Source organism: Vibrio sp. Y10_XG_PY6, assembly GCF_024181795.1.
In the GTDB taxonomy this organism is placed as follows: Bacteria; Pseudomonadota; Gammaproteobacteria; order Enterobacterales; family Vibrionaceae; genus Vibrio; species Vibrio diabolicus.
Window position 1 is genome coordinate 1,209,794 of record NZ_JAMZAQ010000002.1, and the last position, 461,373, is coordinate 1,671,166.

A 461,373-nucleotide genomic window follows, 5' to 3' on the forward strand; every position below is an offset into this window, starting at 1 on the left:
CTACGAACCCAATCCAAATGGTCAGCGCACGTTCCTGTCATCGCGTATTGAAATAGCGTTTGTCCAAAACCGTAGACCTCAATAGCCACAGCCGCGTCACAGGCTTCCGCCGCTTCTTTTAAAGCTAAACCAATAGACCACGCAACTTGATGGTTAAACTCTTTCAATTGAAGCTCATGCTCTTGTTGAGCGACAAGCTCAAGCGTTAAGCTCATGATTTCACCTGAATCGTTTTACCCGTTTTACTGCTTTCCAATGCCATCTCAATCAGAGCGATATTCTGTACTGCTTGAACGGCAGGAACCGGGTTATCAGCACCCAGGCGAATTGCGTCCGCCACACCAACAAAATAAGCTTGATACGCACCTCTCTCCGTTTTGATAGTTTGCGCACCGTCTTCGTCGTAGCGGACACCGTATAACGCCTCGTCCTCTTCTGACCAAGCATCGTTCTCCGGTAATCGACCTTCTTTTAAGTAACCTTCTTGAGGATCTAATCCGTATTTTTCATATTTAGCCTCAGTACCCAATACTTTATAACGCAGGTTTGGTTCTGGGCTGTATAAGTTTGAATGTAAATGCACAATATGGTCTGGGTAATGAAGCACTAAGTTGTAGTAATCAATCGTCGTCGCGCCCGGACGCATCATTCGACACTGTGCGTCTATCGCATCTGGCAAACCAAATAACACCAAGGCCTGATCGAGAAGATGGGGAGCAAGATCGAATAAAATACCACCGCCATCTTGAGCCTGCTCTCGCCAGCGTTGACGAACTTCAGGACGGTAGCGATCAAAGTGCGACTCAAACAACCTCATACCACCTAACTTACCTTGTTCGATAAGCGATTTAACGGTGAGAAAGTCGCCGTCCCAACGCCTATTATGAAAAACGCTCAGAACCAATCCTTTTTCTTCTGCTAAGGCGATCAACTCATTCCCATCTTCTATGCGCGTTACAAACGGTTTTTCGACAATGACATGTTTCCCATTGTTCAACGCGCGCTTTGCGAGCTCGTAGTGCACGTCATTTGGCGCAGTGATGATCACAAGCTCAGCGTCACTGTCATCGAGTAAAGTATTGGCATCAGCAAACCACTGAGCATCTGGCCAATCATTTTGGACCGCTTCCTGTTGACGAGAACTTATTGCGCTCAACGTCAAGTTTGGCAGTGCTTTAATGAAGGGTAAGTGGAAAGTTTTTGCTGAATATCCGTAACCAATCACGGCGGTCTTTACGGGATCGTAAGCCATACTAAGATTCCTTATTTCGGTGAAACAACAATACATTCAATATCATTGTGGTCGAGAAGTTGTTGAAAATCTGATTGAGGAGCATGATCGGTAATAACGATGTCGATCTTTGACAAATCACATACATGGTGAAAATTGTCGCTTCCAATTTTGCGGGATTCACAAACGACAATGACTTGTTGAGCTTGCTCTATCATGGTTTGTTTCATGGTTGCTTCTAGCTCATTATTTGTCGTCAACCCTCGGGATGACAACGCGCACACACCAATAAACGCCTTATTCACATGATATTGCTTCATTTGCTGTTCTGCTTGTGCACCCAAGATCGCTCTGGCGTAGGGGTCAAAGTGTCCACCTAAGAAATGGACGTCCATTGATTCACTTTTTTCAGCAGCGAGCAGTACGTCAATACTGTTGGTGACCACGTTGAGCTTATCTTCTTCACAGCGTGCTTTTTCTACGTAAAGTGGGAGCAGAGATAAGATAGTACTGGTATCAATAACAAGGTGGTCACGCTCATCCACAAGCTTAGCGGCCGCTTGAGCGAGGCGATGCTTAGTGTCACTAATTGGTCGATTAGAGTACGCCTCTGTAGAGGAAGATATCGGGGCAAGCATGACGCCACCTCGGATTCTTTGTAATCCCGGTAGTTGGCTCAACTTGACTAAGTCTCGACGCGCTGAATCTCGCGAGATGCCAAAATACTCGCAAACTTCCGATAACGTTATTTTGTTTTGTAGCTCTAGCTTGGCTCTGAGTTCTATCAATCGCTCTTCTTGCGTCATTGCTTAAATTCACTTAAGTGGTTTTAAGCAATAATGCCACACAGCAATCAAATAACCAATACGGACGCACGCAATATTTGCTTATGCTGATACCAAACAGAATTGTTAAGTTGAGGAGATGAAGAGCGTTTTTCTCATCACCCCCTATCACAAAATGTTTGGTGTAGTGTTTACGTTGGCTGGGTCGCTACTTTTTCATCGCTTCTTTAAAAACTTGATTCCAATCTTGTTTCATATCGACAAACAACCAACCTTGCTCTTCACCCACTTTAAATGATTTGTCTAATTTCCCCACGTGAGAGTCTTTATCATACGCCCATTCACGCTTGTCATCCGTGTGATGGATAACCGCTGAAAATCGTGGGCCAGACCCCGCTTTAGTCCACTCTAACATTTGTAAGTCACCGTCAGAATTACCAAATGCCATCACCGGGCGCTTACCAATGAAGTTCTGAATCGTGACAGGCTTCACCGCTTTATCATTCACAAAATCAATTTCTGGCAAGCGTTGAATAGTCGGCTGTCCATCAACGACCTGATACTCTGCTTTTAATGTCGTCCCAACGATATTTTGCGTTGGGATCCCGTACACTTCTGGTGCCCAAACACGCATGAAATCAATACCACCTCCAGAAATTATATAGGTCTGGTAGTCATTTGCTCTCAAGTAGTCGAGTAACTCAAGCATCGGTTGATAAACCATTTCAGTGTATGGCTTTCCCGTCGTAGGATGCACGGCCGTTTTCATCCACTCCTTCACTTCTTGATGGAACTGATCAGTCGACATTCCGGAGTGAGTCGCCATAACAAGCTGCATCACACCTTCAAGGCCTTGCTTGCCAACCCCCTCCAAGTCACCTTTTATTGCCGAAGCAAAAGGTTCTGTTGTTTTCCAATCAGGATGCTCAGAGGCCATCTCTTTCACTTTATCGATCGCAAAAAACAGCTGTAGATAAACGGGTTTTTCTGCCCACAGCGTCCCGTCATTATCAAACGTAGCGATCCTTTGGCTTTCAGGAATATAAGCGTCCGAGCCTTGAGTCGTCGTTTTAGTAACAAACGCCATAATAGCTTGCTTCGCACCGGTGTTGTTCCATGACGGCAGAGGATCTTGCACATCAGCAGCAATGCCATAGCTAGACAGAGCAAAACTTGTCGCAAGGACAATCACCTTTAACTTTATAGCCATTTTAATTCCTTATATTGAGGTACGGGATGCAAATCCAAATGAAAGTATAGTTCACGATTAACAAGCGCAATTCAGAGCAACATATGTAACGACACCAAAAAGTGACCCTGTAACTAGAAACACGCTTTAGTTAAAGAAGCTTACTGATAAAGTGTTGAGTTCGCTGGCGTCAACCTGCTCTGAAGTACTTTGACGTCCCTTTTTCTGATTAAGCTCATCAATCACATAATCCGGAGCCACTTTCTTAAGTTCCGCTAAACACTGTTCAGACTTGGGGTTATCGTACCGAATGTAGATATCACACACTGCGTAAAGCTGCTCCGGCGCGCCAGAGATCAAATAAGCTTTTTCAAAAGCGTGCACAGATTTTTTAAGATCTAACTCTTCTTGCAGAACACCATTTAAGTACCAAAAATAACTGTTGTTCTTCGCCATGTTAGCGGCCTTTTCAATTTCGCTAGCGGCATCATGCTTCTCACCAAGTCTTACTAGCGCCAATGACTTCGAGTAATGCAAAGCAGCGTTATCAGGAAAAAGTGTGATTGCTTCATCAAGTACTTGGATAGCTTGTCGATCTTTTTGTTGCGCTCGAAAATTGTCCGCATAGCTTAACCAGACTTGGGGGTTACTTGGCATCAGCTTGGTTAGCTCTGGATAAATCAATGCCGCTTTGTCCCACTCTCGATGCCAACGATATACATCGGCAAGGAGTAATCTAGAAACGTTGTCAGTTTTCTGCGACAAGTAGGATGTTAAATCAGTCACCACGCCTTCAAGTGACTGTTGCTGCTCCGAACTTAAACTGGCGTAATCTCGAACCAAGTTTATCGCTGCGGTAATTCGAACCATTGCATCGTCATCACTTAGCAACGGGGAAACCAGACGCCAGCGATGATCTATCATATAGGGTTGAGCTCCTACAATTGCTGCTTCACGAATTCCAGCATCTGCATCTTTCAAACCACGAGCGACGGCAACCAAAGCGTTTTGGCTGGGGTAGTTGGCCAGTTCACGTAAAGCATCAATACGCTTTTCTGAAGACAACTTCTTGTTTTGTGCATCATAAGACAACTTTTCGACTCGCTGTGCTAGCGTCATTGGTTCTTCTTGAGATGCTATCTCAACGGGTGAAACTTTATCTGAATTGAGCAGAGGTTTATCTTGAGCCCAAGCGCCTAGGCTTAACGCTACACTCATCGTGAACGTTAAAAGTGACTTCGTAAAACGCGTTATCTTGTGCATTGATGAGACCTTACTTTTATAAAACTGGACCAGTTGAATCTTAGAACTTAATGTCAAAAACAGGTCGATTAGACGCTTTCAGGTGCAAAGCCTTATCACTGTATTTGCCGTGTACCACAGGGTTGCCCATCGCTCGTAAAATGTACGCCATTGATTTGTCGACATGCGCAAAAAACTTCTTCCAACCTGCACATAGATAGTTAAGGCCGGGCTCACCTTCTCTCGTGCGAATAAAGCGGTTTTTAGGGCATTCTCCAAAACATGCAAACTGATAATCGCAATTAACACACTGCTGAGGCAGTGTACGACTTTTAGCAAACGCGAATTTCTGCTGGTCAGGGCTATAAGCGAGAGTATCGAGTTTTTCACGGTGAATATTTCCGACCTTGTATTCCGGGTAAACATAGTGGTCACATGCAAAGACATCACCGTTTGGTTCCATTGCTAAACCTTTGCCACAGATTTCACCTAGCGTGCATAGTGGGTTTTTGCTTCCCATCCATGTTTCCAAACTCGCTTCAAAATACTGTACAAAAACGTTACCAATATCATGCACGACCCACTCATTGAATATCGCGATAAGGAAGTTACCCCATGCTTCATCCGCCACACAAAATGGCTCGACAACTGAATCCTTGTGGCCGGGAATCAGACGTTTATCACCTTGCATTAATTGCTCATTGGGCTTCCAAGTTTGTGGCGCTGTTGTTCTGAAAGTTTTCTGCTCAACAATCGGAATAAACTGCATTTGAGGGGAGCGTACTTCATCTCGTAAGAAGCGATACACTTCCAATGGGTTACGGCTGGTCAAGTTGTTCACACACGTGAGCGTTGCGAACTTCACTTCATGCTTATGTAATAGCTCAACGGCGTTCATCACTTGTTTAAATGTGCCTCTTCCCGCTCGATTTGTTCGGTAAGCGTTGTGCATCATCTCAGGGCCATCGATGCTTAAACCGACGAGAAAGTGGTTCGCTTTTAGGAACTCGCACCACTCATCATTAAGAAGCGTGCCATTGGTCTGAAGATCGTTGGAAATCGTAATACCATGAGGACGGTATTGATCTTGTAATTCAACAATTCTTTTGAAGTAATCCAACCCCAGCATGGTTGGCTCTCCACCTTGCCAAGAGAAGATAATTTCAGGTGTGTTCTGCCCTTCTATATATTGGCGGATATAGCTCTCTAAGGTTTCGTCATCCATTATTGGCGAGCACCCTTGCTTATATTCCAACAAATCTTGTTTGCTTAAGTAATAACAATAAGTGCAATCGATGTTGCAGGCAGCACCAATGGGCTTTGCCATCACATGTAAACGCTTAGATGCTTTTCCGTTGAACTGCGGCCCTTGAGTTATGTGCATTCATCACCTTCTTAGTTGCTAACCTGTCCCCAATGATGTCAAACCTAATCATCGAGTTAATCGCCTAGGGTGATGATAATGTTCAATTATTCTCGGCGCTTGTTATAGTGTGTATAACCGTTTGTTATGGTTTTGCTTGCTAGACTTTCTGACCAAAGTCGTTGACGGAGTCGCCGAATGAAGCATCCCAAAAGTAAGATTATTTCCTTTGTCTCAACCATGTCGGTCACGCTGATAATTAATGGGTGTGCAACAACCCCACCACACTCTCTCGCTCAGAAAATCGATCAAGATATGGTTCTTGTCGAAGGTGGGCAGTTTACGATGGGCGCAGATAATCCATCAGCCAAAAAGTCAGAGCGCCCAGCTCGCACTGTTAACGTTGATGGATTCTATTTGTCAAAATTCGAGGTAACTCAATCGGTCTTTGAAGCTGTCACTGGCTCCTCTCTGAGCTACTTTCGAGATCCAAATACACCCGTCAATAATATTAGTTGGCAACAAGCCAATTATTTCATTAAGAAATTGAATGAAAAAACGGGAGAGCATTACCGTCTACCAACAGAAGCTGAATGGGAGTTTGCCGCTAAAGGCGGAATTTTAAGTAAAGGCTTCACTTTTTCTGGATCAAACAATATTGATGATGTGGCTTGGTATGCGAATAACTCGCACAATAAGGCTCATAAGGTAGGTCAAAAGCAACCAAACGAGCTCGGGTTGTACGATATGACAGGTAACGTAGGCGAGTTTGTGATTGATGCTTTTGACGAAGGTTATTACAAAACAGCGCCCAGTGATAATCCGGTAAACGCAAAAGAGGAAAAAGAAAGCCTTGCACACAAGTCTGTACGTGGCGGCAGCTTTGCTTATGACGCAGACGAATCTGAAAACTATCGCCGCGATTTTGCCAGCCAATCCGTCATTATGTCTGACATGGGCCTTAGACTAGCGAAAGACGTAGACTAAACTAAGTAGAGAAAGTGGCGCGATAAAGCCTCCACTTTTTACTATTGGTGTTTAATCTCTACAGATTCGTAATAGGTGCTTTCAGCTGATCAATAGCCTGCTTAGGAGCATAATTACTCAGCTCTTTTAGACACCTATCGAAAGCAAAAGCGACAGCGCCTTTTTTATGATTTCTCGCTAGAACTTCGCATTGAGCATATAAATGTTGAGGGTTCCCACCGACTTTAAACGCAGTCTGCAATGCCTTACTGGCTTCCAGAACGTCACTTTTTTCCAAAGCTAGACCATAAACATACCAGTAGTGAGCGTTAGTCTTTCCTAGTTCTGCGGCATGTTTAAGTAGAGCTTTGGCCTCATCTTCCTTGCCTTGGCGTAACAAAGAAAGACCGGCACTGTAAGGTAATGAGCTGGATTTAGGCTGAGCTTTCATCCCTTGTTGTAACACCGAGAGCGCAGCTTTTTCTTTCCCAAGGCGTCGATACAGGTCCGATAAATTCACGTAACTATTTTCGAAATAAGGCTCGATACTTATCGCTTCTTGGTATAACGCAATTGCCTTATCGATTTCGCCTAAGCTGCGGTATACATTTGCCAAATTGGTTCTGCCGAAACCACGATCGGCGTTAAACTTTTGAATGTCCATGTACTCTTCAAGCGGTGGTTGAATCCTATCTTTTTGTAACGGCGTCATTTGCGCATAGCTGGTCACTAATACCGAAGCCGCCTCCGCCCTCACTGAAAGTACGGGATCATCCAGCAGTGGTTCTAAAATTTGCCATCGATCATGAAACTCATAACCAGACGAGCCCGCGACTGCGCCGAGTCTAATCATTTCATTCTCATTTTTAACGGCCCTTGCGAGCGAAACAGTCGTATTTTGGTCAGTCTTGCCGCCCATTCGCTCTAATGCAGAAGCTCGTATGATGTCTTTTAATGATGAATCCTGAGCAGAGTAAGCCAGAGCATTCGCCGCCCCTTTGTGCCCAATTGCATCGGCATAAAACGCGACAGCAAAGTGTTGTTGATTGCGGTATTGAGAGTGAGGAAACCATTCGGCTATCTGCGCATCCGCCCACTGGTTATTCTTATCCTCATGACAAGACGTACATACATTAGGCGTGTCGATGTGTTTACTCAAGTCAGGTCTAGGTACGTGCCAACTGTGGTCTCTACGAGGATCGACTTGCATATAAGTCGTTTCTGGCATGTGACAAGTCGTACATTGTGACGCTTTGGATCCCGCTTCATGGAAAGTGTGGTTTTCTGGGGTATATTCTGACGCAATATGACATTGTGAACATACCGCCTCTTCTGGGATGTTTAGCTTTGCCGAATGAGGATCGTGGCAATTGGTGCATGTTACGCCTTTTTCAGCCATTTCAGACTGAAGAAATGAACCGTAAACATAGTCTTCATCGTAAATTTGGCCATCGTGGTAGTAGAGTTCTGGAGTGATCAGGCTTAACCGATATTTATCGAAAAATGAGCCTTGAATGTGATCACCAGTCTCATTTAACTGCGTTCGACGGCTGTGACATTGTGCGCACGTCTGAACTTGATTTGTTTCTGCGATTGCTTTTGGTTGTAACGTTCTGTGGCCCTTCTCAAATACCCACTCGGTTACCGCTTTAGATAAATTTCGGTCAAAACCATAGTGACTATCTGTATCGAAAAAGCCCCCTATAGATGCGGACTTTTTCGCCAACTCTATGTGTCCACTTGCAGGGCCATGACATGCTTCACAACCAACATTGATCTCGGACCAAGACGTATTGTAGGTACTTTTGATTGCGTCATAGTTCTTCTTTAAATTGGTCGAATGACAGTCTGCACACATGAAATTCCAATTTTGCCCAGTGTTAGTCCAGTAAAACTCATCTGTCGTTGTTGTCTCTGGATAGAGGTGAAACCAGCGCTGACCACCTTCCGATTTCGTCCTTGAATCCCACGCAAAAGGAATGAGCTGTACACGACCGTCTTCAAACTCCACCATATATTGCTGTAACGGTTCCCAACCAAATGTGTAGCTAATTTTATAATCATGCCATTGACCATCAGGGCCTTGAATATTGACCCAATACTCCTCGCCTCGTCTAAAAAAACGGTTGGGTTGCCCATCATGCGTCACTGTGCGGTTATCAAAATCACCTTGAACAGATTCTGAGTTTGCATGTTTCATTGCCATATCGTGATGAGAGCCCTTCCAAGCCTCCACCTCTTGTTGGTGACATTCCGTGCACGTTTGCGTGCCAACATATTCCAACCCAAGCTTCGTGGTATTTTGGGAACTCTCTATCACTGATGCCTGGGAAAAAAACGAACCACTCACCATGACGATACCCAGAAATAGACACCGAAACCGACCTGCCCACTGACTCATAACTATCCTTAGTATTTAGATGGTGCAACTTGAATCAATATAGTCGCTAACCCCTTGGTTATACAAATAATTAGAAGTGAAAGGCTTTCAAAATGAGTGCTCCATTCTTCGTCCCCCGATTAGGGAGTATCTCGGTGTTTTTGCTGAAACTTTATTCGTCTCACCAGCAATCGGCAATGGTGTTCATTAGTGACCCATCTCTATTTTTAAAACCTCCCCAAATCATCACAATGACAAGTATTTTTATTTAGAAACAAATAGTTAAACACCCTCAATAACTTATGGTTATAAAGAGTATAAGAGGATTTTTCTATACACATCATTAACTTATGCAACACCTAAGCACAAGGTTTACTTGTGCTTCTCGTTACTCTCAACCACCTGGAGTTTTTTATGGCAAACCAATTGAGAAAAATCGCAGTAGGCGTCGGACTGTTAGCAACGTCCAGCGCAGCGATGGCGGCAGACAAACCCAACATACTTGCAATTTTCGGTGACGATGTCGGTTACTGGAACATCAGCGCATATAACCAAGGTATGATGCGTTACAAAACCCCGAACATCGATCGTATCGCGAACGAAGGGGCTTTGTTTACAGACCATTACGGCCAACAATCTTGTACTGCCGGTCGAGCAGCATTCATTACTGGCGAAGAACCATTTCGCACTGGCTTGCTGACGATTGGTATGCCGGGTTCCGACCATGGGATTCCAGATTGGGCACCAACTATTGCTGACTTACTAAAAGACCAAGGTTATATGACAGCTCAGTTCGGCAAAAACCACTTGGGCGATCAAGATAAGCACCTACCTACCAATCATGGTTTTGATGAATTCTTTGGTAACTTGTACCATCTTAATGCAGAAGAAGAGCCCGAAACCTACTATTACCCTAAAGACCCAGAATTCCGTAAAAACTATGGTCCTCGTGGTGTAATTAAATCTTATGCCGACGGTAAGATTGAAGATACTGGCCCAATGACGCGTAAACGCATGGAACACGCGGACGAAGAGTTCCTCGAAAGCACTTTATCGTTTATGGAGAAAGCTGTTAAAGCAGATAAGCCTTTCTTCATCTGGCATAACTCTACGCGCATGCACGTTTGGACTCGATTACAAGAGAAGTACCGAGGCAAATCCGGTGTTAGCATTTACGCTGATGGCATGTTAGAGCATGACGATCAAGTCGGCGTATTGCTCGACAAACTCGATGAGTTAGGCGTTGCTGACAACACCATCGTTATTTATACAACAGATAACGGCGCTGAGACCATGACTTGGCCTGATGGGGGCGCAACCCCATTCCACGGTGAGAAAGGCACGACTTGGGAAGGCGGTATGCGTGTTCCTCAACTTGTGCGTTGGCCAGGTGTCATTAAGCCAGGAACGAAAATCAACGAAATGATGGCTCATCAAGACTGGTTGCCAACATTGTTAGCGGCAGCTGGCGTTCCTGACGTGAAAGAAAAGCTTGCTGAAGGTTACAAAGTAAATGGTAAAGACTGGCGTGTCCATATAGACGGCTACAACTTCATGCCATACTTCGAGGGAAAAGAAGAGAAAGGACCACGTGAGTCTCTGCTCTACTTCACCTCAAATGGTGAACTAAACGCAGTACGCTGGAATGACTGGAAACTTCACTTTGCAACTCTAGAAGGAAACCTAAGCGACGCCGTGCGATCTGTACCAAACTGGCCTAAAATCATTCACTTACGCGCAGACCCATTTGAAAAAGGTCCTAGAGAGTCACAAATGTACCTACGTTGGATGGCAGACAACATGTGGTTGTTTGTACCAATTCAAGACGTTGTTGGCGACTTCTTTAAAACGTTACCTGAATACCCAATGCAACGCGGTACAACTATGAACCCTGCTTCTTTAAATTACGACTCTTTGCAGATGCAAGAAAAGATGCAGCAGTTAGAAATGCTTAAACAGGAAGTGAATAAAGTTAAGTAATTTAATTAATCACTCTAGATTGCGTTGCTGAGCCAGCAGAGCTCTGCTGGCTTATCTGTATCTCTACGGACACACTTAGCTCGGTAGTTTACTCCATGCTAAGCGGGCCTATATTGAGAACACAGAAAAACAAAAAAAAGGAGAGCAAACCTGCTCTCCTTTGTATTTTAACCGTGAATAAACTAAGCTACGTTAACCGATTTAGTTAAACTATTGCTCTGAAAGAATTCATCATGTAATGCGCAAATCGCACGCTGATATTCTTTATCACCCACTACGAACTGAACGTTTACATTTCTCATTGATGAGTGAAGTGCAACTGGCGTTACGCCATTGTTCATCAAAGAAAGTACACCTTTCGCTAGTGTCTTGTTAGTGTCAATTTGAGAACCGATGGCTGAAATCAGCGCGACCATACGGCCTTTAATCGACGCATTCGGATAGCGTTTTTCAGCTTTATACAATACTTTGTTCAAGCTATCAGTACTGCCACCTAGATAGTAAGTAATAGAGTTCGCGTTCATCTCTTTACCAACTAAACTTACGCGCGCATCAGAGATAATTTCCATTAATTCGTAGCTAACGTTATCGGCTTTTCCCACCATCGCTTGGTCAAACAAATGCAGTGCAAACACCTTTTCTTTACCTGCGATAATTTCGACTTTGTCTTCTTCTGGGCGGTAGCTTGAAGAGATCAAAGTGCCTTCGTGTTCAGGTTCAAATGTATTTTTAATCTGTAGCTCAATACCACTCTCACGTAAACCTGCGGCTGCATTTGGGTGAATCGCTTCCATGCCAAGGTTAGCAAGTTGGTCTGCTACGTCATAGTTTGTACTACCAATTGGCAAAACTTTTTCAGGACCAACAACACGCGGGTCTGCAGAGCTCAAGTGATATTCTTTGTGAATTACCGCTAAATCCGCTTTTGTTATCGCTGCAATTCGGCTAAATGTCATCTCACTATAACCTCGGTCATAAGTGTGCATTAGGCCTTCCTTACAGTAAGCATAACCTGTAACGATTGGCAGTTCTTTTGACACATCGATATCAGCAAACGCATCACTGATCGATTCATCAAGGCTTCTTGGCGCTTGATTGTCCCAACCGGACAGGTCAACGAACTTAGCGTTAATACCCATATTTTTTAGTTTCAGTGCCGTGTTGTAAGCACTGTGCGCCTCACCGATAGACGACAGAAACTCTCGAATTTGAGGCAAATACTGACGTAGCGAAAACTGACCGTACTGACACGTTTCTAAAATGTTCGCAATACAGTTTTTCGCTTCAGCAATACGTGAGCGAATGAATTTGTCTGCACGGATACGATTCATTGGGTCCGCGAAAATATTTTCATTTGTGAGCAGCATACGGCTTTCTACATATGCTAGCGCTTCTTCCCATTTGTCATCACGTTTCGCGATAAGCTGATAAACACCTGGCTTACTGGTTTTTTTACATTCGAGTAGCGCGTCGGTCATACCGCCGTATGCAGAGACGACAAAGATACGATTGTATGGCGATTTAGGACGAAGAATAATGTTGTCGAGAACAGCATCAAATGCTGTCATTGATGTACCGCCGATTTTTTCTACGGTAAATGTCATGATAAGCCTTTTTTGATTGGTAACTTTAAAAGAAAAAAGAAGAGATAGTTGATCGTGGGGCGACAAGCACCCCACCTCTATCTTTTAGTCAACGAGAGGATAAACACCATTTTCATCGTGCACTTCAGCGCCGGTAATTGGTGGGTTGAATACACACGCCATTACCATTTCTTTGTTCTTATAAGCTCTCAAGTAGTGCTCATCGTGTTTATCAAGGATGTATAACGTACCCGGTTTAATCGGGTAAGTTTCTCCACCAACGACTTCAATTTCACCTTCACCGCTCATACAAAAAACCGATTCTAGGTGATTTTGATAGTGAATGTGTGTTTCAGTACCTTCATAAATCGTAGTAATGTGGAAAGAAAAACCCATGTTGTCATCTTTCAACAACATACGGACACTTTCCCAGTTATCTGAAACCACACGTCGCTCACTGTTGCGACACTCATCGAGTGTTCTGACGATCATAATTAATAATCCTTATTAAGATGCTTGTTTGAAATGTTTCGCAGCAATGGTTTCCACTGCACTTTCAAAGATGCTTAGTCCTTGGTCTAGTTCTGACTCGCTAATCGTAAGTGGGCAGAAGAACTTAACGACTTCGTCGTCAGGGCCAGCTGTCTCAATTACCATTCCGTTTTCGAAACAGTTTTTCGCGATTTCAGATGCCATATCACCGTTGATACACTCAATACCAACCATCATGCCGCGACCTTTTTTCTGCACAAACATTTGTGGGAAGCGACGAACGCAGCGATCAATAACAGCACTTACTTTGTCTGAACACTGCTTGATGTGTGTTTCAAAATCATCATTTGCCCAATAAATTTCTAATGCTTTCGCCGCGGTAATAAATGCATGGTTGTTGCCACGGAACGTGCCGTTATGCTCACCTGGCTTCCACTGGTCTAGCTCCGGTTTGAGTAGAACGACGGCCATTGGTAAACCGTAACCACCGATCGATTTCGATAGCGTCACGATATCTGGTTGAATACCTGACGGCTCAAAGCTAAAGAAAGTACCTGTACGTCCGCAGCCAGCCTGAATGTCATCGACAATCACAAGAATGTCGTTGGCTTTACAGATTTTGCTCAAACGTTGTAACCACTCGTTTGAAGCAGCATTTAAACCACCCTCGCCCTGCACAGTTTCAAGAAGTACAGCGGCTGGTTTATCCATACCTGCAGAGTTGTCGTTTAGCATGGTTTCGAACAATGCTAGACCATCAACGCCAGCGTAACCTTCAAATGGAATACGAGTGACGTTACTTAAGCTAGAACCGTTACCTTGTCTGTGATGCTGGTTACCCGTTGCAGCTAGAGCGCCAGCTGTACAACCGTGGAAACCGTTGGTAAATGCAACGACGCTGTCGCGACCTTTTACTTTTTTCGCTAACTTAAGTGCTGCCTCAACGGCGTTAGTACCAGTTGGGCCAGTAAACTGAACTTTGTAGTCCAAGTTTCTTGGTTTAAGGATGTAAGTATCCAACGCTTCAAGAAACGATGCTTTCGCTTCTGAGTGCATATCCAAACCGTGAGTAATACCGTCCATCTCAATGTACTCAAGCAGTGCTTGCTTAAGTACTGGATTGTTATGGCCGTAATTTAGAGATCCCGCTCCAGCAAGGAAGTCTAAGTATCGTTCACCTTGTTCTGTTTCCAGCCAGCAGCCTTTCGCTTTACGAAAAACGACTGGGAAATTGTTTGAATATGAGCGTACGTTGGATTCCTGCTTTTTGAAAATATCCATGATGAGACCGTTTTTAATTCCTATTGTTTGAGGATTATTTGAGAGGAATGCGATACAAATATTCTGTATCGTGTTTGCCTTTAAAGTGGGCTTCTTCATCCAAAAATGTGCTTACTTGGCCAGAGTTGCCGTTCATCGCATCTAACTTTTTGAACAAGGCCCAAGAGGCTTTATTATCTTCCGTGATGGTAGTTTCTACCGATTTAACACCGCCCAATTCCTCTCGGGTGAGAAGTTCTTTCAACATGCGGAATGCTAAACCGTGACCTCTAAAGCGAGGTGAGACTGCAACTTGCCAGACAAATAAAACGTCTTGCTCGTCTGGTTTCTGATAACCGGAAATGAAACCTGCGATTTCGCCTTTTTGCTCAACCAAAATACTGGTTTTGCTGAAATGCGTAGACTGTAGGAAATTGCAATAAGATGAGTTCATGTCCAATGGAGGACAGTCTGCAATTAAGCTGTAAATGTCGTCACCATCAGAGATTTTAGGCTCACGAAAAATCCATTTTTTACTTGAGTCTTCTCCAATCTCTGGATAAAGAACCCAAGGTGCTGATGTGATCATGTGGAAATACATATCCTTTGAGGTCTAATTAAATTTCCTTTTTATTATGGGCATTCCTCGCGACTAAAAATCAAATAATCCGCCTTTTTATCGACATTTTTGTGACATACATCACACAAATTAGCCATTTAACCAAATCTTAAAATAGTTCGAGGTCTAATTTATTAAAAAATCACTTAAAGAATAAGTATAAAAAACGAACAGAAAAAACAGTCCTCCATGGTCTTCATTTCTCAGCAAAAAATTCAAAAATCAAAAAAAAGCGGCATGCTTTCGCATGCCGCTTTATTCAAATATTTAACTGCTGATGTTGGTTATTTCGATTTCTTCTTAGAAACCGCTTTTGGACGAGGTTCATCCATCAAGCCTTTTACTAGAGAAACCGTTGCAACAAGCAGAACAATCGTAAATGGTAGGCCTGTGGTCACGGCCATTGCTTGAGCTGCCGCTAGGCCACCACCAAGCATCAATGCAATCGCAACTAAGCCTTCAAACGTACACCAGAACACGCGTTGAGGCGTTGGCGCATCGACCTTACCGCCCGCAGCAATAGTATCAATAACCAGTGAACCAGAGTCTGAAGAGGTAATGAAGAATACCACCACCAAAATAATACCGACGAAAGATGTAATTTCAGCTAGCGGCATCACATCTAACATGGCAAATAGTTTTAACGGTAATTCCGCGTTGAACACGGCTTCATAACCATCGCTCACGTATTGGCTTATAGCGTTACCACCAAAAGCGGTCATCCATAACACACAAACAGAAGAAGGGATAAGGATAACGCAAATAATGAACTCACGAACTGAACGACCACGAGATACACGCGCAATGAACATACCGACAAATGGTGACCAAGAAATCCACCAAGCCCAGTAGAATGCTGTCCAACCTTGAGAATAGTTTACGTCTTCTCGTCCAAATGGCATTGATAGGGCAGGAATATTAGCCACATATGACACTATATTTTCGAAGAAGCCCGTTAAAATCGCGATCGTCGGGCCGACAACAATAACGAAAAGCAGTAAAAGCGCAGCGAGACCCATGTTGATCTCAGATAAGATTTTCACGCCTTTGTCTAGTCCCGCAACAACTGAGATTAAAGCGAGTGCGGTGATGCCAATAATCAATAGTACCTGCGTAGTATTCGTCATTGGAACATCAAACAGGAAGTTCAAACCCGTTGCGGCTTGAGACGCACCGTAACCTAGGGACGTTGCCAGACCAAAAACTGTCGCTACAACAGCAAGAATGTCGATAATGTGACCAGTCCAACCCCATACACGCTCACCAAACAGTGGGTAAAAAATGGATCGCATGGTAAGTGGCAAGCCTTTATTAAACGAGAAAATCGCCAAACCAAGAGCCAATAGCGCATAGATTGACCACGGATGAAGCGCCCAGTGGTAAATCGTCGCCGCCATGCCTAGTGCAGATGCAGCACTTGCATCGCCTTCTGCACCACCTAGAGGGGCCCAGTCAGTACGAACACCGTTCTCAACGTTCACGCCACCAATAGCAGAACTAAAATGAGACATAGGTTCTGATACACCAAAGAACACCAGACCGATACCCATACCTGCTGCAAAGAGCATTGCCAGCCAACCCGCATAGGAATAATCTGGCGTCGCTTCTGTACCGCCGATTCGTACCCGACCTAGCGGTGTAAAAATCAACCCAACACAGACAATGACAAAAATATTACCAGATGCGAGAAAGAACCAATCCAAATGGTGTAACAAACCCGCTCTTAGATCTGCGAAAAACGGCTCTACCTGTTCTCGAAATAATAGTGTTACTACAACAAATAGGATGATTGCTAAACCAGAAATTGCAAAAACACGGTTATGAATATCAAGGCCAAACGGGCCTACTTTTAACGCGACGTTATCCTGACCAATTTGATAGTCAGTGTCTATCGCGTTTACCTTTCCATCGGGGCGTTGAATGCCACCGTTATTATCGGTGCTCACGGATAATCTCCTTAAAAATACGTGACCAAATTTAAATTACTTTCGTCGGAGTTTGAGTGATGAAACCTCCCATCACTACCAAGCACATGTTCAAAAAACATAGTTCTTATAAGCGGTTACTCAGTCCGCCATCATAATCGCAAAGCCCCCTACCTTTCATTGCATTTTATTGTCTTCATCATAAACAACGCTTATTGCCAAATCGAAGAGATTGGCATGCTTCGATTAAAATGATATTGCAACTGTGCTTGAAACAGTTCAGCAGTTGCCAGCGCATCGGTCAAAGCATGATGAGGTTGATAAGCAGGAAGGCGATACCTTTCACGAGCATGCCCCAGCCTGACAGAGCCTGGCTTCTTACCTTTTAACTTATTGAATAGGCCACTGCATTCACGGCGCTGTATCGCGTGTTCAATGTCTAGCGTATCGACAACGGGAAACTGTATCCCCTCCCCAATGCTATTTAGCAACGCGTTATTAAAAAACTGCCTTTCGATATTTTTATAATGAACAAGCACAACTTTGCCTGACAGCGCATCCAATATTTCCCCTAAAATGTGGGTTAATTGGGGTGCGTTTTTGACTTCAGAATCAGTGATGCCATGAATCACGACTGACTCTTCGTTTAACTCACGATTAGGGTTAACAACCCAATGCGCAGAGCCACTACATTGAACACGATCAATGGTAAACGGCACAAGTCCAATCGTGAGAATTGCATCCTCTTCCGCATTCAAACCTGTCGTTTCAAAATCCACCGAGACAAATGGCACTTCCTCAATTGGTGTTTCCCCATTAACCATCGGTGTCGAGTAATAACGTTTGAGCCTCTCGTCTCTTGCTTCTTTCGCGAGCTGTTTGAATAACGTTGACCACTCTGGCGTCCGAGACGTATCCAACAACGGCTGATCTTTTGCTGCCTTTTTTGAGAACCACATTATTTGCTACTTCTCTGGTATCGGAACTTGATGAAGTTCTGTGCATTACTAAGGATTTGGAAAGCAGCTTTTAAGTTTCGGCGCTCAAACTCTGACATGTTCTCTGGCTCAATGTTGTTATCTGGTTCATCTCCATTTTCGATATCGAGTGCTTGATGACGAATTCGAACCATGTAAATCAATTCCATTGCATCCCTCAAGTCCATTCCTCGACCTTTAGGTAAAATGCCCGCATCATTGATATCGTCTAAACGGTCAAACGAGTTTTGCGAACGGGAACCAATTGCCAATGAATGCACTCGAATCAAATCTGCCAATGGCGCAGTACCTCTTCTTTTCAAGTTAATAGAATTGCGGTGACGACCATCTTTTTCCATAACAAAATCTTTGAAGAAGCCCAATGGCGGTGTACGACGTATCGCGTTGTAAGCCATACATGCAAGGAAGCGGTTGTTTCTTTTCGCCCGCCTAACAATAAAGCTGCTTAATTGTTCCGCCCACTTCACTCGCCCATGAACACCTAATAAATCAAAAAAGATATTACTGTTTAACAACCTTTCAGGAGTTGGGTTATCTATCCAGTTGCCAAAGCACTCCTCCCACTCCGCTCGGGTTTTTCGCCACTCTGGATTGGTTGCCATAATGTCGCCAGTACAGTAAGCATAGCCGCATGCTGCTAAACCATCACAAACAAATTTGGCAAACTTTTCAAAGTACTCCCCGTGCATCTCAACATCATAACTGTTGTCGAGAATAAGGGCGTTGTCTTGGTCCGTTACAATTAACTGCTCATCCCTGGCCATCGATCCCATAGCGACCAAACAATACGGAATTGGCGCAGGGCCAAGCTCTTGCTCTGCTAATTCAGCTAAACGCTGTTTAAAGCTACTACCAATTACCGACATGGCTCGACCAATCATGTGAGCGTTGGCATCTTCATTCACCATTCGTACAAAGCAGTCTTTCACTTGTTCAGAAACTTGCTTGAGATCTTCAACGCTGGTTTGTTGGAAGATAGAGCTAACGAGCAGCAAGCTGTTTTGAGATTCATAACGGACAATATCCGTCATGCCAATAATTCCTATCGGCTTTTTATCTTTTAAAATAGGGAGATGGTGCACGTTGTAGCGCAGCATGGTTAACATGGCTTCAAAGACATAAGCGTTGTAATCCAGAGACACCACGTCATAACTCATGACCTCACTCACTGGGATATTGGTATCAATGCCCTGAGCTAATACGCGAATACATAGATCGCGATCAGTCAATATTCCAAGTAGTTGTTCATCATCTTCTTCTGTGAGTTCTTCTGCTGGGCGAACAATAAGCAAAGAGGTGACATTTTCCTCCGCCATCAGTATCGCGGCTTCTTGAATCGATGCCGTCGCCTCCAACGTTACCGGATCTCTCGCTAAGATCTTACGTGCCTTGGCAGTGGTAAAGTCATTACTTTCTGAGCGGCTGGATATTGCGCTTCGCAAACGCGCGCTGTCTTCCAGTTCCATGTAGTCAGCAAAGTTTTCAAACTCATCACAAAGCTCGTTGAAAATATCCTCCGGAATACAGTAAACCAAGGTGTCTTCTATCGCTTTGGCAGGCATACGCACACGGTTGTTCATTAACAACCCCATCTGTCCAAACAGTCCACCAGCGTCAATCCTGTTATAGAGTTCGCCTTTACGTCGGTAGATCTCCACAGCGCCGCTTCTCACCATATATAAGTCGCGGATCGTGTCTCCAAAATTGAGTATCTCTGTGCCTTGCCGAAAGTATGCAACCTCGGCATTTAGAGCGATCTTTTTTAACTGCTCTTCGGGTAGATCATCGAAAGGTGGGTACTGGCTAATGAAGTTGAGCACTTCTAACTGTTCGGCTTCCATCTTTTATTCCATACGTTGCCTAAACTACAGCGATAAATATCACCAAGATTGAAATCAATCAATGAATAAATCTAAGAATAACAACACCTAACCTAGTTCGCAGAATAAAACTCCAACCAAAAATTAGAGCTCTAATGTTTTTAAATATAGACCTCTAATCTATTTCTCCTTATAGCTATGCAGATGGGCTGAGTTGAAATGTACTAAAAACTTCAAAATAAATTCAAACCAATGTCATGGAAAAGTTAAGCGAAGACAAAGCCAACCGTAAATATCTGTTTTTGTTAACAAAAACACTATTTAACCACACCACCTTCATTGTTTATTGTATGCACATAAAACCCAGTTAACCGAACCCCATTCGTTGAAAGTTGAACTAAAATTAATTAGAGTACAAATCGTTAAACAGTTATAAACACACAAAAAAGGACAGATAACATGGATCCCATACTGGAAGTTAAGGGACTGTATAAAGTGTTTGGAGAAGACCCAGAAAGAGCCTTCTCGCTTATCGAAAAAGGTATCGATAAGGACGGTATTTTTGAACAGACAGGTTTAACAGTCGGCGTAAACGATGTATCTCTCACCATTAACGAAGGTGAAATTTTCGTAATCATGGGGCTTTCTGGTTCGGGAAAATCTACTCTCGTTCGACTCCTAAACCGACTCATTGAGCCAACGAAAGGCAGTGTTTATCTCAAAGGGAAAGATATTGCCCATATCTCTGAAGACGAACTTCGAGAAGTTCGTCGCAACAATATCTCAATGGTGTTTCAAAGTTTCGCACTTATGCCTCACATGACGGTGATCGAAAACGCTGCATTCGGTTTAGAACTTGCTGGCATTGATGTTAATGAACGTCAGAAAAGTGCCCTTTCCGCCTTGGAAAGAGTTGGCTTAGACCCTTATGCAGAATCTTTTCCTGACGAGTTATCAGGTGGTATGAAACAACGCGTGGGTTTAGCACGGGCATTGGCTTGTGACCCAGACATTCTATTAATGGACGAGGCGTTTTCCGCTTTAGACCCATTAATCCGTTCTGAGATGCAGGATGAGCTTATTCGTCTACAAAACGATGACAAACGCACAATTGTCTTCATCTCTCATGATTTGGATGAAGCAATGCGTATTGGTGATCGTATCGCCATCATGCAAAACGGTGAGGTTGTTCAGGTTGGCACACCTGATGAAATATTGCACAGCCCAGCAAATGATTATGTTGAAGCATTTTTCCGCGGCGTAAACATCGCAAGTGTCTTGACAGCAAAAGATATCGCTCGCAAGAAGCCAGCCGCCGTCTTTAAGAAATCGGAAAATGATGGCCCGGGCTCTGCGATGCAGATTCTGATGGATCATGACCGTGATTACGGCATTGTCGTCGATAAATCTAGCCGATATTCCGGCATCGTGTCTCTTGACTCACTACGTTTGGCTCACAAAGAAAACCGCTCTCTAGCCAGTGCTCAATTGACGGATGAAGTCACTCTTCAGCCAGAGCAGTCAATCAATGACATTTTGGGACTAGTTGCAGGCGTTCCTTATGCCGTACCTGTCGTTGATGAGCAAGGTACTTACTTTGGTGTCGTGACTAAATCACGTCTTCTACAAACACTAGATAAGGATTAACACGATGTCCTCAGAGCAAACTAACAATGATCCCTGGTCGAATACCGCTCCTGCACAAGATGATCCTTGGTCACAAGGTGCAGGTGCTGACGCTGCCCCAAGTAATGACTGGTTAAGCTCAGAAACTGTAGAGCAAGCGCCATTCGACATTATGAACCCATTCCAAGATGCGGTTCTACCACTTGATAGCTGGGTAGAATCGGGATTGAACTGGTTGGTGGAACATGGTCGCCCTGTTTTCCAAGCAATTCGAGTTCCAATCGACTTTATTCTTACCTCGTTTGAAACTGCTTTGGTGTCCACACCTGCGCCCATCATGGTGCTCATTTTATTTTTGCTGGCGTGGCAGTTTTCCAATGTAAAACTCGGTTTTTCAACGCTTGTATCCCTTGTTTTTATCGGCCTAATTGGTGCGTGGTCACAGGCGATGACAACGCTCGCACTGGTTTTAACCGCCGTCTTCTTCTGTTTGCTTATCGGGCTACCGATGGGGATATGGTTGGCGAGAAGCCAAACCGCAGCCAAATTTGTTAGACCAATACTCGATGCAATGCAAACGACCCCCGCGTTCGTTTATCTAGTGCCAATCGTTATGCTATTCGGTATTGGTAACGTTCCTGGAGTTGTAGTAACCATCATTTTCGCACTGCCTCCCGTTGTGCGCCTGACTATTTTAGGGATTCAGCAAGTACCTGAAGAGCTGATCGAAGCGGGCCACTCTTTCGGGGCAAACAAAAAACAGATGCTTTACCGCATCCAATTGCCATTGGCGTTACCAACGATTATGGCAGGGGTAAACCAAACCTTGATGCTTTCACTTTCTATGGTCGTGATCGCTTCAATGATTGCGGTTGGCGGCTTGGGCCAAATGGTACTTCGTGGTATCGGCCGACTTGATATGGGTCTTGCTGCCGTCGGTGGCTTAGGCATCGTAATTCTTGCCATTTTATTAGACCGTATTACCCAAGTATTAGGGGTTAATGCGGGTAACACCAAGCTTCGCTGGTATCACACAGGTCCTGTTTCATACCTATTAAAACTGAAAACAAAGACGAACCAAGACGATCTAAAACTTAGGAGAAACATCAATGAATAATTCATGGAAGAAAGCGCTCTCTGTTGGAGCTCTAAGTACTATCGCATTTTCAACTTATGGTGTGGCAAGCGAACTACCGGGTGAAGGTGTGACTGTTCAGCCAGTTCAATCAACCGTTGCAGAGGAAACGTTTCAAACATTGATCGTAAACCGTGCACTTGAAGAGCTTGGTTACGATGTAAAACCGACTAAAGAAGTCGATTACAACGTAGGCTATACCTCTATTGCTAAAGGCGACGCCACTTTCTTAGCTGTAGGTTGGTTCCCTCTTCACGCCGATAAGTACACGATGTCTGGCGGTGATGATAAGTTTTTCCGCAAAGGTCAATATGTAAGTGGTGCTGCGCAAGGTTACTTGATCGATAAAAAAACCGCTGAAAAATATGGCATCACAAATATTGGTCAATTAAAAGATCCAAAACTGGCCAAGCTTTTCGATGCCAACGGTGACGGTAAAGCGGACTTAACAGGTTGTAACCCAGGTTGGGGTTGTGAAATGGTCGTTGAGCATCAGTTGGATGCGTTCAAGCTTCGTGACACAGTAACGCACAACCAAGGTAACTACGCTGCGATTATCGCTGACACGATTTCTCGTTACAAAAAAGGCGATCCGATTCTTTACTACACTTGGACACCTTACTGGGTAAGTGGCGTCTTAGTTCCGGGTAAAGATGTTGTTTGGTTAGAAGTACCATTCTCTTCACTTCCTGGTGAGCGTAAGGACATCGACACAACACTAGAGAACGGTAAGAACTACGGCTTCGAGATGAACTCTATGCGCATCGTTGCGAACAAAGAGTTTACTGAAAAGAACCCAGCAGCAGCGAAGCTGTTTGAAATCATCAAGCTAAACATCAATGATGTTAGTGCGCAGAATATGATGATGAGCCAAGGTAAGAACAGCTCAGCAGACATCGAGTCTCATGTTAATGGCTGGATCAAAGCGAACCAGAAAAAGTTCGACGCATGGGTAGACGAAGCTAAAAAAGCAGCCATGTAACCGACACGACCATTAAAATACGTGACACCTAACTTTAGAGCCAACCGTTCACATCGGTTGGCTCTAATTTTATTCACCGTAGTAAAAAGGGTTACAACAATATTGACCCCTGCTCCTCAGTATTTTCTTAAAGTTTCTACTTAATTTCATTCCTTAAGAATTTCTTAAGTTTCGCGTTTTATTTTGTTGATAACCAATCAAACAAAGGAAGCGCTCATGAAACACCATGCACAAATTTCTGTAGATGGCTTTACTTTAGACATCGTCTATCCAATGCATCCGCTTTGGAGCCAAGTTATCGAGCATGTTTCTCAGCGTTATCAAGAAGCATTCTTTGCCGAGCTGAAACAATTTATGCCGGCGTATTTAACCCTCATTGACGGCGGTCAAATTATTTCCGTATGCGGCTTTCGCATCGCCGAAGATGAACCTTTGTTCCTTGAACAGTATTTAGAAGACGACGCTCAAAAGCTGGTTTCTAACGTATTTAACTGCGACGTAAAACGTTCGAACTTAGTGGAGTTTGGTCACTTGGCATCTTTCGCTAAGGGCATGTCATCTCTGCACTTCTACCTGATCGCAGAAATGCTGGTCAATCTCGGTTTTGAATGGTGCATCTTCACCGCGACAGATCCACTTCACGCCATGATGGCGCGCCTAGGATTGGAGCCTCATATCATCGCGCAGGCCGATCAAAACAAAGTCCCCGATGCCAAGTCCACTTGGGGTTCGTACTACGAACATCAACCGCGTGTGTTAGCTGGCAATTTGCAAAAAGGACTCGAACGCCTTCGATTAGTCCAAGAAAAAAAACGTAAACAAGCCTAGATAGAAAAGTAAACGTCGTTAAAACCGCAAACACAACCAGAACAACTTGGTTAAACACCACGCCAGAATATAGGTGACGTATGAATATTCTCCTCGATGCCATTACAAAATGGGCAAAAACGACACCAGGCCGAGTAGCACTTGTCGGCTACGAAGCGAATCAAACCGTTGAACTGACTTACTCTGAATTGTTAAACAAGATCGAACTCGTTGCCGCCGAACTTATTGCACAGAACATCAAAGCACTCGCGCTACGCGCAGAAAACAGCATCAATTGGGCCATTGTTGATTTGGCGGCGATGGCGGCAGACATAATCGTCGTACCTATTCCGACTTTTTTCTCTGATGCACAGGTTGAACATACGTTAGAGCAATCACGCGTCGATGCTTTAGTCGGCGATTGGCAAGCATGGTTGGCTTCTCATCCTAAGCAAAGCTTTAACCAGCAAGACCATCCGTTTTCCATTGCAAAATTGCCTTTGCTGCGTCGTAACCAGTTGGGAGATGAAGATACACAGGCAGCTTATCTACCAGAAACCGGAAAAATCACGTTTACGTCTGGCTCGACTGGTCAGCCTAAAGGCGTGTGTTTAAGCAATGATCATTTGTGTTTGGTGGCGAAATCGCTCGCCGACGCAGTAAACAGCGCGGCGCACTCGCACTTAGTGCTGCTTCCGTTATCGACACTTCTCGAGAACATAACCGGCGTTTATGTTCCACTCATGTTGGGCGTGACGTCATATATTTTACCCGGAGAGCAAACCGGCCTACTCGGTTCAAGCCAATTCGAACCGCGTTTGTTTGCACAAGCATTAGCGACCATCAAACCAGAAAGCTTAGTGCTAACACCGGCTTTATTGCTTGCGCTCATTCACATCGCGAAACAGCAGCCCTCTCTTGTGGATTCTCTAAAATTTGTCGCCGTTGGCGGCGCAAGAGTGTCGTCGCAACTGATTAACACCGCGCATGCGCTGAACATCCCTGCGTTTGAAGGTTATGGCTTGTCTGAATGTGGCTCCGTCGTTTGTTTGAATACACCAGCCGCATTTAAAGCAGGAACGTGTGGCAAACCGCTTCCCCACGCTCAGATTCGTATCGCGGAAGATGGTGAACTGCTCGTCAAAGGCAACGTTGCTCTTGGTTATTTGAATGAGCCGTTTACTCAAGAATGGTTAGCGACTGGCGACTTAGCCCAAATTGACGCACAAGGCTTTGTCTCTCTCTCGGGGCGTAAGAAAAACCTTATCGTCACCGCGTATGGCAGAAATATCTCACCGGAGTGGATTGAATCAGAAGCGTTGGCGTTTTTTCCGATGACGCCACTGATCGTTACAGGCGAAAGCCAACAAACATTATGCGCTGTCATTGCCAATAGCGAAGACGTCGAAGCAAAGGTTCATGCATTAAACCGAACCCTACCCGATTACGCTCAAATCCGAACCTTATTGCTGCTGGACAACCCACGAGCCATCTCTGGTTGGTACACGGATAACGGCAAGCTCAAACGAAATCAAATCGAACATGATGTGGCTCAGTTATTAGCGAGCACAACGCCTAAATTAACGCTGCAAGCGCAAAAGATCCAACGCATCGATTTGCCCTTCCAACAACACATTACATCTTTACAAACTGCATCTTAGTTAACGGCTTCTTAAGGAGAAGGTTATGACTTTATTTTTCGAACAACTCAAACAAAGCACTACCGCTGCTCAACAAGCAATGTTAACTGCGCCAGTCATCGCAGACGTTCAACAAGGCAACATTTCCAAAGATATGTATATCGCCTTTCTAACCCAAGCTTACCATCACGTTAAGCACACTGTTCCCTTGCTGATGGCGTGTGGAGGCCGACTATCTGGCGAATACGAATGGGTACGAGATGCCATTGCCGAGTACATCGAGGAAGAGAAAGGCCATCAAGAATGGATTTTAAATGACATCAAAGCGTGCGGCGGCGATGCCGAAGCAGTGCGCAGTAACAAAGATGTAGGTCAAGTAGGTGCACCGATTGAACTGATGGTTTCCTACCTTTACCACAACATTGACCGCCACAACCCACTCGCGCTGTTTGGCATGGTGTGGGTATTAGAAGGCACCAGCGTCGGTATTGGTGGCCAAATGGCTGAAAAAATCCAGTCAACGCTAAGCCTACCGCCTTCGGCAATGACTTACCTAGTTTCACACAGCGTGTTAGACCAAGATCATCTGCAATTTTTTGAATCACTGATGAACAAAATCACCAAAGTGGAAGATCAACAAGTCATTATCGACTCCGCAAAAATGGTGTTCGCATTGTACGGACAAATGCTGCGTTCTTTGTCTTCTTTCTCAACCCAACAAGCGGCGTGAGGTGAAGCATGATCATTAACAACAGCACCATTCTCCTGACAGGCGCAACGGGCGGAATTGGGCAACCCATCGCGCAAGAGTTAGCAAAACGCGGTGCTAGCCTCATTCTTGTTGGGCGAAACGAAGAGAGCTTGCAAACACTACAGCGTGAACTGTCGAATCCAGAGCGCCATGACCTAGTCGTTGCAGACATCACCTCATCAGAAGGATTAACAGCGATTAAAGATCGAGCGCGTCAACATCAAAAAGTGGACGCACTGATTAACAATGCGGGTAGCAACGATTTCTCGTTGTTAAGCCACAAACGACCAACGCAGATTGCAGACGAAATCCAACTCAATCTCGTTGCGCCGATGCTGCTGTGCCAATCAGCGTTAACGTGGTTAAAGCAGCCTGGGGTGATTCTCAATATAGGTTCCACATTCGGCTCAATTGGCTACCCAGGCTATACCTCCTATTGCGCGGCAAAAGCGGGGTTGCACCGTTTTACCGAATCGCTCGACAGAGAGCTGTTCGCAACCGGAATCCGTGCGCTGTATTTGGCACCAAGAGCGACAGAAACCTCGCTCAATAGCGATGCCGTCAATGAAATGAATCGACAACTGGGTAACAAAACGGACTCGCCGCAAGTTGTAGCCGATCACGTTGTCACCATGTTGGAAAAAGAAATTTCCGCGAAATGGATTGGTTGGCCAGAAAAGCTTTTTGCGCGCATCAATCAACTGCTTCCAAGCGTGGTTTCTTCTGCGATTCGTAAGCAGCAAGAAACCATTCACCAATACGTAAACCGAGTCAGTCACTGAAGAGGACATAGACGATGAAGACCAAACAACTATTTTGCGCTTTGACGGTTTGTTCAACGTTAGCTTCGACCGCTGCGTTGGCAAGTAATACTCCACTGCAACAGGTTCAAAAGAAATGGGCGGAATGTCAGTACAGCACGCCCGATGGAGACGAAAAGGAACAATGCTTCCATCGCGCGATTGCCAAAACCAGTATTTATCTCGACAGAGAACCGGGCAATCCCGAACTCACTGTTTGGCTGGCAATCAATAAAGCATCGCTGGCTGGTGCTCAAGGTGGCTTGGGTGCACTATCACTCGCCAAAGAAGCCAAATCTTTACTCGAAGGGGTAATCGCAACTTCACCGCAAGCGCTTGATGGATCTGCATACACCAGTTTAGGTTCTCTGTATTACAAAGTTCCGGGGTGGCCAATTGGCTTTGGTGATGACGATAAAGCCGAAGAAATGTTGAAAAAAGCGTTAGAGATCAATCCAAAAGGCATCGATCCGAACTATTTTTATGGAGACTTCCTTGCAGAAGAAGGTCGAGACAAGGAAGCGAAAGTGTATTTGACTCGCGCAATGCAGGCGTCACCTCGCCCTGACCGACCTTTGGCTGATAAAGGTCGAAAACTGGAAATTAAAGCGACTCTTGGGAGTTTGAAATAATCCATGCGCTTATTACTCGTAGAAGATGACAAACTACTCGGTCAATCCATGGTGACTTCATTAAGTCGCCATGGGTACACCGTGGATTGGGTGGAAAAAGGCTCTGGCGTGACTAGCGCACTCAAAACAGAAGCGTTCACCGCCGTAATATTGGATCTCACTCTACCCGATATCGATGGATTGGAAGTTCTGCGTAAGATTCGCAAAGGCGGATTTAAGCTCCCCGTGATGATACTTACCGCCCGAGACGACATTCGCGATCGCGTTCAAGGCCTTGATGGCGGCGCAGATGATTACCTCGGAAAACCGTTTGCACTCGAAGAGTTGCTCGCTCGCTTACGTGTGTTGATTCGCCGTCAATCCGGTAGTGCAGAAGAAATCATTCAAGTTGGACAGTTGTCTTTATCCTTATCGGAACAAAGCATTCGCTACGATGACGCGCCGCTTAAACTCACACGCAATGAATTTAAAATCCTCACCAGTTTGATGACGAACGCCGGACGCGTGCAAAGTAAGGAGCAATTGCAACAATCACTGCACGGCTGGGATGAAGGTTCAAGCGACAACGCTATCGAAGTTCATATTCACAATTTGCGTAAAAAAGCGCCCAAAGTGGTCATTAAAAATATTCGCGGTGTGGGGTACATTCTTGAAAGATAAGAAATCGTACTCGATCAAACGTCAGTTAACTCTATCAGTAGGCGTGTTGGTAAGTGTTCTCTTACTCATCTCACTTTATTTCAGTTTCCAATCTGCGAAGCACGAAGTCGAAGAAGTTTATGACGCTAGGCTTGGACAATCCGCAAAATTAATGTTGCTGACGCTCTCAATTTCAACGGAAGAGAGGACTCTCGCTAACCATCGAGAATTATTTAATGAGTGGATGGAAAACATTGAGTCAATGTCAAAGTCTGACGACGACAATGTCACAACGTTCGGCCACCCTTATGAACAAAACTTGGTTTTTCAATTCTATCGAGACAACACACTGCTCTGGAGCTCAGATCAAACCTTGCACGCACTCTCTACGTCCTTTGATAATAACGGCTACGCTGATATCGTAAAAGACGGTACACAATGGCGTACGTTTCAGATTTCACTACCACAACTAAAACATGATAATGAATACGTCGTGGTTGCAGAAAAATACAAGATACGTAAAGAGATCATCCACGAAATTGCCCTATCCACATCAATAGAACAATTGCTGATACTACCAACTTTGTTGCTTTTGCTGTTTTGGTTGATCGATAAACATTTCCGACCGATTAACGACCTGCGCACCGCCATCACACAAAGAAACGCACACCGATTAGATCGCATTCATGTAAAAGACAACACCGTTGAACTCGCACCACTTGTCGATTCGCTCAACTCTCTCCTCTCTGAACTAGAGTTAGCCTGGCAAAGAGAGAAACGCTTTACACGTGCTGCAGCGCATGAACTAAAAACCCCACTAACAATCCTTCGTCTTAACGTAGAAAATGCACTTGAAAGTAATGATCCGGAGCAACTGAGAGGAGATTTACACAACATTCTGCAAGGCATTGAACGCACTGACCGCCTTATCCATCAGCTACTGACTTTAGCTAAAGTAGATAGCTTATCAGAACGTGTATTCGACACCGTTGAGCTAACCCCTTTGTTGCAAACCGTTGTTGCTGATTTGGCACCGTTAGCATTGAAGCATAAGCAAGACATCAGTTTATCATCTTCCAACATCGCTATATCCGGTGATCAAATGTTGTTAGAGGTGTTATTTCGTAACCTCGTCGATAATGCGATTCGTTACTCCGGCGAGCACAGTGACATAAAAGTCAGCGTCACAGAGAACAATAATACAATCAAAGTCTTAATTTCCGATACTGGTCCAGAAATCCCGAAAGAAACTCGTGAAAGAATCTTCGAACAGTTTTATCGGGGTCATTCCGAACATGGCGACGGTGCGGGTTTAGGGATGTCAATTTGCAAAGACATTACAGCACTACACCGTGCAACACTTGAGCTCATTCCCAGAGAAAATAGTAGGAATACGTTTGTCGTCACTTTCCCAAAGTGCTAACAAAAGCGATACAGACCATAACCTGTTTAATTTATGTTCTAGCCGAACATGAGCTTCATTCCACACTTACATAGACATACCAACACTTACACTACTCGACCATAAACCCACATTATAATTCACGTTTATTTCACGCTTGCTTTGTTAAAAACAACACAACATAACAATTAAACTATTCGAATAAATATGAAAAACTTATCTAAGGGCTCTGTGTGGGGGCCTTTGCAGCCAATTGCTGCTTTTTCTTTGTTTTCACTTATATTTTTGTCTATCTCACGCGTTTTGCTCGCCTTTTGGCAACTTGATCGAATTGACTCTTTCAACGACTTAATTTACATCCTAGGCCAAGGCTTACGCGTAGACATTGCAACACTGTGCTGGTTATTCATCCTCCCTGCACTGCTTTCTGCCCTAATGCCATTAAACGGCAAGATTGGGCAATGCTGGAAATGGATATTGCGCATATGGATGGTTTTAGGGCTTTGGATTCTCGTATATATGGAACTGGCAACGGCACCATTCATTCAAGAATATGACCTACGCCCAAACCGTCTGTTTGTGGAATACCTTATCTATCCGAAAGAGGTCATGGGCATGCTTTGGACTGGCTATAAGCTAGAGCTGTTTATTGGCGCGTTAGGCACGGCATTAACTCTAGTTTTGGGTTGGAAGTGGAGCCAAAAACTGACCGACAATGCACAGCAGATCAACTGGAAGTGGCGCCCACTATTAGCAATTTTCGTTGTGCTTCTTGGTGTTGCAGGTGCACGCTCGTCTTTAGGCCACCGCCCGCTAAACCCTGCCATGGTGGCATTTTCTAACGATCCACTGCTTAACGACTTAGCATTAAATTCATCTTACTCACTGCTGTTTGCTGTCAACAGCATGAAGTCAGAAAAAAGCGCAGAGCAGTTTTACGGCAAGATGGATAATCAAAAGATGCTGGAGCTAGTTCGCGCTTCGTCAAAAAAGTCCGACTTTGATCCAACATTGCTTCCAACCATGAACAGTAACCCTGCGACCTACCATGGTAAACGTAAGAACTTAGTGATTTTGCTACAAGAGAGCTTAGGAGCGCAATTTGTGGGTTCTTTGGGTGGTCTGCCTCTTACGCCAAACCTAGACGAACTCATGGCTGAAGGTTGGCAGTTCACGCAAATGTACGCAACGGGTACTCGTTCTGTTCGTGGTATCGAAGCTGTAACCACGGGTTTTCCACCATCCCCTTCTCGCGCAGTGGTGAAACTAAGCAAAAGCCAAACAGGCTTCTTTACCATCGCAGACTTACTCAAAGCACAAGGCTATCACACGCAATTTATTTATGGCGGTGAAGCAAACTTCGATAACATGAAAACCTTCTTCTTCGGTAATGGTTTTGATCAAATCGTCGAAGAAGATGATTACAATAACCCAAGCTTTGTTGGCTCTTGGGGGGTCAGTGATGAAGATTTATACAACAAAGCAGACGAAGAGTTTGAACGTCTTTCAAAAAGCGACAAACCTTTTTTCAGCTTAGTTTTTACGTCAAGCAATCACAGTCCTTATGAGTATCCGAAAGGTAAAATTGAGCCATACGATTCCGAACACATGACGCGTAATAACGCGGTAAAATATTCAGATTACGCTTTGGGTACGTTCTTTGACAAAGCGAAAAACTCATCCTACTGGGATGATACTATTTTCATTGTCGTTGCAGACCACGATGCCCGCGTGTCTGGTGCTAACTTGGTTCCAGTTAAGCACTTCCATATTCCTGCATTGATCATTGGTAAAGACATTCAACCACGTAAAGATGACCGTATCGCAAACAACATAGATATGCCGCCTACGCTGTTGTCTCTTATTGGCGTAGACGCCAAAACGCCGATGATTGGTCGTGATTTAACGAAACCACTGGCTCGCGAAGATGAACGCGCAATGATGCAATACGACAAAAACTTTGGTTATTTAACGCGTGACAACCTAGTTGTGCTTTCTCCTGGTGAAAAAGTATCAACACTGGCGTACGACTTTGATAGCCAAACCATGAAACCGCTAGAAGTCGATGAATCCGTTATTGAACGCGCAAAAGCAAACGCATTGTTTGCATCTAAGGCGTATCAAAACAACTGGTACGCTTCGAAACGTACCAACTAATATCCGCTGATTCAGTTAAAAAGGAGCCAAATGGCTCCTTTTCTTTATTCTGTAAGACTCTTCACTCTTAGAGTACATGGAGGAACGCACACTTTGTATCTAGAAAATCATAGTCATATGTAGAGCATGAACTTTTCAGGATTGTGTTCGATGACTAAGGCCAACACGTAAACAACGAGGCTTGTTGATATCAAGCCAAACAGAAAACTGACCCGAAATACCATCGTTGTTATCGTGATAAAACCATAGGCAAATACACCACTATTAATCATAGCGTACAAATTATCCAGACCAAAACTTGGTAATGGTGCGCTAATAAATAAGAATGAAAACATCATAATATTTGAAATTTTTTTAACCCAACTTGTTTTTTGTAGATAAAAACCCGAAATAGAAAAGGACAACAACAGCAATGGCACTAACCCATAATAAGTAAATTTGTAATATGGCGTAATCCAATCTGAACTCTGGTTTAAGAATAGTATTATGCAAGTAACAATGGTCGATGATAACGCTAAAGAAAAACACTTTGTTCCTTTGTAAGGTTTGTCTTCAAAGTTAAATAACCTAAAAATTCCCAATGCAATACCAAGAACAACCCATGCAAATGTCACTAACTGTAAAAATGCGATCTCTTCGCGGATGGCAAAAAAGCCAAAGTAAATAGCATGATAAAAAGACCAAACCATACCAATTGGTAAACCCAAGGAGAGTTTTTCTAGGAGAATTTCTGACTGCTCTTCGTAATGAATAGTCCACCATACTAGTGCGACATAAGCGAGCAACACACCAAAAATGACAACATATTGCGCTTCTGAGATACTGATAATCATTGGAACTAAGGCTAGGGTTAAGCCAATGATAACAAATAGAATCTGGTAACAAATCGCGGGTAATGTGCAAATAAGTCGCCAAAATACCCTACCGATATCTTGAAGAAGTTCGTAGGTTTGAGCGATAAAATAAGCAACAGCAGCGATAAGAAGCAACACTCCACATAGTTTCATCAGGTTAACTAAGTTAAATAGTTTCACCCAGTCACTGCTTTCTTCGGCTTGCTTCAGCTCTTTTTGAGCGTCATCAATGTGAGCGAGTTTCAATAAGGCATTTTTTCTGTCTTCATTTTCGAGAAAGTGTCCAAACTCTTGGTTTGCTTCACTCTCCGTTATCACTCCATTTTTGTAAAGAAGATAGATAGTTGAAAGGCTCACTCTTTCTATTTCTGTAAGATCACGAATTTTTTCTTTATTATTAATTTCATTGATAGTTAAAATTTGACTTTCTTTCTTTTCTATATTTTTTGCTGAAATACTTAATGAACATGTAACACAAAAAATAATAATTAACAGTGAACTAATCGTTTTACACATATGAACGGGATTGCTTTTGACAAGGAAATGTCGAGAAGATAAATGGAATCAAATACAAAGCAAACGATATGTTCATATGCTCGATCCTGAGCCAATAAAATTGAAAGTGATACTTCTCACTATTTCAAACAAGGTACTTTAACTTGGTCTACTGACAAAGCCTGTCTTAGCCTTCCGTTAGATTCAACCTCATACTTCTAGTAAATTGAGAAACAGACCATGCTAACTATCAATTCATTCGTTCTCTATGTTGAGGACATCCAAGTAAGCCAAGCTTTTTACTCGAAACTGTTTGATTGTGAGGTCACGTTTTTGTCTCCAACATTTGCTTCTATGCCACTCGCAAATGGCTTAAAACTGACACTCAAGCAAAGTGATGTTCTTTCCCCTTACAGCGACATCAAAGGTGGTGGCACCGAGTTATCATTTGCAGTGCGCAACCGCCATACGTTAGAGCACGTTTACAACAGTTGGAAAAACATGGGCGTTGAGTTTGCTCAACCACCAATGACTTCGGTGTATGGCTTAAATTTTGTGGCTACCGATCCGGATAAACATCGCATTCGCGTTTTTATTAGTGAATAAAAATGCGTTAAAAATGCTTTTTACCCATTCCCAATGTGACTTCAATAAATTAGACTCAAGGAAACATCAAAAGCTGCGTAGTATATAAGAAGGAATGCCCATGAGCTCAAGTATGATCCTTAGCGAATCTCTAATCGAGAGTGGAAGAGATATCCCCCTCAAAGAACTGCTTTATGCAAAGCGCGTGCTGGATAACTACATGGCGGTAGCAAAAGAGAGCAGCCCACTTGAGCTGTTGACAGAGATGAAATCGGCAGCAAAGCAAGTGGAATACTTTACCACTACGAGTAACCCGTGTGAGGCTCGTAATGTCATCAGTCAGATGATTGAAAAAATCGACACTGCGGAATCTTTTGAGTCGTTCAAGGCTTTAGCAGGCAAGCCCTCACTAGCTCTCAATGAACTGATTGAAGATCGCGCCCAACTGATTAAACATGAGCGAGAATTGCTGCTTGCTTCAGGCTATGACGCCTCACGTATCTAAGAATAAACGCTAGCTCCCGAGTTTAAAGCTAGCAACGAAAAAGGAGCTCTTAAAGAGCTCCTTTTAATTTCCAAAATCAGGTATAAAAGATCTAGAGGCCGATATCTTCAGTTATTGCTTTGATTTGCTTGAGATCCATTTTATAAACTTCAATCATTTGATCGACCTGACTTAGTCGTGAATTGGCTTCATCGTGTTTATCACACGCGTCCGATTTCACGTCCCAAGATTTACCTTCCAAAAATACATCACACTCTTTTTTGAGTTTCTCGATCTTAGGCAATAATTTCGCCCTTTCTTTCTCTAGAGAATCCAATTCTTGCGAAATTTTCAGCTCTTTTTGAAACACCTCGCGCGATCGTTCAAAGATAGTCGCTTGCATATCCGCTTGACGACTCAGCTTCTCATTTTCTGACTTTGTCGTGTTGATCTTATCTGCCTGTTGTTTCAATTGAGACTCTAGCGACAGGTTAACTTTCTCGACCTCAGTCAATTGCTTTTGTAACTTCTTAAGCGCTTTCTCGTGCTCTTCATCTTTCGCAGCGAGCAGTTCAGTGACTTTATCTTGTATTTCTTGGTCGAGCGCTTCTTCGCGCACTTTTACTTGAGACACCAACTGCGTTTTATCTTGCGTCAACGCTTGGTATTTTTCTTCTAGCACATGATAAGTCGATTCCCACTTGTTCGCAGTGACAATCGAACCAACAAGGCCACCAAATGCCAAGCCTAATACCGCAGCAATCGCGATATAGATATGAGTACGTTTGTCACGCTCTTCAATGACAACAACGTCGTCTTGTTCTTCCATCTTGTTCTGAGAACTCACCGTATACTACTCCAAGGACTCTTTTACTTTGCTAGCGGATCAATTCCGCAAACATAATCGATGCTGTATAAATCAGAAAGGCGCCAATTAATGTTATAACGGTCGCTTTTTGGACTTTTTCATTGGTTCGATAACGAAACAGCACAAATGCTACTGCAATCAACACCGCAATGGCTAATAATCTGGTCATACCGCCTCCTTGTCCACTTATGAAAAACTGCCTAGGTCCATAGACGGTTTCACAAAGATTTATTGTAACTCATTTATACGCCCCATAAGGTCAACTTAGCGTAGATTTTAAAATAAGTGCTTCGATTTTAATCAAATTTGTGTTCTCAATTGAATAACTTATACCGTAATAATCGAAACATATTTATCGTTCTGAAGTGTGTTCTTGGTTCTATTCCCTAGCCCAATGAGTTTTGTTTATGCAGTTGCTCACACAAAAAACTTGGTAAACATAGCTTCGTGAAAATAAGTGGGGTTATTTCGTTGAAAATAAATTGATATAGGGTGTTGAAATGGACCAAAAACATGATAGAGTTCACACGTTAATGATGACCAGCATCATTAACTAACCTTTACTCATTTAATTGAGTAATTGTTCCGATGAAGACTGCAGGAGAGTGGTTATTAATCAAATTTTAACATTTGATTAGCATAACTCGCCGAAGAATTAACTATTTCAGGTGCTACCTAGGTAGCGGGGACTGTAGTTGGAGGAACCTCTGGAGAGAACCGTTAAATCGGTCGCCGAAGGAGCAAGTCTTGCACTCACGCAAGGTGAAACTCTCAGGCAAAAGGACAGAGGAGTGGAAAGTTACAACCTAACTATTTTGCTTGGCCTTCCCGCCTACAACCAATAGCTTAGTTCTTTTAGAGATCGTTGATCTCGTCCTTTCCCTCTTCTCCTTATTAGTTGTTTTATTAAGGGGAAATCATGAACGACCTACAATCTTTACTACAAACCATCGATAATTTTGTCTGGGGTCCACCACTGCTTATTTTGCTAGTGGGTACCGGTGTTTACTTCACTTTTAGCCTCGGCTTGATCCAGTTTAAACATCTCCCAACAGCGCTAGCGATGGTATTCAGTAAAGATAAGTCATCTGATAAACAAGGTGACGTTTCTAGCTTTGCAGCACTTTGTACTGCGCTCTCAGCAACGATTGGTACTGGTAACATTGTTGGTGTTGCCACCGCGATCAAACTTGGTGGACCAGGTGCCCTATTCTGGATGTGGCTCGCCGCCCTTTTCGGAATGGCGACTAAATACGCCGAATGTTTGTTAGCGGTTAAGTACCGAAGAGTCGATGATAAAGGCCAAATGATTGGTGGCCCGATGTACTACCTGCAATACGGTGTTGGCTCAAAAGCCCTCGCGATCATGTTTGCAGTGTTTGCTTTGGGTGTTGCTTGTTTTGGTATTGGTACGTTTCCACAAGTAAACGCGATTCTGGATGCAAGTGAGATATCTCTCGGTGTTGACCGTGAGCTCTCTGCCTTTGTACTGACTCTTTTGGTTGCTTTCGTGACTTTGGGTGGTATCAAATCCATTGCTAACGTTGCAGGAAAAGTTGTTCCTACCATGGCTGTATTTTACGTGTTGGCGTGTTTAAGCGTGATCATCATGAATGCAGACCAATTGTTCAATGCCGTTGAATTAGTGTTGGTATCAGCATTTACATCAACAGCAGCGACTGGCGGTTTCTTAGGTGCAAGTATCATGCTGGCAATCCAATCAGGTATCGCTCGTGGCGTATTCTCAAACGAATCTGGTTTGGGTAGCGCGCCTATGGCAGCAGCGGCAGCGAAAACAGACTCTTGTGTGAAACAAGGCCTGATTTCAATGACAGGTACCTTCTTTGATACCATCATTATTTGTACCATGACGGGCCTAGCGTTGATCCTTACTGGCGCATGGCAAAGCGATTTTTCTGGTGCAGCAATGACGACTCATGCCTTTGCGGTAGGTTTGAATGCGGATACATTTGGCCCAATGCTGGTGTCAATTGGTTTGATGTTTTTTGCATTCACAACCATTCTTGGATGGAACTACTACGGTGAGCGTTGCGTTGTGTTCCTCTTTGGTACAAAAGCGGTGCTTCCTTATAAGCTGATTTTCGTTGGTTTGGTGGCATCAGGCGCGTTCCTCCATCTAGACATGATTTGGCTACTCGCCGATATCGTAAATGGTCTGATGGCGATTCCTAACCTAATCGGTTTGATCGCACTGCGTCACGTCGTGCTGGCAGAAACCAAGCTGTTCTTTAGCTCAGCATCGCAATCTGATGAAATTGAAGCAGTAAAAGCTTAGTGACATGACAAGTGTTCAGTAATGAACCGTCAATCGCTGAAAGTAAATTGGAAATGGTAAAAACATAAAGCCCGCTGGTATTCAGCGGGCTTTATTTTATCTTAAGCTAAGCGGTTAATCTCTCAACCATTGATGCTCAACCTTTTCTCCGCGTTCTTGAAAAAACTTCGCATTTTTTTGCTTGAATTGATCCGACTTCAGCTCTGATAGCGGCCAGTCTGAAAACGCCTCTGTTACGAACGAATCTCCAACCCCAACTTCAATCGATTCAAGATGCTTCCCGATGTAGCGATAAAAGTAGCTCTGCCCCAGTGCATCACAAACCATCGGCACATGTCTCATGCGTTGATGGTTGACGGATACTGAAGCCCAAGTTGTCGTTTTAGGTTCGCAACTTTGCTCTTTTACAACATCAACTTCAAATTTATTGTCCATTGTTGTCGAGACAAAAACGACAATACCGTCATTCATATACACACGTCGAAGTAATAGCTGTTTCGTATCTTGAGTTCGCGTCTGTTGTATTCCATTGGAAAATGGCTCGAAATAGCCCCAGTGCCAAGACCAGGTCATGCCACGTTGCGCAAACTGTACCTGTGGCCATGTCTGCCAAACAATGGCACCAACCACGCCAGTAATAAACACAACGAGTAATATCAAAATGTGGTAAATATTGCGCATTACACGGGCTTTTCAATCAATAACTTTACGCCAAGTGCGACTAAGACAGCGCCCGTCGCCCCTTCCATCCACTTCATAAAGCTTGCATTCTTTAACAGGCTCTTAGCTGAGTTAAGTGCGCCAGCCAAACCACACTGCCAAACCATCGCAATAATAAAGTGCACGGATGCCATCATCATTGATTGAAGCAAAGGAGAACCTTCTGGATTCACAAACTGTGGCAAGAACGCCAAGTAGAAAACTGCCGTTTTTGGGTTCAAGACGTTAGAAAGAAAGCCCTCTCTAAAAGAGCGTTTGCCATTAAACACTTCATGAACCTGCTCAGTCACTGACAAACCATTCTTCGACGACATCAGGGCTTTTAAACTGCTCAGACCAAGCCAAATAAGATAAGCTGCACCAATCATTTTTACGATTTGGAACAACTCTGCAGATTGCGCCAGAATGGCCGAAATACCAACCGCTGAAAAGAAAGCATGCACAAATAAGCCAAAGCAAATCCCTAAACTGGTTGTACATCCGTCTTTTAAACCCGCGCGACTGGTATTACGGATAACAAGGGCCGTATCTAAACCCGGCGTTAGCGTTAAAATAGTGATGGCAATAATAAATGCCTCAAAATTCAAGATATCCATATTATCGTGATAATTAATTGTTAATCCGTCATCAATACCGTCAATCCACGAGATTCGCAAGCTTCTTTTTTAAGAGAGCTATACAACTGAGTGAATTTATGGACAATGAGTGAAGATTAATTGTTAATTATTAGTAAATTAACGCAGGTTGTTTCGTGCAACTCGACGTAAAGGACCCGTTATCGGGTGTTTAGGGAAAGAACAAAAGAATAAGAGTAGTCACATGAAAGCATTTACAAAACTCATTGAACATTCCAAAAAAGTGGCAAATTTTGAGCACCTTTCTGCCATCATAGGTTGGGACCAAGCAGCGGTCATGCCATCTGGTGGCGCTGAAGCGCGCTCCAATGCTATGGCAGAGCTTGATGTACACATCCACTCATTGATGACTCAGCCACACTTGGGCGAACTTTTCGCTCAGGCAGAAGAAGAGACGCTATCTGCAAGTGAAAAGTCCATCCTACGAGAAATGAAACGTGAATGGCAACAAGCTAACTTGCTACCAGAATCATTAGTTCAAGCTCAATCTCTTGCTGGCTCCAAATGTGAACATGCATGGCGTACGCAACGCGGAGAAAATGACTGGTCTGGCTTTGAAAAGAACTGGGCAGAAGTCGTCAAACTATCGCAAGAAGAAGCGCAAATTAGAGCCGAAGAAAACGGCACAACGCCTTACGATGCCATGCTTGATATTTATGAACCAGGCACAACGTCTGCATCGTTAGACACGCTTTTTGCTGACGTAAAAACGTGGCTACCTTCCTTGATAGACGAAGCGCTTGAAAAACAGCAATCAGACAACATCTTATTGCCAACTGCGCACTACCCTGCGGAAAAACAAAAAGCGCTGGGACTGGAAGTCATGAAGCTACTTCAATTCGATTTTGAACACGGTCGGCTTGATGAAAGTGTCCACCCATTTTGTGGCGGTGTGCCAACAGATGTGCGTATTACAACACGTTATGATGAAAGCGAGTTTGTCCAATCATTGATGGGGATCGTCCACGAAACTGGCCATGCCCGATACGAGCAAGGGCTACCAAAAGGTTTAGCAGGAACACCAGCTGGTCAAGCCCGCTCTATGGGAATTCATGAGTCACAGTCGCTCTTCTTTGAAATGCAAATAGGACGAAACAACGCATTTATCGACCACCTTGCTCACATGGCTTCCAAGCATTTTTCTGGGGATGAATTTGAAAAAGACAATCTAGCCAAAATCTACACTCGAGTAGAGAAAGGCTTTATTCGCGTAGATGCGGACGAATTAACATACCCTGCCCACGTTATTCTTCGATACGAAATTGAACGTGATCTTATTAACGGTGCCATCAAGCATACAGACGTACCAGAGCTCTGGAACGAAAAAATGAAAGCGTATTTGGGACTCTCAACGGAAGGAAATTTCAAAAACGGCTGTATGCAGGACATTCATTGGACAGATGGAAGTTTTGGATATTTCCCGTCTTACACTCTCGGTGCGATGTACGCAGCCCAGTTCATGGCCGCAATGAAGCAAACAGTAGATGTGGACGCGGTTATTCGCTCTGGCGATCTGACGCCGATATTCGATTGGCTGTCGAAGAACATCTGGAGTAAAGGCAGCTTATTAACAACGGATGATCTCGTAAGAGAAGCAACGGGTGAAACACTAAATGCTAAGCACTTCCAAGCGCACCTAAAAGGCCGCTACCTGTAAATAGAAAAAGAATAGAACGTAAAAGCCCAAGGTTCGTATGTTCCTTGGGCTTTTTTAAGCTCTTTCTATGCTATGCCAAGCTAGGGATAAGTCTGGACTTGTACAAACAATCCTCGCCTTCAGGTCTGGTTTTAAACCGACGGTGAAGCCACATATATTGGCTCGGACTTGCCATGATTGACGTTTCAACTATCTTATTCACGAAAACTGCCGCACCTTGAGGATCTTCTTTCGGGAAACCGTCGACTGGCGCACTAATCGTCAAGGTATAGTGTCCGTCCTTTCCTCTTACCATCGTAAAAGGCACGATGGCACAATCTGTCGAATCAACCAGCAGACTTGTACCTGTCGTCGTGCAAGCATTTTTAACGGCAAATAATGGCGCAAACGTCGAGCGTCGGCTTCCATAATCATGATCCGGTGCATACCAGACCCGCTCACCCGTTCTAAGCGCTTCAAGCATGGCTTTAACGTTCTTGCGGTCAATAAGCGTACGATTAGAGCGAGAACGCCCCTTGTATTGAAAGTAATCAAAACACGGATTGTTGTTTGGGCGATAAACACCAGTTCCAGACTTTTTAATGCCAAAAGCACGAGCACCTAACTCTAAGTTCATCGAGTGTACGGCCAACATTAATGCCCCTTTGCCTGATTTTTCTAAAGCCTCGAGGTGCTCCATTCCTTTTATCGTAACGTGTTTGTTTACCCGTTTATCAGACCAAAACCATGCCATCGCCGTCTCAAATAGCGCAATACCTGTATTGTCGATATTGTCTTTTAAAATTGCTTCGCGTTGGCATTCTTCCATCTGAGGAAAGCAAAGCTCAAGATTGCGCCTAATCGTAACTTGACGTTTTTTCATGATTCGCATAGCTAAACGGCCAATGCCACGTCCTAATGCTAACTGAACTTTGAAAGGAAGGAGACTGAGTAAGTACATTACGCTGATGATAATTAAGGTTCCCCAGTAACGAGGCAAAAGAAATTCAGCCTTGAATTCAGGCTTTTGGTATTTATTCATGTGAGTATTGTCAGATGTGCCCATCTATAAGTGATAAAAACAATGATAATGGACTGCACTTTTATCATTGATAGCGCTAATAACATAAATTAAAGCGCGCGGATTCTATGGTTCTTCGACACACTACACAATAAGAACTTTGCAGAAATATGTAGGGGGATGAAAAAGCAGCAAAGATGAATCACCACGTTAACATCGATTGGAGTGATTAATCTACCGCACTTTCATAAAGTTTGGACAAACATAACTTTGTGTTTTCAATGCGCTAGATAATGGTGTTTTTTTAACCCCATAATGCAGCTATCATGAAAATAACAATAAACATGATAATCATTACCCTGAACAAGTAAGACAACTTTCCGGTGCCACCTTTTGGCGCTTGGTTACAGCATCCCATTGTTTTCTCCATCGTTTCATTTCGATATGGCATTAATGTACTCCTTGACCTTAGGGGAAAGTCAAACCTTTACCTAAAGGTTCTAATTTATCGCTATAAGTGTTTATTTATCCGACATATCACTCGTTTATATCCCATGGAAATAAAGCGCGTTGTTTTCAGCTCATTTTCGGATAAATACATACCGTTTTTCGCTATATACCCACTATTTATGAGGAATCTACAATACGCGAGTCTTACTTGTAGCACGCTACTTTTACAACCTAGAAGCTGTGCGCTCATCCATTAAAGGTATCGAATGAGCAATATCGTTAAATCCGCCGTTAAATTGAGTGTTTTCTCTATCATCATGATCACCGTAACTTCGGTCGACAGCATAAGGAACATTCCTGGGGCGGCTTTGTTTGGTAGCCATGCCATCTCTTTCTTCTTACTTGCTGGACTTTGTTTTTTTGTCCCTACAGCGCTAGTGTGTGCTGAGCTAAGTACCACTTATCCAGAGCAAGGTGGTGTATATCTTTGGGGCAAAGAAACACTAGGGCCAAACTTTGGCTTTGCCACCGTGTGGTATCAATACGCTGAAAATATTGTTTACTATCCACCTTTAATTTCATTCATTGTTGCAACGGGGGCCTACCCTTTTTTCCCAGACCTGGCGCAAAACAACATGTTTATGTTGGTGATGATTAATGTGATTTTTTGGGCGTTAACTTTAGTTAATATCTTTGGCTTGCGCCTCTCTTCCCTGATTACAAATGTATTCGGCACCCTAGGTTTGATATTTCCGATTCTATTGATTATCGGATTAGGCGGGTACTGGGCGTATACCCATCCTGGTGAGTCTCATATCTCGCTTCGCCACGTATCTGACTGGTTGCCGGACCTTTCTCAAGATGGGATCGGAGCGGGTTTTACTGCGGTAGTTCTGTCACTTACAGGCCTTGAAATCACGACCTCTTATGCAAGCGAAGTCGAAAATCCGCAAAAAGCCTATCCCAAAGCTCTGCTGATCTCCACAATCTTAATCTTGGTTTCTCTGACGGCGTGCTCACTGTCCATTTCTTCGGTCGTCTCAAGTGACCATTCTAGTTTGAGTGAAGGAGTGATACTTGCCTTCAAAGCTTTTTTTGATGATCTGCACCTCTCATTCCTGCTGCCTGTCATTGCCCTTGCTATTGTTTTTGGCACGCTTGCAAGCCTGAATAACTGGATAATCGCCCCGACTAAAAGTCTGCATGTTGCCGCAAAAGATAGTTTCATGCCGATGTCGCTCGCCAAAGAAAACCGCAACCAAGCCCCCGTCTCATTGTTGCTCTTGCAAGGCACGATTGTTAGCGTGCTCTCTTTGGTTTTCATTTTTGTTCCTAACGTCAATCAAGGCATGTGGTTATTGAATATCCTGATGACTCAGCTCTATATGGTGATGTACATCTGTATTTTTGTTAGCTTTTTGGTCTCACGCTACAAACACGCAAATATTGAGCGCCCATTTCGAGTTGCGGGCGGAAAAATAGGAATGTGTTTAGTGGCAGGATTAGGCTTGATGAGTTGCTTGGTGACGATTGTTGTATCTTTTGACGTGCCAGCAGGAATTAGCGCAAAAACTGGTGCATATGCACTGATATTAGGGTTTATCACATTTAGCCTCCCAGCGTTCGCCGCCGTGATGTATCGCAATCGAAAACATCGTCAACAAAGCAAAATGCTTGAGGTACTAGTAAGTTAACTATTGGATTGACATTAAAAAGCCGCAGCAATTTCTCGCTACGGCTTTTTATTTGGCATCACAAGTTGTGTTAGTCATCCGTGTCCTACAGTCTTGGATAACAGGTTAACAATCATCACACCAGTGAGGATAAACCCAATGCCAACAAGCGCCGGCAAATCTAGCCGCTGTCCATAAACAAAGTAGCCAACCGTCGCAACTAAAACAATACCCGCCCCACTCCATATGGCGTAAACAACCCCAACAGGCATCGTTTTTACCGTGACGGAAAGCAAGAAGAAAGCAATGCCGTAACCAATCAGAACGACTGTGCTAGGCATCATTTTCGTAAATTGCTCTGTTTTGGGAATATAGGAAGTGGCAATCACTTCACATACAATCGCGATCGACAGCGCCAACATTGGCGGCATAGAGACAAGCATTTTGAACATAAGGCATTAACGCTCAACAGAAATGTAACCGACAACACGTCCGGATAATTAGGTCGCGCATTATACCCAACTCATCTCTCGATGGAATACCTCTTACTCAAGCGGCTTCAAAATGCAGGATTCACAGCGTGATCACTTGAATATAGAGACATTCACACGCCATCGCTTTCACTCACTTCTTGATGAGTAAGCGACAGGCCTGCTTTTTGGTGCTGCCGAGCAATTTCAAAGTAGATGTGCATATCAATTGGCTCTGGTGTATTGAGCAGCATCTTGCCCACTTCTCGTTGAAAGTGACCATAATTACCTAACTCATCCGTCAGCCCTAGCTGCTCGTAAGAAGCTTCATTGGCAAACATTCCATAGGCATACTGATAATGACTTAGATCCTTGCTCTTATCATGACCAAGCTCTTGAAGGGCTTGATCAATTTCTTTCGGCGTATAAGTATCTTTATCGCCAAACAAGCGCAATAGTACGCTAGGAACCTCTTGAGCGATGCTCTGAATTTTTGTCTTTCTTTTAAAAATACCGAACATAATGTCCTCCACTGACGATGTTTCCAAATACACACTTTAATGCATATTGGTGAGCTGATTGTTTTTAGTATGGCTCATTAATCTGAGACTTCCTTACAACGAAGTCACTTCCGCATATTAACGTGATCACATAATTACCAGCAAATAGTACGAACAGCGTTTCAAACATATCTCATCAGAAACTCCGCTCTAGTCACAATTGTGTGACAGCTTCGAGCTCGGTTTACCATAATGTAAAGAGTAGATTGAAAAGTCATATTTCGTATCGACATCTAAACTTAATTAAGTTAGCTTTAGAAGTATAGACGTCTAGATTGACTATACTTAGGGAGAGAAAGTCGTGCCAATTAGAATTCCAGATCAATTACCAGCCACCGATGTGCTAAGGACAGAGAACATCTTCGTAATGAGTGAAACGCGTGCTGCGAGTCAGGAAATACGTCCTTTACGAGTGCTGATCCTGAATCTGATGCCCAAAAAAATAGAAACTGAAACTCAGTTTTTGCGTCTACTCTCAAACAGCCCATTACAAGTCAATGTCGAGTTATTGCGCATTGATAACCGCCCAAGCAAAAATACGCCAACCGAACATTTGGATACTTTTTATCGTCAATTTGAAATGGTGAGAGATAAAAATTTCGATGGCATGATCATTACTGGTGCCCCACTAGGTTTGGTTCAATTTGAAGATGTCATTTATTGGGACCACCTAAAAACCATCATGGAATGGGCAAAAGATCATGTGACATCGACTCTTTATGTCTGCTGGGCAGCACAAGCAGGGCTGAAGTTGCTCTACGATCTACCTAAAAAAACGCGTAAAGAGAAACTTTCAGGCGTGTACCATCACCAGATTCATCATCAATTCCATCCTATGTTACGTGGGTTTGATGACACATTTTTAGCGCCTCATTCACGCTATGCCGACTTTTCACCTCACTTTTTAGAAGAACATACCGACTTAGACATCCTAGCCACATCGGATGTTGCAGGTGTTTACTTAGCGACAACAAAAGACAAGAGAAATGTGTTTGTTACTGGGCATCCTGAATACGATTCGCATACCTTACATAACGAATATATCCGCGATTTAAGCGAAGGCATGGAACCAGCCATTCCCGTCAACTACTATCCAAACAACAATCCTGATAATCCACCAATTGCCAGTTGGAGAAGTCATGGACATCTCCTCTTTTTAAACTGGCTGAACTACTGCGTTTACCAGCAAACACCTTATGATCTTGATCACTTCAGTGAAGATGCTTTTACTAAAGACGATTAACCTCAAAGCACGCAAACAAAGCGCTTATGATGCCTAAATGTAATATGTGAACCAAGCCGCCATATGGCGGCTTTTTCATACCAGTTTGCAAACCTGATCGCATAGTGTTTTTTCCTCAATAGGCTTTTGCTACGTAATTCATATCATGCTGGGAGATTCAGGGATGTAGGGACAAAGAATGAAAACAACAAAGCTCGGTGCACTACTATTAATCTCTCAGTTTGCACTTGTGGGCTGCGTGACGGTGAAAGAAGATGGTAGCCCTGTCGTTAAAGCCGATCCTGTAGCAATGGCAGAATCACGTATCGCACTTGGCCTAGGTTATTTAGAAGGCGGCAATATGATTCGCGCGCATGATAACTTGCAACAAGCCTTAACCCACGCACCTCAATACTATCGTGCTCAGTTATCGATGGCTCACTACTATGAAACGGTTGGTGAAGATGCTAAAGCCGAGCAAATGTATAAACGCTCTCTACGCCAACACACCAAAAACGGTAACGTGCTCAATAACTACGGCACCTTTCTTTGCAAGCGGGGTGACTTCGAGAAAGCCGATCAAATGTTTAATCGAGCCATTGAGCAGCCTTATTACTATCTCATTCCGGCCAGTTATGAAAACGCCGCATTTTGCGCGTTGAAGTCACAAGATAAAGACAAAGCGAAATATTACTTCGCCCGAGCTATTGATCATGACCCTCATAGGCCAAAATCTATTTTGCAGCTAGCCAAGCTAGAAATTGATAGCGGCAATTACACTGAAGCCAGAATTCGATTAATGAGGTTTAATCAAATGTATGGCGTTAAGAAACCCTCTTTACAGCTCATGATTCAACTTGAACGTGCAGCAGGTAATGAAGCACTCGAGAAAAAATATCAAAAGCAATTGGAGAGATTTTCTTAACACGACATCATGATAAAGAAGGTGTACTCGCTCACAGACACTACTGAACTTGACTAAGAATCCAGTGAATTCAAACCCACGGTGAAACATTCATCCTGTACATAAACTTCAAATTCGGTACTATTTGAACGGAATAAGTGACCAAGTCACATTATAAAAGTGCGCTAGTAAAACGAAATTTGTACATCATACTGTTTTTACTATTGATTTGGGGCGCATTAATAAATGCTAAATATTACTGACATGCACCAGAAGGAAGTTGAAGCCGGATGAAACCTGCCTGCACTCTGTTATCACTCACTTTGCTGAGTTCGCCTTTTGTCGTCAGTGCACAAGAAAATATTGAAAAAACATTCACGTTTGGCATTGTTTCCAATAAAGCTCAAAGCAAAATCAAAAAGTCGACGCCTTTTACGCAGTACGTGACCAATGGTTTGGCTGAATACGGATACACTAAGGGTGCTGTAAAAGTATTTAAAAATTATCGTCAGCTCGCGGTGGCACTAAAAAATGGCACCGTTCAAATTGCAACAGCCACCCCCTTCAATGCAATGACCCTCGAGGCAGAGTCTGGCAGCCAAGCCATTGCCATACGCTGGAAAAAAGGTTTACAAAAATATCATACGGTATTCTTTACCCACAAAGAGAGTGGTATCGAGTCGATTTCTGACCTGCGCGGAAAAACACTTGTTTTTGAAAAGCGTACATCCACCAGCAGCTATTACTTACCCGCTATTACACTGCTTAATCAAGGGGAGAAATTAGAATACCTCCCCTCCTCCGATGACAAACCAGCCAAAGACAGTATTGGATATTTATTCCTTGACGAGCACTTGGCTCAATCGAATGAAATCAACCTTTCAGTATGGGTGTATAAGCAGAGAGTCGCAGCAGGAGCGTTCAGCAATTTCAATTGGAGCAACCCTAAAGATCTTCCAGAAAGCATGAAAGACAAACTAACGATTTTCGCTCGCTCGGTAGAAATACCTAGAGACTTAATTCTCGCCTCTCCGACCTTAAGCCAAGATCAGCAACATAAAATCACGTCAATATTGCTCGGTATGGAGGCATCTCAGCAAGGTGCTTTAGCACTTAAACAGTTCCAAAACACGAAAAAGATCACCGCTCTAACGCCAGAAATGTCCGCGTCCTTAAATACCGTTCGAACATCTATTCACTTGTTACCGAAGGTGGATTGATGTTCCACAAACTCTCACTCGAAACTAAATACATTTGCTCGACCATTTTTGTTGTCCTGTTTGTCGTAGTGATAAACCTCGCACTATATATGCATGGTTACGATACGTACTCAAATAACTTAACCCGCCAAATCACCGAGAACTCACAAGAAAAAACAGAGTCTTACGTCAAGCAAAAAGGATTGGTTTACGCAGAGTTATTATCAAAGCAACTTTTTGACCCACTCTATACGGATAATATCAGCCAAGCATACGAGCAGATTAAAGCAACATTAAGCCAACCAGATGTCTCGAAGATACACGTTGTTGATAATGAAGGGCTAATCTTTCACGACGGTACGACTCAGCTGAGTATGTTTGCCCAGCCTCATTACCGTTCTCGCTTTATTTTAAAAGCAATAGAAGAGTCTAGAATTCTCATTTCTTTTTCTAAACATCAATTAGAAATTGCGGCACCGATTCAGCAACCGAATATCACACTGGGCGCGGTGTATCTTGAACTCAACCTAGCACATCTATTAGAAGAGAAAGAACAAAACATTGCTCAAGTACAAGCGCTTACCTCAAACGATAAGCAAAAGATGTTTAACTTGCTGCTCACGATCAGTGCGATATCCGTTCTGCTCGGAAGTGCCATCGCGTATGCTTTGGGTCGCTCATTAATAAAACCACTCAAACAACTTAAAGAACAATTTACAGAGTCAAATACTCAAGCACTGCCAATCACTGATATAAAAAGTAAAGATGAAGTAGGTGATCTTATTTCGGCGTATAACAAAATGTCGAACAAAGTGAACCGATACACAAGCCGGGTGGAGTTCATGGCGTATCACGACATTCTTACCTCCCTGCCTAACCGAGAAAAGTTGCTCATTGATATCCAAAAGCAAATAACGAACCGCAAATCACCCTCACTCGCGGTTGTTTTTATTGATCTGGATGACTTTAAACATATTAACGATAACTACGGGCATAGCATCGGGGATAAATTGCTAGGTCATCTCGCCTCAGAACTTCAAGGTCGTTTGCCGAGTTACTTCCAGCCTCTTTACCGTCTTTCAACCATCGTAAGCCGAGTCGGCGCTGACGAATTTGTGCTGGTCTTTCCATGCAAAGACAGCCTCCACGCTAGAGAAAAAGCGGACGATATTCATCGCCAACTGCTTTCTCCTTTTAACTTGGAAGAGAACGATATTCAAATTACGGCAAGCCTTGGAATCGCGGTGTATCCGGAATTTGGCTCGAATGCTGAGTCTCTTTTACAACTCTCCTCACTGGCGGCGCAAGAATCTAAACGACGCGGCAAAGATATCATGACGATATACGATTCCGCGTTTGATGAGACAGTGAAGCAGCGCTTATACATAGAAAAAGAACTGCGCCGCTCAATACGTGATTTATCTCAGTTCGAGCTTTGGTATCAACCCCAGTTCGACCTCAACACCTACCAGTTGATTGGTGTCGAAGCATTGGTTAGGTGGAATCACCCAGAGAAGGGTTATATCAGCCCAGAATTATTTATCCCGATTGCAGAACAAAGTGACTTAATTTTAGAGCTTGGTGAATACCTCATCGAGACAGCAATTAGCCAGCGAGCACAATGGGCGGGTCATTTCACTGCTGATTTTCATATCGCATTAAATTTGTCTCCTAGGCAGATCTACCGCCAAGATTTAAGTCAGCTCTTTTCGAAATATTTACAACAATATCAAGTCCCCCCTCAAACCATTCATGTTGAAGTGACAGAGTCTCTGTTTATTGATGATATTGAGAAAGCGCAGTACGTGCTCAGAAAATTACAAGCTAACGGCGTAGAAGTGTGGCTAGATGATTTTGGAACTGGGTACTCAGCCCTCGCCTACCTACAACAAATGTCGTTTGATGGGCTTAAAATTGACCGTTCATTTATCGCTCAAATCCAAAACAATGAACAAGATGATTCATTAGTCCGTGCGATTATATCCATGGCTCATAACCTAAGAATGAGAGTGGTAGCTGAAGGCATAGAAACCCAGACCCAACTAACAAGGATGGAATCGCTTCACTGCGACGTTGTTCAAGGCTTTTTCTTGGGTAGACCGGTGCCGGCAGAAGAAATCATAGAGTTTGAGCAACAACGCCAAGCAATAGATGACTCAACCGCCAGCAACTATGCTTAACTGAATAATTTATCGCGTTCATTTAATTAAAGGGGATTCGTTCTGCAATATTGGTCACACTTCGCCATCTCGCAAGTATGAATTTCCTCTTAAAATCTAACATTTGAGATAGGTAAACTACACTTTTCATATCAACTCTTTGGATATGGAAACGCGTGTGGTCGGGATATTTGCTTGGAACAACCTGTCTGTAAAGCAGAAACTTTTTGGATTGGTCCTACTACCAATCTTATTGTTATTGCTTCTGGCGGGCAAACATGTACAAAACCTCTCTATCCAAGCTCAAGAACTTCAAAAAGCACAACTCTTCTCCCAATATATAGATCGTGTTTCCTCACTGTATTATTTGATGAGCGATCCAAAGGTCGTGAATAACGCTCAAGAAACCCGCCAACTCGTTCAAACTTTACAAGATACAGCTTCACCTGTTTTTGGTGACAATGCCGATATATTAAATCAGCTCACGAATTTCGAAGAAGCAACACTGTCAATGCTCTCGTCCAATAATACAGAAGATAAGTTAGATGCAGCTGAGTGGCGTGCCGACACATTCAAAGAGATTCTTTTGAGTTTGGATAGAGTCTATTTCAGCCATGTAAGTTATGAAACCAACACTCACCTCTCCTCATTGATGCAGCTTGAGTGGTTAATGTTTTGGTCAACAGAAGAGCATAGACTCAGCAAATACTTGGTGGAATCTACAGAGCAGGGGCAGATTTACGATCCAGCTATCCAAGCTAGTATCCAATCATTAATCCAGAACCAACAACTGCTGTTCGAACGCTTTGTCACACTTAATGCGAATAAGCAGCAAGTCCATCTTCTCATCGAAACCTTTACCGATAATGTGTTTGTTAAAAGCCAAGCATTTCGAGCCAATTTGTTGCAGCCATCAAACCTTAGCGTGTTGACCCCCGCTCAAATAGATGACGGGTTGTCTGCGCTTTATAAACGCTTAAGTTTATTACGTAACGTTGATGACCAGATGGAACGACAACTTATTGAGGATATAACCAAGACGATCAGTGAAACAACACAGCACCGCATTGGCTTCATTGCGCTAATGAGCCTCGTGACATTGCTGGTTGTGAGTTTGACACTGAGGTTAGTGCGTAAGGTCACTGGCAACTTGAATTTAGTCCTCGAATTCCTAAGTCGAGACACTTACGAAGAGGACAACAATGAAAACTCACCACTGACAGAGTTGACTAAAGGGAAAGATGAGCTCAGTAAGTTTGCTAAAGAGGTAAAAAAACTGAGTTACGAACGTGAGCAGTCAAGACAAAAGTTAACTCAAGCCAAAGAAGATGCTGAAAAGGCGAAAGATGATGCCATCGAGGCAAGCAAAGCCAAAAGTAGCTTTCTGGCGAATATGTCTCATGAGATTCGAACCCCTTTAAACGGTGTTATTGGCATTTCAGAAGCTTTGTCAGACACGCCGCTAACGGCGACACAACGTGATTATGTCGACACGATAGAAACCTCCTCGCAATTACTGTTGAGCTTAATAAATGACGTTCTGGACTTCTCTAAAATTGAATCTGGTATGTTGCTTATCAGCCCTCATTCAACCTGTGTTCGTGAATCCATCTACGATATTGCTTCTATTATTTCCCCGAAAGCGAAAGAAAAAGGCATTGATGTTCAAGTCAGCATCAGCCGCAATACGCCCTATCACGTTATGTTGGATGATCACCGTATACGCCAAATTATCATGAACTTCATGTCCAATGCCGTAAAGTTCACCGAACAAGGCTGCGTTGAACTCTCTGTCATCACTAGAGAAATCAAAAATGGTGAAGCGAGTATCGAGTTTTCAGTCAAAGACTCAGGGATCGGTATTGATGAGCAGCAACAAAAGAAGATATTTGCTCCTTTCGCCCAAGAAGATAACTCCACCACCCGACAGTTTGGAGGGACAGGGCTCGGGCTTGCAATTAGCACGCAGCTGGTAGAGTTGATGGGCGGTGAGATTCAGCTTGAATCCGAGAAAGGCAAAGGTAGCCGATTTTTCTTCGAACTTACGGCTCCAATTGTGACTAAAGAGTTCAATGGCTATCACTCCCTTAATCACAACGATATATGGATAGTTTGCAACAACCCTACTTTGGAGCAAAAGCTGCGTGACGAGTTGAGCTTTTTCCACATCAATGTTCAGCAATCAGTAAATACACTGGATGCTCTGCCAACGTGGATTGATAACGAGCGCATCATTGTTATCAACGTAGAAACTTCTCCAAATACCGCAGCCAAACATCTAGGTGAAATGAAAAGACTTTGCATGCAAAATGTTCGAGTTTGTCTTATTAAACACCTTCATAGTGCCCAACGTGATTTTGGTAACAGCATTAGTGCATTGGTCACTCACCCCCTCTTAGGACAGCGCTTAGTAAAAGCACTTGAAACTTGTGCTGCAAACTTCCCTCAAGCAAACCAGGAGAACACGACAACACCCAATGCTAAGACTCTCCCAAAAATCTTGGTGGTCGACGACAACACCGTTAATCAAAAAATCGCTGGATTACACGTCACAAAAGCGGGCTTCGACTTTGATATCGCCGTAAACGGAGAAGAAGCCGTAGATATGTTTCAACAGAATCAATACAGCTTAATCTTAATGGATTGCATGATGCCTGTGATGGATGGGTTTGAAGCAACCAAAATGATCCGTCAAATTGAAGCAAAAGAAAAACGGACGATCAGAATCCCAATTATCGCGCTAACAGCAAGTGTAGTCGATGATGACATTCAAAAGTGTTTTGATGTTGGAATGGATGGTTATGTGCCCAAACCTTTTAAAGCGGGTTTGTTGAAAGAGAAATTAGATAAAGCCATTGGACTACGCATTTCCAATATTGTTTCTGATGAAAAGCGACTGGCAACAAACACCACTCACACTCCTGAAAAAACCTCGCATGCTGAACAATCAGAAGCGACCGTGACGCCTATTCGCTCAGAACGGATTTTGCTCGTCGAAGATAACAGAGTAAATCAAAAAGTCGCTTCGCTGCTTTTATCCAAAGCTGGTTATCAATTTGAAGTGGCCGAAAACGGACAGGTTGCGGTCGAAATGTTCCAAAAAGATGGTGGGTTCGACATCATTTTGATGGACTGCATGATGCCGATCATGGATGGGTTCGAAGCCTCGCGACAAATACGCGCCTACGAAGCAAGTAAAGGTCTTCCTAAGACTCCCATCATCGCGCTAACGGCAAGTGTTGTGGATGATGACATTCAACGCTGCTTCGATTCAGGCATGGACGCTTATGTCCCCAAGCCTGTTCGTAGAGAAAAGCTGTTGTACCAGATTGAAAATGCGATATAGGTAGCGATGATGAGCGGCGACATTTCTCTCCTCTGTTTTCTTTTGCGCTGCATAAAACGCTACCTATTCATTGTTGTTTTCCTTCTACCCATAGATAGTCAAGTACTTGCTGCAGAGAGCTACGCCGTTTTCTCGTTTAATAGTGAGTTCTCGCCCCTAACCATCAATAAAGCGCGAAAGTTGTACAGAGGAAAAACGCAACTCTTACAAGGGCAGAGAATTGAGCTATCTGACTGGCCAGCGACATCAGCGGAGAGAGCGGAGTTCTATCGCTACCTTCTCAATAAAAACTTGGCGCAAATGAACGCGCACTGGGCGAGCTTGTCTTTTTCAGGCAAAGCGAGGCCACCCAAAGTGATTGCAAACTCTAGCATTGATGCGCTGATCACGTGGATGCAAGAAAAGCCCAATCGGATTGGTTATGCCCCTGCTTCGAGCGTGCCTGGAAATGCTCGTATTTTGTGTGTGGTGAGCTCGGAGGATTAATATGAAAAAATATTTGACCATGTTATCACTGAGTATTGTCGCCTTTCCGAGCTTAGCCACCATTGAGTTATCAGATCACCTGTCTTTGAGTGGTTTTGGTTCGACATCTTGGTCTAAGTCGGAGAACTCCACAACGGTTCTCGTCAACCGCTTTATTCATGATGAAGCCTGCTACGATTGTGACACAACCTTCGGCCTGCAACTTGATTACTTTTACAAGGCATTTCGAGCATCCGCACAGATAGTCAAGCGTCCGCAAGATCATTGGAGCTCGCCCCAATTAGAGTGGGCATATTTAGCTTATACCTATAAAAATGTAGAGATACGTGGGGGACGATTGAGGCTGCCGCTGTTTTTGATGTCTGAGTATAATTATGTCGGTCACGCTTTTACCCAAGCTCGACCACCAAATGAAGTGTATGACAGCATATTAGGCATCACCGCTTACAATGGTTTATCCATTCGCTGGAATCACGACCTCAATGAGCAAATCATGCTTACTGCAATGCCGTTTATAGGGTTTAAAGACAGCAGTGATGTCACCCTCAACGAAGATACTGAACTGAAGATCGAATCAGACAACACAGCCGGAATAAACTTAACACTCAGCGGAAATGCCTACCGTTTGAACTTTTCTTATCTACATGGCGATTATGACCAAACTACGGTTCTCTCCAATACCAAGCAATCCACACCTGAAGGAGGAGCCATGTTAATTGACCGTTTGGTTCTAAAAGAAAAAGGCAATACGATTGACCAGTTTTCTCTAGGCGTAAGGTATGAGCTTGATAACGTTGTGATAATGGCTGAAGGACAAACCAGCAACATTTCCTCCTCTTGGTACGCAACAACGAGTTACAACGTGAATAAATTGACCCCCTACATAGTTTACGGCCAACAGTTTAATAGCAGTGATACAAAGAATGGGGACAGCTATCTGTTTGGGGTGAGATACGACCTAGATTATAACGTGTCACTGAATGCTGAATGGCAAAAGTTTAACGCCCACAATAACGATACTGGCGCGTTTTCATCAATACCAGAAGATAACAGCGCCAATCTTTACACCCTGATGTTAAATTTCGTTTTTTAACTTTTCTATACTGACATCGTATAAACCATGGGCATTTACCTTTGTTATCGTTGATACATGTTGTGCGTGATTTGACGCTCTTTGTAATAGAATTCTTTGTCATGTTCGCCTATCTCTCGCAATACACGACACGGGTTCCCTACCGCAACAACATTACTTGGTATATCTTTCGTTACCACGCTACCAGCACCAATTACGCTGTTTTCTCCAATCTTGACGCCAGGCAATACCACTGAGTTAGCGCCGATCCATACATTATCACCAATATGAATAGGGATATTAAATTGCGCAACTTCTCTTCTGAGCTCCGGTTCAACCGGATGGCCTGCCGTTGCTAGTGTCACATTGGGACCAATCATGACACTATTGCCAATGTAGATATACGTATCATCGACTAGGGTTAAGTTAAAGTTTGCATACACGTTATCACCAACGTATGTATGCCCCCCCCAATTCGCCCGAAGCGGCGGCTCAAAATAGCAGTTGTCACCAACAGCGCCGAGCAAACGTCGTAATATTTCTGTACGCTTTTCAGATTCAGAAGGCCGAGTTTGGTTGTAATCGTAAAGAACTTCTAAACACTGTGTTTGCTGCTCGACTAACGCTTCATCATTACAAAAATATATTTGCTGACTATGAAGCATTGATTCACTATCCATAATATCCTCCGTTCTATCTGCCCAGTAGCTTCAGGCTGCTGGAACACCTCGCAATACGAGTTCCTGTCAAGATTGGCTAACAGAATGCATGATGTCGTTTTTTGCAATAAGTTTAATGACATGCTTGCGAGGCCTAACGCAAAATACCGAATAACTTGAAAGAAATATGTGAATCAGACGAGTAAATAACACAAAGCTCGATGCAGAGTTAGCTTTGTTTATCTCGTTTCATTTTCAAGCGCTTTTCTTTACGTCGTAACGCTCGGAAAAACTTCGACTCCTCGTGATACCAGCCGATAACACTAACCGGGAAGCCCACTAGCATCATGATAAAAAGATCCGCGGGCAGTTGCTCCAAAATATCACTCAGGGAGTGCAGCTCACCAAAAATGAATAAACCAATGACTTTACCAAGCAATAGTGCGCAACAAATCATAAAAAAAGACTTCATGATGTAATGCCATTTGCCTTTTTTACGCTCTTCTCGCCAATAGGCATATTTATGTTGTCGGTCGTACATTCATCCCCCAAGTGACAATGTCACTAGCCACAAACATTCAGGCAAAGTAACAGGCTTTAGCTGCACTCTAATGATAGTGTGAATTAGAAGCGAATGCTTGTCATGGCAATGAGAAAGCGGCACATCATGCTGCGCATTTTACGACTTTATGGACGCTAGCATGATCGCGCAATACAGGGAGATATCAGCTTGTTAATTACGGAGTGAGTTAATGTTTTCGGAACACCCAAATTGGACCAATAAGAAGAAACTGCAAATCTTCGAAAAAAGACGGTTTCTTCCCTTCTATTTTGTGACCAATGAACTGCAAGATCCACAGGACACCGAATAGGAGCATCGAAATATGCAGTACGGGCAGCGCCAATACCTCCAAAGACCATATCAGGCCGATGCACGCTAATGTATACCCTAACATCATCATAAAGACGCTGAGAGACAAACGAAAATAGAAAACCCATACCGGTATGACAGCAATCCAGACCCAGTTAAACTCGAAACCCAAGATGGAGATTTGAGGAATTGACCAAATTAGACCGACCACAGATAGGTAAATACCCGGAACTGCGATTGTGTGAATCTTTTGGTTGATGGGGTTTTGATGGCTCTCCCCATATTCTTTTAGCCATTCAGATAATGCTCGCATATCATTCCTACTTTTCCGCCTACTTATTCTTATATAGCTTGAGGATGGAAAAGGTGCGAATTTTTCAGTAATAGCTATTACTGACCAAGCAATGCTCGTTGCACTTTTGGTAGTTTGGCAACGACGAGAGTATAAGAGCGTTCACATAAATCCTGAATCAATCCATCTTCCACATCACCATTAAAATAAACCGTTATCCAGTGACGCTTATTTAGGTGATAACCAGGAGTGATGTCCGTAAACTGCGATGTTAAGACTTCTCCATCTTCTGGTTTTACTTTTACGCTGACATACTCCCGACCGTTTCCCTCTGCAATAATCGCAAACATTTTACCTTTGATTTTGTATACAAGCGCTTCTGGCCCAAATGGGAAATCACTCTCCGCACACATAAAGGTACTTAAATAACCTTCTAACTCTTTGCTTCTCATTCCGTCCCACCCTTCCTGTATCTTTTACTCAAACAAAGGCAATAGTAGTCTTAACGCCTGGTTAACCTGCGCTTTCTCATTGCCTTCTAAACCATGTAGCAGCGATTGCTGAACGTCCACATGCTCTAAGATCAACTTGTCAATTAAGGTTAAGCCCTTTTCAGTTAACTCAACGGTGACACTGCGTCTATCTTCTTTACTGTGTGTTCTGGTAATAAAGCCTTTCTTCTCGAGTTTATCTAATCGGTTCGTCATCGCGCCCGAAGTGAGCATCATCGAATCAATTAGCGCTGAGGGAGTAAGGCAATATGGTGAACCTGCTCGGCGAAGTGTCGCCAACACATCAAATTCACCCATCTTAAGATCGTACTTCTTATGTAGGTCAGCGACCCGACACTCCATGTGCTTAGCAATTCGCATTAGCCGACCCATAATTGCCATCGGTTCAGTGTCGAGCTCTGGCTTCTCCTTAGCCCACTGCTCTACCACTCTATCAATTGCGTCCATGGTTTCTCTCCAAACGTCATTTAATTTTTATTTTAACATAAAGATACTTTACAAAAAGTAACCTTACCGATATCTTTACAATTAATTATCTCAACGTAAAGATATTTAACATGAATATTTTGCTTGCAATGATCCCGGCTTTTTTTTGGGGGACAACTTATGCTGTTACTCAGTTTACGCTTCCGGACTGGCCTCCCGTTTTACTTGGTGCGCTAAGAGCATTGCCTGCGGGTCTTTTGCTCCTCGCAATAAAGCCATCTTTCCCGAAAAAGAGTGAATGGAAAGTGCTGCTTGTTTTAGGAACTATCAACATCGCTTGCTTCTTTGGTCTCATTTTTGTCATGGCGTTGACGCTTCCTTCTGCGATCTCAGGTGTCGGTATGGTATCAGTGCCCGTTTTTGCGATGCTGTTTGGCTGGGCAGTCTATAAGCGCCAGCCAAGCGCAATACAGGCAATAAGTGGAGCGACTTTGATTGCTTTGGCTTGGTTCTTATTTGATCCTAGTTCTATTTCGCTCAACCCTATGGGCTTGCTGGCGATGATCTCCGCCATAATGTGTATTGTGGTAGGCAGTAGCGTAACGAAATCACTAGGAACGAAAATGCATTGGTGGACAGTATTAACATGGCAGCTCATTTTGGGTGGTGTGATTACGTCTGTCGCAACAAGCGTGCTGGCAATAAACAATCCAGAGCCATACGTTACAGCCATTCAAAACTTATCAATGACGAACACCCTTGGGCTGCTGTGGGTGATCATTCTGAACACTGCATTAGGCTACGGCATGTATGTTTGGCTATTGCAGCGTATGTCGGTCGTTGACTTTACTTTTGGTGGTATTGCCAACCCCGTTGCGGGCATTGTGTCAGGTTTGCTGCTATTAGGTGAGACTTTCACCCCTCTCCAATACAGCTTGATGCTAGGGATGATTGTTATGTCATTGCTCCCTCAATTGATCGCTTCATTAAAAACCAAAAAAGCCGCCCTTTCTTCCTAAGTAAAATCCTAACGCCCGATGCTAAAATCGGGCGTTCATATTCTCTGTAAACTCTGTTTGAATTCTAAGACTTCAACAGGTTTTTTATGGAACAGTGAACCCAAAAAGGTTCAGCAATAAAAAAGGTGCCGAAAGACACCTTTAATAATGAATACGCCCCATTATGCCTTGCTTTAAGTCATCACAAGGTTGTTAATAGGCTCTGGTTTAGCGTAGACATACCCTTGAATAAGGTAAATAGAATGCTGAGCCAAATACGCGACTTGAGCATCGCTCTCTACACCTTCTGCAATCATCTCACATTCCGCTTTCTTTGCTGCCGAGACAATAGAATCCAACACTTTCAATTTTTGGTCATCAGAGCCTATTGGGTCGATGAACATCTTATCCACTTTCAAGCATCGGATACCCAGATCTTGCAAATAAAAAAAGCCGCCATACCCAGTCCCAAAATCGTCAATTTTGAACTTGTAGCCTTTATTCGCCAGATACAAAATCTCTTTTTTCGCTGCCTCTGTATCTTTTACAGGAATTCGCTCGGTCAACTCAAAATGCACTCTCTTCGGACATGGCCAATTCAGTTCTGACAGTAACTTAGTGAGTTCACCTGACTCTAAATGGGAAGAAACAATATTGATGCTGACCCACACATGCTCAGGTAACACACTAAGATCTTGTATGATTTTACGAATAAGCTGATTCGTCATTGGGACAATCAGACCACTTTCTTCTGCAGCGCCGATGAACATGTTTGGCGGCACCATACCATCACGGCGAGACCACCGAATCAGTGCTTCATACCCCACTGTTACACCATCACGGCTATCGACTATCGCTTGGTAATAAGGGACAAATTCCGCATTATTAATCCCATTCTGGATCAAGCCTTTGATAGACTTTCTCAAGCTCTTACTGGACACATATACAAACGCAAAAGCCAGCCCCATAAGCACACTGACTAGGCCTCCCCATAGAAAGACTCTTTCCTGAGCATAGCTCTTCAGTTTCTCGCCACTGTGTATTTTGATGAGCATATTGGCTTGAGAATCAGCCGAGAAGAATAACTCTTTTGAAACTGCCGCTTCTTCTGCTGCAATGGCTGGTTTTCCTCGACTTATTGTTAAATCTCCAAATACAGGCTCATCATATATAAACTCGACGAACAAACAGTCTTCACAAGGCGTTTTTATCACTTCTTTGACCCAACTATTATCGAGAACCCAGACAACTTCAACATGTTCATTTTCATAAATGACCATCCACTCAACTTGATCTTGGTGTTCCGGTAAAATAAGTGATGCAAAAAAGTTTTCGCCAAGCTGAAATCGTTGCGCATTGGATAAATGAGATACTTCGCGACCAATCGTGGAGCATGTTTTACCGTCATTCGTTTCCATCGCAATAAAACGGATGTAACGATTATAAAAACGTGGGTCGCGTAATGTTCTAACATCACTATTACTGCACGTGAAATCTAACTGCGAAACCTGCTTTACAATCGCCTCATCCAAATACATGGATCGTTGGTGTAAATAATCGACATAGGTGTCTATTTTAGTCTCTTTGATATAGCTGATGTAAAAATTGGCTATTGAATTAAAAGCCACAACAAAAACTGCAATGGGAACTAGGCCAAGCAAAATGGCATTTCTTGTTATCTTTGTAATCAAAGTTCCTCCTAACGTTCAGCCAAACAACTTAAATTAAAGAGTGACATGAACACTATCTCACGTTCACACACCAAAAAGTGAGGATCGAATCTCAATAAGAAGTATAGAAGCGCAAGGCTTGCCACAGAAAATGAGAGTACTGCTGCATATCCAAGATAGCAACTCTCTTGAGTGAGACTTACCGACGATAATCGCGAGAAAAGAAGGGCTTATGCTCAACATAACCAATGTATAAAACGACTTTTTTGCCATCCAATGACTCGCCACAGTCACTAACTTTCTAATTGACCTTTGAAGGCACTAGCAACACACTGCATGATAAAATAGGAAAAGCTACTTAGAGCTTTTGACCAGCATTACAGGCTTATCGACCAGGGAGGGTCATGAAATGAAATTAGCTCAATTAAATATTGCGCTTGCTAAATACCCTTTGGATGCACCAGAAATTAAAGAGTTCGTAGACAATTTGGACTTAATTAATGGTATAGCTGAAGAAAGTGAAGGCTTTATCTGGCGTCTAAAAGACGACTCCGGCGATGCAACAAGCATTAAATTATTTGATGACCCGAACATGATTGTAAACATGTCTATTTGGGAAAGTACTGACTCACTTAAAAACTTTATGTTTCGTACCGGTCATAGAGATTTCATGCGCCGAAAAAGCGAATGGTTTCATCGTTTAGCGGAGGATAGCTATGTTCTGTGGTGGGTAGAAGACGGTTATATACCAACACCACAAGAAGCCTTGTTACGCCTTCAGCATTTGCGCGAAAACGGAGATACGCCATTTGCTTTCACATTTAAAACCAACTTTACAGAAGCAGATCTTGTGTAAAGTACACGTATGCCAAAGAATCGGCGTTCAAATTTACACTGACTATAAGGTTAATTGGTGTGAATCACTGTCAGTTCTACCGACTTACTCGGAAAGGCGGGCAAGTGAACGCATAAAATGCGTTCACTTGGTTTATCGTTAATAGGGTGTTCTATTTAGAAATAAAGTTCATTCGTGCTAAATTTACGGTACCATGCACAATTGACCAAATTGTAGTTATTCATGATTATACCAACTAAGACTCCCTCTCCCCTGCCCTCTGATGTATCTTGCTCTAACTGTAAGGCTTGTTGTTGCCGTCTCGAGGTTATGATTATTTCAGATACTGGCGTACCTGAAGAGTTTATTGCGCGTGACCAGTATGGAGGCGAAACAATGATGCGGCTAAATGATGGTTGGTGTGCAGCTTTAGACAGAGACACATTAATGTGTACGATTTACGAAAATAGGCCTTGGATTTGCCGCGAATTCGAAATGGGCTCCAATGAATGTTTAGATGAACGAGTTAAATTCTTGTAAAACCACTCAAATTTACACTGATGGCAATGCGGAGTATTTGTAGAAAGTGTGCAAAGGAAAAGTAAGGTGTTTAAATCTGAGTATCAACAAATTATGGATACAAAAAAGCCCACCGTTTGGTGGGCTTTTTCTAAAATTTGGTGGGTCCGGGCGAACTCGAATCGCCGACCCCTACCATGTCAAGGTAGTACTCTAACCAACTGAGCTACGGACCCAAATTTTGTGTTCCTAACCATTCAATTCAGAATGGTGCGTCCGAGTGGACTCGAACCACCGACCCCCGCCATGTCAAGGCGATACTCTAACCAGCTGAGCTACGGACGCATTTCTCTGGAACGACGAGGATATTAGCTATAAGCGAACGACGGTGCAAGCACAAATTTACCAACTTTGAACCGTTTGGCGAAAATGTAAACTCAACACGCGTTTTCAGATGATTTTATCGACAAGGACTGAGCCTGCAGGGTTTAAAAGTGTGATCTATATAACTTTTATTATCTCACTTAATTGTCGTAAGGCACTTCACTGAGCATCCAAATCTGTAAGGTTTGCGATACCTTAGGGCAAGTACCAAATAAAATCTGATATTTAGGTTTAAATGGTTCGCCGATATAGGTTGTACGGATCAACTCTCCTGTTTTAACATCCACTTGAGTGCTCACCCTGCCTTTGAAGTTTTGAAATATGACAAACTGCTCACTGTGGTAAACCATTTGCTCTCGGTAAAACAAGAAATGATCTTGGGGTGTCTCCGTTAACTCACACTCCAGTGGTTTCAAATTAGGTATCGCACTAACATTAGATGCGATGAACAACGCTGACAAAATCCATCCGTATCGCATATGGCTTCCCTATTCTGCACTCTTTTTCAAAGTATAGGTCTTGCCTTGGGGACTGATACAAAAAAGGCTTTGATTGTCTCGAATCAAAGCCTCATCAGTTTTGCTGTTCAACTGTCGTCTTTAGTCGTCCGACTCAAACACCACATTGTAATTCTCGGTGTAAGTACAATTTGGTTGGCGGCTGCAAGTAAAGAAGCGTCGACCTTTGAATTCACCTTGGCTTGCGGTTTTAATGATCATCGGACTGCCACATTTTTTACAAAAGCGCACTTCTTTATCGGGCTCAATCAAATCAATGTGTGCTGCAAGCAAACGACGTAATCGCCCAACTTGATAACTGTGCTTTATCGAAGCGCCGATTAAAGGTAGGTTTGCCGTCTTACAAACATGGATCAGTAACTTTTGTCTTTCTACCTTGCCCTTGCTTAACTCTTGCCCGTTATCCAATTCAACGATCACACGCGGCTCTAGCGTCCTAGGATCACAAATAACGTAATCAAAATAACTTCGAGATATGCGATTGTTCGCGACAAAAAACTGCTTCTTATTTTTGATTTCTTTTGGCGTAACCAAACTGGACATGTTTACTTTCGCGAATACTACGGCATGCTCCCCTACCGCCGCTCTTAACGCATTATAGAACGCACCCTCTTGACCTCTGAGCAGAGGACCTTTCGAGCGATAAGGATAATCACGCGTGTCGTCGTGCTTAATCACGTACTTTTGAATAACAAAGAAGAATAAAACCAGAAGAACAACAATGATAAAAATGTTGGTCATAAATAAAGTGCATCCAAAACAACTCGTTGCTCAAAGCGTAAATGGAAATGCTATGCAGAGCAACAAAACCTCGCAATTTTGAGGAGCCACTACGATAGCGTGATACAGAAAATTTGACTCCCCAATAAAAACGAGCCAATCACACACTTGGATTGGCTCGTTTAAATTTTTGTTAATACATTATGATGCTAAGAATCAACTATTAGCGTCTGGCTGATTCTCTGGCATCGCATCAATAAAAGCAGGCATTTGATTGCATGACTGCACAACCGCGTTAATGGTTGGATAAAGAGAAGTATCTACACCAAAGCGTTGTGCGTTATAAAATTGTGGTACCAGACAAATATCGACAATAGATGGCGAGCTTGTCAGGCTAAACTTACAATCACCATTTAGTTTACGATGCTTCTGAAGTTTCTCTTCTAATGCTGCAAAACCTTTGTGGATCCAGTGATGAATCCAAGCGACTTTGCGCTCTGGCTCGCAAGCTAACTCCCCCTCTAAATACTGTAGAACTCTTAAGTTATTCAGAGGATGAATCTCCATTGCAATATCCTGAGCCAAAGCCAGTGCTTGATATCGAAGTGGTGTTTGCTCGGGGATCACAGTGACATCCGGATAGTGTTCTTCTAAGTATTGAATGATGGCCAGTGACTGGGTTAACTGAACCTCCCCATCCACCAGCACAGGAACCAGTTCAGAAGCGTTTAACTCATGATACTCGTCACTGTGTTGTTCACCACCATTGCGCACCAAGTGTACCGATTTTGAATCATACGATAACTCTTTAAGATTCAAACAAATACGCACACGATACGCCGCTGAAGACCGCCAATATCCGTACAAAACCATGCTATCGCTCATATCGTCTCCCAACTGGCGCTCTTAATGCTTGAGATATTGGCTAACTTGTTGGTCAATCGAACCAAAGATGTTGTTGCCATCCGCATCGAACATTTCCAGTTTGATTGAGTCGCCAAACGACATGAAGTTAGTCGACGGTTTACCATCACGAATGGTTTCAATCATGCGAACTTCCGCGATACATGAATAGCCAACGCCACCTTCTTCAATAGAAGTGCCATGTTCCGTTCCCTGCTTGTTGGATACCGTACCTGAGCCTATAATCGCCCCAGCAGATAGCGGGCGCGTTTTAGTCGCGTGAACAATTAAGTCTGCGAAATCAAACGTCATATCGATACCTGCATTCGGGCGACCAAACGGCTTGTGGTTGTAGGTCGAGACCAATGGTAAATGCACTTTGTTTTCGTACCACGCATCGCCTAGTTCGTCAGGTGTTACTGCCACAGGAGAAAACGCAGAAGAAGGTTTAGATTGGAAAAAACCAAACCCTTTAGCTAATTCTTCGGGAATTAGCCCACGCAGTGAGACATCATTCACCAGCATGATCAAACGAATCGACTCCTGAGCCTCTGCAACACTTGCGCCCATTGGTATGTCACCAGTTACCACAGCAACTTCGCCTTCGAAATCAATACCCCATTCATCACTGGCAAACTCGATGTTGTCACAAGGACCAATAAAGGCATCAGAGCCTCCTTGGTACATCAACGGATCCGTCCAAAAACTCTCTGGCATTTCAGCGCCGCGAGCTTTTCGAACCAACTCAACGTGGTTTACGTAAGCACTGCCATCAGCCCACTGATAAGCGCGAGGAAGCGGCGACTCACAGTAGTGTGCTTCAAACTCTTCATACCCTGCGACCGTACCGTTGTTCAGTGCGACGTACAGCTCTTCCAGTTGCGGTGCTAGCGCATCCCAGTTATCAAGCGCCACCTGCATCGTCGGTGCTAAGTTCATGGGGTGGAAAATTTCTGTCGCAGGTACGCAGCGCGTTAAGTCTTTGCTCACGACCATCAACAAACCGTCACGAGTGCCATTTTTCTTGGTTGCTAATTTCATCCTTGCCTCTTACTTCTCTTGCCAGCTATAGACGTATTCTTTGTTTTCTACTTTTTCCAGCTCATCCGAAAACTGAAGTGCGTGACGCGTATCGATCATGACCGCAACTTCGTCGGTAAAAGTCTTCTTGTGCTCTCGCCCTGCTTTGAATGCTTTCGGGTGAGGACCATGCGTAAATCCTGCTGGATGGAATGTCACCATGCCTGCTTCAATGTTGTCACGGCTGAAGAAATCACCTGCATGGTAGAACAAGACTTCGTCATAATCGTCATTGTTGTGATAGAACGGTACCTTGAGCGCTCCAGGATCACTTTCAATTGGACGAGGAACGAAGGTACACACCACAAATCCTGCTCCTACAAATGTAGTATGTGCAGAAGGCGGTAAGTGGTAACGATGTGACATAAGTGGACGAATATCACGCCAATTCACTTTTACCACCGCCAAATCACCATGCCAGCCAATCGCATCCAACGGGTTGAATGGGTAAGTGATAACACTGACTTTATCGTGGCGTTTCACCTGAACCTGTGTTTGATTCTCAGAATATTGAGCACGGAACTGATCGTTGATCGACGGCGTTTCTAAAACCGCCGGATCAAACACCGCGTGGTTTCCAACCATGCCTTTTTCGGGCAATGTATAGGCCGCATCGGTGTTTTCGATCATCAAAATGAACATCGGCTCGCTTGGCTCAAAACGCCAGCTCGTTGAGCGTGGGATCATGACATAATCCCCTTCGCTCACTTTCAAATGACCATAATCACAATACAGATCTGCCGTACCTTGGTGGATGAATAGCAGTTCGTCGCCATCAGCGTTTCTCACCAAGAAGTCCATTTTTTCATCCATACGCCAGACACGAACTTTACAATTTGCGTTGTGTAATAGATGCGGGACTGCCCAAGGGGTAATATGGCTGGCTTTCTCGACTAGATTAAAATCGAACGCTCGTGGACGTAGCTCGCCCTCCCACTCAGACCATCCCGTTGGGGCATGTTGATGATGAAAATGTGTTGCGGGGCCAAAAAAACCACTTCGACCTGCCTCACGTTCATAAATTGCCTCTTCCGGGAAGTCAGCATGCGCTTGTTTAGAGCACACTCCCTCCCGGTGAGGGAATGTGATCCATTTATGCATCGCTCAATACTCCTCGGCGAATTTGGTCTTCTTCTATCGATTCAAACAACGCTTTGAAGTTACCCTCGCCAAAGCCTTCATTGCCTTTACGTTGGATGATTTCGAAGAACACAGGGCCGATAACGGTTTGAGTAAAGATTTGTAGCAAGATGCCATCTTTCGTTGGCGCACCATCAATAAGAATCTGCAAATCACGAAGCTTGCTTACATCTTCACCGTGGCCTTCAACACGCTGATCGACTTTCTCGTAATAAGTATCTGGCGTTGGCATAAAGTCCATGCCTCGCTCACGCAATGTTTTGACCGTTTCGTAGATGTCGTCTGTGGTCAATGCGATATGTTGAATGCCTTCGCCATTGTATTCACGGATAAACTCTTCAATCTGTGATTTATCATCTGACGACTCATTGATAGGAATTCGGATTTTGCCGCAAGGTGCGGTCATCGCGCGGCTGACAAGACCAGTCAGCTTACCTTCGATATCGAAATAACGAATTTCGCGGAAGTTACCAATGCGCTCATAGAAACCAGACCAGACATCCATGTTGCCTTGCTTAACGTTGTGCGTTAAGTGGTCGATTTCGTAAAGACCAACATTCGCTTTTGATAAACGCTCATCAGCATCATCATAAAAACGAAAATCGACATCATAGATGCTCAGCTTTCCATAACGATCGACAAAATAAAGCAAGCTTTCACCGATGCCATAAATAGCAGGAATGCTAAGCTCCATCGGCCCAATTTCCGTTTTATATTCTTTACCGCCATTCTCTAACGCATGCGCCAGAGCAACGGTCGCGTCTTTCACTCGAAATGCCATGCCACAAACCGACGGACCGTGGACTTTGGCGAATCCCTCAGCTTGGCTATGCGGCTGCGCATTCACAATAAAGCTAATGTCACCTTGTCGATATAACCACGCTTCTTTTGAGCGATGCTTTGCAATTTCCGCAAAACCTAACGATATAAACAGATCTTTAAGCTGTTGAATGCCTTTGTTGTCAGCAGCGGTATATTCAACAAACTCAAATCCGTCTGTTCCTAGTGGGTTATATGCATCAACCATGACTTTCTCCTTGTCTCAGTAGCTTTTGTTTGGACTTATTTTTCTAACTTGGCGCAGGTCTTGAGAAATTGGAATACGTGGGGAGAAATCTTTACCTTGGCGATTTTTACGCACAATTGTAAAATATATGTTACACGCAGTAGGCACATCGAACCCACTTTCGTAAACATCAAACAAACTGCTTATTTTCAATATATTAGATTGATATTTTCGGCTTTACGCCAACACACAAAATGTAAACAAGTTGTTACTTTGGCATTTTATCTTGGCAACGTAGCTCAAAAAGTAAAAGGAGATGGAAAGTCTATTGCACCCTATCTCTATCCGATTTATTCATTTGATCCTGCAAAACATCAAAAGTAATGTTTCGTGACGCTTCATACAGTTCGAAAGGCTCATCGGTCAGAATCGTGTCATGGATACTCCTTTATTGATTCACCTCAGTTTTATTCAAAAGTAACTGTGCCATAAGTGGTGCTCTGTTCCCTATCGAGCCCTAGCCACAGTGCTTCACGCTCGATCAGAAAAAGAGACATCTAATGACACACATCAATCAAGAACGCCTAGTTGAACACTTTTGCCAACTAGTACGTATCGACAGCGAATCAAAAAACGAAAAACAAATTGCAGAAACACTGGCAGAACAGCTAGGCGAGCTAGGCTTTACCGTGCACAAGCTTCCAGTGCCTGAGCATATTTCTAACGGTTTTAACGTGTACGCCCGTTTAGACGGCAAAAAAGACGGCTCTATCCTAATGAGCTGTCATATGGATACGGTCACTCCAGGTATTGGCATTGAGCCAATCATCGAAGACGGCGTTATCCGTTCAGAAGGCAATACGATTCTTGGTGGCGATGATAAATCTGGTATTGCTGCCATCATGGAAGCCGTTCGTTGTATTCAAGCGGAAAACCTTGAGCACAAAACGTTAGAGCTTGCTTTCACCGTGTATGAAGAAGGCGGTTTATTCGGTTCACAATACTTCGATATGTCACACGTCACTTCAACGGAAGCAATCGTGTTAGATACGGGTGGTCCTATTGGCACTATTGTGACCGCAGCCCCAGGCCAGCAAAAAATCGTGGCAACAATCAAAGGTCGACCAGCACATGCAGGGCTTGCGCCAGAAGAAGGCATCAGTGCGATCATGGTGGCGGCAGATGCTATCAACCAAATGAAGCTGCTTCGCATCGACGAAGAAACGACAGCCAACATCGGTATAGTGAATGGCGGTCAGGCCACAAACATTGTCATGCCTGAATTAAAAATCGTGGCAGAAGCACGCTCCCTGAATGGCGATAAACTAGATGCTCAGGTCAATCATATGATCTCAACATTAGAGTCTGTCTGTGAAAAACACGGTGCAGAAGTCGACATTGAATCTAGCCGAGCCTACGATGCATTTGTTATTGAAGAAAACCACCCACACGTTAGCGCTATCAAAGCGGCGTTTGCAGAGTTGGGAATTGAGGCTTTCACAAAAGGCACTGGCGGCGGTAGCGATGCTAACAACTTTAACAAGAAAGGTCTCACAACGGTCAATCTTTCAACTGGCATGGCAAAAGTACACACGACAGAAGAGTTTATCGCGGTAAGTGATATGGTCAAAATCACTGAGTTCGTAAAGCACTTCCTAGTCAGTTAATGTCGTGCCTTTTGAAGAGCAGACTGACTATCTTCCCCTTTTAGCCTGTGCTTGAAGGGGATTTTAATTTGTATCTAAGCAAAATTACTTCCCGTCATGCCAACTTGATATCAGATCTTCAAAGAAATTCCCCTAGCTCACTTTTTGAGACCAGACAGCTCAATACCCGACACCCTGTTACAGTAATGTTAAAACTCGATTGTGTGGACAATTTATACAATATACATTTCTAGCATCTTTCAGGATGAAAAGAGTGAGACAAGGATGAAATTACCTAAGTTGCTTTTGTTAGCGTCGATGATGAGTCCAATACTGGCAACATCAAGCTATGCCGCGCCGTATCCCGCAGGTGTGACCCTCGATGAGACACAAGAAATTACGCTAAACAATGGGGCTGAAGTTACTTCTATTGACCCAGCCAAGCAAGCCGCAGAGCCCGCTTTTAATCTCGGTCGAGACCTATTTGAAGGTCTGGTCATTCAAGATAAGCAAGGTAAAACCATTCCTGGTGTTGCTGAGTCTTGGTCAGTCAATGACAACAATACGGTTTATACCTTCCACTTACGTGATGCAAAATGGTCCAATGGCGAAACGGTCACTGCACAAGATTTTGTCTACAGCTGGCAACGCTTACTGAATCCAAGCACTGCTTCACCATACGCTTGGTTTGCGGCCATTCCAAATATCGCAAACTCACAAGCCATTATGAAGGGCGAAGCAGAACCCGAGTCTTTGGGCGTGAAGGCGCTGGATGAAACAACGTTCCAGGTAACACTCGAAGAGCCGATTCCCTTCTTTACGAAACTATTAAGTCATCCAGTGCTTGCACCCGTTCATAAAGCGACCGTTGAAAAACATGGCAACCGTTGGACCCAGCCTGAGCATATCGTTACAAATGGGGCGTTTACTGTCTCTGAATGGAAAGTTAACGAAAAACTAGTGATGGTTAAAAACCCACATTATTGGGACGCAAGCAATGTAGTGCTGGAAAAAGTCACCTGGCTACCAATTGGTGATGCAAATGTAGTGCTAAACCGCTACCTAGCCGGTGAGATAGACCAAGCGGTTTCCATTCCTGCCGCTCAGAAGAAAAAGTTAATTCAACAACGCCCACAAGAAGTGGCAAGCACTAGTGCGTCTCTTGGCTCCACATTCTATTACCTCAACACTCAACAAGGACCAACAAAAGACGTGCGGGTCCGTAAAGCCCTCTCATATGCCATTGACCGTCAACTTTTAACGAGTGCTATTTTGAGAAACGGTGGGGTTCCAATGTATACCCTTGTGCCACCTCAAACCGATGGTTTTAAACCTCACACTCCTGAGTTCGCAACTTGGAACCGCCATAAACGTATCGAAAAAGCGCAGCAATTACTGTCAGAAGCTGGATACGATAAAAGCAATCCGCTTAAGTTAACGTTTACCGTACCAACTTTCTCGATGGACGTAAAAGTGGCAACGACCATGGCAGGTATGTGGAAAAGCCGCTTGGGTGCGCAAGTCACAATAAAACAGCTAGAACCGAAAGTGTTCTACGCACTTAAAGAGCCGACCGACATTACTCGCGGCAGCTGGACGGCCGACTACAATGAAGCCTCTACATGGTTGGATATCTTCGTTTCTAGTGGCGAGTACAACGATTCTCGTTATAACAACCCGCAATACGACGAGTTAATGGCTCGCTCAAAGACCATGAGCAACCCATCAGAACTGTATCTACAAGCAGAAAGCATGCTGATTGAAGACATGGCCATAATTCCTATTTATCGTCCGGGTAACGATCAATACCTCATCAAGCCTTATGTGGGCGGCTACGAACTGACAAACCCTGAGTCGTCGTATTACCGCAAGAATGTCTATGTGAAAGCCCACTAAAAGCATGTTTTCGGTCTGAGTCGGCAAGTTCAATGTTTACTTGTCGTTCCTCATATCTCTCGGTGGAGAAGGCAACCTGAGCTCAGACCATTTTTTATTCATAACCGTTCGAAGTGATTTCGGATGACCAAAGGATGATGGATCATGATTTGGTACATTGTTAAGCGATTAGCTATCGCTATCCCCACGCTTCTATTCATCGCACTCGTATCATTTTGGCTGATGCACATTGCACCAGGGGGACCATTTGATATGGAACGGCCTATGCCAGAAGTGGTACGTGCGAATATCGAAGCAAAATTCCATTTGGACCAGCCCTTCCTTACTCAGTTTTGGATTTACATTGGTAATTTCATACAAGGAGACCTCGGTCCGAGCTTCGTTTATCAAGACTTCAGTGTTACACAGCTCGTCGCACAATCATGGCCAGTTTCAGCAGTATTAGGCGTACTCTCTTTTTGTATCTCCGTTCCACTTGGCATGTTACTTGGCACCATTGCGGCATTAAACCGAAATAGCCGCCTAGATTACGGCCTGATGACACTTTCGATGACTGGAGTTGTGGTTCCAGCTTTCGTGCTTGCTCCGGTTTTAGTCATGATTTTCGCTATTCAGCTTGGCTGGTTCCCTGCTGGTGGTTGGGAAGGAGGAAAGCTGGCTTTCCTTGTTCTTCCCGTGCTCAGCCTGGCGATTGGTTCCATTGCGAGTATTGCGCGTGTCATGCGTGGCGCAATGATTGAAACGCTCAACCAGCCATACATTCGAACGGCAAAAGCCAAAGGTTTGTCCACAACCTACATTTTATTCCATCACGCTTTGCGACCATCTTTGATTCCCGTCGTTGCGATGCTCGGCCCTGCGTTTGTGTCTGTCGTGACAGGCTCGGTGATTATCGACATTTTCTTTGGTACAGGTGGCATGGGACAACACTTTGTGTCTGGAGCTCTCAACCGCGACTACGGCCTAGTAATGGGCATTACTCTGATTGTCGCTTCACTCACTATCTTCTTTAACCTTGTGGTCGACTTGCTATATACGATTATCGACCCTCGTATACGCGTTTAGGAGTCCGGCATGTTAACGATCAAAAAACTGGATACACAAGCTCTTCAAGATCAAGTCGTCGACAATATTGAAGCCGTCGAAGGTCGCAGTCTTTGGCAGGATGCATGGACTCGATTTCGTAAAAACAGAGCCGCGATGACATCAGTGTATGTTTTGGCGTTCATTACCTTATGCATCACTTTCGGCCCCTCTCTTGCCGCTTTTGGCCATGATGAAATTGACTGGGAAGTGCTCATCGATCCATACGAGCTAGGAAAACCTTCACTGAGCAGTGGTCATTACTTTGGTACCGATGATCTCGGGCAAGATGTCTTTGCTCGCACGATGCAAGGCGGCAGGCTCTCTATTTTGGTAGGTTTTGTTGGCGCCTTAGTCGCCGTTGTTATTGGTACGATTTGGGGAAGTATTTCCGGCTATCTTGGCGGCGTTGTCGATAGCGTAATGATGCGCATTATTGAGGTGCTCGATTCGGTGCCATTTATGTTTATGGTTATCCTGTTTGTTACACTTTTTGGCAACAACATCTACCTGATTTTTATCGTGATCGGAATGGTATCTTGGCTGGGCATTGCCCGTGTTGTACGTGGTGTCACCTTCGGTCTAAAAAAGCGAGAGTTCATCGAAGCCGCACACTCTATTGGGGTTTCTAAATTGACAATTGTCCGACGCCATGTTCTGCCTAATGTTCTTGGGATCGTGATGGTTTATTCCTCCTTAATGGTACCAGGATTCATTATGTTCGAATCGTTTTTAAGCTTCTTAGGGCTTGGTGTTCAACCACCAGACACGAGCTGGGGAATCCTAATCTCCGAAGGCGCAAAAACGATTGACGTTGCATTGTGGATGCTGCTTTTTCCCTCTCTGTTTTTAGTTGCCACCCTCTTTTGTTTTAACTTCATCGGCGATGGCTTGCGTGATGCTCTTGACCCGAAAGACCGATAAGGACAAACCCATGCTATCTATTGAAAACATGAACGTGCGCTTCGATACGCCAGATGGGCAAGTGCAAGCGGTCAGTAATCTCTCCTACTCGATTAAAGCGGGCGAAACTCTTGGGATTGTTGGGGAATCAGGTTCGGGAAAAAGCCAGTCTGTTTTCGCATTAATGGGGTTAACCGCGGACAACGGCGCCGTGTCTGGAAGCGCAATGTTCCACGGTGATGATTTACTCGCGATGTCGAAAAAGCAGCTCAACCGCATCCGTGCAGAGAAAATCGGAATGATCTTTCAAGATCCGATGACGTCACTTAATCCATTCATGAAAATTGGCAAGCAGCTTTGTGAAGTTCTCATGATTCATAAAGGAATGAGCCGAAAACAAGCAAAAATTGAATCGATTCACATGTTGGATGCGGTGCGTATTCCCTCTCCCGAAACTAGGATGAATCAATACCCTCACGAATTATCTGGCGGAATGCGTCAGCGAATCATGATAGCGATGGCATTGTTGTGTAAGCCCGAGTTGTTAATTGCAGACGAACCAACCACCGCGTTAGATGTAACCGTTCAGGCTCAAATTTTGACGCTATTACGAGACTTACAACAAGAGTTCAACACGGCAATTTTACTGATCACTCACGATATGGGCGTCGTCGCCGAGATGTGTGATCGCGTATTGGTCATGTATGGTGGTCAAAAAATGGAGCAATCCGATACCGAGACATTGTTCGCTCAACCTGCTCACCCCTATACTCAAGGCCTGCTAAAGGCTATTCCTTCTATCACTGAAGATATGCCACGTTTACCAACCATCCCAGGTAACCCACCAAGTGCGTTGATTAACCATCAAGGGTGTCCGTTTAGAGAGCGGTGCGAGCATCGAGAGACGCGTTGCCAATACGAAACCCCACGGTTTTCTCCATTAAACACGAGCCAGTCCATTGCCTGTCACGTTAAAGCACCCAGTGTTATCACTCCTATTCAAATAAAAGCTTAAGGAGGCGTTATGAATAAAAAAGAAGTCCTCATGTCTGCTCGTGATTTAAACGTCCACTTTCCTGTTTCGCGTCACCTTATTCCAAGTCAACGTAAAATCGTGAAAGCGGTCAATGGTATCGACTTAGATGTTTATCGAGGTGAAACACTTGGCATTGTAGGGGAATCAGGATGCGGAAAATCAACGCTTGCACGCGCGTTACTTCGCTTAATTGAACCCACACATGGCGAGTTGACTTGGAAAGGTCAAGACATGCTCGGGTTTAGTAAAAAAGAGCTTTCCTCTCGACGTAGAGAATTTCAGATGGTGTTTCAAGACCCATCCGCTTGTTTGAATCCGAGATTAACCATCTCAGAATGCATCGCCGAACCACTGCTCACCCACGAGCCACAACTTAAACGGGCAGAGGTAGAAAAGCGTGTCATCGCTATGATGGATAAAGTGGGTCTCTTGGCGAGCCAGCGAAACCGCTATCCACATGAATTTTCCGGAGGTCAATGCCAGCGTGTGGGCATTGCCAGAGCGTTAATTCTTAATCCAGATTTGGTTGTGTGTGATGAACCTGTTAGTGCGCTAGATGTCTCCATACAAGCTCAGGTCATCAATCTTCTAGACGATCTTAAACAAGAAATGGGGTTAACACTGGTGATGATTGCGCACGACTTAAGCGTGGTGCGCCACATCAGCGACCGCGTTATGGTGATGTATCTTGGTAAACCTATGGAAGTAGGACGTTACGATAAAGTATTTGATGATGCTCAACACCCCTACACCAAAGCACTGTTATCTGCTGTCCCGATAGCTAATCCGCAATTAGCACGTGACCGTGAAATACAACTATTGCCCGGTGATCTTCCTTCTCCACTTAACCCACCGAGCGGTTGCGTTTTTCGTACTCGATGCCCAGAAGCCACAGAAGTATGCGGGCAACAGAACCCAATAAAAACAGGCTCGGAGCAGCATCATATCTATTGCTCAAATATGACTTTAGGAACCATTTAATGAACAATACTAACTCAGTAAACCAACGCCTTACGTTATTGCGGGAGGCTATGTCCTTTCACAACGTGTCTGCATATATCGTGACCAACAATGACCCGCATAACAGCGAATACTCAGCGGATCATTGGTTAGCGCGAAGCTGGATTTCAGGTTTTACCGGCTCAGCAGGCGATGTCGTCATTACCCAACAAGGTGGTGGCCTGTGGACTGATGGTCGTTACTATATTCAAGCTGAAGAACAGTTACACGGCACAGGACTTGAACTGTTTAAAGCCAAACAACCAGAAACGCCGACAATTGCCAAATGGCTGGCTACCACGCTCCCAGAAAACAGTATTGTCGCGGTTGACGGGCGCGCCATCAGTTACGCTTTTTATCAAGGCCTCAAACAAGCCTTTGAAGCGAAAAACATTAAGATCATTCTCGACCTGGATTTACTCACACCAATTTGGCTTGAACGACCACCCCGCCCAAGTACACCCGTATTCGAGCATACCACCGCTTTTGCTGGCGTTGACACAGAAAATAAGTTAGCGAGAATCCGTTCTTGGTTAACCGAGAACCAAGTAGATAGCTTATTAGTGTCAACGCTAGATGATGTCATGTGGACAATGAATATTCGAGGTAGTGATACGAATTACTGCCCAGTTTCTGAAGCCTATCTAATCGTAGAGCAATCACTTGCGACACTGTTTATTGATAAAGCCAAACTGCCTCAAGACGTTGAAAGAGCGCTGACCGAGCAGAGTGTACACATTCGCCATTACAACTACGTAAGTCAGTATTTGAATCAGCAATGTGAGGGATTATCGCTCGCTTTTAGCCCTACCCACACAGACAGCTTATTGGTGAGTTCGATTGAACGGAATGTGAATCTAAAACCAATGGCTTGCCCTGTAACGGCAATGAAGGCCATAAAAAATGAGACCGAACTAACCAGCCTAGAGCAGGCATTAACGGACGATGGTGTGGCAATAGTAAGGTTTATGAACTGGCTCGAAGAGCAAGTTCCAAGCGGACTCGTTACAGAATTGTCTGCTGAGGCACAACTGAATCACTATCGCCGTCAAACCCGACATTATGTAAGTGACAGTTTCCGCACTATTGCAGGCTTCGCAGCTCACGGGGCAAAAATGCATTATGCCGCCGATGAAGAAAGCAATGCAGTAGTCAATGAAAGCAACTTCTTTCTCGTCGATTCTGGTGGTCAATACCTTGGCGGGACAACAGACATCACCCGTACTTTCCACTTCGGGTCACCGACCATTAAGCAGCGCAAAGATTATACCTTGGTGCTCAAAGCGGTCATCCGACTGACTCAGACTCGATTCATGAAAGGCTCTACGGGTGCCAATCTTGATATCATGGCGCGTGGCGTCTTATGGCAACATGGTATTGATTACAAGTGCGGCACTGGACACGGCGTGGGCATTTGCTTGAATGTTCACGAAGGCCCACAAAATTTCTCGCAAAGCCACCATGAGGTTGAGCTAAAACCGGGTATGGTCATTACTAATGAACCAGGCGTTTATCGCGAAGGTGAGTACGGGGTAAGAATAGAGAACATTCTTAAAGTTGTAGAAGTAGAACAAAATGAGTTCGGCACGTTTTACGGTTTTGAGACCATCACTCTTGCTCCAATTTCGACCAACGCCCTTGATTTATCAATGCTAGATCAAGCAGAGCTAGACTGGCTCAATCATTACCATTCACGAGTCTATCAAGCACTTAGCCCTTTTCTTGATGCGCAAGATAAAAACTGGCTGCAAAGCACAACCCAACTTATTGAGAAATAGGATATAAGCCAGTTTTATAACGTTTTCATTTTCATCTCAAACTCCTTGTTTGCCAGCCTTCAGGCTGGTTTTTTTATAGAGATAACGGCGTAAAAACAAAAACGCCCCGCGATGTTAGCGAGGCGCTCCACTTAGTTTAAATGACGTAGTTAAATTGCCCTACTGACGACACTTCTGAACATCAAAATCAACGACGATGGCGGCATTCTCAAAGTCACCAGAGACTTTAACGTAGCCCCAGTAGTTACTCTGATTTGACAACGTAATACACTCTCCATTACCAATATTATCTGACCACCCGTGAAGATTAGTATCATCCGGCCAACCGGAGTTACTGTATTCAAGCTTTAGGTTGCCCGTACCATTCCCCGTCGTTATCGCCAGGTTTGAGCTCTCATTCACCGCTGGTACGCTCAGCCAAATGGTTTGTTGATTTGCCAAGCAAACTGGTTCTCCTGCTGTTAAGCGCCCACCGCTTACTTTACTTTGCACCGCGCAGTCTTGTGGCAATGTGTCATTACCGCCCAACGCTGAGATAACAACAGTATGAGTGGCGGTTGCCGTCAAGCCTTCACTGTCTGTCACACTTAGGCTGACCGAATACTCCCCTTCACTCCCATATTGGTGCGTCGGCTTGGTTTGTGTACTTGTCGAGCCATCACCGAAGTCCCATAAGACGCTGACGATCTTCCCGTTTGGGTCTGCACTGTTTTCACTGCTAAATGTAATGCTTTCACCGACTTTCCCCTTGTTGTTTGCGGTTATGACTGCATTAGGTGCACCATTTGAGACAAGGGCTTGCTGCCACTGCTCAAACTCACTTTGATATAAATTCGCCCATTGGGTGATCGTTGCTTTGTAATTGCTCCAATTCCCTTGGCGTGTTTCCACCAGCATTTGGTTTACGTCATCTTTATGATTTTCAAACATAAAACGTACAGCTAAGTACCCCCAACGATAAATTCGATCGACATCAAACCCATCATAAGTAGTCTCGAAAATCTCACTTAAGGTATACGTCGAGCCGTCTAAAATCGTCTCAAGTGCTGCTTGGTTGTCATTTTCTTGAGCGACATACTCTGCAATGCCTTCACTCCACCACACTATTTTTTCAGTTGGATGACTAAACCCTCCATAGAGATCAAATCGACCATCTAAGTAATGCACGTATTCGTGCTCTAGGTTCCAGACAAAGTGATCCGCGTTCGCATAAGAGGCTTCATAAGCAATAAAGTTGGGAATATTCCCCGGCTGGGAAGGGGCGCCCTCCAAATACATACCACCATTGTCAGTACTAATATCGAAAATTGGCCCTGCGTACTTACCATAATCGGTGCTTGAATCGAAGATATTGACTTGGAGCTGAGTATTGTGGTCATCTTTTACTGGCTGTTCACCAGTTTCTAATGACTGATGAAAGTAACCCTCTTCGTAGCCCATTTTAGAACATGCGGCCGCGTGTTGCTCTTGCGTCATATTCTGAGACAAAATTCGGATTGTCGGGCTACAAGTATAAGTTTGCGATAGCACCAAGCCTTTTAGCTCAGTTTCGAAATTACAAATTCCGAACTCACTACAATCTGCGTAATATGAGGCGGTGTCCGCCGCCGCAAGCCAAACCGCGTCACCCCGACCATACATTTCATACTGTTCAAAGATTCGACTCAGCTGACTCTTCACCACAGAACTCGCGTTACCCGTATACTTGGTCAGACGCCCGAGCTCTCGCCCTGCATTCGCGGCCATAAACTCATCTTCAGCACCGATTGATGACGCCCTTAGAGCAAAATCGCCTAAAGCTTTGGCAAGGTCTGTTTGGTTACCAATTACTTGCACAAATTGCTCGTTCCACTGCCCACCAAACAAAATAGTGAAAACACCATTAACCGCATTGCGCATATACCAGTGCTGGGCGTATTGATCATTCCAACGAGTAAGCCACTGGGTCACTTGTGGTAAGTACGCGTGCTGCAAGCCCGCACTATCCATAGTGATGATGACTTCACTAAGCACTTTGCCGTGACGATCGCTGTTCTCGTAGAAGTTTGCGTTGTTAACAAACGCATCCACTGATTCTTTCACCGCTGGTGTGACCCATTCAATAAATGAGATGTTGTCATTGTAAAACTCGGCGTAATAACCCGCGCGCAAGTATAAGAACAACGTTTCGAGTTCATCGCTCCCGCCACCTGTATACCCCTTCGCCAATGTCGTAGTACGCTTCGCAATGTTGTACATATGATCGGAGCTAAATACCGACTCCTGAATCCGACTTTCAGCAGAGAATAACTGGTTCACGCACGTCGCGCCCTGACTTAAAATTTCGCTGATCAATTGGTTACTGCTTTCGGTAACCAATGCTTCCAAATCACAAGCAGTGCTCGACTCATCAAGGCTTTCAAGTGACTGTACTCGAGTTGCCTTGGAGGGCTGAATAGGGAGAGTTGCGGTTGGTTGGTATTCAACTCGATTGGATTCAACACCGTGTGTATGAGCCGAATGTGCATGTTGCTCTGTAACTTGAGAAACTGGCTCGTTTAACGCAAATACGCCAGTGCTGGTTAATGTTGTCGCAATCGCGACACTCAAAATCTTCAGTTCCATCTAATTTCTTCTATATTGAGTTTTCCTTAGATGCATTACGTCTTTTGCATCGCCACTGCCCTTATTACTGCAAGAGCATCTCCATATAATCTACTCGCAAGACAAGAAGAAACATTTTGTTAACAACCGAATGTGGCGGTATCAGTTTTTAGTACTTGAGTTGCCGTTGCACGAGCTTGCCAGAAATCGATTTGCTTTAGTAATATTTATCAACTAGTTGTTTATCTTTCCATTCAAATATCTTTTATTGCTCCTCACAAAAGCGATAAAATGGTTTCTTTTCTTTTTGCTAAACAACTCCTATGACCGACGCTGATATTGAGCTACAACACCTTTGGTTAGAAGTCCAAGCCGAACGCTGGCAAAACCTGCCACGCTTTTTATTCAGTTACTACTGCTACAAGCACAACCTTGTCAGTAAAACCAACAAAGTTTGCTGGGAGACGGCACGTGCAAGACTGCCCGCTTCAACATCAATAAAAGAGCGAAAAAACGCGGTGGTTGAACCGTTAGTCCCTGAGGAAGCCGTCGTTGGATTATTGAAAACCATCAGCAAAGATGGGGAAATGACGTTTGACGTGATGGGAACCACACTTGATGCGTTTTTACACTATGTTGTGATTAGCAAGGAAGAAAAAGCCCGACTTAAACCAAACATGCCAGCTAGTTGGTATCAGCAATCGAACAAGTCGCCTTTGGCACGTTTCGAGCAGGCTGGCATTAAGCTACAAGAGTGACATGTCAGTCATCGCTGACGATAAACACAAAAGACAAGCGCCTACAATGAGGCGCATTTGGTCAAAAATTGAGGAGCCCCTAAACAAAAGTGCATAGCGAGCAACAAAGAAAAAGTTTGGTTATTCTTGAATGCCTCGAATGCGTACATTACGCCTACGTAGAACTTCTAAAGTCACGAGCAAACACACCGACATAAAAATCAGCAACGTAGCGACCGCCAATATGGTCGGACTAATTTGCTCTCGAATTCCTGACCACATCTGCCTCGGAACGGTTTTTTGTTCTGCCCCAGTCAGGAATAACGCCACCACAACCTCGTCGAACGATGTGCCAAAAGCAAACAAGCCGCCAGAAATCATCCCCGGACGAATCAGCGGAAAGGTAATGTGTCTGAAAGTATAAACAGGGTTTGCTCCTAAGCTAGCCGCCGCTTTTACCAGGCTATGATCAAAGCCGCTTAAGGTCGCAGTAACGGTAATGACAACAAAAGGCGTACCTAACGCGGCGTGTGCCAAAATGACGCCTAGATAAGTTTGTGATAAGCCAAGGCGTGTGTAGAAAAAGTACATCGCAGCAGCAGAGATAATGACTGGTACGATCATAGGTGAGATCAACAGCGCCATAATCGTATTGCGAAAAGGCAAATTACTACTGGCTAAACCCAACGCCGCCAGAGTTCCTAGCCCTGTTGCAACGAGTGTCGCCATAAAAGCAATGAACGTGCTGTTTTTCAGCGCCAACAGCCACTGATCACTAGTAAACATTTCTTGATACCAGCGAGTAGAATACGCTGCCGAATCAAGGTTTAGCATCCCCTCGGTAAAAGTAAAGTAAGGCGTTGCATTAAACGATAACGGGATGATGGTCAGAATTGGAGCGATTAAAAAGAACAGCACCAACCCACAAAAAGCTAAGTAACCTGCGTAAGCGACTCGCTCTACTTTTGATGCATAGTTTGGTAATGCCATGGTTATCCCCCTACCTTAAGATTATTAATGCCAACCACACGGTTGAACATATAAAACAGAACCAGTACAACGAACAAAAGCAGTCCACCCAATGCGCCAGCCATCCCCCAGTTCAGTGATGTCTGCATATGATAGGCAATCATATTGGAGATCATCTGTCCGCTTCTTCCACCAACCAAAGCGGGCGTAATGTAGAAGCCAACAGAAAGAATGAAAGTGAGCAATGCTCCCGCACCTATCCCCGGTAACGTAAGCGGCATATAAACTTTGATGAACGCAATGAAAGGCGTCGCGCCTAGAGAACGAGCAGCACGGAAATAAGTTGGGCTAATTCCTTTCATTACGCTATACAGAGGCAGGATCATAAACGGCAACAGAATGTGAACCATAGACACCACCGTTCCGAAGGTATTGTGAATCATCTGAATTCGCTCGGAAGTAAAACCCGACCAAATAAGGAGATCATTAATGACCCCTTGGTTTTGCAGCAGAACAATCCAAGACGTGGTTCTGACTAATAATGACGTCCAAAATGGCAGCAGCACAATGATTAAAAGTAAGTTCGCGCGCTTATCAGGTAAATTGGCAAGCAGGTAAGCAACGGGGTACGCCATCACCAAACAAATTAAGGTGATTGAAATAGACATCCAAAAAGTTTTAAAGAAAAGGTCGACGTATATTTGGCGTTTTTCTGGTTGGGGCTCAATGTCTCCAAACTCATTCACTTGCAAGTCTAGCGCAGCAAGATAATGACTGAATGTTAATGCGCCACTAAGATTCTTAAACGCCGCCCAATATTTAGGATTAGTCCATCGCTTATCAAGCTTGGCCAACTGTGTCACCGAGCTCGGCAGCGACGTCAAACGAGACAACTTTCTGCCGGTTTTCATGAGTAAACTGCGCATACCAGACTCTTCTATATTCATCCGGCTGGCTATTTTCGGTAGCTCTTTGCTTTGATAAAGCGCAAGTACTTCAACAGAGAATGCCTCAATGACTTCTTGATGAGGCTGACCTTGATAATCCCAACTTTCTAAGGCTTGAATAGTTTGTGGGAGTGACCGGGATATTTCTCGGTTATCCACGCTTCGATAAAGCATGTCGAGGATAGGAAAAGCAAACGTAAACAGGATAAAGCACACCAATGGAATTGTAAGCATAATAGAACGAAGCTTTTTTCGGCGCTCCGCCTTTTGCAGCTGCGCTTTCAGATTGGTTTCTTGCTGATGAACTTGACGTTCGACTTCCAATACAGAATCTAATGCGGTTAGCTCTCGACTCATGCTGCTACCTCGCTACTTTGAGTTTGTGTCCCATCAAGAGCATTGCAATCGTCACTTTGCCAACCAATACGACAAATGGAGCCAGGCGTTAACTGCAAGTGTTTACGATTATCGTTAGGTACTTTAACGATGAAGTGACCAACGCTCTCTACTTCGACGACCAGACGATAATGATCACCGTGATAAATCAATTCTCGTAGGACGCCTGAGACTTGGTTCTCACAAGACGCTTTCTCTGGTTGAATAACAATCTTTTCTGGTCGAATGGAAAGTGTTGTCCTCTGCCCTTGCTCAGAGACTCTGACAGGTTTCGCAGTAAATAACTCTTTCCCAACGAGCACTTGGCAATACTTTCCGTTCCACTCTTTGACTAAACCTAAGAGTTGGTTGTTTTCTCCGATAAACTGCGCAACAAACGTATTACTCGGAGATTCATAAAGCTCGGTTGGTGTCGCGAGTTGTTGCACTTCGCCGTGATTAAAAACCGCAATACGGTCGGACATAGTGAGAGCTTCGTCTTGATCGTGCGTCACATACAAAATGGTGATACCAAGCTTTTCATGCAAATGTTTAATCTCCATCTGCATTTGCTCACGCAGCTGCTTATCTAATGCGCCTAGCGGCTCATCCATCAACACGAGTTTAGGCTCAAACACTAATGCTCGCGCTAACGCAACACGCTGTTGTTGACCACCTGATAACTGCTTTGGGTATCGAGTCGCAACATGCTCAAGCTCGACCATTTCTAATACACTCTGTACTTTGCTTTGAATCGTGTCACTGTCGAGTTTTCGCACCTTTAAAGGAAACGCAAGATTCTCGGCAATGGTCATATGTGGAAACAACGCATAGTTTTGAAACACCATACCGATATCGCGCTTGTGCGGCGCGAGATGATTAACGGGAACGCCATCGATATAAATGTCTCCACCGGTCGCGGTTTCAAAGCCCGCTAGCATCATTAAGCAAGTGGTCTTGCCCGATCCTGACGGCCCCAACATAGTAACGAACTCTCCAGGAGCAATATCTAAGTTGAAGTCTTTCACCACCAAATTCGTGCCATCGTAGGTTTTCTTAACGTGTTGAAAACTGACATAGTCCTTGTTTTCCGTGCTCATGACTTCCCTCTTCTCATTTTTTGAATATTACGAATGAGTAGAGCGTCAGTTAACGCTCTACTAAACAGCACAATTACAGATTGTATTTGGATAGGTCTAAGCGGGTTTCTAACGCATGTTCAACCATTTGAATGACTTGTTGACGCTCTTCACCCTGTAAAAGTTGGCGTGGCGCACGAACTTGTTCAGATCCACGTCCGCAGACTTGCTCGGCCAATTTAATGCACTGAACCAGCGTAGGAATGGTGTCTAAACGCAGTAGCGGTAAGAACCAACGGTAGATTTCTAACGCTTCAGCATAACGACCTTGGCTTGCCAGTTTATAAATCGCGACGGACTCTTCTGGGAATGCGTTGGTTAAACCAGAAATCCAGCCGGTCGCGCCTAGCATCAATGATTCAAGAGCGATGTCATCAACACCACTGAACACGGTAAAGCGGTCATCAAATTTATTGTAAAGCTCAGTGATACGACGAGTATCAGTGGTCGACTCTTTAATAGCTACAATGCTTTCAAACTCAGCCAGTTTCGCCATGATATCGAGGTTTACATCGACACCATAAGCAACCGGGTTGTTGTAAATCATGATTGGCATTTCTGGCGTTGCTTTTGCTAGCGTGCGGTAATATTCGAACGTTTCGCTCTCAGACGTGCGGTAAACCATGGCAGGCATCACCATACAACCATCGATACCAATTTTGTACGCATCCTGCATGTAATCAACAGCTGCTGTGGTAATAGACTCTGCTGTACCAGCAATCAAAGGCACACGGCCATTTACGACTTCTTTTGCCGCTTGCAAGACCTGGCGTTTCTCCTCCGGGTACAACGCGCAGTTCTCACCGACGGTACCCAAGCAGATAATGCCATTCACACCATCTTTAATTTGGTTATCTATAACGGTTTGCGTTGCGTCTAAGTCGATTGACTGATCTTGACGAAATTGCGTACTGACCGCCGGATAAACACCTTTCCAATCAATTTTCATGAACTACTTTCCTTATATGTATATTGTATGCAATTTAAACAAACGAGCAAAAATGCTCAGGCATGGCTATCTATGCCATTTTCTAACAACACCGCCTTTACAGCGGCCAAATCAGCCAAAGCACTGCCAACTGATTTGTATAAAGTAATGACCTCATCGTTTTGACGTCCTGAGATTTGTTGGGCGCAAAGCTGCGGTAATTCCCCTTTGATATCGTCTGACGTGAACACGCCCTCTTGAATTGGAATGAGAAGATCGCCCGCTTCGGCTAATACGTTAATGCGGCTATCGACATACACCTGCGCTCGTTGCACTGCTTCTGAGTCGCATTCACGCTTATCCAAGTCATGATTACCGACCAAATCAATATGGGTACCCGGCTGCACGTCCGCGCCATTAAACAAAGGCTCAGCAGATGCGGTAATACAGCTGATGATGTCAACGTGTTTGATAACGTGGTCCACATTTTCAACGACTGAAACGCGAAACCGACGCTCATCAGGAAGCGACTGATACTCTGAAGATGACACAATGGCATCTACCGTCGCCTCGGCTTTGTCTGGGTTGCGCCCCCAAATATAAACCTGCTTAAGTGGGCGAACCGCAGCGTATGCCCAAGCAAAATAAGGCGCAAGATTGCCCGTTCCGCAGATCAACAGACAATCAGCATTGGGGCGCGCTAAATAGTCCGCTGCCAGTGCAGAAGCTGCGGCGGTGCGCCAAAACGTTAAAACTTTACCGTCTACGAGTGCGATCGGCTCACCATCATTTCGTCTGAAAACAAGTAGCTTAGATGCAAGCGTATCTTTGCCTTGCTCAGGGTTATGCGGGAAATACGTAAAGGCTTTCACCGCAATCAACTCCTGGTTCCAAGCTGGAAGTAGCGCAAACGCCTCGTATTCTCCCTCTTCTAAGGGCATAACTCGGCGTTGAGGTATTGTCGCTGGCCGCGAGTACATTTCACGCATCGTTTCAATAAGAGACTTCATTGTTAAACATTGCGCGACTTGCTGTGCTTCGATGACTTTCATCATTTCTCCGAAAACATAAATACAGTTGAGGAAAAGTACGGAACCTCGCTTATGGATGAAAACTCGGCCCCATACACAAATTAACGCCTAATTAAGCAGCCAAGTATTAAACTCTTCATTTAGTTCATCCGCGTAGTCTGACCACCATTCATCGTTAATCAGGAAGGCGGTTTGGAAGTTTTGAGGTGCGGTAGGAAGGTTCGCTAAAATGTCTGGGTTCATCTCCGCCGAAGACGATTTACGCGTAGGCCCATAGGCAACGTACTTAGCTTGATCTGCTAATGGTTTTGTTCCTGAAGAAAAAGCGATGAAGTCCAATGCAAGCTTTGTGTTTTCACTCCCTTTAGGTATCGCCCATCCATTCATGTAACCCATTTGACGGTCCCATATAATCCGAAATGGTTGACCTTCATCTTTACGGGCATTGTGAATTCGGCCGTTAAACGCCGAGGCGATCACCACTTCTTTGTCTGCAAGCATTTGAGGTGGCTGGGCTCCTGTTGTCCACCACAGCACTTCTGATTTGATCGTATCCAACTTAGCAAAAGCACGCTCACGCCCCGCTTCGGTTTCGAGCAGGCTGTAGACCTCTTCTGGTTTTACACCATCAGCCAATAGTGCCCACTCAAGATTACCCTGAGGTTGTTTTTGCAATGCACGTCGACCTGGAAAAGTTTTTAGGTCAAAAAGATCGGTCAACTTGCTAGGCAAAACCTTACCTTTAAACGCGTCTTCGTTCACCGCTAATACTGTGGACACAACGATGGTATTGATTGCGCACTCGTGAATCGCACCATCAATGAAATCCTCTTGTGCTGGTGTTCCATCTGCGCCCGGAGGCAAAATACTTGGGTTCACTGGTTCTAATAACCCTTCGGCACAACCACGAACAATGTCCGGCTTGTCGAGAGACACCAAATCCCAGCGCACGTTGTTCGCTTCCACCTGCGCTTTAATTTCGGCTAATCCGCCGCTGAAATCCTCGGATACGATCTCAACACCTGTTTTTTTAATGAAAGGCTTGTGATATGCCTCCACTTGGCTCTTTGTGAATGCACCACCCCAAGATACGACCGTCAATTTGTCTTCAGCATAAGCAGAGGTCCCCAACAGCATTCCTGAAATCAACAGCGCCAATGGTGCTTTGGTCATTCGTGACATGTTTTACTCCTTTTGGTTGTTTTTCTGGAGGCATCCGAGTACGGCTGTTGGATACCAGTTTTTGTTAAAATTAAGTTAACATTAGCATTTAATATATTTTATACAATATTTAATATTAAATTTTTCAGGCAAATCGTTGTAATGAAAAAGGTGAAAGATCAATCGATGTCGGCTTTCCTTCGATAAGCTCTAAAAGGAGATCTGCCGTAATCGCCGCTTGAGTTAATCCAAGATGTTGGTGGCCAAATGCCAGTAATACATTTCCATCCCAAATACTATCAATAACCGGTAACGAGTCGACTGTTGAAGGCCGATTCCCCATCCACTTTTCTCCTTGCTTGAGTGGATCTAACCCCGACTCAAACATCTCGTCACCTAACTGAAAAAGCATTTCTGAACGTTTCATATTGGGTGGTGATTCTACATCGGCATACTCAACAGTGCCTGCCAAGCGTAACCCACCTGACATAGGAGTCATGATGAATTTTCTATCGGCAGAGCTAATAGGAAATGGCAATACATCACGCTTGTCACCCACCATTAGGTGATAACCGCGCTCGGCTTGAATAGGCACTTTGATTCCGGTTAGTTGCCGTATCAAAGGCTTAGAATGTACACCAGCGGCAACAATGATTCGGTCAAATGAATGTGTTTGAGACTCAACCAACACATCACAATTTTTCGCCAACGCAGATACACCTTTTTGTAAAACCTTACCGCCAAGAACTTCAAAAGCTTCACTTAGCTCAACACAGAGCTGATAGGGGTCTAGCGTATGACCTGTATCGGGAAAAAAGACACCGACACGAACCTTATGGCTGAGATCAGGTATCCGCTCTCGAATCGCCTCTTGTGTCCAAACTTGATACGCCACACCGTTTTTAGCCAGTGAGTTAAGCGTGCTTTGATAATTCTGAAACAGTTTCTCGTTTTCAAAAGTGAGCAATGAACCATTCATTTTTATTAGATGCGCTTTTCCGATTGAATCAAGCACGCCACGCCAACTTGCCACTGACCGCTCGTTAAGACTCTTAATCGCGTTTTTTGCCCGCTCCGCGGCTGATGGCTTTGTTTGTAATAGAAAACGAATCATCCACCCGATTGTGTTTGGAATATCTTGCCAACGGATCGAAACCGGACTTTTGGAATCTAGCAGCATTTTAGGTAATTGCGGAAGCAGCGCTGGCGTTGCAAGAGGGAAGATTTGCTCAGTCGCGATATGACCTGCATTTCCCTTAGAGCATCCATTCCCCACGCCATTGGGATCAAAAATCGTGACTTGATAACCTTGCTGCTGCAATTTCAAACCAATTGATAAGCCAATAATCCCCGCACCTATCACAGCGATCCTTTCCTTTTTAGTTTCATCCTTGACCAACATAAATATGCTCCGAGTCACACTTGAAAACGTAGATTGTATACAATATATTTTACATTACGTTAACATCGCTATTGTTTAATTCAACCATTTTTTCAGCAAGGAGCGAAAAATGAGACAAGGAACTTTTTTCTGTATTGATGCCCACACCTGCGGCAACCCAGTTAGGCTGGTAGCAGGCGGTGTGCCTCCACTCGAAGGCAATACCATGAGCGAAAAGCGCCAATACTTTCTTGAGCATTATGATTGGATTCGCCAGGCACTCATGTTTGAGCCTCGCGGCCACTCAATGATGTCGGGGTCAGTTGTCTTGCCTCCTTGCAGTGATAACGCAGACGCTTCTATTCTGTTTATTGAAACCAGTGGCTGCTTACCAATGTGTGGCCACGGCACCATTGGAACCGTCACCACCGCTATCGAGAATCGCCTTATCACTCCCAAAAAAGAAGGTCGTTTGATACTTGATGTCCCAGCAGGACAAATCGAAGTGCACTACCAAACAAAAGGTGACGAGGTCACGTCGGTGAAGATATTTAACGTACCAGCTTACCTTGCCCACCAAGACGTAACTGTGGACATAGAGGGCTTAGGTGAGCTCACTGTCGATGTTGCTTATGGCGGAAACTATTACGTAATCGTCGACCCTCAAGAAAACTACGCCGGACTTGAACACTACTCTCCAGATGAAATTTTGATGCTTTCACCAAAAGTTCGCGAAGCGGTATCTCGAGCGGTTGAGTGCGTACATCCAGAAGATCCAACAGTATGCGGTGTTTCTCACGTGCTATGGACCGGAGAGCCCACTCAAGAAAACGCCACCGCTCGAAATGCTGTGTTTTACGGCGACAAAGCGTTGGATCGTTCGCCATGTGGTACGGGCACAAGTGCACGTATGGCGCAATGGCATGCAAGAGGCAAACTCATTCAAGGGGAAGACTTTGTTCACGAAAGTATCATCGGCAGCCTATTTCAAGGACGTATAGAAGGCATTACCGAAGTGAATGGCAAAGCCGCTATTTTGCCAAGTATTGAAGGATGGGCACAAGTATACGGTCACAACACGATATGGGTAGACGATGAAGACCCATATGCGTACGGATTTGAAGTAAAGTAATAAGGATAGTAAGGAAGAATGATGAACCCACAAGAACCAACCACTTTTTACGCAGTCAACGCCTTTACTGGTGAGCCTCTACCCACAGAGTTTCCGGTGCATGGGGAGCAAGAAGTTAATCAAGCAGCCTCAGCCGCCCAAAGCGTTGCGCGTGAGTTTCGCCAACTAAGCAATGCAAAGCGAGCGAGCTTACTTTGCTCTATCGCCTCTGAATTGGAAAAGAAGAGTGAAGAAATCGTTGCTCGTGCTCATTTAGAAACTGCCCTTCCCGAAGCACGTTTAAGCGGTGAAATAGGACGTACCGCCAACCAATTACGACTATTTGCCGAGGTTGTGAGCTCGGGTAATCACCATCAAGCAATTTTCGATACGCCAAACCCAAACCGTCAACCACTGCCGAAACCAGATATTCGTCGTCAGCAAATCGCAATTGGCCCTGTCGCCGTGTTTGGTGCGTCTAATTTTCCGCTCGCATTTTCTACTGCAGGTGGTGATACGGCTTCGGCACTGGCAGCTGGCTGTCCTGTGATTGTAAAAGGCCATACCGCCCACCCTGGCACCAGTCAACTTGTTGCTGAGTGTATTGAGGCTGCACTTGAGAAAGAGTGCTTACCGCAAGCCATCTTCACGCTATTGCAAGGCAACAAACGCGCACTTGGCCAAGCACTCGTTACCCATCCAAAAATTAAAGGGGTTGGTTTTACAGGCTCAGTCGGTGGTGGCCGTGCGCTGTTTAACCTAGCTCAGCAAAGACCAGAGCCAATCCCCTTCTATGGCGAACTAGGGGCGATTAACCCAACATTTATTCTCCCTTCAGCCATACGAGCAAACGCATCATTGGCTGAAGAGTTTGTGGCTTCTATGACTTTGGGCTGTGGACAATTTTGTACAAAACCAGGCGTTGTATTTGTCTTGAATAGCCCAGAAACGCAAGCCTTTATCGAAACTGCTCAAGGGTTAATTCGACAACAATCAACGGCCACTTTGCTAACGCAAGGAATCCGAGAAACGTATGAATCAGAAGTTAACAAGCGAGCTTCCGAAATGGGCATTAATGTAACTCGCTCTGAACAAGCAGAAGTGGCCAATGTCGCACCAGTACTGTTCGTGACGGACAGTAAAAACTGGCGTAAAAACCCACAATGGGAGGAAGAAATATTTGGTCCTCAATCGTTAATCGTAATCTGTGAAGATTTCGATGACATGTTGAAACTGAGTGATTCACTGACTGGCTCGCTCACCGCAACCCTTCACGCTACCGCTGAAGACGAAGAACAAGCGAAACAACTGCTTCCAAGTTTGGAAGAAATCGCGGGACGCATTGTATTCAACGGTTGGCCAACTGGCGTCGAGGTTGGTTACGCTATGGTTCATGGTGGACCATATCCTGCTTCAACCAATTCTGCCTCAACATCTGTCGGAGCGGAGGCTATTCATCGTTGGTTGCGTCCGGTCGCTTATCAAGCTTTGCCAGAATCTTTATTACCAGATTCATTAAAAGCGTCAAACCCACTGGGTATTCAACGCGCCATAGATGGCAGAGTGTCCCAATAAGCTCACCAAATGGCTCAAAAAGGCATCAACTGATGCCTTTTATTTCACTCTACTTCTCAAAACCTTCTTTCCTAGTTGGTTTGTGTCAGAAAAACAATAAACTACTAAAGTAAAATGGATTGGATACAATATTAATTTAACGGGAGACTTCAATGTCACAGAAACCTGTTTTTAAAACGCGCACTCAGCTCGTTGAGGAAGCAATTCGAACTCAGATCTTGAAGGGCGAGTTAAAAACTGGTCAACCTTTACGTCAAGATGCGTTAGCAAAAGAGTTTAATGTTAGCCGAATTCCTGTGCGTGAAGCGTTAGTTCAATTGGAAGCACAAGGACTCGTTAGCTTTGAACCTCACAAAGGTGCGACGGTCACTGAGCTATCTCCAGAGAAAATCAATGAGCTATTTGAACTGCGCGCTGTCGTGGAATGCCACATTTTAGAGCGTGCGATTCAAAATATGACAGACGCTGACCTTGAACGGGCGCGCGAAGTTCGCGAACGTTTCGAGTCAGTAGTGAACAGTGGCGACGAAGTAGAAGAATGGAGCAACTACAACTACGAGTTCCACAAAGCCCTATATGCGCCAGCCAACATGCCTGAAACTATGGACGTCATTTACAACTTGAACACAAAGTGTGACCGATACATACGTATGCAGCTATTGTTCACAACAGGCATTAAAAAGGCAGAAGAAGAGCACTTAAGCTTGTTTGAAATGTGCCAAAATCGCGATATAGAAGGCGCCAAGTATCTGCTGAAAAAACACATTCTAGAAGCAGGCACAGCGATTCGAAACCTACTGCTTGAAAGGCAAAATATCAGCCAGTAAACGGAATAACGAATAAGGTGATATTCAAGGATGAATGTTGGACCAAAGTTTTTACTCGCAGCGCTACGACAAAAGATTAAAGAAGAAGGGCTTTGCTACAATTCCTTGTCAGAGAAAAGTGGCATCCCTCTATCTAGTATTAAACGCCACCTACATAATCCTGCTTTAGGTTTGGATAAAGTACTTGTTTATCTGAACTACCTGAATACCGATCTCATCGAACTCGCAACCTTAGCCAACGAGCTCCAGCACCAAAACGAGCAAATGCTAACAGATGAAGAGAGCGCCCTTTTCGTTGAGCATCCTTATTTACTTGATTTTATTTATATGCTGACTTCTCGTGATATTAAACCGCAAGAGATAGCCCATACTTACGGACTTTCTGATACAAGCTTACGATTCTATTTGCGTATCGCGGAAATTCTAGGATATGTCGAAAACTTCGGAGACGGCTTGTTTTACCGTTCTGGTCGTCGATTTATTATGGAAGAAGGTACCGCATTGGACACCTTATTCAAAGAGCGATTTCAACAAGAGTCGCTTTCTCATAACATCAACCCAGGTGTGTGTGTGGGTCGTATTAGGCTCACCGAAGAGCAAAAAGTGCAAATAGAGGACGAGCTTTGTAATAAATTAGCGAAACTTAACGCAGTTAACACTTCCAACAACGAAGGTGAACTAACAAATATATTAATGCGCTGTACTCCTGGCGCTCAGATATTTTTCGCAGATGACTTACCGGATATTGATGGAAGCCTGTTAAAGCACGTCGCCCAATTGACTAAAATAAATTAAAACATCAGATTAAAGATTCACTCCAAACCTAGAATGCATCATTTATTCCTGCTAAATCTCTAATAAATAGAATTTCCCGACCCAAAACTTACTTTCTATTTAGCAAACAACAATTAGTCGACAAAGAGAACCCTCCATTTCATCTTTGTTTTTTTCCTTATTATTACGTTGAAACTGCTAAGGAACTTAAGGAATAACTAATGGATTTTTAAGAATAAAAGACAACCATTTTTACGTTATTTACCTCACACTCTTTAAATATAAATTTGCAGACGAACGAATTAAATTAATACATTCACCTAGCTAATAAAAACAAAAGCAAAACAGATAATTATAATTCTATTATTTATAAGGACATAGAAAAGTGAAATTTAAGTATTCTTTAGCAACGGCAGTCACTCTCGCATTATTACAAGGTTGTGGCGGTGGCGGCGGTGATGATTCATCTACTCCATCAACTAGCAGCGCAACCGGGCCAACATGGAAAGCCGGTGATTTTAGCCAACCATCAAGCTCGTTTGTCAACCAATGTGAAACCCCACGAGTGGGTCGAGACCCATATAACAATTATGCCGCCTATCCAGATAAATTAGGTTCTGCTTTACACGAAAAACTCTTTTTAAGAGCTTTTACTAACGAAACTTACCTTTGGTATGACGAAGTTCCTGATAATAATCCAGCAAACTACAAAACCGTGACGGATTACTTCAACACATTGGTCACCTCTGCTACTACCACGACTGGTAAACCGAAAGATCGCTTCCACTTTACCGTCCCTTATGAAGATGATATGAAGTCATCGCAATCTGGTTTAGTCGCTGGGTTTGGTTTTAACTGGGCATTCCTACGTGGCGTACAACCTAGAGACGTTCGTATCTCCTATACTGAAGAAGCTTCTCCAGCTGATAGAAACGGCATTGCTCGCGGTGATAAGCTTCTAAAAATCAATAATATTGATGTTGTTAACACCGGTAGTCAGTCCGACATTGATTTTATTAATAAAACTCTATTTAACCCTGACATCAATCAAGATTACACCTTCACATTTGAGAGTGTTGACGGCCTAGAGAAAACCGTGACGCTTACCGCCTCTGATGTCATGACTTCTCCAGTTAAAAATGCCAAAGTGATCGCACACAATGGTATGCAGATCGGCTATCTACAATACAACTCATTTGAACCAAGCGCTCAAGCCCCACTTATTGAGGCGTTCAGTACGCTCTCGGCAGAGAATGTTGACGAGATCGTCGTTGATTTACGTTACAACGGCGGTGGCTTAGTACTTCAGTCCTCGCAAGTAGGCTACATGCTAAGCGGTGCTGGTCAGAACCGAGTCTTCAGTGAGTTGATTCACAACGACAAAGTGATGCGTACCATTAAAGATGGGGATAACATCTATCGCTTTACGAATCTAGCAATAGACTGGGCAGCACAAAAGTATTCGGACCAAGTGCTGCCGACACTGAACAAAAAGCGCGTATATGTGCTGACTTCAGGAGGCACGGCTTCCTCAAGTGAACTGTTGATCAACGCTTTGCGCGGCATTGATGTTGAGGTTATCCAAATAGGCTCAACAACCACAGGTAAACCGTATGGGTTCTCAGCAGAACAAAACTGCGGCACTATGTACTACACTATTCAGTTCAAGTCAGCGAACGAGAAAAAATTTGGCGACTTCTCTGATGGTTTTATTCCTACTCCAAAGAGCCAAATCAATACCGAGCTAGGCTTAAACAATAGAGTGGAAGGTTGCTGGGTCAATGACGACCTAACAAAACCATTAGGCGATCCGTCTGAAGGTATGCTTTCTGCGGCACTAAACTACATGGAAACTGGAACCTGTCCGCCAGTCTCCTCTTCAAGTTTCAATGCCATGCCGCGTAACATTTCATCTCCGGAGTTAAGCGATCTTCGCTCTCCGCTACGAACAGAGGCAATTCATGTTGAGATCAACTAACTTTTTACGAATGCTGATTCGGGTTGCGCTTTTCTTAGGCACTTCGATTTCTTTGATAGGATGCCAAGCTATGTCACAAGAACCCGTTGAAGCATTGAGCAAAAAGAACTCTCCGGAAACAGTCATAGAGATTCAAAACGCGATCGCAGAAATCCAAGGGACACCAGCACCTAGAATCGCAAATAACGTATTTGAATCCTCACCGCATTTGTTGATTGAAAAAGGACGAGTAAAAGGGAACAACAATCAACTGTTGGATGGCAGCTATACGGATCTTCCAGACCAATATACGTTGCAGATAAGAGGTGAAACCTGTGGCTTGTACTATGCCAAAACAGATACTTTTGTCTCTCTCAGTTCACTAGATTGTGAGCCCATCATTAAGTTTTAGATCTCCCAAAATAGAAGCCCGCTGATATCAGCGGGCTTTCTACTTTATTGCTCAGTGTGAAACGGTCAACGTCACTTTAGTTCAATCCATGCTTTGCGCTGTTGTTTATCCATGTATGACCAAGCTACAAAGCGGCTCACTTTCTGTCCTTGACTCATTTCAACCACACGAATGGCTTTCACACCCAATTTTTCAAGCTGCTTGCGCATCGGGCGAACGTTGTCTTTTTTGGATATAAGTGTTGTAAACCACAAGACCTGCGCAGCAAAAGCTTGGCTTTCATTCGCCATTTTTCGGATAAACGCCGCTTCTCCGCCTTCACACCACAATTCAGCGTTTTGACCGCCAAAATTCAACGCAGGCTTACTTGTCTTTACTTGTGCGGTTTGAGGTTTTAGCCCTTTCTTACGCTGGTTTGCTTTTAGATTCTCGATTTTACGCTGGCTGCCCATAGCGGCATCTTCCGCCGAACGGTGGAATGGCGGATTACATGTCGTCACATCATAACGATCATTCGGTTGAATGATACCTCGATAAATATTGGCATCATTGTGTTGCTGTATTAGTGCAATTTTTCCCGTCAAAACACGATTGTGCTCTACGATCGTTTGAGCCGATTGGATGGATTTTGGATCGACATCGCTGCCCGTATAGTGCCAACCGTATTTTGTTACACCAACAATCGGATAAATACAGTTTGCTCCCACGCCAATGTCCAACGCTTTCACTTTTTGGTGCGTGTACTGACCTTTTACTTCACCATCAAGTAGCTCTGCCACTCGGTGAATGTAATCAGCGCGGCCCGGAATCGGTGGGCAAAGGTAGGTGTCGGGAATGTCCCAGAACTCGATACCATAATACGCAGCAAGCAATGCTTTATTGAGCATTTTAACAGCGTTAGGATCAGAGAAGTTTATGGAGTCTTCCCCTTTCGGATTTTTGATAACGAATGGCTTTAACTGTGGTTCACTTTCCACAAGTTTTTTAAAATCGTAACGACCTTGATGAACATTACGCTCATGCAAGCCATTCTTCGCTATTTTAATAAACTCGACTTCGCTCTTTCCTGCAGGCTGCGGAGATTTGCGCGCAACTTTGTCTTTAACACGCTTCGGCTTGGCTTTATTCGCGTCTTGATTCTGAGCCGCCTTTGAAGTCTTTGGCTTTGCTTGCTTCGCGTTGTGATTATTGTTCTTCATTCAAATTCGCTTTTAAATCGAGGTAAATCATAAACAAACGAGCATCAAATTCGAGTTGGTGATACTCAGGCTCCATGTAGCAACATAGCTGATAGAACGCCTTGTCGTGGTTTTTCTCACGAGTATGCGCCAACTCATGTACCACCAGCATTCTTAATAGTGGCTCGGGCGCATCCTTAAATACATTGGCAATGCGAATCTCGTTTTTCGACTTCAGCTTGCCGCCATGGTTTCTACTGATAACACTGTGCAAACCAAGCGCGTTGTTTACCGCGTGAATTTTCTTATCGTAGACAACTTTACTGATTGGCGCGGCTTTCTTCATGTAGCGGTTTTTGATTGCCATGGCGTACTCATAGAGCGCCTTCTCGCTTTTGATTTGGTGCCTATCGGGATAACGCTTTTCGAACCAAGGAACAAACTTGCCACTCGCTATCAATGAGCTCACCTGCTCTACGATGTTTTGTGGGTAGCCTTGAATGTATCGAAGTGACGGATGCATAGAATTAACGTCTGTTATGACAAAATAAAGGCGCTCAATATACCTGAGATAAAGGACAGTTTCACCTTAGCTTTCGCCTTTCATTTATGGTGAAAGGCCGTTAAACTTCGCCTCCCAATGATAATGGAGAGAAACTCAATGAAACGTGTCGTCCTTTACGTCAAAGACAAATGCCCTCACTGCAAAGATGCTCAACGTTATCTGGATTCGAAAAATATTAACTATCGTTTGTGCAATGCTAAGATGCAACGCGGTCGCAAAGAACTTGATGCGCTTGGTGCTCGTTCAGTGCCAGTTTTAAAAATTGGTGATCGGGTAATGATTGGCTGGAACCCAAAGAACTTCGAGAAGATGTACAAAGGCGACTAGTGCTCGAACAATGAATCTGCGCTGCGTTTAAACGTAGCGCTTGATAAAGTCGATAAACGTTCGATCTGCTATTGATAAATACCCCTGCTTGCGCCAAGCAAGTGCCAGATCCAGCGTCACTGGTGGTTCAAACGGCACGCCAACAACGCCTGACTCATGTTGGGTCACCAATTCCAGTAACGCGGTAATCGCAAACTCTTGTTTCACAATACTCAAAATCAAAGGCAGTAAGTTGGTTTCGAATGATGACTTCATGGTAAACCCATGCTCCTCACTCACCTGATCCAAAAATTCACGGTGAAAATAGCCATGCTGAAACATAACCAAATCGTGTTCAAAGAACTCATCAAAAGTAAGAGCGTCTCGCTGGGCTAACTCATGCTCAGGTGAAACAACTGCGACCATTTGGCTAGTAAATAAATGGTCAGTTTCTAGGTCATCAGGCACGTTATCACAACTGATCACACCGATATCAAGTTGACCATTAAGCAGCATACGACGAATCGATTGAGTCCCAGCTTCGACCAAGGTCAATTTTAACTCCGGGAACTGGCTTTTAAACGCCATCACAATTCGTGGAAAGAAATAACTGCCCATCATTGATGGCGTTCCGAGTCGTACTTCGCCTTTCGCTAAACCTTTCAACTCATCAATCGCGAGCTGCGCGTCGTGCAACTGTTGAATCACCCGCTTGGCATGTACAAGTAGCGTTTCGCCCTCTTTCGTTAAGCTGATTTTTTTATCATCACGGCGAAATAGGGTAACGCCCAAAGACTGCTCAAACTTTTTGATAGAAATGCTTAATGCGGGCTGGGCAATATGCAGGGCTTTCGCCGCATGGGTAATGTTTCCATGTTCAGCGACCGCCAGAAAATGTTTAAGTTGTTTCGATTCCATTAGATCAAAAATATATGGTGTCCATATTTTTAATATATTTTTTTAATTTACAACGAACTGATAGATTGATCACAGTCTCTCCATTTGCTCACATTAGGCAGAATTCATGGTCAGTTTTGGCACACCGGAATACAAACGCATTACGCTCTCGCTAGCGCTTGGTTCCTTCTTGGTTTTTTCAAATTTATACCTACTACAGCCAATGCTGCCCACTTTTGCCCAAATTTTCACGATCTCAGAAACACAAGTGAACTGGCTATTTGCGGCCTCAACACTGGCTCTCTCTTTTAGCCTCGTCCCAATGGCTGTGTTATCAGAATCAGTGGGACGAAAGCCAGTTATGATGGTCGGCCTGTTTTCGATTCCTACCCTTTCCGCTTTGATGCTGTTTGGTGACTCATTCCTGTTTTTGGTGGTATGTCGAGCACTGATCGGGGTCGCGCTCGCGGCTTTTGCTGCGGTCGCCGTGGCTTACATGGCAGAAGAGCTCGACAAGCACGCTTTCTCGATGGCAATTGGAACGTACATTGCGGCTAACTCATTAGGCGGTATTGCAGGGCGTATTAGCGGCGGCTTATTGGCGGACAATTTCAGTGTTGATGTCGCCATTGAAGTTATGATGGTGTTCACTCTTCTTGGTGTCATTGGTGTTCACTATTTATTGCCAACACAGCGCAACTTCACCCCGTCATCAAGCAGTTTGCGCCATCAAAATCGTGCGCTTATTGGTCATTTTAAAAACCAACGCGTGTGGTTCGCGATGCTGATAGGAGGACTCAACTTTGCTTTGTTCGTAAACCTTTACTCCGTCATGGGTTTCCGTCTGGTGAGTGAACCTCACAATGTGCCCGTCGGGTTGGCCTCACTGATCTTTATTTGTTACTTGGGAGGGACTTTCTCCTCTCGTTGTGCAGGCCACTGGAGTAAATGTTATTCCTCAATCCTCGGTATGTTCTTGGGCGCGATAGTGAGCATGACGGGGATGTGGATTGCTGCGGTTGAAAGCTTGACTGCAATGCTAGTTGGATTGTTGCTGATAAGTTTTGGTGCCTTCTTTACTCATACCCTCGCCTACGGTTGGGTCGGTCAGAATGCCACTCGTGCCAAAGCCACCGCGACAGCGCTCTACTTAGTACACTACTACGTAGGCGGTAGTTTGGGAGGATTCTTACTTCTTTATTGTTGGCAACATGGTGGTTGGTCGAGTGTTCTTATAGGGGGAAGCGCCGTCTACCTAGCGATGTTTGCTGCGATTGCGTATTTGAAACACATTGCCGAAAGAAAGCATACAGACCAAACACCTGACGCAGCGAGTTTAAAGAGTAGCTAAGTTGCGCTCATTTGCGTAATACCTCTCTGGTTACTTGGATAACCAACTCTGCTATGCTTGCGCTACTTTAATAAAAACCAGAAAGTCGTATGTCAACGCGTTCAACACAAAACACAGATATCGAAGCGATCACTCAACAGGTCGATCAATGGCTCAACGATGTGGTAATCGGACTCAACCTTTGTCCGTTTGCTGCCAAACCGCAACGTAATAAACAAATCAAAATCTTTGTTAGTGAAGCGACTCAAGAAGCAGCGCTTCTTGAAGATATTTTATTGCAGCTGATTGAGCTGAGTAACACAGAGCCCGAACAACTTGAGACCACGTTGATTGTGGTTCCCAACATGCTACAAGATTTCTGGGACTACAACTTTTGTATCGATTGGGTTGAAGGATTAATTAAGCAGCAAAACTGGGAAGGTGTTTTCCAAGTAGCAACTTTCCATCCTGATTACTGTTTTGGTGGCGCAAGGCCTGAAGACGACGAAAACCTGACCAATCGTTCTCCTTACCCGATCTTCCATTTGATTCGCGAAGAGAGTATGGAAAAGGTACTAAAACACTATCCTGATCCTGAATCCATTCCCGATACGAACATCGCTCGTGTTTCCGCCCTTTCAGAGGAAGAACGTAAAAAGCTGTTTCCTTACCTATTTCGTTAAGCACTACCATTACCCAAAGGCAGATTTATCACCAGTTGGATTCAATGCCCTTGGGGTTCAAAGTGCGGTTTGGTATCATTGCCGCTTCAATCGATTCAATGGAAATTAGAATGCAACTGTCAAAGCTAACCCAAGAGATTTTTGATCACTTATACCGTGATATCACCGAGTTCCGTAGTACGTTCGACTTACCAGTCGCAGACGCTGCAAGCCTTGATGCACAAGCAGATACACTACACACCTCTTTGGCGATCGAAGAGCTAACAGAGCTAGCAGAAGCAGATTGTAAAACTGAGCAAGCAGATGCCATCGTAGACAGCGTGTATGTATTAATGGGCCGTCTCGTTCATCTTGGCCACAGCAAAGTAGAAGACAACCTAGCGATCAGCTACTTAATTGATCTTCTATTAAACGTTGCAGTAAACCGTGGTATTGAATTTATTCCTTGCTGGGATGAAGTGCACTCAAGCAACATGAGCAAAGTATGCCGTAACGAGCAAGAGTACTCAGAAACAGAAGCATTCTACGCGGAACAAGGCATCAAGTTGATGGCGGTGCAGAAAGGTGAATACATTATCGCGAAATGCGCCGAAGATTTCGTATCGGAAGGTAAAACCATTCGTAAAGGCAAAGTACTCAAATCAGTTTACTACCGCCCAGCAGATCTAAAACCGCTGACTCAGTAAACGTTGAGTTTGGCTATCTCGATTAAAAAAACGACCTCAAGTAGGTCGTTTTTTATTGTCCCTAAATACTAATCAAAGATTAAATAAGGTTGCTCATCTACGATGACCTTTTTGACTTGAGTATTGAACACTTCCCCGAGCGCTTCTTCCGTTAGCACAGTATCGGCATTTCCTGATGAGTGCAGCACACCGTTGTTAAGCAGCAATACTTTATCTGCGTGCTTTAATGTGCGATTGAGATCGTGATTAGCAACCAATACTCCAATTCCCTGCGCCGCCATAGCGTTAATCAATTGATAGAGCAGCCCCTCTTGCGCAATATCTAATGGTGCTGCTGGCTCATCCAAAATTAAAAACTGCGAAAAAGGATTAATGGTACGCCACACCTGCAAACATACGCCTGCTAATCGGACACGTTGCCACTCACCACCGGATAATGTTTGAATACTGCGATGAAGCTTATCTTGAAGTTGTACCAGCTCCACCACCATATTGACGGCATCACGCACTTTGATATCCGCAATCTCAGCACCACTTGGCAGAGATAAAGCGAGATACTGAAACACATCAACATTAAACGCTGGGCGTGATTGCTGACACAAATAACCTCGAACATGAGCTTGCTCTGACAACGGTAAAGTAAGCAAGTTTTTGTCGCCAACGTACACTTCACCACTCATACCCCCTCGGTAGCTTAACGTACCAGAAATCGCAGCCAATAAAGTACTCTTACCTGAACCATTAGGCCCAACGACATGTACGATTTCGCCTGCTTTGCATTCAAAAGAAAGAGGCAATAATCGACTACCAACCGACATATGTTTAACGTGCATCATGACTCTTCACCAGCATCCAGATGAAAATAGGTGCGCCAATCGATGTTGTCATGACACCTAAAGGTAGCTCTGCGGCGTCCAATAACAGCCTTGCGCCGATATCCGCAAATACAAGTAACGCAGCGCCAGATATTGCAGAAAGTGGCAATAAATAACGGTTTTCTGTACCAAAAGCCAAACGCAACAAGTGCGGGACCACCAAACCAACAAAACTGATGATGCCACCCAAAGCGACTGAACTACCCACCAAAACAGAAATGGCGAGGATCAGTTTCCAACGCATTTGATGTACATCGACTCCCAATTGGGTCGCATGAATCTCACCAAGCATCAATTTATCAAGCGACTTGCCTTTACAACACAACCAGATAAGCACCGGCAGCATCACCAAGGTAACGGTATGTTGATACCAACTTGCACCACCAATGCTGCCCATTAACCAATACATCAGTTGGCGTAAGCTAAGATCATCACTAAAGTAAAAAGCCCACGTCACAATCGCGCTCGATAAAATACCCAATGCGACCCCAACCAAAAGCAATCGAGCCGTCGTCAGGTGCATTGCCCTTGCTATCGCCACCAAAACAAACGTGAATACCATCGAGCCTGCAATCGCTGCCAACATAAAAACAATCGGGGTAGGAAGAACAGGTGACGCGAACATGATTAAGACCATTGCTAAGCTTGCACCACCAGATATACCAAGCACGCCGGGTTCAGCCAACACGTTCCCAAGCAACACTTGTAACGTCGCGCCAGATACCGCTAACGCAGCACCAATAATTGCCGCAGACACCAACCTCGGTAAACGTAAGTCCACCAATAGCTTATGTTCAAATGCAGATAAAGATTGAAAAGGAGAAAGGAAAATTTCTCCGACCATCAAGTGGATGGCAGAGAGTACAGCGAGCACGAGCGACATAACCATCAGGTTACGTTGCCAGCGTCGTTCCTTGTTCAGGATTAGTTGTTGAAAATCCATAGCGGCCGATAAAAAAAAACGAGGCTTAACCTTACAGTTAAGCCTCGGTAAATTGCAATTAACTTCTCAAAGCAATGTTGGATTAATCGTAAACCAACTCGCCCTCTTCAAAACGGGTTTTCACTTCACAAACCATCAGAGCTGCACGTTGACCTATTGCGACATGACGGTTCGGGAAGACAATCGCTTCGTTTTCGTTCTTCGCCATTAATGGTTTGTCGCCATCATGACCAAACACTTCGCCGTGAACAAATGAAGTGAAGTTTTCAACATTGTCGTCGAACATAAAGTCAAAATCTTTGTTCAAGCGAACGATTGTGCGACTTACTCGATATTTAATGCATGGTTTTGGTAGGTGTTCTGGCTTCGTTTCCGCAATCAAATTACGTAAAGACAAATCAAACGCAGTCAATTTGTCGAGGTCATTTTCACCAATACGAGCCACACGTCCAAGCTCCATCGTCAGAGCCTGCGCACCAAAGTTCTCGGCACTGTACCAGCTAAACGTGCTCGATGGTGAGTTTGACAGGAGCACAGCTTCAATGTGCGCACTGTCCAAGAAATCGATCAATGCCTTACTGCGCACAGGATGACGAGTCTTAGGACTTACTGCAAACGTATAGTGCTTCGAGCCTCTAATCGCGCAGTGTAAATCAAGGTGCCAGCGTGTTGTCGGGTCGGTATCCTGATAAAAATCTCGAACAAGCAGCTTAAGCGTATCGGCGATGACAAGCTCTTTTGTCTGCTTGTGTTCTTTTTCGTCAAACAGACGGTTGAGGTTTTCTTCAAGGAATCGCGTGTGCGCCAGAGTGGATTCTGGGTGAGCGATAATGAACAGACAACGGGTATCGACCGTCTGGAACCCAGATTCTATGTCTTGAATAATGGAATCCACCAGCTCCATCGGTGCGGTTTCATCTCCGTGAACCCCACAAGAGATGATGATGTTCTTCGTATCCTGAGTATAATTCGCAGGGATTACTTCTAATACACCACGCTGATAGAGTTTAAGTTTTACACCGTTAGAAAGCACCTGCTCCGCTGGTGCAACATCGATATGAACATCTAACGTGTCAGTTAAAAACGATTGGCGAAAGAGAGACTTCGTCATGCGTTACTCCTTAATAGCACGGCGGGTATGTTAATAAATTGTACAAAGGATTTTTGTTGCTGCGATCTCACTTATGAGTAGAAATCACTATTTCCCTCGAAAATCCGATACCTTTTCGCGCCAGGCACTCAAATCAAGCATTGAGGCGTTTAATTTTTAAACAATTACAAAGTGTTAGGGCTGTGAACTTTACCACAGCCCTGATTAAGATCATTATGATTTGATCAAATTTTTGTAGCTATAAAGCAGATTATGCATCAACACTGCGAAAAACTTAGCCGCGCTGTGCGAGTAAACGCTCAAACTCATCGACTTTTTCACGCACTAGCTCAACGCTCTGCTGCCAAAACGTTGGTTGAGTTAAATCCATCGATAGATGCTTTTCGACAACATCTTCCGCCATCATGCAGCCAGTATCGCGCAGCAAATTGATGTAATCGGTGTAAAACGCTTCGCCTTTGGTTTCTCGCTGTGCATAAATACCCTTGCTGAATAAGAAACCAAACAGGTATGGGTAGTTATAAAAACTCACACTATCGATAGAAAAGTGCAGCTTGCTTGCCCAGAAGTACGGATCCGGCTCGCTCATTACGTCGCCATACCATTCTTTCCAAGTTTCAGACATCAACTCACAGAATTCATCTGCGGTTAACTCTCCATCCTGGCGGCGTTCATAGAACGATTTCTCAAACTCGTAGCGAACTGGAATGTTGAGCATTAAAGCTAGCGCAGATGACAACTCTTCCCACAACATCTCGAGCTTTTCATCGACGCTCTCCGCTTTCGAAATCAAATGATCACGAACGATGTTTTCTGCAAAGATAGAGGCGGTTTCTGCTAACGTCATTGGATAGTAAGTTTGGCAAAGTGGCAAATCACGAATAACCCAGTTATGGAACGCATGGCCAAGTTCATGTGCAAGAGTCATAAGGTCTGAGCGACTGCCACTCCAAGTCATAAACACAAGTGGTGTTCGCGTTGCTGGCAGTTTTGTGCAGTATGCGCCGAGACGCTTGTTGGCATTTGGCGCGGCATCAATCCAACCATTTTGTACCATCAAACGGACAAACTCCGACATCTCAGGGTTTACTGTTTCAAATGCTTCACAAATAACATCAATCGCTTCATCAAAGTCGTAGACCTTCGCTTCACCGCTCAAAGCAGGCATAGCCGCCAGATGATTCCAAGGTTTCATCTCATCCAGACCATGTACTTTCGCCATCAATAAACCCGCTTTCTGACCAATAGCTCGACTGTCTTTGGCTACTGTCATCATCGCATTTAAAGTTTCAGCTTGGATTCGGCTACCATGCAAACTCGGCTCTAGGAAGTGAACTTCACGCTTCGTCGAACGCTTTTTGTTTTCAGTTAAACGCCATCCTGCTAACGCATTCAAAATTGCAGCGAATGATTCTTGGTGCGTTTGCATTGCATCTTGTACACCTCGCCACGCGGCTTCTTGACGCTCAAATTCAGACCCATAAAGGATGCTTGCCGCTTGAGAAAACCCAAGCTCTTCACTCTTACCATCTGCGTACTCAAGCTTCACTTTCAATGAGCCAGTCAGGTTATCGTATAGGTTACCCCAAGCCGATTTACCATCCACACTCATCGCAGCCAGTAACTGTTCTTCGGCGTTACTAAGACGAGTATCCGCCAGCTTTCTGGAGTTCAAGATAGAAAATGCTTGCCCACTGATATCAGGATTCTCATGGTCTAACACGCGCAAGATAAACTCTTCGTCGGCATGCGTTAGTGTCAAATCAAAGGGACTGAACGCTTGAGAAAGTTCCGAAAAGATGCGGGTCATTTTACCAAGTAACGATTTCGCTTCGGCGTTTGTTGCATCAACAGAAGCATAACAACTCGCAAAATTTGCAACTGTGCCCGCTAAACGACTCGCGGCTTCATTGGTCAAAATCGCATTTTGCATGATCTCTACGTTGCCGCAATCTGCTGATTGTTTATTCAAAAGATCAATACATTGTTCCACAAGAGCAATATCGTCTTGAATTCGTGGGTCAGAAAGGTCGTTATAAACGATGGACAAATCCCAACTCGGCGTTGTCATTTCTATATTTCCTTTTTATGTAACTGAGTCAATTTTCGCTTCCTGCACCTAGCAGATGGGCTTCCACTGACATCTTCCGTGACTATGCCCATAAGCAGTATCGCTTTGGGCATTTTAATATTTATAAATTAACGAGTTAAAAGAGGTACGCCAATCGAACGCACCGAGGCGTAAATTTGCTCATCTATGGTAATTGTTATATGCGTGACAGAAGCGTTTCCTATCGACAACGTCGAATACCACTTGGGGTTACGCCAATCTAACTCCAATACATGAGCAAGAATCATACGAATGACGCCACCATGCGTGACGATAAGTAGATTGTCATTGATATCGTTGATGATTTGAGACCACACGCGACATATGCGCTCAGAAAATGTGCTTAAGCTCTCAGCATTCGGCAACGTGTGTTGTGCTGGCGATTGCCAAAAAGCATCTAGCTTTTTCCACTGTTCAGTGAGCATATCAAAAGGCACACCATCAAAATCACCAAATGCGATTTCTTGTAAAGATTCATCCGTCATTACTGGTAATAACTGCTGTTCAGCAATGATGTTTGCCAGTTCTTGACAACGTGAAAGCGGAGAACAAATCACTCCACCCACACCTCGTCCACTCTCGATCCAAGCCCGAGCAATGCTTTCTTGGTCAGCAGGCGTAACTTTTACATCCGTTTGGCCATGAAGTCCTGGTGGAGCGTCTACTTTTCCATGACGCACAAGATAGATGTTGAGTGTTTTCATTTCTTCCATCCTACTCTTTAAGAACCAACGGCAAGCCAGCAGCAACAAAGGTAACACGATGGCAAACACTGGCTAGTTTTTGATTCATCCGTCCTGCATTATCCACAAAGTAACGACTAACCGCCCCCAAAGGCACAATGCCCATTCCAACCTCGTTAGAGACGAATATTAACGTCGCATCTGAACCACGTACCACCTGTATAAGCTTTTCAATTTCTGCTTCTAGCTTCTCATTGGAACATTCATCACCTAACTCAAATATCCAATTATTGAGCCACAAGGTTAAACAATCGACCAGTACAACATCGGTGTTAGCGAAATTTGTCAGTAACTCAGATAAATGAAGGGGGCATTCATGCTCTTGCCACTCGCCCCCTCGTTGCTTCTGATGATGCGCTATTCGCTCTCGCATTTCTTGGTCAAATGGCAGCGCGGTTGCAACATAATGTAATGAGTGTTGAGAAGTGGTCGATAATTGCTTGGCTGTTTTTTCCGCCAAATGCGACTTCCCAGAGCGCGCGCCACCGAGTATCAATTGCTTCATGAGATGTGATAAAACCCAATCATAGTGAGATAAACAAGCAGTTCCGATAGCTGCTGCGCTGCGCCAAGACAATCCCCCGTAAAGCCGCCAATTCGCTTGGTTAACCAACGTTTGAACATCAAACGAAATACCACGAGAACAAGCGATATAAAGATCGCCTGCGTGATACCAAGCACAAGCAATGTTATGCCACCAGTAAACAACAAAATGGAGACTTCTAAAGAAGACTGGCTATTTGCCAGCGGTTTACTTTTCGACGTATCACTGTCACTGACATAAGGCATGTCATAAATAAGCGTCGCGGCTAGTGCTCGGCTTGCGGTATAAGCGACGACAATGACCAACCAAAACTGCGGCAAGTTAGCCAGTTCACTCCAAAAAACATACTTAGCCAATAACGCCATAATGAGAGTGGCTGCACCATAAGTGCCAATGCGGCTGTCCTTCATAATAGAGAGGCGTCGCTCGACAGTCATGCCACCGCCAATGCCATCCGCCATATCAGTCAAGCCGTCTTCGTGAAATGCCCCTGTTAACAATAAGCTAAACACCATCGTTAATACTATGGCAACCGATTCTGGGAAAAGAATTGAGGTGAGCGAAAATACCAGAGCACAAAGTGCTCCAAGCACGAGACCAACTAACGCGAAGTAACGGCCAGCCTGATTCATGCGTTCTTCACTGTATGGCAACGCTTGGGGTACGGGTAAGCGACTAAAAAAACTGATAGCTAATAGAAACAACTCCCACTGGTATCTTAACGATGACGGCGTGACGTTCTCAGAATTATCAGGGACTGACACTATACTGTAACTCCTGCACTCTCAAAGCTCGCCATCTTGTTGTAAAACTGGGCAGCAGCTTTTAACAAGGGTAAGGCAAGAGCGGCGCCGGTTCCCTCCCCTAATCGTAAACCAAGATCGAGTAGAGGTTCTGCTTTTAGGTACTCTAATACAAACTTATGTCCATTTTCTTCGGAGCGGTGGGCAAACAACATGTATTCGCGTGCTTCTTCGTCTAGCAACGTTGCTATATACGCAGCAACCGATACGATAAACCCATCCACTAAAACTGGAGTTTTAAGCCGCTTGGCTTCTAAAAAAGCACCTACCATTTGTACGATTTCAAAGCCTCCAACCTGTGCGAGAATCGCTTTAGTATCAAGACCTCGACATCGGTTTACTCCCTGTGCAACCAGTTTATATTTGCGGCTCAACTGCTGTTGATTGATTCCGGTGCCAACGCCAACACAATAATCAATATCTAATGAACTCAGCGCCGATAACAGTGCGGAAGCCGAACTGGTGTTACCAATGCCCATCTCACCGAACATCAATAGATTTGAGCCAGACAAAATGGTTTGCTCTGCAATCTTCGCACCATACTCTAAACCTAGCGCCACTTGTTCTGGGGACATCGCTGATTGTTTAGAAAAATTAGCCGTACCGTTACCCAATCGTTGTTCAACCAAGTTTGGATGAGACTTAAATTCTGGAACCAGCACATCAATAGGTGCCAACATACCGCAATCTATTACTTTGAGTTGGATGCCATTGATGTCGCAAAAACAGTTGATGGCAGCGCCGCCGGCGAGAAAGTTAGCCACCATTTGCTGAGTGACTTCGCTTGGCGCAATGCTTACGCCTTCCTCTGCAACGCCATGATCTCCAGCAAATACCAGCATGCTCGGTTTACAGATAGCGATGGAATCAACTGGCTGAGGTTTATCCTGACTTTGAATAAGAGCTAGCTGTAGTGCCACCTTTTCCAATAAGCCTAAAGAACCGACGGGTTTGGTTTTGTTATCTATGCGCGCTTGTATCTCCGCTGCAAAAGAGTCATCCATTTTTTACGTTCCTTTGATGTTGTCTGGGTGAGAGGTGTTCCATTGATTAAGAAATCTTGCTCAGCCCCAGTTTTGAGCGTCCACTATTGTATACCCTTGCATCCGCTTGGGGCAGCGCTAATCAGATTTCTGTTAGGAAAGTCTACTGAGTTCGCAGAGCGTCTCACCTTTCGAGCATTCGATTATAAGTAACTCCTTGAAATCCGCTACAATAGCTTAGGCTATATTCCCATATAGGAGAAAGGACATGGATAACAACACCTGCGCCATCATCGCTGGGGCGACTGGCTTAGTCGGTTCAAAAGTCATTACAAACCTCATAAATCAATCAGGTGTTGGGACCTTATATTATCTTTCTCGCCGCCCACTCGATGGCGTCCTAGATGCGGACAATAAGCTTGTTCCTCTCATTGATGCCGACCTTTCTATCCACCAATGGGATGATAACCAACCAACACCGACCATCGGCTTTATCTGTTTAGGCACAACCCTTAAGCAAGCAGGCAGTAAGGATAATTTACGTAGAGTAGATGTTGATCTGGTGTGTAAAGTCGCCCAACAGATGAAAACGATCGGAGTCAAACGCCTTGCGGTTGTTTCTAGCCTTGGTGCAAATAGTAAATCACCATCCCATTACTTAGCCTGTAAAGGACAAATGGAACAAAGAATCGAAGCTATGGGTTTTGAGGAAATCGTGTTTGTTCGCCCAGGCCCGCTTGTTGGTCAACGTCAAAGCCCAAGAACGGACGAGAAGTTAGTGCAAACTCTGTTTAAGGTAATTCGCCCATTCATGCTTGGCAAACTGTCCAACTTTTTACCTATTCGAGCGGAAGATGTCGCCAAAGCGATGATTTATCAACTTTTCAGTTATCAAGAAGACTCGGTGGTTTACTTACAAAGGCAAGAAATGCGTGACTTACTGCATCACTACGAATAACCATTTTGTACATTTAACGTGCTAATTCACACTCTCACGCGACTTAGATCTCGTTTTTATATTCATTTTAGATCTAGCTAATACCCGTTTGTCATTTTTAAAGTTATATCGCGAGCGTTATCTTACGCCCCATAAACAAATCCGTATAAAACCCCGTATAAAAAACAACCGCCATTTCGGCAGGTTGATAAGGTCAGATTATGAATTTTGCAGTGATAGCCTCTCTAGCCGTCTTTGTTGGCATATTGTTCTTTCTTTTTAACCAACAACAAAAGAAACACACACTTTCTCGTCTCGTTTTAATCGGTCTTGTTACTGGTTCTCTTTTTGGTCTTGCTTTGCAACTCATTCACGGTGAAGGCAACAGCGCAATTGCTCAAATACTTGAATGGGTAGGCATTGTAGGCAGTGGCTACGTTGGTCTACTGAAAATGGTCATCATGCCACTAGTATTGGTATCGATGATCTCTGCAGTTGTTAAATTGGAGAAAGGTGGATCATTAGGTAAAATTTCTGGCCTGACCATCTCTGTTCTTCTAGTAACGACTGCAATTGCTGCACTTATCGGTATCTTGGTGACAACAACATTTGGCCTGTCAGCAGAAGGGTTAACTGAAGGTGCTCGTGAAACCGCTCGTATCGCCGTTTTAGAAAGCCGTGCTGGTACAGTAAGTGACCTGACTATTCCTCAAATGCTAGTTAGCTTCATTCCAACCAACCCATTTGCTGATCTAACAGGTGCTCGCTCGACCTCAATTATCGCTGTCGTTATCTTCGGTGTATTAACCGGTATCGCCGCTCGCAAAGTGATGATGGAAAAAGCAGAGTTAGAATCACCGATTCGTACTTTCGTAGAAGCAGCTCAGTCAATCGTTATGCGATTAGTGAAGATGATCATGGCGTTAACGCCATACGGCATCGCAGCACTGATGGCAAAAGTGGTAGCGACATCAAGCGCAGGCGACATCCTAAACCTACTTGGCTTTATTGTGGCGTCTTATGTTGCTATCGCTCTGATGTTTGTTGTTCACGGTGTATTAGTCTCGTTTGTCGGCGTTAGCCCTGCGGAATACTTTAAGAAAATCTGGCCTGTACTGACCTTTGCGTTTACATCTCGTAGCTCAGCCGCAACGATCCCACTAAACGTAGAAGCGCAAATCACCAAGCTTAACGTTCCACCAGCGATTGCAAACCTATCAGCATCGTTTGGTGCCACTATCGGCCAAAACGGATGTGCAGGTATCTATCCTGCAATGCTGGCAGTGATGGTAGCTCCGACAATGGGCATCAACCCACTGGATCTACACTTTATCCTGTCATTGATTGCGATTATCACCATCAGCTCATTTGGTATTGCAGGTGTTGGCGGCGGTGCAACGTTTGCAGCCTTGATTGTTCTTCCTGCAATGGGCTTACCTGTGACCATCGCGGCGCTGCTTATCTCTATTGAACCATTGATCGATATGGCACGTACCGCACTGAACGTTTCAGGATCAATGACTGCGGGTACGATTGCTAGCCGAGTGCTGAAGTCACCAGAAAGCGAAACAGCATTGGAAGAAACACGAGCGTAAAGCTCAAACTACTTCCCAAGCTATAAAACGTAAAATATCAAGCCGATGGTTCGCCATCGGCTTTTTCATTTTCAAAAATTCAACTTGCATCTTTCGTTGCTAGTCAAGGCGTTGAATGGTCTAATACTGTCATCGGTTTTGTAAACGGTAAGCAGAATGCACCAAGATAATCAGCCCACTTTTTTCTTCTTTGATTATGAGACATGGGGAACCAACCCCGCGAAAGATCGCCCAAGCCAGTTTGCTGGTGTTCGTACAGATGAAAACTTCAATATCATCGGCGAGCCTTTAGTCATGTACTGCCAGCCACCTGCTGATTATCTTCCGTCTCCTGAAGCTGCGCTTATTACTGGTATTACTCCGCAAAAAACGGTTCAAGAAGGCCTTTCTGAGCCTGAGTTTATCGCTAAGATTCACGCTGAACTCGCGAAACCAAATACCACCAGTTTAGGCTACAACAGCATTCGCTTTGATGACGAAGTGACACGTTATACTTGTTATCGCAACTTTATCGATCCATACGCATGGAGTTGGCAAAACGGTAACTCGCGTTGGGATTTACTCGATGTATTACGCGCGTGCCACGCCCTTCGCCCAGAAGGCGTAGAATGGCCAGAAAACGAAGATGGCTTCACTAGTTTTAAATTAGAGCACTTGTCTGTTGCTAACGGCATAGAACATAGTAACGCGCACGATGCGATGGCAGACGTGATTGCGACTATCGAAATGGCGAAGAAAGTCAAAGCAGCGCAACCAAAATTGTTTGACTACTTCTTTTCTATGCGCCAAAAGCGTAAGCTCAATGAATTAGTCGACATCGTCAACATGACGCCGTTGATGCACGTTTCAGGCATGCTAGGGCGCGAATGCCAGTACACTAGCTGGATTGTGCCTGTTGCTTGGCATCCAACCAATAATAACGCCGTTATCACTATCGATTTAGCGAAAGACCCTCAACCTATTCTTGAGCTATCCGCAGAAGAGCTACACGAAAGACTCTACACTAAGCGAGAAGATCTTGGTGACTTGCTACCAGTACCAGTTAAGTTGGTTCATTTAAACAAATGCCCTATTCTCGCCCCTGCAAAAACGTTAACGGCTGAAAATGCGGAGTCTATTGGCATTGATCGCCAGCAATGTCTCGCTAATCTCGCTTTGTTGCGCCAACATCCTGAAATTAGAGAAAAGTTGATTGGCCTATTTTCTGTGGAGCGTAAGTTCGATAAGAGTGATGACGTCGATACGCAACTTTACGACGGATTCTTCTCTCCGGCCGATCGCGCAGCCATGGATATCATTCGAGAAACCGACCCGAATAATCTTGCCGCATTGGACATTGAATTTGATGACAAGCGCATTAAACCTCTATTGTTCCGCTATCGTGCGCGTAACTTCCCAGGCACATTAGACGAGCAAGAACAGAGACGCTGGGCATTACACTGTCGAGAAGTGTTTGAAAGCCAAATTGAAGAGTACATGCTGAATTTAGAAAACTTAGTTCACGAACATGAAAGTGACGAAAAGAAGATTGCGATATTAAAATCCGTGTACCGTTATGTAGAGAGCTTAGCTTCTTAACTCCTCCTAATACAAGCGCACCTTATGGTGTGCTTGTTGTTTATATACTGTCAAAATGATTAAAGAACGATTCTTACAACTGATCCAACTGCTCATTTCAATCTTCCTCATCATGGGGGCGCTTGGCATCGGAATTACCATTCAAAAGTTCACTGGCGTTTCCGTCCCAGGAAGTGTCATCGGTATGCTCGTACTGTTTTTCTCCATGACTCTTGGGCTTGTAAAGGTCGATTGGGTCAAACCGGGCGCCACGCTATTTATCCGCTACATGATTTTGTTGTTCGTTCCTATTAGCGTGGGATTAATGCAACATTTCGATATGCTACTCGCTAATGCCCTCCCTATCATTGCTAGCGCAGTTGGAGGCTCACTCATTGTACTGGTCAGCCTCGCTTGGCTGCTGGACTACTTGCTAAAGGAGAAGCACTGATATGTGGTTAGTTGTTACCATTGCGGTTTTTCTTGTCGCGCGCCAAATCGCAATCAAAGTGAATAATCCTCTCGCAAATCCTTTGCTGATCAGTATTGCAGTGCTCATTCCTTTGCTTACTTACTTAAATGTACCGTTTGAAACGTATTATGCGGATAACGAAGGGATCAGTTTTTTACTTCAACCAGCCGTAGTTGCTCTGGCTTACCCGTTATATGAACAACTACCACAAATTAAAGCAAACTGGCGAATCATCACTTTTGCTTGCACAGTAGGCAGTGTGATGTCGATGATGACAACCACCTTGATCGCAGTCGCTTTCAAAGCGGATATCAGTTTAATCGCAAGTCTAGTGGGTAAATCCGTCACTACGCCAATAGCAATGGAAATTTCGAGTCACCTCGGTGGTGAAGCTGCCGTTGCGGCGATCTTGGTTCTGATTGTTGGTTTATTGGGCGCGATTTTGGCATACCCAATTTACAACTTAATTGGAATTAAACACCCGATTGCACGTGGCCTAACAATGGGTACCGTGTCTCATGCCTTAGGCACCGCGACATGTGCAGAGAAACAGCCCATTGATGCCGCGTTCTCATCACTCGCATTGGTTTTATGCGGCATCATCACTTCTATTTTGGCTCCAAGCTTTTTTGCTTTGGCTGTCTGGCTATATCAATAGTTAAGCGCTCTCGGTCTGCCCTCCTTCCGGCAGGCCGTGGCCTTCCCGTTTCTTCCTTATCCCTTCCAAAACTCTGTATTACCTCATCTAACAACCCGTTCTAGTAATATCGTTAAGGCACTCTGACGAGATACACACTAATAACTCCAACATTCAGTGCAATATTACTGACTCAACGTTGCTTAGATATCTAGGAATAACGTTGTGTGGACATGTAGGCATCGTAATTAACATATCCCAGCGTCTTGGTTATATGAATATATACTGATATGGTTAATTGTGAGACGGAGATAACGCTTCACGTCAGTGCAATCGAATACATGTGTGAGCTCACTCTAATTATGTAACAGAATTATCAATTGCATTATTTATCGTGATCTAACGCACGGAACATTTCTATCCTTCACATAGAATAACTGTCCATGCAATAACAAGGATTCAACATGAAAAGTCGCATTGAACAGGCGCTAGCAGGCGCTCCAGAAGCACTTTCCAAACAACTTGCTCCTATCATCCAAGCTGATGATTTTGATGCTACGCTTTCAGTTCAACAGTTTGAGCAGTTGCTTTCAGCTACCGGTCTATCAGATAAAGAGCTTCGTGTTGCTCTACTTCCTTTTGCCGCAGCATATTCCTATGCTCCTCTTTCTGAATTTTATGTCGGTGCTATCGTTCGTGGTCTCTCAGGTCGCCTTTACTTCGGAGCCAACATGGAATTCTTTGGTGTTCAGTTAGGTCAAACAGTTCACGCTGAGCAGTCTGCAATTAGCCATGCTTGGATGAAAGGTGAACGTGGTATTAAAGATATCACTATTAACTTCAGCCCATGTGGTCACTGCCGTCAGTTCATGAACGAGTTATCTACCGCAAACGAGCTTAAAATCCAGCTCCCAGAACGCGAAGAAAAATCGCTGCATGAATACCTACCTGAAGCCTTTGGACCAAACGATCTCGGTATCGAATCCGGCTTAATGGCAGAAGTAAAGCATCAGTTCTCATGCGATGATGAAGACACTCTAATTCAAAGCGCTGTTGAAGCGATGAACATGAGCCACTCACCATATACCAACAACTTGAGTGGCTTAGCATTAGAAATGGCTAGCGGCCGTGTATTCCAAGGTGCTTATGCGGAAAATGCGGCGTTTAACCCTAGCTTGCCGCCATTACAAGTTGCGCTGATCCAAGTACTACTTGCGGGCGAAACTTTTGACAATATCAAAGCCGCTGCTCTGGTAGAAAACTCAGAAGGCAAGATCAGTCATTTGGCTGATACGCAATCAACGTTAGAAGCGTTGAATCCAGATATTCCACTTAGTTTTGTCAACGTATAAGCGACAATTTCAGTATAAAAAGCTCTACGGCATGTAGAGCTTTTTTATTGCCTAAAAACCAAAAGCAAACGTTTGCTTTGTCATGAAACTTCAGTATGATCTCCTGTAATTTCTGTCTCACCACTCTATTTTTGTAAGGGAACACTATGTTTGGCACTGCAACCAGCGCAAATGCTACCCGTGTATTACTTTTAGGCTCTGGCGAACTCGGTAAAGAAGTCGCAATTGAATGTCAGAGACTTGGTTTAGAAGTGATTGCTTGTGATCGCTATGCTAATGCTCCAGCGATGCAAGTTGCTCACCGTAGTTACGTCATCGATATGTTAGATGGAAGCGCCTTAGAAGAAGTTATAACGAAGGAACAACCTACTTACGTCGTACCTGAAATCGAAGCTATCGCAACCGACAAACTGGTAGAGCTTGAAGAAAAAGGGCTGAATGTTGTTCCAACCGCTAAGGCAACCAAGCTAACAATGAATCGTGAAGGTATCCGACGTTTGGCTGCAGAAGAACTAGAACTGACGACATCACCTTATCGTTTTGCAGATACTTTTGAAGACTTCAAAGCCGCGGTTGAGCATGTAGGCATCCCGTGCGTAGTAAAGCCAGTTATGAGCTCTTCAGGTAAAGGGCAAAGTGTCATCAAGACCGAAGACGACGTTGCAAAGGCATGGGATTACGCACAGGAAGGCGGACGTACGGGGGCAGGTCGCGTGATCGTGGAGGGTTTTATCGACTTCGATTACGAAATCACTTTATTGACTGTAAGAGCCGTTGACGGTGTGCATTTCTGTGCTCCAATTGGCCATCGTCAGGAAGATGGCGACTACCGCGAATCATGGCAACCGCAAGCTATGTCAGAAAACGCAGTAAAAGCAGCTGAATACACGGCTGAGAAAGTAGTCAACGCACTCGGTGGCTACGGCATCTTTGGTGTAGAGTTATTTGTTAAAGGCGATAAGGTCATTTTCAATGAGGTCTCTCCTCGCCCACACGATACAGGCATGGTCACTATGATTTCTCAGGAAATGTCAGAGTTTGCTCTCCACGTACGTGCATTTACCGGAATGCCGATTAATAATATCGTACAATATGGTCCATCTGCGTCGGCCGTTATTCTTGGTCAAGGGACTTCCACAAACATTCGCTTTGACAACCTAACCAAAGCCTTAGCTCAACCTCAAACGCAAGTTCGTCTATTCGGCAAGCCAGAAATCGATGGTCGCCGTCGTTTAGGTGTTGTCCTTACGCGACGAAAAACCACCGAAGAAGCCGTTCAAGATGCTGTTGAAAGTGCTTCAAAAGTTAATATAACTTATTAAATACGAACCACTTATACAAAAATAGCGCAGCTCAAATTGCTGCGCTATTTCGTTTTACAAACCAAAAAAACCTATTCACTCTCGATTAGGTACACTTCTTCAGAGAAGCGACTTAAGCCTTTTTTCGCAATTTTAGGATGGTTTTCATCAGCTTCATCTACGTTCAAACAGGTAACTTTGTAACCTGAAAATAACTGCTCAATCTCTTCGACTGGCACACTAAATGGAGGCCCTGCCATCTCTTCTTGAGGATAGTTGAGTGTAACAAGCAAAATACGACCGCCTGGATTCAAAAGTTGCTTGAGACGCTCTACATACTCCTCTCGCATATCTTGCGGTAAAGCAACCAACGCGGCGCGATCATAAATGATATCGGCTTGAGATACTGGTGCAGTGAAAAAGTCCCCAGTATAAATAGAGAGCTCATCAAATTGATAAAGCTCGTGCATACCATTAACAGGCGTCACGGTTGGCGTATAAAAATGTTCAGCAAAAAAGGCACGAACAGCGATATGGCTCAGCTCAACACCTTCAACTGAATCATGCTTCATCGCCAACCAAATCAAGTCTTCTGACTTTCCACACAAAGGCACTAACACTTTGTCTTCACGCTTTGGGTTTGTGTGTTGCCAATATGCAGGTAATAGCGGGTTTACATCTTCCAAGTGAAATCCGATTTGATTACTGGCCCATTTATTATGCCAAAACTCTTGGTCTCTCATTTTACTTTCTACTTGTCGGCTGATTTTCATTTTGAGAAGTAAGACTAACGATTTTTTTCAATTTGTCTATGCCGTTCATCTTTGGTTAATACAGCGGTGATAGGATGTAAACGTTCTTATAGGAACCACGCCTTTATCTGATAAACAGAATAAAGAAAAGAGAAATGGTGATCTAACGCACGATTCCACTTCAAGACAAAACTGAAACCTTGGAATCTTTCGTAATGACCCCATTAATAAGTTAGTACCTGATTTGCCGAACTTAGCGACCTTTATGTTCCCTATTTTCTAAGTACAAGCAAGTTAAGGAGAGTGAATGAGCTTATTTCTTCGTACTACAGCATTGATGCTTTTGGTACTTAGCCGTGCACCGGCATTTGCCGCACTTCCAATTACCCCAGCGCCGAGTGGCGATCAAAATCGTTCAACAAGTCAAAACGAAGTTTGTTCGAAACTCTTTAAACATAGCCTTAGCGGCTTGTATGGTATTCAGTCAATCGACGCAACTCCAACTCAGCCATACACTGACTTCGACATTCTTTACAGCAAAGCTCACCAAGCACAATTTGAGCTTGAAACTATCTGTAAAAGTACCGCACTTTTTAATGATGCTCAGCCATACTTCGCAGGCGTAAAGTCCAAACAACGAGCAGAAGAAAAAATAGCTTTGGAGTTAGATGGAAAAGTCGAACGCATTACTGACCTAGCCCGTGCCACGATTGTTGCTGAAGACGTCGCGAGCTTAGTCTCCATTTATGAAACCTTAGAGCGTGAAACAACAATTGTTAAAGTAAAAAATCGCTTCAAAAAACCTGGTCCTTCAGGCTATAGAGACTTGAACTTACTCGTTCGTTTACCAAAGACAAATCTAGTTGCCGAAGTTCAACTGCACTTAAAAGCCATCGCAGATGTGAAAAGCGGTCCTGAACACGACCTATACGAAAAAATCCAGAAACTAGAACGCCAAGCGATGATGGAGAAACGCGAACTAAGCGAACTAGAACTCGCTTCTATTCGCAACATGCGTGCACAGTCTAAAAACTTGTACCAACAAGCATGGCAACCATACTTAACAACGCACCTAGAAGCAGCGTAATCCATATCATTAAGATATACTCAAAAACAGAAAAACCACCGCATTGCGGTGGTTTTCGTTTATATGCGACACAAGTTTTACGCAAAAAAAAGACCACGCCTTAGCGTGATCCATTTATTCGGCTTACTGTACTTTCTTCAGGTTTTCTACACGAGCTTTTAACTTCTGACCCGGGCGAAAAGTCACAACACGTCGAGCAGTAATTGGAATATCTTCACCGGTTTTCGGGTTACGACCAGGTCGTTCATTCTTGTCACGAAGATCAAAGTTACCAAAACCTGACAGTTTTACCTGTTCGCCACTTTCCAGTGCCTTACGAATCTCTTCAAAGAACACTTCCACCGTTTCCTTGGCGTCCCGCTTACTAAATCCTAATTTATCAAACAGGTTTTCTGCCAGTTCGGCTTTTGTGAGCGCCATAAAACTTTCCTCAAAGCTATGTTAAACAATGCTACGTTAGTGTAGCGCCAGAGCAGTTTTACCCTACCAATTCAACAACATATCGGGGTTACATCAGGAAGTGTATGACAAGCTTATGATTTTCGCCAACTTTTTTCTTGGCGAACAAAAGGAATAGCACTATGTAAATTATTGTTAAACGCCAACATTTTGATATTTTTGTTTTTGTTTTCTCTTTAATAGGAAAAACATCCAGCTGATAAAACTAAAAGTAGTTTAAATATCAACATTAATCACTATTTAATAAAAATATCAGAGATTGGTTATTTAACAGACACTTGACATAGAACTTGTCGTAAATTCAGTGATTTGTATGTAACTCGATACGTAACAATTGAACTAAATGGTATGACCACCTGGCTTTGCAACTGTGCTTAGAAAGCTTGATTAAACCCACGCTTCTCACTGTTCAGCGATGACGCAATATATAAAGGTTGATAATGTGGTTCTTCGTGTATCTCCACATTAGCTCCTTACACTTCATCTAGGCGACCATGATTAATCAAATCATAAATATTCTTTTCCCTGTTTTTGCTCTTGTCGGCGTCGGCTATTTGGTAGGTCGTTACATCAAGCCTGACTTTCGTCCAATCAACCGCATTAACATTGAGGTTTTCACACCTGCGCTGGTGTTTTCTTCGCTCGTTAACATGCCGTTAGACTCGAATCAGGGACCACTCCTTTTTGCAGCAATTGTCGCGGTTTTGGTTCCCGCACTACTCATGATCCCAGTATGTCGATTGACGTCACTGTCGTTTAAAACCTGGGCACCACCACATATGTTTCGCAATAGCGGAAACCTTGCTATTCCTTTGTTTACCTATACGTTTGGAGAAATTGCGCTATCCTCAGCAGTACTGCTATTTGTCGTGTCAGCATGCTTGCACATTAGTTTAGGTGTAATGCTACTTAGTAATGGCAACCCTTTTAAGCAAATAGTCAAGATGCCAATCTTTTTAGCTGCGTCGTTGGCTCTGTTTCTCAACGTGTCAAATGTGGGTGTATGGGCACCTTTATACGAAGCGACTGCTCTACTTGGCCAAGCGGCAGTACCCGTGATGCTTTTATCCCTGGGGGCGCAAATGTGTCATTTAAGAGTGGACGGTTTAAAGGTTGGTGTATTGTGTACCGTGCAGTCGCTTGCAACTGGGGCGGTTGCATTTGCACTTATTTATTGGTTAATTCCCCTTCCAACGATGCAATTGCAAATGATGGTACTCTTCACAATGCTGCCACCAGCCGTCATGAATTACCTATTTGCGGAAAGGCTGAATATAGAGCCCATGAAAGTGGCGTCAATGGTACTATTTGGCAACTTTTTCAGTATTCTTACGCTCCCACTTCTGCTTAGCTATACCCTCTCACTCGCCGCCTAGCTGCCAATAAACTTGCGTTAGCGTCTGTTGGCGGAAAAACGATATATGCCAAATCTCGATTAAGCGTTACCTCAAGTTTGGTCCAGATTTTTGAGGTTGTGGGAGGTGACGTAAACGGCCTAGTACGTGAATCACAATAAGATGATGCTCAACATAAAAAAACCCTGCCGATTTGACAGGGTTTTTAGTTTCTTAAGAGAGATAGTTCGTCTAACGCTTAGTCACGTAGAGCAGCACCAAACTTCTCAGAAACGTGAGCCACGATAGCGTCTACCGCACCTGCGATGTCTGCATCTTCAAGCGTACGCTCAACTGATTGTAGAGTCAGAGCGATTGCTAAGCTCTTCTTACCGTCTTCAACGCCTTTACCTACGTACACGTCGAACAGTTTCGCATCTTTAAGGAACTCGCCACCTTGCTCTAAACAAGCATTAACGATGTCACCAGATGCTACCGCTTCGTCCACAACTACTGCGATGTCACGACGGTTTGATGGGAATTTAGAAAGCTGAACCGCTTCTGGAATCACTTTACTGTTGATTGCAGACCATTCGATTTCGAATACGATAGTACGACCGTTTAGACCGAACTTACGCTCAAGCTCAGGGTGAACGGTACCGATCACCCCCACTTCTTTACCATCTACGATGATTGCCGCAGATTGACCTGGGTGAAGTGCTGGGTTAGCTTTTTTGCTTTCAGGTGACAGTGCAGCGAAAGAGTACGCTTTTTCGTTAGCTGACAGTTCTAGAACTGCTTCTAGGTCGCCTTTAAGGTCGAAGAAATCAACGGTGTTAGTTTCGATATCCCAGTGCTCTTCACCACGAGTACCAGCAATAACACCTGCAAGCATAGGCTCTTGGCGCATGCCGTTTTCTGCAGATTCACATGGGATGAAACGTAGGCCGTATTCGAATAGACGAACGCGTGGCTGTTGACGTTTCTGGTTGTGAACAACCGTATTCAGCAGACCTTGGATAAGACCAAGACGCATTGCTGACATATCTGCAGAAATTGGGTTTGGAAGCACTAGAGGCTCAACACCAGGTACCACTAGCTTTTGTTGTTCAGGCTCAACGAAGCTGTATGTAATTGCTTCGTGGTAACCACGGTCAACAAGAAGATCACGAACGCGTTTCAGTGGAAGATCCGCTTCAACGTGGTTGTGCATCTTAAGTGCTGCGGCTGGGTGTTGGTTAGGAATGTTGTCGTAACCGTAAATACGGCCAACTTCTTCAATCAGATCTTGCTCTATAGCGATATCGAAACGCCATGTTGGCGCTACTGCCAACCAACCTTCTTCAGAAGCTTCAACAGTCAAACCTAGACGCTCTAGGATTTCTACTACGTCAGCATCAGCGATGTGGTGACCTAGTAGGTTGTCTAGTTTAGTGCGACGTAGAGCAACTTTGTTTGGCTTAGGTAGGTCTGCTTCAGACTCTACTGCAACAACAGGTGCTACTTCACCGCCACAGATTTCAACAAGAAGCTGAGTTGCACGCTCCATTGCGCTCACTTGTAGCGCGTAATCCACACCACGCTCGAAACGCATTGAAGAATCAGTGTGAAGACCATAGCTACGAGCGCGACCACGGATGTGGTCAGGTGCAAAGAATGCACACTCTAGTAGAACGTCTTTAGTCTCAGTTGTTACACCAGACTCTTCACCACCAAAGATACCTGCGATTGCAAGTGCTTTGTTGTGGTCAGCAACTACTAGTGTATCTGCGTTTAGTTCTGCTTCGCTGCCATCAAGAAGTGTTAGCTTCTCACCTTGCTCAGCCATACGAACTACGATGCCACCTTCGATCTTCGATAGATCGAATGCGTGCATTGGTTGACCTTGCTCTAGAAGAACATAGTTAGTGATGTCTACAACAGGGTCGATAGAGCGAATACCACAACGACGCAGTTTCTCTTGCATCCATAGTGGCGTTTCAGCTTGAACGTTTACGTTCTTAACAACACGACCTAGGTAACGAGGACACGCAGCAGGAGCTTTCACTTCAATAGACACTTTATCGTCGATTGAAGGGGCAACTGCTTCTACTGATGGCTCAGTCACGTCAGCACGGTTTAGTACGCCAACTTCACGAGCTAGACCACGAATGCTGAAACAGTCAGCGCGGTTTGCTGTTAGATCTACGTCTACCGTTACGTCATCTAGACCTAGGAATTCACGGAAATCAGTACCGATTACTGCGTCTTCTGCTAGTTCCATGATGCCGTCTGACTCAACATCAATGCCTAGTTCAGTGAACGAACAAAGCATGCCGTGAGATGGCTGGCCACGTAGTTTCGCTTTTTTGATTTTGAAATCGCCTGGAAGAACAGCACCAACTGTTGCTACCGCTACTTTCAGACCTTGGCGACAGTTAGGTGCGCCACAAACGATGTCTAGAAGCTCTTCTTCGCCTACATCTACTTTAGTAACGCGAAGTTTGTCTGCGTCTGGGTGTTGACCACATTCAACAACGTGACCCACTTTAACGCCAGTGAAAGAACCCGCTACAGGAAGAACGTCGTCTACCTCTAGGCCGGCCATTGTAATTTGATGAGTGAGTTCGTCAGTAGTAACCGCTGGGTTTACCCACTCACGAAGCCATGATTCGCTGAATTTCATGTTGATGAACCCTCTGGATTACTTGAACTGTTTTAGGAAACGAAGATCGTTTTCGAAGAACGCACGTAGATCGTTCACGCCGTAACGAAGCATCGTTAGACGCTCAACACCCATACCGAATGCGAAACCAGAGTATTTTTCAGGATCGATGCCTACACTACGTAGTACGTTCGGGTGAACCATACCGCAGCCTAGTACCTCTAACCATTTACCGTTTTTGCCTTTCACGTCTACTTCAGCTGAAGGTTCAGTGAATGGGAAGTAAGATGGACGGAAACGTACTTCTACTTCTTCTTCGAAGAAGTTACATAGGAAATCGTGCAGGATGCCTTTCAACTGTGCAAAGTTTACGTTCTCATCAACCAGCATACCTTCCACTTGGTGGAACATTGGGGTATGAGTTTGGTCGTAGTCGTTACGGTATACACGGCCCGGTGCGATGAAACGGAATGGTGGTTTACCATTTTCCATCGTACGGATCTGTACGCCTGACGTATGAGTACGAAGCATCAAATCTGGATTGAAGAAGAAAGTATCGTGGTCAGTACGCGCTGGGTGATCAGCGGCAATATTTAGCGCATCAAAGTTGTGGAATGCATCTTCGATCTCTGGGCCAGCTTCGGTGTTAAAACCAAGTTCGCCAAAGAACTTCTCAATACGCTCTACAGTACGAGTTACTGGGTGTAAACCACCGTTCTCAATACGACGACCTGGTAATGTCACGTCAATTGTTTCAGCGGCTAGTTTCGCTTCAAGCTCTGCACGTTGTAGTGCGTCTTTACGAGCTGCGATAGCTTGCTGAACGACGCCTTTCGCTTTGTTGATTTCTTGACCAGCTTCACGGCGTTCTTCTGGTGGTAGTTTACCTAGGCTTTGAAGTTGAGCAGTTAGCTCACCTTTTTTACCCAGATACTGAACACGCACTTCATCAAGTGCGACTAGCGATTCGGCAGCTTCAATTGCAGTGCTCGCGCTAGCAATGATCTCTTCTAGATGTTGCATCGTTTCCTCATCTACCTGTTGGTAGTGTCCATAAGGGAGTGATTGGTTTTTTGATAGCTGTACATAGTAGCCAAACCGGGCACCAATGCCAAATTGAATTACGAAAAGAAGAGGTTATTGAATAAAAAGAGCACAAAAACGTCAAAAATGTCATCTTTCATTAATCTGACGTTAAGTTGTGCCCTTTTGTTTTAGAAATAGTATTGAATAGATAGCTCGATAAAATCGTCATCTCGGGCGAAATAGAGCAAATCGTTTGGTGTTTCATTTTTGAACAACCAAGCATCAATTTGCCACTTAAAGTTATTCGATATTCGGCTCGAGGCTTCTAACTTGGCATTGTAAACATCGGCGTTATCTAAATCCTTAGTGATTCCAGTCAACACTTCCGTTCCGTCCTCGTCGTTGAGCGCCCAACGAATGCCTGCAAACACATCATTTTGACCGATAGTTTGTGCGTTATTCCCACGACTGTCGTAGAGGTACTCACCAATCACACCCACATCCCAAACCGTGTCAAATGCGCCAACGAAGGTGTACTCAAATCCCGTCACAAGACCGACATGATTATCTGCACTATCTCGATAAACACTTTCCAGTTTCCATAACCAATCGCCAACGATTCCTTGTACATCGAGACCGACATGACTCATCAGAGCGTAGTAAGGCTTTAATTCCCCGTACTCAAAACGAAAGTAAGGATCCCGATTTGTTCCATATAAATAGCTCAGGCCTACGTCCCAATCGCCAAGCATTTTCGAATATCGAAAAGCCACATCCACCTGCTTTTCTTCTCTGCTTGATTCATAGATAGCATCATCTGAGACAACAGGTTCGGTTCGCAAGCGCCCGTCAGTACCCGCAAACGTTCGTTCCCTAAAGTAAGGTAATAACATTGCATGGACGGTGCCCCAGTCTTTGAATGAGGTGAAATGCAACATTGGCTGACCGAGTTTATCTTCACCATCGACGGCTTCAATGGCGTCTGTCTGGTTTACTACATCAACCAAATGGGCGGATTCCGTCACTCCCCAAAAAACCTTACTAATCCCAACTCGAAGCTCATAATCATCCCAGTACGTCAGATAAAGCGCCTCTCTTATGTCTCCATGACTTCGCTCATCGTCTAGGCTATCCAAGCGATAGAAAGGTGTGAGGGTAAAGCTCGCATCACCATTTTGCATCTCCCAGTAAAATTCTGGCTGCAAAACCAATGACGTTTGCGCTTTGCTCTGACCCTGAGAGCCAGTTTCAAAAAACTGACGATGCTCAATATTGACTTGTCCTGCAAGCTCAATGGCGGCAAGAGGCATCGAGTAAAGAGAGGTTGCTGCGCTAAGCAACAACCCAACGTTTGATCGCTTCATTTCTCCTCCACTACCTCACTCGCTTTAACACATTCTTATGAAAATCATTGTCTTCGAGCCCAGTGTTAAAGCGCATTTCACTTGTTGTTAGCTCAGTGCTTTTTCCTGTTTGATGATTTGTCATCGCCATGGTGTGCGCTCGCCAATATTGGTTGAGGTACTGCTTGTAATCTGAGAAAGAAAGCGTTTTTAACAACGACCCTTTGCGATCGTAAAACTCAACTTTCAGGGGGCGATAATGCGCTTTATCTAACCACACCGTTTGCTTGGTATAACCTGAATTTTTGTCGGTCGGGATTTGCTCTATGACGAAAACATCTTGCCCATTTATGGTGTCATCTTTTAAGTAATTGAAACGATATTTTTCGATCTCAAAAGAACTGAGATCCTCATACGCAAATTCACTGCCCATAAAAGGGCCTGATTTGTTACGCGAGGAAATACGTTTCACACGCTTCAGTGCTGGAAGGTAAAGCCACTGGTCATCGGCACCCACTGTATGAGAGTGGTTGAGAAACGCGGTGCCTTTCACATCTCTTGGTTCATCAAATATTGTGAGTCCTTTGTCACCATCGTCCTCAACTTCGAGTGATTGGAGGCGCATTAAACGTGTGCTACTTTCTCCTTGTGCGTTCCGCAGAATCATTTTCATGGTAGCAACAGAATCCCCCCACCCTTCATCACGGGCTTTGCGCTCTTGAGCAATTTCTAATCCTTTCGCTTCATCCGCTAACACCGCATGACTCATAAAAAGCGAGACAGAAAGTGCAGATACTTTTAAGGCATTTTTTAGTAAATTCATGTTCAATCCTTTGATTCGTTATGACTGAGTAACAGCCGTGGTTTGAGAGTCAGTTGATTTAAGCTTGTTTCGGCGGTCCACCTCGTCGTAGACGCCTTTGTCAAACAACATCAGTAGAGTCGGTAGAAAGATGAAATCCACAACAAGAGCAATGAAGATAACAATGGCACTCAACTGCCCCATATCGGCATTTAAGCGGAAGCTCGACATCGCCAGAACGGAGAAACCAGCAACAAGCACGACAGTCGTAATCCAAAGCGCGCGCCCCACGGTGCGAAAAGCGTAACGAACCGCTTGTTCCGCGCTATGGCCATCTTTACGAGCGTGTTGGTATTTAGAGAGAAAATGAACGGCATCATCAACCACAACGCCAAGCGTCAACGTCACAACAACAGACAACCCCAAATTAATTTCACCAGAAACCAGCGCCCAAATACCAAAACCAATAAGCGCAGGGGCGATATTCGGGACCAGGCTGATTAAACCGAGCTTGAACGAGCGTAAGGCAAAGATCAGTAATGCCGAAATTAAGACCAGAGTGATAGGCAAGGTTGACAGCATGCTAGCCATATTCGTTTCGCCAATATGCGCAAACATCAGTGATGGACTAGAAGCAACAACATCATACTGAGGCGCGTTTTCGTTAAACCATTGGTAAATACGATTTTCCAAATCAACAAGCTCGACGCTGCCCAAGTTCTCCACGGTGAGAACCATCTTGATTGACGACTTATCAACATTGATTTGGTTGTTCAAATCTAAGCCATACGGTAGTGACATTTCATAAAGCAGCAGATATTGAGCCGCTAATTCTCTGTCTTGAGGGAGCGAGTAATAAGCCTGATCATCTCCATGCATGTTCTTGTTTAGGCGCTTATAAACATCGCTCAAGGTCGCAACATGGTCCGTTTCTGGCTGCAACCTTAGCCAGTCAGTAAATTTACCCACGGTATTGAGAAAATTAGGATCCGCAATGCCCTGCGATTCGTTAGTTTTTATCGCGATACTGATGTTCGCCATGCCACTGATTCGCTCTTCCATAAAATCAGCCGCTCGACGAAATTCATTGCTATGACCAAAATATTCGACGGATTCATCGTTGACTTTATTCAGCGGAATCAAACTCGCACTCGCGACAATAACAAGCACAGACAACGGCAATAACGCATGTCGCTTTGACACCACGAAATCCCCTAAGTGATCCATAAAGTGCTTTCTTTCATCAGCAGTGTCTGACTTCACCCTAACAGGAAGGATATGAAGTAACGCCGGAAGTAATGTGATGGAAAGGAAACAAGCAATCATGACGCCAAGGGCTGATAGGTTGCCGAAATCTCTCAGGATTGGAGAATCCGACATATTCATCATTAAAAAGCCGATCGCGGTGGTAATGGAGGTAATCAGGATGGGCATGAAATTGAGCGCAATACTTCGTTCAATAGAATGGGCTTTACTAAAGCCGTTTTGCATTGACTGACGCATCGTCGCTATGATGTGTACACAGTCGGCGACGGCAAGCGTCATCACCAAGGTAGGCACATTAACTGTCGCCGTGCTTAAGAACATACCAGCCCATCCTGATAAGCCCATTGTCACCATAACTGAGCCGATAATAACGATGAGTGTCGCGATGACGCTAAGCAATGAGCGCAACATGAGAGTCAGGAAGACCAATATCACTAGTAGCATGGTCGGCACTAGCGTCGCGCTGTCATCTTGAGCTGCGGTCATAAACGCGTAGTTCATTGCAATAATACCGGCTTTGTGGAAATCAGTATCCGGGTACACTTGCTGATAACGCTCAATCATTCCGTTTATGTAGGCAACCACTTCTTGTACTTCAGCGGTTTTATCGACCTCAGGGAGTTGGACCGTAATATTCACGACCGTGACATCCCCTTTTTCGGAAATCAGTGAACTTTTCAGAACCGGTTCACTCAACGCAATACTTTTGACTTTCTCGATTCGCTGAGGCGTCAATTCATATTCACTATACAGTAAATCTTCGACAAGAAGATCATCTTCAAACGCTTCGGTATGCTGGTAGTTGGCAAGGGAATCAACACGGGTGGAGTATGGGACTTGCCACGCCTCGTCAGTGATCTGCTGAATAAGAGATAAGGTGTTAGGAGTAAAAACAGTGCCACTTTTTGGCGCTATGACCAAAGCAAGACTGTCAGATTTTGCAAAGGTAGTCTGAATTTCATCAAACGCAAGTAACTGCTCATTTGTTCCATCAAAAAAGATGTCGTAATCCCCTCTAAAGTAAAGATTTTTTCCTCCAATAGTTGCTATAACAATCAATAAAACGGTAGCAAGCACAACCAACACACTGTAATTCGTTGGTAGCTTGACCCAGCTCATTCGGGCTTGTTGTTGAACGTTGTGATGTGGCATCACACTCTCCTTTTGTGACGTTTCGTCAAATTTAAAAACTAAAAAAAACAGCGAATGCTGTGATAACCAGATAACTTCAACATATAAAAATCAGATCGAATTTATTTGGTTATATAAGTTAGTTTTTGAGTAACTTCCTATACTTCTCGAGATCGGTAACTTGAGTACCAACCTCTATTTTTTGACGATTCGTCACAATAGTGTAATAAAAAAGCCAACTAAAATATTAGATGGCCTCTATAACGATTAGCGATTCACAGACTCTAAATAAGCAAGCTCTTCGCTGAACAATTCCTGTTCCACTCGACGCCACGTTTTACGGTAATCCCACTCTGTCGATAAAGGTGACCACCCTAAACCATCAAGTAACATATTCGCGTTATGCAGTACTGAGAATGGATCTTGAATTCGCTGAATACATCGACTGTTCGATGCATTTTGCGCTAGAGCGTTTGAACCGAAGGCAATAGACCAGTTAGCAAATACGATGGCATCAGAACCAATTGCGGGAGAGAACTTAAGGTCCCCACATTCCACCGCATTATTCACCAACGCATCAGCACCATCTATTACTTGTTCTTCTAAGTTGTTCAATTCATTCACGCGCTTAGGCGAAGCTTTCTCTAGGACCCAAGGCGTCTTTGCAACAATCGCACAGGTTGATAGTACAGGCTCCATACGAGCGTAAATACGATAACCTACATGCATAGCAATGATTTTTTCTCTGGTATTGCCATTGAACTTAGCGGTACGTTCGAAAAATATTGCTTCGCTTCTCAGCGAGTGAATACAAAGCGCAAGAATCACATCTTCTTTGCTGCAAAAATGATTGTAGATCGTTCCCTTCGAGTAAGGGCTTGCTGCTGTGAGCTTGTCCATCGTTAAGTTGGCAAAGCCTTGCTCTTGAACCAGAGACTTAGCCAATTGAATAAGCTCTATTTCACGATCAGCAATCGCCTGTTGTTTTTTAGTTAGCCCTGAAGACGTACGACATCCGTCTTGCTTGCTATCTTTTTTACAGCGAAAGTTAAACATAATCCTTTGATCCGTATACCAACACACTCCCAATAATTGTAACACGATTCTTGAATACAGGAACGCCACTAAATTTGACGAACCGTCATAAATGACACTTCGTCATAATAGATCAAAAAACAAACATTGCAAGTATGAATTTATAGCTAATCGAAAAATAAGCATTACTTATATCTAACCAAGTAACATCAAGATGCTTGGTTCAGCGAGAATGATTTGATTGTAAGGAAAGGCTAGAGTGGAGTGCGGGGACATAACCCCAAAAATCAGAACCTTAAAAATTGGACAACGAGTGATATTGAAATGATGTTATTCAAAAAAGCCCAAAACACTTAAAGTTTGGATTCAAAACAGCAACTGATAGATGCTCTATTTACAAAGTGTGCTCTGTCTTGGGCTTTTCTTTTACTGCTTCCTTTCAATATTAGAGCTGCAAAACTCAATAACATAGTGAGAAAGCGATTCTCTTTAAGTAAAAGACTGAATTTCTAAATCGAGAGGCTTGGTTTATCACCTGCAGATGCAATGGCATAACGAATATCGTCAATAAATCGCCCTTCTGTCTCGATAATTCCATCAGAGAATGTGACTGGTTGATGTGGCCCTGCAAGTAGAACAATATTAGTAAAATCAGAGACATTGAAGTTCTCTGCCACAACATTTTGGGAATGAAAATCAATAACCGTTTTTGCGACTTGATCTTCCAATTGCAAAAGCTGCTCTTCGGTAATTTTCATGCGTGCCAAAGCCACACGAACGCATTTATCGTGGGTTGTTGTCTGTTCTTTTATGATTTCCGTATATTTATCATTGAGCTTGGAGTTTTCTGCATAGCTGTAATATAACGGCCCGTGCAACGTTATATTTTTATCTTCATCAACGTAAACAAGATCCAATAACTCCAAAGCTTTTAGGTAATCAGACATGCTCTGCTCAGACAAATCATACTTTTTCTTTAAAATGGAATATCCATCTTTGCCTCGCAGCATTCTCAATTCACGATAAAAATCGTAAAGATGAGGAAATTGAAAAAAGACTTCATCTTGCGTACGGCTAAAGTAATCCTCGTCTTCGCCTTGTAATTGATTCGCAAGCTTTTGTAGTTCATCTAACGTGCAATCAACAGCTCTACAATATTCAAGCAGTTTATCCAAAGCGAGATTTGTGCTTGTTAAGTGTCTCTTAAAAGTGGACAGCGGCATGCCCATTTTCTCAGATAGCTCTCGATATGTTAGCCCTTTTGTTTTAATCGCTTGGCGTAATGCGGCTAGCAAGTATTCGGGAGTCAGATCTCTCATCTACAATTCCTTTTGGCAATGTTACAGCTGTATAGTATTTGTAACAATTTAGAACCGCTTGGCAAGGTATAAGTTCATATTTTTATAAGAAAAATATGAATTAATATATCGAAATCAAAATTCACAATATAAATGGAAAATTCAATATGAATTCAATTTCATTATGAATATAAAATGATACACAAAACAAAAGTGAAGTAATTACTCTAAATTATTGGGATTAATTTTAATGGTAACGTAAAGTTAAGAATATAAGCCTATTCGCTCTGCGAAAATCTAGAATAATTAACCTAAAAAGAAAAAACGAAAAATGAATAAAAATTCATCATTCCTAGCAACGCTTTTCCTCGTATATTAGTCCGCAAGTTTCACTGCAGTACCAAATGCCAAAATTTCCGAAGAACCATCTACGATTGAGCTCGTGGTAAATCGAATCCCTACAATCGCATCTGCACCTTTAGATTCAGCGTCTGCTACCATGCGCTGTATAGCTATATCACGCGCGTCGGTCATCATTTCCGTGTAACCTCGAATTTCGCCGCCAACAATGCTTTTGATACCCGCCATGAGGTCACGACCGATGTGTTTTGATTGAACAACATTGCCAGTTACAACCCCTCTTATTTCAGAGATCTGCTTGCCCGGAATGCTTTCTGTCGTTGTGTAGATCATTTTTAGTCCCTTATAAACGTAAAATATATACCCAAGCCATTTTATTACCAACAGAGCAGCGATCACTAATCAAATCGGGAAGACTGATAGACAAGATTCTGAATGGAAAAACTGAAAGTATTTGGGTATATATTTTAGCAATAAAAAAGGAGAGCTAATGCTCTCCTTCTCTTAATCCTAAACTGCTAATTAAAGAGCAGCTTTCGCTTTTTCAACTAGAACCGCAAATGCAGCTTTGTCGAATACTGCGATGTCCGCAAGGATCTTACGGTCGATCTCGATAGATGCTTTCTTAAGACCGTTGATGAAACGGCTGTAAGATAGACCATTTTGACGAGATGCCGCATTGATACGTGCAATCCATAGTTGACGGAATTGACGTTTCTTAGCGCGACGGTCACGGTAAGCGTATTGACCAGCTTTAGTAACTGCTTGGAAAGCTACGCGGTAAACACGTGAACGCGCACCGTAGTAACCTTTAGCTTGTTTTAGAACTTTCTTATGACGTGCACGAGCTTGTACACCACGTTTTACGCGAGGCATTATGCTTCTCCTAAACTAAACGATTGATAACTAAAAAGAATTAAGCGTATGGCAACATACGGATTACTGCAGCCACTTCACATTTTGGAAGGATTGCATTCGGACGTAGTTGACGCTTGTTCTTAGTAGTACGCTTAGTCAGGATGTGACGTTTTGTAGCGTGCTTGTACTTAATACCACCAGCAGTTTTCTTAAAACGCTTAGCAGCACCTTTGTTGGTTTTCATCTTAGGCATGATGAATAACTCCGCATTGAGTAGGTTTAATAAACAACGTAATTAGGGCGAACAAAACCCAGCCGTTATGCCTTTATCGAAAGGAAAGCGGCTAGGTTTTAATTACTTGATGAGCCGTTAATTACTTCTTTTTAGGGGCTAGCACCATGATCATCTGGCGACCTTCAATCTTCTTAGGGAAAGATTCAACTACAGCAAGTTCTGCAGTATCTTCCTTAAGACGATTTAGAACGTCAACACCGATGTCTTGGTGTGCCATCTCTCGGCCACGGAAGCGAATTGTTACCTTCACTTTGTTGCCTTCTTCAAGGAAACGCGTCAGGTTGCGTAGTTTTACCTGATAGTCTCCAATATCAGTTCCAGGACGGAATTTTACTTCCTTGATCTGGACCTGCTTTTGCTTCTTCTTCTGCTCTTTAGCAGTTTTGCTCTTCTCGAAGAGGAACTTACCATAGTCCATCACACGACAAACAGGTGGCTCGGCGTTAGGACTGATCTCAACGAGATCCATACCAGCTTCTTCAGCAGCTGCAATGGCTTCTTGAATCGATACAACACCAACTGATTCACCGTCAGCGCCTGTTAGTCGAACTTCACGAATACCACGAATTTCACCGTTGATACGGTGCGGGTTTTGTTTTACCGGCTGTTGGCCACGTCTTCCGCCTTTAATAGCTTATTCCTCCAGATTGAGCTTACGGCTAGAGATCTCGTCTTGGATGTATGCAATAAAATCATCCACTTTAAATTTACCAAGATCTTTACCTTTACGAGTACGTACTGCAATTTCGCCAGCTTCCATTTCTTGGTCACCAACAACAAGCATATACGGTACACGCTTCAAAGTATGTTCGCGGATTTTAAAGCCAATCTTCTCATTTCTCAAGTCCGCTTTAGCTCTAATTCCACTTTTTTGTAGTTTTTGTACTATTTCTTGAACATAACCTGACTGTTTATCAGTAATGTTCATAAGAACTGCTTGTTCTGGCGCCAACCAAGTTGGGAAGAAACCAGCATATTCTTCGATAAGGATACCAATGAAGCGCTCTAGTGAACCTAGAATCGCACGGTGAATCATTACCGGTACAAGACGTTCGTTATTTTCACCTACATAAGTAGCGCCTAGGCGACCTGGTAGGTTGAAGTCTAGCTGGACAGTACCACACTGCCAAGCGCGGTCTAGACAATCATATAGTGTGAACTCAATCTTAGGGCCGTAGAACGCACCCTCACCTTCTTGAATTTCGTATGGGATATCCATCGATTCAAGAGACTGCTTCAATGCTTCTTCAGATTGATCCCAGATTTCATCTGAACCTACACGTTTCTCTGGACGAGTAGACAGTTTCACTACGATGTTGTCGAAACCAAACGTTTGGTACGTATCGTACACCATCTTGATGCAGTTTGTTACTTCTTCTTGGATTTGGCTCTCAGTACAGAAAATGTGAGCATCATCCTGAGTAAAGCCACGTACACGCATAATGCCGTGTAGTGCACCAGATGGTTCGTTACGGTGACATGAGCCGAACTCTGCCATACGTAATGGTAGATCACGGTACGATTTTAGACCTTGGTTGAAGATCTGTACGTGACCTGGACAGTTCATTGGCTTAATCGCGTATTCACGGTTCTCAGAAGAAGTTGTGAACATTGCATCAGCGTATTTATCCCAGTGGCCAGAGCGTTCCCAAAGAACACGGTCCATCATTAGCGGACCTTTTACTTCTTGGTAACCGTACTCATCTAGCTTAGCGCGGATGAATACTTCTAGATCACGGAAGATAGACCAACCATTGTGATGCCAGAACACCATACCCGGTGCTTCTTGCTGCATGTGGAATAGGTCTAGTTGCTTACCAATCTTACGGTGGTCACGCTTCGCTGCTTCTTCTAGGCGAGTTAGATGTGCTTTCAGTGCTTTCTTGTCGTGGAAAGCCGTACCGTAGATACGTTGAAGCATTTTGTTGTCGCTGTTACCACGCCAGTAAGCACCTGCCACATTCAATAGAGTGAAGTGTTGACAGAAGCTCATGTTAGGAACGTGAGGACCACGACACATGTCGATGTATTCTTCATGGTGGTAAAGACCTGGACGATCATCACGAGATACGTTTTCGTCTAGGATTTCCACTTTGTATGGTTCGCCACGTGATTCAAACGTATCACGCGCTTCCTGCCAGCTTACTTTTTTCTTAACAACTTCGTACTTGGTTTTCGCTAGCTCTTTCATACGCTTTTCAATCTTTTCAAGATCTTCTTGCGTTAGAGACTCATCTAGGTCGATATCGTAGTAGAAGCCGTTGTCGATGGTTGGACCAATCGCCATTTTAGCTTGTGGGTAAAGCTGCTTAAGAGCGTGACCAAGAAGGTGAGCACAAGAGTGACGAACGATTTCTAAACCGTCTACTTCATCTTTTACTGTGATGATTTCAAGGCTTGCGTCTTCTTCAATTAGGTCACACGCATCAACGCGGTTACCGTTTACACGACCAGCGATCGTTGCTTTTGCAAGACCAGGACCGATCGATTGCGCAACTTCCATAGTAGAAACTGGGTTGTCAAATTGACGCTGACTGCCGTCAGGAAGAGTAATAATAGGCATGCTATGTCCTTTACAGTGGTGTTGCACACCAAGCAACACATGTTATTCAAATTAGAAGCTATTTGTTGAAAATAGTTGAGAGTCAATAAAGGCCTCTCGGTAACACGAATACCGGACCGTTATCGAAAGTGGGATTGTACCTAGCTCACATTTAGATTGCAAAGCGCGATTTTGTTTTATCATAAGAACTTAACCTCAGGCCTCGTTGCGACAATCTGATGATTCTTCTTAAGGGCTCACATAACTTGTAAACGGAGTTACCCCCTCCCAATAGAACTTAAATACACAACTGGTATAATACTTCCTAATACCTATTAACTAACACAAGACCCTGCACACCTAGTTCCACCTCAAAGTGCAATTTAGGTATATAGTTGTTTTATTGAGTAGTTTGCATGTAGGTGTTCATCATGATCTATTTCAAATCGCGCTTTATGGGGCTTCTAAGCACTTCGATATGCTGTGTATCAGCCATGGCATCAAATGACCTGTATGGGCCGCTACGTTCTTACGCACAATCTCCGATGCAAGTGGTTAGCCATACCAATATACTGCGCTCAGGACATAGCCTTCCCTCTGATTTTGTCGAAACCTATGGCTCAGGAACCGTGGCCAGTGTTTGGGCTCATACTGATGAATACGCACTGGATTATTACCACAACCAAATCGAAATTGGCAGCAAGTGGCAAATCAATAGCAGTTGGCAATGGGAACTCAATTATCGGTGGGTTTTTGCCGCTGATAACCATTTAGATGGACTGACTAAAAGCTTCCATAACCTTTTCGGTATCGGACAGAATGGCCGAGACAAAGTAGACAGAGATCGTTTTTACATATCAATGCCGCAATATGATGTGCTAGAAGATGATTTCGAAGGACAAACGCTTGCCAACAACTTATCTACTTATTTGCAATATCAAGTGTTTCAGAATGAACATCACGGCCTATCTATTGGTGGCAGCTTATATTTTAATGATGTTGCTCACGGGACTTTTCAAGGCAGTAATTTCGAGCAAGGCTTCCAAATAAATTACAGTTATTTGAGTGACGCCCATGCATTTTACTCGATGGTTGGCATGACTTTTCGCTCAGATGATCGCGCCTTGCTGGATCTACCCTATCGGCATAATACGATTGCCGTTGCAGCTGGGTACCGTTATGCGTTGGAAGATAACCACCACCTGATGTTTGAATACCATTGGTATCAAGGCTCAACAGAAGGACCCGCAGAGTTTGCTGATGCCTCTAATGAACTGGTATTAGGCTATCGATATCTAATGGAAAACTCCGCGCTTGAGTTTTTAGCCGTAGAGAACGCACGAAACATGGATAACAGTACCGATATCGCTTTCACAATAGGATATCGGTACATATTCTCATCAAGTTGATGAGAACTATAGATTTAGCGTTGGTGCAACCGCGGCAGCGACTTGAGCATCAGTTGCATTGATCGGCAACGTAAACGAGCGATACTGGTCCCCAGCCAAGCTGAGCGAACGGTCAACCTCCGCCAAACAATGCATGACCTGCCCTTCCAGAATAAAAGAAAGCTCAATTTCTTTTGATGAGATAAAGCCGTTATTTCGGAACTCTAGCTCTTGATAAATTCCAGAGCGAGAAGCAAACGAGCCACCGCGCAAAAAGCCTTTTTCAACATCGGCTTTAACCATAGTGAAGCCAGCTTGCTCGATCGCTTGAATAACCCGAGATGCTACTGGTAGTGGTTTCACTTCAATATAGTCACGGTCACGCGGGTCAATCGCAAAATCAATATCTAACGTCGTTTCAACCCAAACATGGCATTGATTCTTAAGTGCGCTAACCGCAGTAATTGGCGTTTCATCATGCAGTTTTAGCTCAAACGGAATCTGCTTCTCTTCATTAGGTTGAATCACAAAGGGGTCTACCGCCTTCAGCTGATCAATAGTGAACGTTTGGTAACTTACGCTATCATCCACTTCGACTTTCATCTCTGTGTTCAACTTAATAGTAATAGCATCAATTTGTTGTTCGACGTCTCCGCCTTTGATATGAACATGCCCTTTCAGCGTCGCTCCTTGAAACACGCTCATTTCGTCTAAAATCGTATCTACTTTTGCAGAACCGATCCCCAGTGATGCTTTCAATTTTTTAAACATGTTTTTCCTTTTTAACGACTTTTCTTCTAATAATCGTTTGTTTACACAATTGTTTTATACTCTGCAAGCAATAGACCACAAGAAAATGTTCGAATTCCATCATCAATCCAAATAATACTCAGCAGCAAGAGTCATTCAGCCCCACAATAGGATTGTTCTGTCACTAAGTGGAACATTCGTCTAGAAATGTTTGCAATTTGCACCTAAATTAAGCAGTATTTGTATAGTCAAATAAAAGGGAATCATTATGTCTGCACCACTCTACATTCAAATCAAACAATTTATCCTCGATAAAATTGATGCTGGAGAGTGGATAGTCGGTCATCGTATCGCCACAGAGATTGAGCTTACCGAGCAATTTGGTGTCAGTAGAATGACAGTGAACAAAGCAATTCGGGACTTAGTTAATGAGGGCCGATTACAACGTCGCCCACGCTTAGGTACGTTTGTGTGTGATCCTGGTGAAAAGTCAGAATCTCCTCTGTTAGACATTCGAAACATTGCCGAAGAAGTCAGCGACCGAGGGCGACAATATAGCAGTAAAGTGCTCAAACAAGTTGCCATAAAAGCAGATGACAGCATTGCGACAAAACTCGGCGTCATGCTTGGCACAACGGTGTTTTACAGTGAAATCATTCACTATGAAGACCAAACGCCTATTCAATTAGAACTCCGCTGGGTGAACAGCCAATATGCCCCGAGTTATTTAAATCAAGACTTCACACAAATCACTCCGAATCAATACCTGTCAGATAATTGCCCACTCAACGCTATTGAACATACTGTAGAGGCAATTGTGCCTGACGGCCGTATTAAGCAAGACTTAAAAATGCAAGCCAATGAGCCTTGCCTTCTCTTGAATCGCAGAACGTGGAGCCAAGATAAGTTAGTCAGTACCGCCCTACTTTATCACCCTGGTAACAAATATAAGCTGAGCTCAAAAGTGCTCATTTAATGACAAGATCGGTCCTCTAGATCTACGTTTTGATCACATTTTAGCAACATCAATCTTGTCAGTGTTCTTATTTTGCTCTATTTATTTGTATATACATTTAATGATACAAATAAACACAGGGACACAAACATGGATTTGCTGATTGAAAACGCACGTCTGGTCACCATGCAGTCGGGAGAGCGCGGTTATCTGCCTACGTCTCCTGCTCGTATTGGCATTCAATCTGGAAAAATCGTTGCGATCAGCACCTGTGCAATTGGTGAAGACGAACCGCAAACCGAGTCTCTGCTGTCTGCCCAACATTACGCTCAGAGTATCGACCTTCAAGGCAAGTTAGTTCTGCCAGGTTTGATCGACTGCCACACTCATCTTATTTACGCGGGCAATCGTGCCAACGAATTTGAAATGCGCCTAAACGGCGTACCATATCAAGAAATTTCCAAACAAGGCGGTGGGATACTTTCAACGGTGCATGCGACGCGTTCAGCAACCGAAGCGCAATTAGTTGAGTTAGCGTTGCCACGTTTAGACGGGCTACTCGCGAGCGGCGTCACTTCTGTCGAAGTGAAATCAGGCTACGGATTGACACTGAATGATGAAGTAAAAATGCTCCGTGCAGCCAAAATGCTTGAACAAGAGCGTAAAGTTAAAATCACCACTACACTTCTCGCCGCTCACGCCATTCCGCCAGAGTTCCAAGGCCGTGCAGATGATTATATTGAGCACATTTGTCAGGACATAATCCCTGTTGTCGCAAAGGAAGAATTAGCCACAAGTGTCGATGTTTTTTGTGAATCGATTGGTTTCAATCTTGAACAAACAGAAAAAGTGTTTGTAGCTGCAAAACGCCACGGCTTAAAGGTTAAAGGGCATACAGAGCAACTTTCGAATCTCGGTGGTACAGCCCTCACTGCGCAATACAACGGTCTGTCAGCGGATCACATCGAGTTTTTAGATGAGCAAGGTGTTAAAGCACTTGCTCGATCAAACACTGTCGCCACTCTATTGCCTGGCGCTTTTTATTTTCTAAGAGAAACTCAGTTACCACCGATTGAGTTGTTGAGAGAGCATAACGTGCCGATGGCAATTGCTACGGACGTCAACCCAGGTACATCACCGTTTTCTGATCTCACACTCATGCTGAATATGGCGTGCACACTATTTCGCCTTACACCGCAAGAAGCACTGCGTGGTGTAACGCAACATGCAGCCAAAGCTCTGGGTTATCAAAATTCACGTGGCGAAATCAAAGTAGGGTTTGATGCGGACTTCTCTATCTGGGATATCGAAAGCCCTGCAGATTTAAGCTATCAAGTCGGAGCAAAACGTCTGGTAGGTCGTATAGTAAATGGTGAATACATTTCACACGGAGGCCAATAATATGTCTCAATTCGACTTACACTCTCCCCTATTTCATTGGCAAGGCCGTCATGATGCCGAGGACGGCAAACTTGGTCAGCGAATTCATCACGTGGTTCAACGCCAGAAAGCAGATGAGTTGGGGGGCGTTGCGCATGGCGTCTCATTACTGGGTTTTGCTACCGACGCTGGCGTAGCCAGAAACAAAGGACGCATTGGCGCGAAAAAAGCGCCAGATTTAATCCGACGAGCACTAGCTAATTTAGCATGGCACCAAGACGTCCCACTATATGACTTAGGCACCGTGGTGTGCGAAGACGACTTACTGGAAGAGAGCCAATCTCTATGTGCGGCAACCATTTCAAGCGCACTACCTCATACGCCAGTCATCGTGTTAGGTGGTGGGCATGAGATTGCGTGGGCCTCGTTTTCCGGCTTAGCGGAGTATTTTAAAGCGCACCATCCAGAAAAGAAGCCTAAAATCGGTATTATCAATTTCGATGCGCATTTCGATTTACGCGCATTCGAGAGCAGCATCGCCGACATCAAACCAAGCTCTGGCACCCCCTTCAACCAAATTCATCATTTTTGCCAACGTAACGATTGGGACTTTCATTACGCTTGCATTGGCGTAAGCCGCAGCAGCAACACTAAAGCGCTGTTTGAAAAAGCAGATGCGTTAAATGTTTGGTATGTAGAAGACAATCAGCTTTGCTACCTAAACCACAGTTATCACTTAACCCAGCTTCAACACTTTATTGACGACTGTGACTACCTCTATTTGACCATTGATCTGGATGTATTTCCTGCGGCAACCGCACCTGGGGTCAGCGCCCCTGCGGCTCGAGGAGTAAGTTACGACACAATTGCACCATTTTTAGATCGAATTCTTCATTACAAAAATAAGCTCATGCTGGCTGATATCGCCGAATACAACCCTAATTATGACGTTGATAGTCAAACTGCACGCTTAGCTGCCCGTTTGTGTTGGGATATCGCCAACGCGATGGCGGAAAAGCAACACAAACCATAACGCATCCTAGATGCCACTTATTATTACGACCAAGCAAGTACTTGGTCATCACGAGAAACTAAAGGAGTCTGAAATGACACAGCGCCAGGGACAAGATCCACGACTTGATACAAGCAGAACAATTCGTGCACCTCACGGAGATAAACTGCGCGCAAAATCTTGGCTAACCGAAGCCCCTCTTCGTATGCTGATGAACAACCTCGATCCTGATGTTGCAGAACATCCACATTCGCTGGTTGTATATGGCGGCATTGGCCGTGCGGCACGAAACTGGGAATGTTACGACAAGATTGTTGAAGTACTTGAAAGACTCGAAGATGACCAAACGCTTTTAGTTCAATCAGGCAAACCTGTTGGTGTTTTCCCTACCCATAAAAACGCCCCACGCGTGCTTATCGCAAACTCAAACCTCGTTCCTCATTGGGCAAACTGGGAACACTTCAACGAGCTCGATAAACAAGGCTTGATGATGTACGGCCAAATGACCGCTGGCAGCTGGATATACATTGGCTCACAAGGCATCGTCCAAGGCACATACGAAACATTCGTGTCTGTTGCGAAAAAGCACTTTGACGGCGAAGCAAAAGGCCGATGGATTCTAACTGGCGGTCTTGGTGGTATGGGTGGTGCTCAGCCTCTAGCTGGTACGATGGCGGGCTTCTCCATGATTGCGGTAGAGTGTGATGAATCGCGTATCGATTACCGCCTACGTACAGGCTATGTCGATAAGAAAGCGACATCTTTAGATGAAGCGCTTGCTATCATCAAAGAATCGGACACACCAGTATCGGTTGGTCTACTAGGTAATGCAGCAGACGTTTTCTCTGAGTTGGTAGAACGTAATATCACGCCTGATGTAGTAACAGACCAAACATCTGCACACGACCCGCTCAATGGCTACTTACCACAAGGCTGGAGCATGTCTCACGCTGCAGAAATGCGTTTGCAAGATGAAGCAATGGTTGTTAAAGCAGCCAAAAAATCCATGGCAGTGCAAGTTCAAGCCATGTTAGAGCTACAAAATCGCGGCGCCGCAACACTCGACTACGGTAACAACATCCGCCAGATGGCCTTGGAAGAAGGCGTAGAAAACGCATTTGATTTCCCTGGCTTCGTTCCAGCCTACATTCGCCCTCTATTCTGCGAAGGTATTGGTCCTTTCCGCTGGGCCGCTCTCTCTGGCGATCCTGAGGATATCTATAAAACCGACCAAAAAGTAAAAGAGCTAATTCCAGATAATCCACACTTACATAACTGGCTAGATATGGCGCGCGAGCGCATTCAGTTCCAAGGTTTACCTGCACGTATTTGCTGGGTTGGTCTTAAAGATCGTGAGCGTCTTGGTCAAGCATTCAATGAAATGGTGAAAAATGGCGAACTTAAGGCGCCCGTTGTCATTGGTCGTGACCACTTAGACTCTGGCTCTGTAGCAAGCCCGAACCGTGAAACCGAAGGTATGATGGACGGTTCTGACGCCGTATCAGACTGGCCATTATTAAACGCGCTACTCAACACGGCGGGCGGCGCAACTTGGGTTTCACTGCACCACGGTGGTGGCGTAGGTATGGGCTTCTCGCAACACTCAGGTATGGTTATCTGCTGTGACGGCAGTGAAGATGCCTCAAAACGTATTGCCCGCGTGCTGCATAACGACCCAGCAACAGGCGTGATGCGTCATGCTGATGCGGGATACGATATCGCTAAACAATGTGCAGCAGAGCAAGGGCTAGATTTGCCAATGCTCAACGAAGAACTGAAGAAGCTCAAGTAAGGATGAAAGAGATGTTAAATTTAACGCTAAAGCCAGGTCATATTAGCTTAAACGAACTACGCCAAGTGAGCCGTTCACCAGTCAACCTTACTTTGGATCCTGAAGCCATTCCGGCCATTGAAGAAAGCACGCAAGTCGTGGATCGTGTCATCGCGGAAGATAGAACGGTTTACGGAATTAACACTGGTTTTGGTCTATTGGCTAACACACGAATAGCACCAGAAGATTTAGAAACTCTGCAACGCAGTATCGTTCTTTCTCATGCGGCAGGTATCGGTGAGTTTATGTCAGACGAAACGGTTCGTCTGATGATGGTATTAAAAATCAATAGTCTGTCTCGTGGTTTTTCTGGTAATCGCCTAAAAGTCATTAATATGCTGACCGACCTAGTTAACGCACAAGTTTACCCTTGTGTACCTAAAAAGGGCTCTGTTGGCGCATCAGGTGACTTAGCTCCTCTGGCCCACATGAGCACAGTATTACTAGGTGAAGGACAAGCTCGTCACAACGGTAATATCATTTCTGGGCAAGAAGCGTTAAAAATCGCAGGTCTAGAACCCATAACTCTGGCGCCGAAAGAAGGTTTAGCGCTGCTAAATGGTACCCAGGCATCAACAGCGTTCGCATTAGAAGGTCTGTTTATCGCGGAAGATCTTTTCGCTTCGGCTACAGTATGTGGGGCAATGTCTGTCGAAGCCGCTCTCGGCAGCCGACGTCCATTCGATCCGCGCATTCATCGTGTACGTGGTCATCGCAGCCAAATGGACGCTGCACTGGCCTACCGTCATCTATTGGATACATCAAGTGACATTGGTGATTCGCATACTAACTGTGAAAAAGTACAAGACCCGTATTCGTTGCGCTGTCAGCCTCAAGTAATGGGGGCGTGTTTGCAGCAAATCCGCAACGCCGCCGAAGTATTGCAAGTAGAAGCGAACTCCGTATCAGATAACCCGTTGGTGTTTGCTGAAGATGACGACATCATCTCTGGCGGTAACTTCCACGCTGAGCCTGTTGCAATGGCAGCTGACAACCTAGCACTGGCGATTGCTGAGATCGGCAGCCTGTCTGAACGTCGTATGGCATTGCTTATCGATAGCGCATTATCAAAATTACCACCGTTCTTAGTTGATAATGGCGGTGTGAACTCTGGTTTCATGATTGCCCAAGTCACCTCTGCTGCGCTAGCAAGCGAAAACAAAACGCTCGCTCACCCAGCGTCAGTAGACAGCTTGCCAACATCAGCAAACCAAGAAGATCACGTGTCAATGGCAACCTTCGCGGCTCGCAGATTGAAAGAAATGGGGGAAAACACTCGCGGCATTCTGGCGGTCGAATACCTCTCAGCAGCACAAGGCCTAGACTTTAGAGCACCAAACAAGTCTTCTGAGCGTATCGAGATTGCCAAACAAATGTTACGTGAAAAAGTATCGTTCTACGATAAAGATCGCTACTTTGCGCCGGACATTGAACAGGCCAATACTCTGCTTAAGCTGGCTATCCACAACACGCTTATGCCAGAGAGTCTGTTACCAAGTGTTCAGTAATCCAGCTTTACCAGCACTTAATCTAAAAACCGGATGATAATTTGAAGGCTCCATGTTTCGCGTGGAGCTTTTTTATCTCCTCATTAAACGTATTCCCAGCGATCTTTATGAACACTTGCATATTGTTATTGCTATACTTTTAAAAACAGCCGGCGTAATAAAGTCGCTGTTTATTGCTTTCACAAATAAAAGCGTTGCTAAAGTATGCGTTTTTAACGATTTATCCGCCGAAATAGTGTCTTATTGTTAGGATACGATGAAGTTTTCACTGGATGGACCATTGCTACGCAGATATTCGCATATAATCCCACACAGTTTTGGTTACTACGTAAAAATTATGTTTCTAACACCTTATTTTTCAAACACTAATCACCAGTTTCAGTTCACTCGCGAACAAGCAAGCCACTTTGCAAAACGTGTCGCAGGTGACTACAACCCAATCCACGATGAAGACAACAAACGCTTTTGTGTCCCTGGGGATTTACTTTTCGCTGTGCTTCTTAGTAAAGAAGGCGTCAGCCAAAAGATGCGTTTTAACTTCTCTGGCATGGTAAACGATGGTGTAGCACTTCATATTGAAAATAAGTGTGAAAAAGAAAGCGCCGTTGTTGACGAGGCCGGTAAAGAATACTTACACATGTCCCGTGAAGGTGAGACTAATCACGATCCCGCATTTATTGAGCATGTCGTAACAAATTACGTGCAATTCTCTGGCATGAACTTCCCTCACATCATGGTTCCTCTTATGGAAGAGAAGCAAATGATGATCAACTGCCAACGTCCATTAGTTATTTATGAAAGCATGGAAGTTGAATTTTCACGCTTAGACCTTACGCATCCTGAAGTGGATTTCACTGGCGCAACGTTCGACGTGGAAGGCAAACGTGGGGTAGTCACCTTAAACTTTGCGTTCAAAGAAGACGGTGAAGTCGTTGGCAAAGGCATCAAACGCATGGTTGCAAGCGGCTTGAAGCCATATGACCAAGAAGCGGTTGACGATCTTGTACGCCGTTTCAATGAACGTAAGGATGCATTCCTAGCAAAGTTCGTTAAGGCAGCCTAATCGACTGCCCTATCAGAAGCGCTCAAAAAACGTGTTTACTAAAAGAAAGCCCAACGTCGATCGTTGGGCTTTCTTTTTATGTCTCATCCAAATAAAACTAAACGCAATGCTTAGATCCAGCGGCGGACGTAGTTTTTATAATCCACATACTCTTCACCAAACAATCGCTCTAGAACACGTTCCTCTGGCTTGATTTGAAATCGATTCATATAACTGACAAATACGACGCCACAAAGCACCACACTCAAATGCTGCCACCACAAACCAATTGCAATGATTAGAAGCAGTAGCGCCATATACATCGGGTTGCGCGAAAAAGCAAATACGCCAGTTCTCACCACGGAAGAGGCCGTGTCAGGCTTTACAGGGTTAACCGTCGTTTTTACTTTATGGAATTCATACACACCAGCAATGCCCATATAACCAGAGAGCAAAGTTAGTCCGCCAACCACAACCTCGACAAAGGGCACGCTAATATTCAGGCTCGGCACCAGAACTGTCAGTCCATACATGAGTAGTATGACCAACAAAAACACCGCAACAGGTGGGACTTTGAGTTCAAGTTTTCTCAAGATTCATATCCTTTGAAATTGTTGTATGTGACTTCTAAAAAAGCCCAGTAAAACTGGGCTTAATTTGATGTGATTATATCAAAGTTAACAGCGCCTGAACGGGATGTTTGGGCTTTGTTCCTTCAAAGCGTTTCACTTGGCTGCGGCAAGAGTAGCCAGTAATCAAACATCTCTCGTTATTTAACTTATCTAGGTTTGGCTTCCAGCTTAAATTGTAAATGTCTTTCGACATCGACAACTTATCGACCTCGTGACCAAACGTACCCGCCATACCACAACAACCAACCGGTACCGTATTTAAAACCGCACCAAAGTGAGCAAAAATAGCGCCCCACTCTTTTTCCGCATTCGGCATTTTGGTTTTTTCAGTACAGTGCGCAAACAGATACCAAGGTTCCTGCGCCTTATGCTCTCCGCTTTCAAACGCTTCTAGTCTTGGGTAAAGCCATTCGTGGGCCGTTAGTACATCGAAATCACCTCGCTTACTGCCAAGTACTTCAGCGTATTCATCTCGATAACACAGCACCAATGCAGGGTCGACACCAACTAATGGAATATCCAGATCCGCTACCATCGCCAAAAACTTCGCGGTATCGGCTGCTGTATCCTTAAACTGACGTAAAAACCCTTTAATGTGTTGTGCTTTACCATTCGGCTTAAATGGCAGAAGCACCGGATGCATGCCCAGCTTTTTCAATAATTTAACGAAGTCTTCTACAACATCGGCGTCGTAGTAGCTAGTGAATGGGTCTTGAACAATTAAAACATGCTTGCTCTTTTCAAACGAAGACAAACCGCTGAGCGCTTGCAGATCATAAGGCGTTGTCAGCGACTCTACTCGCTGTTTCAATGTAGGTACTGATAACAACGGCGCATCGACATACCCAACTGTTGAAGCCGTTAAGCTCTTGACCCACGACTGCTTCAAAACACCGTTTACGACACCTGGCGCTTTCGCCATCATCGGCAGCATAGTCTCTATGTTCGCAACCAGATAATCTTTTGCTGGACGTTGGTAACGAGAGTGATAAATGTTTAAAAAGCGTGAGCGGAAGCTCGGAACGTCGACTTTAATCGGACACTGGCTCGCACACGCTTTACACGCTAAACAACCATTCATCGCTTCATACACTTCGTGGGAGAAATCGTATTCGTGACGACGATTGATAGAATGACGTACACGGTCAATCATGGTTTTGATTGATGTTCTGTTTTCTAGCGTTTGCTTTTCTAAGTCAAGAATATCAATGCCTTGTTCAGTGAGCTGACGCAACCACTCGCGAACCAAACCCGCACGACCTTTCGGTGAATGACGACGATCGGCTGTTACTTTCATCGATGGACACATTGGCGAGCTGGTATCGTAGTTAAAACACAAACCGTTACCGTTACACTCCATCGCTTGCTTAAAGCTGTCACGTACTTGAACGTCAATCTGACGATCGAAGTAACCACGTTTGGTATCGGTAACTTTTACTAACTCTGCATCACTATCAAGCGGCGTACAGATTTTGCCCGGGTTCATTTTGTTGTGTGGATCGAATGCCGCCTTCACACGTCTCAGCTCAGTAAACAACTCATCACCGAAAAACTCAGGGCCATATTCTGAACGGAAACCTTTGCCGTGTTCACCCCACATCAAACCGCCGTATTTCGCCACCAGCTTAACCACTTCATCAGAAACTTCGTGCATCAATGCTTCTTGGTGCGGGTCACACAAATCCAACGCAGGACGCACATGCAGCACCCCTGCATCCACATGACCAAACATGCCGTAATTCAGCGATTTACTATCTAATAGTTCGCGAAACTCAACAATGAAATCAGCCAGGTTTTCTGGTGGCACACAGGTATCTTCAGCGAATGCGACCGGTTTAGCACGACCTTTTGCTGCGCCTAACAAACCCACCGCTTTTTTACGCATGTTGTAAATACGCCCAATGCTCGCTACGTCGTTACAAACTTGGTAACCGATGATGCCCGCTTCTTCTGTTTCCAGCATGGTATCGAGCTTGGCGGTCAGCGCTGCAACCTGCGCAGCAACCTCTTCTTCGTCCTGACCTGCGTATTCCACCATATTGATGCCAAGCATCTCTTTATTTGGAACATCGGTAAGCAAATCACTCACGGTGTGCCAGACGATATCTTGCTTCGCGAGATTAAGCACTTTCGAGTCAATGGTTTCTACAGATAGCGCTTTCGCTTCGACCATAAGCGGTGCATTACGCAGCGCAGAGTCAAAGCTGTTGTATTTAACGTTAACCAAAGTACGTGCTTTCGGAATTGGCGTCAGGTTTAGCTTCGCTTCAGTAATAAATGCCAATGAACCTTCCGCGCCACACAGCACTCGTGTGATGTCGAAACGGTCGTCGTCTTCATTCAAGGCATTTTTTAAATCGTAGCCCGTTAAAAAGCGGTTGAGAGGAGGAAACTTATCTACGATCTGCTGGCGTTTTTCACGACATACGGATTCCGTTACACGTAGCGCCTTGGCAGCAAACCCGCCTTCTTTTGGGTAGCCGTTGGACAGATCTGATTCTAAAACTGAGCCATCAGCAAACACCGCTTGTAGAGACAATACATGATCGGATGTTTTTCCGTATTTCAGAGAACCTTGACCAGAAGCATCGGTGTTGACCATGCCGCCAATCGTTGCACGGTTACTGGTAGATAAGTCTGGAGAGAAGAAGTAGCCATAAGGGCGAACAGCGTCATTTAACTGGTCTTTCACTACACCAGTTTGTACACGAACCCAGCCTTCTTTCTCATTAATCTCAAGCACTTTGTTCATGTGGCGAGACATATCCACCACAATACCTTTGGTTAGCGACTGACCATTGGTCCCTGTGCCGCCACCACGAGGTGAAAAGGTAATTCGTTCGTACTTTTCTTTATTGCTCAGTTTCCCGAGGAGAGAAACATCTTCTGTCGTTTTGGGATGAACGACAGACTGAGGAAGTTGCTGGTAAACACTGTTGTCAGTGGCAACCGCTAGTCGGCTTGAATATTGGCTTTCGATATCACCAGTGAATCCGGCGTGCTCAAGCTCTTTCAGAAAACTAAGAACAAGAGGATCGACATCAGTTTGCGAGTGTAATCTTGGTAACATTTGCTTCCTGCCCCTACGACGCTGAATCCGATCAGCTGCGGGTTATGTAATTATTTGCTCACTTCTCATACAAGTTGGCGTTCAGCGAAACAAAACACCACAAAAGAGTAAGTGAAGTAATATTCTTTGAATTTCGTCACTTTACAACATTTAAAAAGACGAGCAAATCAGAATCTCGATACAATAATTAAACTTATGCTTTATTTTTTCACGCTTGATGCCTTACATTGGGGAACGAATCGCGTTTCTAGATGAGTTTTCAGAATGAAAAAAAATAAAATTGTGACCACTGAAGATATCCTTCTCAAACTTTGCCAGTCTGTTTCTGGCGTCCTAACTTCGGCGACATCTTCTCAAGTAAATTACTCTGCAATGGTGCAAAAAATCCACAAGACTAGCCTCAAGCCAGATTTTGGCTGTTTTGTTCTGTTTGATGGCGGGTTTACCGGGCTGGTCGTAATTAATTTTACGGCAAAAGCCGCATTAGAGATCTACACCAACTACATGCGTAATATGGGTATGCCAGAAGAAGAACTGGCAATATCTCATACTTCTGACGAGGTGGGAGATGTTCTGGGTGAGCTAATGAACCAACTGGTTGGAGATTTCACCAATAAAATTCGTAAAGAGCTGCAAACGAACATCACACAAAACCAGCCAAAAATGATGGCGCTGAATAAGCAAGTCATCTTACAAGTTGACACCAACCTTGACCGCCCTCAAGCTCGCCGAGTGACGTTCTCCACCGAAAATAACAACATTTTCTATCTGGAGTTAGCGATGGACAAAACTGAGTTCATCCAACTAGAAGAGTTTGAAATCGCAGAAGACGAAAATCCAGACGATATTTTAGAAGCAACACGTAAAAATATGGCTGAGAAAGAATCTAAATCGTCGAGTTCAAACGATGACGCCGATGATTTACTCAACCAGCTCGGATTGTAATTCCAACTAATCTTAATGAAGAATGGCTTCTTAGACACAAGTACGACTTCATACTGATTATGACGAACTAAAACGCCTAGCCTCGCCTTCCGCGGGGCTTCTTTTTATGTCCATAAACCACCTTCACTCCCACCTTGTATTTCGTTTTTATGTCAAAAAAGGTAATATGTCTGACTTCATAAATTTTCTGCTTTCGTTACTGGTTGTCGATGGATAAACAAAAAGCTCTGAAAAAAATCGCCAAGTGCTTAGAACTGGGCAATTCCGCTAATGTTAATGAGGCTGCCAATGCTATCAAAATGGCACATCGCCTCATGCTCAAATATGGTCTGGATAAAGACGATATTGAGTTTATCAGAATGGGGAAAACACAGTCTTCCCACCTACTACCAGCGAATATCAGTTCTACCATATTGCGAGTGATTCGCGGCATTAACACTAAATTCGGTGTTGAAGCGGTGTTGTTGAATCACAAAGGGCTCAAACGTGTCGAGTTTATCGGTGAAGCAGATCGCGCGATTTTTGCTGCATTTGCTTTCGATATTATTTATCGCGAGATGAACGAAAGTACCGGACAATTCCGAAACAGCTTCGCAGGTACGGGCACCTCTTCTCAAGAGGTGACTCGCCGCGTGAACTCATTTGTATCTGGTTGGGTAGAGGGCGCGATAGAGAAACTTCCAGTCATTTCCCCAGACGAAGAGTCGGCCAACAAAATCAATGATTATATTGATAAAGAATTCCAAAACATTGACCGCGAAACCTTCAAGAAGCAACTGAAAGAAGCGATGAAAAACCTAACCGAAGACTACGAAGTGGGCTTGAAAAAAGGTAGAAGAGTCTCCGTTAACCGTGGTGTTGGCGGCGAGCAAGCGCGTAAAATGTTGGGCAATCCATCGAAATAACCAGAGCAGCAATTGATTGACGTAGGTTCCAATATTTCAATGTTATTGGGACCTACTTTTTGAAGTTGTGATAGTAACGATAAGAATTTTCTTACAGAAACTCTTATCAATCTTACTTTCTCATAACAAATATCAATGCTTACTTATTCATAATTCGCATCCCATTATGAGGCATGGTTTCGCCTCAGTTTTATACGGAGATTTTCCCTTGAAAAAGATGCCTATTGCACTAGCTCTAGTGCTAGCTCTTACTGGCTGTCAAGCCACTCAACGCCAAAATGCAACAACGGGTGAATACGAAACTAACTCAACCACGCAAGGCGCGCTTATTGGTGCTATCGCTGGTGCAGCAATCGGTCTAGCAACGGGCGATGACGCTAAAGAACGTCGTCAGCATGCGCTCATTGGTGCGGCCGCAGGCGGTGCGACTGGCGCTGGCGTTGGTTACTACTTTGACCAACAAGAAGCAGAATTGCGTCGCGCTTTGCTAAACTCTGGTGTACAGGTTCAGCGTGTTGGTGAGAACCAGCTTTTACTGCGTATGGAAAATGGTATCGGCTTCTCTTCAAGCTCTTACCAGCTTGATGCTAGCATTCATAATACGCTACGCGGTGTTGCTAGCATCTTGGTTGAATACCCAAATACCAGCCTTGTTATCGACGGTTACACTGATAGCACGGGCAGTGAGTCATACAACCAAACGTTGTCTGAGCGTCGTGCAGAGTCCGTACGTCAATTCCTAGTATCTCAAAACGTTGCACCTGGTCGTGCAATTGCACGTGGCTACGGCGAACGTAACCCAATTTGCTCAAACCAAACTTCTGAAGGTCGTGCGTGCAACCGTCGTGTTGAAATCCAGATCTTGCCACTGAAGTAATTTGGTTGCACCATAGCGGTAATAATAAAAAATTACCGGAGCAGGCCTAACCATAATCGTTAGGCCTGACATATCAATGTCTGTCAAAACGTCTGCCCTACTCTGCTTATTTAGCCTCAGCTTTTCTGGTTACCTGCTTGCCTCTCAGGCTCCAAATGACCCCATAGAACAATATGAGTATGCACAGCAATTATTGGCATCAAACAAAGCTGAAGCCTCACCAGAAACGCGTTACTGGCTAGAGCAATCCGCCAACCAAGGTTACCTCCCTGCGCAAAAACAGCTCGCGAACGACTTTGCTAAAGGGATAAATGGCGAAAAAAATGAAACACAAGCGTTATATTGGCTAACCTCTATCGCACTCAATGATCCAACCGATCAGGGCTTTCTTCTCGCTAACTTTATTCAGCGCAATCAAGATAAGGTCACAACTTCTCAATTGACTGAAGCCTTGTATCAAATGGCTTCTCAGCATAATCCAGCAGCAGAACAGGCTTATAATCAACTGTTAGAGCAGCGCTTCAATCAACTGCGAGCTAAACAAGTCTCACAAATAAAGTCGCTCGATAAAAAGGCGGAGCAAACACAAGAAGAGAAAAGCACAACAATTGCAAAACCCAACGTAGAATACTCGCAATTTTTATGGCTGATCTGGCTAGCGGCGATACTCATCATCAGCGGCTTAAGCTTCCTCGTAATCAAGAAACATAAGCAGAATAGAAAAGCGCTTGAAGCCAAAGAGGAAAACCAAAATCAGCGAATGGCGGCAAAAGTTAAAGAGCTAGAGTTTACGAACAAGCAACTGAAACGCCAGCTAGAGAAAGTATTCAAAGAATTTAAGAAATCCAAAACCCAGGCAGAGAACCATAAGCTAAGCGTCGCATGCGCCATGTTTGGCTACACACCACAACACATCCCTGATTTACAAGCAATAAAGCTACGCTATAGACAGCTATCAAAGCTTTATCATCCGGACACAAGAGGCAGTGAAGAAGAAATGAAGCGACTCAATCATGCCTTTAAGCTTGTCTCACAAAATGTTACAAAACAGTAAAAACAGGTCAGGAAACTTTGGCTAGCATGCTTCTAGAGCCATATAATCAAGCGCCGCAATCGATCTCCCTCTCAAACAAATTAACAGACATTTAACTTAAGTCTCGCTTTTATGCCATAATGCTCAGCGCAAAATAACACCTAACGACTCAAATTAATCTAGGTGGGGAGAAAATCAATGTTCACTGAAGAAGGCACCTGTGATTGGTGTAAAAAACCTAGTCTTGTAACTCGTCACGATTATTTAGATGGCAAGCACCATTACTCATGTAAAGCTTGTTACGACATGGCAAAAATCGACGTGCGCCTATTTAACCAAGGCGAATTGCAAATGCGCGAACGCTTGCAACGAGCGAGCTAAGCAAGACGGAATCAACGGAACTGATTTTCAAAAGCGCCTTTTAAGGCGCTTTTTTGATCGGCCAAGCCCTATTTCCAATCTCTATCTCGTATTCCCTCCTATCCTACATAGCATGTCGCATCGGTTATCAGCCCCTCTCCTACTGTATACAAACCACTGCCCGTGAAAAAACACCTGTATATACAGTAGTAACCCCCTGTATGTCTCTCGTCCAATTTTCTACTCATCTCACATTTTTAAATTGATGTTAGACATATCAGAAATGAAAAATAACCAAATAAATTCAGATACTTAAAATAAAATCCTTTTGTTTCCTTCTCAAAAAAACGCAAATAACTTTTGATAAACGGGTTGATCAGGTCGTCAAAACAAACTACTGTATACACATACAGCATGTATAAAGGAACAGTAAGATGCAGTTACAAAGTCAATCTCATACATACTCTCGTTACAACGTATTGGCACAAGCAACTCAGCCCATGGCCGTTTCGGATCAGCTTCTATCTAAGCTGGCTGTTTTATCGCAGCAGAAACAATGGATTTTGTTTACAGCAGACTGCCCTCGCCCTGACTTTGAACAACTCACTGCTTCTAATATTTGCTGTAGAAACGTGATTCAAATGAAGCCTTCTCAACAGCTTTCAGAAGTCGAGATCGTGATCAAAGCCATCCGATCAGGTAATGCCAGTGCTGTTGTCGCATCAAATAAAATTGCACTTATGAATCAATCGATGTTGCACGACATGGCGCAACGCTATCAGTGTGAAGTCTTTTTCGTCGAAGGCAGAGTTAATAAGTACCACTAATAAGTTCGACGTTATCCATCCTGCATCTCGCCTCCTTTTTAAGGGGGCTTTTTTTTGTATTAAAGAAAACAGGCAAACGTTTGCTTTTTCTCTGGCGAGTTAAAATAGTTCTGGTATGATGCCCACATTCGATTTATTCAGCGCCCACATTTTGCTGAATATCTTCTCTTTCTGACGTTTGATTAAGATGATAGGAATGTCGCAATGAGCCTTGCTAATCAAGTACTTGCCGTCAATGACGACCTGCCAATTCGCACCCATAAACCCGTTCATAGCGGAAAAGTTCGTTCAGTTTACTGGTTAACTGAAGAAGACAGCGCCCGACTGATCAAAGAAAAAGGATACGATGTCGCTCCAGATGCGCCTTTGGCTATCATGGTGATTAGCGACCGAATCTCTGCATTCGATTGTATTTGGCATGCTGAAGGTGGTCTTAATGGTGTCCCAGGTAAAGGGGCTGCGCTTAATGCGATTTCTAATCACTGGTTCAAACTGTTCAAAGAAAATGGCTTAGCAGATAGCCACATTCTAGACATTCCTCACCCTTTTGTTTGGATTGTACAAAAAGCCAAACCGGTAAAAATCGAAGCTATCTGCCGCAAATACATCACGGGTTCGATGTGGCGCGCTTACGCAAATGGCGAGCGCGAGTTTTGTGGAATCCAACTTCCTGAAGGGTTAGAAAAAGACAAAGCACTGCCAGAGTTGCTCATGACCCCATCCACAAAAGGCATTCTAAAAGGCATTCCCGGTGTGCCAGAAGCGGACGACGTGAATATTACTCGTCAAAACATCGTAGACAACTACGAAGCATTTAACTTCTCAAGTGCCGACGATATCGCACTCTACGAAAAACTGCTGAAAGAAGGCTTTAACGTTATCAGCCAAGCGTTAGAAGAAATCGACCAAATCTTTGTCGATACCAAATTCGAATTTGGTTATGTTCATGATGCTGCTGGCAATGAAAAGCTGATTTACATGGATGAAGTGGGTACACCAGACTCGTCTCGTATATGGGATGCTAAAGAGTACCAAGCAGGTCACATCGTAGAGAACTCAAAAGAAGGTTTCCGCCAGTTCCTACTGAACCACTTCCCTGACCCAGATATCTTGCTAAACAAAGAACGTATGCCAGAGCGCGAAGCACTCGCTCGTGATAATGCTTTACCCGTCGAATCTTTGATGGCGATTTCGAGCACCTACATTGGTATTGCCGAGAAGATTACAGGAAAGCCGATTCATTTGAGTGAGAATCCGAAAGCGGAAATCATCGAAGTACTGAGCAAAGAATACGGATTGATTGACTAGCACTGTCGCTAGATTAGCTAAACGCTTTCCAATAAAAAGTCCGCAATAGCCTGCGGACTTTTTTCGTATTAGGCTCATTTTAGCCGATATTTAACGTAGTGCCATCTGTTGTAAAGGCTGACTTGGTCGTCACCTGATATGTTTTGTCTTTAATCGTTGATACGAAATACCAGGTCGACTCTGCTTTGTCGGGCGTAAAAGTAACGCGCATAAAGCCACGCTGCTTGATATCTGCCCACTGTAATTCTGACACTAAGTGCGGCAACGTGTATTCCATTTGAGCGATCGCAACAGGATCTAACGCTAGGTAGGCCTCTAGCCCAGGGGAACTCACCGAGCTAGTTGCAAACTCTATCCCGATAGGATGCTTAGATACGTCTTTAAGCTCACTTGCCCATGCGTTGTGCGTATCTCCTGCCAAGCAGACAAAGTTACCACTGTTGGCTTTGGCCAGTTGATAAACTTTCTCTCGCTCAACGTAGTAACCATCCCATGCATCTAGGTTATATGGCAAAGCAATGGTATCTGAACTTGGGTCAGAGAGGTAACCCGTAATCGCAGAGTTTACTGCTAATAACGCCTCTGTTTTTTGTTCTTCAGTGGCAGTAAACAATTGAAACATCGAGGCCATAACCGAACTTGGCAACTCCATACGAGACATTAACACTTGTTGCCCTAGCACATTCCAAGTTGCGTCGTGCGTACTGAACGCATCCATCAGCCAAGCGAGTTGGTCAGCGCCTAACAGCTCTCGGTCTTCGCTGCGCGACTGAGCAACTAAACCGCCAATCGCTTCCATCGTTGGAGAGCTGAGCGAGAAGTAATCCAACGGTTTATCACGCCCCACAAGTCGCGTATCGAGCATCATCAAATTGACTAAGCTTCCAAACGAAAACTGACGGTAAATCAGCATGTTTGAGAAAGTGTTTTCACGAACGGGCAACCATTCTGTCCACGCGGCAGCCGCAGCTGCACGACGATCATTAAAACTGCCTTCCTCTTCTTGATGGTTTTCCGCACCATTTTTCCAAGTATCATTTGCAAGCTCATGGTCATCCCAGACAGCAATCATTGGTAGGCTCGCATGTAACGCTTGCAGATCAGCATCTTGGCGATACTGCGCATACCGTTTTCGGTAATCATCTAAGGTAATGCATTCAGTGCCTTTGCTTGGCTCTCGCCCTAGTGCCTCAGCATCTTCACTAGCGTAGCCACCAGCCCCATACTCATAAATGTAATCACCGAGATGAAGTACCACATCAAACGGTTCTTGCTCATGTTGATTTAAGATCTCTCGATACACATGGAAATAACCAGCAGGATAGTTTGCGCAAGAAACAACGGCCATGGATGCCTTTTCTACACCACCCTCTGGTAATGTTTGAGTTTGCCCGACTTCGCTAGTGACATCTCCAACCATGAATCGATAGTAGTAGCGAGAATTTGCGTTGAGATTTTGAACATCGACTTTTACCGTGAAATCTCGGCTCGTGTCTGTGGCAAAAGTGCCACTTTGCACGATATCAGTAAAATTTTCGTTAGATGAAACTTGCCAGCTTACATCTGCGTAGCTCGCTGAGGTTGTAACACGAGTCCAAATGATTACTTGTGTTTGAGTAGGATCTCCACTCGCCACTCCGTGCTCAAAGGTAACCGCAACAGATTCACTAGCATCGCTACCACAGCCCACCAGCCCGGTAACAATCGCCGTTGAAGAGGCAGCTTTCATAAAGTCTCGACGAGACAAAGACATATTGACTTCCTTTCTTATTGTGTTTGTTTTTATGCCCAAATGACGTGGTGACTCAATCATCCTTGTGTGCCAATAAGGGACGTTAATTCGAACTTACAGTACCAACCACTTAGTCGGTAATTTGTCCTAAAAACACAAAGTTAGAAGCTAGTTATGACAATTGCATTTCCAAACGTTACATTTTTGTTAATTTAAGTGCAAATACTCTATATTCATCACACTTCCAAGACCTGTGACAAAAACCTCAAAATAAAAAAGCGACCTACTTTGAGGTCGCTTTTCATTGCACTATTGTTAAGTAGTACATCGATGAAGTGGAAATACTCAGCCTAAAACTTGATGTTAAGGACATCTTGTTCTGACGTGTCCACTTTCAACTGACTGCGAGATTCTATGTACTCGATTTGCTGAACATCGAGCGAATATGGCATAACGACTCGCAATTCATTGATCCCTTCATGTTTAGCTAACTGGGTTAAGCGGACCAAATTGGATTCATCACTTTTACGAGAAGACATCGATTTTAATGCGGCATCCCACAACCGATCTTCAGGCTTGCTCAATTCCGCAATGTTCTGTTTCCACATCAAACCGAAAATAGGCGCGATGGTGGCAAATGCCTCTAAAAAGGTCCATTTTTTACTACCTGTCGCTCCTAAAAAGCTAGTGTAGTCGAATTCAATGCACGTCTTTCCTTGTTGATCCATTCTATGCCCCCGACACTCGAAGATGAGATATACCAAATATCGTTCAACTGTTTTGATATAGCAATGGGATATAAAACATTCGTCTTTTATGCCCTAATTTACATACAAAAGGAAATATTAAAACCAGCTTTGTAACAACTGATGTACAGCTTCGCCATATATAAGCATTCAATTGATTAATATTTCAATTAAGAAACTAAAAACAACACGTAAGTAACGCTATCAATATGAAATCATTATAGATTCACCAAGAAAATATCAATTCTTGTCACAACGTCATCCGCCTACCTACTTCACATCAATCACTCGACTGGCCTTTTTATACTGTATCTTCCAACCAGCCCAGCGTGGCAGCTCCCAGCGCTTCGGGTCTCCCTTACGGTTTCCCTCTCGATAAATGACCTGTACCAGCTTGCGAGACGCGTAATACTCAACATCCAGTTGGAGTTCTGGCAGCGAAAGTTCTAAAGGGTACTGCTCCGTGAAATCGTCGTATTCCCATTCTGGAACACCGTTAAATGTTAAGTCTTCCGCTTCAAACAACGCCATATCATCGACATTTTCAACGCCTAATGTTTCCAACTGATCCTTTAACCAGCTAGAAAATGTCAAGGAGGCCAAGTCGTTAACCTCTTCTCCTTCGACATTAAGGCCCAATGCGTTGTAGAGTTTCCAGTGTTGGATTTGTTGTTTTCTTTGAGAAGCAAAACCTGGTAACAGTGTCTCATCTTCTATCATTTCGACAATAGACTGAACAGCAACATCACCTTGTAACGCTTGGTGTTCAGAACAGACTGTTCGCCCGGCGTAGACCAAATGCATTGTTGCTCTTGGCGTCTCTTCTTCATAATTCGTCTCACCTTGTTGCCACTCCCCAAACTCAAGTTCGCGTAATAATGTTAGCGGGATAGGCATCATGACCGATGCGAGGTTCAGTGTTTGCTTAACGCCTCGTCCTGGCACGCTATGGCTATCTAGCACAATTGCCGCTTCTTCTTTATCAGGAAAGCGGCTGTTACGCCCAACCAGCATCTCGACTACTCCATTTCCTAGAGCATCTCTTCGACGAGCTCGTCGGACAAACACAAGCTCAGGGTGTAATGAGGCGATGGAGAAAAAGAGCGCTTCACGGTTATATCGAGAGGCAACGTCAAGTTCCGGTAATTCAAATACTTCTCGCATTTGTTTCGCTAAACCTTGTGCCTCTTCGAGTGCGCTGGCATCAATGACAATGCCCGGAAGTCGCTCCCCCCGAACCAAACGGATAAGCAAAGAGGCATCACATCCGTATGGCTCCTCTTGAGATAGAAGCTCAGCGACTTCGCCACTTTGTCGCTGATAGAGCTGCGCAGGCACAGATAAGGCGGCAGCCAAATCAATCATTGCTTCCTTCTCTGGCTTCGCTTGAATTCTGGTAACAAGATCGGCAAACAGTGCATCAATGGGTAGTGGATATACTTTTCTCCCATGCTGCGTGACATTGCCATCCTCATCAATCGCTTCCATAGATAACAGCGTCGAATGAGATGCCTCTAGCGACTTTGGAGGAATTGAGTCGAGAAAATCGAGTGTTGAAAGACGATATCCACAACAAGCCGCTGCCAGCATGGGCTCGACGAGCTCTTCTCTGTGCAATTCTGGAGGCGTCACTAATTCTAAAGGCGCGTGTTCACCATATAGACGAATACAAGCCCCTTCAGCAACACGGCCCGCCCGCCCCATTCGCTGCGCGGCGCTGGCCTTAGAAATGTGGGTCAGCGTTAAAGCTGTGCGACCGTTACGTTGAATGGTTCGACGCTCTAAGCCGCTATCAATGACAACTCGGATGTTAGGTATCGTTAAGGAGGTTTCCGCAACATTGGTTGCCAATACGACTTTTCGTTGTTTTTGCGTAGTTAACGCGCGGTGCCGTTCTTCATCACTAACCGAGGCATGAAGTTTGACCACCATGACATCGCCGCAACTTTGTAACATCTGAGCACATTGGGTGATCTCTTTGCGTCCAGGCAGGAAAACAAGAATATCGCCATCTTCATCTTCCAATGCTTCTTTTACCGCTCTGACAACCTCTTGTTCACATCCCTTCTTATTCGGTAAATAACGGCTGTCTAAAGAACGATATGTCACTGTGACTGGAAAGCAACGCCCTTCAGATCGCAGACGCTTCGCATTCAGGTAACGCGCTAGCTTTTCGCCCTCCAGCGTAGCGGAAGTGACGATCAACCGATGTTGATTTTCTTGCTTCAAAATTGCGGTTAATAGATCAATATCCCAGCGTCGCTCGTGAAATTCGTCCACTATCACGATATCGAAGCCTGCTAGCTTGTTTTCCGCAAACCAACGCAGTGCGACTCCCGGAGTCACAAATACAACTTCGGTTTTTTCATCAAAGTAGGCATGAAGCTTGATCGCATAACCAACTTTGCGACCTATTGGCTCACCAGATTGCTCCGCAAGATATTCAGCCAGCGAGGTACAAGCAATTCGACGTGGTTCAATAACCAGCACGCGTCCGTGTTTTGCCGCCCACATAGGCAAACGGGTAGATTTACCTGACCCGGTTTCGGCTTCCACCACGAGATGGTTTTGGTTCACATGTTGGTCAAACTCAGCTTGCAGGCTGTCGATAGGTAGTTGAAACATAGAAATTGGATTTGATTTGATGATGCAGAACATTATACCCAAGTAAAAAAATCCTGCTTTAGGTATCTCTAAACAACCAATATTGCCGATATTTTCGGCGGTATCTGAGTTTTTTTGCGACATTACATTGATGTGCATCAACGCATGTTTACAACTAAATGGTGAACCCGTTAAAATTTGGTGCGCATCCTTCAACCCTACATAAGGCACCCAATGAACAACGATAAACGCCCACTATATATTCCATATGCGGGTCCGGCTCTTTTAGCAACCCCTCTTTTGAACAAAGGCAGTGCATTCTCTGCTGAAGAACGTAGTTCATTCAACTTAGAAGGCTTGCTTCCAGAGTCTACCGAAACAATCCAAGAGCAGGTGGAACGTGCCTACCAGCAATACAAGAGTTTCGAAAGCGATATGGATAAGCACATTTATCTGCGTAATATCCAAGACACCAACGAAACACTGTATTACCGCCTAGTGCAAAACCACATTTCTGAGATGATGCCTATCATCTACACGCCAACTGTCGGCGCAGCATGTGAAAACTTCTCTAACATTTACCGCCGTGGTCGTGGTCTATTCATTTCATATCCGAACCGTGACCGTATTGACGACTTGCTGAATAATGCAGCAAACCACAACGTTAAAGTGATTGTTGTGACAGATGGTGAACGTATCCTTGGCTTGGGTGACCAAGGTATCGGCGGCATGGGTATTCCTATTGGTAAACTGTCACTTTATACCGCGTGTGGTGGTATCAGCCCTGCTTATACGCTACCAATCGTGCTTGATGTGGGTACCAATAACCCACAACGTTTAGCTGATCCGATGTACATGGGTTGGCGTCACCCTCGTATTACGGGTGCAGAATACGATGCATTTGTAGAAGAGTTTATCCAAGCAGTACAGCGCCGTTGGCCTGATGCCTTGATCCAGTTCGAAGACTTTGCTCAGAAAAATGCGATGCCTCTTCTTGAACGTTACAAAGATCGCGTGTGCTGCTTCAATGATGATATTCAAGGCACGGCGGCCGTTACTGTTGGCTCTCTACTTGCCGCCTGTAAAGCAGCAGGCACTCAGCTTTCTAAACAGCGTATCACCTTCTTGGGCGCAGGCTCTGCTGGTTGCGGTATCGCAGAAGCGATCATCGCACAAATGGTATCGGAAGGGATTTCTGACGAGCAAGCTCGCTCACAAGTTTACATGGTTGACCGTTGGGGTCTGTTACAAGAAGGCATGCCTAACCTTCTTGATTTCCAACAACGCCTGGTGCAGAAACATACCAATACGAAAGAGTGGGAAAATGAAGGAAATGGCTTCTCACTCCTCGACGTTATGCGTAACGCCAAACCAACGGTACTAATTGGTGTTTCTGGTGCCCCTGGCCTATTTAGCCAAGAAGTCATCGAAGAAATGCATAAACACTGTAAGCGTCCGATTGTCTTCCCACTGTCGAACCCAACAAGCCGCGTAGAAGCAACACCTAACGACATCATTCGTTGGACAAATGGTGAAGCACTGGTTGCAACAGGTAGCCCATTTGAGCCTGTGGTTCATGAAGGTCGCACTTACCCTATTGCACAATGTAACAACAGCTACATCTTCCCTGGCATTGGCCTTGGTGTACTTGCTGTAAACGCAAAACGTGTCACCGACGAAATGCTAATGGAATCGAGCCGTGCGCTCGCAACATGCTCTCCTCTAGCAATCAACGGTCGTGGTGCACTACTTCCACCTTTGGAAGAGATTCACTCGGTATCGAAAAAAATCGCGTTTGCTGTTGGTAAGAAGGCAATCGAACAAGGTGTGGCATTAGAAATTACTGATGAAGCATTAAACGTAGCGATTGAGCAATCGTTCTGGCAGCCGGTTTACCGTCGCTACAAACGCACTGCGTTTTAAGCTTGAGACATTTCGTTTAATAATTAGCCCCTACCATGTAGGGGCTTTTATTTTTTTATCATCCTAACCAGATTTTGGCATAAATGGGCTTCTCTCTTTTTGTTTCTATCAGATATGATGAGAACTACATTTTTAGTTAAGGATATAAAACGTTTTGTTGTTTTCTCGCATAAGATCAAAGTGGAAGCTGAAATTTTCCTGGAAGCGACTTGCTTTGATTTTGTCGATCTCTGTACTTAGTCTGCTTGTTTCTGTTATTGCCATCGACCGGTGGGTGGTTTTACAAGCCAAAGAAAGCATTTTCACTGAATACGAACAAATACCTCAACATGAGGTTGCTGTGGTTCTCGGTACCAGTAAATACATCGGTAAGATCCTCAACACTTACTACACTCATCGTATTAATGCGGCGATTGAGCTTTACAACCAAGGCAAAGTAAAACAGTTTTTATTGAGTGGCGATAACGCCCATCGCTCCTACAACGAACCGTGGACGATGAAACGCGACTTACTTAAAGCCGGTGTGCCTGAGGAAGTGATTCACCTTGATTATGCTGGCTTTCGTACTCTAGATTCGATTGTGAGGGCGAAAAAGATTTTTGCTTCGGAGCGCTTTCTGATTGTGACTCAGCGCTTTCATTGTGAGCGAGCGCTGTTTATTGCCGATGCTTACAACATTGATGCGCAGTGTCTTGCGGTAGCAGGACCTACGACAAACAAACAAAAAACATCAATGCGTATTCGAGAGTTGCTCGCCCGTGTGAAAGCCTTTTTAGACCTCTACATTATTAATACGCAGCCCAAGTTTCTTGGTCCTCAAGAGCCTATCGTTGCAGTAAAAGAGCCTGAAAAAATATCTAATGAGCCTCTGCAAGTTCCCGTCGAATAGAGGAACAACGCAGCTCACAAGGCTAATAACATTTCTATAAAACAAATGGGTAGTTTTCTACCCATTTCCAATTCTCAACATCACATTTTCTAATTTGCTCTACGATTCAGGCAAAACTCTTTTTTGTATTCCAAGTAACATTTAATCAATAAATAACTACAAGTCAGTTACTTTGCCATAAAAAAACCGACAAAAGGCAATGCAAAAGGAGCACTACCCATGACCGCACTCGCTGTGACATTGAAGAACTGGTTCTTCACTCGCAACAGCATGATTTTGAACGCGAATATCGTATTGTTCATTATCTTGTTTAATACCCTACCCTTTGAGCCACAAGTAGTAACCGGCCTGAGCATCTTAGTTTTTGTTGCTATTCTTTGGCTAACCGAAGCGATTCACGTCAGCATAACCGCGCTACTCATACCATTACTTGCAGTATTTTTAGGCGTGTTTAACACTCAGACCGCACTGAACAACTTCTCCAACTCCATCATCTTTCTATTCTTAGGTGGTTTTGCACTTGCTGCAGCTTTGCATAAACAGAAGTTAGACCAAGCTATTGCTGATAAAGTGCTGTTACTCGCACGAGGCAAAATGTCTGTCGCTGTATTCATGCTATTTGGTGTTAGTGCTGGCCTGTCGATGTGGATTTCAAACACCGCCACTGCCGCTATGATGCTGCCCCTTGTACTGGGTGTGATGACAAAGCTAGACGCGAAGAAAAATCACAATACCTTTTTGTTTGTTCTGCTCGGCATCGCTTACAGCGCTTCGATTGGTGGTATTGCAACGCTGGTTGGTAGCCCACCAAACGCCATTGCAGCAGCTGAAGTCGGCCTAAGTTTTACTGAGTGGATGAAGCTCGGTGTGCCTATCTCATTAGTACTAATGCCAATCGCTATTCTCGTTTTGTACACCATGACTAAGCCTGACCTTAGCCACAAGTTTGACCTTGACCATCAACCAGTCGAGTGGACAAACGGCAAAATGATTACGCTGGCGATTTTCTTACTGACGGTCACGTTGTGGATTTTCAGTAAGCCTATTAACGCTATGCTAGGTGGCTTCGCTAAGTTCGATACCCTTGTCGCAATAGGTGCGATCCTTCTGCTTGGGGCTTCTCGCGCCGTCGAGTGGAAAGATATTGAGAAAACAACCGACTGGGGTGTGTTAATCCTATTTGGTGGTGGCATCTGTTTGAGTAACGTCCTAAAAGCAACCGGTACAAGCGTATTTTTGGCTCATAGCTTGTCGGGCTTCCTTGAGCAAGCTGGTATCCTTCTGACGATTCTTGCTGTAGTTGCTTTTGTTGTCTTCTTGACTGAGTTTGCAAGTAACACCGCTAGTGCTGCACTACTGGTCCCTGTATTTGCAACCATCGCAGAGGCCTTAGGCATGTCTCCGGTCATTCTCTCTGCATTGATTGCCGTCGCCGCTTCTTGTGCATTTATGTTACCAGTTGCGACGCCTCCAAATGCGATTGTGTTCGGTACGGGTCATATCAAGCAAAAAGAAATGATGCGAATTGGCTTCGTCTTAAACATTGCCTGTATTGCTGCACTAACGCTTTTCGCTTGGTTGTTCTGGTAAAAAATAGCAAGTTCGATTAGCACTACACTGCTGCTCACGGTAATCATATCGATGACCTAAACTTCCCCCTAAGTGGTGTTCAGCAGTTTCCCTCTTGGTGGCCAGTTGGCCACCTTTTTTTATTCCTTTGAGTGACGAATCGTTAGGCTTGCTTCTTTTCGCAGGCAAGCAAACCATAATGAACCTCGACCCGGTTACGACCATTGCGCTTCGCTTGATAGAGCACTTCATCTGCTCTCGCCATGGTTTCTGAGACGCGTTCATTTTGCATTTGGGCGACGCCAATGCTGCATGTTAATGATTCACCGTGTACCCACAAATGACTCTCCACATTTTTGCGAATCATTTCCGACTTCTTCACAGCTTGATCAATATTGGTGTCAGGGCAAAATACAACAAATTCTTCTCCCCCCCAACGAACAAGTCGGTCATCTGGGTAGATGGAACTTGCCACCACCATGACAAATTCGCGCAATATGTCATCCCCCATTTGGTGCCCAAATTTGTCATTCACCTTCTTAAATTTATCCAAATCCATATAAAGGATACTGAATGTACTATGCCCCCAGCGAACTTGCCGTGATTGCTGCTCAAGCCAGTGCTGAACTGCGTGACGGTTCATCGCTCCCGTCAACGCATCGCGATGCGCCAACTCTGCAAACTCATAGTTTTGAGCTCGCAACGTACCATTCACCTTCTCTAAATGACGATGACGTTTTTTCGCTTTTTCATAAGCGACTCGATTTTTTCGTAATTCGTGCAGCGAAAATGCCAGTCCAAGCGCCATCCAAGAGAGTAAGAGCGCATACAGTAACGTTTCTTGTGCAAGGTAAGCGCCTTCAAACTCAATTTTATCAATCACAATTTTGTGCTCGCCAAGTGCCGCACCAGATCCGGTCGCGATATCAATACGTGTGATGTTTGAAAATTCAGGTGCAGAGTGTTCAATCGCGACTTTGTTGTCTACTAACCACCACGTCATCACCTGTAAATTTTTAATCGGAATTTCGATGATGTCGTTTGAACCGGACGGAGAAAACTGCATGCCATTGTATTTAATCGTGTACTCGTCGTCTGGTTTGGAATACTCAGGGTTATAGTTGCGCAGATATAAACGCAAATCATGGCTCGGATTGGGCCCCACCCCCGCCTCTTCATATCTCACTTTCAATCGAATCGTATGGTAATTGGAAAGGTCAATCCCCTGTGTTGGCGTTGTGGAATCGGTATAAACAGAGATTCCGCAATAAGGCCAAGCATACGAGCTTTGCTTTAAGTCACAGCTGAGAACTAGGCTTTGCTTATCGTAAATAATATCAGCCTCACTCAAGCCACCTTCGCTGGCGTCTTTAGTCGCATAGATATTGAAATGTTCTGGTGTAATGGTCAGCTTTCGTGTATCGCCAAGAACACTATAAAGCGCAACCAAACTAATAGTGCAAATAGAGAGGGCAAAGATAAATTTATGGATCCACTTCATGGGCGAGTGACCTGCTCAGCTTATATACAACACAATGTACTCAATGATTTTTCGAACTTCAAACAAAGTCATTTATCAAGAAACAAAATTACTTTTAGTCTTCGTTCTTACTTTCGATACATGGTAACGTGTTTTGAACCGTTATCACGTTTTTAAATCTCTCAAAAATGCGGTTCACTTGTTATTTGCGAAGCATTTCACAGCCGTATTTCCTAACCCATGAAGGCCAGTGCATAACATTTCAGAGCGATACATTTCGCTTTAATGTGTCTGTCAACCCTGCATCTCATCACCACTTCGGATATACTGTGCAAAAACACAATAATGAGTAATGTCATGTCATTAATTGCAACTGGTACGCTAAATAAAATGCGTGCATCTCTGGACGGTGCTGTCAGTTACCGTCTACCTGTTGGTGAGGAAGAGATTGATCTATCGCCGTTTCTGGGTAAAACGCTCACACTGACTCACACGGGCAATATTTTTTGTTGCTCATGTGGTAAGAAAACGAAAAAGAGTTATTCGCAAGGCCATTGTTTTGTCTGTATGAAAAAGCTAGCAAGCTGCGATATGTGCATCATGAAGCCAGAGACTTGCCACTACGACCAAGGGACTTGTCGCGAGCCACAATGGGGCGAAGAGAACTGCATGGTGGATCACTTTGTCTACCTATCCAATACATCCAGCTTAAAAGTTGGTATCACTCGTCATACGCAAATCCCAACTCGTTGGATTGATCAAGGTGCGACTCAGGGTTTGCCAATTTTTAAGGTAAAAACTCGACATATCTCCGGATTAATTGAAGTTGAACTGGCGAAACACATCGCAGATAAAACCAATTGGCGCACACTGCTGAAAGGCGATGGTGAACCAATGGCACTGCAAGATCGTTTTGCTGAGCTATTACCTTTAGTCGAAGATAAGATTGCTGAGATAAAACAGCAATTCGGTGAAGATGCAATTGAAATATTAAGCGAAAGCATTACCGACCTTAGCTACCCGGTGCAACAGCACCCAACTAAGATCACCTCGCATAATTTCGATAAAAACCCGGTTGTTACTGGCACTTTGCAAGGCATCAAAGGTCAATACCTCATTTTTGACACTGGCGTGATCAACGTAAGAAAATTCACTTCCTATGAAGTGGAAGTAAGCGCCTAGCTGCATATACATATATATAGCTGGTTTGTTGAAATAAAAACGAAAAAGCTCGAGTTTGACTCGAGCTTTTTTTTCTATCAGGAAGATATAATCAGTTACGCATCAAGGATGTTTTCTAGTACATCGAACAACATGTCGACTTCTTCTATTGTGTTGTAATGCATGCAACCAATTCGTACCACACCACCCGACTCTTCTAGACCAAGTTGACGAACTAAGCCCAGCGCATAAAAGTGGCCGTTCCAAACACAGATGTTGTGTTCACCCAGCGTTTTCGCGATAAACTCTGGAGAATATCGGTCGAATGTTAGCGCAAAAGTTGGTGTGCGGAGCTGGCTATCTTCTTTCGCAATGCCAAATAGATTGACACCATCTAGTGCACTCAGACGCTGTAAGAATCGCTCACTCAAGCGTTGCTCATGTTGTTCATACAATTGGTAACTTTGCTCCAATCGTTGACGAAGGGGTAAACTGGCTTCACCAAATTGAGCCAGATACTCAACCGCAGCAACGACACCAGCAAGACCTTCAAAACTTTGCGTCCCCGTTTCAAATCGGCCTGGGCCAATATTGGTAGCAGGCTCGACTTTGTACGGACGAATACTGTGCAGCCACTGATCGGCTATGTAAGCAATACCAACGTGCGGGCCGAAAAACTTGTAAGCTGAGCAAGCTAAAAAGTCACAGCCTAACGCTTGAACATCAACCAAATGATGCGGCGCATAATGAACGGCATCCACATAAACTTGTGCCCCAACGTTGTGCGCCATGCTTACTACTCGCTGCACATCCACGATAGAACCTGTCGTATTCGATGCATAGGTCACCGCTACAAGGCGCGTTTTATCAGAAAGAAGACTGCTTAAATGCTCCAAGTCCAACGTACAATCATCTTCGTTGATACGAACCTGATGAACCGTAACGCCTTTATCTTCTGCCGCTTGCTGCCAGCTAGACACATTCGAATAGTGGTCCAAAGCAGAAACAATGATCTCATCTCCCTCTTGCCAATCTCGGCTAATCGCACGACTAAGCTGAAAGGTTAACGATGTCATGTTCGCACCGAAGACGATATTGCCAGATGACGGCGCGTTAAGCAGAGCTTGCGCTGACTCGCGTGCATTTTGCATCACGTCAACCGTCTTTTGGCTAGAAAAATAATGCCCGCCTAAGTTGGCGTTGAAACGACCTAAATATCCCACCATGCTATCTAGCACTGATTGAGGTACCTGTGACCCGCCTGGACCATCAAAAAACGTCACAGGCTTGTCGTTATGGTATTGAGCGAGTGCCGGAAACTGCTCTCTGATCAGATTAAGATTGAAGTTCATTGCGCTTATCCGTAGCCGTGAGTACAAACACATCCATATGACCCGCTTCATCATCAATGACAGAACGGATTGGGCACGCGTTGTGCCACAGTTTACTGTCTGCCAATATTGCAACCTCACCCGTTTCTAACACCTTACGGAAAAATGGGGCTTGGTTATGACTGCTGTACAGCATGATGTCACCACCAATGATGTTATGGCGTCCTACGCCAACCATTGCAATGTGATCAAAACCGTCTTGGTGCACACCTTCAGGTGCCACTTGAGTTTCTTCTTCTAGCGCTGTGATTCGGATTTGGTGAATTTCTATTTCCTGACCGTTAGGCAGATGATTCGCATTGACAAACAATTCGCACATTTCTCGGAAACCATCACTGGTGAGAATGTCCTTCTCAATCGGCTCAAATTGTCTTACAACATCACCTTGGAATCGGTTGATATCAGACGATTGAACAAAGCTGTTTTTGTTTAAGTCAATGACTTTGCCATTATCAAAACCAACCACAGAATAACGTCTTAGTCGATACTGACCATCTGCATGCTCGGTACGAGGCAGTTCTTCAAACGATGGGGAAAGCTGCTCAATTGCTGCCATGCTGAGCTGTGTTAAATGCAGAGTATTCTCACGTGAATGTAACATCATTGTCTCCTTTAATGAGGCACATTAATTAACATTTAATTTACACACTAGATTACGCAAATATTCTGCAATTGCCAGCTTTTAACGTTGATAGCTTCAACAAAATAACAAAAACAACATAACAAACCAATCCAAAGCAAAAATACAGAGCCATGTTTCAGTTTTGCGCTTTGGCGATATTTGAAACTAGACTTCTCTACTACGAATAGAATTTTATGCTAGAAGTCAACGTTCTTTATCAATCTTTAGTGGGTTCTAATCTATAACCAATTATTCGATCACAATCGTTGTTTATGCTTTTAAAGCACTAAGAATTTCCATACAATCGAGGGAAATGTTCAGCCCTTTTTGGAGCCATAATGAGCGACGTAAAACATTGTAAACTATTAATTCTTGGTTCTGGTCCAGCAGGATACACAGCTGCCGTCTACGCAGCGCGTGCCAACCTAAACCCTGTGCTTGTGACGGGAATGCAACAAGGTGGTCAGCTAACCACCACTACTGAAGTTGAAAACTGGCCCGGCGACGCTGAAGGTCTGACAGGTCCTGCATTGATGGATCGCATGAAAGAGCACGCCGAGCGTTTCGAAACTGAGATCGTGTTTGATCACATCAACGAAGTAGAACTATCACAACGCCCATTTCGTTTAAAAGGCGATTCTGGCGAGTACACATGTGACGCATTGATTATTTCTACGGGTGCATCAGCAAAATACCTTGGCCTTGAGTCTGAAGAAGCATTTAAAGGTCGCGGCGTTTCTGCTTGTGCAACCTGTGACGGTTTCTTCTACCGTAATCAGAAAGTTGCAGTTGTGGGCGGTGGTAACACTGCTGTTGAGGAAGCACTTTACCTATCTAACATTGCGTCAGAAGTTCACCTGATCCACCGCCGCGATTCATTCCGTGCAGAGAAGATCCTTGTGACACGTCTGATGGATAAAGTTGAAAGCGGTAATATCGTTCTTCATACCGATCGAACTCTCGATGAAGTACTTGGCGACGACATGGGCGTAACTGGCGTTCGTATTAAAGACGTCAACACAGGTGCGACTGAAGACCTTGAAGTGATGGGCGCGTTTATTGCGATCGGCCACCAGCCAAACACACAAATCTTTGAAGGCCAAGTAGACATGAAAGATGGCTACATCATCGTTAAGTCTGGCCTAGAAGGCAACGCTACACAAACTAGCATTGAAGGTGTATTTGCAGCAGGCGACGTTATGGACCATAACTACCGTCAAGCTATCACATCAGCAGGTACAGGTTGTATGGCGGCATTAGATGCTGAGCGTTTCTTAGACTCACTTGGTGACAAATAACTTTTCACATTTGTGTCATATCCTTAAAGCCCAGCGGTATTCCCGCTGGGTTTTCTTTTGTATACTACCGCCTCATTAAAACAATTATCATTAAGCCTTCACGATGGATAAGAAAAAGCAAAGCAGCTTGAATAAGTGGCTTAAGCAACAAAGTAAGTTAGCCAAGCGCTGGCTTATGATTGCGATAGGCCTAGGCGTACTTTCAAGCGTGTTTTTATTGGCTCAAGCAGCCCTGCTCGCCTCCATTCTGCACCAGTTAATCATTGACCAAGTCGACAAAGCCGACCTCATTTGGCATTTTGTTGGGCTTGGTGGCACGGTTATCGGTCGAGCTGCTTGTACCTGGGGTCGAGAGCTTGCCGGTTACCGTTGCGGTGAGCAAATTCGAGTTTATATTCGCCAACTCATTTTAGATAAAGTTCATAAACTTGGGCCCGCTTACATCAAAGGCAAACCTGCCGGCAGCTGGGCGACGCTCATCTTAGAGCAGGTAGAAGATATGCAAGATTTCTTCTCTCGCTACTTGCCTCAGATGTCATTATCGGTATTAGTGCCTTTCATTATTTTGGTTGTCGTATTCCCAGTAAACTGGGCGGCAGGCTTGATCTTCCTCGTCACAGCACCACTAGTGCCTATTTTCATGGCACTGGTTGGGATGAAAGCCGCAGAAGCAAACCGTAAAAACTTTAAAGCGATGCAGCGTTTGTCCGGTCACTTTTATGACCGCTTGCAAGCAATGACGACCATTCGCTTATTCGATAGAACAAAATCTGAAACTGAAACTCTGAAGGGTGCTTCGGAAGTCTTTCGTACTCGTACCATGGACGTTCTGAAAATCGCGTTTCTATCTTCTGCGGTTTTAGAGTTTTTCACTTCCATTTCTATCGCAATTACCGCCGTCTACTTTGGCTTTAGTTATGTCGGAGAGCTCGATTTCGGCTACTACGGCACAGGTGTTACGCTGTTTGCTGGCTTGTTCATTCTGATTCTTGCGCCAGAGTTTTATCAGCCATTACGTGATTTGGGCACGTTCTACCATGCGAAACAGCAAGCGGTTGGCGCAGCAGAAAGTATTGTCGAGTTTCTAGATTTGGAAGTCGATCAAATCAAAGATGGTACCCAAGCGTTAGATAAAAACAGCCCTATCTATATTGAAGCGGACCAGTTAACCATTTTTAGTCCGGAAGGTCAGCAGCTCGCAGGTCCCCTATCCTTCTCTCTTGAAGCCAACAAAAGTACGGTTTTAGTTGGACCAAGTGGCGCAGGTAAAACAAGCTTGGTAAACACCATCCTCGGTTTCATGCCTTATCAAGGTAGCTTGAAGATTAATGGTTGTGAATTGTCACAACTGGATCTAGCCACATGGCGAGAGGCCGTAAGCTGGATTGGTCAAAACCCAATGCTATTACATGGCAGCATTCGAGATAACGTCACGTTAGGCAAACACAACATTCAAGATGCCGACGTTCATTCTGTTTTGAATGACTCTCATGCTGCTGAATTTGTTGAAATGCATGGGTTGGATTACCCGATATCTGACCGCTCTGGTGGTTTATCTGTCGGCCAAGCCCAGCGTTTAGCGTTGGCTCGCGCTATGCTACAAAATGGTCGTTTTTGGTTATTAGATGAACCGACCGCAAGCTTAGATGCTCGTAGTGAAAAACTCGTCATGGAAGGCATTAACAAGTACGCACATGCCACAACGAATTTGATGATTACTCACCAGTTGGCACCTTTACAAAGCGTATCGCAAATTCTTGTTATGCAGGACGGCCAGATTGTTCAACGTGGTGATTACGACACACTGTCGACAGAAGATGGCTTATTTAAAGACATGTTGGAAGCGAACCTCGCACAACGTGAAACAGACAAGGGGAACTTAGATGCGTGATTTACTCCCTTATCTAAAACTCTATAAGAAACATTGGTTTGGTCTTTCGCTAGGTATGCTATTGGCATTTCTGACCTTAGCTGCATCTATTGGCTTATTAACGCTATCGGGTTGGTTTATTTCAGCCGCAGCGGTGGCAGGCTTGACGGTTGCTCGTGAAACCTTCAACTACATGTTACCAGGTGCCGGGGTACGCGGCGCTGCAATGGCTCGAACCGCAGGTCGATGGGGAGAACGTGTCGTCAGCCACAATGCGACGTTCAAGTTACTTACCGATCTACGTATCTTCTTCTTTAAGAAACTTGCACCACTGATTCCGGGTCGTGTCTCTACGATGCGTGATGCTGATCTGCTCAACCGCCTAGTGGCGGACGTTGACGCGATGGATCACGTTTATCTTCGACTTATCAGCCCTGTCGTGATTGGCATTTTTGGCATATTGAGTTTAACGGCTGTCCTGGCGTTCTTTGATTGGCATCTCGCGCTGCTGCTTGGCTCGATTCTTACCGTCATGTTGTTTGTATGGCCAGTGTTGTTCTATAAACTTGGTAAAAGTAATGGCGAGAATCTCACTCATCATAAAGCGCAATTGCGAGTGGCGACTCTGGACTGGCTTCAAGGCTACAGCGAACTGAGTATCTTTGGAGCAGAAGAGCGTTATCGCAATCTCATTCTAGAGAAGCAAAAGCAGCTGTTGTCTAATCAGTTTGTGAACGCGAATTTAACGGGCATGGCTTCAGGCCTGCTTATGCTTGTGAACGGTCTTACACTGGTTGTGATGCTTTGGTTTGCTGCAGACGGCGTAGGAGGTCGTGCTCCTGATCCTTGGATTGCGTTGTTTGCATTTGCAACGATGGCAAGTTTTGAAATTTTGATGCCTATTGCGGGCGCGTTCCAGTACCTGGGTCAAACGTTGACTTCTGCTCGTCGTTTAAATGAAGTAATTTTGGCTGAACCTGACGTTGTCTTCCCTGAGCAATCGAAACATAAAGGCACAACGTTAGACATTGAATTCGACAACATTGACTTCACTTACCCTGACGGGCAGCAAAAGGTGCTGAAAGACTTGTCACTCTCACTACCGTTAGGCACTAAAACAGCGATTGTAGGTCAAACAGGTTCAGGTAAATCAACACTGATTCAGCTTCTTTGTCGCTACTGGGATGTAAACCAAGGTGAAGTTCGAATCGGTGGTACAAAGCTGCAAGATTGGAGCGAGTCTGACCTGCGAGAAGCAATGACAGTGGTCAGTCAACGCGTTGATGTACTGAATGGAACACTGCGTGACAACTTACTTATGGCCGCTCCAGAAGCAAGTGATGAGCGACTGTCTGAGATTCTTCAAAAAGTCGAACTTGGTGGCCTTCTTGAGGCTCCAGGGTTAGATGCTTGGTTAGGCGACGGTGGTCGTCAGTTATCTGGTGGTGAGAAACGCCGAATCGGTATCGCTCGCGCATTGCTACGTGATGCCCCAATCCTACTCTTAGATGAACCGACTGAAGGCCTCGATAAGCGTACGGAACAAAAAGTGATGGCGCTTTTCAATGAGCACTTTGCTAATAAGACAGTGATATTCATTACACACCGACTAATAGAATTAGAAAGCATGGATAGCATCTGTTTGATGGAACAAGGTGAGATCATCGAGCAAGGCGATCATCCAACGCTACTCGCTCAGAAAGGTCGTTACTACCAGCTATTACAGTCTCTATAATTCGATATTCAGTGACGAGAAGGGCTCATCGTTTGATGAGCCCTTTTGTTATTCCTGTATTGTTAATTGCCTAGTTAAGTACGTATACAGAGCTCATTTACCGACCTGATTTTTTGAGATAAGCCGCCATTTCATCTTCCGGAACCATGCCTCCACCTGTTGCCCAAACAAGATGCGTGGCGTTTCTGAGTTTTTCTTCGTCAAACTGCATTTGAGACTGATAAGCATGGTTATTCGAGACGTGCACTGCCCCAACCATACCAGCTAATGCAGAAGGCTCTAGGTTAATGCCTTCGAGTTCACTTAACTCACCCAAGTGGTGATACATACGAGCATCATCAATGGTGTAAAAGCCATTAATTAGCCTTTCCATCGCTCTACCGACAAATCCCGACGCACGCCCTACTGCTAACCCATCAGCAGCGGTCATGTTGTCGATACCCAAATCTTGTACCGCAATCTCGTCATGCAAGCCGGTATGCACGCCCAACAACATGCACGGAGAGTGCGTTGGCTCTGCGAAAATACAATGAACATGATCACCAAACGCGACTTTCAAACCAAATGCCACGCCACCAGGCCCACCGCCAACACCACAGGGTAGATAAACAAAGAGCGGATGATACTCATCAACCACGATTCTCAAGTCATCAAACTGCTGCTTTAGACGCTCACCCGCAACAGAGTAACCTAGAAACAACGTCTGCGAGTTTTCATCATCAATAAAGAAGCAGTTAGGGTCTTGCTCAGCCTCTTTACGACCTTGCTCAACGGCAACACCATAGTCTTGCTGGTACTCCACCACTTTGACGCCATGTGACCGGAGCTTATTTTTCTTCCACTCCCGCGCATCAGAAGACATGTGAACTGAGACTGAAAAACCAAGCTTTGCACTCATGATGCCAATGGACATACCGAGGTTACCCGTTGACCCAACCGCAATACTGTACTGCTTAAAAAACTGCCGAAACTCATTGCTGAACAATTTGCTGTAATCATCGGTTTCGCAGAGTAAGCCAGCTTCAAACGCCAACTTTTCTGCATGGGTGAGCACTTCATAAATGCCACCTCTCGCTTTGATAGAACCAGAAATTGGCAGATGACTGTCTTTTTTGAGCATTAAACGGCCCAATATTGGCGTGTCGTATTGCTGCTCCAAACGCAATTTCATCTTGGGAACATCCACCACAGAAGACTCAATGATGCCATGCGAAGCTTCCGTTTCGGGAAACGCTTTCATCAAATAAGGCGCAAATCGTGCTAGCCGTTCACTCGCAGCTTGAATATCTTTCTCATCTAGCCTCACATAGGGCAAACCTTCTGCTAAAGAGGTTATGTTTGGGTTAAACCAGCAAACCTCCTTAAGATCGATAAGTGGCGCCAAGAGTGGGAACTGCTTGATCAGCGCTTCAATATTCGCCTTGGTCATATTACCTTCCTGGAGTGATGTGAGTTGAGATAAACAAAAGCGCCGCAATTGCGACGCTTTCATGAATAACAGTGAATTTGATTTTATGCGTAGTTTTTCTCAAACTCTTGCATAAAATCGACTAACGCTTGTACACCTTCTAGCGGCATGGCGTTATAAATGGAAGCTCGCATACCACCAACGGCTCGGTGTCCTTTTAGTGATTTCAGCCCTTTGGCATCGGCTAGTTCAAGGAACGTCGCATCCAGTTCAGGTTTCGCAAGTTGGAATGGCACATTCATCAAAGAACGGTTTGCTGAGTGCACGCCATTACGGTAGAAATCAGACTGATCGATGTAACCATACAGTAGTGCGGCTTTAGCGCGGTTCACTTGCTCGATCGCTTTTACCCCACCCTGCGCCTTCAACCATTTGAAAACAAGACCAGACAGGTACCATGCAAAGGTTGGTGGCGTGTTGAACATTGATTCTTTCTCAGCCAGAACAGTATAATCCAAGATACTTGGCAGTACCTGCTTCGCCATACCTAACAAGTCGTCGCGCACGATAGCGATAGCAATGCCTGAAGGACCAATGTTTTTCTGAGCGCCCGCATAAATCACACCGTATTTCGATACATCAATCTCACGAGAAAGAATCGTCGAAGACATGTCAGCAACGATTGGTTTGTCGGTGACAGGAAGATCGTTAATCTCGATACCGTCAATGGTTTCATTTGGACAGAAATGCACGTAAGCCGCTTCTGGAGCAATTTTCCATTCCTTTGCAGGTAGAACGGCTACTTTTCCGTTGATTTCTGTTTTTGCATCAAATACGTCTGGCTCGCAGTATTTCTTCGCTTCAGCTACCGCACTTTCAGCCCAATAACCGCCGTCGATGTAAGTTGCCGTCTCGGCATCACCAAGTAAGTTTAGAGGAACAGCAGCAAACTGAGCACGAGCACCACCTTGGCAGAACAGCACTTTATAGTTGTCCGGAATATTCAGAAGATCACGTAAATCTTGCTCGGCTTCTTCTGCAACTTTGATGAACTCTTTGCTTCGGTGGCTGATTTCCATGACCGAAGTACCAAGACCTTGCCAATCAATTAGTTCCTGTTGTGCTTGCTGCATAACTGCTTTAGGCAGACCTGCTGGCCCTGCACTGAAGTTAAATACGTTGTCCGTATTTTGTTCCATGATGCTCATTGCTCCTGCTATGTAAATATTACGAAATTAATATCACGTTTTCGCAGCGATAAAAACAAGAAAAGAGGTCTTACGACCTCTTTTTAAAGACTAAGCGTTAAATTGGATTAATTCCGCAACAATACTTGGCTACTGTTGTTGCATCAAGGCAGGCATAAGTAGCGCCACCAATGGGAACTCATGTCCATTTTCGAACTTCAATTTGCCTTCACCGATTTCTGCTTTGAGTTGATAACCACCCTCAACTTTCTCGATCAGCTCCATGATGAGCAGCTCATCGATTCCTTCTTGAATAAATGGGTAGTGCGTCACTAATTCGTCAGAGAAGTAAGTGCTGAGCTCACCAGTAGTCGCCGTCATCAACTTCATTGGGTCTTGAGTAATGTGGTCAGTACCTTCAGGAATGGATAATTGCCACTCGTTATGGAACTTACCGTCACCAAACGCAAGTGAAAGCTCATTCACGGATAAATCAAAGCCTTTGCTAAACAGCGTGTCAACATGCGGCAATAAGCTCGCAATTTCCTGCTCGTCTAACATTGGAGAGCTTTGATAGATAGACATAATTTGGTCAAATGACTGGCTATCCACATCTGCAATTGAGAAATCCAACTTAAAGTTATCGACATCCGTACCATCAGTTAAACGCAGTTTCTTAGCATCTAGGTTCAGCTGACTGTTCAGCTTATCACCAGCCTCATTCATCGTAGTGTTGCCGCGGTAACTCGCATTCTCAATCAAAAAGACAGGCGTTAAGTTCGAATCAACCACATCCAGCTTCTCTAGAGAAAAAGATTGCTCACCCAGCCAATAGCCTTTTGCTTGCTTACCTTTACCCTGACCTGTCAATGCATTCAGATGAAGCTCTTCACCGTTTTCAAAATCCACTTGAACAGAAGGAACAGAAACTTGGTAATTGAGATCACCCAATACCGTCACATCCCCTGTCACTTTTGCAGGGCTTGTAGAAACAGAAACACCTTGCGCTTCGTTACGATAATGCCAACTGTCTAGGTCAAGGGTGAATGCCGTATTGCCATTTAGTTGGGTCTGACTATGCATCGTGAGAGGCAAAAAGTCATTGTCCACCAATTTTGAATCTGCTGTTAGGCTTGTTAGACCATGGCTAACATCACTGGTTACATCAAACGTCGTTGGCATGCCATCACGCTCTAGCTGCGTTTTAAGCTCAGGGTCAACAACTGAATAACGAGTCAGCACGACTGAAGACAAATAGCCACGTTGATACTCGACCACTTCGCCTTTAATCATTTCATCATTCATATTGGTAATACCATCTTCAATGATGGACTGACCAATTTGTCCGACAGCCAATGGCCAACACAGCGCTAATGAGATAGCACCACCAATGGCGCCGATTTTTTTAAGATTTTGCATAACGTCACTTATTAGGTATTTTCGGTCAGTCTACCCCAAACCACCTGCGGAGAAAACATTGAGACAAATCAGACTATTGATGCTTATTCTAGTCCATTAATCAGGAATCATACTTGGCTCCCACTCATCATGTCCTTTTATTGTTAAAGTTTACGTGGCGAAGTTTTAACCGGAGCTAAAACATCTGTGAATCGTTATGCTGTGTTGTGTCTCGACAACAACCCAATCAGTGCTGAACAGTTTCGATTGGAGCTGTCTGCCTTCTCAAGTAAGTTTGATATTTTTTCTGTCGAATCGATAGAAGAGGCTCAAAGCGCTTTAGAGTATCTAGAGGAAAGAGAGCAGACTGTTGCTTTAGTTATAGCGAGCCATCACGCTCATTTTAATGGCGTGGATTTTCTTATTGGTTTAGACCGGATGCCGCATACCGAGCAAGCAAGAAAAATTCTTATTAGCTGCTCGTCTGATATCGACGCAATTCTCACTGCCGTTAATGAAGGCAGGCTCGACCACTGCCTCACAAAACCTTTGCCAGATCACGTCTTATTTAACACAGTGCAAAAAGAGCTGACCCAATTTATCTTGCGAAACGGTAAAGAAGACCTGCTAAGTTACAGTCAGATATTGGATCATCACAGCTTGTTGCGAGCGCACATCAATAATCAGATGAGCCATTATCAAGCGGGCTTTTTACACGACTACCACTCGATGTCTGATGCCGAGTTAGCCGAGCAAGTGATCTCCGCTCTCCAGCAGTTTTTTAAAGACAATGACGAAACAAGAGCGTGCCGTACATACTCACCTGAACACTTATTAACCGTGGAAGGCGAGCCAAATAGCTTTTTGTGGTTTATTACCGATGGTGAAGTGGCTCTGTACAAGCGCGATGAACAAGGCATGCAGCGAGAGGTTGTACGCCATAACAAAGGTAATATTGTCGGAGGCATGTCGTTTGTTACTGGGGAATGTTCTTTCTCGACAGCCCTAACGCTGACAAAGACAGAGGTCATCAAACTCGATCGCAACGTATTCAATAAAGTGATGCAAAGCGACTCAAACTTGCTGCCTCTTTTTACAAACTTGCTTTTACGCCACTTCAACCGCCGATTACAAAGAAGCATCAACACCAAACTGCAACTTCAAAAAACGCTCGAATCTTTAGAATCAGCCCACCAGCAGCTCATTGAAAGAGAAAAAATGGCGATGCTTGGTCAATTGGTTGCGGGCGTGGCGCATGAACTAAATAATCCGATAGCAGCGATATTGAGGGGCGTAGAGAATTTAACGCATACGCTTGCACGATTACTTAACGAAGTACCCAGTTCCGATATACAAACCAAAGGCATTGAGTTGCTGAGCAAAGCTCAAACCGCAAAACCCGCTTCAACCGCAGAGCTCAGATCACGCGTTAAAGCACTTAATCATGCCCTTCCAGACCGAACACTGGCTAAGAAAGTGGTGAACCTTGGGCTAGAGTCAGATCACGAGTTACTCACTCAACTAACGAAAAAACAGCAAGTGTCTTCTCATGTTCTCGATACTCTTGAGCAATACCACAAAGCAGGTTCCACTCTTCGCTCGATTAACGTCTGTGCTGCGCGAATTGCAGATATGGTGAAAAGCCTTAAAGGTTACGCACGCTCAGATGATGAGACCCAGCACTATGCTGATATTCATGAAGGTATTGAAGATACCTTGGTGATCTTCGAAAACAAACTAAAAATGCATCAGGTTTCCACTGATTATGCGGATTTACCTCCTATCCTTTGTCAACCAATCGCACTCCAACAGGTATGGACGAATTTGGTCTCTAACGCCATTGATGCATTTCCGGAAAAAGGCGTTTTAAAAATACAAACACGTCTTGCAGAAAAAGATCATACACATTACGCCGTTATCTCGTTTGAAGATAATGGGTGTGGCATTCCTGAATCGCAAAGAGATGCCATTTTCGAGCTCAACTTCACGACGAAAAAAGAAGGCAACTTTGGTTTAGGCATTGGGCTGTCCATCTGCCAGCAAATCGTGACAGCACATAAGGGATGGATTGACGTCGAATCAGAGCTCGACAAGTTCACACGAATGACAGTCTGGTTACCAGTCATCGAAAAAGGAGATGAAATATGACCAAGTATTTAATTTTATGTGTCGATGACGAACGAGAAGTCTTGGATAGCGTGCTCCAGGATCTCGCTCCCTTTGAGGAACATTTTATTGTCGAGGGAGCAGAATCAGTCACTGAAGCAAGGCAAGTGATCGAGGAGATGGCGGAAGAGGAAGTTCAGCTTGCGCTCATTTTATGCGACCACATTATGCCGGAGCAAACTGGGATTAGCTTCTTAATCGAACTCAGTCAAAATGGTGACACAAAATCGGCCCGCAAAGTCTTACTTACAGGACAAGCCGGCTTAGAAGACACCGTTGAGGCCGTCAATAACGCAAGTCTGGACTATTACATAGCCAAACCATGGAGAGGTGAAGAGTTGAGAAAAGCAATCGTGTCTCAGCTTACTGCTTTTATGATTGCAAATGATGATAACTTACTATCTTGGACTCAAGTCCTTGATTCTGAGGCGATCCTCAATGCCATGGCTGAACGCAGAGCAAGCTTCGGCGAGTAATATGCGTGGCTCTAGCTTGAATGTCACCAAAGCCAGCTGATCCACGTTATTTCGCGCAATAGCGCGAGTATGGAAAAGCATCACTATTTATCCGATTGATGCTCTTAGACGTTATGTATATGGCGTAGTTTTTGCTTAAACCCACTAACTATTAAGTTAATTGACAAAACATCGACACATTTTTGTTGGTCGTGGACCTTCCTTTTTATTATGATGTCGGACAAATCAGATTACGGTTCAAGTGGTTGCTTGAATCCATGGAAATAATGAACAAGGTTTATCGTTAGTTATGCGTAAAACACTATTAGCCGCTGCCTTACTAGTGGCATCAAGCCATGCCCTAGCCGCAAACGACCGCAATGCGCCAGCAACTATGAGCAACTTTAGCTACGACTATTTCGAAGCACGTATTGGCGCAAGTCCTGTGACATTTGGTGCTGGATTCAGCAAATCAATTCACCCTAACGCACATGTTATTGCTCGTATCGACTCTGAGTTTGAAAGTGATTTTGACTCAGCCGCTGGTTTTGGCTTTCATTCGCCACTAAACAACTGGGCTGACCTTACAGGTGAAATGCTAATGCGCGTTGTACAACCTTCAAGCGATAGCAGCACTGACGTAGGTATGGAACTGAACTTAGGTGTTCGTCAATGGTTAGGTCCTCAATTAGAAGTAGGCGGCAAAGTCGGCTACGTTTCTATTGATAACGATGACGACTGGACCGGTGCAGCATACGCTCGTTTCCACTCAACTGAGCTTTTCTCTCTAGGTGCTGAAGCGCGTATCAACGACTTTTATGGTGATCAGGTAATGTTCACCACGCGTTTTAAGTTTTAAGATTTGTGCTTTAAGAAAAGAGCAAATTAAAAAACAAAAACCGAGGCCCATGCCTCGGTTTTTTGTCTAATCTAATGACTAACTCAATGAAGTGGTCAAAAACTTCAATGTCCTTTTTCCGCTTTCAACACTTGCCTTTACGACCCGCTAACTCCATCAAAACGAGTCAATCATCGTGCGTTCAGCTTGCTTACTCACACAGCGCCAGTAACTGCTTTTTACGCGGCTCTTGAATCAGTTTCCAATGAACACCGTCAGTGGCACCAGCGAATTTCCAAAGCAACTTAACATCAACGTCATTGCCATAAGCCACTTTAACTTTGTTGAAGACTTTTACAGGTCCAAGTTCTAAAAAGGTTTCTACGTCATCAACACCTGCTTTCTTGACCATTCGCTCAAGAGTTAACTGCATATTTGGCAGATCTCTCAAACGTCTACTGGCAGAAGACTTTTGATATTTTCGTTCCTTAATTGAGTATTCAATTGATTTTTGTACCAGTTCATCGAGTCCTGCATATCCGGATTCAAACAAATCTGTTACGTCATAATAATTTACGGTTGCCGTCGTCTGTTTTTTGACGTGCTTATATTTTTCGCAATTCAGTTGAGTAAACACTTCGTCCAATCCATTACCACCACGTAAGTAGCAGCAATCATTGCTGACAAGCGCAAACATAGCGTCATCGGTGAATAAACCGATACCACCGAACATAGAACGTTTTTGATACTCACTAAAGTTGCGTACATATTTAAAAAAAGCTTGGTCTGTCATGTCCATTGACCTCTTTAATCTGAATAAATTACCCCGATTAGCGATGTCACCAGATAAACAGCAGCTTATAGCGAATTATAAATGTCGATTTGTTGGCGATATTTTTGTGAGTTGTGCTCACCAACTTGCTTAATCATACTTAACGTTGAAAAATAAGTTAGGACATAGGTCACATATAAAAAAGTATATATTCAGCATACGTGATTAGTTTCACACTTATTATTCATGTGGTGATATTTTTTTGACGCACGGCATGCCCAAAACACGCCATCATTATGATCTCGCTGGCAATTACGAGCACGTGATACGCATTTAATTGATAAAGAATACGCTGTAAGGGTACACTGTACGAAAGATCTCAAGTACAGCGTCACAATGGAACATTTATCATTTTTTTGGCTGCCAAATAATAAAGATAAGCTTATAAACGCACTGGAATCCGAGTTTGCTCAGCTGGTAGAACAGTCCATCTCAACGGGTAAGATTTCATTACCCCCTATTCCTGATGTCGTGCTTAAAATTCAGCAGTTATGTGTCGAAGAACACACCACTATTTCAGATGTTGCTAACTGTTTGTTAGAAGATCCCGGCTTGGCGGCGGTCGTTCTACGAGTAGCAAACTCTGTAATTTTCAATCGTAGAAACATTACCTGCAACGACTTAACCACCGCGGTATCTCGCCTTGGTATACTGCGCGTGCGTGATATTGTTACCGCACAAGCGATTGAACAACTTAAACATTCAGTAAATTTAACCAAAGAATGTAATGCCATCTTGGTGAAAAGTGCAGCGGTATCCCGAGAACTCGGTGCCGTCATGGTGATATTGGTTCAAGCGTTTCGTAAACACGAGCCAGGTACTTATGGGCACTTGGAGCAAGAAAAAGCATTGCTGGTTGGTCTGCTAGCCGATATCGGTTTGTTTTGTCTAATTAACGAGTACCACCTGTACTTAGATAGAGGCAATTACCTAGATCCTGAAATTGCGTTGCAAATCTTCCAAACTCGTTGTTCAGCAACAAGCAAACTGGTGCTCGAGCGCTGGGGATTTGACAATGACTTTAGAGAGGTCTCCTCAAACGAGAAGTACGAGCAAACGCGACCGGAAGTGAGTTATTTAGACATTGCAAGAATCGCGCATCACCTATTGATGTTCCGCAATCATGATGAACGCATTGATGAACACGAAGTTGAATTCAACTTAACAGGTGCAGAGGTCTTGTATGAACTCAGCAATATGAGTGATACTGACTTCAATGACCAAATACGTGCAGTGCTAAGTGCTAGCGGCTTGTAATTTATCGTTTTCTCACACCTAATTCGCGATAAACGATTCGCTCAAGGCTGAGCAGCGTTTGGTATTTGGTGAAATATCTCTCTAATTTCAACCGATAAATAATTTGATTTATGTGTGTTGGTATTATCTCAAAAAAGGAATCATAGAGCTTTATGTTCTCAGGGATGCTATTTATTTTCGCTCCACTTGTTGTGGGGTATCTAATTCCTATATCTCGAGCCTCGTTACTGGAGAAGATCAATCAATCAACGTCCTACCTTATTTACGTCATTTTGTCGTTGATGGGACTAAGCCTAGCAGCGCTCGATAACTTAAGTAGCAACTTACAGAGTATTCTCCTCTATGCGAGTACTTTCTTTTTATGTTTAAGTACCTGTAATCTGTTGGCGCTGCCTATTATCGATAGGATTATTCCTCTCCAGACCAATCAGAATCAAAAGAAGCTGCCACTATCCTCGATGGCTTTAGAATCAGTAAAGCTGATTGTTGTCGTTGGTGGCGGGCTAGTAGTTGGTCTGCTGTTACCCATCGATTTAAGTTGGGTGGATACAGCGAGCGAATGGATACTCTTCCTGCTCCTATTTTTTATTGGTATTCAGCTTCGCAATAGTGGTCTTACTCTTCGCCAAATTCTATTAAATAAACAGGGTATGGCCATTGCGGCAGTTGTGATCGCAACATGTATGCTTGGTGGCGTTATTGCAGCGATACTTTTGGACCTTCCTCTCTATCAAGCCCTCGCGATGGCTTCAGGCTTTGGCTGGTATTCACTCGCAGGAATTTTGATGGGAGACGCTTTTGGCCCCGTGTTTGGGGGAGCATCTTTCCTGATCGAATTGATGAGAGAGCTGGTCGCGCTGGTAGCCATTCCTCTCTTTATTCGCAGCTATCCGTGCACAGCAATTGGTTATGCAGGGGCAACAGCGATGGACTTTACACTACCTGTCATTCAGACTACAGGTGGTGTGCGTTGTGTCCCAGTCGCCATCGTTAGTGGGTTTATTTTGAGTTTACTGGTACCAGTTATGATGCTTTTCTTTGTATCACTTGCTAGCTAGATCTCAGGTTTTCGCTTTAACATCCATTACAATACGGCAAAAATTCAAATACCCAGTTAACGTCAAAGTGATCAAGGTTTTGGCAATAATCCGCTTTCCTTTTGTCAATTAGCCCAATGATTTATCACGACTAAAGAGAAAGAAGGGTGGAACATCAACTTATGTGCCTTGCGTTAATAAAGGGATAACAACCAGAAGGAAGAAGAATGAAACGCTTTGTCGTTGCAGCGCTCCTCGCTACAAGCTCAACTTTTACGTTTGCCGCAGATCAACAATGTCTTGCTAGCAAATACAACGGCTATGTTGATGCCTCACTACAGTGGTATCAAGATCTTGTTGATTTGACGGTTACACAGTATCCAGATCTAAAAGAAGTTAGCCAGTGGTTCTTGGACGGCCGTAAACATCACTTTGAATTAAACCGTGAAGCAGTTCACTATTTTCTAGAGAACGATCCTAGCCGTGTTGCAACAGAACAGCCAATCGAAGCATGGCTAAAATTAGAACAACACGACGTTAAGCAGCTAGCAAGCCGAAGTGATAAGTTAGGTGAAGTTGCAAAACAAACGTTTAGTGACCGTCAATCGACTAACCACCCCAAAAACTACGAGCTTCGTTCAGCATTCGCCGACCTGCTTAGCCATCCACAACAAATTGATACCGCGCTTAATAAGTACAATCAGTCAATAGAGAAGATTGAAAAGCAGAAGTGTGATTAATTAATCGTTGGGGATGCTCGAAAACACCGAGTGTTTTAACACATTAAAATCAACGATTTTTTAATGCGAAGATTGTAACCCTCACCTAAAATTTTCATTTCAGCAACATGGGTTTCAACAATTAAAACGGGACTTTGCGCCCGTTTTAGTTTAGATTGTGCCGCTCGCATTACCAAAATAACTACAAAGATTCTTTGCTATGGTTAAGGAACAAAAAACCGCTGACGTTAGCTTTGAGAGCTTGCTAAAGATCTTCACTGTCCCAGAAGGTCCTGACTCAACGTTAACCAAAATTGACGAGAGCCTCTCGCGAAACCTAAATCAATTTCTTCGTGAACACATCGTGGCAGAAGAAAAGCCTTTACGCGAAATCGAAAAAGACTTTTCTTCTGCTCAGATTCCTGAGCAGCCAGAGTTCGTGTCAGATCATACAGAACACTTACTCGACACTTTGGTGTCGCACTCCGTTCACACTTCTTCACCAAGCTTCATTGGTCATATGACATCGGCGCTGCCTTATTTCTTGATGCCACTGTCAAAGATCATGATCGCCTTAAACCAAAACCTGGTAAAGATAGAGACTTCTAAAGCCTTTACCCCGCTTGAACGTCAAGTTTTGGGCATGCTACATCGCTTGATCTATGGTCAGAGCAATACGTTTTACGATCAGTGGATGCATAGCGCAAACCACTCATTGGGCGCATTTTGCTCCGGCGGTACCATTGCCAATATCACTGCACTTTGGGTAGCACGTAACAAGGCGTTAAGAGCCAATGGTTCATTTAAAGGCGTTGAGAAAGAAGGCCTATTTAAAGCCATGAAGCATTATGGCTACGATGGCTTAGCGGTATTGGTGTCTGAGCGTGGTCACTACTCCCTTAAGAAAGCAGCCGATGTACTAGGTCTAGGTCAAGAAGGCTTGGTTGCGGTTAAAACAGATGCCAACAACCGTATTATTGTCGACGACCTTAAAGCGAAAATTGTTGAACTAGAGAAACAAAACATCAAGCCTATTGCTGTTATTGGTGTAGCTGGTACAACAGAGACAGGTAATGTCGACCCGCTACCTGAAATCGCAGAAGTCTGCCAAGCTCACGGTTGTCATTTCCATGTGGATGCCGCATGGGGTGGCGCAACACTTATGTCTAATCACCACCGTCACCTTCTTAACGGTGTGGAAATGGCAGACTCAGTAACCATTGATGCGCACAAGCAACTCTACATCCCGATGGGCGCTGGTATGGTTCTGTTCAAAGATCCTGACGCAATGAAATCCATAGAGCATCACGCTCAATATATCTTGCGTAAAGGCTCAAAAGACCTAGGCAGCCATACATTAGAAGGCTCTCGTTCGGGCATGGCAATGTTAGTCTATGCCGCAATGCACATCATCAGCCGCCCTGGCTATGAGCTGCTGATAGACCAAAGCATTGAAAAAGCTCGCTACTTTGCAGATTTAATCAAGCAGCAAGATGATTTCGAATTGGTTTCTGAACCAGAGCTTTGTCTCCTCACGTACCGCTACTTGCCGCCATTCATCCGTGAGGCATTAGCAAAAGCGGAAGGTTCACAAAAAGAACAACTGAATGAACTGATTAATGAATTAACACAGTTTATTCAAAAGCGTCAGCGCGAAACGGGCAAATCGTTTGTTTCACGTACAAGACTGAACCCAGACCAATGGCAGCGCATGAACACGATTGTGTTCCGAGTGGTTTTGGCTAATCCGCTGACGACCAAAGAGATTTTGAGTTCGGTGCTTGATGAACAGCGTGAAATCGCCAAGCAAGCACCAAATTTGATGGAAAGAATTCAGCAGGTGGTCACTAATATCCAATCGTCTTAATGGCCCGAAAGAGTTACATCAATTTGAAATTTTTTTTCGTTTTGATGTAACTCAAACATCATTCTCGTGCGACTGGCGCAACAAAACATCGATTACACATCCAATTCTGTAGTTTTTACAACATTTTGTTTGAGGCCTGTCAAATTCTCACTAAATAGTATCCGTTATTGGTTTAGACTGATTGAAGATCAGGTTTATACTGATTCTATGGCGCTGGTTGTTTTCGTTAACGCCCCACTCTACTCTGGAATCTTCGTGTTTCCTTTCGTTAACAGAGCCAGCGAGTTGTTCTCTATACCCTCGTGAACACTATGAATACATTAGAAAAAATTCAAAAAAACCTGGAGAATTTCAGTAAGTCAGAGCGCAAAGTTGCGGAAGTAATTATGGCGTCTCCACAAACTGCAATTCATTCAAGCATTGCAACGTTGGCTAAAATGGCTGATGTTAGTGAGCCCACTGTAAACCGCTTCTGTCGTCGTCTGGACACCAAGGGCTTTCCAGATTTTAAGCTTCACTTGGCACAGAGCCTAGCCAACGGTACCCCTTACGTTAACCGTAACGTGGAAGAAGACGATGGCCCAGACGCGTACACCCATAAGATTTTCGAATCGACCATGGCGTGTTTAGATGTCGCGAAAAACAGCCTAGATCCAATGCAAGTGAACCGTGCGGTCGATTTGCTAACGCAAGCGAAGCGCATTTCATTCTTTGGCCTTGGTGCATCATCTTCTGTCGCCCGAGACGCACAAAACAAGTTTATTCGCTTTAACATTCCAATTACTTGTTTTGAAGACATTGTCATGCAGCGCATGAGTTGTATTAACTGCAGTGATAATGATGTTGTGGTTCTTATTTCTCACACAGGTCGAACGAAGAGTCAGGTCGAAATAGCAAACCTTGCTCGTGAAAACGGCGCGACGGTCATTGCGATTACAGCAAAGGACTCACCGCTAGAAAAGGCAAGTTCACTCGCTATTACGCTTGATATTCCTGAAGATACCGACGTTTATATGCCAATGGCGAGTCGAGTTGTACAGATGACGGTGATTGATGTACTGGCAACTGGCTTCACACTCCGCCGTGGTACAGGTTTCCGTGAGAACCTAAAACGCGTAAAAGATGCGTTGAAAGACAGTCGCTATGACAAACTAAGTCAGTACTAAGTCCTGCTGTTTAGTGAAAGATTTAATAAAGGGGAGCTCAACGCTCCCCTTTTTTCAATGTGCTTTAGATCAATACATCAACCCAAGTCGTTCACACTCGATAAGTCCGTTCTTGATTCAAGCACTTCTACAGAGCTCACGTGTTGTGTGCTCTCTGCCACACACTCTCCACTGCAATCACAGACTTGCTGCAATATGTATATCAAACGTTCCTGATTAAGGGGTAGCGGGTTGCCTTTGATCGCCATCGACTTAAGCGCATCGTTCGCCACTTGTTCAAAAGAAGTTTGGCATACTCCGAATTGACCAAGTAACGGCAACGCTAACTTATCTAACACCATATTTACCCAAAGAACCCCATCGTGCTCATTCGCGTTCGCACGATCGGTAACCAGTTGGGCAAGTTTACGATAACGATTTATCACATCATTCCTACCAGCGAGCTTCGCGGCGTTAATATTTTCCTGCATCACGTGCGGTGCAAGACGCGCCGTGATCACGCTGTGGGGAGCATCTAACTTACCTCCTAACGCCGACGCAAGCCCATGCGCAGCACCTAATTTGGCATTAGTAATGGCCATGCCACCGAGCAACGCAGCGAATGATAAATCCGAGCGAGCCTTATGATTATCTTGCTTACAAGCAGCAATCACTGAATGGCTTAAACGACGAAGTCCCTCTTCGCACACCATATCTGTAAGAGGGTTTGGCTCACCACACACATACGCTTCCATCAAATGAGTGAACGCATCCATCGCGCCACGCCCTGATGTGTATTGATCGGTTCCATAAGTGAGCGTCGGATCCACAATGGCAACGTCTGCCAGCATATCTGGGCTTCGAAGACTCACTTTCACTTTATCTTGTCCAGACTTCAACACCGCATTTCGAGTCACCTCTGAACCCGTGCTTGCTGTCGTAGGAATTGCAATAAAATGAAGAGGTTTTGCCTTTAATGGTACGTTTCTTCCTACCACCTCGACGTAGTCGTAAACATTGCCTTGATTAGGAATAATAGCGGCTAGAGCTTTACCCATATCGATGACACTGCCACCGCCAATAGCAATCACCATATCAGGCTGGAATTTTCTACCGAGTACCGCGGTCTCTTCTACCATTGTGATATAAGGTTCGCCATTGATTGCTACGTGTTGGTAACGCATATTTTGAGCTTTAAGGTAGTTAATGATGGGCGTGGCTCGTTGGGTATCCTTCCCGGTTACCAGCAAAACACTGTAGCCAAATTGGTTGATAACGGATAATGAAGACTGAAGTGCACCTTCACCAAATATAATCCTTGTTGCAGTCATAAACTGAAACATACACATCCTCCAAAAATAATATACCCAAATAACCTCTTGCCCTCTGATTTAACACTTATGTAAGAGTTGAAGTCATTTGCGTATAGCCAGATTAGATTGCTATGTTTTTGAATAAAAAAAATTGACCAATTCCACCTTGCCATCATTAACCCCTTAAAATGTATGTTTTTTATGCGTCACTTCACATACTTTAGAGCCATAGAATAAGGGAGCGCGTTTAGTTTTTATTCGATAGATTTCACCTATAGAACCAAGAGGTAATTGCCGCTTTATTTCCGTATCTGGATCGGGCATAGTTACTGCAACAAAAGAGAGCGCACTCAGCCGCTATGTTTTGTACGCTTTCAAAAAAGAATAGATTTAGGAGAAATAAGATTATGTTCGTTGTTATCTTTGGTCGCCCTGCATGTCCTTTCTGTGTTCGTGCAAAAGAACACGCAGAAACGCTAAAAGCGAAGCGTGACGACTTCAACTACCGTTACGTTGATATCCATGCTGAAGGTATTTCTAAAGCAGATCTTGAGAAAACAGTTGGTAAACCAGTTGAAACTGTTCCTCAAATCTTTATCGACCAAGAGCACATCGGTGGCTGCGACGAGTTCGAGGCATACGCGAAAGAGCACCTAGGTCTATTTGACGAGTAATAAAGACAGTTTTTAAGAAAGCCGCATCATGCGGCTTTTTTATTATTTTTCAGTTGGTTATTACCTTACGTCAACTAATGGTAAAACCTAAAAAAATTCACTTATCTTTTTGCTATATTTAGTTACAATTCGCAATTCTTAATCTTTTTGGCACACACTTTACCGAGCCACACAGTGAACATAGACGTCGTATACCTTCTTGAGCAAAACCCTATCCTTCTAATCTTCGTCGTATTAGCCATTGGCCTTGCCATCGGAAAAATCCGATTTGGCAAATTACAACTAGGCAACTCCATAGGCGTTCTAATTACCTCGTTGGTAATGGGTCACCTTGGCTTCTCATTCAATGCAGAAGCATTAACCATTGGCTTCATGCTGTTTATCTATTGCGTTGGCATTGAAGCTGGACCAAACTTTTTTGGCATATTCTTCAGAGATGGTAAGCATTACTTTATTTTAAGTATGACCGTTCTCGTGTCCGCAGTCAGCTTAACGTATGGCTTGAGCCACTATTTCGGCCTCGATTTTGGCTTGTCAGCCGGTATGATGGCTGGCGCGTTGACAGCAACACCTGTACTGGTTGGTGCACAAGACGCTCTTAACTCTGGCCTTGCGACTATACCGCGCAATATGGATTTTTCTTTGGTATTAGAAAATCTATCCGTAGGTTACGCGATGGCTTATCTGGTCGGCCTAATAAGCATGATCATGTTCGCGAAGCTGTTGCCAAAACTACAAAAGCAGAACCTGTCTGATTCTGCGCAGCAAATTGCTCAAGAACGTGGCCTTGGAAATTCAAGCCAAAGAAAAGTGTACTTACCGATTATTCGTGCTTACCGAGTCGGCCCAGAATTGATTGACTGGACTGACGGCAAGAACTTGCGTGAACTGGGCATTTATCGTCAAACTGGCTGTTACATTGAGCGAATCCGCCGTAACGGTATTCTCGCCCATCCAGATGGTGATGCTATTTTGCAAGAAGGTGATGAAATTGCACTGGTTGGCTTCCCTGATAGCCATGCTCGCTTGGATCCTAGCTTCCGCAACGGTAAAGAAGTATTTGATCGTAACTTGCTTGATTTGCGCATCGTTGAAGAAGAAATTGTCGTAAAAAGTGACGCTATCGCAGGCAAGCGTTTATCGGATTTAAACTTATCTGAGTTTGGCTGTTTCTTAAACCGCGTGGTACGTGCGCAAATAGAAATGCCGATGGACTTAGACATTGTTCTCGCTAAAGGTGACGTCCTTCAGGTGAGCGGCGAGAAAAGCCGAGTACATGGACTCGCGGAAAAAATCGGTTTCATCTCGATCCACAGTCAAATGGCCGATTTACTCGCTTTTTGCAGCTTCTTTATTTTGGGTATTCTGTTTGGCCTCATCACGATGACATTCGGCCAGGTTTCGTTCAGCTTGGGTAACGCGGTAGGTCTTTTGTTATCTGGTATTACACTTGGTTTCTTACGAGCAAATCACCCTACTTTCGGCTATGTCCCGCAGGGGGCGCTGAATATGGTCAAAGATTTGGGTTTGATGTTCTTTATGGTGGGAATAGGTCTAAGTGCAGGCGGAAAGATGTTCGAGCACTTGACCCAAGTTGGTCCAAAGGTGATTGGTTTAGCATTCATTGTTAGTGTCGTACCTGTAGTACTGGCCTATTTAGTGGGCGCACACATACTCAAGATGAACCGTGCCCTGCTCTTCGGTGCCATTATTGGTGCCCGAACTTGTGCCCCAGCTATGGATGTCGTCAACGACTACGCTAAATCCACCATCCCTGCTCTTGGCTATGCGGGTACCTATGCGATTGCTAATATTCTGATGACGTTAGCCGGTACGATCCTGATAATATTAAGTTAATAACTTTGACTGATGAAAGCAAAAAAGGCGCTCAATGAGCGCCTTTTGTATATCGGTTGTCTAATCAGTCATTCGATTAGATTTGGATAAAATCAGCTTCAACCGCTGGATTTACATCCGCTTCGTAATCTACGCCTTCAACACCGAAACCAAATAGTTTCAAGAACTCTTCTTTGTACTCTACGTAGTCAGTCAGTTCTTTTAGGTTCTCAGTCGTAATTTGAGGCCATAGCTCACGACAGTGCTGCTGAATGTCGTCACGAAGTTCCCAGTCATCCAGACGTAGACGGTTCATCTCATCCACTTCTGCTGCGCTACCATCTTCTTTGTACAGACGTTGGCTGAACATACGGTAGATTTGTTCCATACAGCCTTCGTGTACGCCTTCTTCGCGCATTTTCTTGAATACCATTGCAATGTACAGTGGCATAACAGGAATTGCGGAACTTGCCTGAGTTACAACAGATTTAAGTACAGCAACATTTGCACTGCCGCCTGTCGCTGCTAACTTGTCGTTTAGCGCTTTCGCCGCACGATCTAGGTCCATTTTCGCTTTACCTAGTGCGCCATCCCAGTAGATTGGCCAAGTTAGCTCAGTACCAATGTAGCTGTACGCGACTGTCTTACAGCCTTCAGCAAGAACACCAGCATCAGACAGTGCATTGATCCAAAGCTCCCAGTCTTCACCGCCCATAACGGTTACTGTGTCTTTGATTTCTTCTTCTGTTGCAGGCTCGACACTTGCTTCGATGATCACATCTTTGTTGGTATCAACAGCAGTTGATGTGTAAGTTTCACCGATAGGCTTAAGCGCTGAACGAACTAGCTCGCCAGTTTCTGGCATTTTACGTACTGGGGAAGCCAGTGAGTAAACCACCATATCGATCTGACCTAAATCTTCTTTGATCAGTTCGATAGTTTTCTGTTTCGCTTCATTTGAGAAAGCGTCGCCGTTTAGGCTTTTTGCGTACAGGCCTTCTTCACGCGCTAGCTTTTCAAAAGCAGCTGCATTGTAGAAGCCTGCCGTACCTGGTTTCTTCTCAGTACCTTCTTTTTCGAAGAAAACACCGATAGTTGATGCACCGCCACCAAATGCCGCAGCGATACGAGAAGATAGACCGTAGCCACTTGATGCACCGACAACAAGAACGCGCTTAGGTGCGTTTTTGATTGGGCCTTGCGCTTTAGTGTACGCAATTTGTTCTTTTACGTTAGCTTCACAACCAACAGGGTGCGTTGTAGTACAGATAAATCCACGAATTCTAGGTTTGATGATCATATTCAACTTCCTTTAAAAAACCTTGTTAGGATAAAAGTTTCGTCGGGATTTCGCATCTAATTTCTGTAAAAATGCTCTGAAAAGGCAAGTGGTTGGAGCACTATCCCAACATCCACTCAGCAAGAACACAAAAAAGCACCTCATTGAGGTGCTTTTCTGTATTAACGGTTTACTATGCCGCCGGGTTCAAATGCGACTTTTTTGGGCAATCGGTTCGTACTTCAGAAAAGTCATGACTAAAGTGGTCAACTTGAATCGCCTTGTAACGCAATTTGTCTGCCGCCATGATTTGGTCAATTTCTTGCTCAGTTAACACGCCAGCTTCAAATGCTTGCTGCAAACGGTCGTGTAAAAGACCTTTACGAGCCACTTTCCCATCCTTCGCCGCCTTCATAAGCTTACGCTCTAATGGTTTGATTTCGTACATTGCGAGGAAGGCATTCTCCATTAAGCCTACGCTGTCGTCGTCGGATTTTCCGATGTAGCAAAGATGCGTGAGTCGATCACGTTGTGCTCCTGGCGTCATCATCGCTTCCGCCAAATTCACACACAGTTCATCGCTTGGCTTATTGAAATGATTGCCAAGTGGGAACAATAACCCTTTCAGCACACCGCCAACGTATTTCACAGGGAAGTTGGTATAAGCCTCATTTAATGACTTAGATGCGTTATACAAACAATGTTGCACGGCGTAGTGGACAAAATCTAGATCGCCTTGTTGACGTCCTTCATCTTCATACTTTTTCAGTGCGGCAGACGCCATATATAGATAACTTAAGCCATCACCCAGACGTGCAGAAATCATTTCTTTACGCTTCAAATCACCGCCTAGTGTTAACATCGCGAAGTCAGCACTAACGGCAAGCGCTCGGCTTAATCTTGTGATTTCTTTATAGTACTGCTGTGTTGGGCCACTCATGTGCGCTTTTACAAACCGAGAACCAGTTAGCGCCGCGCCAAATGCACCAAATGTATTGCCTACCGCATGTTTGATATGTTTAAAGAGCAAGTTGTCAAATTCTTTCGCCCCTTGTTCAGAATCTGGATTCGCCGCGGCTTCCATTTCTTTCAGTACATATGGGTGACAACGAGTCGCACCTTGACCAAATATCATCAGGTTACGAGTCAGAATATTCGCGCCTTCAACAGTGATCGCAACTGGAATACCGAGATAATGTTTAGCAAGATAGTTCATTGGGCCATCTTGAATCGCACGACCCGCATGGATATCAAACGAATCATTTAGAATAGTACGCGCGATTTCCGTCATGTGGTACTTGGCAATCGCGGTTACAATCCCAGGTTTTTCTTTCATATCGAGAGAAGTCGTCGTCAGCGTACGTGTCGCTTCTAGTAGGTAAGTAAGACCACCAATGCGCCCCATTGCTTCTGCGACACCTTCAAACTTACCGATCGACATACCAAACTGTTTACGCACGTAAGCATAAGCACCGGTTGTACGTGTAGTAAGATGACCAATCGCTGTGCCAAGCGCTGGGAGAGAGATACCACGACCAGCAGAAAGACACTCAACCAGCATACGCCAACCTTTACCTGCGTAATCAGCGCCACCGATCAACCAGTCCATAGGGATGAAGACATCTTCACCACGAGTCGGACCATTCATAAATGCAGAACCCAGAGGATCATGGCGCTCGCCTATCTCGACACCTTCATGGTCAGCGGGGATCAGCGCACATGTGATTCCAACCTCTTTCTTATCACCAAGTAGCCCTTCTGGATCCTGTAGCTTAAATGCTAATCCGAGCACTGTCGCCACTGGCGCAAGTGTGATGTAGCGTTTATTCCAGCTAACTCGCACGCCAAGCACTTCTTTGCCTTCGTGAGTGCCATAACAAACTACGCCTTGATCTGGTATACCACCGGCGTCAGATCCCGCTTCGGGCCCTGTTAATGCAAAACAAGGAATGTCGGTACCATCAGCAAGACGAGGCAACCAGTAATCTTTTTGCTCTTTTGTGCCATAGTGCGATAAAAGCTCACCTGGACCAAGAGAGTTCGGTACCATTACCGATACAGCGGTGCTGATGCTACGAGTCGCAATACGAGAAACAATGGTTGAGTTCGCTAAAGCGGAAAATTCACGACCACCATACGCTTTTGAAATGATCAGTGAGAAAAATCGCTCTTTACGTAAGTACTCCCATACTTCAGGCGGTAAATCCCTGTCTTCTTTGACAATCTTCTGGTCATCAAGCATTTCTAGCAGGGTTTCAAGCTCATTATCCATAAATGACTGCTCTTCTGCTGTCAGTGTCGGCGTTGGATAATGGTGCAATGTGGTGAAGTTAGGCTTGCCTGAAAATAGTTCGGCATCCCACCACACACTACCCGCTTCCATCGCCTCTTTCTCGGTGCTAGAGAGAGGTGGCAATACTTTTTTGAACACTTTAAAAGCTGGGTCACTAATCCATTTTCTTCGTAGAGAGCTCATAGTTCAGATCCTTTTGTTCACGTAACCGCTCTGGGCATAATTTTATTATTGGTTTAACTTTCTTATTTGTCTTGTGCCAACTGCTTCGCTGACATTCCTGCTGACAAATAAGGAATCAGTAAATCGACGACAGATTTCACATCGACTTCCTTTTCAAATTTACTTTCAGCAAGCTCTGAAAGAGCCTGGCTTGAAGCCATCGTAAATACGCAGGTACCTAGCGTGAAGTGCAGTCGCCAAAACAGCTGCTCCTCACATAGTTCCGGGTTTGCCTTCATTATCGAGAAGGTGAAGAGGTTAAGTACCTCTTCATATCGAGTGGTGATGAACCAACGCAGATGACCTTGTACGTCTGTGTAACCACGGCCAATTAACAACATGAATAATGCAGTACCATTGGGGCGCACATCATTTAATGTACGCAAAGGTAAACGCAATGACTCAAAGACGTCGTCCATGTCGTAGCTATCACGCGTATTTAACTCAATTAGTGAGGTTTTAATGCTCGGCATGAGCGCTTCTAGGTATCTATCTAAAACCGCTCTAACTAGCGTTTTTTTATCGCCAAAGTGATAATTTACCGATGCTAAGTTGACGTTCGCTTTACCTGTTATCGTTCTTAGCGAAGTATCATTAAAACCATGTTCAGCAAAGAGTCCTTCTGCGACATCGAGTATTTTTTCTTTTGTTGATGTTCTCGGGGCCATTTTAATCACTCGTATTAAACAACTGTTTGAAAATATACTCCTGAAACTTTAGATTAACAAATGATTAACATCACACTTTCACCAATTGGTCTGACCAGAACTTAGAAGGTGTGATCTAATCTTTTGAATTTAAGTCTAATAAGCAAATGATGCTCGCCTGAAGAAAATGACCAAGTTTCGCAAACCATCGTATTTGAAACGCTAGCAATGTCGTTAGGCGGTCGGAGCAGGAGGTGCGGGTTTGAAATGCAATTTAAGTTTATAGCTACTATAGAAAAGAGGGCTATCGAGTTTCAAACCGCCATTAAGTTGGTTACGCTGTTCGCCTCTTCTCTTACTTCTTTACGATACAAGCGGGCAGAAAGAATTAAATCGAATTTTTTTGAAAAAAAAATGGAACTGTTTGGAAAAGGCTCGGTCTGAATAAATGTAACAACTAGGGCATTTTAAGTTTCACTGGCCGTCAAACTTGTTTCCATCTAATTGTTACGTTGCTGCTTTTTTCTTATTAACTCCTATGTTTGTATCCGCCCAGTCAAATTTTCGGCTGGGCTTTTTTTCGCCCGCAGATCTACCACCTAACTTTTCGATGATTCCGTTCATCTCCATGGTCTAGACATCCGCTCAATACGAAAGTGTCGCTATTAAGTCGCTGATGTACTGAACTATGGGTATAAAAAAGCCTCCCGATTGGGAGGCTTTACAAAATAGCGCATTTTTATCTTACGCTTGCGCTTTCTTAGGCAAAGAAAAGTGCAGTAAGGCATAGCCAAGTAATGCTGCTGTCGTCGAACCCATTAAGATACCGAGTCGAGCATAGGTATCAAATTCAGGACTTACATTTCCGAACGCTAAAGAGGAAATGAAGATAGACATTGTAAAGCCAATACCACACAACACAGATACCGCAAAGATATGCTTGAAGTTAACGCCTTCAGGTAACTTAGCAACGCCCATTTTTACCGCTGCCCAGCTAAAGGTAAAGATACCTAGAGGCTTACCAACCAGTAGACCCAAAGCAATACCGAGTGGCAGCATTGAAGTTAGACCTGACATCGATACGCCTTCTAACGAAATCCCCGCATTGGCAAATGCGAATAGAGGCAGAATACCAAATGCCACGTATGGGTGAAGCGCGTGCTCCATATGTTTAAGTGGAGAATGTTCGCCCTGCTTTCCCTTTAGTGGGATAGCAAAACCAATCACTACACCTGCCAATGTTGCGTGAACACCAGATTTAAGCACCGCGAACCATAAGATCGCACCGACGATCATGTATGGCGTAAGTTTTGTTACTTCCTTCGCATTCAACATGAATAGGACACCAGTCATGATGAAACCAACAAGCAACGCCATGGTCGACAGGTCACCGGTGTAAAATAGCGCGATAATAACAACCACACCTAAATCATCGATGATAGCAAGCGCCAGCAAGAACACTTTTAGGCTTACTGGTACACGCTTACCTAATAACGCCATGATACCTAAAGCAAAAGCGATATCTGTCGCCGCTGGAATTGCCCAACCAGAAATCGCCTCAGGATCGTTGGCATTAAAGGCTACGTAAATAAGAGCAGGAGCTAACATACCGCCAACCGCTGCAATCGCAGGGAAAATTGCGGTTTCTTTTGATTTTAACGCACCTTCAAGCAGCTCTCGCTTAACTTCAAGGCCAATGAGTAAGAAGAAAACAGCCATTAGGCCGTCATTAATCCAGTGAGAAACTGACATACCAAATACATAAGTATGCAGTACAGATTGATAAGTTTCGCCCAGCGGTGAGTTAGCAATGGTCATCGCAATTGCCGCGGCAATCACGAGAAGAATACCACCAGCTGATTCCATTTTGAAAAAGTCACGAATGACATCGTTCATGGTTTCGTCCTTATATTTATTATCTTAATAAACGATTAACAAAGAATGATAAGAGTGTATAGCGGTCGAAAACTTTAGAATAATCGCTTCTTCAGAGTATAAACTTCGATTTTTCCGATATGAAGTTTACTATACATCGTATTTTCCAACATAACACTCAATTTTGATCACAGCGCGTACTTGTTGTTATCGCGCCAAATGTTTATCAAGATTATGAGAAAATCAGCATAACATGGCATGTACTGTCATGATAACCCCATACTTTTGAGAAAAACTCAGGAAGTTTCATCCACTAAAAAACCACCCATTAGGGTGGTTTTTATCAGAATTTAATAACCAGTGAGCTGCATAAAGCCCCAAGCCTCGTTGGAGCCAGAAGCTAAGGTAGGACCTTCCCAATACGGTATAACAAACGGAAGCCACATATCTGATTTGATAATACGAGTGGTCAAGTTAATTTGATGCTTTGGAATATTAATAATCCACTGCAAAGGCAGCCTTCTTCCATTTGATAAACTGGTCACTTGCATTGGTTTAATACTGATATCATCATCTGAGAGATTAATGACTTTACCTGAGCGTGTGGACAAGGTGCCAAATACATGCGGTGTTTGTCCATGGTGGCGATAGCGGCTGACTGTCAGTGCTCGACCATCATCTAAATTGAATACAAACCAATCCCAACCCTGTTGCCCTTCACCAATTAAGCCACTGCCCCACTCTTTCTGAGCCCAAGCAGAGCCAGCAACAGAGAAGCGTTTGCCATTAATATTCAAACTCCCTTTCACCTTTAAAAATGGCGCACTAAAACTGAAAGAGGCAACAGATTGTAACGCGTGTTTAACCTGAAAACCTTTGTCTCCATTCACGACAAAGGGGCCATTTGTCATAGTATTGAGATCTAAACCAAACGTATCGGTAGTCACATTCAAGTTACCAGGGAAAGGCGTTGCACCAAGTGAACGCCACGTCCAATTATCAATCCATAACCTGAAAGGACGATTAGTCATGCCAGCTTGGCCTATCCCGCCTCTCGCTACACGTTGCTCTTTCCAGACGTGCGAACCATGGCTAACGACAACATGTGAAATGTACAGTTGAGGGTTTTGCCATCCGCTGGTTTCTCGCTCATCCGTCGCGACCCTGAAGTAGCTCCATTGAACATTGTATATTTTCCCTTGCTCATCTTTCAGCTTCGCAAAGTAGTGCCACCATTCATGTTGGTACTCGGGATGAAAGCGAAAGTCTGACGGTAAAGAGACATGCTCGTCAGGTAATACAGGTTCGAAAATCGTTTGATTTTCACGCGTTAGAATAGAGTTAAGCTCGCTTTCTTGTGTCGCTGTCGCTTCCAACCAAAAAGTTGAGTAAAAAGCAGCACCGGTCAAAAAGGCAAACGTAATAACAATGATCGTTGAAACTAACAAGCGTTTTTTAGAGCCCACTTTTTTCATTACAACGCATCCCTTAATGACTTCATTGGCGTACTCTTAATCATTCTAATAACTGGCAATGCGCCAGCAATCATGATGGCAAGCATCGCCCAAGCAATAGTTTGAGCGTATTCCCAAGGGATCGTTTGAAGCTCCAGAGACCAACCGAATGATTGCTTAATGATAATATCAACGATCAAGTGTGCAAGTGCCAGACCAAGTGGCACCGCAATAATCGCGGAAATGGCCCCGAAGACAAACAACTGCAAGCCACCCAATGCGACAAGTTCCTTTCCGGATACACCCATACATCTCAGCAAAGAGAAGTGCCGCTGCCGCGACAGTTCACCCGCCAATGTCGCGAAGAATAAACCAAACACAGCAATAATCAGCGTGATGTTGCCCAAGGTTCCTGCAATAGCGAAGGTATGATCAAATACCCTCATTGCCTGACTATAGATATTACCATTATCAAACACACGGTCTTGCGGGAGGCGGAATACATTTTCTAAGCGATTTTTCAGCCCCTCCCCATTAACGCTATCTTTTAACACCACACCAAGGCCAACATTGCCCGTCCCTGCAAATGCATACAGCCAATTTCGGTGCGACATCATCACCTGGTTATACGGGTTTCCATAATCGTAATAAACACCAACGACTTGCCAGTCTCCACCCAGTGGTTCCTGCAAGTTAATGAAGTCTCCTGGGCGAATATCCAACTTCAAAGCCATCGATTCACTCACCATCAAGCTCTTGGTCGCGTGCAGTTGATACCAGTAATTCGGGACACCTAGTTTTACCGTCAGTGCATCTAGCTCACCTTCAGAAGAGCCTGTACTCACCACTTGCAAAGCACCATGTTCGGTTGGCATATCTTTTTCCCAACGCCACCAAACCGAGTTGACTTCTGGTTGGTTTTGCAGCCACGCACTCATCCGAGCTGCTGAGTTATTTGTCGGATAGATATAAATATCCGCTGCTAATCGCTGGCTCAGCCATTTATCGGTCGTATCCCTAAAGCTGCCTACCATCGTTTCTACGCCGATGTTTGCCGCCAGTGCCAACATAAACGCCATTGTTGCCACACCGCGATAACTCATGCTCGCAGCCGCATCGGCAAAAAACCAACGTACACGTACCCAACGCATGGTGTAAGAAAAGCTCTGGAACATATGCCACATAATAAATGGCATGAACAAGGCCACACTAACCAACATCAGCGCAATAATGGCAAAGCCAGTTTCTTGTGTTTTCGGTGCTTGATACACTGCGATTGCCGCGACACAAAACGCACACGCAGCAAGAGCCTGCCAAGAGAACTCACGCCCTGCAAATCGCATTAATGACAGTCGAGAAGATAGACGAATTGGCTGTGACTTCAACAAACGAATCAATGGCCACAAACACGATATTAATGCGCCCATCGCTGCCATGATCAGACTATATAAGCTGGACTGCCAAGACCATCCTATTGTTAAGCCTACGTTGGCATCGTACAAATCGCTCAGGCTCGATGAGACTGCAGGGATCAGTTCATTTGCCAAGATCAAACCAAAAAAGTTACCACACGCCCACGCAATAAAGACGAGCAACGACAACTCTAACAACAATGCTTGAGCCAACTGCGTTCCGTTGACCCCCGTCTGTCTCAAAATACCCACCAAACGTTGTCGCTGAATAAATGACAAAGACATCGCTTGATAAAAAATAAACAACCCGACCAAAAATGACAGCATCCCCATCGCAGTGAGATTCATGTGGAATGCATTAGTTAACGACTCAAGCTCCGTACGCGTATTCCTAACGAGCGTCATGCCATTGGGAAGCATATTTTTCAGTGCTATTAGCTTTTCCTCTGGCATTTCACCACAAGAAATCGCAGATAAACCTGAGCTCCGCTTGAGCATACGCAGTAATGAGATGTCGGTAACCAGCCGAGTCCCTGAGAGCATTTTGTTTTTATCGACTTGAATCGGTCCGAGACGACTTCCGTCATTCATCTCAATAAAGTCCCCATCCTGCCAACTCATGTAAGCGGCCAAATCTTGACTGACTAGAATGGGATAAGGAGGTTTCATTAATGATAGAACGGGCATCTCACCCAAAGATTTGCCTTGCTGCAATGGAATCATCGCGACAGGATCAATCCCCACCAGCATCAAGCTCATATCGGTTTTAGCATCTAGATGTAGCACGTCAAACGGCGCACATTGGTTAAACCCAGCTCGACGCAACTGGATATAGAAACCTTGAGGGATTTTATTGGCAGAGTGTTTAGTTCGGATTCGGTATGGCAAAGGATTGGAGAAAAGCTTTTCTCCTGTCGCATAACTTTGTTTTGCATGCTGATTGATAGAAGTAACACCAACAAGAAGGGACACGCCTAAGGTTAACCCTAGCCAGACAAGAATAATTTGTAGTGGGTAACGACGGTAATGACCGAGTAGTGCCTTAACTACGGGCCATAACATGCAGTTGCCCTCCTTGAAGTCGAATCTTACCTTCCATATGGGCCGCCACTTTTTCACTGTGCGTCACTAACAGCAAAGTACACTCCAGTTGGCGAGCGAGACTCGTCAATAAGCGCATTACCGCTTCTGCGTTTCGCTCGTCTAGGCTACCAGTTGGCTCATCAGCGAGTAGGATTTTAGGTTCCATATAGAGTGCGCGAGCAATAGCAGCACGTTGTTGCTGACCACCAGATGCTTCTTCCGGGTAACGGCCTAGCAGAGGCATTAAATCCAGAGCAGAAAGAATTTGACGCCACAACTCTTTATCTTCTGGCAAACCTTTTAACTGACGACAAAAACGAATATTGTCGGCAATATTGAGCGTAGGAAGCAGGTTGAACTGTTGGAAGATATTACCAATATTGTTGCGGCGATAAAGGGTTCTCAAATGCTCTGGCGCATCATGCATGGCAAAATTTGGAAACTGAACTTCACCAGAGTCTGCAGTATCCAGTCCGGCAATTAAGTTCAGCAAAGTACTTTTACCCGAACCACTTTCTCCCATCAGAGCGACTTGGTCACCTTGCTGTAATGTTAATTCTGCCCCTTGTAATACAGGGTGAAATTCACCCCCGTCTACATAGCCTTTACATAGGTCTGACAGTTTTAACATTGATTATGCCGCTCGGATGGTATTTAAAAATTGGGATCAGAATCTACACTAAAATCCTGTTAGTAGAAAGTATTTTGAATGCTTGATCACACTATGAGAGTACAAATGCAACTCGATTCACTTTCTGTTCCTAATTTTGTTGACGTATTGAGCAGATTTTTGCAGCTGCAGAAAGCTCTGTTTACCTCTATTGACCGATAAGGTTTTTCATCCATTTTCGGCTCACCATTCTTGGCAGACAAATCGTCCACTTCACAACTTCCTCGGTCAAAAAGAGTAAGTAAACCCATTGCGGCTCCCAACCGAGCTGAATCGCTGCAAATGCCGCGAGTGGAATCCCAATCACCCACTGCGCAAGAATGTCTTGATACAAACAAAACTTAACGTCGCCACCCGCACGTAATACCCCAACAATGACCATCATCGGCACCGAGCGTAATACGACACCTAAAGCAAGAATCACCATAAACTGTTCAGCTAACTGGCGAGTATCCGCTGTCAGTGCACTAAACGCATTAAGGATCCATTGATTGGACACTATCAATACAACTGCGACCACAAATGCGATAAACACATTCAAAATGACCGTAGCCCAAGCTTGGTAATACACAGGTTCAAAGTTTTTCGCGCCGAGTTGGTTACCCACTAAAACCGCAGCTGCATTCGATAGGCCAATCATCATAGCCAATGCGATTGACTCAACGGGCGTCATCACCGACAACGCAGCCAAACCTTGCACACCCGCTTGCCCCATGATGGCATGGTAAGCGAACAATCCACCGGCCCATGCCAAAAAGTTAAATGTGGTCGGTAAGGAAAGGCTCAAGAAACGCGTTATTTTGTCTAAAACCAAACCTGCGCGTATATCATCCCAACCAAATGCAATTATGTGTTTCTTCAGCCATAAATAGCCAAATAGACAACCGACTTCGATAGCGCCACTGATAACCGTTGCAATGGCTGCCCCTGTAATCCCTAAAGCAGGAAAACCTAAGTGACCAAAAATTAACACCCAGTTGAGGAAAACATTAGACAGAATGCCTATACCACTAAAAAATGTGCTCAGCCCCGGTTGGTGCATCGCTCTCAAGCCCACCGACATACTAGCGACACACGCAACAGCAAACATGCTAACGGATGAAATAATTAGATAGCTGGCCCCTAACTCAATCACTTCTTGTGAGTCTGTAGTCAGTTTCATGACTGGCTGTGGGAAAATAACAAACAAAGCAACAGCAATGCCGGCAAACACCATGGCTATCATCCATGTTAAAGCGGTACTGCGACGTACCCCGACTTTATCGCCTGCCCCCCAATATTGTGCGGTCAGTAATGCACCACCCGTCGTCACCCCAACTAACATGATGGTAGTAACAAACGTCGCGCGCGCCGCTACCCCAACAGCGGCTATTTCAGCTTCACCAAGTTGGCCGAGCATAAGCACATCAACGAGGCCTCGACTAGAAAACATCATGCTTTGCAGCGTAATTGGTAGCGCGATCGCGAATAAGCGACGTAAGAATGCTTTATCTGCATGTATTGAGAGTTGAGAGAGAAAAGTCACAAGCGCTCCAACGACAACTTATTGATAGAATGGGGAAAGTGTCTCATGATTATACTCTGTGGTGTTTATTCCACCAACGATTAAAAGGACAGATAATGAAAAAGGTGTTGGTGCTAGGCGCCTCGGGTTACATTGGTTCTCAACTTCTTCCGTTACTCTTAGATAAAGGTTACGCCGTCACGGCCGCAGCGCGACATATCGATTATTTGGAGTCAAGGACTCGGCCCCATCCTAATTTAACGTTGCGGTATCTGGACCTAGCCGACGCAGAAGCCACGCTCGCTGTGGTGAACGATTTTGACTTGGTATTTTTCCTAGTGCACGGAATGGCACAAGGCGATGACTTTGTTGAGTACGAGCTAAACCTTGCTTTGAACTTTAAATACGCATTGGAGCAAAGCCGTGTCAAACATGTCATTTATTTAAGTGCCATCCAACCGCAAACCGGAAACTCGCGTCATTTAGCCGCTCGTAAAGCCACTGGAAAGATCATTCGACAATCCGGTGTTCCAGTAACTGAATTGCGTGCTGGCGTCATCATTGGCCCCGGCTCCGCGGCTTTCGAGATCATGCGAGATTTTGTCTACAACTTACCTATTTTGATCGCGCCTAAATGGGTCGACTCAAAAGCCAACCCTATTGCCCTACCCAACCTCAATCACTATTTATTGCAGCTGGCCGAAGCATCACCCCCAGAAGAAAACCAAATTTATGAAGTTGGTGGGCCAGATACACTCAGCTACCGCGAGCAGTTTAAAGTCATTTGCCGAATCACCAACAAGCCTTATCGGCTGTGGTCTACACCGTTGCTTACCCCAAAAATGGCATCGTACTGGCTCGGCTTGGTCACCTCTGTACCAGCAAACATCGGCAAAGCATTACTCGCGGGGTTAGAGCATGACTACATTGCCGATTCCAAAGCGATTGAAGCACGATTTCCGCAAACGCTGATCAGCTACGAGCAAGCGGTATCCGATACCATTCAAGATGAAGGCACGTTTGTACGCAGCAATGTTTGGGGCTTTGAACCAGCGGCACTTCGTCGATGGCAACCAGGGTATGGCTACTACCCTAAACAAGCCGGTGCGAGCATAAAAACTCAAGCCTCCGCTGCGGCATTATGGAAAGTGGCTCAAAAAATCGGGAGTCGTGAAAAAGGCTATTACTTTGCCAACATTTTGTGGCGCACACGTGAATGGCTCGACATCTTTTTTGGTGGTGGAAAACCGATCCGCGTTTCTCCTCCGGGGCCAGAGCTCAAGGTCGGCGATTTTATTGACTCTTGGAAAGTGATTCGCTGCGAGGAAGATCAGTTCCTCTCACTGTTTTTTGGTATGAAAGGCCCAGGGCTTGGACGTTTAGAAATTACCATCAAAGACCATGGTGATGAACGAGAACTGGATATCACCGCTTGGTGGCACCCGCAGGGGTTTCTCGGGCTGCTTTACTGGTTTGCCATGATGCCAGCCCATCTATTCATATTCAAAGGCATGGTCAAAGCCATCGCGAAAGAAGCCGAAAGTATCAGTATTACTCCTCAGGTGGGACAGTCTCTGGAGAATCTAGAGAAATAGGCAGGTGATGGGCAATCCCCGCATGGCAATCAATGCACGATTGCTCTCGACTTTCCATCATTTGATGTCGACGCGCAACGGTTCGTCCTTGCGCTTCGAAATCCATCTTGTCAACGGAATGGCAGTATCGGCACTGTTTTGATTTATTCTCGATAAACTGTTGTGTGACTTCAGCAGCCAACCTCGGACGATGCTCCGCCTCGAAATTCTCAAGTGTAATATCACCTGTCAGTTTGTGATAGATGTCGGCTGTAGCGCCGATTTTCAATGCGATTTTAGCAAAAAACTCCCTAGGGACATGGCAATCACTGCACGTAGCGGCAATCACACCCTGAGCATTTTTGAAGTGTGGGGATGCTTGGTACTCCTCAACTATCGTATCCATCCCAATATGGCAACTGTAACAAAACTCGTTGCGATTGGTGTAATCCATACCAAAGTGAAAAACACTGAATACCGCCCCACCAAGGATAAACGCCAATAAGCCACCAATTGGTATACCGAGCATCCATTTTCTGTTTGGTTTACGCCATAAACTCATTGGTGTTCATCCCAAAGCAGCGCTAGCGATAACTCGCATAGTATTCTACGAGCGCGTTTAAATCATCGGCACTAAGCCCTTTGAACGCCTCATCCATTTTTTTATCAACGGAGCGTTTGCCTTGCTTAAACTGTTGCAACGTAGTGGCGAGATAGCCCTTCTGCTGACCAGCTAAAATCGAAGCTTCATCCAGAGCGTTACTGCCACCATCCGAATGACAGTTCTCGCAACTTTTCGCGTGGATAGCCTTACCTTTCATCGCTAACGCTTGATCGAAAGACTGCTTAACAGGCACAAACTCAAGCCCAGCATAATGTTTTGCTAACTCTTCAATCTGCGCTTCAGATAAAGATTTGACTATCGTCACCATGTCGCCTTTTTGGCTCGTGTCTCCGTATACGTGATTAACCGAAGCTGAGGGTCTGCCCTCAAGGTAACGCAACATCTGGTCGAAAAAGTTGAACTCGGGAATCCCTGCGATGGTCGGAATATTCGTGTCTGAGCTAACACCGTTTGGCCCATGACAAGCTTCACATTCATGTTGTGAAATTAGCTCACTTGGTGACGCTAAACTGTGGGAGGCCAAAACTGAGCTAATGGCTAACACCGAGGAAAATTTTAGAGATAATTTAATTAGTTGGTGCATATTAGACTGACTCCGTAGTAATTATCTTTGTTAATCAAAACCAGACAGCGAATAAACGATAAGAAAATCATTTTATAAACGCGACTTAAAACCAACGATATCCAAGATAAAAATATTAAGCCGTCAACCATTTAAAGTAGCGTAGTTCAATACCCTTACTTTTTCTGCACCGACCTCTTCAAGAACAACAAACCTCAACACAAATAATTGATTTAAAAACACAATAATTTAAAACCCAAAATTCACACATAGAAAAAGCGGTTTATTTTAATAATATTTCATATTGCGTCTATACTCTTACAAGCCATGTATTTCGATTTATTCAAGCGATGTAAATATGGATATTTTGCTTTTGGCTTGAATACAAAATTAATATTTCAATCAATTGCTTATTGAGATATTTAACCATTCCAACGCAATCCCACTTACTTTAGGACGAATCGAGAGGGACTATGAACGGTTTAAAGTCGATCGCTACATTAATATTTTTTATTTTACTGCTCACCGGATGTGGTCCAGACAGCAAAAACGATCAGAATACATCACCACCTGCACTTGGTGATTTCGAAATCAGTGTTTCCGAGCCATCATTGGTCACTCAAGAAACCGGAGAAACCAAACTGGTGGTCGATTTTACCGTCAAAGACGGCAGTGGCAGATCTCATGAGCTAGACGAAACGAAAGACTTTCGCATCGCACTTCTTAAAGCAATGCCCTCTCGTGTCGATACACAAAATTCGAGCGATCCAGCCTTTGCCTTCAATGGGCGTCATGGCAATACCTATTGGAAGAGTTTCCATCACTCAAGTAATACCACAAATAACCGTGCCAGCATGGAGAGTGTTTGGGATGGAACACTAGTAAAAACAGACGAGGGGTATCGCTACACGTTTGCCATTCCTGACGTTTTGAAAGTATCCGATCCTTATACTGCCGACTCTTCTAGCAACAACGGTTTTATCGCTTGGGATGCGGATAAACTCCACCGAATCGTCATGGCGTATGGCGAGCAAGGCAACGGTTTTACCTACGTGTTTGAATGGGTGCCGCAAGAAAGTTCAGATGCAGTGGTCTCCCGCAATGTGATTGAAACAGGCACGTGTGAAAACTGTCATATGGGCGAACCGCTTCATCATGGACCGGGCTATCGCTCAATTGATAACAACATTGCCGTTTGTACCGCTTGCCACAATGACAGTAATCCTGGCGCTGCGCCAGCCAGACGCCCTCTCGCTGCCGTTGTTCATCAATACCACGGTAATGTTTTCAAATTAGGTAGCGACAGAAATAACACCGATACTTACAAACAGCCTGTCGACGAGAATGACGTGCTCGTTACCGACATCAATGGTTTAGTCATTGAAGGCAACCCTTTCCCGCAAGATGCCCGCAACTGTACAACCTGCCATTCAACCGATGTCGCGAAAGCATCAGACGCCAACAATTGGTTTGAACACCCAAGCCAAGTTGCCTGTGAGACCTGTCACTTGTACCGAGACAGAGGCGCGCATGATAACCAAATCGGTACGGTTTGGGTAAGAAACGGCGAGCCACAAAACTCCTGCTCGGGCTGTCACCGACCTTATGACCGAGATGACAATGGCGATCCAATCATCGGCCAAGACGCAAGCCGAAGTGCTAAAACGGTTCACGTAATGCGTTTAGAGAATCTTGCAAAGGCACGTGATTCGCTCGAAATCAACGTTGAAAGCGCGCGATTTATTGATGACCAGTTTGAGGTTGAACTAAGAGTGTCGAAAGCGGGCACAGGTATTGGATCCATCAACGAACTGACTCCTTTCATTAATGAACATGGGCACCTCAATTTGTTGCTGAACTGGGATAACGGCCAAGGCCCGATAGTCGCAAACAACAGTCTCAACGTCGCCGATGATGGCGCACTTGGTGACGGCTGTGAGGCTCAAGGAGAAGGCCTATTCTTGTGTCATAAAGACTTCACTGACGCTGCGATTAAGCCAACCTCCAACTCTACGTTGACGGTTAACATCGCCGACATGCCACTTTGTGCCAACCGTAGAGATGGCGAGCTCGCCGAATGCGTCACGTTTGAAGGCATCGATCTTATCAAATCGCCTTTCGTCATTGCCGCCAATAACGCATCTGGCTCGTTTGATGTGTCTGGTATCAACAAGCAACACAAACTGCCAGTGGGCGCGGACATTTCATCGTGTAACGATTGTCACAAAGAGCTGACTATCCATAAGCTTGGTGAGCATCCACATGCCGCCACCGACTTCCAACAATGTAAAAATTGCCATAACTCTGAACGTTCTGCGTTTTATCCTGGGATGGCAGCTGATCTAAAGTACCACGTGCACTCATTCCACGCCTTTGGCTCCGCTCATAGCGGTGAAGCGCCTTTCCCTGGCGCAGTCAACAACTGTGAGGCCTGCCATACCAATGCTCAATACAACTTACCTAGCCAACAAAATACGCGCCCTTCTCTTGCGAGTGGTAAGTACTTTAGCCCTGCATTAGTCGCCTGTGGCGCGTGTCACTTAGAGTCATCTTTAGCTAATGCTGACCCGGATAGTGTGGCAGGAGATGCGACTCTGAACCATATGCTGAATCACGGCGCCGTATTTGGAGCAGACACAGCAGCACAAGCCATGGGCTCCGAGCAATGTGCAACTTGCCATGCCATTGGTCAGTCACAAGGGGTAGATAAGGTTCACAAGGTATACGACTACCGTTGAATTCGTCATTGAACACAATGCTTTGACAATTAAGGACAAGAAAAGGAAGAGCTATGAAAGCAATGTTTCTGCGGTGGTTGGTAGCTGGGATACTTGGGTTAGGCGTCATCTTCACCGTCAGTTCGGAAGATATCGCCAAGCCAGACCCCAAAGCGGCGACGTTAACTCAAGAAGAAATTGAAACTATATTGGACACCAAATTTTCTGAGGGGAAATACTCACGCCGTGGAGCAGATGGCTGCCTTCGTTGCCATGACGATACCTCAGACAAACCTGCAACCGGTATTTTCGACAACATCCACGGCAAGTCAGCGAACTTGCATGGTCCAATGAATGATAAACAATGTGAAGCATGCCATGGCCCAGCAAACAATCACGCGCGCAATCCGCGAAAAGGACAAGTTCGTGAGCCAATGATCACTTTTGGGCCAAACTCCCCTGTTCCGGCTGAAAAGCAAAACAGCGGGTGTTTATCTTGTCACCAAGATGCGAAACGCTCGACTTGGCATAGTAGCGAGCACGCTTTTGAAGGGCTGTCTTGTGCAAGCTGTCACCAACTGCATCAAAAAGACGATCCGATGATGGTTGCCGAAATGCAAGCAGACAAATGCACCGATTGTCACTCCCGCACCAAATCGGATATCCACAAACGCAGTCGTCATCCTATTATCGACGGCGTCATGACTTGTTCTAGCTGCCACAATCCACATCAGACATTAAATGAAGCGAGCTTGAACTGGTCAACCGTCAATAACGCTTGTTACGAGTGTCATGCGGAAAAACGCGGCCCATTTTTATGGGAGCATGAGCCAGTAACTGAAGATTGCACATCCTGCCACACACCTCATGGTTCAGTGAACAAAGCCCTGCTCAATAAACGACTGCCAATGCTATGTCAGGAATGTCACCGTGTGCCACATGCAAACGTAGCCATTCCTGAAAACGACTTGAGAGTGCGAGGCGGAAGTTGTTTGAACTGCCACAATCAAGTGCATGGCTCTAACCACCCACGTGGTCAAACATTAAGTTATTAGGAGGGAGGCATGAAACTATCTCAACTGTGCATCGCTATTTCCCTTGCTTTTGCTGTGCAAGCGCACGCCAACGATTATTCGTTACAACATTCTCAACCAGCCGACACTAGCCGCTGGCAGTGCAGTGAATGCAGCAGCGATGGCACGTGGAGTGGAGAAGTCAGCGCCGGCGTCGGTTACCTTAACAACGATGGTTCCTCGCGATTCTATAATTGGAATCCACCCGTTTACGGTACAAACTCTGACAATAAACACTTTAACGCGAGCCTAAACGCCGATATCGAACAATATGAAGACGACGGGTTCTACAATCGAATCGTCGTCGAAGATCTTGGTTTGCAACGCTTCTTACTGCAGTGGGAAATGGGCCAGTACGACGGATTACGTATCCTCGGCAGTTACAGTGAAACTCCGTATTTCTGGAATCAGTCCTCACTCAGTGCGTATCATCCAAGAGAAGATGCACTCGTTAGTGGTGACCTATCGAAATATGAAAACTCAGTGACGCGAGAGACGTTTAAGTTAGAACTCAAGTACACACCACATACGCCATGGAAGCCATATGCATCCATGAAGCACGAACGTAAAGAAGGCACAACTTCGCTCTATTCATCGACCATTCCGGGTTACGCCAACGCGCCGGGATTCATACCCAAAGCCGTCGATCATGAAACCTTAAATACTCAAGTAGGAGTGAGCTACATTGAAGATTTGTGGCTGGTGGATATTGCGTATCGCGGCTCATTTTTCCGCAATGAAAAGTCCGCACTCTATTACGGCGGTGTTACTAACCCTTACGCCAACCACCTTGCGTATGAGCCTGACAACGACTTTCACCAATTTGCTGTCACTGGGAATTATCGGTTGAATCAACAAACGTTCAGTGGCCGCTTACTTTGGTCACAGACGTCTTCTGAAGGCGGGTTAAATCCATTCCCGCAGTCCCCCGTTAACTCCAATACATTTCATGGCGAAACTAACACTTGGCAAATGAGCGCGGATTACCACAACAAACTTTCGCGAGACACTGCTTTCGCCATTTCTTCGGACTATTCAGATAAAGACGATAACTCCGATAGAAACACCATCATCGGATCGACGAGAGAAAAATACGACCACACCAAAACCAAACTGGAAGCAACACTCAAGCATCGTGTTACTTCTGATGTAAAAGTGAATACGGGTTACCATTTTAGACAAGATGAGCGAAGCTATGCCGACCGAAAACGTACCGATGAACAACGCGTTTTTGTTGGGGCCCAGTACCGACCAAATAGACCGTGGCAATTAGGCGGTAAAGTCTCCTACTCTTTTCGCGATGGCTCTGATTGGCAGGACGACAGCAGCGACTCGCCTAATTTGCGCCAATACTATTTAGCCGATAAAGAGAGGATTGAGCTCCGTGGCGACGGCGGCTATGACGTAACAAACGATGTCCAATTACTTGCTGAGCTTTGGTACGGAAACGACGACTATGTTAAACCCGATATAGGTTTAAGCGAAGGAGAAGATTACGGCTACGATATCAGCGTCAACTTCAATTTACTCGACGGACTAAACGGGCATGTTTTTTACAATCAACAGGTCATCCGCTCCGAGCAACAACAAGCAAACTCTGACGTTGTCGGTTGGAATCGCTACACCACCAAACTCAAAGATGACATCACAACCATTGGCTTTGGTGTGAATAAAGAGCAGCTACTAGACGACAAACTTTCTATCTCGTTTGATTACAGCTACAGCCAAGCTGATGGAAAATCTTCAACCACATCTGGTGGCTACCAATATCCCGATAACGAGGCGAACTCGTACCGATTTGAGGTCATCGCTGACTATGAAGTATCTGAAAATCAAAACGTGCAGCTTAACCTCCGTTATGAAGACTACTCAGAAGAGGATTACTTGTTTAACAACGAAACCGGAACGATGGGCGACGTTTTGCAAAGCTATGAAGGTCTGTATGGCGGCGTCTATTGGAAATATCGCTTTTAAGCACAGTGTGACGTAACAAAAAAGCATCAGACGTTTCAAACGCCTGATGCTTTCGTATTTCAATTCTACTGCTGTGAGAAGTTGATTAAGCTTGGAAGCTCAACGGAATCTCAGCCAATTGGTTACCTTCGTTTGCAGGAAAGATAAGGTACTCGCCGTGGTATTTCACCATCGATTTGTAGTCCGTCACTTTATGCACCATAAAGCCCGCTTGCGCTGCTTTCTCAACAAACTCAGCATGGTTGCCACGTACAAACCAGCTCATTGGTTTGACGAGCAGCTCGCCGTCGAAGCAGCTTTCGCATTGATCTGCACATAGCGCCAAAGAGTTTTGACCTTCCGTGAAGATTTGGATTTTGCCACAACCAACAAGTTGCTCAGACGTTGATACTTCCCAGCCAGCTTGCTCCATCAAATCAAGAAATGATTCAATATCGGAGTCTTTTATCACTTTGGACTCTTCACCTTCAGGAAAAAACTGAGCGTAAAAAGCGGAAATACGCTTGAAGATAAACAACAAACCAGCGTCATTACCCTTTGAACGACCCGCTTTTTGCCAACGTGTTAAGTCATCGCCTACGGCTCGACCGAAACGCTGAGATTTAAGTGCTTTGGTAACCCAGCGCACTAAATAATGGTTATTCGCAACAGGGGCATTGGCTAACTTACCTGAGCGATGCTCTTGATCTAACTCTTCAAGTGCTGAGTTAACTAAGTTTTGAATTTCTTTGGTGTAATTCGACATTACGCCTTTCTTCCTAAAGTCCAATAAAACAGTGCTGAAAGCACAGAACAAGCAAACATCACAATGATCATCGGCCAAGCAACATTACCGGGTAGTGATGCCACCAGCGCACCAACCAATGAACCGATACCGAATCTTAACGTCCCCGCCAGAGACGATGCTGTACCTGCCATTGATGGGTAGCCACTTAAAAGCAGCGCCATCGCGTTACTACCTATCGTCGACAATGTACCGATAAACAGCACAACAAAAGGTACGATGCCCCATAATCCGAAGTCCATTAACCAACTTACGAATAAACCAATCCCCGCCAAAAGTTGCACGAACAACCCAAAACGAAGCATGGCATGAGAGCCAACTTTTTTCACCAAGCGACCATTAATACTGGTCATGATGATCATCGCAACAATGTTCAAACCAAATAAATAACCAAAGTGGTCTGGTCGAACACCATATAAATCAATATAAACAAACGAGCCCGCAGTCAGGAATGCAAACATTCCGGAAAATGAAAACGCTCCAGAAAGCATCAAACCTATCGCTTCAGGGTTGGAGCATAATCTGGCGTAGTTTCTCATCGTAGTGCGAAAACGAAGCGGCTGACGATTTTCTGGTTTCAACGTCTCTGGGATTTTCCAAAGTACCAGTAGAATTACCACCACAGCGAAAATGGCTAACACCCAAAAGATTGAACGCCAACCAAACCAGATAGCTAAGTGACCACCGATCATAGGCGCGACCAAGGGTGCCATGGTGATCACTAAGGTGACGAAAGACATTGCACGAGCAAAGTCTTCACGGTCAAACATGTCACGCACGACAGCTTGGATAATGACCGCCGCTGCCGCGCCAGCAAAACCTTGTGCCGTACGTACATAGGTCAGCGCATCAATGCCATTTGTTGTCGCACTCACAACAGCAGCCAAGCCGAAGAAAAGTACGCCTAAAATCAACACAGGTCTGCGACCAAAGCTATCGGCAAGCGGCCCGTGAATTAACTGGCCGATCGCAAAACCCGCCGTATAAGCCGTCAACGTAATCTGAACCGCGCCGGGCGCAACACCCAAATCTTTCGCGATGGTTGGCATTGCAGGCAGATACATGTCGATCGCCAAAGGCGTCAAAGCACCAATCGCTCCTAATACAAGAAACAATAGAAAACTGATTTGGGATTGCGGAGCGCTTTGAGCTTTTTCTGTCATTCTTTTACCTCTTGTTGGAGCCCTTTCGTCAATACTTTCAGAGCGAAGTGAACGTAACGGACGGTTCTCATATCGCTGAATCTAGAAGCCAAAGGCCTGTTCTATCAACGTTCGAGAATCATAAGGGCAAATATGTACCAAGGTGTGACCTTGACGAACTCGACATAGAAAAGCGTGTGAAAGCGAAGTGTGTTTATGGGAAATAAACACAATGCAGTAAAAATGATGGAATTGATTCCACCATTTACTCACCACTGCCGAAGGCTTTGCAATAAGAGTATGCATGGCTCAGCTAAATGCAAAGGCATATCACTGAGATGAGTAAGCACACCGGAATTGTCTAGGCACTAATTTTGGTAGGAAAATTAATTTTGAGCCAATTCCTACCAAAAAACTAGTTCCAATTGGGAACTAAAGAATTTCCCATGCCGATAATTAATTCCAAATAGAATCAATTTCTTCCTGCGTGAGGTAGCGATAATCACCAGGTTCTAGTGCCTCATCGAGTTCAATCGAACCAATACGCTCACGATGTAAGTACTCAACTTTATTTCCTAACGCCGCAAACATGCGTTTCACTTGGTGATACTTACCTTCCACAATAGTTAACAATACTTCATTCTCTGCCTCGTTCACGATCTCCAAACGAGCAGGCAATGTTGCTTCTGATTCATTGCGCAAAATGATGCCTTGTTCGAGCTTTTCCGCGTAATCAGGCTGAATCGCATCGACAAGCCAAACACGGTACGTTTTCTCACACTTATGCTTCGGTGAGGTAATGCGGTGAGACCACTTACCATCATCCGTAATCAACACCAAACCGGTTGTGTCTACGTCTAATCGGCCCGCAAAGTGAAGGTTTTCAATTTTAGGCTCATCGAGCAATGCGAATGCAGTTTGGTTGTAGCCATCTTCATGTGAACAAACAAAGTCAGCAGGCTTGTACAACATAATGTAACGAGGACCAGGAGCACCAATAACACGGTCTTCCCACATCACTTCCGCACCTTCAGGTACTTTAAATGCACCACTTTTTTGAACCTCACCGTCAACGGTGATGTCTCCACTTTTGATGATCTTTGTTGCCTGTTTGCGTGTTGCACCCAGAGCGTCACACAAATATTTATCTAAACGCATGAATACCTCATTGAATTATACCCAAGTGATCTCCAAATCTTGGTTTAAAGGTCACTTGGGTATAAAAGTCAGGTATTATAGCGTTCCTCGTTCGAATAGTTGAGCAATTTCACATATTTTCATGTACACACTTCGTCCTTATCAAGCCGACTCGGTTAAAGCAGTCATTCATTACTTTCGTAAACACTCGACACCAGCAGTGATCGTGCTGCCAACCGGTGCCGGAAAAAGCTTGGTGATCGCAGAACTTGCTCGCCTTGCGAAAGGGAGAGTGTTAGTCCTCGCTCACGTTAAAGAGCTGGTCGAGCAAAACCACGCGAAGTATGAAGGTTATGGTTTAAAAGGTTCCATCTTCTCAGCAGGATTGGGGCGAAAAGAAACTGACCAGCAAGTCGTGTTTGCTTCGGTTCAATCGGTGGTGCGTAACTTAGATTCGTTCAAAAACCAGTTTTCTCTGCTCGTTATTGATGAGTGCCATCGTGTGCCGGATGACAAAAACAGCAGCTACCAAAAAGTTATTACTCACTTACGAGAACTGAACCCAGGCATTAAGGTTCTGGGACTAACTGCAACGCCCTATCGTTTAGGAATGGGCTGGATTTATCAGTACCATACCCGAGGTCAAGTACGCACCGAAGAGCCGCGATTCTTCCGCGATTGTATTTTCGAACTGCCGATCCGTTACTTGCTCGACGAAAACTTCCTCACTCCGGCCCGCATGATGGACGCGCCCGTTTTGTCTTACGACTTCTCGCAACTGAAACCCGCAAACACCGGACGCTACAAAGAAGCAGAAATGGACATGGTGATCGATAAAGCCAAGCGCGCCACTCCGCAAATTGTTGAGCAAATCATGCAATATGCGAGAGAACGTCAAGGTGTCATGATCTTCGCCGCGACTGTCCGACACGCACAAGAGATCCACAGTTTACTGCCAGAAGACGAAACTGAAATCGTCATTGGTGATACACCTACGCCGGAACGTGACGCGATCATCCAAGCGTTCAAGAATCGTCAAATAAAATATTTGGTCAATGTTTCGGTACTGACTACCGGGTTTGATGCGCCGCATGTCGATTTAATCGCGATTTTGCGACCAACAGAGTCAGTCAGTCTATACCAGCAGATTGTAGGGCGAGGATTACGCTTATCAGACGGAAAATCAGAATGTTTAGTGCTTGATTACGCAGGCAACAGCTACGATTTATACCAACCTGAAGTCGGTGATCCCAAACCAGACTCTGACAGTGAAATTATCACGATTCCCTGCCCGGCTTGCGGATTCAATAACAACTTCTGGGGTAAGTTGGATAGTAACGGTTTCTTGGTTGAACACTTTGGCAGACGTTGCCAGGGTTACTTTGAAGATGAAGACACAGGCGAACGTGAACACTGTGGATACCGTTTTCGTGCCAAATACTGTGGTGAATGTGGTGCCGACAACGATATCGCTGCGCGCATTTGTCATGAGTGTGACGCAACGCTTGTTGATCCAGATAAAAAATTAAAAGAAGCCCTTAATCTAAAAGATGCATTGATATTTGAATGCACAGAAATGGACCTGTCAGTATTTAAGTCCAGTGACGGTAAATCTCAACTCAAGGTGACGTATTCTGGTGAACCATACCAAGGCGAAGGCAATGCGTTAGTTCATGAGTTTTGGTCATTGAGTACCAAAAAACAAAAACAAACGTTTAAAGACCAATTTGTGCGCCCTCACTTGGCAGACAAGCATCGCCCTTTTGAAGAGGCTTCACCGACACGTGTTGTTGCCAATCAACATCGTTTCCGTTTACCTCAGTTTGTTATTGCAAGGAAATCCGGTCGCTTTTGGAAATTGCGAGACAAAATTTTTGAAGACGAGTTGAAATAACGTCCGCAACATTTAGTAAAACTGAACTCGATGATTCACTCTCTGTTCATCTATATCCGATATACTGCGGCTAACGTTCTAGAAAAGGTTTGACTATGTATAAAGCAACGACTTCTCAACATTCTGCGTTACTTTTCGGCCTTATCGCGACATTGATGTGTGCACCAAGTTTCGCCAAGCATGACGACTACTATGCATCACAAAATGGTCACGCCATCGTGCAAGATGTCGAAAAGCCTGGAACACGTATTGAATTCGATGAAGATCAAGATGAGGTCTATCGCGCGGTTCAACAAGGATATATACGACCATTTTCGGACCTTTACGCCGCAGTAGAAAACGACCTATACGGCCGTATCATCAAGGTCGAGCTTGAAGAAGATGATGATGCTTGGGTGTATGAATTGAAAATCCTGTACAACAATAGCGTCCTGAAAGTTGAGTATGACGCCGCCACGCTGGAAATGCTTGAGATCAAAGGTCGCAGCTTTAACAAAGCGTTAAAGCCACAAAACAACTAAACTGGTCTAATGCGTAATCCCGACGCAATGCGTAACTTACTTCGATAACATTCCAAACATAATAAGAATCACCAATATGAAAATACTTGTCGTTGAAGATGACCCTCGTTTAGGCGAGCAAATCATCGAAACATTAGAAAGTACCGGCTGGGTACCAGAATTATCTCAAGATGGCATAGACGCTCTGTATCGCGCGACATCGGAAGAATGGGACGCTATTGTTCTTGATCTAGGACTGCCGAAATTGGATGGCCTTACCGTGCTAAAAGGCATTCGAGATGAAAACATCAATACCCCTGTCGTTATCCTGAGTGCTCGCGATACCCTAACGCAGCGAGTTGAAGGTCTAAACGCAGGGGCAGACGATTACCTAACTAAGCCGTTTGAAATGGTTGAGCTTATCGCTCGTATTCGCGCGCAACTGCGAAGAGCATCAGGTAACGCCTCTCCTGTGATGCAAATTGGCGACTTGAGCTTGGATACGCGCACTTCTAAAGTAATGTGGCAAGGGCAAGCAGTAAGCTTAACGGCACTGGAGTATAAAGTGGTCGCTTACTTTATGCATAACCCAGAAAAAGTAATTTCTCGCACCGAACTCGTCGAGCACATTTACAAACAAGACTTTGATCGTGACTCCAACACAATCGAAGTTTTTATCGGCCGAATTCGCAAAAAAATCGCGCCAAAGATCATAAAAACTGTCCGAGGGTTGGGATACCAATTAAATGCCGAATAAGAACAGGCTACCGTTGAACGCAATAAAACGACTGAGTATCAAAAGTCGCCTCGTTTTAGCGGCGATCGTTTGGTTGACGGCAATGATCCTCGCAGCTGGTGTGACGATACCGACCCAAGTGTACAACTATATGGTTGACGACACTCGCTCACAGCTTAGCATTTTTATGGATGAAATCGCCGCTCAGTTAGAAGTCGATGAGACTGGGCACCTCTCACTCGCTGCTCTGCTCTCAGATCCTCGATTTAACCGACCTTACAGTGGTTTATATTGGAGTGCCTCCACTGAGACGAGTCTCGAGCGTTCTCGTTCTTTGTGGGACAAAAAAATCGAATACAAAGGTCTGGATAACGATGCTTACGGCGCGAGAGGCGAAAGGCTGATTACCATCGAAAAAGCTCTGTACTTACCAGATTACGATGGGCCTATCCATATCATTATTGGTATTGACGAAGAGCCTATCAAAAGCACCCTGCAAACGCTAATCGGGCAACTCTGGCTTATTTTAGGCTTATTATTCGCAGGGGTTCTTGCCGTCATTTTGCTGCAAATTGCATGGTCATTGAGTCCGCTTACGAAGTTACAAAAAGAGTTGGCCGAGCTGAAGTCTGGTAACAAAAAGAGTCTAGAAGAAACCTATCCGAAAGAGATTTCTCCTCTTATCTTCGACCTCAACGCTCTGCTTTTCCATTATCAGGAGTTGTTAGAACGAGCTAGGAATCATGCAGGCAATCTCTCACATGCGCTAAAAACCCCACTTTCTGTCCTAAAAAATGAAGTACAGACGTTAGAACCTGATACGCAATCCCGTCTGCGTACTCCGATCAATCAAATACAAGATCATATCGATTACCATCTGGGCCGTGCCCGCATGGCGGGGTCTATGAATATTTTATCAGTGAAATCGAACCCAGCAGAGCGTGTGGATGCTATCTCAATGGCGTTTGATAAAGTGTATGCGAGCCGAGATATCTCCTTAATTAATGAACTTGATTCAGAGCTGAATGTAGCGGTAGAGCAGACCGATCTCGACGAAATGCTGGGTAACTTGCTTGAAAATGCCTATAAGTGGGCCAACAACATGATTCGTGTGCACTCCTCTCAGGATAAAGACAATATACACATCATCATTGAAGATGATGGGCCAGGCATCCCTAAAGAGAAACTGAGTCAAGTAATCAAGAGAGGCGTTAGATTGGATGAAGCAACCCCTGGGTCAGGTCTTGGTCTAAATATAGTAAGTGAAATGGCACACAGTTACCGAGGTCAATTAACACTGGAAGCGAGCGCTTTAGGTGGCTTAAAAGCATCTTTAGTCTTACACCTCAGCCGAACATAAAGCATATAACGCATAAACTTTGTTCTTCGGACCATGATTAGTAAACCGATGAAAATGAAGCCGATGTGAACAAAATCCAAGCAAAGCGTTAAAAGGGATAGCCTTACACCCAGATAAATCATACCTTTTTGTTGATTTGGGTACGATTTGGGTTGCCCATTTATAAGTGGAATGATAGTATCCGCGCTCGCTTGAACAGTTCCTGTTTCAAGCTTTACCACGAACAACAAGGTCGCATTGTTGATTGTGAACATTTGATTTTTACTAATTTGAGAGTAAATACTATGAAATTCGAAGCAGTAGTACGTACTGAACTAGGTAAAGGTGCGAGCCGCCGCCTACGTCACGCTGGCAAATTCCCTGCAGTTGTATACGGCGGTGAAGAAGCAGCAGTAGCTATCGTTCTTAACCACGACGACATCGTAAACCAAATGGACAAGCCTGAATTCTACGAAGGCCTAGTTCTAGTTATCGATGGCAAAGAAGTTAAAGTTAAGCCACAAGACGTTCAACGTCACGCGTTCAAGCCAAAAGTTGAACACATGGACTTCATCCGTATCTAATTCCCTACCAAGGAATTAATCGGATTAAATCCAAACCTTTTGCATTCAAGATAATCGGACTTACCAACCGAGACATCTAAAAAATTTCAAAACCCCGGAGTCTTACCACCTCCGGGGTTTTACTATATGTGGCATATAACAATTGATTTACGAACGGGCAATGTACTTCACTAAAGTGAGATCCGTCAGCGTCATACGGTCAATGATTTCCGCCTCTTCCTCTCCAGTACGCACAAAACCACACTTCTTGTAAAAGTTAAGCCCCTGTTTATTGGTATCCAGTGCTTTCAAGCTTATCTGCATAACGGGCGTAGAGAGTAGACGCGTTTCTAGTTCATCTAACAATGCACTCCCTGCCCCTTGCCCATAATGCAAAGGAGAGACATAGCAACATGTTACCCACGCCGTTTTATCTTCACAGGTGTGGTTAGGTAGTTCGTAACTTAAAAAGCCGACGATTTCCCCTTGTCTCTCAACCACGATCAATTGGGCCAGTTGCTCAGTCATGACTCGCGTCCACATCCTTTCTCGGCGCTCAATCGTAAACTGATCGATGTAGCTCTGTGGCATTAACCCTTTGTATGCTACCTGCCACGAATCAACATGTATCTTGGCGATTTGAGTTGCTTCCTCTCTGACTGCGTTCCTTACTGTGTATCTCATTACTATCCTTTCTTAAAATTCGCCACTTACAAATTCTTTCAACCTTACTCTTTGAATCGAAGCTCAAAGCGAGCAGCCACAGATGCAACGCTTTACATTACTCCATTTCATTTTCATTAATTCAATGATAGTGCACATCGTAATATTCGAGAAAACGCCACGTTATTTACGTTTCACTTTCGCTCATTAGATTGAATCTATTTGTTTTAACATCCGGGTATCGAAAGCGGGATAAACACGGTAAGGTATCGAATAAGAATAAATAAACGATATCTAAGGCATAAGATTTCTAAACGGTCGCAATTATAGTAAAGAGAGAAATACCCTTTCTGGTTGTATTAAACAGAGTAAGCCAAGATCAAACGAGTTTGGGTTTTACAGTGATCATTTTATATACAAAACATTTCCCTCATCATCAGAGCGAAAATTTATAACGATTTGTGTCATGGCTGCTAAGAAAAACATGAACTTGGCAAAATAATCACCAAAATCAGCGCTATACTTCGCAAAAATGCGCATTGATTCACACAAACCACATTCATTCAATTGGCCACTTCACAAAATAACCCCCTCCCTCTAATTTCAATATACTAAAAACTATTTCTGTTTAATTGGAGACGTAGTTTGCAGGCTTATTAATTCATGTCTCCGATAGAAGTATAAATAAGAGATAGATCACTAAAGTTTCACATTAATTCCGTATATTTCACGCCGTAACAATAACAAAATCACAAAGAAAGGATCCCTTATGAAGTTTTCCAAATCTCTTTTGGTAATGGCAGTGGGCGCTGCGCTAGCAGGATGCGGCTCAGACAGCGATAATTCTCCAGTAACCTGCGAGACAGCAGATTCTTGTACTAAGTTCACCGTTCTCCACACTAACGATAACCACGGTCGCTTTTGGCATAACAGCGACGGCGAATATGGCATGGCTGCGCGTCACACTTTAATCGAATCTATTCGCGCAGAAGTCGAAGCAAAAGGCGGTGAAACCATTCTGCTATCTGGCGGTGATATTAATACCGGCGTACCAGAATCAGACATGCAAGATGCGGTTCCAGACTTCGTAGGGATGAACCTACTTGGTTACGATGCAATGGCTGTCGGTAACCACGAGTTTGATAACTCACTAGATATTCTCGATATGCAAGCTGAGCTAGCTGACTTCCCTATGCTGGCTGCGAATATCTATAAGAAAGATACCAATGAGCGTTACTTCGACCCTTACAAAGTATTTACTATCAACGGCCTTAAGATCGCTGTTATTGGTCTAACCACCCAGGACACAGCGAAGCTAGTTAATCCAGACAACGTATCAAACATCCACTTCGAAGACCCTCAAGTTGAAATCAAAAAAGTACTTAAGGAAATCGAAGAAAACGAAAAAGTAGACCTAGTATTTGCAACGACGCACATGGGTCACTACCAAGATGGTAATAATGGTAGTGAAGCACCAGGTGACGTTAAACTCGCTCGCTCTCTTGAAGAAGGACAGCTAAACGCTATCATCGGTGGTCACTCACAAAACCCTGTATGTATGGAACCAGGTACCAATGAGTATGCTGATTTCAAACCTGGGGATGATTGTGCCCCAGACCAACAAAAAGGCACTTGGATTATGCAAGCGCATGAGTGGGGTAAATATGTGGGTCGTGCGGACTTCGAATATTATGACGGCAAGCTTCACTTAGCGAACTACGCACTGATTCCTGTAAACCTTCTAGACGAAAATGATGAAGTTATCGGTGAACGAATTCAACAAGATGCAACGGTAAAAGCGTTACTACTGCCATACCAACAACAAGGTCAAGAGTTATTAGATGAGAAGATTTCTAATACGACGGGTAAATTAGAAGGTGATCGTAACGTAGTTCGCTCTCAACAAACTAACCTAGGTCACCTACTCGGCGAGGCATACCGTACTTACAAAACGGTAGGTGCTGACTTTGGTGTGATGAACTCTGGTGGTGTGCGTGATTCAATCCAAGATGGTGATATCACTTACCGTGATGTACTAACCGTTCAGCCATTCGGTAACTTCGTGACTAAAGCGACAATGACTGGTCAAGAAGTAAAAGAGTACCTTGATGTCGTAGCAACGAAATCTGCAGGCTCTGGTGCTTACGCTCAACTAGATAACATCACTTTAGATGTAGATTGTGATGCTGGCTCAGTAACCATTACCGACATTAACAATAAAGGCTTCGATCTAGACGCAACGTACACATTCTCTGTAATCAGCTTCAGTGCTGCTGGTGGCGATAACTATCCAATCATCGATGTTCAATCTACCCAGCTAACCGATGCATACGTTTTACGTGAGTTCTTCGTAAATAACCCACAGATCTCTGCGGATAGCTACAACAAGAACTTAGAAAACATCAAGTACTTCAGTAACGGTCAAGCTGTGAAAGGTTGCCCGGCAACTAATAGCTAAAAACACCTTACACTCTGACGTGAAGCGCTTTTAGAAGTTGTTCCGTCAGAGCCTCCCTAAAAACCGAAGCGTGACGCTTCGGTTTTTTTATTTTCGTTAAAGTGCTGAAAATTATCGCCCTTAATAAAGTGTTCAAAATTTATTCATTTGTGTTGTTGACGCCCATGTGCTGGGCTTCTATGTTTGATAAGGTCTTTCGAAAATACAGATTCATCAACTGACTTTTCGCTATGAAGTTTCGTAGCTTAGTGGATGATTCTAGGAAAGATGTGAATGGCGTTACAAACACTGCTCTCAAACAATTTGTCTTTTTGACCTAAAACGAAGGTGATTCGCCGCCAAGCGTTCACCAATGAGCAGCGATCTGGACGTCAATATGTTCAAACTGCTGCCATCGAGTTCAGGAGGTCAAAAATGAAACGAGCCAGCAATAGCTACAGACTTCAAATGATCAAAGAAGTGGTTACCCGTAGAGAGCGCGAAGCTTGCACGGATCCTATGGCGAGATACATTCATCAGCTGATGGATGAACGACCCACAAGTAAATTAGATGTTGAATTCAATCATCGATTTTCAGGAAGCCACTTTGACGAACATGCTGGGGGATGGGTCAGTGACCGTTGGTCAATGAAGTAGCGCTAATTTAACGAGTTTGCCTTACACGCACCGCATAGTAAGAGCTAATACAGTCCCGGCTCATCATTGATTATTGCCGAGCCGGGATAATTCGAAATTTAAAAGAGATTTTGCTGTGGTGATAATTCTTCTTGAGACTCTTCTGCCTTTCCCTTCCCTGCCAATACCTTTCTTCTATAGCGCTGACGGCATAGCTTAATTACATGCAACTGTTGAGCAGGCGTATAAGTGAGCCAGTTAAATCGCTCTTCTCTTTTACGCATACATCCTTTGCAATACCCTTTTTCGTCCACACTACAAATACCAACGCAAGGGTTTGGGACGGTAAAAAACTCTAGTTGCTCCATGCTCTAACCGTTTTTTGCTCGCTGTGCTGTAATGATATTATAACGACTTCAATATACGCTCCCAACAGTGCTATACATCTTGCACCTTGAAGCCGTTTGAGTATATAAACTGGACTCTGTCACAGTAATACGAAACTATTACCTTATGCTGACAAAAACAGTGTTTTATTACCTATACTTACCACGTTTTCTAAAAACGGAGTCTATAAAATGAAGCTTAGCCTAAAAACGTTAGTTACAGCAATCTCTCTTCCTGTTCTTATGACTGCATGTGCTAGCAACGGTGACAATGTGAAAGAAATTACGGCTCAAGATTTACAGCACCATAATTGGGAGCTGGTTCAGATTGATGGTAAAAACATCGAATTAAAAGAACGTCAGCAAGCGCCTCGCTTAGAAATCGGAGAAAATCTGACTGCAAATGGTAACGCGGGGTGTAACAACTTCTTTGGTCAAGCTGAACTAAAAAACAATCAACTACGCATCGAAAAAATGGGAATGACCATGAAGATGTGTATGGATGACCAAATGAAAATTGAGCAAGCGATGTCTGAAACTCTTACTGAATGGAGTGATATAACGCTAACCAAAGAAGGGCTAATGCTTAAAAATGACGATCACGAACTAACGTTTCAGTTGCGTGATTGGGTAAACTAAGTCCCATTTCATATTCTAAGAGCAGCCATAAAATGGCTGCTTTTTTTATGCCTCCTAATCCATATCAAAGCAGGCAGGATGTCTGTTTCGCACGTTTCGGTTAGCAAAATCGTTTAAAACGACAAACTCTTTCCCTCTTTACGCCCTCAACGCCACGTCTACGACGCGGGTTCAGTCTTCCAAATCAACATATCGAAGTTGCTTGAGGACAATAATTTTCAATTACTTGAAAGAATATCGTCAAACAAGCGGTCCACTCTTGTATACCTAAAACGACACCAGAATTGTCCTTTCTTCGTTTTGCTTCACATTGAGAATAATTCTTTGAATCAATGAGTGATTCCGTTTGGGATTGGCATTGATAATAGAGAGAGATGGATTACTATCCTTGTAACAAAGCGGAGCGACTTGTTTAGACGTCAATAACGTCGGAAACGAGAATAAAAAGACATAACACGGAATAGATATGAAAAAGCTACTCAGTACCGTTGGCATTTTAGCCACCACTTTCGCGACATCTTCTTTTGCCAACTCATCGGTTGCTAGTGAATGGCAAAAAATCGAACAACAAGCCGACGGACAATCCGTCTACTTTCATGCTTGGGGCGGAAGCCAGGAAATTAATCGCTACATCCAGTGGGCGAGTAGAGAGCTAAAATCGCGTTATAACGTGACGCTAAACCACGTTAAAGTCACCGATATTTCTGAGACCACCACTCGACTTATCGCAGAAAAAGCCGCTGGTAAAAACAGCGGTGGCAGTGTTGATATGGTTTGGATCAATGGCGAAAACTTCAAATCAATGAAGGATAACCAATTGCTGTTTGGTCCTTTTGTTGAAGGTTTGCCAAGCTGGCAATACGTCGATAAATCATTGCCAATTGATGTGGATTTTTCAGAGCCGACTGAAGGTCTGGAAGCACCTTGGGGGGTGGGGCAATTAGTGTTTATCCATGACGAGCAAACCCTGCATAACCCTCCTCGATCATTTGCTGAAATGCTGAGTTACGCAAAAGCGTTTCCAAATCGCCTAACTTACCCTCGCCCACCAGAGTTTCATGGCACAAGCTTTATTAAAGCACTGTTGATTGAGTTGACCAACAACGATCCCGCTTTACAAAAACCAGTCACTGGTGAAACATTTGAGCAAATCACTCAACCGCTATGGGCTTACCTAGATGAGTTCCATAAAGTTGCTTGGCGTGGCGGTAAGCAATTCCCAGGAGGGACGGCTGAAACGCTTCAATTACTGGATGATGGTCAGATTGATCTTGCGATTACCTTTAACCCAAACGCGGTTTTTTCTGCGCAATCGAGTGGTAATCTTGCAGAAAGCACCAAAGCGTATGCGATGGACGCAGGTGCACTCTCAAACATTCACTTCTTAGCGATTCCTTGGAACGCAAATGCCGGTGCCGGTGCACAAGTTGCGATAAACTTTTTATTGAGCCCTGAAGCACAATCTCGCAAAGGTAACCTTAACATCTGGGGCGATCCTTCAGTGCTAAGCAGCCAATACCTAACAGGTTCGGCTAAACATACTCAACAATTCAAATCTATCGCTGAGCCGCATCCGAGTTGGCAATCTGCCTTAGAAAAAGAATGGTTGAAACGCTACGGGAATTAATAAGAGCCCATGTTAAGAGCGCTATATTTAGTCATTATCGCTGTTTGTATTTTACCTACCATTCCGGGACTACTCGGAGTGGCGGTTTCTGCGCTCGGTTATGTACCTCCTATCGGCTTGCACCACTTTTCTTTGGATGGCTTTAACGCTGTTTTTGATTGGGAGGGTGTTTGGACATCCATCGGGCTGACTTTCTACTCTGCCATTTTCAGTAGCTACTTGGCTTGCTTGATCACATTTGCGATTTTGCAAGCATCGTGGGGCAGCAAGTTTTGGCGAAAAATTGAAGTTAGCCTTTCCCCACTTCTCGCTATGCCGCATGTCGCGTTTGCAATTGGCTTTGCGTTCTTGTTTGCACCAACTGGTATGGGCGTCCGTGTTCTCAACCAACTGTTTGGTTACGATCCCAATGCACAAACGGTGAATGACTTAGCATTGCTGATTAAAGACCCGCATGCACTCGGTTTGGTCATCATGCTTGCGATTAAAGAAGTGCCGTTTTTATTGTTGATGAGTATTCCAATTCTTCAGCAATTGAAAGTCGATAAGATTGAAAAAGTCAGTCACTCAATGGGCTACAGTTCGGCGCAAGCGTGGTGGAAATGCGTGTTCCCACAGTGGATAGCAAAACTGCGCTTTCCAATGCTGGCGGTATTGGCTTACAGCTTGTCGGTTGTTGATGTTGCATTGATTATTGGCCCTACCAACCCACCAACATTTGCGGTTTTAGTGTGGCAGTGGTTTAACGACCCAGATTTATCGCTACTACCAAGAGCTGCCGCAGGCGCGGTAGTGTTGTTTGCGATCGCTAGCCTTTTGATTGGATTTGCACGCTTGATGGAATGGTGTATTACCAAAGGCTTCAAACGCTGGCAGTACTCTGGTCGAAACGGGTTTCGTTTACCCGGTAAGACCCTGTTTTCACTGATTGCGCTACTCGCACTTCTAATGATTCCACTCATGGTGGTGTGGAGCTTTGCTCAACGCTGGCGCTTTCCAGATTTACTACCGAGCCGCTATAGTCTGCGTTTTTGGGAATACGAATGGCACAGCATTCTTGGCACGCTGGAGCAGAGCATGCTGATTGCCGTTATCAGCGCGACCGTCGCTCTAGTCCTTGCCTTGATCGCACACGAGTATCGCCTTCGTTATCGCTGGCAGGTGCCCGGTTACATCATCGCCATCCCAATGCTGATTCCTCAGCTATCGGTGCTATTCGGTATGCAAGTAGTGACACTGTATTTTAACAGTAACGCGTATTTCTTTTGGGTATGCTGGGCGCATGTGTTCTTCGCATTCCCATTTATTTACCTCTCGCTAGACGGCCCGTGGCGCAGCTTCGACAACGGCTTAACTCGCGTCGCACTCAGCTTGGGTAAATCACCGATGCAAGCTTGGTTAAAAGTGAAACTGCCAATCCTCCTACCTGCAATTGCATTCGCATGGGCGGTCGGTATTAGCGTAAGTCTAGCGCAATACCTGCCGACACTGGTGCTAGGGGCTGGGCGCATTAGCACTATCACAACCGAAGCCGTTGCGCTATCCAGTGGTTTTGACCGACGTGTCACCGCGATTTACGCCATTTGGCAAGCTCTGCTGCCATTCTTGTTCTTCTCTTTTGCGATACTACTAAGCCGCTTACACGTGAAGTATCGCCGCTTGTCTATAAAAGGTTTACTACTGAATGAGTCTTTTTCTCGAAAACCTCGCCATCCGTAAAACCAATGGCGATACGCTTTTTTCAGCGTTCAACATGACCGTAGAGAAAGGTGAAATTGTTACTCTGATGGGACCAAGCGGTTGTGGTAAATCCACTTTGTTGGATGCCATTGCTGGACATCTCTCCGCCGAGTTCAGCTACTCTGGATCCATTACGCTTGATAACGAAAATTTGGATACCCTCCCTGCCCATAAACGTCAGGTCGGTATTCTGTTCCAAGACGATTTGCTCTTCCCTCACTTAACGGTGTGGGAGAATCTTGCATTCGCGCTGCCAAACTCAATCAAAGGTGAGGAGCGTAAAGCACACGCCATGCAAGCACTGAAGAACATTGCATTGACCAAACTTGCCGAATCCTTCCCAGATCAAATCTCCGGAGGACAACGTGCCCGTATTGCTTTGACTCGTATGCTGTTGGCAAAGCCGAAAGTTGCGCTACTCGATGAGCCCTACAGCAAGTTGGATAAAGATCTGCGCGTGCAATTCCGTAGTTGGGTGGTCGAGCAATTGCAGCAAGCGAACATCCCTACTTTGATGGTAACGCACGATGAAGACGATATCCCCAATGGCAGCCGCTGCCTAAACTGGCCGTGGGAGACAAATCATGCTTGATAGCCTGAGTATAAAGCTCATCCGCAAACCGCTGGCACTCAGTGCGACATACCTCAACAAATGTAGCATCACCGCAAATCAAACGACAGTATTTGGTTTTGTGCTTGGCTGCTTTGCCCTACCGGCTTTGATCACCGAACAGTACTTGCTGGCGTTGCTTTTTATTTTGCTGAACAGAATATGTGATGGATTAGACGGCGCACTGGCGAGGATTCAAGGCATTACCGATGCGGGTGGTTTTCTCGATATCAGCTTGGATTTTCTGTTCTATTCCTTGATTCCTTTTGGTTTTGTGTTGGCAAACCCAGAACAAAATGCCATTGCAGGGGCATTTTTGATTTTTTCCTTCGTCGGCACTGGGAGTAGCTTTTTGGCTTTTGCCATCATGGCAGGCAAACAAGGCATCGATAATCCAGTGTATAAACACAAATCTCTCTACTACATGAGCGGTTTAACCGAAGGTACTGAAACCATTGGTTGTTTGGTTCTGTTTTGTTTGTTACCGCAACACTTTGCCGTCATTGCTTATATCTTTGGTGCAGCATGTTGGTTTACCACATTCACACGTATTTACTCTGGGTTTCATACGCTTAAAGGCCATTAAACCACTTAGAAGTTCACGTTGCCTTGATAGAACAGCCGCTAAGCACCTGTTTTATATAACACTAAAGCATATATTAAATTGGGGTATATACTCTTTGGATGGAGAGAAATCATTCGGAGGCTATATGAAAAAATACGTCAAGCTAGGTATGCTGCTCATCATGTCTTGTATTGTTATGCTTAGCGGCTGTACCTCACCTAACCCGTACGGAGATGCATACGGCTCTTCAGACACGCGCAAAGTTCAGCAGGTTTACTACGGAAAGATAGAGAAAGTTGAACCCGTAACCATTGATGCCTCTACCCAATCCAACGCCATAGGTACAATCGCTGGTGCCGCCGTGGGTGGTATATTAGGCTCAAAAGTCGGGGGCGGCTCTGGCTCGGATATCGCAGCTATTGGTGGTGGTCTGCTGGGTGGTTATGCCGGCAGTAAAGCCGCTGAAGCAACCGCGAAACGAAATGGTGTGAATCTGACTATTCGCTTAGAGGATGGAAAAATAATCTCTGTCGTTCAAGAAGCAAACCCAAACATGATTTTTCAGCCAGGACAAGCCGTTCAAATCAACATGTCTGGCAATGAAGCAAGGGTTGTTCCTCGCTAACTTGAACGCGGTAACTCCTTTCCATTGGTCTGCTGTTTTGTTTCAAAGAGCTTAATCCGCGCAAGCGTACGTTGCTTACTCATCGGCTTGCGCGACTCTATTTGTATCAAGTTTGATCGTCGTCAATGGAACATCAATCTCCCACACCTTTCGATGTTCAAATGACATCAAGTTGCTAGCATGAGCCCATTCTAGATAACTTTGGGCTTGTTATGACTCCGACTGTTGACCACGTACTCCTTAATATCGCGCTAAACCTCAGCTCTAATCGCTCTCACGAACAGCAATATCAAAACCTCATTGATGGGGTCGCGCAAGTATTCCCATGTGATGCTAGTTGCCTGTTTATCTTCGATGAGGATGGGTTTCTGACTCCTGTCGCGGTGAAAGGCTTATCCAGCTCGGTCTTAGGTCGTCGCTATTTCCCCAAAGCGCATCCACGCTTAGATGCCATTATTCATAGCCGCGAACCGGTGCGTTTCGATGCCGATTGTTCACTGCCTGATCCTTTTGACGGCACACTATTAACCGAAGACCAGTGCATTGATGTTCACGATTGCATGGGCTTTAGCTTGTATGTAGAAGGCCAACTTGTTGGCGCACTAACTATGGATGCACTAACGGTGGGCGCGTTTGATGACATCGATCCTGTCGCTATCGAAACCTTGGCGGCTTTGACCGCTGCGACATTGCGTAACATTGCCCAATTAAAAGCGCTCAAAGCACAAAACCAAAAGCAGAAAAGCGTCACTCAAACCCTTATCCAACAAGCCCGCTCCCAACATGGCGAAATGGTGGGCTTGAGCCCGCAGATCAACCAGTTACGAAACAACATTGCGACCGTTGCTCAATCGGATTACGCGGTACTTATCACAGGTGAGACCGGTACTGGTAAAGAACTGGTCGCGCACTCGGTGCACGCGCAATCTCATCGTAGCGATAAGCCGATGATCTACGTAAACTGTGCGGCCCTGCCTGAAGGTCTGGCTGAGAGTGAACTGTTTGGCCATGTCAAAGGCGCATTCACTGGAGCCAATAGCCACCGCGCCGGTAAGTTTGAACTGGCAGACGGCGGAACGATTTTCCTTGATGAAGTGGGCGAACTGCCTTTGATTTTACAGGCAAAATTGCTGCGTGTGATTCAACAAGGCGAGCTGCAACGTGTGGGTAGCGATCAGCATTTGATGGTCAATGTGCGCATCATCGCCGCGACCAATCGACAATTAGAAAAAGAGGTCGAAGCTGGCACGTTTCGAGCAGACCTTTTCCACCGTTTGAACGTGTTCCCAATCCAAGTCCCCCCACTGCGTGCCCGTGACGGTGATATTCCCGTTTTAGCAGGATACCTGTTAGAAAAAGTACGCCAACAATTTAATGCGCCCAATCTGCACGTTCATCCTAAAGTGTTGACTCAGTTGGAGTCTTTACCTTGGTACGGAAACGTACGCGAGCTCGAACACACTTTAACTCGCGCGGCTTTACACGCCATTCAACAAGGTGCGAGCACGATCATGCTTAACCATTTCGACACCTCACTGGCTCTCGATGATGTAAAAAACACATCGCATTATCTGCCTAAAGAAAGCCAGCCAATGCGAGAGCTAATAGAAAGCTATCAGCGTGATTTAATTGAACATGCTTTGAGCCAAACTGGTGGCGTTTGGGCAAAAGCAGCGGAGTTTTTGCAAATGGATCGCGGGAACTTATATCGGATGGGTAAAAAGCTCGGGATCAATAAATAACCAACCACAAGAAGCCGATGTAATTAAGACATCATATGCGTTGTCTTAATTACATCAACCACTCATCTAAAAACGATAAAATTAAATATAAATCAATAAGATAACAATTGGCACGCATTCTGCTCTCTAGTGGTCAACATCACGACTATTAAAACAATCACTGGAGAACCCAATATGTTCTGTATTCAATGTGAACAGACAATTCAAACCCCTGCTGTTAAAGGTTGTTCTTTTGCACAAGGCATGTGTGGCAAAACTTCTGAAGTATCAGACCTACAAGACGTGTTGGTTTACACACTGCAAGGGGTTTCTTTTTGGGCATCAAAAGCACTTGAATTCAATATCATTAACGATGAAATCAACCAATGGGCACCAAAAGCATTTTTCTCTACATTGACGAACGTAAACTTCGACCCTGAACGTGTCCTAGAGCTGACTTCTCAAGCTGCAACGTATAAAGCATTGCTAAAAGAGCAAGTGATGTCTGCAGCCACGCTCGCCGATACCGAAGTCGCTGACATTCCTGCGGTTGCTCACTTTGAGCTACCAAACAGCGCAGAAGCAATCTTAGCTTTTGCTCCTCAAGTTGCCGTTAACCGTGGTAAAGACCAAGTACATGAAGATGTTATTGGCCTGCGCCTACTTTGCCTATACGGCCTTAAAGGGGCCGCAGCGTACATGGAGCACGCACGTGTTCTTGAGCAAACAAACAACGATATCTATGCCGAATACCATGAAATCATGGCGTGGTTAGGTACTGACCCTGAAGATCTCGGCGAACTACTTGATTGCTCAATGCGCATTGGCCTGATGAACTACAAAGTGATGGAAATGCTCGACCAAGGCGAAACAACGACCTTCGGCCATCCAGAACCAACCACGGTGAACGTCAAGCCAGTAAAAGGCAAATGTATTCTTGTCTCTGGCCATGATTTGCATGACCTAGAAAAAATCCTGCAACAGACTGAAGGCAAAGGCATTAACGTTTACACCAACGGTGAAATGCTGCCTGCACACGGCTACCCTGAGCTGAAGAAATACCCTCATCTTGTCGGCAACTACGGCAGCGCATGGCAAAATCAACAGAAAGAATTCGCAAACTTCCCTGGCGCAATCGTAATGACGTCAAACTGCTTGTTGAATCCAAATGTGGGTCAATACGCAGACCGTCTATTCACCCGTAGTATTGTTGGCTGGCCTGGAGTGGCTCACATCGAAGGCGATGATTTTAGCCAAGTGATTGAATGTGCGCTAGCGCAAAACGGTTTCCAACACGATGAAATCGAACACCACATCACGGTTGGTTTTGGTCGCAATGCACTGATGAACGCCGCCCCTGCGGTTATCGACCAAGTGAAGCAAGGCAACATCAAACACTTCTTCCTAGTCGGCGGTTGTGATGGTGATAAAGCGGAACGCAGTTACTACACCGATTTTACAGCTGAAGCGCCAGAAGACACGCTAATCCTGACCTTGGCGTGTGGTAAGTTCCGCTTCAACAAGAATACGTTCGGCGATATCAACGGCATCCCTCGCCTATTGGATGTGGGCCAATGTAACGATGCTTACTCTGCAATCCAGCTTGCACTTGCACTGGCGAAAGAGTTTGACTGTGACATCAATGAGCTACCACTCACGCTTGTGCTTTCTTGGTTCGAGCAAAAAGCGATCGTTATCTTGCTAACGCTATTTGCATTGGGTGTGAAAGGCATTTACACAGGCCCTACTGCACCGGCATTCCTAACGCCAAACCTAATCGCCATCATCCAAGAGAAGTTCGATATGCGCAGTATTGGCAATGTTCAGGATGATCTAAAAGCCATCCTAGCAGCTTAATAAACCTGCTTGTTACGCGCCTCCTTACGTGGAGGCGCTATCTATTTCGAACTAAAAATAGCCACAACCAAAGAGATTGTTATGTTTTTTGAATGGCAAGGTAACCAACCCGTCACACTCCGTTGCATCGACAAATACTTCGAAACACACGACACCGTCAGCATCAAATTGGCCGAACTAACCGAATCACTTCTGTTTCAGTTTAAGCCTGGCCAGTTTATTAACTTGGGCGTCGAAATTGATGGAAAAATGGAGTTTCGTGCCTATTCAATCAGCTCGATCAATGAAGACGATCACCTTCAACTCACCATCAAACGAGTATCTGGCGGTAAAGTATCGAACTACATCGTTGACTCGCTGCTGCTCGGTGATACCGTTCAAGCATTACCACCAACGGGCGAATTTAACTGCATTGACCATCCACCCGTTTTACGTGATGGCGAAACAAAAACCTTGCTTATCAGTGCAGGTTGCGGCGTCACGCCCGTATTTTCGATGGCAAAACACTGGCTGAGTAATCAAGATGAAAACGACAACGATGTGGACATCGCATTTCTTCATATCGCACGCAGCCCTGAAGAGACGATTTACTACGATCAGCTAGAAACATTCGACGCTGTGTATCCCAACTTCCATTTAAAGCTGTTGCTGAAAAACCGCGAAGGAACGTCACACCCACAAGGTCGTTTGAATGCCGACTGGCTTAAAGAGCTTGTTCCTGATTTCAAGCAACGTACCGTTTACCTGTGTGGTCCAAGCCAGTTTATGCAAGATGTTCACGGCTATTTGAATGACCTTGGTTTTGACATGACAAACTTCTACCAAGAGAGTTTTACGCCTGCGACTGGCGCAGAAACATCGGTCTCCGATGAAGTTGTTCGTGTTTCTGTTCCCGACTTTGCTCAAACCATCGATGCGCAAAAAGGTCAGGTACTGGCCGATGTGCTTGAAGGCGCAGGCTTACCATTAATCGTCGCTTGTCGTAGCGGCATTTGTGGCTCATGCAAATGCAAGGTTCGTCAAGGCAACGTCTCTTCCACCAGCCTAGAAACATTAACGCCAGAAGAAATTGAACAAGGCTATGTGCTCGCCTGCTCATCAACCATCGAAGCGGATCTTGAAGTGCAGATCGGTTAATGCTGCTGGTATCGATCTTTTATTGTTTCCCGTCATTCCGACGAGCCTAGGCGAGGTCAGGAATCTAATATCAGTGTGTTGGAAATAACTCACTCTGAGAATAGACTCTGAATCACACTCGTGTCTCGCTATTCAGATTGACGGGGTATCGCGGAAATACCAGCCGTACTCAAACGGCTGGTATTATAGATAGGTACAACTTTCGTTTCGTCGTCATTGCTTCTCGCTAAACAACAACACTTTCAATGCTGCTTCGCTGTCTACGTCCATAAACTCTGGCGGGTTATCCAGACGCTCACGGAATGTCAACTCTGGCGCTTCTTCTTTCATGCTTTCAATCAAGAAGTCGCTTGTCACAGATGGCGAGTTCACACATGCCATCACTTGACCGCCTTCTGCCAACAAATCTGGCAACCGACGTAGAATCTTTTTGTAATCTTTAGTCAGCGCAAAGCTGCCTTTCTGGAATGAAGGCGGATCGATGATAATCAAGTCATACTGACCAGATTTTTTAATCTTACCCCACGATTTAAAGATATCGTGCCCCATAAAGCTTACTTGGTTGATGTTATGACCATTTAGCTTATGGTTCTCACGACCTTTAGACAGCGACGCTTTCGCCATGTCTACATTAACCACCTTATCTGCGCCACCCGCAATGGCAGCCACAGAAAAGCCACACGTGTAAGCAAACAAGTTAAGCACGTTTTTATGCTTCGCATTTTCGCGTACCCAATCACGACCGTAGCGCATGTCCAAAAACAGACCGAAGTTTTGGTTGCGGCCAATATCCAATTGGTATTTCAAACCGCTTTCTTCAACGACAGGGCGAGCGTCCAATTCACCAACAAGCACTTCTGAAGGCGCACCATCGGCATAACGGTGCTGAAGAACCATAGTGCGACCTTGCTTGTCTGCCCACAGTTGTGATTGTGCCAACGCATTAAGGCCGCTTTTCAGCTCAGCGAGAAACGCGTCGTCGACTTCTTTAAACAAGTTGATGATCAACTGACCTTGTAACCAATCACAGGTGATTTGCTCTAGGCCCTCAAAACGGCGGCCACGACCATGAAACAGTCGACGAATTTCATTCGGAGCTTGCGCGAGCTCGGTTTCTAGATGCTGAAAGAACAGCGGAAGTTGTGATGCTTGCATCGAGTTCTCTTATTAGTTTTCTTTGTGACGGTTATTTGATCGTAGGCCAGTTCAGTTCCCAAGGGGAAAGCCAAGTATCCAAACCCTGAGAGACGATTTCACTGTGCCATTTGTTACCCAGCACTTGGTATTCTCGTGGATCGCAAACAAAGCGATATTGCTCATCTCGGTATTGGAAGCAAAGTGAAAATGCATGCAGGTAACCGCGATCAGCCTCATTGCCTGCATTGTAAATCGGGTCGCCAACAATACCTGAGCCAACCGATTTTAATGCCACGCGGATTTGATGCGTTTTACCAGTGTGTGGCTTACATAAAAATAGGCGCTCTCCGGGCTCTGCCGCAAGAGAGAAAAACTGGGTGACGGCTGGGTTATTTTTGCTGTTGACCAGCTTCCATGATGAACGGCGCGAACGCTCCATATCACCAACGACCAAACCTTGTTTCTTTTTCGGCTTTTTAGAGCCAATCGCCAGATAGAACTTTTCCACTTGGCGGTCAGCAAAAGCTTGCGATAACGCACTGGCCGCTTTGGCGTTGCGTCCGAGGAGCAGAATACCCGATGTCATTTTATCCAAGCGATGGATAAGATAAAGCTGCTCATCACCACTCTGCTTAGCCACTTCTTGCAGCAGCATTGTGTCGCCATCGTCTTTATGAACAGAGACGTTGGGATGCTTATTGATGATCAGAAAATCGGGATGGGTATGTAGAATATCGAACATAAAAAACTGGCTCCACGTTTGGAGCCAGCAGTATACATAAGTTATCGGACAAAGCTATCGAGGCTTGCCCCAAGGCCTGAGCTAGAGCTTTCTAGAGAAAATACCAGCAAGACCAATGATTGCGATACCCAGCAGCATGATTTCACCTTTGCCACTGTCAAAGCCAGACTTAATCCCCATGAAGGCAACAATAGCGATCGCAACAGGAATCAGGTATTTAACTAGATTGTACCACAATCCAAATAGCGGGAAGGATACTTCTCCGTCATTAGTGATCTCTTTTTCTAGCTCAGCACGGCTTAGGCGCCATCCAGCAAAGATACAAACCAACATACCACCAACCGCTAGGAAGATTTTGTCCGTTAGCAAGTCGAAGATATCAAAGGCACCGGTACCGAACAGCGTTGGCCCCATTCCACCTAACGATAGTGACGCAAAGATACATAGTGCCGCCATGACAGCACTTGCAGACAGAACAGCGTTAGAGCGCTTCATGCCTTTCTCGTCGATTAGGTAAGACACGACAACTTCCAATAGTGATACTGAAGAAGTTAATGCCGCCACCGTCAAGCCGATGAAAAATAGCAACGCGAATAGCAACCCAATCACACCGCCCATTTCAGCAAATAGTTGAGGAACGACAACGAATACAAGACCAGGGCCTGCCGCAGGCTCCATGCCAAAGGCAAACATAGCTGGGAACATAGCAACACCAGCAAGAATCGCTACACCTGTATCCATCGCAGTAACCATACCGGTTGTTTGAACTAGGTTCTCTTTCTTCTTCAGGTAAGAACCGTACGTCATCATACAACCCATACCTAAGCTAAGTGAGAAGAACGCCTGTCCTAGTGCAGCAAGAACCACGTTGCTGTCGACTTTAGAAAAGTCCGGCATGAATAAGAACTCAAGGCCAGCCATTGCACCTGGCAGCATCAAGCCTTTAACAGAAACAACGATTAGGATTAAGAACAGAAGCGGCATCAGAACCTTACCGGCTTTCTCAATACCACCCGAAATCCCTTTCATCACAATCATGACGTTAAGGAACAGGTAAACACCCATCCACATTAAAGGTTGAATCGGATCTGAGATGAAACCGCCAAAGCTGTCGCCAATTGCTTCTGGCGCGCTGAGTAGACCACCGCCCACTTTAAAGATGTAGGCCAATGCCCAACCACCAACCACTGGGTAGAAGCCCATGATCAAAAGACCACTAAAGACTCCCATGACGCCAGTGAACGTCCAGCGTCGGTCAGTTGTTTTGAATGCACCTACGGCAGAAAGACCTGTCTTACGACCAATAGCGAACTCTGTCAGCATCACGCTAAAGCCGATAAAAATTACAAAGATAAGATAGATAGCAACGAATGCACCGCCGCCACTCTCACCTGCTGTGTAAGGGAATTTCCATATATTGCCTAAACCGACAGCGGAACCCGCTGCTGCCATTACGAAGCCTAGTTTAGACCCCCACGTATCACGTGGTGCTGCTGTATTAGTTGTAGCCACGCTTTTTCTCCAAAATTAGTTTGTTGTGTATGCATAGAGATAGGCGTCTAAAAAGTTTATGTAAAAATTATTGTACACTTATAAAATAAGCGTTCGACGCACTATGTCTAGAAAGTAAAGCAGCTCCCCTTTAAAATTGGAACCCCAAAAAAGTACATTTATCGCACAAGTGTCGAGTTACGCAGGTTAAATGCTGCTTTTTTGTTCAAAAGTTAAAGAATGACCTTATTTTTCACATTAAAATAACAGAATCAGCTGTTATGAAATTCGTTCCTCATATAAGGTCAATCCCACGTCTAAATGGGAAATCTATTCCCCCAACCCACTTTTATGCTTAATATCCTAGAAGGGCATATTACTCTGAGCGTATATGGACAAGTTTTATCACTTTCTTACTTTAGCTGGCATCGGGCTATATTGGTTACTGGTCGCAGGTGTGACCATTCGTGTCGTTTTAAAGCGCCGTGCAGTGAGCGTGTCTTTAGCTTGGCTAATGATCATTTATATCCTTCCCGTTCTGGGTGTCGCGTGTTATTTCCTCTTCGGTGAACTGAACTTAGGCAGAAAACGGGCCGAACGCGCAAAAGAGATGTTTACACCATTCGAGAAGTGGTTCAGTCAGTTGAACGACTGTAACGCGCACAACCCAGAAACGATGGGAAGGCACATCTACCGAATTGATGAACTTTGTAACAACCGCCTTGGTCTTCCCGCATTGAGCGGTAATACATTGTCGCTGCAACAGTCACCTAATGAGATTTTGCATTCCATTATTGAAGACATCGAAAACGCGCAGAGCAGTATTCGAATGGTATTCTACATTTGGCATCCAGGTGGTTTGGCTGACTCTGTCGCTTCTGCACTTATCCAAGCGGCTAAACGCGGCGTAGATGTCAAACTATTGCTCGATTCAGCAGGTAGCCCGCGTTTTTTCAGAAGCCCTTGGTATCGAATGATGCAGGATGCTGGAATTGAAGTTATTCAAGCGTTAGAAGTGAAGATGTGGCGTATTTTCTTACGTCGTCTTGATCTTCGCCAACATCGCAAGATCATCGTAATTGATGATGAAATTGCTTATACAGGTTCAATGAACTTGGTTGACCCGGCTTACTTCAAGCAAAATAGTGGCGTTGGGCATTGGGTGGACATCATGGTTCGCATTACAGGACCAACGGTAAACGTATTGAGTGCCATCCACTGTTGGGATTGGGAAGTCGAAACTGGCGAACGTCATTTACCAAGACTACCTGAATGCAAGATCGATGAGAGTGAATTCCAACACCCTATTCAGGTTGTGCCTTCTGGCCCAGGTATGCCGGAATATCTGATCTATCAAGTATTAACATTGGCAATAAACCAAGCCAATCGCTCGGTACGAATCACAACACCATATTTCGTGCCCAATGCTGATTTACTCGAAACGTTAAAGATGACAGCACAACGAGGCATTGACGTTGAACTCATTATTCCACATAAAAATGACTCTATGATGGTGCAATGGGCGTCACGCGCTTTTTATAGTGAGCTCTTGAGTGCAGGGGTCAAGATTTATGAATTTTATGGTGGTTTGCTGCATACAAAATCTGTCGTAATTGACGACCAATTCTGTTTAGTTGGCACCGTAAACATGGATATGCGCAGCTTGTGGCTGAACTTCGAAGTGACCCTCGCCGTTGATGACGAAGAGTTCACCAAGCAAATGTCTTGGTTACAAGATAGCTATATTAAGCAATCTCACACTGTTGTATTGGAAGAATGGGAGAAAAGGAGCCTATTTTCTCGGTTCTTAGAGCGAGTGTTCTATCTCTTCAACCCACTCCTCTAATACCTCAAATACACAGGCTAAAAAACCTCCAGCGCTACATGCATCCTGCTGGAGGTTTGTTCTTTTAGCTCCCTATCTACACGATACCTCTCGACATCATTACCTGTTCATCTTGGCTGTTATTGGCTGATAGTCGACTTTTCCCTTGCATAACCTACGTCGTCCATGTTTTAAATATTCAAAACCGCAATATTTAAGACAGGGAACTTTTATGTCAGAGGGAAAAAAAACCAAACTCATTACCGCTGGCCGCGATAAAAAGTGGACAAATGGTGTTGTAAACCCACCCGTTCAACGCGCTTCAACCGTGGTATTCAACACGGTTGCAGAGAAGAACCAAGCCACCATGAACCGCACCAATAAAACATTATTTTATGGTCGCCGTGGCACCAACACGCACTTCGCTTTTCAAGATGCAATGGTTGAGATTGAAGGTGGATCAGGTTGTGCTCTCTACCCTTGTGGCACGGCAGCAATTTCAAATGCGATTCTCTCTTTCGTCGAAACTGGCGATCACATTCTAATGGTGGACACTTGTTACGAACCAACTCGTGACTTTTGTAGCACCATCATGAAAAAGATGGGCATCGAAACTACCTATTATGATCCGATGATTGGAGAAGGTATTCGTGATTTGATTCAACCAAATACCAAAGTCCTTTTCCTAGAATCTCCGGGGTCAGTCACAATGGAGGTGCAGGACGTACCAACATTGGCGCGCATTGCTCACGAGCACGATATTATTGTGATGCTTGACAACACATGGGGAGCTGGCGTGAACTTCTCACCATTTGAACATGGTGTCGATATTTCCATTCAAGCCGCCACCAAATACATAGTTGGTCACTCTGATGTAATGTTAGGTACAGCCGTAGCTTCCGAAAAATACTGGCCCCAACTGCGTGAACAAAGCTACTTGATGGGTCAGTGCGTTTCTCCTGACGACGCATACCTAGGCCTTCGTGGTATTCGCACGCTGGATGTTCGCCTAAGACAACACGCAGAAAGTAGCTTGAAAGTCGCCAAGTGGCTAGCTTCTCGTCCGGAAGTTGATCATGTCCGCCACCCAGCTTTGGAATCATGCCCTGGCCATGAGTTTTTCAAACGTGACTTCACTGGTGGAAACGGCTTGTTTTCATTTGTTCTCAAAACGTCTTATCCAAAAGCGACGACGGCTCTGCTTGACGGTATGAAACACTTCAGTATGGGTTATTCTTGGGGCGGGTATGAAAGCCTCATTCTAGCTAACGAACCAAAGAGCTTTAACAGCTTGAGAACCGTAGCGCACCCACACTTTGAGGGCACTTTAGTTCGTATTCATATTGGCTTAGAAGACGTGGATGACTTGATCGCCGATCTAGAGGCTGGTTTTGCACGCTATAACGCGTTAATTTTAGAAAAAGAAGTCTCTCTAAAATAGTAATTGAATCGCCCTGCTTCGCGGGGCGTTTTTATAACTCGCTGACTTAATTAGAATTACCTAACATTCCCACCACCCATTCGTTAATGTTAATCATTTGTGTTGTTTTTCAATTGAGCAGTCACAGAATGAAATAATGCGCCACAAATAGGCTTTCCAAATTTAGAGTTTCTCTCCTACTTTTTATCATTCATAAGAGGTCATACCACAAGGAGATAGTTTTGAAACTCAAATTCATAGCGCTAATGCTTTTTACCTTAATTACCGTCCCAATAACCTCCGTACACGCCGCAACGGGTTATACCCAAACCAAGTATCCGATTGTTCTGGTTCATGGATTATTTGGTTTTGATACCCTCGCAGGCGTAGATTACTTTTTCGGAATACCACATTCCTTAACGAAAGACGGCGCTAAAGTTTATGTAGCGCAGGTATCCGCGACCAACAGCAGCGAAGTTAGAGGGGAACAACTGCTTACTCAAGTAGAAACCTTACTTGCTGCAACAGGCGCAGAGAAAGTCAATCTCATCGGTCACAGTCATGGTGGTCCAACAACGCGCTATGTTGCCTCTGTCCGTCCAGACCTAGTTGCATCAGTTACGAGTATAGGTGGCGTTAATAAAGGGTCTAAAGTGGCAGATTTAGTTCGTGGCACCGTATCTGAGGGTTCTGGTAGTGAGCAGCTCGCGGTAAAACTGGCGCAAGGCTTAACCACTCTTATTAATCTTCTATCAGGCGGTTCTGATCTCGACCAAGACCCTTTAGCCTCACTAGCAGCATTAACCACGGAAGGATCATTAGCGTTTAACCAACACTACCCAGAGGGAGTCCCTACCAGTGAATGTGGTAATGGTGACTTGCTGGCTTCAAATGGCGTTTATTACTACTCATGGACCGGATCATCCACTTTTACAAACGTTTTCGATCCGACCGACGCTGCCATGATGGTACTTGGCTTAGCCTTTGATGGGCCAAATGATGGCTTAGTTGGTGCGTGCAGCACACATTTGGGCAAAGTCATACGTGATGATTATCAAATGAACCATTTGGATGAAATTAACGGCCTACTCGGTATTCATCATCTTTTTGAAACCGATCCAGTCACGCTTTATCGCCAACATGCAAATCGTCTCAAACTTCAAGGTTTATAAGAGGTCATGACAATGAAGAAAGTCGCTCTCACCACTTTTATCCTGCTCTCGATATTTGGCGTGGGAGCGCTTTCTCTGTTGCAAAGCGACAAACAACAAGAGATAGCCTCTAACCATTCGCAATCTCAGCAAGATATAGCCGCCGATGTCTCTTCCCCAAAAGACTTCTTCGAATATTCTCTTAGCCGGCTGGGCGAAGAAGATCTCGATACGATCAAAGCGGAAGTCAATGAAGACACTTTAGCAAAACAAACACTGAATATTGATGCCAAACTCTTCCAGACCTACCTTTCCTACAAGCAAGCGCTCTCTGCATTAGAGCCTTTTGAGCATAACCAACTAACGATTGAACAGCTAACCATGCTGAATGAAGCGATACTGAATTTACAACTTCAATACTTTAGCGAGGTCCAGATAGCTCAATTGTTTGACGAAGAAAACCGACTTCGCCAACTTGCATTGGAAAAGCTGACGATTAAAAAACAGGCATCGGATATCGAGAGTCAAACACACCTTCTCAATCAAGCGTTATCAGAACAACCAGATTATATCCGAGAAAGTGAACGCAATAACGCATTAGCGGAGCAACTCGAGCGAGCTTCTCAGCTTGATTCACAAGATAAGTACATCGCCCGTGTTGCATTGGTGGGAGACGCTGGAGCGCAAAGGCTGCAAAAGCTTGATGAGCAAAGAGCATCATTTGAGACTCAACTCGCCACTTACTTAAAACAGCGTCAAGAGATTCTGAATAGGGATTTTCTAGGGCAAGACGAAAAACAGGCAGAAATCATTGCTTTAAGAAAGCAAAGCTTCGATGCCACTCAATGGCGTCGAATCGAAGCTTTGGAACGTATTCATGATAGCCAGAACTAACAACATAAACTTAATAAGCCAAACGTTACTTATTCTGCTTTTTAGGACATCCAACGATATGGTCATCCACCATGCCGACGGCTTGCATGAAAGCATAACAGATGGTTTCACCGACAAACTTGAAGCCTTTCTTTTTTAGGAATTTACTCATGGCTTTGGATTGCTCTGTCGAAGCTGGTACGTCACTCATATGTTGCCATTGATTGACGATTGGTTCGCCGTCCACGAACTGCCACAACGCGTCTGATAAACTCCCGTATTCAGCAATTAACGCTTTGGCCGCTTTGGCATTACTGAATACCGAGTTAATCTTTCCGCGATGTCTCACAACATCGAAGTTTTCCACGATGTATTCAGCGTGTTCTTCATTTCTTTGTTCCAACGCATCTAGATCGTAATTCTCGAACGCTTCTCTGTAACCTTCGCGCTTTTTAAGAATGGTGATCCAACTAAGCCCAGCTTGCGCACCTTCCAAAGTAATAAATTCAAACAAGACTTGGTCGTCATATACTGGTACGCCCCATTCGGAATCATGATATTCGCGCTCTAATGGGTGATTCATCGCCCACGCACACGTTTTTTGTTCTGTCATTATTCTTCCTTAAAAATCGCCTCTAACTGATGAGCTAGAGGCGCGATGTTTTTCATCATTATATCAGTAGCACTAAGCCTGTTTCGGTACTGCCACTTTATGGAACAAACGATACAACACTGGCACGACAATCAGTGTCAGGACTGTCGCAAAACCCAAACCAAACATAATCGTAACCGCCATTGGTTTGAAGAAAATATCTGGCAACAGTGGGATCATACCAAGGATCGTCGTGATAGCTGCCATACAAACGGGACGGACGCGACTTACCGCTGCATCAACGACCGCATCATAAGCCTCTTTACCGGACTTCATTTCTATTTCAATTTGGTCCAGTAATACGATGCCATTTTTGAGCACCATTCCCGATAAGCTTAAGAAGCCGAGCAATGCCATAAAACCAAACGGCGTGTTGAGTGCCAACAAACCGGTGGTGACACCAATTAACGCCAGCGGCACGGTAAGCCAAACAATGAGTGGCTCTTTGATAGAGTTAAATAGGAATACAGTGATCAAGAACATGAACAAGTACCCCATTGGCATGGTAGTAAACAGCGACTCTTGAGCATCACCTGAAGATTCGTACTCACCACCCCACTCTAGTGAATAGCCAGGAGGCATTTGAATCGCTTCGATTTGGGGCTGTAAACGTTTTTGCAACGTCGATGCGGTTTCTTCACCTAGAATATCAGGGTCTGCCATCACAGTGAGCATACGCTTACGGTTCTTACGTACGATGATAGGATCCTCCCAACGCATGTCGTAACCCATTGTGACTTGTTGAAGTGGGATAAACTCACTCTGTGCTGGGCTCCATATTTTCATGCCTTCAATGTTACGAATATCAATGCGTTCATCTTCAGGTAAGCGAGCCACGATAGGCATGAGCGTCGTGCCGTCTCGGTAGAGGCCTATCGTCATTCCAGAGAATGACATGGACAAGAAGTCATCGACGTCCGATTTGGTAATGCCATAGCGACGTGCCTGACTCTCGTTAAACTGAGGTTCAAGAACTTGGGTTCGTTCACGCCAATCATGCCTGATATTTGTTGCCTGAGGATCGGCGTACATGATGTCCTTAACCTGAGCGGCTATCGTACGAAGGACGGTTGGATCAGAGCCAATAATGCGCGCTTCAATTTTTGCACCACCACCAGGGCCTAACTCAATCTGTTTGAGCTTGTAATTGATTTCTGGGTTGTTGGCTTTTAAATACTCTCGAAACTTCGCCATTAATGGTTTTAACGCTTCGTAGTTTTCCATACGAGTGGTTATCTCACCATAAGCCGCATAACTTTTCTCTGGCGCGTACGTTAGCATAAAGCGCTGTAATCCTTTACCCGCGGTCGTCGTGATATGGTCAACATGCTCTTGCTTAGCTAGCCAACTTTCTAGCTCTTTAAGCGTTGTGTTGGTGGCGCGAATATCAGTTCCTTCCGGCATCCATACATCTAACTGAAAAATAGGCGTTGTCGACGATGGGAAAAACGCTTGCTTCACAAAGGTGAACCCATAAACACTTGCCGCTAATCCCGCAATCAGCACCACAACGGTAAACCAAGCACGACGCATACAAAACTGAAGAAACTTTTTATAAATAACGAAAATAACCCCGTTATATGGATCATTTTCTTCCCCTTCACCTTGTTTAATCTTCTGGCCTTTAAAGAAGATGTCAGCGAAGAACGGTGTCAACGAGATAGCGGTAAACCAACTCAACATCAATGAGATCAGCAGAACCGTAAACAAAGTGCCACAATATTCGCCCGTCGAGTCTTCAGACAGTCCTATGGGCGCAAATGCAGTTACCGCAATCACAGTTGCCCCAAGTAATGGCCACTTGGTTTGGGTAACAATGTCAGTCGCTGCTTGGAGTCGAGTTCGTCCTTTTTGAGTACCAATCAAAATCCCTTCAACCACGACGATTGCATTGTCCACCAACATACCTAACGCGATAACCAAGGCACCTAATGAAATCCGCTGCAAATCTATCGCGAGATACTTCATGAAAATGAACGTACCCAACACCGTCAGCAGTAAAATTAAACCGATAAGCAGACCTGAACGTAGCCCCATAAAGAACAGAAGTACGATAATGACGATACCGACAGCTTGAGCCAAGCTGACAACAAAACCGCTAACCGATTTATCCACTTCTTTAGGCTGACTGTAAATTTCCGAGATTTCGATACCAACAGGTTGTTGGTACTTTAGCTCTGCAAGGCGATGATCAAACGCTTTTCCGACTTCAACGACATTGACGCCTTCAGCAAAAGAAACACCCACGTTTAGTGCGAGGCTGCCGTTAAAATTAATAATATTATTCGGGACTTCTACATAACCACGTTTTATTTCCGCTACATCTTTCAAGAAGATGAGCCCCTGAGCACCCGACTCAGCAATCAACAAATCGCCTAGCTCATCCACACTCTGGAATTCGCCAGTTGGCTGAATTCTGATGTACTCGTCACCAATTCTGATCGCCCCTGCGTCAGAAACCACGTTTTGCGTCGAGAGAAGATTAAAGACCGTATCGGGAGAAAGTCCTATACTGCTCAGCTTTTTCATCGATACTTCGATGAAAACTTGCTCTTGCTGTTGCCCGGATACCGAAACTTTACTCACGCCATCAACCAGTTCGAGCTCTCGGCGTAAGTAATCGACGTAATCCAGTAGCTCTTTATAGCTATAACCGTCGCCAGTCACCGCTAACAAAATCCCGTAAACATCACCAAAATCATCGATCACTTGAGGTTCATTCACACCCGGAGGCAACGTCCCTTTAAGGTCATTCACTTTACGGCGTAACTCATCCCAGATTTGTGGCAGATCATCAGGGCCATAATTGTTCTTCATCGTGACCGTGATTTGCGATAATCCTCGGCTGGAAATCGAATTCACTTCATCAACATAAGTAAGCTGCTGAATCGCTTTTTCGATCGGATAAGTCACTTCTTCTTCGACTTGTTGCGGCGTCGCACCAGGGTAAGAGGTCACCACCATGGCATCTTTGATGGTAAAAGCAGGGTCTTCAAGACGCCCTAGCCCAAAGAATGCAGCGATACCACCAATCAAAAAGATCAGTGCGACCATCCAACTGATGACGCGATTTCGGATGAAGTACGCAGCAATACCGGTCACATCATCATCACTTTGAGGCGCTGATTTATTAAGATCGTTCATAGACCGGCCTCCTGCGTAGCCATTTCCTGTATCACTTCCACTTTCATGCCATCCCTTAACCGAGAAACACCGGCAATCACAACTTTGTCTTTGAGCATGAGACCATCAAGGATTTGAATGGACGTTTTAGATGCTTTACCTGCTCGAACCTGTTTGCGCGATACCGTATTGTCATCATTCAGTACCCAAACAAATTTGTTTTCGCGCCCCAGCTCGTCACCGTCCGCATTGAAAATGGCTTCAATAGGAACATTAATTCCTAAATTGAGATCCAAGCCAACGTTCTTATCTTTGGAGGTCACCTCAACGGCCATCCCATCTAGGATGTATTCTTCTTCCGGCATAGGAAGCGATAATGTGACGGTAAACGTACCTGTTGTTGGGTCTGGCTCAGTCGTAAATTCTTTCACGGTCGCGTTGTACTCGTTACCACTAGGCACGCGCACCAATGCCTTTATCGCGGTAAGTCTTTCTTCCGTTGGCGGTTGGTTAACATAGAGCCGGTCTGGAAGTTGAATCAGCACCTCTACTCGCTCCAAACTATGAATATTGACGATGTGCTGTCCGACTTGGACATTTTCGAATTGCTCGATATTAACTCGAGAAATGATCCCATCCACAGGCGCCTTTAAGGCAGTAAATGATAAACGGAGTTTCGCTAACTTAAGCTCAGCCAGAGCGATTTGTCGTTGTGCTGCAATTTCATCAAACTGAGACTTAGCTAATAGGCCTTTATCAACCAAAGGACGTGAACGGCGATACTGACTGTCAACAACAGAAAAACGCGCACTCGCATTATCTACATCCAACTCATAGTCCGTAGGGTCCAACGTTGCGATAACATCTCCCTTCGTGACTTTATCACCCTCTTTTACCATGATGCGGCTGACTTCTCCTGCCACTCGGAAACTCAAATGAGAGCGATCCGCTGCATTCGCAACCGCAGGGAAATATAAGTTGTCATCCACCCGATTTCCCGCTAATGAGGTAACTCTTACACGCGGTGTCTCAAGAGCTTTTTCTGGTGCCTTATCGCCACAACCAACAAGAAGAAATGTTGAAAATAATGCCGCTAGAGAGATGATTCCTTTCATATTACAACCCTCTTTCCTTAATCCAGGCTCTTACCTTAATTCCGGGTTCAATTACACTAACACCAGAGATAATGATTTGATCGCCATCGTTAAGCCCAGCTAACACTTGGTTTTTGTCATTCATCTCAATAGCGGCTTTGGACACAATGCCTTGCTCGTCAACACGCCAAACGTATGTTTTTCCGTTCTCTTCTAGCAGCGCGGAATTAGGAATTTTTGTTGCACCAGCATTTTTAGATAGGAGGTAAGCATTGCCAGACATGCCCGGTAAAAGGCCTATTTCTGCTGGTCGCTCCATAACCATAGTGACTTTGTAACTACCGGTTTTAGGATCGGCTTCTGTATCGATTTCTTGAAAGGTCAAGTCAAATGACTGCTCGGGGAAAGCGTCAAAGACCATTCTGGCAGAGACATCGCTCCCCTGCGTGTAACGGTTTAGCAGATAGTCAGGGACTTGGAATATCACCTTAAGCAGTTGGTTGGATTGAATATTCATCACGCCTTCTTTTGCGGCGACATACTCATGGTTTTCTGCTGGAATATACGAAATCGTACCATTATATGGCGCGACAAGTTTGGTATACCTTAAATTTGCCTTTGCTTGATTCCACTGAGCTTTGGCTGAGTTGTGATTCGCTTTTGCCTCATCAAAGTCTTGTTCGGACACCACTTGGTCTTTACGTAACTTTTGGTATCGCTTGTACTGCACGTCTGCGAGCGCGAAATTTGCCCGAGCTTGCTGTTCAAGCAGAGCATATTCATCAGGGTTTAATGAAGCCAATACATCGCCTTTGCTGACGACTTGACCTTCATTCACCTCAATCGTTTGAAGAAGTCCAGGAACTCGAAACGTCAGTACCGCTTTATCACCAGCTTCCGTCGTGGCAGGAAAGTGTCGTTCAAATTGGGCATTGCCAACAGATACTGTAAATAGCTTTGCGGGGCGGGATTCAGGTTCTGGAACAGGGGGAAGTTCTTTACCACACCCCGACAACACAGCCGAGATGGCGACAGGAATGAGCAATCTTCTCATTACATTCATCCATAAAAAATTAAGGGATTATTTTTAAAGTAGATGAATTCTGGGCGAACTTCCAGAGTTGAAAAGATTAATAGTGCTTTAAAATTAGTAATTTGTGACAAAAAAGCAGGCTTTGCGCCTGCTTCGTTTAAATCTTCTTTGGATGCGGAGTGTTTAGAGCTTACTGAACTCCCGATTCACCCTATATGTATCAGACGTAACATACGCTTCCATGTTACGGATTTTGCCATCAAGACTGTCAAAATCGCGTTCCAACACACTGAGCAATTGGTCCGGACTTTGTCCTTTCTGCCAAGGCTTACTTTTAAGTGTGTGCTCTTGTTGCGCTCGGATATTTTCAGAATACGTCACTGGTTGCTTTTCTAACATAAACGCCATCGCGACGTATGCTAACAACACCAAAAACGTACCGCCCAACAGCGCTGCAGAAATCACTACAATACGAATCAACCAAACCTCTGCACCAAAGTAGTTGGCAATTCCGGCGCAAACACCGGAGATTTTGCCATTTACTGGGTCACGATACAGCTCTCGATTAGTCATACTTGCGTCTCCATGTTGGTGACTCAGCATCCAAGATGCGCTCCAATGTATCGACTCGGGACTGCATAGCTTCCGCTTTTTCAGATAGTACCTGAAGGCGCTCTAAATCTTGGCTCGACAGTGCACTATCTGTTTTGCGTTTGCTGCGATAGTGTAAGAAGAGCCATAGTGGAGCGACAAAGATTAAAAAGACAATCACTGGTCCTGCTATAAAAAATGCCGACATAAATGGCTCCTTTGTTATTTATCTTTCGATGACATCTGTTTTTTCAGTTTTGCCAACTCTTTTTCGATTTCGTCTTGAGCTTGAAGCTCTGCAAACTCTTGCTCTAGCGATTTTGCATTACCAGTTTGTGCGTACAAATCTGCTTCCGCTTCCATTTCATCCACTTTACGCGAGTACTGCTCAAACTTTGCCATCGCTTCATTAGTACGGCTAGTGTGCAGGTGTTTTTGCACATCACGACGGTTAGAGGCGGTTTGGTTACGAATTGCTAGTGCTTGCTGTTTTGCACGCGTTTCTGCAATTTTGCTTTCTAACTTACCGATCTCGCCTGTAAGCTTGTCGATCGTTTCTTCTACTAACGTCTGCTCAGTGTGAAGGCCTTTAATCACTTGCTCAAGCTTTTGCTTTTCAATTAATGCTGCACGAGCCAAATCTTCACGCTGTTTTACCAACGCTAGGCTCGCTTTTTGGCTCCATTCGCCAATTTGCTCTTCTAACGTTTCAACTTTACGAGCCAACTCTTTTTTGTCTGCAATCGCTTTAGCCGAGTTAGTACGCACTTCAACAAGTGTGTCTTCCATTTCTTGAATGATAAGACGGATCATTTTTTCAGGATCTTCCGCCTTGTCCAGCAATGCACTGATGTTTGAGTTAACGATATCTGCAAATCGAGAAAAAATACCCATAACGGAACTCCTCTTTTTTCCTATTAAAACTCGACAAGGTGGTGATTGACCTTGCGTCTCCCTGAATACATTACAAGTAGCATGCCAACTTAAAATTACATTTAAAATCAGTAGTTTATGCATTTTGTTGTCGTTATGCACTATTATGCTATGATGTTTTTCACCAACTGTTGGTGAAATTCACCAACTCCATATGTAAATCATGGCTCGGCTGTTAAATAAGAAGGACTTTATGAAGCAAAACCTGATTGGTGAATCACCTGCTTTTCTCGCAGTACTAGATAAAGTATCACAACTTGCGCCTATTGAGCGTCCAGTCCTCATTATCGGTGAACGAGGAACGGGTAAAGAACTCATCGCTCAGCGTTTGCATTATTTATCAAGACGTTGGGATAAGCCACTACTATCACTCAACTGTGCGACCTTAAGCGAAGGACTAATAGATTCAGAGCTATTTGGTCATGAATCCGGTTCTTTTACAGGTTCTAAGGGCAAGCATAAAGGACGTTTCGAACGCGCCGAAGGCGGCACTTTGTTTCTTGACGAACTGGCCACCGCACCACTTTTAGTTCAAGAAAAGCTGTTGCGTGTCATCGAATATGGTGAATATGAACGAGTTGGCGGTCATACCGCTCTCAATGCGGATGTTCGACTTGTTTGTGCAACCAATGCGGACTTACCAAAATTGGCGGAACAAGGCGATTTCCGTGCCGACTTACTCGATCGTTTAGCGTTTGATGTCATCATGCTGCCTCCTCTTCGTGAACGAAAAGAAGACATCCTCTCTTTAGCAGAGCACTACGCGATGAAGATGTGTCGTGAACTTCAACTGGAATATTTTGTCGGTTTTACCTCAAAAGCACAGCATTCGCTTCTTGAATATGAATGGCCAGGTAATGTCCGTGAACTAAAAAACGTGATTGAACGTGCTATTTACCAACATGGTCTCAGTGCCGATCCAATTGATGAACTGATTTTCAATCCTTTTGAAACAGTTTGGAATAACACGCTTGGTCATAACGCCGAGCAAGCCGAACAGCAGCAAGAAGAGGAAGCACCAAGCAGCGCAGTTCAATTCCCTCTAGACTATAAACAGTGGCAAGAAGAGCAAGACATCCACTTACTCAATCGCGCATTGGAAGAAGCCAAGTTTAATCAACGACAAGCAGCCGAGTTACTTGGTTTGAGCTACCACCAATTACGAGGGATGGTTAGAAAATATGGTTTAGTCGGGCAAAGCTAGCTAGGTCGAAGGTGCTTGATCGGTTAGCGAGCGAGTGACAGCGCTCTAATTTGTATGTCTTTCAAGCATAACACCTTACAGTGTATGGATTTTATGTTTGGAGCGAGTTCACAAAGGTGATAAATTAGCGAGATCATTTTCGCTTGTTAGCTCTGAAAGAGTAAGATCAAATGAAACAAGCAAGATCCAATGAACATTTCATATTATGAATGCTTTTATAAGATTATCGCTGAGCCTTATTGGGATTAGCCTACTGACCGCTTGTGGTGATGAAATTGACCACAATGACATTCGCAAAGCTGGCTTTGTGTTTTGCGGACAAGGTAAGCCAACTACGTTTAACCCTCAGCTTATTGATAGCGGTATTACCGCAGAGGCACTGAGCCCGCAGTTGTACGATACGCTGCTCACGCTCGATCCTAAATCACATCAGCCAGTAGCAAATATCGCTGAGAGTTGGTCTGTGAATGAGTCAGGAACGGAATACACGTTTAAGCTTAAACGTAATGTTCAATTCCAAACCACGTCCTGGTTCACTCCCACTCGCCCATTGAATGCAAAGGATGTGGTATTTAGCTTCAAGCGAATCATTGATGTAGACCATCCTTTTCACCAAGTAGGTGGTGGTTTTTATCCATGGTTTGCAGGGTTAGATTTTCAAAACCTGCTGCAAGACGTGACTGCGATTGACGAGCATACGGTAAGGTTTACCTTATCTCAGCCAAATTTTTCCTTCTTGGCAAATATTGCCACCAGCCATGCTGTCATATTGTCTGCGGAGTACGGACAGCAACTGGCAGCAAAAGATCATAAAGAAGAAATCGACCAACTTCCTATCGGTACCGGCCCATATCAACTAAAAGAGTACCAAGTGAACGACTTGATTCGATTAGAGCGTCATTCTAATTACTGGAAGTCACCAGCAAAAATGGAACAAGTGGTGTTCGATATCTCTCATCGAGGCACTGGTACCTTGGCGAAACTTTTAAGAAACGAGTGCGATGTGCTCTCTTCGCCTATTTCGAGCCAAATACCCGTTATTCAAGAAAATGACAATCTTGAGCTAACTGCTACGCCAGCCAACAACGTATCCTTTATTGCGATCAACACTGAAACGACGGCACTGAGTGATGCTCGCGTCCGCCAAGCACTTAACTTAGCGATTAACCGTCAGAACATTTTAGATTCGGTTTACTACGGAACTGGCTCGCAAGCTTATACATTGCTACCGCCTAATTCATGGGCTTATCAAAAGGACAGCGTAAAAATTCGTTATGACCGTAACTATGCATTAGCACTACTCCGTGATGCTGGCTATGAAGACGGTCTAGAGCTGACCATGTGGGTACCACTTGAACCACGCGCCTTTAACCCAAGTCCTCGTAAGACCGCGGAGCTAATCCAAGCGAATTTTGCCGATATTGGGGTTGAGTTAACGTTGCTAACCGATGATAGATTCGAACGTGTGGATTTAGAGAATATCAACGACATCGATTTACTTTTAACTGGTTGGATTGGTGATACCGGGGACCCTGACAACTTTTTTCGCCCGTTATTATCTTGTGAGTCTGATCGCGTTGGCCTCAACGTATCGATGTGGTGTAACGATGATTTCGATTTCTTGCTCGATTTGGCATTGGAAACCCAAGAACCGCGTTACCGTCTGAACCTATATCGCCAAGCGCAGAACATTTTAAATCAAGAATTCCCGGTAATTCCTCTGGCACATGGTGTGCAATTCCGTGTTCACGACAAATCACTGACAGGCTTCAAATCAAGCCCTTTCAATGCCCAACCGTTTGATAGAGTTGAGAGAATTCACTGATGTTTTGGTATACCGTTCGACGCTTTAACCTATTTTTCATCACTTTGATGATCCTCACATTAGTGGGCTTTTCTCTGCTGCGCCTTGACCCTCTCTCGCACTGGGCAAACGTTGATTTTTGGTCTGGTTGGCAAACTTACTTAATCAACCTTTCTCAGCTTGATTTTGGCATAAGTAAAAACGGCAACGCGATTTATGACGAGCTCGCCGTCGTATTCCCTGCCACTTTGGAACTGTGCTTTTTTGCCTTTTTGGTGTCCCTTCTGATCGGCATTCCACTTGGAACCGTGGCTGGGATGAAGCAAGGTAAATGGCTCGACACCAGCATTTCATTCATGTCGATGTCTGGTTATTCCGCTCCAATTTTTTGGGTGGCTCTGCTACTTATCATGGTTTTTTCATTGGAATACCAACTCTTTCCCGTGGCAGGACGGTATGACCTGCTTTACGAAATTGATCATGTAACCGGATTTGCCATTATCGACGCTTTCATGGCGAAAGGTGAATACCGCGCTCACGCACTGCAAAGCGTCATTGAGCATATGGTGCTGCCATGTTTGGTGCTCGCTTTGGCTCCAACCACGCAGGTTGTCGGACTAATGCGTTCTTCGGTGGCGGAAGTGATGAGCCAAAACTACATTCGTGCAGCGAGAATCAAAGGTCTCTCTAACCGCGAGATCGTAACTCAACATGTCTTGCGTAATGCGATACCGCCTATCATCCCCAAAGTCGGTGTTCAGCTTTCCAGTATGATTACCTTGGCTATCATCACTGAATCTATTTTTAACTGGCCGGGTATTGGTCGTTGGTTGTTAGATGCATTGGCAAACCAAGATTATGCATCAATCCAAGCTGGCGTGATGGTACTTGCGACTTTGGTTCTCACCGCTAATATTCTCTCTGATTTGATTGGCGCGATGATTAACCCTCTAGTTCGAAAGGAATGGTATGCTAACAAATAACGTTTATCAGGAAGAGCGCATTCCAACTCAGTTTGAGCGATTTTGGCGAAGTTACCGCGCCAACGGGCTAGCCATGTTTGGCCTATGGTGCTTGGTATTTATCGTCCTAATTACCATTTTTGCGCCACTGCTTGCGCCGTTTGATGCCCAAGCACAGTCAGGCGAATTGCTTGTGCCGCCATCATGGGCCCCAGCTGGAACGGTTGATTACTTTTTGGGAACCGATGACTTAGGCCGAGACATTCTGTCACGCTTGATCATGGGCTCTCAACTTACATTTGGTGCAGCCGTTGCCATCACTGCGATTGCCGCGGTCGTAGGTTGTTTGATTGGCGTATTAGCAGGTATGACGAAAGGCTTACTGTCGAGTACCCTCAATCACTTGCTCGATACTGTCATGTCGATTCCCTCGTTGTTATTAGCGATCATTTTTGTGGCATTTCTAGGTTTTGGTGGGTTCAACATTTTACTCGCGATCTGCTTGGCTTTGATTCCGCGTTTTATTCGCTCCGTTTATATCGCAGTCCACACCGAAGTTGAAAAAGACTACATTATGGCGGCACGTCTTGATGGCGCGAACGATTTCTACTTGTTGTGGAGTTCAATTCTTCCCAACATATTGACGGTCATTGCTGCTGAAATCACACTCGCGCTCTCTGCTGCGATTTTAGATATTACTGCGCTGGGTTTTCTTGGCTTAGGCGCACAAGCACCAAGTACTGAGTGGGGAGCGATATTAGGTGACTCTGTCGAGTTGATTTATATTGCACCTTGGACCGTAACCCTACCCGGCCTAACCATCATGTTTACCGTTATTACCCTAAACTTAGTAGGTGAAGGTGTACGTCAAGCGCTTAATGCGGGGATCGAATAATGCCGTTGTTAGATATTCGACATTTGACTATTGAGATCGAAACCCCTCAAGGGTTGGTCAAAGCCGTGGACCGAATGAGCCTAACTTTGAATGAAGGCGAAATTCGTGGTCTTGTAGGTGAGTCTGGTTCAGGGAAAAGCTTGGTTGCAAAAGCGATTGTTGGGGTAAGTAAAGATAACTGGCGCATTACCGCGGACCGTATGCGCCTTGGCAATATTGACTTGCTTCAGCTTACGCCAAAAGAGCGTCGACGTGTCATTGCCCGTGATATTGCGATGATCTTCCAAGAGCCATCAACCTGTCTTGATCCTTCAGAAGAAGTGGGACGTCAATTGATCGAGTCCATCCCATCTCGCGCGTTTGAAGGGAAATGGTGGGAGCGATTTAAATGGCGTAAAAAACAAGCCATCGCGCTTCTGCATAAAGTAGGCATTAAAGATCACAAGCGTTTAATGGGTAGCTACCCTTATGAACTGACTGATGGTGAGTGCCAAAAAGTCATGATTGCCATGGCGATAGCGACCAAACCAAAGTTGCTAATCGCAGATGAACCAACGAACGACTTGGACCCAATTACCCAGTCGCAAATATTGCGTCTGTTGAGCCGTATGAACCAGCTCAATAACACGACCATTCTGCTTATCGGTCACGACTTAGCAACCATCACACAATGGGCGGGCCGCATTACGGTAATGTATTGTGGTCAGTCGGTAGAGTCTGCCGATACCAGTAAAATCATTGCAGCACCCAAGCACCCGTATACAGATGCCTTGCTTAAAGCGATGCCAGACTTTAATGATTGGGTACCACACAAGCAAAAACTCCAATCCCTACCGGGCTCGATTCCGCCATTGCAGCATCTGCCAATCGGTTGTCGACTCGGTCCACGTTGTCCGTATGCGCAGAAACAATGTGTTGAAATTCCACACACCAGACGAATTAAGAATCATAAATTTAACTGCCACTTTCCATTGAACACGGAGAAAAAGTCATGAGTGCGTTACTTGAAGTCGATAATTTATCGAAGCAGTTTGTTACGCGCTCCCGACTATTCAAACGTCAGGTTAATGAGGCTGTCAAACCGGTGAGCTTTACGTTAGAGCCGGGGCAAACTATCGGTTTTATTGGCCAAAACGGTTCAGGAAAATCCACTCTTGCCCGTATGCTTGCAGGCGTTGTAGAGCCAAGCTCCGGAGAGATCCGTGTGAATGGCGAACGTTTGGAGCACAAAGATTACGCAACACGCTGTAAGCTCATTCGCATGATTTTCCAAGATCCAAACACATCGCTCAACCCGCGTATCCAGATTGGCCGTATTTTGGAAGGCCCATTAAAGCGAAACACCAACATGCCGCCAGATGCACGCATGCAGCGTGTGAAGAACACCCTACTCCGCGTCGGATTGTTGCCTGAACACGCCTATTTTTACCCACAAATGCTAGCGGCAGGTCAAAAACAGCGTGTGTGTTTAGCTCGTGCGCTTATTCTTCAACCTTCCATCATTGTCGCTGACGAGGCGTTAAACGGTTTGGATATGGCAATGCGCTCACAGATCATTAACTTATTCCTCGAGTTGCAAGAAGAGATGGGATTGTCATTTGTGTATGTATCTCAACACATTGGCATTGTTAAGCACATTACTGACAAAGTGATGGTGATGCATGAAGGTGAAGTGGTCGAGTTTGGCGAAACTAACCAGGTACTCACTAGCCCAGAACATCCGATTACTCAACGCCTAGTCGAAAGCCACTTCTATAAGGCGCCAAGCCACCAAACAAAATAGCCTATCAAAGATGTCATCGTTCAAATGTAAAGAAGCCTGCGTTAAAGCAGGCTTCTTTATTAAATGGACACGAATCGAAAAATTAGCGGCGGCTCGCTTGTTTGCGCAGTTCAAAATCAAACTCGTCAGGAAACAATACGACCCCTTCTTCATTTTGATTTGGGAATACAACAATCGATAGCTCGTCATCCTCTAGACCTGAGGTCCAACGACTGTGCCACTTGTTTAGAGAGATCGCTTCTGGCTCGCAATCTTCCCAATCACCATTCGCCCATTGCAAAGCAAACTCTTCGTTTGGCCATACTGGTACACAATCATCATCTTCTGTATTTAACATGACACAGCCATGTTCATCTTTCAGAATCCAAACTTTACGATTCGCCACAATCTCTTTTACGCAGTACTTTAAACGTTGCTCTTCGTTGTAACGATTGATGGTATCCATCTGCTCTTGGGTCAGTTGCTCAGACATATTCGTCTCCTATTTCCCATAGAAAAATGCCCGCAGCTAGGCGGGCATTTAAAGTATATGCTAGAAAATTAAGCTAGCTCAGTTTGAAGCCAAGGCCAACCTTGCTTCTTACGGCTTAGCGTGTTTTCCATCATTAGCATGCCGTCTTTTTCGTGCTTAACAAGCTTCTCAGCCCACTCACCTTTGTATAGAAGACGAGTTTGAGCAGTCGTGATGTCTGTTAGCATTACAGCAGCAAATGCAAGGTTGTCTTTTTCGCAACGCGCTTCTAGATCCGCTTCTAGTGCTTCGATCATACCGTCAACTTGCTCTAGTGTTGCAAGCTCAACCTGACCTACTACTACGTCACGACCGTTGAATGGGTAACCTTTAAGGTCTTTCTCAACAAGCTCAGCAGCAGATAGACCTTCGATGTTTGTCTTAGCAATTAGAAGATCTTTAGTGAATGCGTCAACATCTTGTACGTCTGCGATTACCGCTAGCTCAGCAACGGCATCTTTGTCTTTTTGTGTACAAGTTGGAGAAGCGAAGCCTACTGTGTCAGATAGAATTGCTGACATCATTAGCTTAGCGATTTGTGGAGTAATCGCGTGACCTTCAATCTTGAACATGTTGAATAGAACAGTGTTGGTACAACCAACAGGCCAGATCCATGCTTCCATTGGGTTTACTGTCATCACGTCACCTAGGCGGTGGTGGTCAACAATACCCGCAATTTCAGCTTCTGCGATATCGTCTGGTGCTTGTGCTAGATCTGAGTAATCTACTAGCCAAACGGTCTCACCCGCAACTGATGTGCGAAGCTCAGGAACTTCAGCGCCAGCAACTTCTAGGATGTGCTGAGTTTCACGGTTGATTTCACCTTGGCGAATTGGCATAGCTTCAACGCCACGCGCTTTTAGAAGTTCAGTTGCAACGAGTGCACTACAAATACTGTCACTGTCTGGGTTCTTATGACCTACAACTAGAATCATGTTTCTTCCTATTCAAGTCAATTTTATACGCCGCCTAATACAGTTAATTAGGGCGTGTTTGCTCACAAAGGCCGATACTTTACCTGATTTCAGAGAGTTTGACACGAAGAAAAGTTCACAATGCTATTGCGAATAAATCTCATTTACATACAATGGTAATTATTCCCATTTGCATTTGAGTAAACGATGAACGCGACCCAATTTTTACACTCTGCACAACAGTTGTTTCAGCCTACTCAGTTTCGTTTAGCTTATAAGCGATTGCTGATCCCTATCGTCATGCTCATTTTGCTAGGCAATGAAAATACACGTGACGTTGCCGTACAGACGCTATCCGACTCATTCTGGGCGGTGTCATGCTATGTTGCCGCCACCTTGGCAATTTATCATTATCTTTCAAACTTTATGTCGAAAACCAATCGAATCACCGAGCTATACCACCGCTCGCGTAATCATCAGGTTTTCTTTGCTTCTTTATTGGGCGCTTTGCCTGGCTGTGGTGGCGCTATTGTTGTGACAACGCAATTTATTAGTGGTCGAGTAGGATTTGGTGCGATTGTCGCGGTACTTACTTCAACAATGGGTGACGCTGCCTTTTTACTTCTTGCCGCCAAACCAAGTGTTGGATTAGGCGTGGTTGGATTAGGCATAATCGTGGGTACTCTTTCAGGGCTGGTCGTTAATGCTTTTCATGCTGATAACTTTCTGCGCCCAGAGCCAAAAGAAGCACTTCAGACACATGCTTGTTGCCAACACCAGACAGACCGACACACGCCTCTTGAACAACGTGCAATCAATCTACAAGGCGCATTTTGGAAATGGCTTATTGTACCTGCTAGTGTCGTTGCTGTGTTAATGTCTTTCCAAATCGATATTAATCAGCTGTTGTCTTTGCAGGCCAATACCATTGAATGGCTGGGCGCTATCTTCGCGGTGATCACAATGTCGTTGTGGGCGATGACAAAAGAGCTCGGCGATTATCAGTCAACGGTCTCTGAAGATGAAAAAATCGTGGACTCACACCCGATTCAAAAAGCAGCCCAAGATACGAATTTCGTCAGTGCTTGGGTGATCGTGGCGTTTCTGGCGTTTGAACTGACAACCTATTTTTCTGGAATCAATCTCGTAGAAACCTTTTCTCATTGGGGAATTTGGATGCCATTAGCTGGCTTAGCCATTGGTATGCTACCTGGTTGCGGACCGCAAATTTTAGTCACTAGCCTATACATTTCTGGTGCTGCTCCACTGTCCGCGCAACTAGCCAATGCGATATCTAACGATGGTGACGCCCTATTCCCCGCCATTGCAATGGCACCGAAAGCCGCTTTGGTCGCGACTATTTATTCGTCCATTCCTGCTTTTATCGTTGGATACGGGTATTACTTTTTATTCGAGTTCTGACGCTCAGGACGTCAAAACGAAAAAGGAGCCACAGTAGGCTCCTTTCTTGTTTTTATAATCGAACGATTTGGTTCACGTTATGCCGTGACGATCGCTTTCGCATTTAACCCTTTATCAACGCTAACCATTAATAACTGACAAGGTTCTTGGTTTAGCTTTTCTCCTGTCCAGTAATCATACCAATCCATCGGTTGATCAGACGTCAGCGTAAATTCCATCGCCCCGTAGCTGGCATAGTTAAACAAGCAGTGAAGGTCATTCTTCGTCGTTAGTTTTAAAAACGCATGATTTAAACTCAAAGCCGTGAACTTTGCTGACTCTTGGTTACGTTGTTGACGTAGCATGAGCTTAGCCAATGTCTTCTTTGCAAATGGCGTAATCTCAGGGAGCGGATCGCCAGACAGCAGCAAACCACCACACGCCAATAACACCGTGCGATGAAATTCATACTCTTCTCTGGATGCGGCTTGATTAGCTAATGACGTGAATGTCGCGCAATCCGGATCAATTTGCCACAGTTTTCGATGCTGCCAACTACGGTAAAAGGTTTCTTTGGCTATCTGCTCGAAACGACGACTATGGCGTTCTACGTCATCAGAAACACGCATTGCATCCACAAGCCCTAGAGATGGCCACATTGGCGCGTTGCAACCTAAAAGCCACGCATCACCAGCGCCTTTAGCAATCGCTTCCATTCCTAAGCGATACGCCTCAACGCCTGTAATACCAGATTGTTTACGCACACCTTTCAAGGTGCCCCAATAGTTCGCGTCTAGCTTGAACAATTCAACGCCCCACTCTTGTCTCATGACAGAGACCACATTCGTCAGATGGTCTTGCACTTCTGGATTTGAGGTATCGAGTATGTACCAAGGCGTGCAGCGCCAACCACCGTATGTGACATCTTCTGCTTTAAGTAAGCTTCCATCTTTGTGACGAACAAACCACTCTGGGTGTTGTTTGAAGATCTCCGACTCAGGTTGAGCAATAAAGGGTGCCATCCAAATTGCCGGCTTTTTGCCTTTTGCACGGATACTATGAATGAGCTCTTTCACACCACCAGAAAACTTATCCGATGGGATTAACCAATCGCCCATAAAGGCTTGATAGCCATCATCCAGAAGTACCCACTCTAGGTCTTCAAGCTTATCTTGCATGCAATCAACGTTCTGCATGATGTTTTGCTCTGTCACGTCTGCGTAGTAGGCATACCACGAACACCAACCGACAGGCGCATCTTGTGTCACACCTTGGCGAACAGGATGATGCTCTGCAATCATCTCGCCATAGATTTGATAAAGCTCAGACAGAGATTGGCCACAGAGTACCGCCACGGACTCAAGTTGATTACTTTCCCAATCCGCCACTTGAGTAAACTCACCATCAATCGCGGCCGATAAAACCCAATGTCCATCACGCAGGACAACATCAAAATAGCCCGCAAAACGGTGACATGAAGTAAAACCAAACAAGGTATAGCCAGCCGAGCCTTCCACCACTAAATAGTTGTAGTAACGCTTAGGGGCATCTTTGGGATAGATTCGATAAGAAGGGTTGTTGTCTGGACAGCGACCAATCTCAACGGGATGGCTAACCGTTCCCGCTGTTTGCGCTAGCATTTGGAAGCCATCACCAATCACGTTGGCCTCGTGCTCGTATAAAAACGGCATCTCGAACAACACTTCACGGTCGGTAAACGTTTTATTGTGAAGCCCAGCAAAAGAAAAATGTAATTGATTACCCTCAACTTCAACTTGGAGGTCGTTGTTATTCACAGTGATCTCAATGTGATTTGCCAATTGAATGCTCTGAGCCATAAAGAGTCTACTCACTTAATTATTATTGTTTAGCTTGGTTCATTATCCCCTGCTTGTCCCACCCAATTCGTTATCGACGTCACGAATCCTACTGTCGTTTAGCGTCACAAATTTATTATTGAGATAACGCTCACTGAAATTTTGGTTAAAAAAATACCAGCCCGAAGGCTGGTATTTCGATTGATGTGAATTGCATTAGTTAAGCAACTTCGATTGGGCCACCGAATGAAGTCACTGGCGGTACTTTGCCGGTGAACTTCTCGAAGTCTACGATACATGTGTTCGCAGAAGTCGCCTGCGCAAGTTCAGAAGAGCCAATGTCTTGCGTTAGCGTGTTAGGGTCACCGTAAGTACAGATTGCGCCCTCTTTCTCGTTTAGAGGACCGTACCATGCACCTTCTTCGATACGGATAACGCCACGTGGGTAGCTGTCAGTAAGAACAGCACCAGCTAATAGCTGACCACGACCGTTGAATACGCGCACTAAGTCACCGTCTTTGATGCCTTTCGCTTTCGCATCCGCTGGGTTGATGTAAACAGGCTCACGACCTTGCACCGCGTAAGTTGCACGGAACTCTTCAGATTCACACATTTGAGAGTGCAGACGCTTGTCTGGGTGACAAGACTGCAACCAGAATGGGTATTTATCTGAACCAGGGCCACCGTGTGAACGCTCTGATTTTTCGAACCACATTGGGTGTTCTTGACAGTGTTCGTAGCCGTAACGGCCGATCTTACGAGACGTGATCTCGATGAAACCAGACGGCGTACCTAGTGGGTTAAGCTCAGGGTCTTTACGGAAGTCCGCATGACGAACCCAAGGTTTACCTTCACCGAAGTCTAGTACGCTCTTCTCCCAGAACTCGTTGAATTCTGGCATTTCAAACTTACCTTCGTTCGCTTTCTTACAATCGTTGTAAAGGCTTTCGATCCATTCCATCTCGCTCATACCACGAGTGTATTCTTCGCGGCGACCAAAACGCTGAGTTAGTTCACTCATGATTTGGAAGTCAGGCTTAGATTGGAACAATGGATCGACGAGACGATGCATTGCAATCAGACCTTTGTTCGAGTATGAACCGTATACGTCGATGTCGTTACGTTCCCATTGCGTACACGCCGGTAGAACGATATCTGAGAAACGACATGTCGCAGTCCAAGCAAACTCGATCGTTACAACCGTTTGAAGCTTGCGGAACGCTTTCTTCATGCGGTTACGATCTTGATGGTGGTGCCATGGGTTACAACCCGAGATAACCATCATCTTGAAGTCTGGCAGTTTCACTTTACCGCCGTTGTAGTTGATCTCTTTGCCAGGCTCTAGCAGACAGTCGATCCAACGTGCAACAGGGATAGTACGACTGTAACCGTTAAAGTCGTTGTTGTCCCACTTCGGTTTCATACCTTGGTCAAGGTTACGAGGGAAACCACCAGGGCCCGCGAAACCAGTAGAAGGCACACCGATACTTGAGTAATGGTGACCGTAAGAGATACCACCGCCAGGTAGACCGATTTGACCAACCATTGCAGCAACCACAGCCGCTGCCCAGTATGGCTGCTCACCGTGCTCTTGACGCTGGATACACCAACCCATCAGGATCTGTGTACGACCGCTGACTAGCATGCGTGCGAATTCACGGATCTTGTCCGCTTTCACGCCACAAATCGCTGCTGCCCATTCAGGCGTCTTCTCTACTTTGTCTTTTGTCTTACCTTGAACGTATTGAATGAACTCTTCAAAGCCTAGACAGTAAGTATCAATGAATTTCTTATCGTACAGGTTTTCGTTGTACAACACGTGTGCCACAGCGAGCATGAACGCTACGTCTGTCAGCGGGTTGATGTACAAGTGATCGTTCTCTAAGTAGCGCTGAGTTTTGTTCTTCACTGGGTCTACAGATAGAACGTTGATCTCACCTTTTGCCACTTTTTCTTTTAGTTGTGCAAGGTACTTAAACGACTCATGCGTTTCACAGTTCCAACCTACTTGAAGGTTTTTCACTGGGTCGTTAGCCCAAAGAACGATGTTGTCAGAGTTTTCTAGGATCTCAGACCAAGACGTACCTTGTGCATAAACTTCGGTTGAGCCTAGCACGTACGGCATAATGGTTTGACCTGCACCCGTCGAGTAGTCACCTACTTTAGTGATGAAGTTGCCATGCATACCTACTGCACGTTGCATGTGCGCAGTACAGTTGTTAAATGAACCCGTTTGGTTCCAACCTGTTTGACCTGCATGCAGCGCCCATGGGCCGTAGTCTTTTTGAATACGTTCTAGTTCGCGATAAAACAAATCTAGCGCTTCATCCCAAGTTACTCGGATGAAACGGTTGTTACCGCGAGTATCTGCGCTGTATTTATGTTTCTTCAACCAATCTAGACGAACCATTGGGTAACGAACACGTGAAGGGCTGTAGATAATACCCTTAATGCCGTTCAACATTTCTGTTGGGTTTTTGTCTAGCTCTAGCGGCTTGATCTCTTGAACTTTACCCGCGTAGATGTGGGCGCGAAACGCGCCCCAGTGAGAACCGGTTACTTTCCAAGTACCTGTCGTCTCAACGGCATTTGCAGAGGCGGACGCCAATAAGCTAGGACCAATTACTGACGCTGCACTTGTGGTTGCTACACCTTTAAGAAAACTTCTTCGTGTAATAGCCATTTAAAATTACTCCAATCCGACGCTTATTAGTGGTGACCTTCAGCATAATCTGAAGAGTGTTTCTGTAGATACTTCAAGATCAGTGCTTCACTGTCTGTATCTAGGTTAACGAACGCCAACATACCGTCGAACATACCTGGCCAGGTGTTCGCGTCGAAGTGCGCTTCCGCAGGTTGAGTGTGACATACAGAACAATTGGTCTTGTAGGCTTCACGAGATTTTTCCCAAACAGGATTGATGTCGTTCAGCATAGACTCTTTCTTAATCCATACTTTCGCCGCTACTTTTTCCCAAGGAAGGCCTGTTAACTCATCCACTTTTTTCTCACCAGTCGTCACAATGCTGCTGTCTGTTGCTGCTTCTTTCATCAGAGACGCAGTCGCAATGTTCTTACCGAAGTCTTCTTGAATTACACGACCAAAACCTTTTGCTTTGCGCCAACCGTCAATTTCGATCTCAACAAACTCGCCTTTGTCTTCAAGAACTTTAACGGTCGATGCTGGATTAAGAAGACCAGCTTCTTTACTGCCTTGCGCATCAAAGTAAATTGGTAGGTGACGAACGCTCACGAGTTGCTGACCAACGCCGTAATCTGTGTTAGAAGTCATACCCTCTAGATCACCCACGATACCGCCAATGCTGTCCATGCCTGCTGGTAGGTTGTGCGCAATACCCTTGTGACAGTCAACACAGCTTTGATCTTTCTCAGCGGCTTGCTTCATTTGGATACGAGCCGTAGGAGACATTTGCTCGAAATCCATCGATTCGTAGTTGTGACAGTTTTTACACTCCAGAGATTTGTTTGCCGAGAAACGATCCCATTCGTGTTTAGCAAGTTCGATACGACGCTCTTCGAACACACCCGGTTCGTCGTAGTTGCCAAATACTTGTGCAAATACTTCTTTAGAAGCTTGCATCTTACGAGCGATCTTATCTGTCCAGTTATGTGGAACGTGACAATCAGGACAGGTAGCACGAACACCAGAGTGGTTTTTCCAGTGCACCGTTTCTTGTAGCTCAACGTACACGTTGTCACGCATTGTGTGACAACTAATACAGAATTCTTCTGTGTTGGTTGCTTCTAGAGCGGTGTTAAAGCCACCCCAAAAGATAACACCAGCAATGAAGCCGCCCATAGTCAGCACACCTAGGCTGATATGTACAGCTGGGCGCGTCATGGTACGCCACAGTTTAATGATTAATGATTTCATTATTTGCTCTCTTAAAATCTTTTCAAAAGTGTGGTTATGAGCTCACAGGCTTACATGCCGTGCGCGCCTGGAGGTCCAAAGAAGAACACTTGCAACATCCAAACGATGAACCCGTAACCGCCGACAAAAGCCACACTCAGAATTGGGAAGAGAACAACTGCAATGAAGAGGAACGACTTCCACTCCAGGGAGCGTTTTTCACCACTCTCAATTTTATTAACATCACTCATACATTTGCCTATTTTGTATCTAGTGTTATTGAAAAGCCCGCGTAACCAAGCTTAAGTTTTTTACAATCTCTAATGGAAAATGTTAGACCATACTAATAGTAAGGTTCAATCAAATAAGAGCTCTCAGGCCTTGTAATTCAACACTTTTTTGAGCTCATCCAGAGATGTGATTGATTGATGTTATTTATTAAAAAACATGAACAGATGTGACAAAATAAGTCTTTTAACCAATTGTTAAAACAACAACATTTAACAAACATAAGTTACATTTGGATAGTAATTAACGGGTCATAAATTGGCTTAAAAACCCGTCAAAAGATAATCAATTGTAAATAAAATGATGCAAAATAATGACGAGAATAGCGCTAAAGGTTTACGTTGAGAACATCAAAAAATGCACATTGATGTTCATATAAAGGAGGGGCTTAGTTACAATTATTCGCGGATTTTCGAGGAGCGATTATGGATAGCGTGGTGGATATAAGTTGGGCCAAACTGGCATTGTTTGGTCTGATTTTGTTGGTTCCCTTCTTTATTAATGCCCGCTACAAATTAGGGATTGCGAAAGACACAATAATTAGTGTTATTCGTATGACACTTCAGCTCATATTGATTGGCGTGTATTTAGAATATCTTTTTCAATTAAACAGCTTACTTGTCAATATACTTTGGCTTGCCATCATGTTACTGATTGGCGCAAGCTCAATTGCAGGAAAAGCTCGCCTGCCTAAAAAGCCACTTATGCTTCCTCTTCTTACAGGCTTAACCTGTGGTCTAATTCCACTTCTTATAGCGATTACCGCAGGCCTAGTGCAGCCATCCCCTATTTACAACGCCCAGTACATGATCCCACTTGCGGGCATGCTATTGGGTAACAGCTTAAGTAGTAACATCATCGCACTGCAGAATTTATTTACGGCTTTTGAACAGAGACAATCAGAATACGAGGCTGCTATCTCACTTGGTGCCTCTCCTCGTTATGCATCATTCCCCTTCATTCAAGAGGCCCTTAGAAAGTCACTTGCTCCAACTTTAGCCTCTATGGCCACTACAGGGCTGGTTACCTTGCCAGGCATGATGACTGGTCAAATTCTAGGTGGCGCAAGCCCGATGGTTGCAATTAAATATCAGTTGGTGATTATGCTGGCTATTTTCGTCATGTTGAGTACCTCCGTCGCTATTACGCTGGAGATGACACTGAGCTGGGTACAAACGAAAGAAGGCCGGATCAAAATAAAAATCCAACAACCAGAACCTACCAAAACTCATAGATAGTTTAAGCGTGTGAACAAAGCCAGTGAAAGGGCTTGTATTATCAAGTCAAACGCACTTTTAACTGAATAACTCATTCATTCTTTCAACATTCATCAAGATGCTTTCTGGAGAAAAGTCAGACAGAATTCTCTCGAGTATAAGCCTCTAATTTTATGAAATTTTCTTTGCAAGTTTAGATACGCACGGCCTTTGAGACAGGTTATCCACAGAAAATGTGGATAAACACCCTAAACCCATACGCAACCAGAAACATAGCAGCATAAGTGATCAATCTAATCGTCATGCTTTGATCACTTGTCTGACATATTCTAATTTTAAAGTAAAGATAGTGACCACAAACTTGGAGAGACGTACATGGATGTCTTAATGATCAAAGAAAATTACGATGAACTCCTATCCGATGCACCTCTGGACTGGCTCGTTCAAGAACCAAAGGAAGTGACTTCTCATTGGCTCCCAACCGATTTTGGCATCAATGAAGAGCTGATTTAACTCTCTCGATTTGTGTTAAACTTATCGACATGAATAAAAGAAAGGCGAACCATTTGGCTCGCCTTTCTTTTATTCTTTTAGATTTATCGCAAATGCTTGTCTTCATCACGTAGATAAATCATCCAATACCACATACCAACGAATACACCGCCACCAATGATGTTCCCTATCGTTACAGGGATAAGGTTATTTACGATGAAACCCATCATGTTTAAGTCCGCATAGTTTGCAATATCCGCCCCTGTCATTTGCCAAAATGCTTCCGGTGCAAAATATTTGATTCCAATCGCCATGGGTACTTGGAACATGTTCGCAATACAGTGCTCGAAACCTGCCGACACGAACATAGCCACTGGCAGAATCATGACCACTATTTTGTCAGTTAATGTACGTCCACTAAACGTCATCCAAACAGCAATACACACCAGCACGTTACACATGATGCCAAGCGCAACTGCAGCAAAGAAACCATGGTGCAATTTATGTTGAGAGATAGCCATCGCGTTGAGGCCAACTTGGCCGTGATCAAACATATACTGCTTGGTGACCAACATGCATGCTACCAACAAAAGAGCACCAACCATGTTGCCGAAATAAACTACAAACCAGTTTTTGATTAGCGCTTGCCACGAGATCTTTCCACTCGCTCGCGCTACCAATGTTAATACTGAGCTAGTGAAAAGCTCACCACCTGTAACGACAACAAGAATCAAACCAAGACTGAAGGCTAGGCCACCGATTAGCCTAGTAATACCCCATGGAAGGTCGCCTGCGCCTGTTGTCACCGTGGTGTAAAAGATGAACGCAATACCAATATGAAGTCCGGCAGAAATTGCCAATAAAAAAGATTTGATCGGTGCTTTAGTTGCTTTACCTACCCCCACTTCAGCCGCGCGTTCCGCAGCCTGAGGCGGTAATAGTGAGTCAAACTGATTGAAGTTCATTGTGGTGTAACATTTAGAAACAATTAAAGAGGCGCGGATAATCGCTCCATTTCCCTACTTTTTCAAGCGCTATTTAACATGTTTACTAAAAATGTTGTTATCGAGAGATCAACCAATAAAGGTCAACTATCATTAGCAATCGTAACTATCATTGATACTTAACAAGTATTCTGCCTTTCGAACAAAGATCCTGCGTTATATCAGCCTGATAGCGCCATACTTAACACTTCTTATCGTTTAATGTTGCTCAACTCTTCTTTTCAGACTAGCTTGGTAAAAAAAGCGTAAAGGAATCATTTATGAAATATTCAGCTGAACATATCGCCGAATTGAACCTACTTCTTCAGTTCGACTTAAGTAGTGCTGCAACTGGTATTAAAGTTCATACAGACGCGTCAGAAGAAATGCAGGCAGCCGTTGCTCGTCTATACGAGAAGCAACTTTGTACACAGCCTGATGGTGGTTATTTAACAGATGAAGGTATTGAAGTCGCAGAGCATGCAGATAAGATTTTAAGAGTCCTTTCTGTGTAATTTGAACAAAAACGCCACCGAATTCGGTGGCGTTTTTTATTGGTCCCTGCATTTTGTTCCTGCCGAAACCTGCGGTGCTAATCGTTTTTTCATTTTGCTAAATGGCTGAACCTTGTCGTACAACCAATTAAAGCCTGTGGCATAAAATAGGAAGAACACTAGGAAGCCAGCTTCCAACACCAGAGCTTGGAGAAGCGTAATTTCTAAGAACCAAGCAATGACGGGTATAGAGATAAAGATCAACCCTCCCTCGAATCCAATTGTATGCCCAAAACGCATCGCTAAACTTCGCTCAGTTCGATTGCTGCCAAACCACTTATCAAAGTACAAGTTGTAGATGTAATTCCACACGACGGTATACATGCTCAACCCAATCCCAACTAACGCGAGATCACTCGATCCCTTTCCGGTGATCAATGAAGCCGCTGGCACAATGATCGCGAGTGCGATTAACTCAAAAAGTACTGCATGAAAAATTCGTTCGTTACGAGTCATATTTCTCTGTCCAAATAGTTCTACTCAATGCTTAGAATTTTATCTATTATTCAGATAACAAAAAGTTAGATACCATCGGCAAAAGCGATATGTTTACCATCGAACAACTGCAAGCTTTCATTGCTACATCAGAAACCGGATCATTTTCAGGCGCGGCAAGAAAACTGGGGCGAGCTCAATCCGTAGTCAGCCAACACATCATAAATATGGAGGTCGACTGTGGTGTTGATCTATTTGATCGCTCTGGTCGATATCCGAAATTAACCGAGAGTGGCCTCGCGCTCATACCTTATGCACAAGCGGCAATCAGCCAACTCGACCGATTGAACAACAGAGCATCACAGCTTTTTTCAACACCAACTAATAAATTAGTTTTAGCCATTGATGAAGGGATTCCTCTGACTCGCTTGCCCGACGTGCTAAAAAATTTAGAGCAACGCTTTCCACACTTGCAAGTTGAATGCTTAACAGCTTCAAGTCCGGATATCATTGAATTGGTCAAATCGGAGCGCGCCACTACTGGGATTATTTTGAGTGACTTACAAATGCCAAGACATATCGATTTCACTAATCTTGGTAACATTGCGTTCGATGTCTATGTCTCTTCAACACACGCTCTGGCACAACAACGCGTCACTCACATTGATCAACTCAAACAACATCGTCAACTGGTCATACGCTCCAAAAACGCAGAGCCATGTGGTCTCAATCAAGCATTCAGCCCGGATATCTGGTACGCTGATAACTACTATATTTTGTTGGAATTAGCGAATAAAGGGTTTGGTTGGTGCTTTCTTCCGGAGCATTTAGTCGCGTATTCACCGAACACACTGACAAGAGTTGGGGATGATTTCACAAAGCTGGCTTGGCAAGTCAATGTTGACCTTATTCAACATCAGAAATGGCATTCAGATCCCCTCCATCAACAAGCCAAAGCAGAGCTGCTCAATCTATTCGAGCAGACATAAATAAGTAAGTAAGTAAGTAGGAAGACCCAAATGGCAAATACATTGATCGTAGGTGCAGGCTGGCTCGGAACTCCGCTAGCAGAAACTTTGATGAAAGACGGACACCACGTTGTCGTTACTCGTCGTAACCAAGCTCGGTTAAACGAGTTACCCGCTTCATTAACTCACTCCGCATTATTCGATTTTAATCAACTTAACGCGGCGAAACGGCTAGATGAGTTGCTTAAGCAACATCAAATTACTCACGTTGTCGGTGCTTTTCCCCCTGGTTTTCGTAAAGGACGCGGACAAGAATACGCCCAACAATGGCAAATGCTCGCAAACGCAGCAAAGCAAAACAACGTTGAAAAGCTCGTTATGATTAGCTCTACAACGGTGTATCCCAACCTAGCTTCTGATATGGAAGAAGCAGATGCGTCACTCTCTTTAGCAGCCGACAGCCCTTATTTCTCTGACAATGCACGTATTATGCTGCAAGCCGAGCAGCATGTTATCGACTCTAATATTAGCTTCGTCATTATGCGTTGTAGCGGGCTAATGGGGCCAGACAGGCACCCTTCTCGCTTTGCAATGAGACTAAAACAAGTCAGTCGTAAAGCGCCTGCTAATATGCTTCATCAAGACGATGCAGTATCGGCGGTCAAATTTGCTTTAGATAATTTAAGCAACCAAGTTATTAACGTGACCACACCGCATACCGTCAGCAAGGCGGAGTTCTACCAAGCCGCTATAAATAAGAGCGAAAGTGAGATACCTCTTCCACCAGTCACAGAACAAACAGATAAACGCATTCTCGCAGACAAACTACTCTCACTTGGCTATCAATTTCATTTCAACTCAACTTTGGACGCGCTATGAAACTCTATCGACACATAGAAACACTTTGGGATTACATGCAACTCAAACATGAGCTGAAACCCGCAGACTGTTTATTTGTGATGTGCAGTAACGATGTGCGTGTAGCAGAGCATGCAGCAAATCTGTACCACCAAAAGTTAGCGCCTTTGATTGTATTTTCAGGGGGAGAAGGTCGTTTTACCGATGGACTGTTTGAAAAAAGCGAAGCGGAAACTTTTGCCGAGATTGCCAAGATGTCAGGTGTGCCAAGTGAAGCAATTTTGCTCGAAACTGAATCCACCAACAGTGGCGAAAACGTTCGCTTTACTGAGCAACGATTGAAAGAAGAAGGAAAACATTGCTCATCGTTTATTCTGGTGCAAAAACCATTTATGGAACGCAGAGCCATAGCGACATTTGAAAAACAGTGGCAGTCACCCTACTCCCAGCTCCAGGTAAGCTCTACGGCTCATCCGTTTTTTGAATATATTAATGAAGACATGCCATTAATGATGGTACTAGAGGCACTAATGGAAGATTTCTCTCGCGTAAAAAGCTATCCAGAGAAAGGATTTCAAACCGAGCAGAACATCCCTCAGCAAATCGAATCGTCTTACCAGGTTTTGCTAGAGAGATTTGGTTTTGACTTAGTCTAAGCCCTTTCTAGCAGACAACAAAAAGCCACCGATTACGGTGGCTTTTCTGTATTAATACGGATTATTTACCGAGTGCTTCTTTGTAATGCTGACGGCACACGGAGACATATTTGTCGTTACCGCCGATCGCAACTTGATCGCCCTCTTTAATCGCCACGCCATGTTCATCGGTACGAATAACCATATTCGCTTTGCGACCGCAGTGGCAGATCGTTTTGAGCTCAACCAACTTGTCTGCCCAAGATAACAGGTACTTACTGCCTTCAAAAAGTTCGCCTAGAAAATCGGTGCGAAGGCCGTAACACAATACTGGAATATGTAGTTTATCAACAACTTCAGTAAGTTGGTAAACCTGCTCTTTCGACAAGAACTGACACTCATCAACAAGAATACAGTGACGTTTCTCAACCTCATTCAGAGCTGCGATCTCTTGATATAAATTGGTATCCTGACGAAACAAATGTGCGTCAGATTGAAGACCAATACGAGAGCTCACTTTACCGACACCAAAGCGATCATCTAGTGCCGCCGTAAAAATAACTGGCGTCATGCCGCGTTCTTGATAGTTGAAAGAGGATTGAAGAAGCGTTGTTGATTTACCCGCATTCATTGCTGAGTAATAGAAATACATCTGAGCCACAGAGCATTACCTAAAGTTAAAGTTTTAATTTATGGAAATGGAAAATAAAAGGGCTGAATTATCAGCCCTTTAAAATTGAAAATTCAATTACTTACGACGCCACGTTGTGCCTTCTGGACCATCTTCCAGAACAATGCCCATTTCGGTTAGCTTGTCACGAGCCATATCTGCATTCGCCCAATCTTTCGCAGCGCGAGAGTCGTTACGCAGCTTGATAAGAGCTTCGATTTCAGCCACTTCATCATCGTTACCTGCATCACCTTTTAGAAAGGCTTCTGGATCTTGGTGAAGAATACCGATCACATCTGCTAGTTCACGCATTAGCGCACCTAGCTCGCTCGCTTTCTCTAGGTTTTCTGTTTTCAGACGGTTAACTTCGCGCGCCATGTCGAACAGAACTGAGTACGCTTCTGGCGTATTGAAGTCATCGTTCATCGCTGCTGTAAAGCGAGATACATACTCTTCACCACCAGCAGGAGCAGCATTTAGATCCAAACCACGTAGAGAAGTGTATAGACGCTCAAGCGAAGCGCGTGCTTGGTTTAGGTTCTCTTCGCTGTAGTTTAACTGGCTACGGTAGTGACCAGACATAAGGAAGTAACGAACCGTTTCTGCATCGTAGTGACCAAGTACGTCACGGATAGTAAAGAAGTTGCCTAGAGACTTAGACATCTTCTCGCGATCTACCATCACCATGCCACTGTGCATCCAAGTATTTACGTACTTAGTGTCGTGTGCACAGCATGATTGCGCGATTTCGTTTTCGTGGTGTGGGAACTGAAGATCAGAGCCGCCACCGTGAATATCAAAGTGATCACCTAGGATTGAAGAGTTCATAGCAGAACATTCAATGTGCCAGCCTGGACGACCAGGGCCCCATGGTGATTCCCACGTAGGTTCACCTGGTTTAGACATCTTCCAAAGAACGAAGTCTAGTGGGCTGCGTTTGGCTGTTTCGACATCAACGCGCGCGCCCGCTTGCAGCTGATCCAAATCTTGTTTAGACAGTTTGCCGTATTCGTCAAACTTGCGAACCTCAAACATTACATCGCCATTATCCGCAACGTAAGCAAAGCCACGTTCAATCAGTTTTTGAACAAGTTCGATGATTTCTGGAATAAACTGGGTTGCACGAGGCTCAATATCAGGACGCTTCATGTTTAATGCGTCGAAGTCTGCGTGCATTTCACCGATCAAGCGCTCGGTCAGTGAGTCACAAGACTCGCCATTTTCAGCCGCACGTTTAATGATCTTATCATCGATGTCTGTGATGTTGCGTACAAACGTTAGATCGTAACCTAGGTAACGAAGGTAACGTGATACCACGTCAAAGGAGACAAAAGTGCGACCGTGACCGATGTGACAGAGATCGTAGATGGTAACTCCACAGACATACATGCCGACTTTGCCAGCTGTAATTGGTTTGAATTCCTCTTTCTGTCTTGTGAGTGTGTTATATATCTTTAACATGATCTCTATCTATGATTGTGAATGAATAAAAGAAGGTCGAGTATATCAACTCCGACTTGGTTAGGTAATAGCAATTAACCGATAAAACGATAATCGGCTAAACTTCAAGCACAAAACGAAGAATTTCCTCTTCCTGAGTTTTTAAAGCACTAGAACTTAGGCTAGAATCTCGGGCTCAACACAACACAGTAAAGGAAAGTAGCATGATCACCCTTCACACTAATTTTGGTGACATCAAGATTCAACTAAACGAAGAGAAAGCGCCAGAGACTAGCGCAAACTTCCTTCAGTACTGCCGCGATGGCTTTTACGACAACACTCTTTTCCACCGTGTTATTGACGGTTTCATGATCCAAGGTGGTGGCATGGAACCTGGTCTACGTGAAAAAGCATCACGTGCACCTATCAAGAACGAAGCAAACAACGGCCTAAGCAACAAAGTGGGTACACTTGCTATGGCGCGTACTATGGAACCGCATTCAGCAAGCTCTCAATTCTTTATCAACGTAAACAACAACACATTCCTAGATTTCCGTAGCGAAAGTCTAGATGGTTGGGGTTACTGTGTATTCGGTGAAGTTGTAGAAGGCATGGACATCGTAAATAAGATCAAAGGCGTTAGCACTGGTTCTTACGGCATGCACCAAGACGTGCCTCTAGAGGACGTAGTAATCACTGGTACAACAATTGAAGAATAATTCGTAAGAATTATTTCTAAGAGATAAGTTAATGGGGAGGCATCGCTTCCCCTTATTTCTATGACAACATTATTTATTTCCGATCTTCACCTCACCCCATCGCGTCCGGATATTACGGAATGTTTTGTGACGTTCATGCGAACAGAAGCAACGAAAGCCGATGCACTTTATGTATTAGGCGATCTGTTCGAGTTTTGGGTTGGAGACGATGACAAAACTCCTTTTGCCAATCAAATCCGTACAGAGTTCCAGAAACTAACAAAGACTGGCGTTCCTGTTTATTTCATTCAGGGCAATCGCGACTTCCTATTGGGAAAGCGCTTCTGTAAAGAGACAGGCATTACATTATTGGATGAAGTTAGCCTCATAGACCTTTATGGTACTAAAGCGGTTATTCTCCACGGTGACACCCTGTGTACTGACGACATTGATTATCAAAAATTCCGTAAGACTGTTCATCAACCTTGGTTGCAATGGCTGTTTAATCACATTCCTTGGTTTATTAAGAAGAAAATTGTCTCAAAAGTTCAATCCGATATTCGTGATGATAAAATGAGCAAGTCTTTAGACATCATGGACGTCAATCAAAATGAAGTCGAGAAAGTGATGTCTCAGAATTGCGTCAACTTAATGATTCATGGTCACACTCATCGCCCGAATACACATTTTTTTGACGTCGATGGCGTTAAAAAGACCCGGATAGTTTTAGGGGATTGGTATACGCAAGGCTCAGTTTTACAAGTAAATTCTGATGGCTTTGACCTACAAACGAGACCATTCATACAGAATTTGCGTTAAGCATGTAGAGCGTGTAGAAGATTCACGCTCAAGTCGTAGATATTTTGTAAAAAATCGCTATTATCATAATACTAAGTTAAACAGAACGAAGTACCTAATTGAAGTATTCTTACGTAGCTCGCCAACCGATTCTGGATAGAGAAAAACGAACCATAGGTTACGAACTTCTCTTTCGAGACGGTCCTAAAAATACCTTCCCTGAAGTAGAACCAGAGCTGGCTACTAGTCGACTGCTATCCGATCATTTTTTGTCGACGCATTACAACACATTAGGGAACAAACTTGGCTTTGTTAACTTTCCGCATCAAAGCTTGGTGAATCTGGTCCCAACTCTGTTTCCCAAAGAGTCTCTCGTCATTGAAGTCCTTGAAGATTGTGAACCGACAGAAGAGTTGCTAGAAGCCATCAAGCACCTTCATGAATGCGGATACAAAATTGCTTTAGATGATTTTGTGCCGACGAAGGCTTGGAAACGTTTTCTTCCATACGTTTCCATGATCAAGTTTGACATTCGACTCGTACCGATTAAGAAAGCCGCTATTTTTATTCAGGCATTAAGCCCATTTAAAATCGACTTTCTTGCGGAAAAAGTAGAGACCTACGAAGAGTTTGAGCAAGCTTTAGAAGCCGGCTTTAACTATTTTCAAGGGTATTTTTTTAGCAAACCTGAGATGATCCAGAAAAAACGGTTGAACCCCGCGTTTCTTACAGTCATCCAGCTTTGTAAAGAGATTGCAGATAAGCCCATCGACTTCAATGAGGTTGAACGTCTGTTTTCGATTGATGTGACGCTGTCATACAAGCTGCTTACTTACGTAAATTCAGGATATACATTAACGACTAAGATTAAGTCGTTCAGACAAGCGCTTATTTATCTGGGTGAAGAGCGACTACGACGCTTTATTTCCTTAGTTGCCATTGCGTCCGTTCAAGAAGATAAACCAGATTCTCTTTACTCCTTGGCGATTCAGCGTGCAAGAATGTGTGAACTGTTACTTAGTCAAATGAACACTAGGTATGACCCTGGGCAGGCTTTTTTGACAGGCATGTTTTCTTTACTCGGATCTTTGCTCGATCAACCGCTCTCGGATGTCATTGAAGATATCCCCGTTGACGAAGATATAAAACTCGCATTAACCAGTCGAAAAGGCGTACTTGGTCACTTACTTTCAATGACGATCGCCTACGAACAAGCAGACTGGGAATTAGCTGAGCGGTATTGCACCGTTCTTAAATTAACCGAGCCTCAATTAGCAGACGCTTTTAATCAATCTACCGAGTGGGCTCAAGAACTGCTGTCTCAAACGCCCTAAATCGCTATAATGCCTCACCTCCAGCCTCGCAATTGTGAGGTTGTTTGTTTTTCCCGCTTAATTAATCGAGATTTCATTTTATGGCTTCTTCTTGTCCTTGCGGCTCTAACCGCTCCTACCAACAGTGTTGTGAAATTGCCCACAATAACCATGCTGACGTTACCACTCCGGAGCAGTTAATGCGCTCTCGTTACAGTGCGCATGTGTTAGGTCTAGTAGATTACGTGGTGAACACGTACCACCCAAGCTGTAATGCAGAAGAACAACGAGAAGGCATTGCCCAATCTATCGACAGCGATTGGTGCAAACTTGAAGTATTAAAAACAGAAGCTGGCAGTAATGACAATGAAGGCTTTGTCGAGTTTAGCGCTTATTTTGATGAAGACGGCAAACGCTACTGTATGACAGAGCGTTCTCGCTTCGTAAAAGAAAATGGGCTTTGGTACTACATTGACGGCACATTTCCTGAAGAAGAGCCAGAAGAAGAACCAGAACAGGATCCACGCTTGAGCCAGCCAGTGAATAGCCTAAAGCTAGGTCGTAACGATCCGTGTATCTGCGGAAGCGGTAAGAAGTTTAAGAAGTGTTGTGGGTAAAGGCATCCACGCTTAGCTTATTGAGCTCGCTTTAATGAGATTCCTGATCTCACCTAAGCTCGTCGGAATAACGTGAATATGTACTTTCGTTTGAAATAGATAACGCGACTTCAAATACCATTAGAAAATATACCGTCATTCTGAACAGCGAGGGACGAGCGTGATTCAGAATCTAATCGCCACCAGCACTGTTGCCGGTTTTTACCCCCCGAATCAAGAACACTAAATTAAAAAAAGCCCCTAGACTCGAGAGCATAGGGGCTTTCACTTATCTATAAGCAAGTTTACTTATGACGTTCTTTCAACTTGTTCACTACGTCATTCATCGATAAGCCTTGGTCTTGAAGCAATACCATTAGGTGGTAAATCAAATCTGCTGACTCACACACTAACTCCGCCTTATCGCCCGACGTCGCCGCAAGCGCGACTTCAACGCCTTCTTCGCCCACTTTTTGCGAAATACGCTTGGTGCCACGGGCATAAAGACTGGCAGTATAAGAGGAATCTGGGTCGGCACTCTTGCGGGCAGCCAATAGCTGCTCAAGTTGATGAAGCCACACCATTTGTGACTCCTCTTGCGGATCTCCATCCCAACAAGTTGTTGTTCCAGTATGGCAAGTCGGACCAATGGGATTCACTTTTACCAATAGCGTATCGTTGTCGCAATCTAGCTGCATGTTCACTAGTTGCAATACGTTGCCGGAGGTCTCACCCTTCGTCCAAAGACGCTGCTTGGTACGAGAGAAAAACGTCACTTGACCCGTTTCACCCGTTTTTGCCAACGCATCTTGGTTCATGTAACCCATCATCAGCACTTGGCTTGATTGAAAATCTTGTACGATGGCAGGTACCAGACCATCCACCTTTTCCCAGTTGATTCGCTCAGCTAGCGAACTTACTTCGGCGGCTTTTACACTCATAGTCGTACCTCAATGCCTTGTTGTTTCAAATACTGCTTTAATTCACCAATGTTGATGACTTGTTTGTGGAATACCGATGCGGCAAGCGCGCCATCCACATTGGCTTTTTGGTATGCTTCCGCAAAGTGCTCCATAGCACCCGCGCCACCCGATGCAATCAGCGGTACATTACATACTTCGCGCACCATATTCAGTTGTTCGATGTCGTAGCCGTTACGCACACCGTCTTGGTTCATCATGTTCACTACGATTTCACCAGCGCCGCGTTTTTGTACTTCTTGCACCCAATCACGCGTTTCCCATTGGGTCGCTTTGGTGCGTTCTTCATCACCAGTAAACTGGTAAACCTGATACTTGCCCGTCTCTTTGTCGTAGTATGAATCGATACCAACGACGATACATTGCACACCAAACTTATCAGCAAGGTCAGTAATCAACTGAGGGTTCGCCAAGGCAGGAGAGTTAATAGATACCTTATCTGCACCGAACTCAAGAATGCGCGCCGCGTCCTCTGCTGATTTAATGCCACCAGCTACACAGAACGGAATATCAATCACTTCTGCAACGCGAGCGACCCAACTTTTATCAACGACACGCCCATCACTTGAAGCGGTAATATCGTAGAACACAAGCTCGTCAGCGCCTTCTTCAGCATAACGCTGCGCAAGAGGAACGATGTCACCAATGATTTCGTGGTTGCGGAACTGGACGCCCTTCACCACTTGTCCATCACGAACATCAAGACATGGAATTATTCGCTTTGCCAACATGCAAATGCCTCCTCTGCTGTGAACTTACCATCTAACAATGCACGACCAACAATCACACCAGCCACACCGCTGCCTTTTAGCGCTTCGATATCCGCTAATGAGCCGATGCCACCTGAAGACTGGAACTGCACTTGTGGGTACTGTTTACATAGGTCGATGTAAAGCTCAACGTTTGAGCCTTCTAGCGTACCGTCACGAGAAATGTCCGTGCAAAGCACATGCTGTAGACCTACCGTCAGATAATCGTTGACCAAAGCTTCGATAGTCACGCCTGAATCTTCTTGCCAACCAGAGATCGCCACTTTACGCGTGCCGTCTTGATCGATGTTGATGTCTAGCGCGAGAACGATTTTCTCTGCGCCGTATTTTTCCATCCAACCTTTCACAAGCTCTGGCTGTTTTACTGCTGTAGAGCCAACGACAACACGCTGAGCACCGGCTTCTAACAGATCAATCACGTCTTGCTCTGTACGCACACCACCACCGATTTGGATGTTCGCTGGCGTGCTTGCTAGTAGCTTTGCAATCAAATCAAGCTGGCGTGCTGTCGTGTCTTTCGCGCCAGTTAAATCCACCAAGTGCAGCCAGTTAGCACCGGCTTGGTGGTACAAGTTGAACTGCTCTGCTGGGTCGACTTTGTACTCGGTTACTTGGCCGTAATCACCTTGATAAAGGCGAACCACCTGTCCTTCAATTAAATCAAGAGCTGGAATAATCACACTAAATCCCTTTTATAATTCTAAGAAGTTTTGAATAAGCTTCGCGCCCGCTTTTGAAGAACGCTCTGGGTGGAATTGCACACCATAATAGTTACCGCTTTGAACCGCAGCAGTGAATGGATTTCCGTAATCACATTCAGCAATGGTGTAGTCTCCAACTGGCATCGCAAAGCTGTGCACAAAATAGAAGTACTCACCCTCTTCAATGCCTTTGAACAACGGATTGCCTGCTTTTGCAGAAACGGTATTCCAACCCATGTGCGGCAGCGGCAAGTCTCCAGTTTGTAGCAGCTTCACTTCGCCATCACAAAGTCCGAGACATTCAACTAACTCGTCGGCTTTCTGGCCTTTTTCTTGAGACACTTTGCCCAACAGCTGCATGCCTAAACAGATACCTAATAGCGGCTTTTCTACCTGTTTTACCAAGCTGATAAGGTCACGCTCTTCTAGGTTCTTCATCGCTTCACTGGCGGTTCCCACGCCCGGTAGAAATAGCTTATCTGCCGACAATACAACTTGTGGATCTTTTGAAATAGTCACGTCATAGCCTAGGCGTTCAATAGCAAACTTCACCGAAGAGACGTTGGCACAGCCAGTATCGATAATGACAACTTTCTGTTCTGTCACTGTTTTTCTCCTTGCTAAGGTTAGCCTTAAAGTACGCCTTTACTACTCGGTAGCTCAGTGCCTTCTACTTTGATTGCTTGGCGTAACGTTCGACCAAACGCTTTGAACAGGCTCTCAATGATGTGGTGATCATTATCGCCAGCAGAAGAAAGGTGCAGCGTACACGCTAGGGTGTCAGTCAGAGAGCGGAAGAAGTGAACCACCATCTCTGTTGAAAGGTCACCTACTTGCTCACGGCTAAACTGCGCGTCAAACTTAAGGTAAGGACGACCAGATAGGTCCAGTGCACATTGTGCCAAGCACTCATCCATTGGCAGGCTAAAACCAAAGCGACCAATACCACGTTTGTCACCCAGTGCTTCTTTCAACGCTTGACCTAACGCAAGAGCCGTATCTTCTACTGTGTGGTGATCATCAATGTGCAGGTCACCTTCCACTTTGCACACCATTTGGAATCCACCGTGCGTCGCAATTTGATCCAGCATGTGGTCAAAGAAGCCAAGACCTGTAGAGATGTCATTGCCGCCTTGCTCATCAAGATTAACCGAAACTTTGATGTCCGTTTCTTTCGTGGTGCGAACCACTTCAGCTACGCGCGCCTTCACCGTCAGATCTTTTAGGATCTGTTTCCAACCCATGGTTTCTGGGTTGTATTGAATGCCACGAATTGCCATGTTTTCTGCAAGTTGAAGATCGGTTTGACGATCGCCAATCACGACAGAGTTTTGGAAATCAACTTTGCCACCTTGGAGGTACTCTTTTACCAAGCCCAATTTAGGCTTACGGCAAGAGCAGTTATCTTCATCGAAGTGAGGACAAATCAGCACGTCATCAAACTTCACACCTTGAGACTCAAAGATCTCCATCATCATGTTGTGCGGTGCATCAAAATCTTCTTGTGGGTAGCTGTCAGTACCCAAACCATCTTGGTTAGTGACCATCACTAGACGGTATCCCGCATCCTGCAACGACAACAGGCTTGGGATAACAAATGGCTCTAGTTTTAGCTTATCTAAACGGTCTACTTGAAAATCAACTGGCGGCTCAACAATTAAGGTGCCATCTCGGTCGATAAATAGGATTTTTTGTTGCTTGCTCACTCGAACTTCCTTATTACTAATCTTGTTTCGTTCTCGGCATAAACCGAGAACGTTGAGAATTCTATTTATGAATAGTAGTTTCTAATGAAACCCAGTGTCTTTTCACACTCGTCGCGGTTACCAACACTGATACGCACGCAGTTCTCAATTGGCGAGTTACGCAGGATAATGCCCGTATCCCAAGCGGCTTTGAAAAGAGCATCGCCATCTGGGAATTTCACCAATAAGTAGTTACCCCACCCTTCAAAAACCTCCAGACCCGGAATCATCGACAAACCAACTTGTAAGTAAGCTCGGTTTGCGTTCAAGTCGAGAACTTGGAACTTCGCTCGCGCTAATCCTGCTTCTGAGAGCGCTTGAGTAGCAATTTCTGCAACTGGCACCGGTACTGGGTAAGGTGCGATAACTTTAAGAAGTACATTAATCAGCTCTTCGTTCGCAAGCGTAAATCCACAACGCAGACCTGCAAGCGCGAAAGCTTTCGACAGAGTACGCAGAATCGCTAGATTTGGATATTCTGCCAGTAAATCTACTGTTGACGCTTCTGGACAAAAATCGATGTACGCTTCGTCCATGACCACGATTGCGCGGTCTTTTGTCATCTCAAGCAGAGAGACAATATCGTCACGCTTAACTAAGTTACCCGTTGGGTTGTTTGGCGAGCATACGAAAACCAGTTTCACGTTATCCAGGCTCGCTTCGATACCTGCGAGGTCTAGTTGCCAATCTGACGTTAGCGGCACCGTTTTGCGCTCTACACCGATGGTTTCTGCACTGATGGCGTACATACCGTAAGTCGGTGGGCAGTATAAAATCGCGTCTTCACCCGGTTCACAGAAAGCACGAATCAATAACTCAATACCTTCATCTGCACCGCGAGAAGTCAGCGTTTGTTCTGGCTTCACTCCAGCATACGCGGCGTAAGCAGAAATCAGTTCTTTCGGCTGGCATTCGCTGTAACGATTAAGACGAGCAAAGTCTGTTTTGTATTCATTGTTGAATGGCGATTCGTTGGCGTTCAGCCATACGTCACCTGTACCACCAATTCGGCGAGCCGAAAGATAAGGTGTTAGTTGTTGGACTTGTTTACGCGCTAGCTTTTCCATCTCTTTACTCTCTTATTCTTACTTACTTACTTACTAATTTTTCTACACGGATAGTAACAGCACGTTTGTGGGCGTCCAGACCTTCTGCTTCAGCCATGGTGACAACCGTTGGCGCAAGATTTTTAAGACCGTCAGCTGAAAGCTCTTGAACCGTCATTCGTTTAGAAAAATCAGCCAAACCTAAGCTTGAATATGTCCGTGTGTAACCGTAAGTAGGAAGAACGTGGTTAGTGCCCGATGCGTAATCACCTGCAGATTCAGGCGACCAATCACCAAGGAAGATCGAACCTGCGTTGTCTAATAGAGGCAGAAGCTCGCGTGGGTTCTTAGTCTGAACAATTAAGTGCTCAGGGCCATAATAATTAGAAATAGAGATCGCTTGGGTGATCGATTCAGCAATAATGATTAAACTCGATGCGAGCGCTTTTTCTGCAATCTCTGAACGAGACAACTCTTTCAATTGACGACGAACGGCATCTGTCACCTGATCTGCAATAATGGCTGATGGCGTCACAAGTACAACTTGAGAGTCAGGTCCATGCTCTGCCTGACTTAGAAGGTCCGCCGCAATAAAATCTGGGTCCGCTGTTTCATCCGCAATCACAAGAACTTCCGAAGGACCCGCTGGCATATCAATCGCTGCGCCACGGAAATCATTGCTCACCTGACGCTTTGCTTCCGTCACGTAAGCGTTACCCGGGCCAAAAATCTTATCAACTTTTGATACGGTCTCTGTACCATATGCCATTGCAGCAACAGCTTGACCACCACCGACGTTGTACACTTCATCAATGCCACACAATTTTGCTACGTAAAGGATCTCGTCAGCGATTGGAGGCGGAGAGCAAAGCACAACTTTACGACAGCCAGCAATTTTCGCAGGCACGCCAAGCATCAAAACCGTCGATGGCAATGGCGCGCTACCACCAGGAATGTACAAACCCACTTTTTGAATTGGACGTGTTACCTGTTCACAAAGCACACCCGGTTGAGTTTCGACTTTAATTGGCTGTGGCTTTTGCGCTTTGTGGAATTTAGAAATATTGGCATAAGCTTGCTCTAATGCGTTTTTCATTGATTCAGACAAGCGCTCTGAAGCGGCTTTAATTTCCTGAGAAGAAACACGAATGGACTCAGGTTTAACGCGATCAAACTTTTCTGTCAGCTCGTTGAGAGCAGAGTCGCCTTCATTTCTAACTTTAGCGATAACCTCAGACACTGCTGCAGTGATATTTGCACCTTCTGCAATAGCAGGACGTTCTAAGATCGAATCTTGCTGCTCTTCACTTAAAGATTGCCAAACGACTGTTCTCATGATGTTTACTCCATCATTTTTTCAATTGGTAGCACTAGGATTGAGCTAGCGCCTAACTCTTTTAGCTGTTCCATGGTTTCCCAGAACAGGTTTTCAGAACTCACTAAGTGAACAGCCATTTTCTGCTTATCTGCAGAAAGAGGAAGAACCGTAGGATCCTCAGCACCAGGAAGTAGTGCTTTGATTTGATCGAGCTTTTCAGCTGGCGCGTGAAGCATGATGTACTTAGACTCTTTCGCTTGTTGTACGCCTTGCATGCGAGTCAGTAGTTTTTCAATCAGTGCTGTTTTGTCTGCATCAAACTCACCGATACGTTGAATCAGCGTCGCTTTAGATTTAAAGATCACTTCCGCTTCTTTTAAGCCATTCGCTTCTAACGTTGCGCCAGTCGATACCAAATCAGCAATAGCGTCAGCTAGACCTGCGCGAGGTGCAACTTCTACAGAGCCAGTTAGCATACATGTGGAGAATGGAACACCTGCTTCATCCATGTAAGCTTTTAGGAGTTGAGGGTAAGTTGTGGCAATACGCTTACCAGCTAAGTCTTGTGGACCGTTGTACTCTTCATCCTTGTCGATAGCGATAGACAAGCGACAACCGCCAAAATCCAGTCGACGAAGTTGAACAAACTCACATGGCTCACCCAAAGCTTTGCGATCAAGACGAACTTCTTCTAGTTCGTTTTCTCCGATGAAACCAAGGTCAACCACGCCATCCATGATCAAGCCAGGGATGTCATCGTCACGAACCAAAAGCAAATCAATTGGCATGTTCTCCGAGTGAACCACTAAACGCTCACCCATTACATTAAATTTTACGCCGCACTGTTTTAGCAGAGCTTGGCTCTCTTTGCTAAGGCGACCTTTTTTCTGAATTGCGATTCTTAAGCGTTGTGTTTGCATTGCTTTTTCCCTGTGCAAGATTTTGATATCTAAGTAATTTTTGAATTAATAAAACTAAAAAACCCTCGAGAGATTGGAGTCTCCCGAGGGTTTAAAATCTGCTTTTACTTTGATTTCACCTCCGGGAGTTTCCTGCCTCCCGGGTATGCGTACATCGCCCGAAAGACTAGATTGGGTGATGATGGTGATGAATGTTCATTACAAAATTACGCATACTTATTTAAGGCTCTATTGAGTTGCTTCGTTAGTAACCACACTAACCAAGGATTCTATATTTTTCAATACTGAATTTAGCATTTTCTAACTATTTTTTATAATTATTTGATTTTAAAGGATTTAAATTTAATTTCAGTTGAGTATCAGGGTAGAAATTAGGTTTCTATTCAACCCTATTCTTAAAGAAAAAGAAGAATAGTATGAATTTTCATCAAAACAACTATTTAGATCTCACCGCCCTTAGTAATTGACATCATTCTCAATAAAGAGACATCCACTCACGTTTGAGACGACTCATTCAAAACTATTATTTGAGTGGGGCAAAAAATAGTGATTAACCATGAAACTGCGTAACGGTAGTAACAAACAAGCTGTGGATTTCAGCGATACAACACTATACCCATTAATCGGCAATAGTGCATGTATCCAAGAACTTCGCACGGCAATCCAAAAGTACGCTCAATGTGATGCTGAAGTACTCATTCAGGGTGAAACAGGGGTGGGCAAAGGTCTCTGTGCTCGTCTTATTCATCAGTTGTCGAACAGACACTCGGCACCTTTTGTTGAAGTTAACTGCGGCGCAATTCCAAGTGGTCTTATTGCGTCCGAACTTTTCGGTCACGAAAAAGGAGCATTTACAGGAGCGATTTCAGATCGTATCGGTTTTATTCAAAAAGCACATAAAGGTACCCTATTCCTAGATGAGATTGGTGATATGCCGCCGGATCTACAAATCCACCTTCTGCACTTTTTAGAGAGTAAGCAAATCCATAAAGTCGGCGCTGATAAATTCATTGACGTCGACTGTAGAGTCATTGCTGCGAGCCACGTGGATTTGAAAAATGAGGTTGTACAAGGTGGATTCCGTGAAGATTTATTCTATCGGCTTAATATCTTGCCATTAACTATTCCTCCACTGAGAAAGCGTGGGAAAGATATCCTTATGTTATCAGAACACTTCTTGACAGATTTGTCTCATGGTCAGGTACAAAAAATGTCGGATAAAGTGAAAGCCAAGCTCCTCAAGCATCGTTGGCCAGGTAACGTAAGAGAACTGCGAAATGTAATCCAACGAGCGATTGTCATGTGTGAAGATCACACGCTTCTCGTCGCTGACTTGGGCCTTGATAATAATGAAAGGCAATTACTCCCTTCAGTGGACCAAATTGATCTTGACTACCTACTGCAAGCTATCGAAGAAAATAAGCACAATATGAGTGCGGCTGCACGTCATCTTGGTATTTCAAGAACAACGCTTTATCGTCTAATAAAGAAATACAACTTAAATGTTTAGTTGCTGTACAGGTGTAACGTGACACTGTGTAACAGACAACTCATCATATATCATTTACTTAGCCCCTCATCATAAATCTCCTGATATTACCGCCTTTAAAATCAACAACTTAAACTAGGCATAGTCTTTGCTTAGAGCTAAGAAGAAGTCGGTTGATAGATTTTCTATCACAGCACAGAAAGGAGTGCTCAGAACACAAATAGCTCGCTTTTAACACGAAACGATTATCCCCAAAAACGCGATTGCCCCCCTCACCTAAATCGCGTTAAAAAAAAGCTCCGCTAAATTTAGCGGAGCTTCCTCTTTATTAAAAATACTGAGCTGTACTAGACATTTTGGCACGATGCCATTTTAGACTTCGACAACCAAGAAAGTGCTCCACATACAATAATAAATGTGATTGATGCAGCGATGAATGAGAATGCAATTGACGCAGTCATCCCCAAAGTAATGAAGCCAACACAGGAAACTAGCGCCACGGACAATGCATAAGGCAACTGGGTCGATACGTGATCAATATGATTACAACGTGCACCAGTCGACGACAGAATAGTGGTATCGGAGATAGGTGAACAATGGTCACCAAAAACGGCACCGGCTAAAACTGCACTTAGCATTGGGAGCATTAGCGCAAGATCGGTTGCACCAGCCATATCACCCGCGATTGGAAGCATAATGCCGAACGTACCCCAAGAAGTACCGGTTGAAAATGCCATTAGACCAGACAACAAGAATAGGATAACCGGTAGCCAATGTGGATTGATATTGCCCTGAGCCATTGTAGAAAGGTAAGAACCCGTCTTCATGTCACCGATAACCGAACCGATAGTCCAAGCAAATACTAGGATTAGAATCGCGCCAAACATAGACTTAGCACCAATCCAAAGTGTGCGTGCAATTTCACCCATTGGAAGACCTTGCTTCACAACAGTAAACAGTGCAACTGCTAAGCCAAGCAAGCTACCGTAGATTAGTGATGTACCTACATCTGTATTTTCAAACGCACCTAGAAGCGCAAACTCTTTGCCGTCAGCAACCAATGCTTGGCCACCCGTGTAAAGCATAGAAGCGATAGTCGCAATAATCAGCGTCACGATAGGAAGTACCAAGTCTGACACTTTACCCTTTTCGCTTTCACGGATATCTAGCTCTTCGTTTAGATCATGCGCTTCTTGCGAGTCGTTTTCTTTGTCTTTATCAAAGCCGCGGCCTTGAGATGCAGAGATTTCATGCTCACGCATCTTACCGATATCGAGGCCAAACCACGCCACAGCAAACACCATAAGCAGTGCAAAAACTGCGTAGAAGTTCATTGGAATAAGACGAACGTACGCGCCAAGAGCCGAATACTCAGTGATCCCATGTGAGACTAAGATACCGCCGATAATCGTAATAATGTAAGCACCCCAGCTAGAAGCAGGCATGATCACACACATTGGTGCAGCAGTTGAGTCTAGAATGTACGCAAGCTTCGCGCGAGACACATAAAAACGATCGGTTACTGGACGAGAAATGGCACCAACAGCAAGACTGTTAAAGTAATCGTCGACAAAAATGAATACGCCTAAAAAGGCAGCAAGAAGTTTGGAGCCGCGTTTACTCTTTACTCGAGATTGTGCCCATTCGGCAAATGCACGAGTACCACCAGATAGCGTTAATAACGCAGTTGTCATACCTAATAAGATTAGGAAACCAACAATGCTCATGTTCCAAGTGTTAATTCCGCCATCTTCAATAAAGACAGAAGAAACTTGAGAACTCACGTAACTAACGGTATCACCGATAGACCAGCTATTAAGTAGAACCGCACCCAGCACGATACCTACACCTAAGGAAACTAATACACGTCGAGTCAGAATCGCCAAAGTCAAAGCGACAATAGGTGGCAATAATGAAACAGGAGAACTAGAAAAATCTATTAAATTCATGATCTTCAAAAACCAAAGTTTGGCTAGAGATCTACTGCAGACAAGTCACGTAGCATACGATACGTGCTCATGTTGAACTTAGCGACAGGGAAGCGAACACTCCACCCAACCCTACAGTAGCGCTCCATAGTTTAATGTGAATATATACTATGGCAGTGTTGTTCCTTTCAGATACAACCCCAGCAAGTAACTTTGATGAGTTACTTACTTCGGCAATCTTCGCCTTCCACTATTATTCATTGGCATCACCCCAATAATAGCTACTCTTCGAGACCGCGCCTCTACGGCAACAACAAACAATTAACCACTAACTGTACAAATTAACAACAAATTGTCTGCAATATTGCATCAGGTAGCAGCCATTGTACTTATGATGAGAGTCAATGCAACACATCAAACTAAATTAAACAAATAAATAATGACTGAGATAATTTATAAACCTTGTCTACTTCAAGTTAGTTTTGTGCAACTGAAATCACATCAATTTTGTTATTTATGAAACATTATTACTACCTTAAAAATATCATGGTTTATCTTGTATCAATAAATTAAGGATATATGACACTCCATCAAAGATGGACGCTTCATATTTTTAAGTAATAACTCAACTTTTTTTATAAAAACCAAGCTGGCTCTATCTCTATACAATAACGAGTGTTGATTTCAATTCTCATCTAATAAGATTTATTTCGAGTGTAATAATATTTATTGCTTTAAAAAAATAGCTAAATTTAAACAAAATCTTGATTTAGTATTTGCACATAAGGAAAAGATAAAGTTAAATATAAGGACTCTTTGTTTATTTATAGATTGGCATTATTTAATCGTAACGATAAAAAGTGCCCAACACATTAACCTTTTAATAGGAATCGTTATGTCAGAGCTGACTAAAACCCTTCTAAATATCCGTAGCCTTCGTGCATTTTCTCGTGAGCTGACTCTAGAACAATTGGAAGAAGCTCTAGATAAACTAACTACTGTTGTAGAAGAGCGTCGTGAAGCAGAAGAAGCAGAACGTGCAGCACAAGCTGAGCAAGAAGCTAAGCTAGCAGAGATCGCAGAGAAAATTGCTCAAGACGGTATTGACGTAGAAGCGCTTATTACTGCGCTATCTGGCGAAACTAAGACGAAAGGCAAAGCGAAGCGTGCACCTCGTCCAGCTAAATACAAATACACAGACTCAAACGGTAATGAGAAGACTTGGACTGGCCAAGGTCGTACACCTTCTGCAATTCAAGAGCAACTTGATGCAGGTAAATCTCTGGATGATTTCCTGATCTAAATCCGCGCTATTTTTAAAAGGCTCCCAATGGGAGCCTTTTTTATTTGGTTCATTACAAATAAAAAAGGCGCATTTTTTAATGCGCCTTTTACTTTAGTTATAGAATGGTTAATTAAACTACTGTGTATTAACGTTCCCAGTATGCTTCTTCTAGGCTATCTTCTCGCTCAGGAAGCCCACGTGACAAACGTGGAGAATGTTGCACGAGAACTTCGTAGCTCGCACGGTTTGCGTATTTACATACTTGAGAAAAAGAAGAGTATGTTAAATATTCGTTACTGTGCTTGCTTGAATTAGGCACATTTTCTTTATGGTATTTGTTTGCCGCCATATCATGAAGAACAGCAGATAACGCAGCATCACCTGCACCATTGGTATTCTTGATTTTTTCTGGACCACCCATATATGGCGAGATATGTGAGTACACTTTTATTGGTGTTTCACATGTATCTTTTTTCGCCGGACGACTAAATTCATAGCGATTAAATTCAGCGATTGACCCCGGAAGTAATGGCAAAGAAGTTTCGCGCTTCGCGCTATCTTCCGTATAACCCGCCATAAATAGGCCTACAGGCCCCGCGGTGCACAATACTAGATCTGCCCACTCCAGTGTTTTATCAGATGCAGCAAGTGGGTCTGACTCACCCGTCAGAGCTTCTGCTTCATCTTCATTCATCGCAACGACTGAAACGTTATCTCGAATGAATTCTTGCCAATATTTCGGGTCATCTTGAATAACGAACTTCGTCCCAAGAGTCAGAACAACGGGTACATCATTCTTTTTCGCGTACTCAATCGCTTTCATTGTTGCTTCAGGCATTGGGTCGCCTTCTTTACAACGTACTAAATATGACGTTAGTACAAGCGCCGATGCATTTTTAAAGATTTTTTCTGGAATGCTATCAGGATGCAGTTGGTTCATTTGCCCTTCACTGATCGCAAAAGTACGCTCACCATCTTCTGTAATAAGAGCGAAACAACGACCGATAGCGCCATCAACACCTTGTAGGTAGTTCAAGTCCATGCGGCTTGATGTATTACAAAGGTAACGGTAGCCATAGCTGCCAATTTTGATATCCTGGCTCATCACTCCAAGCAGCGTAGAGCGATCATCTGCTAACACAGAGTAGTTGTGTAGCGTGTTACCAATTGTGCCACCCGCATACTCATTGGTAATTAAGTTCTCTTCTTTAAGTTGCTGGTACAACTCTTCTGCTCTTTCGTCATCAATAACCAAAGAGTGACCTTTACTCAGACCGTACTTTTCAATCACATCCGTTGTAACTTTAGCTTCAATATCAACCAAAGTTTGGTCAATACCAATGATGTGAGTGCGCGTCATCTTCTTGCTTTCTTGTGCTTGGCTCACCAGCGGGTCACGAGCATGAACAGGAAAATAGTGCTTCGATTTGCGTTGTCCAGGAAATTTCATATTGTCAGTCTGAGTAAGGGGATGAAAAGGAGAACGGATTCTATACCGCTAATAATAAAGCGGCAATAAAAGCAATTATAGCAAACGTTTGCTAGCCACTTTTTTCTTCTAGACTCCTTATTCACCTTCCATAAAACTTAGATCTGGCAGTTGCTCAAGGTGCTCGCAGTAACGCTTTAGGTTGAACTCACCTTCATTTTTCATCACATCGAAAATTTCAATCGACATGGCACATGCCATCATTGCAACCGCTTCTTCTCTAGGTGTCCCTGTCATCATTAAGCGCATTAGCGTCTCTTTAACTTTTAATGGATTGCCGTCCTCAAGTTGGTTTTCAACAATTTCAATCAACTCGGCTTCTTGCATAAACTGGTTTTCTTCGGTCATTTGGACTTTCCTCTTGGATTTTTGCCAACTATGCCATATATACCATCTCTATACTTATGAAATTACCAACTTGCGATTTTGTTGGAGAAAAGTGCAGCAAATCGAAGTGTGATTTCGATCTCGGATCTGTCACCGGCCTGTGGATTCTGGTAGAATCTGCGTCCCGTTTATTTAAGTGGTGTTTAGTAATGTCTGATAACAGCCAAAAGAAAGTCATCGTCGGTATGTCCGGCGGCGTTGATTCATCTGTTTCTGCGTATCTTCTCAAGCAACAAGGCTACCAAGTAGAAGGCCTGTTCATGAAGAACTGGGAAGAAGATGACAACGAAGAATATTGTACAGCAGCAGAAGATCTTGCTGATGCTCAGGCAGTATGTGACAAGCTAGGCATTCATCTACACACCATCAACTTTGCTGCCGAATACTGGGATAACGTATTTGAGTACTTCCTTGCTGAATACAAAGCGGGTCGTACACCGAACCCTGACATTCTTTGTAACAAAGAAATCAAGTTCAAAGCATTCCTAGAATTCGCTGATGAAGTGCTTGATGCTGACTACATTGCAATGGGTCACTACGTACGTCGCTCTTTCCCGGATAACGGTGAGAAACCAGCGATGTTGCGTGGCCTAGATGGCAACAAAGACCAGAGCTACTTTCTATATACACTAAGCCACGAACAAATTGGCCGTAGCCTCTTCCCTGTTGGTGATTTAGAGAAACCTGAAGTACGCCGTATTGCGGAAGAGCAAGGTTTAGTAACAGCGAAGAAGAAAGACTCGACAGGTATTTGTTTCATCGGTGAGCGTAAATTTACCGACTTTCTCGGTCGTTACCTTCCTGCTCAGCCTGGTAATATCGAAACGCCAGAAGGCGAAGTGATCGGTCAACACCAAGGTTTGATGTACCACACACTAGGTCAGCGTAAAGGTCTACACATCGGTGGCCGTAAAGGCGGCGGTGGTAACGAAGAGCCGTGGTTTGTTGGTGAAAAAGACCTAGAGCGTAACGTGCTAATCGCAGTCCAAGGTAAAGACCACCCGATGCTAAAATCAGAAGGTCTACTTGCGTCACAACTTCACTGGGTAGATCGTGAGCCAATTCGCGATGTTATGAAGTGCACAGTGAAAACTCGTTACCGTCAGGAAGATATTCCTTGTACAATCATCCCGGTCGATGATGAAAACATTAAAGTGATCTTTGATGAACCACAAATTGCAGTTACGCCTGGTCAATCAGCAGTGTTTTATAAAGATGACGTATGTCTAGGTGGCGGCATCATCGAGCAACGCATTAAATATTCTCAAGCTTAGGAGTCGTTACGTGGCGAATACACTTTATGACCGTACTATCGCTTTCGCTGGTATTTGCCAAGCTGTCGCTTTGGTTCAACAAGTTGCGAGAAACGGGCATTGTGATCAAGATGCTTTTGAAACATCAATCAACGCTATTTTGAACACAAACCCTGCTAACACCGTTGGCGTATTCGGTCGCGAAGCCGATCTAAAGCTCGGTCTGGAGTGTCTGGTTAAAGGGATTGATAGCACCCCATCAGGCAGTGAGATCACTCGTTACATCATTAGCTTAATGGCGCTAGAACGTAAGTTAAGCGCTCGCAACGATGCCATGTCCCAGCTTGGTGACCGTATCCAGATGGCCAAGCGCCAGTCAGAGCATTTTGAACTGCTAGATGATCAAATGATCAGCAATTTAGCAAGCATCTACTTGGATGTTGTTAGCCCTATAGGACCACGCATTCAAGTAACAGGCACGCCTTCTGTACTGCAACAAACGGCCAGCCAACACAAAGTCCGTGCTCTACTGCTATCTGGCATTCGTAGTGCTGTTCTGTGGCGCCAAGTAGGCGGTAAACGTCGTCATCTAATTTTTGGCCGAAAGAAAATGGTCGAACAGGCTCAAATCCTGTTAGCCAGAATGTAGAATACTCTGCTAGCTCGCGTTTATCGCGAGCTACTTTTTTTCGAATAAAACAAATCCCGCGCAAACGTTTGCGCAATATTCGTGACAATTGCCACAGTTATTGGTATAACGCTCACGAAATTTAGAAACCCAATTCAGGAGAACATCATGGAACTGTCAGCATTGACTGCTGTTTCACCAGTAGACGGCCGTTACGGAAGTAAGACGATTGCGTTACGCGAAATTTTCAGCGAGTACGGTCTACTAAAATACCGTACTATCGTAGAAATTCGTTGGCTACAGAAGCTAGCGGCTACTGCTGAAATTGCAGAAGTGCCAGCATTCAGCGCAGAAGCTAACCAATTCCTAGACGACCTTGCTGCTAACTTCTCTGAAGAAGATGCACGCCGTATTAAAGAAATCGAGCGTACAACTAACCACGACGTTAAAGCGGTTGAGTACTTCTTAAAAGAGAAAGTAGCAGACGTTCCTGAACTGCACGCTGTTAATGAGTTCTTCCACTTTGCATGTACTTCTGAAGACATCAATAACACCTCTCATGCGTTAATGCTAAAAGAAGCACGTGAGCAAGTGATTCTTCCAGAAATCCGTAACCTAATTGACGCTATCAAAGCACTCGCAGTTGAATACCGCGACATTCCTCTTCTATCTCGTACACACGGCCAGCCTGCTTCTCCATCTACAATGGGTAAAGAAATGGCAAACGTGGCGTACCGTATGGAGCGTCAATTCAAGCAAATCGAAAACGTTGAGATCCTAGCGAAAATCAACGGTGCAGTAGGTAACTACAACGCACACCTTTCTGCTTACCCAGAGCTAGATTGGCACAAGTTCTCTGAAGAATTCATTACAGAGTCTCTAGGCGTAACTTGGAACCCTTACACAACACAAATCGAGCCGCATGATTACATCGCTGAGCTGTTCGACGCTATCGCTCGTTTCAACACTATCCTGATTGACTTCGATCGTGACGTTTGGGGTTACATTGCATTAGGCCACTTCAAGCAAAAAACCATTGCTGGTGAGATCGGTTCTTCAACAATGCCGCACAAAGTTAACCCAATCGACTTTGAAAACTCTGAAGGTAACCTAGGTCTTGCGAACGCAGTATTTGGCCACCTAGCACAAAAACTGCCTATCTCTCGTTGGCAACGTGACCTAACTGATTCAACGGTTCTACGTAACCTTGGTGTTGGTGTTGGCTACGCAATCATCGCTTACACTTCTACGCTAAAAGGTATCAGCAAGCTAGAAGTAAACCGTGAAGCGCTTCTTGCTGAACTAGATAAAAACTGGGAAGTACTCGCTGAGCCAGTACAAACAGTAATGCGTCGCTACGGTATCGAAAAGCCATACGAGAAGCTAAAAGAGCTAACTCGTGGTAAGCGTGTAGACGGCGAAGCAATGCGCAACTTCATTGACGGTCTTGAGCTCCCTGAGCACGAGAAAGCACGTCTGAAAGAGATGACGCCAGCGAACTACATTGGTCAAGCGGTTGAGCTGACAGATAAGCTGTAATCACACCTTGATTATCTGCAATTGAAAAGGTTGACGTGAAAGCGTCAACCTTTTTAGTTAGGAAGAAATAATTTCGGTTATTTGGTAGTAATGCAAGAGGATAAATCCCTCAACTATTATGGCTGTTTTTGGAAGAATAAGGTTATTGTCCCGACCTCTATACCAAACTTTTTAATTTTGGTGAGGTTGAAAACATGCTTCTCGTCCTGACGATAAAGCCAATCATCAAAAGCGACCGTTACTGTTGAGTCATCCATTTGCAACTCAAAGTCATACCGCCACTGCAACGCATTGCCTTGCTCAGCCCCTGTTGCTACACCAATAATATCCTCTGCTTTACCTTCATAGCGTCCATCTTCTAATTTGGTAATAACCCAAATTCGCTGGTCAACCTCTCCATCATCAAACACAAAGTCTTCCACCAGCGTCAACGTGTTACCTTCCACAGTACCCACTATGTCGACTTCAAAACGACGAGTTTGTTGTTCAGTGTAATCTTGGACCATCCCCCACGCCTTTGTATCGCCCTCAAAATAGCCGAATAAATCAAAAGTCGGTGTAGAAGATTGATAATTATCGATATCTGCTGAGCATGCTGAAAGTAAGGCCGCAGCGGCCAAGGCGACTGATTTTAAAATTCGTTTAAGCACTATCTAACCTGCCCTATTAATTGTTTTCGAAGTTTCGGGAACTCTGTATTAGGTGACAACCATATAGACAAAAACGCATCGTTCATTCGCTCATCTTGAACGAAGCCAACTGTCTTGATTTGTGCAATGCCAGCTTGTCGGTAAAGAAGCTGACCAGTTTTACCATCGGTTAAGTAAGTAAGCTCATCCCCTTTTTTTATATCAGGGAACATACGGTTTAGCTCACTAATCCAACTTTTTCGATATGATTCAGTAAAACCAAGTTTTGCCCATTGCTCATCAGTTACATCAAGCAACTGCTGCTTGCTGATGTCTCTTTTATAGTTAATTTCCAATGCCAGAGGGTGTGGTGATACATCGCCATTTACAATAAACTTTCCATCAGGTGCTCTTAGTCGAGACTGATATATATCGAAGATGAACCATGTGAGTTGTGCCTCACCGACGGTTTTCCACCCCTTCCAACTCGACATCTTATCTGCGTTTTCACTGTTTCCAACTGGCTGAGCTTGTAGAGCAAAGGAGCCCATAACTACTAGAGAAGCAACTACCTTAATCAGCCTCTGGGTTAAATCTCTCTTCAAGCTTTTCATATCCGTATACCTTGAGTATCAAAAGCGTCATGGCAAACCATTCAGCAAATAGAATGACCAACGTAACGCTGGTATTAAATCCATATTCAACGACTTGGAGCTTGTAACCGGCGTAGTAACTGACGGTTCCTCCAACGCCACCTACAATTGATACGTAGATTTTTGGGAAACGGTACAAAACAGGCTTGAGCTGATAGGCATACCAAGAGAACAGAACCCAAAGGCACAACAACCAAATGGGTAACCATTGTGTTGGAAAGACAAAAACAGAAAACTGTTGATTGAGCGTATCGAGCACTACACCCGCCAAAACGATACTCGCGATGTGCTTCAAGGCAGAAGCGTCCGTCCTCCAACAATAGACAAGAGTAATAAATGTTAAGATCAGTGTTAGCCACTGCCATTGATAGGTCCCAAGCACTGCAGAGAACCAACAGAGCTGGAACCATGTAGAGGCAATCAGCAACTTCATAACGGTTTAAGGTCGCTGGAATGTCATGTGAACGGCACTGATACTTCGAGCTAAAAACCCACCTTCACAATAACTAAGGTAGTAGCGCCACATGCGGACAAAGCGGTCGTCATAACCGAGAGAGCGTACGTGATCTTCAGCTTGATTAAATCTAGAGTGCCACTCGCTCAAGGTTTTCGCATAGTCCAGACCAATATCAAATAAGTCTCTCACCACCAAGTCACTGTATTTGGTCGCAGCTTGAGTTAAAGATGTAACCGAAGGTAAGAACCCACCTGGAAAGATGTATTTCTGGATAAAGTCAACGTTGTTACTGTAGTAATCATAACGCTGGTCAGCGATAGTGATGGCTTGAATTGCCATTAAACCACCCGGCTTGAGTAATGATTGGCATTGCTTGATGTAGGAAGGCAAAAATTGTTTTCCAACCGCTTCGATCATTTCTATCGAGACTAACTTATCGTAGTGACCCGAAAGGTCTCGATAGTCTTGTTTTAATAGAGTGATCTTGTCGCCCAAATTTCGCTCTCTAATTTTTTGTTCAGCGTAAGCATGCTGCTCTTCAGAAATCGTCGTTGTCGTTACATGACAACCATATTGCTCTGCCATGTAAATGGCCATAGCCCCCCACCCTGTACCGATCTCAATCACTCGATCGGATGGTTGAAGCTCAAGTTGCTGGCACAAACGATCCATTTTGTTGATTTGCGCTTGTTCCAAAGTATCGTTGTCTTGCACATATAAGGCCGATGAGTACAGCATGTTGTCGTCTAAAAATGACTCGTACAAATTGTTGCCCAAGTCGTAATGCGCATGAATGTTTTTACGAGAGTTCTCTTGAGAATTGCGGTTGGTCCAATGACTGAACTTGTACAGTATTTTAGTCAGCCAACTTCCTTTCTCTTCAAGTTTATCTAGCGCTCGCATATTGAGAGCCATAAGTTTCATTAACGAGGTTAGATCCGGGCTGTCCCACCAACCATCCATATAAGCCTCACCCGCCGCAATGCTGCCACCTTGCAAGATTCGCGAGTAAAAGCCAGGATGCTTTACCTCAATCGTCGCCACAACAGGCTGACCGCTGTATTCACCGTTGGGCGCATTAAAGCGCTCGCTTCTTTCTTTCGTTTCCGTCTTAAAGCTTTCAATAACAGTTAAGCTGCCGATTTCCATTTTTTGCAGACATTGAAAAATAACTCCGCGAGCCGCCTTTTGTGTTGTCGTCAATTTGCGCGGCAATGTCATAGAACTGGTATTTAACATGCAGAATTCTCCTTGTGCTTTTTATTTTTTTTGTCTGTTTTTTTAGTGTCGGCTTCTATTTCGTCGTGTGTTGAATATTTAGGATGAGAATAAAAAGGCGCGCCTTTCACCCAAAGTTTTAATGCGTGCCAATAAATACCAACCATTACTTTTACCGTCTGTATTGGCGTAACGATCAAACACTTCGATAAGCTTTTGCTCGAAAACACTTGAGCTTTCATTGTCATCGTCGCATCAAAGTGCTTTTCGCTTTTGTGGCATTCAAGATGAATCCTTAACTTGTCCGTCAGTGGTTTAATCTTCCAGTGATACTGTTGGTCAATTGGATTAAACGGAGAAACATGAAAGGCTTTCTCTTGTTCCCATCCAAAGTTTTCATCGTTTTGCTCAGCAGCGACTGCGTAGTAATGACGCTCGTTCCAAGGTGTATTGCTGACTTCAGCTAAGAGGTATTTCCATTCCCCTTCTTTGTTATAAACGTAGTAGAAATTCACCGGACTAAAATAAAGTCCTAAATAGCGCAAATGACAAACAGCGATGACTTTGCCGGTACAACGAACACCTGTTAACTCTTCAATTTTGTCGTGCACGGCCACCTTTAAGCAGCCCTCACCAACATAGTCACTGCGTTTAAAGCGTGCCCAATGCCACCAACGAGAGCCAAAACCCCAAACTTTTTCCTCTAGTTTTTTTAGCTCATCGACGTCAATAGCTGGCATAAACAATGAGTAGTTCAATTCATGTTTTATCGGCGTGAACCTGCGATGTCGAACGTTGCCAACAAACAACTGGCTGTTCATTTGGCTATCCATATCACGCTGCACCTTTTTCTAAGTTGACAGCAGTTTGAACGCGATATTTCTCTTCAAGCCCTTTCACTACGTCCAATGCGCTGCGAACGCCATCCTCGTGGAAACCGTTGTACCAATAAGCGCCGCAGAACCAAGTATTGTTCAGCCCTTGCACCTCTTCTTTACGTTGCTGTGCAGCGATAGAGTCGGTGGAGAACACTGGATGGTGATAGGTAAACGTCCGTAATACTTTGCTCGGTTCGATCTGCTCAGTGCTATTTAGCGTGACACAGAATGTGTGCTCAGATTGAACATGTTGGAGAATATTCATGTTGTAAGTAAGCGAAGGGAGACGTCGCTGTTCGTCTTCACTGCCCTCCAGTAGGTAGTTCCACGAAGCCCACGCCGCTTTACGCTTTGGAAGTAAACTCGTATCAGTGTGAAGCACCACTTCATTCGCTTGATAAGCCATATTACCCAGCACCTCTTGCTCGACTGGGCTAATGTCACCTAACATGTTCATCGCTTGATCACTGTGACAAGCAAAGATGACATCATCAAACCAATGCATTTCACCGTTGACTTTTAAACCCACACCATTCTCACTACGTAGCACTTTTTCTACCGGACTATTGAGTCGAATTTTATCGATAAAACCTTGAGTCAAAGGTGGAATGTACTCACGAGAGCCACCTTTAATTACATACCATTGCGGCCTGTTAGTAACATCAAGCAATCCGTGATTTAAGAAAAAGCGAAGGAAAAACATCAGCGGAAATGCGCGCATGTCCGCTAAAGTCGAAGACCAAATTGCAGCGCCCATCGGCAAAATGTAGTTATCTGAAAAGAAAGTACTGAAGTTGTGCTCATCAAGAAACTCACCTAGCGTCTGAGAATGACTCGATTGTTTGCTAGCGACGCTTTTGGCAAGTTTGTTGAAACGAAGGATCTCGAAGATAAAACGATAGAACTTAGGATTTACCCAATTACGCTTTTGAGCAAATAATGTCGACACGGTGTGACCGTTATATTCCAAACCATTGCCGTCGTTTCTTACACTAAAGCTCATCTGGGTTGGCAACCCTTCGACACCAATCTCGTTCATCATTTTGATGAAATTAGGATAAGTGCGATCGTTGTAAACAATAAAGCCCGTATCAATCGCATATTCTTTACCATCGAGTTTTACATCCACCGTCGCGGTGTGCCCGCCAATGTAATCGTTAGCTTCAAATACGGTGACATCATGCTCTTTATGTAGATAGTAACCACACGTAAGGCCAGAAATTCCGGTTCCCACAATCGCTACCTTCTTTCTTCCTACTGTTTTCATTTTTATTCCTTCTTATGATACGAGTTTAGCAGTTAGACGAGCTTGCCAACTGTATGGAAGTAACGAGATAAAACGTAAAATACTGGTAAACCTCGCGGGGAAATAGATGTGAGTCTTGTTGGCAGCCAACTGTTTTCTGATAGAGTTCGAGGCTTGCCGCGTAGAAATAATCATCGGCATTTCGAAGTCATTTTTGTCTGTTAACGGGGTTTCCACAAAGCCTGGGAACACGGTCACCACTTGAATGCCCTTCTTCTTCAAATCAACAGCTAATGTGCGAGCAAAGTAGCTCACAGCGGCCTTAGAAGCGCCGTAGGCTTCAGCCCTTGGTAACGCGACTTCTGAAGCAATAGAACCCACGATAACGATGCGATGCCCTTTATCTAAGTGTGGTTGGCAACCTTCTACGCAGTTGGCAACACCAACGACGTTTACATTCATCACACGCGCCATGAGTTTCGCGTCAACCACACCGTTGTCCATATACTCACAATCCCCTGCATTAAAAACCCAGGTACTCGGCGTGAAAGGCATACTGGACAGCGCCTGCTGAGTTTGTTCATGGTTTGTCACGTCAAACTGCAATGTGTGGATATTAGAAGAAGCAGCCCCCAATTCAGCAAGAACGTCTTTGTTTCGCCCACAAGCAATAACGCTCCAATCAGAGTTCGCGTAATCTAAAGCCAGTTGCTTCCCTATTCCGGAGGTAGCGCCAGTGATTAAGATAGTATTGTTCATTGTCCTAACCTCTGCTTGATGGTTTTTACGACGGAGCCAAGTAAAGGTAAGTTTTCGTAAAGCATTTCTCCGAGATCAAAGTAATCTCGGTGATAAATAACTTGGCCTTCGCTGAATTTAAGATGCGACACACCATTAACGAGAATAGGTGCACCTTTTTGAAGTTTGGGATGCTGAAGATCCATGGTCCACGTTAGGAAGCCAGTATCTCCGACTTGTTGATGTTCGTGGATAACAAAGTCACAGCTTATTACGTTGGCATATAATGATGTGAAGTAATCTGAAAGTGCAGGCCACCCCTCTAAACGATGAGCAGCATCTTCAAAGACGACATCTTGGTGATATACGTCTTTAAGCAGATGTAAGTTCGCTTTATTCAGCTTTTGATAGATATTGCCAACAGACTGTATGTCCATGTGTTTACTCCTACATGCCCATCAAGTTGTACAAAATTATTATATGTACAAGATAGTTCATTCCTTAAAAGTTGTACAAAAATTATTTTGTATAACTTTGTTTCTGTAGGTAGATACGTGATGAATCTCGCAAGCGATCAATCGATCAAAAAAAAGGCTTGGTCAAAACCAAGCCTTTTCAGGAAATTAACGATTACTTTCGTGTGCGCTGTCAGCTTTTACAACTAGTATTGCTGACTACGTAACGCTGCAATACGTTTATCTAGCGGAGGGTGACTCATCAGTAGTTCAGTCAATGACTGCTTGCCATTGATACCGAACGCCATCATTGTGCCATCAAGTTGAGATTCGTGACTCATCTTCAAACGTTCCAATGCCGCGATCATTTTCTCTTTACCAACTAAGTGAGCAGCACCTGCGTCGGCATGGAATTCGCGATGACGGCTGTACCACATGGTAATAAAGCTTGCTAAGAAGCCAAACACTAGCTCAAGCACCATAGATACACCGAAGTAAACCATCATGTTTGTACCTTGACCTTCTTCATCATCGTTCGATGCCACAATATTGGCGATAAAACGGGATAGGAAGATAACAAACGTGTTCACAACACCTTGCATCAATGTCATCGTGACCATGTCACCATTTGCAATATGGCTCACTTCGTGGGCCAGTACCGCTTCTGCTTCATCACGAGTCATATTGTGTAAAAGGCCAGTGGAAACCGCGACAAGAGAGTCATCTCGCTTTGCACCCGTCGCGAATGCATTGATATCTGGTGAGTCATAAATAGCCACCGTTGGCATACCAATACCCGCTTGCTGAGCTTGACGACCCACTGTTTCGACTAACCAATGCTCAGTTTCGTTACGCGGACTTTCAATGACCATACCGCCAACCGAACGCAGTGCCATGCCCTTTGACATCATCAACGAAATCAGTGCACCACCAAAACCAAATATGGCGGCCATAACTAGCAAACCAGAAAGACTGCCAGGTTGCATTCCAGTGGTAGCGTAAACAATATTCAGAACAACACTAAGCACTAGCACGACAGCTAGGTTAGTTGCTAGGAATAACATAATTCGCTTCATTACTTTTCTCCGAGGAAGCTTATCGTTTTTTTTAAAACGGATTGTTATAAGGAACAGGTGGTAATCGCTGTAAAAGCCAATTCCGCTAAGTTTCATGCTCCGTGCGTTATAGATATAGTCTATCCGCGATAAAAACAAGGTTAAGCAATAAATTGCAACATTTGTTTTCGAGACTGAAAGATTATGTTCAAGCGATTTCTAGGCACGTTCTGATAAAAGCCATTACCTCCATTCATATTCATTCCTTACCGTGATGAAAAGCACTTTGAATCGCACCTCATCTATCAATGGATGACCTTGATGTTAAATCTATCACCTCTAGGCAACTTAGCTAGAAATATTTTACTAGACCAAAAACAGTATGTTAGCCCCGCTATAGACTTTGGTCTTATTGTGCGGCGACATGGACATGCTAGATTCAGGTGAGATGAACAAAACAGAGCCACTCTAAGTACATTAAAAAGGTACATTAGGCGAGCTCAAAACTTCCATGTATTGAGGGAAAAACCATGGTAGAAACTAACGACTATCAAATGGCTATTGATTTACTACGTTGTCATCTAGGCATCTCAGAGGATGAGGCGAAGCAACAACTTGGTATTTCAACCGATCATCATATGTCTCAGCGTGTTGCAGAAACTCAGCAAGCATTGATGGGGCTTAGCCAAGATAAGTAATCTGATGTTATAGATTACACCAATAAAAAAGGGCTGCATTACGCAGCCCTTTGGTTTTTAGTATTTTAAACACAATCAGTCAGTATTTAGCAAAGGCTCGACATTAATGTACTTGCCCAGCTCTTTGCGCTTAGCACTTGGAATGTATGGGATTTCGCCAAGCTTAGGCGCACCGATACGCGCTTCAAGCATCTCGATAATATCAGCATAGTGCTCGGTGCCAGGGTTCACTCGGTTTGCCACCCAACCAACAAGATTCAAGCCATCCGCTTTAATACTCTCAGCCGTGAGTAAAGCATGGCTCAAACAACCTAATTTAATACCAACCACCAAGACCACGGGTAACTGCTCTGCTTGTACCCAAGTAGATAAACAGTCGGTATCTGACACAGGCACACGCCAACCACCAGCGCCCTCAACGAGAACGACATCAGCTTGCTGCTTGTGTTGAGCCAGCTTTTCACTGAGGAGTTCGTATTTTATTTCGACATGTTCATGTTTTGCCGCGATGTGGGGAGAAGCTGGCAATTCTAAAGCGTATGGATTCACATCATCATAAGCGACATCAAGTGTCGCGGCCGCTTGTAAATGTAAGGCGTCAGAGTTACGCCATCCAGCTTCAGTCTTATCACTCCCTGCTGCCACTGGTTTATAACCAATAGTGTTTAGTCCTTTTGCTGCCAACGCTTGCAAAATGGCTTTAGACGCTACCGTTTTTCCTACATCAGTATCCGTACCAGCAATAAAAAAAGCATCAATCATAGATGTATTACTCCAAAACAAACCTGATAACTTGCAGGTAGAAGACCTTGATCATTTTTAAACGCTTGGTACTCATGCTCAACTTGCAGCAAAGTCTCTCGACTGGTTAAACCATGTGAGCGCCCGCTTACGTGATTTGCACCTATACCTTTGAGGTCACGCATAACTGAAAATGCTGAGTCGTACCAAACTGTGATGGTGGTCAAGTCTAGTTGATGGTTGTCACATCGAGATTGCGCTAACGCAATTTTTACCTGATTGAGCGATAGAAAGTTATTGACGTGTTGATATGCATCAATTTTTTTCCATGATGCTCGCAACTCGCACAGTGACCCTTCAGCTAGTGTAGAAAAAGCCGCCTTCCCATTAGCTTTTAGTACACGACGAACTTCTCTCAGGGGATAACTTAAATCGGCACACCATTGCAAAGCCAAGCTAGAGAATACGTAGTCGAAGCTTGTATCGTCGAAAGGCAAGTTTTCTGCGTCGGCTAGCACATAATTCATTCGTTCATGGCCACAGCGCACCATAGCTTTGCTTAACATCTCTTGAGAGATGTCCACACAAAACACTTCAGCGCCACGCTCTTGAAGAAGTTGAGAAAAATAGCCCGTACCACATCCTAAATCCAAAACACGTTTATGAGTTAAGTCATTCGGAAGTCTGTCTAGTAAGCGATGGCCGACATCACGCTGGAAAGCGGCATGTTTGTCGTATGTGTCAGCCGCCTTACTAAAGGAAGCGGCGATCGCTTGTTTATTAGGCAGTAAGCAATCCAACTTCATTTGCTCTGCATTATCCATTACTGCGTTCCTAATGCTTGCTTCAATGCCATTGAAAGCGTTTTAACTTGTTCGTTAGTGTGATTAGCAGTGAGTGTGATTCGCAGACGAGACGTCCCTTTCGGAACTGTTGGAGGACGAATAGCAGTAACCCAAATACCGTTTTGGCGACAAGCACCTGCTACTCGCAAAGCCAAATCAGATTCACCAATCACAAACGGCTTAATCGAAGTTTGAGTCTCAACAAAGCCCTCAACGTCGCTGAGGCTATCTCGATACACTTCACTTAACTCTGTGAGCTTTTCACGTCGCCAAGACTGCTCTTGAACCATCGAGACAGCATGCGTGAGCGCATAGGCTTGTGCCGGAGGCATCGCCGTGGAATACACATGGTGACGAGCGAACTGAGTTAAAAAGTCCCCCGTTGCGCGGTCACATAAAATAGCCGCGCCAGACATACCAAACGCTTTGCCGAAAGTCACGATCAGTATCTCGGGTTTAACCGCTGCCAACTCGCAAGAACCACCACCAGATTGGCCAAGAACGCCGATACCGTGTGCATCATCGACGGCGAACCAAGCATCATGACTGCGAACGACTTCAGCTATATCAGCAAGTGGGGCACAATCACCGTCCATGCTGAATACCCCTTCAGTCACAACTAGATGGTTGTCTTCGCTATTAATCAGCGACTTCAGGTGTTCGATGTCATTGTGCTTGAAGCGCTTCATCTTAGCTGGTGACAACGCCCCCGCTTCCATCAAAGAGGCATGGTTCAAACGGTCTTGGATGAGTACGTCTGATTTTTCTAGCAAGGTGAATAACAAAGCTTGGTTAGCACTGAATCCAGAGCCAAACAGGACTGCCCTTTCGTAACCCAGCCATTCGGTTAGTGCCGCTTCTAAATTGCTGTGCGCGGCACTAAAACCAGTCACCATCGGTGATGCTCCACTGCCACTACCATATACGCTTAAACCTTGCTGCCAAGCACGAACAAGCGCTTGGTCATTAGCCAAGCCTAAATAATCATTACTTGAGAAGTTGATGTAGCGTCTGCCTTCGTATTCCAAAATCGATTGGTTGCCGGAAAACACCACATTCATCGAACGATTCAGCCCCTGCGCTTTACGATCGGCAAGGGCGGACTCGATACGAGATTTAAACGCTGGCATCGTAGAAAAGGTCGTCTTTTGTCGGACGAGCAGCAACGCGCTCTACGACGCGATCCAGCAACTCGTTTTCTTCGATTTCATCAGGTTTTTGAGACACTTCTTGTCTGTTAATGCCAAGCTTATTAAACAGCATCATGTCTTTGTCTTCAGAAGGGTTTGGCGTGGTCAGAAGTTTGCAACCATAGAAGACGGAGTTTGCACCCGCCATAAAACACAGCGCTTGCATTTGTTCGTTCATGTTTTCACGGCCAGCGGATAAACGAACGGCTGATTGAGGCATCATGATTCGTGCTATTGCAATCAGACGAATAAAGTCGAACGGCTCAACGTCGTCCACTTCTTCTAATGGTGTACCCTTCACCTTAACCAGCATGTTGATTGGCACGCTTTCAGGGTGTACCGGCAAGTTAGCCAGTTCAACCAACAAACCAGCTCGGTCATTGGCACTCTCACCCATGCCGATTATGCCACCGGAACAAATCTTCATACCAGCATCACGAACGTGAGAAAGCGTATCTAAACGGTCTTGGTAAGTACGTGTGGTAATGATGTTGCCGTAAAACTCAGGTGAGGTATCTAGGTTGTGGTTGTAGTAATCCAGACCAGCGGTTGCCAATTGCTTTGCTTGATCTGGCGTCAACATGCCCAATGTCATACACGTTTCTAAACCCATGCCCTTCACGCCTTTGATCATGTCGGTCAAATGCGGCATGTCACGCTCTTTCGGGTTTTTCCATGCTGCCCCCATACAGAATCGAGTAGAACCAGCATTTTTGGCTTTTTGCGCAGCATCGAGTACGCGTTCTACTTCCATCAAACGCTCTTTCTCGATGTCTGTGGTGTAACGAGCACTCTGAGGACAGTACTTACAATCTTCTGGACAAGCACCTGTCTTAATCGACAGAAGCGTGCTTACTTGAACATGGTTGGTTTGTTGATATTGACGATGTACAAGCTGCGCTTCGAATAGGAGATCCATGAATGGTTTTTCCATGAGATCGCGCACTTCAGCATGCGTCCAGTTATGACGAACTTCCACGTGTATTCCTTTAGTCACTTTTGTTGTTGTGTTGACAGTCTACTGAGTCTCGATAAACTGTCAACACAACACAAAACAACAAAGTTTACACCTGTTTATTTTTTAATCTTAATTATTATTGGAATCGCACATGGATCTCGCCTTCGACCGCCAGCATATCTGGCATCCTTACACTTCGACATTAACACCTCTGACCTGCTACCCAGTAGAATCAGCAAGTGGTGTTCACATTAAATTGGAAGACGGTACTGAACTGGTCGACGGCATGTCTTCTTGGTGGTCGACAATCCACGGCTATAATCATCCGCACTTAAATCAAGCGGCTCACCAGCAAATCGATCAGGTCTCTCATGTGATGTTTGGCGGGATTACCCATCAGCCAGCAATCAATTTGTGTAAGAAGTTGCTGTCCTTAGCACCAAGTAATCTTGAACATGTATTCCTTGCCGATTCAGGCTCCGTTTCCGTAGAAGTCAGCTTAAAAATGGCACTGCAATATTGGCATGCAAAAGGCGAACGCCGACCGAAGTTTCTTACTTTGCGACACGGTTATCACGGCGACACTTTTGCGGCCATGTCGGTTACCGATCCTGATAACTCAATGCACTCTCTCTACAAAGGCTTTTTGCCTGAGCATATCTTTGCGGAGTCACCAACTTGTGGCTTTTGGGATGAGTGGAAGCCAGAAGACCTTACCGACTTCGAGCACAAGGTTGAAACGCACCATCAAGAACTTGCTGCGGTGATCCTAGAGCCTATCGTTCAAGGCGCAGGTGGCATGCGTATCTACCATCCAGAATTTCTCAAAGGCGTGCGTAGGCTTTGCGAAAAATACGGTTTGTTATTGATTGCAGATGAGATCGCTACCGGTTTTGGACGCACAGGCAAATTGTTTGCCTGCGAACATGCAGATATTCAACCAGACATTCTGTGTGTCGGGAAAGCACTCACTGGCGGCTACATGACCCTCTCTGCGACCCTCGCGAGCAAACACGTAGCAGACACTGTTTGTGGTGGTGATGCTGGTTGTTTTATGCACGGTCCAACCTTTATGGGGAATCCACTCGCTTGTGCTGTAGCTACTGCAAGTTTGGAATTGATCGAGCAAGGTGATTGGAAGCAACAAACCCAACAAATTGAAACGCTGTTTTCTGAGTTACTACCAAAACTTGAAGAATACGACTTGGTGAAGAACACCCGTTGGTTGGGTGCCATTGGCGTTGTGGAAACGCATCGCCCAGTGAATATGGAAACCATCCAAGCCTTGTTTGTTGAACACGGAGTTTGGATTCGTCCATTTGGCAAACTGATTTATATGATGCCGCCGTTCATCAGCAAGCCGGAAGATATTGAGAAGCTAGTTAACGCAATTGATGCAGCGTTGCAACGTAAAGACTGCTTCGCTTCATAGTCCAACTCAACACGAAAACGGTTTGAGTATGAGACTCAAACCGTCTCTTTATTTACGAGAAAAGCAAAGCTATCGAAGTTGACTGTCTTTACTCGCTCGTCGATTGAATAATACTTGGCGTTGAGATGTCAATTCGATTGTTGACTGGCATTCGATACACAAACGAACGCCTTTCATTGCAAGACGACGCGCTTCGGGAATCTCATCACCACACTCATCGCAGTAATGGGCGCTCTCACCCTCTGTGATACTGCCACGAACACGGGAAATCTCGTCGTCTATTGTGTTTTGAATTTGTTGGCTGACGCTATCGTCGTTTGCCCACCCTACGGCCATAAGCCCTCCTCGTTACTTGAATGAGAAAATCTACTTACCGTGGTAAGGTGGATGATTATATCGATTACAAATAACAAGATAATTAGGGTAAATTCGAAAACACTATTACGATTCGGTAATAATCAATTTTCACTCGACGCAGATAACAAAAAACCCAGCACTATGGCTGGGTTTTGGTGTTCTAGTGGCTAATGCACTAACCGATGTGCGTTGCGCCGCCCATGTACTTCTGAAGTACTGTAGGGATTGCAATGCGACCGTCTGCTTCTTGGTTGTTTTCTAGGATAGCAACCATTGTACGACCTACAGCTAGACCAGAACCGTTTAGCGTGTGTACAAGCTCAGGTTTCTTCTCGCCTTTACGACGGAAACGCGCTTGCATACGACGAGCTTGGAAGTCCCACATGTTAGAACATGAAGAGATTTCACGGTAAGTTTCTTGAGCAGGAACCCAAACTTCTAGGTCGTAAGTTTTACGAGCGCCGAAGCCCATGTCACCTGTACAAAGAACCACTTTACGGTAAGGAAGCTCTAAAAGTTGTAGAACTTTCTCAGCGTGACCTGTTAGCTCTTCTAGCGCGTTCATTGAATCTTCTGGCTTAGTGATTTGTACTAGCTCAACTTTGTCGAACTGGTGCATACGAATCAGACCACGAGTATCACGACCGTAAGAGCCTGCTTCTGAGCGGAAACATGGCGTATGAGCTGTCATCTTAATTGGTAGATCCGCTTCGTCAGAAATCGTGTCACGAACTAGGTTCGTTACAGGTACTTCTGCAGTAGGGATTAGAGACAGTTTACGTGGCTCTTCGTCGTTTACTTTTTCCGCTAGAGGCTCTGTGTGGAAAAGGTCTTTACCGAACTTAGGAAGCTGACCAGTACCGAATAGGCTGTCAGAGTTTACTAGGTAAGGTACGTACATTTCTGTGTAGCCGTGTTCTTCTGTGTGAAGATCTAGCATGAACTGAGCGATTGCACGGTGTAGACGAGCAAATTGGCCTTTCATCACGATGAAACGTGCGCCAGTGATCTTAACTGCGCTTGCGAAGTCTAGACCGCCACCCATTTCACCTAGGTCAACATGGTCTTTCAAATCGAAGTCGTAAGTCTTAGGCTCACCCCAACGAGAGATTTCAACGTTGTCGTTCTCGTCTTTGCCATCTGGCACTTCATCTGCTGGGATGTTTGGTACAGAAAGCGTGAATTCGTCTAGTTGAGCCATTACTTGCTCAAGTTCAACTTTCTTCGCATCAAGATCGCTACCTAGAGTACCGATTTGTTTCTTGATCTCTTCTGCGCCTTCTTTGTCGCCAGCCGCCATTTTTTGGCCGATTTGTTTGGAGATGGAGTTACGCGTGGATTGTAAATTTTCTACTTCTACTTGAATGGACTTACGTTGTTCTTCAAGTTTACGAATAGTCTCTACGTCTAGCTTAAAGCCACGACGCGCCAGTTTAGCAGCTGTTTCATCCAGCTCTGTACGAAGTAATTTAGAATCCAGCATTGTTAATCCTATGCTTTTTGTTGTGAAATCACGCGCACTTTCCAAGCGTACGCGTTAAAAAAATTTACTGAACAAATGTATCCAAAAACGCCTACTTTTCATAGCGCTTTTGTTGGCTATTTGCGTCTAATTTAGCCAAGTAATCTAACTTTTCGCCGATTTTGGTTTCTAGGCCGCGATTTGTTGGCTGATAATACTTACGATCTGCCATTTCTGGTGGCAAATATTGCTCACCGGCTGCATAGGCACCCGGCTCATCGTGAGCATAACGATACTCTGCTCCATAACCCATGTCTTTCATCAAACTGGTAGGTGCATTTCGAAGGTGATGAGGCACTTCATATTCAGGTAAGTTATGAGCATCTGTGAGCGCTTGTTTCCATGCCACGTACACCGCATTACTTTTTGGCGCGCACGCTAAGTAAACGATCGCCTGTGCAATCGCACGTTCACCTTCTGCCGGACCAACACGGGTAAAGCAATCCCACGCGGAGAGTGCAACTTGCATGGCTCTAGGGTCCGCGTTGCCAACATCTTCCGATGCTATCGCAAGTAATCGGCGAGCGATGTAGAGCGGATCACAACCTGCAGCGATCATACGTGCAGCCCAATATAAAGCGGCGTCTGGATTTGAACCACGAATGGATTTGTGAACCGCAGAGATTAAGTCGTACCAGATATCACCTTTGTTATCAAAGCGAGAGACCTTTTCTCCTGCCACTTCCGCAAGCAACTTAAGCGTGATTTCTTTTTCACCTTGCGCATTGTCCTCTGCCATGTCGTAAAGCAGCTCAAGATAATTGAGAGACATACGAGCATCACCGTTAACTAGCTCTGCTAGGCGATCTAGTACGTTATCGGCGAAATGTGCTGGTATATTCCCCAAGCCGCGCTCTTTGTCGTTAATCGCTTGATCAAGCGCCAGCGATATTTCGCTCTGGCCAAGAGAAGTCAACTTGTAAACGCGAGCACGCGAGAGTAATGCGTTGTTTAACTCAAACGAAGGGTTCTCTGTGGTCGCACCGATAAACGTAACCGTACCGTCTTCAATATGCGGTAAAAACGCATCTTGCTGCGATTTGTTAAAGCGATGCACCTCATCCACGAATAAGATAGTGCGGCGACCTGCCATTTTGTTTTCACGCGCTTTGTCGATCGCAGCCCGGATCTCTTTAACGCCAGACGTCACCGCAGATACACGCTCAACTTCGGCGTTGGCATAGTTTGCTGCCACTTCCGCTAATGTCGTTTTACCTGTGCCAGGTGGTCCCCACAAAATCATCGAGTGAATGTGTCCGGCCTCTAGCGCTCGGCGTAGGGGTTTACCCGGACCTAAAATATGCTGCTGTCCAATATACTGTTCGATAGTTTGTGGTCTCATACGAGCAGCAAGGGGACGAAAATCTTCGTCCCCTGAGAAATCTAACGTGTAATTACTCACTAACAATTAATTCCTTTGGTCATCCACTTCCACGCCATCTGGAATTGTGAATGTAAATCTGTCTACCTTTGGTTTACCAAGCTTAACATTACTAAAAGTAAACAGCCCTTTCTGACCATCTTGCTCAATGACGTTAAAGCCCTTCACTACGCCTTTTGCATCAATATTAATCTGGAATTGGCCTTGAGTAGAGTCAATTGCCGTTGGAATGAGCGTAAACTCATTACCTTTCTGAGAAATCTTATAGTTATCCCAGTCGCTTGCTCTATTGCGAGTTAACAGCACAAATGGTGTTTGCTCGGTCGCTTGCTCTTGCCAGTAAATGCTTACTTGCTCAATGAATGGGCTGTAATACCACAACGTCTTGCCATCAGATACTAAAAGGTTTTCATCAGGAAAAGTCGTACTCCAACGGAACAAGCTTGGACGAGCGATTTCAACCGTGCCCTCACCTTCCATTACCGTTTCACCTTCAGGGCTGATCACTTGCTGGGAGAAATCGGCACTGAAACCTTCGTTCATTGCGAGACGTTTATTGAGTTCATCTTTGGGAGATGCTGCATTCGCAGCTGAGAAGAAAGAAACACTTAAAACTAGCGCTGAGAAAAATTTCGCTGAAAATCGTTTTTTCATTCAGATACCTATCAGAGGGTCAAAGACCTAAAGTTACTCACCTCAGTTGGACTGAAGTGAGTAAAACAAGTTCATTAATCTTTTGGCGGCGCAGGAGCTAAAACTTCGCGGTTACCGTTGTGACCCGGTGCACTCACGATACCTTGCGCTTCGAGTTGCTCAATAATACGGGCGGCACGGTTGTAACCGATCTTAAATCGACGCTGTACGCCAGAAACAGAGCCTCGACGTGACTGAACTACGTGCTCAACGACTTGATCGAAGAGTGGATCCACATCTTCATCCGCTTCCATTTGCTCACCTGGCAATAAGCTTTCTGGACTTTGATCTCCGCTGATGATCTCTTCAATGTAGTTCGGTTTACCACGCGCTTTCCAGTTGTTTACAACAGCATGAACATCATCATCTGATGCAAATGCACCGTGGACACGAGTTGTATGACTTGAGCCCGGCGGTAGATACAACATATCACCCATACCAAGCAGTGATTCTGCACCACCTTGGTCTAGAATCGTACGGGAGTCTGTTTTAGTCGATACCGTAAACGCAACACGAGTTGGAATATTCGCTTTAATCAGACCCGTGATAACATCCACCGATGGACGCTGAGTCGCAAGAATTAAATGAATACCTGCCGCACGCGCCTTTTGTGCCAAGCGTGCAATCAGTTCTTCTACCTTCTTACCAACCACCATCATCAGGTCAGCAAATTCATCGACAACAACAACGATGTAAGGCAGTTTTTCTAACAATGGCGGTTCCGTATCCATACTGTCGCCTTCTTGCCAGAATGGATCATGGATTGGGTGACCCGCTTCTGCCGCCATCTTCAACTTCTCGTTAAAGCCTTTCACATTACGAACGCCCAATGCCGACATCAATTTATAACGACGTTCCATCTCACCCACACACCAACGTAGAGCGTTTGATGCGTCTTTCATATCAGTCACAACTTCAGAAAGAAGATGAGGGATACCTTCGTAAATAGAAAGCTCTAGCATTTTCGGGTCAATCATGATGAAGCGTACATCTTCTGGGCCAGCTTTATACAGCATGCTCAAAATCATCACGTTCACACCCACCGACTTACCAGAACCGGTTGTACCTGCTACTAGCACGTGAGGCATCTTCGCAAGATCGGCCACAACAGCTTCGCCCGCAATGTCTTGACCTAACACAACCGTTGTGGGTGACGTTGCTTGCTCAAACTGAGGACTACTGATTACATCAGATAAATAGACCGTCTGACGGCTCATGTTTGGCAGTTCCAAACCGATGTAAGGCTTGCCAGGGATTACTTCTACAACACGTACAGCCATTGCAGACAATGCACGCGCTAAGTCAGTTGAAAGACCAGAAATACGGCTTACTTTTACCCCCGGCGCCAAATCAAGCTCAAAACGAGTGATCACTGGACCAGGATAAATCCCCACCACGTCGGCTTTGATTTTGTAGTCCGCTAGCTTGCTCTCAACCAATCGAGCGACCTGCTCTAGCGCATCACGGTCGATAAAGTTTTCGCGTTTTTCTGGATGGTAAAGCAACTCGAGCGTTGGAAGTGGCTCTTCCGGAACAGGCAGGTTTTCTTCTTTCTGTACCAAAAATGGGTTCTGTGTCGCTGCTACTTTGGCTTGCGCACTAGAAACCATGTCTTGGAATGCCGCTACATCTTCGTCGCCGTCTTGAACCTCTTCAACCTCCGCTTTTTGAAGTGCAGGTTCAAATGTTGTTGAAGGTGTTGCTGGAGCTGGCTGTACTTGTTGTACAGACTGTGACTCCACTTCGTCTTCATCGTCTAACACGTCAAAATCAGAGATCGTAGGTTCAATGTGTTGACTCGATTCTGTTTGCTCCGTGATGCTATCTAGCGCAGCGGAATCAATTGCAGGCTCTTCATGCACAGGATGCTCAATACTTGGCTGCTGTACTTGCTCTGCTTCAAATTGTTCGTACTCCGCATAATCTGGTTCAACACTGATCGGTTCTTCTGTAGCTGTATGTTGGTCTACATAGGAAGAGTAAGTGTCTGCAAATGATGGGGCTACCTGTTCTTCAGTTCCCCAGTCATCTGCTTGTTGCGCTGCAGCTTCAAGCTCTTCTATCGTGACATTCAGCTGCTTGGTACGCTCCAGAAGCGGGTCAACGTTATCAGTATTCACCGCATGGACAGGTTGCGTTTGGTGCTCAGGTTGAGCATAAACTGGCGCAGCATTAACCGTAGCCTTGCGTTGTGGTGGCGTTGGTTCCACCATCATTTGTTCCGCTGGCTTCTCAGGTTTAGCTTGCGGCATATAAATAGGATACTCATGTACAGGCGCCGATTCTTTCGGCTCATCGACATCGAACGCCGTTAAATGAGGAAGCGGCTCATCATCAATGTCATGGTCTACGTTATGTCTAGGCGTAGAGACTTTATCTTCCACGAACTCATCTAGCTGAGGTTCTAAAACTTCTTGCTCAGAGCCTCTTATCTTATTTGCAAACGCCGCAATTAGCGCTAATGCACGATCTCCAAGCCACTCAACGATGTTAAGCCATGAGATGCCAGTAAAGAGAGTAAAACCCGCTCCCCATAAGAACAGCAGTACCAATGTCGTGCCAAGTACATTCAATGTAGGTAAAGCTAGGCTAGACAACACGTCCCCGACGACACCACCGGACGAGAAATACCAAATATCATCAAAATTAATATCGGCTAGACCACAGCTAGTCATTATAAGGACGACAAGGCCGAGTAACCTCGTACCCCATAACATGAAATCAATGGGCTCATCTTCTCCTCGTTTACGGCAAATCACCCATGCAGCCGCAGCTAGCAAGAAAGGGATGGGATAAGCGAGAGAGCCAAATGTGAAGAATAGTGTGTCCGCAAGCCAAGCGCCGAAAAGGCCACCAGCATTGTCGATCTCCCCTCCCCATGCGGTTTGGGACCAGGAAGGATCGGCCGGACTGAAGGTAAATAGTGCAACCGCAAGCAATACCGAGCTAAGAACGCCAACGATAAAGCAGCACTCTTTTAAGCGTTGGAAGCCATTTAAGCGTGAAGACTGGGGCTCTTCACTGGTTTTGATAATGGTTTCGACTTTCTTTGCGTTCTCTTTGAACATAAATCAACTTGAATATGGAAATGAAATAGGAAATTGCAAAACATTCCGAGCGGCATCAAGCCGCTCGGTAAATTGATTTAACCATATCAAAGAGAAAAACCCAATTACTCTCTGGCGAAAGCGGAAGCATATACCGCTTTCTTTGCAAGAAATTAACGAGTTTTGATCACAAGCTGGTTAGATTGTTTCACTTCTTCCATTACAACGTATGTGCGAGTGTCATTTACGCCAGGTAGGCGTAGTAACGTATCGCCCAATAGTCGGCGGTAAGCACCCATATCTGATACACGGGTTTTAAGAAGATAGTCAAAGTCACCTGATACAAGATGACACTCTTGTATGTCGTCTAGCTTTTGAACAGCTGAGTTAAACTGCTCAAATACATCCGGCGCACCACGGTTTAGTGTAATCTCAACGAATACTAATAGTGACGCATCCAGGAACTGCGGATTCAATAATGCAGTGTATCCTGTGATATAACCCTGACGCTCTAAGCGACGTACACGCTCCAAACATGGCGTTGGAGAAAGTCCCACACGTTTTGAAAGCTCAACGTTTGAAATACGACCGTCTTTCTGCAGTTCATTAAGAATGTTGCGGTCGATACGGTCTAGTTCCTTGGACGGCTTTTTATAGTTGTCTGCCATTTTTTATTCCACCTTATTACTTCCTTGCAAAAAAATATACTACAACTTTTTAATATTTGGTGCCAAATTTTACAAATCTATAACTATACTAGTTATTAATTCGACAATAACACCCTACAAACAGTTAATACAACCATTATAGAAAGAGGATACAGGATGATCATTGGCGTACCTAAGGAAATCAAGAACCACGAATATCGTGTTGGTATGATCCCAGCAAGCGTGAGAGAACTCATCTCACATGGTCACCAAGTTTTAGTTGAGACCAATGCAGGTGCCGGCATTGGTTTTTCAGACGATGATTACATCGCTGTCGGCGCATCCATTCTCCCTCATGCTGCAGACGTATTCGCGCAAGCAGACATGATTGTAAAAGTAAAAGAACCCCAAGCAGTAGAGAGAGCAATGCTCCGCGAAGGGCAAATTTTATTTACTTATTTACACCTAGCACCAGATTTTCCACAAACTGATGAGCTAATCAAGAGCAAAGCTGTCTGTATAGCCTATGAGACTGTAACAGATAATATGGGTCGTTTGCCACTGTTAGCACCAATGTCAGAAGTGGCAGGTCGGATGTCTATCCAAGCTGGTGCGCAAACATTGGAAAAATCACACGGCGGTCGTGGTCTGCTACTAGGTGGCGTACCTGGTGTTGAGCCAGCGAAAGTCGTCATCGTTGGTGGTGGTGTTGTTGGTGCAAACGCAGCTCGTATGGCTGTTGGTCTTCGCGCTGACGTAACCATTCTAGACCGCAACGTAGATACACTTCGTAAGCTTGACGAAGAATTCCAAGGTCGCGCTAAAGTGGTTTATTCTACTGAAGACGCTATCGAGAAGCATGTTCTAGAAGCTGACCTTGTTATCGGTGCCGTTCTAATTCCTGGAGCAGCAGCGCCTAAGCTGGTAACAAAAGAGCACATTGCTAAGATGAAACCTGGTGCGGCAGTGGTTGACGTGGCTATTGACCAAGGTGGCTGTTTCGAGACATCTCACGCAACAACCCACGCAGATCCAACTTACATCGTTGATGAAGTGGTTCACTACTGCGTAGCAAATATGCCTGGTGCGGTTGCACGTACTTCAACTTTCGCATTGAACAATGCAACACTCCCTTACATTGTGAAACTCGCAAACAAAGGCTACCGTGAGGCACTTCTAGAAGACAAAGGCTTCCTTGAAGGTCTAAACGTTATTCACGGAAAAGTAACATGTAAAGAAGTAGCAGAAAGCTTTGACTTGGAATATGTTGAACCAACTCAAGCTATCGCTATGTTCAATTAATGACAAAATAAAACACAATTTGTCACGTTTTGTTTACAAAAGCCCACACATAAGTGGGCTTTTTCATATAGAGCGTTTAGCTATAAAAAATAACTAATTCTTATATGCACAAATTAAAATATTTCTAGGTGTAACTGATTTAGGGCAAAACTCTGACAATCTAACACGATAACCACGTTCTTCAAGATAAAGTGCTTTGTCCAATGCGAGCCAGATCTCCAATGGACGTTGAAAAACCAGTTGCACTAAGCTCATTCTCTCCATTTGCCAGAAACGTTGTTCGCTTAACTTTTCAAAATGATCGAAATCGATTTCTTGAGAAAGAACGATACCTTTCTGCTCCGCCGCCCAACGACACAAAGATTCAAAGCCTTCACTTAATTGCGACTTACGAATACTGGGGACAGGTTGATACTCTGCCATGCCTAACGCTCGTCGAGTAATCAAATCGAAGCCAAGACGAAACACCATTTCCTGCTGACGATGGCGACGTACACGCTCTCCCCCTGTCACCGTTTGCTGTAACGGGATACGCAGTTCTTGCTTAGACAATGAGAGAGAAGAAACCCTCCCCGGTTTCGACATCGGCTGGTATTGTTCCGACTGAATCAAGTGATAACAACAAGGTGAGATGGTCATCGCAGCAATCCCATTCTCACTGCCGTACTGCATTAGACGAACATGGAGGTCACCACACGCATGCAGTGCCACCGCGTGTTGCGTTGGCTTGAATACCGCTTTTGCTTTGCTATCGAACGCGTCACCTTGAATAAACGTCATTTTCCAATGGTGTTCATTCGCTGCTTGTTGCCCCGAATCACACAGTACTTGTTGATATTCGAAACTGGTCACTGGCTGATCGGTTTGTGTTGCCAGGATTCGTCCTAAATAACCTTTCCCTGAACACCACTCTAACCATTCTTCGCCACAGTGTTGTTGAATTGCAACTTCACCCATCGAGCTAATTTGCTCCAGCTTACGACCCGGAATGCCGTTATCTAATCCACGAGCGAGTGCCAAACCATTTAATGTTAAAGACTCTAAACGCGTGTGATAAGCGAGTTGTTCGAGTTGAGGCACGAACGCGCTTATCGCTTTTAAGGCGAGTTCAGGTTCCGCTTTATACTCTTCGATTTGAGAGGGAGAAAGAGACACTAACCACTGGCACAACTGAGGGTGTTGCTCTTGCCAAGGTAATGAGATGTGGATGCTACTTTTAAATGGTTCAAACCGCCATAGCGATTCGTTTTCCAATAAGCAGTCATTAATAAATTGAAATTGCGTTTTCATAGCTCCCCCTACAACGAGCGCATTGTAGAGGGAATCGAAACATCAATGAAGTGTTATCTCACCGGGAGCTCGATGTCCTTAAACATCTCTTCGATTTCTGCATTAGATTTCAAAGAAATAGCCTGCTCTACCACTGGGCGAGTTAAATGTGGAGCAAAGCGTTCCATAAAATCGAACATGTATGAGCGCAGGAACGTGCCGCGACGGAAGCCAATACTTGTCGTACTAGCCCCAAATAAATGGCTCGCATCTATTGCGACTAAATCGCTGTCCTGCTCTTCATCCACAGCCATGCTAGCAATGACGCCGACACCAATACCCATGCGAACATACGTTTTAATAACGTCCGCATCAGTTGCAGTGAACACCACTCTCGGGGTTAAACCTTCACGATTAAATGCGGTATCTAACTCTGAACGGCCCGTAAAACCAAACACATAAGTGACCAATGGATAAGCGGCAAGATCGCTGATCGTTACTTTGTCTTTCTTCGCTAATGGATGATCTTTGGGCACGACAATTGAACGGTTCCAGTGATAACAAGGCAGCATGATGGCATCTTGATATAAGTGAAGCGCTTCTGTCGCAATCGCAAAGTTCGCCGTACCTTTAGCAATTGCCTCAGACATTTGTGACGGCGTACCTTGATGCATGTGTAATGACACTTTTGGGTAGCGAAAAGTGAAACCTTTGATGACATCCGGCAAAGCATAACGCGCTTGCGTATGTGTCGTGGTGATATTCAGCGTCCCCATTTCTGGGTGGGTGTGCTCCCCTGCTACAGCTTTGATACTTTCTACACGAGCGAGAATTTCTTGAGAGATACGTACAATTTCTTCACCAGCAGGTGTCACCTGTGTTAAGTGCTTACCGCTACGTTCAAAAATCTGAATGCCTAACTCATCTTCCAGCAACCGAACCTGCTTACTGATACCTGGCTGAGAGGTATACAAGCTTTCTGCCGTCGCGGATACATTCAGATTATGGTTTACAACCTCAACAATATACTTCAGCTGCTGCAGTTTCATCGTAATCCCTTACTTGTTCATGAGATAATTTATTGGCCACTCGGACGAGCGATATAATAATTAGTTATAACGCGTTCAAATCGAAATGAACAGTAATTTCTAACTTATACCTCAATCACATACTGATAATCCTCAACATAGAAACAATATGCACAAAGTTGAGCCAATAAATGACTGAATTTCTATGATGTGACTTCTATCAGTAGCTAAAACGTGGGAGAGACAAAATAATCAAACAAATAGGGTGCCGAGTAAGATAAGATTCATGTATTCTTTAACGCTAGCCGTAGAAAAGTAAAGCAGACGCAAAGATATGAATATTGGTTTAATAATCGCTTTGGTAGCCATCCTACTGGTGTTGATCCTAGGCTATAACATTATGTTGCAGTATAAGGTCAAGGTAGAGACTGCGAAAAGACAGGAGTCCGCACGCTATGTTGCCTTGATTGATGGCACTGAAGAGTTGATTGGTCATGCGCACCATATCCCTTTTAGCAAGGAGCTGTTGCTGTGTCTAAACAATCGTATTCTTGACGCGCTAGAAAGCATGCATGAGCTTGACCCGAAGAATAAGCAGCTTGCTCAACGTATCGAAAACATGAAGCAACAGATTGAGCAACTGAAAGAGAATGGTCCCACTGGCGAGAGTACCACGTTCAAAATGCCGAGCAGTGATAAACAAGCCATCGTCATGCTTAAGTTGGTGAAACGCCTCCGCGATACTATCCGTAACGAACACAATAAAGGCCGTATCGACACCCAGACTTATGTCGCTGAAAATGCGCGTTTAGAAACGATGCAGATTCGTATCAACATCGAAAACGTCATTAAAAGAGCAAATGACTCAATCGCTCGAGGTCAACCTGGTACAGCACTTCAACTGCTACGCAAAGGTATCGATGCATTGAGTACAAAGAGCGATCCCTACTCTATTCAAGCGAAACAGAAGCTTGAAGACATGCTGGGCGACCTAGATAAAAAACGCCAAGATAAAAGTGATGCCGAAATGCAGCAGATCGCCGATAAAGAGCGCGACAATGACATGGAAGCACTCTTCGGCGAGAAGAAAAAGTGGTAACATTCACTTAAGGTCAATAAAGGCTGCAATCGCAGCCTTTTTTCTATCCGTAAGATAGCGGATATGCCCAATTAGAATGTGAAGTACTAAAACTAAAATGATGAATCTAGACGCCTATCAAGATCTTCTTGCTCCCATTAACCAATTTCTGCAATGCAGCACACCTGATGAATGGGTAGAGGAAGCAAAGAAACCAGAAAATCTTCAAACCATTTTATTAGACCACCTACTGTGTGAGCTAAAAGCTGGCCAATCTGCGATGTTTTTAATTCGTAAGTATGCCGTTGACCAATCCAGTTCACATGCTCTGCTTGACTGGTTTAAACCCTATGAAAATTTTGCTTATCGCAATGTAGGCTCACTAGAAACTTTAAAAGGTAAGAGCAATATTTCCAAAGCGATCATGGCTAAGTCCAACTCACCTTACAGCCAAGATTTGATCGATAAAATGGTGCTTTTGATTAAAGAGGAGTTACACCACTTTTATCAGGTTTTAGAGATCATGGAAAGTCGTGGAATTGAGTATAAAAATATTCCAGCAAGTCGCTATGCTAAAGGGCTCATTTCGCATATGAAGACTCATGAACCGGAAACGCTGATCGATAAGCTCATCATTGGTGCGTACATCGAAGCCCGATCTTGTGAGCGTTTTGCCAAACTAGCACCACATATGGATGACGATATCGCAAAATTCTACGTTTCTTTACTGCGCTCAGAAGCACGCCACTATCAAGATTATCTTGTATTGGCAGAGCAAATCGCGGGCAAAGACATCAGCGAACGCATAGCCTATTTTGGTCGAGTTGAGGCGGATTTAATTTCTACGCCAGATACAGATTTTAAGTTCCATAGTGGTATTCCAGCCTAGCGAGCATATTCTCCCAAGATTGAGCATGCTCTGAACTTATTTATATAGACAGAGAATAAATAAGCCGGACATTTCGTCCGGCTTATTTTTTGTAGCAATGAGGTTAGGAATAAAGCTGAAACACAACAACTAGAGCTGGAATGAACCCATTCGAGTTTTCAAGTTGTGCGCTAGGCTACTGATCTGCTGGCAAGCTACAGCCGTTTGCGAAGCTCCCTCAGCCATCTCTGTTGAAGCACTATTAATATGCTCCACACTTCGATTCAGTTCTTCGGATACAGAATTCTGCTCGCTGCACGCCGTTGCGATTTGTGTGCTCATTTGCGCTATGTTATCGACAGAATGTTCAATTTCTTTTATCTGGCTATCAGCGTCATTGACTTGCTCAACACACTGAGAAATCCCCTCCTGACAATCACGGCTTGAATGCCCTATTTTGCTGCTGCTCTCTTGTAGTTGATTAACAATTTCCACAATTTGTGAAGTGGAGTCTTGAGTGCGTTGCGCCAGAGAACGAACCTCATCTGCCACAACAGCAAACCCACGTCCTTGTTCACCGGCCCGAGCAGCTTCAATTGCGGCGTTCAGTGCTAACAAGTTTGTTTGCTCCGCAATCCCGCGGATCACATCTACGACCACATTGATATTGTTTGAGCTCGATTCAAGCTCACGTGCCAGTTCATCTGACTCTTGGATCGTATGTGATACACGCTCAATTACTGCGATAGTTTGTTGTAACGTCGCCGTTCCTTGTTTAGCCACTTCCGTTGCCGAGTAAGCAGAGGTCGCGCCAACTTCGGTATTTTGTGCCACTTCACTTACAGCAGCTTGCATTTCTGTCATCGCAGAAGCCACCGAACTAAGTTCAATTTGTTGATTTTGCATACCAGAAGCGGTCTGAGAAGAAATAGCACTCACTTCCTCTACTGCTGCCGTTAGCTGAATCGTTGAGTCATTAATCTCAGAAACCAGCGAATGTAAGTTTGTTTGCATACCGACAAGCTCTTTGAGCAACGTTCCTAACTCGTCTTTGCTCAATTCACTTTCGTCGATTTGATTATTCAATTGACCCTTGGCGATTTTAGAAGCGAATTCCAATGCTCGATCAACAGGCCCGCAAATGACTCGAGAAAGCAACATGGCAGACATTACCATGACCAATGCGACGACAAGCGCCCCAACAGCAGCGCTGTATTGTGTAAATGCCGCTTCATTTTGTACTTCTTCGCCAATCAAATTCACCAACTCATCGTTCAACGCGAGGGTATCATCCAAGCTGCTCAACGCTTTTGAGTAGGTATCGAAACTTGATAAAATCACATCATTTGCACTTTCAGCATCGCCTTGGCTTAGCAATACGTTGTAAGTCTTCGTTTCTTTGATGTATTGATTCCAAGTTTCTTTAAAAACGCTAAAAGACTGCGTTTCACGCTGATTAAGGTCGAGCTTTTCGTATTCTGCAATACCAGCCTGCACATCAGAACGCCATTGGTCGAGGCCTTTTAACCACTCACCAATTTTGGGGTGATTTGCGTTTGGCAATAAAGAGAACTCATCTTTACGCACTTTGGTAATATCAACTTGGATACCTTTCAAAATCGCAACAGAAGGTAAACTTTTATCTGTTAGCACTGAGATGTCTTTATTCAGTGTTAACAAACCTTGTACCAACATTACTGACACTAAACCAAACACGGCAAAAACGGTTAAATAACTAACCGATATTTTCTTTACGACACTTAAGTCTTTAATACGCATGCACTTTCTCCCTGCAGCCTTTCCAAACCTCTCACTTAAGTGAAAGCTTAACCTCTAAAACACACTGTTTTTTGCGCTCGATATCATTGAGCGCTCTTATATACATCGGCCTGAGAGATCAAATCTTGACCAGTAATTGATATTTTTATCACGTGCTATTTTAGAGATAGGCTCGCATGCTCGGTATTGTGTCTACATTTTTTTATGAGCGCTTCCCGGCGCAACTCTAAGATCTCATCGATGAGTTTTTCTTTAGCGTTTATGCCAAAGTGCTGGGCATAATTTTTGACTTTTTCAATCTCATTAGGCTGTAAGCGGTATACCTCTTTCTTTAAACGAGCTTCTGCTTCGCTTCTAATCAAACCTTGGTCTTGTAGTAATTTAATGATGGTTTCATCGATTGGATTTACTGCTCTAGCCATGGTGCTCCATCTATCAATTTAAGTTCTAGCCATGTGGCTGGATGAATGACGCCGCACAACTTATAGAGCAAAGATTACAACTTGATTGCAGTGAGTACGATTCGTTAACCATCGCTATTATTTACAGCCGCTTAGGCAGCCATTAACTCTCTACCCCGACTCCTCACCATTGAATAAAGATCACATTCTGATAACAATTTTCAGTACTGGCTTCGATGTCATCCATATTTAACGTGCAAGTAATATTTATAAACAAGAATGATTGCTCTAGTTCAAATGATGGAAAAATAAGATGAAATTATCGCAGTGGGGTCTTTTATTAAGTGGCTTGGTGGCATTGCCAAGCATTGCAGATACAGATGTTTATCTAACCAATAACTCTGATCAGCCTTTAACTATTCAAGTAAAGCACGAAGGCAGTGATTTACTTCAATACGGAGAAGAGTGGCAGCAACATGTGCAAGTACTTGGTCCGTGGGAAACCAAACCTGTATTGAGCTTCAATCGTTGGGAAGGCGTGAAATCAAACCAAACTTACCGTTTTGAAACTGTGGTTTCTAGCCCTAAAGGTGAAAGCATAACACTCAATCAGGTCATGGAAGGTCATTGGTATAATTCAACCATTGAATATGGCTTATCGGCGGCCGATGTCGATTTATCTCTTAAAGATGATCGTGGTATTCATCGTGTCAACACTAACGCTTTTGGCATCCGAGAAACCGAACTGGCATTTAAGTCAGACAGTACCGCTCGATACGACGATCTTTATTACACGATCACGCCAAGCAAAGTAAATGAATCTGTCGATAACGAAGAACAAAACCTTAAGTTGATGACATACAACATCTGGGCTCTTACGGCTATTGCATCGCACATCGGTGATCGTTACGAACTGATTCCTCAATACGTCAAAGGTTATGATGTATTAGCGCTGCAAGAAGTGTTTGCAAGCGGTCGTGAAGCATTCCTACGTGAGTTAGCTAAGGAATATCCGTACCAAACTAAAATGTTAGATAAAGAAGGCGTTAATATTCATGATGGTGGGGTGATCATTGTCAGTCGCTATCCTATCGTGAATGAAGCGCAATATGTCTTCCCCGACTGCTCTGGCACAGACTGCTTTGCCGACAAAGGCGTTAATTATGCGGAAATTATTAAAGGTGGTCAGGCTTACCATGTGTTTGCTACCCATACCGCATCTTTCGATACAGACACCGCTCGCGAGTATCGTCAGCGCCAGTTCAAACAAATCCGCGCACTCGCTAAATCTCTCAACATTCCTTCAAGCGAAACTGTGGTATACAGCGGCGACTTTAACGTAAACAAAAGAAAGTTCCCTGGTGACTACCAACAAATGATCGCCAACTTAAGCGCCATCGAACCTCAGTATTCAGGTTACACGGAGTCAACCTTTGATCCCCGTATCAATAACTTCGCAGGTGAAGCGTTATCAGGCGGCGAAAACGTGGAATACCTTGACTATGTCATGGTGAGTAGCGAATACGGTGTGAAATCATTCAATGACAACCGTGTGGACGTGCCGCGTACAACTTCAGAAAGTTTATGGAAACACTACAACCTTTCTGACCATTTCCCAGTTAGCGCAACAATCAAGCCATGAAGAAAATCGCGTTGATAATCATGTCCGCCATTATGGCGGGCATGATGTTTTTAACTTTCAGTCAAGATGGGCAGCAAGAAGCGGCCGTGTCCGCTTCTGCTCCAAAGGCAAAAAATAAGAACGGCCCTAGTACATCACTAAAAACAAGCAATATCGCTCCCAGTGCAGATGCTTCACCACAGACCGCAGAGCTCCCTTCTGCGACTCAAATAACGACTGAGAGACTAACTCTGCTCAAAGGGAGAGAACTCGTCGCAGAGCTTGAGTCATTTTGGCATGAGTGCATGTCGAACCGCGACTGTGAGGAACAGTTAGCCTTGCTCGAGCCTTATTTATCTTCAGCAAGATTTCAACTTTTGGCGAGCTACCATCAACTCAACAGTCAATGGCAAGAAAGTGTGGGTAATTTGTTGTTTGATGAGCAACAACCACTAGCCTCACGTATTGCACAACTTAAAGCCGAGGCAAGAGGCATTTGGGGCGAGTTGGCTGATGTTATTTTCGCGGATGAGTTCGCCCTATACGATTTCAATTTAGAGGCCCAACAGCTCAACACGCAAAGTCCAGAAAGCTTTTTGCAAGCTTTCGAGCAACTCATCATAGACTGGCAAGAAAATGCAGAGGCTATCGGGCTTACAAACGACCAAGCAAAATATGAGCGTGCAGTCGCCCTGATACCCAATAGCATGAGCTTTCCAGATCGCCAAACCATCATCGCAGAACTGGAAAAAACTTACTTAACGAAGGACGAAAGCGAAGAGATTCACGATCGTCAGCAACAAATTGCCGAGCAAAAAGAGCAAGTCAGAGATTACCAACAAGCATTGCAACAACTTGAGTCCAGACTCAGAAAAGAAAGATCCACAAGCCATTCGAATTTGTCAGAACCGGAATGGCAAAGGTATTACCAACAAGAAGTAGCGGATTTTCGTCGTGAGTTCTTTTCTTCTTAAACGTCAGCTTTCATTGATGGGAATTGAAAGTCCAAAAGGCACGTTACGAATAAACAGCCGTGCCTTTTATTCAGAACCCTGTTTTTTAATTCAGAACAAATTCAAACCAAATACATCTTTCACATCAAATAGCACTTTTTCGGTTTTCTCGCGAGAACGCTGACTGCCTTGTTTTAAAATATCAATCAGCTGTGCTTTGTCATTTAGATACATGGCACGCTTTTCTCGAATAGGACGAAGCATCTCTTGTAGGCATTCTTCTAACACTTTCTTGGTCAAACCATCACCTAATCCACCTCGTCGATAATGCTCTTTTAGCTGTTCGATATAATCTTTATCAGGGTGAAAGGCATCGAGGTAGGTAAATACGATATTACCTTCGACTTGGCCAGGGTCCTCAATTTTCAGGTGATTGGGGTCGGTATACATAGATTTCACCGCCGCAGAAATCTCCTTTTCAGACGCCCCTAGGTTGATTGCATTCCCCATGCTTTTAGACATCTTATTTTTGCCATCAGTACTCGGCAAACGAGGTGCATCACTAAGTAAAGGACGGCACTCTTTAAGAACATCTTTTCCACCCAGGTGGTTTATTTTTCTTACGATTTCATTAGTTTGCTCCAACATCGGCAGTTGGTCATCACCTACCGGAACCAACGTCGCGTGGAACCCCGTAATATCGGCAGCTTGAGAAATTGGATACGTTAAAAAACCAGCGGGAATAGAGCGTTCAAAGCCTTTACTTTGAATCTCATTTTTAACCGTGGGATTACGCTCTAAACGCGCAATAGAGACAAGATTGCTGTAATACATCGTTAACTCTGCTAACGCTGGTATTTGAGATTGCAACGTGATCGTGGTTTGTGTGGGGTCGATACCAACGGCCAAATAATCCGCAACGACATTGAGAATATTGGAGGATACTTTTGATGGATTGTGGGCGTTATCCGTCAACCCTTGCATGTCTGCGACTAAGATCGTTTGCTCATGCTCCGTTTGCAATTTGACTCGTTGTTGCAATGAACCGACATAGTGCCCGAGGTGTAACGGACCTGTAGCTCGATCGCCGGTCAGGATAATTTCACGCTGTGGTGTACTTTGAATGGTGTTCATATTTATCTCCAAGTATTTAATAGATCGCTACTGGAGATAAAAAGATCAAACACTCTTAGCTACCATCCAGCAGCTTAAGAATGTGAGTATTCCGTGCCGCTCTATTTAGAGCGCCACCAAAAGAAGGTTGTTGATGAAGGGCTAACGTGTATTTTCATGTTTTCAAACTAACAGTAGATCAAGCTGAACTCAATCTGTTTTTGTATTGAATTAGCGTAAGTATTCAAAGAGCCTACAGAAACGATTACATTGGTAAAGACATCGCAATGACTAAAGCTGCACCAAACACCGAACCTGAGACAAATGCACAAAGTACGGTTTTGTTGTGTTTCCTTTTCATCGATGAACTCCTATCCATAACCACAATGACCAACCCTTTTATTTAATACGCATGTGGATGCATCACGATAAGTAGTAAACCAACATATCGCGCATAGAACCAGTGCAGCTTTGTTAAACTGGGACCTCGTCCATAACTTGGAATGCAAATGGTTCTGGAAACAACAAAAGAGGAAAATTTCATCACTTTTCTGTCCTGTCTCCCAGAGTTTATGGCTTAATAGACAGCAGGAATATTTTTCTTTTGCTGCGGGTACTTACATGGAAGCTGTTCTACATCAGTTGCAATTCTCTTTGTCGATAACCGGCCCTATCTGCTTAATGTTAATACTTGGCGTGGTGTTCAAACGCATCGGACTGATCAACGATAATTTTATCGAAGTAGGCTCCAAACTGGTGTTTCAAGTTACGCTACCTGCGATGTTATTTGTCAGTATTGTGGCTTCAGAACACGATTTTTCCGCGGCGAGTGGCTTTGTCAATTTCGGCGTCATCGCTAGCATTTCGTTTTTCATTTTTACCTACCTTTCGGTCAAGCTTCTGTTCAAAGCATCGCCTGACCAAGGTGTTCTTATCCAGGGTGGGTTTCGAGCAAACACAGGTATTATTGGCATCGCGTACGTTGCCAATGCGTATGGTTCTCAAGGTGTGGCGTTAGCAGCGCTTTATGTCGCGGTCACCACGTTTATTTACAACGTCCAAGCGGTAATTTGCTTATCTCCCAAGGGCGCAACTTCTGTCCCACAAGCCGCAAAAATGATGGGCCGAACACTGACGAGGAATCCACTGATAATCTCAATCGTCCTAGGGATGGCTTTCTATTTGCTCTCTATTCCAGTGCCGAACGTTGTTATTGATGCAGGGGACTACTTGTCCAAAATGACATTACCTTTAGCGCTGTTGTGTACGGGCGGCTCACTCGATTTTAGCTTGATGAGAAAAGAGAAAGGTCCATCTTGGTTTGCAAGCAGTTACAAGCTCATCGTGGCACCCGTAATGATCACTATTGGTGCTTACTTAGTAGGTTTTCGAGGAATTGAGTTAGGTATTCTTTTCTTTATGAACGCTTCCCCAGTGGCAGCGGCCAGTTATGTCATGGCACGTTCGATGGGAGGCAATGCCACATTAGCCGCAAATATCATCGCACTCACTACGGTGCTTTCTACCGTCACGTGTACTTTGGGCATTCTATTTCTTAAGTTTTACGACTTAATATAATTGATCACCGATAAAGTAAAGGCGCGCTAGATAGTATTAAGATAAGCTACTGGTCGTGATTCGCAAAAGTGAGTTTTCTTACCAGACGAAAAAACTCACTCGCTTCTGATTCAGACAAACAAGCAAAAAATTCTTTCTGTAAATTCGTCATGATTTGATGCACTTGCTTTAAAGCATTTGCCCCCTCTTTTGTCATGCTGAGCATTTTGAGACGCTGATTCGATTTACTTTTAGAAACTTGAACAAACCCTCGCTTTTCCAAATTATCCACCATTCGCTTTGCTACACTTCGCTCAGTTCGAACCGCGTCAGCCAACGCTTGCTGACTCATGGGTTGAAACTCTTCCAAAGCGGCCAGTGCACTTGCCATCTCGAGTGTCATTAAATTTTGCCGAGAGAGCTCAGCTTGAGCACGATTGCGGTACATTCGCTGCATCACACCGCAGACAAACATAGGGCTTTGATCCAAAACGGAAATTGGGGATATTTTCTGATCTTTCATCGTCGTTTGTTCTTCTTAGGCTTTCATTCGGTCGGAAGGAGTAAGCAGATTCTGCATCAGGCAAAACGCTCCCCCTTCAAGTTTGCGTCAAAGACGATAACCACCAAGTGAAAACATAAAATAAAGAGCGCCGAAGCGCCCTTTTATCGTGTTTATTATCACCAGTATAACTCAGTTACAGCAACCAAGTCTTACTCGCTTTGCTGAGCTGGTTTAGGATTAGTCTCAGACAACTCTGCCTCCGATTCTTTTCTCGCACGTCGATCAAACAATCGCTCAACCACCACAAAGAAGATTGGCACAAAGAATATACCTAAGATCGTCGCACTGATCATGCCACCAAGTACACCAGTACCTACCGCATTTTGACCTGCTGAGCCCACACCTGAACTGATAGCAAGCGGTACTACACCCAGACCAAAGGCTAGCGATGTCATAATAATTGGGCGCAGACGAACACGAACGGCATGCAGGGTAGCTTCGATAAGGCCTGCGCCTTTCTCGTAGTAATCTTTCGCAAACTCAACAATCAGAATGGCGTTTTTAGTTGCCAAGCCGACCGTCGTTAATAAGCTCACCTGGAAGAATACATCGTTGTCCATACTTCGCGTCATTACCGCGAGCACAGCGCCAAGCACACCAAGTGGCACAACTAACACTACGGCGAAAGGTACTGACCAACTTTCATACAAAGCGGCGAGAACTAAGAATACGACGAGGATAGACAGCGCATATAACATTGGCGCTTGGTTTCCGGAAAGGCGCTCTTCATACGAAATGCCATTCCAGTTCACCGTAAAGCCTTCTGGTAGCTTTTCTACCATTGCTTCAATTTCTGCCATCGCTTCACCAGTACTGACGCCAGGAGCTGCGCCGCCTTGGATATTCATCGCTGGCAAACCATCAAAACGCTGCAAAAGAGGTGAACCATACGTCCACTCTCCGCTCGCAAAGGCAGAGAAAGGCACCATCTCACCTTTTGAGTTGCGCACGTACCACGAATCGAAGTCTTTTGGCTGCATACGGTATTCCGCATCACTTTGCATCATGACTTTTTTCACTCGACCGCGATCAATATAGTCGTTAATGTACGCTCCGCCCCATGCCGCTGACAGGATTTGGTTGACGTCATTAATGCTAACATCCAGAGCACGCAGTTTAACGTGGTCAATGTTCACTTTGTACATTGGCGCATCTGCTTGACCGTTCGGACGAACACCGACAAGTTTCGGGTTTTGTGCAGCCATGCCAAGCAGTTGACCTTGCGCAGCGACTAATGCGTCGTGACCTTTGTTCAACGAATCTTGAAGATAGAAATCAAAGCCTGTCGAGTTACCCAATTCTTGAATCGCAGGAGGTGCAAATGCAAACACCAGTGCTTCTTTGATGGTCGAGAAGTACCCCATCGCTCGACCAGTAATGGAAGCTGCATCAGCACCCGGCGCTTCACGCTCTGACCAATCTTTCAGACCGATAAATGCCATCCCCATGTTTTGGCCTTGGCCTGCGAAACTAAATCCAGCAACGGAGAAGACAGACTTTACATTGTCTTTTTCGTCTACTAGGTAAAAGTCACGCATTTTCTCAAGTGTTTTTTCCGTCTGCTCTTGCGTTGAGTTAGGCGGCAAAATAGCCATTGAGAATACTGTGCCTTGGTCTTCATCCGGCAAGAATGACGTCGGAAGGTTCATAAATAGCCAGCCCGCACCTGCACTCATTGCCAAGAATACAACCAACATACGACCTGTACGCTTTAGGAGTTTAGCAACGCCGGTTTCATAGCCAGCTGTCATCGCATCAAACTTGCGGTTAAACCAGCCAAAGAAGCCTTTCTTTTCTAGAAGCTCAGCATCGCCTTTTTTCAGTAATGTTGCACATAATGCTGGAGTCAGAATTATCGCTACCAAAACTGAAAGTGTCATCGCCGCCACAATGGTTATCGAGAACTGACGGTAAATAACCCCTGTAGAACCAGACATAAACGCCATAGGGACGAATACCGCAGAAAGCGTCAGACCCACACCAATCAGAGCACCAGTGATCTGCCCCATCGATTTTTTGGTTGCTTCTTTGGGCTCTAACCCATCCTCATGCATCACACGCTCGACGTTTTCCACCACAACGATGGCATCGTCCACCAGCAAACCGATAGCCAGAACCATCGCGAACATGGTTAACGTATTTACGCTAAATCCAGTCGCGTACAAAATAGCGAAGGTGCCGAGTAGTACGACAGGCACTGCGATCGTTGGAATGATCGTCGCACGGAAGTTCTGCAAAAACAGGTACATGATTAAGAACACAAGAAGAATGGCTTCTAATAGCGTTTTAACCACTTCTTGAATCGAGGCTTTGACGAATGGCGTCGTTTCAAATGGGTAAGCAATCTGTAACCCTTCTGGGAACGTAGCACTCAGTTGGTCTAAGCGCTCTTTTACCGCATTGGCTGTCTCAAGCGCGTTTGCGCCAGTACCTAATGAAATACCTAAACCCGATGCTGGGAAGCCATTATATTGGCCTCGAATGTCGTAACTTTCTGCCCCACGTTCAACGCGAGCTACATCTTTCAAATAAACATTCGAACCACTGGCGTCAGACTTAAGAATGATGTCTTGGAACTCTTCTACACTGCTCAAACGACTTGCAGACGAAATCGTTGCATTCAACAGCTGACCTTCCTGCGCAGGTGCTGCACCAAGTTGACCTGAAGAAACTTGCGCGTTCTGTTCACTGATAGCATTTGCTACATCGATTGCGGTCAAGTTGAACTGCGTAAGCTTAAATGGGTCCAGCCAGACTCGCATCGCATACTGCGCACCAAACGCCTGCACTTGTCCTACGCCAGTTACACGACTTATCGGGTCTTGAATATTCGTTACAACAAAGTCGCCGATATCGTTTTCTGTAAAGTCAGGATCTTCAGAATAAACTGCCACCACCATGAGAAACGCCGTGTTGGATTTATTCACGACGATACCTTGGTTTTGTACTTCCATCGGCAATGATGTCAATGCCAATTGCAGCTTGTTCTGCACCTGTACTTGCGCGATATCAGGATCAGCTTCGCTATCAAACGTCAGGGTAATTGTCGCATTACCGAATGCATCACTGCTCGATGATAGGTAGCGAAGATAATCTAATCCCGTCATATTTTGCTCGATAACCTGCGTTACCGAGTCTTCAACGGTTTTCGCTGATGCACCTGGATAACGAGCACTGATGGTGATCGTTGTCGGTGAAATCGTTGGGTATTGCGAGACGGGTAAATTGAATAATGACATTACCCCCGCCAACATCGTGAGAATTGCGAGAACCCAAGCAAATACCGGACGATCGATAAAAAATCGTGCCATGATTACTCCTGTTCACCGTTTTGGATAGTTACAGGGCTGCCTGGACCTACCTTTTGTAACCCAGCAGTAATGACTTTATCGCCCGCGTTTAAACCATCAATAATACGCCATTGATTATTGATCGCTTCGGCTGTCTTCACTGGTCTCGCTTCCACTTTGTTCTCACCATTCACCATCATCACTGTCGCTTTGCCTGTCGCATCGCGAGAAACGGTATTTTGTGGTATCAGAATCGCGTCAGGGTCAACACCAGTAATAACCGTCGCACGAACAAACATTCCTGGTAGCAACAAACCGTCAGGGTTTGGGAATTCAGCACGAAGCGTCACGCTACCCGTACTTTCGTTCACATTGACCTCGGTAAATTTCATCGTGCCTTTATGTTCGTACGTGCTGCCATCTTCAAGCATCAATGTAACTTGCGCAGAGTTATCTTCTTGCATATGACCTTGGGAAAGAGCCGCTTTTAAACGCAACAGTTGCGCGGATGATTGCACAATATCAACGTTGATAGGATCAAGCTGCTGAATGGTCGCTAATTTGGCTGCTTGGTTAGCCGTAACCAACGCACCCGCCGTCACACTCGATTTACCGATCACACCGCTAATCGGAGCTTTCACTTGCGTGTAATCTAAATTGATTTTTGCCGTATTGATCTTCGCTTTTGCGACTAGGACCTGTGCTTGCGCTTCCTTGTATGCTGCTTCTGCTTCATCCAAATCTTGTTGGCTGATGGACTTTTTGGTGATCAAGGTTCTGTAACGCTTCACTGTGGCATGGGTCGATTCTGCCGCTGCTTGAGCTCGGATTAATTCCGCTTCAGCACTCAGCAAATCCGCTTGAAATGATGAATCATCAATTTGATATAGGGACTGTCCTTGTTCAACAAGGCCCCCTTCAACAAAATTTCGCTCTGAAATAATGCCTGTAACTTGCGGACGAACTTCCGCTTCTTTGAATGCACGGCTACGACCTGGCAACTCGACAGTTAACGCTTGGCGAGTTGGTTCCACCGTTAACACTTCAACTTCGGTTGCGGGCACAGGACCACTACCTTGGCTCGATCCTTCTTCGCTAGGTTGACATCCAACCACAAAAAGGCTCGACGCAATCAGCAGAGATAGCGTGGTTTTACGTCTCATGAATTTTTCTCTCTTTTACCTACAAGCCTTCAAGATTCCTTGCTAAAAACTTCTAGAATGACTTAATGATGACTAACGGATGTATATCCAGAACAAATTAATTAGGATGATAATTACCCAGTGTTGTACATACAACAAAATTTACAGTTCTATACGCTTACGAAAAACGTTTATGGTAAAGGTGTAATGAAGTTCTCAAATTTGAAGATTTTGGGTTGGAAATCACACTTTCCTGTGAGCAATTGCAATGGTTAAAAAGCAGCAAAAGTGATGATAAAAGCATCATCACGCTGTACAGAGTTTGTCACCGCTGTCTAGGATTATTTGCACCTCTGGTATACAAAGTTAAGTAAAAGAGGAATGTAAATATAGTCGTGCCTTCACAAGTCAGGTTCGACCCTTATCTAAAAAATAACCCGCTAAGAAGCGGGTTATTTCGTCAGTGAGATTGCAGTTCTCAAGCTTATACTTTGAACTGACTAACCTGATGATCTAAGCGCTGGGTTTGCTCTGATAACATGGCTAAAGATGCTTGCGCTTGGTTGACGATTTCCACAATAGATGTACTGCTATCTGCAATGCCTTGTACGTTGCTATTTACTTCGTCACTTACCGTACTTTGCTGGCTTGCAGCCGTTGCAATGTGTGTGTTCATCTCGTTCATACGTGAAATCGCGTTTAAGATTTCAGAAAGGGATTGACTCGCTCTCCCTGCCGATTGAATTGTTTCATCACTGCTATTTTGGCTACCACGCATCACTTCTACGGCTTGTCCCGCACCAGATTGTAGCTTTTCAATCATGGTTTGGATTTCACCCGTGCTCTGTTGTGTGCGACTGGCTAACGAGCGGACCTCATCTGCGACAACAGCAAAGCCTCGCCCTTGTTCTCCTGCACGAGCCGCTTCAATCGCTGCGTTAAGCGCCAATAAGTTCGTTTGCTCTGCGATACCACGAATGACATCCAATACAGAAGCAATGTTACTCACATCATGATCCAATGTGTTAATGACGTGGCTTGCACTTTCGATTTCACTTGCGAGGCTACGAATTGAGCTAACGGTTTGATCCAAAATAACATTGGTATTGGTAAGTTCATCATTCGCTGTTTGGCTCGCAACCGCAGCTTCGTTAGCGCTATCGCTGACATTTCTGCTGGTGACTTGCATTTCATGCACTGCCGCCGCTACCGCCTCGCTGTCTTTTTGCTGTGAAACGGTCGAGTTCGCGATGGTCGTGGTCAACGAGCTAAGATTTTCCATCTCATTACGCAAGGTATTCGAACTTTCAATTACTTGAGAAACTGTCGCTTGGATTTTAGACACAAACTGATTAAACGCGTTCGCTAAATTGCCAATTTCGTCTTGTGTTTTCACGTCGATTCGCTGGCTTAAATCACCTTCACCAGAAGCAATTTCTGTCATCGCATTTTTGATATCGTTGATAGGCTTCACGACGGTTTGCAACAACAAAAACGCCATCGCAATAGCGGCCAGAATAACAATCACAATGCCCGCTTCAAGAATTAACTCTGCTCTTGATGCAGCTGCAGAGATTTCATCTTTCAATAAGCTTTGTTTTTCTTCTATCGCATCTTTCACAACATTAAGTTGCGCTCTTACCTCGATAAACTGATTTTCAAAGGTGTGTTTGTGTTCGTTGTAGTAACCAAGCCATTGTGATTGAGGTAAACGCAACATCGCTTCATAACTCGCCAACCATTTTTCACCTAGGGAGACAAGCTTTCTCACTTCATTACCGTGTGAAGAAGGCATCACGCCAGCTTGCGATAGCTCAATCATTTTCTCCATACGTGGCAGCGCTTTATATGCGTTGTCTTTGTATTCACCGATGTGGTGGTCAATATCGGTTTGAGTATCAGAAAGAGCAACACCTTGGATTGCAGATGTAGCTTGGTAAAGATCGCGGTAAGCATCCTCAATCGTTAATAAGTTCGGCACTATCTGTTCGTTAAGTGTTTCACTCAACTCAGATTGTTTCCAACTTGTCATAACGTTTAATACAGAGCTCACAATAAACAATCCAATAATCAGTGACAGCGGAATCACTATCTTCTGCTTGATCGTTAAGTTCTGGAACATGAATAGACTCTCTTTAATTATGGTATACAAACTGCCAGAAATTATATCAAACAAATAGAGTATCCCATTAGGTAAAAGACTCTATTAAACATGATATCTGATGACTTTTTGACAAGCGTTCTAATTTCAACAATTAATTGATTTTATGGAAAATTTAATAAGGAACGCTCATCACAACATGCGAATAAAAACGCACTACCTGTACGGAAAATGTGTAACAAAAGATGAATAAAAAGGAGGCTTTTTTGAAGGGCTTGCCGACTCAATGAGTAATTGAGAATCAATACGATATACAGCTCTGGGATTGAACTTGTCGCGTAATACGAAAAAGCCCCAGCATTTCTGCTAGGGCTCAAATGTGGCGGTGAGTGAGAGATTCGAACTCTCGATACGTTGCCGTATACACACTTTCCAGGCGTGCTCCTTCAGCCACTCGGACAACTCACCGAATCAATTTTTGGTTAGCATCATTGGCTAACGAGGCGCTAATTTAATGATTATGTGCCTGATGGTCAAGGCTAAACATAAAAAAAAGCGCCCTTTTCCACTCGATTGCTCACTAAGTAACTAAATTGAGCAAAACTGGGTCATTTAGATACTTTGAGAATAACCGGGAACACGGAACCAACGGCGGCACATGTCCAAGAAGTACCCATACAACACACCCATACCGCAAGAAATAATGGCGTTACTTGTCACCGAGGTCACTATTTGGTCTGTAGACGCACCAACTGCGAATAAAATTCCTGCATAAACTGGAGACTGAAAAAGCACATAAGCGACCAGATCAGATACGTTTTTCATAAATGAAGACGGCGATACCTTGTTGCCCTGACGTAGCACCCAATCACGAAAAACGCCATACGGCCAAGCAATAGCAATATTCACTGGAATAGATAGTGTACGTGATGCTAAAGATTGCTCAAACGTCATCCCTGAAATCAAAATCTCGACAATCATCCCTGTGATAAAGCAAAAAACAACCATAGCAAAGGTATCCGCTGCGGCGTGACGAATACAAAATGGTCCGCGAGACTTCATTAACCAACCCCCAAAATTAAATACCACCAACAATAAACAAAATAAAACTATCAACCATCAAACAAATACATGACCAGTTAATAAGACAATTAAATCACATAAAAAGCAGCGCATGGCACTGCATTTGAAATCAAGTTGTAAATTTATAACCATTTTTTAAAATGAAAGTAGTTTTTTTCACCACTAACAACTAAACACGCTTAAAATGACGTAAAAATGGTAGAAAAATACGGATTTAACTTACACAAAAAGTGGGATAAGTGATTGTTTGGATGGAGGGTTAGGATAAAGTTCGGGGAATAAACGATCATTCTAATAACTTATGCTACTGAGTTGTAAAAATTCAGAGTATTCCCGATGTGAGCGCAACTGAGAGCCGCACCGTTGCTCTTATGACAGAATCCAACAGCAGCGCTAAGCTCATTGAAAGTAAGGAAAAAACAGACGATTCAGCTAAGGTTAGGTATGAAGAGTAAAGACAATTCATGATTGCGTTGAATCGCGCTATATGGATTAAGCTATGATGATGCGAGCAAGAGCGTTAATGTATCGATATCATCTTGGTTTGGAGACTGCTGACGCTTTAAGTTACGCCTTATTCGCTCGGCAACTAAAGAAACGTCTTTATTAGCATCAGGGGTGACTTGAGCAATAATCGCTGAAATAGCCTCTAGCGCTTCGTTGAGATGACCATTATCTAGAGCAACATAGAAGTTTAGTAGCCACTTTTCCGCATCAAGGATATCCGTTGTATTATCACCAAAGTCCGACTGGTATTGGTATAACCGTGCTGCATGGAGATATAACGCATCATTTAATTCAGACTCCACAATTGGTTTCGCAATTATGTGGTCGGCTCCTACATTTATCATGCGCTCTTGTGTTTCTTTGAATACATCTGCTGTGCAGCCAAAGATCAGTACCGACTTTACAGGCGAACTCATCGCTCGAATGGCTGATATTGCCCCAACACCATCAAGAACAGGCATATGATTGTCCATTAATATCAAATCAAATGACTGAACGGCCACCTCATCGACGGCAAGCTGACCATTTTCAACACTTGTGCACTCAAAGCCTTTGGCTCTTAGGAAAGTTTCCATAATGATTGCATTTGTTCGGTTGTCTTCGACAATGAGCGCTTTCAAACCTTTGCAATTCAGCTTATGTGCATTGACTGCTTCCACTTTCCCAGGCTCACAAGGCGTAAGCGCGATCTCGACGGTAAAGGTTGTCCCGACATTCTCTTGACTCTGCACAATCACATGCCCTCCCATATGCTCGGCAATTTCTTTTACTATCGCTAAACCAAGCCCTGTACCACCAAACCGCCTAGTCGTCGAGGACTCCGCTTGTTCAAAAGGACGGAAAATGCGTTTTTGCGCTTCTTGAGAAATACCGATACCCGTATCTTTCACCGCGAGAATAAGCTTAGTACCTGCCTTGCTCGATTTCTCGGTCAGCTCTACCTCTACGATGCCTCGGTCGGTGAACTTGACAGCGTTGTTTAGTAGGTTAAACAATACTTGGCGCAGACGGGCTTTGTCATTGTTGTACCAGCGCCCTGTTGGCAAATGAGACACTACTCTAAAGCGAAGGCCTTTTTCTGCACATAGTGTTTGATAAACACTTTTTATGCTGCCGATGATCGACTCAATTGGGAAAGGCGTATTTTCGAATTCAACATGCCCTTGTTCAATTTTTGAGTAATCTAAAATCTCATTGAGTAATGTCATCATGTGATCACCTGAATCATAAAGTGTTCTCAGGTGCTTACGCTGCTCATCGGTAAGTGGTGTTTTTAACAGTATCTGGGCAGTTCCTAGTACACCGTTCATTGGTGTGCGAATCTCGTGGGACAATGTGGCTAAGAATGCCGTTTTAGCGTTTGTCGAAGCCTGAGCTTTTATTCTCTCCTGCTCTAAATAGATCGTCTTTTCATTGAACTTCTCGATAAGCTGTCCGATTTCGTCATCGCTATCGTAGTCAATATCTATGATCCCACCAGTTTTCGAGTCATCAATCTTAACGGCAATGCGAACAATTGGTTCAACAATATAGCGATTCAGTAAGTAGTAACCGACCAAGACACACAAGAGCAAAAATGGAATGATCCTCCCCTCAACGCTCATCACTTGTTCAAACACTTGATCGGCGACTTTAGCTTTTGCGTTGACAACTTCCATGCGCCAGTCGAACTCTCCGAAATCAAGCTCGCTGACATAAATTTCGTCCGTCAGTTGAAAGTTGTGTTCAATAATCACGTTTGAGTCAGCATCGCGAACCACTACCCCCAAAGAATGCTGGTTCGTGTGCTCTCGAATAAACTGAAAAAGTGCATCTAGTGATAGGTCTACCGTTACAACTCCAGCGAATCGACCGTTTTGGTAATATGGAGAAGATGCGGTAATCATCTGGACCTGAGTAAAGGTGTCGATGTAAACCGTAGACCAACTAACAGAACCTACCGGAGCATCGGCGGCAGCGACATACCAGGGTTCATTATCATAACCGCCAGATTCGGGGTTATTGTAGGAGTGAATTTGGTCAATACCACTATCACTGTTTTTATTGAAGAATAGACTTTTATATCTCCATTGTTCTGCTTTGAGTTCGGGTTTAGGCCATACGCCACCACTAACAAGCATCTTGTCACTCAATTGAAGTATATGTGGAATTATTGTGTTGAGAGATTGAATATTTTCAGTCCCTTGGGCTAGCCCTACTAAGCTGCTCAATACACCTGTAGAACTGAGGAGGGGCTCTTTTATCTCAAGAGCCAGGAGTTGGGTACGTAACTCTAGGTTTTGCTCTAGCTTTTGTCTAACCGGTGGCTCAACAACCAAATAGGCGACAGAACCGATAGTGGCGATAAAGAAGCACAGGTAAAGTGTTAGGGCGAGAATGCTTTTTTTTCTAAGTGATGAGCGAATTTCCATAGATGTGTGAATCATTCCCTAATATCGATTTATCACTAATTGATTGGTAAGATGAGCGCAATCAACCAGCCCATTAACAAATGGTATTCTATTTTGAAACTACAAGACATCCTTTCTCTCCCAGAACTTGACGGTAAACTACTAAACCTAGCAAAAACTCAAGGCTTTGTAACAGCGATGGCTGCAGCGCCAAACGTATTAATGCCTCAAGAGTGGTTGCCATTCTTATGGGGTGGAGAAGAAACAGCGCCATTTACTGACGGTGAGCAACTAGAGCAATACATTGACGAGATTGTACAAATGTGGAACCAAACTCGTCCCGCTCTCCTAGAAGGCACTTGGCAGTGGCCTGCAGGGTGCGCGCTAGATGAGCAAGACATTGTAACAAGTCAGGCTCGCGATTTCTGTGAAGGTGTATTACAAGGCTGGCAACTTGCGCGTGATGACTGGGAAACGTTGATGCCTGAGGATAGCGAAGATAATGCCCTACTCGGTGGTGTTTTACTTTCTCTTACTATGCTTTACGACCCAGAAACGACCATTGAAACATTGGCCGAACAAGGTATGGAAGGCTTAGAGCAGTTTGAGGAAATCTTCAATGCAATGCCAGTGATGTTATGTGGTCTTACCCAGCGCGGTGTTGCATTAGCTGAAGAACAATAGACGCAACGCTGTCGACCATCAAGATTGAACGGCTGAATAGACAAAAAGCTCTCCAAATGGAGAGCTTTTTTGATCATGTTAAAATTACATGTGGAATATACCGCGCCATATCTTGAGTCACTAAGCTACTGTCTTCCCTAATCGAAATACCGGCAGCTCTATCATTGACCAACCAACTGCCAATTAACGTATGGTTTTGCCCAAACTTAGGTAGTGGATGGTATTGCTGGACGATATTGAATTGAGATTCATAAGGCCCTGACGTTTTAACAAAACGTTTTCCATCGATGACGATCTCGATGTTCGCGCCCTCTCGAGAAAATAGTGGCTTGATGACATAATCTCTCATAGTGTTCGCTTTTGAATCGTTAGCAAAATAAGCGGGCAAAAGGTTCGGGTGGTTAGGAAAGCGCTCCCACAATAACGGTAAAAGTGCTTTATTGGATAGAATCGACTTCCACATCGGTTCTAACCAGTTTACGTTCGCAGTCGCTAAGTACTTCGCATATTCCTCTTCAAACATAAACTCCCAAGGGTAAAGCTTAAACATCCAACGAATCGCTCTGTCGTCAGCATCCACAAACAGACCATCTTCCGTCACTCCAATATCTTCGACATGCACGAATGCCGTTGCTAACCCTGCCTCTCGCGCGCAATCCTCTAAATACTGGACAGTCCCTTTATCTTCTTCAGTGTACTTGCAGCAGCTAAAGTGAAGTGTTTGTCCTGGTTGGTATTTTGCTATTTCGGCAAAGCGCTCGATCAAAAAGTCTTGAAGAATATTGAATTGATCCGCGCTCTGGTGAACTCGACCTTTATTTACAACATCTTCTAGCCACACCCACTGCCAAAAGCCAGTTTCAAACAAGCTGGTTGGCGTATCCGCATTGTTTTCCAGTAATTTTGCTGGCGAGGTCCCGTTGTACGCGAAATCCAGCCGCGAATAAAGCGAAGGTTCGCTTCGTCTCCATGAAGAAGCGACCTGCTCCCACATAGATTCAGGGATCGCACATTGCGTCAGCAACCGCTCACTCCGAACGACTTCATCCACAATAGCCAGGCACATCTGATGCAGCTCTTCAGTGGGCGCTTCTATATCGCGCTCAATTTGCTCCAGCGTGAATTGATAGTAAGCACTCTCATCCCAATACGGTTGGTCATACATGGTATGGAAACCAAAACCAAACTGGCGTGCTAATTCACGCCAGTTTTCGCGCTCTTGTATTTCTCGTCGAAACATAGTGCTTTTTAACCGCCTCGACTGACCGACACCGCTTTACCAAACCCGCCTCGAGACATCGCCCTGCCAATGGTGCCGCCACCACGTTTGTTAAGGCTATTCGTCGCGACTTTGGTCGGCTGATTTCAGTAGGAGCCAAAGAATTGTCCTGCTCCATTATAGAATTTGGATTTATAACGGTACATCGGCTCTGAGTAATAGCTCTTGTTATAACCTTTCAACCCGCTTAATGAGCGACTGTAAAAAAAACCGCCAAAGTTAGGTACATAAGCTCGGGAACTGGAACTGTAGTAACAATCATCCTCGTAGAAATCATTCTCGCATTCGAACTCGCTGCGGTAGCGAGGGGCATTTTGTTCGGCACGAGCTAAAGCTTCTTGGTATGCAATGTCACACTGTTCACTAAACTCAGGCGAGTTAGATTTACACTCATCGGCATCAGAAAAAATGTACCCTTCTGTTTTTGACTCGTACGTAGCAAAGAAGAAAATACCACCAAAGGCAGCAAAGGGAAGAATTTTCCCAAGCTTTAAGCTTTTGTCCATGGAAGAACGTTTAACGTTAGAACTCCGCTTCATCGTTCCTCCTAGTAAGTCATGCAAGCGGCATTCAATACGCCGACCGAAACAGAAACTGCTGCTAATACGATACCGGCTGGCAGTTCATCTTTTTCGATACGCTCTGCCACTTTCGGAAGTAAAATAAAGCGTACAATTGCAAATGCGATAATTTGAGCAAGCATTGCGACAACGCCCCAAACCATAAAATCGACGATATTGACTGAGTTTTTTGCCGCCCCCGAAATCGCGAGACAGTAACCAAGGAAAGCCCCACTTAGCGCAATCGCTGCTGCTGTATTTTGTTTTTCTTTAATCAGATGCCACTCATCGTATGGCGTCAACTTGACGTAGATGAACTTAAACGCCAATACAAAAATAATAGAAACAGAGAAATAGAGTAAAAAGTTTGGGAAGCCTGCTAACAGGCCGGCAATCATGTGCATTATTGTTCCTTGTTCATTTCTTTCCAGGCAAAATCTTCAATACGTTCATCTGCAATGTAAAACAGCTTGGTACTCGCGGGTACTTCAGCATCTAAATCTGGGTTGAGTTGAATACCATCGCCAATATCAAAAGCAATCAGCGTGGCATGATGGCGTCTTTTGAGAAAAACGAAGAGATTCTCAATAGTGGTGGCAGACTGCCCCTCAGGATAAATAACTGAGTATTGCGTCATACCTCGTGTTGAAGCCAAAAGCTCCTGATGAAGCGCACTTGAGCCCGGGTCAACCGCCGCTTTTGCCAACATTTCTGCGCCAACAGCAGGTATGCATTCCGCTTTCGGGCAATGCTGACTTAGAAGTCGGCCTAGCGCTTCATCTTTAAAGTAAGCGACCAAATGAGCGGAAGGGTTTACAGATGCGCAGTATAGAGCGGCTGACAAGGTAATGTCGTCCGAGAGATTATCCACAATAATGCAAGCGGCTTCGGCAATATTGGCGTTTTTCATCTCTTGCGAATCGGTATAACTGGTCACTTTGATAAAACTGATTTCGCCAGGTAACGGGTTCTCTATTTCTGAACGGCTGCATAAAACAATCGGGCGCTTTCCCTCTTCTTCATGTTGTAACATGCGAATAAGGTGCATCGTTCTCGATCCATTCCAGCCCAACAATACAATATGGTTTTCCACTCTTACTCTCCGTTTTCCTAAAATACCCGCTCGCCAATAGTCCATCGCTGCTCCAGCGACACGCCCCAATAATGCGGCGAATAAGCTCAAACCGCCGGGGATTACAAATAGTACGACAAACCATTTACCCATATCTGTTACTGGAGAATGGTCGCCATAGCCAACCGTACTCGCCGTAACCATAAGGTAATAGATAAAGTTAGAGAAGCTGTCTGTTAATGCGGTTTCACCAGCGAGAACGAGCAGTCCCCATGAAAGGCTCACATATAAGCCACTAAAGATGAGAAGACTTCGGTTGCTCAATTTAAAAAGGTGTGAACTAAGCCACTTTTTAACTACTAACCACACCGCCATAAATTTATAACCTCGACATTCATTGATTGCATCAATAGTAACTCATTGATAGTAAGACACAAAAAAACCAGCCATATTCGGCTGGTTTTTGAGATTTACTTTCAGTTACGCCTACTTTTTAAGCATTACCTTTCACTTGCATATTTAGCTGCTCAGCAAAGTCCAACATACGATTTAACGGAATGAGCGATTTAACACGCAATTCTTCATCAACAAAGATCTCGTGTTCTTCACCGCCTTCACTAAGCGCTTTCTCTATCGCTTTCAAACCGTTCATTGCCATCCAAGGGCAGTGTGCGCAGCTACGGCATGTTGCGCCAGCACCTGCGGTTGGAGCTTCGATAAGTTCTTTCTCTGGCACAAGTTGCTGCATTTTAAAGAAAATGCCTTTGTCTGTCGCAACGATCATTTGTTTATGAGGAAGCGCTTTCGCTGCTTTGATCAACTGACTCGTCGAGCCAACGGCATCGGCAAGTTCAACCACACTTGCTGGTGATTCAGGGTGAACCAAAATAGCCGCATCTGGATACACGCTCTTCATTTTGCGTAGCGCATCAGCAGAAAACTCATCATGAACCACACACTCACCTTGCCATAGCAGCATGTCTGCGCCAGTTTTATTAGCGATGTACGATCCTAGGTGACGGTCCGGTCCCCAAATAATTGGCTTATCTTCAGCGTCTAAGTGTTCCACGATTTCAAGTGCAATACTCGATGTAACGACCCAGTCGGCACGGGCTTTAACCGCTGCTGAGGTGTTTGCGTAAACCACAACCGTGTGATCAGGGTGAGCATCACAGAACTCACTGAACTTATCCGCTGGACAGCCAAGATCGAGCGAACATTCCGCTTCCAACGTTGGCATTAGAATTCGCTTTTCTGGTGTTAGGATTTTGGCCGACTCGCCCATAAAGCGAACACCGCCAATGATCAGTGTGCTTGCAGGATGACGATTACCAAACTTCGCCATTTCCAACGAGTCACCAACAAAACCACCCGTTTCTTCCGCTAGGGCTTGAATCTCAGGATCGGTATAGTAGTGCGCGATAAGTACCGCATCTTTTTCTTTGAGCAACTTTTTAATACGCTCAATGTAAGATGCTTTTTCTTCTTCGCTTAATGGAACTGGTTTCGGTGGGAATGGGTAAACAGTGTCGATTTTATCTAATATATGGCTCATTGCTCTTGCTCTACGCAACTTCCTTTAATCCGAGTATTGTAACCTCGTTAATTTTCAAAAACCAACTTGTCGCGGGGATTTCTAGCTATCTAGCCGTATATCTTTGTTACAGGTAGCATTTCTGATTGAAAGAATCCGTTGCAAGATGGGGATAAAAGGCTCGATGCCATTCCTCTCGATTTATTCAATCACCACCGATAAAGAAACGGAAAAGAAAAAGGAAGCCGAAGCTTCCTTTTTAAAACATAACGTCTTACAGCTTAGAGCTGGCAAGTTTTGCAGATGCACTACCTGGGTATTCATCAACCACTTGTTGGTAGTACTTTTTCGCTTGAGCTGCATTGTTATTACGCTCAGCGATTTCACCTAACTTGAGCAAAGCATCGGCTCGCTTATTGGAGTCTTTATAAGACACCACCGCAGCAAAACTCTTTACAGCATCTTTGTCCTGCTTCTTAGCGAAGTACAATTGGCCTAGCCAATAGTGAGAATTCGCTGAGTATGTGGAGTCAGGATAATCTTTCTGGAACTGCTGGAACGCTGCAATTGCGCCAGTGTAGTCACGCTTTTTGAGAATGAGGTCAACTGCATTCTGATATGCCGTTTGCTCATCAACATTTGGAGTGTACTGGCCACCTGTTTTAGCCGGTTTCGCTTCTTGTGCAGGTGCGGATTTTATCTCTCCACGAACACGATCCAGCTCGACAAACAACTCACGTTGACGTTGCAACATTTGTTTCATTTCGTAGCTATTTCGCTCTAATTGACCACGCAATTCACTGATCTCTTGTGACATTTGGTCAATTTGCTGTTGCATTTGGAGCTGAACGCGATTGCGGTTTTGGAGCAAACGTTCTAGACGCTCTACTTCCGTTTCAGATGAACGGCTCTTAGAGACGGATGATGTGCTGTTGAGATCGGATACTGGAGCTGGTGCAGCGAACGCAAAGTTCGCTGCACTTGCCAGTAACGTAAGCGCAACAGCGCGCTTAGTGTTACTGAACATGAGGATTACCTCGAATTAGTATACTAGAACCGCGCGACGGTTCTTAGCGTAAACTTCATCTGATTGACCTAGAAGAAGTGGCTTCTCTTCACCGTAGCTAACGATTGAGATTTGGTCAGCTTGAACACCTAGTGCTTGCAGGTAGTTCGCTACTGCTTGTGCACGACGCTCACCTAGAGCAATGTTGTACTCAGGTGTACCACGCTCATCAGCGTGACCTTCGATAGTTACGTTAAGAGCTGGGTTCTTGCTTAGGTAAGAAGCGTGAGCCGCTAGCATCTCTTCGTAATCTGCTGCAATTGTTGAGTTATCAAAAGCAAAGTAGATTGTTTGAGTTTCACGTAGCGCTTGCTCTTTTAGCTCTTGCTCTGTTAGCTGACCGCTTTGATCAATTGGCGTAGCTACTGTTGTTTCAACTGCGCCATTGTTGTTTGTTGCTGCACCAGTGTTAGAAGCAGCGTCGTCGCTTGAACTACACGCTGTAACAGCCATTACAGGAAGCGCGATTAGTAGCCCTTTTAGAACCTTGTTCAGTTGCATCTTATTTTCCTTTATTAATCAAACTTATTACTACAAAAACGGTGACCATGCAGGCGCTCTAACACGCCCATTTGTTGCCGGTAATCTAGCTTTGAATCGACCATCAATTGACACCATCGATAGTACGTTTTTCTTGTTGTAAATCGAGCTATACACAACCATGCCACCGTTTGGGGCAATACTAGGAGACTCATCAAGCAAGGTCTTAGTTAAGACTTGAAGAGCACCAGTTTCCAAATCTTGTTTCGCCAAGTTAAATCCTGCGTTGCTGCGGTTCACCATTACTAGGAATCGCCCATCAGGAGTAATCTGGCCACCCAAATTTTGGCTGCCTTGCCAAGTCAAACGGTCAATAGAACCGCTGCCCAAATTTACTTGATAAATCTGTGGTTTACCACCCCTATCCGATGTGAAAATCAACGATTTTCCATCTGGATGCCAGAACGGTTCAGTATTATTTGATCTGCCACGCGTAATTTGCGTCAGCTTGCGAGTGTTAAGATCGAACGTGTAAACATGAAGCGAGCCTGTCTTAGAGAGAACAATCGCTAACTTATTGCCATCAGGCGAAAATCTTGGCGCACCATTATGACGAGGGTATGAAGTGATCTTCTCACGCTCACCGGTGTAGATGTTCATGATGAAGATTTCTGCTTGACCATTTTGGAAGCTAACATACGCAAGCTTTTTACCATCTGGCGACCATGCTGGTGACATTAATGGTTGCTTAGAACGTAAAACCAAGCGCTCGTTGTAACCATCGTAATCAGCCACACGAAGTTGGTAAGGAAAACGGTCTTTATCATTCACCACCACGTATGCAATACGGGTCATGAAGGCGCCACGGTCACCCGTTAACTGCTCATACACCAAATCAGAGATGCGGTGAGCGTACTCACGCATGCGAGGGCCTTGAACGGTCGCGACCTTATTGAACAGCACATGATCTTTTGACAGTACTAATTCGCCATCGCTACCAAGCGCTTTACTTTTTCCACCCGTTAGCTGGCCACGCACAATATCAACAAGTTGATAGTTGATAACGTAATCACCTTGAGCGTTTTGTTTGATTGAGCCAGTCAGCAGAGCATCTACACCTAAATTCGTCCAGGCGTCAAAATTGACTTCTGATTCGCTGAACGGAGTTTGTGGCATCTTGCTCGTTGGAACGGGGCTGAACTTACCACTGCGTTGCAAATCCGAGGCAATAACAGCAGAAATATCCGTTGGAAGCGCTTGAGTGCCCTCCCACTTAAACGGAACAACAGCAATTGGTCGTGCTGAATCAATACCATCGGTAATGACCAACTCTAATGCGGCATTCGCCACATTTGTCATACTGCTAAACAGTACAAACATTCCTAGTAAAAGGCGTCTAATCACGTCTTATTCCTTTTAGTCCAAAGCAACAGTTATGTTGATGTCTTTTAGTCTTTCGTTTACCGCAGCTTCTGAAGATTTAGGGAACGTCCCTACCTGAGCTATCGCTCGCTTCGCAGCTGCACATACTCGAGTATCGCCACTCAAAACGGTAACACCAGAGACCATCATATCAGTTCCTGTCGGAATCAATTTGATGTTTACCCTACACTCCTTTCCCAGCAAGTAGTCATCCTTAATCAACTTTTGCTGAATATTTTGAGTATAGATGGATGACATTCGAGAAAGTTCATCGTCAATAAATTGATTTCGAGCAGCACTATTTTTACTAACCTCATCCTCAAGGCCCGCAAAAATATCATCTAGCGCGGCTTCTTGCGCTTTACGCTCGCGCTCTGCACGTTCCGCAGCTTCTCTCGCTTTGCGCTCTCGCTCTGCCGCTTCTTTTGCCGCTTTCTCTTTTGCGATGCGCTCTTGTTCGGCTTTTTCAGCAGCTTCACGCTCACGACGTGCTTTGTCTTCCGCTTCTTTTGCTGCCTTCTCACGAGCTAGACGTTCTTGCTCAGCTTTTGCTATAGCCGCTTCTTTCGCTAAACGCTCCTGCTCAGCTTTACGCACAGCTTCTTCTTTTGCCTTACGCTCTTTCTCTAGCTTAGCAGCTCGCTCTTTTTCTTTGCGAACGCGTTCTTCTTCCTGCTTGCGCTCTTGCTCTTTTTTCTTACGTGCAGCTTCTGCTTCTCGTGCCGCTTGAGCATCTTTCGCTTGCTGTTCTTTCAACTTGCGAATTTGCTCTTCTTCAGCTTTACGGTTTTTTTCTAGCTGCTCTGCTTCGCGTCTCAATTTATCAAGACGCTCTTGTTCTTTTTTTGCTGCCTTTTCACGTTGCTGGCGAATTTCTTTCGCTTGTTGCTGCACAAGTTTTGGATCGATGACAACAGCTTGAACCATTTGCCCTGTAGGCTCTGGTTTAGACATGTTGAAGTCCGTCCCCCAAAGCAGGGCTGCAACGAGAATTGCATGCAAACCAACCGATATTGCTATCGGTTTGGCGTATTGGTTGGGCTTCTTCTTGTGATCTTTCATAGATAATTGATGTCTATTCCCTGATATCGGTCATTAGACCTACCTTAGGGATACCAGCTCGACTTAGTTCATCCAGTAATAGGACAACATCGGCATATGGTGTTGCCGCGTCGCCACCTACCGCAACTGGTGAATCTGGCTTAACCTCTCGCTCCGCTTTCACTCGCACAATAACATCTTGCAACGACAAACCTCGTTGAACTTCTTCATCGTTTACGCTTAGGCCTAAATTACCCTCGCTATCAATTTCGATGATGATAAAACTACTGTCAGTTTCGCCAGCAAGGTCTTGCATAGATTCAGCGGTCGATGTTTTCGGAAGATCAACATCGACGCCTTGAGTCACAAATGGAGCGGTCGCCATAAAAATGATCAACAGTACGAGCATTACGTCAATGTACGGAACAACGTTGATCTCCGCTGTCATTTTTCGCTTTTTAGGTTGATAACCCGCCATGCTTTATTCCTTATCCGCGCTGTCTCGGCCAGCCATCGCTTGACGATGAAGGATGCTGTGGAATTCTTCAGAAAATGTTGCGTAAGTGTGCTCTAGTTTGCTCACTTTATTGCTTAGGCGGTTGTAGGCCATTACAGCCGGGATAGCCGCAAATAGACCCATCGCTGTCGCGATCAATGCCTCGGCGATACCCGGTGCAACCATAGACAACGTAGCTTGCTTTACTTCACCCAGCGCAATAAAGGCGTGCATGATGCCCCAAACGGTACCAAATAGGCCGATGTAAGGACTGATAGAACCGACTGTCGCTAAGAACGGTAAGCTTGTTTCTAGTTCATCAACCTCACGAGAGACAGCAACGCGCATTGCGCGGCCAGTGCCTTCCATGATGTACGCTGGTGAGTTTGCGTTGCTCTTACGTAGACGAGCAAACTCCGTGAAACCTGCGTAAAAAATTTCTTCTGTGCCTTCAATTTCGTCTTTACGCGCTTTTACTTTTTGGTAAAGCTGAGAAAGATCAGTACCCGACCAGAATTTGTCTTCAAACTGCTCTGCATTCTTTGACGCTTGAGAAAGCACTTTGCTGCGCTTGATGATCATTGCCCATGACACAATTGACATGCCAAGCAACGTCAGCATCACAAGCTTTACCAACAGACTGGCCTGAAGAAAGAGATCTAAAATGGAAATATCAGCAGTCACTATTTGTTAGCTCCGAATTTATAAAGGTTGGAATAGCTATTGGTTTCATTTTCTTATTATCGATACATGCTACCTTAACAGAGGCCTTGCACAATATCTTGCCTTGATCATTGACCAACTCTTGACAGAATTGCAGGGAAGCACGTTTTATTTCTGACACTCGGGTTAATACTGTCAAATGCTCGTCCAGCCTTGCACCTTGGTTGAAATCAATATCCATGTGTCGGACAACAAAGCCGATATTTTGTTCCAGTAACACATGTTGAGAAATGCCTTTGGCACGTAACATTTCTGTCCGCGCGCGCTCAAAGAATTTTAGATAATTAGAATGATATACAACGCCGCCCGCATCGGTGTCTTCATAGTAAACGGTGATCGGCCAGCGAAAGAGATTTGATGTGCCTTGCAAGGGAGTCCCAATATATTCAATTCTTTAAAGTAATTACTATAACTGAAGCGACAGCAATTGGTACCGAGCTAAGGGAATATTTTTGAAATTTGTAGAAAAAATAAAAGCTAGGCGAAATACCTAGCTTTTATTCGATGATTTAGTAACCGACTTTATTACAGCGTATTTCAGCCTAAAAGAAATAAAGTGCCGTTAAATAAATTAAGATAGCTAACGAAAAATAGGGACTAAACAAAACTTGCCAGTACCAGTTTCTCGGTTTGAAGCCCACACCGTAAACCATGCTTGAGCATACAGACCAAATCAGTGCCGGTGCGATGATTGAGTTAAAACCACCAATCGCTTGATGATAAGCTTCAGGATCCCACATCACCAATCCTACGTGCATAAAGCCAAGGATGAGAGATAAGACTCTTAACAGAGTCTTATCCATCGGAGCGTGAAGTTGCGCTACCTTATCAGCGAGATTACTCACTGTCTTTGTCCATCATTTCTGAGTGCTCTAACCAAAGAGCGTTGATGATACCGAATGCACAAGCAAGTAGTACACCTAGAATCCATGCGAAATACCACATAGTAAATGCTCCTTAGTAAAGTGAGTTTTTGTTGTCTTCAATGTACTGATCATCAAGGCGACCAAACATCTTGTAGTAAGTCCAAGACGTGTAACCAAGGATGATTGGTACCATAACAAACGCAACGCCTGTCATTAGGTTCAGAGTCAGTTCAGATGACGTTGCATCCCACATTGTTAAGCTGTGGCTTGGCATTAAGTCTGAAGGCATGATGAATGGGAACATCGCAAAACCTGCAGTAAATATAACGCCAGCAACACCCAGACTTGAAGTAATGAACGAAATCGCACACTTTTCAAGACGAGATGCCAATACGGCAAGAAGCGGCATTGCAACACCTAGTACAGGAGCAGCCCATAGTAGTGGGTAGTTTTCAAAATTCTTCATCCACGCACCAGCTTCACGGATTACCTCTTTGTTTAGAGGGTTAGAAGCTGCATTAGTGTCGATACCGCCAACAATGACGTAACCATCGATATTTTGGATCCAGAAACCAGCCGCTACAAACGCTGCAACCGTCAGTAAACCTGCTAACTGAGCAACGTTGCGAGCACGCACGTGCACTTCGCCCGTTGTTTTCATTTGTAGCCAAGTCGAACCTTGCATCAAAATCATGAACAAGCTAACTAGGCCACACAGCAGTGCAAATGGGTTTAGAAGACCAAAGAATGAGCCATGGTATGTTGGCATCAAGAACTCACTCAATTGGAATGGTACGCCCTGTAGTAGGTTGCCAAACGCTACACCAAAGATGATTGGTGGAACAAAACCACTGATTGAGATACAGATATCCCAGGTATTGCGCCATTTTGGATCTTCGATTTTAGAGCGGTAGTCTAGGCCCAGAGGACGAAGCCAAAGTGCTGCTAGTGTCAAAATCATCGCTAAGTAGAAGCCTGAAAATGACGTTGCATAAACCAAAGGCCAAGCTGCAAACAATGCACCACCAGCAGTGATAAGCCAAACTTGGTTACCATCCCAGTGAGGGGCAATTGAGTTAATCATGACGCGACGTTGCGTGTCGTTTTTACCGATAATAGGTACAAGCGCGCCTACACCCATATCGAAACCGTCTGTTACTGCAAAACCAACTAGTAGAACACCGATTAGTACCCACCAGATGAGTCGCAAGATTTCGTAATCAAACATCTTGTTATCTCCTTACCTTACGCTTCTACTTGGCGACTAACTTTGTCTTCAACAGAGTCAGCATTTTGTTCGAAGTGGTAGCGACCCGTTTTCAGGCTACTTGGACCTTTACGAGCGAATTTCAACATTAGGTAAACTTCTGCAACCAGGAATACCGTGTATAGCGCCAGAATTGCGAATAGTGAAGTCCAGATTTCGCCAGCAGTTAGTGCAGAAGCTGCAACATGCACTGGTAAAATTTCACCTACAGCCCAAGGCTGACGGCCGTACTCAGCGACGAACCAACCCGCTTCAATCGCAATCCACGGTAGTGGGATGCTGAATAGTGCAGCTTTAAGAATCCATTGTTTTTGTTCGATCTTCTGACGACACGTTTGAACAAATGCCGCACCGAAAACGAATAGCATGATGAAACCACAAGCAACCATGATACGGAATGACCAGAATAGCGGCCATACTGTTGGGATTGAATCGTCCGCAGCTGCTTGGATTTGCTCTTCTGTCGCATCAACAACATTGTCTGTGTAGCGTTTTAGAAGTAGACCGTAACCTAGGTCACCCTTCACTTCATCAAACGCAGTCATGTTTTCTTCTGACTTGTCACCTGCGCGAAGCTTCTCTAGAAGTTCATACGCGTACATACCGTCACGAATACGATCGACGTGCTCATCACGTAGGTCACGAAGACCTGTTACTTGCTCATCAAAAGAACGTGTCGCGATGATACCCATTACGTAAGGGATCTTGATTGCGTAATCTGTGTGCATGGTTTCTTGGTTAGGAACACCAAACAACGTAAACGCTGCTGGAGCTGGCTCTGTGTGCCATTCTGCTTCAATTGCAGCAAGCTTCACTTTTTGAACTTCACCAAGCTCGTAGCCAGATTCGTCGCCAAGAACGATGGTAGATAAGATAGCTGCAATACCGAAAGATGCAGCGATAGCAAATGAACGACGAGCAAACGCAATGTCACGACCTTTTAATAGGTAGTATGAACTGATGCCTAGAATAAACATTGCGCCACAAGTGTAACCAGAAGCAACCGTATGCACGAACTTAACCTGAGCAACTGGGTTTAGTACAACTTCAGAGAAGCTTACCATTTCCATTCGCATGGTTTCGAAGTTGAAGTCCGCGCCTACTGGGTTTTGCATCCAGCCGTTTGCGATAAGAATCCAAAGTGCAGAGAAGTTAGAGCCCAGCGCCACAAGCCAAGTAACCGCTAAGTGTTGACGTTTAGATAGACGATCCCACCCGAAGAAGAATAGACCAACAAAAGTTGACTCCAGGAAGAATGCGACAAGGGCTTCGATCGCTAGCGGCGCACCGAAGATGTCACCTACATAGTGGGAGTAGTAAGACCAGTTCGTACCAAACTGGAATTCCATGGTAAGGCCTGTCGCCACACCAAGTGCAAAGTTAATACCGAATAGCTTACCCCAGAACTTGGTCATGTCCTTGTATATTTGCTTGTTCGTCATTACGTACATCGATTCCATAATGGCCAGAAGGAAGGCCATACCAAGGGTCAATGGTACGAATAGGAAGTGATACATCGCTGTCAGTGCAAACTGCAACCGCGATAGATCAACTACGTCAATCATGGTAACTCCTATGTGTCGGCTGAATGACACTCTCTACATATTGCAATCCAGATTCAAGTGTTATTTACACTTGAAAAATGTTGAATTATCACAACTCATTGTTGCAAAAATGTGCTTCATTGGTTAGTTAATTGTTAAGCATCAGCTAATATAGCTAGGGCTAATATTACTTGTAAAAACAGATTGTTTCAAAAGGTTTATAGCCGGAATGCGCTTTGATATACATCAATGTTTATGCGCGGAATTTGCACAAAAATCCATCACATTGATCCAGATCAACCAGTATTAGATACGGATGTTAAGAGAGAGTAATCAGGAGAGAAATTAACCAGTTGCGAGCAAACATAGAGTTAACAATCAATGCTTTTTACTTACCAAACTGGTATGAGAAGAAATTCAAAAAATGTGAGTTTGGTCAACTTTAATGAAGCGCTGGGCAGCAAAGGCCCAGCGCGGGAATCTTATTTTTCAATTCCGAAATGCAAATACGCACGATCTGTCGCGATTCTTCCACGTGGAGTGCGTTGTAAATAACCTTGCTGAATAAGATAAGGCTCAAGAACGTCTTCGATGGTATCCTTTTCTTCACCAATCGCTGCCGCCATGTTATCGAGTCCGACCGGACCACCACCAAATTTCTCCATAATTGCGAGTAGTAGTTTGCGGTCCATGTAATCGAAACCTTCGGCGTCCACATCAAGCATATTCAGCGCTTTGTCGGCAACCTCTGCACAAATGTGACCATTTCCTTTCACTTCCGCATAATCGCGAACACGACGTAGTAGACGGTTAGCAATACGTGGTGTGCCACGTGCACGTCTTGCCACTTCCAATGCACCTTCAGGTTCCATTGACAAACCTAAACAATCCGCGCTGCGCTGCACAATATCTTGGAGGTCTTTTATCTTATAAAACTCAAGGCGCTGAGTAATACCAAAGCGGTCGCGCAATGGTGACGTTAAAGAGCCTGCTCGGGTCGTTGCACCAATCAAAGTAAACGGCGGCAAATCGATCTTAATAGAACGAGCGGCCGGACCTTCACCGATCATAATATCCAGTTGATAATCTTCCATCGCCGGATACAGGACCTCTTCAACCATTGGGCTTAAGCGGTGAATTTCATCAATAAATAGAACGTCATTTTCTTCTAGGTTGGTTAGTAACGCTGCTAAATCGCCTGCTTTTTCAAGAACTGGCCCTGAAGTAGTACGGATGTTTACTTCCATCTCGTTGGCGACAATATTTGCTAGCGTGGTTTTACCCAAACCCGGAGGGCCAAAAATTAACAGGTGATCAAGAGCTTCACTACGTAACTGAGCAGCTTTAATGAAGATCTCCATTTGGTCACGGACATGGTCCTGACCTTGGTAATCCGCTAATTTTTTTGGCCGAATAGCACGGTCAATGACATCTTCATCACGAAAGGCAGGGTTTTCTGGCGCGATTAAACGATCGGCTTCAATCATCTTTTTACCTTGAAAAATAGTTACCTGAGAGAATAATGCCGCTCGTTTAACAACAAGTGGCATATTTCTATATCTCGTCATCCTGTACAGCGACGAAGGAGCGTGATACAGGATCTTCTATCCGAGCACTTTATGGTCAAAATTGTTTCATTAACCGCTCAGCGCGCTGCTATTAGATTCCTAGTCTCGCCAAGGCTCGCTGGAATGACACAAAAACATCGTTAAGCGACTGGCATTAACCTTAGAGAGTGAGTTATCTTGAACAAATGCTCACTGTGAAACCAGCGTTACACCATTGATTTTAGAGCTTCACGGATCATTTGCTCACTGCTCATGTCCGGTTTAGCAATTTGAGACACAACTTTCGACGCTTGAGTCGGCTTGTAACCCAAAGCTAGAAGCGCGCTAATTGCCTCTTCTTCCGCGTTGTTGGATGTCGAACCAGAATCCGCAGGAGCAGCATCCGTAAATGGTGTAAATAGATCGCCAGCGCCCCACCCTTTCAAGCGGTCTTTCATTTCAACAACCAATCGCTCTGCGGTTTTCTTGCCAACGCCTGGAAGCTTAACCAGCGTAGAAACGTCTTCATGTTCCACACAAGTAACAAATTGCGTTGCTGTCATACCAGAGAGAATACCAAGACCGAGTTTAGGACCAACGCCATTGGCTTTGATCACTTCACGGAAAAGTGCTCGTTCTTTTACTGTGTTGAAACCGTATAGCAATTGTGCATCTTCACGGACGACAAAGTGAGTATAAATAATGGCTTCTTCGCCAACATTTGGCAGCTCGTAAAAACAGCTCATTGGCATCTGTACTTCATAACCAATGCCATTAACTTCAATTAATACTTCAGGTGGTTGTTTTTCAACCAGTGTGCCACGAAGACGTCCAATCACTATAAATACTCTTTGGAAATGAATTTGCGACAGGATAATAAAGAACTGGATAGACATCCAGTTAATTTTATCGGTAGCGCCCTTTTCTGGCACTGGTTGCTTTGCCCGCTAAGGCAACGAGAGTTTTGTTCGTATTGGCATGACAAATCGCCACACCTAAAGCATCGGCTGCATCCGCTTGAGGCTTGGCGGGCAGTTTAAGCATCTGCTGAACCATATGCTGAACTTGCGCTTTGTCCGCACCACCAGTACCGACTACAGCTTGCTTAATAAGACGCGCGGCGTATTCGTATACCGGCAACTCTGCATTCACCGCAGCAACAATTGCGCTGCCACGAGCCTGGCCAAGCTTTAATGCTGAATCCGCATTTTTAGCCATAAACACTTGTTCAATCGCAAATACGTCCGGTTGAAACTGAGTAATGATTTCCGTGACGCCAGCGTAAATCTGCTTAAGACGGCCCGGAAGTTCTTTTTCTGAAGTACGAATACAGCCACTACCAAGGTATTGCAAATGGCGTCCATTTTGACGAATGACCCCATAACCGGTAATGCGTGAACCTGGGTCAATGCCCAAAATAATTGACATGAATGTTCCTAAAAAGGAGGCCGAATACGGCCTCAATTTCTTATTATTACTTTCTAATTTCGGAGCGAATACCGCTCACTGCACATTGAGTTTACTCTAGAGAGGCCGCAACGTCGTCAGAGATGTCACCGTTGTGATAAACCTCCTGAACATCGTCCAGATCTTCTAAAGCGTCAATCAAACGAAGCAGTTTTGGCGCAGTGTCCACATCCAGTTCTGCTTTCGTTGAAGGGATAAGCGACACTTCGGCGTTTTCCGCCTCAAAACCTGCAGCATCAAGGGCATCTTTTACGAGCCCAAAATCGCTTGGCGCGGTGTAAACATCAATCGAGCCATCTTCTGATGTTTCGATGTCATCAGCGCCACTTTCTAACGCCACTTCCATCACCGCATCTTCATCTAAACCTGGGGCGTATGAGATCACGCCTTTCTTGTCGAAAAGATAGTTTACACTACCATCCGTACCCAGATTGCCTCCAGACTTCGAGAACGCATGGCGTACGCCAGATACTGTGCGATTTCGGTTATCCGTCATACATTCGACCATGACTGCAGTGCCACCCGGACCATAACCTTCATAGATTACGGTTTCCATATTGTCGTCGCCTTCACCACCAGCACCTCGGCTGACAGCGCGGTTGACAGTGTCACGTGTCATGTTGTTAGACAACGCTTTATCAATTGCAGCTCGCAAACGTGGATTATTTTCTGGCTCACCGCCTCCCTCTTTTGCAGCAACAACGATTTCACGGATTAATTTGGTAAAGATTTTGCCGCGCTTCGCATCTTGCGCTGCTTTACGGTGACGAATATTCGCCCATTTACTATGACCTGCCATAATTCACCTTTTAATGTATTTTGACGCTTAATAGCAAACATGAGCTAAAAAGCGTTGCTTGGGAAATTGCTTTGGAAGTTTCTTAGGTTTATTTAAACAAAAACTCCCGCAGTTGCGGGAGTTTTCTTCAAATGTTGTGCGCTTATTCTGCGTCTTTTTCTTTCGCTGCAGTCACTGCGATTGCTAGCTCTTCTAGCGCAGCTGGGTTAGCAATGCTTGGTGCGTCTGTTAGTAGACACGCCGCTGCTGTTGTTTTCGGGAATGCAATAACATCACGGATGTTCTCGGTACCACATAGCAGCATCACTAGACGGTCAAGACCGAATGCAAGACCAGCGTGTGGAGGCGTACCGAATTTCAGTGCATCAAGCAGGAAGCCAAACTTAAGCTGTTGCTCTTCAGGTGTGATGCCTAGAATATCAAATACGGCTTCTTGCATATCTGCGTTGTGGATACGAACAGAACCGCCGCCAACTTCGTAGCCATTTAGAACCATATCATAAGCGTTAGAGTTTGCCGCAGCTGGGTTCGCTTTTAGCTCTTCCGCAGTCACACCTAGAGGTGACGTGAATGGGTGGTGCATCGCGTGTAGGTTGCCTTCGTCATCTTCTTCGAACATTGGGAAATCAACAACCCATAGTGGAGCCCATGCAGATTCGTCAGTTAGCTCTAGGTCTTTACCTAGTTTCAAACGTAGCGCACCCATTGCTTCTGCAACGATGCCCGCTTTATCAGCGCCAAATAGGATGATGTCACCAGATTCCGCTTGAGTGCGATCTAGGATAGCGTTGATCACATCTTCGTTTAGGAACTTAGCTACTGGAGATTGGATACCTTCCATGCCTGCTGCACGATCGTTAACCTTCATCCAAGCTAGACCTTTCGCACCGTAGATACCAACGAATTCACCGTAGCCATCAATTTGCTTACGAGTCAAAGATGCACCACCTGGAACGCGAATAACGGCAACGCGACCTTTCTCATCGTTTGCTGGGCCAGAGAATACTTTGAACTCAACGTCTTTCACTAGGTCAGCAACGTCTACTAGCTCTAGTGGGTTACGTAGGTCTGGCTTGTCAGAACCGAAACGGCGAATAGCTTCGCTGAATGGCATTACTGGGAACTGACCTAGGTCTACGTTTAGTAGCTCTTGCCACATATCGCGAACCATGTTTTCTGTCACTTCACGTACTTGGTCAGCCGTCATGAATGACGTTTCGATATCGATTTGAGTGAATTCTGGTTGACGGTCAGCGCGTAAGTCTTCATCACGGAAACACTTAACTATTTGGTAGTAACGGTCAAAACCAGACATCATTAGAAGCTGTTTGAATAGCTGTGGAGACTGAGGAAGCGCGTAGAAGCTGCCTTTGTGAACACGGCTAGGTACTAGGTAGTCACGCGCACCTTCTGGTGTCGCTTTCGTTAGTACTGGAGTTTCGATATCTAGGAAGCCGTTGTCATCTAGGAAACGACGAACAAAGCTAGATGCTTTAGCACGTAGCTTGATGCGGTCACTCATTTCTGGACGACGAAGGTCTAAGTAACGGTACTTCAGACGTTGCTCTTCAGAGTTCTTTTGGTTGAAGTCTAGAGGCAAAACGTCACTGCGGTTGATGATTTCAAGACCTGTCGCAAGGATCTCAACTTCACCTGTTGCCATGTCTTTGTTTGCTTGGCTTTCTGGACGAACGCGTACTTCACCCGTTAGTTTGATACAGAATTCATTACGAAGTGTGTTAGCCACTTCATACGCATCCGCCATATCTGGATCAACAACTACCTGAACGATACCTTCGCGATCTCGCATATCAATAAAAATAAGACCGCCTAAATCACGACGACGGTTAACCCAGCCGCAAAGTTCTACAGTTTGTCCTGCAAGGGACTTGTTCAGGTGACCACAGTAATGGGTACGCATAATGAAATTCCCAATCTCTCAAATGTTGTTAACTACGCTCTGTCAGCCTCATTGCCAAGCAGAGTAAAGATTCAGTTATACGCTGAATGTCCACGAAAATCGACTACTCAACATACAATTAAGTGTGTTTTATCATTCACTGGTGCTTTTTAGTACAACAAATGTTCAAAAGCGCACCAAAGCGAAAAAATTGGTGGGGATTATAGCGTGAAATTACCTATTTCAGCAAAACTCTCGTAAAGTATTCACACGAGTAGCAAGCAGTAAAGAATAATGGATAACTTACCTCTTCGACTTGGATTGACGATGTGGTCGCACAATCAATGGCAACAAAGCTTTTACGGCAGCGGGACAAAGCCCGCTGAACGTTTAGAAAAGTATGCACAGGTGTTCCATACCGTGGAAGGCAACACGACATTTTATGCCACGCCGACGCTCAACACGGTGCAAAACTGGAGAGCAGCAACCCACGATGATTTTCGCTTTACTTTCAAACTTCCTAAAGCCATCACTCATGAGCAAATGCTAAGAGGTTGCAGCGAACAGCTGAGAGACTTCATGAAAGTCATGGAGCCGTTGCATGACCGTGTGGGGCAATGGACAATTCAATTGCCAGCGGCATTTGGTCCTGAGCACCTTGATCGACTGAAAAAGTTCTGTGCGAGCTTTCCACCTAACTTCCCTCTTGGTGTTGAGGTTCGTCATATGGCATTTTTCTCCAAAGGTGAAGAAGAGCGAGCGCTTAACCAATGGTTAGTAGAAAATAACATTGACCGCATTATTATGGATAGCCGCCCTGTCTTTGCCGCTAAGCCAGACAATGAAGCGATCATTGATGCGCAAATGAAAAAACCAAGAGTACCAGTCCACGCCATTGCTACCGCTTCACACCCTTTGATTCGCTTTATTGGTCATCCAGAAGAACAGCAAAATTACGAGTTTTTTACACCATGGCTCAGCAAGTTGCCGCAATGGATTGCAGAAGGTAAACAGCCGTATGTCATGATCCATACTGCGGACAATATAATTGCGCCGGAGTTGGCAGCCAATCTGTATAAAGACATACAAAAGCGTATAACACTTCCTGACTTGGCATCTTTCCCGGCTAACGATGGCAACTCGCAGTTGCAGATGTTCTAACGCAACACATGACAGAGGCGTGAAATTCCCATAAAATACGCGCCTTTTTTGGTGCCTGACGTTTTCAGGCAGCTTGTATGCAGAGACTTGGTTATGAACCCTAAGAGCAATCCAGATACTATTTTTTCGGCTCCAATCGATAAAATTGGGGATTTCACGTTCGATGAACGCGTAGCGGAAGTATTTCCTGACATGATTCAACGATCGGTACCGGGTTACAGCAATATTATTTCTGCAATCGGTATGCTGGCAGAGCGTTTTGTAAAGCCCCACTCAAACATCTATGACCTTGGCTGTTCTTTGGGTGCTGCAACATTGTCTATGCGTCGCCATATCAAACAAGAAGGTTGCCAAATCATCGCAGTGGACAACTCTCCTGCGATGGTTGAGCGTTGTAAACTTCACGTCAACGCGTACCGAAGCGATACTCCTGTAGATGTGGTTGAAGCGGATATTCGTAATATCGATATTGAAAACGCATCAGTTGTCGTACTGAACTTTACTCTGCAATTTCTTTCTCCAGACGATCGTTACGCCCTGCTTGAACGAATCTACGCGGGTCTACGTCCAGGCGGAATTTTGATTTTGTCGGAGAAATTCGTCTTCGAAGATGAAGTGTCAAACGAGCTGTTAATTGACCTTCACCACGACTTTAAACGTGCAAATGGTTATAGCGAACTAGAAATCAGCCAAAAGCGCAGCGCGATAGAAAACGTAATGCGCCCAGATTCAAAGAAAGAGCATAAAGAGCGTTTCGCTAAAATTGGCTTTTCTAGCTACGATGTTTGGTTCCAATGCTTTAACTTTGGCTCTATGTTCGCAATTAAATAAACCGTGCATATAAATGCCCTGAATCACGCCGATTTAGGCTGTTATTTAATAATTTTAATACCATCAACTCAGCGATTAACTAACTATGTTTAACTTTGCAAACTTCTACCAATTGATTGCCCAAGACACACGTCTTCAACCTTGGCTCAATGTGCTACCACAACAGCTAACGGATTGGCAAAATGCAGAGCACGGTGACTTTGGTCGCTGGTTGAAAGCACTGAACAAGATTCCAGAAGGCTCACCGGATCAAATTGACATCAAGAATTCAGTGACCATCAGCAACGACACTCCTTTCCATGAAGGTGAGCTGAAGAAATTAGAGAACTTACTTCGTACATTCCATCCGTGGCGCAAAGGGCCATACCACGTACACGGCATTCATATTGATACTGAGTGGCGCAGTGATTGGAAATGGGACCGCGTGCTTCCGCATATTTCTCCATTAAAGAACCGCAGCGTACTCGATGTTGGTTGTGGTAACGGCTACCACATGTGGCGTATGCTGGGTGAAGGTGCACGCTTAACCGTCGGTATCGATCCATCTCACCTGTTCCTAATTCAGTTCGAAGCAATTCGTAAACTAATGGGAGATGACCAACGTGCGCACCTACTGCCATTGGGTATTGAACAACTACCTAAGTTAGAAGCGTTCGACACGGTATTCAGCATGGGCGTGCTTTACCACCGTCGCTCTCCACTGGATCACTTGGTGCAGCTAAAAGATCAATTAGTGTCTGGTGGTGAACTCGTACTAGAAACACTAGTGATTGAAGGTGATGAGAATTCAGTGTTGGTTCCAACTTCTCGTTACGCACAAATGCGCAATGTCTATTTCTTCCCTTCAGCAAAAGCACTGAAAGTATGGTTAGAGTTGGTAGGATTTGAAGATGTGCGCATCGTTGATGAAAACGTCACTTCGGTTGATGAACAACGTACCACAGATTGGATGACGCATAACTCTCTACCAGACTATCTAGATCCGAACGACCCAAGCAAGACTGTAGAAGGTTACCCTGCCCCTCGCCGCGCGGTTCTTGTCGCTCGCAAACCATAATTCGCTGAGATTCCTGACATTGTCTTAACTCATTTTACGAGTTAAGACATTACCCTCTTTCCTCGTACTGAGCGTGTTTGTTTTTCGAGTCCATTTGTTACATCAAAACATAAGCACGCTCTAAATAAGGATGCGCTTTTATGTCCTTGATTTTTAGCTTTTCATCACTATTCCTCAAACAATAAGTAATAGAGAAACATTCTTACTTGTGAGGCTTTATCGATATGAGCTAAACTCCTAAAAAATAAACAACTTAATCCAATCCCAAGGTTTTCAATGTTATTACGATTGACCCCGATTGTTGCCATCGCCTTACTATCTGGATGCTCACTAACCAAAGGCGAACAGTACCACCAAGAAACGTTAGCGGCTATTCAAACTTCAGAAGCGAATGTCAATAATCGCATTACTAACTTAGAGCTTCAGCTCAGCAACCAATCGGACTATATCGACAGCCTTGAAGAACAAGTCGATAAACTACAGGTTGAACTTCTGACATTTCGTGATGAAGCAATGGCAGAAGTGAAAAAGCCAAAAGAGCCGATTATTGTCCAATCTCCTGCTCCTGTGGAACCAACACCAACTCATGATATTGTCCTTGGCTCAATTGAAAAGGTCACTATCGACTCCATTAAGCAGACTTTTGATGCACGTGTCGACACCGGTGCCGCAACCTCATCTTTAAATGCAGTTGATATTGAAGAGTTCGAAAGAAACGGCAAAAACTGGGTTCGATTCCACCTGGCAGATACCAGTAAATCTGAAGAAGAAAAAAATACTTGGATCGAAGCGCCAGTCATTCGTTACGTAAAAATTCGCCAAGTTACCAGTGAAGAACTAGAACGTCGCGCTGTAGTCGAACTTTGGGTGCGCGTTGGAAAAATTCATGAAAAAGCGCAATTTACGTTGGCAGATCGCTCGCATATGAACCATCCTATTTTACTGGGTAGAGAATTTATGCGCGACATCGCACTTGTCGATGTAAGTCGTACCTATATCCAAACGGACGAAGATAAAAAATAATAAGGTAGATTATGACGTCAAAAATACCGTTTTACCTTTCAATCATCTTATTGGTGATTGCGGGCATTGCTTTGAGTGTTTTCAGACATGAAAACTACGGCGTGCCTTGGACACCAGGCGAAACTCGTCAGGTATGGGATGTAGAGGCACGTATTGAGTTCAATGCTAACGGCAATGAAGTCAAAGCTTCACTCGCAGCACCTCATACACAAAGTGGTTATACGCTTATCGGTGAATCCGCTTCCTCTTCTGGTTATGGCGTTTCCTACATTAATTCTGATTCTGGACGTCGTGCCGAGTGGTCAATTCGTCAGGCCAAAGGTCCTCAAACCATTTACTACAAAGCGCAGTTCTTAGTGGACCCTCAGGCTAAAGTTACGCCTCTACCACCAACTGAAGACATTACGCCACCAACGCTATCAGCTCCACAAGCCGCGGCGGCAAATGCCCTTGTAGAGCGTGCGATGAGTCGCTCTGCCGACAATGTGACCTTTACTCGTGAGCTCATCAAAGCGCTTAATGACCCAGACAGTCAAAACTCATCGCTACTACTGAATGACTTCAGCCGTACTGATGCATTGCACAATATTCTGCTAACGGCTGGCATCCAAAGCAAAACAGTTGGTGTGATTGAATTAGAAGATGGCCGTCGACGCCAAACCATTCAACCAATGGTTCAAGTTTGGTCAGGTAAAGATTGGGTGCTGTTCTCACCAAATTCCGAACAGAAAGCCGTGAAACCAAACTTATTAGTTTGGGATGAGTCGAATGTATCCCTGCTTGATCTTGTTGGTGGTAAAAATAGCCAAGTTCATTTCTCAATGATCAAGCAAGAAATGACTCCACAGCAAGCGACGAACAACAAGATAGAAGCTGATGGGCTGCTGAATATTTCAATTCATAGCTTGCCTCTTGAAGAACAAGCAATGTTTAAGACCATCATGCTGATCCCTATCGGTGCCCTTATCGTGGTGTTCTTGCGTGTGATTATCGGTCTAAAAACATCCGGTACTTTCATGCCAGTACTGATTGCTGTTGCATTTGTTCAAACCCAGCTATTAACGGGTATTGTCGGTTTCTTACTGATCGTTGGCACAGGCTTGATTATTCGAAGTTACTTATCGAGGTTGAACTTACTGCTTGTAGCACGGATATCAGCGGTCATTATTACCGTTATTATGATCATTTCGGTGTTCACAGTAGTCGCATTTAAGATGGGCTTAACAGAAGGCTTAACAATTACGTTCTTCCCGATGATCATCTTGTCTTGGACAATTGAACGTATGTCTATCCTATGGGAAGAAGAAGGCGCGAAAGAAGTTGCTCTGCAAGGTGGGGGCTCACTGCTCACCGCAGTATTGGTTTACTTAGCGATGACGAACTCATACATTCAGCACCTAACCTTTAACTTCATTGGTCTACAGTTGATTGTTCTGGCCGGTATTCTATTACTAGGTACTTACACAGGTTACCGTCTAACTGAGTTACGTCGTTTCAAACCACTAGCGGAGGACTAAACGATGTTCGAAAGTTTTACTTCGCCAGCTAAGCTTCGCCATAAAGGCATTATGGGGATGAACAAACGTAACCACAGTTATATCGGCCGTTACAATGATCGTTCTAAATACCCATTAGTTGATGACAAGCTCAAGACTAAAATTATTGCGCAGGCAGCAGGGGCGACAGTCCCTGCCCTGATCGGCGTTATTCATAACCAAGCAGAAGTAAAGACCATCCATAGAATGGTGCAAGATTGGCCTGGTTTTGTTATCAAGCCCGCTCAAGGTAGTGGTGGTAAGGGTATTTTGGTTATTACCTCGCATAAAGATGGGGTCTATACCAAACCTTCCGGCTCTACAATTGGTAAGGACGAAGTTGAACGTCATATCAGTAATGCGCTTGCTGGCCTTTTCTCTCTTGGTGGTAAAAACGACGTCGCAGTCGTTGAGAACCTGATTAAGTTTGATGATTGTTTCGATGGCTTCAGTTATGAAGGTGTGCCTGATGTTCGAATCATCGTATTTAAAGGCTACCCTGTTATGGCAATGATGCGCTGTTCTACGGCGGCGTCGGACGGTAAAGCAAACCTCCACCAAGGCGCTGTGGGCGTGGGCATTGATATCGCCACAGGTAAAGCAATCCGAGCGGTGCAATTCGACCATCCAGTCACCCACCATCCGGATACAGGCAAAGACCTTTCTACCCTCCAAGTCCCGCACTGGGAGCGCTTGCTTGAGCTTGCGTCTAGTGCGTGGGAGATGACAGGGTTGGGATACATGGGTACGGATATGGTGCTGGATAAAGAGGAAGGACCTATGGTTTTAGAGCTCAACGCTCGTCCTGGCTTGGCAATCCAAATCGCTAATGGTGCAGGCTTGCTTCCTCGTTTGAAACACATAGAGAGCCTCGGCACACCTGCCGAGTACCCAAAGCCGATTGAACGTGTCGCCTACGCAGCAGAGCAGTTTGGGGTAAAACCACAGTTCTAATCGCCAATCGCAATACCATTCGCCAGTAATTGTTCGGATTGCTGGCGTTTTTATTTCCGTTTCCAAAACCGTCTACCTATTAATCTTATTAAACAAACCCATCTCACCTATAACTTGAATCAATGATCGAGCTAACAGAATCAACATAGATCGTTTCTTTTCTCCTTTAACTTTTGAGTATGATGAGGTCTCCCCTTACTCAACTTGAGAGGTTGAGAAATGCTAACAAAAGAAACAGATAACGATGAACCAGAGCTTGAAGAACAAGAGAGCTTAGACCAGCATTTACAACGCTTGTCTGAGCTTTCTGTCCAAGCACTTGAAGAGCTTGCTGAAATGATCGATATCAGAGACGACATTTCAGAGGAATAGAACTTAGCCTCCCCGCTAAGTTCTATTAATAAGCCGAGACTGTCGTCCTACAGTCTCGGCTTATTTTATACGCTTTGAAGCCTCCAGCTAACAAATACAAAAACGCCCGCGTTCATTGCGGGCGTTTTGCTAGATTCAGAGTTTACGATTCAAACTCTTCGATCATCTCTTGCGCTTCGGTCTTAGGCTTATCCGTTTGACCAAAACCACGTAGACCAACTACGTGTACGTGCTCATGGTCTTTAAACACCTTACGCACCAACTTGTAGGTAGTCCCTTTCTCTGGGCTGATGTTTTCTGGTGCCGCGATAAGAAGCTGCATATCCAGACGGTCACACAATTCGAACAATGTCGCGATCGATTTCGCATCCAGACGCGCAGCTTCATCCAAGAAGAGCAGACGACAAGGCACAATGTCTTTGCTGCGTAGACGACGAGATTCTTCTTCCCAGCTTTGAACAACCATCAGAAGGATTGACTGACCAGTACCGATCGCTTCACCTGTTGATAGCGCGCCAGACTCAGCCTGTAGCCAACCATCTGTACCACGGTTCACTTCTACACTTAGCTCTAGGTAGTTACGGTAATCCAGTAGCTCTTCACCCAGAACCTGAGGAGAACGTTGACCCATATCGATATGTGGGTTCACACGTTGGAACAGTTTCGCCATTGCTTCAGAGAAGGTAAAGCGAGTCGATTCGAACAGATCTTTATGCTGCTCTTGTTGTGTCGCTAGACCGTTCAGTAACACTTCGTGACTTTCACGAATTTTCACGTTTAGACGTACGCCCTTGACCTGACCGAACGAGATGTTCGACAAGCCTTGGTTCAGCATACGAATACGGTTTTGCTCACGCTGAATCGTCTTCTTGATGATGCTCGCTACCGACTCAGAGCTGATCGCTAGGCGGTTTTCACGTTGCGTTAGCTCTTCCGTTAGACGCGCCAGTTCCACTTCCATCTCTTCGATCGCTTCTACTGGGTCATCGGTGCGGATGATGTCCTGACGAATACGCTCACGAAGGTGTTGGTAAACAGCAATGTAGAACAGAACTTTACGCTCTGGGCGAGCGTTGTCTTCAGACAAACGGAGTGCATCACGCAAGTCATCATTGTTTGCAACAGCAAGACGCAGCGCACCCAATGATTTATCCGACATGGAACGCAATTCATCTGCCGACATATACGCCAGTTCACGTTTGTGTAGACGACGCTCAACATCGTTTTCACGCGCTAAGCGAAGTACTGAACACCAACCCGCTTTCGCTGCAACGACAAATTTGCGCAGCTCTGCGTATTCTTTCTGCACTTTCTTCAGACGTTTCGCCAAGCCTTTCATCTCAAGCTCGGTCGACGTTATCGTGCGCTCGTATTCACTCTTACGGCTACGTGAAGTATGTAAGCGTTCTTGCAGCTCGTCACGACGGCGCATTGCACGCTCTTCCGCGCCTTCATCGGCATTTACGCCATACTCTTGCAGCTCTTGTTTGAACTCTTGTACGGTTTCTTGCTTCGCTTGATGCGAACTCTTCAAAGACGCCAATACTTGGTTGTATTGGTTCATTTGTCCTTGTGCTTGCTTCAACTCTTCACGAGAACGAGTACGAGTCTGTTCAGCTTGAACCAACTTCGCTTTTAGCTGCTCACTCAGTTCGCTACTTTTGTTCAGAAGATCAACCGAGTCTGAGTAAGCGAAGTAGTGACGACGTTCAACCAGATCCGAGAGTGCAAAGATTTGCTTCTTAAGATCTTGTAACTGTTCATCTGCCGCTTTGTATTCTGCTTCTAGTGCATCAAATTGCTCTGGGTCAGCATCAAGCGCAGACGCAATATTCTCTAGTTGCGCGACGGCTTTTGCATGGTTGTTTAAGAAGTTTTTCGCCTCTGCAAGCTGAGCGATTTTCTCTTCTAGCTCATCAAAACGCGCTTGCAATGATTCATCTTCAACAAGCACCATGTGTGATGATAACTTGTCCAGAGAAGACAGTGCTTGCTTACTAGTTTGAAGCTGAGAGCGTTGCTGCTGCTCTTTTGCATCCAGATCCGCCAGCACGCGAGCGATTTGGTTACGCTGATCACGAATGGTTGCGAGTGCTTGTTCTGGATCGGCGTCAAAAGCAACTTGAATATGGTTAGACACAAATTGGTTAAATGCTTGGTACAAACGCTGCATTTTCTGAGAATCAAACGCCGCTTTTGCGTGTTTCTCTACCACTTCTTCTCGTTCGTTACGCAGCAACTCTAAACGCTGCTCACGTGCTGCACGACCAAACAATGGGATCTCAGGCAAGCGAGAGTAACGCATTTGGCGATCGTTCATGCGAACACAAACCGCGCCCTCTAACTCTTCTGCATCGAACGAGCTGTCATCAAAGGCATCGATGTCACCTTCAATGATGTACAAGTCTTCTGGACAGTCGTCTAGCTCTACCAGTTTCTCTTCGATACCTGACAGGTCAGAAACAACGATAGCGTGACGAGCCGGACCGTACATCGCACTGAAGTAAGGCGCGTCATCCATCGTGATGTCATCGTAGATCTCAGACAGTAATACACCGCCTAAAGTATCAGCCAAACCTTTCAGGCGAGGGTCGTTTGAACCACCAGGAGAAGCAAGACGTTCAATCTCAGTGTCAAGCTGACTGCGACGCTCAGCAAGTTTATCTTTAGCTAAGGACAGCGCCCTTTCTTGCTCAAGAACAACCTGCATGTGGTTCATTACCGCATGGCGATCCTCAAGGTCTGCCCCGCTCTGCTCTCTCAGTTTCTCTAGCGCATCATTAGCCGCAATCCAAGCTGGCGCTATCGCTTCAAGTTTACTGATTTCTGCCGCCGCGTTTTGCTCTAGACGGCGCTGTTCACCACGCTGATCACGAACTTCTTCTTGAGCTATCTCTAGTGATTCGATTTGCATCGCATGACGTTCACGTTCTTGTTCAAACGTAACTTCATCGGTTAGCTCAACGTGATATTGCTTTTTGTACTCAGCAACCAGCTCACGTGCTTGACGCTGCTGGTTAAGGCTACGCTCAAGATCGCGATGCTGCGCTCGCCATTGCTGTTCGTTTTGTGCAATTTGCTGTGATTCTCGAGCTTTAGCGATTGCCAATTTTGCGTGCTTAGAGGCTTCTTTGCGCTCAACAGGACCAACGATGCTCTGTACAAGCTTCAATGCAGTATCAAACTGCTCTGCCGCAGCTGATGACATATCGAGCTTATGTTTCACAGACAACAACGTATTGGTATTTTCTGTCTCTTTGTTTTTCAGCTCCGCCACTAACGCTTGTGCGGATTCTGCCGTTAGGCTCTCATCACCAAGTAGCTGCTTCGCTTTCTCCAACGCTTGAACGGCTTGTTGGTATTGAAGTGCGCGAGTTTGCTGAACGTCAAGAGCTTGCTGGTAATCAGCAAGTTGCGTCTTAAGGCTGTCCACCTCTTCTTCTGCAACGGTCGCTTGCTCTTCAGCCATCATCACGCGTTCTTGCGCTTCTTCCACTACCATCATTTGTTCTTCAAGACGCTCGCTCAGCTCTTCAAGATCTTCTTGGTAGCGTTCTATCTTCTCTTGCTGACGCAGCGCGTTTTGCACCAGTTGCAAGTGATCCGAAGCCGCTTGGTAGTCTTGCTCTAAAGAAGATTCTGATTCGATCAGCAGTTCCAGCTCTTCTTGAACGCGGTTAAGCAGGTTGTTTTGCTCAATCAAGGTCTCGCGAGAACCAAATAACTCTGAACGCAAAGACAGTGTCTGTTCTAGTTTTTTACGACGCTCGTTGGCATGGCGCATATAGTCCGCTGCCACATAATTGGTCGACTCTGTAATCAAGTGTTTGAACAAGTCACGGTCTGCTTGCGTAGTTTTGATCGCTTCTAGCGTCATGCGGTTTTCACGCAGCGCCGATTCCATATCTTGGAATGCTTTCTTCACACCACCGTTTTGTGGCAGAAGGTAGTCACGTAGCGAGCGCGTAATCGCACTTGAAATACCACCGTAAAGCGATGCTTCGATCAAGCGGTAGAATTTAGAGCGGTCACCAGAGTTACGCAGTTTCTTCGGAATCACACCGAATTCAAACATCTGCGCATGGTAATCAACAATAGAAGAGAAGGCTTTGAATTGAACACCTTCAAATTCCGCGATCGATTCTTTTACTTCGTTGATTTGACGTACACGAGCTTGAGTCGCAGATACGCTTTCAACCAAGATATCCGTTGGTTTCACATGGCTAGGAAGACCTTGGATAACAAACGGTTTGATGTCTACTTTCTTATCACGACCCGCAACTTGCTGTAGTTTTACTGCAAACAGTAGGCGTTGGTTACGTGAGTTCACCACGTCTAGCGCCGCGTAACATGCGCCCGGCTGTAACTTACCGTACAAACCTTTATCGCGAGACGATTGGCTGCTGCCTGCTTCTGTCGTGTTACGGAAATGCAGTAGCGTTTGGTCAGGAATCAATGCGGTGATGAACGCCGCCATTGTGGTTGATTTACCTGCACCGTTACCACCTGATAGCGTGGTGACCAGACCATCGATGTCAAACGTACGGGCAAAGAAGCCGTTCCAGTTGACCATGGTCAGCGATTGGTATTTACCGCGTTCAATCATGCTCATGCTTCACCCTCTTCTGTTGTTTCTTCTTGGGCTTGGTCGTCTTGATCTTCTTCAGACAATAGGCTGCCTTGGCTTGGCTCTTTGGTGTGCACTACCGCTTCACCATCACGGATCAGACGTAGCTGCGCTTCACGCATATCATCGCCAATACGTACATCGGCACCAAAGCGGAATACCGCTTCACTGATGCTGAATTTACCGGTCTCACCAATGTTGATGATCATGCCTAGGCGGCGTAGACGACGAAGTGACGTGCGTACTTTTTCAAACAGCTTTTCTTTATCAAGGTCAGAACCGGTAGCACGGTTGGTCACCAGCTTCATCAGCTTGTTTTCATCTGCTAGTGCAAGCAGTTCGTCGTACAGCTCTTGGTTAGTGAAGATACCTTCGTGCGCAAGACGCTCTGGGCTTAGGTAAAGGAAACACAGTACCTTACCCACCAGCATATCCAGCTCAGAAAGCACACTGCGGCCAATCAAAGAAGTTGAACGAGGACGAAGGTAGAAGAAACCTTCTGGCGCTTTCACCAATTCGGTATTGTAGCGCTGGTAGAAAGAAGAAAGCTCAAGTTCGAAGTCCGATAACAACGCGTGGTTATCCAGATCTTCACTTGAGATATGACGCCCTGCTCGTAGCATGCTGTCTAGCGCTGGGAACAGAGGGTTAGAGATTGCTTTTGCCAGATTCTCTGACATGTATTCATTAGTATCGGTCGATGACATTCGCTTGTACCTTTGCCCCAAATTCGTTGATTGCTTTCCAGTCCGGTTGAATCGCTTGGTAATCCGATTCTGAATACCCCAGACGTACGGCTTGATCGACGATAATGCGAGCTAAATCAAAATGATGAGTGTAAGGATGCTGTGCAAGGTAATCTCGCAATACCACACTCAAGTCGATTGGCGTGCCTTGATCTTTATGCGCTTTTAGCATGTCACCAATTCGTTCAGACAACTCATCATTGACTTGTTGAAATTCTTCATACTCTACTTCCATCGGAACTTGGCCGGTCACTTCGTCATCACGTAGCACCAACGCCTCATCACGAAGGTCAGAAAGCCTTTCCGCATCTGCATAAGTCAGATACCAAGGCGCATCGAAGTAATCTTTGACGGATTGACGTAGACGCGAGCTAAACGCACGGTTCTTATCCATATCAATTGCAGTACGGATGAACTTGTGCACATGTCGGTCGTAACCAATCCAAAGGTCGATCGCTTGCTGGCCCCAGCTTGTGATTCGATCCAGCTTCATTTGCAGACCAAACAACGCTTCTTCGATGAACTCTAGCTCAGGATCGCCGTAAACAATTTCTTGAATATCTAGGATCTGAGTTTGCAGTTCATCACTGGCGGCTTGCAGCGTATCTTGAAGTTCACGCAACGTGCTCGACGTTTCTGACAGTAGCGCTTCACAGTTGTTGATCGCTTCACGCCAGTCTTTGTTAAGCAGATCAGCAATCTGTTGTTTTACAGACTGTTGCTGCTCATCCATCACACGTTGGTTAAGGTCGATTTGATCGAAGATCTCGCCTACAGAATATTTTAAAACTCCGTATACGTTTTTCTTCCAGTGGCCCGGTGTGCCACCTTTTTGTGCTGCCTCAATCGCTTTCGCCATTTCATCTGCCACCATAGACAGTTGAATAGAAAGGCGCAGTTTCGAGAACTCACGATGACGCACATAGTAATCGGTAATTCCTATCGCTAAAGGCGACAAGCGGTAAATGCTCGCTCCATCAGTAATCTCACTGACAAAACGGCTAATAAGGCGCTGCTTTACCATCTCGTTGATGGCGTTGTTAGCACGAAAAGCGGATGCTTCGCCAGTCTCATCAAATAATCGAGTGACGATGGCAAACGCATCATGCAATTCACCTTCACCCAATTCTTCATCGAACCTTTCATTACTCAGTACGGCAATGGCTATTAAGAATGCCAATCGCTCTGTGGTCAGGTTCAACGAGAAATCGTGCTGCTTAACCCAGCCAACCAACTCATCGATTGGTTGCTCTGCAGCATTGAGAGTCATCTCACTCATTGTTATTCCTGTTTATCGTTCTTTTTAGCCCACACATGAATGTAGCGGCCTAATGAGAGGTATGGCTCTTGTCGACAAAGTTGTTTTTCTAGCGCCAACACATCTTCAAACTCGTAATCGCCCATGTATTGCATATTACCTATGTAATCACTAAATGAGCGGATACCAGATTTGCCACAAATACTAAAGCCTGAATCTTCTATCCATTGGTAGACTTCTTCAGGTTTTAAGCCTTTTTGCGGCTGTAGTTTAAATCTTTTTCGGTGGGGCATGCCGTCTAATATATGAGGAATGTTGCCACAAACCACGTTTTTATAGACTAAACCATGGTGGTTATAGAACATCACTGATGCAATGCCTCCCGGTTTTACTTGTTCTAGTACCGTTTCAAGTGCGGCCTTAGGATCGACCAACCACTCCATCACAGCGTGAAACATAACAAGATCCACCTGTTCATCCATATGCTCACCAATGGATTGGACAGGCGAATGAATCAGGCGATACTGCTCAAGCAAACCGTTTTTTTCAATATCCTGCTTAGCCAACTGCAGCATTTCCGAAGATAGATCACATAAAGCGATTCGATGTCCGAGCTTAGCAAGCTTTTGCGACATTTGTGCCAAACCACCACCAGCATCCAACACCTCTAGGGGTTGCTGGTCAGCATCTAATTCACTTAGAATCTGTAGAAAATCTTCCCACACAATGATTTGGCGGATCTCCCCTTTGTCGGAGCCGTAAATATTTTTTGCAAATTTGTGGGCGATATCGTCGAAATTGCGGTCTTCTGTCACTTCTGCTGAGTTATCATAACGGATTGTGCCGCTATTCTGGCACAAGGAAAGCAGGAATAAAGAGGGGTACCCTCATTTTTATTATCAATTGATGTTTTTTCGGACTATTTATGTATGTTTGAGCTGAAAAAAGTAGTGTCAGCCTTGCTTATGCCACTTCCGGCATTGCTGCTGATAGGCTTGTTGGGTCTTGCTCTCATTAGTTTTACCACAAAACGTAAAACTGGCTGCTTCGTTGTTCTGTTCTCTTTTGTTGGCATTTTTCTTGTTGCCTTCCAACCTGTTTCAACCAAGCTTCTTATGCCATTAGAGCGAGAGCATAAAGCCTTTTTGCCAGTTTCTGGCACCATCGACTACGTGATGGTTTTAGGGAATGGTCATGTTATCGATGACGAAATTCCACCCACCTCGCAGTTAAGCCGTGCAGCATTAATGCGCTTAACTGAAGGCATTCGTATATTAAGAATGTATCCAGGTGCTAAATTAATTTTGTCTGGCTATGCTGGCGGATCTGAAATTAGCCACGCAAGAATGATGGCGAACGTTGCCCTTGCGTTGGGAGTCGCGAAATCCGATATCATTTTATTAGAAGATGCGAAAGATACGTGGGAAGAGGCGCGTCAAGCGGCTGCATTCGTTCAACAAAAGGAGATTGTGTTAGTCACTTCTGCGAGCCACATGAGCCGTGCATTGTATGAGTTCAACGCAGCAGGCATTAAACCAATCCCAGCCCCGACCAACTTCTTAGCTATTAGCGAAATCAGTCAACCTTGGGATAAATACTCACCTAAAGCGCGTTACTTAGAACAAACAGAGCTTTATTGGCATGAGTACTTGGGCAGCATTTGGCAAAGGTTGCGTGATACTGTCGGCCAAACACCAATGGTTGAAGCAAAGTAGTACTATCTTGAAACCACAAAAAAGGAGAGCCGAAGCTCTCCTTTTTCTTTTTAAGACTTAGGTTTGTTCAGTTTAATCACCAGCAAACATATAGCCTTCGCCGTGCACCGTCACAAAAATTTGTGGGTTCTTTGGATCAAACTCCATTTTTGCGCGCATACGTCGAATAAGAACATCAATAGTACGATCATTGGGAGCATCAACTCGGTGGCTGATCATATTCAAAATACGCTCGCGACTTAACACCTGGTTAGGGTAAGACGATAACGCCACCAAAAGTTCGTATTCTGCTTTGGTCAATTTTACGGGTTCGCCGTTACGGCTCAGCGCACGACGTTGAATGTCGAATGTCCACTCTCCAAAACGTACAATATGTTCTTCACTGGTTTCGTTCGCTTTCGCGCTACCGCTACGCGCTGCTGAAATACGCCACAGCAAGTTTTTAACGCGAACCAACAACTCCCTCAGTTCAAAAGGTTTTGTCACATAATCGTCAGCGCCCATTTCTAGGCCTACGATTTTATCAATGCTATCCGTGCGTCCTGTTACTAATATGATACCAATATCCGATTGGCTACGTAATTCACGAGTAAGCATCAGGCCGTCTTCACCCGGCAGGTTGATATCCAGCATGATTAGGTCTACATCACCCGCTTGCAGGACCTCACGCATTTCTGCGCCACTCTCTGCTTCGCTGACTTGGTAACCCTCATTTTGGAAATATCCCGCAAGCTTACTACGAGTTACAACATCATCTTCTACGACTAATACGTGATAGCTCATTTACACCACTTTTCTGTCTTCTTATTATCCAAGACGTATTCTATTCATAACTAGTAACATTTCTAGTCATAGATACATTAAAAAGCAAGATTTAGCGTTTTTATTGATTCAAAACAAGCTTACCCATCGCTATTAATAAACGTTAATTTTTGACCATAAAACATAATAATTATAGTTACTGCTATTCATTTTAATTGATTACACTTAGGGGATATCCCTAATTGACTTTGTGATGCACAACTTGAAGCATCATTCAGGAGCCCAAGATGCAAGAAGTGAAAGCTTTTAATGAAAAACGCGCTGAAATTTACTGGTGGTTTTCGAGCTTGTTCGCAAAAGAGCTAACAGAGAAAGAGCTGGAAGCCTACCACAGTGTTGAAATTCGCAGTTTTCTAGCAGGTTTAGGTGAAAATGAGTCACTGAAACCAGCCGTTGATAGCCTCGTTGATGCGCTAAACCGATTGCAAGATCGTGAAGACGCTCAATTGGAGCTTGCTGCTGACTTTTGTGAACTGTTTTTGAAGACAGAAAAATACGGCGCTCTTCCTTACGCATCGATGTACATCGGTGAATCAGGTTTGCTGAATGACAAGCCAGCCGAGGAAATGGAAAAGTTGATGGCAGAATTTGGCGTTCAAGTAGATGAAAATCTAAAAGAGCCTGCTGACCACTTAGCCGTTGAACTCGACTTTCTCGGCAACATGATTATCCGCTCAAACGAACTTGAGCAAGAAAAACACATGGAAGAAGCCTTCGTTAAACAAAACGACTTTATCCAGCAACAGTTGATGTCTTGGCTACCTCAGTTTGCAGACAAATGTAAACAATTCGACGAATTTGGGTTCTACTCGAGCGTCGCGAAACTATTAGTTGCATTTTGTAAACTAGACAGCGCTTACCTTCTTGGGGAATAATTGCCGCCTATTTTTTAAGGAGCCCGCCTATCGGGCTTCCTGTATACCTGAAATAACTGAATGTAAGTAAGTTGGGTATATTATTCGTTTGCCTTAACTTAGCTCAAAGACGCTTGGTTATTTAGCAGTCAAAATGTGACTTCAAATACACAAATCTCTTGCTGAAAACATTGCTAGTCAGTCCACATAGGGCTAAAATGTGAGCGCAAACGATTAAATATGATTTATATGTAAACCGCTGAAATATAGCGGTTTTTGTGTTTTTTAACAGGTTGATGGCAATTTCTCATCAGATAGAAAAAAGATAAAATTCATCGACCGATGCTGCTACGTACCCTTTTGTCGTACTTGGACCAACCGCTGCCGAAACACTTAGCGCCAACCTTAGATTGCTGGGTGTAAAACCATTAGAGCATCAGGTACATCCAACACGACATATTTCAGTAGCTCGATACAGGACACCATTTATGGCCACTATAAAAGACGTTGCTCGCTTAGCCGGCGTTTCCACTACGACAGTTTCGCACGTTATCAATAAAACGCGTTTCGTTGCAGAAGCAACGCAAGAAAAAGTAATGAAAGCCGTGGACGAGTTGAATTACGCGCCAAGTGCGGTTGCACGCAGCCTAAAGTGCAACTCAACTCGTACTATTGGCATGTTAGTAACGCAGTCAACCAACCTATTCTTCTCAGAAGTGATTGACGGGGTTGAGAGCTACTGTTACCGCCAAGGCTACACTCTGATTCTGTGTAATACGGGTGGGATTTACGAAAAACAACGCGATTACATCCGTATGCTGGCTGAAAAACGTGTTGATGGCATCCTAGTGATGTGTTCTGACTTAACCGAAGAGCTTAAAGAGATGCTTGACCGTCATGCCGACATTCCTAAAGTGGTCATGGATTGGGGTCCAGAAAGCTCACAAGCGGACAAGATCATGGATAACTCAGAAGAAGGTGGCTACATCGCAACCAAACATCTGATCGACAATGGCCATACTGATATTGCTTGTCTAAGCGGTCATTTTGAAAAACTTGCTTGCCAAGAGCGCATTGCAGGTTTCCGTCGCGCGATGAGCGAAGCGAACCTAACTGTAAATGAGGACTGGATCCTTGAAGGTAACTTTGAATGTGATACGGCCGTATTAGTCGCAGATAAAATTACAGCAATGGACAAACGTCCGACAGCGGTATTCTGTTTTAACGACACAATGGCTCTGGGCCTAATGAGCCGCCTACAACAAAACGGTATCAAAGTTCCTGATGATATTTCAGTGATCGGCTACGACAACATCGAGCTTGCGGAATACTTCTCTCCACCGTTAACAACTATCCACCAACCTAAACGTCGTGTGGGTAAAAATGCGTTCGAGATCCTACTTGAGCGAATCAAAGATAAAGAACACGAAAAGCGAATTTTCGAAATGCAACCTGAGCTTGTAATTCGAAACACCGTGAAGAAAATGAACTAAAATTCGCCAAATATAACGATGTCAAATAAGCGCTCTAAAAGGGCGCTTATTTTTTGTCTCTAAATAACTTTTCCCTGACTTAGGTTTGTTAGACAAAAAATCTCGAATCTCTAAGTCTCTGTTTTATATGTAGGTAAATCACACTCCCTCACAACCTCGAGATCATCCCGCCTTATTCTCAAATATGCACAAATATGCGCTTGTCGACACTTTTTATTGAACCAGAATCACACTTTTACGGGTAAAACGTGATGTTAATTCAATATACGAAGTATGCTCATTCTGTCACGCACAGGGCAAACCATTCGAAAGGGTGGGACGCAAAGCCTCCGGCCTGAACCATAGTACTATATGGAAGGTAGCGGGGTTACCGATGGCAAGTGTGCAAGCGATGACTTTACCCTGTAATGACATTGCTTTTGCGCATGTTTGCTACTCTCTCGGACCTGACTTTTGGTGGCGTAATATTAATTACACCGAGATAACAAAACATGGATAAACCGATACTCAAAGACTCTATGAAGCTATTTGAGGCACTTGGTAATATCAAGTCGCGCTCAATGTTTGGTGGCTTCGGACTATTCGCTGATGAAACAATGTTTGCACTAGTTGTAAATAATCAGCTTCATATAAGAGCAGACCAACAAACTTCATCTGACTTCGAGAAACAAGGGCTAAAGCCTTACGTTTATAAGAAACGTGGCTTCCCAGTCGTTACTAAGTACTACGCAATTTCCAACGATTTATGGGAGTCTAGCGAACGCTTAATCGAAGTAGCTAACCAATCGTTGAAAAAGGCAAAGCTTGAAAAAGAACAGCAAGCAACTACAAAGCCTAATCGCTTAAAAGATTTGCCTAACTTACGACTGGCGACTGAACGCATGCTGAAAAAAGCAGGCATTGAGTCAGTAGAAAAACTGGAAGAGGAAGGTGCACTTAACGCTTATAAAGCGATAAGAGATACGCACTCTGCAACCGTCAACATTGAGCTGTTATGGGCACTAGAAGGGGCTATTAACGGTACTCATTGGAGCGTTGTGCCTCAAGCTCGCCGAGATGAGTTGATGAACGGCCTCCAATAAAAGTCGGCCTTAAAAACTATCTTGTAAAACCGCAGTCTAATCTGCGGTTTTTTTGTGAAATTTTTTCGACTTTCCTTCTGTCTTATTACATATATCCCAAATTGGAATCATAAATATGAATAAGAAACTGATATTAGGCCTAATCCTGGTCGCGATCATTATCTTTTTAGGCGTTAACTTTAGTCAGTATTTAACGTTGGAAAATGCAAAAGCCCAACAAGAAGCGCTGACCACATACATCGATCAGAACTTTGTTTTTTCGGCAGCTATTTACTTTTTTGCCTACATTGCAATTACCGCTTTTTCTATTCCTGGTGCTGCTGTGGTTACATTACTTGGTGCGGCTCTATTTGGTTTTTGGACGAGCTTATTACTAGTTTCTTTCGCCAGTACTATGGGTGCAACGCTAGCATTTTTAAGCAGCCGATATTTGCTGCGTGACTGGGTACAAAACAAGTTTGGCAATAAGTTAATCGCAATTAACCAAGGTGTCGAAAAGGACGGTGCATTTTATCTATTTTCCTTGCGTCTCATTCCGGTATTCCCTTTCTTTCTTATCAACTTGTTGATGGGCTTAACGCCAATGTCTGTAGGTCGATTTTACCTTACTAGCCAAGTAGGTATGTTGCCAGGCACTGCAGTTTACTTAAACGCCGGTACTCAGTTAGCAACAATTGAAAGCCTGTCAGGCATTATTTCACCTGCGGTATTGGCCTCTTTTGCGTTACTGGGGCTGTTTCCAATCATCACTAAATGGGTTATGAATAAAGTAAGGCCAACACCGAGTCAGCAAAACTCATAATTAGTAAGTGGACGTGTTTAATGAAAATATTCATTGCTAAAAACCCAGCAGAAGCGCATATCGTGTGCGAATTATTGAAAACCGAGCAAGTCTATTGTGAAGTCCGCGGAGAGGGTATTTTCGGTTTAAAAGGAGAGCTGCCGTTTAGTGATGATACCGATCCTTATGTCTGGCTTTTTGACGCCAAACAACAAGTAAAAGCAGAAGGAATAGTACAAGCCTACCGCAAACAATCCGATGGAAATGAGTATCAAGATTAGCAGTGCCCGAAGTGCCATGAGGTAAACGAGGGGCAGTTTGGTGCTTGTTGGCAATGTGGACATCAAATAGGGGAGCCTTAATAACTCCCCTACTCCTATTCAATCGATTTATTAAGCGCTAAGCAGAAACCGTTTGCTGCTTAATAAATTCGATGGAATGTTGATTGAAATCTTCAGGGCGCTCAACATTACAAACATGACCACAGTTGGGGATCTCTCGTAAAACACTAAGCTTATGCGCCGCAACCATTTCTTTAACAGGCTTAATAAACATGTAATCTCTGTCGCCCATTAAATAGAGTGTGGGAATGGGTAACTCTCGATCTTTAAAATACTTCATTAAAGGATTTACATCAGCGGCAAGAATAAACCAACGTTTAAATTCTTTTTGGCAAAGCTTCTTGGCCTCACGAATAAAAAGATGGCGAGACTCTCGCTGGCTTCTCTGTGGCATAACAATGTACGCAAAAAGTTTGTAGAGCCACATGTACGGCAGGATATGCTTACAAAAATTACCTAATTTAACCAATATTTGAGAACGAGTATTGAGCCTTGTGACAGCGCCACCGAGTACCATTGAACGCACGCGCTCTGCTGATAATTCAGCAAGGTTTCGAACAATAATGGTACCAAGTGACATACCGACAAAATGAGCGGATTGGATCTTTAAATGATCCAATACTTTCAAAATATCTTGGGTAACTTCCGTAAAGGTATAACGGCTGGCAATGAGCTCTTTAAGTAACTGATTTGACTTTCCATGACCTCTTAAATCGATCAGCAATAAGTTAAAGTGTTGCTTGTAAGCTTTGATTTGCTTGAACCAGATAGAAGAGCTACCGCCAGCACCATGCACAAATACAACCCACTCATGACTAGTAGGGTGCAAATAGGTTTTATGAAAAAGTAGCGGCTGGGTCATATTCAAGTATCAAAAAGGTCGTGCTATTGAGTAAAAAGCCATCCTACCACACTCCCCTTACTCAAGATAATAAAGGCACCTCATTCGGTGCCTTTCGTTACAATTTTAAGTCAATTTAACGCCGAATTGTAAAGTTGCAAATAAGCTTCTGCGGCCTTTTGCCAACAAAAATCTTGTTGCATCGCATGCAACTGTACTTTATTCACTTCAGGTTCGTTTTGAGCATAGAGCAACAGTGCCCTTAGCATCGTTAACAACAATGCCTGCGGTGTCGGTTCGAAAAAAACAAACCCCGTCGCTTCAGAAGGGTTCACATCATAATCGTTGACGCTGTCTTTTAGACCACCGACACCACGTACTATCGGTAATGTCCCATAAGCCATACTATAGATTTGATTCAAACCACACGGCTCAAACTCAGAAGGCATCAGAAAGAAATCAGAACCCGCTTCAACGATATGCGCAAGTTCATTATCATAAGCTTCTACGAAGACAAATTTACTAGAAAACTGTGCAGCAACCTCTTCTAGCTGAGCGGCTAGTACAGGGTCTCCGGTCCCAACGACAACTAGTTGAACATCGTGCTTCAAAAAATCGGCCAAAGCAGGCAACAAGTAATGCACACCTTTTTGCTGGGTCAACCGACAAACCATACCGAACATGGCTACATCTTTTTCAGGCAAATTTAGCCGCAGTTGTAATGCTTGTTTACACGCTTTCTTGCCTTGCGTCATACTTTGTTGGTCAGCGCAGTAATTAACTGGCAAGTAAGTATCCGTTTCCGGGTTCCAAGCACTGTAATCACAACCGTTCAAAATACCAACTAAGTCCTGCGCGCGTTGCTGAAACTCCCAAGCCATTCCATGACTGCCAAGCTCTGTTTTGAGTTCCTCTGCGTACGTAGGGCTGACCGCGTTTATCTTATCTGCATTCATTACACCAGCTTTGAGCATCGTAATATGCGTTGCACTCACCGCAGCATCGGGAACGTTTCGACAATGAAACTCTGGCAAGCACTGCACGTCTTCATAACTAAATACGCCTTTAAAGACCGCATTGTGAATTGAAATGACGCTTTTAGTATGAGCAAAAAACGGATCATTGCCATACCTGTGCTTGAGCAAAAATGGAACAAGACCAGTGTGCCAATCGTTCGCGTGTATGATATCTGGCTGAAAAGCAAGCTTTGGCAACATGTCTAAACATGCCGCACTAAAAAACGCAAAGCGCTCACCGTTATCGGTATACGCTTGGTTGTTCTCCGCATACATCGATGGTCGATTGAAATACGGCTGACAATCAATCAGATAAACAGGATTTTGACCTAGCATGAGCCGCAGAACTCGATACTCCGTATGCGGCCATGATGTTAGTTCTGTTTCTAATACAACTTCTGCGTCAGCGAGTTTATCAATACTACTGTACGCAGGGATGGTAATTCTTACGTCTTGCTGTAGGTTTTGAAGGGCTTCCGGTAGTGCCTTGGCAACGTCTGCCAAGCCACCACTTTTAATGAGACCTTCGACCTCAGAAGCTACAAACAGAATAGATAAGTTGTTAGTAGCCAACACGAGCTCCTTTCGGAATAACAACAATGCCCTCCTCAGACACATGGAAGTGTTTTTTATCTTCTTGAAGATTCACACCAATCTGAGTACCAGGAGCAATATCGGCATCCTTATCGACAATCACACGACGTAAAACACAGCCTTCGCCAATTTTCACGTCACCAAGAAGGATACATTCGCTGATATCGCAAGCAGATGCAATATTACTGCGGAACCCAAGCACCGACTTTTCTATTCTTGAGCCTCTGACGTAACTGCCATTACATACCAAACTGTCGATGATCTGAACACGGCCATTATCAGAGTCTGTAAATGTCGCTGGCGGCAATGGAGGATAATAAGTATGCAGCGGCCATTTACGGTTATATAGTGAAAACGGTGCGTCTTTTTCTAGCAGATCCATGTGCGCTTCCCAGTACGCATCAATGGTTCCCACGTCACGCCAGTACACCTCTTCTCTTTCACCGCTGATTTTGTTAGTACTGAAGTCATACACGAACACGTCACCTCGAGGGAACATCTTAGGAATAATATCCTTCCCAAAATCATGTGATGAAGCTTCATTATCCGCATCTTCAACCAACTCAGAGAATAACACCTGAGCCTCAAAAACGTAGTTACCCATTGAAACTAAAGCGTAATCAGGATCGCCAGGAATTGACTTCGGGTTTGCTGGTTTCTCTTCAAAGCCTATCATGCGACCTTCACTGTCCACTTCGATAACCCCAAATTGCGACGCCTCTTTTAGTGGCATACGCAATGCAGATACCGTCAGAGAAGCCTGCTTTTCTGAATGGAAGTTCAGCATTTGTTTGATATCCATCTTATAGATATGGTCAGAGCCAAAAATACAAACTTGCTCTGGTTCCTCTAATTCCATAAAACGGAGATTTTGATAGATCGCGTCTGCCGTTCCTTCGTACCAACGCTTACCAGTGCGCATTTGAGCAGGAATAGGATCGATAAAGCGGTCAGTGATGCCATTAATGTTCCAGCCCTTTTTTAAATGATGGAACAAAGATTGAGATTTAAATTGGGTGAGGACGTAAATGCGCATTAAATCCGCATTTACAAAATTGTTTAGAGCAAAATCGATCAATCGATAGCTACCACCAAACGGTACCGAAGGTTTACTACGAGATTCTGTTAAAGGTCTCAAACGAGAGCCTTCACCGCCAGCAAGAATCATTCCCAAAACACCAGCCATTTGTTGTTCTCCATATCGTTATAGCTTGGATTTGGTACTCGCTTGAATGAGTCATACTCGGGGAGTCAAGCGAATACATTTAGTAACCGTATCAGGAGTTTCTTTGAACTCTTACAACACGATAAAAAAGCTACGGCACTTCCAGTATGCAACGTCCACTCTTTTCTTATTTTTCGACGCAAAATGCACACAGTTGCACTAATTTTTGTAATAAATTATCTAAGCAGGTTCTAAATTACAATTTTTAATACGCCATTCTGTGTTCCATACAGTTCTTGCTTACTCAAGACGATATCTAGATCACACATGCAAAAGCAAACGATTACATTATGAAAACAATTTACGAACGGATTCACTACACCACCGACTTTTTGAGCTTAATATATAACAAATATATGAACGCAAAATGAAAGTTACGACGAATGTTTTTTACATAAAAAATACGTTCACTACTAATAAATCGTGACTCTGGTGTTTTCTAGCGACAATGGTGCTTGTTAAAGTGAGGAAAGGTCGATTAGAGGAAGAATGCGCAGAAGAAAACTGTAGGCCCCTACGCAAAAAAGGCAGCGATATCGCTGCCTTTTTACATTACTTTAATGGTGCATTTTTATGCTTTCGCTTTTTTACGCTTATCTGTGACTTCCCACTTACCTTCAACAAAGAGCGCTGTCCAACCAGATGGTTTGCCGTTCTCTTCCGAACGAACGTAGTTCTCTTTTGTTTTGCGACTAAAGCGTACAACTGCAGGACGACCATCAGGATCTTCTTGCGGTGCGGTCGCTAGGTATTTGAACTTCTCAGGTAAACGCTCTTCAAAACGTGCCAGTTCAGCAACCAAAGGAGCACGTGTCTCGCGCGATTTCGGGAAGTTGCTTGCCGCCATAAATAGACCTGAAGCACCATCACGAAGTACGAAATACGCATCTGAGTTTTCACAAGGCAACTCGGGGAAATGAACAGGATCTTCTTTCGGTGGCGCGACTTCGCCATTCTTCAGAATCTTACGAGTGTTCTTACACGTTTCACTCGTACAGTCCATGTATTTACCAAAGCGACCGTTCTTAAGCACCATATCAGAGCCACATTTGTCACATTCAACAACTGGACCATCATAGCCTTTGACTTTGAACTCACCGTATTCAACAAGGTAGCCTTCACAGTTCGGGTTATTACCACAAACATGCATCTTACGCTTGTCATCAATCAGGTACGCATCCATCGCCGTTTCACAGATCGGACAACGCTTTTTAGCACGAAGCGCGGCCGTTTCAACGTCTTCTTCTAAAACGTTAATAATACCTTCTTCGTCACCCAAGTTGATGGTTGTCTTACAACGCTCTTTTGGTGGTAACGCGTAACCAGAACAGCCTAAGAACACACCTGTCGAAGCAGTACGGATACCCATTGGACGGCTACACGTCGGACATTCGATATCCGTCATGACGATATGGTTTAGCTTCATACCGCCTTCTGACTCATCCAATTCCGCTTTTTCAAGATCGCCAGTGAAATCAGCAAAGAAGTTATCTAGCACTGCTTTCCAGTTCACTTCACCTTCAGCGATTTGGTCCAGTTTCTGTTCCATGCGGGCGGTGAAGTCGTAGTTCATTAAATCGTTAAAGCTGTCATCAAGGCGGTCGGTAACAATTTCGCCCATTTTTTCGGCGTAGAAACGACGCTGATCAACTTTTACGTAACCACGATCTTGAATCGTAGAAATGATCGATGCATAAGTCGAAGGACGACCAATACCTCGTTTTTCCAGCTCTTTAACCAGTGCTGCTTCAGTGTAGCGCGCAGGTGGCTTTGTAAAGTGCTGTTTAGGGTCAAGTGACTCTAAGCTTAGCTTATCGCCAAGTTGTACCGCAGGAAGGATTGTATCCTCGTTTTTGCCCATTGGACGTTGTACACGAGTCCAGCCGTCAAATTTAAGGATACGGCCTTTCGCTTTAAGCGTGTATTCTGCTGCTTTTACGCTGATGGTTGTTGAATCGTATTCTGCTGGTGTCATTTGACACGCGACAAACTGATTCCAAATCAAAGCGTAAAGTTTGTGCGCATCAGCATCGACACCTTGCAGGTCTTCCGCTTTAACACCCACATTTGAAGGACGGATCGCTTCGTGCGCTTCCTGTGCCCCTTCTTTACTGCCATACGTCAGCGGTTTCGCTGGTAAATACTTATCACCAAACTCAGAACCAATAAAGTCACGTACAGCGTCCACAGCCTCGGCACTTAGGTTAGTCGAGTCCGTACGCATATAAGTGATGTAACCGGCCTCATAGAGGCGCTGAGCTAGCATCATGGTCTTTTTCACGCCGTAGCCCAGACGTGTACTCGCTGCCTGTTGAAGCGTAGAGGTGATGTAAGGTGCTGAAGGCTTGCTCTTCGTCGGGCGATCTTCACGCTTACATACTTCGTAACTTGCATTCTCAAGCACAGACATCGCTGCTTTGGTTTCTGCCTCATTAACTGGCTTAAACGCAGAACCATCTTTCTGAGCAACAAGTAGTTTAAAGTCCGCTTTGTCTTTCGTTTTCGTATTCGCATGAATATCCCAGAATTCTTCTGGTACAAACGCGTTAATCTCACGCTCACGCTCAACTAATAGTTTCACCGCAACAGACTGCACGCGACCAGCAGATAAACCACGAGCCACTTTCTTCCAAAGTAAAGGTGAAACCATAAAACCAACGACACGGTCCATGAAGCGACGCGCTTGTTGGGCATTAACACCATCCATGTTCAGCTCACCAGGTGTCTGGAAAGCTTGTTGGATCGCGTTTTTCGTAATTTCGTTAAAAACTACACGTTTGTATCGCTCTTCATCGCCACCGATGATCTCACGAAGGTGCCATGCGATTGCTTCCCCTTCGCGGTCCAAGTCGGTTGCGAGATAAACGCAATCTGCGTCTTTGGCGAGTTTTTGTAGTTCGTTGACAACTTTTTCTTTGCCTGGAAGGATTTGGTAATTCGCTTCCCAGTCATGATATGGGTTAATCCCCATTTTTTTGATCAACGCTTTGCGGTCTTTCTCTTTTTTAACGCGCGCTTTCTCTTCCGGACTCATCCCTTTTGTTGAGATGGCTGCGGCTTTTTTCTCACCAGTGCTTTGACCGGCCGTAGGCAGATCACGCACATGACCAACACTAGACTTAACAATAAAGTCTTTACCAAGGTACTTATTTATCGTCTTTGCCTTGGCTGGTGACTCCACTATAACGAGTGATTTACCCATAACTGACTCTAACGTCCTTCATAATAATGCGGGTAGAAACCTTGTTTAAAGGCCACCCGCATAATGTTCTATTTCATTGCTTCTTTTTTTACTATTGTGCGAGATGAAAAGAAGATCAACTGCTTTTTTGAAATTCAGATCCGATTGGTTGACAATTCATCGTCTTTATACTTCAAAGAGACAGGGTTCTGAAAGGTATTGAGCGGCATATCTAAACAGGCAAACTTAGCATCCGCTAATCCAATGCAATAAATTTTGTTACCCATCACAAAATAGTTTCGTTCAGTGGCTCTTCCATATCCTCCAACTAATCATACTTACACTCTAAAAATTGATCTGTTTAGGCTAAGTGAACGATTGACTGAATTAATCATGCAAACCCATTTTAGTTGTGGGTATACTCAGCGTTCTCAACTGAAATGAATGGTAGAAAAAGTATGTCTGATAGAACGTTTATCGAAGAGTTCGACCTTCTTTTGATCGCTAACCAAATCATCCAAGAGCACGATGATTACATCGAGGGAATGCGAGCAACAAGCGTAGAAGAAAAAGAAGGTGTTTTAGTTTTTAAAGGTGAATACTTCCTTGATGACAAAGGTTTACCAACTTCAAATACGACTGCAGTATTCAATATGTTCAAATACTTAGCGCATCACCTTTCCAAGGAATTTACGCTGGTTAAATAGTAGCGGAAAACAAAAAAGCCAGAGTGTTATTCACTCTGGCTTTTTTGTTTCAGGTCAGAATATTTAGCAGCTTAAAGCCTTAAGTTTGTCGAAGTAGTCAGGGAACGTTTTCGACGTACACTTTGGATCGTTAATCGTCACAGGCGTATCACTAAGTGCCACCAGCGAAAAACACATCGCCATTCGATGATCATCGTAAGTATCAATCGCAGCATGCTTTAACTGAGAGACAGGTTTGACGATGATGTAGTCGTCCCCTTCTTCCACTTCCGCACCAACTTTACGTAATTCCGTCGCCATAGCTGACAAACGGTCTGTTTCTTTTACACGCCAGTTATAAACGTTACGAATAGCGGTAGTGCCTTCGGCAAATAACGCTGTTGTCGCGATGGTCATTGCAGCATCAGGGATATGGTTGTAATCCATATCGATGCCTTTCAATTGGCCAACACGTGAAATTACGTAGTCATCACCCCATTCAATTTCTGCACCCATTTTTTCAAGCGCATCAGCAAATTGAATATCACCTTGAATGCTGTTTTTACCGATACCCGTGACTTTAACTTCTCCGCCTTTGATGGCTGCCGCCGCCAAGAAGTAAGAAGCAGAAGACGCGTCACCTTCAACCAAGAAATCACCTGGAGCGATGTATTGCTGACCGGCAGGAATCACAAACTCTTGATAGTCGTTGTTGATCACATCGACCCCAAACTGCTTCATGATATGCAGGGTGATATCGATATAAGGCTTAGAAACCAACTCTCCTTCGATGTTGATGCGAATTTCACCTTCAGCCAATGGCGCAGACATTAAGAAAGCGGTCAAGAACTGACTTGAAATGGATCCATCGATAGAAACTGTACCTGCTTTTAGGCCAGTACCGACTATTTTGAGAGGCGGAAAGTTCTCGTTTTCCATGTACTCAACCTTCGCACCAGCATCTTTCAGTGCCGTGACAAGGTGACCAATTGGACGCTCTTTCATACGAGGTTCGCCCGTCAGTACATACTCCCCTTCTCCAAGACAAAGAGCCGCAGCTAACGGTCGCATCGCAGTGCCAGCATTACCGAGAAATAACTCTACCGGTTCTGAGACAGAAAACGGACGCCCAAGGCCTTCAACGAGACATTCTGTTTTATCTTCGGAAAGTTGGTATTGAACGCCGAGTTTAGTCAGCGCATTCAGCATATGACGGATATCATCACTGTCGAGGAGGTTAGTAAGGCGAGTTCTGCCTTTAGCAAGAGCAGCAAGTAAAAGAGCTCGATTAGAAACGCTTTTAGAGCCAGGAAGGTTCACTTCCCCTTGAATTTTATTGATAGGTTGTAACGTTAGGCTTTCCATTAAAAGTTGATAATCCTTTGTGCCCTCAACATACGATTTTTATGAGGGCTAAACAATTCTTCGTGAATTCAGACTACCCAAAAAAACACGACAAAACCAGAGTAAATCGGCGCTAATTAATGAATATCCTCAAGCAGCCTAAAGATACAGAATTAAAGGCATTACCAGCGATGTAAATAAGAGCGAAAGAAGCACGACGAAACAGCAAGCTATTTCGACTTTATTTGACGATAAGCCAGCCCTACTGTGCATGCCTGGTTAGGCTACCTTATGTTAAAATAACATAGGATTAATAAGCGATATCAACCCTGACTCCATCATCAAAATATAAGATACGAACTTCATCCCCTCGACTAAATAGCATATTTTTATCAACATCTTGGATAACATTAATCAGCTTGTCGCCCTTCACTTTAATGAGTAGCTCAACTAACTTATATTCAACCGTGTATTGGTAATTACTTTGATTTTGTGCAACCGCTGCACCTGCAAGTGCACCCACTGCCGTCGCAACTTCTCGTCCAGTACCACCACCAAATTGATTGCCGACTAAACCGCCTATTGTGGCACCAAGTAGCGTTTTCCAACCATTATTTTTCGATTGAACGACCTCTTGCTGAGTAATATAACGGACAGAGTCAATCTTCCCATACACCACTTCATTTACCGGCTTGGCAACATTTCTTTCATATGCTGCGTTGGCGGCAAGTGGGAAAAACAGTATGATCCAAAGCCATACTTTCACAATATTTCTTGACCAGGTCATCATAAACTCCTCTGACTCAATGTTGGTAACGACTTCTTATGGCTATTTATTTAACTGAACTCGATGATACGTTCAACTTTCCCTCTCCGTATAAAGCACTCAGCGATCCCAATGGTTTGCTTGCTTTTGGCGGTGACTTAGATCCCATGAGAATCCTCAATGGTTACTATCAAGGCATTTTCCCTTGGTATGGTCCTGGAGAACCTATTCTATGGTGGAGCCCTTCCCCACGCGCTGTTTTTGATCCCTTAGCGTTTAAACCGTCTAAAAGTCTCAAAAAATTTCAGCGTAAACATAACTATAAAGTAACGCTCAATTTCGCGACAGAAGAAGTGATTAGACTATGTTCATCAACACGTCCTGCAGAGGAAACTTGGCTCAACGAGGAAATGCAAGCGTCTTACATTGAGTTAGCTAAACTTGGTCACTGTCACTCTGTAGAAGTATGGCATGACAACGAGCTCATTGGGGGACTATATGGCATCTGCGTTGGTCAACTTTTTTGCGGAGAGTCGATGTTTAGCCTAAAAGATAACGCATCTAAAATTGCATTGTGGTACTTATGCAACCATTTGGCGTCAAAGCAAGGTCAATTAATCGATTGTCAGGTTATGAACTCGCACTTGGCATCACTTGGCGCATTTGAACTAGAGCGTAACGAGTTTATGCAAAAACTACTATCTTTAAGAGAAAAACAAACACTATTTGATACCTATAAGCCCCAAGTTTTGCAGGATTCAGTATGAGTACGGATATACAACATATTCGAATTGGATTAACGAATAATCACCCTTGCAGTTACTTGCCTGAACGGCAAGAGCGTGTGGCGGTGGCACTTGATGCAGGGCTGCATACTGAAGAAAACTATCAACTGCTGATGGCCAACGGCTTTCGTCGTAGCGGAGATACCATATATAAACCGCACTGTGAGCATTGTAATGCTTGCCAGCCAATTCGAGTCTCGATTCCGGATGTGACGCTATCAAAAAGCCAGAAGAGGCTGCTCAGTAAAGCTCAGTTTTTACGCTGGGAAATGAAACCTGAAATGGATGAGGAATGGTTTGCGCTTTACAGTCGGTACATCTGCAAACGGCATAAAAACGGCACTATGTATCCACCAAAGCGTGATGAATTTTATCGGTTTGCCCAAACCAGCTGGTTGACCACTTCATTTTTGCATATTTACGATGAGTCAAATCAATTACTCGCCATTGCGGTAACGGATGTAATGACTCAATGTTCGAGTGCATTTTATACTTTTTTTGACCCTGACTACCCGTTATCTCTTGGCACTTTGGCAGTGCTCTATCAAATAAAATACTGCCAAGAAAACAAACAACAGTGGCTTTATTTGGGTTATCAGATTGATGAGTGTCCAGCAATGAACTATAAAACACGCTTTCAACGCCACCAAAGGCTAGTAAATCAGCGTTGGCGAGGGTAGAATACGCCTCAACTTTACATAATTACTATTTAGCGGCAGAATATAGCCCGCTAATATTGCCTAATTTCTAAAGAGGATTAAATGGCTAAAGAAGACGTAATCGAGATGCAAGGCACGGTCCTTGACACTCTACCAAACACTATGTTCCGTGTTGAACTTGAAAACGGTCACGTTGTGACTGCTCACATCTCTGGCAAGATGCGTAAGAACTACATCCGTATCCTAACGGGTGACAAAGTAACTGTAGAGATGACTCCATACGACCTGTCAAAAGGCCGCATCGTCTTCCGCGCTCGTTAATCTCTGATTTTCGGATGCAATAAAAAACGGAGCAGTTTGCTCCGTTTTTTATTGCATGATTTTTATTTCCGAGTAGGTTCAGGCAAACAAAAAGCGCACGATAAAATCGTGCGCTTTTACTTCCCTTACGGGGCAGCGATTAATGCATCGCTGCCTCTTTCTCACTCAAATATTCAAATTTAAGTGTGTCGTTCACTAGCGTTACTTTCACAGTGCCGCCGTCGACTAGAGAGCCAAACAACAATTCATTAGCCAAAGGTTTCTTAAGTTGCTCTTGGATAACGCGTCCCATTGGGCGAGCACCCATCGCCTTATCATAACCTTTATTCGCTAACCAATGGCGTGCATCTTGCGATACCTCCATTGATACGCCACGAGCATCAAGTTGCACCTGCAGTTCAACAATAAACTTATCAACAACTTGATGGATAACGCTTTCATCAAGGCTGTTAAACCAGATGATGTTATCAAGACGGTTACGGAACTCAGGAGTGAATACCTTCTTAATTTCCGCCATCGCATCGTGACTGTTGTCTTGCTGAATCAAACCAATTGATTTCTTCTCAGTTTCAGCCACACCCGCGTTGGTTGTCATAACGAGGATGACATTACGGAAGTCTGCTTTACGACCATTGTTGTCCGTTAATGTACCGTTATCCATCACTTGCAATAGCAAATTAAAGATATCTGGATGCGCTTTCTCAATCTCATCGAGTAATACGACTGAATGTGGGTGCTTGATAACAGCGTCTGTCAGCAAGCCACCTTGGTCGTAACCGACATAACCAGGAGGTGCACCAATTAAGCGACTCACGGAGTGACGCTCACCATATTCCGACATATCAAAACGAAGTAGCTCGATCCCTAGAAGCTTAGATAGCTGCACCGTCACCTCTGTTTTACCCACCCCAGTAGGGCCAGCAAACAAGAATGAACCAACTGGTTTGTTATCCACGCCCAAACCTGCACGTGTCAGCTTGATCGCTTCGGATAATGCATCAATCGCATTATCTTGACCAAATACCAACATCTTCATCTTGCTATCTAGGTTCTTCAAGATGTCTTTATCTGAAGAAGAAACCGACTTCTCTGGGATTCGTGCCATCTTGGCAACCATCGCTTCGATATCGGCAACACCAACCGTTTTCTTACGGCGGCTTGCAGGAGCAAGACGACTGCGAGCGCCAGCTTCATCAATGACATCAATGGCTTTATCTGGTAAATGACGTTCATTGATGTATTTCGCCGAAAGTTCTACCGCGGCACGCAGTGCTTTATTGGTGTAACGTACTTCATGATGTGCTTCGTACTTCGGCTTCAAGCCCATCAAGATTTTAGTTGTGTCATCCAGAGAAGGTTCTACAACGTCAATCTTTTGGAAGCGACGGGACAACGCACGCTCTTTCTCGAAAATGTTGCTGTATTCTTGGTATGTAGTCGAGCCGATACAACGCAACTTACCGCTACTTAGTAGAGGTTTGATAAGGTTTGCGGCATCAACTTGACCACCAGAAGCCGCACCCGCACCGATGATTGTGTGTATCTCATCGATGAACAAAATTGCATCTTCTTCTTTTTCAAGCTGTTTCAAAATCACCTTGAAGCGTTTTTCAAAATCACCACGGTACTTAGTACCAGCCAGTAGAGAACCAATATCCAATGAGTAAATCACGCTGTTTTGAATAACTTCCGGGACCTGCCCTTCTACAATTCGCCAAGCAAGACCTTCTGCGATGGCTGTTTTACCTACCCCGGCTTCACCCACTAGTAATGGGTTATTCTTGCGGCGGCGGCAAAGTACTTGAATAGTGCGCTCTAGCTCTTTATCGCGACCAATCAGTGGATCGATATTGCCATCTTTAGCGACCTGATTAAGGTTAGTCGCAAAGCTTTCCAAACGTTCTTCAGAATTCGGCTCTTCGACACTCTCTGAACTGAACGAATCTGATGATGGGTCTTCGCTTGCACCTGACGCTTTAGTAATACCATGGGAGATAAAGTTAACAATATCTAAGCGGGAGATGTCGTTTTTCTTCAGTAGGTAGGCGGCATGCGACTCTTGCTCACTGAAGATCGCCACAAGCACGTTTGCACCTGTTACTTCGTTGCGGCCAGACGACTGTACATGAAAGACGGCGCGTTGTAGCACACGTTGAAAACTCAAAGTCGGCTGGGTTTCACGCGTCTCATCACTGTCTGGGATAAGAGGCGTAGTTTGATCGATGAATATATCGAGTTCGTTACGTAAAGCGTCAAGATCCGCTTTACAAGCTAAAAGGGCTTCCTTAGCTGCATCATTTTCCAATAATGCAAGTAGGAGGTGTTCGACAGTCATAAACTCGTGGCGTTTATCTCGCGCCCGAGCAAATGCACCGTTAAGGCTTGACTCTAGTTCTTTATTTAGCATAAGTACCTCCCGAAAAAACAACTTGGGTTGTTCGAGCAAGTCTTCTTTGTTTACGCTTGCTCCATAGTGCAAAGTAGCGGATGTTCATTTTCCCTTGCGTACATCGTAACTTGCGCTACTTTTGTTTCGGCAATTTCTGCACTGTATGTGCCACAGATTGCCTTTCCTTCATAGTGAATCTTGAGCATGATCTGAGTCGCTTTATCAATGTCATGTGAAAAGAATCGCTCAAGTACCTCTATGACGAAATCCATAGGTGTATAGTCATCATTATTTAGTACAACATTGTACAGCTTAGGTGGCTGAACTTTCGTACTTTCTCGCTCCAGAAGATCAGAGTCCGGAGTGACCCATTCAAAATTTTTACTCATGGCAATTCAAAGATATCGTATCAAAGGGTTGATGTTTTCGACCTATAAAAACAATCTACCACAAGCGTGCAGCGCGGTGTAGTGAGATATGGCACCGAATTCGATCTTTGATCGATAAAAGTTGCTACCTAATATAGAGACTAATGCAGGTCTTGAGGGGGCGCAAATAAAAGATGCTTGTCGATAAGTTACACATTTTTACTTATAAAATAACTTTCTTTTTACCCCCTCCGAGCTATTGCGAAACATCTCTCAGTCTTCTACCGAGATCACACTTCCTAACTGAGAATGGGGTAATTATCACGAAAACTTCATTTTTTATTCAGTTAGAGGATTCATCTATCATAAGCAACACGAACAGTATGGTTTTTCCAGTGAATACTACTTTGCAGGCTAATTGACCAAACTTCCGCGTATATACGAAAAACTGTTTGCAAATTTGTTAATCTCAAAAGTGATTTGTTTTCAATTATGTTTCTGTTTGTTGCTTAATGCTATTGACTGTCGGGATTCATTGACTACAGTGGAAAGTGTTGATGCATAAATCGTCATTTTGAATCCATTTGTTTTTAAGCAGCTTGGTGAATGTGATTTCTCATTGACTAGATGTTTGTTAGCGTTCGCTGACAATAGTAGTACCAGGTTAAAGGTATAACTTGGTTGTTGTAACAACTCAGTAAAAAATGCATGAGGGATGTAAAAGCATGGCTACAGGTACAGTAAAGTGGTTTAACAATGCCAAAGGATTTGGGTTTATTTGTTCAGATGAAGAAGAGGGAGATATCTTTGCCCACTACTCAACTATCCAGATGGACGGTTATCGTACACTGAAAGCAGGCCAACAAGTCTCATACGAGATTGAAAAAGGTCCCAAAGGCTGTCACGCGAGTAGCGTCGTGCCTCTTGAAGGTCAAGCCAAATAATTAGAGCGCTGTCGAAAAATAAAAATATTGCTCTCGAAACATCATTTTGATGTTCTGAAGAGAAAAATAAACCCGCCAAGATAGCGGGTTTCTTACTATTTGTAGCTTATGAAATGCAGATAGACCACATACAAAGTATTGATAAAATAAGAAACACGTCGAAAGCGACGTGCTCTTCTCATCTATTTTACTTGTTAATGATCGCGTTAAAGGTTTCGCTTGGGCGCATCAACTTAGAAACCAATGCATCGTCTAGCAGATAGTAACCGCCCAGTTCTCCTTTCACACCCTGTGCGTTGTTTAGCTCAGCGACGATTTTTTCTTCATGCTCTGACAACGCTTTCGCAATCGGTGCAAACTCAGCAGCGAGATCAGCATCGTCTGTTTGCTCGGCAAGTGCTTTCGCCCAGTAAAGTGCGAGGTAGAAATGACTACCGCGGTTATCTAATTCGCCCACTTTACGTGATGGAGACTTGTTGGTATCTAAAAACTCACCAGTCGCTTTGTCTAGCGTATCCGCCAAAACTTGTGCTTTCGGGTTGTTTGCCACCACACTTAGATGTTCTAGGGATGCAGCTAGTGCTAAGAACTCACCTAAAGAATCCCAACGAAGGTGATTCTCTTTTTCTACTTGTTGAACATGCTTAGGAGCAGAACCACCAGCACCAGTTTCAAATAGACCACCGCCATTCATCAATGGAACGATAGATAGCATCTTAGCTGACGTGCCTAACTCTAAAATTGGGAACAAGTCTGTTAGGTAGTCACGAAGAACGTTACCCGTTACAGAAATAGTATCTAGACCCGCTTTCATACGCTCTAGCGAGTACTTACAAGCATCAACAGGAGATAGGATCTTAATCTCTAGACCGTCAGTATCGTGCTCTGGTAAGTACGTATTTACTTTCTTAATGAGTTCAGCATCGTGCGCACGGTTTTCGTCTAGCCAGAATACGGCTGGAACACCTGTTGCACGTGCGCGAGTCACTGCTAGTTTAACCCAATCTTGGATTGGTGCGTCTTTAACCTGACACATACGGAAGATATCACCTTCTTCAACCGCTTGCTCTAACAGTACGTTACCTGAAGCATCAACAACGCGAACAGTACCCGCAGCGTCTAGAATGAATGTCTTGTCGTGAGAACCATACTCTTCAGCTTTCTGAGCCATTAGACCAACGTTAGGTACGCTACCCATAGTGGTTGGATCAAATGCGCCGTGCTCTTTACAGAAATCAATAACCGCTTGGTAAATACCTGCGTAGCTACGATCTGGAATCATCGCTTTGGTGTCTTTTTGTTTACCATCTGGTCCCCACATTTGACCCGAAGAGCGAAGCATTGCTGGCATAGAAGCATCTACAATAATGTCACTTGGTACATGTAAGTTTGTGATACCACGATCAGAGTCAACCATCGCAAGTTCTGGTTGAGTTTGGTAAACCGCTTGAATGGCCGCTTCAATTTCTGCTTTTTGCGCTTCAGGTAGAGACTCAATTTTTGAGTAAACATCACCGATGCCATTGTTTACATCAACGCCTAGCTCTTCAAACAGCTTACCGTACTTATCGAAAACGTCTTTGTAGTAAACTTTTACGGCATGGCCGAAAATGACAGGGTCAGACACTTTCATCATCGTCGCTTTCATATGAAGAGACAGCAGCACGTCTTGTGCTTTCGCTTCAGCAATCTCTTTCTCGAAAAATTCAACCAACGCCTTCTTCTTCATTACTGAAGTATCAATGACTTCTTTATCTAGTAATGGGAACGCAGACTTAAGCTCTTTAACTGTACCATCATTACCGACAAACTCGATTTTGACCTCTGTTGCACCAGAGATAGTTGTAGACTTTTCGCTACCAAAGAAGTCATTGTCTGACATGCTCGCAACATGAGACTTAGATTCTGCTGACCATGCACCCATTGAGTGTGGGTTTTTCTTCGCGTAGTTCTTAACCGAAGTCGGAGCACGACGGTCTGAGTTACCTTCACGAAGTACTGGGTTAACCGCACTACCTTTGATTTTGTCGTAAGCCGCTTTAATCGCTTTCTCTTCGTACGTGCTCGGCTCTTCTGGGTAGTTTGGTAAATCGTAACCTTTCGCCTGAAGCTCTTTAATCGCCGCTTTAAGCTGAGGAACTGAAGCTGAAATGTTAGGTAGCTTGATGATATTTGCTTCTGGAGTTTGAGCTAGTTCACCAAGCTCAGTCAACGCATCGCCAATGCGCTGTTCTTCTTTTAGATGCTCTGGGAAGTTAGCGATAATTCGACCTGCTAGTGAAATATCACGAGTATCTACATTGATGCCAGACGATGCTGTGAATGATTGAATGATTGGTAGTAATGAATAAGTTGCTAGCGCCGGCGCTTCATCAGTGATGGTGTAGATAATTGTAGGTTTTTCTGTAGGCATGAAATTTCCCTATTTTTTAATCAACTTGTTGGCTGATCAACTCAGCGTCTGAGTTGGTTTAATTGACGCATTGCTGCACGTTAGCAGTACATGTCTCCTCACTAACGCCACATGCGGTTCGCACTCTTTGTTGTAGTTTGAAGCTCTAAGCTCTGAATCCATGAGTGCACTGATATAATTAAACAAATAACACGAATTAGTCTATCATTCTGTGCGCGTTTGTTAGTTTTAGGCGCGCAAATCATATCCGATCATGAGAAAACTTAAAACTTTCAAACACAGTTCATTTACATTTTTGCAGGGTAGTTAACATGTCATCTCGTACAGGTCAGGAAAAAGGTCGCAGTCGTAACCAGTCTAAAACGGGCCATTTTAAACACTCAGGAGCTCGCAATGGCTCGAAGACTCGTACTCAGCAAGACCGCCGCCCTAATCGCCCAACAAAAAGCCAAAAGCCAAAAGTGGCCCCTAAAGATCGTAAAGTCATTATTTTCAATAAGCCTTACGATACGCTCAGTCAATTTACCGATGGCGATGGTCGCAAAACGTTAGCGGACTATATCCCAATCAAAAATGTCTATGCGGCTGGCCGATTGGACCGAGACAGCGAAGGTTTGATGGTACTCACTAACGATGGTATCTTGCAGGCGAAGCTAACGCAGCCAAAGTCAAAATCGCCGAAGACTTATTGGGTTCAAGTTGATGGCGCTCCTCAGGAGCAAGATCTTGAAAAATTGAGAAAGGGAGTAGAGCTAAAAGATGGTATGACTCTACCAGCCGAAGTTGAAGTTATTCCAGAACCACAAGTCTGGGACAGAACGCCTCCGGTTCGTTTTCGCGCAAATATCCCTACCACTTGGTTAGCCATTACCATTATTGAAGGAAGAAATCGTCAGGTGCGTCGCATGACTGCGCACATTGGCTTCCCTACTTTGCGCCTCATTCGTCATTCGATGGGTGATATCGTCCTTAACGACCTAATGCCTGGTGAATGGAGAGAAATCTCTCTCTAACAAGCAGAAAAGATAAAAGCAGGCTTAAAGCCTGCTTTTTAGATTCATACTTTTTCAGTTAAGCCCTATCTAATGAACTAAGGGATTACTGCTCAGCGAGCCAGTTTTTAAAGGCCTCTTTTTCCGCCGGAGACGCTTTCTGGTACATCGTCTTTAATACATCAACCATTGGGCTGTCGTTCGATGCGGCTGTTGAACGGGTATCACTAGTCTCAACTCGAGGCTCGATATCACTTACTGATTGTTGATGCTGATTCACAGTTACATAACTAACGGCAACACTCGCGATACCGCCAGCAATATTGTAGTTACGAGATTCTTGAGGGTAATTACGACCAATTTGAACACCATCTGACTCTAATACATCTTCGACCAAAGCAATAGGTTGGCCTTTGGTATCCAGTAATTGCCAATCTAGAGGCGAGATGTTGTTTTGCGCTTGGCGAAGAGTTTTAAACTCTGGCAGTTCAAACGTTAGCTTTTCGTTTTCAGCATCAAATTTAGCAACGATTACATCACTGTAAACCGTCTTAAGGTTTTCGTTAATTTCAAATGTAGGTTGATATTTGAAGACAATTTGATTCGTTCCGTCAGGTAGTTCGATTGTCTTCTCACTAGAAAAAAGACCACCTTCTAGATCTGGCTTCTCCATGTTGACGGCCAATAACTTCACGTCTTCTGGAACCACTAAAGTCGTTGCAGCGTAGAGGTTTGTACTGGCAAAAATAGACAGTGCCATTGCCACTTTTAATGATAACTGCATAGAATTTTTCATCCTTATCTTCATAGTAAAAGACCCAGCATATAGCTGGGTCTTACAATATCAAACTGGGTATTGATTACCAGTAGAAACGAGCACCAACACCGAAGTTAGTTGCGTCGTCTGTGTCTTTGTTGTCGAAGTCAGTACCTTCGAAAGTGTAACCCGCTTCTGCGAATACACGTGCCCATTTAGAGAACTTGTATTCAACACCAGCGTAGAACCAAGAAGAGTCTGCGTCTACTTTACCTGCTTCGTCAGTAGACTGAGCTAGGTACTCGTAACCAGAGTATAGAGTTGTTTTAGGAGCAACAGCGAACATACCAGCTACAACGATGTAGTGTGAATCAACTGTTGATTTACCTAGCTTATCTTCGTTTTCGTTGTAGTAGTACGTAGCACCTAGAGTGTGCTCGTTTAGTGCGTACTCAGCAGTTACTTCAAAAGATAGGTTTTCGTTATCAGTACGCTCTGTGTGAGAAACTGTTTGCTCTACACCATTAAGAACTAGTTTTTTCTCTTTAGTTACGTTGATGTCGTTGTTCGCAGTAAGTACACCAGCGTGTAGAGATAGGTCGTTGAAAGATTTACCAACGAATACTTCTAGTACTTCTTCGTTAGAATCTTTTTCGCCTAGCGCGTAACCAGCTTTTAGCCAGAATGCGTCATTTTCGTAAGCGTATTTGATTTGAGAATCGTTGTTCCAAGCGTGACCGTATGCAGTTTCCGCTGCGTTACCACCGAAGAAGTAAGAGTAATCTGCGAAGTATACATCATCAGCCCAAGTACCTTCTTTACCGAAGCGAAGAGTACCCATATCACCCATATCAAAGCCGATGATGTGGCGACGTACGTATACAGAGTCATCTGTACGCTCGCTTGAATCAGCACCTGCGTCGTAGTTGTCACCTAGAGCAACACCGATTTCAACTTCACCCAGAACTTTTAGGCTTTCGTCAACAACGTAAACCGCGTTCACACCAGTACGAGAAGAGCTAGTGTTTAGCTCTGCTGTGTGATCAGTTTTTTCTGTGAATAGAAGAGTTGGACGTAGCTGACCGTAGAAATCTACAGAACCTTCTTCAGATTTGAATACTTCAGCTGCGTTCACTGAAGTTGCAGACGCAACTACAGCTAGTGCTAATAGAGTTTTTTTCATAATTAATCCACTGCCTTTTCTTAGTTCGGGATATCCTTGTCCGGTTCCCTTTTTTATATGTTTGAGGTAGAGCGTTAACAAAACGTTATACAGCACCTCCTCAAAATCTGGAGCTAAGAGTGCAAAAGATTATTCTGGCTGTCAAATTTTCTAAATACCAATGTAAAAAAAACAAAATACCATTACAAAACAACAACTTAATAAGTTTACCTTTATTTATTCGACGAACATCTAACCAATCCCCATTATTATTTGTAATTTACAAAATTATTAACAAATGGTTTTTTAATCCAATAAGTAAATTTTAAAAAAACAAAAAAAGAATAAAAACCTACAAATCAGACCAAGTTGGAGTTTTATATTTTTCATATAATGAAATTAATTTCATTAAGATAAGGTTCAATATTTTTTTGTGAAGGAGATCTACATTCCTTATAAAAGCATTCCGTTTTGTGAACTACTGTACAACTAGTGATGTGTGCTACTATTCGCCTCCAACGCATTTGAGGCCCGTATGCTGACCAGTAACATTCAAAAATCGATTCGTAATAGCTATCAAAACCTTCAAGATCAACTTGATAACTTTGTGCCTAGAAGAGCACAAAACTACCTTGTTGCAGAGATTGCAAAAACGCTGTGCGGTCAGTATCACAAATCTAACCGAATACTCGTTGCAGAAGCAGGGACTGGAATTGGTAAATCGCTCTCTTATCTAATGGCGACCATTCCCGTGGCTGTACATAACAATAGGAAAGTGGTTATCTCAACGGCAACCGTCGCTCTGCAAGAGCAGCTCATAAATAAAGACCTCCCTCTTTTTCGTCGGATTACCGACCGAGAGTTTTCTTTTATTTTGGCAAAAGGCCGTCAACGCTATTGTTGTGCAGAAAAGCTCGCCACTGCTAGCGGTGCTGATGGTGGCCAGTTAGCCATGTTTGAAACCAAACCTAAGCAAAAAGATATAGAGCTGTTAGAAACAATGCATCGCTCTCTTGCGCAAGGTAAATGGGACGGTGACCGTGATTCTTGGCCTAAACCCATCGACGATAAGCTTTGGCAACTGATTGTCAGTGATAAACACAGTTGCAATAACAGTTTACCAGGCCACCGCGGCTGCCCATTCCAAAAAGCGCGCTCAGAGTTGGATAAAAACGATGTCATCATTGCTAACCACTCTCTCGTCATGGCAGACGCAGATTTAGGTGGCGGCGTGATTTTACCTGAGCCAGAAAATACAATATACGTCTTCGACGAGGCACATCACTTACCTCACGTCGCTCGTGACCATGCTTCAGCATCTGCGAGTTTAAAAGGCGCGGCAGCATGGCTTGAGAAGTTAAATCAGTCGATTAGTAAGTTTTCATCACTCGCAGACGAGAAACGCGTAGCTCGATTTCGCAACGACCTTCAAGACGCGGTTCAGAACTTGATACCGGCACTGACTCAATTGCCCAAACAGTTCGACCCAGCCCAATTTGAAGAGGGTATCTACCGCTTCGAACACGGTGAACTACCTGAGTGGCTAGAGAACCAATCCAAAGAACTAAAACAGTCCAGCAAAAAAGCAAATCAGAGTGTGGCAAAAATTGCCGATCTTATTGCGGAAAGAGTAAAAGACGGGGAGCTTGCGACAAGGTTGGCTGAACCAGCGCTTGCAGAGCTCGGTTTCTACATTCAAAGGTTAGAAAACTTAGCGCAAGTATGGCATTTAATGGCTGAACCAACTCGTGAAAAAGGTGCGCCTTTAGCTCGCTGGTTAGAAACCCACCCCGTTCGCGAGGGTGATTTCATTGTGAGTGTTTCGCCACTTGAAATTGGATGGCAACTCGACCAACAGATTTGGAGCAGATGTATTGGCGCCATTTTGGTTTCCGCAACGATGCGTGCATTAAACTCTTTCCATTACTTTTGCCATCAGGTTGGTATTGATGGAAAACCAGAATCAGGCACTCAGTTTTTAGCGCTTGCGTCACCATTCGATTACCAAAACCAGGCAGAATTACTCATCCCTGCGATGAAATATGAACCACCAGCGCCTCAATTTACTGAATATCTTATTGAGATCTTGCCTAAGTACTTGGAAGACAAGAAAGCCAACTTAGTATTATTCTCATCCTATTGGCAGATGAACCAAGTCGCGAAGGCACTCTCTTCGGAGTTCATAAAAAAAGGCTGGGCGTTGCAAGTTCAAGGTGAAAGCTCACGTCAAGAAATTCTAAAAAAACATAAAAAGTTAATAGAATCAAATAAAACCAGCGTCTTATTTGGTACTGGCAGTTTCTCTGAGGGGCTAGACTTACCTGGCGAATTACTTGAAAACTTGGTGATTACAAAAATTCCATTTGGCGTTCCAACCTCCCCTGTTGAGCAGGCTCATTCCGAATACATTGAGAAAAAAGGAGGAAACCCGTTTATGCAAATAACTGTACCAGACGCAAGCAAAAAGCTGATCCAGAGCGTAGGTCGCTTACTGCGTAAAGAGAGAGATTCTGGTAGAGTAACGATTCTTGATCGACGCATAGTCACTAAGCGATACGGACAAGCCTTAATCGACTCACTACCTCCATTTAAACGTAAAATAGAATATTAGAAGAATCACCATTTATGGAAATGATTGAGCCAACCATGCTGTTGGTGTTGGCGCTTGTCGCTTTTGTCGCAGGATTTATTGATGCAGTTGCCGGTGGTGGTGGCATGCTTACCGTACCTGCTCTACTTTCGCTAGGCTTGCCGCCTCATATTGCACTAGGCACCAATAAACTTGCCGCTACCTTTGCTTCTTCTACTGCAGCATTTACGTACTACAAAAAACGTCTATTCAAACCTCAATGCTGGAGGCGTGCATTCGTGGCAACACTCGTCGGAGCGACATTAGGTACGCTATTTGTAGATGCGATTAGTACGGATTGGCTGGAAAAAGGATTGCCGCTTGTTATTTTGGCGGCAGCGTTGTATACCGTTTTTCATAAAACACCCCACTCTGCTCATCAAAGTCCAATACCCGAGCCTTGCCCAAAACTTCATAAAAAACAGTACATGCAAGGCTTATCCATAGGATTCTACGACGGACTCGCAGGGCCTGGAACTGGGGCTTTTTGGACAGTAAGTTCAATGGCGCTGTACCGGCTGAATATCTTGCTCGCTTCTGGCTTAGCAAAAGCAATGAACTTTACCAGTAACTTTACCTCTTTGATCACTTTTGCATTCCTCGGACATATCAACTGGGTGCTAGGCTTAACAATGGGAGTATGTTTAATGGCTGGTGCTTTTGTTGGCGCGCACTCCGCTATTAGATTTGGTTCTAAATTCATTCGTCCTGTATTTGTTACTGTCGTCAGCATACTAGCCATTAAATTGGCTTATGACGCATGGTTTGTAGGTTTGTCATGAACATTTCTCAACTCCAGGAAAATCTAGAACAAATGGCGAAGCAAGCCGCTGTTCTTGACCGTCAAAGAGGCGAACATCATGTTCCGCTTTTTGATGAGCGTTTATTTGGTTGCCGCTCTCGCTTACTTACTCCTTGCGTAAAAGAAGCAAAAGCCACGCTGGATGCGATTGTGCGTGAGCAAAATGAAGGTAAGCTCACCGCTTTGCGCGCTGAGTACCTCACTGAACGGTTAGTGGCGCAAATCGGTGCGATTCAACGCGAGATTTCTACCACTAAAATTCGTAAGAATGAAATCAAACATAGCAGCCATTTCCGTAAGCCTATCAACGTGCTTTATCAGGAGCTCGCTCAACACCAAGAGTGGGCAAGACGCTTGCGCGAGATGGTGTTAGAAAAAGAACGTGCTGTCGAAAGCGCTCCGAGTTTTATGCGTGCCGACGCTCAAAAAGTATTACTAGCAACCGAGCAACGTTTAGCGCGTTGTGAAGCAGCACTTCTTAAGCTAGAGAACCAAATTACACATAGGGAAAAACATCAATAATGGCTGACCAACCAACCTCGCCTTTAGATGACGCACCTGAAGAGATCAAACTGGCTGTCGATTTAATCTATTTGCTTGAGAGCAATGAGATAGATCCAGAAGTTGCGCTTAACGCTTTAAAGATCGTGCAAAATGACTTAGAAAACAAATTAAAAACAAAGTAGCCCAACGTTTCGCTCCTTTCACCAAGACTCGTTTTCAGTGCTCTTGCACAATGATACTATTCATAAAAAAAGTACGCCCTCAAAAAGGATAAACAATGAAAGTAATCAGCTTTAACATCAATGGACTACGTGCGCGACTGCACCAACTCCAAGCGCTAATCGACAAACACCAACCAGATGTGATTGGCCTTCAGGAAATTAAAGTTCACGATGAAGCATTCCCGATTGAAGCTGTCGAAGCCATGGGCTACAAAGTGTATTTCCATGGTCAAAAAGCGCACTACGGCGTCGCAATGCTTTGTAAGCAAGAGCCTCTTCTCGTACAAAAAGGGTTCCCGACGGATAACGAAGAGCACCAAAAGCGCATGATCATGGCAACGTTTTTAAATGAAAACGGCGAAAAAATCACGGTGCTAAATGGCTACTTCCCTCAAGGGGATAACATCAGCCACGAAACAAAATTCCCATACAAACGTCAGTTCTATAAAGATCTGATGACTTACCTAAACGATCATCACAATAGCGACGAGCAATTGATTGTTATGGGTGACATCAACATTAGCCCTATTGATGCAGATATCGGTATCGGCGAACCAAACCGTAAGCGTTGGCTAAAAACAGGTAAATGTTCATTCCAACCGGAAGAGCGCGAATGGCTGAAAACCTTGCTAGATTGGGGCTTTGAGGACACCTTCCGCAAGCTATATCCAGAAGTGAACGATAAATTCTCGTGGTTTGATTATCGCTCTCGCGGGTTTGATGATAACCGAGGTCTACGAATTGATGTCATTTTGGCGACCCCTTCCCTCGCGCAAAAATGTATTGAGTCGGGTATCGATTATGAATTGCGCGGTATTGAAAAACCTTCAGACCACGCTCCAATTTGGTCGACGTTCAAGTAATACATAACTGAGCAATAAGCGGGACTCAACGCTAAGCTTACCCCATGAAAAAGGGAGACTCTGTCTCCCTTTTTCATGCAAGTTACTTTCTACTCAGCTAGTTCAGCGGCCAAACCGTTTGACCATCAACACTGACTGGCGTTTGAGCAAATTCGTTCAGACAGTAGCCGGTATTGCTGCTTGCAAAGTAAGTGAGAGGCATCGGCGGTAGATTCAGCGCCACAACCTGTTGTTTCGCTTTTTCTGTAAACGAGAAGCCCCACATATCTAAATAGCTCGTCATGTCTCGCTGAGAGATGTAGCTCAGAGCAATAAGCAACCAGTCGTTGTTTGAGATGCTATTTGCCTCTTCACGAGAGTAGTTGGCGAAACCAATACTCAATCGTCTCTCATTCCAAAGCGCATCATCCGATTTCAAGCGGTTAAACTCACGTTCAATCAGGTGCAATCGCGCCAATAAATGCCAACCATTTTGCAGTACACCTTCATGCTGCGTCGCCATCATCATTTGAATGTAAACGCGAGCTCCCCAACTCCAACCAGTTTGATTTCGCGCTGCCATGTAAGCGTTTGGATCCGCTTGAGTTCGGCTTGCTTGCAATAATTCAAACTGGCCTTTGAAATCTAAGCTTTGGCAAGTTGAAACTTTCCCCGTATTCTGGAAGAAACGAGACTTACTGTAATACGAGTAGTAATTGGTCGTTGAATGCCCTTCCCAGCCTGCAAATCGGAATCGACCTTTTTCCAAGCCATGACCAAGCTCATGTAAATCACCGTGACCGAGTGGGCTGAATGACCAGTAAGCATCGTATGGGTTACCAGAACAGCCGTAACCACACGTCGCTTGGTCAGCGTTCATATGCTTCACCATATCAATATTGGCGATTTCCCAACCTTGATTTTTGGCATACTGGATAATTTCCGGAACCTCATCGATACCCGGCCCTTGGAAACCAGCCAAGACATGTGGGTAGTTATGAACATACTCTTCTGTCGCCAGGGCCATTTCAGCTGGTGTCGACCACATCTCATCGTTGACAGATTCAAGCATTTTGTCGCGTTTAGAGTGTACCTCAAATCCAGGCGTGATCAATTCAGCCCAATCGAACAAATTCGCTTCAAGCTCCTGAATAAACGCATCGTTATCCTTTTCACTTCTCCATACAGGGTGTTGCGCTACATGGCTAAATGTTAGAGCTACTGGTACATCATTATTGTTAAAGTTAACCTGGATAGGCCCGCCATAAGGTGAAGTCAGCGTGATGGTTTCACCCGGCTTCACCTCATAGGCGAAAGAAGTCAGCATTTTTGGTCGCGTGTATCCATCTTTGCTGAACTCATGAGTTGCGCCACTCCTTAAACTGTTGATGACAATTTTAGTCGTCACTTCACTACTGTCATTGCGCGTGACCGTAAAGGTCTCCCCAGGAAGCGCATACACACCAGCAGAGCGGAAGTTACGCTTTGATTCCATATTAATCGTTGCGCTGATTCTCTTTACTTCAGGGCTAAACTCACTACGGCTGAAGTTCCCCATATTTGGTTGTTTTGGGTTTACGCTTCGGCTGTTGTATTGCACGTAATCGGCAAAGTACGACTTTAGGAATTCGGTCGTTTGGGTTGACTGTTTGTCCATTGGGAAGACAACCGTTTGACGATAATGATCAGCCAGCAATACCATGAGTTTTTCGTATTGGTAGCCGTCTTGATTAAACAAATCTACTTTTTGTTCATCAAGCTTTTGCAACCGATGGCGAATACTGTTTGCCCCTGCATAAAATTGACTTTCCATATTCGCAGTGTCAGGACAAGATTTGTCATCACACTGTGACAAGTCAACATTGAAGTTTTGAGATTCAAAACGAGACAACAGCGCTTGTTGCGTAGCAACAGAGTCTGGCACGAAGTTCATGAGTGATGAAGGCGCCCAATCAACCAAGCCTAACTTACGCCAATAGTTATCTCCCACATAATCAACATGGAATTTTTCCAAAATGTCTCGGCCAAGTTCAGTTAGTCCTCCATCCCAATGCAGGTATAGAACAGGAATTTGGGCTTGCTCAGCGTATGCCAGAGCATCGAGTACTTGTTGGTTGGTGTCGCCAGATTGCAGATGCTGTGACAAGATCAATAAGTTTGGAGTATTGGTTTGCAAGCAGCTAAGTAGCTTCGAACCATCGCATAGGTTGGCCTCGTTAAACGCCAACTCTTGTGAAACATTGTCTTTCAGCCAATTCCGAGTCGCTTGCTCATCAGGGAAGTAATAAGACTGATCCATTTGCGCGATGACAACGTTTGAAGTAGTTCCGCCTGACAACCAAGTGACCAGGTTGCTTAGCCATTGAGTCATCGCTGCATTCGAAGACTCGGGAAAGCGTTGTGCCGTTCTAAATGGGTTACTACCTAATAGCGCATAACGTTGACCATTAGCTTTTTCTCCAGCAACGCCAATTGACAACGCCTGATCTTTATAACCGTTGGCCATGGCCTTGTTGGTCATCAAGATGGTGTCGTTGAACCCATACTGAGGTGCCAAGATCGCTGCATCATGGGTTGGATCCCAATAAAGGCCAGAAAGGTTTTTCGCAATTGCAGATTTGATCGTATTCGACTGTTTCTTGTGCCCTTCCACAACTTGCCGACTTTCTCGAATGAAATCGTTCGGGTCAGAAACGAGCAGAGCATTACCAGTATCCAGAGCTTGTTGAACTGGAGCTGGCGTTGGTTTTACTTGAGCATTAGATTGTGACTCTCCCTCTCCCCCACCACATCCAGTGGCAACGGCGGCAAGGCCCAACGATAGAATTGTTTTTTTCATTTTTACTTACTAAACAATGGGTTTATCAAATATTAATGTAAGCACATGAATAAAAAGAAATAGTCTTTTGTATCGGTAGGAAAAATAGGAATGAAGATAACAAAATCATCAAAAAGCAATGGTACCCATTCCGATACCATTGCTGACATTAATTATTAACTTAAAGGACGTAGGTATGCCAAGAAGCGCTTCTCTGCCACTTTAAAGCACCACAAGATCATAAATGTCAGTGCCATGTAGAACAGCCCCGCCGTAAGGAAAGATTCAAATGGCGCATAGTAACGTGAGTTAACTAAGCGCGCAGCGCCAGTTAGATCCATAATGGTAACGATACCCGCGACCGCACTACCGTGCAGCATGAAAATCACTTCGTTTGAATAAGCTGGTAATGCTCGACGCAGTGCACTAGGCAAGATAATACGTCTGTATGTCATAAACTTACTCATCCCATACGCTTTGGCAGCTTCTACTTCACCTTTGGGCAAGCCATTAATCGCACCACGAATAATTTCTGCTGTATAAGCCGACGTATTAAGAATAAAAGCGACTAAAGCACAAAACCAGGCGTTTTCCCACAAGGTATCTTTCACAGGAAAGAACTGATCCATACCGTAATAAATCAAATACAACTGGACCAACAACGGTGTTCCACGGAAAAAGTAAATGAATCCCCAAGAAGGTAAGCTAAAGGCATAATTCGTACTATTACGTGCCACAGCTAATGGAATCGAGACACACAAACCGATAACCAACGCTAATCCTACCAGCCAAACTGTCGTCCAAAGTCCCTGAAGATAAGTTGGGAAGCTTTCAATAATCAAAGAAAAATCCATAACTTACCTCGCATGAATACTGAACTTACGCTCAACAAGCTTGAGTAGCCCGGTCGAAACACTGGTAAAAAACAGAAAGATGAGCGCGACAGCCATGTAAAAGGTAAACGGCATTTTCGTCGTACCTGCCGCCAACGAGCTCATTCTCACCATGTCATCCAGGCCAATGATGGAAACTAACGCAGTGGTCTTGAGTAACACTAACCAGTTATTACCAAATCCAGGTAATGCATGACGAATCATCTGAGGCAGTAAGATTCTTCTAAACGATAAGGCTGAGCTCATACCATAAGCTTTCGCCGCTTCTAGTTCACCTTTGTCCACCGCCATGATCGCTCCGCGAAAAGTCTCCGCCATGTAGGCACCAAAGATAAAACCAATCGTGAGTACACCTGCAATAAATGGGCTGACATCAATATAGTCGGGTAAGTAAGACGTCCATTCATGGTTTGGATCACTCGAAGCAAACCACTCATTGAGCGTTTCGTTAATGGAGTACAGGCTATTGTTTAAAAGTATTTGTCCACCAAAGAAAATCAGCATCATCAGAACCAAATCAGGAATGCCGCGAATGACGGTGGTGTAAAGAGTGGCAATCGCCCTTGCCCATTTGTAAGGCGCTAACTTAGCTAATGCGCCAAGCATACCTAAGATCACGGCAAGAAGGAGTGAAAGCACTGCAACTTCTATCGTTACTAAAGCCCCTTTTAAAATCGAAGCTTCGTATCCTTGTAAATCTAGCATAGGTGAGTTCCTAATCCCTAAACTCAAAAAATCGACCGTTGACTACTTCTAGGAACAAGCCAACGGTCGCTTAATTACGGTTTATTCACCGTACACATCGTAGTTAAAGTATTTACCAGCAATTTCTTGATAAACACCTTTCTCACGTAGTGAAATTATCGCCGCGTCCAATTTCTTCGTTAGATCTTTATCTTGTTTACGCACGGCAATACCAAAACCTTCACCGAACCACTTAGGATCGGTCAATGACGGACCAACAAACTCGTACGCGTCGCCGCCCGCTTTATTAAGCACACCTTCTTCTAGAGCAGAGGCGTCTCCCAATACAGCGGCAACACGACCATTGGCTAAATCTAGGTAAGCCTCATCAAAAGAACCGTAACGAACAATCTCTACTTTATCGCCATAGTTATCTGTCAGATATTTGTCGTGTGTTGTTGCACGTTGAACGGCGATTTTCTTGCCATCTAGGTTTTCAAAATCCAGATTCGCACCCTTCTTGGCAATAAATTTGTTTGGAATCAGTGCGTATTTGCCAGTGAAATCGACTTTCTTCTTACGTTCTTCAGTAATAGACATCGCAGCGATGATTGCGTCGTACTTACGCGCTAATAGAGAAGGAATGATGCCATCCCAATCTTGCGCGACAATCTTACATTTCACTTGCATTTCTTCACAAAGCGCGTTGGCCATGTCTACGTCGAAGCCTTTCAGAGAACCATCAGTTTCTGTCCAGCTAAACGGAGGGTAAGCACCCTCAATGCCGAAGCGAACTGTTTTCCATTCTTTCGCTTGAGCGACACCAGATACTGCCGTTGCAGCGATCGTTGCTGCTAATAACCACTTTTTCATTTCCATACTCCTGTGATTGCTATTTTATTTCGTTTTGTTTGTTGTGCTGGCTTAGGAGGCAATAGTCTGCCGCCTAAAAATATTAGTAAATGGATGAGATAAACTGCTGTAATCGTTCTGAATCCGGGTTTGTAAATAGCTTAGCTGGATTTCCCTGTTCTTCCACTAAGCCTTGATGCAAGAACATCACATGGTTTGATACGTCTCGCGCAAATGCCATCTCGTGCGTGACCACCAGCATGGTTCGTCCTTCATCTGCCAAATCTCTCATTACCCCTAATACTTCCCCAACAAGTTCTGGGTCAAGCGCAGAGGTTGGCTCGTCAAACAACATCACTTCAGGGTCAACTGCTAGCGCACGGGCAATAGCGGCACGTTGCTGCTGACCGCCAGATAAGTGCCCAGGATAATAGTCTTTACGCTCATATAGGCCTACTTTCTTAAGCAAGACTTCTGCGTTTTCAATCGCTTGGGCTTTTGGTACGCCTAGAACATGAACAGGGGCTTCAATCACGTTTTCTAGTACTGTCAGGTGTGACCATAAGTTGAAACCTTGGAACACCATCGCTAGACGTGAGCGAATACGTTGCACTTGCTTTTCATTAGCAGGAACGGATTCCCCTGCTCGGTTGTTCTTCATTTGGATTAATTCACCATTCACCCAAATTTCGCCTGCGGTAGGCGTTTCTAGCAAGTTTATACATCTAAGAAAGGTACTCTTACCAGAACCGGAAGAGCCAATGATGGAGATGACATCTCCTTTGTGCGCGGCAAGAGAAATTCCCTTGAGAACTTCATTTTGTCCAAATGTTTTGTGCAGGTCTTTTATATCTAGCGCTGGTACATCATTCATGCGCTCTACTCCCTGTGTTTTTGTCACTGCAATTAAGGGACTCCGCCCTCTCTAATTCGGAACAAATTAGCACCACACCCTGAAACTTGCAACAAATTATTAACCTAAATAATTCGAATAGAAAGATACGATAGCCAAATTAATATGCAATATATAGCAACTTATTCTTCAAAAGCTGAATATTAAATATAAAAAAGCCCCTTTAGAAGGGGCTTAATAAATTTACAAAAGTGTTAAGACGCTACTTAACCAATACCATAAAATCAGATTTCTGAGCATTCGTATTGACCTTCTCAGAATCAACTTCACTGATCACAAGACCATCGTGATCCACTTTAAGATCGGTCACATCACCATGAGAGAAAAGAGAAACAAAGTCATAGCTATTTAGGTTTGCTTCAGCAGACTCCACGACAATAGATTGTGAGTAATCACTTGTAGAAGAAACTTTCAAATCTTGTTTCACACTGTCATCGAATGTGTAGTAGAACAACTCCGGAACAACGACATCACTCTCTAAAGTTGTAAATATCTTGTGTGTTACTCGGTGTAGTGTTCCAGAGTTAGACTCTGCACGATATGCAAGGCGGCTAAAGCCTTTATCTTGGTCAGTGAAAGCAAAACCAGTATCAATAGTTGAACCTCTCACCACATGCGACGCAGGCAGAGCATTTAGGTTGTAGTAAGCGCTTGGATCAATTGAGATATCCCAATTTGCGTCCTGATACATCTTTTGGTTCAGCGCTACCGTCCAACCATTGATAGGTTTTTCAGCTGCAACACTGTAAGTCCAAGTTTCCGTTTTTGGCTCAAGCGGGTGGTAGAACTTCGTCGTTGACATAGGTAGCTCTGCAACTTCGTAGTTGTAATCACCAACAAGTACACTGATGTCTAAAGTGTCATATTTGAAAGATGTTGGGTTCAAGATTGGAGAAGAACCATTCATGCCAACCAATGGCAATGGTGATTCACTCGACCAATCGCGAATACCATACTGGTGCAGTTCTGTTTTCGCTGCGTCTGCATATTGCAGCACGACTGTCGACTCCATCTTCGAACCAATTGCTCTTACATCTAAAGAATCAATAGAATAGGTAGGCTTAGACTCTTTCGCAATTTGAGATATGAAGTTGTACTCTAAGCCACCAGCCTCCGTTGCTTCATATTTAAGGTCAGTTCGGGTAGCCTTACGGAAGTTGCCATTTTTATTACAAGCAGACACCGCCTCTCGATTCATTGAGAACGTTGAGTTTCTAAGGTTATTGTCCTTTAAAAAGTCTCGACTGAAGCTGTTTGCCGTAAATACGGTTCCAGAAGCATCAAGCAACTGATAAGTAAAATAGCCGTCCTCAGGAATGTCTTCTAGAACAAATTTCAAAGTAGTGCCTGATGGGTAGATAAAGTCGCCTTGACGGACACCATTCTTGTCTGAATAGAAACCGACAACCTTACCTCCTGTTAGCTGTGCACTTACGGCTGGTTGATAGGTCAATACCTGCTCGATGCCATTGCCATCTACTCTACGGTCGTAAATAGTACAGCTGTCTTTTTGTGCATTTGTTTCACTAATGACATTTGGAGCTGCAAAAGTAAAAGTGAATGTAGTTCTTGGTGTGGAACCACCGCCGCCACCGCCACCGCCGCCACAACCGACCATTAACCCTGAGATGATTGCCACTAGTGGCAGTACTTTAAGCTGTTTCATGTCTTTTTCCTAAACTGAGCGGCAATGATTAGCCAAAAAAATCGTCTTTGCCCTGTAGAAAGCAAGAATAAAGCCAGCTTTATATAATCATCATGAATATTGATATTTACCCTGCATCCCAGAACGATAAGAGCAACAAATTCTAATTTTATGCAACTTGTGTAATGAAATTACACAAGATTTCACCATCTCATTCGCATGCCAGAAACTTTCTGTAGTTTTATTTCACAACCATTCTTAAAGTGATCTAAATCAATCACCCTAAATGGCTATCTTGCTAGACTCCTGCCAAAAGATGAGGATTTTTTTGTGCCTCAACACAATAAGTTATTAGCTATGCTTAGGCACAATGTCGACGTGTAACAAATCTAATAATAGCTAGCATAAGCGTGCCGCAGGATGCGGATTAACACAATTGAATGAAGAATTCATAACTTTTAAATATATGAGGAATCTATGTCAGACGCAGTTAACAAAACGCACTCTGATTCAGATATCGAGACCAAGAGCTACCGTGAGCTTCATCGTCCAGCATCTGAGTTCGCAAGCCGTTCAGACTACCTAGACCACGAACTACAAATTATGAAGCCGCGTCGTTTCGGCTTAAACTTGCCAGGTCGTGACTTCCGTTTTGAACTTGAAGATCTTGTTCCAGCACTTGCCGGTACGATTGGTATTATCGCGATGTACTCTGCGGTAATGATGTCTTGGGCTGAAGGCCTAACTGCCGCATGGGACCATGTTAACCTGGGCAAAGATTTCGCCATCGAAGTTGCCCGTGTAGAGATGCTCATCCCTGCACTTCTTTTCTGTGTACTTGCTTCTGGCTTTATTAACCCTAAAGCCAACCTAGCAGGTAACCACGGCCCAATGATCCCTCTTATTGGTACCATCGCGCTTGCTGGTGCTCACCCTCTTGCATTGGCAATTCTCATTGGTGTGTTTGGTTTAATTCTGAGCCTGTTAAAAGGTGGTTCAAAACTGGTTAACCTCACCTCTGAAGGTACGGCTGGTGGCCTTCTCATCTTCTTGGGTTTAACCGGAACGATGAGCCAAATTAATTCCATTCAAGCTTGGGCTGTTGGTTTGCAATCCGACACAGTTGCCGCAGGTAGCATGGGTTACATCGGTCTAATCGTTCTTGCGGTTACTATTGGCCTATACGCGTTCCTTGCTAAAGTGAACAAACGCTGGCTAGCAATCCCTGTTTGTGCCTTCACTGGCCTTGCAATCGCACTTGTTCTTGGCGCAGGCTTCGATATTAAATTCGTAACCGAGACGGGTCTTCCAAACCTAAACCCAATCTACTGGTGGGGTTCAACAGAAGAAGGTTGGATGCTTGGTCTTCCTAATATGGAACACTTCATTGCTTCTCTACCATTCGCAATTCTTGCTGTAGCAATGTGGTCTCCTGACTTCTTGGGTCACCGCATCTTCCAAGAAATGAACTACCCACGTAAGAGTGAAAAAGTACTGATGGACGTTGATGACACAATGACAATGTGTTCTGTGCGCCAAATGGTCGGTACCGCTGTCGGTGGTGGTAACATCACATCATCTTGGGGGACTTACATGATCCCAGCAGCAATCGCGAAGCGCCCTATTCCTGGCGGTGCAATCTTACTAGGTTCTCTATGTATTATTGTTGCAATCCTTGGTTTCCCTATGGATGTTGCTGTATGGCCACCAGTTATGCGCGTTGCTCTTCTCGTTGGTGTCTCTCTACCACTACTTGAAGCAGGCATGCAGATGGTGAAAGACTCAAAAGATTCACAAGCAGCAGGCATCTGTATCTTTGGTTCAGCAGTCGTTAACCCTGTTCTAGCTTGGGCACTAACTATGCTTTTAGATAACAACGGCTTAATTGGTGATAAAGAGCGCGCGTCTCGCTTGTCGTTTGTAGACAAGATTGTGATCCCAGTAAGCGTACTTATTATCTGTTTAGTTGCTATGCTTGCAGTTGGTATGCTTGAAGGCCAATATGGCATCCAAGCTTGGCTGTAAAGCTGACAGTTCAGAAAATGTGTGGGTAGCGCTAGTCGCTACCCCATTTTTATCGAGATTTTTGAGGATTTATTGATTTAGTTTAAGGTTTGCAAAAAAATTTTAGTTTAACCTCTAACTGTTGCTTAAAAAGAGAAACGTTAAAACTAGTGACAATATTTATAGTTTTGTAACTCGAACATTTAAATTTAAGACTATAAATATTGTTATTCATAAGAGTGTACTGTTCCCCTCTTTAACTTGGGGATAGCTGGCTCAACGGCGAAGCAGTACGTATTTTTTTCTACTAAAAAGGTAGGTATGTCATGGCAGAGCAATTTGCTAAAGCTTGGGAAGGTTTTGCTGCAGGCGACTGGCAAAACGAAGTAAACGTTCGTGATTTCATTCAGAAGAACTACACTCCGTACGAAGGCGACGAATCTTTCCTAGTTTCTGAAGGTACTGAAGCGACTAACAAGCTTTGGGCTAAGGTAATGGAAGGCATCAAACAAGAGAACGCGACTCACGCTCCTGTTGATTTTGATACTTCAGTTATCTCTACCATCACTGCTCACGATGCAGGCTACATCGAAAAAGACCTAGAAACTATCGTAGGTCTTCAAACTGACGCTCCTCTAAAACGTGCGATCATCCCTAACGGTGGTATCCGTATGGTTGAAGGTTCATGCAAAGCCTACAACCGCGAGCTTGACCCACAAGTTAAGAAAATCTACACAGAATACCGTAAAACTCACAACCAAGGCGTTTTCGACATCTACACTCCACAAATCATGGCGTGTCGTAAGTCTGGCGTATTGACTGGTCTTCCTGATGCATACGGTCGTGGTCGTATCATCGGTGACTACCGTCGTGTTGCTCTATACGGTATTGATTTCCTAATGAAGGATAAATTCGCACAGTTCTCTTCTCTACAAGAGCGTTTCGAGAACGGCGAAGACCTACAAATGACAATGCAGCTTCGTGAAGAGATCGCAGAGCAACACCGTGCTCTAGGTCAAATCAAAGAAATGGCTGCAAAATACGGTTGTGACATTTCTCGTCCTGCTGAAACTGCACAAGAAGCTATCCAGTGGACTTACTTCGGTTACCTAGCTGCTGTTAAATCTCAAAACGGCGCGGCAATGTCTCTAGGCCGTACGTCTACGTTCCTAGACATCTTCATCGAGCGCGATATCGCTGCTGGCCGCATCACAGAAGAACAAGCTCAGGAAATGATCGACCACTTCGTAATGAAACTACGTATGGTTCGTTTCCTACGTACTCCTGAGTACGATGATCTATTCTCTGGCGACCCTATCTGGGCAACTGAGTCTATGGGTGGTATGGGTCTTGACGGTCGTACGCTAGTTACTCGTACAAACTTCCGTTTCCTAAACTCACTATACACAATGGGTCCTTCTCCAGAGCCAAACATCACTGTTCTTTGGTCTGAGCAACTACCTGATGGCTTCAAGAAGTTCTGTGCGAAAGTGTCTATCGATACTTCTTCAATCCAGTACGAAAACGACGACCTAATGCGTCCAGACATGAACTCTGACGACTACGCAATCGCATGTTGTGTATCTCCAATGGTTGTTGGTAAGCAAATGCAGTTCTTTGGTGCTCGTGCTAACCTTGCGAAAACTATGCTTTACACCATCAACGGTGGTGTGGATGAGAAGCTAAAAATCCAAGTTGGTCCACAAATGCCGAAGATCGAAGGCGATGTACTGAACTACGATGAGTTGTGGGAGAAAATGGACCACTTCATGGATTGGCTAGCGAAGCAGTACGTGACTGCACTAAACGCTATCCACTTCATGCACGACAAGTACAGCTACGAAGCGGCACTAATGGCTCTACATGACCGTGACGTTAAACGTACTATGGCTTGTGGTATTGCTGGTCTATCTGTTGCGGCTGACTCTCTGTCTGCAATCAAATACGCAAAAGTTAAGCCAATCCGTGACGAAGACGGTCTAGCAATCGACTTCGAAATCGAAGGTGATTACCCTAAATTTGGTAACAACGACCCACGCGTTGATGATATCGCATGTGAACTTGTTTCTGTATTTATGGGCAAAATCCGTAAGCTTAAGACTTACCGTGATGCAATCCCTACTCAGTCAATTCTTACTATCACTTCAAACGTGGTTTACGGTAAGAAAACTGGTAACACACCTGACGGTCGTCGTGCTGGTGCTCCATTTGCTCCAGGTGCTAACCCAATGCACGGTCGCGATGAGAAAGGTGCCGTAGCATCACTAACTTCAGTTGCAAAACTGCCGTTTGCTGACGCACAAGATGGTATCTCTTACACATTCTCTATCGTACCTAATGCACTAGGTAAAGATGAGGGTTCACAACGCGCTAACCTTGCTGGTCTGATGGATGGTTACTTCCACCACGAAGCGGGTATCGAAGGTGGTCAACACCTAAACGTGAACGTTCTTAACCGCGAAACTCTAGAAGACGCCGTTAAGCACCCAGAGAAATACCCTCAGCTAACAATCCGTGTATCTGGTTACGCTGTTCGCTTTAACTCTCTAACTGCAGAGCAACAAGCTGACGTAATCGCACGTACATTCACAGAGTCTCTATAAGACTTTAATGAAATAACGTTTTAGTGATACAACAAAGGCTGATGCTTCTAAGCATCAGCCTTTTTTTATTTCTTGAATGAAAGTTGTGATATTGCGAAAGATTTTGCCCACATTCTTACGTATGATGCGAAAAAAGTTAGTAAATAAAGTATATGAAACTCAGTAAATTAATTGTTCTTACTCTTCTTTCTCCAGTTGCGATGGCATCTACTAAGTCTACGGTCTCTTTTACACTCGACAATGATGGTATTTTCGGCGTCGACCAAGACTACACAAATGGTATTTTTCTTTCCTACGCAACAGGCCAACTGAAACAAGAAAGCCAATGGAAATGGCTGAGTCTGGCTGACTCAGAACACGCCAATATCGATAAAATAGAGTTGGTTCTTGGCCACAAAATGTGGACTCCGAGCGACATTGAAGCGGATTATCCACTGGTCAATGATCGCCCATATGCGGGTTATCTACATACTGAGATCAACTATCTTTCTTTGACTGATGATAAGGCCGTCCGCTACAACTTCACCATCGGTGCAACAGGTGAAAGTTCGCTTTCAGAAAAAGCGCAAGAAATCGTTCACAGCATAACAGGCTCGACTGACCCACAAGGTTGGGATTACCAGATCGACGATAAAGTGGCGTTTAGCCTTGGCTACCGCGTATTTAATAAATTGATGCGCAGCGAAGAACAAAAAACGCAATGGGAAATCACCAACATTAACGACATCAATGCAGGTAACTTCCGTAGTGATGTCTCTCAAGGCGTCATGTTTCGTTGGGGTACAAACCTAGCAAGCAGCATCGGAGCCGCCAATATTAGTGTTGAGAGCCCGTTCTCAGCGAGTATGCTCGCACAGGATACTTCAAGCTGGTTCTTATTTACGGGGTTTGAAGGTCGTTACCGTTTCAATGACATGACCATCGAAGGCGATCGCCCTGGTATTCCTGAGCCATCCGCGCCATACGACGTCACACTGCAAAATTGGCAAGCAAGCGCCGTAGCGGGTGCAACTTGGTATAACCAAAATTACGGTGCAAGCCTAACCTTTACGATAAAAACGCCAGATTATGAAGAATCCCAAACTGATGTTTATGGGACAGGTTCCTTCTCTGTGTTCGCCTTTTTCTAAAAGCTGACTTATCCCTGTATCCGTACCAATCTAAATACAAGGCAAGTTCTCTCGTTTGGTATTAACCAACCCTGTGATCAAGCATTTATTTAGATTGGTCTATCTATTTTCTTTCTTCACATAACCTTGCCTTTAGTACCGACAAAGCTGTTTTAACCCTGCTTTTTGTAATAAAATAACAGCTAGAATTTACTAGTAATGAGAGCAAAAGATGTCAACAACTGGTCGTATTCACTCATTTGAGTCATGTGGTACCGTAGACGGACCTGGTATTCGTTTTATCGTCTTCTTGCAAGGTTGTTTGATGCGCTGTAAGTATTGCCACAATCGCGATACATGGGATACGCATGATGGTAAAGAAGTTACGGTTGAAGAGATCATTTCCGAAGCGAAAAGTTACCGCCACTTCATGAATGCATCAGGTGGTGGCGTTACTTGTTCTGGCGGCGAAGCGATGCTTCAACCTGAATTTGTACGGGACTTTTTCCGCGCAGCTAAAGCAGAAGGTATTCATACGTGCCTAGATACGAACGGTTATGTTCGTAAACACACTGATGTTATCGATGAAGTACTGGATGCAACAGACTTAGTAATGCTTGATATCAAGCACATGAAAGATGAAGTACACCAAGATCTCATCGGCGTATCGAATCGACGTACATTGGACTTTGCTCGTTACTTGCAAAAAATCGGAAAGAAAACCTGGATTCGATATGTAGTCGTGCCTGGTTACACGGATGATCCTGAAGCAGCACACATGCTTGGGGAGTTTATTAAAGATATGGATAACATCGAAAAGGTCGAGTTACTTCCTTATCACAAATTGGGTGCCCATAAATGGGAAGCATTGGGCTTAGAATACCCACTCGAAGGGGTAAACCCTCCACCGAAAGAAACTATGGACGAGATTCAATCCATTCTTGCGCAGTACAACGATAACGTAAAATACTAAGTGAACAGCAAGACTAACCTCTTTAAAATACCGGCATATTGCTGGTATTTTTTTAACTATACCTAAGTACCTTCAATGAATCTCTATGAGGTGATTTAGGTATAAAAAGAACAATAGAAATGATTGCGTTATGATCGCATAGGAAGGTAGTAACATGGATTGGTTTAACTTGGGCTCGCTGGTTGTCATACTTTGGATAGTACTCGCCTACTGTCTACCAGATTGGAAAAAAGTAGTTTGGCCCAAGCTTGAAAAAGAAAAAGCATTTCAGCACCTCGTTTTTGCAACACTCTTTTTTTTCAGCATCCTATGGGCAACTCAAGCAGGCGTAAAAGAAGGACTACAGATTCATTTTCTCGCGCTAACAACGCTGACGATGATGTATGGTTGGCGAATGGCCTTTCTAATCAGTATCCCCGCAATGCTGGTCAACCACCTGCTACATGATGTGTCGTTGTTGCAGTTACCCACGTCTTTAGTATTGTCTGCCCTGCTTCCTATTTTCATTAGTTACCTCGTCTTTCTTTTGAGTTATCACTACTTGCCAAGAAACATTTTTGTATTCATCTTCGTTGCAGGTTTTTTCAACGGCGCGATAACAGGAAGCCTGCATCTGCTGATTAACTCCTTTTACCATTTATCGGTTGGTCATTACGATTGGGAAACCATTCAACATAACTACTTTATTTTTGTACCGTTGCTTGCCTTCCCTGAGGGCCTATTAAATGGTATGTCACTGGCGGTTTTAACCGTATTCAAGCCAGAGTGGCTAAGAGTATTTTCAGACCGAGACTACATATACAATCATTACCATAAATAAGTGTTTTTAAACTGGTCAAAAGTGACAGTTCTTGCCATTTTTTAGTATTAAATATGTGTTGAGATCATGTTTCACTCATGTCTTAAGCGTTAACCTAAGCACATTAAAAATGTATTAGATATCTAGTGAGGTCATCATGGAAATGTCAAACGCTCAACGTTTGATTCTATCAAACCAATACAACCTTATGTCTCAACTTGATCCAAGTAATGCGGCCAAATACAAACGCTTACAAACGATCGTTGAACGTGGCTATGAGCTACAAATGCGTGAATTGAATAAAGATTTCGGCTGTCTCTCAGAAGCGGAGTGTCGTGAGATCATCGACGTTATGGAGATGTATCACGCGATGCAAGAATCTTACAACATGCTCGATACCGAAGATCGTAGCAAAGTGGATCAGCGCCGCTTGCAGTTTCTTGGGTTTGATATTGCTTCAGAGGCCCAACAAGTCCATTACGTACGCTTCCTTATTGATTCTGAAGGTCTGTACCCTCAATTTGATAAAGCAGACCATCACTTTAACAGCCAAATGCCAATGCTGGATAAATACCGTCGTATGCTACAAACTTGGCGCAACTGTCCTCGTCAGTACCATTTATGCGAAAACGAGCTTGCACAAATCTTCAGCGCATAAAATATTCGTCTACGAAAAGGAAAGCTCTCGCTTTCCTTTTTTATTTGCCCTGTCACAACCTTACCGCTGCTTTTCCGTCTTCTTACGCTTACCTTGTGCGATGTAGAGCAATGAATCACTGAGACCCTTCTGTCTTTGCCAAATATCTGATTTCTATTGCACCTATTCACGACATAAATTCATCTTCTGTGAAAGAGTGATTCAAATGTCACTTTTGCAATAAATTCATAATTGTTAAGCAAAATTGCAAATCCCCGACTAGGCTTAAGTAGAGAAAGGCTGTGATTGAAAGATTCATACCCACCGCTCACCGTTGTAATGAAAAAACTGTCCATAAAGCAAAGTCTTTGGTGTCGCCAATCTTACATTCTGTACGAACCAAATGTGATAACAGGACGTATATTCAAACAACAAGGAGCATAACAATAGGTGGGAAAGCCTGAATCAACGTTCGTCGGTAGACTGACTATTAAAGGGGAAAGCGACATGAGTATTTTCGACCACTATCAATCAAGATATGAAGCTGCAAAAGATGAAGAGATGTCGTTACAGGAGTTTCTAGCCCTGTGTAAGGATGACAAAAGCGCTTATGCTAATGCAGCAGAACGCCTACTGATGGCGATCGGTGAACCAGAGATAATCGATACGGCAAAAGACCCGAGATTGAGCCGCATCTTCTCGAATCGTGTTATCTCTCGTTATGAAACCTTTAAAGATTTTTATGGTATGGAAGATGCCATAGAGCAAATTGTGTCTTACCTAAAACACGCGGCGCAAGGTTTAGAGGAACGTAAGCAGATCCTTTACCTACTCGGCCCTGTCGGCGGTGGTAAGTCCTCACTTGCTGAAAAACTTAAGGCTCTGATGGAACAGATGCCTATCTATGTTCTTACTGCTAATGGCGAACGTAGCCCAGTGAATGACCATCCATTCTGTCTATTCAAAGCCACGGAAGACGGCGATATTTTGAAAAAAGAATATGGCATCGAGCAACGTTATCTTCGCTCAATTATGTCGCCATGGGCCGCTAAACGCCTTCATGAATTTGGCGGTGATATCACTAAGTTTAAAGTAGTGAAAGTTCGCCCTTCAATTCTCGATCAGATCGGTATTGCTAAAACAGAACCAGGGGATGAAAACAACCAAGATATTTCATCACTGGTTGGTAAAGTCGATATCCGCAAACTCGAACATTATTCGCAAGACGACCCAGATGCCTACAGCTACTCCGGTGCTCTGTGTAAAGCAAACCAAGGTTTAATGGAATTCGTTGAGATGTTCAAAGCGCCGATCAAAGTACTTCACCCACTATTGACGGCAACGCAAGAAGGTAACTTCAACGGTACTGAAGGTCTATCTGCGATTCCATTCGACGGTATGATTCTGGCTCACTCGAACGAATCTGAGTGGCAGACCTTCCGTAACAACAAAAATAACGAAGCCTTCCTCGACCGTGTGTACATTGTAAAAGTACCTTACTGTCTCCGCGTATCCGAAGAAGTGAAAATTTACCAAAAACTGCTTGAAAACAGTGAGCTGTCTCAGGCTCCTTGTTCTCCAAGCACGCTCGAAACTCTAGCGCAATTCAGTATTCTTTCACGCCTGAAAGAGCCTGAAAATTCATCCATTTTCTCAAAAATGCGCGTCTACGATGGTGAAACGCTCAAAGACACCGATCCAAAGGCAAAAAGCTATCAAGAGTATCGTGATTATGCGGGTGTCGATGAAGGCATGAATGGTCTCTCTACACGTTTCGCCTTTAAGATTTTGTCACGCGTATTTAACTTTGATCAAACAGAGGTGGCAGCCAACCCTGTACACCTGTTCTATGTGATTGAACAACAGGTTGAACGTGAACAGTTCCCTGCTGAAACGGCAGAGAAATATCTCGAGTTCTTGAAAGGCTACCTAGTGCCTCGCTACGTTGAATTTATTGGTAAAGAGATTCAGACCGCTTATCTCGAGTCTTACTCTGAATACGGTCAGAACATCTTCGACCGCTATGTCACCTACGCAGACTTCTGGATTCAAGACCAAGAGTACCGAGATCCAGAAACTGGTCAGCTATTTGATCGATCTTCACTCAACGCTGAGCTAGAGAAGATCGAGAAAACCGCTGGTATTTCTAACCCGAAAGATTTCCGAAACGAAATCGTTAACTTTGTGCTTCGTGCGAAAGCGAATAACAATGGTCAAAACCCGGTTTGGACCAGCTACGAAAAACTGCGCACAGTAATCGAGAAGAAAATGTTCTCCAATACCGAAGAGCTACTTCCGGTTATCTCATTTAATGCGAAAACCTCTTCTGAAGATCAGAAGAAGCATGACGACTTTGTCGCTCGCATGATGGAAAAAGGCTATACCGAGAAACAGGTTCGCCTACTTTCTGAGTGGTACCTACGAGTACGTAAGTCATCCTAACCCAGTATTGAGTTAGGTCGCTTGTGAAACATGAAGAGGGCTATTTCATGGCGCAATTTATAGACCGAAGGCTCAATGGCAAGAACAAGAGCGCTGTTAATCGACAGCGCTTCTTGAAGCGCCACAAAGAGCAAATAAAAGAGTCGGTAGCAGACGCAGTGAATCGACGCTCGATTACGAATACGGAAACGGGCGAAGACGTCTCTATCCCTCACAAAGACATCAATGAGCCGATCTTTCATCAAGGCAAAGGTGGTGTTCGCGAACGAGTTCATCCCGGCAATGACCAGTTCATTACTGGTGATAAAATTGAGCGTCCTAAAGGTGGCGGTCAAGGTAGTGGCTCGGGAGAAGGCAATGCCAGTCCAGATGGAGAAGGCCAAGACGAATTTGTATTCCAAATATCAAAAGATGAGTACCTCGATATTTTGTTCGAAGATCTCGAGCTGCCTAATCTAGAAAAAAACCAAATTGCCAAAATTACTGAATGGAAAACGCACCGCGCAGGCTTTCAAACTGCTGGTATCCCTTCAAACATTGCGGTAGTACGTTCGCTACAACAATCTCTTGCACGACGTACGGCAATGACCGCAGGTAAGAAACGTCTTCTCAAAGAGCTAGAAGATGAACTTGCTCGTATCAAAAACATTGAACCCGCTCAGCAGTTTGAAGAGAACCGCTTGAAGGCTGAAATTGAAGAGCTGCGTAAGAAAATTGAGGGGGTTCCATTTATTGACACCTTCGACTTACGCTTTAAAAACTATGAAAAACGCCCTGTACCATCTAGTCAAGCTGTGATGTTTTGTTTGATGGACGTATCGGGCTCGATGGATCAAGCAACGAAAGACATCGCAAAACGTTTTTACGTTCTGTTGTACCTGTTCTTAACTCGTACTTACGAGAATGTAGACGTTGTCTTTATTCGCCACCACACCCAAGCGAAAGAAGTGGACGAGCACGAGTTCTTCTACTCGCAAGAAACCGGGGGCACCATTGTATCCAGCGCATTGAAACTGATGGACGAAATCGTAAAAGAGCGCTATCCAATTGGACAATGGAACATTTATGCTGCGCAAGCATCCGATGGTGATAACTGGGCAGATGACTCGCCAAGATGCCGCGATCTATTAGTGAACAAACTACTGCCAAACTGTCAGTACTACTCCTACATAGAGATCACACGACGCTCGCACCAAACTTTATGGCATGAGTACGAAAAACTCACCGATGAATTTCCGAACTTCGCAATGAAAAATATTCGCTCTGTGGAGGATATTTTCCCAGTCTTCCGTGAACTATTCCAAAAAGAAACGGCGTAAGGAGGCTAGCGATGAGTACCGCAACGAAAAACCTCTCAGGAGAGGCGCCTAAGAAGCGTAATAGTAAAATGCTGCCTGATGGACCGGATTGGACATTTGAGCTGTTGGAACGCTACCACAAAGAGATTAAGCGTGTCGCACAACACTATCGCCTAGACACTTACCCTAACCAGATAGAAGTGATTACTTCCGAACAAATGATGGATGCCTACTCAAGTATTGGTATGCCCATCAATTACAACCACTGGTCGTTTGGTAAAAAGTTCATCCAAACGGAACAGAACTATAAGCATGGTCAAATGGGGTTAGCCTACGAGATTGTCATTAACTCCAATCCGTGTATCGCCTATTTGATGGAAGAAAATACCGTGACAATGCAAGCGCTAGTGATTGCTCACGCTTGTTACGGGCACAACTCTTTCTTCAAAGGTAATTATCTGTTCCAAACCTGGACGGACGCTAGCTCCATCATCGATTATTTGCTGTTTGCCAAAAAGTATTTAGCTGAATGTGAGGAGCGATATGGGGTACAGGAAGTGGAAAAACTGCTCGACTCCTGCCACGCCTTAATGAACTTTGGTGTGGATCGTTACAAGCGACCAGAGAAAATCTCCATTACCGAAGAGAAAGCGCGACAAGAAGAACGCGAGGCATACTTACAGTCTCAAGTGAATGAATTGTGGCGCACGGTACCAAGAGCCAAAACCAAAGAGGAAGATCTTAAAGAGCGATTCCCAAGCGAGCCTCAGGAAAACTTGCTCTACTTTTTCGAAAAGCATGCCCCGCTACTAGAGCCGTGGCAACGTGAAGTCGTGCGGATTGTACGCAAAATCAGTCAGTATTTTTATCCGCAAAAACAAACGCAGGTCATGAACGAAGGCTGGGCAACATTCTGGCATTACACCATTCTCAACCATCTTTACGATGAGGGTTTGGTATCCGAAAAGTTCATACTAGAGTTCTTACATAGCCATACCAGTGTGGTAGCTCAACCGCCTTATAATAGCCCTTACTTTAATGGTATTAACCCATACGCCTTGGGCTTTGCCATGTTCCGAGATATTAAACGTATCTGTGAAGAACCAACTGATGAGGACAAGGAGTGGTTTCCGGACTTAGCAGGAACAGATTGGTTAGATGCAGTACATTTCGCGATGCATAATTTCAAAGATGAAAGCTTCATTAGCCAATACCTTTCTCCGAAATTAATGCGTGATTTCAAGCTGTTTGCGATCAACGATGATGACCACAAAAACTTTATTGAAGTCGCCGCGATACACGATGAGATGGGTTATAAACGCATTAGAGAAACCTTAGCCGCTCAGTACAACTTATCTAATCTTGAGCCAAACATTCAGGTATTTAATGTCGATGTTCGTGGTGATCGCTCACTCACGTTGCAATACGTACCTCATAACCGAATCCCACTTGATGACAGTTATGAAGAAGTTCTGAAACACGTATACCGATTGTGGGGATTTGATGTCATTCTGCAAGAAGTAAAAGACACAGGTCACCGAGAAGTCTTAGCGACCTGCCCTAAACGGAATCAATATGACACAAACATCTAACTAATACTTGGATATAAGCAACAAAAAGGCTCCTAATTCAGGAGCCTTTCTCGTTCTTAATTCAATGTGACCTTTAGTTATGCTTGCTTCGCCACAATAGCGCGCACCGCCTCTAGATCTTCTGGCGTATCAACGCCGGCTGCTGGCGCTTCTTTCGCTACCGCTACATGAATTTTTTCACCGTACCAAAGCACTCGTAGTTGCTCAAGGCACTCGATCTGCTCCAATGCGCTCGGAGCCCAGTTTACATACGTATTAATAAAACCAGCTCGATAAGCATAAATACCAATATGACGCATTAATGGGTTGGCAATGATTTTGTCTTGTTTGGCAAAGTTATCGCGATCCCAAGGGATAGTTGCTCGACTAAAGTACATCGCATAACCTTGCTCATTAGCCACAACTTTAACTGCATTCGGATTGAACACTTCTTCTTCTGAGTCTATTTCTACGGCTAATGTCGCCATCGGAGCGTCACACCCCGATAAGTTATCAGCAACCTGACGAATGATAGACGGTGGAATCAAAGGCTCGTCCCCTTGCACATTAACAATAATGTGGTCTGCAGGAATAGCCATTTTTTCAACAACTTCAGCAAGGCGTTCAGTACCTGATTCGTGGTTAGGAGAGGTCATACAGACTTTACCACCAAACGACGAGACAGCATCAGCAACACGCTCGTCATCAGTTGCCACGATAACATCTTCCGCACCCGCTTGTAGCGCTTGATCGTAAACCCACTGAACCATTGGCTTACCGCCAATATCCGCTAACGGTTTACCAGGCAAACGGCTCGATGCGTAACGCGAAGGAATGACAACCGTAAAAGACATTAGCGTCCCTCATCCATATTCATAGTACGAGCCTCAGGCTCGAGCAGAACGGGAATACCCTCTTTGATTGGGTAAGCGAGGCGATCCAATTTGCAGATCAACTCTTGATTCTCTTTATCGTACGTCAGCTTACCTTTGCAAACAGGGCAAGCTACAATCTCAAGCAGACGGTGATCCATAAGCCGCTTTAACCTCTTTTATTCTATTTAAAATTTGCTCTGCATCGTTTGGGTCAAACTGGGCAGATACAGGCAGATACCACCAATTATCTTGCGCATAATGGCTGCACTTGACGGCATCTTTCTCGGTCATAATCACATTGGCCCCTTGTTGAGCCAATGCTTCTAATTCTTGTTGGTTAAAGTCTTGATGGTCAGCAAAACCTTTTGTGACTTTAACATCTGCGTTCATCGAGTTTAGTGTATGAAAAAATCGTGGTGGATGCCCAATCCCTGCAAATGCCACTAGCTCTTTTAATTCAGAAACATCCACAAGTTGCTTAGTCTTGAGGTTAATGGCTTTAGATGGCGCTAAAGTCATTGCGATTTCGCCCGTATGTGCTTGACCACCATTGGTGATGATAAAATCGACTTCAGCAAGACGCTCGACCCCTTCACGAAGTGGGCCAAGCGGAATGAGGCTTTCATTCCCAAATCGGCGATTCCCATCTACAATCACTAACTCAATATCACGGCCTAACGCATAATGTTGTAACCCATCGTCCGTAATAATGATATCCACACCTGACTCTAACAGTGCTTTCACAGCGTTTGAACGCACCGGGTCTACCGCAACAGGCGCTCCTGTGCGGCGATGAATCAACTTAGGCTCATCACCACAATGTTTCGCAGGCGTATCTTCTTTTAGCACTAACGGATAGGCCGGAGCTTTTGCTCCATAGCCACGAGAAACGACTCCTGGCTTAAGCCCAAGCTGTTGCAGTTGCTCAACAAGCCAAACCACAACTGGTGTTTTGCCATTACCACCAGCTGTGATATTGCCGACAACAATAACAGGGATAGGCGCGTTGTAGGCTTGCTTACGGCCTGTTTGATATTGCTTTCGCTTAGACTTACTTATTGCTCCAAATAATACACTCAGTGGCCACAAAAGCGGCCACAAGAGGTATTTTATTGGATGGTTTTCAAACCAGATTTTTTCAACCACCGCGTCTATTCACCAAACTGAATACGGTGCAATTGTGCATACGCACCATTTTTTGCAATAAGATCGGCATGGTTGCCACGCTCAATGATGGCGCCATCATCAACCACAAGAATCTCATCGGCTTTCTCGATAGTTGACAAGCGGTGCGCAATCACGAGTACCGTTTTGTCTTTCTGCAGCTCATCTAATGCAGCTTGGATAGCGCGTTCGGATTCCGTATCCAAAGCAGAGGTCGCCTCATCAAGAATCAATACCGGTGCATCACGCAATAGAGCACGTGCAATAGCGACACGTTGACGTTGACCGCCAGATAGACTCGCGCCATTTTCACCAATCATGGTATCAAGCCCATCATCCATTTTGCTGATGAATTCCATAGCATGCGCGAGTTTTGCCGCTTTCTCGATATCACTACGCTCGTATTTTCCATCCGTTGCGTAAGCAATATTGTTTGCAATCGTGTCATTAAATAAATGAACATTTTGTGATACTAGCGCAAACTGCTGACGCAAGTTCTTTAGCTCGTATTCACGAATATCATGTCCGTCTAATGTGATGGAGCCACTATCAACATCATAGAAACGATTGAACAAGTTCGCGATGGTACTTTTACCGGAACCGGAACGACCAACCAGCGCAACGGTCTTCCCTCTTGGAATATCGAAGCTGACATTTTCCAATGCTGGCTTTTCTGCGCCAGTATAAGTAAAGCTTACGTTTTTAACTGAAACATCGCCATTTGCGCGTTCAACTGTCAACTTACCTTCGTTTTTCTCAGGCTCAAGGTCAATCAACGCAAAGAGCGTTTGGCTCGCGGCCATACCACGTTGGAACTGAGAGGTAACGTTAGTAAGCGCTTTAAGCGGACGCATCAAACCAAACATCGCAGAGAAGACAACGGTAAATGTACCTGGAGTCAGTTGCTCTTTAATCGAGTCAATACTTGCTAAGTAAAGAACGGCAACAATAGCAAGTGACGCAATCATTTGGATGATAGGGTTAGCCGCCGCTTGAGCCGTCACCAACTTCATGCTTTGTTGACGCATTTGGTTGCTGACCTTCTCAAATCGTTTACGTTCGATATCTTGGCCGCCGTAGCTCAACACGACTTTATGGCCTTTCAGCATCTGCTCTGCTGACGCAGTCACGTTGCCCATCATTGTCTGCATATTTTTGGATATTTTTCTAAAACGTTTAGAAACGACACCAATACCCCACGCGACAACGGGAGCAACAGCAAACAGCACTAACGACAACTGCCAGCTGTTGTAAAACATCAGGACTAACAGGCCAATGATACTTGCACCTTCGCGAACGATGCTCACTAACGCCTGGCTGGTTGCCGCAGATACTTGCTCTGAATCGTAGGTAATGCGTGACAATAAATTGCCCGTCTTTTCCTTATCGAAGTAAGACACAGGCATATGCATAAAGTGATTGAATACCATACGGCGGACTTGCATAACCACATTGCCGGATACCCAGCTCAAACAGTATGTGGAGACAAATCCACTTATGCCACGGACAAACATCATGGCAAAAATAATCAATGGAAGCGTGCGTAGAAAATCAGATTCAGCGTTCCCAAAACCTTCATCTAGTAATGGCTTTAATAGGGAAATCATATAGGTATCTGATATAGCATTAATAACTAATGCAATGACTGCAACGACAAGACCTGACTTGTAAAGGCGAATAAATTGCCATAGACGCTTAAACGTCTGCCAAGTCGTTTCATCAGTATTTATCGACATAGAAGTGCTTTATTTTCTTACATTAAGACTCTCATTCTACTCCCTTACGCAGCATCTGCCTATACCAAGGCTCAAATGTATCGCTACGTTTGGTTTCTGAGCGCCAATTATCACGGTGAATAGAGAAGCTTACCTGACCATATTCCCCAGTATCAAGCCAAGTAATGTCAAGCTTGCGATATGCTGCAACAACATGTTCTGCTGGCATTCCCCATTGATTATTTTTTGCCAAAGAAGCAACGGCCACACTCGGGTTTACCGCCTCAATAAAGCGAGGATTCGACGAACTTTTACTACCATGATGAGGGACCAACATCACATCACTTTTTAACTTTTCAGGCCCCCTGAGCAAGATCCACTCGCTAATGGTCTCAATATCACCAGTAAAAAGCATACTGAACGTAGAAATAGGGTCGGTAAGACGTAGCACACAGGAGTGCGGATTATATGCACGTTGAACAAGAGCAGGAGGCCAAAGTACTTCTATATTTAATCCTTGCCATTTCCAATGTTCGCCGCGAGTACAAGACTCATATCCGATAAAATTTTGGCTACTGAGTTTGCGCTGTGGCGAAAAGGCATCTTCAATGAACAAGCGTCCTCCTGCATGGTCATTGTCGGAATGGCTGAGGATCATCGTATCGATGCTTTCATAACCTCGTTGATGCAAGACCGGAGTGACGACCTGCTCCGCAATACTGCCATTTTGCCATGCTTTACCTGTATCATAGAGCAACACTTTATCGTCTCTTTCTACAATCACCGCAAGGCCATGGCCCACATCTAGTACATCAATGCGCCAATGTTGCTGATCATATTCCGATGTGAGCTTAATACTAATTACAATGCCAAGTAACAAACACCACGCGTACTGAAACATGAATCGTTGAAACACCAAGCAAATAATTCCCGCCAGAATCAACCCTGTCATTTCTATACTAATGGGTTGCCAGGAGCCTATCGCGTACTGAATTGACGTGCTCAATGGCTGCAATGACCAGTCCACCAACTGCCACAGAGGCTTTGCTATCATTTCAAGAAATAAAGATGAGAACAGGGCCAGAAACATCAAAGGCACAACGATAAATCCGAACCAAGGAATAAACGCCAAGTTGTATGCAATTGATGACAAACTGAAACCAGAAAAGTAATAGCCACTAATAGGCACGATTAACGCACTCAACATCAATTGAGTAAGCAATAACACTTTTAACTTCGCCTTCCAGCCCCCGTTTTGATGCCGAATCAAATTGATTGCAAACAGCACTGCGCAAACTGACAAATACGATAACCAAAAACTCATGCTATACGATGCAAAAGGTTGAACAAGCAGTTGTAGCGCTACCGCGAGCAAAAGTACCCGCCAGGAAGCCCAGTGCACTAAGGTATATTTGAGAACGACGTAAATAACACATACCGACACCGCGCGGGTAGTAGGTAATGAGAAGTCCGCTAACCAAGCATAGGCAACGGCAAACATCAGCCCACATAAGCTAGGCAATAGCTGGTATTGAGGTAACGCATAACGAATGGCACCGCCCACCACTACCCCAAAAGTAAACGCCATACCAATATGTAAGCCCGAAATCGAGACCAAGTGCAGTAAACCACTGTCTCTGAGTGCTTGCCAATCCTCCTTAGATAACCAAGAGCGATCGGCAAAAACTAACGCATTTATTAACGAGAAATGATGAAGGGAGGACACATCCTCCGAAACATCAGCGATAATGGCTTGGCGCAAAGATGTAGTAGAACGAATAATCCAGGTAACATCCTTGTTAACAACACCGCGTGCGATAATACTTTTACCCATTGCGTGCTTTTCAGCGTCAAAACCAGCTTCGTTGCGTAGGCCTGTAATCGGCTTTAACGAGACGGATGTCGTAAACTCACTGTTAACATCGAGTGGAAAAGGCGTAATAAGACGGATTTTAGGTTTAAGAAAAGGTAACAGAGTTTGAGAATTTACCTTTTTTAGAGCCACAATGCCTTCATATCCGTGACTTATTTGCGTAAAAGGGCTGTCAACTTTACCAATTATGGTAATATTCTCCCCTGCTTGAAAAAGGGCTTGTCTCTGAGACTCCAATACATTGCCGTGGACGATGACAACCATAAAGCCCGCAATTGCGCCTATGCTAATTAAGCCACGACGTAATTTGATTATTGAGCCAGTGGTTATTATTCCCAGCAGCAGCCAACGCCAATCTGGTATTGTCGGCCACCAAGCTGACGAAATTACGCTCGCTACAAATAACGCCAAGGTCCAACTTTTTTCTGAGAGAGTCATGCTGTCCTATGCCTAGAAAGCTGATAAAACGCTTCATGCCAGATCATGAATTGATCAAACGCCAAAAAGCATTGAAGGTCTTCGGCAATGTGTTGTACAACCCGAACTTGTGGTGTTTAAATCGTCGCTCGGCGTCTGGGGCTTTTGCTGTCGGGTTATTTATGGCATTTGTTCCGCTACCAAGCCAAATGATCATGGCTGCAGGTTTGGCAATCATGCTTGGCGTCAATTTACCTCTCTCCGTCGCTTTGGTATGGATAAGCAACCCCATCACCATGCCTGTGTTATTTTATTTTGCGTATAAGCTTGGTGCTTTAGTGATGCATGTTCCTCCGCAACCTTTCCACTTTGAACTTTCGTGGGAATTCATCATGCAACAGATGAGCACTATTGGCCCTCCATTCTTATTAGGCTGTGCTATCTGTGGTGTCATATCCGCGATTATTGGCTACTTCGGCATTAGAGGACTTTGGCGCTACTCAGTGGTTCGGAGCTGGCAAAAACGCAAAATAAGATAAGACGTTACTGCATAAAAATCAGCATTTGCGCTATCAGTTGAGGGGCACCTAACAGTTAGAATGAAACACGATGTCGCTCAAGTTGAATAAATACAAAAAAGGACCGAATTCGGTCCTTTTTGCTTTTCTCGTATTGTAAAACGGTTGGTTATTTAGAACTCAGCACCGCTGCCGGATTTAACTTCGCGGCGCGAGAAGCGGGATACCACGTTGCAAGCAAACTCAAAACGATCGCCGTCACCGACACCAATGCTACGTCTGGCCAGTGTAACTGTGATGGTAAGAAGTCGACGAAGTAAATATCACCCGATAAAAACTGATGACCGATTAAGCTCTCTAACCCTTTAATTAACGGAGTCAGGTTTAACGCCACTAAGACACCAATAACACTGCCGACGAGACTGCCAAATACACCAGAGAACACGCCTTGCCAAACAAAGATACGTTTGATTAGGCTATCTTTTGCTCCCATTGTTCGCAAAATTGCAATTTCTGCGGCTCGATCTTTGACTGCCATCATCAGCGTAGACACAATGTTAAAACATGCCACACCAATCACGAGTACCATCACCAAGTACATAATGGTGCGTACGAGCTGAATATCGCGATATAAAAAACCAAACTTTTGCTGCCAGCTTTTCAAATACACGTAAACATCCACCATGCTACCTACCTCACGAACAATAGAAGGCGCATTGAGAACATCATCCGTTTTTAGTGAAATGCCAGTGACCCCTTCCCCTAACCTCGCGTATTGCTGAGCATCCGCTAATGGCACTAACGCTAAAGAATGGTCTATTTGGCCATTCAACGTTAAGAACCCAGACACCTTCACGCGCACACGCTTGGGAGCCTGCACTTTGTTTGCGCCGCCTGTTTGCGGAATCATCAACGTAATGTAATCCCCCACTGCGACATTTAGCTCGTTTGCAACACCTCGGCCTAAGAGCACTTGCTGCTGACCGGCATAAAAGTTTTGCCAAGCTTCTTGGTCAATAAAATTCGATAAGCTCGACACCGCTTGCTCGAAAGTAGGCTCTACGCCACGAACTTCTATCGCTTTTAGCTTACTGCCTTTTTCTGCTAAGCCCGTAAAACGAACGTACGGCGCTGCCGCAACAACATCTTCATGGTTTAGAGCTTGATTCATCGTTTTGGTGTAGTTATGAAGCGGGCCATTAACGCCTTCCAACTCACCGTGTGGAATAACTGACAACACACGCGATTGCAGCTCGCGCTCAAAGCCATTCATTGCAGAAAGACCGATAATGATCACGGCTACACCAACCGCAATGCCAATCGTTGAAGAAAGCGAAATGAAAGACACCATCTTGTTGCGCTTTTTCGCTCGACTGAAGCGACCACCAATCATCAATGCTAAAGAGGTAAACAAAATTAGCCCTCCGCAAACGCAGTATCAGTCACAAAACGATCCACGAGCAAACCATCTTGCATGTGCATTTGACGATCCATTTTCGCCGCCAGCTCTTTATCATGCGTGACAACCAAAAATGCAATGTTTGACTCTTTATTGAGCTCGCGCATCAAATCATAGATAGACAGTGCCGTATTATGATCTAAGTTCCCCGTAGGTTCATCGGCCAAAACCAGATCAGGCTTATTCACCAATGCACGCGCAATCGCAACACGTTGACGCTCACCGCCCGATAACTCAGAAGGCCTGTGTTGCATCCGATGACTCAAACCAACTTTATCTAACAACGCTTTAGCCGCCTGTTTTGCATCCGCTACTTTAGCGCCGCCAATCATCAGTGGCATCGCCACGTTTTCAAGCGCAGTAAAATCAGCTAACAAGTGATGGAACTGGTATACAAAACCAAGGTGCTTGTTGCGTAAAGCCGCCTGTTTATTCGAACTTAAAGCCGATAGGTTTTGCCCTAGAAAATCAACTTCACCATGAGTTGCGTCATCTAACGCCCCTAGAATATGCAATAAGGTACTTTTTCCGGAACCAGAAGAGCCAACAATAGAAACCAGCTCCCCTTTATCGATATCGAAACTTACGCCTTTCAACACTTCCGTATCTAACGAACCCTCTCGGTAGACTTTACGAATATCACGACATTCTAATAGCTTATTCATAGCGAAGTGCCTCAGCAGGTTTAACAGAAGATGCTCGATAAGAAGGATAAAGCGTAGCAGCAAGGCTAAGAGCAATCGCCAACACCACCACTAAAAGAATTTGCAGTGAATCAATCAAAATAGGTAGATGGCCACCGAAACTGAATAGCGCCACACCAGCAGATTCAAGAATCGCATTCAGGTTAAGTGACAAGATCACGCCCGCAGCGCCACCGACAATCGCGCCAATTACACCACTGCTTGCCCCTTGTACCATGAAAATGGTCATCACTTGAGATTGAGTCATGCCTTGAGTTTTCAATATTGCGACTTCTGATTGTTTCTCCATCACCACCATGATTAAGGCGGAGATAATATTGAATGCAGCAACGCCCACAATTAGACCTAGCATAAGTCCCATCATGTTCTTTTCCATTTTCACCGCTTGGAAAAGCTCACCACGCTGTTCGCGCCAATCACTCCATTGCCACCCGTCAGGCATGGGTTGATCAGCAAAATCCGTCACCATAAATGGATCAGAGAAAAAGACACGCCAACCAGAAACCGTGTCTTTCGGAAAACGCATCAGCTTAGATGCATCCGTCATGTTAACAATCATTAATTGACCATCAACGTCCGATCCCGTATTGAAAATACCAGCGACAGTAAAATTGCGCTGGCTAGGAATACGGCCAAGTGGGGTAAACTGCGTCGCGTTGGTCACCATTAAGCGCACTTTATCCCCCATTGATACCTTTAGAGAGCGCGCCAAACTATGACCTAAAAAGACATTGTAATCGCCCGCTTGAAGTGACGATAATCGCCCAGCAATCAAATGGTTGCTAATCGGGTCGCCTTTCTTTGGTTCAATGCCAATGAGGTAACCTGCCGTCAGTTGCGCAGAACTCTGAATTACAGCCTCTCCACGCACGATAGGCTCCGGTTCAGATTCACTCGACATCGCTTGAACAAATGAAGGGGCAGACTCGGTCAACGGCGTTTTTCCATCGTGTTGTGAAACAACAGCGTGAGGCAGCACACCTAAAATGCGCTCTTTTAACTGCGATTCGAACCCATTCATCACAGAAAGAACCGTCACCAACGCCATTACACCGATCGTAATACCCGCCGTCGACATATAAGAAACAAATCGGCTGAACCTATCCCCAGAGCGTCCCCGAAGATATCTCAAACCAATAAATAATGAGATAGGATGATACATATAAGACAAACCAACTGGTTGTTTTGATATAAAGCTTTAGCAGATTATCTTACCTTACTCTTCTCATTAAGAAGACAAGAGAATCGCTAAATTTGTCAACGACATGCAATAAGTCTGTATTTAGGGCAAAAAGTTCAAGGACAAATCAGGTAAACTTGATAACTTCATTCAGTTAGCGATAATCAGTGCCCTACTTCTCTTTGTTTGTTGAGTGAACAGGGAGCGCTCGCTGGCAAAAGGACCGACTATATGACAGAGCAAGAATACTTTACCGTCCATCATAATCTCACTATCAACGTCGAAACGTTGAGTGCGGATTTTGCTTTGCCAGATGAAGAAACCTTTGTCTCCGAAATTCCAGCACCGTTTATTGTTGCCAGCGAATTTAGCCATCTAGATATGTTGGCAGACAATGCACGTCTAGAGCTAAAAAACAAAGATTTAAAGCATGTGATTAACTTGCTTGATACGCAAAACGCGAAACTTAACCTCTTGTTGAGCTTTATGCTTTCACAACAAGATGACGCCTCCATTCGATACCAAACCACAAAGTTTGGCGCCAGCCAACTCAGTTACCGTTCAGATACAGCGCTATCTGCCCAACAACTCGTTCGTGTTAAACTGTTTCTCGACCATCCTGCTGCAGCGATTTACGGTTACGCTCAAGTAGAAGAATGTGAGGCTTCAGAGCAAGATTTCATTATCACTCTTAGATATAAGATGCTACGTGAATCTGACCAAGATTTGCTGATAAAAGCGGCACTATATCAACAACAAAAACTTTTACGTCAGCGCTCGATGGAGCGAGATAAAAAATAACTCCTATGACAAAAGCAACGATTCTTTCCGTCACCAATCCTTCTGAGCGTGGCGACAAAAAACAGCTAGGTAATTTACCGGGCGCGGCTCTACCTCTAGCTATCGCTGAGCTAGCCAAGCAGCATTCGAGTCACTCGCTACTCGTCGTGCCTGACCCGCAAATCGCTTTAAAGCTTCAGGCAGAAATTGAGCAATTCACCGAACAAACAGTAAGCCTGTTCCCTGATTGGGAGACGCTGCCTTACGATAACTTTTCTCCGCATCAAGAAATTATCTCTGAGCGTATCGCGCGCCTATACCAACTGCCAAGCCAACGTAATGGCATTACCATCGTGCCAGTCAGTACGGTGCTGCAGCGACAGTCGCCACGTGATTTTCTGTTGCAACATACCTTAATGGTGAAAACCGGCGATCAACTCTCACTTGAGAAACTACGTGTACAACTTGAAAATTCGGGCTACCGCCACGTTGACCAAGTATTTGGGCCAGGTGAATACGCGAGCCGTGGGTCGATTCTGGATCTCTTTCCTATGGGCAGCGATGACCCGTATCGCATCGACTTCTTTGATGATGAGATAGATACCATTCGCACGTTTGATCCAGAGAACCAACGCTCTATCGACGATATTCAGCAAATCCAATTGCTGCCTGCACATGAATTCCCAACCACTAAAGAAGCGATTGAGGATTTTCGTACACGTTGGCGCACCCAATTTGAAGCACGCCGAGAGCCAGAATCGATCTACATGCAAGTGACCAAAGGCACTTGGCCCGCTGGTATTGAGTATTGGCAACCGCTGTTTTTTGACCATACCGAGACTTTATTTGAATATTTGCCAGAAGACTCTCAAGTCATCACATATGGTGATATTGAATCTGCGGTCGATACTTTCTTAACCGATGTCGAATATCGGTACGACCAGAAAAAAGTTGATCCACTACGTCCTCTTTTGACTCCTGAACAACTTTGGCTGAAAAAAGACGAACTCTTCAGCCAACTAAAACAGCTCCCTATGGCTCAATTGAGCCTAGAGAAAGTGGTGAAGCGTGCTGGTCGTCAAAACCTGCCAGTACAATCGTTAGCCGAGCTTGGCGTTCAGCAACAAAATAAAGAACCGCTTTCGCGTCTTCGTCAATTCAGTGAGCAATTCAGCGGCAAAATTGTTTTCTCGGTAGAGTCAGAAGGTCGTCGCGAAGCACTAACGGAACTGTTGCAAGGCATCAAAGTTCGCCCAGTCGTACATGGCTCACTTTACCAAGCTCTAGATTCGGGTGATCGCTTCAGTTTGATCTTAGGCGCTGCAGAGCATGGTTTCATTCACGAAGAGCTGAACTTCGCTCTGATCTGTGAAAGTGATCTACTTGGTGACCGCGTTATCCAGCGACGCCGCAAAGATAAAAAAGCAGTCAACAGTGACACCGTTATTCGCCACCTTGCGGAACTAAAACCCGGTCAACCCGTGGTTCATATTGATCACGGTATTGGCCGCTACATCGGTTTACAAACACTTGAAGCCGGTGGCATGAAAACGGAATACGTCACCCTTGAGTATCAAAACGATGCCAAGCTCTACGTACCAGTTTCATCACTAAACCTTATTAGCCGTTATTCAGGCGGTGCTGAAGAAAGTGCACCACTGCATAAATTGGGTGGCGAGGCTTGGGCAAAAGCACGTCGTAAAGCGGCAGAAAAAGTGCGTGATGTCGCGGCTGAGTTGCTGGATGTTTACGCTAAACGAGAATTAAAACCGGGCTTCAAATTTGAGCTAGATCGTGGGCAATACGCAACGTTTAAAGCAACGTTCCCATTTGAAGAAACGGATGACCAAGCGATGGCCATCAATGCCGTCTTGTCAGACATGTGCCAAGCAAAAGCGATGGATCGCCTAGTGTGTGGTGACGTGGGCTTTGGCAAAACGGAAGTCGCTATGCGTGCAGCATTTGTCGCAACGGATAACAGTAAACAGGTCGCCGTACTCGTACCAACAACCTTACTTGCTCAGCAGCATTTCGAAAACTTCCGTGACCGTTTTGCCAACTTGCCAATCCGAGTTGAAGTACTGTCTCGTTTTAAATCGGCCAAAGAACAAAAAGTCATTTTGCAAGACGTTGCCGATGGTAAAGTCGATATTGTCGTTGGTACACATAAGCTGCTTTCGAGCGACATTAAATTCAAAGATTTAGGTTTGTTGATCGTTGATGAGGAACACCGCTTCGGGGTTCGTCAAAAAGAAAAAGTCAAAGCAATGCGTGCGGATGTGGACATTCTTACCCTCACCGCAACACCAATTCCACGTACCTTGAATATGGCCATGAGTGGCATGCGCGATCTGTCTATCATCGCGACACCTCCAGCGCGTCGTTTAGCCATCAAAACCTTTGTTCGTCAAAGAGAAGAATCTGTGGTCCGTGAGGCGGTACTGCGTGAAATCATGCGTGGTGGTCAGGTTTACTTCCTGCACAATCAGGTAGAGACTATCGAGAAAACCGCGGAAGACTTGCAAAAGCTGATTCCTGAAGCACGAATTACCGTGGCACATGGTCAAATGCGTGAGCGCGAACTGGAGCGCATCATGAATGATTTCTACCACCAGCGCTTTAATGTGTTGGTGTGTACAACGATCATCGAGACTGGTATCGACGTACCAACGGCGAATACCATTATTATGGATCGTGCAGACAACCTTGGTTTAGCGCAACTGCACCAATTGCGTGGCCGTGTTGGACGCTCTCATCATCAAGCCTATGCTTACTTATTAACGCCACATCCAAAAGCCATGACCAAAGATGCTATCAAGCGTCTTGATGCGATTGCTTCACTGGAAGACTTAGGTGCAGGCTTTACTCTAGCAACTCACGACTTGGAAATCCGTGGGGCTGGTGAACTGCTTGGTGACGAGCAAAGTGGGCAAATTCAATCGGTTGGTTTTACACTGTACATGGAAATGCTGGAACAAGCAGTCCAAGCATTGAAAGAAGGTAAAGAACCTTCTTTGGACGAGCTGCTTCGTGAACAAACTGAAGTTGAAATGCGAATCCCAGCGCTCTTGCCAGACGATTACATCCCGGATGTGAATACACGACTGTCGATGTACAAACGTATTGCGAGCGTTACGAGTGGTGAAGAACTCTCAGAGCTCAAAGTGGAACTTATCGATCGATTTGGACTGCTTCCAGACGCGACGAAGAACTTACTTGCTGTCTCAGAATTGAAAATTTCGGCTGGTAGCCTAAAAGCGAAAAAGATAGAAGCCCATGATAAAGGTGGATTTATCGAGTTTTACCCTGATGCTGACATAAATCCAGCGTATTTGGTTAAACTGCTGCAATCACAGCCGCAAAAATTTGCAATGGAAGGTCCAACTAAGTTCAAGTTTAGCGTACCATTGGCGGACCGACGTAAACGCATTCAGTTTGTTCAAGACTTACTGAATGATTTTAAACAGAATTTATTACCAACGAGCTAATAGTCGAATGAGAATACTGATCCCGTTATTGCTTCTATGTGTCTCAATGCCTTCTTGGGCACAGCGTCAATTTGATATTGAAGTGATCATTTTCAAGCGAGCAGTCGACGCTGAAAGCACCACTGAATCTTGGCCGAATCAACTGCCAAAAATCGATATGGAAAATGTCGGCAGCTTAGAGAGTGAATCATACCGTCGCTCTAAAGGCGTAACACTACTGCCACGCTCATCTTTCCGCCTGAATGCGCAAGAAGCGGCATTAAACAACCATGCTGGGTTTAAAGTGCTTAAACACGTAGCATGGCGTCAAGGTGACCGAGGCAAATCTAGCGCCCCAATTTTCCGTATTGTTGGTGGACGAGATTTTTCTGATTCTTATCACGCAGATGGTAGTCCAATCAATGGCAGTACTCAGACATTTTCCACTGACGGTTACAGTGAAGAGACAGTCAACGGTCCTTTGTATGAACTAGACGGTCGATTCCAAATTTACGTGCAGCATTATCTATTCGCTGAAACGACACTAGACCTGCGCGAGCCAAGTGTTAGAGAAGTGCGTTTTGAACCAACTTCAACCGAGCAATTGGCGGATGATTTAGGTGAGGTCGATGGTAATGTTCAAGTGGGTAACTTGGCGGAAATCTCCCCTACAATAACAGAAGAAAAGTTCCTCAAGAGCTATCGAATGGATCAAAAACGCCGTATGCGTAGTAGTGAGACTCATTACCTAGACAACCCATTGATGGGCATGATCATTCAAGTTCGTCGCGTTCGATAAGCACGAGTGATTCAACAAAGCGCAGCATTTGCTGCGCTTTGTTTTTATCTGTTATGTCCTCAGTTATTCCTAACCAACGCAGAGCAAGGAAAATAACTGCGTTACAGTATGAAGTAGACAGTTTTCAAATTACTTAAACTCAACATGGAAGTCGTATCAGTTCATGAGTCCAGATTTTGAAATCATTGCGCCCCACTTAGCGCTCAAGCTCATCCCTTCTGAAGAAGCTCACTCACTACAACGTTTGCTTGCAGAATCCCCTTCCCTACACCAGTGGCTAGATTGGTGTAATCAAAACGTTACGTTGAAAGATGCACAGGACTTCCTGTTGGCAACCCGACTTAACTGGGTAAAAACAGAAGCTTTCGGTTTCGGTATCTATGAGCGACAAAGTAACACTCTAGTAGGAATGGCCGCCGTAAACGAGTTATATCACACGTTTAATATGGCAAGTATTGGCTACTGGGTTGCTGACCGCTATCAACGACAGGGCTATGCTCAAGAAGCCGTTAGAGCCTTGGCTGAATTCTGCTTTGCAAAGCTGAGTTTAACTCGACTGGAAATTGTCTGTGACCCCGACAACGAAGCAAGCCAAACCTTAATTGAGTCAGTCGGTGCACAAAAAGAAACCATCGCCAGAAACCGGTTTATTTTTCATGGTAAGCCTAAGGATGGCGTTGTGTACTCACTTTTACCGGCAGATCTAACATAAATAAAAAGCCACCGACTTGCGGTGGCTTTTTATATTTCGAAGATACAGCATCCGCGCAATCCGCGTAGATGTGAATTTGGCGTCTTAGTGAAGCTTAAGGTTTGGACGCAGTACTCGGTTGATACGGCCCACGAGCATCATCAGTCCGGTTTTAAATACGCCGTGCAACGCCATCAGGTGCATTCGATATAACGAGATATAAACGACACGTGCAATACGGCCTTCTACCATCATCGACCCTTTGGTTAGGTTGCCCATCAAGCTACCAACGGTAGAGAAACGGCTTAGAGACACCAATGAGCCGTGATCTTTATACACATAATCTTTCAGCTCGCGTCCGTTGATCTTCGCAACGATGTTGCTGAATGCTTGGCTTGCCATTTGGTGCGCAGCTTGCGCACGTGGTGGAACAAACGAACCATCAGCCTGAGTACATTGTGCTAAGTCACCAATAACGAAAATGTCATCATCACGCGTCGTTTGTAGTGTATTTTTCACTACCAGCTGGTTGATACGGTTCGTTTCTAAACCAGCGATATCTTTAATAAAATCTGGTGCTTTAATACCCGCAGCCCAAACCATGATTTGTGCCGGGATCTTCTCACCATCTTTCGTGGTGAGGCCATCTTTTTCAGCTTTAGTCACCATGGTTGCCGTGCGTACGTTTACGCCCAACTTCACCAGCTCCTGATGAGCAGCAGCCGAAATACGTGGAGGTAACGCTGGTAAAATACGCTCTCCTGCTTCAATCAGGTTGACGTTCAGCTTGCTAGAGTCAAGATCGCCAAAGCCGTAAGTACGCAGCTCTTTAACGGCATTGTGTAGTTCTGCAGATAGCTCAACGCCAGTTGCACCAGCACCAACAATCGCGATATCCACCGTACCGTTACCGTTTTTCGCGTGCAGTTTTAGGAACTCATTGTTCATTTCTGTGCGGAAACGGTGCGCTTGTTCTGGACTGTCTAGGAAAATACAGTTCTCACGAACGCCAGGAGTGTTGAAGTCGTTTGATGTTGAACCAATCGCCATGACCAGAATGTCGTATTCTAGCTCGCGGCTTGGCATCAGAAGCTCACCATGCTCATCTTTAAGCTCACTTAAGATGAGCACTTTACGTTCGCGGTCGATGTCTTGAAGGCTACCCATTTGGAAGTCGAAGCTGTGGTTTTTTGCATGAGCTCGATAACTCAGAGCATCCACCCCTTCGTCCAAAGAGCCAGTTGCAACTTCATGCAATAATGGCTTCCACAAGTGGCTCGCTTTACGATCTACTAGCGTAATTTGCGCACGGTTCTTGCGACCTAGAGTTCGGCCAAGCTTAGTTGCCAACTCAAGACCACCAGCACCGCCGCCTACAACGATAATGCGTGTCACAATGATTTTCCTCTACAAAAATGAATATATGGGGTTCAGCTCGACATATGGCTCACAGGCATGCTGTGCCATACATCCAACCGATGAATTCTTGGTTCTTAGAGGTGTCTCAATTTATTTGGATTAAAAACTGCTGCCTAATTTTATTCTTTATCTATCAATAACTTGTTAGGAATCAGCATATTTGTCTGGTACGCATACGACGCCAGAGATTTTTGGGCAAGTTTATTACTCGCTCTCAATTTTTTTTGATATTTATCAAATTATTTTAGTCTGGTTCATTATATAGAGACGTACTTTGAAGGCAACCAAAATCCGTGTGACGAGTACGGATTGACTACTTTTCGACTACTCTACAACAAGGTATTCGTGCCACATAGGATGGAAGTAAGAAAACGGTAAGAAGAACACAATAATTTAAGCGCTAAACCAAAAAATGAGGCCTTTAAAGAGAAAGGGACTCGGCATACTCACAAAAGGGGGTCGCAGCAAAGCAGCCGATAAAAAATGCCGCTTTACTGTTCACACTCAAACACTCTTAAGTATTTTTAAATGCCTTCATCGCTTGTAAATGGTGAGAGATCTTTTTGAACTTGTGGGACTGCGTTTCGTCCCAAATGATTTGATAGTATTTTTCTAACTCAGCTGCAGTTTTCGCATTGTCATGCACTTCATCATCTATGGATAAAATCACCAAGCAGTGCGCCTGATTTTTCGCTCGAAACTGATCAACACATTTTGTTGCGATATCTTCGTACTCTTCTGGGCGATCGATTCGACCAGCCATCGTTTTTTCTGGGTGCAAGTTCGGATTAAACATCACTTGTTTGATACCGCATAGAAAACCAATTCGTTCAGACCAATAACCACCTAAACCAACCCCACAGATTAACGGGTTTGGATCATCAGATTGATCGATAACTTTAGACACCTCTTTTAACAAGTGTTGCATGTCGTGCTTTGGGTGAAGGGTGCTGTAATTAATAAAACGAACGTCGTCGTCGATGAATTGCAGTTGAAGAACTTTTTCGTGGTTACCCGGGCTTGTACTGTCAAAGCCGTGTAAGTAAATAATCATGTGTACCTCTCCCTGTGTGTATCTGGTACTTTTATTAAAACTACCACTATTTCCTTACTGTTAAAGGGGAAAATATCACGAGTTCTCAAAACAGTGATCTTCCATACACAATGAGCCTTTCAACTCATACGCACTGTTTAAGTATTGCTCATCTCCCCACAATTTATAGGCCAGTAAATACCAAAGCATCGCCATCACTAGGGTTCTTGGCTGCCACGCCTGTACACCACTTAACCAAAGAGACGCATCTTCGATACCTCGAATTTGGCAATACTGTTTCACCGCCTCTTCCACAGGCGCATCCGCGACTTGAATAGTCAAGGTCAAATCAAGCCTAGGGTCAGCAATACCAGCATATTCCCAATCAATGACTTTCACCCCACTACCTCCCCGAACGAGGTTGTAACACCCCAGGTCAAAGTGACAAAGAGCTAGTGGAACCGGCGCTACACTCGGTTCCGTGCGCCACTTCATGTATAGAGCCTCAAATTCCGTATCCGCATACTGACCATCAAGCTCAAGCCAATAATGATCGATGCGAGAAATATAAGAAAATGGAACCAAAGGGAGCGCGCTGATCGGGTGCTGATGAATGGTCGCCGCAATGGATAATAAATCTCTTACTGGTAGCCCTACATCCGAAAGTGCTTGCCCTTCGATCCATTCCACCAGTAAACCTTGCTCGTGGATAAACACTGGCTTAGGACCAATTTCTAATGAAGAGATAGCATTCAGAACTTGATATTCATTGTGGCGAGAAATTGAAAAAGCCTTGCAAACATTACTGGTCGGTCGCCAGATGTATACAAGGCCTTGAGAGGATTCCAACCGCCAACAACGGTTGGTTAGCCCCCCGGTAACGGTTTGAACTTTTACCGGAGGCTCAGTAAAGAAGCCATCGAGAGCATTAAGACTCGGATCTAACTGTTTTGCTTGTTGCCAAGAAAACCATGCCATTGATGACTTCTCCATCAGTATCGATTAAAGACCGAATAAGCTCTTCGATTGCGCTTTACGAATTTCCGTTTCATCCGCCCACTCAATCAAACCTGTTTCTAGGTCCATTAGGCGCATGGTCATCTTGTAGTATACATCTTTATCGCTACCTGCATTTTTGACGATGCTAGATAGGTTACCGTAAAGCATGTATTGCGCACCCACCATTTTACCAAATTGGATCGCTGTGCTTTGGTTAACCAGCTCATCCGTGTTTTGGAAGTTAAGCTGTTCACGCACAGACTCAACACGGTCCATATCAACAAAGCGGAACTTACCAGAGTTCAGCATCTTAGTAGAAATAGTGTCGGTAATGGATTCAGTGTCAATGTGTTCACTGGTCTTGTTCTTAATTCGCTCAACAAAAACGATAGGACGTTGATCACGAGTAATTGCTGCTACAGAACCCGACATCATCATGCTATCCACCATTTCAGCCGCGATTTTTTGTAAATCTGTTGAGCCAAAATCGATAGTTGTGGTTTCTGTTGCTTGCGCATCGCCGTAAGAGACTTTGTTAGAACAGCCACCCAAAATGACGGCAAGACCTAAAAGAGCAATAATACTTTTTTTCATGAGAGTTCCTTAGTTTTTCAATACCAGCGCATCGTTAGCGCGGCAGCTTCGGCAAAGCCGTTAAGATTAATTGTCTTGTGCTTCTCTAATTTGAACACGGAATTTGGTGCCATTTGGATTCACAGTAACTTCAGATAACGTGACTTGCTCAAACCCTCGCACAATCATTTTGCGCCATGGGCCAGGCTTGGTATTCACTTCTAAACCATTATTGTCATACCAATAGAAGCGGTAAAGAATGTGCTGGTCACCTTTATAGTTACTGCTTAGTTGCACCACTCCACGTGGACGATCATCAACGTAAGTGGTGGTGATGTTGTCAACTAATAAGCGACTACCCAAAACGTTATCATTAAAAAATACTTTTTGCGTTTGACCATCAATTCGAATACCAGCCGTGTTTTCGGCGCATCCAACTAAACCAATAGCCATTGCTAAACAAATAAGCCATGCTTTCATTACAGTCTCCCTAGCTGTTTATGCCACACGGTTGAGTGTGTTCCCTGACGAGATACCCATACCAATGTAGTCTGCTGTGCAGGCACTTCAAACTGATAGGTTTGATCACCCAAGTTTAAACTTTGTGTTCCCGGTTTCACGACTTTTGATGCCGTTTTCACTTGCGCTGGTAATGTTTGCCAACTTCTCGTATCCGGCTGCTCGGTCAATGTGTTCCATACATTGAAAAGTATGTTACCCACATCATCGCCTTTTTTCGCTGCCTCTTTTCGGATTCGATCTTTTGCCCAAACGCGAAGAGCTTGACGGATCACCATTGTAGTCAGACGTTCATTAAGATCGTTTTGTGCCATCGCATTAACATCAGTCAGCGTGCTAGAAGGCAATACCTGACCATTTAAAACCACATCGCTAAAACGTTGAGCACCCCGATTCGGATAATAAGGAAGCGCCAACGAATAAATGGCCCCACTATCGCGACTGTCGTAAATCGGTAGATCAATACGCCAACCTTTCAAAGCCTCCACAACGCCTTGTTCATCAATAACGATGACTCGACCTTGAGACTGAGTTAACCCAGAAGGTGCTTTACCATACCGTTTCTCTAGCATGCGTAAGTCTTCACGCATGCCTAGTTTCTTAGCGGCGTACAGCGTGCTTTCAACAACTTGTTTGTTGTCTGGCATCACAGCGAGTGCTCGTCGGTAATCAACATAAGCACTGTTTAAATCTCGTGACGCTTCATATAACAAGCCAGAAAGATAGAACAAATAGCCGTTTTGTACTGCGCTTAGTTTTTTACCAGCATCAGGGTAGCTCGCCAACACACTGCCTAAATTGGCAGACATGCCTTGCTTTTTCAGGTCTTTTTCTGCTGCTTTTAGTTCTTTTTCACGCGCCTTTCTTGCCGCTTCCTGAACTTGATTGGCTCGACGCACTTCAACAAGCGCCCCTTCCAAATCGTTTTTCTGTAAATAGTTTAGCCCGAGATAAAGGTGCAGAAAGCCAAGTTCATAATCGGCGGGATGATAATCTTGGAGATTGTCGTTCACCGCGAGAGAGCCGACGCTCGTTGCCGTTTCTGACACAGAAATAGTCGCGCGATCTTGCTGAACACGAACGGCACGATCACCATTTTCCAGCGCTTTCAAACTTGTCGGGTAATCTTCAGCAAGAAAAGAAATACGGCCCTTTTCAAAGTTGCCAAGTATCTCGCCACCCACATCGCTCGATTGAAGTTGTTTCGCTTTCGCATATTCCCCTGCAACAACGGCTTGATAAACTTCTTGATTCTGGTTGCTGTAGTGACTAAACAGATTGCCCGCAGACAAATTCGCGCAGCCAGAGGCCATTAAAGCCCAGCTCATCAGCCCTAACAGCTTTACACCTAGTTTCACATTTATCTCCACAAATGTGGTCATTCGACAGGAAAAAGAAGTGGGTGAACTGCGCCACCCACTTTTTAAAGCTTAGCTCAATACCATTGGACCTAGAGGACGACCGCCTAATAGGTGCATGTGAATATGGTAAACCTCTTGGCCACCGTGCGGATTACAATTAACGATCAGGCGATAGCCGTCTTCCGCAATGCCTTCCTCTTTCGCCAGTTTTTTAGCAACAGTGAACAAACGCCCCATCATTGCTTCATCTTCAGCTTCAACATCATTCGTTGTTGGGATCAATTTATTCGGAATAATGAGAATATGGCTCGGTGTGCGCGGGTTAATATCGCGAAACGCAGTCACCAACTCATCTTGATAAAGAATATCGGCAGGGATTTCCTTACGAATAATTTTACTAAAGATCGTTTCTTCCGCCATGAGGACTCCATTTTATAAAGGTAATTAGACCCCAATTAGTATGCGCCAACCAAAAGCGGAGCTCAATAAAAACAGTGTTCACTTAACATTATTAATCAAACGCTAATTAACGAAGCTTTTTTTGTCGTGTGCGTCATAAAATGCGCGTCACAAACTCAATACAATCCAATGAATTTTGTTACTTTTTTAAGACAATTATTATTTTTATACCCAAGTAAGCTCAAAATTCTTGGGTAGCTTGTCTATTTTGGGAGAGGAAGCTCACTTATGCGAGGTTCAGTTATTAAAAGGATGTATGCGGGCTTTGCTCTGATCATCATCCTATTTGCCGTCACAATTGCCATTATGATGGGAGGAATGAGTGATATTCACGGGAAGTTTGGCACCGTGTCTAAATCATCCCTACCACTGGTATCGTTATCTAACCAAACCAGTGTTGAACTGCTTTCTGCCGACAAATCGTTTAAAGATTTTCTGACGACAGAGAATAAACAACGCATGGATGAAATGCGTCAGGAATTTGCTAGATCTCAACAACGTTTCGAATCCACTTTGGCTCAACTGGAAACTGCAAGCCAAATCTACCCTTCTCTTGCCAAACCGTTTTCACAATTAAAAACGTTAGAGCAGAGCTATTTTACTGAAGCTCTTGAAGCCATGGACAACTACGAAGCGATGTTCGCTGCGCAAGAAAAAGTGCAAAAATCGTCACGTCGCTTCCAAAAGCTGAATACCGAGTTGTCGGTCGGCCTTAAAGAATATGTGGCAGATCAAACCAGCATTTCTGTCAAAGTCATGGCGAAGAGTTACTTCATTAAGCTAAAAGATGCCGAAGTGATAACCTCTGATGCCCTCGCCAGCTCTGATCCTGAGTTTGTTACGCAAGCCGTGACCAAAAACCGCAAAGCAGTGACTCATTTGAACTATGCTTTCCGTGGTTTAGTTACTCAATTACCTGAACTAAAAACAGCGTTTGGTGAGTCGGTAGAACAATTCACACGCGATGTGGGAATGCGTGGAGGTGTCTTAGACCAGCACAATAATTACCTCAATGCTCGTGCAGCGCTATACAACAACATCGCCAACCTAGCGAATAAAGTTGATTCAACCATGGCGATTCTTGAGCAATTTACGACAACCGCAACGGATAAACTTAATGAATCGTTAGCAGACGCTGGTGACATTTATTCTGCGGGTGTGACAAAAGCCATCATCATTGGCGTTGTTGTCGTGCTACTTGCCACAGCGATTGGCTACCACATCGCGCATAGCGTTCGCGAACCATTGACTCGTATTCTAAAAGTGCTTGAAAGCCTGACTGAAGGTGACATGACACAACGTATCGATATTCGCTATAACAACGAGTTCAGCCGAGTAAGTGGACACATTAACTCACTAGCCGACAGTCTTCACGAGATCTTAGTGAAACTCAACGAAGCGTCAGAGAACCTATCTTCGACCGCAGCAACAAACGAAAGCACGTCTTCGCAAGCGCAAAGCAAATTAAGCTCACAACGCGAGCAAACAGCAAACGTTGCGACCGCAATGACGGAAATGTCTCACTCAGTGCAAGAAGTCGCTCAAAGTGCACAAGGTTCACTAGAAATGGTGCAGCGTGTCGAATCTGCCTCTGAAGAAGGCAGAAATGTCATGAGCAGCAATATCTCGACCATAAATCAACTGGAAACGCGTTTGAACGAATCCGTTTCCGCTGTCTCTGAATTGCAAAAAATGAGTGGTCAAATTGGTTCTATCCTCGATGTGATTCGCAACATTGCTGAACAAACTAACCTACTGGCATTGAATGCAGCAATTGAAGCGGCTCGCGCTGGCGAGCAAGGTCGCGGCTTTGCGGTAGTGGCCGATGAGGTGCGTGTGCTTGCATCCAGAACCACTCAGTCCACCACTGAAATTGAATCGATGATCAGTAATCTGCAATCCAGCTCTCAGTCAGCAAATCAAGTAATACAAAGCTGTATGAGCGATATGGAGATGTCTGTTGAGCAAGCATCAAAAGCGAACAGCTCAATGGAAGAGATTCAAGCGCTAATCATCGAAATCAGCCAAATGAGTACGCATATTTCGCAAGCGGCAGCAGAGCAAAGTGAAACCTCAGCAGACATTGCACGCAGTATTGAAGATATCAATAGTATCGCCGATGAAAGCTTCCAAGCTATGTCGAGCATCGCACAGACCAGTGAATCCCTGACTCACTTGTCTCATCAGCAGAATGAATTGGTTCACCGCTTTAAGTTATAAATAATTTATAAATTTGAGCATTAATCAGTGCAATCAACTGTATAAGGGCGACTTTTTGTTAAGTCGCCCTTGTTTTTTATCAGCCATGTCTACATATGATTAATATGGCCAGCTCATCCCCTTGCACATCTCTTTTCGAGCGGCCTCATAAAAAGGAAAATCTATGGCTGTTCATGTTGGTATTATCGACCAAGACCCAGTTAGATTGGTCACTCCTCTATTAGATAATCGTACGCTAAGCACACATATCGTCTTCATCGGAGACAAGAGCCAGTTAGATATATTTGACCGACTGAGTGCCGTTTTAGAGCAACGAAACATTACTTCCGAATTTTTTGAAATCCCATCCGCCGTCAATACTTCGCTGATCAAACAAGCGATTCAAAAACTGGCAAAAGATCTCCATGAACGCGGCGAAGATGTGAAATTGAACGCCAGTTGCGGTCTTCGTCATCGCTTATTGTCTGTTTACGAGGTTTTCCGTACCTATCGCTGGCCAATTTTTGTGGTTGAGCCAAGTAGCGATAAGCTTTGCTGGTTATACCCAGATGGCAAAGAAGATACTCAAGTCGAAGACCACATTACGATTGCTGACTACCTCACTATCTTCGGCGCACGCGGCGAGTTCCACCACGTTGATTTACCTCCTCTTCTTGATAAAAAACTGTATGAACTTGGTGAACGCTGGGCCTCAAATGCGCTTGAGCTTGGTCCAGGCTTAGCGACTCTTAACTACCTTGCAACCACATGCCGCAAAGAGCAAAAACTTGATGTGGAGCTTTCTGAAAAGCAACAAGGCTATCGTGAGCTCAACATGCTGCTTTCGGACTTAGTGGAAGCGCAAATCGCCACTTATGAGAATGGCGTTCTAACGTTTGCAGATGAAGATGCACGCCGCTTTTCAAACGGTGAATGGTTAGAGACTCTGGTACACAGCACGGTCAAGCAAATTCAAGATACGATGCCGACGATTCAAGATCGCTCTTTGAATGTTCAGGTTTATCGCAAACTTGGTGAAAGTGAAGTACGCAATGAGTTGGATGTTGCAACAGTGGTAAACAACAAGCTCCACATCATTGAGTGTAAAACCAAAGGCATGCGAGATGACGGCGATGACACCTTGTACAAGCTAGAATCCCTCAGAGATCTGCTAGGTGGTTTACAAGCACGTGCAATGCTGGTGAGCTTCCGACCGCTTCGTCACAATGACATTACTCGCGCAGAAGATTTGGGGCTAGCTCTGATTGGCCCTGATGAGCTTAAAGACTTAAGAACGCACCTAACGGCTTGGTTTAAAGACGCAGGTGGCTCGGACGAGATCTAGTATCAGTGATAAAAGCTAGAATTCAAAATGATCAAAAGCAGCGTTACAGGCTGCTTTTTTTATACCTAATTTTTAAGTGTGGGTTTAGATAGGTAGAAAAAAACCAGAGGCATGCCTCTGGTTTTTCCGTTTGTTTAAAATGCCAATTATCGCGGCTTACAGCATTTTACGCGCTGCTTCTACTACCACCTTAATTGAACGAGCTTCCGTCTCTTTCAGAGTTGAATGATCTGGAATCTCTTTTTGTGTACGGTTGATGATTACACCCGCTACACAACCTGCTTTTAGACCAGAGCTCGCACACATTGTTAGCAATGTTGCAGACTCCATCTCAAAGTTAAGTACGCCCATGTCTTGCCATTCTTGCATAGAACCTTGGAAACGCTTAACAACGCGACCAGAGAACGTGTCGTAGCGCTCTTGACCTGGGTAGAACGTATCACTTGAAGCCGTCACACCCATGTGAACCGCAGCGCCAGACTCTTCTACTGCCGCTTTCATTGCAGTTGCTACTTCAAAGTCAGCAACTGCTGGGAATTCCATTGGCGCAAAGTGCAGGCTCGCACCGTCAAGGCGAACTGACCCCGTCGTTACGATCATGTTACCTACGTTTACATGCGGTTGAATTGCGCCAGTTGTACCAACACGTAGGAAAGTACGAACACCAAGTTGCGCGAGTTCCTCAACTGCGATAGAGGTAGAAGGGCCACCAATACCTGTAGAACAAACCACAACAGGTTTACCGTCTAATTCGGCACGGTATAGCGTGTATTCACGGTGACTTGCTAGAAATACTGGGTTTTCCATTTGTTCTGCGATTTTTTGAACGCGCGCTGGATCACCAGGAATGATGGCTAGAGTCGCACCATTAAGATCAGCTTCAGTAACACCTAAATGAAATACAGCTTGAGACATAAGTCGCTCCTTATTGTGGCTTATTTTATGAACAATAAGCTCATTAATCAGTTATTGGGTACAAATGCACTGTAGCGAACCTTTTACCAACATAGAGTGATCACAATCACAATGAGAAAATGTAATGAAACTATAATTTCACCCAAAACAAGCAATGATCACACTTTTGGGAAGTTTGGCTCATTTTGTTGCATAGCGATGCGTGATTTCAAAAACAAACTAAAACATATTATTAGATTTCGTCGATACGGTTAAAAAAGCCCGAGACACGAATGCCTCGGGCTTTTTATTAGCTAGTTAGGTAGGTCACTTGGCCTGCTTGGACTCAAAACGGAGCAATCTCAACGCATTTAACGTAACCAGTGCAGTTGCGCCGCTGTCGGCTAATACTGCCACCCATAGACCCGTAATGCCCAATAAACTTGTCACCAAGAAAACACCTTTCAAACCAAGCGCTAACGCAACATTCTGACGAATATTACTTAACGTCGCACGCGATAGTTCTATCATGGCAGGTAACTCAATCAGACGATTGTGCGTTAATGCCGCGTCGGCCGTTTCCAGCGCAACATCCGTACCGCCTCCCATCGCAATACCGATACTCGAAGCTTTCATCGCTGGCGCATCATTAATACCATCTCCCACCATTGCAACGGTGTGTTGCTGTGATAGTTTCTCGACGTAATGCACTTTATCTGCTGGTAATAAGCTTGCTTTATAATCCAAGCCTATTCTGGTCGCCATTGCTTCAGCACTTCTCGGGTTGTCACCGGTTAGCATCACCGACGTTATCCCAAGCTCCTTCAACGTAGCGATAGCTTCTTGGGCATCTGGGCGCAATGTATCTTGCCATGCGATCACGCCAATGACCTCGTAATCGTAACGCACAATAACAACCGTTTTACCTTGTTGTTCCAACGTCACCACTCGCTCTTCGGTTTCTTGAGAAAGTGGGAAATCGGCCTTAGAAGGCGTGACTACTTGGACTATTTTCCCATCGACGTAACCTGTGACACCAGAGCCCACTTGCGCGGTTTTATCTAGCGCTTCAGGAATAGGAAGCCCCTGCTGTTGCACTTTATTAACTAAAGAAACCGCGAGAGGATGGCTTGAGCCAACTTCGATTGAGGCTGTCAGGCTAAGTAACTTGTCTTCATCTACATCAAAAGCAAAGACGTCGGTCACCTGCGGCTTACCTTGCGTCAATGTACCGGTTTTATCAAATGCGACGGACTCCACCTTACCAAGCAACTCAAGCGCCGCACCACCTTTGATTAATGCCCCCCGCTTCGCCGCAGCCGCCAAGCCAGAAGTAATCGCTGCAGGCGTTGAAATAACCAACGCACACGGACAGGCGATCAGTAACAGGGCAAGTCCTCGATAAATCCACGTTTCCCATGGTTGAGCAAACAACAGTGGTGGCGTGACGATAACCATCAGGGACACCAACATCATCAGCGGCGTATACCAACGGCTGAACTTATCCAGAAAACGTTCTAATGGTGCCTTACGAGATTCTGCTTCTTCAATCAAATGGAGAATTCGGTCAATCGCATTCTCGCCTTGGCGAGAGGTCACCTGTAAACGAACGACTTTATCGACAACCACAGCCCCGGCCATCACTTTGCCACCCGTTTGGTGCTCAACGGGAACGGATTCTCCCGTTAACGCGCTTTCGTCAAAACTTGCAAGCGCATCTTGCAACACACCATCCGCTGGCAAACGACCACCGGGGGCAACTTCTATAATATCCCCCGGCTTAAGCTGAGCTGCAGGCACCTCTTTACGCTCACCATCAACAATTAAAATTGAATTTTCTGGGACTAAGTCCATTAGCGCTTGGACACCACTTCGAGCGCGGGATGATGCATATGCTTCTAACTTTTCACCAATAAGGAAAAGCAATAACACCATTGCCGCTTCAGCGGTTTCACCTAAATATAAAGCGCCGAGCGCTGCCACACTCATTAACGTTTCAATCGCAAAAGGCGTACCGCTACGCGCCAACTTGAACGCTTTGAGCGCAATTGGGTATAAACCCAGTAAACAGGTCAACGTGAATAACCAAGTGCTTATTTGAGGGTCGATCTTAGAAATTATTGCCGCGACAACCATCGCACTAGCAATAGAGAGAATTTGAATGTTGTCTTTTACTACCCCACGCCAGCCCTTCGTTGCGGTATTTGGTTTTGGAGCATCGAGTGAAGAAAGTGGAAAACCTGTTTGTTGGGCTGTATGCTCTATCGTAGAGGTCAGCTCGCGATCGTCAAAATCGACAACCAGTTTTTCTGTTGCAAACAAGACTTTTGCTTGGCTAACACCTTCCAAAGACGTAATAGCCTTCTCAAGCTTTTGTGCACATGAAGGGCAATCCATACCTGACACAAGCCACGAGTTTCGAATTGAGGAATCATTCTCCCTTGAGGGCTCTTCTTCCTCACCTGGGTCGGCGCTACAACTCCCTCCGCTGCAACATGAACTTTCAGACACTTCTACGCCAGCTTGAGAAATGTTGAGTGAAGATTTTACTGGTGCGCAGCACGACTCGCTCGCGCCAAGCGGCACCGCAGTTTTGATTTTGCTAGATTGGCAACCTTGATGTTTCGTACACATAATTTATTTTCCTTATTGGTGTAGGCTCTTTGCCTATGACTAAGGATAAACCTTAGAGCTAGCTCCAAGGTCAAGGTGATTTTTTAAAAACTCGTCGATTGAAAATAAAAAAGACGCCGAAGCGTCTTTCCAAATGACTTATTTAAAATCAAGCACCTATGATATTTGATCAAAAAGGTTAAACTGGATGCTTAAAACACTCATTTAAAGTCATCCCGATGGCGCGCAGCACATCTCGCCTAGTGATAACGCCAACCAATTTACCTTTACCGTCAACCACTGGATACATTTTTGGCTTACCAATCTTCATCATGTCAGCCAACTCAATCACTGACATGTCTGGAGAAACAGATAAAACATCGTCATGCATACACTCTTGAACGGTATGCGTGTCTTGGCAGTGATAACTCGCTTTCACCAATTTATCTAACAAGTCTTGTTCTGATAAGAATCCAACTACCTTTTCATTCTCATCAATGACGGGGCCACCTAATGTGACGCTTTGCATGACTTTATTCAAAGCAGCCGAAAGTGACATATCTTTAGTGAAGGTCACCGCTTGCAACGTCATGTAATCTTTTACTTTTAATGAATGCATTCTTATCTCCTTAAGGGCATTTTATTGCGGCCTTTAGATAAGTGTCGCCTAATTTCCTGAATTTACTAAATGGAAATGAGTAATTTTATTTATAGGTGCAGCCTATTGATCTGAATCAAAATTAAGTCATCATCGGCATTCACTGTTGTTTAATTGAGCACAACTTGCAAATGGGCTGATTTTTAACAGGTGGTAAATACAACAAAGCCAGTCAAATTGACTGGCTTCATTATTGGCGCATAGTTACATTAACAATGATGTCGACGCATGTTGTCTAAAATAATACCAGTTGCCATTGCGACATTCAGCGACTCAGCACCACCAAATGCCGGAATCGTGATCTTATTTGTCACGAGCTTCGCAGCGTCTTCACGTACGCCGTGGGACTCGCTGCCCATCAACAAAATACCTTCAGCAGCGAATTCCGTTTTATGAACGCTCTCCCCTTCCAGAAACGCGCCATAAACTGGCAAGTTGGCTTCTTCTAAGTAACTTGGCAAATCCACCAGACTCACTTGTACGCGGCCAAAACTGCCCATGGTCGCGCTGATCGTCTTAGGGTTATACGGATCAGCACAATCTGTACTCGCAATAATGTGCTTGATGCCATACCAGTCTGCGACACGAATAATTGTTCCTAGATTACCTGGGTCAGATACACCATCTAGCGCAATCATCAAGCCTTTTGCTTGAGGCACTTTTACACTCGGGATTTCAACCACTGCAATGGCCGCGTTATTGCTCACGAGAGTGCTCGCTTTGGTCAGGTCATCAAGCGATGCTTCAATGCAATCAAAACTACATAGCGCACTAGCGTTTTGTTCGAGAAATGCTTCGGTTGCAAAGACGTGCTTCACCTTTAATGAACTGCTTGCCAGCTCTAAAACGTTCTTTTCACCCTGAACTAGGAATAAGCCATGCGCTTTACGCTGTTTCTTTTGACCTAAAGCACGAAGCAGTTTTAATTGGTTTTTTGAAATCATTAAAGTATCCCAGGTGAAAATGGTTATTCGGCGAATGTACTCGAAACAATCTTCACGACAGTTCGGTATCAAGCGCGTGAGATTATAAATTATACCTAAATAACCTCAAGAAACTTGATTCATCAGAAGACTTTGAAGAGCAAACGCAGTAAAAGAGGGTTCAAAAACGAAAAAAGCCCTGCGATATACGCAGGGCTTTTAAAGGGTGGGACCCCAGCCACATCCCGGCACACAAGTCACCCGCTGCGGCTGCTTCCTTCCGGACCTGACCGAGTTCACGAGCTATTGTTGCGAGAGGACCAGAGCCCCATAATTCTTTTCGAGAGGACTTGCCTCAATCGATGGGGCGATTATTCAGTATCAGCCCTCATAATGCAAGAGCAAAAGCCTTGAATTTCGTCATTTCATTACCGTTTGGACAAAACTCGATCAATTCATTCCTCTATGATTGAGCCACGTAACGATGCGAAGAAGGATAGCGGCGTGTTGACTGCTTACTTGAATACATATCTTCATCAGCTAAATGCATGGCTTGCTCTAAGCTCATGTGCTGTTCTCTCTTTGCAGAGACACCGATAGAGATACCCACAGACTCTAACTCACTACACAGTTTGCCTTTTACATCAATTCTGCTGAGCTCTTTCATTGCCCTATTTAATTCTGCTTGAGTCGGGTAGCCCAACAAGATGAACTCATCTCCCCCTATCCGGTAACTTTTCCCTGACCATACATAATGAATTTTTAGCGCCAATAATTGCAACACCTCATCACCAGCACGGTGACCGTACGTATCATTGATTCGTTTGAAGTGGTTAATATCTAAGTAAAGTATGGATAGCTCTTTGTTTACGCCTTTTCGATGTTTTACTTGCAACGCGCGGCGATTTCTTAACCCCGTTAAATTGTCGGTATTCGATTGACGGTAAAGATAGAGCGAAACGCAAATCGCAAACAACAATACAAAGACAAACACAGCCTGCGTTTGCGTCGCCAGCCGAACCTCATATTCAAGCGCGGTACGCCAATCTGGGCGCAGGTCGTACTGGGCAATGATCTTATCAACTTCCAACATCGCTATCGCTCGACTGAAAAAAGGAGCAAGCATGGCACCTTTCTCGTTCGCCACCAATCCAACAGAAAGTTGTGACTGGTAAAACTCGCCAATCGCCGTGTCCTGCTCTATCGGAACCAACTCGCTCAGACGTAAAAAGTGGTTGAGCATCGCGGTATCCATCGGAATGTAATCGACCTCTTCATTCAATAAACCCTGAATGAGTTCTTGTTGGGTACGATAACGTTTCAGCTCTTTTAGCGGTAAAAGTTGTGTCATCATTTGGTCGAAAAAGTCGTCCTCAACCACACCAATCCGCTCAGAGATCAACTGTGACACATGAGAGTAAGTGTTCGGCTTGTAACCTAAACGCTTGACCATAACGGATGCTGGTGAGTAATGGGGCTTGGGAAAGTAACTAAATTCATGCCGCTCGCGACTGACCGTTAACGGCGCTAAAATTTCGAAATTCCCCTGCATAAACTCATGATACATGGAACCCCAACTTTCATTTGGCTCACTAATGATCACGCAGTTTAATGCCAAGATCTCACAGCTTCTCAGGACGACATCTGCCGTCATCCCTTCGATACTGCCGTCTTCGTTGTAAACAACATATGGAAAGATAGATTCGAGCTTGATCCGTATAGGCTCACTAAAATCGAGAGGTAATAAGCGAATAGATTCTCGCAATGCCGCTCGCCTTAGTTCAAATTGATACAGGGAGATCTCTTCACGAAGTTGCTTTTGCACTCCTTCCCCATGAATAAACGTAGCGAACGTATCCAACTCTTCGAGATGATGATCTTTTTTACTGATGATCGATACTGGCTTTATCGAAATCTGATCATTTAACATCTTAGCGTCAAAGCCCTCCAGCAACATCGGCTTAAGCTGATTGATGGCATCGACTACGCCTTCAACAGCGCCTGATCTCAGTAACGTTACCGCTTGCTCATGACCTTGATAAGAGACCTGTTTTAGCTCCGGGTAGTATTGTTTGAGTAATTCGGCATAAACCGTATCTTTAGGGACGCCAACTCGTGAAATGCCACTCAACGTCGAGTCTTTTAATCCAAAAAGGTAGGTATATTCGATATTAGTTGGACGGGAGTAACTAAAGCGTTGAGCACGCTCTTCTGTGTAAGTGATATTCGCAGCAAAGTCCGCTTCCCCATTCGCGACGGAATTTAGAATGGCATCAAAG

400 protein-coding genes, 3 tRNA genes, 1 other RNA gene, 2 pseudogenes, 3 riboswitches and 1 other annotated feature (2 of these 410 only partly in view) are annotated in these 461,373 nt (G+C 44.5%); of the genes and pseudogenes, 181 read left to right on the forward strand and 225 right to left on the reverse strand.

Annotated features, from left to right (window positions below; translation table 11 throughout):
• The 6 genes from NL644_RS13950 to NL644_RS13975 all read right to left on the reverse strand — a co-directional run.
• A protein-coding gene (locus NL644_RS13950; protein WP_005393342.1) for a heme-degrading domain-containing protein crosses the window boundary here: on the reverse strand, positions 1-215 show its start. 262 nt of this gene lie to the left of the window's left edge; 215 of the gene's 477 nt are visible here — the first part of the coding sequence; it begins with the start codon at positions 213-215; the stop codon falls past the left edge of the window.
• Positions 212-1,252: an oxidoreductase gene (locus NL644_RS13955; RefSeq protein ID WP_253658522.1), complete on the reverse strand. Its 1,041-nt coding sequence runs from the start codon at positions 1,250-1,252 to the stop codon at positions 212-214. The genes NL644_RS13950 and NL644_RS13955 overlap by 4 nt, the downstream gene beginning before the upstream one ends.
• An 11-nt stretch (positions 1,253-1,263) precedes the next feature.
• Positions 1,264-2,037, reverse strand: a complete 774-nt coding sequence (locus NL644_RS13960; protein ID WP_170902067.1) for a DeoR/GlpR family DNA-binding transcription regulator — start codon at positions 2,035-2,037, stop codon at positions 1,264-1,266.
• A gap of 187 nt (positions 2,038-2,224) precedes the next feature.
• Positions 2,225-3,226, reverse strand: coding sequence for an HAD family phosphatase (locus tag NL644_RS13965; RefSeq protein ID WP_253658523.1), 1,002 nt, complete (start codon positions 3,224-3,226; stop codon positions 2,225-2,227).
• 126 nt (positions 3,227-3,352) lie between these two features.
• The gene (locus tag NL644_RS13970; protein WP_253658524.1) at positions 3,353-4,468 is read right to left on the reverse strand and encodes a hypothetical protein; all 1,116 of its coding nucleotides are present in this window, start codon (positions 4,466-4,468) and stop codon (positions 3,353-3,355) included.
• A 40-nt stretch (positions 4,469-4,508) separates the two neighbouring features.
• Positions 4,509-5,831, reverse strand: a complete 1,323-nt coding sequence (locus NL644_RS13975) for an anaerobic sulfatase maturase (RefSeq protein WP_253658525.1) — start codon at positions 5,829-5,831, stop codon at positions 4,509-4,511.
• Positions 5,832-6,008: 177 nt separating this feature from the next.
• On the opposite strand from NL644_RS13975, the gene NL644_RS13980 reads away from it, so the two are divergent.
• Positions 6,009-6,797: an SUMF1/EgtB/PvdO family nonheme iron enzyme gene (locus tag NL644_RS13980; RefSeq protein ID WP_048626337.1), complete on the forward strand. Its 789-nt coding sequence runs from the start codon at positions 6,009-6,011 to the stop codon at positions 6,795-6,797.
• A 58-nt stretch (positions 6,798-6,855) separates the two neighbouring features.
• Here NL644_RS13980 and NL644_RS13985 read toward each other — a convergent pair whose 3' ends face one another.
• Positions 6,856-9,177 carry a multiheme c-type cytochrome gene (locus tag NL644_RS13985; RefSeq protein ID WP_253658526.1) on the reverse strand — a complete coding sequence of 774 codons (2,322 nt, stop codon included), beginning with the start codon at positions 9,175-9,177 and terminating at the stop codon, positions 6,856-6,858.
• A 393-nt stretch (positions 9,178-9,570) separates the two neighbouring features.
• On the opposite strand from NL644_RS13985, the gene NL644_RS13990 reads away from it, so the two are divergent.
• A complete protein-coding gene (locus NL644_RS13990) occupies positions 9,571-11,136 on the forward strand; it encodes an arylsulfatase (RefSeq protein WP_253658527.1) in 1,566 nt (521 codons plus the stop codon).
• Between the two features lie 182 nt (positions 11,137-11,318).
• On the opposite strand, the gene NL644_RS13995 is transcribed toward NL644_RS13990, so the two are convergent.
• The 7 genes from NL644_RS13995 to NL644_RS14025 all read right to left on the reverse strand — a co-directional run bounded on the left by NL644_RS13995 (position 11,319) and on the right by NL644_RS14025 (position 19,854).
• A complete protein-coding gene (locus NL644_RS13995; protein ID WP_005393366.1) occupies positions 11,319-12,740 on the reverse strand; it encodes an aspartate kinase in 1,422 nt (473 codons plus the stop codon).
• 84 nt (positions 12,741-12,824) lie between these two features.
• Positions 12,825-13,211, reverse strand: coding sequence for an ectoine synthase (locus tag NL644_RS14000; RefSeq protein WP_005393369.1), 387 nt, complete (start codon positions 13,209-13,211; stop codon positions 12,825-12,827).
• A gap of 15 nt (positions 13,212-13,226) precedes the next feature.
• The gene (gene ectB, locus NL644_RS14005; protein WP_005393371.1) at positions 13,227-14,492 is read right to left on the reverse strand and encodes a diaminobutyrate--2-oxoglutarate transaminase; all 1,266 of its coding nucleotides are present in this window, start codon (positions 14,490-14,492) and stop codon (positions 13,227-13,229) included.
• A gap of 34 nt (positions 14,493-14,526) precedes the next feature.
• Positions 14,527-15,060 carry a diaminobutyrate acetyltransferase gene (gene ectA, locus NL644_RS14010; RefSeq protein ID WP_005393379.1) on the reverse strand — a complete coding sequence of 178 codons (534 nt, stop codon included), beginning with the start codon at positions 15,058-15,060 and terminating at the stop codon, positions 14,527-14,529.
• A 314-nt stretch (positions 15,061-15,374) separates the two neighbouring features.
• A complete protein-coding gene (locus tag NL644_RS14015) occupies positions 15,375-17,036 on the reverse strand; it encodes a BCCT family transporter (protein ID WP_005393381.1) in 1,662 nt (553 codons plus the stop codon).
• A gap of 191 nt (positions 17,037-17,227) precedes the next feature.
• Positions 17,228-17,974 carry a 3'-5' exonuclease gene (locus NL644_RS14020; RefSeq protein WP_101911959.1) on the reverse strand — a complete coding sequence of 249 codons (747 nt, stop codon included), beginning with the start codon at positions 17,972-17,974 and terminating at the stop codon, positions 17,228-17,230.
• A complete protein-coding gene (locus NL644_RS14025) occupies positions 17,974-19,854 on the reverse strand; it encodes a DUF294 nucleotidyltransferase-like domain-containing protein (protein ID WP_006741594.1) in 1,881 nt (626 codons plus the stop codon). Before NL644_RS14025 ends, NL644_RS14020 begins: the two co-directional genes overlap by 1 nt.
• A gap of 438 nt (positions 19,855-20,292) precedes the next feature.
• Between NL644_RS14025 and proV the strand changes: the two genes are divergently transcribed.
• The 11 genes from proV to NL644_RS14080 all read left to right on the forward strand — a co-directional run bounded on the left by proV (position 20,293) and on the right by NL644_RS14080 (position 32,404).
• Complete coding sequence (gene proV / locus NL644_RS14030; protein ID WP_005393388.1) at positions 20,293-21,480, forward strand: glycine betaine/L-proline ABC transporter ATP-binding protein ProV; 1,188 nt, start codon at positions 20,293-20,295, stop codon at positions 21,478-21,480.
• A gap of 4 nt (positions 21,481-21,484) precedes the next feature.
• Positions 21,485-22,576 (forward strand): glycine betaine/L-proline ABC transporter permease ProW, encoded by a 1,092-nt coding sequence (proW, locus tag NL644_RS14035; protein ID WP_046874899.1) that lies wholly within the window; start codon positions 21,485-21,487, stop codon positions 22,574-22,576.
• On the forward strand, positions 22,569-23,576 hold the full coding sequence (gene proX, locus NL644_RS14040) for a glycine betaine/L-proline ABC transporter substrate-binding protein ProX (protein WP_005393392.1): 1,008 nt from the start codon (positions 22,569-22,571) through the stop codon (positions 23,574-23,576). Before proW ends, proX begins: the two co-directional genes overlap by 8 nt.
• Positions 23,577-23,792: 216 nt before the next feature.
• Positions 23,793-24,404 (forward strand): thermostable hemolysin, encoded by a 612-nt coding sequence (locus tag NL644_RS14045; protein WP_253658528.1) that lies wholly within the window; start codon positions 23,793-23,795, stop codon positions 24,402-24,404.
• An 80-nt stretch (positions 24,405-24,484) separates the two neighbouring features.
• Positions 24,485-26,044 (forward strand): AMP-binding protein, encoded by a 1,560-nt coding sequence (locus NL644_RS14050; RefSeq protein ID WP_253658529.1) that lies wholly within the window; start codon positions 24,485-24,487, stop codon positions 26,042-26,044.
• Between the two features lie 25 nt (positions 26,045-26,069).
• Positions 26,070-26,753, forward strand: coding sequence for a TenA family transcriptional regulator (locus tag NL644_RS14055; protein ID WP_253658530.1), 684 nt, complete (start codon positions 26,070-26,072; stop codon positions 26,751-26,753).
• A gap of 8 nt (positions 26,754-26,761) precedes the next feature.
• On the forward strand, positions 26,762-27,556 hold the full coding sequence (locus tag NL644_RS14060; protein WP_253658531.1) for an SDR family oxidoreductase: 795 nt from the start codon (positions 26,762-26,764) through the stop codon (positions 27,554-27,556).
• Positions 27,557-27,570: 14 nt separating this feature from the next.
• Positions 27,571-28,206: a hypothetical protein gene (locus NL644_RS14065; RefSeq protein WP_253658532.1), complete on the forward strand. Its 636-nt coding sequence runs from the start codon at positions 27,571-27,573 to the stop codon at positions 28,204-28,206.
• Positions 28,207-28,209: 3 nt separating this feature from the next.
• Positions 28,210-28,866 carry a response regulator gene (locus NL644_RS14070; RefSeq protein WP_053807341.1) on the forward strand — a complete coding sequence of 219 codons (657 nt, stop codon included), beginning with the start codon at positions 28,210-28,212 and terminating at the stop codon, positions 28,864-28,866.
• Positions 28,856-30,268: a HAMP domain-containing sensor histidine kinase gene (locus NL644_RS14075; protein ID WP_186437861.1), complete on the forward strand. Its 1,413-nt coding sequence runs from the start codon at positions 28,856-28,858 to the stop codon at positions 30,266-30,268. Before NL644_RS14070 ends, NL644_RS14075 begins: the two co-directional genes overlap by 11 nt.
• Before the next feature lie 186 nt (positions 30,269-30,454).
• Positions 30,455-32,404, forward strand: coding sequence for an LTA synthase family protein (locus tag NL644_RS14080; protein ID WP_253658533.1), 1,950 nt, complete (start codon positions 30,455-30,457; stop codon positions 32,402-32,404).
• Positions 32,405-32,517: 113 nt separating this feature from the next.
• On the opposite strand, the gene NL644_RS14085 is transcribed toward NL644_RS14080, so the two are convergent.
• Positions 32,518-33,774 carry an MFS transporter permease gene (locus NL644_RS14085; RefSeq protein ID WP_253658534.1) on the reverse strand — a complete coding sequence of 419 codons (1,257 nt, stop codon included), beginning with the start codon at positions 33,772-33,774 and terminating at the stop codon, positions 32,518-32,520.
• A gap of 219 nt (positions 33,775-33,993) precedes the next feature.
• On the opposite strand from NL644_RS14085, the gene NL644_RS14090 reads away from it, so the two are divergent.
• Positions 33,994-34,359, forward strand: a complete 366-nt coding sequence (locus NL644_RS14090) for a VOC family protein (protein WP_114322397.1) — start codon at positions 33,994-33,996, stop codon at positions 34,357-34,359.
• A gap of 100 nt (positions 34,360-34,459) precedes the next feature.
• Entirely contained in the window at positions 34,460-34,843 is a 384-nt protein-coding gene (locus NL644_RS14095) for a hypothetical protein (RefSeq protein WP_012841882.1), read from the forward strand.
• 91 nt (positions 34,844-34,934) lie between these two features.
• On the opposite strand, the gene NL644_RS14100 is transcribed toward NL644_RS14095, so the two are convergent.
• Positions 34,935-35,669, reverse strand: coding sequence for a chromosome partitioning protein ParA (locus tag NL644_RS14100; protein WP_114322398.1), 735 nt, complete (start codon positions 35,667-35,669; stop codon positions 34,935-34,937).
• 31 nt (positions 35,670-35,700) lie between these two features.
• Positions 35,701-35,859 (reverse strand): hypothetical protein, encoded by a 159-nt coding sequence (locus NL644_RS14105; protein WP_005377784.1) that lies wholly within the window; start codon positions 35,857-35,859, stop codon positions 35,701-35,703.
• Positions 35,860-36,387: 528 nt separating this feature from the next.
• Positions 36,388-36,487: riboswitch (glycine riboswitch) on the forward strand.
• A gap of 122 nt (positions 36,488-36,609) precedes the next feature.
• On the opposite strand from NL644_RS14105, the gene NL644_RS14110 reads away from it, so the two are divergent.
• Positions 36,610-37,986, forward strand: coding sequence for a sodium:alanine symporter family protein (locus NL644_RS14110; protein ID WP_006741605.1), 1,377 nt, complete (start codon positions 36,610-36,612; stop codon positions 37,984-37,986).
• A gap of 114 nt (positions 37,987-38,100) precedes the next feature.
• Here the strand turns inward: NL644_RS14110 and NL644_RS14115 are convergent, their stop codons facing one another.
• Both NL644_RS14115 and NL644_RS14120 read right to left on the reverse strand, forming a co-directional pair.
• Entirely contained in the window at positions 38,101-38,667 is a 567-nt protein-coding gene (locus NL644_RS14115; RefSeq protein WP_046874890.1) for a hypothetical protein, read from the reverse strand.
• A complete protein-coding gene (locus NL644_RS14120) occupies positions 38,667-39,302 on the reverse strand; it encodes a LysE family translocator (protein WP_005393419.1) in 636 nt (211 codons plus the stop codon). The genes NL644_RS14115 and NL644_RS14120 overlap by 1 nt, the downstream gene beginning before the upstream one ends.
• Positions 39,303-39,525: 223 nt before the next feature.
• Here NL644_RS14120 and NL644_RS14125 point away from each other — a divergent pair, with 223 nt between their 5' ends.
• Positions 39,526-40,998 carry a carboxypeptidase M32 gene (locus NL644_RS14125; RefSeq protein WP_114322399.1) on the forward strand — a complete coding sequence of 491 codons (1,473 nt, stop codon included), beginning with the start codon at positions 39,526-39,528 and terminating at the stop codon, positions 40,996-40,998.
• 70 nt (positions 40,999-41,068) lie between these two features.
• Here NL644_RS14125 and NL644_RS14130 read toward each other — a convergent pair whose 3' ends face one another.
• Together NL644_RS14130 and NL644_RS14135 are read right to left on the reverse strand one after the other, a co-directional pair.
• Positions 41,069-42,019 (reverse strand): LpxL/LpxP family Kdo(2)-lipid IV(A) lauroyl/palmitoleoyl acyltransferase, encoded by a 951-nt coding sequence (locus NL644_RS14130; RefSeq protein WP_114322623.1) that lies wholly within the window; start codon positions 42,017-42,019, stop codon positions 41,069-41,071.
• Positions 42,020-42,302: 283 nt separating this feature from the next.
• Positions 42,303-42,449: a hypothetical protein gene (locus NL644_RS14135; protein ID WP_181869465.1), complete on the reverse strand. Its 147-nt coding sequence runs from the start codon at positions 42,447-42,449 to the stop codon at positions 42,303-42,305.
• Between the two features lie 265 nt (positions 42,450-42,714).
• Here NL644_RS14135 and NL644_RS14140 point away from each other — a divergent pair, with 265 nt between their 5' ends.
• Complete coding sequence (locus tag NL644_RS14140) at positions 42,715-44,142, forward strand: APC family permease (RefSeq protein ID WP_253658535.1); 1,428 nt, start codon at positions 42,715-42,717, stop codon at positions 44,140-44,142.
• 74 nt (positions 44,143-44,216) lie between these two features.
• Here the strand turns inward: NL644_RS14140 and NL644_RS14145 are convergent, their stop codons facing one another.
• Entirely contained in the window at positions 44,217-44,573 is a 357-nt protein-coding gene (locus NL644_RS14145; RefSeq protein WP_005393429.1) for a multidrug efflux SMR transporter, read from the reverse strand.
• A gap of 152 nt (positions 44,574-44,725) precedes the next feature.
• On the reverse strand, positions 44,726-45,112 hold the full coding sequence (locus NL644_RS14150) for a hypothetical protein (protein WP_012841885.1): 387 nt from the start codon (positions 45,110-45,112) through the stop codon (positions 44,726-44,728).
• Between the two features lie 340 nt (positions 45,113-45,452).
• On the opposite strand from NL644_RS14150, the gene metA reads away from it, so the two are divergent.
• The 7 genes from metA to NL644_RS14185 all read left to right on the forward strand — a co-directional run bounded on the left by metA (position 45,453) and on the right by NL644_RS14185 (position 55,560).
• Complete coding sequence (metA, locus tag NL644_RS14155; protein WP_006741610.1) at positions 45,453-46,394, forward strand: homoserine O-succinyltransferase; 942 nt, start codon at positions 45,453-45,455, stop codon at positions 46,392-46,394.
• A 178-nt stretch (positions 46,395-46,572) separates the two neighbouring features.
• The gene (gene pilW / locus NL644_RS14160) at positions 46,573-47,298 is read left to right on the forward strand and encodes a type IV pilus biogenesis/stability protein PilW (protein WP_053807335.1); all 726 of its coding nucleotides are present in this window, start codon (positions 46,573-46,575) and stop codon (positions 47,296-47,298) included.
• Between the two features lie 269 nt (positions 47,299-47,567).
• Positions 47,568-48,497, forward strand: coding sequence for a phosphate/phosphite/phosphonate ABC transporter substrate-binding protein (locus NL644_RS14165; RefSeq protein WP_053807334.1), 930 nt, complete (start codon positions 47,568-47,570; stop codon positions 48,495-48,497).
• Positions 48,497-50,656, forward strand: coding sequence for a GGDEF domain-containing phosphodiesterase (locus NL644_RS14170; protein WP_253658536.1), 2,160 nt, complete (start codon positions 48,497-48,499; stop codon positions 50,654-50,656). Before NL644_RS14165 ends, NL644_RS14170 begins: the two co-directional genes overlap by 1 nt.
• Positions 50,657-50,801: 145 nt before the next feature.
• Positions 50,802-53,981, forward strand: a complete 3,180-nt coding sequence (locus tag NL644_RS14175; protein ID WP_253658537.1) for a response regulator — start codon at positions 50,802-50,804, stop codon at positions 53,979-53,981.
• Positions 53,982-53,990: 9 nt separating this feature from the next.
• Complete coding sequence (locus NL644_RS14180; protein ID WP_005393443.1) at positions 53,991-54,467, forward strand: hypothetical protein; 477 nt, start codon at positions 53,991-53,993, stop codon at positions 54,465-54,467.
• A gap of 1 nt (position 54,468) precedes the next feature.
• Entirely contained in the window at positions 54,469-55,560 is a 1,092-nt protein-coding gene (locus tag NL644_RS14185; RefSeq protein ID WP_253658538.1) for an outer membrane protein, read from the forward strand.
• Between the two features lie 44 nt (positions 55,561-55,604).
• Here the strand turns inward: NL644_RS14185 and NL644_RS14190 are convergent, their stop codons facing one another.
• The 5 genes from NL644_RS14190 to NL644_RS14210 form a co-directional block, all read right to left on the reverse strand.
• Positions 55,605-56,219: a sugar O-acetyltransferase gene (locus NL644_RS14190; RefSeq protein WP_253658539.1), complete on the reverse strand. Its 615-nt coding sequence runs from the start codon at positions 56,217-56,219 to the stop codon at positions 55,605-55,607.
• A gap of 208 nt (positions 56,220-56,427) precedes the next feature.
• Positions 56,428-56,739: a hypothetical protein gene (locus tag NL644_RS14195; RefSeq protein WP_046874879.1), complete on the reverse strand. Its 312-nt coding sequence runs from the start codon at positions 56,737-56,739 to the stop codon at positions 56,428-56,430.
• 208 nt (positions 56,740-56,947) lie between these two features.
• Entirely contained in the window at positions 56,948-57,382 is a 435-nt protein-coding gene (locus NL644_RS14200; RefSeq protein ID WP_012841889.1) for a DUF962 domain-containing protein, read from the reverse strand.
• Positions 57,383-57,459: 77 nt separating this feature from the next.
• Positions 57,460-57,813, reverse strand: a complete 354-nt coding sequence (locus tag NL644_RS14205; RefSeq protein WP_253658540.1) for an MmcQ/YjbR family DNA-binding protein — start codon at positions 57,811-57,813, stop codon at positions 57,460-57,462.
• Positions 57,814-57,837: 24 nt separating this feature from the next.
• Positions 57,838-58,320 (reverse strand): MarR family winged helix-turn-helix transcriptional regulator, encoded by a 483-nt coding sequence (locus NL644_RS14210; RefSeq protein ID WP_005393451.1) that lies wholly within the window; start codon positions 58,318-58,320, stop codon positions 57,838-57,840.
• Positions 58,321-58,430: 110 nt separating this feature from the next.
• On the opposite strand from NL644_RS14210, the gene NL644_RS14215 reads away from it, so the two are divergent.
• A complete protein-coding gene (locus tag NL644_RS14215; RefSeq protein WP_253658541.1) occupies positions 58,431-59,318 on the forward strand; it encodes a DMT family transporter in 888 nt (295 codons plus the stop codon).
• Positions 59,319-59,491: 173 nt separating this feature from the next.
• Here NL644_RS14215 and NL644_RS14220 read toward each other — a convergent pair whose 3' ends face one another.
• On the reverse strand, positions 59,492-60,988 hold the full coding sequence (locus NL644_RS14220) for an EAL domain-containing protein (RefSeq protein WP_253658542.1): 1,497 nt from the start codon (positions 60,986-60,988) through the stop codon (positions 59,492-59,494).
• 388 nt (positions 60,989-61,376) lie between these two features.
• On the opposite strand from NL644_RS14220, the gene NL644_RS14225 reads away from it, so the two are divergent.
• Together NL644_RS14225 and NL644_RS14230 are read left to right on the forward strand one after the other, a co-directional pair.
• On the forward strand, positions 61,377-61,823 hold the full coding sequence (locus tag NL644_RS14225) for a DUF3291 domain-containing protein (RefSeq protein WP_046874876.1): 447 nt from the start codon (positions 61,377-61,379) through the stop codon (positions 61,821-61,823).
• 222 nt (positions 61,824-62,045) lie between these two features.
• Positions 62,046-62,342, forward strand: a complete 297-nt coding sequence (locus tag NL644_RS14230) for a YkgJ family cysteine cluster protein (RefSeq protein WP_074191235.1) — start codon at positions 62,046-62,048, stop codon at positions 62,340-62,342.
• A 138-nt stretch (positions 62,343-62,480) separates the two neighbouring features.
• On the opposite strand, the gene NL644_RS14235 is transcribed toward NL644_RS14230, so the two are convergent.
• The 8 genes from NL644_RS14235 to hppD form a co-directional block, all read right to left on the reverse strand.
• A tRNA-Val gene (locus NL644_RS14235) sits at positions 62,481-62,557 on the reverse strand.
• Between the two features lie 32 nt (positions 62,558-62,589).
• Positions 62,590-62,666 (reverse strand) — tRNA-Val (locus NL644_RS14240).
• A gap of 179 nt (positions 62,667-62,845) precedes the next feature.
• Entirely contained in the window at positions 62,846-63,184 is a 339-nt protein-coding gene (locus tag NL644_RS14245) for a hypothetical protein (protein WP_005377830.1), read from the reverse strand.
• Between the two features lie 120 nt (positions 63,185-63,304).
• The gene (locus tag NL644_RS14250; protein WP_046874874.1) at positions 63,305-63,964 is read right to left on the reverse strand and encodes a DUF2726 domain-containing protein; all 660 of its coding nucleotides are present in this window, start codon (positions 63,962-63,964) and stop codon (positions 63,305-63,307) included.
• Positions 63,965-64,159: 195 nt separating this feature from the next.
• On the reverse strand, positions 64,160-64,828 hold the full coding sequence (gene maiA, locus NL644_RS14255; protein ID WP_182018882.1) for a maleylacetoacetate isomerase: 669 nt from the start codon (positions 64,826-64,828) through the stop codon (positions 64,160-64,162).
• A 21-nt stretch (positions 64,829-64,849) separates the two neighbouring features.
• A complete protein-coding gene (locus tag NL644_RS14260; RefSeq protein WP_182018883.1) occupies positions 64,850-65,887 on the reverse strand; it encodes a fumarylacetoacetate hydrolase family protein in 1,038 nt (345 codons plus the stop codon).
• Between the two features lie 9 nt (positions 65,888-65,896).
• A complete protein-coding gene (locus NL644_RS14265) occupies positions 65,897-67,027 on the reverse strand; it encodes a homogentisate 1,2-dioxygenase (protein WP_226421856.1) in 1,131 nt (376 codons plus the stop codon).
• Positions 67,020-68,093: a 4-hydroxyphenylpyruvate dioxygenase gene (gene hppD / locus NL644_RS14270; protein WP_253658543.1), complete on the reverse strand. Its 1,074-nt coding sequence runs from the start codon at positions 68,091-68,093 to the stop codon at positions 67,020-67,022. The genes NL644_RS14265 and hppD overlap by 8 nt, the downstream gene beginning before the upstream one ends.
• 539 nt (positions 68,094-68,632) lie before the next feature.
• Between hppD and NL644_RS14275 the strand changes: the two genes are divergently transcribed.
• The 7 genes from NL644_RS14275 to NL644_RS14305 all read left to right on the forward strand — a co-directional run bounded on the left by NL644_RS14275 (position 68,633) and on the right by NL644_RS14305 (position 77,413).
• Complete coding sequence (locus NL644_RS14275) at positions 68,633-69,739, forward strand: M20/M25/M40 family metallo-hydrolase (protein ID WP_253658544.1); 1,107 nt, start codon at positions 68,633-68,635, stop codon at positions 69,737-69,739.
• A gap of 264 nt (positions 69,740-70,003) precedes the next feature.
• Positions 70,004-71,614 (forward strand): peptide ABC transporter substrate-binding protein, encoded by a 1,611-nt coding sequence (locus tag NL644_RS14280; protein WP_253658545.1) that lies wholly within the window; start codon positions 70,004-70,006, stop codon positions 71,612-71,614.
• Positions 71,615-71,758: 144 nt separating this feature from the next.
• Positions 71,759-72,679: an oligopeptide ABC transporter permease OppB gene (gene oppB, locus NL644_RS14285; RefSeq protein WP_005377838.1), complete on the forward strand. Its 921-nt coding sequence runs from the start codon at positions 71,759-71,761 to the stop codon at positions 72,677-72,679.
• A gap of 9 nt (positions 72,680-72,688) precedes the next feature.
• The gene (locus NL644_RS14290; RefSeq protein WP_005377839.1) at positions 72,689-73,621 is read left to right on the forward strand and encodes an ABC transporter permease subunit; all 933 of its coding nucleotides are present in this window, start codon (positions 72,689-72,691) and stop codon (positions 73,619-73,621) included.
• Between the two features lie 10 nt (positions 73,622-73,631).
• On the forward strand, positions 73,632-74,615 hold the full coding sequence (locus tag NL644_RS14295) for an ABC transporter ATP-binding protein (RefSeq protein WP_025766748.1): 984 nt from the start codon (positions 73,632-73,634) through the stop codon (positions 74,613-74,615).
• A 9-nt stretch (positions 74,616-74,624) separates the two neighbouring features.
• Positions 74,625-75,617, forward strand: a complete 993-nt coding sequence (locus NL644_RS14300; protein WP_170891373.1) for an ABC transporter ATP-binding protein — start codon at positions 74,625-74,627, stop codon at positions 75,615-75,617.
• The gene (locus NL644_RS14305) at positions 75,617-77,413 is read left to right on the forward strand and encodes an aminopeptidase P family protein (RefSeq protein WP_253658546.1); all 1,797 of its coding nucleotides are present in this window, start codon (positions 75,617-75,619) and stop codon (positions 77,411-77,413) included. The genes NL644_RS14300 and NL644_RS14305 overlap by 1 nt, the downstream gene beginning before the upstream one ends.
• A 159-nt stretch (positions 77,414-77,572) precedes the next feature.
• Here NL644_RS14305 and NL644_RS14310 read toward each other — a convergent pair whose 3' ends face one another.
• Positions 77,573-80,017 (reverse strand): collagenase, encoded by a 2,445-nt coding sequence (locus tag NL644_RS14310; protein WP_253658547.1) that lies wholly within the window; start codon positions 80,015-80,017, stop codon positions 77,573-77,575.
• 302 nt (positions 80,018-80,319) lie between these two features.
• On the opposite strand from NL644_RS14310, the gene NL644_RS14315 reads away from it, so the two are divergent.
• The gene (locus NL644_RS14315) at positions 80,320-80,754 is read left to right on the forward strand and encodes a hypothetical protein (protein WP_150918561.1); all 435 of its coding nucleotides are present in this window, start codon (positions 80,320-80,322) and stop codon (positions 80,752-80,754) included.
• 120 nt (positions 80,755-80,874) lie between these two features.
• Here NL644_RS14315 and NL644_RS14320 read toward each other — a convergent pair whose 3' ends face one another.
• The 7 genes from NL644_RS14320 to NL644_RS14350 form a co-directional block, all read right to left on the reverse strand.
• Complete coding sequence (locus NL644_RS14320; RefSeq protein WP_053350406.1) at positions 80,875-81,723, reverse strand: ABC transporter permease; 849 nt, start codon at positions 81,721-81,723, stop codon at positions 80,875-80,877.
• 2 nt (positions 81,724-81,725) lie between these two features.
• Positions 81,726-83,006, reverse strand: a complete 1,281-nt coding sequence (locus tag NL644_RS14325) for an ABC transporter permease (protein ID WP_253658548.1) — start codon at positions 83,004-83,006, stop codon at positions 81,726-81,728.
• Positions 83,003-84,124 (reverse strand): ABC transporter ATP-binding protein, encoded by a 1,122-nt coding sequence (locus tag NL644_RS14330; RefSeq protein ID WP_253658549.1) that lies wholly within the window; start codon positions 84,122-84,124, stop codon positions 83,003-83,005. The genes NL644_RS14325 and NL644_RS14330 overlap by 4 nt, the downstream gene beginning before the upstream one ends.
• A gap of 73 nt (positions 84,125-84,197) precedes the next feature.
• A complete protein-coding gene (locus NL644_RS14335) occupies positions 84,198-85,112 on the reverse strand; it encodes a dihydrodipicolinate synthase family protein (protein ID WP_005389756.1) in 915 nt (304 codons plus the stop codon).
• Between the two features lie 56 nt (positions 85,113-85,168).
• Positions 85,169-86,143, reverse strand: coding sequence for an ornithine cyclodeaminase family protein (locus NL644_RS14340; RefSeq protein ID WP_253658550.1), 975 nt, complete (start codon positions 86,141-86,143; stop codon positions 85,169-85,171).
• An 87-nt stretch (positions 86,144-86,230) separates the two neighbouring features.
• The gene (locus NL644_RS14345) at positions 86,231-87,304 is read right to left on the reverse strand and encodes a polyamine ABC transporter substrate-binding protein (protein WP_253658551.1); all 1,074 of its coding nucleotides are present in this window, start codon (positions 87,302-87,304) and stop codon (positions 86,231-86,233) included.
• 124 nt (positions 87,305-87,428) lie between these two features.
• Positions 87,429-88,685: an FAD-binding oxidoreductase gene (locus NL644_RS14350; RefSeq protein ID WP_253658552.1), complete on the reverse strand. Its 1,257-nt coding sequence runs from the start codon at positions 88,683-88,685 to the stop codon at positions 87,429-87,431.
• A gap of 109 nt (positions 88,686-88,794) precedes the next feature.
• Between NL644_RS14350 and NL644_RS14355 the strand changes: the two genes are divergently transcribed.
• The 6 genes from NL644_RS14355 to NL644_RS14380 all read left to right on the forward strand — a co-directional run bounded on the left by NL644_RS14355 (position 88,795) and on the right by NL644_RS14380 (position 95,320).
• A complete protein-coding gene (locus NL644_RS14355; RefSeq protein WP_253658553.1) occupies positions 88,795-89,796 on the forward strand; it encodes a 4-hydroxyproline epimerase in 1,002 nt (333 codons plus the stop codon).
• 21 nt (positions 89,797-89,817) lie between these two features.
• On the forward strand, positions 89,818-91,350 hold the full coding sequence (locus NL644_RS14360) for an aldehyde dehydrogenase (NADP(+)) (RefSeq protein WP_253658554.1): 1,533 nt from the start codon (positions 89,818-89,820) through the stop codon (positions 91,348-91,350).
• A 152-nt stretch (positions 91,351-91,502) separates the two neighbouring features.
• Positions 91,503-92,177 carry a GntR family transcriptional regulator gene (locus tag NL644_RS14365; RefSeq protein ID WP_005377862.1) on the forward strand — a complete coding sequence of 225 codons (675 nt, stop codon included), beginning with the start codon at positions 91,503-91,505 and terminating at the stop codon, positions 92,175-92,177.
• Between the two features lie 30 nt (positions 92,178-92,207).
• Complete coding sequence (locus NL644_RS14370; RefSeq protein ID WP_139060185.1) at positions 92,208-92,972, forward strand: transcriptional regulator; 765 nt, start codon at positions 92,208-92,210, stop codon at positions 92,970-92,972.
• A 364-nt stretch (positions 92,973-93,336) separates the two neighbouring features.
• On the forward strand, positions 93,337-94,929 hold the full coding sequence (locus NL644_RS14375) for a S41 family peptidase (RefSeq protein WP_170902105.1): 1,593 nt from the start codon (positions 93,337-93,339) through the stop codon (positions 94,927-94,929).
• A gap of 70 nt (positions 94,930-94,999) precedes the next feature.
• Positions 95,000-95,320: a hypothetical protein gene (locus tag NL644_RS14380; protein WP_005397755.1), complete on the forward strand. Its 321-nt coding sequence runs from the start codon at positions 95,000-95,002 to the stop codon at positions 95,318-95,320.
• A 71-nt stretch (positions 95,321-95,391) separates the two neighbouring features.
• Here NL644_RS14380 and rlmF read toward each other — a convergent pair whose 3' ends face one another.
• Both rlmF and NL644_RS14390 read right to left on the reverse strand, forming a co-directional pair.
• The gene (gene rlmF / locus NL644_RS14385) at positions 95,392-96,519 is read right to left on the reverse strand and encodes a 23S rRNA (adenine(1618)-N(6))-methyltransferase RlmF (protein WP_253658555.1); all 1,128 of its coding nucleotides are present in this window, start codon (positions 96,517-96,519) and stop codon (positions 95,392-95,394) included.
• On the reverse strand, positions 96,506-97,021 hold the full coding sequence (locus NL644_RS14390) for a M48 family metallopeptidase (RefSeq protein ID WP_054867354.1): 516 nt from the start codon (positions 97,019-97,021) through the stop codon (positions 96,506-96,508). The genes rlmF and NL644_RS14390 overlap by 14 nt, the downstream gene beginning before the upstream one ends.
• Before the next feature lie 138 nt (positions 97,022-97,159).
• Between NL644_RS14390 and NL644_RS14395 the strand changes: the two genes are divergently transcribed.
• Positions 97,160-97,390 carry a glutaredoxin family protein gene (locus NL644_RS14395; RefSeq protein WP_005377871.1) on the forward strand — a complete coding sequence of 77 codons (231 nt, stop codon included), beginning with the start codon at positions 97,160-97,162 and terminating at the stop codon, positions 97,388-97,390.
• A gap of 27 nt (positions 97,391-97,417) precedes the next feature.
• Here the strand turns inward: NL644_RS14395 and NL644_RS14400 are convergent, their stop codons facing one another.
• Complete coding sequence (locus tag NL644_RS14400; RefSeq protein WP_136976270.1) at positions 97,418-98,287, reverse strand: LysR family transcriptional regulator; 870 nt, start codon at positions 98,285-98,287, stop codon at positions 97,418-97,420.
• Positions 98,288-98,393: 106 nt separating this feature from the next.
• On the opposite strand from NL644_RS14400, the gene NL644_RS14405 reads away from it, so the two are divergent.
• The 3 genes from NL644_RS14405 to NL644_RS14415 all read left to right on the forward strand — a co-directional run bounded on the left by NL644_RS14405 (position 98,394) and on the right by NL644_RS14415 (position 100,965).
• Positions 98,394-99,617, forward strand: a complete 1,224-nt coding sequence (locus NL644_RS14405) for an MFS transporter (RefSeq protein ID WP_253658556.1) — start codon at positions 98,394-98,396, stop codon at positions 99,615-99,617.
• A gap of 89 nt (positions 99,618-99,706) precedes the next feature.
• Positions 99,707-100,279: a DUF1415 domain-containing protein gene (locus tag NL644_RS14410; protein ID WP_253658557.1), complete on the forward strand. Its 573-nt coding sequence runs from the start codon at positions 99,707-99,709 to the stop codon at positions 100,277-100,279.
• Positions 100,280-100,389: 110 nt separating this feature from the next.
• On the forward strand, positions 100,390-100,965 hold the full coding sequence (locus NL644_RS14415) for a nucleoside triphosphate pyrophosphohydrolase family protein (RefSeq protein ID WP_005397767.1): 576 nt from the start codon (positions 100,390-100,392) through the stop codon (positions 100,963-100,965).
• A 68-nt stretch (positions 100,966-101,033) separates the two neighbouring features.
• Here NL644_RS14415 and btuD read toward each other — a convergent pair whose 3' ends face one another.
• The 8 genes from btuD to cobT form a co-directional block, all read right to left on the reverse strand.
• Entirely contained in the window at positions 101,034-101,801 is a 768-nt protein-coding gene (btuD, locus tag NL644_RS14420; protein WP_253658558.1) for a vitamin B12 ABC transporter ATP-binding protein BtuD, read from the reverse strand.
• The gene (gene btuC, locus NL644_RS14425; RefSeq protein ID WP_253658559.1) at positions 101,788-102,783 is read right to left on the reverse strand and encodes a vitamin B12 ABC transporter permease BtuC; all 996 of its coding nucleotides are present in this window, start codon (positions 102,781-102,783) and stop codon (positions 101,788-101,790) included. The genes btuD and btuC overlap by 14 nt, the downstream gene beginning before the upstream one ends.
• 82 nt (positions 102,784-102,865) lie before the next feature.
• The gene (locus NL644_RS14430; RefSeq protein ID WP_253658560.1) at positions 102,866-103,894 is read right to left on the reverse strand and encodes a succinylglutamate desuccinylase; all 1,029 of its coding nucleotides are present in this window, start codon (positions 103,892-103,894) and stop codon (positions 102,866-102,868) included.
• Between the two features lie 274 nt (positions 103,895-104,168).
• Positions 104,169-105,965: a M3 family oligoendopeptidase gene (locus tag NL644_RS14435; protein ID WP_253658561.1), complete on the reverse strand. Its 1,797-nt coding sequence runs from the start codon at positions 105,963-105,965 to the stop codon at positions 104,169-104,171.
• Between the two features lie 128 nt (positions 105,966-106,093).
• On the reverse strand, positions 106,094-106,708 hold the full coding sequence (gene cobC / locus NL644_RS14440) for an alpha-ribazole phosphatase family protein (RefSeq protein ID WP_182018904.1): 615 nt from the start codon (positions 106,706-106,708) through the stop codon (positions 106,094-106,096).
• A gap of 10 nt (positions 106,709-106,718) precedes the next feature.
• On the reverse strand, positions 106,719-107,252 hold the full coding sequence (gene cobU, locus NL644_RS14445) for a bifunctional adenosylcobinamide kinase/adenosylcobinamide-phosphate guanylyltransferase (protein WP_005397778.1): 534 nt from the start codon (positions 107,250-107,252) through the stop codon (positions 106,719-106,721).
• Positions 107,249-108,055 carry an adenosylcobinamide-GDP ribazoletransferase gene (locus tag NL644_RS14450; RefSeq protein WP_046874846.1) on the reverse strand — a complete coding sequence of 269 codons (807 nt, stop codon included), beginning with the start codon at positions 108,053-108,055 and terminating at the stop codon, positions 107,249-107,251. Before NL644_RS14450 ends, cobU begins: the two co-directional genes overlap by 4 nt.
• Positions 108,055-109,098 carry a nicotinate-nucleotide--dimethylbenzimidazole phosphoribosyltransferase gene (gene cobT / locus NL644_RS14455; protein WP_065646827.1) on the reverse strand — a complete coding sequence of 348 codons (1,044 nt, stop codon included), beginning with the start codon at positions 109,096-109,098 and terminating at the stop codon, positions 108,055-108,057. Before cobT ends, NL644_RS14450 begins: the two co-directional genes overlap by 1 nt.
• A gap of 247 nt (positions 109,099-109,345) precedes the next feature.
• Here cobT and NL644_RS14460 point away from each other — a divergent pair, with 247 nt between their 5' ends.
• From NL644_RS14460 to purT, 7 genes are all read left to right on the forward strand, one after another.
• On the forward strand, positions 109,346-110,035 hold the full coding sequence (locus NL644_RS14460; RefSeq protein ID WP_005397784.1) for an NAD(P)H-binding protein: 690 nt from the start codon (positions 109,346-109,348) through the stop codon (positions 110,033-110,035).
• Positions 110,036-110,235: 200 nt separating this feature from the next.
• On the forward strand, positions 110,236-111,609 hold the full coding sequence (locus NL644_RS14465) for an L-cystine transporter (protein WP_253658562.1): 1,374 nt from the start codon (positions 110,236-110,238) through the stop codon (positions 111,607-111,609).
• A 156-nt stretch (positions 111,610-111,765) separates the two neighbouring features.
• Entirely contained in the window at positions 111,766-113,187 is a 1,422-nt protein-coding gene (sbcB, locus tag NL644_RS14470; protein ID WP_253658563.1) for an exodeoxyribonuclease I, read from the forward strand.
• A 55-nt stretch (positions 113,188-113,242) separates the two neighbouring features.
• Complete coding sequence (locus NL644_RS14475) at positions 113,243-113,617, forward strand: CidA/LrgA family protein (RefSeq protein ID WP_005397786.1); 375 nt, start codon at positions 113,243-113,245, stop codon at positions 113,615-113,617.
• Position 113,618: 1 nt separating this feature from the next.
• Positions 113,619-114,296: an LrgB family protein gene (locus NL644_RS14480; protein WP_005377888.1), complete on the forward strand. Its 678-nt coding sequence runs from the start codon at positions 113,619-113,621 to the stop codon at positions 114,294-114,296.
• 443 nt (positions 114,297-114,739) lie between these two features.
• Entirely contained in the window at positions 114,740-115,627 is an 888-nt protein-coding gene (gene cdd / locus NL644_RS14485; protein ID WP_005397788.1) for a cytidine deaminase, read from the forward strand.
• Positions 115,628-115,773: 146 nt separating this feature from the next.
• A complete protein-coding gene (gene purT, locus NL644_RS14490) occupies positions 115,774-116,949 on the forward strand; it encodes a formate-dependent phosphoribosylglycinamide formyltransferase (RefSeq protein WP_006741653.1) in 1,176 nt (391 codons plus the stop codon).
• A gap of 71 nt (positions 116,950-117,020) precedes the next feature.
• Here the strand turns inward: purT and NL644_RS14495 are convergent, their stop codons facing one another.
• Entirely contained in the window at positions 117,021-117,671 is a 651-nt protein-coding gene (locus tag NL644_RS14495) for a thiopurine S-methyltransferase (protein WP_046874957.1), read from the reverse strand.
• Between the two features lie 316 nt (positions 117,672-117,987).
• Between NL644_RS14495 and NL644_RS14500 the strand changes: the two genes are divergently transcribed.
• A complete protein-coding gene (locus NL644_RS14500; RefSeq protein ID WP_253658564.1) occupies positions 117,988-118,767 on the forward strand; it encodes a RelA/SpoT domain-containing protein in 780 nt (259 codons plus the stop codon).
• 123 nt (positions 118,768-118,890) lie between these two features.
• Here the strand turns inward: NL644_RS14500 and ihfA are convergent, their stop codons facing one another.
• Entirely contained in the window at positions 118,891-119,187 is a 297-nt protein-coding gene (gene ihfA, locus NL644_RS14505; RefSeq protein ID WP_005377899.1) for an integration host factor subunit alpha, read from the reverse strand.
• Between the two features lie 533 nt (positions 119,188-119,720).
• On the opposite strand from ihfA, the gene NL644_RS14510 reads away from it, so the two are divergent.
• Positions 119,721-120,602, forward strand: coding sequence for an AEC family transporter (locus NL644_RS14510; protein WP_074191174.1), 882 nt, complete (start codon positions 119,721-119,723; stop codon positions 120,600-120,602).
• 217 nt (positions 120,603-120,819) lie between these two features.
• Here the strand turns inward: NL644_RS14510 and pheT are convergent, their stop codons facing one another.
• The 12 genes from pheT to thrS form a co-directional block, all read right to left on the reverse strand.
• Positions 120,820-123,225 carry a phenylalanine--tRNA ligase subunit beta gene (gene pheT, locus NL644_RS14515; protein ID WP_253658565.1) on the reverse strand — a complete coding sequence of 802 codons (2,406 nt, stop codon included), beginning with the start codon at positions 123,223-123,225 and terminating at the stop codon, positions 120,820-120,822.
• An 18-nt stretch (positions 123,226-123,243) separates the two neighbouring features.
• Positions 123,244-124,227 (reverse strand): phenylalanine--tRNA ligase subunit alpha, encoded by a 984-nt coding sequence (gene pheS, locus NL644_RS14520; protein ID WP_005385470.1) that lies wholly within the window; start codon positions 124,225-124,227, stop codon positions 123,244-123,246.
• A 191-nt stretch (positions 124,228-124,418) separates the two neighbouring features.
• The gene (locus NL644_RS14525; protein ID WP_253658566.1) at positions 124,419-125,594 is read right to left on the reverse strand and encodes a hypothetical protein; all 1,176 of its coding nucleotides are present in this window, start codon (positions 125,592-125,594) and stop codon (positions 124,419-124,421) included.
• Between the two features lie 10 nt (positions 125,595-125,604).
• Positions 125,605-126,396, reverse strand: coding sequence for an outer membrane lipoprotein-sorting protein (locus tag NL644_RS14530; protein WP_005395903.1), 792 nt, complete (start codon positions 126,394-126,396; stop codon positions 125,605-125,607).
• Between the two features lie 18 nt (positions 126,397-126,414).
• Positions 126,415-128,793: an RND family transporter gene (locus NL644_RS14535; protein ID WP_253658567.1), complete on the reverse strand. Its 2,379-nt coding sequence runs from the start codon at positions 128,791-128,793 to the stop codon at positions 126,415-126,417.
• Positions 128,794-129,039: 246 nt separating this feature from the next.
• Positions 129,040-129,828: a TetR/AcrR family transcriptional regulator gene (locus tag NL644_RS14540; RefSeq protein WP_005395898.1), complete on the reverse strand. Its 789-nt coding sequence runs from the start codon at positions 129,826-129,828 to the stop codon at positions 129,040-129,042.
• A 488-nt stretch (positions 129,829-130,316) separates the two neighbouring features.
• Positions 130,317-131,126 carry a helix-turn-helix domain-containing protein gene (locus tag NL644_RS14545; protein ID WP_046874836.1) on the reverse strand — a complete coding sequence of 270 codons (810 nt, stop codon included), beginning with the start codon at positions 131,124-131,126 and terminating at the stop codon, positions 130,317-130,319.
• Positions 131,127-131,480: 354 nt separating this feature from the next.
• Positions 131,481-131,798 carry a heavy metal-binding domain-containing protein gene (locus NL644_RS14550; protein WP_005377919.1) on the reverse strand — a complete coding sequence of 106 codons (318 nt, stop codon included), beginning with the start codon at positions 131,796-131,798 and terminating at the stop codon, positions 131,481-131,483.
• 189 nt (positions 131,799-131,987) lie between these two features.
• A complete protein-coding gene (gene rplT, locus NL644_RS14555; protein WP_004727974.1) occupies positions 131,988-132,341 on the reverse strand; it encodes a 50S ribosomal protein L20 in 354 nt (117 codons plus the stop codon).
• A gap of 40 nt (positions 132,342-132,381) precedes the next feature.
• A complete protein-coding gene (gene rpmI / locus NL644_RS14560; RefSeq protein ID WP_005377932.1) occupies positions 132,382-132,576 on the reverse strand; it encodes a 50S ribosomal protein L35 in 195 nt (64 codons plus the stop codon).
• Positions 132,577-132,697: 121 nt separating this feature from the next.
• Positions 132,698-133,249, reverse strand: coding sequence for a translation initiation factor IF-3 (infC, locus tag NL644_RS14565; RefSeq protein WP_074191168.1), 552 nt, complete (start codon positions 133,247-133,249; stop codon positions 132,698-132,700).
• Positions 133,250-133,252: 3 nt separating this feature from the next.
• Positions 133,253-135,181, reverse strand: coding sequence for a threonine--tRNA ligase (thrS, locus tag NL644_RS14570; RefSeq protein WP_005395892.1), 1,929 nt, complete (start codon positions 135,179-135,181; stop codon positions 133,253-133,255).
• Between the two features lie 434 nt (positions 135,182-135,615).
• Between thrS and NL644_RS14575 the strand changes: the two genes are divergently transcribed.
• Positions 135,616-136,569, forward strand: a complete 954-nt coding sequence (locus NL644_RS14575) for a DUF3187 family protein (RefSeq protein WP_253658621.1) — start codon at positions 135,616-135,618, stop codon at positions 136,567-136,569.
• 6 nt (positions 136,570-136,575) lie between these two features.
• On the opposite strand, the gene NL644_RS14580 is transcribed toward NL644_RS14575, so the two are convergent.
• Complete coding sequence (locus NL644_RS14580) at positions 136,576-137,319, reverse strand: sporulation protein (protein WP_046874834.1); 744 nt, start codon at positions 137,317-137,319, stop codon at positions 136,576-136,578.
• Positions 137,320-137,566: 247 nt separating this feature from the next.
• On the opposite strand from NL644_RS14580, the gene hutC reads away from it, so the two are divergent.
• From hutC to NL644_RS14610, 6 genes are all read left to right on the forward strand, one after another.
• Positions 137,567-138,274: a histidine utilization repressor gene (gene hutC, locus NL644_RS14585; RefSeq protein ID WP_046874833.1), complete on the forward strand. Its 708-nt coding sequence runs from the start codon at positions 137,567-137,569 to the stop codon at positions 138,272-138,274.
• 129 nt (positions 138,275-138,403) lie between these two features.
• Positions 138,404-139,654 (forward strand): imidazolonepropionase, encoded by a 1,251-nt coding sequence (gene hutI / locus NL644_RS14590; RefSeq protein ID WP_114322440.1) that lies wholly within the window; start codon positions 138,404-138,406, stop codon positions 139,652-139,654.
• A gap of 1 nt (position 139,655) precedes the next feature.
• On the forward strand, positions 139,656-140,666 hold the full coding sequence (hutG, locus tag NL644_RS14595) for a formimidoylglutamase (protein WP_114322441.1): 1,011 nt from the start codon (positions 139,656-139,658) through the stop codon (positions 140,664-140,666).
• A 73-nt stretch (positions 140,667-140,739) separates the two neighbouring features.
• Positions 140,740-142,437, forward strand: a complete 1,698-nt coding sequence (gene hutU, locus NL644_RS14600) for a urocanate hydratase (RefSeq protein ID WP_005395885.1) — start codon at positions 140,740-140,742, stop codon at positions 142,435-142,437.
• Positions 142,438-142,448: 11 nt separating this feature from the next.
• The gene (gene hutH, locus NL644_RS14605; RefSeq protein ID WP_253658568.1) at positions 142,449-143,984 is read left to right on the forward strand and encodes a histidine ammonia-lyase; all 1,536 of its coding nucleotides are present in this window, start codon (positions 142,449-142,451) and stop codon (positions 143,982-143,984) included.
• A 337-nt stretch (positions 143,985-144,321) separates the two neighbouring features.
• Positions 144,322-145,047 carry a DUF3581 domain-containing protein gene (locus NL644_RS14610; RefSeq protein WP_005395883.1) on the forward strand — a complete coding sequence of 242 codons (726 nt, stop codon included), beginning with the start codon at positions 144,322-144,324 and terminating at the stop codon, positions 145,045-145,047.
• Positions 145,048-145,157: 110 nt separating this feature from the next.
• Here the strand turns inward: NL644_RS14610 and NL644_RS14615 are convergent, their stop codons facing one another.
• Both NL644_RS14615 and NL644_RS14620 read right to left on the reverse strand, forming a co-directional pair.
• Positions 145,158-145,619: an isoprenylcysteine carboxylmethyltransferase family protein gene (locus NL644_RS14615; RefSeq protein WP_253658569.1), complete on the reverse strand. Its 462-nt coding sequence runs from the start codon at positions 145,617-145,619 to the stop codon at positions 145,158-145,160.
• Positions 145,620-145,692: 73 nt separating this feature from the next.
• Positions 145,693-148,728 (reverse strand): FAD-binding and (Fe-S)-binding domain-containing protein, encoded by a 3,036-nt coding sequence (locus tag NL644_RS14620; protein WP_253658570.1) that lies wholly within the window; start codon positions 148,726-148,728, stop codon positions 145,693-145,695.
• 264 nt (positions 148,729-148,992) lie between these two features.
• Between NL644_RS14620 and NL644_RS14625 the strand changes: the two genes are divergently transcribed.
• The 7 genes from NL644_RS14625 (at position 148,993) to NL644_RS14655 (ending at position 154,983) form a co-directional block, all read left to right on the forward strand.
• The gene (locus tag NL644_RS14625) at positions 148,993-149,673 is read left to right on the forward strand and encodes a DUF3334 family protein (RefSeq protein WP_006742601.1); all 681 of its coding nucleotides are present in this window, start codon (positions 148,993-148,995) and stop codon (positions 149,671-149,673) included.
• A 209-nt stretch (positions 149,674-149,882) separates the two neighbouring features.
• Entirely contained in the window at positions 149,883-150,578 is a 696-nt protein-coding gene (locus tag NL644_RS14630) for a DUF2786 domain-containing protein (protein WP_005395879.1), read from the forward strand.
• A gap of 217 nt (positions 150,579-150,795) precedes the next feature.
• Positions 150,796-151,455, forward strand: a complete 660-nt coding sequence (locus tag NL644_RS14635) for an OmpA family protein (protein WP_181869464.1) — start codon at positions 150,796-150,798, stop codon at positions 151,453-151,455.
• Positions 151,456-151,531: 76 nt separating this feature from the next.
• Entirely contained in the window at positions 151,532-152,509 is a 978-nt protein-coding gene (locus tag NL644_RS14640; RefSeq protein ID WP_114322448.1) for a J domain-containing protein, read from the forward strand.
• Positions 152,510-152,686: 177 nt separating this feature from the next.
• Positions 152,687-152,869 (forward strand): hypothetical protein, encoded by a 183-nt coding sequence (locus NL644_RS14645; protein ID WP_005377960.1) that lies wholly within the window; start codon positions 152,687-152,689, stop codon positions 152,867-152,869.
• A gap of 413 nt (positions 152,870-153,282) precedes the next feature.
• Positions 153,283-153,675 (forward strand): SulA-like leucine-rich domain-containing protein, encoded by a 393-nt coding sequence (locus NL644_RS14650; protein ID WP_109168452.1) that lies wholly within the window; start codon positions 153,283-153,285, stop codon positions 153,673-153,675.
• Positions 153,676-153,879: 204 nt separating this feature from the next.
• The gene (locus NL644_RS14655) at positions 153,880-154,983 is read left to right on the forward strand and encodes a phosphoribosylaminoimidazolesuccinocarboxamide synthase (RefSeq protein ID WP_006742604.1); all 1,104 of its coding nucleotides are present in this window, start codon (positions 153,880-153,882) and stop codon (positions 154,981-154,983) included.
• 79 nt (positions 154,984-155,062) lie between these two features.
• Here NL644_RS14655 and NL644_RS14660 read toward each other — a convergent pair whose 3' ends face one another.
• The 3 genes from NL644_RS14660 to NL644_RS14670 form a co-directional block, all read right to left on the reverse strand.
• Complete coding sequence (locus NL644_RS14660; RefSeq protein WP_253658571.1) at positions 155,063-156,736, reverse strand: alkaline phosphatase; 1,674 nt, start codon at positions 156,734-156,736, stop codon at positions 155,063-155,065.
• 329 nt (positions 156,737-157,065) lie between these two features.
• Positions 157,066-157,443: a hypothetical protein gene (locus tag NL644_RS14665; protein ID WP_005377965.1), complete on the reverse strand. Its 378-nt coding sequence runs from the start codon at positions 157,441-157,443 to the stop codon at positions 157,066-157,068.
• Positions 157,444-157,731: 288 nt separating this feature from the next.
• A complete protein-coding gene (locus NL644_RS14670; protein WP_114322624.1) occupies positions 157,732-160,086 on the reverse strand; it encodes a helicase-related protein in 2,355 nt (784 codons plus the stop codon).
• 213 nt (positions 160,087-160,299) lie between these two features.
• Between NL644_RS14670 and NL644_RS14675 the strand changes: the two genes are divergently transcribed.
• The 3 genes from NL644_RS14675 (at position 160,300) to NL644_RS14685 (ending at position 164,467) form a co-directional block, all read left to right on the forward strand.
• Positions 160,300-161,988, forward strand: coding sequence for an NAD-dependent malic enzyme (locus NL644_RS14675; RefSeq protein WP_005395857.1), 1,689 nt, complete (start codon positions 160,300-160,302; stop codon positions 161,986-161,988).
• Positions 161,989-162,142: 154 nt separating this feature from the next.
• Positions 162,143-162,877 carry a vancomycin high temperature exclusion protein gene (locus tag NL644_RS14680; RefSeq protein WP_031780501.1) on the forward strand — a complete coding sequence of 245 codons (735 nt, stop codon included), beginning with the start codon at positions 162,143-162,145 and terminating at the stop codon, positions 162,875-162,877.
• Between the two features lie 219 nt (positions 162,878-163,096).
• Entirely contained in the window at positions 163,097-164,467 is a 1,371-nt protein-coding gene (locus NL644_RS14685; protein ID WP_005395853.1) for a DASS family sodium-coupled anion symporter, read from the forward strand.
• 142 nt (positions 164,468-164,609) lie between these two features.
• Here NL644_RS14685 and NL644_RS14690 read toward each other — a convergent pair whose 3' ends face one another.
• Entirely contained in the window at positions 164,610-165,947 is a 1,338-nt protein-coding gene (locus NL644_RS14690; RefSeq protein WP_114322450.1) for a GGDEF domain-containing protein, read from the reverse strand.
• A gap of 336 nt (positions 165,948-166,283) precedes the next feature.
• Between NL644_RS14690 and NL644_RS14695 the strand changes: the two genes are divergently transcribed.
• Complete coding sequence (locus NL644_RS14695) at positions 166,284-167,108, forward strand: DUF2797 domain-containing protein (RefSeq protein ID WP_005393189.1); 825 nt, start codon at positions 166,284-166,286, stop codon at positions 167,106-167,108.
• 95 nt (positions 167,109-167,203) lie between these two features.
• Here NL644_RS14695 and NL644_RS14700 read toward each other — a convergent pair whose 3' ends face one another.
• Both NL644_RS14700 and NL644_RS14705 read right to left on the reverse strand, forming a co-directional pair.
• Positions 167,204-168,439, reverse strand: a complete 1,236-nt coding sequence (locus tag NL644_RS14700; protein WP_109168456.1) for a cysteine desulfurase-like protein — start codon at positions 168,437-168,439, stop codon at positions 167,204-167,206.
• Positions 168,423-169,079, reverse strand: coding sequence for a 2OG-Fe dioxygenase family protein (locus NL644_RS14705; RefSeq protein ID WP_005393193.1), 657 nt, complete (start codon positions 169,077-169,079; stop codon positions 168,423-168,425). The genes NL644_RS14700 and NL644_RS14705 overlap by 17 nt, the downstream gene beginning before the upstream one ends.
• 359 nt (positions 169,080-169,438) lie before the next feature.
• Here NL644_RS14705 and trxB point away from each other — a divergent pair, with 359 nt between their 5' ends.
• The 3 genes from trxB (at position 169,439) to cydC (ending at position 174,003) form a co-directional block, all read left to right on the forward strand.
• Positions 169,439-170,398, forward strand: a complete 960-nt coding sequence (gene trxB, locus NL644_RS14710; RefSeq protein WP_253658572.1) for a thioredoxin-disulfide reductase — start codon at positions 169,439-169,441, stop codon at positions 170,396-170,398.
• A 103-nt stretch (positions 170,399-170,501) separates the two neighbouring features.
• Positions 170,502-172,289 (forward strand): cysteine/glutathione ABC transporter permease/ATP-binding protein CydD, encoded by a 1,788-nt coding sequence (gene cydD, locus NL644_RS14715; protein ID WP_253658573.1) that lies wholly within the window; start codon positions 170,502-170,504, stop codon positions 172,287-172,289.
• A complete protein-coding gene (cydC, locus tag NL644_RS14720; protein WP_182018934.1) occupies positions 172,282-174,003 on the forward strand; it encodes a cysteine/glutathione ABC transporter ATP-binding protein/permease CydC in 1,722 nt (573 codons plus the stop codon). The genes cydD and cydC overlap by 8 nt, the downstream gene beginning before the upstream one ends.
• Positions 174,004-174,100: 97 nt before the next feature.
• Here the strand turns inward: cydC and NL644_RS14725 are convergent, their stop codons facing one another.
• The 3 genes from NL644_RS14725 to NL644_RS14735 all read right to left on the reverse strand — a co-directional run bounded on the left by NL644_RS14725 (position 174,101) and on the right by NL644_RS14735 (position 178,017).
• Positions 174,101-175,432, reverse strand: coding sequence for a D-serine ammonia-lyase (locus NL644_RS14725; RefSeq protein WP_253658574.1), 1,332 nt, complete (start codon positions 175,430-175,432; stop codon positions 174,101-174,103).
• 83 nt (positions 175,433-175,515) lie between these two features.
• A complete protein-coding gene (gene serC / locus NL644_RS14730; protein WP_181869453.1) occupies positions 175,516-176,610 on the reverse strand; it encodes a 3-phosphoserine/phosphohydroxythreonine transaminase in 1,095 nt (364 codons plus the stop codon).
• A gap of 138 nt (positions 176,611-176,748) precedes the next feature.
• Positions 176,749-178,017, reverse strand: coding sequence for a DUF945 family protein (locus NL644_RS14735; RefSeq protein WP_114322455.1), 1,269 nt, complete (start codon positions 178,015-178,017; stop codon positions 176,749-176,751).
• A gap of 186 nt (positions 178,018-178,203) precedes the next feature.
• Between NL644_RS14735 and NL644_RS14740 the strand changes: the two genes are divergently transcribed.
• The 3 genes from NL644_RS14740 to NL644_RS14750 all read left to right on the forward strand — a co-directional run bounded on the left by NL644_RS14740 (position 178,204) and on the right by NL644_RS14750 (position 181,476).
• Positions 178,204-180,144: an ATP-binding protein gene (locus NL644_RS14740; protein WP_253658575.1), complete on the forward strand. Its 1,941-nt coding sequence runs from the start codon at positions 178,204-178,206 to the stop codon at positions 180,142-180,144.
• The gene (locus NL644_RS14745; protein ID WP_114322457.1) at positions 180,141-180,638 is read left to right on the forward strand and encodes a response regulator; all 498 of its coding nucleotides are present in this window, start codon (positions 180,141-180,143) and stop codon (positions 180,636-180,638) included. Before NL644_RS14740 ends, NL644_RS14745 begins: the two co-directional genes overlap by 4 nt.
• A 289-nt stretch (positions 180,639-180,927) precedes the next feature.
• Positions 180,928-181,476, forward strand: a complete 549-nt coding sequence (locus NL644_RS14750) for a hypothetical protein (protein WP_005393208.1) — start codon at positions 180,928-180,930, stop codon at positions 181,474-181,476.
• Positions 181,477-181,666: 190 nt separating this feature from the next.
• Here NL644_RS14750 and NL644_RS14755 read toward each other — a convergent pair whose 3' ends face one another.
• On the reverse strand, positions 181,667-182,254 hold the full coding sequence (locus NL644_RS14755; RefSeq protein ID WP_005393210.1) for a TfoX/Sxy family DNA transformation protein: 588 nt from the start codon (positions 182,252-182,254) through the stop codon (positions 181,667-181,669).
• A 369-nt stretch (positions 182,255-182,623) separates the two neighbouring features.
• Between NL644_RS14755 and NL644_RS14760 the strand changes: the two genes are divergently transcribed.
• The 5 genes from NL644_RS14760 (at position 182,624) to NL644_RS14780 (ending at position 188,333) form a co-directional block, all read left to right on the forward strand.
• Positions 182,624-183,544, forward strand: a complete 921-nt coding sequence (locus NL644_RS14760) for an HDOD domain-containing protein (protein ID WP_005393212.1) — start codon at positions 182,624-182,626, stop codon at positions 183,542-183,544.
• Positions 183,545-183,696: 152 nt separating this feature from the next.
• On the forward strand, positions 183,697-184,602 hold the full coding sequence (locus NL644_RS14765) for a lysine exporter LysO family protein (protein WP_006742620.1): 906 nt from the start codon (positions 183,697-183,699) through the stop codon (positions 184,600-184,602).
• A gap of 206 nt (positions 184,603-184,808) precedes the next feature.
• Entirely contained in the window at positions 184,809-185,321 is a 513-nt protein-coding gene (locus tag NL644_RS14770) for a hypothetical protein (RefSeq protein ID WP_114322458.1), read from the forward strand.
• Between the two features lie 199 nt (positions 185,322-185,520).
• Positions 185,521-187,167 carry a pyridoxal-dependent aspartate 1-decarboxylase PanP gene (gene panP / locus NL644_RS14775; RefSeq protein ID WP_253658576.1) on the forward strand — a complete coding sequence of 549 codons (1,647 nt, stop codon included), beginning with the start codon at positions 185,521-185,523 and terminating at the stop codon, positions 187,165-187,167.
• A gap of 311 nt (positions 187,168-187,478) precedes the next feature.
• Positions 187,479-188,333 (forward strand): MurR/RpiR family transcriptional regulator, encoded by an 855-nt coding sequence (locus NL644_RS14780; protein ID WP_005378021.1) that lies wholly within the window; start codon positions 187,479-187,481, stop codon positions 188,331-188,333.
• Between the two features lie 77 nt (positions 188,334-188,410).
• Here the strand turns inward: NL644_RS14780 and NL644_RS14785 are convergent, their stop codons facing one another.
• Positions 188,411-189,655: an iron-containing alcohol dehydrogenase gene (locus NL644_RS14785; protein ID WP_253658577.1), complete on the reverse strand. Its 1,245-nt coding sequence runs from the start codon at positions 189,653-189,655 to the stop codon at positions 188,411-188,413.
• A gap of 377 nt (positions 189,656-190,032) precedes the next feature.
• Here NL644_RS14785 and NL644_RS14790 point away from each other — a divergent pair, with 377 nt between their 5' ends.
• Positions 190,033-190,299 carry a GrxA family glutaredoxin gene (locus NL644_RS14790; RefSeq protein WP_005378026.1) on the forward strand — a complete coding sequence of 89 codons (267 nt, stop codon included), beginning with the start codon at positions 190,033-190,035 and terminating at the stop codon, positions 190,297-190,299.
• Positions 190,300-190,473: 174 nt separating this feature from the next.
• Positions 190,474-192,156, forward strand: coding sequence for an aspartate:alanine antiporter (locus NL644_RS14795; RefSeq protein WP_006742623.1), 1,683 nt, complete (start codon positions 190,474-190,476; stop codon positions 192,154-192,156).
• Between the two features lie 76 nt (positions 192,157-192,232).
• Here NL644_RS14795 and fabV read toward each other — a convergent pair whose 3' ends face one another.
• The 8 genes from fabV to NL644_RS14835 all read right to left on the reverse strand — a co-directional run bounded on the left by fabV (position 192,233) and on the right by NL644_RS14835 (position 204,595).
• A complete protein-coding gene (fabV, locus tag NL644_RS14800; RefSeq protein WP_006742624.1) occupies positions 192,233-193,435 on the reverse strand; it encodes an enoyl-ACP reductase FabV in 1,203 nt (400 codons plus the stop codon).
• Between the two features lie 172 nt (positions 193,436-193,607).
• On the reverse strand, positions 193,608-195,890 hold the full coding sequence (locus NL644_RS14805; protein WP_253658578.1) for an acyl-CoA dehydrogenase: 2,283 nt from the start codon (positions 195,888-195,890) through the stop codon (positions 193,608-193,610).
• Positions 195,891-195,952: 62 nt separating this feature from the next.
• Positions 195,953-196,597 (reverse strand): TetR/AcrR family transcriptional regulator, encoded by a 645-nt coding sequence (locus tag NL644_RS14810; protein ID WP_005393225.1) that lies wholly within the window; start codon positions 196,595-196,597, stop codon positions 195,953-195,955.
• Positions 196,598-197,320: 723 nt separating this feature from the next.
• Complete coding sequence (gene nhaA, locus NL644_RS14815) at positions 197,321-198,472, reverse strand: Na+/H+ antiporter NhaA (protein WP_006742626.1); 1,152 nt, start codon at positions 198,470-198,472, stop codon at positions 197,321-197,323.
• Between the two features lie 329 nt (positions 198,473-198,801).
• The gene (locus NL644_RS14820; RefSeq protein ID WP_046874817.1) at positions 198,802-199,926 is read right to left on the reverse strand and encodes a lipocalin-like domain-containing protein; all 1,125 of its coding nucleotides are present in this window, start codon (positions 199,924-199,926) and stop codon (positions 198,802-198,804) included.
• Positions 199,926-202,379, reverse strand: coding sequence for an ABC transporter permease (locus NL644_RS14825; protein WP_005393229.1), 2,454 nt, complete (start codon positions 202,377-202,379; stop codon positions 199,926-199,928). The genes NL644_RS14820 and NL644_RS14825 overlap by 1 nt, the downstream gene beginning before the upstream one ends.
• Entirely contained in the window at positions 202,360-203,031 is a 672-nt protein-coding gene (locus tag NL644_RS14830; protein ID WP_005393230.1) for an ABC transporter ATP-binding protein, read from the reverse strand. The genes NL644_RS14825 and NL644_RS14830 overlap by 20 nt, the downstream gene beginning before the upstream one ends.
• A 187-nt stretch (positions 203,032-203,218) precedes the next feature.
• Complete coding sequence (locus tag NL644_RS14835; RefSeq protein WP_114322459.1) at positions 203,219-204,595, reverse strand: MATE family efflux transporter; 1,377 nt, start codon at positions 204,593-204,595, stop codon at positions 203,219-203,221.
• Between the two features lie 95 nt (positions 204,596-204,690).
• Here NL644_RS14835 and NL644_RS14840 point away from each other — a divergent pair, with 95 nt between their 5' ends.
• Positions 204,691-206,169, forward strand: coding sequence for a DUF2867 domain-containing protein (locus NL644_RS14840; RefSeq protein ID WP_104971537.1), 1,479 nt, complete (start codon positions 204,691-204,693; stop codon positions 206,167-206,169).
• On the opposite strand, the gene NL644_RS14845 is transcribed toward NL644_RS14840, so the two are convergent.
• Positions 206,126-206,710, reverse strand: coding sequence for a NapC/NirT family cytochrome c (locus NL644_RS14845; RefSeq protein ID WP_253658579.1), 585 nt, complete (start codon positions 206,708-206,710; stop codon positions 206,126-206,128). The genes NL644_RS14840 and NL644_RS14845 overlap by 44 nt on opposite strands.
• A gap of 22 nt (positions 206,711-206,732) precedes the next feature.
• The gene (locus NL644_RS14850; RefSeq protein ID WP_104971535.1) at positions 206,733-207,356 is read right to left on the reverse strand and encodes a c-type cytochrome; all 624 of its coding nucleotides are present in this window, start codon (positions 207,354-207,356) and stop codon (positions 206,733-206,735) included.
• A 452-nt stretch (positions 207,357-207,808) separates the two neighbouring features.
• On the opposite strand from NL644_RS14850, the gene NL644_RS14855 reads away from it, so the two are divergent.
• From NL644_RS14855 to NL644_RS14865, 3 genes are read left to right on the forward strand one after another with little or no spacing between them, the layout of a single operon-like run.
• Positions 207,809-210,073, forward strand: a complete 2,265-nt coding sequence (locus NL644_RS14855) for an OmcA/MtrC family decaheme c-type cytochrome (protein ID WP_253658580.1) — start codon at positions 207,809-207,811, stop codon at positions 210,071-210,073.
• A 53-nt stretch (positions 210,074-210,126) separates the two neighbouring features.
• Positions 210,127-211,107, forward strand: a complete 981-nt coding sequence (locus NL644_RS14860; protein WP_253658581.1) for a DmsE family decaheme c-type cytochrome — start codon at positions 210,127-210,129, stop codon at positions 211,105-211,107.
• A gap of 9 nt (positions 211,108-211,116) precedes the next feature.
• Complete coding sequence (locus NL644_RS14865) at positions 211,117-213,099, forward strand: MtrB/PioB family decaheme-associated outer membrane protein (protein WP_253658582.1); 1,983 nt, start codon at positions 211,117-211,119, stop codon at positions 213,097-213,099.
• Positions 213,100-213,184: 85 nt separating this feature from the next.
• Here NL644_RS14865 and NL644_RS14870 read toward each other — a convergent pair whose 3' ends face one another.
• From NL644_RS14870 to rsuA, 3 genes are all read right to left on the reverse strand, one after another.
• A complete protein-coding gene (locus NL644_RS14870; protein WP_046874809.1) occupies positions 213,185-213,844 on the reverse strand; it encodes a DUF2913 family protein in 660 nt (219 codons plus the stop codon).
• Entirely contained in the window at positions 213,844-215,046 is a 1,203-nt protein-coding gene (locus NL644_RS14875; protein WP_005393240.1) for a Bcr/CflA family multidrug efflux MFS transporter, read from the reverse strand. Before NL644_RS14875 ends, NL644_RS14870 begins: the two co-directional genes overlap by 1 nt.
• Before the next feature lie 435 nt (positions 215,047-215,481).
• Positions 215,482-216,183 (reverse strand): 16S rRNA pseudouridine(516) synthase RsuA, encoded by a 702-nt coding sequence (gene rsuA / locus NL644_RS14880; protein WP_033905117.1) that lies wholly within the window; start codon positions 216,181-216,183, stop codon positions 215,482-215,484.
• Positions 216,184-216,304: 121 nt separating this feature from the next.
• Here rsuA and NL644_RS14885 point away from each other — a divergent pair, with 121 nt between their 5' ends.
• From NL644_RS14885 to rplY, 5 genes are all read left to right on the forward strand, one after another.
• Positions 216,305-218,056 (forward strand): DEAD/DEAH box helicase, encoded by a 1,752-nt coding sequence (locus NL644_RS14885; RefSeq protein WP_253658583.1) that lies wholly within the window; start codon positions 216,305-216,307, stop codon positions 218,054-218,056.
• A 95-nt stretch (positions 218,057-218,151) separates the two neighbouring features.
• Entirely contained in the window at positions 218,152-218,577 is a 426-nt protein-coding gene (locus NL644_RS14890; RefSeq protein WP_114322464.1) for a PepSY domain-containing protein, read from the forward strand.
• Positions 218,578-218,653: 76 nt separating this feature from the next.
• Entirely contained in the window at positions 218,654-219,313 is a 660-nt protein-coding gene (locus NL644_RS14895) for a response regulator transcription factor (protein WP_005378073.1), read from the forward strand.
• On the forward strand, positions 219,303-220,652 hold the full coding sequence (locus NL644_RS14900) for an ATP-binding protein (protein ID WP_031780334.1): 1,350 nt from the start codon (positions 219,303-219,305) through the stop codon (positions 220,650-220,652). Before NL644_RS14895 ends, NL644_RS14900 begins: the two co-directional genes overlap by 11 nt.
• Before the next feature lie 284 nt (positions 220,653-220,936).
• Positions 220,937-221,215, forward strand: a complete 279-nt coding sequence (rplY, locus tag NL644_RS14905; protein WP_005393245.1) for a 50S ribosomal protein L25 — start codon at positions 220,937-220,939, stop codon at positions 221,213-221,215.
• Between the two features lie 147 nt (positions 221,216-221,362).
• Here rplY and NL644_RS14910 read toward each other — a convergent pair whose 3' ends face one another.
• On the reverse strand, positions 221,363-221,878 hold the full coding sequence (locus NL644_RS14910; RefSeq protein WP_031780335.1) for a GNAT family N-acetyltransferase: 516 nt from the start codon (positions 221,876-221,878) through the stop codon (positions 221,363-221,365).
• A gap of 748 nt (positions 221,879-222,626) precedes the next feature.
• Between NL644_RS14910 and ushA the strand changes: the two genes are divergently transcribed.
• Positions 222,627-224,315, forward strand: coding sequence for a bifunctional UDP-sugar hydrolase/5'-nucleotidase UshA (gene ushA / locus NL644_RS14915; protein WP_253658584.1), 1,689 nt, complete (start codon positions 222,627-222,629; stop codon positions 224,313-224,315).
• Positions 224,316-224,729: 414 nt separating this feature from the next.
• Positions 224,730-224,951, forward strand: a complete 222-nt coding sequence (locus NL644_RS14920; protein ID WP_005393249.1) for a hypothetical protein — start codon at positions 224,730-224,732, stop codon at positions 224,949-224,951.
• A 98-nt stretch (positions 224,952-225,049) separates the two neighbouring features.
• On the opposite strand, the gene NL644_RS14925 is transcribed toward NL644_RS14920, so the two are convergent.
• A complete protein-coding gene (locus NL644_RS14925) occupies positions 225,050-225,298 on the reverse strand; it encodes a DUF1289 domain-containing protein (RefSeq protein ID WP_048626242.1) in 249 nt (82 codons plus the stop codon).
• A gap of 210 nt (positions 225,299-225,508) precedes the next feature.
• Here NL644_RS14925 and NL644_RS14930 point away from each other — a divergent pair, with 210 nt between their 5' ends.
• The 9 genes from NL644_RS14930 (at position 225,509) to NL644_RS14970 (ending at position 235,837) form a co-directional block, all read left to right on the forward strand.
• Positions 225,509-225,955 carry an META domain-containing protein gene (locus NL644_RS14930; RefSeq protein WP_005393252.1) on the forward strand — a complete coding sequence of 149 codons (447 nt, stop codon included), beginning with the start codon at positions 225,509-225,511 and terminating at the stop codon, positions 225,953-225,955.
• Positions 225,956-226,421: 466 nt separating this feature from the next.
• The gene (locus tag NL644_RS14935) at positions 226,422-227,582 is read left to right on the forward strand and encodes an ABC transporter substrate-binding protein (RefSeq protein WP_114322466.1); all 1,161 of its coding nucleotides are present in this window, start codon (positions 226,422-226,424) and stop codon (positions 227,580-227,582) included.
• A gap of 9 nt (positions 227,583-227,591) precedes the next feature.
• Positions 227,592-229,301: an ABC transporter permease gene (locus NL644_RS14940; RefSeq protein WP_114322467.1), complete on the forward strand. Its 1,710-nt coding sequence runs from the start codon at positions 227,592-227,594 to the stop codon at positions 229,299-229,301.
• Complete coding sequence (locus NL644_RS14945) at positions 229,267-229,914, forward strand: ATP-binding cassette domain-containing protein (protein ID WP_114322468.1); 648 nt, start codon at positions 229,267-229,269, stop codon at positions 229,912-229,914. The genes NL644_RS14940 and NL644_RS14945 overlap by 35 nt, the downstream gene beginning before the upstream one ends.
• Positions 229,907-230,518: a CDP-alcohol phosphatidyltransferase family protein gene (locus tag NL644_RS14950; RefSeq protein WP_114322469.1), complete on the forward strand. Its 612-nt coding sequence runs from the start codon at positions 229,907-229,909 to the stop codon at positions 230,516-230,518. The genes NL644_RS14945 and NL644_RS14950 overlap by 8 nt, the downstream gene beginning before the upstream one ends.
• A gap of 124 nt (positions 230,519-230,642) precedes the next feature.
• On the forward strand, positions 230,643-231,122 hold the full coding sequence (locus NL644_RS14955; protein ID WP_114322470.1) for a glycine zipper 2TM domain-containing protein: 480 nt from the start codon (positions 230,643-230,645) through the stop codon (positions 231,120-231,122).
• A 212-nt stretch (positions 231,123-231,334) separates the two neighbouring features.
• Complete coding sequence (gene norR / locus NL644_RS14960; RefSeq protein ID WP_069543331.1) at positions 231,335-232,864, forward strand: nitric oxide reductase transcriptional regulator NorR; 1,530 nt, start codon at positions 231,335-231,337, stop codon at positions 232,862-232,864.
• A gap of 174 nt (positions 232,865-233,038) precedes the next feature.
• Positions 233,039-234,700 carry a hydroxylamine reductase gene (gene hcp, locus NL644_RS14965; RefSeq protein WP_025630890.1) on the forward strand — a complete coding sequence of 554 codons (1,662 nt, stop codon included), beginning with the start codon at positions 233,039-233,041 and terminating at the stop codon, positions 234,698-234,700.
• A gap of 81 nt (positions 234,701-234,781) precedes the next feature.
• A complete protein-coding gene (locus NL644_RS14970) occupies positions 234,782-235,837 on the forward strand; it encodes a hybrid-cluster NAD(P)-dependent oxidoreductase (RefSeq protein ID WP_253658585.1) in 1,056 nt (351 codons plus the stop codon).
• Between the two features lie 213 nt (positions 235,838-236,050).
• On the opposite strand, the gene NL644_RS14975 is transcribed toward NL644_RS14970, so the two are convergent.
• The 3 genes from NL644_RS14975 to NL644_RS14985 all read right to left on the reverse strand — a co-directional run bounded on the left by NL644_RS14975 (position 236,051) and on the right by NL644_RS14985 (position 239,168).
• Positions 236,051-236,992 (reverse strand): class I SAM-dependent methyltransferase, encoded by a 942-nt coding sequence (locus tag NL644_RS14975; protein ID WP_170897154.1) that lies wholly within the window; start codon positions 236,990-236,992, stop codon positions 236,051-236,053.
• Between the two features lie 31 nt (positions 236,993-237,023).
• Positions 237,024-237,716, reverse strand: a complete 693-nt coding sequence (locus NL644_RS14980; RefSeq protein WP_005462361.1) for a TIGR01621 family pseudouridine synthase — start codon at positions 237,714-237,716, stop codon at positions 237,024-237,026.
• Positions 237,717-237,797: 81 nt separating this feature from the next.
• Complete coding sequence (locus NL644_RS14985; RefSeq protein WP_043884644.1) at positions 237,798-239,168, reverse strand: sodium-dependent transporter; 1,371 nt, start codon at positions 239,166-239,168, stop codon at positions 237,798-237,800.
• A gap of 430 nt (positions 239,169-239,598) precedes the next feature.
• Between NL644_RS14985 and cls the strand changes: the two genes are divergently transcribed.
• The 4 genes from cls to NL644_RS15005 all read left to right on the forward strand — a co-directional run bounded on the left by cls (position 239,599) and on the right by NL644_RS15005 (position 244,497).
• Positions 239,599-241,053, forward strand: a complete 1,455-nt coding sequence (gene cls, locus NL644_RS14990) for a cardiolipin synthase (protein WP_005378105.1) — start codon at positions 239,599-239,601, stop codon at positions 241,051-241,053.
• Between the two features lie 211 nt (positions 241,054-241,264).
• On the forward strand, positions 241,265-242,473 hold the full coding sequence (locus NL644_RS14995) for a cystathionine beta-lyase (protein ID WP_253658586.1): 1,209 nt from the start codon (positions 241,265-241,267) through the stop codon (positions 242,471-242,473).
• A 245-nt stretch (positions 242,474-242,718) separates the two neighbouring features.
• A complete protein-coding gene (locus tag NL644_RS15000; protein ID WP_253658622.1) occupies positions 242,719-243,624 on the forward strand; it encodes a triacylglycerol lipase in 906 nt (301 codons plus the stop codon).
• Positions 243,625-243,636: 12 nt separating this feature from the next.
• A complete protein-coding gene (locus tag NL644_RS15005; RefSeq protein ID WP_114322478.1) occupies positions 243,637-244,497 on the forward strand; it encodes a lipase secretion chaperone in 861 nt (286 codons plus the stop codon).
• A 25-nt stretch (positions 244,498-244,522) separates the two neighbouring features.
• On the opposite strand, the gene NL644_RS15010 is transcribed toward NL644_RS15005, so the two are convergent.
• The 7 genes from NL644_RS15010 to pspA form a co-directional block, all read right to left on the reverse strand.
• Positions 244,523-245,089 carry a DNA-3-methyladenine glycosylase I gene (locus NL644_RS15010; protein ID WP_046874794.1) on the reverse strand — a complete coding sequence of 189 codons (567 nt, stop codon included), beginning with the start codon at positions 245,087-245,089 and terminating at the stop codon, positions 244,523-244,525.
• Positions 245,090-245,161: 72 nt separating this feature from the next.
• Complete coding sequence (gene vmeI / locus NL644_RS15015) at positions 245,162-248,272, reverse strand: efflux RND transporter permease subunit VmeI (protein WP_253658587.1); 3,111 nt, start codon at positions 248,270-248,272, stop codon at positions 245,162-245,164.
• Complete coding sequence (locus NL644_RS15020) at positions 248,269-249,366, reverse strand: efflux RND transporter periplasmic adaptor subunit (protein WP_114322480.1); 1,098 nt, start codon at positions 249,364-249,366, stop codon at positions 248,269-248,271. The genes vmeI and NL644_RS15020 overlap by 4 nt, the downstream gene beginning before the upstream one ends.
• 1 nt (position 249,367) lies before the next feature.
• On the reverse strand, positions 249,368-250,399 hold the full coding sequence (locus tag NL644_RS15025; protein ID WP_114322481.1) for an efflux RND transporter periplasmic adaptor subunit: 1,032 nt from the start codon (positions 250,397-250,399) through the stop codon (positions 249,368-249,370).
• 162 nt (positions 250,400-250,561) lie between these two features.
• The gene (pspC, locus tag NL644_RS15030; RefSeq protein ID WP_181869454.1) at positions 250,562-250,951 is read right to left on the reverse strand and encodes an envelope stress response membrane protein PspC; all 390 of its coding nucleotides are present in this window, start codon (positions 250,949-250,951) and stop codon (positions 250,562-250,564) included.
• Positions 250,944-251,177 (reverse strand): envelope stress response membrane protein PspB, encoded by a 234-nt coding sequence (gene pspB, locus NL644_RS15035; RefSeq protein WP_005393293.1) that lies wholly within the window; start codon positions 251,175-251,177, stop codon positions 250,944-250,946. The genes pspC and pspB overlap by 8 nt, the downstream gene beginning before the upstream one ends.
• Positions 251,178-251,191: 14 nt before the next feature.
• The gene (pspA, locus tag NL644_RS15040; RefSeq protein WP_114322483.1) at positions 251,192-251,863 is read right to left on the reverse strand and encodes a phage shock protein PspA; all 672 of its coding nucleotides are present in this window, start codon (positions 251,861-251,863) and stop codon (positions 251,192-251,194) included.
• 232 nt (positions 251,864-252,095) lie between these two features.
• Here pspA and pspF point away from each other — a divergent pair, with 232 nt between their 5' ends.
• The 6 genes from pspF to NL644_RS15070 all read left to right on the forward strand — a co-directional run bounded on the left by pspF (position 252,096) and on the right by NL644_RS15070 (position 258,550).
• A complete protein-coding gene (pspF, locus tag NL644_RS15045; protein WP_005393296.1) occupies positions 252,096-253,106 on the forward strand; it encodes a phage shock protein operon transcriptional activator in 1,011 nt (336 codons plus the stop codon).
• 205 nt (positions 253,107-253,311) lie between these two features.
• A complete protein-coding gene (gene sapA, locus NL644_RS15050; RefSeq protein WP_005393298.1) occupies positions 253,312-254,931 on the forward strand; it encodes an ABC transporter substrate-binding protein SapA in 1,620 nt (539 codons plus the stop codon).
• Positions 254,931-255,893 carry an ABC transporter permease subunit gene (locus NL644_RS15055; protein ID WP_046874787.1) on the forward strand — a complete coding sequence of 321 codons (963 nt, stop codon included), beginning with the start codon at positions 254,931-254,933 and terminating at the stop codon, positions 255,891-255,893. Before sapA ends, NL644_RS15055 begins: the two co-directional genes overlap by 1 nt.
• Positions 255,880-256,767 (forward strand): ABC transporter permease subunit, encoded by an 888-nt coding sequence (locus NL644_RS15060; RefSeq protein WP_005378123.1) that lies wholly within the window; start codon positions 255,880-255,882, stop codon positions 256,765-256,767. The genes NL644_RS15055 and NL644_RS15060 overlap by 14 nt, the downstream gene beginning before the upstream one ends.
• Positions 256,767-257,762, forward strand: coding sequence for an oligopeptide/dipeptide ABC transporter ATP-binding protein (locus NL644_RS15065; protein WP_005378126.1), 996 nt, complete (start codon positions 256,767-256,769; stop codon positions 257,760-257,762). Before NL644_RS15060 ends, NL644_RS15065 begins: the two co-directional genes overlap by 1 nt.
• A complete protein-coding gene (locus NL644_RS15070; RefSeq protein ID WP_006742848.1) occupies positions 257,759-258,550 on the forward strand; it encodes an ABC transporter ATP-binding protein in 792 nt (263 codons plus the stop codon). The genes NL644_RS15065 and NL644_RS15070 overlap by 4 nt, the downstream gene beginning before the upstream one ends.
• Positions 258,551-258,632: 82 nt before the next feature.
• On the opposite strand, the gene NL644_RS15075 is transcribed toward NL644_RS15070, so the two are convergent.
• Positions 258,633-259,022: a DUF2750 domain-containing protein gene (locus NL644_RS15075; RefSeq protein WP_005378129.1), complete on the reverse strand. Its 390-nt coding sequence runs from the start codon at positions 259,020-259,022 to the stop codon at positions 258,633-258,635.
• A 68-nt stretch (positions 259,023-259,090) separates the two neighbouring features.
• Positions 259,091-259,996, reverse strand: coding sequence for a manganese-dependent inorganic pyrophosphatase (locus NL644_RS15080; RefSeq protein ID WP_005393312.1), 906 nt, complete (start codon positions 259,994-259,996; stop codon positions 259,091-259,093).
• A gap of 186 nt (positions 259,997-260,182) precedes the next feature.
• On the opposite strand from NL644_RS15080, the gene NL644_RS15085 reads away from it, so the two are divergent.
• Complete coding sequence (locus tag NL644_RS15085; protein ID WP_006742849.1) at positions 260,183-261,397, forward strand: putative manganese transporter; 1,215 nt, start codon at positions 260,183-260,185, stop codon at positions 261,395-261,397.
• A 77-nt stretch (positions 261,398-261,474) separates the two neighbouring features.
• Here NL644_RS15085 and NL644_RS15090 read toward each other — a convergent pair whose 3' ends face one another.
• The 4 genes from NL644_RS15090 to torE form a co-directional block, all read right to left on the reverse strand.
• The gene (locus tag NL644_RS15090; protein ID WP_114322485.1) at positions 261,475-263,214 is read right to left on the reverse strand and encodes a glycoside hydrolase family 36 protein; all 1,740 of its coding nucleotides are present in this window, start codon (positions 263,212-263,214) and stop codon (positions 261,475-261,477) included.
• Between the two features lie 199 nt (positions 263,215-263,413).
• Positions 263,414-265,876, reverse strand: a complete 2,463-nt coding sequence (gene torA / locus NL644_RS15095) for a trimethylamine-N-oxide reductase TorA (protein WP_005378138.1) — start codon at positions 265,874-265,876, stop codon at positions 263,414-263,416.
• Positions 265,877-265,902: 26 nt separating this feature from the next.
• Positions 265,903-267,087 carry a pentaheme c-type cytochrome TorC gene (gene torC, locus NL644_RS15100; RefSeq protein WP_033905099.1) on the reverse strand — a complete coding sequence of 395 codons (1,185 nt, stop codon included), beginning with the start codon at positions 267,085-267,087 and terminating at the stop codon, positions 265,903-265,905.
• A 50-nt stretch (positions 267,088-267,137) separates the two neighbouring features.
• Positions 267,138-267,317, reverse strand: coding sequence for a trimethylamine N-oxide reductase system protein TorE (gene torE / locus NL644_RS15105; protein ID WP_005378141.1), 180 nt, complete (start codon positions 267,315-267,317; stop codon positions 267,138-267,140).
• A gap of 462 nt (positions 267,318-267,779) precedes the next feature.
• On the opposite strand from torE, the gene NL644_RS15110 reads away from it, so the two are divergent.
• A complete protein-coding gene (locus tag NL644_RS15110; RefSeq protein ID WP_048626226.1) occupies positions 267,780-268,592 on the forward strand; it encodes an ABC transporter permease in 813 nt (270 codons plus the stop codon).
• Positions 268,593-268,958: 366 nt separating this feature from the next.
• Positions 268,959-269,084: a hypothetical protein gene (locus NL644_RS23055; RefSeq protein WP_254903806.1), complete on the forward strand. Its 126-nt coding sequence runs from the start codon at positions 268,959-268,961 to the stop codon at positions 269,082-269,084.
• Positions 269,085-269,167: 83 nt separating this feature from the next.
• Here the strand turns inward: NL644_RS23055 and focA are convergent, their stop codons facing one another.
• A complete protein-coding gene (gene focA, locus NL644_RS15115; protein ID WP_170902170.1) occupies positions 269,168-270,028 on the reverse strand; it encodes a formate transporter FocA in 861 nt (286 codons plus the stop codon).
• A gap of 299 nt (positions 270,029-270,327) precedes the next feature.
• Here focA and NL644_RS15120 point away from each other — a divergent pair, with 299 nt between their 5' ends.
• A complete protein-coding gene (locus NL644_RS15120; RefSeq protein WP_005378148.1) occupies positions 270,328-270,561 on the forward strand; it encodes a TIGR02647 family protein in 234 nt (77 codons plus the stop codon).
• A gap of 36 nt (positions 270,562-270,597) precedes the next feature.
• On the opposite strand, the gene NL644_RS15125 is transcribed toward NL644_RS15120, so the two are convergent.
• Entirely contained in the window at positions 270,598-271,056 is a 459-nt protein-coding gene (locus NL644_RS15125) for a PACE efflux transporter (RefSeq protein WP_005390910.1), read from the reverse strand.
• Between the two features lie 89 nt (positions 271,057-271,145).
• Here NL644_RS15125 and NL644_RS15130 point away from each other — a divergent pair, with 89 nt between their 5' ends.
• From NL644_RS15130 to NL644_RS15140, 3 genes are read left to right on the forward strand one after another with little or no spacing between them, the layout of a single operon-like run.
• Positions 271,146-272,024: a LysR family transcriptional regulator gene (locus NL644_RS15130; RefSeq protein WP_170902173.1), complete on the forward strand. Its 879-nt coding sequence runs from the start codon at positions 271,146-271,148 to the stop codon at positions 272,022-272,024.
• A gap of 30 nt (positions 272,025-272,054) precedes the next feature.
• Positions 272,055-272,882, forward strand: a complete 828-nt coding sequence (locus NL644_RS15135; protein ID WP_109168487.1) for an NAD-dependent epimerase/dehydratase family protein — start codon at positions 272,055-272,057, stop codon at positions 272,880-272,882.
• On the forward strand, positions 272,879-273,517 hold the full coding sequence (locus NL644_RS15140) for a YdcF family protein (RefSeq protein ID WP_114322488.1): 639 nt from the start codon (positions 272,879-272,881) through the stop codon (positions 273,515-273,517). Before NL644_RS15135 ends, NL644_RS15140 begins: the two co-directional genes overlap by 4 nt.
• Positions 273,518-273,578: 61 nt before the next feature.
• Here NL644_RS15140 and NL644_RS15145 read toward each other — a convergent pair whose 3' ends face one another.
• Both NL644_RS15145 and cysS read right to left on the reverse strand, forming a co-directional pair.
• Positions 273,579-274,157 carry a thymidine kinase gene (locus NL644_RS15145; protein WP_005378154.1) on the reverse strand — a complete coding sequence of 193 codons (579 nt, stop codon included), beginning with the start codon at positions 274,155-274,157 and terminating at the stop codon, positions 273,579-273,581.
• A gap of 87 nt (positions 274,158-274,244) precedes the next feature.
• Positions 274,245-275,627, reverse strand: coding sequence for a cysteine--tRNA ligase (gene cysS / locus NL644_RS15150; protein WP_005390902.1), 1,383 nt, complete (start codon positions 275,625-275,627; stop codon positions 274,245-274,247).
• Between the two features lie 203 nt (positions 275,628-275,830).
• Here cysS and NL644_RS15155 point away from each other — a divergent pair, with 203 nt between their 5' ends.
• From NL644_RS15155 to NL644_RS15170, 4 genes are all read left to right on the forward strand, one after another.
• Positions 275,831-276,325 (forward strand): peptidylprolyl isomerase, encoded by a 495-nt coding sequence (locus tag NL644_RS15155; protein ID WP_005390900.1) that lies wholly within the window; start codon positions 275,831-275,833, stop codon positions 276,323-276,325.
• A 60-nt stretch (positions 276,326-276,385) separates the two neighbouring features.
• The gene (gene lpxH, locus NL644_RS15160) at positions 276,386-277,123 is read left to right on the forward strand and encodes a UDP-2,3-diacylglucosamine diphosphatase (protein WP_253658588.1); all 738 of its coding nucleotides are present in this window, start codon (positions 276,386-276,388) and stop codon (positions 277,121-277,123) included.
• 98 nt (positions 277,124-277,221) lie between these two features.
• Entirely contained in the window at positions 277,222-278,436 is a 1,215-nt protein-coding gene (locus tag NL644_RS15165; RefSeq protein WP_005378158.1) for an EAL and HDOD domain-containing protein, read from the forward strand.
• 80 nt (positions 278,437-278,516) lie between these two features.
• Positions 278,517-279,032 carry a YchJ family protein gene (locus NL644_RS15170; RefSeq protein WP_152812411.1) on the forward strand — a complete coding sequence of 172 codons (516 nt, stop codon included), beginning with the start codon at positions 278,517-278,519 and terminating at the stop codon, positions 279,030-279,032.
• Between the two features lie 284 nt (positions 279,033-279,316).
• Here NL644_RS15170 and hisIE read toward each other — a convergent pair whose 3' ends face one another.
• The 8 genes from hisIE to hisG all read right to left on the reverse strand — a co-directional run bounded on the left by hisIE (position 279,317) and on the right by hisG (position 286,491).
• Positions 279,317-279,952 (reverse strand): bifunctional phosphoribosyl-AMP cyclohydrolase/phosphoribosyl-ATP diphosphatase HisIE, encoded by a 636-nt coding sequence (gene hisIE, locus NL644_RS15175; protein ID WP_046874779.1) that lies wholly within the window; start codon positions 279,950-279,952, stop codon positions 279,317-279,319.
• Positions 279,949-280,722: an imidazole glycerol phosphate synthase subunit HisF gene (gene hisF / locus NL644_RS15180; protein WP_253658589.1), complete on the reverse strand. Its 774-nt coding sequence runs from the start codon at positions 280,720-280,722 to the stop codon at positions 279,949-279,951. The genes hisIE and hisF overlap by 4 nt, the downstream gene beginning before the upstream one ends.
• The gene (hisA, locus tag NL644_RS15185) at positions 280,704-281,441 is read right to left on the reverse strand and encodes a 1-(5-phosphoribosyl)-5-[(5-phosphoribosylamino)methylideneamino]imidazole-4-carboxamide isomerase (protein ID WP_069686996.1); all 738 of its coding nucleotides are present in this window, start codon (positions 281,439-281,441) and stop codon (positions 280,704-280,706) included. Before hisA ends, hisF begins: the two co-directional genes overlap by 19 nt.
• A 12-nt stretch (positions 281,442-281,453) precedes the next feature.
• A complete protein-coding gene (gene hisH / locus NL644_RS15190) occupies positions 281,454-282,068 on the reverse strand; it encodes an imidazole glycerol phosphate synthase subunit HisH (RefSeq protein WP_006743042.1) in 615 nt (204 codons plus the stop codon).
• A gap of 26 nt (positions 282,069-282,094) precedes the next feature.
• Positions 282,095-283,168, reverse strand: coding sequence for a bifunctional histidinol-phosphatase/imidazoleglycerol-phosphate dehydratase HisB (gene hisB / locus NL644_RS15195; RefSeq protein ID WP_253658590.1), 1,074 nt, complete (start codon positions 283,166-283,168; stop codon positions 282,095-282,097).
• Positions 283,169-283,233: 65 nt separating this feature from the next.
• Positions 283,234-284,274, reverse strand: coding sequence for a histidinol-phosphate transaminase (gene hisC / locus NL644_RS15200; RefSeq protein WP_104969274.1), 1,041 nt, complete (start codon positions 284,272-284,274; stop codon positions 283,234-283,236).
• A 22-nt stretch (positions 284,275-284,296) separates the two neighbouring features.
• Entirely contained in the window at positions 284,297-285,589 is a 1,293-nt protein-coding gene (hisD, locus tag NL644_RS15205) for a histidinol dehydrogenase (protein WP_170902184.1), read from the reverse strand.
• A gap of 5 nt (positions 285,590-285,594) precedes the next feature.
• Positions 285,595-286,491: an ATP phosphoribosyltransferase gene (gene hisG / locus NL644_RS15210; protein WP_005390869.1), complete on the reverse strand. Its 897-nt coding sequence runs from the start codon at positions 286,489-286,491 to the stop codon at positions 285,595-285,597.
• A gap of 53 nt (positions 286,492-286,544) precedes the next feature.
• Positions 286,545-286,682 (reverse strand) — a sequence feature (His leader region).
• Positions 286,683-287,047: 365 nt separating this feature from the next.
• Between hisG and NL644_RS15215 the strand changes: the two genes are divergently transcribed.
• Positions 287,048-288,001 carry a sigma-54-dependent Fis family transcriptional regulator gene (locus tag NL644_RS15215; protein ID WP_005390867.1) on the forward strand — a complete coding sequence of 318 codons (954 nt, stop codon included), beginning with the start codon at positions 287,048-287,050 and terminating at the stop codon, positions 287,999-288,001.
• Between the two features lie 326 nt (positions 288,002-288,327).
• Here the strand turns inward: NL644_RS15215 and tet(35) are convergent, their stop codons facing one another.
• Positions 288,328-289,929 carry a tetracycline efflux Na+/H+ antiporter family transporter Tet(35) gene (gene tet(35) / locus NL644_RS15220; RefSeq protein WP_046874775.1) on the reverse strand — a complete coding sequence of 534 codons (1,602 nt, stop codon included), beginning with the start codon at positions 289,927-289,929 and terminating at the stop codon, positions 288,328-288,330.
• Positions 289,930-290,038: 109 nt separating this feature from the next.
• Positions 290,039-290,221, reverse strand: a riboswitch (Lysine riboswitch).
• Positions 290,222-290,803: 582 nt separating this feature from the next.
• Here tet(35) and NL644_RS15225 point away from each other — a divergent pair.
• On the forward strand, positions 290,804-291,211 hold the full coding sequence (locus tag NL644_RS15225; protein WP_005390863.1) for an H-NS family nucleoid-associated regulatory protein: 408 nt from the start codon (positions 290,804-290,806) through the stop codon (positions 291,209-291,211).
• A gap of 127 nt (positions 291,212-291,338) precedes the next feature.
• Here the strand turns inward: NL644_RS15225 and NL644_RS15230 are convergent, their stop codons facing one another.
• Both NL644_RS15230 and NL644_RS15235 read right to left on the reverse strand, forming a co-directional pair.
• The gene (locus NL644_RS15230; protein ID WP_005390861.1) at positions 291,339-292,643 is read right to left on the reverse strand and encodes an inosine/guanosine kinase; all 1,305 of its coding nucleotides are present in this window, start codon (positions 292,641-292,643) and stop codon (positions 291,339-291,341) included.
• A 117-nt stretch (positions 292,644-292,760) separates the two neighbouring features.
• Positions 292,761-293,030 (reverse strand): hypothetical protein, encoded by a 270-nt coding sequence (locus NL644_RS15235; RefSeq protein WP_005390859.1) that lies wholly within the window; start codon positions 293,028-293,030, stop codon positions 292,761-292,763.
• A 188-nt stretch (positions 293,031-293,218) separates the two neighbouring features.
• Between NL644_RS15235 and mnmA the strand changes: the two genes are divergently transcribed.
• The 3 genes from mnmA to purB all read left to right on the forward strand — a co-directional run bounded on the left by mnmA (position 293,219) and on the right by purB (position 296,489).
• A complete protein-coding gene (mnmA, locus tag NL644_RS15240; protein WP_114322491.1) occupies positions 293,219-294,343 on the forward strand; it encodes a tRNA 2-thiouridine(34) synthase MnmA in 1,125 nt (374 codons plus the stop codon).
• Positions 294,344-294,353: 10 nt separating this feature from the next.
• The gene (gene hflD / locus NL644_RS15245; protein ID WP_046874772.1) at positions 294,354-294,971 is read left to right on the forward strand and encodes a high frequency lysogenization protein HflD; all 618 of its coding nucleotides are present in this window, start codon (positions 294,354-294,356) and stop codon (positions 294,969-294,971) included.
• 147 nt (positions 294,972-295,118) lie between these two features.
• Positions 295,119-296,489, forward strand: a complete 1,371-nt coding sequence (gene purB, locus NL644_RS15250; protein WP_005390853.1) for an adenylosuccinate lyase — start codon at positions 295,119-295,121, stop codon at positions 296,487-296,489.
• A 116-nt stretch (positions 296,490-296,605) separates the two neighbouring features.
• Here the strand turns inward: purB and NL644_RS15255 are convergent, their stop codons facing one another.
• From NL644_RS15255 to htpX, 9 genes are all read right to left on the reverse strand, one after another.
• Positions 296,606-297,127, reverse strand: coding sequence for a DUF3833 domain-containing protein (locus NL644_RS15255; protein WP_104975083.1), 522 nt, complete (start codon positions 297,125-297,127; stop codon positions 296,606-296,608).
• An 11-nt stretch (positions 297,128-297,138) separates the two neighbouring features.
• Positions 297,139-297,732 (reverse strand): chalcone isomerase family protein, encoded by a 594-nt coding sequence (locus NL644_RS15260; RefSeq protein ID WP_253658591.1) that lies wholly within the window; start codon positions 297,730-297,732, stop codon positions 297,139-297,141.
• Positions 297,692-298,204: a DUF2878 domain-containing protein gene (locus tag NL644_RS15265; RefSeq protein ID WP_046874769.1), complete on the reverse strand. Its 513-nt coding sequence runs from the start codon at positions 298,202-298,204 to the stop codon at positions 297,692-297,694. Before NL644_RS15265 ends, NL644_RS15260 begins: the two co-directional genes overlap by 41 nt.
• Before the next feature lie 6 nt (positions 298,205-298,210).
• On the reverse strand, positions 298,211-299,467 hold the full coding sequence (locus NL644_RS15270; protein WP_253658592.1) for a cyclopropane-fatty-acyl-phospholipid synthase family protein: 1,257 nt from the start codon (positions 299,465-299,467) through the stop codon (positions 298,211-298,213).
• Complete coding sequence (locus NL644_RS15275) at positions 299,461-300,279, reverse strand: DUF1365 domain-containing protein (RefSeq protein WP_065645363.1); 819 nt, start codon at positions 300,277-300,279, stop codon at positions 299,461-299,463. The genes NL644_RS15270 and NL644_RS15275 overlap by 7 nt, the downstream gene beginning before the upstream one ends.
• Position 300,280: 1 nt before the next feature.
• Positions 300,281-301,591, reverse strand: coding sequence for an NAD(P)/FAD-dependent oxidoreductase (locus NL644_RS15280; RefSeq protein ID WP_253658593.1), 1,311 nt, complete (start codon positions 301,589-301,591; stop codon positions 300,281-300,283).
• Between the two features lie 12 nt (positions 301,592-301,603).
• Positions 301,604-302,329: an SDR family oxidoreductase gene (locus NL644_RS15285; protein WP_176320347.1), complete on the reverse strand. Its 726-nt coding sequence runs from the start codon at positions 302,327-302,329 to the stop codon at positions 301,604-301,606.
• Positions 302,326-302,745 carry a nuclear transport factor 2 family protein gene (locus NL644_RS15290; RefSeq protein ID WP_005390833.1) on the reverse strand — a complete coding sequence of 140 codons (420 nt, stop codon included), beginning with the start codon at positions 302,743-302,745 and terminating at the stop codon, positions 302,326-302,328. The genes NL644_RS15285 and NL644_RS15290 overlap by 4 nt, the downstream gene beginning before the upstream one ends.
• Positions 302,746-302,969: 224 nt before the next feature.
• The gene (gene htpX, locus NL644_RS15295; protein WP_005390832.1) at positions 302,970-303,839 is read right to left on the reverse strand and encodes a protease HtpX; all 870 of its coding nucleotides are present in this window, start codon (positions 303,837-303,839) and stop codon (positions 302,970-302,972) included.
• Between the two features lie 509 nt (positions 303,840-304,348).
• Here htpX and NL644_RS15300 point away from each other — a divergent pair.
• Positions 304,349-304,516: a hypothetical protein gene (locus tag NL644_RS15300; protein WP_005378215.1), complete on the forward strand. Its 168-nt coding sequence runs from the start codon at positions 304,349-304,351 to the stop codon at positions 304,514-304,516.
• A 75-nt stretch (positions 304,517-304,591) separates the two neighbouring features.
• Here NL644_RS15300 and bioD read toward each other — a convergent pair whose 3' ends face one another.
• From bioD to bioB, 4 genes are read right to left on the reverse strand one after another with little or no spacing between them, the layout of a single operon-like run.
• Positions 304,592-305,278, reverse strand: coding sequence for a dethiobiotin synthase (gene bioD, locus NL644_RS15305; RefSeq protein WP_005390831.1), 687 nt, complete (start codon positions 305,276-305,278; stop codon positions 304,592-304,594).
• Positions 305,275-306,081, reverse strand: coding sequence for a malonyl-ACP O-methyltransferase BioC (bioC, locus tag NL644_RS15310; RefSeq protein ID WP_253658594.1), 807 nt, complete (start codon positions 306,079-306,081; stop codon positions 305,275-305,277). Before bioC ends, bioD begins: the two co-directional genes overlap by 4 nt.
• Positions 306,081-307,232, reverse strand: coding sequence for an 8-amino-7-oxononanoate synthase (gene bioF, locus NL644_RS15315; protein ID WP_253658595.1), 1,152 nt, complete (start codon positions 307,230-307,232; stop codon positions 306,081-306,083). Before bioF ends, bioC begins: the two co-directional genes overlap by 1 nt.
• Positions 307,219-308,271 carry a biotin synthase BioB gene (gene bioB / locus NL644_RS15320; protein WP_047008583.1) on the reverse strand — a complete coding sequence of 351 codons (1,053 nt, stop codon included), beginning with the start codon at positions 308,269-308,271 and terminating at the stop codon, positions 307,219-307,221. The genes bioF and bioB overlap by 14 nt, the downstream gene beginning before the upstream one ends.
• A 130-nt stretch (positions 308,272-308,401) precedes the next feature.
• On the opposite strand from bioB, the gene bioA reads away from it, so the two are divergent.
• A complete protein-coding gene (bioA, locus tag NL644_RS15325) occupies positions 308,402-309,682 on the forward strand; it encodes an adenosylmethionine--8-amino-7-oxononanoate transaminase (RefSeq protein WP_253658596.1) in 1,281 nt (426 codons plus the stop codon).
• A 69-nt stretch (positions 309,683-309,751) separates the two neighbouring features.
• On the opposite strand, the gene NL644_RS15330 is transcribed toward bioA, so the two are convergent.
• The 6 genes from NL644_RS15330 to lrp form a co-directional block, all read right to left on the reverse strand.
• On the reverse strand, positions 309,752-310,018 hold the full coding sequence (locus NL644_RS15330) for a DksA/TraR family C4-type zinc finger protein (protein WP_109168498.1): 267 nt from the start codon (positions 310,016-310,018) through the stop codon (positions 309,752-309,754).
• Between the two features lie 196 nt (positions 310,019-310,214).
• On the reverse strand, positions 310,215-311,522 hold the full coding sequence (gene serS / locus NL644_RS15335) for a serine--tRNA ligase (protein ID WP_167426732.1): 1,308 nt from the start codon (positions 311,520-311,522) through the stop codon (positions 310,215-310,217).
• A gap of 91 nt (positions 311,523-311,613) precedes the next feature.
• Positions 311,614-312,969 (reverse strand): replication-associated recombination protein A, encoded by a 1,356-nt coding sequence (locus NL644_RS15340; protein ID WP_301338971.1) that lies wholly within the window; start codon positions 312,967-312,969, stop codon positions 311,614-311,616.
• Positions 312,970-313,596, reverse strand: a complete 627-nt coding sequence (gene lolA, locus NL644_RS15345; RefSeq protein ID WP_046874759.1) for an outer membrane lipoprotein chaperone LolA — start codon at positions 313,594-313,596, stop codon at positions 312,970-312,972.
• A gap of 74 nt (positions 313,597-313,670) precedes the next feature.
• On the reverse strand, positions 313,671-316,703 hold the full coding sequence (locus NL644_RS15350) for a DNA translocase FtsK 4TM domain-containing protein (RefSeq protein ID WP_253658597.1): 3,033 nt from the start codon (positions 316,701-316,703) through the stop codon (positions 313,671-313,673).
• A gap of 152 nt (positions 316,704-316,855) precedes the next feature.
• Complete coding sequence (gene lrp, locus NL644_RS15355) at positions 316,856-317,350, reverse strand: leucine-responsive transcriptional regulator Lrp (RefSeq protein ID WP_005378234.1); 495 nt, start codon at positions 317,348-317,350, stop codon at positions 316,856-316,858.
• A gap of 156 nt (positions 317,351-317,506) precedes the next feature.
• Between lrp and ald the strand changes: the two genes are divergently transcribed.
• Positions 317,507-318,631 carry an alanine dehydrogenase gene (gene ald / locus NL644_RS15360; protein WP_005378241.1) on the forward strand — a complete coding sequence of 375 codons (1,125 nt, stop codon included), beginning with the start codon at positions 317,507-317,509 and terminating at the stop codon, positions 318,629-318,631.
• Positions 318,632-318,724: 93 nt separating this feature from the next.
• On the opposite strand, the gene NL644_RS15365 is transcribed toward ald, so the two are convergent.
• Both NL644_RS15365 and cysB read right to left on the reverse strand, forming a co-directional pair.
• Complete coding sequence (locus NL644_RS15365; RefSeq protein WP_253658598.1) at positions 318,725-319,921, reverse strand: methyltransferase; 1,197 nt, start codon at positions 319,919-319,921, stop codon at positions 318,725-318,727.
• Positions 319,922-319,974: 53 nt separating this feature from the next.
• Entirely contained in the window at positions 319,975-320,949 is a 975-nt protein-coding gene (cysB, locus tag NL644_RS15370) for an HTH-type transcriptional regulator CysB (protein WP_114322502.1), read from the reverse strand.
• Positions 320,950-321,262: 313 nt separating this feature from the next.
• On the opposite strand from cysB, the gene NL644_RS15375 reads away from it, so the two are divergent.
• Both NL644_RS15375 and NL644_RS15380 read left to right on the forward strand, forming a co-directional pair.
• A complete protein-coding gene (locus NL644_RS15375) occupies positions 321,263-322,027 on the forward strand; it encodes a hypothetical protein (RefSeq protein ID WP_006742886.1) in 765 nt (254 codons plus the stop codon).
• A gap of 97 nt (positions 322,028-322,124) precedes the next feature.
• Positions 322,125-322,895, forward strand: a complete 771-nt coding sequence (locus NL644_RS15380; RefSeq protein ID WP_114322503.1) for a tRNA isopentenyl-2-thiomethyl-A-37 hydroxylase MiaE — start codon at positions 322,125-322,127, stop codon at positions 322,893-322,895.
• A 129-nt stretch (positions 322,896-323,024) separates the two neighbouring features.
• Here NL644_RS15380 and NL644_RS15385 read toward each other — a convergent pair whose 3' ends face one another.
• Together NL644_RS15385 and NL644_RS15390 are read right to left on the reverse strand one after the other, a co-directional pair.
• The gene (locus tag NL644_RS15385; protein ID WP_046874757.1) at positions 323,025-324,653 is read right to left on the reverse strand and encodes a methyl-accepting chemotaxis protein; all 1,629 of its coding nucleotides are present in this window, start codon (positions 324,651-324,653) and stop codon (positions 323,025-323,027) included.
• A gap of 155 nt (positions 324,654-324,808) precedes the next feature.
• Positions 324,809-325,075 carry a hypothetical protein gene (locus NL644_RS15390; RefSeq protein ID WP_012841963.1) on the reverse strand — a complete coding sequence of 89 codons (267 nt, stop codon included), beginning with the start codon at positions 325,073-325,075 and terminating at the stop codon, positions 324,809-324,811.
• Between the two features lie 292 nt (positions 325,076-325,367).
• Here NL644_RS15390 and NL644_RS15395 point away from each other — a divergent pair, with 292 nt between their 5' ends.
• Both NL644_RS15395 and NL644_RS15400 read left to right on the forward strand, forming a co-directional pair.
• Positions 325,368-326,696: a sphingomyelin phosphodiesterase gene (locus NL644_RS15395; protein ID WP_253658599.1), complete on the forward strand. Its 1,329-nt coding sequence runs from the start codon at positions 325,368-325,370 to the stop codon at positions 326,694-326,696.
• Positions 326,693-327,649, forward strand: a complete 957-nt coding sequence (locus NL644_RS15400) for an ATP-dependent dsDNA exonuclease (RefSeq protein ID WP_253658600.1) — start codon at positions 326,693-326,695, stop codon at positions 327,647-327,649. The genes NL644_RS15395 and NL644_RS15400 overlap by 4 nt, the downstream gene beginning before the upstream one ends.
• Positions 327,650-327,739: 90 nt before the next feature.
• On the opposite strand, the gene trpS is transcribed toward NL644_RS15400, so the two are convergent.
• Positions 327,740-328,762 (reverse strand): tryptophan--tRNA ligase, encoded by a 1,023-nt coding sequence (gene trpS, locus NL644_RS15405; protein WP_134646917.1) that lies wholly within the window; start codon positions 328,760-328,762, stop codon positions 327,740-327,742.
• A 600-nt stretch (positions 328,763-329,362) separates the two neighbouring features.
• Between trpS and NL644_RS15410 the strand changes: the two genes are divergently transcribed.
• Positions 329,363-330,319 carry an AEC family transporter gene (locus tag NL644_RS15410; protein ID WP_145474265.1) on the forward strand — a complete coding sequence of 319 codons (957 nt, stop codon included), beginning with the start codon at positions 329,363-329,365 and terminating at the stop codon, positions 330,317-330,319.
• Between the two features lie 46 nt (positions 330,320-330,365).
• On the opposite strand, the gene NL644_RS15415 is transcribed toward NL644_RS15410, so the two are convergent.
• The 7 genes from NL644_RS15415 to NL644_RS15445 all read right to left on the reverse strand — a co-directional run bounded on the left by NL644_RS15415 (position 330,366) and on the right by NL644_RS15445 (position 341,397).
• The gene (locus NL644_RS15415; protein WP_012841967.1) at positions 330,366-330,821 is read right to left on the reverse strand and encodes a MarR family winged helix-turn-helix transcriptional regulator; all 456 of its coding nucleotides are present in this window, start codon (positions 330,819-330,821) and stop codon (positions 330,366-330,368) included.
• A 191-nt stretch (positions 330,822-331,012) separates the two neighbouring features.
• On the reverse strand, positions 331,013-334,174 hold the full coding sequence (locus NL644_RS15420; protein WP_046874752.1) for an efflux RND transporter permease subunit: 3,162 nt from the start codon (positions 334,172-334,174) through the stop codon (positions 331,013-331,015).
• A 2-nt stretch (positions 334,175-334,176) separates the two neighbouring features.
• Complete coding sequence (locus NL644_RS15425; protein ID WP_253658601.1) at positions 334,177-335,316, reverse strand: efflux RND transporter periplasmic adaptor subunit; 1,140 nt, start codon at positions 335,314-335,316, stop codon at positions 334,177-334,179.
• 463 nt (positions 335,317-335,779) lie between these two features.
• Complete coding sequence (locus NL644_RS15430) at positions 335,780-337,417, reverse strand: methyl-accepting chemotaxis protein (RefSeq protein ID WP_124008689.1); 1,638 nt, start codon at positions 337,415-337,417, stop codon at positions 335,780-335,782.
• A gap of 359 nt (positions 337,418-337,776) precedes the next feature.
• Positions 337,777-337,864: transfer RNA gene (locus NL644_RS15435), tRNA-Ser, on the reverse strand.
• Positions 337,865-338,008: 144 nt separating this feature from the next.
• Entirely contained in the window at positions 338,009-338,458 is a 450-nt protein-coding gene (locus NL644_RS15440) for an L-alanine exporter AlaE (RefSeq protein WP_253658602.1), read from the reverse strand.
• 518 nt (positions 338,459-338,976) lie between these two features.
• Entirely contained in the window at positions 338,977-341,397 is a 2,421-nt protein-coding gene (locus tag NL644_RS15445; RefSeq protein ID WP_253658623.1) for a hybrid sensor histidine kinase/response regulator, read from the reverse strand.
• A gap of 51 nt (positions 341,398-341,448) precedes the next feature.
• Between NL644_RS15445 and NL644_RS15450 the strand changes: the two genes are divergently transcribed.
• The gene (locus tag NL644_RS15450; RefSeq protein ID WP_005378278.1) at positions 341,449-342,060 is read left to right on the forward strand and encodes a YecA family protein; all 612 of its coding nucleotides are present in this window, start codon (positions 341,449-341,451) and stop codon (positions 342,058-342,060) included.
• A gap of 73 nt (positions 342,061-342,133) precedes the next feature.
• Here NL644_RS15450 and NL644_RS15455 read toward each other — a convergent pair whose 3' ends face one another.
• The 21 genes and pseudogenes from NL644_RS15455 to aspS all read right to left on the reverse strand — a co-directional run bounded on the left by NL644_RS15455 (position 342,134) and on the right by aspS (position 361,144).
• Positions 342,134-343,300: a glutathionylspermidine synthase family protein gene (locus NL644_RS15455; RefSeq protein ID WP_033905056.1), complete on the reverse strand. Its 1,167-nt coding sequence runs from the start codon at positions 343,298-343,300 to the stop codon at positions 342,134-342,136.
• Between the two features lie 8 nt (positions 343,301-343,308).
• A pseudogene (locus tag NL644_RS15460) lies at positions 343,309-343,878 on the reverse strand (DUF1190 domain-containing protein).
• An 8-nt stretch (positions 343,879-343,886) separates the two neighbouring features.
• Entirely contained in the window at positions 343,887-344,303 is a 417-nt protein-coding gene (locus NL644_RS15465) for a DUF350 domain-containing protein (RefSeq protein WP_005378281.1), read from the reverse strand.
• Complete coding sequence (locus NL644_RS15470) at positions 344,303-345,346, reverse strand: potassium channel family protein (protein ID WP_253658603.1); 1,044 nt, start codon at positions 345,344-345,346, stop codon at positions 344,303-344,305. Before NL644_RS15470 ends, NL644_RS15465 begins: the two co-directional genes overlap by 1 nt.
• Positions 345,347-345,464: 118 nt before the next feature.
• A complete protein-coding gene (nadA, locus tag NL644_RS15475; RefSeq protein WP_005390762.1) occupies positions 345,465-346,526 on the reverse strand; it encodes a quinolinate synthase NadA in 1,062 nt (353 codons plus the stop codon).
• A gap of 253 nt (positions 346,527-346,779) precedes the next feature.
• Complete coding sequence (gene ybgF / locus NL644_RS15480; RefSeq protein WP_006742904.1) at positions 346,780-347,532, reverse strand: tol-pal system protein YbgF; 753 nt, start codon at positions 347,530-347,532, stop codon at positions 346,780-346,782.
• 15 nt (positions 347,533-347,547) lie between these two features.
• The gene (pal, locus tag NL644_RS15485; RefSeq protein ID WP_005378293.1) at positions 347,548-348,072 is read right to left on the reverse strand and encodes a peptidoglycan-associated lipoprotein Pal; all 525 of its coding nucleotides are present in this window, start codon (positions 348,070-348,072) and stop codon (positions 347,548-347,550) included.
• 30 nt (positions 348,073-348,102) lie between these two features.
• On the reverse strand, positions 348,103-349,455 hold the full coding sequence (gene tolB, locus NL644_RS15490) for a Tol-Pal system beta propeller repeat protein TolB (RefSeq protein WP_005390758.1): 1,353 nt from the start codon (positions 349,453-349,455) through the stop codon (positions 348,103-348,105).
• Positions 349,456-349,467: 12 nt separating this feature from the next.
• Positions 349,468-350,535 carry a cell envelope integrity protein TolA gene (gene tolA, locus NL644_RS15495; RefSeq protein ID WP_114322510.1) on the reverse strand — a complete coding sequence of 356 codons (1,068 nt, stop codon included), beginning with the start codon at positions 350,533-350,535 and terminating at the stop codon, positions 349,468-349,470.
• Between the two features lie 13 nt (positions 350,536-350,548).
• On the reverse strand, positions 350,549-350,992 hold the full coding sequence (locus tag NL644_RS15500; RefSeq protein WP_005378298.1) for an ExbD/TolR family protein: 444 nt from the start codon (positions 350,990-350,992) through the stop codon (positions 350,549-350,551).
• A gap of 3 nt (positions 350,993-350,995) precedes the next feature.
• Positions 350,996-351,694, reverse strand: a complete 699-nt coding sequence (gene tolQ, locus NL644_RS15505) for a protein TolQ (RefSeq protein ID WP_005378301.1) — start codon at positions 351,692-351,694, stop codon at positions 350,996-350,998.
• Positions 351,684-352,103, reverse strand: a complete 420-nt coding sequence (gene ybgC, locus NL644_RS15510) for a tol-pal system-associated acyl-CoA thioesterase (protein ID WP_012841975.1) — start codon at positions 352,101-352,103, stop codon at positions 351,684-351,686. Before ybgC ends, tolQ begins: the two co-directional genes overlap by 11 nt.
• Positions 352,104-352,275: 172 nt before the next feature.
• Positions 352,276-352,578: a cyd operon protein YbgE gene (gene ybgE, locus NL644_RS15515; RefSeq protein ID WP_046874743.1), complete on the reverse strand. Its 303-nt coding sequence runs from the start codon at positions 352,576-352,578 to the stop codon at positions 352,276-352,278.
• A complete protein-coding gene (cydX, locus tag NL644_RS15520; RefSeq protein ID WP_000270284.1) occupies positions 352,571-352,678 on the reverse strand; it encodes a cytochrome bd-I oxidase subunit CydX in 108 nt (35 codons plus the stop codon). Before cydX ends, ybgE begins: the two co-directional genes overlap by 8 nt.
• 12 nt (positions 352,679-352,690) lie before the next feature.
• Positions 352,691-353,827, reverse strand: coding sequence for a cytochrome d ubiquinol oxidase subunit II (gene cydB, locus NL644_RS15525; protein ID WP_006742909.1), 1,137 nt, complete (start codon positions 353,825-353,827; stop codon positions 352,691-352,693).
• Positions 353,828-353,844: 17 nt separating this feature from the next.
• Positions 353,845-355,431 carry a cytochrome ubiquinol oxidase subunit I gene (cydA, locus tag NL644_RS15530; RefSeq protein ID WP_104971476.1) on the reverse strand — a complete coding sequence of 529 codons (1,587 nt, stop codon included), beginning with the start codon at positions 355,429-355,431 and terminating at the stop codon, positions 353,845-353,847.
• A gap of 461 nt (positions 355,432-355,892) precedes the next feature.
• The gene (ruvB, locus tag NL644_RS15535; RefSeq protein WP_031780162.1) at positions 355,893-356,897 is read right to left on the reverse strand and encodes a Holliday junction branch migration DNA helicase RuvB; all 1,005 of its coding nucleotides are present in this window, start codon (positions 356,895-356,897) and stop codon (positions 355,893-355,895) included.
• A gap of 287 nt (positions 356,898-357,184) precedes the next feature.
• Positions 357,185-357,796, reverse strand: coding sequence for a Holliday junction branch migration protein RuvA (ruvA, locus tag NL644_RS15540; RefSeq protein ID WP_114322511.1), 612 nt, complete (start codon positions 357,794-357,796; stop codon positions 357,185-357,187).
• A gap of 67 nt (positions 357,797-357,863) precedes the next feature.
• Positions 357,864-358,385, reverse strand: coding sequence for a crossover junction endodeoxyribonuclease RuvC (gene ruvC / locus NL644_RS15545; protein WP_012841980.1), 522 nt, complete (start codon positions 358,383-358,385; stop codon positions 357,864-357,866).
• 91 nt (positions 358,386-358,476) lie between these two features.
• On the reverse strand, positions 358,477-359,223 hold the full coding sequence (locus NL644_RS15550; RefSeq protein WP_005390747.1) for a YebC/PmpR family DNA-binding transcriptional regulator: 747 nt from the start codon (positions 359,221-359,223) through the stop codon (positions 358,477-358,479).
• A 142-nt stretch (positions 359,224-359,365) separates the two neighbouring features.
• Entirely contained in the window at positions 359,366-361,144 is a 1,779-nt protein-coding gene (gene aspS, locus NL644_RS15555; RefSeq protein WP_046874741.1) for an aspartate--tRNA ligase, read from the reverse strand.
• A 273-nt stretch (positions 361,145-361,417) separates the two neighbouring features.
• Here aspS and NL644_RS15560 point away from each other — a divergent pair, with 273 nt between their 5' ends.
• From NL644_RS15560 to NL644_RS15590, 7 genes are all read left to right on the forward strand, one after another.
• Positions 361,418-362,284, forward strand: coding sequence for a DUF72 domain-containing protein (locus tag NL644_RS15560; protein ID WP_074191082.1), 867 nt, complete (start codon positions 361,418-361,420; stop codon positions 362,282-362,284).
• Positions 362,285-362,377: 93 nt separating this feature from the next.
• Positions 362,378-363,115 (forward strand): carboxy-S-adenosyl-L-methionine synthase CmoA, encoded by a 738-nt coding sequence (gene cmoA / locus NL644_RS15565; protein WP_012841984.1) that lies wholly within the window; start codon positions 362,378-362,380, stop codon positions 363,113-363,115.
• 85 nt (positions 363,116-363,200) lie between these two features.
• On the forward strand, positions 363,201-364,172 hold the full coding sequence (gene cmoB / locus NL644_RS15570) for a tRNA 5-methoxyuridine(34)/uridine 5-oxyacetic acid(34) synthase CmoB (RefSeq protein ID WP_012841985.1): 972 nt from the start codon (positions 363,201-363,203) through the stop codon (positions 364,170-364,172).
• Positions 364,173-364,448: 276 nt separating this feature from the next.
• A complete protein-coding gene (locus tag NL644_RS15575) occupies positions 364,449-365,195 on the forward strand; it encodes an ATP-dependent zinc protease (protein WP_012841986.1) in 747 nt (248 codons plus the stop codon).
• 11 nt (positions 365,196-365,206) lie between these two features.
• Positions 365,207-366,712 (forward strand): inactive transglutaminase family protein, encoded by a 1,506-nt coding sequence (locus tag NL644_RS15580; protein WP_005390741.1) that lies wholly within the window; start codon positions 365,207-365,209, stop codon positions 366,710-366,712.
• Positions 366,713-366,715: 3 nt separating this feature from the next.
• Positions 366,716-367,684: an alpha-L-glutamate ligase-like protein gene (locus NL644_RS15585; protein WP_006742116.1), complete on the forward strand. Its 969-nt coding sequence runs from the start codon at positions 366,716-366,718 to the stop codon at positions 367,682-367,684.
• Between the two features lie 219 nt (positions 367,685-367,903).
• Complete coding sequence (locus tag NL644_RS15590) at positions 367,904-368,056, forward strand: hypothetical protein (RefSeq protein ID WP_005390736.1); 153 nt, start codon at positions 367,904-367,906, stop codon at positions 368,054-368,056.
• 142 nt (positions 368,057-368,198) lie between these two features.
• On the opposite strand, the gene mukB is transcribed toward NL644_RS15590, so the two are convergent.
• From mukB to cmoM, 4 genes are read right to left on the reverse strand one after another with little or no spacing between them, the layout of a single operon-like run.
• Positions 368,199-372,662 carry a chromosome partition protein MukB gene (mukB, locus tag NL644_RS15595; protein WP_253658624.1) on the reverse strand — a complete coding sequence of 1,488 codons (4,464 nt, stop codon included), beginning with the start codon at positions 372,660-372,662 and terminating at the stop codon, positions 368,199-368,201.
• A 2-nt stretch (positions 372,663-372,664) separates the two neighbouring features.
• Positions 372,665-373,390, reverse strand: a complete 726-nt coding sequence (gene mukE / locus NL644_RS15600) for a chromosome partition protein MukE (protein ID WP_005378379.1) — start codon at positions 373,388-373,390, stop codon at positions 372,665-372,667.
• The gene (mukF, locus tag NL644_RS15605) at positions 373,371-374,708 is read right to left on the reverse strand and encodes a chromosome partition protein MukF (protein WP_048626187.1); all 1,338 of its coding nucleotides are present in this window, start codon (positions 374,706-374,708) and stop codon (positions 373,371-373,373) included. Before mukF ends, mukE begins: the two co-directional genes overlap by 20 nt.
• Positions 374,709-374,710: 2 nt before the next feature.
• On the reverse strand, positions 374,711-375,502 hold the full coding sequence (gene cmoM, locus NL644_RS15610; RefSeq protein ID WP_012841987.1) for a tRNA uridine 5-oxyacetic acid(34) methyltransferase CmoM: 792 nt from the start codon (positions 375,500-375,502) through the stop codon (positions 374,711-374,713).
• Between the two features lie 114 nt (positions 375,503-375,616).
• Between cmoM and elyC the strand changes: the two genes are divergently transcribed.
• The gene (gene elyC / locus NL644_RS15615; protein ID WP_006742121.1) at positions 375,617-376,402 is read left to right on the forward strand and encodes an envelope biogenesis factor ElyC; all 786 of its coding nucleotides are present in this window, start codon (positions 375,617-375,619) and stop codon (positions 376,400-376,402) included.
• A 72-nt stretch (positions 376,403-376,474) separates the two neighbouring features.
• Here the strand turns inward: elyC and torR are convergent, their stop codons facing one another.
• Positions 376,475-377,185, reverse strand: a complete 711-nt coding sequence (torR, locus tag NL644_RS15620; RefSeq protein WP_005390726.1) for a two-component system response regulator TorR — start codon at positions 377,183-377,185, stop codon at positions 376,475-376,477.
• Positions 377,186-377,451: 266 nt separating this feature from the next.
• Between torR and torD the strand changes: the two genes are divergently transcribed.
• The 5 genes and pseudogenes from torD to NL644_RS15645 all read left to right on the forward strand — a co-directional run bounded on the left by torD (position 377,452) and on the right by NL644_RS15645 (position 381,796).
• Positions 377,452-378,099 carry a molecular chaperone TorD gene (torD, locus tag NL644_RS15625; RefSeq protein WP_006742122.1) on the forward strand — a complete coding sequence of 216 codons (648 nt, stop codon included), beginning with the start codon at positions 377,452-377,454 and terminating at the stop codon, positions 378,097-378,099.
• Between the two features lie 467 nt (positions 378,100-378,566).
• Positions 378,567-379,571, forward strand: a complete 1,005-nt coding sequence (purR, locus tag NL644_RS15630) for an HTH-type transcriptional repressor PurR (RefSeq protein WP_005390722.1) — start codon at positions 378,567-378,569, stop codon at positions 379,569-379,571.
• A gap of 285 nt (positions 379,572-379,856) precedes the next feature.
• Positions 379,857-379,946: riboswitch (cyclic di-GMP riboswitch) on the forward strand.
• Between the two features lie 116 nt (positions 379,947-380,062).
• Positions 380,063-380,653 carry a TfoX/Sxy family DNA transformation protein gene (locus NL644_RS15635; RefSeq protein WP_005390721.1) on the forward strand — a complete coding sequence of 197 codons (591 nt, stop codon included), beginning with the start codon at positions 380,063-380,065 and terminating at the stop codon, positions 380,651-380,653.
• Positions 380,654-380,768: 115 nt separating this feature from the next.
• Entirely contained in the window at positions 380,769-381,455 is a 687-nt protein-coding gene (locus NL644_RS15640) for a TVP38/TMEM64 family protein (protein WP_046874737.1), read from the forward strand.
• Positions 381,456-381,475: 20 nt separating this feature from the next.
• Positions 381,476-381,796 (forward strand): annotated as a pseudogene (locus tag NL644_RS15645) (DUF2007 domain-containing protein).
• Between the two features lie 37 nt (positions 381,797-381,833).
• Here the strand turns inward: NL644_RS15645 and NL644_RS15650 are convergent.
• From NL644_RS15650 to topA, 4 genes are all read right to left on the reverse strand, one after another.
• Positions 381,834-382,637 carry an alpha/beta fold hydrolase gene (locus tag NL644_RS15650; RefSeq protein ID WP_006742124.1) on the reverse strand — a complete coding sequence of 268 codons (804 nt, stop codon included), beginning with the start codon at positions 382,635-382,637 and terminating at the stop codon, positions 381,834-381,836.
• A 110-nt stretch (positions 382,638-382,747) separates the two neighbouring features.
• Positions 382,748-384,205 (reverse strand): glycogen synthase GlgA, encoded by a 1,458-nt coding sequence (glgA, locus tag NL644_RS15655; RefSeq protein WP_074191078.1) that lies wholly within the window; start codon positions 384,203-384,205, stop codon positions 382,748-382,750.
• Positions 384,195-385,412, reverse strand: a complete 1,218-nt coding sequence (gene glgC / locus NL644_RS15660) for a glucose-1-phosphate adenylyltransferase (RefSeq protein ID WP_005390714.1) — start codon at positions 385,410-385,412, stop codon at positions 384,195-384,197. Before glgC ends, glgA begins: the two co-directional genes overlap by 11 nt.
• 610 nt (positions 385,413-386,022) lie before the next feature.
• Positions 386,023-388,653, reverse strand: a complete 2,631-nt coding sequence (gene topA, locus NL644_RS15665; protein WP_005390711.1) for a type I DNA topoisomerase — start codon at positions 388,651-388,653, stop codon at positions 386,023-386,025.
• 437 nt (positions 388,654-389,090) lie between these two features.
• On the opposite strand from topA, the gene NL644_RS15670 reads away from it, so the two are divergent.
• Positions 389,091-389,339, forward strand: a complete 249-nt coding sequence (locus tag NL644_RS15670) for a YciN family protein (protein WP_005387884.1) — start codon at positions 389,091-389,093, stop codon at positions 389,337-389,339.
• 63 nt (positions 389,340-389,402) lie between these two features.
• Here the strand turns inward: NL644_RS15670 and aroA are convergent, their stop codons facing one another.
• Positions 389,403-390,683 (reverse strand): 3-phosphoshikimate 1-carboxyvinyltransferase, encoded by a 1,281-nt coding sequence (gene aroA, locus NL644_RS15675; protein ID WP_114322514.1) that lies wholly within the window; start codon positions 390,681-390,683, stop codon positions 389,403-389,405.
• A gap of 289 nt (positions 390,684-390,972) precedes the next feature.
• Positions 390,973-391,449 carry a glycine zipper 2TM domain-containing protein gene (locus tag NL644_RS15680; protein ID WP_005390705.1) on the reverse strand — a complete coding sequence of 159 codons (477 nt, stop codon included), beginning with the start codon at positions 391,447-391,449 and terminating at the stop codon, positions 390,973-390,975.
• 38 nt (positions 391,450-391,487) lie between these two features.
• Between NL644_RS15680 and aat the strand changes: the two genes are divergently transcribed.
• The 3 genes from aat (at position 391,488) to infA (ending at position 393,193) form a co-directional block, all read left to right on the forward strand.
• Entirely contained in the window at positions 391,488-392,195 is a 708-nt protein-coding gene (gene aat / locus NL644_RS15685; RefSeq protein WP_048626183.1) for a leucyl/phenylalanyl-tRNA--protein transferase, read from the forward strand.
• Positions 392,192-392,893, forward strand: coding sequence for an arginyltransferase (locus NL644_RS15690; protein WP_114322516.1), 702 nt, complete (start codon positions 392,192-392,194; stop codon positions 392,891-392,893). The genes aat and NL644_RS15690 overlap by 4 nt, the downstream gene beginning before the upstream one ends.
• Positions 392,894-392,974: 81 nt before the next feature.
• Positions 392,975-393,193, forward strand: coding sequence for a translation initiation factor IF-1 (gene infA / locus NL644_RS15695; RefSeq protein ID WP_001040192.1), 219 nt, complete (start codon positions 392,975-392,977; stop codon positions 393,191-393,193).
• A gap of 139 nt (positions 393,194-393,332) precedes the next feature.
• Here the strand turns inward: infA and clpA are convergent, their stop codons facing one another.
• Entirely contained in the window at positions 393,333-395,600 is a 2,268-nt protein-coding gene (gene clpA / locus NL644_RS15700) for an ATP-dependent Clp protease ATP-binding subunit ClpA (RefSeq protein WP_114322517.1), read from the reverse strand.
• Between the two features lie 50 nt (positions 395,601-395,650).
• Positions 395,651-395,971, reverse strand: coding sequence for an ATP-dependent Clp protease adapter ClpS (gene clpS / locus NL644_RS15705; RefSeq protein WP_031780157.1), 321 nt, complete (start codon positions 395,969-395,971; stop codon positions 395,651-395,653).
• 704 nt (positions 395,972-396,675) lie between these two features.
• Between clpS and cspD the strand changes: the two genes are divergently transcribed.
• On the forward strand, positions 396,676-396,894 hold the full coding sequence (cspD, locus tag NL644_RS15710) for a cold shock domain-containing protein CspD (RefSeq protein ID WP_005378407.1): 219 nt from the start codon (positions 396,676-396,678) through the stop codon (positions 396,892-396,894).
• 187 nt (positions 396,895-397,081) lie between these two features.
• Here cspD and NL644_RS15715 read toward each other — a convergent pair whose 3' ends face one another.
• On the reverse strand, positions 397,082-399,307 hold the full coding sequence (locus tag NL644_RS15715; RefSeq protein ID WP_253658604.1) for an NADP-dependent isocitrate dehydrogenase: 2,226 nt from the start codon (positions 399,305-399,307) through the stop codon (positions 397,082-397,084).
• A 311-nt stretch (positions 399,308-399,618) separates the two neighbouring features.
• Here NL644_RS15715 and NL644_RS15720 point away from each other — a divergent pair, with 311 nt between their 5' ends.
• On the forward strand, positions 399,619-400,320 hold the full coding sequence (locus NL644_RS15720; protein ID WP_005387874.1) for a pseudouridine synthase: 702 nt from the start codon (positions 399,619-399,621) through the stop codon (positions 400,318-400,320).
• A gap of 85 nt (positions 400,321-400,405) precedes the next feature.
• Here NL644_RS15720 and NL644_RS15725 read toward each other — a convergent pair whose 3' ends face one another.
• The gene (locus NL644_RS15725) at positions 400,406-401,083 is read right to left on the reverse strand and encodes a DUF2057 family protein (RefSeq protein WP_017634732.1); all 678 of its coding nucleotides are present in this window, start codon (positions 401,081-401,083) and stop codon (positions 400,406-400,408) included.
• Between the two features lie 76 nt (positions 401,084-401,159).
• Positions 401,160-402,239 carry a porin gene (locus NL644_RS15730; RefSeq protein WP_005378424.1) on the reverse strand — a complete coding sequence of 360 codons (1,080 nt, stop codon included), beginning with the start codon at positions 402,237-402,239 and terminating at the stop codon, positions 401,160-401,162.
• 514 nt (positions 402,240-402,753) lie between these two features.
• On the opposite strand from NL644_RS15730, the gene dinG reads away from it, so the two are divergent.
• From dinG to xthA, 5 genes are all read left to right on the forward strand, one after another.
• The gene (dinG, locus tag NL644_RS15735) at positions 402,754-404,829 is read left to right on the forward strand and encodes an ATP-dependent DNA helicase DinG (RefSeq protein WP_253658605.1); all 2,076 of its coding nucleotides are present in this window, start codon (positions 402,754-402,756) and stop codon (positions 404,827-404,829) included.
• 14 nt (positions 404,830-404,843) lie between these two features.
• On the forward strand, positions 404,844-405,629 hold the full coding sequence (locus tag NL644_RS15740; protein WP_005387866.1) for a TSUP family transporter: 786 nt from the start codon (positions 404,844-404,846) through the stop codon (positions 405,627-405,629).
• Positions 405,626-406,171 (forward strand): primosomal replication protein, encoded by a 546-nt coding sequence (locus NL644_RS15745; RefSeq protein WP_005378431.1) that lies wholly within the window; start codon positions 405,626-405,628, stop codon positions 406,169-406,171. Before NL644_RS15740 ends, NL644_RS15745 begins: the two co-directional genes overlap by 4 nt.
• Positions 406,171-406,335, forward strand: coding sequence for a pleiotropic regulatory protein RsmS (gene rsmS / locus NL644_RS15750; protein ID WP_104969231.1), 165 nt, complete (start codon positions 406,171-406,173; stop codon positions 406,333-406,335). Before NL644_RS15745 ends, rsmS begins: the two co-directional genes overlap by 1 nt.
• A gap of 95 nt (positions 406,336-406,430) precedes the next feature.
• On the forward strand, positions 406,431-407,237 hold the full coding sequence (gene xthA / locus NL644_RS15755) for an exodeoxyribonuclease III (RefSeq protein WP_114322520.1): 807 nt from the start codon (positions 406,431-406,433) through the stop codon (positions 407,235-407,237).
• A gap of 97 nt (positions 407,238-407,334) precedes the next feature.
• On the opposite strand, the gene NL644_RS15760 is transcribed toward xthA, so the two are convergent.
• The 6 genes from NL644_RS15760 to NL644_RS15785 all read right to left on the reverse strand — a co-directional run bounded on the left by NL644_RS15760 (position 407,335) and on the right by NL644_RS15785 (position 415,042).
• Positions 407,335-410,055 carry an ImpA family metalloprotease gene (locus tag NL644_RS15760; protein WP_114322521.1) on the reverse strand — a complete coding sequence of 907 codons (2,721 nt, stop codon included), beginning with the start codon at positions 410,053-410,055 and terminating at the stop codon, positions 407,335-407,337.
• 155 nt (positions 410,056-410,210) lie between these two features.
• Entirely contained in the window at positions 410,211-410,888 is a 678-nt protein-coding gene (locus tag NL644_RS15765; protein WP_005390676.1) for an ABC transporter permease, read from the reverse strand.
• A 3-nt stretch (positions 410,889-410,891) separates the two neighbouring features.
• On the reverse strand, positions 410,892-411,632 hold the full coding sequence (locus NL644_RS15770) for an ABC transporter permease (protein WP_006742137.1): 741 nt from the start codon (positions 411,630-411,632) through the stop codon (positions 410,892-410,894).
• Between the two features lie 81 nt (positions 411,633-411,713).
• Positions 411,714-412,484, reverse strand: coding sequence for an ABC transporter substrate-binding protein (locus NL644_RS15775; protein WP_054867730.1), 771 nt, complete (start codon positions 412,482-412,484; stop codon positions 411,714-411,716).
• An 82-nt stretch (positions 412,485-412,566) separates the two neighbouring features.
• Complete coding sequence (locus NL644_RS15780) at positions 412,567-413,337, reverse strand: ABC transporter ATP-binding protein (protein WP_005378438.1); 771 nt, start codon at positions 413,335-413,337, stop codon at positions 412,567-412,569.
• Positions 413,338-413,578: 241 nt separating this feature from the next.
• Positions 413,579-415,042, reverse strand: a complete 1,464-nt coding sequence (locus NL644_RS15785; RefSeq protein WP_054867728.1) for a hypothetical protein — start codon at positions 415,040-415,042, stop codon at positions 413,579-413,581.
• 456 nt (positions 415,043-415,498) lie between these two features.
• Between NL644_RS15785 and NL644_RS15790 the strand changes: the two genes are divergently transcribed.
• From NL644_RS15790 to NL644_RS15830, 9 genes are all read left to right on the forward strand, one after another.
• Positions 415,499-417,046: a DUF3360 family protein gene (locus NL644_RS15790; protein WP_005390668.1), complete on the forward strand. Its 1,548-nt coding sequence runs from the start codon at positions 415,499-415,501 to the stop codon at positions 417,044-417,046.
• A gap of 305 nt (positions 417,047-417,351) precedes the next feature.
• Entirely contained in the window at positions 417,352-419,628 is a 2,277-nt protein-coding gene (pflB, locus tag NL644_RS15795; RefSeq protein WP_114322523.1) for a formate C-acetyltransferase, read from the forward strand.
• A 152-nt stretch (positions 419,629-419,780) separates the two neighbouring features.
• On the forward strand, positions 419,781-420,758 hold the full coding sequence (locus NL644_RS15800) for a lipid A deacylase LpxR family protein (RefSeq protein WP_181869458.1): 978 nt from the start codon (positions 419,781-419,783) through the stop codon (positions 420,756-420,758).
• 211 nt (positions 420,759-420,969) lie between these two features.
• The gene (gene pflA / locus NL644_RS15805) at positions 420,970-421,710 is read left to right on the forward strand and encodes a pyruvate formate lyase 1-activating protein (protein WP_005390663.1); all 741 of its coding nucleotides are present in this window, start codon (positions 420,970-420,972) and stop codon (positions 421,708-421,710) included.
• Positions 421,711-421,864: 154 nt separating this feature from the next.
• Positions 421,865-422,530, forward strand: a complete 666-nt coding sequence (locus tag NL644_RS15810; protein WP_006742143.1) for an energy-coupling factor ABC transporter permease — start codon at positions 421,865-421,867, stop codon at positions 422,528-422,530.
• 136 nt (positions 422,531-422,666) lie between these two features.
• On the forward strand, positions 422,667-423,167 hold the full coding sequence (locus NL644_RS15815; RefSeq protein WP_047008538.1) for a YfbU family protein: 501 nt from the start codon (positions 422,667-422,669) through the stop codon (positions 423,165-423,167).
• Positions 423,168-423,653: 486 nt separating this feature from the next.
• Positions 423,654-425,588: a PrkA family serine protein kinase gene (locus NL644_RS15820; protein WP_005390658.1), complete on the forward strand. Its 1,935-nt coding sequence runs from the start codon at positions 423,654-423,656 to the stop codon at positions 425,586-425,588.
• Positions 425,589-425,635: 47 nt separating this feature from the next.
• Positions 425,636-426,907 (forward strand): YeaH/YhbH family protein, encoded by a 1,272-nt coding sequence (locus tag NL644_RS15825; protein WP_005390656.1) that lies wholly within the window; start codon positions 425,636-425,638, stop codon positions 426,905-426,907.
• Between the two features lie 11 nt (positions 426,908-426,918).
• Positions 426,919-428,478: a SpoVR family protein gene (locus NL644_RS15830; RefSeq protein ID WP_006742146.1), complete on the forward strand. Its 1,560-nt coding sequence runs from the start codon at positions 426,919-426,921 to the stop codon at positions 428,476-428,478.
• A 77-nt stretch (positions 428,479-428,555) separates the two neighbouring features.
• On the opposite strand, the gene kdsB is transcribed toward NL644_RS15830, so the two are convergent.
• From kdsB to NL644_RS15855, 5 genes are read right to left on the reverse strand one after another with little or no spacing between them, the layout of a single operon-like run.
• Positions 428,556-429,311 carry a 3-deoxy-manno-octulosonate cytidylyltransferase gene (gene kdsB, locus NL644_RS15835; RefSeq protein WP_085343551.1) on the reverse strand — a complete coding sequence of 252 codons (756 nt, stop codon included), beginning with the start codon at positions 429,309-429,311 and terminating at the stop codon, positions 428,556-428,558.
• Positions 429,311-429,490 carry a Trm112 family protein gene (locus tag NL644_RS15840; protein WP_085343550.1) on the reverse strand — a complete coding sequence of 60 codons (180 nt, stop codon included), beginning with the start codon at positions 429,488-429,490 and terminating at the stop codon, positions 429,311-429,313. Before NL644_RS15840 ends, kdsB begins: the two co-directional genes overlap by 1 nt.
• A complete protein-coding gene (gene lpxK / locus NL644_RS15845; protein ID WP_114322525.1) occupies positions 429,471-430,478 on the reverse strand; it encodes a tetraacyldisaccharide 4'-kinase in 1,008 nt (335 codons plus the stop codon). The genes NL644_RS15840 and lpxK overlap by 20 nt, the downstream gene beginning before the upstream one ends.
• Positions 430,479-430,483: 5 nt before the next feature.
• A complete protein-coding gene (msbA, locus tag NL644_RS15850; protein WP_005390646.1) occupies positions 430,484-432,232 on the reverse strand; it encodes a lipid A ABC transporter ATP-binding protein/permease MsbA in 1,749 nt (582 codons plus the stop codon).
• A gap of 31 nt (positions 432,233-432,263) precedes the next feature.
• Positions 432,264-434,522, reverse strand: coding sequence for a DNA internalization-related competence protein ComEC/Rec2 (locus NL644_RS15855; RefSeq protein ID WP_253658606.1), 2,259 nt, complete (start codon positions 434,520-434,522; stop codon positions 432,264-432,266).
• Between the two features lie 8 nt (positions 434,523-434,530).
• On the opposite strand from NL644_RS15855, the gene NL644_RS15860 reads away from it, so the two are divergent.
• Positions 434,531-435,040 carry a DUF2062 domain-containing protein gene (locus tag NL644_RS15860; protein WP_006742150.1) on the forward strand — a complete coding sequence of 170 codons (510 nt, stop codon included), beginning with the start codon at positions 434,531-434,533 and terminating at the stop codon, positions 435,038-435,040.
• Positions 435,041-435,188: 148 nt separating this feature from the next.
• On the opposite strand, the gene lolE is transcribed toward NL644_RS15860, so the two are convergent.
• From lolE to lolC, 3 genes are read right to left on the reverse strand one after another with little or no spacing between them, the layout of a single operon-like run.
• Positions 435,189-436,433: a lipoprotein-releasing ABC transporter permease subunit LolE gene (gene lolE, locus NL644_RS15865; protein ID WP_253658607.1), complete on the reverse strand. Its 1,245-nt coding sequence runs from the start codon at positions 436,431-436,433 to the stop codon at positions 435,189-435,191.
• 2 nt (positions 436,434-436,435) lie between these two features.
• Positions 436,436-437,143 carry a lipoprotein-releasing ABC transporter ATP-binding protein LolD gene (lolD, locus tag NL644_RS15870; protein WP_053807148.1) on the reverse strand — a complete coding sequence of 236 codons (708 nt, stop codon included), beginning with the start codon at positions 437,141-437,143 and terminating at the stop codon, positions 436,436-436,438.
• Positions 437,136-438,344, reverse strand: a complete 1,209-nt coding sequence (gene lolC, locus NL644_RS15875; RefSeq protein WP_065645406.1) for a lipoprotein-releasing ABC transporter permease subunit LolC — start codon at positions 438,342-438,344, stop codon at positions 437,136-437,138. Before lolC ends, lolD begins: the two co-directional genes overlap by 8 nt.
• A gap of 249 nt (positions 438,345-438,593) precedes the next feature.
• Here lolC and NL644_RS15880 point away from each other — a divergent pair, with 249 nt between their 5' ends.
• The 4 genes from NL644_RS15880 to NL644_RS15895 all read left to right on the forward strand — a co-directional run bounded on the left by NL644_RS15880 (position 438,594) and on the right by NL644_RS15895 (position 444,120).
• Positions 438,594-439,163 (forward strand): PilZ domain-containing protein, encoded by a 570-nt coding sequence (locus NL644_RS15880; protein WP_114322529.1) that lies wholly within the window; start codon positions 438,594-438,596, stop codon positions 439,161-439,163.
• Between the two features lie 5 nt (positions 439,164-439,168).
• Positions 439,169-442,630 carry a transcription-repair coupling factor gene (gene mfd, locus NL644_RS15885; RefSeq protein WP_253658608.1) on the forward strand — a complete coding sequence of 1,154 codons (3,462 nt, stop codon included), beginning with the start codon at positions 439,169-439,171 and terminating at the stop codon, positions 442,628-442,630.
• Positions 442,631-442,637: 7 nt separating this feature from the next.
• Positions 442,638-443,408: a peptidoglycan binding protein CsiV gene (locus NL644_RS15890; protein ID WP_074191059.1), complete on the forward strand. Its 771-nt coding sequence runs from the start codon at positions 442,638-442,640 to the stop codon at positions 443,406-443,408.
• A 163-nt stretch (positions 443,409-443,571) separates the two neighbouring features.
• A complete protein-coding gene (locus NL644_RS15895; protein ID WP_114322531.1) occupies positions 443,572-444,120 on the forward strand; it encodes a GNAT family N-acetyltransferase in 549 nt (182 codons plus the stop codon).
• Positions 444,121-444,204: 84 nt separating this feature from the next.
• Here NL644_RS15895 and NL644_RS15900 read toward each other — a convergent pair whose 3' ends face one another.
• The 7 genes from NL644_RS15900 to hinT form a co-directional block, all read right to left on the reverse strand.
• The gene (locus tag NL644_RS15900; protein ID WP_114322532.1) at positions 444,205-445,494 is read right to left on the reverse strand and encodes an NAD(P)/FAD-dependent oxidoreductase; all 1,290 of its coding nucleotides are present in this window, start codon (positions 445,492-445,494) and stop codon (positions 444,205-444,207) included.
• Positions 445,495-446,032: 538 nt separating this feature from the next.
• Positions 446,033-446,572, reverse strand: coding sequence for an alpha/beta hydrolase YcfP (gene ycfP / locus NL644_RS15905; protein WP_114322533.1), 540 nt, complete (start codon positions 446,570-446,572; stop codon positions 446,033-446,035).
• A 75-nt stretch (positions 446,573-446,647) separates the two neighbouring features.
• Positions 446,648-447,529 (reverse strand): thiamine kinase, encoded by an 882-nt coding sequence (gene thiK, locus NL644_RS15910; protein ID WP_114322534.1) that lies wholly within the window; start codon positions 447,527-447,529, stop codon positions 446,648-446,650.
• Positions 447,530-447,553: 24 nt separating this feature from the next.
• On the reverse strand, positions 447,554-448,144 hold the full coding sequence (lpoB, locus tag NL644_RS15915; RefSeq protein ID WP_005378467.1) for a penicillin-binding protein activator LpoB: 591 nt from the start codon (positions 448,142-448,144) through the stop codon (positions 447,554-447,556).
• A 66-nt stretch (positions 448,145-448,210) separates the two neighbouring features.
• Positions 448,211-448,603 (reverse strand): YcfL family protein, encoded by a 393-nt coding sequence (locus NL644_RS15920; RefSeq protein WP_005390620.1) that lies wholly within the window; start codon positions 448,601-448,603, stop codon positions 448,211-448,213.
• Positions 448,603-450,000 carry a hypothetical protein gene (locus tag NL644_RS15925; RefSeq protein ID WP_253658609.1) on the reverse strand — a complete coding sequence of 466 codons (1,398 nt, stop codon included), beginning with the start codon at positions 449,998-450,000 and terminating at the stop codon, positions 448,603-448,605. The genes NL644_RS15920 and NL644_RS15925 overlap by 1 nt, the downstream gene beginning before the upstream one ends.
• Before the next feature lie 72 nt (positions 450,001-450,072).
• Positions 450,073-450,423, reverse strand: coding sequence for a purine nucleoside phosphoramidase (hinT, locus tag NL644_RS15930; protein ID WP_005390611.1), 351 nt, complete (start codon positions 450,421-450,423; stop codon positions 450,073-450,075).
• A 267-nt stretch (positions 450,424-450,690) separates the two neighbouring features.
• Between hinT and NL644_RS15935 the strand changes: the two genes are divergently transcribed.
• Both NL644_RS15935 and NL644_RS15940 read left to right on the forward strand, forming a co-directional pair.
• Entirely contained in the window at positions 450,691-452,682 is a 1,992-nt protein-coding gene (locus tag NL644_RS15935) for a methyl-accepting chemotaxis protein (protein WP_253658610.1), read from the forward strand.
• Between the two features lie 163 nt (positions 452,683-452,845).
• The gene (locus NL644_RS15940) at positions 452,846-454,006 is read left to right on the forward strand and encodes a DUF1887 family protein (RefSeq protein ID WP_114322536.1); all 1,161 of its coding nucleotides are present in this window, start codon (positions 452,846-452,848) and stop codon (positions 454,004-454,006) included.
• 156 nt (positions 454,007-454,162) lie between these two features.
• Here NL644_RS15940 and udp read toward each other — a convergent pair whose 3' ends face one another.
• The 6 genes from udp to NL644_RS15970 all read right to left on the reverse strand — a co-directional run.
• The gene (udp, locus tag NL644_RS15945) at positions 454,163-454,921 is read right to left on the reverse strand and encodes a uridine phosphorylase (RefSeq protein ID WP_253658611.1); all 759 of its coding nucleotides are present in this window, start codon (positions 454,919-454,921) and stop codon (positions 454,163-454,165) included.
• A 306-nt stretch (positions 454,922-455,227) separates the two neighbouring features.
• Entirely contained in the window at positions 455,228-457,534 is a 2,307-nt protein-coding gene (locus NL644_RS15950; protein ID WP_253643783.1) for a zinc/cadmium/mercury/lead-transporting ATPase, read from the reverse strand.
• 178 nt (positions 457,535-457,712) lie between these two features.
• Positions 457,713-458,132 (reverse strand): CBS domain-containing protein, encoded by a 420-nt coding sequence (locus NL644_RS15955; protein ID WP_005390603.1) that lies wholly within the window; start codon positions 458,130-458,132, stop codon positions 457,713-457,715.
• A 248-nt stretch (positions 458,133-458,380) separates the two neighbouring features.
• Positions 458,381-459,115: an RNA methyltransferase gene (locus NL644_RS15960; protein ID WP_114322538.1), complete on the reverse strand. Its 735-nt coding sequence runs from the start codon at positions 459,113-459,115 to the stop codon at positions 458,381-458,383.
• A 208-nt stretch (positions 459,116-459,323) separates the two neighbouring features.
• An RNA gene (gene ffs / locus NL644_RS15965) (signal recognition particle sRNA small type) lies at positions 459,324-459,420 on the reverse strand.
• A 137-nt stretch (positions 459,421-459,557) separates the two neighbouring features.
• A protein-coding gene (locus NL644_RS15970) for a GGDEF domain-containing protein (protein ID WP_114322539.1) crosses the window boundary here: on the reverse strand, positions 459,558-461,373 show its 3' portion. Its footprint extends 188 nt past the window's final position; only the last 1,816 of its 2,004 coding nucleotides appear in the window; its start codon lies off the right edge, out of view; it ends in the stop codon at positions 459,558-459,560.

Coding starts and splice junctions, on each gene's coding strand:
- NL644_RS15125 (WP_005390910.1), bottom strand. CDS start 271,056: ATGACTCGTAACGAACGAATTTTTCATGCAGTACTTTTTGAGTTAATC.
- NL644_RS14460 (WP_005397784.1), top strand. CDS start 109,346: ATGGATAACAACACCTGCGCCATCATCGCTGGGGCGACTGGCTTAGTC.
- NL644_RS14685 (WP_005395853.1), top strand. CDS start 163,097: ATGACCGCACTCGCTGTGACATTGAAGAACTGGTTCTTCACTCGCAAC.
- NL644_RS15465 (WP_005378281.1), bottom strand. CDS start 344,303: ATGCACATGATTGCCGGCCTGTTAGCAGGCTTCCCAAACTTTTTACTC.
- NL644_RS14890 (WP_114322464.1), top strand. CDS start 218,152: ATGTATAAAGCAACGACTTCTCAACATTCTGCGTTACTTTTCGGCCTT.
- mukB (WP_253658624.1), bottom strand. CDS start 372,662: ATGATTGAACGCGGTAAATACCAATCGCTGACCATGGTCAACTGGAAC.
- NL644_RS15575 (WP_012841986.1), top strand. CDS start 364,449: ATGTTATTACGATTGACCCCGATTGTTGCCATCGCCTTACTATCTGGA.
- hisD (WP_170902184.1), bottom strand. CDS start 285,589: ATGAGAACAGTCGTTTGGCAATCTTTAAGTGAAGAGCAGCAAGATTCG.
- NL644_RS14940 (WP_114322467.1), top strand. CDS start 227,592: ATGTTAAGAGCGCTATATTTAGTCATTATCGCTGTTTGTATTTTACCT.
- NL644_RS14910 (WP_031780335.1), bottom strand. CDS start 221,878: ATGAGATACACAGTAAGGAACGCAGTCAGAGAGGAAGCAACTCAAATC.
- clpS (WP_031780157.1), bottom strand. CDS start 395,971: ATGAGTAAAAATTTTGAATGGGTCACTCCGGACTCTGATCTTCTGGAG.
- NL644_RS15390 (WP_012841963.1), bottom strand. CDS start 325,075: ATGGCTAGAGCAGTAAATCCAATCGATGAAACCATCATTAAATTACTA.
- NL644_RS14770 (WP_114322458.1), top strand. CDS start 184,809: ATGAAACGCTTTGTCGTTGCAGCGCTCCTCGCTACAAGCTCAACTTTT.
- NL644_RS14950 (WP_114322469.1), top strand. CDS start 229,907: ATGCTTGATAGCCTGAGTATAAAGCTCATCCGCAAACCGCTGGCACTC.
- NL644_RS15470 (WP_253658603.1), bottom strand. CDS start 345,346: ATGGCGGTGTGGTTAGTAGTTAAAAAGTGGCTTAGTTCACACCTTTTT.
- pheT (WP_253658565.1), bottom strand. CDS start 123,225: ATGAAATTCAGCGAATCATGGCTTCGTGAGTGGGTAAACCCAGCGGTT.
- NL644_RS14125 (WP_114322399.1), top strand. CDS start 39,526: ATGAAAGCATTTACAAAACTCATTGAACATTCCAAAAAAGTGGCAAAT.
- hisIE (WP_046874779.1), bottom strand. CDS start 279,952: ATGAGTGTAAAAGCCGCCGAAGTAAGTTCGCTAGCTGAGCGAATCAAC.
- NL644_RS15860 (WP_006742150.1), top strand. CDS start 434,531: ATGCCTAGAAAGCTGATAAAACGCTTCATGCCAGATCATGAATTGATC.
- NL644_RS15810 (WP_006742143.1), top strand. CDS start 421,865: ATGGATTGGTTTAACTTGGGCTCGCTGGTTGTCATACTTTGGATAGTA.
- msbA (WP_005390646.1), bottom strand. CDS start 432,232: ATGTCGATAAATACTGATGAAACGACTTGGCAGACGTTTAAGCGTCTA.
- NL644_RS14250 (WP_046874874.1), bottom strand. CDS start 63,964: ATGACCAACATTTTTATCATTGTTGTTCTTCTGGTTTTATTCTTCTTT.
- NL644_RS14315 (WP_150918561.1), top strand. CDS start 80,320: ATGACCGACGCTGATATTGAGCTACAACACCTTTGGTTAGAAGTCCAA.
- NL644_RS13980 (WP_048626337.1), top strand. CDS start 6,009: ATGAAGCATCCCAAAAGTAAGATTATTTCCTTTGTCTCAACCATGTCG.
- NL644_RS13960 (WP_170902067.1), bottom strand. CDS start 2,037: ATGACGCAAGAAGAGCGATTGATAGAACTCAGAGCCAAGCTAGAGCTA.
- NL644_RS14260 (WP_182018883.1), bottom strand. CDS start 65,887: ATGAAATTAGCAACCAAGAAAAATGGCACTCGTGACGGTTTGTTGATG.
- NL644_RS14920 (WP_005393249.1), top strand. CDS start 224,730: ATGAAACGAGCCAGCAATAGCTACAGACTTCAAATGATCAAAGAAGTG.
- cmoA (WP_012841984.1), top strand. CDS start 362,378: ATGAACCCTAAGAGCAATCCAGATACTATTTTTTCGGCTCCAATCGAT.
- NL644_RS15950 (WP_253643783.1), bottom strand. CDS start 457,534: ATGTGTACGAAACATCAAGGTTGCCAATCTAGCAAAATCAAAACTGCG.
- NL644_RS14845 (WP_253658579.1), bottom strand. CDS start 206,710: ATGAGTTTATGGCGTAAACCAAACAGAAAATGGATGCTCGGTATACCA.
- NL644_RS14265 (WP_226421856.1), bottom strand. CDS start 67,027: ATGCATAAATGGATCACATTCCCTCACCGGGAGGGAGTGTGCTCTAAA.
- clpA (WP_114322517.1), bottom strand. CDS start 395,600: ATGCTAAATAAAGAACTAGAGTCAAGCCTTAACGGTGCATTTGCTCGG.
- NL644_RS15935 (WP_253658610.1), top strand. CDS start 450,691: ATGCGAGGTTCAGTTATTAAAAGGATGTATGCGGGCTTTGCTCTGATC.
- NL644_RS15650 (WP_006742124.1), bottom strand. CDS start 382,637: ATGACCCAGCCGCTACTTTTTCATAAAACCTATTTGCACCCTACTAGT.
- NL644_RS14695 (WP_005393189.1), top strand. CDS start 166,284: ATGTCATTAATTGCAACTGGTACGCTAAATAAAATGCGTGCATCTCTG.
- aroA (WP_114322514.1), bottom strand. CDS start 390,683: ATGGAAAGCCTAACGTTACAACCTATCAATAAAATTCAAGGGGAAGTG.
- cspD (WP_005378407.1), top strand. CDS start 396,676: ATGGCTACAGGTACAGTAAAGTGGTTTAACAATGCCAAAGGATTTGGG.
- hisG (WP_005390869.1), bottom strand. CDS start 286,491: ATGCAAACACAACGCTTAAGAATCGCAATTCAGAAAAAAGGTCGCCTT.
- NL644_RS14840 (WP_104971537.1), top strand. CDS start 204,691: ATGAAAAAGGTGTTGGTGCTAGGCGCCTCGGGTTACATTGGTTCTCAA.
- NL644_RS15780 (WP_005378438.1), bottom strand. CDS start 413,337: ATGAATGATGTACCAGCGCTAGATATAAAAGACCTGCACAAAACATTT.
- NL644_RS15940 (WP_114322536.1), top strand. CDS start 452,846: ATGGCTGTTCATGTTGGTATTATCGACCAAGACCCAGTTAGATTGGTC.
- NL644_RS14430 (WP_253658560.1), bottom strand. CDS start 103,894: ATGACGAAGTCTCTCTTTCGCCAATCGTTTTTAACTGACACGTTAGAT.
- torA (WP_005378138.1), bottom strand. CDS start 265,876: ATGGCTATTACACGAAGAAGTTTTCTTAAAGGTGTAGCAACCACAAGT.
- cydB (WP_006742909.1), bottom strand. CDS start 353,827: ATGTTTGATTACGAAATCTTGCGACTCATCTGGTGGGTACTAATCGGT.
- sapA (WP_005393298.1), top strand. CDS start 253,312: ATGAATGCTTTTATAAGATTATCGCTGAGCCTTATTGGGATTAGCCTA.
- NL644_RS15010 (WP_046874794.1), bottom strand. CDS start 245,089: ATGACAGAACAAAAAACGTGTGCGTGGGCGATGAATCACCCATTAGAG.
- NL644_RS14670 (WP_114322624.1), bottom strand. CDS start 160,086: ATGTTTCAACTACCTATCGACAGCCTGCAAGCTGAGTTTGACCAACAT.
- NL644_RS14785 (WP_253658577.1), bottom strand. CDS start 189,655: ATGTTTCAGTTTATGACTGCAACAAGGATTATATTTGGTGAAGGTGCA.
- proV (WP_005393388.1), top strand. CDS start 20,293: ATGGATCCCATACTGGAAGTTAAGGGACTGTATAAAGTGTTTGGAGAA.
- NL644_RS14580 (WP_046874834.1), bottom strand. CDS start 137,319: ATGTTTAAAAAATTGAAAGCATCACTGGGGATCGGTTCTGCAAAAGTA.
- NL644_RS14530 (WP_005395903.1), bottom strand. CDS start 126,396: ATGAATTTACTAAAAAATGCCTTAAAAGTATCTGCACTTTCTGTCTCG.
- NL644_RS14215 (WP_253658541.1), top strand. CDS start 58,431: ATGAATATTTTGCTTGCAATGATCCCGGCTTTTTTTTGGGGGACAACT.
- NL644_RS14985 (WP_043884644.1), bottom strand. CDS start 239,168: ATGGCAGCAGCGGGTTCCGCTGTCGGTTTAGGCAATATATGGAAATTC.
- NL644_RS14045 (WP_253658528.1), top strand. CDS start 23,793: ATGAAACACCATGCACAAATTTCTGTAGATGGCTTTACTTTAGACATC.
- ruvB (WP_031780162.1), bottom strand. CDS start 356,897: ATGATTGAAGCCGATCGTTTAATCGCGCCAGAAAACCCTGCCTTTCGT.
- hutC (WP_046874833.1), top strand. CDS start 137,567: ATGTCTGCACCACTCTACATTCAAATCAAACAATTTATCCTCGATAAA.
- NL644_RS14295 (WP_025766748.1), top strand. CDS start 73,632: ATGCTATCTATTGAAAACATGAACGTGCGCTTCGATACGCCAGATGGG.
- NL644_RS13985 (WP_253658526.1), bottom strand. CDS start 9,177: ATGAGTCAGTGGGCAGGTCGGTTTCGGTGTCTATTTCTGGGTATCGTC.
- NL644_RS14655 (WP_006742604.1), top strand. CDS start 153,880: ATGAGCCTTGCTAATCAAGTACTTGCCGTCAATGACGACCTGCCAATT.
- NL644_RS14665 (WP_005377965.1), bottom strand. CDS start 157,443: ATGGATCAACAAGGAAAGACGTGCATTGAATTCGACTACACTAGCTTT.
- NL644_RS14090 (WP_114322397.1), top strand. CDS start 33,994: ATGCTAACTATCAATTCATTCGTTCTCTATGTTGAGGACATCCAAGTA.
- NL644_RS15300 (WP_005378215.1), top strand. CDS start 304,349: ATGGTAGAAACTAACGACTATCAAATGGCTATTGATTTACTACGTTGT.
- cysS (WP_005390902.1), bottom strand. CDS start 275,627: ATGTTAAAGATATATAACACACTCACAAGACAGAAAGAGGAATTCAAA.
- ruvC (WP_012841980.1), bottom strand. CDS start 358,385: ATGTCAATTATTTTGGGCATTGACCCAGGTTCACGCATTACCGGTTAT.
- lrp (WP_005378234.1), bottom strand. CDS start 317,350: ATGGCAGACAACTATAAAAAGCCGTCCAAGGAACTAGACCGTATCGAC.
- NL644_RS15500 (WP_005378298.1), bottom strand. CDS start 350,992: ATGGCGGGTTATCAACCTAAAAAGCGAAAAATGACAGCGGAGATCAAC.
- NL644_RS15135 (WP_109168487.1), top strand. CDS start 272,055: ATGGCAAATACATTGATCGTAGGTGCAGGCTGGCTCGGAACTCCGCTA.
- xthA (WP_114322520.1), top strand. CDS start 406,431: ATGAAAGTAATCAGCTTTAACATCAATGGACTACGTGCGCGACTGCAC.
- elyC (WP_006742121.1), top strand. CDS start 375,617: ATGTTTGAGCTGAAAAAAGTAGTGTCAGCCTTGCTTATGCCACTTCCG.
- NL644_RS15635 (WP_005390721.1), top strand. CDS start 380,063: ATGGATAAACCGATACTCAAAGACTCTATGAAGCTATTTGAGGCACTT.
- NL644_RS15110 (WP_048626226.1), top strand. CDS start 267,780: ATGGATAGCGTGGTGGATATAAGTTGGGCCAAACTGGCATTGTTTGGT.
- pspF (WP_005393296.1), top strand. CDS start 252,096: ATGAAGCAAAACCTGATTGGTGAATCACCTGCTTTTCTCGCAGTACTA.
- NL644_RS15715 (WP_253658604.1), bottom strand. CDS start 399,307: ATGCCTACAGAAAAACCTACAATTATCTACACCATCACTGATGAAGCG.
- NL644_RS14550 (WP_005377919.1), bottom strand. CDS start 131,798: ATGATCTACACAACGACAGAAAGCATTCCGGGCAAGCAGATCTCTGAA.
- NL644_RS14180 (WP_005393443.1), top strand. CDS start 53,991: ATGAGCGGCGACATTTCTCTCCTCTGTTTTCTTTTGCGCTGCATAAAA.
- NL644_RS14625 (WP_006742601.1), top strand. CDS start 148,993: ATGAAAAAAAATAAAATTGTGACCACTGAAGATATCCTTCTCAAACTT.
- NL644_RS14390 (WP_054867354.1), bottom strand. CDS start 97,021: ATGCATCCGTCACTTCGATACATTCAAGGCTACCCACAAAACATCGTA.
- NL644_RS14510 (WP_074191174.1), top strand. CDS start 119,721: ATGATTAATCAAATCATAAATATTCTTTTCCCTGTTTTTGCTCTTGTC.
- ectA (WP_005393379.1), bottom strand. CDS start 15,060: ATGATCACATCAGCACCTTGGGTTCTTTATCCAGAGATTGGAGAAGAC.
- NL644_RS14105 (WP_005377784.1), bottom strand. CDS start 35,859: ATGACCAGATTATTAGCCATTGCGGTGTTGATTGCAGTAGCATTTGTG.
- NL644_RS13995 (WP_005393366.1), bottom strand. CDS start 12,740: ATGACATTTACCGTAGAAAAAATCGGCGGTACATCAATGACAGCATTT.
- hisC (WP_104969274.1), bottom strand. CDS start 284,274: ATGGAAAAGCTAGCGCGTAAACAAGTCCAACAACTAACACCTTATCTT.
- NL644_RS14765 (WP_006742620.1), top strand. CDS start 183,697: ATGTTCTCAGGGATGCTATTTATTTTCGCTCCACTTGTTGTGGGGTAT.
- NL644_RS14355 (WP_253658553.1), top strand. CDS start 88,795: ATGAGACAAGGAACTTTTTTCTGTATTGATGCCCACACCTGCGGCAAC.
- pspA (WP_114322483.1), bottom strand. CDS start 251,863: ATGGGTATTTTTTCTCGATTTGCAGATATCGTTAACTCAAACATCAGT.
- pspC (WP_181869454.1), bottom strand. CDS start 250,951: ATGACTAATCGAGAGCTGTATCGTGACCCAGTAAATGGCAAAATCTCC.
- ald (WP_005378241.1), top strand. CDS start 317,507: ATGATCATTGGCGTACCTAAGGAAATCAAGAACCACGAATATCGTGTT.
- NL644_RS23055 (WP_254903806.1), top strand. CDS start 268,959: ATGATCAAAGAAAATTACGATGAACTCCTATCCGATGCACCTCTGGAC.
- NL644_RS15775 (WP_054867730.1), bottom strand. CDS start 412,484: ATGAAAAAGTGGTTATTAGCAGCAACGATCGCTGCAACGGCAGTATCT.
- ycfP (WP_114322533.1), bottom strand. CDS start 446,572: ATGATTATTTACTTACACGGCTTTGACAGTACAAGCCCGGGTAACCAC.
- hinT (WP_005390611.1), bottom strand. CDS start 450,423: ATGGCGGAAGAAACGATCTTTAGTAAAATTATTCGTAAGGAAATCCCT.
- NL644_RS14820 (WP_046874817.1), bottom strand. CDS start 199,926: ATGAAAAAAGTGGGCTCTAAAAAACGCTTGTTAGTTTCAACGATCATT.
- NL644_RS14150 (WP_012841885.1), bottom strand. CDS start 45,112: ATGTTCGGTATTTTTAAAAGAAAGACAAAAATTCAGAGCATCGCTCAA.
- NL644_RS13965 (WP_253658523.1), bottom strand. CDS start 3,226: ATGGCTATAAAGTTAAAGGTGATTGTCCTTGCGACAAGTTTTGCTCTG.
- NL644_RS14870 (WP_046874809.1), bottom strand. CDS start 213,844: ATGTCGAATTACACCAAAGAAATTCAAAACTTAGTTAACTCAGCACTT.
- NL644_RS14535 (WP_253658567.1), bottom strand. CDS start 128,793: ATGCCACATCACAACGTTCAACAACAAGCCCGAATGAGCTGGGTCAAG.
- pflA (WP_005390663.1), top strand. CDS start 420,970: ATGTCAACAACTGGTCGTATTCACTCATTTGAGTCATGTGGTACCGTA.
- NL644_RS14085 (WP_253658534.1), bottom strand. CDS start 33,774: ATGTGTAAAACGATTAGTTCACTGTTAATTATTATTTTTTGTGTTACA.
- NL644_RS14725 (WP_253658574.1), bottom strand. CDS start 175,432: ATGACCAAGGCGAATATTGAAGCGCTGATCAAGCAGTTCCCACTCTTG.
- rplY (WP_005393245.1), top strand. CDS start 220,937: ATGAAATTCGAAGCAGTAGTACGTACTGAACTAGGTAAAGGTGCGAGC.
- NL644_RS15590 (WP_005390736.1), top strand. CDS start 367,904: ATGCTAACAAAAGAAACAGATAACGATGAACCAGAGCTTGAAGAACAA.
- NL644_RS14970 (WP_253658585.1), top strand. CDS start 234,782: ATGTTTTTTGAATGGCAAGGTAACCAACCCGTCACACTCCGTTGCATC.
- NL644_RS14975 (WP_170897154.1), bottom strand. CDS start 236,992: ATGCAAGCATCACAACTTCCGCTGTTCTTTCAGCATCTAGAAACCGAG.
- NL644_RS15690 (WP_114322516.1), top strand. CDS start 392,192: ATGAGTACGGATATACAACATATTCGAATTGGATTAACGAATAATCAC.
- NL644_RS14230 (WP_074191235.1), top strand. CDS start 62,046: ATGATTATACCAACTAAGACTCCCTCTCCCCTGCCCTCTGATGTATCT.
- cydD (WP_253658573.1), top strand. CDS start 170,502: ATGGATAAGAAAAAGCAAAGCAGCTTGAATAAGTGGCTTAAGCAACAA.
- NL644_RS15800 (WP_181869458.1), top strand. CDS start 419,781: ATGAAACTCAGTAAATTAATTGTTCTTACTCTTCTTTCTCCAGTTGCG.
- NL644_RS14290 (WP_005377839.1), top strand. CDS start 72,689: ATGTTAACGATCAAAAAACTGGATACACAAGCTCTTCAAGATCAAGTC.
- NL644_RS15855 (WP_253658606.1), bottom strand. CDS start 434,522: ATGACTCTCTCAGAAAAAAGTTGGACCTTGGCGTTATTTGTAGCGAGC.
- hutG (WP_114322441.1), top strand. CDS start 139,656: ATGTCTCAATTCGACTTACACTCTCCCCTATTTCATTGGCAAGGCCGT.
- NL644_RS15270 (WP_253658592.1), bottom strand. CDS start 299,467: ATGTTAAATACCAGTTCTATGACATTGCCGCGCAAATTGACGACAACA.
- NL644_RS13990 (WP_253658527.1), top strand. CDS start 9,571: ATGGCAAACCAATTGAGAAAAATCGCAGTAGGCGTCGGACTGTTAGCA.
- NL644_RS14865 (WP_253658582.1), top strand. CDS start 211,117: ATGAAACTATCTCAACTGTGCATCGCTATTTCCCTTGCTTTTGCTGTG.
- NL644_RS15560 (WP_074191082.1), top strand. CDS start 361,418: ATGGATAACTTACCTCTTCGACTTGGATTGACGATGTGGTCGCACAAT.
- NL644_RS15820 (WP_005390658.1), top strand. CDS start 423,654: ATGAGTATTTTCGACCACTATCAATCAAGATATGAAGCTGCAAAAGAT.
- NL644_RS15585 (WP_006742116.1), top strand. CDS start 366,716: ATGTTCGAAAGTTTTACTTCGCCAGCTAAGCTTCGCCATAAAGGCATT.
- trxB (WP_253658572.1), top strand. CDS start 169,439: ATGAGCGACGTAAAACATTGTAAACTATTAATTCTTGGTTCTGGTCCA.
- torE (WP_005378141.1), bottom strand. CDS start 267,317: ATGAGTGATGTTAATAAAATTGAGAGTGGTGAAAAACGCTCCCTGGAG.
- NL644_RS15225 (WP_005390863.1), top strand. CDS start 290,804: ATGTCAGAGCTGACTAAAACCCTTCTAAATATCCGTAGCCTTCGTGCA.
- NL644_RS15790 (WP_005390668.1), top strand. CDS start 415,499: ATGTCAGACGCAGTTAACAAAACGCACTCTGATTCAGATATCGAGACC.
- NL644_RS14690 (WP_114322450.1), bottom strand. CDS start 165,947: ATGAAGTGGATCCATAAATTTATCTTTGCCCTCTCTATTTGCACTATT.
- glgC (WP_005390714.1), bottom strand. CDS start 385,412: ATGGCTGGTGTTTTGGGAATGATTCTTGCTGGCGGTGAAGGCTCTCGT.
- NL644_RS15290 (WP_005390833.1), bottom strand. CDS start 302,745: ATGGACATACAGTCTGTTGGCAATATCTATCAAAAGCTGAATAAAGCG.
- lpxH (WP_253658588.1), top strand. CDS start 276,386: ATGACAACATTATTTATTTCCGATCTTCACCTCACCCCATCGCGTCCG.
- NL644_RS15720 (WP_005387874.1), top strand. CDS start 399,619: ATGTCATCTCGTACAGGTCAGGAAAAAGGTCGCAGTCGTAACCAGTCT.
- NL644_RS15275 (WP_065645363.1), bottom strand. CDS start 300,279: ATGGATAGCCAAATGAACAGCCAGTTGTTTGTTGGCAACGTTCGACAT.
- ihfA (WP_005377899.1), bottom strand. CDS start 119,187: ATGGCGCTCACAAAAGCCGAACTGGCAGAAAACCTGTTTGATAAATTA.
- NL644_RS15130 (WP_170902173.1), top strand. CDS start 271,146: ATGTTTACCATCGAACAACTGCAAGCTTTCATTGCTACATCAGAAACC.
- NL644_RS15235 (WP_005390859.1), bottom strand. CDS start 293,030: ATGACCGAAGAAAACCAGTTTATGCAAGAAGCCGAGTTGATTGAAATT.
- NL644_RS15365 (WP_253658598.1), bottom strand. CDS start 319,921: ATGAAAACGCAATTTCAATTTATTAATGACTGCTTATTGGAAAACGAA.
- NL644_RS14935 (WP_114322466.1), top strand. CDS start 226,422: ATGAAAAAGCTACTCAGTACCGTTGGCATTTTAGCCACCACTTTCGCG.
- sbcB (WP_253658563.1), top strand. CDS start 111,766: ATGCACCAAGATAATCAGCCCACTTTTTTCTTCTTTGATTATGAGACA.
- NL644_RS15005 (WP_114322478.1), top strand. CDS start 243,637: ATGAAGAAAGTCGCTCTCACCACTTTTATCCTGCTCTCGATATTTGGC.
- NL644_RS14400 (WP_136976270.1), bottom strand. CDS start 98,287: ATGGAATCGAAACAACTTAAACATTTTCTGGCGGTCGCTGAACATGGA.
- ectB (WP_005393371.1), bottom strand. CDS start 14,492: ATGGATATTTTCAAAAAGCAGGAATCCAACGTACGCTCATATTCAAAC.
- vmeI (WP_253658587.1), bottom strand. CDS start 248,272: ATGAACGATCTTAATAAATCAGCGCCTCAAAGTGATGATGATGTGACC.
- NL644_RS14925 (WP_048626242.1), bottom strand. CDS start 225,298: ATGGAGCAACTAGAGTTTTTTACCGTCCCAAACCCTTGCGTTGGTATT.
- NL644_RS14145 (WP_005393429.1), bottom strand. CDS start 44,573: ATGTTCAAAATGCTTGTCTCTATGCCGCCAATGTTGGCGCTGTCGATC.
- NL644_RS14500 (WP_253658564.1), top strand. CDS start 117,988: ATGAGCTTATTTCTTCGTACTACAGCATTGATGCTTTTGGTACTTAGC.
- NL644_RS15765 (WP_005390676.1), bottom strand. CDS start 410,888: ATGGATTTTTCTTTGATTATTGAAAGCTTCCCAACTTATCTTCAGGGA.
- NL644_RS15065 (WP_005378126.1), top strand. CDS start 256,767: ATGCCGTTGTTAGATATTCGACATTTGACTATTGAGATCGAAACCCCT.
- NL644_RS15445 (WP_253658623.1), bottom strand. CDS start 341,397: ATGGAAATTCGCTCATCACTTAGAAAAAAAAGCATTCTCGCCCTAACA.
- proW (WP_046874899.1), top strand. CDS start 21,485: ATGTCCTCAGAGCAAACTAACAATGATCCCTGGTCGAATACCGCTCCT.
- NL644_RS14545 (WP_046874836.1), bottom strand. CDS start 131,126: ATGAGAGATCTGACTCCCGAATACTTGCTAGCCGCATTACGCCAAGCG.
- NL644_RS15060 (WP_005378123.1), top strand. CDS start 255,880: ATGCTAACAAATAACGTTTATCAGGAAGAGCGCATTCCAACTCAGTTT.
- NL644_RS14855 (WP_253658580.1), top strand. CDS start 207,809: ATGAACGGTTTAAAGTCGATCGCTACATTAATATTTTTTATTTTACTG.
- NL644_RS14095 (WP_012841882.1), top strand. CDS start 34,460: ATGAGCTCAAGTATGATCCTTAGCGAATCTCTAATCGAGAGTGGAAGA.
- cydC (WP_182018934.1), top strand. CDS start 172,282: ATGCGTGATTTACTCCCTTATCTAAAACTCTATAAGAAACATTGGTTT.
- NL644_RS14645 (WP_005377960.1), top strand. CDS start 152,687: ATGTTCACTGAAGAAGGCACCTGTGATTGGTGTAAAAAACCTAGTCTT.
- thiK (WP_114322534.1), bottom strand. CDS start 447,529: ATGGCATGGTTTTCTTGGCAACAAGCAAAACAGTTAGATCCGAGTCTT.
- NL644_RS15815 (WP_047008538.1), top strand. CDS start 422,667: ATGGAAATGTCAAACGCTCAACGTTTGATTCTATCAAACCAATACAAC.
- NL644_RS14945 (WP_114322468.1), top strand. CDS start 229,267: ATGAGTCTTTTTCTCGAAAACCTCGCCATCCGTAAAACCAATGGCGAT.
- ybgF (WP_006742904.1), bottom strand. CDS start 347,532: ATGTTCAGTAACACTAAGCGCGCTGTTGCGCTTACGTTACTGGCAAGT.
- NL644_RS14020 (WP_101911959.1), bottom strand. CDS start 17,974: ATGTGGTTCTCAAAAAAGGCAGCAAAAGATCAGCCGTTGTTGGATACG.
- NL644_RS15670 (WP_005387884.1), top strand. CDS start 389,091: ATGTCTGATAGAACGTTTATCGAAGAGTTCGACCTTCTTTTGATCGCT.
- NL644_RS15070 (WP_006742848.1), top strand. CDS start 257,759: ATGAGTGCGTTACTTGAAGTCGATAATTTATCGAAGCAGTTTGTTACG.
- torD (WP_006742122.1), top strand. CDS start 377,452: ATGCAAGAAGTGAAAGCTTTTAATGAAAAACGCGCTGAAATTTACTGG.
- aspS (WP_046874741.1), bottom strand. CDS start 361,144: ATGCGTACCCATTACTGTGGTCACCTGAACAAGTCCCTTGCAGGACAA.
- NL644_RS14475 (WP_005397786.1), top strand. CDS start 113,243: ATGATTAAAGAACGATTCTTACAACTGATCCAACTGCTCATTTCAATC.
- NL644_RS14370 (WP_139060185.1), top strand. CDS start 92,208: ATGAATGTTGGACCAAAGTTTTTACTCGCAGCGCTACGACAAAAGATT.
- serS (WP_167426732.1), bottom strand. CDS start 311,522: ATGCTGGATTCTAAATTACTTCGTACAGAGCTGGATGAAACAGCTGCT.
- hutU (WP_005395885.1), top strand. CDS start 140,740: ATGACACAGCGCCAGGGACAAGATCCACGACTTGATACAAGCAGAACA.
- NL644_RS13970 (WP_253658524.1), bottom strand. CDS start 4,468: ATGCACAAGATAACGCGTTTTACGAAGTCACTTTTAACGTTCACGATG.
- NL644_RS14745 (WP_114322457.1), top strand. CDS start 180,141: ATGACCAAGTATTTAATTTTATGTGTCGATGACGAACGAGAAGTCTTG.
- NL644_RS15395 (WP_253658599.1), top strand. CDS start 325,368: ATGAAATTATCGCAGTGGGGTCTTTTATTAAGTGGCTTGGTGGCATTG.
- NL644_RS15825 (WP_005390656.1), top strand. CDS start 425,636: ATGGCGCAATTTATAGACCGAAGGCTCAATGGCAAGAACAAGAGCGCT.
- NL644_RS15770 (WP_006742137.1), bottom strand. CDS start 411,632: ATGCTAGATTTACAAGGATACGAAGCTTCGATTTTAAAAGGGGCTTTA.
- NL644_RS14135 (WP_181869465.1), bottom strand. CDS start 42,449: ATGCCATATCGAAATGAAACGATGGAGAAAACAATGGGATGCTGTAAC.
- torR (WP_005390726.1), bottom strand. CDS start 377,185: ATGAGCTATCACGTATTAGTCGTAGAAGATGATGTTGTAACTCGTAGT.
- NL644_RS13975 (WP_253658525.1), bottom strand. CDS start 5,831: ATGCACATAACTCAAGGGCCGCAGTTCAACGGAAAAGCATCTAAGCGT.
- aat (WP_048626183.1), top strand. CDS start 391,488: ATGGCTATTTATTTAACTGAACTCGATGATACGTTCAACTTTCCCTCT.
- NL644_RS14750 (WP_005393208.1), top strand. CDS start 180,928: ATGCGTAAAACACTATTAGCCGCTGCCTTACTAGTGGCATCAAGCCAT.
- NL644_RS15745 (WP_005378431.1), top strand. CDS start 405,626: ATGAACATTTCTCAACTCCAGGAAAATCTAGAACAAATGGCGAAGCAA.
- NL644_RS15120 (WP_005378148.1), top strand. CDS start 270,328: ATGAAATATTCAGCTGAACATATCGCCGAATTGAACCTACTTCTTCAG.
- NL644_RS15230 (WP_005390861.1), bottom strand. CDS start 292,643: ATGAAATTTCCTGGACAACGCAAATCGAAGCACTATTTTCCTGTTCAT.
- NL644_RS14110 (WP_006741605.1), top strand. CDS start 36,610: ATGAACGACCTACAATCTTTACTACAAACCATCGATAATTTTGTCTGG.
- udp (WP_253658611.1), bottom strand. CDS start 454,921: ATGTCTCAAGCTGTATTTCATTTAGGTGTTACTGAAGCTGATCTTAAT.
- NL644_RS15955 (WP_005390603.1), bottom strand. CDS start 458,132: ATGCATTCATTAAAAGTAAAAGATTACATGACGTTGCAAGCGGTGACC.
- NL644_RS15550 (WP_005390747.1), bottom strand. CDS start 359,223: ATGGCAGGTCATAGTAAATGGGCGAATATTCGTCACCGTAAAGCAGCG.
- bioF (WP_253658595.1), bottom strand. CDS start 307,232: ATGCCAGCGTTTAAATCTCGTATCGAGTCCGCCCTTGCCGATCGTAAA.
- rpmI (WP_005377932.1), bottom strand. CDS start 132,576: ATGCCTAAGATGAAAACCAACAAAGGTGCTGCTAAGCGTTTTAAGAAA.
- NL644_RS14620 (WP_253658570.1), bottom strand. CDS start 148,728: ATGTTACCAAGATTACACTCGCAAACTGATGTCGATCCTCTTGTTCTT.
- NL644_RS15215 (WP_005390867.1), top strand. CDS start 287,048: ATGAAACTGCGTAACGGTAGTAACAAACAAGCTGTGGATTTCAGCGAT.
- NL644_RS14885 (WP_253658583.1), top strand. CDS start 216,305: ATGTACACACTTCGTCCTTATCAAGCCGACTCGGTTAAAGCAGTCATT.
- torC (WP_033905099.1), bottom strand. CDS start 267,087: ATGAAATCATTAATCATTAAACTGTGGCGTACCATGACGCGCCCAGCT.
- thrS (WP_005395892.1), bottom strand. CDS start 135,181: ATGCCTATTATTACTCTTCCTGACGGCAGTCAGCGTCAATTTGACAAC.
- NL644_RS14780 (WP_005378021.1), top strand. CDS start 187,479: ATGAATACATTAGAAAAAATTCAAAAAAACCTGGAGAATTTCAGTAAG.
- NL644_RS14065 (WP_253658532.1), top strand. CDS start 27,571: ATGAAGACCAAACAACTATTTTGCGCTTTGACGGTTTGTTCAACGTTA.
- NL644_RS14360 (WP_253658554.1), top strand. CDS start 89,818: ATGAACCCACAAGAACCAACCACTTTTTACGCAGTCAACGCCTTTACT.
- NL644_RS14540 (WP_005395898.1), bottom strand. CDS start 129,828: ATGTTTAACTTTCGCTGTAAAAAAGATAGCAAGCAAGACGGATGTCGT.
- NL644_RS15920 (WP_005390620.1), bottom strand. CDS start 448,603: ATGAAAGCATGGCTTATTTGTTTAGCAATGGCTATTGGTTTAGTTGGA.
- cydA (WP_104971476.1), bottom strand. CDS start 355,431: ATGATTGACGTAGTTGATCTATCGCGGTTGCAGTTTGCACTGACAGCG.
- NL644_RS14275 (WP_253658544.1), top strand. CDS start 68,633: ATGACACACATCAATCAAGAACGCCTAGTTGAACACTTTTGCCAACTA.
- proX (WP_005393392.1), top strand. CDS start 22,569: ATGAATAATTCATGGAAGAAAGCGCTCTCTGTTGGAGCTCTAAGTACT.
- NL644_RS14955 (WP_114322470.1), top strand. CDS start 230,643: ATGAAAAAATACGTCAAGCTAGGTATGCTGCTCATCATGTCTTGTATT.
- NL644_RS15085 (WP_006742849.1), top strand. CDS start 260,183: ATGAACGCGACCCAATTTTTACACTCTGCACAACAGTTGTTTCAGCCT.
- NL644_RS14280 (WP_253658545.1), top strand. CDS start 70,004: ATGAAATTACCTAAGTTGCTTTTGTTAGCGTCGATGATGAGTCCAATA.
- NL644_RS15830 (WP_006742146.1), top strand. CDS start 426,919: ATGAGTACCGCAACGAAAAACCTCTCAGGAGAGGCGCCTAAGAAGCGT.
- pilW (WP_053807335.1), top strand. CDS start 46,573: ATGAAAACAACAAAGCTCGGTGCACTACTATTAATCTCTCAGTTTGCA.
- fabV (WP_006742624.1), bottom strand. CDS start 193,435: ATGATCATCAAACCTAGAATTCGTGGATTTATCTGTACTACAACGCAC.
- NL644_RS15170 (WP_152812411.1), top strand. CDS start 278,517: ATGGCTTCTTCTTGTCCTTGCGGCTCTAACCGCTCCTACCAACAGTGT.
- NL644_RS15280 (WP_253658593.1), bottom strand. CDS start 301,591: ATGAAAACAGTAGGAAGAAAGAAGGTAGCGATTGTGGGAACCGGAATT.
- NL644_RS14635 (WP_181869464.1), top strand. CDS start 150,796: ATGCCTATTGCACTAGCTCTAGTGCTAGCTCTTACTGGCTGTCAAGCC.
- NL644_RS14305 (WP_253658546.1), top strand. CDS start 75,617: ATGAACAATACTAACTCAGTAAACCAACGCCTTACGTTATTGCGGGAG.
- topA (WP_005390711.1), bottom strand. CDS start 388,653: ATGGGTAAATCACTCGTTATAGTGGAGTCACCAGCCAAGGCAAAGACG.
- NL644_RS15260 (WP_253658591.1), bottom strand. CDS start 297,732: ATGAAAAGCTTGAAGAGAGATTTAACCCAGAGGCTGATTAAGGTAGTT.
- NL644_RS14330 (WP_253658549.1), bottom strand. CDS start 84,124: ATGAGCACGGAAAACAAGGACTATGTCAGTTTTCAACACGTTAAGAAA.
- nhaA (WP_006742626.1), bottom strand. CDS start 198,472: ATGAACGATGTCATTCGTGACTTTTTCAAAATGGAATCAGCTGGTGGT.
- NL644_RS14610 (WP_005395883.1), top strand. CDS start 144,322: ATGTTTCTAACACCTTATTTTTCAAACACTAATCACCAGTTTCAGTTC.
- NL644_RS14575 (WP_253658621.1), top strand. CDS start 135,616: ATGGGGCTTCTAAGCACTTCGATATGCTGTGTATCAGCCATGGCATCA.
- nadA (WP_005390762.1), bottom strand. CDS start 346,526: ATGAGCCATATATTAGATAAAATCGACACTGTTTACCCATTCCCACCG.
- panP (WP_253658576.1), top strand. CDS start 185,521: ATGGTTAAGGAACAAAAAACCGCTGACGTTAGCTTTGAGAGCTTGCTA.
- maiA (WP_182018882.1), bottom strand. CDS start 64,828: ATGAGCGATAGCATGGTTTTGTACGGATATTGGCGGTCTTCAGCGGCG.
- NL644_RS15785 (WP_054867728.1), bottom strand. CDS start 415,042: ATGAAACAGCTTAAAGTACTGCCACTAGTGGCAATCATCTCAGGGTTA.
- NL644_RS14320 (WP_053350406.1), bottom strand. CDS start 81,723: ATGGCATTACCAAACTATGCATCAAAAGTAGAGCGAGTCGCTTACGCA.
- NL644_RS15680 (WP_005390705.1), bottom strand. CDS start 391,449: ATGACCTGGTCAAGAAATATTGTGAAAGTATGGCTTTGGATCATACTG.
- NL644_RS14060 (WP_253658531.1), top strand. CDS start 26,762: ATGATCATTAACAACAGCACCATTCTCCTGACAGGCGCAACGGGCGGA.
- NL644_RS15400 (WP_253658600.1), top strand. CDS start 326,693: ATGAAGAAAATCGCGTTGATAATCATGTCCGCCATTATGGCGGGCATG.
- hutI (WP_114322440.1), top strand. CDS start 138,404: ATGGATTTGCTGATTGAAAACGCACGTCTGGTCACCATGCAGTCGGGA.
- pheS (WP_005385470.1), bottom strand. CDS start 124,227: ATGCAACATCTAGAAGAGATCATTGCTAGCGCGAGCACTGCAATTGAA.
- rsmS (WP_104969231.1), top strand. CDS start 406,171: ATGGCTGACCAACCAACCTCGCCTTTAGATGACGCACCTGAAGAGATC.
- cydX (WP_000270284.1), bottom strand. CDS start 352,678: ATGTGGTATTTCGCATGGATTCTAGGTGTACTACTTGCTTGTGCATTC.
- NL644_RS14185 (WP_253658538.1), top strand. CDS start 54,469: ATGAAAAAATATTTGACCATGTTATCACTGAGTATTGTCGCCTTTCCG.
- NL644_RS14165 (WP_053807334.1), top strand. CDS start 47,568: ATGAAACCTGCCTGCACTCTGTTATCACTCACTTTGCTGAGTTCGCCT.
- hutH (WP_253658568.1), top strand. CDS start 142,449: ATGTTAAATTTAACGCTAAAGCCAGGTCATATTAGCTTAAACGAACTA.
- NL644_RS15025 (WP_114322481.1), bottom strand. CDS start 250,399: ATGAGAAGATTGCTCATTCCTGTCGCCATCTCGGCTGTGTTGTCGGGG.
- cobC (WP_182018904.1), bottom strand. CDS start 106,708: ATGAAAACACTCAACATCTATCTTGTGCGTCATGGAAAAGTAGACGCT.
- NL644_RS14755 (WP_005393210.1), bottom strand. CDS start 182,254: ATGGACATGACAGACCAAGCTTTTTTTAAATATGTACGCAACTTTAGT.
- NL644_RS14245 (WP_005377830.1), bottom strand. CDS start 63,184: ATGCGATACGGATGGATTTTGTCAGCGTTGTTCATCGCATCTAATGTT.
- purB (WP_005390853.1), top strand. CDS start 295,119: ATGGAACTGTCAGCATTGACTGCTGTTTCACCAGTAGACGGCCGTTAC.
- dinG (WP_253658605.1), top strand. CDS start 402,754: ATGCTGACCAGTAACATTCAAAAATCGATTCGTAATAGCTATCAAAAC.
- NL644_RS14410 (WP_253658557.1), top strand. CDS start 99,707: ATGTCAACGCGTTCAACACAAAACACAGATATCGAAGCGATCACTCAA.
- rsuA (WP_033905117.1), bottom strand. CDS start 216,183: ATGCGTTTAGATAAATATTTGTGTGACGCTCTGGGTGCAACACGCAAA.
- bioD (WP_005390831.1), bottom strand. CDS start 305,278: ATGATTGATGCTTTTTTTATTGCTGGTACGGATACTGATGTAGGAAAA.
- tolA (WP_114322510.1), bottom strand. CDS start 350,535: ATGAAAGATCACAAGAAGAAGCCCAACCAATACGCCAAACCGATAGCA.
- NL644_RS14650 (WP_109168452.1), top strand. CDS start 153,283: ATGCAGTTACAAAGTCAATCTCATACATACTCTCGTTACAACGTATTG.
- rplT (WP_004727974.1), bottom strand. CDS start 132,341: ATGCCTCGCGTAAAACGTGGTGTACAAGCTCGTGCACGTCATAAGAAA.
- NL644_RS14365 (WP_005377862.1), top strand. CDS start 91,503: ATGTCACAGAAACCTGTTTTTAAAACGCGCACTCAGCTCGTTGAGGAA.
- NL644_RS15020 (WP_114322480.1), bottom strand. CDS start 249,366: ATGAAAGGAATCATCTCTCTAGCGGCATTATTTTCAACATTTCTTCTT.
- NL644_RS15895 (WP_114322531.1), top strand. CDS start 443,572: ATGAGTCCAGATTTTGAAATCATTGCGCCCCACTTAGCGCTCAAGCTC.
- cls (WP_005378105.1), top strand. CDS start 239,599: ATGGACAAGTTTTATCACTTTCTTACTTTAGCTGGCATCGGGCTATAT.
- hppD (WP_253658543.1), bottom strand. CDS start 68,093: ATGGTTGATGCATATAACCCACTAGGAACAGACGGATTTGAGTTTGTT.
- NL644_RS14190 (WP_253658539.1), bottom strand. CDS start 56,219: ATGGATAGTGAATCAATGCTTCATAGTCAGCAAATATATTTTTGTAAT.
- NL644_RS14850 (WP_104971535.1), bottom strand. CDS start 207,356: ATGCACCAACTAATTAAATTATCTCTAAAATTTTCCTCGGTGTTAGCC.
- btuC (WP_253658559.1), bottom strand. CDS start 102,783: ATGGATTTTCAACAACTAATCCTGAACAAGGAACGACGCTGGCAACGT.
- NL644_RS15330 (WP_109168498.1), bottom strand. CDS start 310,018: ATGGCCGTAGGGTGGGCAAACGACGATAGCGTCAGCCAACAAATTCAA.
- NL644_RS14405 (WP_253658556.1), top strand. CDS start 98,394: ATGGTCAGTTTTGGCACACCGGAATACAAACGCATTACGCTCTCGCTA.
- NL644_RS15455 (WP_033905056.1), bottom strand. CDS start 343,300: ATGTTTCGACGAGAAATACAAGAGCGCGAAAACTGGCGTGAATTAGCA.
- NL644_RS14895 (WP_005378073.1), top strand. CDS start 218,654: ATGAAAATACTTGTCGTTGAAGATGACCCTCGTTTAGGCGAGCAAATC.
- NL644_RS14000 (WP_005393369.1), bottom strand. CDS start 13,211: ATGATCGTCAGAACACTCGATGAGTGTCGCAACAGTGAGCGACGTGTG.
- NL644_RS14860 (WP_253658581.1), top strand. CDS start 210,127: ATGAAAGCAATGTTTCTGCGGTGGTTGGTAGCTGGGATACTTGGGTTA.
- bioA (WP_253658596.1), top strand. CDS start 308,402: ATGGATCTCGCCTTCGACCGCCAGCATATCTGGCATCCTTACACTTCG.
- NL644_RS14480 (WP_005377888.1), top strand. CDS start 113,619: ATGTGGTTAGTTGTTACCATTGCGGTTTTTCTTGTCGCGCGCCAAATC.
- cysB (WP_114322502.1), bottom strand. CDS start 320,949: ATGAAACTGCAGCAGCTGAAGTATATTGTTGAGGTTGTAAACCATAAT.
- NL644_RS14415 (WP_005397767.1), top strand. CDS start 100,390: ATGCAACTGTCAAAGCTAACCCAAGAGATTTTTGATCACTTATACCGT.
- NL644_RS15725 (WP_017634732.1), bottom strand. CDS start 401,083: ATGCAGTTATCATTAAAAGTGGCAATGGCACTGTCTATTTTTGCCAGT.
- NL644_RS14980 (WP_005462361.1), bottom strand. CDS start 237,716: ATGTTCGATATTCTACATACCCATCCCGATTTTCTGATCATCAATAAG.
- NL644_RS15080 (WP_005393312.1), bottom strand. CDS start 259,996: ATGATTCTAGTTGTAGGTCATAAGAACCCAGACAGTGACAGTATTTGT.
- NL644_RS14760 (WP_005393212.1), top strand. CDS start 182,624: ATGGAACATTTATCATTTTTTTGGCTGCCAAATAATAAAGATAAGCTT.
- NL644_RS14805 (WP_253658578.1), bottom strand. CDS start 195,890: ATGAGCTCTCTACGAAGAAAATGGATTAGTGACCCAGCTTTTAAAGTG.
- NL644_RS14830 (WP_005393230.1), bottom strand. CDS start 203,031: ATGTTAAAACTGTCAGACCTATGTAAAGGCTATGTAGACGGGGGTGAA.
- cmoB (WP_012841985.1), top strand. CDS start 363,201: ATGTTTAACTTTGCAAACTTCTACCAATTGATTGCCCAAGACACACGT.
- NL644_RS14700 (WP_109168456.1), bottom strand. CDS start 168,439: ATGAACTTCAATCTTAATCTGATCAGAGAGCAGTTTCCGGCACTCGCT.
- NL644_RS14200 (WP_012841889.1), bottom strand. CDS start 57,382: ATGCGAGCATTATCTGAATGGCTAAAAGAATATGGGGAGAGCCATCAA.
- NL644_RS14995 (WP_253658586.1), top strand. CDS start 241,265: ATGTCAGAGGGAAAAAAAACCAAACTCATTACCGCTGGCCGCGATAAA.
- NL644_RS14025 (WP_006741594.1), bottom strand. CDS start 19,854: ATGGAAGCCGAACAGTTAGAAGTGCTCAACTTCATTAGCCAGTACCCA.
- NL644_RS15140 (WP_114322488.1), top strand. CDS start 272,879: ATGAAACTCTATCGACACATAGAAACACTTTGGGATTACATGCAACTC.
- focA (WP_170902170.1), bottom strand. CDS start 270,028: ATGAACTTCAATCAGTTTGACTCACTATTACCGCCTCAGGCTGCGGAA.
- NL644_RS14225 (WP_046874876.1), top strand. CDS start 61,377: ATGAAATTAGCTCAATTAAATATTGCGCTTGCTAAATACCCTTTGGAT.
- NL644_RS14335 (WP_005389756.1), bottom strand. CDS start 85,112: ATGAAAATTGATTGGAAAGGTGTTTATCCGGCGGTCAGTACGCAATTT.
- NL644_RS14930 (WP_005393252.1), top strand. CDS start 225,509: ATGAAGCTTAGCCTAAAAACGTTAGTTACAGCAATCTCTCTTCCTGTT.
- NL644_RS14790 (WP_005378026.1), top strand. CDS start 190,033: ATGTTCGTTGTTATCTTTGGTCGCCCTGCATGTCCTTTCTGTGTTCGT.
- NL644_RS15425 (WP_253658601.1), bottom strand. CDS start 335,316: ATGAGACGTAAAACCACGCTATCTCTGCTGATTGCGTCGAGCCTTTTT.
- NL644_RS15890 (WP_074191059.1), top strand. CDS start 442,638: ATGAGAATACTGATCCCGTTATTGCTTCTATGTGTCTCAATGCCTTCT.
- NL644_RS14345 (WP_253658551.1), bottom strand. CDS start 87,304: ATGTCACGAATGACCAAAGCACCATTGGCGCTGTTGATTTCAGGAATG.
- bioC (WP_253658594.1), bottom strand. CDS start 306,081: ATGGATAATGCAGAGCAAATGAAGTTGGATTGCTTACTGCCTAATAAA.
- NL644_RS14660 (WP_253658571.1), bottom strand. CDS start 156,736: ATGTCTTTGTCTCGTCGAGACTTTATGAAAGCTGCCTCTTCAACGGCG.
- NL644_RS14495 (WP_046874957.1), bottom strand. CDS start 117,671: ATGAGAGACCAAGAGTTTTGGCATAATAAATGGGCCAGTAATCAAATC.
- NL644_RS14350 (WP_253658552.1), bottom strand. CDS start 88,685: ATGTTGGTCAAGGATGAAACTAAAAAGGAAAGGATCGCTGTGATAGGT.
- NL644_RS15840 (WP_085343550.1), bottom strand. CDS start 429,490: ATGGATCACCGTCTGCTTGAGATTGTAGCTTGCCCTGTTTGCAAAGGT.
- cdd (WP_005397788.1), top strand. CDS start 114,740: ATGAAAAGTCGCATTGAACAGGCGCTAGCAGGCGCTCCAGAAGCACTT.
- NL644_RS14525 (WP_253658566.1), bottom strand. CDS start 125,594: ATGAAGCGATCAAACGTTGGGTTGTTGCTTAGCGCAGCAACCTCTCTT.
- NL644_RS14175 (WP_253658537.1), top strand. CDS start 50,802: ATGGAAACGCGTGTGGTCGGGATATTTGCTTGGAACAACCTGTCTGTA.
- NL644_RS14070 (WP_053807341.1), top strand. CDS start 28,210: ATGCGCTTATTACTCGTAGAAGATGACAAACTACTCGGTCAATCCATG.
- NL644_RS15285 (WP_176320347.1), bottom strand. CDS start 302,329: ATGAACAATACTATCTTAATCACTGGCGCTACCTCCGGAATAGGGAAG.
- mnmA (WP_114322491.1), top strand. CDS start 293,219: ATGTCTGATAACAGCCAAAAGAAAGTCATCGTCGGTATGTCCGGCGGC.
- trpS (WP_134646917.1), bottom strand. CDS start 328,762: ATGAACACCATTCAAAGTACACCACAGCGTGAAATTATCCTGACCGGC.
- pspB (WP_005393293.1), bottom strand. CDS start 251,177: ATGTCGGCATTTTTTATAGCAGGACCAGTGATTGTCTTTTTAATCTTT.
- NL644_RS15640 (WP_046874737.1), top strand. CDS start 380,769: ATGAATAAGAAACTGATATTAGGCCTAATCCTGGTCGCGATCATTATC.
- NL644_RS14140 (WP_253658535.1), top strand. CDS start 42,715: ATGAGCAATATCGTTAAATCCGCCGTTAAATTGAGTGTTTTCTCTATC.
- NL644_RS14050 (WP_253658529.1), top strand. CDS start 24,485: ATGAATATTCTCCTCGATGCCATTACAAAATGGGCAAAAACGACACCA.
- lolA (WP_046874759.1), bottom strand. CDS start 313,596: ATGAAAAAACGATTTTCAGCGAAATTTTTCTCAGCGCTAGTTTTAAGT.
- NL644_RS13955 (WP_253658522.1), bottom strand. CDS start 1,252: ATGGCTTACGATCCCGTAAAGACCGCCGTGATTGGTTACGGATATTCA.
- NL644_RS15055 (WP_046874787.1), top strand. CDS start 254,931: ATGTTTTGGTATACCGTTCGACGCTTTAACCTATTTTTCATCACTTTG.
- NL644_RS14120 (WP_005393419.1), bottom strand. CDS start 39,302: ATGGATATCTTGAATTTTGAGGCATTTATTATTGCCATCACTATTTTA.
- NL644_RS14080 (WP_253658533.1), top strand. CDS start 30,455: ATGAAAAACTTATCTAAGGGCTCTGTGTGGGGGCCTTTGCAGCCAATT.
- NL644_RS15880 (WP_114322529.1), top strand. CDS start 438,594: ATGACAGAGCAAGAATACTTTACCGTCCATCATAATCTCACTATCAAC.
- NL644_RS14115 (WP_046874890.1), bottom strand. CDS start 38,667: ATGCGCAATATTTACCACATTTTGATATTACTCGTTGTGTTTATTACT.
- NL644_RS14735 (WP_114322455.1), bottom strand. CDS start 178,017: ATGCAAAATCTTAAAAAAATCGGCGCCATTGGTGGTGCTATCTCATTA.
- NL644_RS15730 (WP_005378424.1), bottom strand. CDS start 402,239: ATGAAAAAAACTCTATTAGCACTAGCTGTAGTTGCGTCTGCAACTTCA.
- purR (WP_005390722.1), top strand. CDS start 378,567: ATGGCCACTATAAAAGACGTTGCTCGCTTAGCCGGCGTTTCCACTACG.
- NL644_RS14310 (WP_253658547.1), bottom strand. CDS start 80,017: ATGGAACTGAAGATTTTGAGTGTCGCGATTGCGACAACATTAACCAGC.
- lolC (WP_065645406.1), bottom strand. CDS start 438,344: ATGTATCATCCTATCTCATTATTTATTGGTTTGAGATATCTTCGGGGA.
- NL644_RS14900 (WP_031780334.1), top strand. CDS start 219,303: ATGCCGAATAAGAACAGGCTACCGTTGAACGCAATAAAACGACTGAGT.
- NL644_RS14195 (WP_046874879.1), bottom strand. CDS start 56,739: ATGTACGACCGACAACATAAATATGCCTATTGGCGAGAAGAGCGTAAA.
- NL644_RS14640 (WP_114322448.1), top strand. CDS start 151,532: ATGTCTGTCAAAACGTCTGCCCTACTCTGCTTATTTAGCCTCAGCTTT.
- rlmF (WP_253658555.1), bottom strand. CDS start 96,519: ATGAAGAACAATAATCACAACGCGAAGCAAGCAAAGCCAAAGACTTCA.
- NL644_RS15440 (WP_253658602.1), bottom strand. CDS start 338,458: ATGAAGTCTCGCGGACCATTTTGTATTCGTCACGCCGCAGCGGATACC.
- NL644_RS14705 (WP_005393193.1), bottom strand. CDS start 169,079: ATGTTACATTCACGTGAGAATACTCTGCATTTAACACAGCTCAGCATG.
- NL644_RS14300 (WP_170891373.1), top strand. CDS start 74,625: ATGAATAAAAAAGAAGTCCTCATGTCTGCTCGTGATTTAAACGTCCAC.
- pal (WP_005378293.1), bottom strand. CDS start 348,072: ATGCAACTGAACAAGGTTCTAAAAGGGCTACTAATCGCGCTTCCTGTA.
- NL644_RS14340 (WP_253658550.1), bottom strand. CDS start 86,143: ATGAAAGTCATCGAAGCACAGCAAGTCGCGCAATGTTTAACAATGAAG.
- NL644_RS15430 (WP_124008689.1), bottom strand. CDS start 337,417: ATGTTCCAGAACTTAACGATCAAGCAGAAGATAGTGATTCCGCTGTCA.
- NL644_RS15740 (WP_005387866.1), top strand. CDS start 404,844: ATGGAAATGATTGAGCCAACCATGCTGTTGGTGTTGGCGCTTGTCGCT.
- btuD (WP_253658558.1), bottom strand. CDS start 101,801: ATGATGCACGTTAAACATATGTCGGTTGGTAGTCGATTATTGCCTCTT.
- norR (WP_069543331.1), top strand. CDS start 231,335: ATGACTCCGACTGTTGACCACGTACTCCTTAATATCGCGCTAAACCTC.
- NL644_RS14055 (WP_253658530.1), top strand. CDS start 26,070: ATGACTTTATTTTTCGAACAACTCAAACAAAGCACTACCGCTGCTCAA.
- NL644_RS15350 (WP_253658597.1), bottom strand. CDS start 316,703: ATGTTCAAAGAGAACGCAAAGAAAGTCGAAACCATTATCAAAACCAGT.
- NL644_RS14395 (WP_005377871.1), top strand. CDS start 97,160: ATGAAACGTGTCGTCCTTTACGTCAAAGACAAATGCCCTCACTGCAAA.
- purT (WP_006741653.1), top strand. CDS start 115,774: ATGTTTGGCACTGCAACCAGCGCAAATGCTACCCGTGTATTACTTTTA.
- cobU (WP_005397778.1), bottom strand. CDS start 107,252: ATGAAGCAATTGATACTCGGTGGCGCGCGCTCTGGGAAGTCGCATTTG.
- NL644_RS14170 (WP_253658536.1), top strand. CDS start 48,497: ATGTTCCACAAACTCTCACTCGAAACTAAATACATTTGCTCGACCATT.
- pflB (WP_114322523.1), top strand. CDS start 417,352: ATGGCAGAGCAATTTGCTAAAGCTTGGGAAGGTTTTGCTGCAGGCGAC.
- mukF (WP_048626187.1), bottom strand. CDS start 374,708: ATGAGTGAGATGACTCTCAATGCTGCAGAGCAACCAATCGATGAGTTG.
- serC (WP_181869453.1), bottom strand. CDS start 176,610: ATGGAACAAAATACGGACAACGTATTTAACTTCAGTGCAGGGCCAGCA.
- htpX (WP_005390832.1), bottom strand. CDS start 303,839: ATGAAGCGAATTATGTTATTCCTAGCAACTAACCTAGCTGTCGTGCTA.
- NL644_RS15075 (WP_005378129.1), bottom strand. CDS start 259,022: ATGTCTGAGCAACTGACCCAAGAGCAGATGGATACCATCAATCGTTAC.
- NL644_RS14435 (WP_253658561.1), bottom strand. CDS start 105,965: ATGACAACGCCGAGTTGGGATTTGTCCATCGTTTATAACGACCTTTCT.
- cobT (WP_065646827.1), bottom strand. CDS start 109,098: ATGGATGACTCTTTTGCAGCGGAGATACAAGCGCGCATAGATAACAAA.
- NL644_RS14380 (WP_005397755.1), top strand. CDS start 95,000: ATGTCACAAGAACCCGTTGAAGCATTGAGCAAAAAGAACTCTCCGGAA.
- NL644_RS14810 (WP_005393225.1), bottom strand. CDS start 196,597: ATGGCCCCGAGAACATCAACAAAAGAAAAAATACTCGATGTCGCAGAA.
- NL644_RS15420 (WP_046874752.1), bottom strand. CDS start 334,174: ATGGCACGATTTTTTATCGATCGTCCGGTATTTGCTTGGGTTCTCGCA.
- NL644_RS14825 (WP_005393229.1), bottom strand. CDS start 202,379: ATGTTATGGCCCGTAGTTAAGGCACTACTCGGTCATTACCGTCGTTAC.
- infA (WP_001040192.1), top strand. CDS start 392,975: ATGGCTAAAGAAGACGTAATCGAGATGCAAGGCACGGTCCTTGACACT.
- mfd (WP_253658608.1), top strand. CDS start 439,169: ATGACAAAAGCAACGATTCTTTCCGTCACCAATCCTTCTGAGCGTGGC.
- NL644_RS15155 (WP_005390900.1), top strand. CDS start 275,831: ATGATCACCCTTCACACTAATTTTGGTGACATCAAGATTCAACTAAAC.
- NL644_RS15000 (WP_253658622.1), top strand. CDS start 242,719: ATGCTTTTTACCTTAATTACCGTCCCAATAACCTCCGTACACGCCGCA.
- NL644_RS15760 (WP_114322521.1), bottom strand. CDS start 410,055: ATGAAAAAAACAATTCTATCGTTGGGCCTTGCCGCCGTTGCCACTGGA.
- NL644_RS14210 (WP_005393451.1), bottom strand. CDS start 58,320: ATGGACGCAATTGATAGAGTGGTAGAGCAGTGGGCTAAGGAGAAGCCA.
- kdsB (WP_085343551.1), bottom strand. CDS start 429,311: ATGTCTTTTACGGTTGTCATTCCTTCGCGTTACGCATCGAGCCGTTTG.
- NL644_RS15380 (WP_114322503.1), top strand. CDS start 322,125: ATGATGAATCTAGACGCCTATCAAGATCTTCTTGCTCCCATTAACCAA.
- NL644_RS15265 (WP_046874769.1), bottom strand. CDS start 298,204: ATGAAGTTGCTGATTGCCTCTACATGGTTCCAGCTCTGTTGGTTCTCT.
- NL644_RS14875 (WP_005393240.1), bottom strand. CDS start 215,046: ATGACAGAAAAAGCTCAAAGCGCTCCGCAATCCCAAATCAGTTTTCTA.
- NL644_RS15960 (WP_114322538.1), bottom strand. CDS start 459,115: ATGATTTCAAAAAACCAATTAAAACTGCTTCGTGCTTTAGGTCAAAAG.
- NL644_RS15415 (WP_012841967.1), bottom strand. CDS start 330,821: ATGAAAGATCAGAAAATATCCCCAATTTCCGTTTTGGATCAAAGCCCT.
- ushA (WP_253658584.1), top strand. CDS start 222,627: ATGAAGTTTTCCAAATCTCTTTTGGTAATGGCAGTGGGCGCTGCGCTA.
- NL644_RS15450 (WP_005378278.1), top strand. CDS start 341,449: ATGAGCGCAATCAACCAGCCCATTAACAAATGGTATTCTATTTTGAAA.
- lolD (WP_053807148.1), bottom strand. CDS start 437,143: ATGAATAAGCTATTAGAATGTCGTGATATTCGTAAAGTCTACCGAGAG.
- mukE (WP_005378379.1), bottom strand. CDS start 373,390: ATGTCATCGACCGATACTAATGAATACATGTCAGAGAATCTGGCAAAA.
- NL644_RS14675 (WP_005395857.1), top strand. CDS start 160,300: ATGAACAACGATAAACGCCCACTATATATTCCATATGCGGGTCCGGCT.
- NL644_RS14630 (WP_005395879.1), top strand. CDS start 149,883: ATGGATAAACAAAAAGCTCTGAAAAAAATCGCCAAGTGCTTAGAACTG.
- oppB (WP_005377838.1), top strand. CDS start 71,759: ATGATTTGGTACATTGTTAAGCGATTAGCTATCGCTATCCCCACGCTT.
- NL644_RS14325 (WP_253658548.1), bottom strand. CDS start 83,006: ATGAGTCGAGAGCTAACCGCATTAGATTCTGTATTGGAAGTCGAACGT.
- lpoB (WP_005378467.1), bottom strand. CDS start 448,144: ATGAAAAAAAGTATTATTGCTCTTTTAGGTCTTGCCGTCATTTTGGGT.
- NL644_RS15410 (WP_145474265.1), top strand. CDS start 329,363: ATGGAAGCTGTTCTACATCAGTTGCAATTCTCTTTGTCGATAACCGGC.
- NL644_RS15580 (WP_005390741.1), top strand. CDS start 365,207: ATGACGTCAAAAATACCGTTTTACCTTTCAATCATCTTATTGGTGATT.
- NL644_RS15385 (WP_046874757.1), bottom strand. CDS start 324,653: ATGCGTATTAAAGACTTAAGTGTCGTAAAGAAAATATCGGTTAGTTAT.
- hisF (WP_253658589.1), bottom strand. CDS start 280,722: ATGTTGGCAAAGCGAATAATTCCATGTCTTGATGTTCGTGATGGACAA.
- NL644_RS15375 (WP_006742886.1), top strand. CDS start 321,263: ATGAATATTGGTTTAATAATCGCTTTGGTAGCCATCCTACTGGTGTTG.
- NL644_RS14205 (WP_253658540.1), bottom strand. CDS start 57,813: ATGAGAAGCAAAGAGTTAGAAGGTTATTTAAGTACCTTTATGTGTGCG.
- hcp (WP_025630890.1), top strand. CDS start 233,039: ATGTTCTGTATTCAATGTGAACAGACAATTCAAACCCCTGCTGTTAAA.
- NL644_RS14465 (WP_253658562.1), top strand. CDS start 110,236: ATGAATTTTGCAGTGATAGCCTCTCTAGCCGTCTTTGTTGGCATATTG.
- NL644_RS14130 (WP_114322623.1), bottom strand. CDS start 42,019: ATGAATAAATACCAAAAGCCTGAATTCAAGGCTGAATTTCTTTTGCCT.
- NL644_RS15090 (WP_114322485.1), bottom strand. CDS start 263,214: ATGGCTCAGAGCATTCAATTGGCAAATCACATTGAGATCACTGTGAAT.